Here is a 461,373-nt window from a genome sequence, read left to right as displayed (position 1 = left end):
GATGATAAACTACGAATCAGCTTGCAAATCTTTTGAGTTAAAAACGGCTGACCGTTAGTCCAGAACAATACTTCTTGAAGCACTGCTTGTGGGTTGCTCACCTTGTCTGATAAACCTTGAAGCAGAGGTTGAGCTTCGTGTAATTGGAAGCCATGCAGTTGAATTGCCTGACCAATATTAAAAGGCGTACGGCGATAATCTGTAATTAAATCACTCGGAGTAGCAACTCCCAATAAAACAAAGCACAACCGCTGATACTCTGGATTAATACCGCGCTGATTATAGCAGGAGCGAACCAGGGCAAAGAAATCATTAACTGAAAAGTCCAAACCTAAAACACTATCAATTTCATCTAAAAAGATGACTATTTTAGGTGCAAGAGTATTATCCGGCAATTTAACTTCGCCTAACAAAACTTCTTCAAAAAATCTACTCAATCGCTGCACAGGGGAAAGTTCGATATTTTCTTGCCACCAAGCTTTTAAATTAACCTTACCTAGCAGGTCAAAACCTTGCCACAACTCAACAGCTAATCCCTTATACCATTGTTCTGGGGTAATGTTTTCACTGCCAATTCGGGTCATATCAATGGCAGCACAGCAAAAACTTTCTTGTTGTAAGTAGTGCATCATCCGCACCATCAAACTTGATTTACCCATTTGTCGTGTATTGAGAATGTAACAAAACTCTCCACTCTTCAATGCTTTGTAGAGATAACGGTCGGCAGAGCGCACTACATAAGTAGGAGCATCAATTGGCAAACTACCGCCAACTTGATAATCATAAATTGAGGCTTCTTCGGCACTTTTGAGCAGCGCATTCTCAAATTCCAATTTAGCTTGAGTTTCTTTAAGAATTTCTAGAGTCTGTGATAGTTCTTGAGTACGCTTTTCTACTTTTTGCTCCAGGGTTGCGTAGAGGCGAGAATTTTTAATAGAGATAGCGGCTTGACTAGAAAGGATATTTAAGACTTCCACTCGCTCTGGTGTAAATGCCCCAGTTGCGAGATTATTTTCTAAATATAAAATACCGCTCAATTTCCCTTGATTCAGTAGGGGAGTGCAGAGAATTGATTTAGGTTGAGTGATGACAATGTAGGGGTCGCGGGTAAATTGTCCCTCCTGGGTGGCATCATTGAGAACTACATTTTCCTGGGTGCGGGCGACATAGTTGATGATAGCGGTTGAGAGCAACGGGGTGGAGGCATCTGGTGAGTCTACTGGAATAGATTGTAGTATGGTAACATCATCAGAATCTATTGCTCCCACTGCTTCAATGACCCAGTTATCATCAGAATGTAGAAGCAAAAAGCCTTTTCGAGCGCCTGCATTCTCAATCATTATTTTCATTAACTTTGCCAGCAACTTGTTCAGAACAATTTCTCCGGCTAGGGCTTGAGATGCTTTAATAACCGTTGTTAAGTCAAGGAATTCTCCATTACTACCGCTAGTAGAGATAGTTGTGCTGAGGCTTTTAGCTGTCCCTTGGTTTGTATTTCCTATAAAATATTCTGGATATTCATCTTCTAATTGCTTGACTTTGGCTTTAGCTCCCCAGCGAGTGTAACAATGGTGGGCATTTCTCAGATATAACTGGCCAATTTCTTCCCTACCCAGGTGCAAATAAAATTCTGCTGCTCGTTCATAAGCTAGAGCTTCTTCGTGGATAAATTCATATTTTTTAGCCCCTTGAATAGCTCGTTCATAAAGGTCTTCCGCTTGCCAATATTGGACTAATGCTCGTGCTTTTTCAGCCGCCACTAAATCATATTTATGTTGAAAATTTTCTGGACAATGGTTAGACCATATTTTCATGCTCTCTTGATTTTTATCTACTTGCTCAATTAAATTTTGTTGCTGCTTGATATCACAAGCACTATAATGAGCAAGATAAGAAAGAGAAGAATAAAAATTATGCTGGGGAGCAGTTAGAAATGAACTAGAAGCTTCTACATATTTTTCTGCCTTAATTCCATTAGCACAAGCACAAGCATAATCTTTTAAAAGATAACAATAAAATGTTCTGGTAAAATAGAAAAAAAAGATTAACCATTGACTATTATTCTGAATCCAATTTTCTAAATATTCTTGTTCTACGTTATCACTAATTATTAATTTATCATAATTATTTATACCTAAAAATTTAATTATTAATTTATGAAACGTTTCCATAATAAATATAGAAAATTGTAGTTTTAAGTTTTTAATAACCCCAGAATATTTTTGGTAATCCTGCTCAACTTCTTCTAAATTTTGTCCCCCGAAAAACTTGATCAAGCAATAATTTATAGCTACATAAGAAGCAAACTCATTTCCTCCAGTATCTATGCCTATTTTAAAGCCATATATTAATTTATTTTGTGCAACTATATTCCTGAGATACTCTTTCCAATGCCATATCTGTCCATAATACATTTGTAAAACAAAAACTTCTAATTTTTTAATTTTAGATTTTTCTACTAGCTTGAGAGCCAAATTGCCAAACTGATATCCATAATCAATATCTTGTTTTATGCTACACAAAAGCATTCCATAAGTATTATATATATAAGCAGCATTAGGTGGATTTCCATATTTTATACAAAGATTAAGCTGAATCAATATTATTTCAACAAATAAAGGGAAGTTTGTCGTATGTGTAGCTGCAATAATTTGTTGTAGTATTTGTACTATCGCTATTTGATACTTATCGGTCATTACAGGTAATTGATATAAATATTCAAGGTTTTTATCCTGTAAAAATAATTGTATTAAGTCTTGTTGTTGTGCAATTTTATTTTCTATATCGCCCTGTTCTTGAGAAATATGTGTTCCCAACTTTCTTGAAATTTTAATAGCAATGTCTATTGCTTTATTAGCTTGAAATGTCGTACAATAGTATAATATTTGTAGCTGATTAATTTTTGCTTGATCAAGAATTTCTTGGGCTTGTTGCAGAACAGTATTAGAAAACTCTTCAAATTGATCAAATTTAGTGTTTAAGTAAAGCAACTCTAAAGTTTCTATATGCAATTCCCATGTCAATGTATATTGCTCATTCCAGCTATTTGATCCTAAGAGACTTAATCCCATTTCTAAATATTTAAGAGCGGGTTCATAAGCTGTCGAGGCTTTAGATTTTTTAGCTGCTTGAAGATTCAATTTAGCTAACTCATATTTTTCTAATGGCTCAGTAATTAAACTTAATCCTTCGTTAAGTTGATGAACAATATTAAAAATATTTTCCTCTAATTCATCTGCTGGAGTATTGTTCCTCAACAAACGGCCTATTTGCAAATGAATAGATTTTTTCTCTGCTTCTAAAATCAGACTGTAAGCCGCTTGTTGTACTCGATCATGTAAAAATTTATAGGGAATAGATGTGGAATTTTTGAGGATGAAGTCCGAGGAAATTTCTGAAGTATCACCTGATATTTCTTCTTCACTCCATAGCAAGGGTAATTTATAGTCATTGCTTAGGGGAATAATCAAACCCTCCTGAAGTGCTGGCTGTATTTCCTGAGAAGTGAAAGTCAGTGATTTTCTATTGACAATGGACAGAATTTCTAAATTAAATCTGTTGCCTATACAAGCAGCTAATTTTAAAATATTTTGTGTATTTTGCTCTAGTTTTTCAATCTTTCTGACCACCAAGTCAACTACATTATCAGTTATACCTATTTGTTGAATTTTCTCAATATTCCACTGCCAAAAACCCTGATTATTTTCTCTTTGATGAATGGGGAGTTGAGGAACATTCAACACTAATAGTTTTTCTTTATACAATGTTTGGAGTAATTGAGTGATAAAGAAAGAATTACCAGCAGTTTTTTTAGTGACTAACTCTGCTAAAGGTTGTACATCTTCTCTAGAGCAATTTAGGGTATCAGCCATTAATTGTTTAACATCGCTAATTCCCAAAGGTTGAAGCATAATTTGATTAATTATAACTTCAGCTTTTTTAATTTGCTCTAATGTTTGCGTTAAAGGATGGGTAGGACTGACTTCATTATTTCGGTATGCCCCTATAATCAATAAATATTGGCTGTCAACATTGGTAATTAGTTTTTCAATTAAATTCAAAGATGGTAAATCAGCCCATTGTAAGTCATCGAGAAAGATTGTTAAGGGGTGTTCTTTTTGACTGAAAATGTGGACAAATCTGGCAAAAAATAAGTTAAATCTATCTTGTGTTTCCGTTGCTCCTAGTTGCTCAACTGGTGGCTGTTTACCGATAATCTTTTCTAAGTCAGGAATGATATCAATAATTATTTGACTATTATTTCCTAAAACTGCTAAAATTTTTTCTTTCCAAGTTTTTAGGGTGATTTCCGGTTCACTCAAGAGTTGACGGACTAAACCTTGCCAAGCTTGGGTTATTGCTGCATAAGGAATATCTCGTTGTAACTGGTCAAATTTACCATTGATAAAGAATCCTCTTTGTTTTGTAATTGGTTTATGAATTTCATTAACTAAGGCAGATTTACCGATACCTGAATAACCAGAAACCAGAATTATTTCCGCTTTACCTTGGCTAACTCGCTCAAAAGTAGTTAACAGTTGAGTAATTTCCTGCTCTCGTCCATAGAGTTTTTGTGGAATATGAAACTTATCAGAAATATCCTGAGATCCTAAAGAAAAATGACCAATGTTTCCTGTAGTTTTTAATTGCTGGAGACAAGTTTCTAAATCTGCTTTAATTCCCCAAGCACTTTGATATCTTTCCTCTGGGGTTTTTGCTAACAATTTGATAATGATATTAGATAATGTTAAAGGAATTGAAGCAATCAGTTCATTTGGTATTTTTGGGTGTTGTGCGATATGACAATGGACTAATTCTATGGGGTCATTGGTAGTAAATGGAAGTTGATTTGTTAATAGTTCATAGAAAGTGACACCTAAAGAATAAAAATCACTCCGGTAATCTATACCCCGGTTCATTCTACCAGTTTGTTCTGGAGAAATATAAGCTAATGTTCCTTCTAATTGATTGATATTGCTAATAATCTGATTTTCTTGAGATAAACGAGTAGAAATACCAAAGTCAATTATTTTCAGTTGTCTAGTTTCTTGGTTATAGACAATGTTGGCAGAGTTAATGTCTTTGTGAATAATATTAGCGTTGTGAATAGCTGCTAAACTCTCAGTGGTCTTGATAGCAATGGTCAGAAATACTTCTAAGCTAAATTGATGTTTGGATATTAAAATTTTTAAAGATTCACCGCCAAAGTCTTCCAACAGCATTACTAAACTATTTTTATATCGCTGTAATTTGTAGGCTTTAATAATGTTATCTGCGTTTAAGGAACTTGTAATTTCATATTCCTGTTTATATCGGGTGAGTTCTGAGGGGCTGGGATAATCTTCCTTAAGAATCTTCAGAATAATGGGTTGATTATTAAGCTTGAGAATGGCTCGATAGATCAATGAACTAGCACTTTCATATATTTTTTCAATAATCTGGTAGTCTTTTTGAAGAATATCTTGATTGTGAATCATATTAGAATTGGGAGTCTGGTTTAGGAAGTATGCTTTTTATTTATTAAATAACATACGTAAGCAGATTGGTGAAATTCAACCAACCTGCTTATAGATACTGTATTTGTAGTTTACCTACTCAGAAAATGAGTCAACAAGGCAATCAATTAAGTAAGTTTACTTAAGTAGTACTGAGGGGAATATAGGGGAAAGGAGGAGAGACATATTGTAAGTTTTTGCTACGCCATTCTTCAGTATTTCTTGCAGGATAAAAGGGGAATTTTCTTCTATTTGGATTCTCTTCTTCTGAGATTTCCGGTAATTCCTCAACTTCTTCAGCCCATATTTGGATATTTTCTTGTGTCAGACTGAATTCAGTCGGTTTCGGAGGATAACCCAGAGTTACCTTAGTATAAGGAGGTGTTGGTGGATAACCAGCTTGAGCAATATCAACTCTACTAGAATAGAATGTATCCCATGATATGTCTAATGCATACTCCCAAACCATTTCATATGTGCTGAGAATGGATGGCCAAAGCTGTTTCCATTTATCTGGCTCATGTTCATCTTGATAATATACTTGTCCGCTTAATAATAGAGATAGAGATATTGTGTTATAACTTACATATTGGGGTTTAATTAAGTAAGGTTCAGCTTTGCTATTTTTTTCTTCAGCTTTGAATAGCTTTTCTCTAAGTTCTGTGTTTCTCAAAGGGCATAGTTCAATGTTTTCTGTAGGGGATGATGTTAATTCATCCTCTAAACAATAAACATCAGGGATAATGTTATACGAATTAAATATTTCTCTAACTAACTCTATCTGTGTTTTTGTTACTTTTTTCAGTGGGTCTGTTCCGTCTTTTGGTTCGTATTCTTGAAGCTTCTGATCGTCAAGCCATGTATAAGACATTATTTGAGACAGCTGGCGACCTTGTAATAGAAACCTTACTCCACAAAATTGGTGATCATTTTTTGTTACAAACTCCGGATTAACTTTTGTTCCTTCTGTAGGCAACTCATTGTCTGCAATTTCCAGGTACTTAACTAAATTTTTTCTAGTTCCATATACTAACTTTTTTACCCTCTCACCCGGCTTTCCTTCTATCGTGAGTATTTGAAAGTAATAGTTATCTTCAACCCCAGATCGAGATGTATTTTTACTCAACACCGGATCGTTACAGGAAATAGGTAAATCAAAAGATAAATTTTTCAAAAGTATTTGCACTTTCTGCTTCCTTTGCAATTAGAGAATAGAATGATTAGACCAGGTTATAAAAACGCTGGGGATTATCCCCAGCAATCTTTTTGACAATTGTTCTTGATAAATGCTCTTCAAGGACTAATTTATCAACGATGTCAGAATTGTGATCCATGTGAGGGTAGTCAGAGCCGAAGATTAAGTTATCAGCACCAATGTACTCGATGGGGCTTAATAAGGTTCATTCGGGTCTATCCCTAACTAATTTGGGAGTACATTATACTAGTGACTTCCTGTTTACTCCCAGTTGTTCTAACTAGTAGATAGCGGTATGTAGGGGTATGGAGGTGAAACATAATCTATACCTACATATCTGTTGTCCTCTGTTATGCGATAGAAGGGAAATGGTGCTTCTTTATCAGAAGCTCCAGCCCATTTTTCAATTTCTTCAAGAGATAGATTTTTTTCATCCGGTATTGGAGGATAAGGAATAACAACTTGATAATTAGTAGAAACATCTACTGGACTAAATTGTACTTCGCTGATCTTACCTATATAGTCGTACCATACCACGTCTAGCCCATACCTATGAATTATTTCACCTGTACTAAAAATAGGCTGAGAAATTTGTTGATAAATATAACCAGTAGTTGATTTATCGTCTTTAATTTGGCGATATGCCTGTCCTGCTAATAAAAGGCTCAAAGCAATTCTCTCCCAAGCTGTGCTATTGGGCAAAATCAAGAATCTTGGTTTTCCATGTTCTTTATCACCATTTGCAGGAATTGCGATTCTACCCCTGAGTGGATAATAAATATCAAGATTTTCGGGTTCAAGCTCAGATGGGTAAACGCTTTGAGAAATAAAGAAAATCTCTCTAGCTATGAGTCCATTTAATATGTGAGAATCTGTATGCCAATCACCATTTTGAAAACGCTTCCATGCTTCTGATTCTTTTGCTGTTACATAGCAGTACCATGTGTTAGCAATTAGCTGAGATAGTTTGCGGCTCTGTAATAGATTCCGGCTTGTAGCATAAAAATTATTAGCATCTAGTTGATTTGGTTTCATTACGACGGATTTCCCACAATCTGACTCAGATGAGAAAATTGCTTTCAGAAAATCATCGTCTAGAGTTACCCCAGGTGAGGGTAAATGCGAACCTACCGTTTCCTTAGAACCATCAAGATTATTCTTATCAGTCAGATAGGTGTCAAATTCTTCCTTGGTTTTAGCTACTATTTTTGTTTGTATATTTTGTCCTTCTTTTTTAGTATTCGGATCAGGGGGAGTAACTAGAAGGATTTGATAATATGTCTTAGGATCAAGCCACGATTTTAGTGGCTCCTGAAATGTTTGTGTTACTTTTTCACTCATGATAGTAGTGCGTCCTTATGTAAGTTTCAAGTCAAATTGTAAAAACGGCAGGTATTATCCCAAACAATCTTTTGCACCGTTTCTTGAGATAACTGCGTCTCAAGCTCTAAAACCATATTGACAACATCCGGCTGATGATCCATGTGAGGATAATCAGAGCCGAAGATTAAGTTATCAGTACCGATGTACTCGATAATTTGGGCTAAATAAGGTTCAGAAGGGTCAATTGCTACAAAGCACTGACGACGGAAGTAGTCTGATGGCTTCATTTTAACATGATTTTGCACCTCCCAATGTAAATTATCATACTCTTGATCCATTCGCCAGAGCCAGTAAGGGAGCCAACCACAACCAGACTCTAGAAACCCTACCCTGAGATGGGGATGACGTTCTAATACCCCTCCTTCAATCAGGGCTAACAATGCCATCATCTGTTCCATTGGATGGGAACAAGCGTGCAGGGCAAACCGAGTATTAAATCTATCTGCACCTGTAGTTGGTAAGCGGCTATGGGTGCCTTCATGAATTCCGACTGCTATACCTAACTCTTCGCAGGCTGTCCAAAATGGCTCATAGGCACTATCACTTAAGAGTCGCCCTTTAACGGGGTTAGGGCGTAAAAATACCGATTTCCAGCCAAACTCGGCGATGCGGTGTAATTCTGACACCATTTGCTCTGGTGCATGAAGATTAATCGCTCCTACTCCTTTCAACTTGTCTGGAGCATAGCTACAAAATTCTTCATATAACCAAGTATTGTAGGCATGGGTGAAGGCTCCTACAACTTCTGCTGGCATGGTATCAATGGCAAAGAGCCACAAACCGTAAGTTGGATAAATAAAGGCTATATCAACCCCCATCTGTACCATTGCTTGGAGGTGAGATTCTGCATCGTAGCGATGAAGATAAGCATTCGGGTGAGCCTGCATCATCTGCTGATTGCCTTGTTGTCGCACTTGCTGGGATATTTTTTGCGTAATGTCTTCCCCTTTGATTTTCATGTCTGCTGAGGGTGCAAAGTGCTTAAATTCAGGGGGAAGGTATTTGGCCCATATCTGCGGAGGCTCTATTACATGGGAATCAGCATCAATAATTTTATATCCATGCAGCATAGTTAAAGCTGTGTAATTTCTGGGATTAACCGATTTACAAGTGTCAATTACATCCACATGGGATAAGGGTTGAGTTGTTCTTCTGTCAGAGGCTCTGACAACCAACCCATTTTCACTGGAACTTCATAAAGCCGTCCTGAACCTAAGCGTTTCCACATATGGCGCATTCCCGGTACTATTACTTTGGCTACTCTCAGTCCAATATCAGGACGTGTCTGATCTAACACTAGCATTTCCAGTCCATTTTTCTCGACGATTTTTTGACAAAGTCTAACATCTTCAAGTAGATCGTCACTTGCTAGTTGTGAATAATCAGCACTAACTTTGGGGACACTCTGAGTATCAGGAAGCAGATAAGGTTGATTGGCCAAAGTTGCAGACTTCCACCAATCTAGAGCTAGGGAATCGGCAGATGGGGGATATTGAGTGTTACCATCCTCTGTAGCTCTGAGTACATTAGGTAGAATTTGGTTAACCTCGGTTAAGGCTCGACTAATGGCAATTTTTGGGTCAAAGTGGGCACCATACCCTAAAACAATATCTTCTACTTCTCGATCTGTTCGGCGACTAATAGCAGCGAAAGCGGGAATATTCAGGTCGCTGCTAATATCTAATACCCACAAGTCTCTGTTAAGGGTTTGGTAATATTCTTTGAGGTTTTGAAAGTAAGGCTCATTGAAACTGTCTAAATCTACTTGAGTTTTTGGCAGACGGTTATACCACCATAATGCTACACAGTCCCGTTCAACTAATTCCATAAATCCTTGGAGAATAGCTTCTTCGAGGGTGTTACCTGCGGCACATCCATTGGAGTCTGCCCAACAGTCTGGTGGATGAGATTGGGGATAGCCATAATAGCAGTAAGCTGTTGGCAGATATTTGAATTCTTGGTGGGTTAAAGACCAAACTGGTGTCCAGTCGATTTCTCTTTCTATATCAAAGGGTTCTGGGACTTTTTGAAACCAACCTTTAGATTGGGTATTCCATTGTTCTCGATTCTGGTATTGCTGTGGGCTGAAGTTCATACAGGCATTGGGGTGAATTGCTTTGTTCCCCATTTGTTGATAACTGCTTTTATGTGTTATTTCATTTCCCTGAAATACGCCAGAATACCTTTCAATGGCTTCACAGAAACCGCTGGCTCTGGCTTGGCTATCTGTTCTACCTTTGCCTGCACTTCTACCGCCGATATTTTGGTGTAAGCTGTCTAAATCGTCAAAGATGTTGAGGAAATGATGCTTGGCAATATATGTATGCGTTAAAGGACTTCCTGGGATTTTTTGCAGTTCTCGGACAATGCCTGTAATCGGACTAATATGATGTTGGTATTTTCTAAAAGTTTCTTGGGGGGAACAATAACGATGTCCTCCGTCTGCGGTAAAGTTTTTCTTGCGGTGTCCTAAAACAACGGGTAGGGGCTGATTCTCTAATCCATTAACCATCTGTCCACAACTGGGACATTGGGGACGTTTAACAAGAGTATGGTCTTGATGCTGAAGAGTCAGTGTATCGTATGTGATTAAATTACCTTCTAATCGTTGATTCTCCCCTTGGACAATCCACTTGAAGACTTCTGTAGCTGCCATTCCGAGGGCTGTTTGCACTGTTGAAGCTAGGAACCCTAAAGGAGGAGATAAGGAAATCTGCTTTTGCTTTTGGATAAATCTTTCAATGGGTTTGTTATCTCGTAAACGTTGTGCTAGACATTGCCAACATCCTGTTTTGTGGGGATGAAATATAGGCCCTATCCAGGACATTGTTCCCAAGGGGTTGACTAGCATCCAGGGAGATTGTGACTTTAATGCTTGTTGATTAAGTTCTTCTAGCTGGGGGTGGAGGTAGTCGTCTGTCAAGACTATTGTGATATCTCCTGCATCAGCTATTTGAATATGCTGGGATTTGAGGATGGCTATGAAGTCGTCGGTAGGAAGGGAACCTAGTGTTTTGACTGCGACTGTGGCTGATTGTAATCGTTGAGTAGCGACTGTGGGAGTAATATTGAGATGATGACAGAAGATGGCTAGGTGGGAGGGTAGTGAGTCATCTTGTTCTACCAGATAGCCCTGTTGTTCCATTTGGAATAGAGCATATTGGGTCTTGATGCTGACATCGAGCAGATTTTGGAAGAAGTCGGTTGTTTGTTGGGTGGTGGGTTGTTGTTGGAGTAGTTCGAGTTGGATTATGTCTATAATTTCGTCTATGGTATGGCGATCGCGCAGTAAAGCCGCTACACGACAAGAAAGGCGATCGCTCAACCACACTGCTTCCCTCTCGGATAAGAGAAATATCTCATCTGGTTCTATGGTTTCAACGGTGTAACCAGGGTTGAAATGTGGTTGATTGAGCATAGTTTTTATTTTTTAATGAATTGACGCTGAAACATTAAACAATTAAAAATTCAGGACTTATGCGAAATCATGAAGAAACCTATCCTTTACGGGAGCGCTCGGCATTACCGCAAAGGACGCAAAAGCGAAGTAGGTTGGAGCAGTTTATATTAAGCCGATGCGGTCGAAAGGCCAGAAGCGAAATATCGCTCGACCGATAATATTTTTTCTCGGTAAAAAGCCCCAGTAGCGCGAGTCATTACTATCATTGCGGTTGTCTCCCATCACAAAAAATTCACCTTCCGGGACTTTGACTGGTGGGAACGGCTGATTAGGTGGTTCAGCGATGTAGTTTTCTGACAAAGCTTGACCGTTGAGATAAACTTTTCCTTGAGCAACGCTAATTACCTCTCCTGGCTGACCAATAATCCGCTTGATGAAGGCTTGGTCTTTGGGATATCCCCGGCGTTGTAATTCTGCGGGTGGCTGAAAAACAATAATATCTCCAAATGTGGGCGGGTGAAGACGATAGGAGATTTTTTCCACCACTAGGCGATCGCCTGTGTGTAAGGTGGGAAACATGGACTCAGAGGGGATATAGCGGGGTTCAGCGATCAAAGTGCGGATCAGGAATGCCAAACATAAGGCGATCGCAATTAAGGTGAGATTTTCTTGCCAACCGCGCCATATTTTTGATGACGCGGTAGCATCTTTTGCATCACTTTCGTGAGGAGTCATAGAAGTTTTCAGCCAGTTTAAACAGTGCAAACCCAGACAATACAAATATCAATGATCTGATTATCGCATCTTATAGTTATCAAGCCGTAATTTAAACTTGTTGTGGTTATTGTCATTACTCAGCATATTCGCCCATTTAATTTTCAAAAGAAATAGCCTATCTAGGTTCCCTTGACAAACCTGATAGGCATTAAGTAATTAAAGATAAATTTAGGCAATAACAATATGCAGTCTCAAATAATCCCAAAGTGATTACACTTTTTTCTCAAGATTCATCTTGATAATGATATCATCGCCATCGCCAACGCCTGTGAGATTATCTCCTGTGTATTGAACTGACTTAGCTGGATCTGGGCTGATGAGGTTAGAAAAGATTAACCAATAGTTAAAATTTATGACGTTAAATTCTGTCAATTATTTTTTGACAAAAGAATATAAAAATTAACTTAAATACTTGTCTTCAGTATTTGCCTATAGTATTTTTACGTACTTCATTGCTGGTATTTTCTCGCCATTGTAATATAAAGTATTTAAATATACTACAGGTATCTACTTAAGTTAAGTAACTTGATTTTTGACTGGAAAGTCAGGCGCAAAGCCAATGACTTCTAGCCATAGAAACTATCAACGGTGCTTATTCTGATTTAGATGTAACTACTTCTGCTGGGCGCAGGATTTTCTCACCTAAACGAAACCCGCGACGGACAACTTTAGTAATTGTTTGGTCTGGGACATCGGTGCGGATTTCTCGATCAACTACGCGACACAAGTTAAAATCTGGCTGATCACCTGGCAATTCTATAGGCAAGACTTGGCGCTTTCCTAGTACGCTGAGGTATTTACGATTTACTGCGCCGATGTTCCTGGGTAAGCGCTCGATAAATTCTGGACTGGGGTCGGGGTGATTTTCCAGATAGTCTAACAGGGCTTCCAGGGCATCAGCAACTTCTAAAAGTTCCAAAAATAAATCTTCGGTATTTGCGGCAATTTGGGTTTGCTGTTCTCGCAAGGACTGTTGTGATAAAACATTTTCTTTTTGCAGATTACCAAGTTTTTGCATTAGCAAGTCACGCTGTTCTTGGCTGAGAATATAGGTTGGGGATGAGTCAGACACGAGAAATCTCTTTAGATAGCAATAGTAAGTTGTTTTTTGCCCAAGCTTGCACTTGAGGATGGGTATGGGTAGTCAAAAGCTGACAAATGGCGATCGCTCTTTGTAGCTGTCCACCCATTTTATAAGCTTTAATCAGCCAAGTGCTAGCTTGGATGTATTCTTTGCTGTCGTGCTCAGTGCAGCCTTGACAGTAGTCTTCTAGGTATTTTATAGCTTTGGGGTAACGTCCCTCTTGGCAAGCTGTAATCCCCTCGGTAAGTAATGCCGCTAAGGGGATGGGTAAAGGCTCTCGTTCTAGGCGTTCTTCTTGGATAGCTTGGGCGATCGCTTGTTCTAGTCCATCAAATTCTGGTAATAATACCAGTGTTGGGGCTAGCCGATCCAACATTGATAAATCACTGTATTGCCATCTTTTAATTGGGGGTAATATAGGGCGCAAATAGTCGGCTATGATGCGTTCCTCTGACTTCATCAAGCTTTTTTGGGCTTTAGCAATCACATCTACAGGATATTGCTTGCGCTTCATTGCTGCTGCCAAGGCTTTTGTAATTTCCGCTTTTGACGCCGCTGGGGATACACCCAGAATATTGTAAGGATTACTTTCCATAACACACTTTTTAAGCAATTAAAAATTAAAAATTAAAATCCTTTTACCAAGACAATTTCAAACTGCGGTAAATTTCTTGAAATGCTGACTCATGTGGGCAGATTTCGTAAGCCCAGAGTCCTAGTTGCTGAATTTCTTCTGGGTTATTTAAATGTCCATTTTTTACACCATTAACCAATATATCGATAAAAAACTCAGCTACCATATAGCGAACTCTTTCACGCTGGGAACACCTAGCTTTGATCACCACTGCTTCAAACTGACGATTTTTGAGCATTTGGTCAATTTCTTCTAGTTCCTGGCTGAGTTCAAGATTTTCTATCAGGTCGATGACAACAGGATTACTAATATCAGTTTTTTTGATTTTTTGAAGTTGTCTCAAGGCTTGAGCTAGGGAAATATTATTATTAATGACTTGCTGCCGCAGTTGTTCTGCTTGATATTCAGCTAAGTAACTTCTAGCAAAATTACTGCCTACAAGGTCGTACCAAAATTCAGCTAATTCCAAATGCTCTAAAAATTCTGATACGGCTTGACGTTGTAAGCCACAAAGCCTATCTATTTCTTGTTGCCAATCTTGATGATCTTCGATTTCTGACTTTGCTTGCTTTAGGGGAATGATTGCTTGGCGCCATTTTTGTTGCTGTAGGTAATAGCAGCCTTCGTAGTAAGCAACAAAGTTTTGAGCAAAAATTTCAATGCCAATAGTAGGGTTAATTGAGGGTTTAAGCTGAATTGCTCTTTGAATATCGCCTTCTAAACAAGCAGCTACAGCTAAACCCCAAGGAGTATATAGAGAACGCAGATTTTTTTGACTAGCATTTATGCTCTCGACGGAAATATCACGCCACTGGGAGAGAAAATTATTGTAACAACCTGGGGTGACAAAAATATCATTTATTTTCATCCCCCATTTTGCTGGCTCACCCATTAATTTCAAGGCAACTAATTCTAATCGTGAGCGATCGCGTAAATTTAAATAATCTTGAATATTAGTATCTTTAACTGTATCAATCGCTGATTCTAATCGGTGCTTCAATTCTGAAGATAAGGCGGCAAAATCGACAGGTTGATTTCCTAGCCAAGGCACATTTTGCAGGCTCGGATCTTTAGTGAGATTTGCTAATGCTGTAGATAAGGCAATAATCAAATCGTTAAGTTTCGTAGAGTCAGTTTGGGCATGGTAATAAGTGGCTACTACCCAATTATGTAATGTGGTGATAGTTGGCTGTAAAGTCCAGTTTTCTGCAATTTTATTGGCAATTATTCCCCAGTTTGTCCCTTGCCAAAATTCTGCTTCTAAGCGTGGCTGAATATGTTCATTGAGATTTGCCTCGACCAAGGGATCAATACCGAATTTTTGCAGAAATTCCTGACTGTTAGTTTTAGCCTGTTCCAGATTTTCGACTTCTACCAATTGCTCAATATTCTGTAGAGATTGCTGGCGTTGTCGTTGGGAAAGATGCTTGAGAATCTGCCGTTGCTCGGTAATTGCATCAGCAGATACCCCAAGCCATTCCCGATAAGCTGGCTGTAAATGATTTTGTTGAGCCAGGGCAAATCCCCGCAGATAAGCGGCTTGTTCTCCAGGTACACCCTCTAGGTGAGATATTGCAGTTATCCAGTCTTGAGTTTTAATTGCTACCAGCCCTAATCTGATGCGGCAGTTGGTGATATCTGGCAAGTGTGATTTAGCAGTTTGATAATGGGATGTAGCTTCTGGAAATTTACTGGCTTTTTCTGCTGCTAACCCTTGGCGGAAATGTTTTGTGCCTTTAACTGTTGATTGTAGCTTGTGGAGTAAATCAAGTCCGTCGGAGCGGCGAAAGTTAGTCAGGGCTGAGTTTAAAAGAGCGATCGCATTTTGTAATCTACCATCACTTTCAGCTTGCTGAACTTTTTGGAGAGCAGAATAGTAAATTTCTTCTTGGGGGACTTGGATTTGGGCTGTAGCGATCGCATTTTTGACAGCTTCTGTCGAATAAAGTGCAGCGGCTTGCTGGTAAATGGCGATCGCATTTTTGTAAAACAGATTTTCTGCTTGGGAATCAGCCTGTATGATTAATTCTTGAAATTGCTGCCGTCGTTCCAGTTCCTGTTGACATTGCTTAATCGCCTCCGATACTTGCTCATCGTGAATAATTTGGCTACAGCCTTGATAAATGGCAACTGCTTTTAAGAGCGTTTGCGTTTCTAAAGGGTCACCAATATCTTGCCTGAGAAGGGCTTGGGCGTTATTCGCCAGCTTGTTCGCTTCGGCAACTTGTTGACCCCACTGGAGATATTGCTGTTTAAGCTTGTCTAAACTATCACCTAATAAGATTTGGCAAATCCGACGTTCCCAAAAACCTGGATTTTTCGACCAAAGTGCGATCGCCTGGGCAGCAATTGTGACTGCCTCCCGCAGGTGCTTTTTTTCGGCGAGTTGTTCCGCCTTGCGGCAAGCTTTCTGAGTTTGTGGAGCTTGTCGCCAAACATCAACAATCCCCACCCCCAGCAAAAACTTACTTAAGGTATTCAAGCTGCCGAGGATGCTCATTAATTCGCCTCCTGACAGTTGGGAATTTTTAACTGATCCCCCACCTCTAGATCGTTTTCCCGCCCTTTTAGTTGAGGGTTAGCTTTAGCTATGACTTGCCAAGAAGTTCCTTTAACACAAAATTTTTCGGCGATCGCACTCAGAGAATCTCCAGCTTGGACAATGTAAGTATTCGATTTTGGGGGTTTCTCAGGTGCAATAGCAGGACTAGCCGCAGGTTTTGGGCTGGCGCTACTCATCACCACTGGATTGCGAGGAGAGATAGTAGCTATATATAAATTGGGTTGCACGACGAGAAAACTGCCATAAGCTCCCAACCCCATACCGAGGATTAGTATCAGCAAGGCGAATCCTAATGGCCATCCAGCGAATTTTGCTAGGAGTGAGTTTTCTCGTTGTGGTAACTCTTGGAGCATCCGCAGGAGGGAAAGATCGGTATCGCAGTTAGGGCAAGTGTTGCTCTCTATTTCTTGATACCCGCACACAGGACAGTTAAGCTTCAGATTCATCGAGTTAGTCCGGTGACAATACTATTACTGGGCAATTCTTGATTTAGCCAATGATTGACATCTGGTTGCAGTTCATGCATTAAGCGATCAGCTTCGTGTCTATCATCTCTTTCCATCGCGTTGATCATCCGTAAGAGTTTGTCAAACATGGCATTTGCTTGGGTGGGTGCAACTGGTTTGGCTAGGCGAATTGCCAAAAGATACGCTTGCACTACCTGCACTTCATCAGGGAGATTGCTGAGTTCTTTTCTTGCTTCTTCGCTCTGAGAATCCATTTGAGAGCGGTTAGTGGTGTTTATTGCAGTTTGTAACTCTTGAGTCAGCTTTTGCAATCGTTCCTGCTGCGGTTGGGGAAGCATAAATCCGCACAGTTGAAAAATGCGATCGCATTCATGCAGCAGAGATTCGGCTTCTAGGCGTTCTGGAGACATAGAAACTTGGAACTTTTGCAAATTTGTCCCGGCGCGATCGCGTAAATCGCTGCGTTCTTCTCCCGTCCTCGGATCGATGATTTGGTTAGCTGACTGCACAACTGGGACTGCTAGCTTCAAAGCTGCTTCCACACCGAGTTCAGTTAAATCTTGGTTATTGAGTTCGGCGATCGCTGCTTCTAACTCTTGATATATTCTCTCATCTGAACGACCACGGGAAAAAATACAACTCACCCTCACCGCAGGGTCATTTTTCAAAGTCGCCGTCATTCGCAAAGCGCTGTTTTTTTCATCCAACTCCACATTCACCATAATTTCCGTGCCGGCTGGATACTTTTTGTCTAACCCCAACCAGATATCCCCAATACTTTCATCAGATTTCACCTTATCTAACCTTTCTTTGACTTCATCAGGGCTGAAAAACTGAAAGTGAATCAGGCGTTGTCCCTCAGCCACAGTTTTAAAAGTGTGCGATGTCGTCACTGGCAAAATATCACCTTGTCTAATAACTTTATCCTTGCCATCCACTAACTTAATAAAATAGTCGCGAGAAACCGTCGTTACCTTCTCCGTCTGTCCAGCAGCGACAATTGCGGCACCTTCGGCTACGGCGTACATTGGCCGGGGATGCACCACCACTTTATTAGTGCCAAAAACTTCTTTGATTTTGCGTTGTACCAAAGGAATTTGAGAAGAACCACCCACCAGCAGCACAATATCCACCATTTCCAGATGATATTCAGCGTATTCTAAAGCTTGGCGGCAAATTTGCAGCGAACGATCTACCAAATCAGCAATCAATTCCTCAAATTGCTCACGGGTAATTTCTACCTCAATCGGCATCGCAATTCCCAATTCATCAAGTAATTGAGCCGCAGGAGCAATCTGTGCTGATAAAGAACTGCTTAATTCAACTTTAGCCCGTTCTACCGCTAACTTCAAATCAGCGTTAAATCGCACCCGTTGATAATGGGGCATATTCGCAATCAAGTCGTCAATATCGCTAATTTTTTCTTGTTGAGAAACTTGCTCTTTGACAAACTTGATCATTCGCGAGTCAATGTCATCACCTCCCAGCCATAAATCTCCCGCTTTCCCCTGTTCGATAAATGAAGTTCCCCCGGCGGTAATCAGTGAAGCGTCAAATGTCCCCCCGCCAAAGTCATACACCAAAATCGTCTTCACATCTTCGCTGTCTGGTGCAAAGCCGTAGGAGATAGCGGCGGCTGTCGGTTCTGGTAATAGTTCTAGGGGAGTTATTCCGGCTTTAAGTGCGGCTGTGCGGGTAGCATAACGTTGTTTATCGTTGAAATAGGCGGGGATGGTAATCACAGCTTGGTCGATGACTTCCCCTGTTTTGTCAAATGAGAGGCGATAAGCTTGGGCATTTTGGACAATTTTTTTGAGAATTTCTGCCGAAATATCCTCTGGCTGATATTCTTTGTCTTTTAACCAAACCGCAATGCTGTTGTCTGTCCCTTGAGTTGGTTGGGCAATTTTGTAACCCAATTCTGCTTTTTGTTTTTGAACTTCTATATCAGCGAAACCCCTACCCATCAAACGTTTGATAGAAATAATTACGTTTTCTGGGTCAGCCCGTAGCTGGTTGTAAGCTTGATCTCCGACCAAAAATTTTCCTTGTTGATCGCAAGCAACAAGCGATCGCGTCAGTTTCCTGTCTGGGGGCGTGTTATCGTTAGCTGTCACCACTTCCACTTCTGCCAACTTAAAAGCGGCGACAGAGTTAGTCGTCCCCAGATCAATCCCTATTGCCTTGCCCATAGCTTGCCCAAATAATTAATTATATAAATTTTGTGTCTAAGCCTAAAATTGATGTTAAACAGCACCTAGATTTAATTTATGTTGCATCAACGTACTTAAGTAGGCTGTAACGTTAGATTAATCTAATTAAATAGCTAAAAACATCTGTGATTTTACTTATAAAATAATGAAGATTTCAGCACTGAATTAAGGATATATCCGTAAATGAGTAGTAATCCTTAAAAAGAGTGTAATGTATACAAAAGGCTAGCGCTATACATACCTTCATCTTAGAGGATGCAGTGAGCTTGTGCAATTTCTGATTCGTACTTTTGTAAACATTACAAGCTTTATCAGCAACTCATGCATAACTTAGGACTGCTATCTAATAACAATAGACTAGCTGGTGAGATGTCCAAAACCTCAACAATCAAAGTTGAAGTACAATTCTCTTTAGAAGACTTGTTCAAGGCTGTTGAAAAATTAACTCAGTCAATATTTTGAGGATATGCTGGCATTTATAACTCATCAATTGTGACTAAACCGCCTTCAGTAAATTGGATTACAAGTTCATGTTCATCAAGTAACGCAGTTCCTAGTAAAGGTCGCTTTCCTGTAGCAAGTACGTTAACTTCTCTTTCTTCTCCATTCCAGATAATGGTAGCTTCATACATTGGTATTTCTATCCAACTATTATCAGCCAGTCTTCCAGGCATATCATACAGGAAGGGTAAACTCAACAAAGCAACTGCTTCTGGTGGTAGACAAAGGTAATCTGTAAAACCTGTGTCTATAACAAATTCAATAGTAAAATCTGGTATATTTAGCAGTCGGAATATGACATTAACAGTTGCATTTCCATCTTTGACAATGCCAGAAATCACTAAGAATCACGCTCCAGATAGCCATTGAAAGAAACAGCAAATTTATAGCCAATGCGAATACCATATAGTCGCGCAAAGGGATTTTTCTGGCGTAAATATCGCGCTGATTCTAAACCTATTTTATCAACTGCATATTCACCTGTTTCTATATCGATAATTACCATTTTACCGATGTTTTCTTCTGTTTCTACTTGCTGACGAATGCCATTGTCGTATAAATCTCTGGCACGTCTTCCAACTTCTTCGCGGCTTAAGAGAATGGCTTGCACATTCTTAATCCTTTCTGGTGACTGTGTATTAATTGTACTTGATTATCTGTTATGGCTTGAAAGCGAATTTTGCACCCTTGCTTATCTTTGAGTATGTAGGTTGGGTTGAGGAACGAAACCCAACGCTAAGTAGGTGGACGTGAGAGAACCAAAATGTGTAACGATATGTAAAGTTGCCTTGATGCGTTATTCTGGTTTAGTTTTAGCCATTTTGCAAAACGAAATATATTTTGTTTTTTCTCCGTCTACCTACTTAACAGAATATATGTTGGGTTTCACTTCGTTTAACCCAACCTACCACTAACTGTCTATAATTCTTGCCATTCATTATCTTCTTGATAATGTGGCAACATTAATTCAGCTTGTTCTGCTAATATGCGTCGTCGTTCTTCTAAGGGCAACTTCATAAACTCACGACGGCTGATATGCTTGAATTTTACAGGTATTTATATTGTTTCTAGCTGCGTATTCTCTTTATTCATAGATTTTATCTAATAAACTTCATCATGGCTGCCAATATCTACAAAGACAGCATTTACATTATCAGTGAAGTAAAACAGCACCCTCGCATCATAATCAATGCTGAAACTCCAAAAATCTTTAAGTTTCCCTGACAGTTTGTGAGTTCTCAAACTCTTCTCAAAAGGATCTGCTGTAAACTGCTCTAATTTTTGCCAAAACCGCGCTTCTAAATCTACATTTACTTGAATCACTTTTTAAAAGCACGTTTGAATGATGAACTGAAACTTACTTCTACCATCACTCTTCTATCATTTGTTTCAGTTCATCAATATTGGAAGAAAACTTGAGTTCACCTTTTTGTTGTTCTACTTTCGCCGCTTGAAAGTTTTCATATATCTCTTCACGGCGTTCTTCTCGGAGATACTGCTGCAATAGCAGTTGAATTTGTTGTTTCTCTTCCGTGGAAAGGCTTTTGATTGCTTCAACTACATCACTGAAAGACATAACTAGAAATACCTGTTATTGCTTATCTCATCTATCTAACATTTTAGCTATATGTAAGATTGGGTTTCGCTCTCGCTCAACCTAATCTACCCTAAATCTCAGCATTTTTACGGTATACTTTGAGTTTGTTAGTCTGTAAAGTAGTTTACTGGTAAATCTAAATCATCAATTATCGATGATTCCTGAGACAAGCCACCTATATCACTTGCGGGAATAAGTATTGATTTCCGTTGTTGATCCTGCGACGGTGTATTTGACGGTTAGTTTTAACGACGCGCCTAGCGCGTTTAATTGCTTTTCCTTTTCCGAGTAAGCGAGAATACACCCGCGAGTGATATTTTTTCTTAATTATCCATTACGGAGAAAGTGCAAAAAGACTCCCATTTAATTCTCACAGATAGTCCCGAAACTTTGCGGGAGAGATTTTACTCTCTCACAAAACCAATAGATATAGCCCACCTTTTAGGGATTTCCTATCGTCGTCTTGTTTATCACATATATCTTGTTGAACCTGAAAAGCGTTATAAAACTTTTGACATACCAAAAAAATCTGGTGGTATTCGTCAAATATCAACTCCCATAACGGCTCTCAAACTTATTCAAAGAAAACTTAATCAAGTTTTACAAGCTGTATATCAAACAAAGCCATCAGTACATGGTTTTGTGAGTGGTAAAAATATTGTTAGCAATGCTCAAGCTCATGCTAAAAAACGCTATGTTCTCAATCTTGATATCAAAGATTTTTTCCCTTCTGTTAATTTCGGTCGGGTGCGGGGTATGTTTATGGCTAAACCCTATAATTTACATCCAGACGTAGCCACAGTTTTAGCACAAATTTGTTGTCATAACAATCAGTTACCTCAAGGCGCACCAACTTCACCAATAATTACTAATATGATTTGTGCCAAGATGGATAGTCAATTGCAAAGATTGGCTAAAGATTGTAAAGCTACTTATACAAGATATGCTGATGATATGACTTTTTCAACAACTTTACCTAAATTTCCAGAAGAGTTAGCATATATTGTAGCTGAAGAAGAATGCAAAAAAATTGTTATTGGTAATCGGTTAACAGCAGTCATTAATGAGAACGGATTTGAAGTAAATCAGCAAAAAAATAGACTGCAAGTAAAAGGAAACCATCAGGAAGTAACAGGATTAACAACTAATCTTTTTCCTAATGTTGACCGAAAATATGTGCGTCAAGTTCGCGCTATGCTTTATGCTTGGGCTAAATTTGGGCTTGAGGCTGCGGAAAATGAATATTTTGAGAAATATTTATTTAAATCAAGATTACCTATAAAAAAAGACCTCAAATTTCAGCAGATATTGAGGGGAAAAATAGAGTTTATAGGTATTGTTAAAGGAAAAAATGATTTTATTTATCAAAAATATAGTAACCAATATAAAATATTAACAAAATTATCAATTAGTAACAAAATACGCGAGGATTAATTGATGGATACAGTACAGCAAAAAATACTAGAACAAATAAATTTTAATTTGCAAAGTATTTCTCTATATATAGAAAAATTATCCAGGGAAGAAATTAAACTAGATTCTAATAAAATACAGTTGATTGATTATTCAATTTATGAATGGCTAAATATATTAGAAAATGAGGAACTCAAAAAAATACTTGAAGAATATAATCAACAATCATTGAATGATATTATGAATAATAATTTTGTAGAATATTGCCGAAAAATATATCTGCAAATAGAAATTTTGGTTAATACATTTATAATACAAAAATATGGTTATAACAATATTCAAGATAACAATTATACAAAAATACGGAGGTTACAAGATTTTTTTTACCTTGTAAGGGGTGGGGAAGAAAATTTTAAAAAATCTAAATATAAAGATAAAGAATATAAAACGATTACCCATATTATGGATATCAGGGATATTGCAAGTCATACAGATTATAATGGTAAATCACTAGCAGAAAGGGTCGATCTTAAAGGTAAATCTATAAAAATAAAACTGCAAAAACTAAAAAATAATATTTCTAAAGAAGAAATACAAGGTATCTTCTCTGAATTTGTACTTTATAAAAACGGAGTGAGCATTCGCGGCAGACTTGAAGAGGGATATGCATATATTCAACTGTTTAACTTAAAAGATACCTACTTTAATAGTCAACTGGTTATCAACTATATTTCAACTAATTATTCAATATTGAGACATAGGTTAGGTAATTTTGAATATGATCTAGATAATGATCAGCCTCTCAATGAACTTAAAGCTTTTTTTGAACAACAAGATTATCAAAAAATAAAGTATACAATGAATTGGTTTATTCAAGAAATAGGCAATCACCTAAACTAAAAATATTAAAAATCATATCCGTCCACAAGCACCTGTTTCATTGAGACGGAATGTAACAAGCCAACCAGTAGGATATTTTTCACGCGCTTTTTTGTCAGCAGCATTTTCATCAGGATCAATAAAATAGTCACCACCGTTTGGTTCAATCACAATAAACCAATTGTAATGTTCATCTATTAATTGCGGACAAACTTGATCAAAAATAACACGTGCTTTTTGTCCACGAGCATTTTTTTCAGCTTCCCGTCTAGCTAATTCTTCGGGTGGTATTGTAAATTCTGGAAAGATTCTCCCTAGTTGACGACGACGCACAGGTTTTGTATTAGTCATAATTAACCCCCCTTATTCTTCACTTTCAAGTAATTTTTTACCATTACTAAGACTCTGCAAAAATTCAGGATAATTCTTCAAATCATCAACAGATTCTGATGGTGGCATTTCTACCCAATTTGCCTCAGCCTTCAATTTATCTACATAAGTGTAAAATGCCTCTTGGTCATCCCGATGAGATAAAACATAAGCACGTAATTCTTTTGTACTCATACCTTGGAAGTTAGGCTGACTCATACCACATACCTCCATTTACCATTAGGATATATTTCTATCATATTCTCTTCACCCGCGAGGATAAACACATTACCTGTGCGTTTATCAACTCGAACCAGGTTTATAGGTAAATATAGTTTAGTTAGCCAACAGGACAGGATAAATAACTGTGTTTTTTGCTCTGGTGTAGGAATGACCTCTACTCCTCCTCTCTGCGCCTCTGCGCCTCTGCGTGAGACAAAAAAACGGTAGAGAACCGAAATCCTCTACCGCTTATTTAACTTTTACAAATTCCTAACTACGACTCAACACCTTGAGGCAACAATTCACGACGCTTTTCAGAAGAAACGCGGACAGTGCCGGTTTCATCGACATCAACGGTAGCGATATCGCCATCCTTGATGCGTCCTGACAGAATTTCTTCCGCCAAGCTATCTTCTAACAAGCGCATAATTGCCCGCCGTAAAGGTCTGGCACCATAGCTGGGGCTGTAACCTTCATCGATGAGGCGGTCTTTGAAGCGGTCGGTGACTTCTAAGGTGATACCCTTTTCAGTTAGACGACCGAACACTTCTTTGAGCATGATTTCAGCAATTTGTGTAACTTCAGGCTTGCTCAACTGACGGAAGACGATAATTTCATCTAGTCGGTTGAGGAATTCAGGACGGAAGTATTGCTTGAGTTCTTCGTTCACTAAAGAGCGAATGCGGTTGTAGGCTGATTCGGTGACATCGTCAGCGAACTCGAAACCGATACCGCTGCCGCCTTTTTCAATTACTTTAGAACCAATATTGGAAGTTAAAATCAGCAAGGTGTTTTTAAAGTCCACCGTGCGTCCTTTAGCATCTGTTAACCGACCGTCTTCCAAAATTTGCAGCAGCATATTGAATACATCGGGGTGCGCTTTTTCGATTTCGTCGAATAGCACCACGGTGTAAGGACGCCGCCGCACGGCTTCGGTCAGCTGACCACCTTCGTTGTAACCAACATAGCCAGGAGGTGAACCAATCAGTTTACTGACGGTGTGACGCTCCATATATTCCGACATATCCAAGCGAATCATGGCTTCTTCAGATCCGAAGAAGTATGAGGCTAAGGATTTCGCCAATTCGGTTTTACCTACGCCGGTGGGCCCGGAGAAGACAAAGCTGGCGATTGGTCGATTGGGGTTTTTCAAACCGACACGCGCGCGACGAATTGCCCGTGAAACTGCCTTCACTGCATCGTCTTGACCGATGAGCCGCTGGTGCAAGGTGTCTTCCATGTGCAGCAGCTTTTCGGATTCGGATTCGGTGAGTTTGTTCACCGGTACTCCTGTCCAGGAAGCCACAATGTGAGCAATGTCTTCTTCGGTGACGACTGGTTCTAAACCATCACCACCGCTAGCATTGGTCTTGCTTTGGGCGATCGCCCGAATTTCGGCTTTGATTTCCATTTCGCGATCGCGCAATTCCCCGGCTCGGTCGAAGTCTTGGGAGCGCACTGCATCATCTTTTTCTTTTAAGATTTGCCGCAGTTCTTTATCTAACTCTTTAGCTGCTGGTGGCAGTTGGGAGTTAATCAAGCGTACCCGCGAACCGGCTTCATCAATCAAGTCGATTGCTTTATCCGGGAGGAAGCGATCGCTAATATAACGATCAGACAACTTCGCTGCTGCCTCCAATGCTTCATCGGAGATTTTCAGCTTGTGATGTTGCTCGTAGCGTTCCCGCAGTCCAAATAAGATTTCAATGGTTTCAGCCACTGATGGCTCACCTACCATTACTGGTTGGAAGCGACGTTCCAAAGCTGCATCCCGCTCAATGTGCTTGCGGTACTCATCTAAGGTTGTCGCGCCGATGCACTGCAATTCACCTCTAGCCAAAGCTGGTTTGAGGATATTTGCCGCATCAATGGCACCTTCTGCTGCACCTGCACCAATTAGGGTGTGAACTTCGTCTATCACGAGGATGACATTACCCGCAGAGCGGATTTCATCCATGATTTTCTTCAGACGTTCTTCAAATTCACCCCGGTACTTGGTGCCTGCAACCAGCAAGCCGATATCCAGCGTCACCACGCGCTTATCTTCCAGGATGTCGGGGACATCTTTGTTAGCAATGCGTGACGCTAAACCTTCAGCGATCGCCGTTTTACCAACTCCTGGTTCGCCAATCAACACTGGATTATTTTTAGTCCGGCGACCCAAAATTTGAATCACCCGCTCAATTTCTTTAGCCCTTCCCACCACAGGGTCGAGCTTGTTATCCACCGCCATTTGGGTCAGGTTAGAGCCGAATTCATCCAAGGTCGGGGTTTTTGTGCGACCGGATGGGCCTCCTGGTGAAACTTCGGCAGTTTCTCCCAACATGCGGATTACTTGGGTTCTGACCTTAGATAGATCTACACCGAGGTTTTCTAGCACCCTGGCTGCTACACCTTCCCCTTCTCGGATTAGGCCCAACAGCAGATGCTCGGTGCCAATGTAGTTATGCCCCAGTTGGCGTGCTTCTTCCAAGGATAGTTCTAGAACTCGCTTTGCCCGTGGCGTAAACGGAATTTCCACGGCCACAAAGCCAGAGCCTCGACCTATAATTTTTTCAACTTCAATTCGGGCATCTTTGAGATTGACGCCCATCGATTTCAGCACCTTGGCTGCCACTCCAGTGCCTTCACCAATCAGACCCAAGAGGATCTGTTCGGTGCCGACAAAGTTGTGACCTAAACGGCGGGCCTCTTCTTGGGCCAGCATGATTACCTTAATGGCTTTTTCTGTGAAGCGTTCAAACATGGCATTTTTCCCATCACCTGCGTCGTGCCGGTATGCTGATTTTAGCACAGGCCAAGAGTTTGGATGCCTGTATAAAGATTATAGACATCCAAAACCTATCACTCAGGTTGATCGGTTAATTGTTAACTATTTTTTACTTTTTTTCTGGCTACTCTACTGAGGAGGTTGATTTTGCCAGCGTTTTTGGCATTGATTACAAATAACAGACCGCCAGGGCTGAGAATTTGTTAATCTAATCCCAAACATAGATAAATATCATATATACCTTGTCATTGTCAAGAAATAAAGAAAACTTATTAGTTATTTTTATATAAAAAAAACTAAATATCATATATTCTGATTGTAGTCGGCACCGAAAAATTACATTCTTTTGACATTAATGGAGATAAATTGTCAGTTGTTTTTTACCAATGACTAATTAATCAACTGTCAAGAGGACTGACTGAAGCGATGGTGCGTATGTTGCCGAGGCTTGCTCCAGCAAGCTTCCACTGTGCCTTTGGCACGGTGCAACTATCCTTTTGGGATGATTGGGCAACAGCACCCGCTCGCGCGATCGCTAACTATGGTATGCCAGTGAGCCAAAGTTGCGGCAAATTCTGGCTGTTGTAAATCTGAACGCCAAAGAATCAGAGCATCTTCATTATTATCTTGGTAGTAACGCCGTCGCCGCCCAGCCGTTTTGAAGCCAAATTTTTCATACAAACAGATTGCCCCCGCGTTGGATGCTCTGACTTCAAGAGTAGCTCGCTCCAAACCAAGATTCCTCGCTGTCTTCATCAGAGAATATAGTAAAGCCGCACCCAAGCCTTGACGGTGATATTGGGGATGAACCGCCAAAATTGTAATGTGCGCCTCTTCTAAAATTGACCAAAAGCAACCCATTCCCAACAGCCTGGAGCCGGTGAGAGGGGAAAATAAACCAAGCAAATGACTGTTAGGACTCTCCAACTCTCTTTGGTAGCCTGCTAGCGACCACAAACCGCCAAAACAGGCTTGATCCAGTTCCAGCAATTGGGTCAAATGCTCTAGGGTCAAAAATTGAATTTTTAAATTTGATAGACTCACAGTTATTTTCAAGTTAGGGAAAATTAGCCTGAATGCTTCTATGTAGTCAACTACCCGCCGCTAAGTCGTTCAGTTCGGGAATGAAAGGCAGTAGCTTCCGTTGAGGGAAGCTGGCGCGGATCTTGTACAATAAAAGGTGAAAATCGAGTAAAAACAACCGTGGTTGCATTGATGCGTGGCGAATCCAGTAGAACTCCGGCGCAGTGGGAAATTAGCACTAAAACTGCGAATACCCAACGACTGGTAAATCATAGCCGTCACGAGTAGCAGTTTCCAGTTTGGCATGACACGGACAAAGGAAAAATCCCACATTCACGGATGAATCCCCGAAATTCTCGGACGGGGGAAAATTGCTCACACGCGTAATTTTAACAAGGACAACTTTTATTAGTTATGGTATCCACTCACGCCACTGGGGTTCAACATTCTGGTAGTCAGTATTTGCCTCAAAGGCCCAACACCACCGCAAATTTTTCGCCTAATCAGGAACTTCTACCTTTAACAGCCAGAGTTAATCATCATGACTTACTGGAAATTGGTGGGTGTGATGTCACAACCCTAGTTCATTCGTTTGGTTCGCCTTTGTATATTTTAGACGAAGACACCCTGCGTTCGGCTTGTCGGCAATATCGGGATACATTCGGGCAATACTACAAAGGTGAATCTCAGGTATTGTATGCTTCCAAGGCCTGGAATTGTTTAGCAGTTTGTGCGATCGTCGCCTCAGAAGGGTTAGGAATAGATGTAGTTTCTGGGGGTGAACTTTACACAGCCCTGAATGCAGGTGTAAGTCCGAGTAAACTTTACCTGCACGGGAATAATAAATCTCGTGAAGAGCTAGTTTTAGCGATCGAATCAGGTTGCACGATTGTCGTCGATAACTGGCATGAATTACATACCTTGGTAGCCTTGGCGGAAAACTCTCCAGCAATTCGCATCATGCTGCGGCTAACTCCAGGGATTGAGTGTCATACTCACGAATATATTCGCACGGGACATTTAGATAGTAAATTTGGCTTTGACCCCAATGATCTCAATGAGGTTTTTGCCTTTGTCAGTCAACAACAGAGCTTAAACTGTGTGGGGGTACACGCCCATATTGGTTCCCAAATTTTTGAACGTCAACCGCATCGCGATCTAGCTGCTGTGATGGTGCAATGGTTGCGGGATGCGGCGAAGTATGGACTAACAGTGACAGAGTTAAACGTTGGTGGCGGTTTAGGGATTAAGTATACAGAATCAGACGATCCCCCCAGCATCGAAGAGTGGGCAAAGGCGATTTGTGAAGTGGTTCAATCCGCTTGTGCAGTCGAAAATCTGCCTTTACCAAAGTTACTGTGTGAACCAGGGCGATCGCTAATTGCCACAGCCTGTGTTACCGCCTACACTATCGGTTCTGCCAAAACTATTCCCGAAATTCGCACCTACGTAGCCATTGATGGAGGAATGTCAGATAATCCTCGCCCAATTACTTACCAATCAGTTTATCGGGCAGTAGTTGCGAATAAAATGTCTGCTCCCCTCACAGAAACAGTCACATTGGCTGGTAAACATTGTGAATCAGGGGATATTCTGATTAAAAATGCCCAACTGCCAAAAACTCAACCGGGAGATATTCTCGTCGTTATGGGAACTGGTGCATACAATTACAGTATGGCATCTAACTACAACCGCCTGCCCCGACCTGCGGCTGTTTTAGTGGCGAACGGCGAAGCAAATATGATTTTGCAACGTGAAACTTATCAAGACTTGATTCGACAAGATTGCCTACCAGAAAGACTTAAAAAATAGTCCTTAGTCCCTGGTCATTAGTCATTAGCTAAGAACCAATGACTAATGACTAATGACTAATGACTAATGACTAATGACTATTAGAATCCAGATGTCATGAGAGATTGGTGGAAGCAATGGCTGATAAACCTGGGATGGTCACAGTCCTTGCTGCTTGGGACTCTGGATATCGTGTTAGTGCTAGCGCTAACGTACATGATACTAGTGATCATCAGTGAGCGCCGGACACTGTGGATGGTGCGGGGATTTATTGTCTTGATGCTCGCCTCAGCGCTAAGTGGCAGATTGGGGCTACCCCTGCTAAACTTTGTCCTGGAAAAATTGGTGATTGGCTGCGCTGTAGCGATGGCGGTAGCGCTTCAGTCAGAGTTTCGGCGATTTTTAGAACAATTGGGACGTGGCGAATTCCGGCACTTGTTTCAACCATCCAGTCTGGCAGTACCCAAGTCTGATAGTGTGATTGATGAAATTATCGATGCAGTTAAAGAACTGTCTAAAAATCGGATTGGCGCTTTGCTAATTTTGGAAACGACGGGCCCAATTGATGAGCGAGATTTTTCTGTGCCAGGCGTCAAGCTGAATGCGGAGGTTTCTAAGGAACTGATACAGACAATTTTTCAGCCGAAAACTCTGTTACATGATGGGGCGACGTTGATTCGTGGCTCGCGGATCGTGGCATCGGGTATAATCTTACCACTCTCGGGACGCACAGCCTCGCGCCAGTTGGGAACACGCCACCGGGCGGCGATGGGAATTACTGAGCGGGTCGAAAATTGCATTTGTGTCGTTGTATCAGAAGAAACGGGTTCTATTTCCTTAGCGGAACGGGGAACCCTATACAGACCACTGACGATTAGGAAGCTGAAAGAGTCTTTAGAGGCTCGATTGTCGCCAACTGTGGATCGGGAAGCTGTAGCACCTGGTTTGTTAAGTTTGGTTCGTCAGATTGGTGGTAAGGCACTAGCACTGGTTTCACGTTTACTCAGACTCCCATCGACCGCTTCTCGAAATAAAAAATGACTACTGAACAAACTGAACTGCAATCTCTGCCCTCCGATTTAAAACCAGAACTACTGCCTAAGCATGTTGCGGTGATTATGGATGGCAATGGTCGATGGGCTAAACGTCAAGGTCTTCCTCGAATTATGGGTCATAAACGGGGAGTAGATGCTCTGAAGGATTTGCTCCGTTGTTGTAAGGATTGGGGAATTCAGGCACTGACGGCCTATGCTTTTTCGACGGAGAACTGGAAAAGACCGCAGGAAGAGGTGGATTTTTTGATGACTCTGTTCCAGAGAGTTTTACGCCAAGAATTACGGGAAATGGTCGATGAGAATGTTCAAATTCAGTTTGTGGGAAATTTGCAGGCGCTGCCGCGATCGCTTCAACAGGAAATTTCCCGTTCAATGGCAGAAACTAAAAATAATCGTGCTATCCGGTTCACAGTAGCCACAAATTATGGTGGACGGCAGGAGATTTTACAAGCTTGTCGGGCGATCGCCGAAAAAGTCCAGCAAGGTCTACTAAAACCTGATGAAATTTCCGAAGAAGTGTTTGAACGCCACCTGTACACAGCAGGAATTACTGACCCAGATTTGTTAATTCGGACTAGCGGGGAAATGCGCCTCTCGAATTTTCTCCTCTGGCAAATGGCTTACGGCGAAATTTATATCACCGATACTCTCTGGCCAGATTTTGACCGTGTTGAGTTTCATCGTGCTTTATCTGCTTACCAGCAACGGGAACGCCGATTTGGGAAAGTTTAAAGGATTGGTAATGGGTAATGGGTAATGGGTAATGGGTAATGGGTAATGGGTAATGGGTAATGGGTAATGGGTAATGGGTAATGGGTAATGGGTAATGGGTAATGGGTAATGGGTAATGGGTAATGGGTAATGGGTAATGGGTAATGGGTAATGGGTAATGGGTAAAACTATTACCCATGAAACAATTTAGGGGCCAGAAAAAACTGCTTGTTCTATATCTTCCCGACTGAGAGAATATTTAAACGAGCGTTGGATATCTTGCCCATTGTCTCCAGCTTGGATATATCGCACTGTGACTTGCTCGATATCAAGCCAGAGTTCGGCTTTCCAACTAGGTCGCAGCAGATGCCAGCAATGTAGTTCAGCCTCATCTTGTTGACAGCCTTGGTTTTTTAGCCACTGTTCAATTTGTGGCAGAGGATGGTTATACAGCGGGGTTTCTGAGGGAAGTAGAGACATAAGAATTTTGGATTTTAGATTTTAGATTTTGGCAGCAGAAATTTTTAATTTTTAATTTACAGCGGGAGAATTAGTGGCAATAAATGGGTAATCTGCTGTTGTGCAGTGGTGATTGCTGGCAGGAGTTGTGGTTGAAAGGCGGCTTCACCACGAGTTAGGCCGATCGCGATCGCTAATAGCGCACAACCCAAAAACGTCAACACCAGCATAAACAAAGCAAAAATCTCCCCCGCTGACAAAGGGCGATCGCTAGGGTCGAGGTAAGCTGACTTCGACCAGTTATAGGGATGGGAAACAGGATGGTTCAAATCTGAGGGTGCTTGAATCACCCCAAAACGCGAATAGCCAATTTTTAAATCATAGCTTAACCGCCGTTCTGGGCTACTCAAAGTGGCGTAAGCCTCGTTGATTTGCTGAAATTTGGCGGTAGCAATAGTAGCAGGTAATTCTGTAGTATCAGGGTGATAGCGTTTGCTTAGTTCCCGATAAGCACGGCGAATATCGATTACCGATGCTGAGGGATGCAGTCCTAGCAAGGAGTAATAAGTTGGTTCACTACGTTGTACCGTTACCCCATTCTGATTCACGGCTGTTTGAGTCACCTTGCTCAAAGATATTTTCTTATTTTAAATCTTTTGGGAATTGAACGGACTCGAAATAGAAATAGACGGTATAGCATCTGATAAAATACTTGATAAAGCACTTTATTAGATGTGATGAATATCAGAATCAATCTGGAAAATATTCAAACTCTCACCGACTTTAAGCGCAATGCTAAGGACTACGTAGAGCGCATCAAGTCCACAAAGTCCCCACTTATACTAACTGTCAACGGCAAAGCTGAGGTTGTGGTACATGAAGCCCAAGCATTTCAGCAAATGCTAGATCACATCCAGAGTCTTGAGGAAGAACTGCAAAAACTCAAATTGGCAACATTACAACAGGAAATCAATATCGGCATTAAACAGCTTGATAGTGGTGATTATACTGAATATAACGAAGAGACGCTTTCGGCTTTTCTTGAAGATATTAAAACACGGGGACAACAAAAATTGACTCAGAATGATATTGTATGAGCCGATTTCGGATTTCTACTCAAGCAGCACAAGATATTGAGAATATCTGGAACTATGTCGCGCAAAATAGGGAGTTCCAACTAAAAAAATATCCAACTAATTCTTGTGGGTGGGCTTCTAGCCCGCCCAGTTTATTGGACGGGCGAGACGCCCATCCCACAAGATTGGATAATTTATTTGTTGGAGTTCCCATAACTTAAAAGCTGCTGATAATCTTTTCGATAATCTGCGAGAAACTTTTCCTAAATTGGCTAAATTTCCCCAACTGGGCAGAAAACGTGCTGAATTAGCGCCTTTTTTACGAAGTTTCCCGGTGAAAAACTATTTAATTTAATTTTTTATCGTCCAATATAGCAATCCTATTTGAGTTGTGAACAGCAGTATTTTTTTAACGAACCACAGAGACGCAGAGAGGAGGCAGCGCGTTGCGGGGGTTCCCCCCGTTGTAGCGACTGCCGTCGCAGAGGAAGAGAAAAAAGAGATGTGATGCCTACGGCACGCTCCGCGAACACATCTAATTTAGGATCGCTATAGAAGCAGGAATTGAGATTGTGCGTATCTTGCACGGTTCACAAGATATAGAACAAGTTTTTCTGGATGAAGAAAATACAGACCATTAAAAGCGCAACAGCTTACTTTACTTATAAACTCTCAGGGTCAATATTCAATTCTCTTAGTTTTGCCGCTAAACGTTCTGCACGTTCTTTTTCTTGTTCTGCACGTTCTTTTTCTTGTACCCCGTATTCTTCTGGTGTCAACATTAACTGTGCTTCTGGGGTGAAATAACGCAACTTACCTTCATGCACACCCAAGTGTAAATTTAGCTGCTGACTCCACAATAAACCTTGAGGATTTGGTTCTATAGGTTGATATGTACCACCAAGCAAGATAAAACCAGCAAATTCTAAACTTTGAGGATCAAACCAGAAATATTCAGGTGTGCGGAAAATATCTTGATAAATTTGTTTTTTCAAACCTTTGTCAGTGGCCGCAGTGGAAGGAGAAAGCAATTCTATAATTAAGTTGGGATATTTACCGCCTTCTTCCCAAACTACCCAACTGTTACGCGGTTTGTTTTCTGTATCCAACACCAAGAAAAAATCTGGCCCACGAAAGTCTTTGGTTTTAATTTGCCGAGGACTATAGTAAACACTCATGTTACCTGCGGCAAAATAGTTATTAAATTTATTTATATCGTGCCACCACCAATCTAGGCATTTAATTAGTAGAAGCAGTTGTTGTAGATGTAGAGATGATTCTAAGGGTGGTTCGTAACTTTCTATATTTCCTGGAGGAAATATTACATCTAAACCGGGTTCAATATTTTGGGTTACGGTCATAGCTGCAAGCTGGTGGGGATATATTTTTAGCTTAAACAGTAGAAGCCTCTCACCTAGCCGATAGGGAGGTGATGAGATGAATACGCGTGAGTGACGAATTGCCCAACGAGCTTTCATTAAGCGCAGCTTAATCAGTGTTGTTGGGCGATGAGGAATGAACATTTAAATTCCGAATATATTCACGAATAATATCTGTTTTGGTTCTTCCTGCTTGTTTTGCGTATTGCTCTAATATTTCCATCTCCAATTGCTCTACGCGGACATTTAAATTTACTTTTACCATTGGCATTGTAATGATATTTCCATTACAATAATAGTGGATGGCAAAGCAGTTCGCGGAGCGTGCTGTAGGCATAAATGCTGGTCATCTCTAAGCTGTACCTTGACAACTCAGAGTATGGGGTTCTACCCAGTAACAGACACTTCTGTGTCGCCTTCTGTGGGTAGGTAAAACTCTGACAGTACAAAGGCTAGAACAATTTTTGTACTTGTTCAACTGTGCGTCGGGGCATCTCGTGCAGTATAAACAAAGCTCAGTTAATGTCCGACGGGATACCGGGAGTCCCTGAGAAGCCCACACCTACAGCTTGCTGAGGTGTGGGAGTATGTCACGTTAACATCAGTAAACCTTGTTCAACCCAACATACATCTAGTAACGAATAATTGTTGGTTACATCCTCATCTTAATCCTGAAAATCCTCAAATCCAGAAAATCCTGATTTAGACTTCCCCAGGATCAAACACCCACCCATCCCCAATAATTGCCTCTATCTGTTGATTGAGACGCGGGATAAAGTATTGAGGATCACTCAACTGTTCCTCCACAAACCAAGCATCAAAGGCTTCTTGGGTTTCAATACCTTGGTCAGATGCAGCACCTGATAAAATCTTCAAACTACGATATTCCAATTCCTTTAACTGTGGATGCTCACCCCCTCGCATCTGACAGAAAAACATCGCCGTTGCACCCAGCAAACCTTGCATTTCATTACCTTGGGGTAGTTTATAGTACATGGCTTCCACGGTATTGACAGTATTATGCAAAGGTACTTGAATCCGCAGGCACAACCATACAGCTTGGGCAAGGTAGATGATACCGTTGGTTTCCGCAGCTACACCTAAATTTTTCAGAACCTGCCGTAAATTGAAATAAGCGCTGACTTGCGCGAGTAATTGGGCGGATTGCAGATTAAGTTCTAACTGTTGGGTTTTATTTCCCCTTTGCCCTTCCCAATAAGCCATATTTGACAGTGTAGCGGCTTTCCCTCGGACATCGTTGATGCTTTGGTGAATCTCCAAAGATTGCTGGTAAAGTGCGATCGCCCCAGCTATGTCTCCCTGTGTCGCTTTTAATCCTGCCATGTTGTGCAGTGTAGCGGCTTTCCCTTGGACATTTTTGATACTTTCCTGAATCTCCAAAGATTGCTGGTAAAGAGGCAAAGCCCCGGCTATGTCTCCCTGTGTGGCTTTTAAATTTGCCATGTTGTGCAGTGTAGTGGCTTTCCCTTGAACATTGTTGATGCTTTGGTGAATCTCCAAAGATTGCTGGTAAAGAGGCAAAGCCCCAGCTATATTTCCCTGTGTGGCTTTTAAACCTGCTATTTGGTGCAGTATACTGGCTTTGGTTTTGACATCGCTGATGCTGTCGATAATCTCCAAAGATTGTTGGTAAAGAGCCAAAGCCCCAGCTATATCTCCCTGTGTCGCTTTTAAATTTGCCATACTTGCCAATGTAGCGGCTTTACCTTGGACATCGTTGATGCTATTGGTAATCTCCAAAGATTGTTGGTAAAGAGCCAAAGCCCCAGCTATATCTCCCTGTGTCGCTTTTAAATTTGCCATTGCATGAAGTGTAGCGGCTTTTCCTTGGACAAAGTTGATGCTGTTGTCGGTAATCTCTAAAGATTGCTGGAAAAGAGCCAAAGCCGCAGCTATGTCTCCCTGTGTTGCTTTTAAATTTGCCATGTTGTGGAGGATGGAAGCTTTTTCTTTTAAATCATTCTCTGGACAAAGTTTTAAAGCTTGTTGAAAATGACTCAAGGCTGAATTAAAACCCAACGTTTCTTCCGCCCTGGCAATAGTTCCTAAAATCCGGTAATCTTCCCCTAATTGGAGAATTTCTTGGCATAGTTCCCACGCTTCCCGAAATCGGCTAGTATTCACCCAACGATTTGCGATTATATCTCCCACCGTCATCGCGATTTCTTGTTCTTGTGCCAGCACTGCTAACCTGACAATTTCTCTTGCTTGTTCTTCATTACGCTTATCTGATTCTTCCCACCAAGTTTGATAAATTGTTCTAGTTGCTGCTTGGCGTGTTGTTTGCCATTCGGCTTCAGTTAATAGCGGTTGCAGTAGGGGTGCTAAAATTGTCGTCACCCGATACTCAACATTTTGCCCGGCATATACCGTCGCTGATTCCACCAAACTCAGACTTGTCAGGGAATGTAGAGACGTTTCATGAAACGTCTCTACACTTGTAAAATAGAGGTTTTCAATAATTTCCCTCTGCACCGGCAAGTGAAACACACTCAACCTAGCCAGCAACTTTTTTTCCTCTTCTTTCAACCCACTCAACAAAGTTTCTGCCAGAATATTTTCCCGAAACTTTAACTCTATATTCTCCAACTTAGTTAACAACTCATCTGCTGCTAAACCTGGTTGTTGCAATACCTCTACCAACCACTTTAATAAGCGGGGGTTCCGAGATGCAATCTTGGAAATTCTCTGTGTTCTGGCTTGTAGCTGAATTTGTCTATCCCAGCCGCGATAAATTTTCTCAATATCGCTTTCACCCATCCCCGCTAAAGTTTCCAAATGTAATCTATGGGGTGGTAATGTGTCTGCTTGCAAATAGCGACAGGTGACAATTAACCGACTTTCGGCTTGATTTTCTGCCAAAGCTGCACACACAGCCTCTAAAACTCGATAAGCATCTGTAGTCATCCGCAAACTACCATCTGCAATGTTGGATTCAGGAATATTCTGCTCAAAGTCATCCAAAACCAACAATAAAGGCTGATCTAATTCGTCTTCAATGTGTTCAAAAAAATTCTGTAACCGCCCTTTCAAAGATGGAACATTTGGATCATTTAACAACGCAGGTACGCCAGAAAACCTTTCATACTTACTCGCCAGTTTACCAATTAACTTGATTTCATCCACTGGCCCAATTAATACCACCCGCTGAAAATTATCCCGTTGGGACTGTACCCGTGTACACAACCGCGCAGCTAAGGAACTTTTACCTAAACCGCCCATTCCCGCAATAAATACCCCAATTTCGTCGCCAGTTTGCCGTAAAGCCTTTAAACCACGCTGCAAGGCACGTCTGCGCCCGACAAATTCCCCCCGACTGGCAACTTTAACGATGTTATTTTCATCTAAAAATTCGTTTTCTGGTGGGTTAAATTTCAGTTTCTCCCGCTTTTTGGTATTCAGTGGAGTTACCAGTTTGGCAATTAAGCGCGTATCCCGATAAATCCTTAATAAATGCCAATCACTGCGATTTTGGGCAATCATCTCTTGTTGTGCGGCTTTGACTGCTGCTTCTACGGTTTCTCCCGTCGCTAAAGCTTGATAAAGTGTCTGTGCTGCAATAATACCTGTGCGATCAAAAACGGGACGCGCCCAGCCCAAAACCACAGCCGCCCCGGCTTTTACCAATGCTTCAGCCATTGAGGGAACTGTACCTTGATTGGCAATTTGTCCGGTGTGACAGCCGGAAAGAAATACTACTCGTGGGAATCTGTTTTTAAAGGCTTTTGCTAAATCATCAACGGTAGTAAATGCCATATTTCCCAGTTCATCTTCTGTGATGAAACAGGGGGTATGTTCTTCAATTTCCTTACCTGGGGGCAAATAACCACCATAAGCTGCATTTGTATAAATTACGCCATGTCCCGTTAAATGGAACACGTCAAAATAATCTTCAGCGTAGGAGTTGACTAAATTACCTAATTCTGCAACCGAACCGCTTTCTTCCACAACTAAGGCTAAAGGCTGGTCTTTTGTCGCTTGGAGAATATTTGTTTCTTCTTTTTCAAATTGTAATAAGGCAATACCTGGATGTTCTGGAGAAGTTGCCATAAATAACAGCCGCAATGGGCGATTTTGCTCACCCAAAATACTGCTATTCTCTTGTTTGACTTTCCTGACTGGTAAAACATTCAGTAAAAAGTCTGTGTCATTATGTAATAATTCCCAAGGCAAATGCGCTAAACCCAAGGCTACAGGCTTTGTTTCTGAGTTTAAACCCTGTGCTTCACTGGTTTTAATTAAATCTAAATATATTCTTTTATCTGCGCTTTCACTTAATGCTCGACGTAACCATCCTTCTTTCCCATCTAACCAGGAATATAGTTTGCGTCCAATTTCTCGCAATATTCTTATATCATCGTCTTCTTGGGAATAGTAATTTTCTTTACACTGTTTAACCTAATTCATGAGTATCTAAACAGCGTGTACCATAATCGCAACGCAGTTCAAAGGTTTGGTTTTGGCTGGGGGAAAAGGTGAAGGTAAGAGGCATGGCAAGAGTACACAAGTGCCTAAGTAGTAACTATAGTTACCTTCACTATAATATTGTTTGATTTCGTGAACGGGTAATTAAATTAAATCAGCGCGGGGTTTAAAGGTTTCAATTTCCCGAATTTTTTCGTAAAGTTCCCGTTCTTCAGGACTAATATTTTTAGGTGTAACTATCTGAACTTCTACTAATTGGTCGCCACGTTTACCGTTTTCGCTGGGGTAGCCTTTATTAGAGAGGCGAAATCTTTGACCAGACCTAACACCTGGGGGAATTGTCATTTTCACCGGGCCATCGAGAGTTGGCGCTTCTACCTGTCCGCCTAAAGTTGCTTCACTGGGAGTCACAGGCACCAGACAAAAGATATTTGCCCCTTCTAGCTTAAACAAAGAATGAGGCTCGACTGTAATTTTTAAGTACAAATCGCCGCCACCAATGCCTTGGTTTCGCAGGCGGATGGTTTGACCTGTTACCATAGCTGGGGGCATAGTCACTTCTAGCGATCGCCCATCTTCCAAACGAATGCGCTCATTACCACCTTGATAAGCTTTTTCTAGTGGCAAAGTCAACCTGGCTTCGATATCTCGACGGGTGGCGCGGGGTGGGGTGTTAACTGTGTATTCAACTTTTGTCGTTCTGGGGGCGCGAAATGGATCGGTAGTAGTGCTACTTCCCGGATTTCTAGTTTCTTTGCGACTGCTAACACCAATTACTTGATTAATAAAGCTTTCAAAATCAGAAAACTGGCTAGGATCTACGTCATTACCATTACGACCGTTAGAGCGATTTTCCCAATCTTTAGACTTTGGTGTTTTGTTACCTGCAAAGCCTTTTTGCTTCCAGTAGCGGCTAAATTGGTCATAATGCGCCCGTTTAGCTGGGTCAGAAAGGATTTCATAAGCCTCACCGATCACCTTAAATTTTTCCTCTGCTTCTTTATTTCCTGGATTCAGATCGGGGTGAAATTGCCTTGCTAACCGCCGATAAACCTTTTTAATTTCCTCGCTAGAGGCATCTTTAGAAATTCCCAAAATCTCATAGTAATCGCGAAAGTTCTGCAAATTTTGCATAGTTAGTTATTTAAATTTAGATTTTAGATTTTAGATTTTGGTAATGGGTACTGTCATTTTTGGCTTTGGGATTTTAGATTCAAGATATTCAATCCAAAATCTAAAATCCTGGCATTGAATTGGCAACTACTACAACCAATCGTCGTCATCATCCCAGTTATCTTGGTAGCTGGGACGGGGTTTGCGTGCAGGACGGCTGTCATAGGAGGAGGAACGACTGTCCCTGCTATAGTCCTTGTTACCATAATCCTTGCTGTAGGCATCCCGTTCTCGATATGTATCTCTTGGTAGATCCCGTTCCCGTTCTTTGTCACCAGTAAAGATTTCCCGGATAGTTCCAAACAAATCTTCTTCTTCATCCTCAGCATAATACTCGCGGACTTCCCGGTTTAGCTCATACAGAGCATCTTGCAGGTCAGCGTAAGCTTGGTCAATCCCGCGATCGTCATTTTGCTGTAAACTCTCACGCAGTTCTCGGCAAATATTATCAATCCTTTGGCGGCGGTTACGGGCGAACTGCATCCCCATTTCCAGCGCTACTTCTCTGAGTTGTCGTTCTGCTTGTAAAATCATCGCCTCAGCACGAGTGCGCTTTTCTACCCGTTCTTTCCGTTCCCGGTCAACGTCGGCGAATTTCTGGGCATCCTGAATCATCCGATTCACTTCCGACTCACTCAAGGTAGACGCGCCTTGAATTGTGATGGTTTGCTCTCGTCCAGTGGTGCGATCTAGGGCTGTAACCTGTAAAATTCCATTGGCATCGATATCAAATGATACTTGGACTTGGGGGATACCCCGTGGCGCTGGCGGAATACCATACAGCTTGAAACGTCCTAATGACTTGTTATTTGCTGCCATTTCCCGTTCGCCCTGGACTACGTGGATTTCCACAGTGTTTTGGTTATTTTCCGACGTAGAAAAAATATCAGAACGGCGTACTGGTATGGTTGTGTTGCGAGGAATCAGTTTTTTCATGACGCCGCCGATGGTTTCCAATCCCAAAGATAGGGGCGTGACATCCAAAAGCAGCACATCCTTGAGTTCACCAGCGAGAATACCTGCCTGAATCGCTGCACCCACGGCTACCACTTCATCGGGGTTGACGTTTTCGTTGGGTTCTGTGCCAATCAAGTCTCGCACTAGCTGCTTGACCATTGGCATGCGGGTGGAACCACCAACTAGGACAACTTCTTCAATATCTGCGGGTGAAAGACCAGCATCTTTCAGTGCCCTTTTGACTGGAGTCCGCAACCGCCCTACCAAGTCACCGCACAAACCCTCAAACTGCGATCGCGTCAAACGAGTTTCTAAATGCTTGGGGCCATCTTCAGTGGCGGTGATAAAAGGTAAGTTAATATCGGTGACGCTGACAGCAGAAAGTTCTATTTTGGCTTTTTCTGCCGCTTCCATTAGACGTTGTAAAGCTTGGCGATCGCGTCTTAAGTCTACAGCTTCCGCTTCTAGAAATTGCTCTGCCAACCAATCCACTATTTTTTTATCAAAATCATTACCACCAAGCTGCGTATCTCCACTGGTGGCTTTAACCTCAAACACCCCATCACCCACCTCCAGAATCGACACATCAAAAGTGCCACCGCCCAAATCAAATACTAAAATCGTTTCCGTATCACCCCGATCCAAACCATAAGCCAAAGATGCCGCAGTCGGTTCATTCAGAATCCGCAACACCTCCAACCCAGCAATTCGCCCCGCATCCCGCGTTGCTTGCCGCTGAGAATCATTAAAATAAGCAGGAACAGTAATCACTGCCCCCGTCACTGGTACACCCAAGTAACGACTGGCATCGTCTGCCAATTTCTTGAGAACCATAGCCGAAATTTCTTCTGGGGCGAATTCCTTATTGAGACGGGGACAGGCAACTCGAATATTCCCCACTTCGTCTTTGCGGATAGTGTAGGGTACACGCTTAGAATCTGGACTAAGTTCGCCATACTTCCGCCCAATAAAGCGTTTGACTGAAAAAAAAGTATTTTGAGGATTCAGGACGGTTTGCCGTCGTGCCATTTGCCCAACTACCCTTTCGCCTTCTTTGCTGAAGCCAACGACTGAGGGGGTTGTTCGCATTCCTTCGGCATTGGCGATCACCACCGGCTTGCCACCCTCCATCACGGCGACTACTGAGTTGGTTGTACCCAAGTCGATGCCGACTACCTTGCCCATGCGTTACTCTTCTCCTAGCGTGTCTTATATATTTATGATCATTGGGCGGAACTACCTCTAGCTTGGTGCTAAATGATGAAACCTCCTCAATGGTATAATACTCATCATCAAGGCAGGAAGGGTCGGAATAGAAGCTTGAGGAGCTACTTGCAAGTCTAGGATAACATTGACAATGGTTGAGTGTGCCGAAGTAGCTGCAAATCTTGTACTCCAGTACCTTGATTCACAAGATATGACCAATGAAAAATTCAGACTGATAACACCTGCTTTGCCCTTGCCCCCGTCCTGAAAAACATTGCGATTGCGAATAAATAATAGTTTAAACATTTGAATTTAAAAGAGCGATTACAAACTCATCTGAGTGCGATCGCGCGGGAACGCGATCCTTACATGGCGACAGCCGGACACTTTTTTGTCCAAGAATACATTCGCCAACAATTTGTCCAATGGGGAAGTGTGGAAATCCACACCTTTCAAGTTAGGGGCAAAACCTGCAAAAATCTCATTTTAAATTTACCTTCCCAAGCTAGAGGCCAAAAGCGGGATTTACCACCTATTTTAATTGGTGCTCACTATGATGGCGTACCTGGAACCCCAGCAGCTGATGATAATGCCACAGGTGTAGCAGTTTTGTTAGAATTTGCCAGAAAGTTTGCTACCGTTCCTGCTAGATATCCCTTACGACTGGTGGCTTTTGACATGGAAGAATACGGTTTACTTGGTAGTACTGATTATGTAAACCTATTGCGCCAACAACAGCAACCCCTACGCTTAATGATGTCTTTAGAAATGCTGGGCTATTGCGATTCTACTCCTGGTTCCCAAAGTTACCCACCTTTTTTAGAACGCTTTTACCCAAATCGTGGCGATTTTATCGCTTTAATTGGGAATTGGCGGACATTGGGTGATTTAATTGGCCTGAGTCGGAGTATTCGCAAAGCTGGTGTATCTAGTCAGTGGCTACCAGCACCCAATAAAGGTTTAATAGTTCCCCAAACCAGGCTAAGTGATCATGCTCCTTTTTGGGATGCGGGTTATCCAGCAATTATGGTGACAGATACAGCTTTCCTGCGAAATCCGCATTATCACCAACCCAGCGACACGATTGCTACATTAAATTTAGATTTTCTCACAGGTGTATGCGAGGGGTTAGAAATTGGCATTAGAAGTTTATGAATATTGAGTTAGTTTTCAGCATTCAAGCATCAGCAAAGTTTTAGCCGATAATATCTGCCTATTTCAACTTGACAGAAGTACTGAGCAAAGACTTAGAAAAATATGAGAAATTTATTCAAGAAGTATTTTCAATACTAGAAAAATTACTGGTTACGGATACTTGATTCATATATTTTTTGTATATGACTGTGCGCTGGGGGTAAGGCTGATTAAATCGCTAATATTACGTTTTATTGTGTTGCAAATTGTATCTAGGGGCAAGTGGTAAGAATTATAGCCAAAGGGGTTTTCTATTTCTAACCCTATCTCTTCAATGCCGAACAAAGTAAACCCAACTAAAGCAACAGCTAAACCTGTCCACCAATTGAGATTTTCTACTATTTGAAATGGTAGTAGAAAGCAATATAGTAACAATAATTGCTTAAGCAAAATCCCATAAGCTACTGGCAGCGGTGTTTTTAAAATCCGTTCGCAAGCTCCTAAATTATCCACCAGATTATTCAATAATTCTTGCATAGCTGTTAACTGGTGGATATTTATCCGGCTTCTATTGTATTGCTGCTGTAAATAATCTCCAATCCAGAAAGCTACTTCTAGAGGAGAAAAATTCATACCCTTGAGCTTGTGATATTTAGAAGATGGCATCAATTCTTCTAACTCCTTGTTGATGTTTTCTCCCCGTAAATGCAATTTTGTTGTCACTGCAAAAGCTACCAATAACCGCAAGGCTAAAATTTTCTGCTCTCTATCTTCTGGGGTGATTTCATCAATGGATATCCAAATTTGCCGCGCTAGATTTCGGACATTATTTACTATAGAACCCCAGCATTTTCTGCCCTCCCAAAAGCGTTCATAAGCCGTATTTGTGCGTAATACCAGTAATAAACCTAAAACAATACTGGGAATAACGCTTCCTAAAATCGGTTGGGATACAGGTAGCTCAAAATAGTAGAGTATAGAAACAATACCACCAAATTTTCCACACAGTAAAACTCGGAGAGAAATAGCTGTCAATACCGGGCCTCTAAGTTGCAAAGCTACTTGAAACCATTGTAATTTTTCAGACATGTTGCAGTTACCCTAAACGGAATCTGTAGTGAACCGACAGAGTGAACACCTGATTATGTACAAATATTAACTCTATAATTAGCACAAGTGCCAACCATAGATCCACTCAGCAGTTGCATTCATGTAATTCCTGTCTGTTGGCGTCCTCTCCAGGGCTGATATTTGCTTACAGATATTTGTTTAGGGGTGGTAAATTAGGATTAGACTAATTATGAATGAGAATTATCCTGGTGTTTGATAATTCATAATTCATAATTCACAGATTTTTGCGTGCTGGGAGTAAGGCTGATTAAATCGTTGAGATTGCGCTTGGCAGTATTGCAAATTGTATCTAGGGGTAAATCGTTGACGTCGTAACCAAAGGGGTTTTCTATTTCTAAACCGATGGCTTCAATACCAAATAAAGTAAAACTAACTAAAGCAACAATTAAACCTGTCCACCAACCGAGACTCTCCACCATTTGAAAAGGTAGCAGGAGACAATAAAGTAATAACAATTGCTTAAGATGAATAGCATAGGCTAGGGGTATGGGTGTTTTTAAAATCCGCTCGCAAGATCCTAAATTATCCACCAGATTATTCAATAATTCTTGCATGGATGCTAACTGGTAGCTATTTAGGCAATTACGGTTATACTGTTGCTGTAAATAATCTCCAATCCAGAAAGCAACTTCTAGAGGAGGATTATTCATCAATTTCAGCTTGATATACTTAGAGGGTGACATTAATTCTTCTATCTCACTATCTACAGGTTCTCCCCGTAAATGTAATTTAGTGGCTACAGCAAAAGCTACTAATAAGTTTAATGCAGCAATTTTGTTGTATCTATCTTCAGGAGAAACTTCCTCAACAGATACCCAAATTTGCCGCGCCAGATTGCGAATATTATTTACTATAGAACCCCAGGATTTTCGACCTTCCCAAAAGCGTTCATAAGCTGTATTCGTGCGAAAAACCAGTAATAAACCTAAAACAATACTGGGGATAACGCTGCCTAAAATAGGTTGAGATACTGGCAATTTAAAATGGTAAAGTATTGAAACGAAGAAACCAAAAGCACCACCCCATAAAACTCGTCTATAAATTGCTGAAAGGACTGAGCCTCTAATTTGAAAAGCTTGTTTAAACCATTGTAATTTTATGTTTGTCATGCTGTTTTGCCAAAGGAATATTTGGTTAGTCGATATGGTGTACACCTGATTATTTTAAAATAATAACTCTAGTGGTAGCACAAATGCCAACTAGGATTATGCACCATACATTCTACTATTCGGACATTCGCTGATTGTTAGGCTCATAGTCTGAGTCTGCAAAGGTTCTACATTCCTCAATAGTATTGCTCGTGAAAAATGTAAGTTTAACTGATTTGCAAAAACAGAGACGAGAGACAATTATACCTGGATTTCGTTTTTTTTTAAATCCCTAATTTACTTTAGTGCTGTAAGGAGTATTTTCAAGGTAATTGACATTGATACCACGCCAATTTTAGCAGGAGCAGGTATTGTGAGTACAGGGATTGTTTTGGGGCAGAAACACTGATTAATGCTGTGATTTGTGGATTTTTTATTTTGTTTGAAAACTATTATTTGTTGGGTGACTATATCGAAGCTGGAACAAGAGAAGATATGGTTGTGGTGGGGATTGTGGAGGTAATTGAATTCAGAACCAATATGAATAAAAAGATCCCCGACTTCTTGAAGAAGTCGGGGATCTAAGTCTCTCAGTAGAAAGCAAATCAAATAAGATTGCTATATATCTATGCCAGAAATTTCTTGAGAGGGTGGAATCGACAATGAATTGGGAATTTTGGATTGATCGCGGGGGGACATTCACTGATATTGTGGCGCGACGCCCGGATGGGGAGTTGGTGATTCATAAGCTGTTGTCTGAAAATCCCGATCGCTATTCTGATGCAGCAGTTCAGGGAATTCGGGAGATTTTGGGCATTTCTGGGAATAATGCGCCGATTCCCGGCGATCACAGTTGATAAGATGGCCAATGCGATTAAAAAAATCTCTCTCCAGCGCGGTTATGATGTGTCTGAATATACTTTGTGTTGTTTTGGCGGCGCGGGCGGGCAACACGCTTGTTTAATTGCTGATGCTTTGGGAATGAAGCAGGTGTTTATCCATCCTTATGCTGGGCCTGTGGCGATTGCTACGGTGCAGATGTATACGGCTGGAGAATGGTGGAATACGCCAGTTTATCAGCGGGAAGATTTGCAACCAGGCGATTCTGTTTCTGGCCCAGCAATTATTGTGGAAGCGACTGGTACGAACGTGATTGAACCCCATTGGCAGGTGGAGTTAACTGCACGCAACCATCTCATTTTAAAACGTGTTGCGGTTGTACAGAGCAAAAGCCAAAATCTCGCATTTAACAGCCAAAATCGCCCTGATCCGGTGATGTTGGAGATTTTCAATAATTTGTTTCGTGCGATCGCTGAACAAATGGGCATCACATTACAAAATACCAGTTCTTCAGTCAATATCAAAGAAAGGCTAGATTTTTCCTGTGCAATTTTTGATGGTTATGGGCAATTAGTCGCAAATGCGCCCCATATTCCCGTCCATCTCGGTTCCATGAGTGAAAGTGTGCAAGCGTTGATTGCAACTTATGGCGACACAATGCTGGGTGTATGAAACCTTTAGAAATCATCAATCCAGTTGGTTGTATGTTAAATCCCCGTTATCCTGCTGCTGTGGTGGCGGGAAATGTGGAAACTTCCCAAGCCATTACCGATACTTTATATGGTGCATTGGGTGTATTAGCAGCTTCCCAAGGAACAATGAATAATTTTACATTTGGGAATGAACGCTATCAATATTATGAAACCATCCGCGGTGGTTCTGGTGCAGGTGCAGATTTTGATGGTACAGATGCCGTTCAGACACACATGATAAATTCTCGATTAACAGATCCCGAAGTTTTAGAATGGCGTTTTCCTGTAATTTTAGAAAATTTTGCAATTCGTGCCAATAGTGGTGGTGAAGGAAAACATCATGGGGGAAATGGTGTAATTCGTCGCTTACGTTTTCTAGAGAAAATGACAGCGGGTATTTTGTCAAATCATCGCGTGGTTGCACCTTTTGGTTTGGTTGGTGGCGATGCAGGTAAAGTTGGTAAAAATTATGTTGAGAAGAGTGATAAAACTGTGGAGGAATTAGGAAGTAAAGCAATAGTAGAAATGAACGCGGGAGATATGTTTGTAATTGAAACTCCCGGTGGTGGGGGTTATGGAGAGATAGATAAATTATAGCCTAAATGAGTGTTATACCAAATTGATATGAAGTTGCATAGAATAAGATATGAAAAAGAATTAACCGCAGACAAACGCAGATAAACGCAGATAAAGATGGATAATTAAATTGATTTTATCATTCTGTGCAGCCTCACATAAAATTGGTATTACTGTAATGAGGAGTAGAGACGTTGCATGCAACGTCTCTACATTTGTAGGAGAGGAAAGATGTTTTCTCTTTCAATTTTAAGATTTCCCAAGCATTTTTTAAAATAAATTTGCTTTTTTTGTCAAATGAAAGAATAAAAATTTACGGTTTAAATGAACCACGAAATGAGTAATCAGCACGGGAACCAAAAACCTGTAAATTCCACGTTTTAAAGTTTTCGGCGGAAGTGCAATTATTTCCTCTGCCTTGTAATACCAACCGAAATTTTGTATCAGGGGTTATCCCTTTAGTGAAGATACCATTTCCTGAAACTTTACCTTCTAAACGCAATTCTTTATAGAGTAATGGGCCACCGCCTCCACCTTGACTATTATCGTACAAATCTGTTTCGAAAGAAACTGCGTTGCTGGGAATAGTTAAAGTTAAGATTCCGGTTTTTCCTTGTTCGTCTTTAAACTGTAAATTCCAGCGGCGTTGATTTTTGACTACTGAAAAAGTGTAATTGGTTGAGTTTGAAGATATCCCGACATTCTCACCCCTTTGAGTTTGGTTAACTTTGGCGGTTGGGGAAAACTGCAAACGATTGATTTCGTTAAATTCATAATCACTAATTTTTTGGGAACTTTCTGACCATGTACCTGCATTTGCACAACACGCACAGGCATTTACTTTTGCGGGGAACATGAGAAACATCGCTAGAGCGGTAAATATCAGGTAATAGTTTAGTTTTGATGGTGAATAGTTTGCTATTGTGTTCATTTCTTAATGAGACAGGTACTTGTGGAAGGATATGATTGTACGTGAGTTTGGTGAGTTATTATTTGAAATTGATGGCAATTTAGTTTATTAAGTTATGTAGAGAGGACTTTTATTTTCATTTTTATGTAGCCAATTAATGTAACCACCAATTTCTGGATTACACATATTCAGGACGTACTCGCCTCATTTACCTGCAATTTGCTGTATTAATTATCCGACTCAGCCGGGGGATGTTCCCCAATATCATATAATACCCGCCGTAAATTAACTACACCTTCTCGATTTAATTGTAGTGTTTCTACTGTAGCGCGTCCTGTGGGAGTCAACCCAATAACTACTGTAAAATAATCATTCCAAGCAAAATGCTCACTCCATCGCTGTTGACGTGGATGATATAGCGACACAAAATTTTCACTTAAAATATCCCTACCTTCAGTTTTGTTATACTTATGATTGTTGCAACCCTGACAAGACAAAGCCAAGTTATCCAGTGAAGTCTTTCCGCCTTGACTTCTGGGTATGATATGCTCGATTGAAAATGGTTGAATAGCAAAACGTGCTTGACTTCGACAATACTCACAACATCCCTTAGCACGTTCAAAAACAGCCTTTTTTTGTTGCACTGTAACTCTGTTATCAGACATAAATCTGTGTCTGAATTCCTAAGTTTTCCATCAACACAGTTAGCGAAATACCACGTAAACGCGCCAACTCTGCTAAATATTCAATTCGTTGTGCTTGCAATTTTTCCATCTGTTCAGTTAAGCCTAATAACTCCCTATGCTCCTCAGTTGTGAGAGTTTCTGCTTGTCTTTTAGTAATCAATTTATCATAAATTGTTTGAATATCAGAAGGAATACCTTGATTGATTTTAATTAATAATTCCGCCTCATCTGCTGGTAACCTAGAAGCTTTACGTTGTGCTTGCAGGGATATGACTTGAGATACAAATTTCTCTAAATCTGCATGGCTTAACTGTTCAACCGCCTTAAGCAATTCTTCAGAAGATAGTTGGACTTCAACTTTGACTGTTGACATTTTTTATATTTCACCAGATCATCTATTAATATTCTATACCAGCCCTAAATTATTAGACCTCTGGCAAAAGTTTATTTTAGGAAAATCAAACCACAGATAAACGCAGATAATTTATTGGTATTTATCTGTAGTTACAAATAATAAATTAGATTTTTGGCAAAATGTCTATTCTTATAGGACTTATGCATTGTCAAAAAATGGTAAATAGGTTCATTGGTTTTATTCATTGAAAGTCGTATAAATTGTGCTGGGCAGCACACTACGTGTAGGATGCGTAAAGAGATGCATCGCAAAAGCCTAGCAAAAAAAAAGCCCTTACCACAAAGTTTAGTTGTGGACAGAGCTTAAATATCAAAGAACTTCTGAGAAATCTAAATATTAACCAAACCAGTTAGCAGGTTCACAAACTGGTTGAACTAATTCCTGTGGCTGATTGTTCATCGAGTCGGTTTTTTCTTGAATTATTGAGCAAATGCCTTGGTGAATTAAACTTTGTAGGTGTAGTTCCTGCTCAAAGGAATTGCGAGGTAACTTATAGTTTAAAAGCGGGATTTGCTCTTCAGAAATGCTGCTGTAGAAGCTAGGAAGGCGATTGAGAACGAAGGTAATTAGCTCTTGGCGTAAGTCAGGATTTGCAAAAGCTTGTTGATAAGGGTGATATGGATATGTATCCAAAACAGTTTCAATTTCGCCGATAACTGATTGGTGTGGTACATTGACTAATGTTTTCATGATTCCTTATTTCCTTTTTAATTGAGTCATTGAGTTGTGCGACAAACAAATTATCTAAATGCTAACTGTCATAGAAATCAGTTAGAGGAAATTTCAGTAATAGATTTATAACCTCTAACTCCAAGTTTTATCCCGGTTCTATACCAGACATTTGACCCTGATGATTTTTAGTGATTTTTACAGCAAAACCAAAATAGCCAATGGTAGACTGGCAAAACGGCGCTATTTTATATCTACAGTCACAATTATTTCAAATTTTCGATATTTTGGCTAAAAACTACACAAAACGCAGCATAAGCTATTAGGGATCAATTTTAGGTGCAACAAAGCAATGTTAACCAGTGTAAAATATTCAGGAAAGTGCAACTTAACTTTGTGATTTACATTACTTATAAAATTTTTGCTACTTTTTATTTTTTGTAGTTTATAAAACTAAATTTTCCTATGTTGGTTTGGTAAGGCACAAAGACAGCGACTTACCATTCAGACAAATCAGCCTAGGGAAAGATACAATTATGAGGTGAGAAGTTCAAAAAAATTCACATTATCTAGGGGTAAATGCTGCAACTGATTGTTAATTTCACTAGCAGTAGCTAATCCAGAAAGCATTGCGCCTTCTACGAGATTCCCCCCACACCAATCGCCACAGCAAACTAAAGGTAAGTGATTGTTGGCAGATAAAAATGCTGCGTTCCACGGATGGCTAGGAAAGGCGTAACGCCAGCGATGCACTTGTAGCCATTGGGGATTTAGTAGCGAAGGAAGGGCTAGTGTCTGGGCTGCTTTTTGCAACATATATTTGCCGACTGGTTGTAAATCTTGGGTTTCTAGGTGCTGTTGGGCAAAATTGGCGCTACTTTGCAGAACAAAATGCGGTTGTTGGGGGTGAGGACGTTTGCTGCTATCTAAACCAATCCATGCTAGGTCGGTATCATCGACAAAAGTCAGCGCTTTCCAATTGGGGAGGGATAGATGTTGAGGATATCCAGCCATGACGCTGATAGATGGGAAAAATTCTACAGAACGCAAGTTATCGAGAAACTCTGCATCTAATATAGTTTTGCCCATGGGCGCTAACAGATCCCATGCTTGGGGTGCGGGTATGGCGACGACTACGGCTTTAGCGGTGATTTCTGCGTTGCTAGATTCGAGGGTGAGACGCCAAGTATTTTCAGGGGTGGGGTGAATGGCGATCGCACGCTGATTGAGTAAAATGTCTAAACCATGGGCGAGAAATTTAGCGATCGCACTCATGCCCTCAGGTGCAACATAACAGAGTGCGGCGTTCTGCGTTCTGAGTTTTGAGTCAGAGTTAAATTTTTCAACTGTGTCTGTCCAAATTTCGAGAATATGGCGATCGCGCAACAACTCGACAAACTGTCCCAAAAATTCACCCTTCGGCTTCAAATAACAAGTCCCATGATCGGCTACAGTTCCCTCTAAGCGGCGTGTGGCGACTCTTCCGCCCACACCACGAGACTTTTCTATAACCACCACCGAATATCCAGCTTGACTTAACTGCTGGGCGCAGACTAAACCCGCCATACCAGCACCAATTACCGCAATATCAGTCATAAAACCTCAAAAATAAACTGTAAAAAATTTTCCCATCTGCTGTATTCTTTTCCAGACAGATGTTCGCCTGTGTGCAGAACACTACTCATGACTGCCAAAGGCTAATAGTAGAATAAAGTACAGAAAAGCTGCACAGAATGGAGGAAGGTAAATTGGATGAGCTGAGGACGGTACTAGAGTTAGCAACTGAAGAGGAATTGCAGGATTTAACGGCAATTCTGTTTAGTCGTAAGTTTAATCCCCTAGATTATGTTCACACACCTGAACCTATCGAAGTCCAAAGCCAAACCCGCGAAGCTTGGCTAAACGCCCTAGAAAATCGCTTCCGCTTTTTGGCGGCAGATGGGGTGACGGTTTTGCGGGGACGCACCAACCAAGTCAGTTACCGACAAACGTTAATTCAAGTATGTAACTATCTAAAAATTCCCTATTCTGAACAACTGGCAACTGTTGATTTAGAAGCCGAGGTATTTTTATATCTGTTAGGACAGGTGTGGAAAAAATTGCCGGAACGGGAAAAGCAAAAATTGACCGACCGGGTGCAGCGTCAGTTGGTCAAATCGAACCTGAAACAACCGCTACCACTGTTATTGCAACATGATCCTTTGGGGTTAATTTTCAAAGGCGGTAGTGCCTTGGCTGTGACTTCACTCCTCCAGCCGTTGGTACTCAAACAAATCGCCCGTCAATTTGCGCTTCATTTTGCTACCTATCAAGTAGCTAAACAAGCGACAATTGCCGGTACAGAAGTAGCGACAAAGCAGTTTAAAAACTATGTAGCGTTGCAAATGGCCCGGCGGGGTATGACTGCGAGTGCAGCTCGTTATGGGGCGGTTCGTGGTGCTTTTGCTGTTGTTGGCCCAGTGATGTGGGCTTGGTTTTTTGCGGATTTAGGTTGGAGAGCGATCGCCACTAACTACGGTCGAATCATCCCCACCATCTTCGCTTTAGCCCAAATTCGTCTCACCCGCGCTGAATCTTGGGAGCCAGCTTGAACAAGGCTTTTTATCATCCCCACCCTAGTTTACAATCCGCTTGGAACTGCGCTCAACTGGGATTGTTGGTTTTTCCCTTGAGTCCATTTCTGGGGGCTGTGGGTTTAGGTTTTGCAGTCTTATTCACTTGGCTGCAACAATCCCAGATTATTAACCGCCGCCCCCTGAATTGGGGATTTGCTCTCCTCAGTGTATTACTGTTCATCGCCGCTGGGTTTGCCGAAAATAAAATAGATGCTTTGCTCGGTTTATTTAATTTCTGGCCATTCTTTCTCGTTTTCGTCGGACTTAGCGCCCTAATTCAGACAGCCGCCCAATTGCGGCAAATGGCCTGGATTTTGGTCATTAGTTCTTCGCCAATAGTCATTATGGGCTTTGGGCAGTTGTTTTGGGGCTGGTCTTTAAATTTACAATTTTTGTGGATTATTTTAGAATGGGCGATCGCACCCACGGGAGTACCACCAGGGCGCATGGCTTCAATTTTGATGCACGCTAACAGTTTAGCTGCCTATCTGGTGTTTATTTTCATCTTGGCGTTAGGGTTATGGTTAGAACAATGGCGATCGCATATTCGCCAAAGACAAAAGAGAGACGAATTCAATCATGCCCCCAATTCTCAATCTCCAGTACCCCTAATCTTCTTAACCGTGGCGGTGATTCTCAATTTCAGCGCTTTGATTTTGACTGATTCGCGGAATGGATGGGCGATCGCTATTTTTGCCTGTTTAGCTTTTGCACTGTACCAAGGTTGGCGGTTGCTGGTGGGTTGTGTGGCTGGTATGGCCACTAGTTGTCTTTTAGCAGCTTTTGCTCCGAATGCGATCGCCCAATTTTTCCGTCAGTTCGTTCCCTATTTCATTTGGGCGCGGTTAAATGATGATATGTATCCAGATAGACCAGTCGCCCTAATGCGAAAAACCCAATGGGAATTTGCTTGGTCTTTAAGTCAACAGCATCCTTTCACTGGCTGGGGATTACGCAGTTTTAGTGGACTCTACAAAGCCCACGCGCAGATTAACATCGGACATCCCCACAACTTGTTTTTAATGCTATCTGCGGAAACTGGCTTTCCCAGCGCTCTTTTATATTCTGGCTTCATCGGTTGGATTTTAATTGCAGGTATCCAATTGCTATGGAAATCAAAAAATATAGAGCCAGAAAACAGATTAATATTTTTCAGTTATCTTGTAGTTTTAATTGGGTGGATACTATTTAATACAGTGGATGTCACCCTATTCGATTTCCGGTTAAATCTGCTCTCATGGTGGCTGTTAGGTTCTATCTGTGGAGTCGTATATCGCTACAACTCACCATCCAAGCAGAAAGCTAATAACTAAAAGTCCGGTTAAACACTGCTAATAACCGTAGGTTCGGAAGCCACTCACGTGCGGGACTTCCCACCGTTTCCTCTAAGTGGCGTTTGAGCAACAAAACCCAACATTCCGAGGGCTTTGTTGGGGTTTACGACCTTCAACCAAACCTAGTATTTTCTTAATTTAACCTTATTGGGGCATATTGGATTTAGATAAACACAATCAAGCAATATCTTATGCTAAATGCTGCACAGGTAAATTTACTAATTTTTCTAGTTGTTTAGCAACCTCTGCTCGATGACATCGATGATAATCTTTCTCAGCACATAGCAGTAAAACAGTTCCATTACTGGCGATTTCTGCAACTTCTGCTAATGATTTATTAGCCTCTTCTTTATCTGGTGGAATCCAATTAGCATTTCCAGATGTGTTACCTAAGTAGATTTTGGAAACGTAGTTAACACCTTTAGATATACAAAGTTTTCCAATCTGATCACCGTACCATTTACGGCTCCAAGCACGAGGAGTAAATCTGACATCAACAACATAAGAAACCTCAAATTTATCAAGGTATTCTATGAATGCTTCATAGTCCTTGCGATTACCATAACCGAAAGTGAGAATATATTTATTTGTAGATTTATCTAAATTATCCATTTGACAATTTTCTTTAGAAAAGACTTAGTTGCTCAGATTTAATTTTCGGTGCATAAAATATACCAATAATCATAAATGTGTTTTTATGATTTTTTAGTTTACCCACTATAAAGTATAGATCCTTTTTAATTAAAAATTCATCAACCAATTTTTGTTTAACTTTGTCTAACGCATCCTGTTCTCTTAATTCTAAAGTAGCAGCTTGAGATTTATTCCGACAATTTCTATATAATTGCATTATTTCCCAGTCATTTATAGAATATCTGTGACGTTTACCATCTTGAGCAACGAAATCATAACAAAACTGGTAAGGAATTTTTTCCAGTTATATTGATGGTTCAAATAAATCAAGTTGGTCTTGAATAGCTTGCTGTTTATCACTCCATTCCCGTTCTGTCTTCTTATAAAAATATTTGTTAATAGTTTGAGGTTGAATAATTCCTAACGACTTACCTTTATTTTTAATTTCACTTATGGAGTAAGACTGTAATTGCAACATAAATGACTTTCTCTCTGCCCAATTATCATCAGTACCAACTTTTCTAATAATTTCTAGAGATTCATCATTAATCCGAAAGCTTTCTTCTCTATAATCTTTTAAATTTCTCTCTATTTCTGCACTAATGATAGACCATCTAGGATAGCGTTTATCAGTATCTAGAGAGCGAAAACGTATGGGGTAGATGCGAATCCACCGTAGCGGTTGTTCCAAATCATCTAATAATATTCCCGCTGTGCAGACTGTTTCTTTATACTTCCTACTAATTGATGGGTAGGTTTTAGTAGCGATCAAAATTTTTCTTTTTTCCATATAGAGGCTGACTTTATTTTGCAGAATTATAACTATTTATTTTAAGCAACCTAGTCAATTATACTGTTGTTTGCCTTGATCTTTTCCTTATAAGATGCTGTGCCGTTTTTAAAGCTTTTACTTCAGCGATAAGTGCTTTTGTGGTTTCATAAAAAATAAGGTGGGCATTTTACCCACCCTAGGATTATCCTTTGCGCGAAACATAAACCCCTTAATTTAGCTGATCAAAAAGATTTATTAACGCTGCCCAAACCATCATTGGTGAACCCACAGCCAAATAAAACAACCAGTCTTGTAAACTCAATGGCACAGCTTCAAAAACATCATTAATCAACGGCACAGGAGCAAATAAAATCTGCCTTAGTCGTGAACTGTTCCGTCGGGCATTGTTGTTCCAGTTAACCCTGCTCCCCTGATATTTGCCCCAAGAATATCTGCTCCACTCAGATCTGCGTTATCTAGATATGCTCCATCCATATCTGCTCCACCTAATTTGGCCCCCTTCAAGTTGGCTCCACTTAGCTCTGCTCCCCTGAGATCTGCTCCTGTAAGGTCTGTCTTACCTAAGTCTGCCCCTTTTAAGTTGGCTCCACCGAGCTTCACACCGCTTAGGTCTGCTCCACTTAAATTTGCACCCTTCAAGTCTGCCCCACTCAAGTCTGCACCAACCAATTCTGCGCTAATCAGGCACACTTCAATCATTTTTGCATCAGCAAGGGTGGCCTGATTCAATTTTGCCTGACTAAGATGTGCATTAGTTAGATCAACTCCCCTGAGGTCTGCTCCAATCAAGTGCGCTCCATCAAGGTGTACCCCAATCAAATTTGCATTCGTCAGGCACACCTGAATCAGGTTGACGTTACTAAAGTCTCGTTCTCCTGCTGCGTATCGGCTTAAAAGTTCTTGGGTATTCATAAAAAAAAATAATCTATAACTTTTATAAACTTAAGTAAATCTTATAATTTATCAGGCAAGCTGATCATTAATTAATATGAACTTTTATCACTGATACACAAATCCAATAATTAATGGCGTTGGTGACAGTGACGCCCCAAATCACCTTATATTTGGTGCTAAACATAGTGACCCTGAATGGTTTATGCTGTCCGTGACGGTTAGGGTTGGTAACAAAAGGCAATAAAGTGCATGAACTGGGATTTGTCTACTCCTTTGCAATTATTTGGGCGATCGGCAGAATTCCAGCGCCTTGTGGAAGTACTGTCGCAGGATGGCGATTTGCTGATTACTGGAGTGCCTGGTAGTGGAAGGCGTACCTTGGTACGGGGAGCAGCAAAGGAAGTGAGTGCGATCGCATTGGAGATAGACTGCATCCGCGCTACAGATGGGGGCCGATTTGTGCAATTACTGGCGGAGGCGATTAGCCAAAACTGGGAAACAGCACTAATTCAAGGCTGGGTTGCTGAAAATGCGCCAGAGTTTTTTGGCTTTCATCCACAAGGCAAACTGAAATTATTGCGAGTACTCAACGAAAAGCAGCTATGGCAAGCATTTGAAATCTTGCTCAACTTGCCACAGTTGATGGCTGCTAGCACAAATCAGCGAGTCGCCCTGATTTTGCAGAGTTTTCCTCACATTCGCTCATGGGATCGCCACGGTTTATGGGAAGCAACTTTGAGGCGAGAAGTCAAGGCGCAAACTCATGTCAGTTACATTTTGATCGCCACCATCGCTGAAACAAGTAATCATGGAAATGAAACTGACTATCCTTTAGAAACTATACAGTTAGCTCCCTTAGCTAAGGATGTTTTGGCAGTCTGGGCAAGGGAGATGTTGCAGACACAGGGACTAAAATTTGATTCCCGCTCACAAGCACTGCAACTATTTTTAAATGCTGTACAAGGACACATTGGCGATGCTATGTCATTAATTCGTCGGCTGCCAACTTTACCCCGTCCTGATGAGTTAATTACTGAAAAAGAAGTACATCTTGCAATTGAGGGACTGCTCAAAGACTTATCCATCACCTTTGAGTCCTTACTGATGTTACTCCCAGCAAATCAGGTACACTTGCTGGAATGTTTAGCTGTTGATCCCACAGAGAAGCCACAAAGTAAAGAATATATTCAAAAACATGGTCTTTCCCGTGGTGGAAGTATTCAGGGTGCTTTAACTGGGTTACAGCACAAAGGTTTAATTTACAGTGCAGACCAAGGTTATCGACTAGCGTTGCCTTTATTAGCTTTATGGTTGCGCCAGCGGTTGAAATAAAGCGCAGTTTTAACATCGCTCAGAATTTGGATACAACCACCTAGATGCTTTGGCTTTGGATGATTAGCGATCGCCTACTGCACTGGCGCAGCCAATCCAATCGCCTCACCTGAAAATATGACATTTGCAGGATTAAATATGCAATTAGCATAGCCACAATAAAAAATGGCACTGTTAGTTAATTACAATGAAAGCTTACGAACTTCAAAGCAATGCGGGGATTGAAGCCCTCACATTAGTTGACCGCCCTGAACCGAAACCCGCAGCCAGTCAAGTCCTGATCAGAGTCCACGCCGTATCCCTCAATTACCGTGATCTCTTGGTTGCTGAGGGCGCCTATGGTTCTGGTCTAACATATCCACTAATTCCCACCTCTGACGGTGCGGGGGAAGTTGTGGCGGTTGGGGAAGGTGTCACACGAGTCAAGGTAGGCGATAGCGTGGCGGGTATTTTCTTCCAAGACTGGATTTATGGCTCTTTGACTAGAGAAAAAATGCCATCCGATTTGGGAGGTGGTATTGATGGCATGCTCTCTGAGTACGTCATCTTACACCAAGACGGCTTAGTGATATTACCCGACCATCTATCCTATACTGAAGGCGCAACTTTGCCCTGTGCCGCCGTCACCGCTTGGCATGCCTTGGTGACTAAAGGAAATATTAGAGCTGGTGAAAGCGTCTTATTACTCGGTACAGGAGGCGTTTCGATTTTTGCCCTCCAATTTGCCAAAATCCATCATGCCAGAGTAATTATCACTTCTAGCAGTGATGAGAAATTAGCACGCGCTCAACAGCTTGGCGCTGACGAAATCATCAACTACAAAACAAACGCTGATTGGCAAAAGCAAGTTGATCAACTAACCAATCGCATTGGCGTAAACCATGTGGTTGAAGTAGGCGGTGTCGGCACTCTACCAAAATCCCTCCAAGCAGTCCAGGTTGGGGGACGTATTAGTTTGATTGGCGTCCTTTCAGGCAGAGGCAATGAGATAGATCCCACACCCATAATTTTCAAGAGTTTAGTCGTTCAGGGAATTTATGTCGGTAGTCGGGAAATGTTTGAGACGATGAATCAGTCTATTACTCAACATCAACTTCAACCTATTATTGATAAAGTTTTTCCTTTTACGGCAGCACGAGAAGCATACGATCACCTCAAAAGCGCGGCTCACTTTGGCAAAGTTGTGATTCAGGTAATTTGACACTCACTAGTCTGAAAATTCAAGGTTAAAACCTGAATGTGGTGCGAAACCAACCAACTAAACTATCAGGATTGCTAGCATCAGAGTTTGGTGCCGTCACCCAAATAAACCCAGGCGTAACTTCAATGTTGTCAGTAAGTTTATATTGATACCATCCTTCAACGTGCAGGGAGGTATCTTTGTCTGCTTGACCCCGACCCGCTCCCAAATCCACATTCTTACTGAGTGCAGTGAGTTTTGGCGCCATACCCACAAAAAGACCGCCTAAACTACCTTTTTTCCCCAAATCGGGAAATGTTAGTCCTACTCCCCAGTTCCAGACATCACCATCTCCCTGCTGCAAATACCGATGTGATGAATAACCTACAAAACTATTGATTGTCAACTTCGGATTGAATCTATATAGTGCGCCAATTCCATAAAGATTTCCCACTGTTCCTTTATCGACAATGCCATTCGCTGAATTTTGCAGGTTAGTTGATATGGTGCTGTTGGCCAGGTTACTCCCAGCGGCTGGCCCAAAGTTTGTTCCACCTTGACCCAAGGTACCCGCTGGGCTGTAGGTGTTAGCGTAACTTAAACCAAGCCGAAAATTCTTCTTGGGACTAAAGTATGTTAGCTGTCCGAAGGCTACATATCTGCCTGTAAATAAACCATTATTAGGTCTAGGATCGCTACCATTAGGCGCACTGTATGATAACCCTAATTGAAACTGTGGGCCAAGTTGCTGGAGTATGGCAATTCCGGGGCCTGTATCTCCATAGTTATAAACCATATTCCGCCGTGAAAATCGTGAAATCCCATTTGAAGCAGACCCTTCAAATGGGTTTGTCGGGCCACTTAAGCCGATCTCATTGGCTCCATCCGACTGGGCAAAAATGTTTAATTGGGTATCGTTAGTCAGTGGAAATCGATAACGGATTCCACCAGTAATAATCTGATTGGGCGCAAAACTAGGACTGGCATTATCGGCAGTTCTCCCGTCAAAGGTGCCAAAAATTCCACCAGTTGGATTACTCGTACTCAGGGAATTTGAGAAGTTCCCTTTAGGATTGGGTACTCCACCTAGGGAGTTAATATTTCCACCTGAAAGCGTTAACCGTAGTTGATCTTTACCAGTAAAACTGGTGTTTAATACTAGGCGAGTCTGGTCTGCAAACGTGATGGTGCGGGGTGCAGGTTGCTTGGTGACCACGTTATTACCAGCTAGAACGCCTCCAAGCACGAACTGAACTGTACCAGTGAGTTTGGTTGTGGTGGAAAATTGTTGTTGTTGAAGGGTTTCTGTCTGTGCATCCAACGCATTCACTCGGCCGCGCAATGTTACCAGTTCTGCTGCAAACTGTTCTTGTAGCTTTTGCACAGTCGCCAAGTCTTCCCGTTTGACCAATTCTCCAGTCGAACTACCAATCAGTTCGTTGAGGCGATCAAGCGCTGCATTTAAGCCAGCAGCAAATTCATAACGAGTCAGAGAACGATCACCTTGAAATGTGCCATTTGGATATCCCGTAATCACGCCGTAGCGCTCAACCAGAGACTGTAGTGCTTGAAATGCCCAATCTGAAGGCTTAACATCAGACAGTTGCGAGACGGATGTGACTTGCGCTAAGTCATCATTAGCAACTGTGACGGTGGGAATCAAGGGATCTGCTCCTTGACTTAATTCAGGCTGAATCTCTTGAGCAATAGTAGTCGGCGCAATCTCATGAACCTTAGATTCGACTTCATCTGCATTCGCAATTGTTGACAACACCAAGAATCCACTAAAAAAAGCTGGAATCACTAGCAAATAATTCCACAATACTTGAGGCATAGGTTGTTTGTTCATCTCACAAAAGTCAACTCAATTTATCTGGGTAATATTTATTTCTGTAGCTACTAAGACCCTGTTGGCAGAACGAACAATCGTATATCTGAACCCTGGAACTACTTGGGATTACAGACTTGCTACTTGACATAAATTAGTTTGGTAAAAAGCTTGGTTTACCTTGGCTTAATCATAGATAAAGCCGGCTTAGGTAGCGCTGTAGTCAGTTAGAAATGACTACTAAAATCATGAGTTTTAACCAGTTTAATCGATTTGTAGAAACGCGATTAATAGCATCTAGTCAAGAGTTGTCACCCCCCGCAGTTTTTGACAGACTTTTGCTAGATGCCTATGTCTTAGTGTTTGCAGATCCAAACTCTACAACAAACATCGCACCTATCCAGTAGTCCCGCAGAACTAGGAGTCTGAAATCAGTAGATTTTAGATGCAAATCAGCAGATTGGCTACTCGTATTTAGCATAAGTCCTGATAAATACTTGGTAAATGTCCTTCATCGGAATGAATGTTCTCCCCAATTTATTGAGCGCAGAATCATAAACTACGGCAACACTATCGAATTGTAGTTGTTTTAGTTATAACACAGGATATTTGCACAAACTTCTGGAAAAAGCAAGTCTATTTTCCGGCTTTTAGACTGAATTTCATATATTGTTACTTTGCAATTACTTTTCTGAGATGCTTGCTTTTTAGCAAAAACTGTGAAAAACTATGTTGTGGATAAAACAACGGTAAAGCGGTCAAGTTACCGGAGATTATTTGTTATGAGTCTACCCCTACCTGCTGCAATAGGTCAGCATCGATGGGGTGATGACTTGACATTTAAGACTTTTGTTTTTGCGATCGCATATTGTGATCACCCAATGGTCATCAGCCAAAAATGTTAACCGTCTAAACTGTCTACTCGCTGTCTCGTAGGGTAGGCATTGAGTCCTGTCTACCTTACTTACCTAAATCTAGAGATCAACAGTTGAAGACGTCTGATAGAGAAAGTATCAACAATGAAAACACTTCCTACCTATGACCCAACATTATTTGAGGGTGCAGCTGAAGACTACGCTCGATATCGAGCCAAATACCCACCTGCCTTATTTGCTAAACTAGCTGAAATATTCCATTTCAATAATCAAGGAAGACTCCTAGACTTGGGTTGCGGCCCAGGACTGATGACAATTCCTCTACAAAGCCAATTTCAAGAAGTGGTTGCTGTCGATCCCGATCCAGAAATGCTGAAGATCGCTAAACAACAAGCTTCATCTGTAGGGGCAAATAATATTACCTGGCTAGAGCAAGGGGCAGAACTGATTAACTCTAGTTTAGGGGTATTTCAGCTAGTCACCATTGGCAGAGCTTTCCATTGGATGGATCGAGAACTCGTACTGGAGCGCATTTATCAATTGCTCTCTGAAGACGGGGGACTGGTATTGATCGGCACTAACGAAAACCCTTGGGGAAGCCCTCTCCCTTGGAAACAAGCCGCCATCGAAGTTGTGAAGAAATGGTTAGGTGAGCAACGGCGGACTGGACAACGAGGACAAGGCCTTTGGAATATTCCCGATCCTCCCCATGAAGTTGTAATTGCCAAGTCGGCTTTTGCACGTCAAGAAGTCTATGAAGTACCCTTTGAGCAACATTGGACAGTGTCCAGCTATCTTGGCTATTTGTACACAACTGCCTTTGCGCTCAAGATTTTCTTTGGTGATGATGCTGAAGCATTTGAAAAAGATCTCAAGGAAACATTGCTGGGTGTTGAGCCTTCTGGATATTTCACAGAAGAAATTAAAGCTTCAATTAGAGTTGCTTGGAAGCATTAGGCACATTGAAAGCTAATCATTCAATCCCAGGATTTTGGATTGACCCCATACCTAAAGACAGAAGTGAGTGAAAATTTCGGATTTTTCTCTACTCAATTTCCGCAAATTTTTCCTCCTCACGAATCTTGAGTTTTCAGTCTGTCAAGTTCCTTTAGGGTGGGTTATCTCCACCCTATTTCCTAACTTCAGATATCACAAAAAAACAAAATTTAAAAATCTAAAAATATTTTTGGGATATTTATGCAAACCTATTTTTTTGTGCTCATTTTGACCATTTGAATAGGAATAAGTAAAACAATTCATGCTAGGTTTGAAAGTGAAATTAGAATCTGGGAATCGCCAGCGAACAACTCGTCGTTCCTTATTATTCACCCTTGGTTACTGTTTAGCACTATCAACTACCATATCGAGTTGCAGTCAATCTCAGAGAAGCAGTGAGCAGTCGGCAACTTCACCTAATAGTAGTCAGGAGCCAACGAAGAAGCAGGTGGTGCGAATTGTGCGCTCCAAACAACTAACTGCTCTAGCAGTTCTTGAAAAGCAGGGCACCTTAGATAAAAGATTGGCATCTTTGGGTTTTAAGGTACAGTGGCCTGAGTTTGCTGCTGGACCACAACAGCTAGAAGCCCTGAATGCGAACGGACTTGACATTGCATCCACTGCGGAATCGCCTCCCGTTTTTTCCCAAGCAGCAGGAGCGCCACTTGTCTACCTAGCTACTACAGCCCCTAATGGTAAAGCTATCTCTCTTTTAGTTCCGGTGAACTCTCCTATTAAAAGTGTTGCTGAGTTGAAGGGCAAAAAGGTGGCTTTCCAAAAAGCATCGATTGGTCACTATCTGTTAGTAAAAGCATTGGAAGGAGCAGGTTTAAAACTGACCGATGTAGAGTCAGTTTTCTTAGCACCGCCAGATGCCAATGTAGCGTTCAGTCAAGGTAAGGTGGATGCTTGGTTTATTTGGGACCCATTTGTTACAAGATCTGAACAAAAGAAAGTCGGTCGTGTTTTGGTAGATGGGGAAAAATTGCGGGATACTGCCAATTTTTACTCAACCTCACGCCAGTTTTATCAGGCACATCCTGAAGTAATCAAAGCATTTTTAGAGGAACTACAAAAAGCAGAACTTTGGGCTAAGGATCATCCCCAAGAAATGGCACAACTGCTTGCGCCTGTAACTCAGCTAGATGTGCCGACGCTAGAAATCATGCATCAGAAGTATGAGTATGGGCTGCGACCGATTACTCAGCAAGTCATTACCAAGCAACAAGAGGTTGCAGATAAATGGTACAGCCTCGGACAGATACCGAAGAAGGTGAATGTTAGAGATGGGTTTTTAACATCTGAAGAGTATGCCAAGATTACTCCCGCTGAGGTGTTAGCTCAAAAATAGATATCTCAAACAAAAGATTTTTATACAGGAGAAGATTATGCCTACTTTGACTTTGACAGAATTTAAAATCGCTGCTACTGGTGGTGCATTGGGCGCTGTGGTGACTGGTTTGGATGTGAGCAAACCTGTGAAGCCTGAGGTGATTTTGCAGTTAAAGCAAGCTTTGCGCGATCGCCATATTTTAATTTTCAAAGAGCAGAAGCTAGATGATGAGCAACTTCTAAACTTTGCGTTTTACTTTGGTGACCTTTATGTACCACCAAACGATGTTCCTGTTTTGGCTTCCCAACCAGGTGTAACTCCGGTGGTGATTCCCATCTCCAATGTTGATGGAGGCTATACCGGTACTGGAGAGTTGGCTTTCCATTCTGATCACCATTGGACTCCCAAACCTTCTAGTGGTTCGCTGCTTTATGCTTTGGAAGTACCGGCTGTTGGTGGAGATACCTCTTGGTTAAATCTCAATTTAGCTTATGAAACTTTAGACGAGTCAACCAAGGCGCGGATTGCAGACTTGCAGTTGATTACCTACAATCCATTTTTGCGCGATCGCGACACACCGTCCTCTAAATACCGTTTGGATCGCAATATTCCCCTGATCAGCCCTGTATATCCCCATCCACTGGTTCGCACACATCCTGAAAGTGGTAAAAAGATTCTCTATTTGGGCTATTCCACAGAAGTTGAAGTTGTCGGCTTAGAACCAGAAGCAGGTGCAGAACTGATCGAGCAGTTGCGCCAACACCTAAATCAGCCCCAATTTTACTACCAACACAAATGGTCTGTAGGTGACATTGTCTACTGGGATAATCAAGCCACCTTGCATTATCGTCAAGCATTTGATCCCAACGAACGCCGGGTAATGAGACGAGTTAGTTTAGCTGGTAGCCGTCCCTTTTAATTCAACTAAACTAATTCATTTTCAGCTTTCCATCTTCTGCATCTTCAAAGCTGGAGTGGGTAATACTCACTCCATTTCCTAAATTTTGCCCGCCTCATTTGTCAAATCTCAACGCTGCTGGAAACCAATTTTTTTAAGGATAACAAACTTGCCCTTGAGCAGGAATTGAAATTACCTGGAGGTAAAATCAAGTGTTGACCAATAACATCAGAACCAAGCGAACAGTAATTAGCAAAGTAGCCTTACTCGCAATGTCTGGGTTAATGCTGCTATCCACTACCTTAATTAGTTGTACTTCCACCAGTCCCAAAGCAGAAACAGCACCATCGAAATCTCTAAGCTTTAACACAAAAGTAGTCCGCATGGGCTATCAAAGCTCCGGCGATATAGTTAGGGTATCGAAAGTTTTAGAAAAACGTCTAGAACCTTTGGGGGTAAAAATAGAGTGGGCGCAATTTGCCCAAGGTCCACAACTCATGGAAGCCATGAATGTCGGCAAAATTGATCTGGGATCTGTTGGGGAAACTCCTCCCATATTTGCCCAAGCTTCTGGTGCATCTATCGTCTATATTGCTGGTAGGCGGCTTACTCGGACTTCTGGTACAGGGAGTGCTATTGTTGTGCCTAAGGGTTCTCCTATTAAAACTCTAGCTGATATCAAAGGTCAAAAAGTTGTCTTTCAAAAAGGTTCTGCTTCTCACTATTTTATTCTCAAAGCCTTAGAAGAAGTGGGTTTAAAATATAGTGATATTCAAGTTCTAAGTATGCCCAATGTCGAAGCCCGTGGTGCATTTATTCAGGGAAATATTCCTGTTTGGGTAACTAGCGATCCGCATTTAGCTTTGGTGGAAAAAATCCACGGTGCGCGTGTGCTGCGAGATGGCAAAAATATTGGGACTCCAGGGGGATATTATGTGGCTACACGGGAGTTTACTAAGGACAATCCCGAATTAGTCAAGATTATCCTTGAAGAAATTAATAAAAATGCTGAATGGGCAGAAGCAAACCGCAAAGATGTTGCCAAGCTATTATCACCAATACTCAAAATTGATTTGCCTATTCAGGAGATAATCACTAGCCGGGCAAATTATCGCTTGAAAGGAATCACCCCAGAATTAATGAAAGATCAACAGCGGATAGCTGATATATTTTATAGCGAAAAAATTCTGCCCAAAAAGATTAACATCCAAGAAGCGCTGCTAAAACCTGAAGAATATACAGCGCTGACTCCGCCAACATTAATTAGTGAAAAATAGAACCTGGAAATTACGCTTCATTCAGGATGAAAAAATAATCCAAAAATATCCAACTCTACCCGAATATTTCACTTTATAGCTATAGAGACAATAGAAATGCAAATCGACCCTAATTCTCATCAACCTTACCCAAAAGATACACAAGAGGCGAAGCATTCCCGTGTCGCTGGTGGAGGTAGCAAACGCTCTTTTTTTGGGCGGTTGAGTAGACGCTCATTCCTCGGTCGCACTAGTCTGCTTACCGCTGCTGGAGTTATGGGTGTATCTCTCTCTTGGAAGAAAGGAGAAGATACCGTTCTGGCAAAAGATATTGTGGGGCGGTTGGACTATGACAAGTTGCGAGACAAAGCCTATCAAGTGCGTGTAGCAGCAGCAAAGGCTAATCGAGAGATTCCCATTCCTCCCCATCCCACCAATGGTGATGAAGAGAAGTACCCCAACAAAATCGGCTCTGACTCTAGGGGACTACCGCACAACAAACTGGGTGAAGTCGATCTCAAAGCTTATGACTCTCTGACCAAGGCAGTGACAACCCAAAACCATGATGACTTTGAAAAGGTCATCTTGGGAGGTACTAGGAAACTGGTCAATGCTCAGGGCCCCTTAGCAATCAGCTTAGAAGGGTGCAATGCCGCTCAGATAGCAGTGCCGCCACCAGCAACTCTCGCTAGTGCAGAACGGGCTGCTGAAGCTGTTGAACTTTATTGGCAAGCCTTACTGCGGGATGTACCTTTTCACAAATTACAGAATAACACTGACGACCCGCTTGTCTTGGCAGCTGTTGAAGATATCAACAAGCTTTCAGCGTTCAAAGGTCCGAAACTAAATGGACGTGTCACTCCCCAAACTCTATTTCGCGGTAGCGTCACCTACGTTGATCAGAATGATAAATCTGGCAGGACGGCAAAACATGTTACTGCACCAGGGGTATTAGTAGGGCCTCACATCTCACAGTTTGCATTGCTGAATATTCCTTGGGGAAATCAGTTTATTTCGCCGCTGATTCGTACTGCTCTGCCTGGTAATGACTTCCTGACTGATTACGAAGAATGGCTGAATGTGCAGAATGGAGGCAGTCCTAAATCGCTGAAGTACGACTCTGTTCGCCGTTATATATTCACTATTCGCGACTTATCGGAATTCTCCCATTCACCAGGGGCTACATTCTTCGGAGCTGCTTTAATTTTGGGTGGAAGTCCCAACGCCAACGACCCTCTGAGCAGTGGCATTGGCGCACCCTTTAATCCAGGTAATCCCTTTGTCAAATCAAAGACTCAACAGGGGGGTAATGGGTCGTTTGCACTGGGACATTTACAAGCTTTACTTAACCTGGGTACATCCCGCGCGGTCAGAGCTGCATACTGGCAAAAGTATTATCTACACCGCATTTTGCGTCCAGAAGCTTATGGTGGTTTAGTCCACAACAACTATATCAATAAAACTCAGTATCCGATTAATGCGGAGATCTTAAACTCCAAAGCTATAGCTCAAAGCTTTAGCAAATTTGGTTCCTATCTGTTACCGCATGGATTCCCGGAAGGCTCACCCATTCATTCTTCTTATGTTGGTGGTGCCGCATCGATTGCTGGTGTTAGTGCCACCCTAATAAAGGCATACTTTGATGAGAGTTTCATTATCCCCTATCCTGTAGTACCTGATCCTAATGACCCTACTAAGGTGATTCCCTATATAGCAGAGCCTCTAACGGTGGGTGGTGAGTTGAACAAGCTGGCAGCTAATTATGCCCTTGGTCGCGGACACGGTGGTATTCATTGGCGTACAGATGGTTCCGCTGGCTTGGCTTTGGGTGAAGAGATCGCCATTAGTATCCTCAGGGATGAAAGGCTGGGTTACAACGAAAAATTCAATGGCTTCACTTTCACCAAGTTTGATGGCACAAAAATCACGGTTTAAATCTATCTTTCTGTTGGCTATAATCTACTGTATCTCGATTGATATACAGTAGATAAAAGTTAAGTTGGGAAAAGTCAGCTGCCATAAATTTAATTAATTCACACGCAGCGATCAACCAAGATGCTTACATCATTGGGATTTGCCCTAAGTAAATTTATCACTACTTAGTGCTAGTAGGCGTGTAATGCTCTGGGAAAAACGATGTTGCAAGATTCTCAAGAACTGGAAATCACCACTGATTCATTAGAGGCGGTAACAGCCGTAAATCGCTTTGTTGATGAGTTATTAGGTGTTGGCAATGATGCCCAAGTTATTCTCAAGGCGGTTGAGGCAGATCCAGCTTGTGTGATCGCAAATGCTCAAGTTGTAGCTTTTTACCTGTTTTCGGGTAAAGCTGATGCTTTGAAGTTGGCGACGCCCTATTTGGATGCGGCAAACAAGAATTTAGCACAGGCCAATGAACGAGAAAAGCTATTTGTGAGGGCGATTGACGCTTGGGCTATTCGTGATCTACAACAAGCGATCGCTATTCATCAAACAATTAGCGATCGCTATCCCCGTGATTTAGCTTCGGTGCATATCTGCCAGTACCACCAAAGAAATATCGGCAATAGTCAGGGGTTACTGCAAATTGCCGAAAAAGTTTTCCCCGCTAATCGCGAGAATCCTTATATGTATGGAATTCTGGCTTTTGGTTTAGAAGAATGTCACCGATTAGTAGAAGCAGAAGCAGCAGGACGGCAGGCAGTTGAGATGAAGCGTCATCACCCATGGGCCCATCACGCTGTTGCCCATGTTTTAGAAACTCAAGGTCGCCTAGAAGAGGGAATCGCTTGGATGGAAAGTCTCGCTGACACTTGGGAAAACACCGACCTGGCATTTTACACCCATCTTTGGTGGCATACTGCCCTCTACCACCTAGATGCCGATAATTTTCACCAGGCGGTAGAAATTTATGATCAACATATTTGGGGACGTGCCAATAAAGACGCTGCACGGGAGCAAATCAACGCCATTTCCCTACTGTTAAGGTTGGAGTTGCGCGGGGTAGATGTCGGTTCTCGCTGGCAGGAAATCGCCGCTTATTTATATCCCAGACTTCACGAACACGCGATCGCCTTTCTGGATCTACAATACATCTATGCGCTGGTGCGGGCTGGTAAGGATGACTGGGCGACACAGATGTTAGAGAGCATCCAAGATTACGCCGAAAAAGCTTTACCTTATGCTCGCAAAACTTGGAAACAAGTGGCATTACCTGCGGCTAAGGGGATGATAGCCCATGCTCAAGGTGATTGGCAAAATGCGATCGCTCAACTAGAACCAGTATTGCCCGAATTGTATTCCACCGGTGGTTCCCATGCCCAACGAGATTTATTTGAGCAAATTTATCTTGATGCCCTAATTCGTGCCAGCAAGTATCATAAAGCCGTGAATATCCTTGAAAAGCGTCATGCGGCCCGCAACAACATTCCTCTAATCCAACGGCAATTAGCTAAGACATACACCCACCTAGGCAGAAGCCAGCAAGCATCCTCGCAGATATAAAAATCTAGAGACTGGATTTTCTCCTTTTTGAATTATGAAATACGTCAATCTTGGTGACATCTCCCACCACTAAATCGGAGTACCGATTATAGTGGGGGCTTCCAAGACAATCCAGCTACTGCTGAGGAGACTCTTGGCTTTAAAGACGGAATGACCTGCCGCCTTATTTAATATGTTGAGCGCCGCATTATGATCTCGATCCAAATTACATCCACAACTGCAAATATGCTGACGGATGTGCAGCGCTTTTGTAACTTTCACCCCACAGCTAGAACAGTCAAGTGATGTACCCGATGGATTCACAGCAATTACCATCAACCCAGCATTTATGCCTCCGGCACGCTACGCGAACGGCTTTGGTTGTTAGTATTGATAAGAAACTACCCCATCCGGCATCATGCACAGATTTGGCTAGCATAGAACGAGAAAGACCTTTAATATTTAAATCTTCGTGAACGACAACATCATATTTTTTCAGGAGTTTGCTAGCTGTTTTAAAGTGGAAATCTTTTCGCTGATCAGCTATTTTTTTATGGTGTTTTGCCACTTGGCTAATTGCTTTTTTGCGGCGGTTACTTCCTTTTCTCCGACGTGATACACGTTTTTGAATAACCTTTAATCGTTTCTGAGATTTGCGGTAATGCTGAGGGATAGGAACAGCTATTCCCTGAGAGTCAGTCAGAAACTCTTTTAAGCCCAAGTCGATCCCAACAATCGATTCGGGATCAAATATCTCTAGATCAAGGAATTGGCATCATTCCCTGGAGTCCACTAGCGCGGGGTTTTCTGGCTGGAAATCGGCAAAAAGAAGGCTTCGGCGAAACCGTGCGGGCTAAAACCGATGAATTTGCTCATAATCTCTACTACCAAGAGTCGGATTTTCAAATAGTTGATCGCGTTGTGGAATTAGCCCAAAAACGTGGTGTGAAACCAGCACAAATTGCCCTAGCTTGGCTATTGCAGCAACCAGGTGTAACTGCTCCCATCATCGGTGCTAGTAAGATAGAACATCTCAAAGATGCTGTTGAGGCAGTGGATTTGCTGCTTTCTGATGATGAGCGCCAGTTGCTAGAATCACCCTACAAACCCCATCCCATCTTAGGACATCAGTAGAATTAGCAAAAATTGTGGGGTGATAACTTTCATGCTTCTCCCCACAGAAATAACATTAAGTATTGGCGAGTTTGTCTAGGCTAAATTGCCGGGGATTTTCTAGAATAAATCTATTATTTTTTTTTATTAAATCACCTATACAAAATACTGGTGAACGTTCTTGATAAGCTTTAATAGCCAAGATATAATCACAGTCGGCTAGTTCGGTGTGAATTTTCCGCAGTTGATCCACAACAACGCCTAATAAGGTAATTTCTCCCCTTAATTGATTTGGATTAGGCATTTGAATTTGCATGACTACACCCTGAATGGTAATATTGGGGTAAGTAGTGATTAGTTCACTTAAAATATGAATTTGAGAGCGATTTTCTACCTCTTCTAATATCTTGATAGCATCAATAATTCTGGCCGCATAATCATATAAACTTTGCCTCAATGGCAGTAAAATTTCAAATTCACCTTCAGCATATTTTTTATATTTCCAAATAGCTCCAGCACCATCATAAATATGTCCTTTTTTCTGCCAGCCATTACTTTTCAAATATGTCTCTAGAACATTGGGTTCTATAGTTTTCAGAATTTTGCTATCTCGAATAGTAACTTTCACGGCAAACCTCTAAAACGGATGCATTAAATAAAGGCTTGGAGAGACGCTATCACTACTACCAGGTGTACTAGAGCCTGGCTAAGAGACAAGTAGATAAAAGCGTTACTTACCGGATTATTTCGCCAGTATTTTTCTCTCGCCAGATTTTATTTATCTGCATCGAAGGGAACGCTTTCACCCCTCTCCATTTGGTTTATTGCAGTCAAAATATCTTGACATGAATCTTACAGCGTTATCTACCGTAAATGTTCCCGTTTTTTGAGCAATTTTAATTAAGTTATCTTTTATTGTTCTTACACAGAGAATGGTACGACTGTCAAGTTAATTTTTGTAATAGTGATCGCTGTTATGTATAATTTAGGCTATGTGTTAGGTTAGAATAAATAAAATTGCTATAACAATACACCTGTCAAGTTAATTTTTGTAGTGGAGATGTTTTCTCTACGATACGCTGCGAGTAGCTTGCTTCCCCGCAGCGGTATGCTTACGCTTTTACTCCATCTCATGCAACGCCCCTAAATTGCGAATCCCTGACCAAATCGAAGCCACTGCCACTACTACCAAAATCGTCCCAATTCCCCCACCAACAACAGCAGCTACCGGGCCGAACAAAGCCGCAGCCAAGCCTGACTCAAAGCCGCCTAACTCATTTGACGTACTAATAAATACACCATTGATGGCAGCAACCCGACCGCGTAAATTATCGGGAGTCTTGATTTGCACCAAGGTATTGCGAACGATCACGCTAATATTATCAAGTGCGCCACTCAGCACCAACATCAGCAGTGACAGCCAAAACCAACGGGAAAGCCCAAAGATAATTGTTACCACACCGAAGCCTACCACAGCCCAAAGTAAGGCAAGTCCGGCTTTGCGTAAGGGCGGCAGGTATGCCATGACAAATGCCACAATTAGTGCGCCAATAGAGGGAGCTGCTTGTAAATATCCCAACTCCACCGGGCCGACGTGCAAAATATCCTTGGCAAATATGGGTAACAGCGCTGTTGCACCCCCTAACAAGACGGCAAATAAATCTAAGGTAATCGCTGCGAAAATCAACTGATTTTGCCAGACAAATTCAGCACCAGCAGCTAAAGCCTTGATAGAAATTGGCTCTGTGGAACGAATAGTTTTTTGGTCAGCGATCATCAAGATAGAAAGAAAAGATAGCAGCGCTGCCAAAGATGCTAGTAAATATACTCCTGTGGCACTACCTAAATAGGCGATCGCTAATCCTCCCAAAGCAGGCCCAGTGATGGCGGCAATTTGAAAGCTGCTACTATTCCAAGTGGCAGCACTTGTAAAAGCACTCTTAGGTATCAACTGCCACAAAATAGAATCACTGGCAGGTTTATTAAATGCTCTAGCTGCACCCGTTACCAGCAAACAAGCGTACACCAGATAAATTGGTGCTTGGATGTAAGAGAAGAATGCCAACCCTAGGGAAGATAGACCCGATATCAATACCGTGAACATCATGATGCGTTTGCGATCGTATTTATCTGCTAGATGACCAGCAAATAAGGTGAGAGCAATGATTGGGATCACCTGCACCAGACCCACACCACCTAGAACCAGTGCTGAACCCGTGCGCTCATACAATTCCCAGCCCACGGCAATATTTCTGATTTGGAACCCCGTAAACAGGAGTACACGCCCGATAATAAATAGTCGATAGTCTGGAAACCTCAAGGCTGCAAAGGCATCGTGTTTTGCAACCTGAGTATTAGGGAGCTTTGAGTTCCGTTTGCTCGAAGACATTTTTTAGTAAAGCCAATACTTCTTCAATTTGTGAAACCTGCTCTGGTGTCAGACCTTGGAGCAAGTCTGCAATATGAGCGCGAGTTTGATCGAGGGATTGTTGAAGATGATATTTTCCCTCGTCTGTGAGACTGAGAACCACCCGCCGTCGCTCTTGGGGATGATCACAGCGTTGGACAAAGTTGCGTTGTACTAGCCGTTCTGTGGTGCTTGATGCCGTGGCACAAGTCACACCCAGATGCTCTGCCAAGTCAGAAAGAGAAGCACCTGGATTGCGGTTGAGAAAAGCAAGCGATCGCAACTGAGGTATAGATAAAGAAGCAGCACTGTGAGCTCGCATATCCCCACGGATAAATCGCATGATCAATGGAATTGTATCCATTACTCTGGTGGCACATTCAGAGGAAGTTGCACCTTGAGAGGGTTTACCGAGCTTCATGAGATAGTTATGCTCCTGATTACATTGCCACCCGTGGATAAAGTTTTCCACAGATGAGGGTCAAGCCTACTAATGTTAACAAGAGAATTGCACAGTCTAAACCAAAGCCATAGATACTAGTGCCATTCGCTAGCATCGTCCCCCGTAAAGCATCCACCTCATAAGTTAAGGGATTCAAGTGGGAAAGATATTTTAACCAGTTGGGCATTAGTGAAATCGGATAAATGGCATTGCTGGCAAAAAATAACGGCATAGTTAATAGTTGCCCAATTCCCGTCATCCGTTCTCGGGTTTTTACCAAACAGCCAATGATTAAAGAAAAAGTACAAAAACAACCCGCCCCTAAAATTACAATCAGTAGCACTTTGATCATCGCTACAGGATGGAGATTTAGTTTTACACCTAACAGCAGAGCCAATGCGTAAATGATCAATACCTGTGATAAGCACCGGATTCCACAGGCTAGGGATTTGCCCAACACCATTGCTGCACGGGGTGTAGGACTAGCCAGGAATTTATGCACCACCCCTAAATCTCGCTCCCAAATCAGCGTCATCCCGCCAGTGAAAATTGCCACAAACAGCACACTCTGAGCCAGAATGCCAGCAGACATAAAGTCTAAATAGGGTAAGTTCCCTGTAGGAATTGCCCGAGTTTGAGAGAACACTTGCCCAAAAATCAGCAGCCATAACGCCGGTTGCACAGCTCGAATCACTAAATCAGTAGGATCGTGCCGGAGTTTCCGCACTTCCAGTTCAGTAATTACGAGGGTTTTCGTAATTAGTTCATTAATTGCAGAGATCAGATTAGGTCGGCGGGGATGACTGGCTCTAGCCCAACCGTTGAGCATCACGTCTGGTTCTTGCGGTTTCACGGTAGCTGACTCCTGAGGCTAATTGATCGCCTGTGTAGTGAATAAAGACATCGTCCAAAGTTGCGCGAGCCTTACCTAAGGAGGCTTTTAAGTCAGTCGGTGTGCCTGTGATCATCTCCTTACCCTGCTGCATAATCGCCACTCGGTTACACAGAATATCGGCTTCTTCTAAAAAGTGAGTTGTTAAAAATATAGTTGTACCGTACTCCGCACAGAGTTCTTGGACGAGTGTCCATACCTGAGTGCGAGCAATCGGATCTAATCCGACGGTTGGCTCGTCTAGAAACAAAATCTGGGGTTGATGCATAATGGATTCGGCAATTTCCAACTTGCGAATCATCCCACCGGAGTAAGTTCTTACCAAACGATGTGCTACATCCTGCAAACCCATAAAAGTCAGAGCATCACGGATAGAGCGCTCGCGTCGGCTACGAGGAATTTCATATAGCTTGGCAAAAATTAAAAGATTTTCATAACCAGTGAGGCTACCATCAGCCGAAAGAGCTTGAGGCACATAGCCGATAACCCGTCTGACGGCAGTGGATTGATGAGTCACATCATAGCCAGCTAGAGTTGCTTTCCCCCCACTGAGAGGTAGTAGGGTGGTCAACATCTTAATCACAGTACTTTTACCCGCGCCATTGGGGCCGAGCAAGCCAAACACTTCACCCTGTTCTACAGATATGTTTAAGGTATCAACTGCGGTCGCCTTGCCAAAGCGGCGTGTCAATCCCTGGGTTTCCAAAATGACCGCTCTAGGAGTATTAGCAAGTTGTTCTGACAGGTCTGGTTTTCCCGTAAGTCTTGTCACGAGTTCTCTGCACTTCGTATATTTAGATAAGCTAATTATTAGCTTCTCATAATTTACCTAGAAGTCAAGAGTCTGTTTTGGACAAACGCAGCAAAATTTTTAGGACAGGCATCTAGCCTGTCCTCTGGTGGTGGAGATTGAAGCGACGTTGCTAGCAATGTCTCTAGTCCGCTTACCTGTCAATCAAATTTTGAGTATTGTTTAGAAAGGGTAAACTCTTTGCCGGGATAAAGCTTACCTAGATGACGATGGGGGCTAAGTGAGACGAAATAGGCCACAATTGTTTGACCAGGATATACCAAATGAACATCTTCATCTGTGAATAATGTGGCAATCCAATTTTGATCGTCATAACGAAATTCTGGACGCAACCCGCTACTTACAGGACTCTTTCGACCGCCTAATTCAGTCGAAATCAAGTTAACTTCAGTTTCAATATCATATATTTGGGCTAATTTTCTGATGAGGACAAGCAACAAGCCTACTGCTGCACGGTGGTTTCCTCATCAAAGTAAGCCAGTGCGTGGGAAGAGGAAGCCTAAGAAGTGATTCTCGGAATCCTCCGCCATCGCGGTACGTCCTTTGGCAGTGGGAGGATGTTAATTAGCAGTTATGGAACAAAGTTTCTAGATAGACGCGGGCAGCGCGGCGATCGCTATCTCCATTTTGCAGCAAAAACAGCGATAGCGCTGCTGTCAATACTCTGGTTTGATCCCAATCGGGATGTGTCTCTAAATAGTTTTTTAGGGATTCGTGGAGTGTTTCGGGAATTTCTGTAAAGATGTTAACTGTTGCGTTCATAAGATTTTCCTTCTCAGAGGGCAATCAAGAGGGACAAGTTGCTTGCGGTGAGGCAGTCTTGGGCTAACTCACACAGTCCTTCGTCTGCCCGACAATCTGCACCCTTCATCTGAGGTAATTTTACACAGTTGATGCTGACGGTTGAACGGACTATAAAAGCAAGCCGAATCATTGTGCGCTATCAGGGGGTAGGTTTGTCAATGCTGCGAAATGTTAAAAACAACTAGAGCAAAAATAAATGTTTACGAAATAATCAGGCTTAGAGGCGGTTTATTGTTACTTTGCTTAACAAAAACTCAGGTACTGAAGTTCCTGAACTTTGCAAGTGTTAAATCCCCAATAAGCTGGCAAGAGCCTATTTGTTCGTAGACCATCTGTGGAAAACTAATAAAATCCTTGTGGAAACTCTGTGGAATGAGTAAGGAAAAGTTCAGCTAATGATAAGAATTACAAAAACACAATATTTTGCTGATATCTAAGCGCAAAGCGTGTAAGCGTGATACATCCCCACAACCTAAGAGATCAGGATATTAAGGCATCGTAGCCTTACGGCGCTGGGAATGTGAATGGAATACATGTTTGCTAGAGACTTTGCATACAACGTCTCTACAGTCTGGTCTAATCAATCGAAAACTGCTGTGAGAGTCCCTTTAGGGGCATTTCATTAACTGCCCCTGTGGTAAATCAAGGGTTTCGCGTCAATTTGGCGTCAGACCTATTTCTGACAGCCGCTTAATTTGCCATGATAGCGAATTGGCTGACAAGTTTCGCCGTTATCGACGACGTTCTTGCAACTTGCGGTACACCGATTTTAAGTCAACTTGATGGTGGGCTAAGGCTACGAGGGTATGATATAGCAAATCTGCCACTTCAGATGCGATCGCCTCTTCCTCATCATCTTTAAACGCCATTACCACCTCAGCGCTTTCCTCACCGATCTTTTTCAAAATCTTATTGTCACCACCGGCGAATAATTTACAGGTGTAAGAACTTTCATTCGGGTGGTCGCGGCGATCGCATATTACCTCAAACAACTGGGACAATGTATCCCCTGGTGGTGGGGCAATTTTTCCTTCTACTTGATGAAAACAACTGCGCTCACCAGTGTGGCAGGCGATATCTCCTAACTGTTCTACTCCAATGAGTAACGCATCGCTGTCACAGTCATAACGTATGCTCTGGACTTTCTGAATATGCCCAGAAGTCGCCCCTTTGTGCCACAACTCCTGACGCGAACGACTCCAAAACCAAGTTTCTCCTGTTGTCAAAGTCTGTTGTAGCGAATCCCGATTCATCCATGCCATCATCAAGACCGTGCCATCTAGATAATCTTGGACAATTGCCGGCACTAGACCCTGTTGATCGTAGCGGATTTTCTCAACAGGGATGGCGTGATGCAGTGAATGCAGATCGGAAGAAGACATACAGGCTAATTTGCTCGCTTTGAGAATGATTTATGGACTCAAGATACCATTCCGCATCGAGCAACTGGTACATTTTTGGCCATACAACTTTTTGCTTGGCCCCTAAACCAGAGCATTTCTCTCCATAGCGGACTGCATCTTCACAGCACTCAAGGCGACTTTGTGAGCTTTAGCTGCTTCACCATACCAATGAATCGCCGAGTTAAAAGCTGCCCGGTAAAGCTCTTGGGATGCCTCAGATAATCGAATCCGAATGTCTAAAGGCAAGTCTTTATTCGACTTATATGAAATCATAATTGTTATTTTTTTGGTGCGTCTAATTCCACTAGGATAGAAAATCTCAGCAGCTTTTCACCCTATCCTGAGATAGAGCTTTTTTATTTCCCGCTGCTAGGAGAGAGCAAATTGGTAAATACCACAATTAAAACCACAAAATCACAAGAAATCTTCGCCGCTGCCCAAAACCTGATGCCAGGAGGAGTCAGTTCTCCAGTTCGCGCCTTCAAATCGGTCGGCGGACAACCGATTGTTTTCGAGCGCGTTAACGGTGCATACATTTGGGATGTAGATGGCAACCAATACATTGACTATGTCGGCACTTGGGGTCCAGCCATTTGCGGTCATGCTCATCCAGAAGTGATCGCGGCGCTGCATACAGCCTTGTCCAAGGGCACCAGCTTTGGTGCTCCCTCATTCCTAGAAAATGTCTTGGCAGAAATGGTCATTGATGCCGTTCCTAGCATCGAAATGGTCAGATTTGTCAACTCTGGTACAGAAGCTTGTATGGCAGTGTTGCGGCTGATGCGAGCCTTCACCAACCGGGATAAAATCATCAAGTTTGAAGGTTGCTACCACGGACACGCTGATATGTTCCTCGTCAAGGCAGGTTCTGGTGTGGCTACACTCGGCTTACCCGACTCGCCAGGAGTACCGAAAGCAGCAACTAGCGATACTCTAACCGCGCCTTTCAATGACCTAGAAGCAGTTAAAGCCTTATTTGCAGAAAACCGCGACGAAATTGCCGGTGTGATTCTCGAACCAGTTGTCGGCAATGCTGGGTTTATTACTCCCGATGCTGGTTTCCTAGAAGGATTACGGGAACTTACCCACGAACACGGCGCTTTGTTAGTGTTTGACGAAGTAATGACAGGCTTCCGTATTGCCTACGGTGGCGCTCAAGAGAAATTTGGCGTCACCCCCGATTTGACTACTTTGGGTAAGATTATTGGTGGTGGTTTGCCAGTGGGTGCTTATGGTGGCCGCCGCGAAATCATGTCAATGGTTGCCCCCGCAGGCCCTGTATATCAAGCTGGGACTCTTTCTGGTAATCCTCTAGCAATGACTGCTGGGATTAAAACTCTGGAATTGCTGCAAAAACCTGGTACTTACGAGTACTTAGAGCGGATTACGCAGAAATTAGCAGCAGGCTTGGTGCAAATTGCCAAAGACACTGGTCATGCGGCTTGTGGTGGTCACATCAGTGCTATGTTTGGCTTATTTTTCACCTCAGGACCAGTCCATAACTACGAGGATGCCAAAAAATCTGATACAGCTAAGTTTGGGCGCTTCCATCGCGGCATGTTAGAGCGCGGTATTTACTTAGCACCATCTCAGTTTGAGGCTGGATTTTCCTCCTTGGCACACACTGAGGAAGATATTGAGCAGACTTTAGCAGTTGCACGGGATGTACTGTCTAGCCTGTAACCAATAGAGTACTGAGTCGAAAGTGCTGAGTCCTGACTAAACACAGTGCCTGCGGTGCAGCTTCCTGACTGTGTTCTTCTCCTGCTAAGGACTCAGCATTTCTTACGCTGATCTATCGGCAATGGGGTTACTGCCGTCATCGCTTTCTCTAATTACTGTTGAGCACACAGGAATTAACCGTGCCTGTCGTAGCCAAAGTAAAATAAATGAAATTACTTAGTTTTATACTATAAATTGTGACTTTATTGTAAAATAAACATGTATAAAAGGTTATAAATTACCTTATGTCTATAAGTGAGATAATAGTCGAGAAAGTGACGGTTAAGTTAGCTATGGCCAAGATGATTGGTTTACTAAAGCTTTAAGTAACTTCAGTATAGCTTTAGGAATTCTTCAAAGGATTCCAGCAAAAATTACCTGGTGAAAATTGATTTTCCTCTAAATAATGTAAAGAGAGTGAAATTCTCCCCTATTTATTATTCGTGCAGCGAGTTGACAGTGCATGAGCTACTGCTTAAACCCTACCTGTCTTAATCCAGAAAATTTGGCACAAAGCCAAAGGTGCCAATCTTGTGGCTCGCAACTACTATTGCGCGATCGCTATCGGGTAATCGAACCATTAGGTCAGGGTGGCTTTGGAGCAACCTTCTTAGCCAATGATCAAGTTTTACCAGGAGAACCGAGTTGTGTGATCAAGCAACTACGTCCCTCTGGAACTGCCCCTCATATTTTGCAGATGGCGCGGGAACTATTTGAGAGAGAAGCCAAAACCCTCGGTAAAATTGGCAATCATCCCCAAATACCAAGGTTGCTAGATTATTTTGAAGAACAGGAACAATTTTACTTAGTTCAGGAATACATCAGCGGTTCAACCCTCCAGCAGGAGGTAAAACAACATGGCAATTATAGCGAAGCTGGGGTGAAGCAATTCTTAAGCGAGATCATGCCATTGCTGCAATACATCCACGAGCTAAAGGTGATTCACCGTGATATCAAACCAGCTAACTTGATTCGCCGCGATCAAGACGCCAGAATGGTACTCATCGACTTTGGCGCCGTTAAAAACCAAGTTAGTCAAGGTGCGAACCAATCGGGACAGACAGCATTAACTGCCTATGCGATCGGCACTCCTGGTTTTGCGCCTCCAGAGCAAATGGCTATGCGTCCAGTCTATGCCAGCGATATCTACGCAGTGGGGGTGACATGCATTTATCTCCTGACTGGCAAAACTCCTAAAGATTTGGAATACAATCCCACAACGGGTGAAATGATGTGGGAGCAGATGGTGCATGTGAGTGAGCACCTGAGCAACGTGTTGAGAAAAATGTTGGAGGTGTCAGTACGCAATCGCTATCGTTCTGCCGAAGAAGTACTTAGGGCCTTAGAAATAGAACCATACCTCGAAAGTTTGGCCAAGGGTTTGCTAGTTAAATCTGATACTCCTGTTAAAGAGCCACCTAACAACCGCCTGGAAAATTCGGCTATCTTATGGAATCACCCTACACCTACACCCACATCTGGGACTAATACCAGTGCCAGCGTGGCCCAGGTAGCAGCAGCAATTCGAGCCAGAAGAGCCAAGGCAGCAGAAGCAGCTGGATTGCAAGCAACGGGAATGCACCAGAAATCTGCGATCGCCAAATCTACAACTTTACCTAACAGCAACAGCAACGGTAATGGTTCACAAACTCAAACCTCTAAAGTTGAACGTAAATTAGATACCCAAGGTCTACTCACAGCCTATCTGAAAGGCAGACGGGATTTTGCCCTACACAATTTAAATTTACTAAACCTGTCAGGTGCTGACCTATCAGAAACCAATTTCCATTCCGCTCAATTGCAGAAAACTAATCTCCAAGGAGCTAATCTCCAGAATAGCGACTTTGGCAGAGCTAGTCTCACTAGAGCAAATCTCAAGGATGCTAATTTGAATAAAGCCTATTTCAACCATACTGATTTAGAAGGCGCAGACCTGCGAGGTGCAGACCTCAGCTACGCTTATCTCAGCAATGCCAATCTCCGGGGAGCTAATTTATGTGGTGCAAATCTTACTGGTGCCAAGGTTTCTGATGAGCAGCTAGCACTAGCTAAAACCAACTGGATGACAATACGCCCTAATGGTAAACGTGGTTTGCTATGATTTGAAACTTGAAATCGATATATACATTCTATCAATTAAAAACCCTAAATCCAAAAACCCAGACCTTAACCATAGGTGACCTATACCTTAACTATAAGTGACCAATTACAGCAGTATTTATTTGTATAATAAGCTAGACTCTTGCAACATTAAGTCAGACTAAAATCTTATGTAACAAGTCCATTAATCTGAAAGTATCTGTAAGAGCAAGTTGCTTTTGTCAATGAAAAAATATGCTTCAAATACCTGATAAATTGAATTGGGACTAAATAGTGAACAAGCTCTGTCACTATTCGTATAAATTCCAATTTTCCAAGATTTATAGTAATCTCAAGGTTCTTCAGCTATTTATTTCCAGCCATTTTCATTTGTATGCTGTAGGTAGAGATAAGTAGTGTGAAACAAAAAATAAAATATTTATCCAACAAGTCCATTCATCTAAGAAAAATGCTGTAAGCAGTCAATATTATCAGGATTTAATGGGCATTTCAGCGATATTTATTTTTATAAATTTATCTAAATATTGAGAACTATCGTCCTAAAAAAGACTGTAGTATTAATTGTTTACTTATGTCAATAAGGGTGGCAACAATGTCAAAAAAAGAAAAGAAAGTAAAGAAATCAAAAAAAGTAAAGAAATCAAAAAAGTTATTAATTTCTAATTTGAACTTGCAATTAGAGTCAACTTTGCAAGAATTACCACTTTGGCAGATTCAAATTGAGATAGAACGCCCAGGAAATGACTTGACCATACTGTTTGAACAAGAGCCTTTACTACCAGGAATTATCTTGACAAAAGAACAGGACTTTGTGGGGATGATTTCACGGCAGAAATTTTTTCAGCATATGAGTAGTCCCTATAGCTTGGCACTATTTTCTATGCGACCTATTGAAAATCTTTATAACAGTATCGAGCCAGAAATATTTATACTTCCTGAGGATATGCTAATTGTGGAAGCTACTCAGGTAGCATTGCTGCGATCGCCCCAACTGTTCTATGAACCAATTATCGTGGAAACTAAGTCTCGAAAACATAGGCTAATTGATTTCCATGAGTTACTCCTGTCCTACTCCCAAATTTATGTTTTAACACTAACTCAGCTACAGAAGGTAGAAGAACAATCTAAAGCAGCCAGCGCCGGTTTTCGTGACCTTCAACAAAACTATGCCCGATTAGTACAGAATGAGAAAATGGCAGCCTTAGGTCAGCTAATTGCAGGCATTGCACATGAAATTAACAACCCTGTAAATTTTATTACTGGTAATATTGTTCATGCTATCAATTACAGTCAGAACCTAATTGAACTCAATGGGCTGTACCAAAAGCATTATCCCGATCCAGTATCAGAAATTAAAAAATTTACAGATCAAATTGAACTAGAGTTTTTAATCGGTGACTTTCCCAATCTCCTAGCTTCTATAAAAATTGGCTGCGATCGCATTCAGGAAATCATCCTCTCCTTGCGAAATTTCTCTCGTCTTGATGAATCTGAGAAAAAAACAGTTGACATCCATGCAGGTATTGAAAGTACCTTGCTAATTTTACAAAGCCGCCTCAAAAATCACCAAAAAAATCAAGAAAGCATCACTATCATTAAAGAATATAAACACCTCCCCCTAGTAGAGTGCTACCCTGGCCTACTCAATCAGGTGTTTATGAATATTATGGCAAATGCTATTGATGCTCTCTCTGAGTCTTCTGAGTTCTCAGTTTTGAATTGTGAGTCAACTTCTTTAACTCAAAACTCTCCCGCAATTTGCATTCGTACTGAACTCACTGATGACAACGAAGTAATTATTCGGATTGCAGATAATGGACCGGGAATTCCAGAGAGTGTACAAAAGCAATTATTTGACCCATTCTTTACCACCAAACCCATCGGGAAAGGAACTGGCTTGGGATTATCTATCAGCTATCAAATTGTTGTAGAAAAACACGGTGGAGAACTTCACTGCGTATCTGTTCCCGGAAAAGGAACTGAATTCATCATTAAAATTCCCATATGAACCACCCCGACCTGCTACGCTGACACTGATTGCAATTTCCCCTGAATTACAGCAGTTTTCGATTGATTAAACCACACTATAGAAACGTTGCATACATTAAATAAGCAAATCAACGCATTATTCAGATAAACGATCCATTCGCAGTCGGGTAACTGGAGCGCTTTAAGTGGGAATAAATCTTGTCTCAGTAATGCGTTCAAGATATCCAGCTACTTCCAAATTAGACCAGCCAGAAACCACTTCTGAGCGGAGTAAAAAGCCTGTTAACTGTGTGTCTATTCTAATCATCTATAGCCATTGGTAATGACTGCAAACAGCTTAAAACCCTGTGAACGGTAGTTTTGCATTTACAGGGTTTCAACCTTTAGGTAAAAATAGCTTTTATTGAGTTAGATTTACCTGTTTCTTTGGGATGTGCCTGCTGGTTCTAGTTTACGACCTGTCCCCGATGTAATAGTAAAGGCTTTTGAGTTACCCAAAATTTCTTTGCATTTTCTAATTAGAGGATACTCACTATTCCTAAAATCGTCTAGACCGATTGCCCAAATCATTGCGCCTGCCAAATCTTTCTCAATTAAGTAATTAGTTTTATGCTCAATTGATTCTTCATCGTCGTAAGAAACCCAGTCACCTGTACTGCTGTTGTAGGCATAGGGAGTCAGGGTTGGTTCATGCCACTCTCTGATCAAACTACCACTTGAAATATTATCCTTAATTTCAAAATAGGCAAGAAATCCTGATTCTTGTGTTTTCGGGCCTGCAGTACCCCCTCCATTAAAAGGCTTTCCTGGGCCATTATCACTCTGAGTAAGTGGAACGGTAACATGAAAAGTCCGACCGTAAGTTGGCAGACCCAGCACAATTTTTTCAGATGGAACTCCACCGTTTAGGTAATTTTCAACAGTGTTTTTGACAGAAAAATTAGTATCGGGATTAGAATCTTGTCGTAGCGGCGCTTGAACTGCGGTAATTGCAGGAACATCGAATGCACCATGATAATCATACGCCATTATGTTTACCCAGTCTAAGTGATTTGTACACTCAGCAAGCCATTCAAAGTAACTTTGAGGATTACTATGCCATTGAGCTGATACTCCTGATGGAACAATAGCGGCTGCTGCTATTGTTAAAAGAAGTTTTGGTTGCCTCGAATCACTATTAATTGCTTGACGGAATTCTTGAAGAAGGGTGACAAAATTAGCGAAATCTTCCTCCGTTCCTCCTCTGGTAAGGTCTCCAGGATATTCCCAGTCAAGGTCAATTCCATCAAACCCGTATTGGTGGGCGTAGTCGATAGCAGAGGAGATAAATTCTTGCCTTTTATCGCTAGAACTTACCATTTCGCTAAAAAGATGAAGTGAAATAGCGCCTATATCCGCATTTGCAGGATCGTTAAAGCTCCATCCGCCAATTGACAATAACGTCTTGAGTTCAGGGTTACTTTGTTTCAATGCTTGGAGTTCTGGATACAATTGTGTTTGATCGTTCCACTCAACTGGTTCGATTTTATAGTTACCAGTCAAGTATGGTGGTTGTGGGTTAGTAAGACTGCGACTACGAAAGCCAAAAAACCCAAAGGCAAAGTTGATATGGGTAAATAATGAGGGATCAATGTCTCTAGGGAAAAACCCTCTTGAATATTGTGCCCAATTTTCATAATAACCAACAATTTTGTATGCCATCTTTACTTCCTCTCTTTTGTATTTTGATAGACATCAAAAAACCTCTTGCAAAAGTCAAAAAATCAGAAATGTTATTTTGAGTGGAACGCAGTGAAGAGAAGAATATCAATAGATGTTTGCCTCCTCTCAACATGAAAATTTAAGCATTTATACAAGAGATTTAAAGCTAATATTACTTGTATTCAAACCCAATGACAATCAATAATTTATTAGGATTTATTAATTCTCTGATTAAATAAAATTTATCCTCTTATACAGCGCTTCCTGCTGTTATGAAGTACAGTCTCTCCCCCTCCACACTCCCTCCTTTTCGACCCTTTCAGCACTAAATATGTACCTCACAATAGCGAGAAGTGCTGTAGTTCGGTTTTGGTGAAGCTGCACTCAGTTATATTCCTCTTCGGTTAAACGGCAGAATTCAGGATGCTACACACCGACAAATTTTTCTTAATTTTTGGCATGAAATCCTACTTAGTGCTGTTCCAGGCGCGCTCGCCAACAATACAATTACAGTAGACCTATTAGCATAAATTAAAAACCGAGGTTTGATCACCTCTTCTATGCTAAAGAATAAGACTAACTAAATTTTCAGAACTAAATTGACTAGATATTGAAGCCTGAAAGCTAGATTTTGTAAATATTTACGCTTCTTAAAATATAGTGAAATACCCAAAAGCTTTAATTAAATTACAATACCCTAAAAATTTAGGCTCTCGTTATAAAATTTCCTATATGGCAAATTCTCAATCTTCCAGACATGAAAAAAGTATTAAAGCGTATTTACTTATCAAGTAATTCAAGTTAAAGCTTTAAATTGAAGCAGCAAATAGCAAAAGTTACCTTTGAAACCAGGAAGACACGGCAACATCAAAGCTTCAATTATCGCCGTGTCACCAACTCTTAGCCGACTACAAAATTCACCAACTTACCAGGCACCACAATCACCTTTTTAATTTCTTTACCCTCGATGTAACGCTGGGCAATTTCTGACTCACGGGCGTATTTCTCTAATGCCGCTTTATCTGCTTGTGATGGTACTTGAATCGAACCGCGAGTTTTGCCCATAATTTGAATTACCAAAGTGATTTCATCAGCCACCAACGCAGCAGAGTCAAAAGCCGGCCAAGTTTGCTTATGCACTGAACCCTGGTTACCAAATAACTGCCACAGTTCATCAGCAATGTGTGGCGCAAACGGTGCCAGCAAAACCACCAAAGTCTGAATACCTTCTGCATAAATTGGTGAATTTTTGCAATTAGCATCAGTTAGGGCGTTACTTAATTTCATCAATTCTGAAATAGCTGTGTTGAATTGATAGTCGTCCTCCACGTCTTCCGTAACTGCTTGGATAGCAGAGTGAATTGCCCGTCGCAAGTCTTTTTCCGGTTTAGTTAAATTGTCGAGTTGGGCTTGCTTACGAGATACACCAGCGGCGATATAATCAGTCACCAAGCGCCAGACCCGATTTAAGAAACGGAATTGCCCTTCTACATCCGCTTCATCCCATTCCAGGTCTTTTTCCGGTGGTGCTTTGAATAAGATAAACATTCGCGCTGTGTCTATACCATATTTGCCAATTACATCTTCTGGCGCAACACCGTTGCCCTTTGACTTGGACATAGTAGCGTACAGGCGTTGCAGTGGTTCACCTGTTTGAGGATCACGGGGATCAGCAGCGTTAACAAGATGAGAAGGTATCCATTTATCCTTACCGCCCTTGTTGGGGTTTAGGTAAGTTAAACCCTGTACCATACCTTGAGTCAATAGGCGTTGGAATGGTTCATCAAAATTCAACAAACCTCTATCGCGCAGTACCTTAGTAAAGAACCGGGAATACAACAAATGCAAAATCGCGTGTTCAATGCCCCCCACGTACTGATCTACAGGCATCCAGTCATTAGTTGTACTGGCATCAAAAATCTGCTGTTCATTCTTAGCATCAGGAAAACGTAAAAAATACCACGAGGAATCAATAAAGGTATCCATCGTGTCAGTTTCCCGCTTGGCAGGTGTGCCACAAGTCGGACAAGGAACATTCACCCAGCTTTCTAACTGCGTCAAGGGTGAACCGCCACGTCCAGTAAATTCCACATCTTCCGGCAACTCTACGGGCAAATCTTTGTCAGGAACAGGCACTATCCCACAATTGGGGCAGTGAATCACAGGTATCGGTGCACCCCAGTAGCGTTGCCGGGAAATCAACCAATCCCGGAGGCGGTATTGTACCCGGAGTTTGCCAAAACCTTGTTCTTCAGCATATTTAACTATTGCTTGCTTGGCATCTGTGGCAGTCATGCCACTGAAGGAACCAGAATTAATCAAAATTCCCGGTTCTGTGTAGGCATTATCATAATCAATCATGATCAGCGGTAGATTTTTTTGTTGGAAATCCACATCTGCCACCGCATCTGGTGGGACAATCACAAACTCAATCGGCAGGTTATAGTTATTGGCAAACTTGAAATCTCGGACATCATGGGCAGGTACACCCATCACTGCCCCAGTACCATATTCATATAGTACGTAATCAGCAATCCAGATGGGCACTTCTTCCCCTGTAAAGGGGTTAATTGCCACCCCACCTGTGGGGATACCCCGCTTGGGTTTATCTTCAGCAGTACGTTCTAATTCGCTTTGATTGGCAACTTCCTGAATAAAGGCTTCTACCGCTGCTTGCTGTTCTTTGGCAGTGACGCGCTTCGTTAAGGGATGTTCTGGCGCTAACACCAGGTAGCTGACACCAAAAACTGTATCTGGGCGTGTCGTGTAAACGCCGATTTTCTCATCCAAGCCGATGATGGGAAATTCTAGATATGCGCCAGTGGATTTACCTATCCAGTTAGCCTGCATCAATTTGACTCGTTCGGGCCAACCTGTCAATTTTTCCAGGTCATTCAGCAATTCTTCGGCGTAGTCGGTAATCTTTAAAAACCACTGCCGCAAGAGTTTGCGCTCAACTTTTGCCCCACTGCGCCAAGAACGTCCTTCGTTATCAACTTGCTCGTTTGCTAGTACGGTTTGGTCAATGGGGTCCCAGTTGACTGCTGCTTCTTTTTGATAAGCTAACCCTGCTTGCAAAAATTGCAAGAAAATCCATTGTGTCCATTTGTAATAGTCTGGTGAACAGGTGGCGATTTCGCTCTCCCAGTCAATTGATAAGCCGAGACGCTGCAATTGCTGCCGCATTTGGGCAATATTTTGATAAGTCCACTTTGCTGGGGGGACTCCTCGATCAATTGCGGCGTTTTCCGCTGGTAGTCCAAAGGCATCCCAACCCATTGGGTGCAGTACCCGATACCCCTGCATGCGCTTGAGGCGGGCAATCACATCGGTAATGGTATAGTTACGGACGTGCCCCATGTGCAGGCTGCCGGATGGGTAGGGGAACATGGATAGAGCGTAGAATTTTGGCTTGTTACTTTCTGTAGGTGTCTTATCTAAGCCAAGTGAGACCCATGTTTTTTGCCATTTTTCCTCAATCGCTGCTGGGTTATATCGGGACTCCACAGAAAATTCTCCTACTGGATCTGTACTCGTGTCTGCCTCAATATTGTAGGTGCTAGGCAAAGGAATCAGATAGTTAAAACAAGTTATGGCTGAATCAAAAATAAAATTTCCTGGAGAAGTGCGGGTTTTTGTTTACGGTACGCTCAAACCAGGTGAAGCTAATTATCAAAAATACTGTGCAGGTAAGGTGAAAGTTGCTCAAAGAGGTTTTGCATTAGGCGAATTGTTTGCCTTGCCGATGGGTTACCCAGCGATGACCCTAGGGGAGGGCCAAGTTCAGGGACATTTGCTCTCTTTTGCGGACTTAGGGATTTTAAAAGAGTTAGATGATCTGGAAGGCTATCACCCCTCTCGACAAACACCAGAAAATCTCTATAATCGTCAATACATAGAGATTTTCAAGATACAAGGTCTATGCCTAAGTTGGGCTTGGGCTTACTTTATGACTCCTGAGCAAGTTATTCAATTAGGAGGTGTCCCCCAATCTGATGGCTGGTGGAGTGGCTGCGGCATAAGAGCAAATCGCTGTTACGAAGTATGAACTAGTTGATATTTTTCAAGGTGCTTTGCGGTTGGGGCTGTGCCTGATTCGCTGGTTTTTGCGGCGAGGCTACTGCTGTTTTCGGAATTTCAATTACTGGGTTATTTAAGGCCACCATCAGCGGCGAAACAGGGACTACAGGTGTTGTCGTCGCTGGTTTTGGTTCTATTTGCGGTTGTTGCGCCAATTGCAGCGTTCTAGACTCACTACCTGGTAGTAAGCTAGTGACAGCGCCGAGCGCACAAGCGGCAATGGCGACACCGCCAAACATCCAGGTTAACTGGGAACGGCGGCGTAAACGTGCCCATACTTGCTGAAATGTTGTTTCTGGTGACTGTTGGGCTGCTGGTACTGGCAGAGTTTGCACACTTTGCCGTAGCTTTAACAGTCGCGCATACAATCGTTGAACTGAGGCATCTTTTGCCAGCCATTCTTCTACTTGCCTGCGTTCGGCAGCTGTAACCTCGCCATCGAGGTAAGCACTTAATAACTCAAAGCGATCGCGCTTCACCATATCCATAGTACCCGTTGATTCATTGGTATGCTTATCCGTCCCATCTGGTAAATCTCTAAGAAGTTGCGAGTGGGAAAGGTTGTGAAACTGAGAATCAGTGGTCATTTTAACATTATTACCAATTCATACACGGGTCAACGCAGCCCAGAAAGTTGAGAAATTAATCAATTTTTCTCTTAATGGCAGAAATCATTGGCATTTTGCTCACAATTCTTAATATTTTTTAAATTCTGCCAATGAGTAGACGGCAGATACCCTAAACTAGGTATCTAGATAATTTTGCAACTGGGCTTGCAATCTGGATCTAGCTCTGGCTATTCTCGACTTGACAGTTCCCAGGGAAACACCAGTAATTTCGGCAATTTCTTCATATGCCATACCTTCGATTTCTCTGAGGACAATAGTAGTACGGAATACCTCTGGCAAATCCGCGATCGCCTCCCGCAGTTGCTCGTAAAATTCTCTAGTTGTTAGTTCTTCCTCAGGTCCGGGAGTATCCCCAGCAATTTCCCAATCCATTTCGCCGTCATCTACCGAGCGGGGAGCATCAAGCGACAAGGGGCTGACAACCCGCTTGCGTTTCCGCAACTCATCGTAAAACAAGTTGGTGGCAATACGGCTTAACCAGCCTCTAAATTTGGCAGGCTCTTGTAATCGGTTAATATTCCGATACACACGAATCCAAACTTCTTGAGCTAAATCGGCTCTGTCAGCCCAATCTGGAGCCAGGTGATATAAAACCCTATCAACTTGAGTCTGATAGCGGCGCAACAGTTCTGCAAACGCAGCACGATCTGGGCGCAGTCCTGTTTGACAGCGTAAAATTAAATCGTGATTGGACAGTTTGTCAACTTGCACCGATGCTTCTGGGTACCTTGCATCAACCGTTGACCAGGATACAGTAATCGATTGACTCATAGATCGTACTGGCTTTAAATGATCCCTATCTATTAGACCTGCTAATTGCTAGGAAGTTCCTAAGTGAAGTGACGGATTTATGACTGGAACACCGAGGTATATAAATATGGGTACATTTTTAGAAACCGGCATCGCTACTTTCTGGTTCTATCGCTAGAACAATCGTCATTTCGGCTAGCCGCGAACAGTCCGCAGGGAACTCGCAATCTTACGTACAATTGTGCTACTTGAGATAACTGACCATATACCATTGACAAAAAGCAGGACTTATGCTGTTTGAAAGCAGATAATTTGGTATTTTTGACCGAGATGAGAAATTGGGTCTTGGGAAGATATAAAGGAGGAACGAATTCAATAATTAATTCCCCCTCGTGCTGCTGATCCCCCAATCCCTAGCCCCAGTCCCTTGGGAAAAACCTGTCCTTTCATTGGCGGTTCCAATGCTAGTTAGCGGCTTTGACAATCTCGTTTTCACTCAATATCCTGGGTGATGCCGCCCTGAAGTGCCGAACCTACGCATCTAACGAATAGATTTTGGATTCTGACCGCCAATGAAAGGATAACTTTAATGAAACCCCAATTGGGTCTGCTGTAGCTAATAAGACTGTGATTTTTGTGGTTTTGTTACTAAAATAGTTACTGATTTTTCTTTTTTTTGTTGGTAATTAGAACCAGTATTAGTTTGATTGGGTATGCGAACTTGAAAAAATAAATTGAGGGAAAATGTAATTGTGACTGCCAGCAATAGTTTTTCCAACATGGTCTTTCTCCCACACCCACACCATTAATGATCAATTGCTGCATTTTGAGAGTACCAAAGATAAATCCCCTAGTTGGCTTCCAACCTAGTCGCGGAGCTGCTTGTTGTCAGATATCGGAACTTCGGAGGATGACTGAGGCTTCTGATGGCGAGTTTTCCAACTGGGCAAGTGCCAATAACACTAGTCTGCCTAGGGTGAACAGCAGATTCATGAAGAAACTGATAAGTATTTATAAATTTTTGATAATTGAATGTTTTGCGACTTCCAATTAGTCAGGTGGATATGTCAGGGATAATCAATCAATAGGCGATAACAATGGCAAGAAACGAATCTGTAGCGCGTATGGTGATGTTGCTCTGTTTTGGCACAGCAATTTTATCTCTGGCTGTCCATTGGCAGATTAAGGCAACGCCAGGGCGGTCGGAGCAAGCTACATCAAGTGTGTTGAGGCAAAATTCTCCCCGAACCTACTCTACAGGAAGCTCGACCGTCGGTCTAGGGGAAACTGCGCTGGGCGCTTCTGTACCCTCTTCTCGACTAAAGTCTTCTGCTATAAAGCCTGATTCTAAGTTGGAGATGGTGAAAAACGCAGCTAGTGCAACTGACGCCCCAAAAAAGATGCGGCTGGTGACGCCAGGACAAATACAGAATCCGGGAGATGGGGAGCAACGGAAATCATCCGGTGGACTGGCATCTGGTAAGACTCAAGTGGTAGTTGTTTTAAGCGATCGCCGTGTTTATGTTTACCGCTATAATGAGGTGATAGCTAGCTACCCAATTGCTGTGGGCAAGAAGGGTTGGGAAACGCCTACAGGTACGTTTGAGGTCATGCATATGCAACACCACCCTATTTGGCGTCACCCGATTACTGGCAAAGTATTTGAGGCAGGGACAAATAGTCCTTTGGGAGATCGGTGGGTTGGGTTTTGGTCAGATGGACGGAATGAAATTGGCTTTCACGGCACCCCTGATATTGACCTAGTGGGGGCGGCTGTGTCTCATGGTTGCTTAAGAATGCGTAATGCTGATGTCCGCTCGTTGTACGACAAAGTGAGTTTAGGGACACCAGTTTTGGTGCGTGATTGATTTTGTCATTAGTCATTAGTGCGTTGTCGATTGTTTCTACTGACTAATGACTACTGACCAATGACTAAAATTCTGATTTTTGCTCAAAATTAGGCGCGTAGACTTGGAGTAAGGTACTGACTTGGCGCAGAACTTCATTGCCAGTGCTTTTACCTAAAGCTTGCCGTTCTGGGAAGAAATTGGGTCGATCCAAGTAACGGTCAATTGCCTCACCTACTTGCTGGGAAATCAATTCTTGAAGTTCTGTTTTAGCGCGTTGCCGCTGGTAGTTAGCACCTTCCTCTGTAGTAGCATACAGAGGTAGCAGACGGTTGAGGGCGTAAGCAGCAATATCTCCCACATCGAGAGAGCTTTCACTGGTGGCTTCAATTTCTGCTATTCGGGCGATCGCTTCAGTCAGTACCAGTTCTTCCATCACGTTGATAAATTGTTTGCGAGGTACCGCCACTACCTCACCTGTCAATAGCGCCCCCATCAGTCGGTCTAGCGCCATGTACTCTTCAATTGACAGATCCGAAGCGTTATCACAGATTCGCCCGACTTCCGCTTCCATTGCTGGTGTCAGATAACCATCCTGGAGAGCTTGTTCTACAATTTTTTCAATACTCATAACGCTCATTATCTTTAAGCCACCTAAGCAGGGTAGTGACGGTAGCAACCAGTTTATTTTGCCTAATTATCGGCAGATCATACAACTTAATTCACAAATGCGATCAATTTTTTTTCTACTAATCAACAACTTTATTTTGCCAAGGTATGGGGTCAACAGATAGTCCGTTGACATATAAACCCCAGTGCAAATGAGGTCCAGTAGAAGCACCTGTGGAACCAACTGCGCCAATTAATTGACCAGCTTTCACCAAATCGCCTTCTTTGACATTAATGCGACTTAGGTGCATAAAAATGCTGGTTACCCCTTGACCGTGATCAATGCCAACTACGTTACCATGAACTCGGAACCCTTGGGATACCCTGCCTACCATTGCAACTCGCCCTGCGGCTGGGGCAACTACGGCTGAACCGGCTGCACCAGCATAGTCAACGCCACGATGGTAGTAGTCATTTGCAAATTTACCATTATAGTAGCGACGCACACCATAGATTGTACTCATCCGGCCTTTATTTGGTTTCAGGAACAGACCATTCCAGTATTTTTGTGGTGTTTGTAAGGCTTTAAAGGCTGCTACACGGTTAAGTTCAAGCTCTGTGGCTTGTAATCCAGATTTTCCTGGTGGTAGATTAATACGTTGTATGGGGAATTTGCGATCGCGCACTTGCACAGACAAGTTTTGCTCTTGACCGTCGCCAAAAACTTTAAATTTTCTTATACCCGCTTTTTCTAGTGGAGTTGTTGGCACTAAGGCCCGGTACTGATTGGGCGAAACTTCAAATGCTGGGTAGGTTTTTTCACCGATAGTTACTCTGGGAGGGCGATCATTTCCTGGGGTATCTAGATTAATCTCAACCGACAACGTATCTCCTAACCGAGGAGTAGTTGGAGTTACCTGAACTTGTAAAGCGTCTACAGGTAAGGCCAAGGTAACGGGGATGGCGGCAAATATACCCATTAACATATTTGTTGCTCGGTGATTTAGAGTTAAATATTTGACTCTAAAACACTGCGACTTATTTTTTGGATTAATAACTTCAGTTTCGTTAGTCATAGACCTGCAAAAAAATCTCTTACTGCTTTTGAAAAACAGACTAACTTATTATCTTTGGTGTTTCCTAAGAAAAGAGGTAGATTCATTTAGCTAAACCAAGTAAGCCAGAGAGGGAGTGCCAAAAATAACCCCACAAAGGTCAAGGCAATGCTGGTAGCTAACAAATTCCGATCTAGGTCATAAACTTCCGCCAAAATCAATACGGAAAGCCCTGTGGGTGTTCCAGACATCAACACCAGTACTAAACGCTGTTCGCCAATCACACCTAAATAAGTTGCACCTAATCCTACTAGCATCGGCACAATGAAGACTTTAATGACGCTGGCAATTGTGGCGATTTCCAGACTTGGCCATCCTTTCATTCTTCCTAGTCGCAAACCAACTAGCAATAAAGCAAAGGCAATTACTACCCAAACAGCTTGTTCTAAACCTGACTCCACTACTGCGGGTAATTCTACAAATTGGGTATTTAAGCCAATGAAAAATGTCCACAGGCTGGGGACAGTGATTAGATCCCACAACTGTGTCCACCAATAATTTTTAGCTTCTCTTTTGCCAAAATAACTAGCGATTAAAACAGCAATTCCATAAGTGCCGACAACGTTGTTGGTAACGCTAAATAATACTGCCCAGTCAGTGTTTTCAGGGCTAGTTAGCACTTGTGTGAGTGTCAATCCCACAAAGCCTGTGTTACCTAAAATTGTTGCCAGAATAAAACTGCCCAAACTTGCCCGCGCTGGCGAGTTTAGCAAATCTAGACTTACCTCTTCTGGCTGGATTTTTCGACTCATTAACCATTGCCACCCCCACCAAGTTAACAGCGCGAGAATCAGACTCAGTAATAATACTGCCACTGCTATCCCAGGTATTAGTCCGCCATTAGATGAGTTAGTATGACGCGCTAGTACCAGAAGTTGCAGTGGCACGCCCACCCAGTAAAGGGACTGCCCCAGCAGCTTGAGAAAGCTATCTGAGGCGAACCGAGATAATAATAGTCCTAAGCCTATCCAAGTAAACAGAGGGGTGTAGGCATGGAATAGGGTTTCAATCATGGTGAGGTGACATCAGCACTCAGCTATCAGCAGGATTACTGTAACAGACTTGTCAGCTTGATTACTTTAAAATTCCGAAACCTGTTGACACTTGCTGGCTGAAAGTTTATCTAAGATTTGCGGCTTTAGCAGCACTAGCTAGTTTGCCATCTTCCATGTGAACGATGCGATCGGCAATGTCGAGGATGCGGTTATCATGAGTCACCATCAAGATGGTACAACCTCTTTCTTTAGCAAGTTTCTGCATGAGGTTGACTACATCTCGACCGGATTGACTGTCTAGGGCGGCTGTGGGTTCATCTGCAAGGACAATTTGCGGATGACTGACTAAGGCGCGGGCGATCGCCACTCGCTGTTTTTGTCCTCCCGATAGTTGATCAGCATAGTAATGCAGATGATTTCCTAATCCTACCTGTTCTAGCATCTGGGCTGACCGGGAATGCATTTCCTGTAACCCAATATGCTGGTGCAATTCCAAACTCATTCTGACGTTCTGGAGTGCTGTTAAACTACCATGCAAATTGTTTGCTTGGAAAATATAACCATTATGGCATCGCGTCTGGACTAGGTGTTTGGCACTAGCACCGCACAATTCTCTTCCCAACACCCGCATACTCCCAAATTGGGCAGAACGCAACCCACCTACTAAGGTTAGCAGCGTCGTTTTACCAGAACCAGACGGGCCAGTCATGATAATAATTTCACCGGCGTTAATTTCTAGATTGATTTTAAATAACACTTGTTTGCGGAGTTGGCCGAAACCAAAGTAATGGTCGAGATTCTGAATTGAGATAACTGGAACCATACTTGGGATTGGTAATTGGTAATTGGTAATTGGGGATTGGTAATCGGTAATTGGTAATTGGGGATTCATTTCTATTACCCATTACCCATTACCCGTTACCGATTTAGAACATATCAGCGGGGTCGGTAGCTTGAAGTTTACGAGTAGCGATCGCCCCTGAGATAGTACACATGATGATGGTCAGCACAATCACCTGCAATGCCCGGATTGCGGTCATGTACATGGGTAGATTTGTGGCTTGCCGAGTTAGCTGGTAAAGTCCCAAGGATACTGCCACACCTGGCATAAAGCCCAGCACTGCCAAAATCAACGCCTCTTCAAACACCACACTTAGCAGGTAGTAATTGCGATAACCCATTGCTTTGAAGGTGGCGTATTCTTTCACGTGGGCATTGACATCGGCGGAGAGGACTTGATAGACGATAATCACCCCCACCACAAACCCCATCGAGACACCAAGGCTGAAAATAAAGCCGATGGGGGAGTTGGTTCTCCAGAAGTTGTTCTCAAATTCGATAAATTCTGTGTGAGTTAGAACTCTAACATCATCACTGAGGTAAGTTCTCAAGTCTGCTGCTACTTTTTGTTTGTCATAGCCAGGTTTTACCTGGATTAAACCTAGACTGATACTGCTTGAGGGGCGTTTGGGAAATAAGCGTAAAAAGTTCTGATCGCTGGTGATGAGGCTACCATCAGTCCCAAAGGAAGCTCCAACGTTATATAACCCACTAATGGTAATTGTCCGCCCGTCGATTTCGGTGGTAACAATTTTACCTTGGTCAATTTGTGCGATCGCTTCTTGGTAATCTCCTCTAGCGCCACGGTCGAATAAAACTGTGTACGGCAGTTTTATCGCCTGTAATTGTTGGTTAACGGACAGTAAATCAAAGGCTGGTTGATCTGGATTGAAGCCGATAACTAATACCCCTGTCCCATGACGTGTTTGGGGATTCTTCCAGGTGATGACGTTGAAGTACATTGCTTCTGCTGACTTTACCCCTGGTATATCCATTGCTTGGTACAGTCGTCGCCGAGAAAACGTAGACATACTTTGCAGGTTACGGGTTTGGGGACTGATTAATACAATGTCTGTTTTTAAACTGCGATGTAATCTGGTGTTGCTGTCATACAGCGCTGTCTGAAAGCCTAGTTGCATAAACATGAGAACGTCGGCAAAGGCAATGCCTGACAATGCTACCAGCAGGCGACTTTTTTCATGACTCAGTTGCAACCATCCCAGAGGTGTTCGCCGCCGCAGTTGTTGGAGTGGTCCCATGATATTTTTGAGTGCTGAGTGTGGTAGTTAGAAAAATGTAAGTGGGAAAAAGGTAATTAGAAAAAACTATTACCCATTGCCTTTTTCCCAATCCGTTCACAATTCAATGACCACTTTGACCTGCATATTGGTTAAGTTGGCAGCTTTCTGGCTGGAGGCATTATCTAGTCGGATATGAACTTTCACCACTCTGTTGTCGATGTTGCTGGATGGATCAGTATTAATCACACTCTGTCGGCGCACCTGCAAGCCTATCTGATCCACTGTTCCTGGCAATTCCACGCTTAAAACATCAGTTACTACTCGCACCCGTTGACCAATACGCACTTTGCTGATGTCGCTTTCGTAAACTTCGGCTACTGCATACATCTGGCTGGTTTGCCCAATATCGGCAATACCATCATTTGAGATCAATTCCCCTGGACGGGTGTGGATCTCAAATATCTGTCCCTGAAGTGGCGATCGCACATAAGCTTGTTTAAGATTAGCTTTTGCCTGGTTCATGGCTGCTGTGGCACGGCCAACTTCGGCAGTGAAGGTTGCCACATCCACCCCTCGCACTTCAGATATTTGCTCCAGTGTGGCTGTGGCTTCTTTAACTTGTTGCTGGCTGGTTAATTGGGTACGCTTTAACTGCACCTGTGCTTCTTGAAGACTTTTTTGGGCGGTTTCTAGAGTTAAGCGTTTGCTGTCCTGTTGAGAGGCGGAGATTGCGCCTTCTGCATACAATCTCTGATAGCGTTGGTCTTCTGCTTGAGCATTCAGTACTTGGGCTTTTAAGCGTCCAATGGTGGCAAATTGGGCATCAATATCGCCTTGGCGTTCTGCTATCAGGCGAGCAATTTTGGCAATTTGGGCGTTAATTTCACCACGTTTCACACCTGCTTGGATGCGGGCTAAGTTTGCCTGTGCTACTTTTACCTGTGCTTGCGCTTCTGTTAATGCTGCTTGCAAGCGATCGCGATTGTCCAAAATAGCAATCACCTGGCCTACCTTCACCCTATCCCCCTCTTTCACTAGTAACTCTTCTACTCGACTCCCTGTACCAGATACAGCAGCAGAGAGTTTAATCACTTCTCCCTGTGGCTCGATCCGTCCTAAAGATGTGACCGTTTTTAATTCTGGTGCGTTCACTCCTGGAGCTTGTGCTTTCTGATGAGCTGCATCTCGAAATTTTATCCCCGTAAAAACACTAATTCCTATCACAGTTAATGATGCAATTATAACTATAATAATGGGCGGACGTAAAATAGACTGAAGGGATAATGAACCTTGTAGCTTGGGGTTTTGCACAATAGCATACCTTTTCAGCAATTCAAAATTAGTTCATTCTGCAACTGTCAAGAAAATTGGATTTTCCTCAAGGTTCTCAGCATTTTTAAATGTAGATTCCTGGTAGAAAGTGACCTAGCACAAAACACTCTCCCAGCTTTCCATTCGTCGTGCTGTAACGTAGAACTCTAAGAATCAGCTTTTTTGTAGATATCTAAACTCAAAATTCCTGATTCAGAAGCCATACCTAGAACTTTGATGGCTTCATTGGTAGATTTTGCCATCACTGGGCAGATTTTGTCTGGTTGCGAGATTATACCAATGGAAGCGATCACTTAATTGATGCTTTGACACACCTACTAATTGTTAATTATGCTGTTAAATAATCTCATTTAGCTTATTTTTTATACCAATGCTTGGCGGTAGTAAATAAGTAATTAAAAATATATATTAGGTATTTTTGGCAGCCTATATATTCAGTTTTTGCAATCAAGGAAAGTAGTGATCTTGATTGACTGATAATACCCTTTTACTAAATGGCACAGATCAGAGACTATTAGACATACATCTAAATTAAGATATTTGTATTAGATTGAAACTAAAATAGTATAAATAAAAATAAATTGTCTTCAAAGCTGATTAAAAATTGAGGCTATATCTAAACTTAGATTGCCTCAATTACTAATTTCAGGTCAACCCCTTCCCTACGGAACGCCAAAGGCGAACGGGGAATTAAAAACTAACAGAATTTTGTGCCTCTTTCAGAGGAGCTGCGCTAACGCGGAGGTGCGGTCGGCTCTATGAGAGCATTTTTAATTCAAAAAAGGTCAAATTCACTTCATCTGTTTGAGAATTTGGAATGTTTGATCATTCTTCGCTGTGGATTTCCGCTTACTTCCCCAACCGATATTTTCGCGGTAACTGCCAAGTAGTCCTGTTTTGGCTAATTCTGCCTCACTGACTGAAGTCAGCACATCGGTTTCTGGTGCTACAAACAAGGCATCAACTGGGCAATACAATTCGCACATAAAACAAGTTTGGCAATCACTCTGTCTGGCAATTGTTGGCGGTGCATTAGGTACACTATCAAATACATTTGTCGGGCAAACGCTGACACAGATATTACACTTGATGCACCGCGACTCGCTTACCAACTCGATCACACTACTGCTCCTATTTTCGATGGTAATTTTTCTACATTATTTAAAGGTTGAGCTTTCACCCAAACTTCATCTAGACCACCACTTATCAAGTGATGTTGCTGATTAGCATCCTGTTCTGGATAGTCTAGATGTCTATGCATACCACGAGTTTCTTTGCGTTCAAGGGCACTGCTGTACATCCAGCGGGCTGTGGCTACCATTGAGGCGGCTTCTCGCGCCCGAACAAGTTGGTTATTTTCAACAAGACGATCGCGAATTTCTTGCCAGAGGTGATTTAGCCGAACCAGAGAATCGGATAAACCTTGATTTGTACGGAATAAGTTGCGATCGTAAGGAAATACTTCAGCTTGTACTGCTTGAATAATTTCATCAGTTGCTAAAGTCTGGGGACGTTCTTTTTGAGTACTTAATCCTGCTACCCCAACACCTTTAACACGGCGTTGATTTGCTTGATTTCCTAGATTTTGAGCATATTTAGCCGCAGATTCCCCTGACCAATAACCTGAGGAAATCGCCCAAGCGGCATTATGACTACCACCACCTGTAAACCCGCCACAAATCAGTTCTCGTGTGGCTGCATCTCCTGCGGCATAGAGTCCTGGTACAGAAGAGGCACAGGTTTGATCAACAATTCTCATCCCACCAGTTCCGCGGACTGTTCCCTCTAAGCGCAGGGTAACAGGGAAGCGTTGGGTAAAGGGATCGATGCCTGCACGGTCAAAGGGTAAAAAGAAGTTGGGCTGTGCTAAACGCATAGATGCCCGCATCTGGGGCGCTGCTTTGTCTATAATCGCGTAAACCGGTTGGGAGAGCAATGTTTGGGCAATAACTGAACGCCCTTTTTGCGAACCTGCTCCCGGAATCGGGGTGCCGTCTTCGTAGGTAAAGGTTGCCCATTTGTAGAACAGGGTTTTGGTAACTGAAGAAAAGGCGGGAGAGATGCCGTAAGCATTGGAAAACTCCATTCCTGACATCTCGGCACCTGCTTCCGCCGCCATTAAGTAACCATCCCCTGTCAGAACGTTGCATCCTAAAGCTTTACTCAAGAAGGCACAACCACCGGTGGCAATAATTGTAGAATGCGATCGCACTTTCCATGTTGCACCGGTCTGCCGATTCACCCCCGTCGCACCACTGACAATACCTTCTTCATCTACCAGCAGTTGTAGTGCGGGGCTGTGGTCTAATATTTTTACTCCTACTCGTTTGATTTGCTTCCGCATCAGCCGCATATATTCTGGACCTTGAAGCGATCGCCGATAGGGTTTACCTTCGTCGTCAGTGGGAAAGGGATAACCCCACTCTGATAACAGGTTAACGTTGGCATAAGTCTGATCGAGCACGCGATTCATCCAACTGCGGTTTGCTAAAAATCCACCTAATGATTCCCGACTGGCGATCGCGGTTTCCCTTGCATCCGCATCAGGTGGTACATACCAAACACCATTACCAGACGCAGCCGCACATCCTGTAGTCCCGCAATATCCTTTATCCACAAGTACAACTTTAGCACCATGAGCAGCTGCACTCCATGCCGCCCAAGTGCCTGCTGGCCCACCACCAATCACCAGCACATCCGCTTCTAAATTTAGTTCAAAATCAGTTGTCAACGTTTTTAGCATCAACTCTTTCCCCATCAATAAAGTCTTCAGCGTCAATTCTTCACTCCATCAATACGGCACTTTTGGCTTGGCAGCAAATGGCCGACGGTTTCTTAAAGAATGAGGATTTATCGCTAAACTACGGCAACTTGATTGATTTGCCGTAGTTTTAGATAAAACACAGTTTTTCACAGTTCCCAGAAAAAAGCAAGTATTGTTAGACAATAAATTGCCAAGTAACGTTGTGTAAAATGCCTCAAATTAGGCTTGCTTTTTCCGGATTTTTGTGCAAACATCCAAAGTGATGAGCAAACTACATAAAACCGATAGTATTGCCGTAGATTAAGATAAACTTAGGTAATGCTATTATCAAAAGTTTAGTAATCAAGTAGTACTAATTATGACCAAATTTACTGAACTTTTACGTTTTCGTTATGGTGATAACGCTGTCAATATAATAGAAGATATTGACAATAAAGACAGCCTAACCACATTACTCTCTCACCGTTCGATTCGCGCTTACCTTTCTCAATCACTGCCAGCAGGAACATTAGAAACCTTAGTTGCAGCGGCTCAATCAGCTTCGACTTCCTCTAATCTCCAGACATGGAGTGTTGTTGCAGTAGAAGATGAAAACCGCAAAGAAGAATTAGCAAAATTAGCGGGAAATCAAGCACATATTCGCCAAGCGCCTTTATTTCTGGTTTGGTTAGCAGATTTAGCGCGTTTGACTTACATTGCTGAAAATAGCGGGCTGCCTCATGAAGGTTTAGACTTTTTAGAAATGTTTTTGATGGCAACGATAGATGCCACATTAGCCGCTCAAAATGCGGTAGTTGCTGCTGAATTGCTGGGTTTAGGAACAGTATATATTGGGGGCATTCGTAACCAACCCGAAAAAGTAGCCCAAGTGCTGAATTTGCCGCCCCATGTCGTGGGAGTGTTTGGACTTTGTGTAGGTTATCCCGATCCAGCGGTGAATGCAGCGATTAAGCCTAGGTTGCCCCAATCTGCCGTGCTGCATCGAGAAACTTATCAGCTAGCAACACAAGATGAAGCGATCGCACAATATAACGAAGTGATGAAAGCTTTCTACGCTGCCCAGAATATGAATATTCCTGGGGATTGGTCAGAACATTCTGCCAAGCGGATTGCTTTTGCGGAATCTCTGTCGGGACGCGATCGCTTGAGTGAAGCTTTGAAAAACCTCGGCTTCAAACTGCGTTAATCGTCATAGTTGCAGGTTGACGTGATTTTCATTCCGCTAACTGGAATTGCATTTTAAGTAATATCCAGTAAAGTTTTGCCTATAAAATACGGTAACTTAGTCTAATTAAAGTAGTTTATTTTTATACTGTCATCACCATGCAAATTCTCTGGTTTCTTCCCACTGGTAGCGATGGACGTTATTTAGGCACAAAAATTGGCTTTCGTGCTGCCACTCCTGATTATTTGCAGCAAATTGCCCAAGCTGTAGACAATCTCGGTTACACAGGCGCATTACTACCTACGGGGCCTTTTTGTGAAGATGCCTGGATTACCGCTGCCTCTCTGATCTCTGTCACCAAACGCATGAAGTTTCTGGTAGCAATTCGTCCGGGGGTTACTTCCCCAAGTGTAGCTGCACGCATGGCGGCGACATTTGACCGGATGTCTCGTGGGCGATTGTTAATTAATGTAGTCACAGGCGGCGACCCAGTGCAACTAGCTGGGGATGGTTTGCATCTGAGCCATGATGATCGTTATGACTTAACAGATGAATTCCTGACAGTTTGGCGAGGTATTGTCAGCGGGGAAACAGTTGATTTTAAAGGAACCCACCTAGACATCAAAGGCGGTAAGCTGTTATTCCCACCAGTTCAAAGTCCTTATCCGCCATTGTGGTTTGGTGGTTCTTCTGCTGCTGCTAAACGAGTTGCTGCCAAACATATTGATGTTTACCTAACTTGGGGAGAACCGCCACAGCTAGTAGCCGAAAAGATTAAGGAAGTGCGTCAACTAGCAGCAGCACAAGGCAGAACAGTGCGTTTTGGTATCCGCCTGCACGTGATTGTGCGCGAAACCGAGTCAGCAGCCTGGGATGCAGCCAATGAGTTAATTCAGTATGTCGATGAAAATGCGATCGCCAAATCCCAACAAGCCTTTGCTGATTCCGACTCTGAAGGACAACGGCGGATGAGTCAACTGCATGGTGGTAGTCGAGAAGCCTTAGAAATTAGCCCCAACCTCTGGGCAGGAATTGGCTTGGTGCGGGGTGGCGCTGGTACTGCCCTAGTGGGAGATCCTGATACCGTTGCCGCCCGGATGCTGGAATATCAAGAATTAGGCATAGAAACCTTCGTCCTTTCTGGATACCCCCATCTAGAAGAAGCCTATCGTACTGCCGAATTACTGTTTCCACGCTTACCCTTGCAGAACCAAACGGCACAACTAACACCCCAAATCTTGAGTTCTTTTAGCGAATTCGTCAACAACGATAAATTTGCTCAACAACTACAAGTAGCTCCTGTGAGTACCTCATGACAACAGCAAATTTTAGATTAGGAATTTGGGATTAAGCACAAAGACCAAATCTAAAATCTAAAATTTGATGCCCTCGAATTTATCAGTGGAATCTAAAATCTAAAATTTGATGACTATTACCCTGAAAAAAAACAAGATACCCAAGATATCGCTGGACTGGCTACAAAACCAGCGAGTTCAGAAATTAATTCCTTGGATTGTACCCATTTTCATAGTAATGCTTTGGGAGTTGTCAGTTAGAACTGGTTTGCTCTCGACCAGAATTTTACCAGCACCGAGTGGTGTGATTGCCACAGCGATTAAATTAGCTGCAACTGGAGAACTTTTTAAGCATATAGGAATTAGTGCTGGACGTGCACTTTCCGGTTTTATAGTTGGTGGTAGTATTGGTTTTAGCTTGGGATTGCTTAATGGCATTTTTCCCGTTGCGGAAAAGTTATTGGATACTTCTGTACAAATGCTCCGCACTATACCCAATTTGGCATTAATTCCACTGGTAATTTTGTGGTTTGGCATTGGCGATCAAGCTAGATTATTTCTGGTATCCTTGGGGGTATTTTTTCCTCTCTATCTCAATACATTTCATGGAATTCGCAGCGTTGACCCAGGATTGATTGAGATGGGCAAAGTCTATGGATTAAAACCAGCACAGCTTTTATGGGAAATCATTTTTCCAGGTGCGTTGTCTTCGATTCTTGTTGGTGTGCGTTTTTCTTTGGGAATTATGTGGCTAACGCTGATTGTGGCAGAAACCATCGCCGCAGATTCAGGACTTGGTTATATGGCAATGAATGCCCGTGAGTTTATGCAAACCGATGTTGTGGTATTGAGCATTTTTATTTATGCTTTGTTGGGTAAGTTGGCAGATGCCATCGCCAGACTTTTGGAAGCAAAATGTTTGGCTTGGCATCCAAATTATCAAAGCTGATAAATGCCAAATTTACTCAATGCAAGGATTTTAGATTAACCCCCTAAATTAAGGCATGAGTACACAGTTTTAGATTGAATATTGCTTTTTAATCCAAAAAGTAAAAGTTTAATCTATTCTAGATTTCGCCTGTTGCTCAATTGTAACTACTCTCAGATAGGACATTTTTCTAATGACTTTAACTGCAATGAAAGGTACACATCTAAATATTTTAGATTTGACCAAAACTTTTGGTCAAAAGAATGTTTTAAGTTCAGTGAATTTAGAAGTGCAGCCAGGAGAATTTGTGGCGATAGTTGGGCGTAGTGGTTGTGGTAAAAGTACTTTATTGCGTCTGGTATCGGGATTAGAGAAATCGTCTTCTGGTGGAGTCTTACTAGATGGAGAACCCCTGCGTAAACTTAGCGGCTCTGTAAGAATGATGTTTCAAGACTCGCGGTTGCTCCAATGGAAGCGCGTGATTGAGAATGTAGGCTTGGGCTTGCAAAATAATTGGCGAGCAAGGGCTGAATGGGCACTAGAGCAAGTTGGACTCAAGGACAGAGCAGAAGAGTGGCCATCAGTACTTTCTGGAGGACAGCGCCAACGGGTGGCACTAGCCAGGGCGTTAGTCAGTCAGCCACGTTTGTTATTGCTCGATGAGCCTTTGGGAGCCTTGGATGCTCTAACCCGTATTGAGATGCAACGGTTGATTGAGCAGTTATGGCAAGAGCAACAATTTACCTCGCTTCTAGTTACCCATGATGTAGAAGAAGCGGTGGCGTTAGCAGACCGCGTAATCCTGATTGAAGAAGGAAGGATTACGCTCAACCTCCCTGTGAATCTTTCACGTCCTCGTGACAGAGCTAGTGAAGAGTTTATCGACCTGAGAGAAACCGTTCTAGACCGAGTGATGAGTCGTGAAAGCAGCCACATAAATAAAGAATTATTGCAGTTGAGTAAATAAATACAAATTTTATTGTTTTAAACTTCTGGATATAACTGGCGGGCTTTGATGCTTCTCGCACTATCTTGTAAAATTACTCGCAAGTGCCAAAATTTATGCTGGCAATAAACAGCCTTTGACCAGAGACAACGAAAGCATCTAGTTCAGGGGAAAATAACCTCAATGAAACTTATTTTACCTATCGAGAGTGCTGCGGAAATTGAGCCTCATTTAGCTTCTGATACTAAAGTTGTACTGGTTGATAGTGATGGCAATCTTGACAATGATGCCAGTGATGCTGAAGTTTATTTAAGTTGGTTTCTTCTGAAAAGCACTACCCTACATCAAGTCTTAGCAGCAGCCCCGGCGCTGCGTTGGCATCATGCACCGAATGCGGGGGTGAATCACATTCTAACGCCAACTTATTTAGAGCGCGACCTCACGCTCACTAATGGGGCGGGAGTACATGCAATTCCGGTCGCGGAATTTGTCCTCGCCTACATCCTAAATCATGCCAAATATCTGCCAGAATTACACGCTCTCCAGGCTGAACACCACTGGAAAAGAGGGCTGGCTATCCAAGAATTGACGGATGCCACTTTGTTAATTATTGGTGCTGGTGCTATTGGTCAAGAAATTGCTGTTCGCGCCAAAGCCTTCGGGATGAGAGTTTTTGGCAGTCGTCGTCATCCTCAAGAGTTACCCAATTTTGACAAGGTTGTTGGAGCTGATGAGTGGCGATCGCTTCTTCCGTTCGCTGACTATATAGTTGTTGCTACACCACTGACTCCAGAAACTCAGGGTTTAATCGATGAAGCCGCACTGCGATCGCTGCCGAATCATGCCTATCTGATTAATATTGCTCGCGGTGCCGTAGTCGATGAGCCAGCATTAGTGAGAGCGCTCACAGAAGGTTGGATTGCAGGCGCAGCATTAGATACAGTGATTGGGGAACCCCTCGCATCAGAAAGCCCTTTATGGTCAGTCCCTAACGTCTTGATCACACCTCACTGTTCTGGTCATTCTCCAAAGGTGAAACAGCGTTCGGTGGCGCTTTTTCTCGACAATTTGACGCGCTACCAAACTGGCCAGCCCTTACGCAATATAGTTGACAAACAAGCAGGATATTAAAAACCCTTCTTCCTTGTCTTCTCTAAGCCACTTTTAACAGATGCAGCCTCAGAAAGGGCGTCTTGTGCGATCGCTCTGATTTTCACCCCTTCCATTGGTGGGCTGGAGCGTCAGTGGATAGTTATTTTTTGCTAGAAAATGTTGACAAAAACGCAAATACCCCAAAATCTGGTCCTTGCACTCTCGGAATTTGCCTCTCAGGCGTTTCGTTTTTGTCTAGGTCATTCTCAAAACTAACCTGATTACGGATGCAGCGTGAGGATTCTGCTTGTTTAAATCAAGAGCCAAGAGTTTTTTAACTCTTGGCTCTTGACTTAGGACTTGGTGTCTTGTTGGGGGTGAATAGAACATTCAAATTTGTACCCTACACCGCGTACAGTCTGAATTAATGCTGGCTGACTAGCATCGATTTCAATCTTCTTGCGAATTTGACCAATATGTACATCTACAACCCGTTGGTCGCCCACATATTCATAGTCCCAAACCTCTTGGATGAGTTCTGCTCGCCGCCAAACTCGACCTGGATGACTAGCTAAAAAATGCAATAAGTCAAATTCTAGAGCGGTTAAGGGAACTGGTTGGTTGCTAAGTGTCACTTCCCGTCGCACCGGGTCGATCATCAGCTTTTCAAAAATCAGACGTTTCTGTTCTGCGGTAGTTACAACCCGCTGACGCCTCAAAATCGCTGCTACTCTAACTTCTAACTCCCCAAGACCAAATGGCTTGGTGAGATAGTCATCAGCACCTTTAGAAAAACCGCGAATTTTGTCAGCTTCGTCTGCACGACTAGTCAGCATCAGCACAAAAACACCATTACGACTTTGCATCTCTTGACAGAGGTTAAAGCCGATCACATCTGGTAAATTCACATCTAGAATCACCAAATCTGGGTTAAATTGCTCAAATTGAGTCAGAGCCGTTTTACCGTCTTCGGCAGCCTCTACTTGATAGTTCTGTTTAATCAAAAAGCGTTGGATTAAATTCCGAACCGCAGGGTCGTCATCAACTACAAGAATCTTGGCGGGAGCCATGACCATCACTTTACACAAAAATTCATAGGATTAACAGGAGGATTGCGTAGAAACGCAGTTTCCACTTTGGCAGTAATTAAGAATCTACAAGGCTAAGGCATGATGATCCTGATTATTCAAATAAACTGTAATCAAGATTATGGACAAAGAGAGCGTCTATGTTCTAGCAAGTAGCTCTGCACTTCAGTATATCCAGTAAAGAGATATTCTGAACTTAGCCTTCTTCATTCGGTAAAGTCAGACACTTTTTGATATCAGTAAGTTGGTGATTTAAAACTTTTCAATTTTAAATCGATATGTACATTTATACCATCAGTGATTGTGAGCCAAAATTGATGAAAACTCCCTCAGGGCTAGGTTAAATGCCAAATAAGACCCAAAAAAGTCAATTTTCTCCAAAAAAATGATGTTTAGGTATTCCCAGTTCAAATTCTAGAGTAGAGCCAGAAATAATCAACGACATGGGGGGATACACGGAGTTCTGGCAATATGTTAAAGTGACTATAGTTAAAATTCACAAGTTAATCAAACCAACCCGTGTTACTATCCTGGTAGAGCATAAAAATTTGGTTGAAACATTAGTTTCGATCAACATCAAAACTTAAAGTTGTTTTTTCTTCAACAAAAGACTGCCGCTGACCGAGGCTGAATTAACAAACTCCCATGAGCGATCAAAATCCCTACGAAAAACTTGGGGTATCAGAAGATGCTAGCTTCGATGAAATTCAGGATGCTCGCAATAGCCTGTTGGAGCAACACGGTGGTGATGGCAATAGTCTAGAAGTAATTGAAGCGGCTTACGATGCGATTTTAATGGAGCGCTTACGGATGCGCCAAGAAGGTAAAATCAAAGTACCTGAGCGCATCCGATTCCCAGAGATGCGAGTGCAATCTTCTCCTAAAGAAAGTCTCACCCCTCGTGAGCAGACACCTGCATGGCTGCAACGAATATTAGACCAGCCAAAGTCGGTAGATGTGCTGTTACCAGGAGCCTGGTATCTTGGTTTGAGTGCCATTAGTGTGTTTTACCCAGCTGCGGGCGCTCAGGTTTTGCAGTTAGCCTTGGTACTTGGGGTGGGAATCAGTGTTTATTTTCTCAATCGCAAAGAAGGCAAATTTGGTCGAGCCGTTTTATTTACGCTGGGAAGTTTAATCATTGGCTTAATTGCTGGGGCGCTAATTGCTAGCTGGCTATTGCCACTAACGCCTTTCATCAAGCTGACAGAGAATCAGTTTTCTACAGTGTTGACGTTTATATTGTTGTGGTTGGTTAACAGCTTTCTGCGCTAAAAGGGTGGGAAAGCCGCCCCGACCTTGGGTTGGGGCGAAATTCAAAATTCAGCATAGACGAAAAGCTAACTTGATCAGCCTTTCGTCTATTTTAAGTACTAATTTTTGAGGATTAAATCTACAGCCTCACTCAAATCCTGGATAATGATGTCGGGCTGGTAAAGTTCTAATTGGGTGCGATCGCGAATTCCACTCTCTACAGCCATCACCTTAATACCATGATTTTTCGCGGCGGTGATATCGGCTTCTGTATCTCCCACCATCCAGGTATCAGTAGCGGTGGGCAGTTCGGCTAATGCCCGTGCCATCAGCAAGGGTTTATCTTCGATATCGCGGGTTTTAACATAGTCGTTACTCAAGCAATAACAGCGATTTTCCGGGAAAAATTGGCCTAAATCATATTTTTTGAAGGCATAGTCGAGTTCCCAAACCCGGCGCATAGTCATTACTGCCAAGTCGATGCCAGCTTGTTGAATTTTTAACAGCGCTGCCAATGCACCAGGGATGAGGCTGTCATACTGGAAGTAAGGTTCTGTATGCACTATTTGCCGCCGTAATTGGGAAAATGCTTGGGACTGTGCTTCGTCTAAACCAGAATGCAAAGCAATTTGTTTTTCAGGTACGCGCGATCGCTTCTTCTGCCAAAACTCGGCTTTTGAAAGTTGTTGCACTGGTTGGTCTGGATATCGGGTTTTTTCCAGACAGAATTGATAAACACTATAGTACCGTTGGGAAACATCCATAATTGGGCCGTCGAAGTCGGTAATCAGTCTTAGCATCGGCAAAAAATGTGGTTTTTTAGGAAAAAATCTCAGTAAAGTAGCCTTGTTTTGAATTGAACCTCATAGGTTGCAGTTTCTAGCAGGGTGAGATGGGGACAAATAACAACAGACTACTGACCATTGACAAATCCGCGTTTGATTTGTTCGCTTTCAATGGCTGCAAATAAGGCCCGAAAGTTACCTTCCCCAAAACCAGAAGCCTGGCAACGACGTTCGATAAACTCAAAGAAAAAGGTTGGCTGTCCAAAAATGGGCTGGGTGAAAATTTGTAGTAGTAAGGCCCCTAGGGGAGCATCTTCTTGCCAGTCAACCAAAATTTCCTGTTGGGCGATCGCCTCCATTTCTGGTGGAGATAGAGCGAGTTTTAGACGCTGTTCTAGCTGTGAGTAGTAGCTTTTGGGGACTGAAAGTAAAGATAGACCACGGTTGCGAAATTGGGCGATCGCACTCACAAGGTTAGGCGATCGCAAAGCGATATGTTGAATTCCCGGGCCCCGATTTACCTCCAGAAACTCCTGAATTTGGGAATTTGGCGAAGCTGGCTCATTAATTGGTAATTGGACGCTACCGTTGCGGGAAACCATGACTTGGCTGTACAAAGCAGAGTGAGCGGTTTGAATTTTAAACGTCTGTTGGGGTTGAAAATCGAGGATGTTTTCGTACCAAGCCGCCACAAGGTTTAAATCGCCTGCCGCCACATTTAGCACTACGTGATCTATAGCAGTAAAACTACTGCCAGTAGTAAAGTACAGCTGATCGCTGACTGTCGATCTTTCAATCAATGTATGAGCCAGCCCACCCCAAGCAGCAATTTTGCAGCACTTGAGGGATACAGCACCCACCTGGTGTTCCTGAACTGGTTGGAGGATGGTGGCGCCTTGGGCTTGAGCTAAAGCGATCGCATGATTCACATCTGCAACAACAAATGCCACATCTGCCACACCAGGGGGATGCTGACGCAGAAATTCAGCTACTGGGCTTGTGGCTGAAAGCGGTGAAGACAGCAAAAAGCAGACAACACCGTTTTTCACCACGAACGTGCAAGTGTGAAACGATTCCCCTTGATTAATTAGGGTTGGGAGAATGGAATCGGCTACTACTTGAAAACCGAGATGATGTACAAACCAATCTCGCCACACTTTGGCATCTTCTACATAGAAGTGAACGTGATCAATTTTTAACATATAGCCCAAATTATGGAAATCCAGCATAATAGCTTATATATGTGTAAATTATGCCTTTATTGCTAGATTTCCACTTCTTTCCTAAGCAATAATTCCCTAGCTGCACTACCACATCCCTAAACCTAGAAAAACAGATGACTATCAGGTTGAATGTTAATTTCCATTGGCACAGCTTGTGGTTCGGCAGTCAAGGCATAGAAAATGGCATTGGCGGCAGTTTCGGGACTGAGCATTTTTTTTCTGTCTACCTTTAAGCTGACATTGTCCCAGAAAGGAGAATCTACCCCACCAAAATAAAATAGGGTGAACTTGACGCCAAAGCGTTTGAGTTCCTCCGCCATACACTTGCTAAAACCGACGACGCCAAACTTAGAAGCAGAATAAGCTGCTGCCATTGCCATCGAATGCTTACCCAGAATTCCCACAACATTACAGATATGACCAGACTTGCGCTTTTGCATCTCTTCAGCAGCTGCCTGAGTAGTGTAAAAGCTACCTTTTAAGTTGACATCTAGCATCTTGTTTAAATCTGCTGGTTCCAAGCTGTTATAAGGTTTGAGAATACCAGCACCAGCGGCATTCACCAACACATCAATTTGACCAAACTCAGCAACAGTTCTTTTAATCAATGCATCTACCTGCTGGGGATCAGTGATATCTGTGGGCACCGTCAAGACTTCCCCCGGTAACTCCTCTGCCAATGCAGCTAAACGCACTGCATCTCTGGCAGTCAATACCAACCGCGCACCTGTGGGGGCAAGTTGGCGAGTTAAAACTGAACCAATGCCACCAGTGGCACCGACAATCACAACGACTTTACCTTGCATCGTACCCTTTACATTTCTTTACAGACTACACCGATCATATACCTATCTAGGTAATCTGGTGTTTAGCGGATAGCTACTTCCCATACTTTGTCTCTTTGCTTCAGTTCTAGAGAACTACAAGACTGCAAAAATTTGATAAAAGTGCCACTTATTTGCAAGCGTTTAAGTATTTTGGTAATTCCTTCACCATACTTTTTATTAACTTCAACACCTAGAATTTCTAGGCGAATATGACTTTCTTTTGACTTGCTGGTTAAGGCATTCATAATCTTTAACAGCGCCTGTTCCAAGTCTTCTGGAGAGTTAATAATAGATTGAGAGTGACCTTTAACAGCGCTTTGCTTGACAGAATTACTGCTATCGGATTTGTTTATCTGGGGCAATTCAAAAAGCGTTACATATAGTTCAGATTTATGAGGTTCTTGGTGGACTACAAACTCAGATGGATAATCAATAAAAATATCCCTAGCTTTTTTACCAGGGAGATGAATAGACACAACTTGAGTAATAGTTGTTTTGTATTTTGTCTTCAGCAGTTGTGATAGTTTTGAAAGTTGCACCCACTGATTACCTGTAGAGCGCTGCTCGGCTTTAATTAATGTTTTGAGTTGCTGAATCAACTGCTCGATTGAGGGGAGTTCCGATAAAGCTTTCAGGCTGTGGGTGGTAGTTTTGCCAGTAGAGCTATTAAACAACCTGAGATTTTCTCCCTGCTGACTAACCTGATAGACTGTTAATCCATGTTGCTGCAAATGGTTACACAGATTAGTCATCACCTTGTCTGATGAGCAAACTAAAACTTCCTGAGCATTTGGATAACGCTCATGAATTGAAGAACCAAAAGCGATCATTTTTCCATCTGCATTATCCCTCCCAATCGGCACATGAATTAAGTCATAGCCACGTTCATGTAATTCCACATCTAGCTTACCCCGATTAGACCAATTAGCAAAGGCTATTTTAACTTGAATGGGACAAGTACAAACTGTTGTTAAAAATTTTTCTGTGTCGGCATTAATTTGTAAATTTTCCGCATCTAAAAGTAAAACTGTGATGCCAAGTTTATGCGAAGATAGAGCGTTATTAGGCTGAATATTTATGTTGGTTTGGGAGCTATTTAACTCCGTTTTCCCCGGATTTAATTGCTGGATTTTTTCTATTAGTTCTCTGACTATAGGTGAGTTGAAAGATTCGGGAATTAGTAAGGCTTTTAAGTATACTTGCAATTTTTGTACTAATGCATCCCAGTCTTGAGTTTCGCTGAGTGCTTGTGTGAACTTTGCGGTCAAAGCAGATTGATTAGGAGAACTTTGCCATTGAACATTCCGATATTTTTTGACCAATAATTCTGGCTGCTGTTGTTGAATGGCAATAATTGCTTGGCAAAGATAGGAGCCGATTTGGTTCAACACTTCTGAATCAAAGGTAGTTAGCAGGGGTTTGTCCTTTGGCATAGCTCACACAAAAAAGTAGGGCATCCTGGCTTAGTCCACCGTCAAAGACGGTAATTATTTCATGTTATATCTGGGGAAGAAACTATCTGAAAACCGTGAAACTGCCTAACCGATGCTTAATGGTGCATCTTCTAATCATGGTGGGTGCTGTCTAAATTTTTAATCTAGACACGGGTTTAAATGCAAATGCCGACCGACTATAAACAATACGCTAACAAGAGTTATAACAGGAAAATGGGAAGATATTAACCAAAGTTTGAATTATTTATTCTCCCTTAATTCCTAACATTTGCAAATTGTGCAAAGTGGCATAAAGTCCCCCTTGTTCAAGTAATTGATCATGACTACCCTGTTCGATTAATTGTCCTCGCTTCAGGACGAAAATTCGGTCTACATTGCGAATTGTTGATAAACGGTGAGCAATAATAATCGCGGTACGTTTTGTTAAAAGCTGGTTTAATGCTTTTTGAATTAAAGCTTCTGTCCCCACATCCAGACTAGCAGTGGCTTCATCTAGAACTAATATTTGGGGATTACGAATGGCAGCACGAGCAAAAGCTAAGAGTTGCTTTTGACCACTAGAAAGATTTGTTCCCCGTTCTCGAAGTTGTGTATCATAGCCTTGGGGCAGTTGGTTAATAAACTCATTAATGTTGGTATTTTCTGCTGCTTGTTGGATTTCTTCAAAGGTGTAAATGTCGCCTAAACTGATATTGCTTTTGACATCACCTGCAAACAAAAAACCTTCTTGCAAAATCACTGCTAGATAGCGCCGCAGTTCTGCCTGTGGTAACTCTTTAATGTCTAAGCCATCGATGAGAATGCGTCCTTGGGTGGGTTCATAGAGACGACACAACAACCGGATGATGGAAGTTTTACCCGCGCCTGTTGGGCCAACTAAAGCAATTTTTTCCCCTGGATTAATGGTAAAGTCTAAGTCTTTAATAACGTAATCATTGTCTTTGTAGGCAAACCAGACGTGTTCAAAGCGGATTTCTCCAAGTTCATCATGGTTATTAAAGTTTTGGGCTTCTAGATTGGCAATTATCTCGTCTATATAGCCGAATTTAAAGTCCAAAATTGAGGCTTGGGAATTGGGGAGATCGCGTATTTCTATCGGTTCATCTAAAATATCGCCCACCCGTTCAATGGCGGTGAAACCAGATTGAAGGACAGTAAATTTTTCGGCAAAATTTCGCAAAGGGTCGAATAATTGCTGGGCGTACAAAATAAATGTCGATAAAATCCCAAATGTCAGCTGGTTTCCCAAAAGTAACCAACCACCTAAGCCTAGAACACTAGCGATCGCAATCAAGCTAATCCATTCCAAGGTTCCGGAAACAGCGGAATCATAGATGATGGTTTGATCCACTTCCTTGGTGTAGCGTTTGTTCGTAGCGCGAAACAATTCAGCGTTGAATTTTTCCCGACGGAACAACTGCACTATATTCATGCCGATAATATTTTCTTGCAACTGGGAGTTAAGTGCTGAAAGTTCTTCCCGTGCTTTGTAGTTGGCTTGGCGATATTGCTGCTGAAAGTAAATAATTACCCAGGTGATGGGTATCAGCAATAACATCAGTAAGCCAGCAAGTTGCCACTGGATCGAAAACATCAAACCGATAATCACCAGCATGAAAAACAAATCGGAGACAATGCCGATCGCCCCAGTGGAAAAAACGTCTCCCAAAACTTCCACATCGCTGGTGAGCCGAGTAATTAGTTTACCTACAGGCGTCCGGTCAAAAAACCGCACGGCTAGGGATATGACATGCTTAAATAAATCCTCACGAATTTCCGCTGTAATTTTTTGCCCTAGTTTTTGTACGAGATAACCCTGAAGACCTAATAATCCTAGTCGGATAGCGATCGCCACTACCAACAATCCTTGAAGGATATTTAACCCTTCTGATAAGGGTCGATTCTTGAGAAACTCGTGGATGCTAGGTTCCTGGCGAATTAGAGAGATAGCCTGTCCAATCAACAGCGGTTGTACGGCGTTAGCTAGAGCGAGGGGCACCAGTAGGCACATTGAAAGCGCCAGCAGCCTTCTACTGCGTCGAGCATAAGGCACTAAACGCAAAAATAACCGCCAGTCATTGTCACGCCCACGGTGTTCTTGATGAGATTTTTTTCGGGGTTTGGAGATGCTCATAGCAGGCATTATATGGATTTACGGCCAGAGAAAAAACACGCTTTTTCAATGTAGCGTTCATGCTGCGTCTTTGATACCATGCCTGTGGTAGAAACCGCAAGGCGGCAACTCAAGTGCTGACAGCAGGTTTCATTTATTTAGACCACAGAGATGTTGCATGTAAAGTCTCTACTTTCTGGGTTAATTTCTCAGAGAGTGGTTCTTTTACCTGAAAATAGCTGTAATCGCCTCTACAGGGATTCTGATTCATGCAGATACAAGTGATAGAACTCAACCAACAAATATAGAATATTACAAGAATTAATGGGAAGTTTGAAAGCCCCTGAGAAACAGGAACACAGTTCAGTTTTTCGTGCTTCAGATAGGGGATGAAAAACGGCTCAGGTTGTTAAAACCACCTTCAATATTATCTTTGAGCTTTAAGTTGTCTATCCAATCTTCAATTTAAAGGTATCAGAAAAGGTACGGTAAATCAAAAACCTAAATTACCTGGATACAGAAAAAATGGCTTTAATCTTGTAATTTTTCCTGGTCAAGCTGTTAAATTAAAAAACGGAAATCTTAGATTTCCTTTGGGCAGTAAGGTAAAAGTTTGGTTTGGGTTTGATACTTTTTATATTCCTATGCCCTCAAAATTAGAACATAAAAACATTAAAAAATATCGGATATTGCCAAAAAATAATGAGTTTTATTTAGAGCTTGTTTATAAAATATCTCCTTTGAAAGTTGACCTTTTTTGAATTCAAAAAAGGTCAATCCTGCTATTCTCTGATCACCTTCTGTAAAGTGAGCAATAATTCATTAACGGTGTAGGGCTTAGACAAAAATTTACTTACACCAGTCTCAGCTACGGCGGAGAGCTTATTACTTGACATTAGTCCGCTGGTGGCAATAATTTTCACTTCCGGGTTAATCTTTTGCAAAGTCCGGATTGCGGTTAAACCATCCAGCGCGGGTAACATCATATCCATCAATACAGCACTGATATTTTTGATGTGTTTAGCATATAATGCGATCGCCTCAATGCCGTCACCGGCAATCAACGCTTTGTAGTTATAAGTTTCCAGAGATGCTTTAGTAATATCCTGAATAGCAGGTTCATCATCTACAACCAAAATCAATTCACCATGTCCTATTTCCGGTGTCATCTCATCTGGGCTAACTGTTTCCATACCTTCTACCGCTGGTAAGTACACCTTAAACTGGGTACCCCTTCCCACCTCACTATAGACATTCACAAATCCACCGTGGCTTTTGATAATACCGAGAATTGTAGAAAGCCCCAGCCCCGTACCTTGTCCCACCTCTTTTGTCGTGAAGAATGGCTCGAAAATTCTATCTAAGATTTCTCCGGGAATACCCACTCCTGTATCCGAAACGGTAATTACTATATAGGGGCCAGTTTTGGCTTCTAGGTTCATCCGCGCATAATTTTCGTCAATTAAGAGATTTTTCCCTGAAATGCTTAAAATGCCGCCATGAGGCATAGCATCACGGGCGTTAACGCAGAGATTCATCAGCACCTGATGAAGTTGGGTACTATCTCCGGAAACCGTCCACAATTCTTGTGGTACTTCAGTACTAATCTCAATGGATTTAGGGAACGTCTCTTTGAGAATCTTGGAAACTTCCACAATCAGGTGTCTGAGTTGTAAAGTGATCCGCTTCCCGGACACACCCCGCGCAAAGGACAGCACCTGCTTGACTAAATCAGATCCGCGTCTAGCGTTGACTTCCAGAATCTCCAGCAAATGACGAGTGCGCTCATCAGCATCGGGAAATTTGAGCGGCAATAGTTGCGCGCCTGCTAAAATCGGTGTGAGGATATTGTTGAGATCATGAGCGATGCCGCTTGCCAGAGTGCCGATACTTTCCAGGCGTTGAGTGCGAAACAATTGGGCTTCTAGCTGTTTCTTTTCGGTAATATCCGTATCAACACTCAGAATTGATTTGGGATGTCCTTGTTCATCACACACTAAACTCCAGCGGCTTGCCACCAAGACTTGTTTATTAGCTTTGGTGATTTTTGTCAACTCTCCCTGCCACTTGCCTTTGCTAATCACACTCAGCAGCGCCGCTTCCATTTCCGCAGCCGGTTCCTCATCGTAAAAAAGCTCAGTGGCATTTTTCCCCCAAGCTTCTTCAGCCATCCAACCATAAAGGTTTTCTGCCCCCTTGTTCCAAAAGAGGATTTTATTGTCTAAATCTCGCACGCAGATGGCATCAGTGGCGATATCTAGCAATGCCGCCTGTTCGCGGATTTTTTCTTCAGCTAGCTTGCGTTCTTGCAGTGCAGCTTGGCGATCGCTGATGTCAATGCTAGCGCAAGTTATGCCGACGACTTCTTGGGACTCATTCCGCAATGGCTCAATTGTCAAGTCATAATATCGAATTCCTTGGGCGTTAGTGATCGACACTTCCTCACGAATACCGATGCCCGTAGACAACACATCAGATTTGATCGCGGTGAGACGTTGAGCATCTGTCACTGGTATGAGATCGAAATCTTTTTTGCCCAACATCTGCTGAGACGTCAATCCAGAGAAGGGGTTATAAACCCAGGTGTAGCGTAACTCCCGATCCTGGTTATAAACAAAGATCGGCGAGTTTTTGAGGGCGACCCGAAATCGCTCCTCACTCTGTCGCAACGCCTCCTCTCCCCGTTGGCGCTCAATTGCATAACGCATGGAACGCACCAGCAAGTCACCAGTAACTTGCCCTTTCACCAAATAATCTTGCCCTCCTTCCTGCATTGCCCGAATTGCCAAAGTTTCATCGTCTATACCCGTCAGCACGATGATCGGAGTTGCTTTTGCTTGACGATGTGTTCTGACAAAGGTCTCCCATCCCTGACTATCTGGCAGCGAGAGGTCTAACAAAATTACATCAAAACTTTCTTTAGCTAAACAGATGAACGCCTCAGAAAGCCGCTCAACTGGCATCAATTCAACTACAGATGTGGTAACATCCCTTAATAACTCCTGTAATAAAAAGACATCACCAGGGTTATCTTCTACTAACAAGACTTTGATAATTTCACCTGCCATTGCCATCACTCCGGTGGCAGCTTGACGATCGCAAACCAAAAATTTTCTATGGATTGTACAATTCTAACGAACTGATCGAAGTCAACTGGTTTAGTTATGTAGCAATTAGCAGCCAGATTATAGGCTTTGAGTATGTCTTCTTCGGCTTGGGAAGTCGTCAGCACAACGACAGGAATTCGCCTGAGTTTGACATCGACTTTCATCTCTGCCAGTACTTCTCGCCCGTCTTTTTTCGGTAGATTTAAATCAAGCAGCAGAATATCTGGGTGGGGTGCTTTAGCATATTTTTCCTGTTTTCGCAAAAATGCCATGGCCTCGACGCCATCTTCGACTACGTTGAGGTTAATCGACGAGGTTTTGCTCTCTTCAAAGGCGATGCGGATAAGTTCGGCGTCGCCAGGATTGTCTTCTACTAACAAAACCTCAATAGGCGTCATCGCTGTGATTGTATTCACGATTTCTGACCTGTTTTATCTGGAATTGTAAAGTAGAAAATCGAGCCTTGACCAGATTCCGACTCGACCCAGATAGTACCGCCGTGGCGTTCGATAATTTTTTTACAAATTGCCAAACCAATACCAGTACCTGGATATTTACCTCTGCCGTGCAGGCGCCGAAAAAGCACAAAAATGCGTTCAGCATACTGCGGGTCTATACCAATTCCATTATCGCGCACCCAGAACAGCCATTCATTTTGTGAAGCCAGGAGTGAGGAGTTTTCTTCCGGCTCCCGAATTCCATCTTCCACAGTGCTTCTGCCTACGCCAATGTGGATTTGTGGCGGTAGTTCCTGACGGAATTTGATGGCGTTGGCGATCAGGTTTTGGAAAACCTGGGTGAGTTGGGTGGCATCAGCCAGCACGGAGGGTAGAGGATCATGGGTGATTACTGCGCCACTTTCTTCAATGGTCACTTGCAAATTAGCGATCGCCCGCTTCAAGGCAGTAGTACAATCAACTGTTGCAAAAGGTTGTCCACGAGTACTGACCCGGGAATAGTTTAGCAAGTCGTGGATCAAGGTCTGCATCCGGTGGGCCCCGTCTACAGCATAGGCGATAAAGTTATCTGCGTTGGCATCCAACTGATTCTTGTACCTTCGCTCTAGCAATTGTAAATAACTCGTTACCATTCGCAACGGCTCTTGCAAATCGTGGGAAGCTACATAAGCAAACTGTTCCAAATCGGCATTAGAACGAGCCAGTTCCTGACGTTGGCGAGTTTCTTGTTCCAGCAGTTGCGCTTGGGATAGAGCTATGCCAATTTGGTTGGCCAATTGTTGCAACAAATCTAACTCAAAGCTGTTCCACTCGCGGGAGGTGGCACACTGTTGAGCAATCAGTAAACCCCAAAGCCCTTCTCTGACAAGAATCGGGACTACAAGGTTAGCCCTGACTCCAAATTGCTGGAGAAATTCCCGATGGCAGGGTTGGATATCAGCCTGTTCAATGTCTACAATTGCATTCACTCTTCCCTGGCGATATTGATCAACATAATCTTCGTGAAAGCAAGGGTCGAAAAGGTTTCGTCCTAGAATTACAGGCCAACCAGGCAGTACCGCCTCTTGTACCACTGTGCCCGAACCATCGGCCCAGAGGCGAAAAATCAAAACTCGGTCAGCTTGCAGCAGGTTTTGCACCTCTGTCACCGTGTTTTGCAGAATTTCCTCTAAATTTAGAGTTTCCCGAATTTTCAGGCTGATTTGGGCGAATAGTTGCGATCGCCGATTTTGCAGATGTAATTCCGCTTCTGCCCGTTTGCGATCGGTAATGTCTGTATGGGAACCTACCATTCGCACAACATTACCCGCTTCATCCCACAGCGCCTGCCCGCGATCTAAAATCCATTTATAGCTGCCGTCTTTGCACTGCACTCGATGTTCAGTCACGTAAAACGGTGTTGTCTTGGCAAAGTGATTTTGGACAGCTTGCAGCACCCAAGTCACATCTTCAGGATGGACTCGTTCTTTCCATTCATCCATACTGTTAGTAATTTCGTGGTCTTCATAACCCAGCATTTCCTTCCAGCGAGTTGAGAAGAACACTTCATTTGTCTTCAGGTTCCAGTCCCAAATACCATCATTGTTACCATGTAAAGCTAACTGCCAACGTTCCTCACTTTCCCGCAGTGCTGCTGCTGTTTGCCTGCGTTCGGTAATGTCTTGGAAATAAACAGACAAGCCATCTTGTGACGGATAAGCGTGAACTTGAAAATACCTGTTAAGCTGTGGATAAAAATTTTCAAATTCCACACTCACCTGTTGGGAAATTGCCCGCTGATACTCATGATAGGATATTGAGCCAATCGCCGCTGGAAACACTTGCCAAATATTCTTACCAATTAACTCATCCTGGGATTTCTGCCAGATTCTCTCCGCTTGACGATTGACGTAGGTAAATCGCCACTCTTGATCTAAAGCAAAAAAGGCATCAGTAATACTTTCAAGAATATTAGATATCTGGTTTCTAGCAGCTTCCGACGCCGCGAGTGCTACTTGCTTTTGCGCTATGAGTTCCCCGGTAATCCGCGATACCTCAGCTACACTCCGCCTGAGTTCTAGTTGGTCAAGCACCAAGCGACTTAGAGCTACTATTGCCTCTACTTGTTGCAGACTCAATTGCCGTGGGACTTGGTCAATCACACACAGGGTTCCTAGCAGATCTCCCTTGGGAGTAATCAGGGGTACACCTGCATAAAACCGGATATAAGGATAGCCCTTGACTACCGGATTATTTGCCAACTGTTCATCAGCCCACGTATCTGGAACTACCACAACGTCGCGTCGTTCGCAGCAAAGGTAAGATAACCCCACATTCCGGGGCATTTCTGTTAATTCCAAACCTAGTCTGGCCTTAAACCATTGACGGTTTTCATCAATGAAATTCACCAATACTATGGGGGCGCCACAAATAGAGGCCGCTAACTGAGCAAGATTGTCATAGGCTGCTTCCGGTTCCGTGTCTAGAATCTGATATTCGCGGAGAGCTTCCAGTCTTGCCGCTTCACTATGAGTTGAATTGCATTTCATAAATTTTGCTGAAAAAAGTGAAATTAATCTAGGACTTACGCATGAGTTAAGGAGTAACGTAGACGCGGAGCGGCGTGCCGCAGGCTACCGATCCAGGCGCAGAGGACGCAGAGAAATGAGAGTTTGAGAGATATTTTGCGTGAGTCCTATAATCATCAAAAAATGGTTTAAATTAAGCGTTCATCTGCTAAATGTATCTATATTGAATTTACCCAAACAGTCCCTCACCTCTGGCTTTTAGAGGGAGTTTTTCTGGTATTTTTGTTTTACACCTACATCTGCAACAAAGGAAGCGACACCCTAAAGTTTGAATCATGCCATAACTCTAGTTTAGCCAGTCCATCGACGCATCTCGGCAAATTCCTGAAACCCTATATTTCTCGTTGAGATGCGTCGATTGCCTACTAGGAAAGGATTTCAGCTATGTATTTTGCTCAAATTTGCACAACATATATAATGTTTTTTAGAGATGCGTCGATTTAGCGGCTGAAACCCTTACTGGGTAAGGGCTGCTACGCGAACTCCCCACCGATTGGGTTAAATCGGAATCATTGGAAACAGCTGTTGTCCCAACACTAACTTGGGTATGCCCTGGAACACCCCACCGATTGGGTTAAATCGGAATCATTGGAAACTTTCCCGCATGGTGGTTGTTCTTAATTATCTGGGACGCCCCACCGATTGGGTTAAATTGGGATTATTGGAAACGTGAAAGAGGCATCTCGCCTCAGTGCTTACATTAGAAGCCATTTTTAAAAGCATAAAAAGGATCGCTTATCCTGGGGGAAAGGCGATCATTTTTGTGTAATTTTCCTACATTGTTCAAAAATCCAAAGCAGAAATAGCATTTAGCTTCTGCTTATCAGTCACACCTAGATTTAGCTTTTTTGTATCGGTAAATCCAGCTATTATGTTCCCGGACGAGAACGAATACGATCGGGTATATGATGGCGATCGCCTAATATCTCTAACAAAGGGCCATTAACGTCAAATTTAACCATACTTACCGACGCGACCAAAATATTCACCCGATAGCGATAGCGTCCCAAATCAATTCCCAGTAAACTGCAAAGCATAATCCGAATCGTAGCTTTATGAGAAACTACTAAAACATTTCCTTGGGGATGTTTTTCTTGAATTTCAGCAATTACAGGCATAGAACGGTTAGCAATATCTACCGCAGTTTCTCCACCTAGTGGTGCATTCCAAGCGGGTTCTGTCACCCAATTCACATAGTTTTCTGCGTAATTCTCTTGGGCAAATGATTTACTCTTAGTTTCCCATTCCCCGTAACTACCTTCTTTAAGTCCGTCACGCAACTGCATATCCATACCGATAGCATCACAAAATGGCTTGGCAGTTGCAATTGCGCGCTTCATTGGGCTAACATAAACCGCTTCCCACTTCAATTTTTGATAAACATCGGCAAAACTGGATGCCATCTGCATTCCTTCTTTTGTCAACTCCGCATCAGTTTCACCGCAGAAATTACCACTTTGACTAAAAGTAGTTTCTCCATGTCGCAATAAATATAAATTGAGTGTCATAGCTTGTATCGCGATTGGGATAAAGGAGTTTGTGCAAAAATAAAATAGCATCAATCTCGCAATCGAGTATGTGACGCAAGGACAAAGTAATCAACCAAAAAAGTCAATCAACAACAAACTTTTGAAATAGTGTTATTTGCTTCTACTTTTTAATTCTTAATTCTTAATTTTTAATTTTTAATTGTTTACCCTTCTCCAAAGAGTGGAGAGGGTAGTTAGTTTATACAGCAGCCAAACTCGCTGCTCGCAGTTGCTCCACTAAGTTGTGCAAATTACCAGTATTCAAGCGATAACTCAGCGGATGAGCAATCAACCGGGCTGTGCTTTGATATAAAGTAGCAATCTCAATCAAACCATTTTCGCTCAAAGTCCGCCCTGTGGAAACCAAATCGACGATCGCTTCAGACATCCCCGTAATTGGCCCTAGTTCCACCGAACCATACAGCGGCACAATTTCCACAGGTAGATCCAGGCTTTCAAAATATTCTCGCGCACAATTCACATACTTAGAAGCAACCCGACCATGAGCCGGTAAATCTAAAGGTGATTTGTAGGAACTAGTTGCTTTTACGGCTACAGACATTCGACAATGCCCAAAGGTCAAATCGACCAAGTGGGCGACTTGGGGCTTTTTCTCCCGCAGCACATCATAACCAATAATACCTAGCTGCGCTTGACCATATTCTACATAAACGGGCACATCCTGCCCCCGCACTAGCAGGGCTTTTGCTCGTCCGCTAGCTTCAGGAATCTGGAGTTGGCGGGTTCCTGAATCTAAAAAAGCACTAAAATCCAATCCTACAGCTTGCAGTAGGCGGATGCTATTTTTAAGTAGTTCCCCTTTCGGTAGTGCAACAGTCAGCATTCTTTTTCTTCTTGTCCTTGGCTACGGACACTTTGCACAACGGGGGAAGCCCCGCAAGCGAGTGTCTTTGTCTTTGCAGTTCATTATTTGAGAATATCTCGATATGTTCACTACAAGCAGCATGAGAATTTTATTAGTTGACGATGAAGTTGAACTAACTGACCCCTTGAGCCGTGTGTTAACTCGTGAAGGTTATAGCGTGGATGCTGCTTATGATGGCACAAGTGGCAGCAACCTGGCACAAGCAGGCAGTTATGATCTACTGATTTTAGATTGGATGCTACCAGGAAAAACGGGGTTGGAGATTTGTCAGGAATTGCGACGTCAAGGTAAAACCACTCCTGTGCTGTTTCTCACGGCCAAAGATACTTTAGATGACCGTGTAGAAGGTTTAGATGCTGGTGCAGACGACTATTTGGTAAAACCGTTTGAACTGCGGGAGTTGCTAGCACGAGTCCGCGCTTTGTTGCGTCGTTCTGGTGTGGAATCGTCGTACACCACCACAACAGGACGGCTGATGGTAGCTGATTTAGAACTCGATGGCGAAAACCAAATAGCCTATCGCCAAGGACGAATTATTGAGCTATCTCAAAAAGAAAGCCAGTTGCTGCAATACTTTATGGAACACACCGGACAACTGTTAACTCACGCCCAGATTCTGCAACATCTGTGGCAAAATAACGAGCAACCCAGTAGCAATGTGATCGCGGCATTAATTCGCTTGCTGCGGCGTAAGATTGAGGTAGGTAGTGAAACTCCACTGATTCACACTGTTTACGGTAAAGGCTATCGCTTCGGCGCAGCTTCAGTGGAGTTAGTTTAGTGGGCTGTATAGCCGCCATCGACCATAAGTGGTGTGGCTGTGATAAAAGAAGCTTTGTCAGAAGCTAAGAAGAGAATTGCTTCAGCCACTTCTCGTGGTTTTCCTAGGCGCTTCAATAGGTGTAATGGTGCTAATTCGTTCACTACATCTTGCTTAGTTATGCCTTGAGACTGGGCAAAATAATCCATCATCGGAGTATCGATGCCGCCGGGACAAACACAGTTGACTCTAATGTTGTCAGGAGCTAAATCGTAGGCTAGACATCGAGTTAATTGCAGAACTGCTCCTTTGCTGGTGTTATAGGGCGCAAATGCGGCTTGAGCCACAAAAGAACTGATGGAAGCTACATTAACAATAGCTCCACCGCCACGTTTCCGCATGGAAGGGGCTGCATATTTGGCGCAGAAGGCATACCCTTTGACATTCACTCCCAGAACTTGATCCCAATCTTCGTTTGTTGCTTGTTCTACGGTGCCGTTGACTAACACGCCAGCGTTGGCAACTAGTATATCTATATCGCCCCATTGCTCAACTACTGCACTAATCCAAGCTTTTACTTCAGTTTCTGCTGCCACATTTACCTGGTGAAACAGCGCTGTACCGCCGCTGCTGTGAATTTCTTCAACGACTGCTTTTCCCCCTACAGCATCTAAATCAGCGATCGCTACTTTTGCTCCTGCTTCAGCAAACAGTTTAGCAGTCTCACGACCTATACCGGAAGCTGCTCCTGTAATCAAAGTTATTTTGTTGGTTAAACCCATAATTTACCTCCTCTCATACTTCTACTTGTTCACTGCTTTGAGAATCATTGACATTTTTCAGCCTTTGCAACTTTAATTCCTGTCGGAGTTTGCTGTAGAGGGAGATATCAACGGGCATCATGATCTGGGAAACTCCTTTCCAGATGGTCAGCTGATTATTTACGTCGATATCTGCTATCAGTTGCTCAATGTGTCGCAAGGAAAATGAAGCGATGCATGTTCCACCACCGGCAAAGCTATGAAATTGCGTTTTCATCCAACTCATATCTGCTGCCATGTCCTGGTACATGACCGACGGTGAGGGCAATGACAAGTTACCTTTAACATACTCTACCAGCCACCAAGCGCCAATTTCGGATGTTAACTGAGTAAAGAAACTGTTGTTATAGCCAACAAAACCCATTTGGGGAATATTAGGGTGAATCAGATAACGATAAAAGTTAAAATTACCGTCCTCATCCACCGTTTGCTGACGGTATTCTGCTTGAAGAAAGGGAATTTCTTGGCGAAACCCAGTGCCAAAAACTACTATATCTGCTGGCACCTGCTGACCATCGGCTAATTCTACGCCACCAGAGATAAACTTAACAACGCTCGTTTTAATTGCCCGGATTTTGCCAGAGCGTACGTACTTGAAGAAACCGGGGGGAGCTATACTAACGCTACATTCCAGTTTATCTATGTGGTGTTCGGGCACCATCCCACAACTATCAAGACCGAATTGTAGACGCAGCAGCGTCTCGACATTACGCCAGAAACCCCAGACTAATGGCTTACCAAGACTGTGCAGCATTCTTTCCAGCCGTCCCATCTGACGATAGGGATACCAAGCTTCTGAAAAGCGGGTTAGCAAAATGTACTTAAGATTAACTAAACCCAGAAAAAACCGAGGAATCTTCCACAGAGACCGACGGAAGATGAGGGTACATTCTTTAGCTGTATTCGCTGCCAAAGTTGCAACATCACAGGCAGACTTGCCAAAACCAACCACTACTACCCGCTTACCTTCAATAATTGCGGTTTCGTTAAGCTCAGTAGAATGCAGTACCCGACCTCCAGATGCTGTAAACTCCTCTATACCCGGTAAGGACGGAATTTCTGGTTTGTGATATGTACCATTGCAAACCACAACAAAGTCAAATTCGTGACTTTCCTGCTTTATTTCTTCCCCATCAGCATCCTTTATTCTAATGCTAACGACCCATCCTGGTCTTTCTCCCGGTTTTCTAGAAACATCGGTCACTTCTGTTCGGAAGCGAATCCTCTGAATCACCCCAAAATGCTGGGCGTAAGACTCCAAGTAATTCCGTATTTGCTCTGCTGTGGGCCACTCTGGGTAGGATGCAGGCATGGGATAGTCTGAGAAACAGTATGTGTCACCAGTATTCTGGCTAGTTAGTTCTGGGTAAGTCCGAGATTTTTCCCAGACGCCGCCGAGTCCTTGCTGTTTCTCAAATACAGTAACGTCGTAGCCCTCTTCCACAAAAGTTTTCGCTGTTACTAGACCGCTAATTCCAGCCCCAATCACGCAAATTTGTTTGATTTCCATTTCTTTTAAGCGTAAATACTGAATTAACCCTATGCAGATCACTTAAGTTATACTGTTATTTTTGCAGCAAATATACTTTTATAGATTAAGTACTAAATTAATTTACTTAGCACAAATATTGCTAGTAAAAATTATTACTAACGTAACAGGTAATTTATAATTTGGTAAACTATACCTTGTGGAGTTGACTAAAATCCATTAATTAGTATGAAGCGATTCATAAATCTGTTGTTGCAGTTTTTCTCGTAATTGTTGTGCCTGTTGATAAACCGCTGTACGACTTTTGCCGGAGTGATTGTCCAGTCCGGCCGGTTCCAAAGGCTGAATAATGTACTGTAGGCGAGTTCTCATTGCCCACACTCCCATTGAGGGAAACAGAATCAAGACCAGCATCAAAGGTGAGAAAGGCAAGAATGGTAGTTTGAATAATCGTTGCAATTTTTTAAGATTTACAGTCCAAGGATGTAGAGACTCATTGCCAATGCAAATAACTGGGAGAATGGGAATCTGATAGCGATCGCTTAACTGAATAAAACTCACATCAAACTTTTGCAGTTGATAACGTCTTCGCCAACCTTTAAGCGGCCCCCGTAAACCTTCAGGCGCATAGAGAACAGTTTTATCCGCTTGGATCGCCGCTGCAAAATCATTTAACTCTGCTCTCACAGCACCTAACACCTGTGACCATCTAGGTGGTAACCACCAAATTACCCAAGGATGCTCAAACAATGATACTTCTGCTAGGGGTTGCACCACCCATCCTCGCGCTTGACTTAATAAATAACCCAAGGTGATAAAATCCCAAGGAAAACTCATACCTGCGTGATTCATGGCCACAATTATTGGGCCTGTGCGCGGCAAATTATCAATTTGTTGCAATTCCCCACGAAAATAAGATTTAACGATGGGAGCGAGAACTTCTTCCCGAAAAGCTTGTTGATAGTTAGGATCAAATTCCCCTATTTCTTTTCGTGGCGAACGACAACCAAGACGTAACCAGCGACTCAGCATAGCTAAATAAAAGCCGCCAGGAATCAAAAATAATCCATATTCCAGCCAATTCCAACCATCTGGATCGCTATGATAGTGCTGCCAGTGACGATTAAATAAAATCAGCCAGCCTGGGGGATACCATAGACAAAACCAGTCTAACCAGCTAAATTTATAGCCCTCCCCTGAAGCTTTTTTCAATTGCGGATTAAGGAGATTTTTAGATTGTTGATCAATCACAACAACTGTGTGGATAAATATACAATTTGGTCAAGCAAGTATTGTATTTTTAGAGCATTACTATAGCTACCCTTCTTTAGATATAAAATTAACTATACCTTAGATAGATATATTTGCTCCTTGCTAAATCAAGCATTGATATCAACTGCGCTGGCATATATACATTATCTCTATTTACGGCAATACATCACAAAGTTTAACAATTAGCAATTACTTATTAAAGGTTCAAGAAAAAATAACTAAAATTATTTCGACAAAAAATTATCTCCAAAGGGGCATTCTAAATTTAATTTGTTTAATTTATTCTGGCAAAGTGCGTTATGAAAATGGACTAAATAAATGTTCGCCGCAAAAAAAGCAACAAAATCCCCCAAGTCCGCCAGCACTGATTACAAACAAGTAGAAATTAAAATTTGTTCACTGGCTCTAGTGGAAGAACTTACCGATACTACAGCCGAGCAAGTATGCGGTGGGGCGAGCGATAATCCTGAGACTACAGAAACAAATAAAAGTACTACTCCGTCTACGGGAGGAAATAGCAAAAGCATCCCACTAGGGATAGGATATGGTGGACTTGGTACAGCCCCCTTTTACTCTCCTTTACCCGCAAGTAAATTACCTCGCCTAGGTGAGCTTGACCCATCCAAGAGAACTCCACCGACAAAAAATGCCATAACCATAACTATACCTCTACCATCTATGCCAACTTTTTAAGTTTCACCGATGCAAATTTATGGGCGAGAAAGCAATTGTCTAAAATATTGCTTCGCCCACATCTCATTTCGGTAACAGACATTAAATTCCCCTATTCTGAAATATAGGACTTACTTCCTTTGGAAATTCATCCTAATATTGGACATTTTTAATGGTGTTCTGACTTGTAGGGTGCGTTCCCTAACGCACGGATTAAGATTTTCAGTGAGTCAAACCAACCTACATATTTAGCATTGTTTGTCAATGCGTAAGTCCTAAAATAGAGGAATCCTTTATAAATCCTAACTTAAGTTAGCTTGATAAACAGCCTCTAACTAGCTAACCTAGGGATGTAATCAGTTTTAATACTCGTTCTTTAACTTCATCGCGTACACGGCGAAAAGTATCAATTGAGTGTCCTTCTGGATCGTCGAGTTGCCAATCTTCAAAAACTTCTCTTACCAGCCATGCTTCGGGCAAATTAACCCCACAACCGCATAAAGAAATCACAGCATCATAATCTTCAGGCTGAAAATCGCTTAATGGCTGAGAAATTTGACTACTAATATCAATGCCTATTTCTGACATCACATCTACAGTGATGGGGTCTACTTGACTACCAGCTAAACCTGAACTATTGACAACAATTTTACCTGCTCCTAAAGTTCTAGCAAAACCCTCTGCCATTTGGGAACGGCGGGAATTTTTTTTGCAAACAAACATTACTTTTTTCATGATTTTATTGATTGTTAGTTGTTGTTAGGTTAACTAAAAGAAACTTTTATGAGCTTTGATTAGCATTAACTTCCAGGGCACTATTTGCTAACCTGACAGTTTCTGCTGCTGCTTTTTCTTTACGTTCGCTGTAGCGGTCTGTGAGGTAATCAACCTGGTCGCGCAACAGCAATGTAAATTTATAAAGTTCTTCCATGACATCAATAACGCGATCGCGGTAAGGTGAATTTTTCATTGTTCCATCTTCGTTAAACTCTTGGTAAGCTTTCGCCACAGATGACTGATTTGGAATCGTAAACATTCGCATCCAACGCCCCAAAATTCGCATTGTATTCACAGCATTGAAAGACTGAGAACCACCACTTACTTGCATTACTGCCAAAGTTCTACCTTGAGTTGGTCTGACTGCCCCTAAACTGAGAGGAATCCAGTCAATTTGGTTCTTCATAATGCCAGTAATATTCCCGTGCATTTCAGGAGAAGACCATACTTGAGCTTCAGACCAGATACTCAATTCCCGTAATTCCTTTACTTTAGGGTGAGTATCTGGCACACTGCCATAAATGGGCAATTCATCAGGATTAAAAAACCGGACTTCAGCCCCAAAACCCTCAATGATTCTCGCGGCTTCTTCTGCTAACAAGCGGCTATATGAACGCACTCGCAAAGAGCCATATAAAAACAATATTCTTGGTGGATGTTCAAAAGAAGTCATAGAAACCATTAATCAACTCTAACTAACAGAATTATCCTAAAAAACTAATGTTTTTTCATATCTAAATCTCTGCGTTTTCTGCGCCTGGAGCGGTTAGTTTATCTTTATTTTCTCCTAATTCTTAAAAATCCCTAAAACCGTGAGAAAGTTGCCTGTAAACCATCACGGCTAATTGCGCCCCTAAAATTGGTGCAACCCAATAAACCCAATGATGCTGCCAAATTCCCCCCACAAAAGCAGGGCCAAAAGAACGGGCCGGATTCATACTTGCGCCAGTAATTGGCCCCATAAATGCCGCTTCCATTCCCACCGTTAAACCAATAGCTAACCCAGCAAAACCGATATGTGCGCGACGGTCTAGCCCCGAACCCAAAATCACAAACATCAAAATGAAGGTAAGAACGGTTTCTAGCACCAAAGATTGCCACCAATTGCCATGCAGTGGTAGAGTAGCTCCCAGGTTGGCAACTCGTCCCAAACTAGTTAGCAGTAAGGCGGAAGCTGCGATCGCACCAAACAGTTGTGCTAAAATATACGGTATTACTCGTCCCTTAGAGAAAAAACCACTTGTCCAAAATGCCAGTGTCACCGCTGGGTTAAAGTGTGCGCCGCTCAGATGACCAATCCCGTATATCAGTGCTGCTACCACCGCCCCAAAGACAAAACTGATACCTAAATGAGTAATAGCGCCTTGACTAATGTTGTTTACCATCACTGCACCAGTACCCGCAAATACTAAGGTAAAAGTGCCAATGGCTTCTGCTAAAGCTTCTCGCCTAAATTGATAAACTTCCTGAAAAAATGACTTCATCAATCTAAAACTGCTTTTGTTTCCGTAATAACTCCCCCAGGGTGAGGTCTAGCTGGGCTTTTCCGCCAAACACTGTTCCTACTTTGCCTTTATATAAATGAACATAATCAATTTTGTAGGCTTCATCTGATAAAGGTACATAGCCCACAGAACGGGCTATTTTTGATGCTTTCTGAATGTAGAAATCTGCGAACTGGTACACCACACCTTTGTTTTTACTAGACCAAAGATTTACATAGATAAATAAAGGTCGAGAAAGTGGTTGATAATTGGCTTTTTCTACTGTTTCCCGTGATGGGATGACGGAACCTGTACCGCTGTTAACTGCTACGACTTTTAACTTATCTTTGTTTTCTTCGTAGTAAGCATAGCCAAAATAACCCAAGGCATTTAGATCTTTATTGATACCTGCAACTAAAACATCATCATTTTCGCTGGCTGTGTAGTCTTTGCGGCTGGCTTTGGCTTTACCAACAATTGCTTCTGTGAAGTAGTCAAAAGTTCCAGACTTATCACCAGCACCATATAATTTTATTGGGCGATTAGGCCAAGAAGCGCGTACCTGGTTCCAACGGGTGATTTTTCCTTGGGCTTCCGGTTCCCACATCTTTTTTAATTCTGCAACTGTGATATCTTTTGCCCAGTCGTTTTGGGGATGAACGGCAATGGTCAAGGCATCAAAGGCAATGGGTAATTCTATATAACTGATACCATTTTTTTTACAAGCTGCCATCTCTACCTGGGTAATCGGTCGAGAGGCGTTATTGATGTCTGTTTCTCCAGCGCAGAATTTTTCAAAACCCCCACCAGTACCGGAAATGCCGACTTTGATTAGCGTGTTGTTTTTGGAGTTTGCTGGAAACTCTTTAGCGATCGCCTGGGTAATTGGATAAACTGTACTAGAACCATCTATTTTAATTGTCGTGACTGTCGCTGCATCAGTTACTGGTGTTACCTTTTGCGGCTGCTGAGTTTGAGTTGATGAATTGGATGTGGCTGTGCAACTGGTCGCAAAAGCCAACGTTCCAAGTGCAAAAGCTAATTTCCTTGGTATTGCCTTCATTTGACTGGATATCAAAGTTATATTTCTATCATTTCAAAAAAACTTGATATGTCAATGTAAACGATAACACAATACACAAAAATACATCAAAAAAAGTTGATGCATTAGCTAAGGTCTTAGCAGGGACGTGCAGGGGAAATTAGAATATTATGGCTAAAACCTGCCAAATATTCCTCTAAAACGCTAAATTGGGCAACATTCAAGCTGTAATAAATCCAGCGTCCTTCCTGACGGGAGTGGACTAAGCCAGCTTCCTTAAGGGTTTTCAGGTGAAAAGATAGTTTTGACTGATTTACCTCTAAAGCATCGCACAAGTCACAGACGCAGAGTTCTTGTTGTCGCAACAGTTCTAACACCCTAATTCTGATAGGGTCAGAAAGGGCATGAAAACCTTCAGCAATGAGATGGGGAATTGTGGCAGGAGGAGTGGGCATTAACTTCTCGAAAATCAAATAAGATTGCTATATCACCAACCTAGGTAGCAAAATCACTTATAGCGCTTCTCCGTTGAGTTTAATACAGACCTAACCCCCAACCCCTTCCCTGCCTCTCCCTAACCCTCCCCTACGAGGGGAGGGGAAAGGAAAAACTTTTGTTGCTGGAAGGGGAGCCGGACTTAAAGCCTCTCTCCTTTTAGGAGAGAGGTTTGGAGAGAGGTCAAAGTGTATTGCATACAAACGAGAATCACTTAGGCTTTATCATAAGGGTTAAACAGCTACCCGACACAGATGATGATATGCTGCCTAAACCCAGAGTGTCACCAACCCTTAAACCCTGATAGTAACAAGTTTTGCCAAGCTTGTAGCACGCCATTAGTACCATTATTAATCAATCGCTTTCGGGTTCTGCGGGTACTTTCTAACGAAGGTGGTTTTGGTAAAACTTATTTAGCCGAAGATACCCATAAGCTAAACGAAACCTGTGTAATTAAACAACTTGCACCAAAACAGCAGGGAACTTGGGCATTAAAAAAGGCGATGGAATTATTTGCCCAAGAAGCCAAACGCTTACAAGATTTAGGAGAACATCCCCAAATACCCACGCTTTTTGCTTATTTTGAGGAGAATAATTTTCTCTATTTAGTGCAGCAGTTTATTGCAGGGGATAATTTATTAAATGAATTAGCACAAAGCGGGAAATATAACGAAAGCCAAATTCAAGAATTATTACTAGATTTATTACCACCTTTGAAGTTTGTTCATGAGCGCCATGTTATTCACAGAGATATTAAACCAGAGAATATCATGCGCCGTAAAAGTGATGGAAAGTTGGTATTAATTGATTTTGGCGCATCGAAACAGTTAACTGTCACAGTTCACACGCAAATAGGAACACAAATAGGTTCTCATGGCTATAGTCCACTAGAACAAATCAAAAGTGGTGAAGCTTACCCAGCCAGTGATTTATTTGCTTTAGGTGCAACTTGTTTTCATCTGTTGACGGGGGTTCATCCTTTTGAATTGTGGGCGGAAAATGGTTATGCTTGGGTGAATAATTGGCGACAACATTTATCTATTTCGGTGAGTGGGGAATTAGGGAAAGTTATAGATAAGTTGTTGAAAAAAGATATTCATGAGCGTTATCAATCTGCGGATGAAGTTATTCATGATTTGAGTCCGAAAGCACCACAGCAAGTATCTTTACCACTAACAATTTCAGCACAGGTGAACGCAACACCACCCCAACTCCAAATAAAGATACCAATTGTACCTATAATACTAAACAAAATAGGTAATTTCAAAAACCAATTTTTACTAAAACCTAGTGTCTTACGGTTGCAATTTAGAAACCAAATTTTACCCAGCATTGTAATTTTCTGGTTAAAATTTAGAAGACGATTTGTACTAACTACTATTGTTTTATTATTGGGCTTAACTGGCATTTAAATCTATACTTATACTAGCTATGGATTCCTTCCTAATCCACTATCTGTAGTAGGGGCAATTCATGAATTACCCCTAGATGAATCAAGCGTAGCCTCAGATAGAACTGGTATTAGTTTCAAAGGTGCTTATTTAGAAAAAACCCTCAATGGGCATTCCAGTTCGGTTCGTTCCGTCGCAATCAGTGCCGATGGCAAGACTCTTGCTAGTGGTAGTGGTGACAACACAATCAAACTGTGGAATTTGGCGACAGGAGAGGAAATTCGCACCCTCAAGGGGCATTCTAGTTACGTTTATTCCGTCGTTATCAGTGCCGATGGCAAAACCTTTGCTAGTGGTAGTAGAGACAACACAATCAAACTGTGGAATCTGGCGACAGGAGAGGAAATTCGCACCCTCAAGGGGCATTCCAGTTGGGTTAATGAAGTCGCTATCAGTCCAGATGGCAAAACCCTTGCTAGTGGTAGTAGAGACAAAACCATCAAACTGTGGAATTTGGCGACAGGAGAAGAAATCCGCACCCTCAAGGGACATTCCGATTCGGTTCATTCCGTCGCAATCAGTGCCGATAGCAAGACCCTTGTTAGTGGTAGTGATGACAAAACCATTAAACTATGGAATCTGGTGACAGGAGAGGAAATCCGCACCCTCAAGGGGCATTCCGATTGGGTTAATAAAGTTGCAATCAGTGCCGATGGCAAGACCCTTGCTAGTGGTAGTTACCAAACCATCAAACTGTGGAATCTGGCTACAGGAGAAGAAATCCGCACCCTTAATGGGCATTCCAGTTACGTTTATTCCGTCGCAATCAGTGCCGATGGCACAACCCTTTTTAGTGGTAGTGATGACAAAACTATCAAACTGTGGAATCTGGCTACAGGAGAAGAAATCCGCACCCTCAAGGGGCATTCCAATTCAGTTAATTCCGTCGCAATCAGTACCGATGGCAAGACTCTTGTTAGTGGTAGTGGTGACAACACCATCAAAATTTGGCGGGTTGCACCGTGATAAATAGGGGAATTAAAATACAGTTCGTATTGACACTCTCAGGGAAGACAGCCACTGAGATTCTTGGTTCAACGAGTCCACTTAACTTAAACCCCTTGCGGTATTTAAGCCAGAGGTGGTTCTCTCCCCAAGCGTTAACTTCCCCTCTGCCCGAAGGTAGTTGCATTGCTGCAAAATTTGATTGAGTTTAAATTCTGTGTCGTCTAGCTCCCATGAAGATTTTACCTATTCCTGGGTAGGAAACTAGAACTATGGAATAGAACCCCATATCTTCAATTGTCAAGGTACAGATTACCGTTAGGTAGTTAGGTTTTTAGACAGGTTGATTACCGTTCCTGTTGTCAAAAGTATAACACTATAGAACGCAAAAGATAAATTCTCTGATCTTTTTAACCCACCTTTGCTAAAAAGAAACTCTATGCGGTTAAAACCGTGGTCAGTGAGCTTGTCGAACTGCACGAGTCGCTTATATCTCTTTCTCTAAAGCCACTGAGCTTTACGCTTACCGGATATTCTTGTAAGGACTTTAGTCCTTAGATTTATAGAAATGCAAATATTCAACAATCAACCAGCGGAGATAATCTAGAGCCAGCCAGGGCGATTAGAAATCGCGGCTACACAAACGAAGTCCACCGACCTGGTCTAAGGAAAAACTAGCTGTTTGAAACCCACGGAGGTGGGTTTTGTCTGTGTAGCTGCGGTTTCTAACCGCCCGTTTAATCTTTAAAAGACATAGAAAATTAGAGTTTATTTTATCAATCCTCATTTCCAATTATCCAATTTAATTTTATAATCCTGATTGTCATATTAACTTTGATAAACCCGTGAGTTTTGACAACGTTTGTAAAGTATTAGCTGAAAAATATCCCCAGGATTTTGCTCGGTGGTTACTTCCTGAAGAACCGCAAACAATCAAAGTATTAAAAACCGAATTAAGTATTGAACCAATTCGCGCTGATTTCGTCACCTTCTTACAAACAGAAAATCGGATTTTACATATTGAATTTCAAACCGAAGCAACCTCTAAAACTCCTATTCCTTTGCGGATGTTAGATTATTCGGTGAGATTAATACGTAAATATGAAGTTCCTGTAACCCAAGTAGTGATTTTCTTGCAAGAAACAAATAGCGAAGTCGTTTTTAACGAAGCATACATCAATGAAACCACCAATCACCGTTATCGGGTTATCCGAATGTGGGAACAAGATTCGGCTTTATTTCTCGATAATCCCGCATTATTACCCTTAGCACCATTAACGCGGACAAATTCACCCCAAAGCTTACTATCCCAGGTTTCTCAGAATGTTGCTAAAATTGCAGATAGGGAGACTAAACAGGATATTGCTGCTTACACAGAGATTTTAGCAGGTTTGCGGTTCGAGAAAAACTTTATTCGTCGGTTGTTAAGCGAGGATATTATGCAAGAATCAGTAATTTATCAGGATATTTTGCAGAAGGGAGAACAAAGAGGGGAACAAAGAGGGGAACAAAGAGGCAAACAAATAGAAGCTGTTAAATTTTGTCTGCGTTTACTTAATCAACGGTTTGGGGAACTTGATTCCTCAATAATTGAGAGAGTAAAAGTTTTATCTGTTGAACAATTAGAAAATTTAGGTGCTGCGTTGTTCAATATTTCAGAAACGGCTGATTTAGTAACTTGGTTAAATCAGCCAGATAATGATAAATAGTGATTTTTGGGTTGAGTTTTCAACCCAAGCTAATTTATAAGCGAGGACATTATGAAAGAGTCAGTAATTTATCAGGATATTTTGTAAAAAGGAGCAGGAAAAGGAGCAGTTAAATTTTGTCTACGTTTACTTAATCAACGGTTTGGGGAACTTGATTCATCCCTAGTTGAGAGAGTAAGAGTTTTATCTGTTGAGAAGCTAGAAACTTTAGGTGCTGCATTGTTTAATATTGCAGAAGTTGCTGATTTAGTAACTTGGTTAAATCAGCAAGATAATAGTTAAATTCAGATTCTTTAAGCGCGGACTTAAAGAATTTGAAAATCGCCTATTACACTCCTAATTCGGAAGCAGCGACTACGGCTTCTGGTTGATAGCGGATACCGGCTTCTTTAAATCTAGCTAAAGCTTCACCCAAGCGATCGCAATCTGCAATCAAACTTATCCGCACATAACCCTCACCAGCAGCACCAAAGGCATTCCCTGGAGTTAAAACAACGCCAGTCTGCTGTAATACTTGCAGCGCAAAATCCGTTGAACCCATACCCACGGGACACTTCACCCAAAGATACATCGTTGCTTTGGTTTTGGGAACATCCCAACCCAACTTCCCTAAACCATCAATCAGAAAATCTCGACGGGTGCGGTAGCGTTGTTGTACTTGATGCAAATAGACATCTGGTAGTTGCAATGCGGTTTCGGCGGCGGTTTGCAAAGCGGCAAAAATACCATAATCCAAGTTAGTTTTTAATGTCCGCAAACCTTGAATTACATGGCGGTTACCCACGACAAACCCGACGCGCCAACCTGCCATGTTGTAGGTTTTAGATAAGGTGTGAAACTCGACGCCAATATCTTTTGCACCGGGAATTTCTAGCAAGCTAGTGGGTTGATAACCATCAAAAGCTAACTCGGCGTAACACAAGTCATGCACCAAGAGGATTTCATATTTGCGGGCAAAAGCGACGATTTCTTCAAAGAATTCGCGGGGGGCAGTGGCAGCGGTGGGATTGCTGGGATAATTGAAATAGAGGATTTTGGCTTTTTGGGCTACCTCTTCGGGAATGGCAGCTAAATCAATTAACCAGTTATTTTCTTCTTTGAGAATTAAGCTGTAGACTTCTCCTCCAGCGATTACCGGGCCGCGAAAGTGGGCGGGATAAGCGGGAGAAGGCACGAGAATCAGATCACCGGGGTTGATATAAGCGATCGCTAAATGAGTTAATCCTTCTTTAGAACCGAGTAGGGGTAAAGCCTCACTATCAGGATCAAGAATCACACCATAACGGCGATTATACCAGTTGGTGATCGCACGGCGAAAACTGGCAGTACCTTCAAAAGGCGGATAACCATGATTAGCCGGATCTTGCAAAGCGGCGATTGCGGCATCTACCACCGGTTGCGGTGTGGCGCCATCGGGGTTTCCCATGCCCAAATCTATTAAATCTAGCCCCTGTTCCCGTGCTTTTGCCTTCAGTTCATCTAGACGGGCAAACACATAAGGCGGCAGCTTTTGGATGCGTTCGGCGGGGGTAATCCAATTCAAACTCATTCTGTCACCTCCTCACTCATTACCCTGCTAGAAACTCTATTAATTCCGTCTCGATTCTCGATTGGTGCAGTTGTCGAAACCATCGCCGCCATTAACTGTTCTGATACCACTTTAAAAGGTAGTCGATGGATGTCAGAATTAGGAGCAAGGGCAATTTCAGCGGCTGTTTGCAACTCACTCAGGGTGACGTTGCCCAATCCCAAATCTCCTAATGTTTGCGGCAGTCCAATGTCTGCGTAGAATTTCAACAATTGTTGACGGCAAGTTTCTGCTAGTTGATTACCCTGCACCATTTCTTCTAAACGCAGTTGCACCAAAATTCCATAAGCGACTTTTTCGCCATGAATGCTGCCATGCCCAGAAATATGAGTTAAACCATTATGCACAGCATGGGCGGCAACGGTGCGACACTGGGCCCCACCTAATCCGCCAATCACCCCAGCGAGTAAAACGGTGGCATCCACAACTTCTCGCCAAACCTCGCTACCTGGTGTTTGCAGGGCGACGGCAGACTTTTGGAATAAGATATCCCGTAAGACTCGCGCTTGTTGAACAGCGGCAATGATTAAGGTGTCTTGCAGGTGTCCGCTGCTAACTGATGCTTCATACCATTTGGCGATCGCATCACCAATCCCTGCCACTAAGGTACGTTGCGGCGCAGTTTGGATCAAGTCGTAATCGAGAATCAGTAAATCGGGACAACGCGATAGGGCCACATCATAAAGAAACGCCCCCGCCTCAGAATACACATTCGACAGCGCACTCCAAGCCGCACAGGTAGATGCTGATGTGGGAATTGTCACCACGGGTAACTGCAACTGTTGGGCGACTAACTTCGCTGTATCCATTGCTTTGCCACCACCAACACCAATAATTACATCAGCTTGATGTGCTTTTGCTGCCTGGCGTAAAGATTCCAGACTTGCTTCACAGCAATCTGCACCGTAGGTAGCTTGAGCAATCTCCAACTGTTGCCCTTGTAAAATCGGTTGTAAAATCTGTTGACTGAGAGACAAAGTGTAGTTACCTGCCACAATTAAGGGACGACTTCCCAAAAAGGCGATTGCCTCCGGCACTGCGCTCCGCGCAATCGCATCCACCGCCGCCGGCAACATGCTAGCACCACGGATCACTTTTGCCGGCGCCACTGAGAGCGTAAATATCGAACTAGGGGTTTGAGTAGACAAAGTTTGAGTAAAAAATTGATTAGGCATAATAACTATTTTGCCAAAACCTTGATATTTCTTCATCAAATTTAGACTTGGACTGCCATAATTTTTGTCACCACGTTGCGAAACTCTGCTACCGACTGGTTCAGCAACAGGAGGGCGTGGCTTCAACCCATAATGCCCATTAGCCTTAATTTCCGAAATTCCAAAGTTGGGAATAACTGTATAACAACACAACAGTACCACTCTCAGATTCTCTCCGAAAAGTTTCTGAGAATTGCTGATTAGAAATTTGGGATTTAGCCGATTGTGCCTAATTCGCTCTAGAAACTGATAAGTTTCTTAGTTACCATTATTTGTTAGTCGAATACTATATTTCTCATATCTTAATCTGAGCATAACCTTTTTTGTATAGTAGATGACAAAAAAACTATGTAATTCTGATACATAGTGCGTTCTCAGAGGATGGGAGACAAAGAAAGACTCGATCAATAATTTCTGCTTGTCCTCCTTGTCCCCCAAACCGCTTATGCTTTAGGTTTTGGCAATTCGGCGAATTTGTCTAGGTACACTTCCACTGACATCTCAGAATCTTCACGACTCGCAAGCGATCGCGACACCTGACCCAAGTAAACTGGTACAGAAAGGCCAGGTTCAGGGTGGATAACGGTACGGGCCCGAACTATCAGTTGATTATTATTCCGTGAACCCAAGCGACCATAAGAGTAGAGATTACTGGCAGCTTGCAGTAAAGTTGCCTCTAACTCTGTAGGGCTAATCTGGGGTGAAGTAGCAATCACAGTTTGGTTTGAGCCGTTGTCATAAACCAGAGTGTATTTCACTGCACCCGGAATCACAGTCCGACTCAAAGGCACTAACGAGAGTGCAAATAAACCTCCCGTCAACACCAGCATAAAGCCAGTTGTACCCACCAGCCGAAAGCGAAAGCCCCATTTGACAATAAAAGCCAGTATTGTCACAGCAGCAAATACCAAGGTGGCAATACCTGACCATTGGGTATATTGAAGGAAATCAGATGTTGTGGGCATAAGGTTTTAATTGCGGACACACCCATTTTACCGAGTGCTTGCACCCTAGACCTGACTCCAGCATAATAGAAAAAATTATCAGTAAGCAATTATCGTCAACCACAGATAATTTATCTGTATTTATCTGTGGTTCACCTTTCCTAAATTTGACCGCTACCAAGAGGATATTTTAAAAGTATCGTTATTAACATCAAAACCTCAGAAACTTAACCCCCCAAATAACCTATTTACCATGAGTAAATAGGTATTTCAAAGCCTCTCCTCTTGCAGGGGAGAGGAATGGAAGCGAGGTTTTTCCGTAACCTTTAGGGATTTCCAAGAAATAAATTATCCATCTTGTGGGGTGGGCTTCTAGCCCGCCCGGAATATTGTAAGTGTGGAGACACCCATCCCACAAGAAAATTTAGGATGTTTTTTTAATTGGAAGTCCCTTATATGTTTTAAAACATCCTCTAAGGCTGACAACTAATGGATTGATCACCATCGCGTGAGATTGAAAAATTCACCCAATACTTTGCCGGACATATCCTAACAGAATTACCTTGTCTAATTTCGATTTCCTGAAAAAGTCGGCAACTTTGAAACTGTCCTTTATCATCAAAAAATATATAATCTTGTTCTTTGCATGGAAAATTAGATATCCCTGACTTGGAACTAGAAACTTGCAAAGTCATATCCTGACTTAGCACACAACTTGCCAGAGAACCATTTGAATAATTCCTAATTGTCCCTGGTTCACAGGTAATTGATGCTTTAGCAGGTAGAGAAATAGCAAAATTAATTGTCAATAAACCTACGGAAGTGCTGAAAAAAGCAAAAACTTGAGAGGAGAATTTCATGGTAAAGATATTATTTTTTTGCAGCGTGCTTAACTGAACCGAAAAAGCTATAAAATGGCATTTGTCAACCAAGTCCATTATTTAGAAAAACCCTCAACGGGTTTCTACACCTTCTTAAGATTCAGCAACAGTAACTAATTAAGAATTAGCCACACTTGTAATCACAAAAGTAAATATAGTGATATTATTAGCTTAATTATACCGTAGATATACTGAATTAAATATTATTTAATACTTTATATATTTCCAGCTATTGATATGTTAAAAGCCCCATGACAAATCCCAAAATTTCCAGTTCTTGGCAGGCAGTGCTTACCGAAGAATTTGACAAACCCTACTTTCGTAAACTTCAAGACTTTCTGGAAGAAGAAAGACTATTTGATAATATCTATCCACCCGATGAACATGTCTTTTCTGCCTTTGAATTGACACCTTATGAGAAAGTGAATGTTTTATTACTGGGGCAAGATCCCTACCATGATGAAAACCAAGCACACGGTTTATGCTTTTCAGTAAAACCCGGCATTAAACTGCCCCCATCACTGGTAAATATATTCAAAGAACTTAAAGCAGATATTGGATTTGATCTGCCAAATAATGGTTATCTAGTAACCTGGGCTAAACAAGGTGTGCTGATGCTAAATGCAGTACTGACTGTAAAGGCACATATACCAAATTCTCACAAAAATAAAGGTTGGGAAACTTTTACAGATGCAGTAATTAGCAAAGTCAATCAGAAAACCGATCCTGTAGTCTTTGTACTGTGGGGAGGGTACGCAAAAAAGAAGCTTAAATTAATAGATACAAACCGACATATTGTTATTCAATCAGCGCATCCTTCACCGCTATCTGCACATAATGGCTTTTTTGGCAGCAAACCCTTCTCAGCTATTAACTCAGCATTACGTTCTTGCAATAAATCAGAGATTGATTGGCAAATTCCCAACCTATAGCACAATACGGTTCAGTTAAGAAAATTGTAGGTTGGGCTAACGTGTGAAATGTTAACGGTTTTCATGTAAAATAAACACATATCTTGTAGAGACGTTGCATGCAACGTCTCTAAAGTCTAATCAATCGAAAACTGCTGTAATCTAAACATTAAACCGGAATAACAGCACATCTCCTTCCTGCACTATATACTCTTTGCCTTCACTGCGAACTAACCCTTTTTCTTTCGCAGCATTCATCGAACCAGTTGTGACTAAATCATGATAAGCAACAGTTTCCGCGCGGATAAATCCTCGCTCAAAATCAGAGTGAATTACACCGGCTGCTTGGGGTGCAGACATACCAGCATTTATTGTCCAAGCGCGAGTTTCTTTAGGTCCACATGTGAAATATGTCCGCAAACCTAAAAGGCTGTATGTAGCGCGAATTAAAGATTTTAAACCACCTTCTTTCACACCTAAAGATTCCAGAAAATCTGCTTTATCTTCTTCTGGTAATTCGACTAATTCAGCTTCCACTTGAGCAGAAACTATCACAACTTGGGCATTTTCTTGAGAGGCAATTAGCCGCACTTGTTCCACAAAGTCGTTACCTGTTGCTAATTCTTCTTCAGAAACATTAGCAGCGTAGATAATTGGTTTGTAGGTGAGTAGTTCTAGTCCTTTAATAATCTCGGTTTCTTCTTCAGTCAAACTCACCTGACGCACCGATTTACCTTCATTTAAAGCAGCAGCTAATTTTTCCAAAACTGTGATTTCAAACTGTGCGTCTTTGCTGGTACGAGCTTGTTTGCGGGTGCGGTCAATTCGCCGCTCAATTTGCGATAAATCTGCTAAACCAAGCTCTATATTAATGATCTCAATATCTCGCGCTGGGTCAACAGAACCAGCAACGTGAATAATATCATCATTTTCAAAACAGCGCACCACATGGACAATAGCATCAACTTCCCGAATGTGGGATAAAAATTGATTCCCTAGTCCTTCACCTTTACTTGCACCTTTCACCAAACCGGCGATATCTACAAACTCAACTCGCGCGGCGAGAATTTGTGCAGAACTGGCGATTTTCGCGAGAACATCTAACCGTTCATCCGGTACTGCGACAACGCCGACATTCGGTTCAATCGTGCAAAAAGGGAAGTTAGCCGCTTCTGCTTTGGCATTAGCGACTACGGCATTAAATAAAGTTGATTTTCCGACGTTGGGAAGTCCGACAATTCCGGCTCTTAGCATTTTGGATTTTGAATTCTGGTTTCAACTACAATACTAATTTAAACAGGTGCAGGAATGGTTTGGGGAATTGTTCCTGGTACTGTTTGGGGAATTGGCCCCGGTACTGTTTGAGGAATTGTCCCTGGTACTGGTTCCGGTACTGGTTGCGGTAGGGGTTGGGGAATTGGACTCGGTACAGGTTCGGGACTTGGTAGGGGGTTTGGTTGTGGGTTAGGGATTTGTGGTTCGGGTATGGAGATAGCAGCGGGATAAGTCATGATATGTCTAATTAAATGATTCAACTTTCCCAAGCTAGATGACAACCTAAACTTTTGACATCTTCCCAAATGACTATACCCAGCTAGACACCCCTTGAATAATTTACAGCTATCAAGCGCTAGTTATCATGATTTTCCCACAATTCTAATAAACCAACTGTACCTACAAAAAAAGTATAAACTCCATATTTGATTGGCATCTGATTTTTAGAAGGTGCATAATAAGCAGCAATTAATGCTTCAACAAAATGAGCCGATAGTGCAAAACGAGCAATTATCAAAACTGGATGCAAGCTTTTTGGTAATTCATTGTTAGTTATTAATGCTTGGATATCCCATATCTCTAAAAAAAATGCGCTGGTAATAACTACTATAGATATAACTTTGATGATGGGGGATAATTTTTGTTGGATATCTTTTAAGGGCATATTATTTACCAATATTTTGTTGTCAGGCTTTCCAACTGCCTCAAGATAAAAGGACTAATTGCCATTTATGTACTGGGAATTTTCACTAGGTTAACAGTTTTTATATCATAAAAGTTACATTAGCAATTGTACAATTAAAGGATGAGTCCAGGTTATACTTATGACAGATTCTACTGATGATAACACTTCTGAATTACTCTCTGTCGCTCAAAGCGCCAAATTACTGAATATAACTCGTCAGCGAGTACATGACTTAATTAAGAATGGTCAGATTGTAGCTGATAAACTTGGGCGTTATTACTACATAGAAGCTGCTGAAATCGAAAGATATAAAAATCAGCCTACTGGAAAGCCTTATCAACCTCGGAGTACAAATTCTCAAATCAACTCTATTGACAATTGACAATAGAGTTTATAGACTCAAGTTATACTAACTTAGTAAAGGTTCAATCAATGCTGCCTTTTTCACTGATTGCGACTCAACCAGGATTACAACAGGTTTACAAGAGTGAGTATGGAATTCTTTATCAGGGAGATTGCCTAAAACTTTTGTCAGCATTACCCCATGAGTCTGTAGATGTCATATTTGCTGATCCGCCATTTAATCTTGGTAAAGAATATGGTAAAGGTGTCAGCGATAAAATGGAGGCAGATAAATATTTAATGTGGTCGCAACAGTGGCTAAGTGAAAGTATTCGAGTCTTGAAAAATGGAGGCAGTTTATTTGTATTTAATTTACCTAAATGGTGTATAGAGTATGGTGCATATTTGAATCAGCAAGGAATGTGTTTTCGACATTGGATTGCTTGCAGAATGCCGAAAGCTTTTCCTAGAGGAAAAAAGATGTCTCCTGCTCACTACGGACTACTTTATTACACTAAAGGAGAACCAGCAGTTTTTAACAAAGTCTACACACCAATTCAAGTTTGTCGACATTGTGGTGGAGAAATTCGTGATTATGGTGGACATCGTAAAAAACTGAATGAAAAGGGCATTAACTTAATGGATGTTTGGGATGCCCCAGAAGATGTTTGGGAAGATACTTCTGAAGCTGATGATCATGGAATTTTATGGACATTAGCAGAGGAAATGTGGACAGATATTCCTCCCGTTCGTCACCGTCAACACAAAAAACGAGTAGCAAATGAACTTGCTCCCATTATGTTAGAAAGAATTATTGCAATGACATCTAATCCAGGACAAATTGTGGTAGATCCATTTGGAGGTTCTGGGACTACTTTTTATGCAGCAGAAAAATTAAAACGTTATTGGATTGGTTCAGAAATTGGGGATACAGAACCAGCAGTAGAAAGATTAAATGATTTGGCTAATGGCATGATTGAAGAATGGGAATCAGCAAGAGGGAATAAGAAATTGAAGCACCGCAAAAAAAATGCATCACAACTTTCAATTCCGTTTTTGACATAATATAAAAATTCAGATTAAGGCACGTCCATCTGTGCCTTTGGTAATTGTTGGAACATTGCCATCTAAATTATCATATTCAATTACGAAGATTGCCAGAAAACCATCTTGAATTTGCACTGCTCGCCAAACATCAAAATATGGCTCTAACTCTTCATAATTCCCAATTCTATCTGTAAGATAAGGGTAAATTTTCCTGCTGGGTAGTACCAAAGCAGTACCTAGAAAAACACCACGCAGTAATCCAAGAACCATTTTATTAACGGCTCGATGGCTTGAGGAAATATTTCCTGTTTCCCACTCAAGAGCGAAAAGATAATTGTCCATTACTTTTGTAGCATCGACTTTTCCTGGTGATTTGGTTGCATAGTTAACTGAAGTCTCCAACTTCCAGCCAAATTTATCTCTTAACGCAATCATACAAGCTTCTTTAATTGGCTTAACACCATTTCCATGTTTTTTGGGATTAATTGTAAAACTGGATGTACCAGGAGGATGAACAATGAGAGAGATAGCATCACGGATTTCAGTACGAATGATAGACCAATCGTTTGATTCTGCAAAACTCCCAACACTGATTAAAGAAACCTCTTGCACAATTTTCATGCTAACTACTCGCTTCACTTTTTTACGCCAGATATTCAGCATATCTTCCTAAAGAATAAAATGCTCAATCAAAACCAAACACCGCTAATTGATGCCTTAAAAGCCTGTGCAGCAAGTCCTCACGCGCCATTTTACACCCCAGGACATAAGCGAGGAATGGGAATTTCTCCACATTTAACTGATTTACTTGGTAAAACTGTCTTTCGCGCTGATTTAACAGAATTGGCAGATTTAGATAATCTCTTTGCACCCCAAGGGGTAATTCAACAAGCGCAAGAACTAGCAGCAGATGCTTTTGGTGCTGCAAAAACATGGTTTCTTGTAAATGGTTCTACCTGTGGAATTGAAGCAGCAATTCTCGCTACTTGTAGGATGGGGGATAAGATAATTTTGCCTCGGAATGTGCATTCTTCAGTGATTTCTGGGTTAATTCTTTCTGGTGCGATACCAATTTTTATAAATCCTGAATATGACGAAGATTTAGATATTGCTCACAGCATCACACCGACAGCGGTGAAAACAGCATTAGAAAAATACCCTGATGTCAAAGCAGTGCTGACAGTTTACCCAACATATTACGGTGTTTGTGGAGATTTGGGTGCGATCGCCCAAATTACCCACCAATATCATATTCCCTTACTGGTAGACGAGGCACACGGCGCACATTTCGCCTTTCATTCCGCATTCCCCACCACCGCTTTAGCCGCAGGTGCAGATTTAACAGTGCAGTCCATCCACAAAACCCTTGGTGCAATGACTCAGGCATCAATGTTGCACGTCCAAGGCCACAGAATCGATATTGACCGAGTGAGTAAAGCTTTACAACTCTTGCAATCTACCAGTCCCAGCTATTTGCTTTTAGCTTCCCTTGATGCCGCACGTCAGCAAATGGCAATCTACGGGGAAAGCTTGATGTCCCGCACTTTGCAACTGGCTGAGACAGCAAGAACTAAAATCAGCCAAATTCCTGGATTATCGGTTTTAGAGATGTCAAATGCCGGCTTGATAGCCTTAGACAAAACACGGTTAACTGTCAATGTTGCTGACTTAGGTTTAACTGGCTTTGCCGCTGAGGAAATACTAGATGAAAAATTGGGTGTAACTGCTGAATTTTCATCTCTGCAAAATCTGACTTTTATTATTAGCTTGGGTAACGATCATGCTGATATTGAGCAGTTAGTTCAAGGGTTGAATCATCTGGCTCAGATACCACAATTGACAGGTCGGTGGCAAATATGTAAATATAAGAACGATGCTATATTTGGGGATTTTTTTGGGATTTCTCCCCGCGAAGCTTTTTTTGCTGATAGTGAAATATTACCTTTAGAACAAACACAAGAACGCATCTGTGCCGAAATAGTCTGCCCCTACCCCCCAGGAATCCCCGTATTAATGCCAGGAGAAATAATTACTAAACTCGCTTTAGAATATCTGCAACAAGTTCAGGCAATGGGCGGATTTATTAGTGGTTGTGCTGATCATAGTGTACGCACATTAAAGGTAGTGAAAGCAACAATTTGAGTGATTAATCAATTCCCTGTCAATAGAAATTTAGCAATTGCCTTTTGTATAAAACGATCTTGTTTACTTGATGAATGTTCTCGTAAAATTTTTAGCATTTAGAAAACCACTGGCTAGAAGTTTTACTCTCTATTGAGAATTATTAATCATGCGTCATCTTCAACTCAAGCCCACTAACGCTTCCACCTTCATACCGCCAACCAACCTCGGTCTGACAGCCAGAAGTACACCAGCTTCCTCTTTAGCAGCTCTACAAGCCAGAAGCGATCGCAGCAAGGTAGACGATTTAAGTGTAGTTTCCCAAGTCCTCAAGGCCCAATATCAGCGGCAGCAAGCCTCAAAACTGCAAGCTGAAACCCTCCCCGAAGAAGAAAAGCAAGCCAAACCAGCCCACCAAGCATCAAAGCTACAGTACCAACAGGTATGTCAAATTACTACGGGAAATTCAGAGTTTGAACCAACAGTATAAACTCTTGATAGAAGAACAGAAAGTAGAAATACAGAAGCTGCAACAGAAAAACTCAACTCAGTAATATTATGAAATAAATTATCAGCAACATTATTTTCTTTTTTGGTCTTGGGTTGATCATTCTTCTGAATATTCAATCAATAGTTAGTCAGAAGACGCAAACTGAGGAACCACCAGAAAACTCTGTAATGGTCGATAACTTGATTTAACAGGCTAGAGAGAAAGGTAAATTAGGCAAGCATAAAGAAGCTATTGATAATTTAGATCAGGCAATAATACTTGATCCAAATGATGCTAAAACCTATTACATAAGGGGTTTCCTCATATTGAACTTGGTGATAAAAAAGGCGCAATCGCAGATTTTTCAAAGGCTATTGAGATAAATCCTGACTATGCAGATGCCTACTATAATCGAGCTATTGTGCGTTGCCAGCTAAAAGATAAGCAGGGTGCAATTTCTGATTTGCAAAAGTCAACAGATATATATCAGAATTCTGTCAGAGTAGAAAGAGGAAAAAATGATGCTGAAAGATCACTGACTCTAGCTAAAAATCTTACCGCTGACTTTCAAAAGTATTCTTCAAGTTGTGTAATTCAATAGTAGCAAGTTCCAACTACCAATTTATACTTAAAATCAGTAACACTATTTTTTGAATACCTGAGATGAGTTACTACTTTAATTGTGACTGTCAACAACCCTAAAATACCCCTGAAATGAACTGAGAATAGATATGAATCGAGCCAATATTTTGACAGTTTTGTCTTTGGTTGCGTTATGTATATTATCGCTGGTATATACTGTTACTATTATGACTACTAACAGGGATGAATGCTCTAAATTAGAAGAACAAGCTAAAATAGACAGGCAGAAAGATCAGGCACTGCAAGAGCAAAAATATCAAGCACTGCGAGAGCAAGAGCAAAAATATCAGACACTGCGAGAGCAATACCAGCAGGAAATTAAAGACTATGATAAAGCTACACAAAACATAGAAAAAACTATACAAGTACTGACGAAAAGCACGAATCAAATACGTGGTAAAGAAGGTTTATCGCCCTGTAAAGTACAAAATGGTGCGATGGTTTGCCCTGATGAATAAATCAAGCGCGCATTTAGTTTGGTTTCCTGTTAGAAAGTTATATTTTCTGGGTGTTGCTAAATGAATTCATGATTTTAGACAATATTTTATTTTATGGTTCCACATAGCAATTAATACTTCAAATCAGCAACACTATTTTTTAGATAACTGAGATGAGTTACTGCTTTAATCCTAACTGTCAACAACCCCAAAATGAGCCTGAAATATTAGTGTGCCTGAATTGTGGCTCACCTCTTTTGCTGAGTCATGCAAATACTTCAGTTTATCGAGGGCTAAAACTAATTGGTCAAGGTGGTTTTGGCAGAACTTTTTTAGCAGTAGATGAGTCTCAACCACTAAAACCCCGTTGTGCAGTCAAGCAGTTTTTTGCTCTCAACTCTAATTTTGTCACTCCTGAAATTAAAGCTAAACTAATTAATTCTGAAGTTGAACAACTCCAAAGACTAGACACTCATCCAGGGATTCCTAAATTTTTGGGATACTTAGAGCAAGATGGCAATCATTACTTAATTCAAGAGTTTATTGATGGAGTAAATCTAGCACAGGAATTAGCTGAAATCGGTAACCTTGACGAAGCTAAAATTCGTCAGGTACTGCAAAGTATTTTGAGTGTCTTGGATTTTATTCATTCTCAACAGGTAATTCACCGTGATATCAAACCAGAAAATATTATTCGTCGTCGCACTGATGACCAACTAATTCTAGTTGATTTTGGAGCAGCTAAATTTGTCACCGGAGCTAACTTAGCTCAAACTGGTACAGTAATTGGTAGTCCCAAATATGCAGCACCAGAACAGGTATTTGGTAAAGCATCTTTTTCTAGTGATATTTACGGTTTAGGGGTTACTTGTATTTTCCTGCTCACTGGTGTAGACCCTTTTGAATTGTACGCTTTTGCAGAAGACCGCTGGGTTTGGCAGGATTATTTACCTTCTCCTGTGAGTTCTTCTTTGAGTCGCATTCTAGACAAAATGATTAGTAGGGCAATTAATCAACGCTATCAATTAGCTGCGGCTGTGATAGCTGATTTAAAACCAGGTTTAATCTCAGTTGCTAATAATGAAAATACTCTATTAGCTACTGTCGCTAATCAACCATCAAATGTTATCTTATCAATATCAAAAACAGGTTTACAACTTCAACCTGACAAATGGAACTGTATTCTAGACTTGGAGACAAATATATTCTCACCAGGTTACACCACAATTGATTTGAGTGCAGATGGAAAAATACTAGCTATTGCTGGCAGAGATTGTGTTGAAGTATGGCGTTTGGATACTCAAACACTAGTTTCTAGTTTTGAGGTGAGAAATGCAAAAATTTCTATGAGTTCTGATGGACAGATATTAGTTAGTAATAATATTGTACTTCAAGAGACAGATGGGCCTGGTACCAAGGTATGGCATATACCTAGTAAAAACTTAATTCGTGGTTTAGAGACCAATTTGTTAGTGAGCCAGTCTATGAGCCTGAGTCCTGATTGTCGTACTCTAGCGTTCGGTGGTGTAGGGGGGAGAATTCATATTTGGGATTTATCGACAGGAAAACGGCTGCATAAAATCTCTGGACATAGCGGTTGGTTTAAGTTTTATCCTGCTGTCACCAGTCTAATTTATTTGCCTAAGTCCGTCCGAATACCTGAGTTAACTGCACTGCTAGAAATTAACAAAAATACGATTCAACCATCATCCTCTAGTCAGCTTTTAGCTAGTGCCAGTTTTGATAAAACTATCAAGATTTGGGATGTTGATACCGGAAAATTGCTGAAAACTTTTTCACATCCTTCTACAACAATCGCTGTGACTCCTGATGGCAAAATGCTGGTGAGCGGTTCTTCAGATAAAACTATTAAATTCTGGGATTTATCTAGTGGTGAATTAGTGCGAAATTTCTCCGTTTCTGGTAGGGTATCTAAGATAGTTATAAGTCCAGATGGGCAAAGTTTAGTAGCAGGTGGTGGAGATAATAAGGAGGGTGCGATGTTGGTAATTTTAGACATGGTGACAGGAAATATCCTCGCTAATTTGGAGGGACATCAAACCAGAGTATGTGGTTTAAAGATGAGCAGTGATGGCAAGGTCTTGGTGAGTCAAGGTGGAAAGGTTGAAGTCAATTCAAACTCTCAATTAAAAATCTGGCAACTCTATTAGTTATGTGTTCGTAATAGTCAAAAAAATCAGTAAAAATCCTTGCTTTAATCATTGATTGTCGGATAGAATTACCTTGGTTATTTGATAATTTCTCGCTTGATATTCCTGGGACTAAAAAATCAAGACTTAACAGTTTCACTAGATAATTATGTAGGATTTAACAATCCACCATGCGCGATCGCCCTTAAGGGTAAGACGCTGAAGGAAATTGAGCAGTTATGTGGTAAGTCCTAATCACAATTTATAAGAAGTATATGAGTTTTTACCCAGAGCTTGATGGTCTTAATCTAGTTGAACTAATTGAATGTTTCCAACATTCATACTTAGAAAATGAGGAGAATTCTGTATATTATGATGAAGTAGCAATGCTCATCCGGCAGCAAGGTGAAGCAGGGATTGCCTTCTTGTTCGGACAGATTGAAAAGGCTAATTCAGTTCAGTTAAAAGGTATACTCCTGGCTTTGACTTTTCCTCCTCCAGTCGAAAATCCCCTGCTGCGATCGCTACTTTTGACATATCTTCGGGATGAGCGGCCTCTGATAATAGCAGAAGCGATTGACGGATTGAGAATGCTTGGTGCAAAAGATACTGTTGATATAGTGCTGCCTTTACATATTCATCCAGATCCTTATGTGAGAGGTAGTGTCTTACGTTTTATGAGTCGTCTCTATCCAAACTCCTCACAACCATTGCTGATAGAAGCTCTTCAAGATCCTGATTACATTGTGAGAGAAAATGCCATTGATGAATTAGATGATTTGGGAGCCGTTGAAGCTGTGGCAAATATCCGTCCACTACTTACTAATTCTCATCCCCATGTTCGACAAGCTGCTGAGACAGCAATTCAGAATTTAGCCTGAGATATTCTTGATGGGTTTTGGTTGGCGATCGCGCATTGTGAGTTACATTGGGCAATATTATTGGTGACTAGCAGTACTTGTATAATTTATACAATAAGTAACCGAATAATCCTCCAAAATGTATTTTGAGCATCACAGAAAACTGATATTGATCATCATTTAGAATATCTATTGCTATTGAGGGATGTTTAATCTATTAATAACCTAGTTTTAAAAATCTCTTAAACTGAATAATCTTAAATTATTTAATGTATCTTGATTTATGAAGCATAGCTCTAAAAATCTCATGGAGGTTGAAAAAAGTCAACAAATTGATGATTCCTTTTATCTCAATATGGAGGTAATAAAGGTACGTTCAATATTGGAAAAGGCTATTTTTATTAAACAAGTTGATCAATGCCCTATTCTGTGGCAGTAGTGGACTAGGCAAAACCACCACCGCAGAGATCCTTGCTAAGGAATTACATCTGGATCTGTACCGCATTGATTTGAGTGCTGTGGTGAGTAAATATATTGGTGAAACCGAAAAGAACCTATCCCAAATCTTTGATGCAGCAGAATCTGGTGGTGTGGTGCTGCTGTTTGATGAAGCTGATGCTCTGTTTGGTAAACGCTCTCAGGTCAAAGATGCCAAAGACCGCTATGCAAATATGGAAGTCAGTTACCTGTTGCAACGGATGGAAACCTACCGAGGATTATCAATTCTCACCACCAACCGAGAAGATGATATGGATGGAGCTTTTCGGCGGAGATTACGCTTCATTGTCAAGTTTCCTTTTCCCAAAATCCCAGAACGAATTGAACTATGGAAGCGGGCTTTTCCCCCCCAGATTCCTACCGATGGTTTGGATGTTGAGAAACTAGCCCAACTTGATGCTACAGGCGCAACTATCCGCAATATTGCTCTAAATGCGGCGTTTTTGGCAGCAGCAGCGGGGGAACCATTGAGGATGACCCACATGTTGCAGGCTACCCGTCAGGAGATCGCAAAATTGGGTAAGTCACTAACGGCTAGGGATATTGAAGATTGGGTGTAGTGAGAGTGTGCTGTTGTGTTTAAATCAGGAGAATGTCTGAGTTATGAGTAATGATATTGCGATGGCGCAAAGCGCCCGCCAGAGGCGATCGCAACTGTCACTGCCACCTTAAAGTATCTTTTACAAGAGGGAGTCAGTCGTAACGGTAGCCCGATAGAAGTCACCACCCTGCCCCCGAATACCGAAGGAGAAGGGATTCCCAAATTAGGAGTAAATTTATATCTCTACCGCATCACTCCTAATTTAGCAATGGCGAATTCAGATTTGCGATCGCCTTTGGCGGGCGCTTTGCGCCATCGCGCCGTCCCAAAGGAGATTTGATCAAACGATTTCAGAGTCCCCTTGACCTACATTACTTAATCACCTTTTACGGAGATGAAGCAAAGTTAGAAACCCAAAAGCTCTCTGGCATCGTCATCCGCACCTTGATGGACAATTCAATTCTGACACCAGAGATGATCACCAAAGCCCTATCACTCTCCACTGACCCAGATTTGGAATCCTCTGATTTGACTGAGCAATCCGAGCGGGTAAAAGTAATACCAATGCCCCTATCTACCGAGGAGCTATCGAAAATCTGGTCAACCCTTGTGCAAACTCCCTACCGTCTTTGTCTAGCCTATCAAGCCAGTATGGTCATGCTCGAAGGAAATACACCCGGTGAACTTTCCCTACCAGTACGGGAACTGCAATTCTATACCGTCTTAGATCAACCTGTAATTGAACAGATTCTCCCTGAGAATGGCAAAAGACAGCCTATTTTGGCAAATAGTACTTTACTCATCCAAGGTAAGCAGTTAGCAGGGTTACAAACCAGGGTACAACTTGGTTCCCAAAGACTGCTCCCCCAAAGTGTCACTCCTAACCAAGTTGTACTCTCCCTAGCCGAGCTAAACCCTGATGACCTACGAGCAGGTATCCAAAGTGTACAGATTATCCATCTCAGACCGAATATCTCCGACATCGCACCCCAGAACGCTCTAGAGTCAAACGCAGTTGCTTTTGTGTTGCGCCCCACTATTCAAGCTGTTAGCGTTAATACTCTGCGAACCAATCGCAAAGGTACTGGAGATGGACAAATTACAGTCGAGTTGGACTTGCTGGTGGGGACAACCCAGCGGGTGCTACTACTGCTCAACTACATGGGGAATGATTCTACAGATGGATTGAGTGCCTATATTTTTCGGGCAGAGCGGCGGAATACTGAGACGCGCTCAGTGGTCTTTTTGCTCCAGAATATCAAGATAGGAACCTACCTGGTGAGAGTGCAAGTCGATGGAGCGGAGAGTCTGCTTAGGGTAAATACTAATCGCGAAAGTCTAAAGTTTGATCAATACTTTGAGCCTCAGTTAGTGATTGAGGAGATGATGGAACCACACTCTATAGGTAGGTAAACTACCTACACTGACGCTTCTCTACGAGAGGCTTCGCCAACGCGTACAGTGTAGGCTTTTAGCAGCCCTGAACTATCCACACTGAGTTCACAGCGCAGACAGTTCGAGCCTCCAGGCTGGTTTACAAAAACAGCCCCAATAGCAGCAATATTTTTTGCTGCATTAAAATCAGCGTCACCACTCCAAAAACAAGCTTCATTAGTACATTTGAAACGTTTGTCAGAACGCAGTCCGATATGTAGGCATTGATGGCACATTTGACTTGTCCAAGCTGGAGGAACAGCAATTACTTCTACTCCAAATTGGATGCCTTTATATTCCAAAAAAGACCTTAACTGATAAAAAGACCAAGAGTTAGAGCGTCTACGTTCTGTTTTGTTTCTTGGCTTTTGATTAGTTCGCGCGCGTATACCTGTTAAGTCTTCAATTGCCACTGCTGCATTATTTTTCAATGCGTCCTGAATTATGGACTTGCTAATGTTGTGGTTTAGCCATTTTTGAAATCTTCTCTCTTTGCCCGACAGCCGGTTCAATATCTGTCTTGCCCTGCGGCGAGTAGACCTTGTGCCTTTCGTGGCTTTTTTCTGGAGAGATGCCCTCACTAAAGAAAACTTGTCTCTAACATCGTTAATTTGCTTTCCATCCCACTTATCACCATTGCTAGTTACAGCAATGTCTCGCCTTCCGAAGTCAACACCAATTACTTTGTTTGACTTAATTGATTCTGGGGCTTCGTCTTTGATTTGAATATGGATGTAGTAGTTACCATCACGATGTTTACATAACTGTGCTGATGTTGGCTTTCTGCCTTTTAATTTACCTCTTTGGTAATTACCAGCATCAATTTTGATGTGTTCCCTGCCATTCATTAAAGTTAAACTAACAGTCCAGTCTTTCTCTCTAAATGAGAAAATTCTGGCATCATAATCAGCCGATGTAGGCTTGAATGTTTTAACTGGCTTGTTTTTAAGTTTTGCAGTTTTGCGATTAGCTCCAACCCTGGCACAAGCACGAACAGCTAAATTTGCGCTTAACCCAAACAAAGCACGAATTTCGTTATAGACCATGTTTTGAATAATGGTCTTGCTGGTTATCTGAGGCTTAACTTTTTCATTGGCGTAGTTACACGCCGACTCAAAAGCTTTCAGTACCAGTTCTATTTCTTCTGCCTGTTTTTCAGAGGGGTTGAGTTTGCAAACTAGCGTCAATACTTGTTCCATGACTTCGACTTAATCACATGTGAATATAATACATCAAAATACTCGTGTTGTAGCAAAGATTTATTTGGCAAAAAACATCAGATTGCTTAGGAAACGCAGTTACACCTGGAGAAATGTTAATTCGTTTAACTCTAACTCCGGTTCATAACCATTTGCCAATTGTGCGATCGCTTGATCAATAAAACCCACACCTTGCTCGACCGTTTCCACTAAACTTAACTTGCCACGCAAATCAGCAGCACCGACAAAGCCTTTAGCATACCAAGTCATGTGCTTCCGGGCTTGACGCACACCGCGATCGCCTTTATATTCCCACAAAGCTTGCAAATGTTCTCGCGCACATTCCAACCGCTGAATCGGGTTTGGTGGCGGGATTAATTCCCCAGTTTTCAGGAAATGGTCAACTTCACCCACCAAAAACGGATAACCCAAAGTCCCACGGGAACACATCACCCCATCAGCGCCAGTTTCTTCTAAACATCTTACCGCCGCCTCAACAGAAAAAATATCCCCATTACCAATCACCGGAATGTCAAGCACTTGCTTCACACGAGCAATCCATTCCCAGCGGGCATTACCATTGTAACCTTGAGCGCGGGTGCGTCCATGCACCGTAATCATTTTTGCTCCGGCATCCTCCATCCGTTTAGCAAAGTCAAGAATCGTAATTTCCTGGTCATTCCAGCCAATGCGGGTTTTTACCGTCACAGGTACATCAACAGCTTTTACCACTTCCCGGACAATTGCTTCGGCTAATTCCGGTTGTCGCAACAGCGAAGAACCACCGCCATTTTTAGTAATTTTATTTACGGGACACCCCATATTAATATCCACCGTATCTGCACCTTCCGCAACTGCCTTGATTGCTGCTTCAGCCAGGAAATCTGGACGACAATCAAACAACTGAATGCTGATTGGTCGTTCGTTGGGGTCTACCTCCATAATTTTCGGCAATTGCTTGACGTAGTGCAACCCCGTAGCGTTCACCATTTCGGTATACATCATCGAATCTGGGGCATAACGGCGCACGAGGCGACGAAACACCAAATCTGTCACCCCAGATAACGGCGACTGGAGAACGCGGCTTTTAACCTCCAATGAGCCAATTTTTAGGGGTTGGGAAAGTCTAGCTTGGAGAGTAGGGGACAGAGAAATCATACAATTTTTGAATTTATTCTTGGGATACCATATCTTGATGATATTGATATTCCATCAGGATTTTAGTCCCTGCTGGTGTCAACGAAAAGCGATCGCGGATCTTTAATTAAGTTGTTGTGTTGGCGATGTCCACCTGCACAGTGCTAGTACAGATGGGTCGGTAATCAATAATCTATCTATCGTGTCTTTGATGCTTGTAGTCCAGTTATCAGAGTGAACCATAATCATCCCTCCTTTTCCTCGCTCCACTTACTAATGGTTCTCCGCAATTCCTTCAAAGACGGCAAATACGACTAGAGAATTACGGTTCACCCCAATTCGTGAAAGTATTAATTCTCATACATTAGACAGAGTGAGCGCAAAGCAATCCATGAACCGAATATTAACCGTCCCATTCTAGGTTCGGGAAACCACCCTTCATGGACGAGCTACACAACATCAGTATATATATCAGCATAACTTGGGATTTTCACCCCAAGAAAGGCAAAGCAAAGGTATTGATGCTGAACTGACTGCTCTTGTCAATCAGTTAGTTCAATATTTAGCCCTTTATATTCCCATTCATTCATTTGTAGTTATACGGAGCCAGCACCTAAAATGGCAAAAGTAGTTGGAATTGACTTAGGTACGACTAACTCCTGCGTAGCAGTGATGGAAGGCGGTAAACCGACGGTAATTGCTAATGCAGAAGGTTTTCGGACAACGCCATCAGTGGTTGCATTTGCTAAAAATGGCGATCGCTTGGTTGGTCAAATCGCCAAACGCCAAGCGGTGATGAACCCCGAAAATACCTTTTACTCAGTCAAACGCTTCATCGGACGTCGCTATGACGAAGTCACCAAAGAAACCACCGAAGTTTCTTACAAAGTACTAAGCAGCGGCGGTAACGTCAAGCTTGACTCTCCAGGCGCTGGCAAGCAATTTTCTCCCGAAGAAATTTCTGCACAAGTCCTCCGCAAACTAGTTGAAGACGCTAGCAAATACCTCGGCGAAACAGTCACCCAGGCAGTAATCACCGTTCCTGCATACTTCAACGACTCCCAGCGCCAAGCTACAAAAGACGCTGGTAAAATAGCCGGTATTGAAGTTCTGCGGATTATCAACGAACCAACTGCCGCCTCTCTGGCTTATGGGTTTGACAAGAAGAGTAGCGAAATCATCCTTGTGTTTGACCTTGGTGGTGGGACGTTCGACGTATCAGTTCTAGAAGTGGGTGATGGCGTATTTGAAGTACTAGCCACATCTGGTGATACTCACCTCGGCGGTGACGACTTCGATAAAAAAATAGTTGACTTCTTAGCTGAAAAGTTCAAAAAAGACGAAGGAATTGACCTACGGAAAGATAAACAGGCGTTACAACGTCTGACCGAAGCCGCAGAAAAAGCCAAAATAGAACTTTCTAGCGTTACCCAAGCAGAAATCAATCTGCCATTTATCACCGCTACCCAAGACGGGCCGAAGCACTTAGACACAACCCTAACTCGTGCCACATTTGAAGAACTTTGCTCCGACTTAATCGACCGTTGTCGCATCCCCGTAGAAAATGCGCTTAGAGATGCCAAGTTAAGCAAAACCGATATTGATGAAGTAGTGTTAGTTGGTGGTTCCACCCGCATTCCCGCAGCGCAAGAGGTAGTGAAGCGGGTACTGGGTAAAGATCCCAACCAAACTGTTAACCCTGACGAAGTTGTGGCAGTCGGTGCAGCCATCCAAGCAGGTGTGCTGGCTGGTGATGTTACAGGTATCTTGCTGTTAGATGTCTCACCACTATCCTTGGGTGTAGAAACCCTAGGCGGTGTGATGACCAAAATTATTCCCCGTAACACCACAATTCCCACCAAAAAATCAGAAGTTTTCTCCACCGCCGTGGATGGACAAGCCAACGTAGAAATTCACGTCCTCCAAGGGGAACGCGAATTTGCCAACGATAACAAGAGTTTGGGCACCTTCCGCCTTGATGGCATTCCCCCAGCACCACGCGGCGTCCCCCAAATTGAAGTTACCTTCGACATTGATGCCAACGGTATCCTCAACGTCGCCGCCAAAGACAAAGGCACTGGTAAGGAACAGTCCATCAGTATTACTGGCGCTTCTACCTTGGATAAAAATGACGTTGACCGGATGGTGAGAGAAGCTGAACAAAACGCCAATAATGACAAAGATCGGCGGGAAAAAATTGAACGCAAGAACCAAGCCGACTCCTTGGCATACCAAGCCGAGAAACAGCTGCAAGAATTAGGTGATAAAGTTCCTGCTGCTGACAAAACCAAAGTTGAAGGTTTGGTGAAAGACCTGCGGGAAGCAGTCGCCAAGGAAGACGATGAGCAAATCAAGAAGTTGACACCAGAACTACAACAAGCACTATTCGCCGTTGGTAGCAACATCTATCAACAAGCTGGTGGTGCAGCAGCACCAGGTGAAGCGCCTCAGGACGGCGGTTCCGCTCCCTCTTCTGGCAGTGGTGATGATGTGATTGACGCTGATTTCACAGAGAGCAAATAATTGCCCTAATTGTCTGGGGAAGTTGATCGTGCCCCTGCCTCATTATTACCCATTCAAGCATTCGCTTGAGTGGTTTTTTTTATGAGCACTGATCTGGTTGTAAAAGCCTAGACCTACTGCCTTGATTTCTGGGTAGTACACCCTGAGTATTATTATTACTAGCTATTAGAGAAATAATGCGGGTTTGAATCTGAGGATTTCTAGGACTCAATAAAAAAATAAAAAGCTGAAACCTTTGCCACGCAAGAGTTCTACTCTGGATGAAAAATAGTTTTATTATCCGGTAACCTGAATCAAAAGTAAAATTACGTATATGTACTAGATACAATATGAAAATTGTATAAATAACAAAAGTAAGATCACAGTTTTTTCCTGTATATTAAAACTGCTAGTAAATATGTGAAGATTTATTGAATAATCGGATGTCAAGATTAAAAGTTGGAATTATTGGGTCTGGTCTGGCGGGGTTAAGTTGCGGTTATACCTTGGCAAAAAGTGGCATTGAATTTCAGATTTTTGAAGCCAGCGAGCGAATTGGTGGACGTGTAATGACTTATCATCATCCCACAGGTGAAACTGTGGAGTTAGGAGCTGGTTATTTTCATGACCACTATAGAATAATGTTATCCCTCGTCCAAGAACTGGGGTTACAATCTCAAATTGTTCCCCGAAAGTATTGCCGGGTAGGATTTATCAAGGACGGGAAAGCACTTGCCTTACGAGAAATAGGCATAGATCATCCACTATTTATCTCTATCGCTAATCTCAAACATGCAGCCACTGAGTATTGCCAAAAAATCAACCGCTTGCTAGCTGTATATTCAGAAAATAATAAGAGTTTTGCTGAGACTATCTCTGAAGATCCATACTTACTAGAAGCTCATCAAACTCCCTTTATAGTATCTGAACTTTATCGGAGTTTAGCTCCTGAGATTCAAGAAATTTTTGTCAAACCTTTTCTCAGAAAGCAATTATCATCTGAACCAGAAAATATTAGCCTGATGACTGCTACAGCTGCATTGGGAGCTTCAGCATTTAATCTCCAGAGTTTTCAGGGTGGTATAAGCTTGCTCACAGAAACCTTATACACTAACATCAAAGATCGCGTCGCACTCAATCAACCCATCACGAAGGTGCATCAAGACAAAAAACAATGGGTTTTGTTTAGCAGTAATCAAGAGTATGTTTGCGACGTAGTTGTTTCTGCTATTCCAGGGATAGCTCTGAATAACTTGTTTAATTATCAGAGTTCTATTGCCTATGGATATACTAATGTATTTGTAATTGAAGGAGAAAAACATCTTCATTATCAGGGTTGTGATATTCTATTCTCCCAAGAAGAAAACCATAAAATATTGGGTATGAGTCGTTATGGTGAGCGATTATTTAAAGTTGAATCATTTCATCATCAGCCTGATTTTGCTGAGGTTTTTCAAACCTATAAAATTCTGCAACAACAAAGTTGGCAATATGCTATTCCCCAACTTCCTACAAACAAAATTTATCCTTCAGATGTACTAGCTGAAAACTTTTATTTAGTGGGTGATCACTGGCTTCCTTGCATGGAAATGGCAATCACTACGGGAATAAAGGCAGCAAAAAAAATTATTTCATCCTAGGATTTCACCAGTAGCATGGAAATAAGGAACACTATAATTTAAATGCCATATCCACAAACGCCTTGGATACTACAAGGCTACGCTATTCAAACTCTGCATTTGGTGAATATTGACCAAGTGCGCCCTCTGATTCCCTCAGAGTTAGAAATTATTACTGTATGGCCTGGCAAAACCCTCGGTGATGTGTATCTATCTCATTATGGGTCAGGTTCAGTGCTGGAGTACAGTGAGTTAATTGTTGCCCCTGCTTTCGTTAGCTATCAGGGCAAAATTGGTGCTTGGATTTCCCATATTTACGTAGATAATGCTGATTCGGTGGCTGGTGGGCAAGAAATTTGGGGGCTACCGAAGGAACTAGCTGAGTTTACTTGGGAACAAGGAGAGCGTGTCACTGTCCGTCAGGGAAGACAGAAGCTGTGTAGTCTTAACTATCATCGGCAAAACCTAGCATGGCGACAGCGGTTAGCTATATCTAGTTTCAGTGCAATGGGTGCTGATTTGCTGATATTCTCTTCAGAATTTGAGTCCCTGTTAGGTTTGATTAATTCTCAGTTAGAAGTTCCCGCTGAAAGTGCTTTTTCTGGTATTGGTTTAGGTCAGCCTTTTTTAAGCTTTCGTTCTGAACAGATGAGTTTGCGGGTTGATGCGCCAAAAGTTGTGGGACAGAGGGAAGTAGAAGTTAGGTAAAATGGCTGGGCTTGATTAGGCGTGTATTAATTCCCAATCCAAAATCGGAAATTTAAAATTAGTATGACTCTGAACGCGCAAACTGCGATTGAAGGTATTTATGAGGTGTGTATTGGCATCCCAGAGCCAATTTCTGCTATTCAATATTGGGAGCAATTTGGCTATCGTATTGGTCAAGTGGGTGAATTAACCGCAGCCGCAGCCTATCAACTATATGGGGTGAATTCGCCTTTACACGCGATCCGCCTTTACCACCAAGGTGCAGATCATGGTTTAATTCGGCTGATGATTTGGCAAAATGCCACAAATTCAGGGTTAGCAATGGGTTCGATGAAAGTTAAAGGCAATCGCTGGGCAACTACCTTAACTGCTGATCTCTTGGGTGTTTTAAATCACGTAGAGGATGCAAAAACGGCTGGTTGGGAGATCAAATACACTAACTCTTACTGGGAAGTTATTTACGATAAAGAAAAGAAAAACCGTCCTTTTATCGATCCGGCAGTTGGGGTGCGGGAAATGCTACTATTGCAACCCTTGACTCGACAGGTGCTATTTCAACGCTTTGGCTATGTGTTGCCGAAGTACGGACAAATCAATTACAATTCGGCTTTCAAAACTAGCCAGTTTACCCATATGGGGATGATTGTTCAGGATGACAGCAAAGAAACCCTGAAGTTTTACGAGGAAGTTTTGGGTTTGTTGCGGGTGCGTGATGAGGTGGAGACTACTTACGAAGCTTCTGCTGCGGGTAGAGATTTTTTTGACCTCAACCCTGGAGAAAAGTATATTGTCACGGCTTTTGATGATCCTCGTTCCTCCACATCGGACTTTATGGCGGCGCGCAGTGGCAGACTGTACATTATTCGTTTTCCAGAAGATATCAATTTAGAGTCGCGCTTTGAAGCTTCCCAACCAGGCAGTTTGGGAATGTGCCTCTACACTTACCGTGTGCGGGGAATACTTAGTTATTTTGAGCGGGTTCGGGCAAGTAAGGCGACAAATATTACTAATATTTTAATTAATGAATTTGGAGAGATGAGTTTTTCCTTTGTTTCACCGGATGGCTATTTCTGGACTTTGGTAGAAAGTAATTAACTACGTAAATCTTATGGCAAGGGAAAAACATATTTTCACTATTACTTATTGACAAAAAGTAATGTATCTATCAGGTAGCCGATTGTAGTGAGTGCGGCAATCATCACAATGAAAAATGGCGATGGGAAAGGAGGCCCGCTGTAGCCCATCGCAGATTTGAAAAAGCATAGTTCAACTAATTAACAAGGAGACACAGCATGGCAGCCGAAATCCAAGAAGTTGATGCCCAGCAATGGGTCAAAACTCGTTCTTCCCTTGATTCCACCGAATCCAGTTTTTTGATTTGGAGTGGTAAGATTTATAGCTTTATCCCTGGCGAGAAGCGGCAACTACTGTTTAAAATCGTGGGGATGAGTGTGAGTCGGTGTATTGCCACCGCTGAGGGTAGCTGGGATTTTACTTCTAGGGAACTGACTTACTATCTAAACCCACAGACAGATGAAGTTTTGCGGAAGTGGGAAAACCCCTGGACAGGGGAGACAGTTACAGTGATGCACGTTGCCAATAATCCTGTGCAAGGGCATTTTAAAGGCAAATTCCCCGCCCAAGTTGATGGTGAGAATACCACTTTTGTATTTGATATCTTTCCCACTTATCCTAATCCTCTAGCAGAAGATGAGAAGTTTGCCGAATATTGCCCATCACCGATTTATCAAGCGGCGGAATTGTTTAAAATCACTGTACCCACAGCTGATTTAGTTAACCCTGATATTCCCTCTGTGACGCAACTGAGGCTGAGTTGGGATCGGATTGGTCAGTGGCTGCCTTGGATGAAAATGAGCGATGCTGCCGGCACGCTACGCTCCGCAGTCGGCGATCGCCCCGGTTATCTTATTTATAGTGCTTCTGGGAGCAAAGTTGGTGGTTTGGCAGAGTTACCCCCACTGCTGCAAGCAGAAATTAACACCCGCCTACCTTTATATAAGCAAGCCCCGAAAGTCTTTCTCGATGGGGAAGATATGACTTCTTGGCTGTACTTCCAAAAGCATTTTCCCGCTTACTTAGCTGGGGATATCTTCCCGCTGCCAGCACCGGAGGAAAGTTAAGATCTGATTAATCAGAATACTTTCAATGGTATAAATTGCCATGTTAGCGTGTTCTTCCTCTCCAGTATTGCTAAGATGAATTTCAAACCAAGTCGTTGTTGCTAACTGTTTTGAAAACATAGAATGAGAACTTCGTTCGCTCAGATAAATTTGATCAGCACCCTCTACTTCGATACCAAGAGAATACCGTGACATCTCCTATGCACCCAGCCCTCATCAAAGAGCGGTTGAGATTAGTTAGGGTGCGTTTCGTTTTTGTCCCGCAATTCATCTCACCGCTTCTCTATCGAGTAAGCGGGAGGCCTGCGCCAGTTCTTGTCTTTGTGTGCATGAAGCGCACATGGTAAAACTGTGCAGCAAAAATTACGTCAAAGCTTCCGCATATTATTACTAACAGGGTCAAAACCTCTAGAAAAGCGTGTGCTGTTATCATAATAAGCGCCGCTTAAATTCGCTCCATACAACTTGGTATAGTGAAGCTTGGCTCCCCGGAGATTCGCTTCATTTAGGTTGACACCGCACAAATTAGCCCTCGTCAAATTTGCCTTCGCTAAATTGGCTCTACTCAAATCTGCTCCCCAGAGTTTAGCCTTAGCTAGGTTCGCTTCAGTCAAATTAGCTCCCCATAAATTGATACCTGGGAGATAAATACCAACCAGCTTCGCTCTAATTAAATTAGCAGATGGAAAATATCTCTCCCCTGCACTATAACGCCGTTTTAGTTCCTCAGCATCCATGCATTTTTCACCTGCTTCTGCCCATATATCCAGAATACTTTGCAGTTTGCCAAAAGGCTCGCGCATTCACTAACAAAAAAATCGCCCCCAAGAAAAAATCAAGCTATTAACTCCCTGTTCTCTTTTACAACCCTTGGGAAAAACCTGGACTTTCATTGGTAAGCCAACGCTTGTTGGCGGCTTTTAGAATCTCATTTTCACCCAAGATATGGGGTGAAGCCGCGCTGCACGCCGAGTCTATGCATCTAACGACTAGATTTTGGATCAGGCTGACCAATGAAAGGATAACTTTAATGAAACCCTTACCGACAGCGTTTGAAGATAACCTTAGCGTTGTGCGGATTTTTTCTACTTCCTTATCTAAACGTAAGCGAGCAGTATTTAGGGGATTTACCGTGAAAATGACGTTGCTTTTGACAGAATTGCTACTCACCATTTAGCTCTAAATCATCGGTTAATTCATTATTGCCTCGCTCTGGTTAATTAGGCAAACTCAATTTATGTATCGAAAATGTCAAAAACTGCAAATCTGAGCAGGGATAAATTTTTAAGCTTTGTCTAGCAATTTGTAAATTTATTTATTCACCGCTTTTCCTGATGGCAAAATGGCATAAAAACAGAGGGGATGAACCGTAAAATATACAACCCATTTCCTCTATATTCCCCATAACTTAGCAATATTCTGAATTTTCCAGACTTAGGGATGAGTAAAGATAAAAATTCAAAATCATTGCCAACTTGGCAACCAAGACATAATTAACTAAGTTATATTTATAGAAGTTAAACAAGTTCAAGGGTGTTGTAATCAGGGTCTATTACATGACAAAATCACTCTTGTAAACACTGTCTACTAATTTGTTATCAGGGACAGAGCAAGCATATCTACCACTAATTTGCTGATTACTTTTCAGCAACTAAATATTAATAATTAGGTTTATCATTTGCTGCAACAGGAATAGTAAGTACGTAGGTTGTCGTTGACGTACGCATTAGCCCTTTAAATAACAGGCAGCGTCTGTACATGTTCCTGACGCTTCAGCAGCAAATGGTAGAGTGGGAGATCAATGGCGCTTGGTATGCCTACTCCCACTCTCTTTTTATGGGATGGTCATTCATTGCAAGGATTTTGGATCTTGGATTTTAAATTTATTTCCGATCTAAAATTCGGTCATTGATTTAACAGAAATTTGTATCCTGCAAAAATTTCAGAATTGCTGCATTCACCACTTTAAAAGAACCAGTTGAAGCATCATGATAGCAGTTAGGCAGAATTTGTAATATCGAATTGGGGAGATGTTGATGCAACTTCTCACCATGACTAGCAGGAAACCAACTATCTTGATCACCCCACAAAATTAGTGTGGGACACTCAATAGCACTCAGATTACTTTGAATTTTACTGAGCATATTTGGCTTGTTAGCTTGCAAATTTTCAATTTCCTGGACTGCTATTTGTAATTCTTCAGCCACTTTCACCAGAGTCCCAGGAAGTTCAATAAATGGGTAAGTTATCCAGTAGACATCTTCCTGTGTCAGCATTGATGGTTCAAATAGCACCTTGCGTCTTTCTATCGCCGCAATTTCTCGCACTAGCGGTGCAAACAAATATGCTAGACGTAATACGTCTACTGTGTGAACTAATTCTAGTGGCGCTTGGGCAAGTAACCCCATTGCCCAATGTGGTAAACTTTTAGTAAAAATAGGTGCATTGATTACTACTAACCGCCCGATTAATTGGGGATTGTGTTCAGCAAGTGCTAAGGCAACTAATGCCCCCAAAGATTCTGCCACAATTACAGCAGGTTGATCACATAATGCCTGAATTATTCGCTCTAGTTCAATAACTTGATGACCGCTCTGTTCTCGACGAGATAGGGGTTTTTCAGAAAACCCGTAGCCTTTGGCATCAAAACAAATTACCCGGAAAAATTTTGATAATGGCTCAATACTGTTACGCCAATTATAGCTCCAACTGCCTAATCCATGTAATAAAATTAGCGGCTTACCTGTACCCTTTTCGCCATAAGCAATTTGTACAGGATATCCCTGAGCATCAGTAATAGTTAGACTTTGCCGCCCTTGGGGAAAATTAACTTGCCACCAATCTTTCATTCCTGTTTTAATAACCAATTTAAGCGCCAGTTAAGGCTTTCCACAGCATACTAATTAGTATCACACTTAAGGCTACTAAGACAATGGCAAGCAGCAACAATCCAAGCAACACGCCAAGGATAAACCACCTATCTGCCTTTTTCTTCTGGGTGGGAAACTTTAAGGATTCTTCCAATAGCTTGATGTTATAAGTGTTTGCTCTCCAGGCAACATCGAAAAAATCCCCCAGTACAGGAATTAACCCGACTAAGCCGTCGATGACCACATTTAAAAGCATTCTGCCCAAAGTGGCTCTAGACACACCCAGCCGTGCCGATTCGACGATGATGTACCCGGAAAGTATCACTCCTAAAACATCACCACCAATAGGTATCAAGCCGATAATCGGATCTAAACCAATACCAACCTTTGTTCCAGGAATGGTAATCACATTTTCCAGCAGTCCACTGAGTTGACGTAGACGCTTTAAGGTTGGTGCATAGGCATCAGGTGGGACGGCGAGAAACCGATCAGGAGATTCAGGCATTGTGGCGATCGCATCTTTCTAATTGAATCGTTACATATTTTAGCTAGATCAAGGTTCCCAAACCTAATTAAATCCTGATTATTTAACTTCGAGTACAGACTTGCCTAAAGACTGACAGACAACATCATTTTGTGGTGTGTGGATACGACTGCACAAAACGTCCCGGTAATGTCGCTCTAAAGGATTCTTTCTTAACAACCCAGGATTGCCAGTGAGTTCTAAGCCCATCTCCACAGCACGAATAGAGTTAGTTGTGGTGAGGTATTTAACAGCTTGTACTTGTAATCCTAGATTAGGTTGATATTCGCCCTTGTCAATCTCTTGAGCCAAGCTGTAAATTAGTGTCTTGTTAGCAAACAGCAAGGCTTCTATCTCACCCACAGCAACTTGGAAGCGTGGCAGGTTGGCTAATGGTTCCCCTAAATTAGAAGGTGTGCGCTCCTGGAGGTAGTTAGTCAGCCAATTTCTAGCACTGCTGGCAACTCCCAGATACAAAGCACTTATTGTCAAACTATTCCAAGCAGCAACCAAGGGATCAACAGTTGGGGAAACTGAGATCGGGTGGATATCAAGGGCGTACTCTTGGGGAATTAATACATTTTCCAAAATTAGATCGTGGCTGCCTGTTGCTCGCATTCCTAAATGATCCCAGGTTTCGACAATTCGTAAGCCAGGAACATCGCGGGGGACAAGAAAATTACCAACTTGCGGTTGATCTTCAGTGGTTCTAGCCCAGACGATAAAGTAACCCAGGATGGGACTACCTGTGGTGTATTGTTTGTGACCTGTTAACCGCCAGCCATCCGTTGTGGGTTCAGCAATTGTCGCTGGTAATCCACCTCTAGCTGGTGTACCTAATTCAGGCTCAACACGGGCAGCATTCAGCAGGGCAACGCCTTCAATTGATTCACGACACAGCCGCTGGTAAAGTTCTGGAGGCCAACGACGATGGCGGGCAGCTTGGGCGTGTTGCAGATAATGCATTGTCAGTACTAGGGCGGTTGAAGCATCACCACCGGCTATCCCCTCGATTACCCGGCAGATGCTAGCTAAACCCAAATTCTGTCCACCCAATTCACAGGGAATGGTGAGGCTGAGTAGTCCCGCTTTGTGCAACTTTGTAAAATTCTCGAAGGGAAAGGAAGCTTCTTTGTCGTGTGCTGCTGCACGGGTGCCAAAGTCTTGGGCGAGGGCCTTAACCTGATCGAAAAGATTAGGGTGAGTTTTCAAGTGTCTATATTACAAGGATTTTCGGGATAGTTCATCCCATTATCCAACAACTTCGGGGAAAGAGCCGCTCAAGAAAAGCTGCCAATCGATTGATGCTGACCGATGTTTGCATACAATTGTGCTAGTGAAAGATTTTGCAGACTACCTAATGCTATTTAATCTTTTTAGCAGATCTAAATCTCCGATCGCATCTATCGAGGTTGCTCCTAGTTGGCTTGTAGCATGGGGAAAGTTAGATTTTCTCTGCGAGGATATAATTTGGCGAGATGACCAGTTTGCGGTGATTTCTGCGCTTTCTCCAGAGCAATTTGCACTTAGTCCTACAGGACGATTTGTGGTAGTTGGGGATGTATGGCTAAGTAACCAGGTGGAGTTGCGGCAAAAATTGGGAGTTGATATTGGCGGTTTTCAGGGAAGCGATGGTTGCCAATTGATTGCGCTACTGTGGGAAAAATGGGGTTCTGAATGCCTGAAGATGTTGGTGGGGATGTTTGGGTTGGTGGTTTACGATCGCCATCAACAGGTTTTATGGCTAGGGCGCGATCGCATCGGTAGCCGAACTCTCTACTACACTACCACTGGTTTAACTCGCTGGATTGCCCCGAAAATGCGATCGCTTACACCCCATAGATCAGATGATTTAGATGTGGTAGCACTGCGAGATTATCTCTGTTGTGCCTTTGTTCCCGGAGAGAGAACACTGTGGCAGAATCTGCGGGAAATGCGCCCAGGAACCGTGATGCAGATGCCTTCTGAGCAAGTTTATAGTTACTGGCAGCTACAAGAGGAGATTACAGCAGCGAATCAAAATTTAGAATGGTATAGCGATCGCTTGCGTTCCCTACTTAATCAAGTTGTACAAGAATATTTACCCAAAAATCAAGCAGTGGGAGTTTTCTTATCTGGTGGCTTAGACTCTAGCAGCATCACAGCTTTAGCCGCAAACTTCCATAATGCACCAGTTCACACCTATTCAATTCATTTTGGTGACGAAACTCCCAATGAATTAGAATTTTCTAGCTTAGTTGCCCAACATTGCCAAACTCAACACCACATTTTAGAAATCACCTTTCGCGATATGTGGGAACGTCTACCTGAAACAATGGCGTATTTAGATGATCCTATCGGCGATCCTTTGACAGTACCAAATCTGCTGCTGGGAAGAATGGCACGGGAGAATGTGCAGGTTGTACTCAATGGTGAGGGTGGTGATCCTTGCTTTGGTGGCCCCAAAAATCAGCCGATGTTAATTAATAGTTTATATGGTTCCATCACTAATCAAAATTCGCTGCAAGCATATCTAATTTCTTTTCAGAAATGTGCATTAGATTTACCGCAACTTTTAAAACCAGAAGTTTGGGCATCTTTACAAACAGAACCATCTGTATTTTCTGCTGATTTAGATTCTGATGCCAGTTATTTGAATCGGTTAATGGCATTGAATATCAAATTTAAAGGAGCAGACCAGATTCTCACCAAGGTAAGTAACTTAACTCAAGCAGCAAACTTACAGGGTTTATCACCACTTTTTGACCAACGAGTTGTTGAGTTGAGTATGCAAATTCCCCCAGAATACAAACTTTCGGGAGTAGAAGAAAAAGCCGTATTAAAAAAAGCTGTTGCTGATATTTTACCCGATAGCATTATTCATCGTCCCAAAAGTGGAATGATGGTTCCTGTCCAATTGGGATTTCGTAAATATTGGCAGCGAGAAGCAAGGAAATTATTGCTAAATAAAAAAAGTGCTATTTCCCCATATATCAACCAGTCACTATTGCGTAACTGGCTAAATTTTGAAGGGGATATTTGGGGACGTTATGGCGTTAAACTTTGGCTATTGGTAAGTTTAGAAATTTGGTTACAGGTGAACCGAAAATAGAATAATTTCCGGTAAATTAGTTTATATTCCCAAAGAAATTGGGTGGAAGTTTTTTATAGGGAAGCCAAAGGGTGATTACAATACGGTTAGGGTAAGATCCCCCCGCCAGCGGCGACCCCCTTAAAAAGGGGGTAAAAGAGAGTCAAAAGTCCCTTAAAAAGGGGGTAAAAGCAAGCCAAAAGCCCTCCTTTTTAAGGGCTAAAAAACAGTCTAAAGCCCCCCTTTTTTAAGGGGGGTTGGGGGGATCTTCCACAGATTCAAACGTTAACCAAACCGTATTGAAAGTGGGCAAACAAATCTTTAAACACATTTACTGAAGCTAATAAAGCCTTTAGAACAGCGATATCTTTTCGATTTTTCGTTCGCGTAGCGTGTGCTTTGCACATATGGTTAACCATGAATTGTGACGTGTTTGCCGCGAATACCGCTAGTTTGGGCTTCATTTGGGCTTAATTTCTGTCTAAGTCCCATTAGAGGATGTTTGTAAAGTATCAAGTCGTATCGAGATCCCCCCTAGCCCCCCTTCCGGGGGGGAATTGGAGTCAAAGTCCCCCTTGGAAAGGGGGATTTAGGGGGATCTACGGGTGCTTGATACATCACTAAAAAGTTTTCAGACATCCTCTTAGGAGAGGGATAAATAATTAACAAAAAGCTGAAAAATTTACCTAATAATCTTCGGTTAATCTTTCAGCCTTTTAATTAAAAGAGTTACTAATCTAGTAAACTAGCTACTACTGGTCGTAAAAGTTCGTGTAAAAAATCTTTTTCAGGCTTTTCTAAACTTTCAGACAGTTGTTTTAATCGTTGGAGTTTTTCTGGTGGTTCTTCATCCATTAATTTTTGACTAACTTCAAATGACAAAGAATCTAACTGTAGCTGAGTTTCTTCATCCTCGGTATCTCGAGAGGAAGCACTGATAACTGCATTTAGATAGTCGTTGAACAGACCACTTTGTTGTCCACCAAGCCAATCCCCTAAAAGATTATAAATTCGTCCCTTTTCTTCTTCAGTTAGCGATACTTTCTCAGTGTAAGGATCGGGAAGTAAATGAGCAATAAGGGGTTTTAAAAGTTCTCGTAGAAAAACTTTTTCCTGCCTTTTTAAGATCAGAGAGCGTCGTTTTAATTGCTCTAATTTTCTCAAATCTTCTGCCTCGATTAATTCCCAGCTAACCTGTTGTGAATCCAGATCTATTTTTTCCTTGACTTCCTCTGCAAATTGAGGGCTTTCAGAGGCTTCACAAACAAGTTTTATATACTCGTACAACGTACTATGGTTACCATATTCTCTCTCCGCCCACTCCTCTAAAAGAGCATAAAATTGGATCTTTTCTTGTTCGTTTAAGGGAACATTCTGCTCTTGGTTTAAAGAAACATTCTCTAGTTGATTTAATGAGACATTAACTTCTAGGGTTAAGGAAACATTCTCATTATCAGGTAGAAGTAAATTAACCACAGGAATCTTTAGCAGGTTCCGTGCAAAAATTTGTTCTTGAGTGTTTAATTCCCCATAGAGTTGTCTTAATCGTTCGAGTTTTACGAGGTTATTACTTAATTGTGAACTAAAACCTTGTACATACTGATCTATTATCGTCTTATATTGCCTGACAAGTTTAGAATCTTGAGAGGTGTAAAAAACAAGCTCTATATATCCAGGCATAAAATCATAGTCAGCATACTCACTTTGAGTCCAACCTAATAAAAGATTATAAACTTGTATCTTTTGCTCTTGATTTAAGGAAACACTCTCATTATCAAGTTTTATAACTTCTAAAAGTAAATTAGACACTGGAGTCCTTAAAATTTGCCGGACAAAAATCTGTTCTGGTGTGTTTAAAGCCAGATAGATTTGTTTTAAGTCATCGAGTTGTCCAGGAAGCTCTTTTAATTTTTCAGTGATCTCATGCGACTCTATCTTTATTCTTTCTTTCTGTTCGTCTGCAAATTGAGGATTTACATCAGCTTGAACAACAAGGCACACATAATCATCTATGGTAGCATAACCAGAATAGCCTCCTTTAGTCCACTCCTCTAAAAGCGCATAAATTCGTGTCTTTTCCTCTTGATTTAAAGGAGACTCATCACTAGAAGGTTCAGCAAGTAAATTAGTGAGGGGATTTCTTAAAATTTCCTTAACAAAAAGTTTTTGCCGAGTTTTGAAATTCTGATACAGTTCTATTAATTTCTCGAGGTTTTCTGGTTTATCGTTTAATCTACGATTAACCTCTTGTGCATATACATCTAGGTATAGCTGATATTGATCAGTCAAATACTGAGGTTTTTGATAGCAATCAAAGATCAGAGAGATATATCTTGCTATAAAATTGCCTTGAGGATTATTATCCTCACTATACAATAAAGCCCAATCTAGTAAACGGTATTGAACTACTTGCCTTTCTTTTGGGTTTAAAGGTACATCATCCGGTATATTCTCCTCTTGATTTAAGACGAGTATTTCATCGATTAGATCTTCTTGTTTGTTTATTAGATTTTCTTGTTGGTTTAAAAGAAGCTGATCTACTAAATTCACCTCGGGATTTAAGGTTAAAATTGCATTCTCGTCATAAACTTTGGGCAGTAAATTAGCTACTGGGCGTTTTAAAATATAACGTAACCAAAATTTCCCATAGACTTTTAAAGTCTGATCAAAATCAATGAATTCGTTCAGTTTCCTTTGTCCAGGTTCATTGAGAAATTGCTGACAAGTAAGTTCTGCATAATACATTGTCTCTTCTATCCATTGCTTGTCATATCTATTATTAAGCTTAGGATTAGTAATACGATAATGATATCGTTGTATATCAGAGAATATACCTTCCGACCAACTCCAATTTCTAACAAATTCCTCAATTAATCTTGGCGAATCAGAGTATGGATCAGATTGATAGGCATACGCAATATTTGGTAAATTCTCCGGTGGAGAAAACGATACTAAAAACTCCAGTGGCAATAGTCAATGAATTAGAGACAAGTTTTCCCATTGCATTGAGGGCCGTTTTCTTTAAGCCGTCAGCGCCTTTAGCCGCAAGTAAGAGTTTATTCCCCATCTTTTCACTGAGAGATATAAATTTATTTCCGGCTAGATCGCTCATGACTTGAGTAATTGAAAAAGCTCCTTGTCCTAGAGTAAGACCAGATTGAAAAAGTCCATAATATGCCTGTATTTGTAAAGTTGTTGGTAAAGAAGAAATTTCTTCATCGCTATTAGCGTATTCAATAAATGCTGAAATAGCTGTTCCCCAACTGGCAGAATCAATTACGTCTAAAGCTTCCATTTGTAATGATGGTACTAAAGCTCTAGTTGATTGAGTTGGTTTTTCATCCTGGGTGATGAGTCTAGCCTTATTTAAAGCAGTATTGAAAGTCTCTTTAAAGGCGTAAAAAGTAGGATCATTAGTCTCAATTTTTCTAGCCTCTTGTGACCCTTTTACAACAAATTGAAGTTCATATTTATCGCCAATTTTTTTTGTATTCTCAAGAATGAGATAGGACGTTTTTAAATCAATATTTTTATCGAGTGCAAGTGTTTTAACAGCTTGTTTAAATTTTTGATAATCCAGGGTAAGAATTATAAAATCTTGATTAACTGTATTAATTGTCTTAATTGTAGTGGCTCTTTCGGCGTTTAATTTTTCGGTTAAATCAAATTGTGTTTGGTTCGATGAATTTGGCAATGACATATTTTTTTTTACTCAGAGTTAATTGCTATTTTTTAACATATCATGCTTTTGGGGTAAGTAGATAAACGGAGAAAAAAATATATTACGTTTTGTAAAATAGCTAAAATTCAACCAGAATCACGCATTAAGGCAATTTTACATATCGTTACACATTTTGGTTATCTCACGTCCACCTACTTAACCAAAACTTTCAACGGCGTAGATATCGCTTCCTGCATCACCTATGATCATTAAGTTGCTATCGTCAGTTGCTAAATCTCGACTTCCAGCAATACCACGTTGCAGAACTTTAATTAATCTTTGGGGAGTGAAGGATTCTAATTCCACAAAATTGCCAGAATCTAACCAAGCTAACTCTTCAGTAGTTAAAGTTTGACGAACATTCACGGCTAATTGTTTAGCGTCTTGTGCTGACTCAGGAGAGGTTTGAATAAACATTCCCCGCTGAGTAGCAATAATCTGACGTGGTAAAAGTCCTACATCAATAATCGTCACGTTGCTGTTAAGAAACCAAGCATCACTGCTGCGGAGATGATTTACTAAATTCATGCCTCTTGGACTACAATCATGCAGCGCATAAACTTGTAAATCTGGGTTGCGGCGGAGCATTTCCATTGTGGTGGCAAAAATGCTTTGCGGATAGCCAGTGATGCTGAGAATTGCACAGTTATTTTCAAAGTGAAAATTATTAGCAATCAAGAATTGAGCAATGGTAGAACTATCGCAAACAACTAACCTATCAAAACTGTAAGCTGTGACATCAGGATTGATTGTTGCTGGTGCAAGTTCCTCTCGTGCTGAAGGCAAAATTTTGGGAGATGAACCGTTGAATTGTTGCCATTTGTCTAGCCATGCTTGAAATTGTGATTGAGAAATCAAAAATTCCTGCGTTGATTTATTTCTATCTATCTGTCTAGTTCCCAAATATATCGATAGTATTCCTAATATAACAACGATGACGAATACTATAAATGAATTCAATACAAACAGACTAGTTAATATTCCAACTACTAAAATTAAAGTTCCTATTACCCGTAAAGCCTTAGCGCTTGCTTGACGACTGACATAGCTTAATTTTGTTGATTTGGTCTGATTATACAAATAGATAATTACACAGACTTGATATATTAAATTGATAATTAACCAGAAATTATCCGACGAGAAAATGCTGCTAAGAATTCCGCCAAAAAAACCTGTAACCCAGATATTAAAAAAGATATAAAGACAACCAAATCCTGATAATTTAAATGATTTAGCTTTGAGACGATTATCCAAGAAGTAAAGCAGTTGTTTGGGTGTAAAAAATAAGGTGTTATTGGCGGAAATTTCAGCTATAACTTTGGCAAACATGGGGTCAGTAATCTTAATATTACCCATTGCGGTGGGTTCAAAGACGAAGGGATGCTGGCATTGTTTACATCGACCTTGATTAGCTGTCCGCTCTTTTAAATTATTTTCAGTTCCGCAGTTAATACATTTCATAATGGTTGTTATTTATCTAGGATTTGATTTTTTAGTAAAACGCTGTAATCTTCTCGTTTACGAATCAAGCGGTGTGTGTGATTTTCTAACAGCACTTCCGCAGGTTTGGGACGATGTAAAAAGTGTGAAGACATGGCATAGCCATAAGCACCCACATCTAAAATAGCGATGATGTCACCAATTTCTAGGGCTGGAAGTTGGCAATTTTTCCCTAGATAATCTCGTGAATAGGTGGTATTTCCACAAATATCTGTTGTGTAAGTTTGGGAATTATTCCAAGTAGCAATTTTCCGATAGCCACCATGTACAGAGAGGACTGAAAGATTAGCAATGGTGGTATCAACGCCGATAAGCTGTTTTTTAGCTTGCCATTTTACAGATACAACTTGAGCGAGTAAAGTTGCACATCCAGCGATCGCAGATCGTCCCGGTTCAATGATCAAATCGATCTCCCGTCCTAAATTGGTGACTCTGTCGGTCAATTTAGCCCCAAATCCTTGCCAATCAAAGGCTGCACCATCGTGGTGATAAGGATAGCCAAAACCACCGCCAAAATCTAAATATTCCCAATCTGGTAATCGTTGCGCTGTGGCTAAAACTGTATCAATGACATCGGTAAAGGCTGCTGTGGCGTTGGTTCCCGTCCCCCGGTAGAAGTGCAAACCACTGAGTTTCAATCCGGCTTTCCGAGTAATTGCGATCGCATCCGCAAATTCTTCTGGACGTACACCAATGCGACTATCTCCCGTAATTTCTGGCAAATTCAACCGCAAACCAAGGCGTAGTGAAACCCCCGGATGTAAAGATTGAGAAACTTCACAGCACAACTGCAACTGGTTCAGACTATCGAGATTGAGGGTGGTAACTCCCCAATTCAAGACTTGTTCCATTTCCACCCAATGCAAATTACTGCCGCTGTAGACGATATCACTGGGGTGAAAACCTGCATGCAGTCCTAAATAAATATCTCCTGGTGTATTAGCGTGCAGTCCCCACCCAGCAGCCTGAAAAATTTTTAATAAGGCAATATTGCCATTGGTAACGCTAGCAAAACGAAATTGCTTGCGGGGATAACTGATAGCTTTGGTAATGCCTTCAATAGTTTGGCGTAAGCGTGAGCCTTGATAAACATAAAGCGGAGAGCCGTAGGTAGTCAATAAATCCTGTGCAAGTTCCCAAGAAAAGGGGGGAGTCACATGACTCTTTTTTAAGCTTGCCATCGCTTGTAATTTTTCCATAACCAACTAGGTAACCAAAAAGGATGTTTCCAAGACTTTCTCCCAACTTCTGCACCAAAAACCTGCGAGTGCCAAAGTTGCCACATAATCAGTAACCACAGACTCTCACCAACACGACGTCCTTGAATAGCACCTCCCAATTCACCTGTCACAATTTGCGCGGCTATCTGCGGGGAAAAGTGGTTGTTGGCACGCAGTATCCCCGGATTTAGCCAGATGCCAATTTGATGCCAGAAATCATTTAAGCACCAAGAGGTTAAGGGAACTCCCATACCGCGTTTTTGCCGCCAAACAATTTCCGGTGGTAGCCAATTTTCTACAGCTTTTTTGAGGATATATTTCTCACAAGCGCCATTTAGCAAGAGTTCGCCGGATAGTTGAAAAGTCCACTCGGCTAAAGGTAAGTCACAAAAAGGCGATCGCACCCACAATTTATGAGCAAACCCCAAAGCAGTTGCACGGGGATGGATATTTTGTGACCCTTTTAACATCAAACCGGCACGGCGCAAGCGATGCAACAAAGATGGACAATCAGCAGAGTCTAAAGCCGCCAAAAGCCAGTCTTCAGCAGATAAATTCTGTATCTGCGCTGATACATCTGGCTGAAAAAGTTGAGATTCATAACCCCAAAGACGATGAAAGGTGCGAAGATATTGCTGGCTAAAAGTTTCTTGTCCTTTAGGATTTTCCGCTTGATAAACACCAGCGGCAATTAAAGGTTTATTCGTCCAACCGGCAAATAATTGATCTCCACCTTCGCCATTAAAAATCACCTGAGTTTCCTGACTAGCAGCCTGAGTTAGGAGATACAAAGGAACAGTTACCCCATCACCAAAAGGTAAATCTAGCGATCGCACCGTAGGAATCAGCGCCTTTTTGATATACCCTGGAGTGGCCGCCACTTTAACCAGGGGAATTTGCAGAAACTCGGCAACCTGTTCAGCATAGGGATATTCAGGCATTGCAGCCGCACCAAAATCTAGAGTATAAGCGCGGACTTTTACCCCTGCTTGCACCAACAACGCCGCCACAACAGAAGAATCCAACCCACCAGAAAGCAACACCCCCACAGGTTCATCTTTTAAATCAGCAATTTGCCGAACAATCGCATCTTGCAGGAGAATTTGCAATTGAGTAACAGCCGTTGCTTCATCATTTAGCTGTTGTGCTGATTCACGCCACGAGTAAATACTTTGAGGCTGTGGTGAAAAAAGCCTACCTGATTCACACCGCCAAACCAACTCAGTTGCCGAAGGTACTGCAAACACCTGATTAACAGGTGTGAGGGGAGTAGGGACATAAGAAAAGCAGCTATAGCCGTATAAGCCAGGAACGCTTACCTCTGGCTGTGACAAAATTGGTAACAGTAGTTGCAGTTGAGATGCAAACCAGATTACCTGTCCTTTCTGTGTCCAGTACAAAGGCACTCTGCCGAAAGCCTCTCTACCCAAAATTAGATAGTCATTTTCTTGCAATCTTACCCAAGCATCCGGTGAACTAGAGATTCCTGATGCAGAGATAGCAGCAATTATATTTTTTGGGAATGCTGGAGGCAATGCAGACTTATTCCCCAGTCCGATATAAGCAACATTCCAGACGAGATGATGAGGATGTTCTTCTGGGGAACCTAGAGATTTTGTCTCTAAATTAGTTAACAACGCCGTTAAGTCACGTTCAGAACCGTAACCCCAATACCCAATAAAATGATAGGGTGCGGTGTTGATAGCCATGTCACACTACTTCACCTCAAATGTTTCATCGCTAATCATCCGACCTTCTAGAAACATTTTCACTGTCCAATCACCAACAGGTGCAGCAGAGTTAATCTTGTAGCGACAATAAGTGTCCCAAACATTCGTATTAATTTCGCGGGTTTGATAGTTATTTTGCTTGACAATTACACCAGTTGGGTCAATCCACGTACAAGAGAGAGATAGTTTCTTACCTATTGGTGCATCTTTCAACGTCACACGGTAAAAAACCTCTGGATTGCTTTGACGAGAGATAGTCTTCAAGTTACCGCCATCATCCGATGCTAGGCTAATGCGGTCTTGTTGGGGTGAAATCCTGGAGAGTACAGCGGTTCGCTGCTGATTGAAATATATTGTAGATGCGATCGCCACCACTAAAGCTGCAACTACTACAGATATCAGCCAGAGATTCCGGCGTTGCTTCACTTTCAACGCTTGGCGACGACGTAATTGTATCAGCGCTTCATCCAGTAACTCTGGCGGTAAATTTAATTCTTGTAAAATCTCCTTAACCTGTTCCTGGTCAAGTTCCCCTTCCCGGCGAATTTGCAGCCCTTGTACCTCAGCGATTAGTTGTGTTAATTGCTCTTGAGTCAGTCGCTGCGTCATAGCTGCATCTGGTGTTGTGTAGGTATACGCTAATCTTCACACTGAAGTTGTTGCTTTTCGGATTCTTTGCCAGATATTTTTGCCAAACTTCAATGCTTCCTACTCCTGTCTAAAAGTTCTTGAGGACAAGGACAACATCAGGTAAGGGCTTTACCCCTGAAGGGTGAGACCCCTCAATCGTGATCACAGTACTTCTTATATACTTACGGTATCTGTGTTCAATTAACTTAGCTACAAAATACACAAGATCAACTCTAAAACTCAAGATGTGTACGTTAAAGCGGCGGCAGATATACTCTACGCCGTTTTTTGTCCCTAGGTTTTGAACTTTTTCAGCTAGTAGGATTATAGGGTTTGTGCTGGCTGTAAAAGCGATCTAGAATTTCTGACTGCTGCTCTACACTGAAGCTGCTATACAAATTGCCCAGCTTTTTAATTAAGTTGGGATCTAAGGAAAAATCTCTGGCAGCATCTAGGTTTTCAGCTCCAGGTTTTTGTAAGCAGCGCAAGTTACTCTGTGACTCTTCTGAACCATCACCAGTTCGAGGCACAAGCTGCATCAATAACTCCATTGCTACAGTCGGGAGAACGCGGCTGGTTTGATTCAGGAAAAAACCAAAAGTCATCGTCCCTAGCCGGATGCGATCGCCATCTTTGAGTAAGACTTGCTGACTGACTGGTTTACCATTCACAGCAGAACCATTAGTACTTTTGAAATCAATTAAGTAGAAACCTTGATTGTCAATATACTGAATGGCAGCATGCCGACGAGACAAATATCTATCAGGAATCTGAATCCCACTACTATAATCACGACCTATTGTCCAAATCCGCTGCGGCTGTTGTAAACTTTGAGTCTTATTGTCGCATAAGTTAGTAATCACATAAACAGCACCATTATCTACTACACCTTGTAGATAAATTGGTTCCATCCCCTTCAACGACATAGGATCTAGGCTTTCTAGCTGAATAATTTCATCTAGAAGACTGCTATGGTGCTCATACAACTTCAGGAACACCTGATATAAATTTAATTTCCGAGCTAATTCCTTTTCTGCCAATTCAGCCTTCATCGGTGAGTCTCTTAATGTCAACAAATCTGACTTGCTGATTTCAGTCATGAATATTTTGTCTCAGCCTACAATCAGGGATAATTGCTGCCCTTTCAGCTTTCGCTGCAATTTGGAAAATTGAGCTGCTTCAAAGGGTTAAGTTTCATAACTTTCTAGCCAAGCTACTGCTACTCTTATTATTTATCGATATCACGAAAAGTCTCAATAAAAAAAAATATTTTGAGCTTTTCTTTTTTATTGAAAATTTTCGGATTTTTTTTGGCAACATACAGTGATTCTTAAGAAAACATTAAGAGCCACCAAAACTATATTAGTAGTTTTGTTCTGTATCCGCTGGGTACAACTTGAGATTGTAGTAAAAGTTAATTTAGTTAATTTTACCTTTTAATTTCGCAGTAGTTATCACTTCTGAGTATGCTATTTATGCAAAATGCGTGAAAGCAATTATCAATACCCAATACTCAAAGCCTAACGCCCAAAAACGGTAGTTTCCCAGCTTACTCTGTGCGAATAAACACTCCCATATTTACTGTTAAATAATACTTATGCCTAATTTTATACACGAAAAAGCGCCTGAGTTTTTGCGTTCCCAAGCGCTTTCCCGTATAACTTAATACCTACCCACTACTTTGATGCAACATTTGAAATCCGCAACACTCCTCTAGGGAGAAGCACTGCCAAGATAACTTGTGACCAACGCGTTGTGAACAGGTATCACTCCTTGCACTAATTAAGAATATCTCTTTTAGAACAAAAACGGGAATCTTGTGAGTGACACTTTATTAACTGACACTAGTTAATAAAGTGTCACCCCTGATGGTAGCGAACAAGACAAAGCTAAACAGTAGACAGTTTATTAACGTGGTATAAAAACTAAAGGTAGCTTGAGGATATCATCAGACATTGCGGATAGAGAAGTTGAGTAACAAGATGAAAGTGCTAGGATGAATTTCTTAGTCTCAGCGGCAAATACGCCGCGAACGATCATGTGCCCAAGTGCGTGGCTATTGGCGTCTAGGCGATTTGAACCCAAAGCAATCAAAAACAAATTAAGGCCTTGGCGTATTCTTCGCCCCGGAAATATATGAAAATTTTTGTTCCGGGGCGTCTGTGTCTATTTGGTGAACACAGTGATTGGGCGGGAGGTTATCGTCGCTACAATCGCGAACTAAAAAAGGGCTACACGTTGCTTGTGGGAACTAATCAGGGACTGTATGCCGAGGTAAAGTCGCATCCTACCCATTTGCTACTACAGGCTTCTCTGACTGATGGTAGTAATAAAATCCTAACTTTACCGATGGATCAGCGGACTTTGCTGACTGAAGCCGAAAAGGGCGGGTTTTTCAGTTATGCGGCTGGTGTGGCTTACCAAATTAGCACCCACTACGACGTCAGCGGATTGGATATTGACAATTACCTGACAGATTTGCCAATTCAAAAAGGGTTGTCTTCCAGTGCCGCCCTCTGTGTGTTGGTGGCGCGGGCATTTAACAGGGTGTATGACTTAAAGATGAGCCGGCAGGAGGAGATGGAGTTTGCCTATCTGGGGGAAATTACCACGCCTTCCCGCTGTGGACGGATGGATCAAGCTTGTGCTTATGGCGATCGCCCCATAGCGATGATCTTCGATGGCGATCACACTGATGTCATCGAGTTAAAAGCACCGCAGAATTTATTTTTAGCGATCGTCGATCTTGCGGCTAGTAAAAATACCCAACAAATTCTCAGCCACCTCAATGACTGCTATCCCTTGGCTACCAACGAACTACAAAGAAATGTGCAAAAATACCTCGGTGCCATTAGTTATCAAATTACCCAAGCAGCAATTGACGCCCTGCAAACAGGCGATGCAGCTAAAATTGGTATGCTGATGAAACAAGCACAGGCAGAATTTGATCAGCATCTGATTCCCGCCTGTCCTGGGCAGTTAACTGCACCCATTCTGCACCAACTGCTAAATTACCCACCAATTCAAGAGTTGATTTTCGGTGGTAAAGGTGTGGGTTCCCAAGGAGATGGCACTGCACAATTTATTCTGAAAGACGAGGTAAGTCAGCAAAAATTTATCGAGATAATTAATCGCGACTTTCCCCAAATGCAATGTTTAAAATTGACTATTTATGCGGCAAAATAAAGTCAGAAAAGCTGTAATTCCCGCTGCGGGGTTTGGTACACGCTTATTTCCTGCTACCAAAGTTGTCAAAAAAGAACTTTTCCCAATTATTGATCAAGATGGCAGGGCAAAGCCTGTGATTTTAGCAATTGTGGAAGAAGCAATCAGCGCCGGAATTGCCGAAGTTGGGATTGTAGTGCAACCGGATGACCAAGAAATTTTTCAAGATTTATTTAAACATCCACCCAAACCAGAATTTTTCGCCAAACTATCGCCGCAAAATCAAGAATATAGCCAATATCTCCAAGATTTAGGTAGCAAGATTACAATTTTAACCCAAGCAACACAAGAAGGCTATGGACACGCAGTATTTTGCGCTAAAGATTGGGTGCAAAATGAGCCATTTCTGCTGATGCTAGGCGACCATGTTTATGCATCAAATATAGAAAAATCCTCTACTAGACAAGTTTTAGATGTATATGAAAAAGTTAATCATAGCGTAATTGGCTTAACGACGATGCCAGCAGAAATTATTCATAAAGCTGGGTGTGTCACCGGAGTTTGGCAAGAGTTAAACTCGCTGCTTTCCCTCACCCAAATATATGAGAAGCCAACTGTTGAATATGCCCGCCAGCACTTACGTGTAGAAGGTATGGCACTCGATGAATTTTTATGTATGTTTGGTTTATATTTACTAACGCCGCAAATTTTTGATTTTTTGGCAGAACAGATCAATCAAAATTTTCGAGAAAGAGGCGAATTTCAGCTAACATCCTGTCTTGAGAGATTACGTCAAGCCGAAGGCATAACTGGATATATGGTCAAAGGTAAGTGTTTTGATACGGGATTACCAGATGCTTATCGGCAGACGATGATTGATTTTAGAAATGTGAGTTAATTCATCTTACAGCCGCTTCTAACATCCTAATTGTTCCTGCATCAGCGTCTATTTCAACTTCTACACCCACCGGCACTGTAAATTTGTCTTTAATGTGACCAATCATCGAACCATACCAGGCAGGAATGCCTAAAGGCAGGATGTGGTCTTGCAACACTTGGGTTAAGGTAAATGATGGTTCATCTCCGAGTTTACAATCAGTGCATTGTCCAAAGATAAAGCCAGCAATTTGATTGAGAACGCCTGCGGTTTTTAACTGCGTTAGCATTCGGTCTATGCGATAAATATCTTCGCCGATATCTTCCACAAATAAAATACTTTCTCTCCAAGAAGGTAGGTAATTTGAACCCACCATCGCAGCTAAAACAGACAAGTTTCCACCAATCAGTTTACCCTGAGATTTTCCTGGTGAAATTACCTTAACTTGCCCTTCTCCATTGTTTAAGTTTCGCATGGTTACTGCTTCACCATCAAATAAAATGCGCTGGAAGTAATCTACTGTAAATTGATTCCAGGTAGAGGTGGCGACTGGCCCATGAAAAGTAATTACCCGACTACGAGCATTAATTGCTAATGATAAAGAAGTAATATCACTGTACCCGATAATAATCTTGGGATATTTGCGAACGAGGGGATAATTAATTAGGGGTAAAATGCGATTACAACCCCAGCCACCGCGCATCGCAATAATTGCTTTGACAGACTGATCTGCAAACATATTGTTAACATCTTGAGCACGGTCTATATCTGTACCTGCTAAATAGCCATAACGGTCTAAAAGATGCTTGCCAATTTTTATTTTTAACCCTAATTTTGCTAAAGTTTGCTGTGCATCTGTGATGTCTTTGCGGTCAATAATACCCGCCGGAGAAATTAATCCTACAGTATCACCTATTTGTAGGCGGGGTGGTTTGAGAATGGTGTTTGGAGATAGTTGAGTTTGGGCAGCAACTGGGGGAATTTGGGTGGCTAAAGTAGTTAGTCCCAATGTGGCAATAAATTGGCGGCGGTTGATGTTCATGGGGGATATATGCTGAAGATATTTTGATCCGATGATACTTGTCTTTGTACAACCGAAGCCTAACAATCGCGTTGCAGCCCACTTACTCAATTTCCTGGTGGATTAATCAGAGAAACTTTAATATTAGTTTCCAGAAAGGGATAGAGTCAAAGTTGCAGCATTTATTGGAGATAGCTAATGGCTCTTAAACGTTTTATTATTGAAATGGGGATGGGTGTAGATCAGCATGGGCAGGAACCGACGGTAGCAGCTGCTAGAGCAGTCAGAAATGCGATCGCACATAACGCCTTACTCGGTATTATGGAAATAGCTGGGTTGAGTGACCCCAATGAGATGATTGTGTTCGTTAAGATAGCCGTACCCTATCCCGAACAAGTGCGGGAAGCAGAAGTGTTAGCTGAACTCCCCTTTGGCCGGAAAAGTCTCACAGTAGAATCTGGGGGTATGGTGGTTGACGGGCTAGCAATTCCTTCCCTCAACGATAAAAATGATGAAATGTTGATTGCAGTAGCTGCCGTTACAGTTTTTATTGAAACTGATACTATTTCTCGATGAAGCTGGTCTCTTTTACCCCCTTTCTTAGGGGGTCACCACAGGTGGGGGGATCTGAATTTGTGGCTAGATCACACAGAATTGATATGACTTGATTTTCCGCGCTAAACTAGAGGCACTGGGATAATCTCTGGCAGTAAGTTCAATTAACCACCAACCTTCACCACTCCAGCGATCATGTCTCAAGAGCATAACGAATCACTACAAATGCAGGATAGTATCGGACTCAAACCGCAACACTTTGCCGATTTAATCAGAACTGCACAATTAGTTTTTGACCCCACTGCGGGGCTTTCTGGAAGAAGTTTAAAAGTTGACTGGGAAGACTTTGGTATTCCCCGTGATGTAGCAGCTAATCTAAAATCACTCGGTGAGGAGTATCAATACGCATCTCCCCACATTCCCGCTGAAGTTGTTTGGAGTAAATTAACTACTGAAACGCGGATTTGGTTTATCGAAAATAAAGATACGTTGTGGAAGCTGGAAGAAACTTTTCCGGCGCTTGACGAAGACTAAACAGGCTGAACCGTTCATTGGAATATAGGTTGAAAGTAGGATGCAACAATGTTGTATCTTATTTTCTATTGCAGCCCATATTCTCCAATAAAAAGTACTAGTGCAGCGTGGCGAAAATAACTATCCAGTTGAAAAAGTTTGAAAAGCTAACTGTACAAGCGTCCTTTGCTCCTACCTCCTGGTGCTAGGGTGATACTGTGTGACATCTCCCACACTTCCCTTTGGGTAAGTGTGGGCTTCTCAGCGACTCCTAATCCGGACATTGACTGAGCTTTAAGACCGTGTGTCCCACGGTTCTTTATATTTATAGCCGCATTTAAATCTCTACACAAGCTTGCATGACATACAGGACAATTGTGCATTCTTTGAGATAACGACTTTTTGACCTTGTGACCGCAGTTAGAGCATTCAAGGCTAGTACCGTTTGGATTTACAGCTATTACTTTTAAACCAGCATTCTCGGCTTTGTTTAAAAGTATGGTTACAAACTGACTCCAAGCAGCATCATTAATACTTTTAGCCAATTTAGTTTTAACGAGTCCTTTGATATTCAATTTTTCCACAGCTATAACATCATACTTATCAAGTAGTAATTTAGCTGTTTTAAAGTGGAAGTCTTTACGAGTATCAGCCACTTTTTTATGCTGTTTACCCAATTTTTTAATAGCTTTTTTGCGTCTGTTAGAACCTTTTTTACGCCTTGATACCATACGCTGCAATGATTTAAGCAAGCGTTCAGCTTTGCGTAGATATTTAGGTGCTTTGATTCTAGAATCATCAGAAGCTACATAGAAATCAATTAAGCCAACATCAATACCAACAATATTGTCAGGATTAAAGTCAGGCTTAACTGTAGGAACTGATTTGTCATCAAGGCTGAGAGTGATGTAGTAACCATCCGCTTTTTTGGTGACAGATACAGTTTTGATGTCAAATCCAACGGGTATTGGGCGATGAACAATTACCTTGATATCTCCAATTTTTGATAGCGTGATTTTGTTGTTAACAAAATGATGTCTTTTAAATTGGGTATAAGTAAAAGTTTTGTATTGTCCTTGACCCTTGAATCTAGGTCTACCTGATTTCTTGCCATTAATGTCACCTTTTAACCATCTATCAAAAGCCAATTCAACTTTCTTAGGAACTTCTTGAAGTACCTGAGAGTGAATATCTTTGTACCAAGGTCTATCTAATTTGAGTTGAACTAGAGATGCTTTTTGATTGTAATAGTTAGGCTGTTCTTTTAATTCGGGCAGATGACAAATTAATGGACATCTATCAATAGGACTACGATTCATCTCATACCAGTCAAATCTTTGAGCCAACAAATAGTTATATTGACAACGCAACATTTCCAGTGTTTTATTGATTTTTTCCGCCTGTTCTTTAGTTGGTTTAATTTTGTACTGGTATGAGATTTTCATTTTTTGTCCTTGCCTTCGACCTATACAAACGATAGCATAAACGTACAGGCGTTGTATAGGCATTTATGAAAAACAAATCATTGAATCTGAGAATATCCGAGCGGAGATTAAATAAACTGCGTTTATATTCGGCTCAACATGATAAAACTATGACCAATGTAATTGAGGATTTTATCGATTCGCTTAACGTCAAAAATGGCGATTCCTCATCGACCCACTGTCCTGTCAATCCTACGGATTGATTTGGTTGTGGGTCAATTCGTCATCGCCCAAAAATTCATCCCACACTGCCCTTCGGGTCAGATGTGGGGCTTCTTTTTGATTAAGCTAAAGTATGGAGATTTTAATTAAGTAATCGACTGGAGATTTTGGACTTGAGAAAATATAAAATCGACTGACCACTAACAGTGATCGAGAGTATTTATGCTTAATCAGTGATTATTTTCTTACCTGAACCCGGAATCTAGAGCGGAATAATTGAATAAGTAGCAATATCTGACAGGAAAATGAAGTTTATGGGAATTTGGGCTGCTAGGCTTGTGCTAGCTTCTTTTTGGCTGATATCTGGGGTTATAGGGGTTGAGATGATCAATGCAACTCCTGTTTTGGCAGAGAATGCCCCAGTATCTTCTCAGTTAATCAATGGTAAACCGATATCTGTCAGTAAAGCTGAGTTTGGGGTAAAGATAGTTGACTCACAGGGTAAAGTCACTTTTTTCCCTAGAACTAAAGTGCAACTTCAAGAAGGTGAAGCTTACGGGTGGCGGATTCAACTTCAAGATTACCGGGGTGAGGTGAAATGGCGCGAGGTTCTGCGCTTGCCAAAACCTCCAGAAACTTGGGGTACACAGGATAATGAAGATTTCTCCATCTCAGCCGATGGCACTACAGCAGTGTCGAAGCGCACACAATCGGCTGTCAATGGTGTGATTGAAAATTTTTGGACGATCGCACCTGGTGATCCCGTTGGTAAGCATAAGATAGAGGTATATATTGATGATCGGCTGATTAAGACTTTTGAGTTTGAAATCGTTCAGTTTAACAGAGTTTAAGGCGAGCTAGAGGGCAGTAGGCTGTGACTGGTATTCTGCCCTCGGCGCCCTGATAATGCATATTTAATTTTCGCTGCTATGTCTAATAAATTCCCACGTTGTAGAGAGGTAAAATGTAACCTCTCTACCTGACTTTAACTGCACCTGTCTACTGACTATTTCCGTAAGATTGAAGACAAAGAACTCTGTTTACGGATATCCAGCAAGTCTGCTAAAGATTCTTTGCTGTCATCGAGATGATGGCTTTCTTCTGGTGGTAAAACCGTCACCAGATGTTCCGATTGCGGTAAAGTTGTGAACACTTCCTTTAGTGATGGAGGTGGCACAAAAGCTACTAAATTATTTGACAAGCTGGGACTCAATCTTGGATAGCGGCTTTGTACCAAGCGTTGCTGATTGTGTTTAATATGTTTACGGACTTTTTGCAGATGCTTTGAACTTTCGAGCGATTGCTTCGGGCGGGGCGTAGCCCATCGCCAAATTATCCAGCTACCAGTTCCACAGCTAAGAGCGATCGCAAATACCATCCATAAAGCTATAGAATTGCCAGTTTCAGCGGACGTTTTGATTGATTCTTCAATTCTTTCATTTTGGATTTTTTCCGGTTCAGCCGGCGCCACATCCGCCACCTGAATCAGGTTGTTAAAAGCAAAAATAGCAATTGAGACAGGAATTGCTAACAACCCAAGTAACAACATCCAAGGATGCCGTACCAGCATCTCTATGGGTAAGGATGTATTTTTTGCCAGATTTGGAGTTTTCCCCGTTGTTTGGCTTGGCTCGTGCTGTACACTCTGACTATTTTTCATGATTACTTTCAGACCTGCACCCCTGTATATATCATTATACTGGAGAAGGTGAACATTAAGTAACCGTGCTATCTCAATTATGTCGTAGGATAGACGTCTTGCCTGTTCGAGGAGAGAGGAGAGGGCGGGGAGACCCTGCCCCTACGGAATCATCTATTTTTTGGATTACTATTACTGGATATCTTCTCTTGGTTGCTCCCCAGAATGCCTTAAGAGAGCAAATTGAATCAACTGATCAACTAATTTGGCAAAGGGAATGCCAGTCTGGGCCCAGAGTTGGGGATACATACTCGTAGCAGTGAAACCTGGTAAAGTATTGATTTCGTTAATCAAAATTTCCCCTGTAGCTTCCACATAAAAGAAGTCCACTCTTGACAACCCAGCAGCGTCAACCGCAGCAAAAGCGAGCAAAGCCATTTCTTGAATTCGCTGAATAATCCCCTCTGGGAGGGGTGCGGGAATCAATAAATCGGCTTTACCTTGAGTATATTTAGTTTCATAATCATAAAAATCGCTATCAAAAGTAATCTCGCCGACGATCGAAGCTTGAGCTTGATCATTGCCTAAAACGGCACATTCCACTTCTCTAGCGACAACACCAGCTTCGACAATTATCCTTCTGTCATAACTAGCGGCGTTATCTAAGGCTGCTTCTAATTCAGAACGCGATCGCACTTTAGCAATACCCACCGATGAACCCAAGTTAGCAGGTTTGACAAAACAGGGATAGCCCAATTCAGCTTCTATCTGATCGCAGAGTTTCGGAAACACACAAGGATTTGACCAAATTTGCGATCGCGTTAATGCCTGATATTTCACCTGGGGAAGTCCAGCTTGAGCAAAAGCCACCTTCATCCCGATTTTATCCATCCCCGTAGCCGAACCCAACACCCCAGAACCAACAAAGGGAACTTGCATCAAACTGAGTAACCCTTGAATTGTCCCGTCTTCACCATTAGGCCCGTGGAGAATCGGAAACCAAAGTTCTATTTCTGAGGCTTGTGCGGGAAATTGCCATAAATTAGGAGTTACCGCCGAATTTTCAATAGCAACACCGGAGTCTAAAACTTGTTGTGCGACTTCCCCAGCTTGCCAAAAACCATCCTTTTGGATATAAAAAGGGACAATTTCGTACTTATCAGCATTTTCCTCTGCACTTAAGGCATTTGCGATCGCTCTTGCTGAACTTATAGAAACTTCATGCTCACCAGAACGTCCACCAAACAGCAAGCCCACCCGTAGTTTAGCCATATTCAGTACCTATATACTTCTAAAGCAGATAGCGTACCACAGCGAGAGCAAACTAACGATTGAGTTTCAAATTAAAATTTTCGCCCACCGTTCGTAGTAAGGACTTTAGTCCTTCCACCCTTCATCAAAAAGATAAATCACCCACCACAAACAAAATCATCATTTTAGATTGCAGCAATTTCCATCTTAAACAGCGATCAGTTTTTATTCCTCTAGAAAAAAAATTGAGTGAAGCCGTACAAGAGCAGAGAAAAAATATAGAAATTCCCCATGATATTTTTGGTTATGCAGGTAGAACCAAATTTTCGATTGTAATTGATCAAGAAATAGATATCAGTTGTCCAAATTGGGAAACTACTCATAAGGATAATATAGAACATTACACAAAATTATCTTTATTGTCTGTTCATAGGTTTTTAGAAGTATACAGAGACCAAGATAGTGAAAAATCGTTTCATATAATTCCGTTAGTAGAAACAGATTTATTTCCTTTTACATTTGTACTTATTGATGAAGACTTTAATGAAGTAAAAAATTCCGTTATAACAAAACCTTTGCCTCATACAATGCTTTTTGACCGAGCAGTTCAAAGAGAGACTGAGATAATTAACAATATCCAAAAATCGCTCAAAGATGGGACTCCTATTCCTATATATAAAGATTTACTTAATTCTGCTCGAAATTATATCTGGCGAGGAAAATACCGACTTGTTCCTGTTGAAGCTAACACAGCTTTTGAGAGTTTTGTACCCGATACGATTTACCGTTTAGACCCAACATTTAACAGTTCTAAACTCCTCAAATTAAATTTATATGATAAGGTAATAAAATTACAGGAAATATTATCTGCAAAATTAATTAATTCTGGTAATAGTAGTGTTAATTGGTTTACAACTGCACCAGCCGGATGGAAAACAGTTTCTCAGCCAGAACTGAAAAGTTGGTACGACAACTGCTATCTTTTACGTAATGAAGTAATACATCAAGGATATAATGGAGTAACCAAAGAAGATGCTTCCAAAGCATATGAAGCAGCATTAGATGCCATTAATTATATTAATTATGTTGAATCTTTGATATCCTCGTAGTGGCGCTAAAATTTAGAGGATGTTTGTAAGGTCTAATTTATTACTAGCCCTGGCGACTAGAAGTCGCGGCTACACAGACAAAACCCGCCTGCGCGGGTTAAAAATATTGATTTTTCGTTAGTCCACGGAGGTGGACTTTGCTTGTGTAGTAGCGAATTATATTCGCCCAATACTTTTGAAACATCCTCTTAATCCCCCTTTACCACAAACCAACCCAAAACACCCAACCCCAACAACAAAGGTGTTAACCAATCACCCCAACGCACATATAAAGTTTGTGTTTGCCGGCGATAAATGGTTTCCGCGTGGATTTCATAAGTGTTATATTGCGATCGCCACAATGTTCTACCATGAGGGTCAACAAAGGCTGAATATCCGGTATTTGTAGCCCGCACTGCCCATCTATCGGTTTCAATAGCCCGCATGATATCCTGGGCATGGTGTTGGGCTGACATCGCTGGTGTGTAATGGGCATCATTAGAAGAACTGAGGATAAATTGCCCACCTACCGCAGCTTGACGGCGGAATTGTTCAGGAAATGCAGATTCATAACAAATACCAACAATCGCCCGTCCAAAAGGAGTATCAAAAACTTGATTGGCTGCACCGGGAACTTGATGTTCATCTAGTGGTGATAATCGGGAAATAATTCCGCCGATAATTTCTTCAAAGGGAATATATTCTCCCAAAGGTACTAATTTAGATTTATCGTAACGGCTGATAATTTCACCGTTACTGGCAATAGTAAATAAGCTATTTGTATAACTGCTTTCCCGTTCGCCAAATGCACCAATCCAAGCAACTACGTTTTTTTGTCGCACTGTTGCAACTAAGGAAGTTTTGCTTAAGTCGCGCTGGAAAAAAGGTAAGGCTCCTTCTGGGGTGAGAACTCCATTTACATTTTGTTCTGCTAAGGTTATGTATCCATTGGTGTAACCTGCGATCGCACGACGGTATCCTTCAGGACGCAGTTTAATGATGTTGGGAATATTGCCTTGAATAATTCCTATTTTTAAGGCTGTTTCTGGTGGTTGGGCGATGGGACGAATATATAAAAGAAAACCTAGGAGATGAGAGGTAATTAATAATATTGTGGCTGTTGTTAAATATGGATTAACGAACCGCAGAGACGCAGAGGACGCAGAGGTATTTTTATAGCGGTTATTGCTTGCGTGGAATACACTTTGACCCCACCCCCAAACCCTCCCCGCAAGGGAGGAGGGGAGCAAATGCGGGGTGGGCAATGAAGCAATAACTGCGATGTTTTTTTGGTGATTAATCCAAGCTTCGGCGATTAGGCCGTTGACGGCGACTATTATTGCTGTAATGGTGCTGGTTCCGGAGAGTTGACCAAGATGCAAAATTAGGAGGTTTTGCGGTGATTGGGTGTAAGCTAGGCTACTCCACCACAAGGCTCCTGAACTCCAAAGGCTCTCTAAGCCGCACCAAAGGGCTGTGCCTATAAGTATGCGTAACCAAGGTTTTTGCTTGTCTAGTTGCACCATAGAAGCTGCCCAGACGGATACTAATAACCCTCCCCAGAGGCTGATGAATGCCCAACAGAAGAGGGTTATTAATAAACTTGGGAGCCAGGGAACGCCTAACCAATCCATTGGATGAATGCCGGTTATCCAGGATAGGGCGATGCCGTGGTAGCCGATAGCCCAAGCTAAGGCGAAGGGGACAGGGTTTTTTTTGCTGGGTGCAGATTTCACAACCAACACCCAGAGGGGGGCTAGGGCTATCCAGGCGAGGAACCATGCGCCGATGGGGGCGACGGTTAGCCCCATGAATATGCCGCTAGCGAGGGAAAGTAAAAGGTAAAAAGATAATTGTGGGCTTTTTTCTTTTACCTTTTTACTTTTTACTTTTTCCTTCATTCCACTTCTTCCAATTCGCCTGTATCACCAGTATCGGGGGGAACTATTGCCACGGCGGTTAGTGCATCATCTTCGTCTAGGCGCTGCACTCGCACCCCTGTGGCCGATCGCGATTGTGTGGAAATCGCATTCACCGCTTGCCGAATGATAATACCGCGACTTGTGACCATCATGATCTCTTCGTCGTTGTTGACTATCCGCAGGGTTGCTAGTTGGTCTTTGGTTTTGCGGTTTTTGAATTTGGTGGCCATCAAACCCTGTCCGGCGCGTTTTTGCAATCGGAATTGGGCTACTGGCACACGTTTGCCATATCCACCGACGGTAATCACCAACACCCAAGGGCCGACATTCCCATTACCAGGTACTTCTGCCTCTTCGGTTTCGACTTCGGTTTCGACAATATCTTCGACTTCCGCTTCTGTCTCTGGATTCAAAGTATCCAGGGTTCCCACCAATTCTTCTTCTGTCTCTGGGTTCAAAGTGTCGAGAACTGCTGCGGGTAGGATATCCATCCCCACCAGTTCGTCACCTTTTTTCAGTTTCATGGATTTTACTCCACGAGTTGCCCTACCGAGGGGACGCAATTGTTCGTGGTTGCAGCGGAAGTGAATCGCCATTCCATGACGGGAACCAACGATAACGCTATCTTCAACTCTAGCGCGGCGTACCCAGCGCAGTTGGTCGCCTTCTTCTAAGGAAATGGCAATTAAGCCGTTGGCGCGAATGTGGCTAAAGGCTTCCAATGCGGTTTTTTTGATATTGCCGCCTTTGGTGAGCATGACTAGATATTCTTCATTGGTAAACTCGTCAACGGGGACAATCGAGGTAATTTTTTCTTCTTTGGGAATGGGCAGCATTTGCACAATCGGTGTACCGCGACTGGTGCGGGAACCGAGGGGAATTTGATAGGCTTTTAGGCAGTAGACGACGCCGCGATCGCTAAAAAATAAAACGCTATCGTGATCACAGCAAGTTAAGAAATGCTCGATGTTGTCATCATCTTTAACTTTAGCCCCAGCTTTGCCTCTGGTAGCACGGCTTTGAGCCTCAAAGGTGCTAACGGGCATCCGTTTGATGTAACCGTGTTCTGTCAGCAAAATTAAAGCTTTTTCATTCGCTATCAAATCACGTTCATCAATTTCCCCTTCGGCGTGGGTAATGATTGTGCGGCGGGGTGTGGAGAAGTTAGCTTTGATCACCGAGATTTCGGTTTCAATGATTTCTAGCACTCTCTCCCGTCTGTCCAAGATATCCTTTAAGTCGGCGATCTGGGTTTGTAATTCTTCGTGTTCTAGACGAATTTTATCGGCTTCTAGGGCTGTTAACCGCCGCAGTTGCATTTGCAAAATTGCATCTGCTTGCACTTCCGAAAGTCCATAACTTGTGATTAACTCACCTTTGGCGGTGGGTGCATCGGGGGCATGGCGAATCAAGATAATAATTGCATCTAAATGAGACAGCGCAATTAATAAACCTTGCAACAGATGATCTCGTTCTTCGGCTTTCCGTAGTTGGTAACGGGTGCGTCTGTTAATGGTTTCAATGCGGAAATCGAGGAAGACGGATAAGAACTCTTTCAGGGCGAGGATTTGGGGTTCGCCGTTCACCAAGGCCAGCATATTCGCCCCAAAGTTGGCTTGGAGTGGGGTTTGCTTGTAGAGGTTGTTGAGGACAACACGGGGATAGGCATCGCGCTTGAGTTCGATGACTATTCGCATCCCATCGCGATCGCTTTCATCCCGGAGATCAGAGATGCCATCGATGCGTTTATCATTCACCAATTCGGCAATTTTTTCAATTAGCGCCGCTTTGTTGGTTTGATAAGGCAATTCGGTGATGATAATTGCTTCTTTTTCCGGTCTTCCTCGCTGTTCAATGGTTTCAATGTTAGCGACGCCGCGCATGGTGATGGAACCGCGCCCGGTGGTGTAAGCTTCTTTAATCGCCCCTGTTCCCAAAACCAGCGCCCCGGTGGGAAAATCTGGCCCGTGGATGTACTGCATTAATTCCAGAGAAGTGATTTCTGGGTTGTGAATTAATGCAACTATTCCATCAATCAATTCTCCCAAATTATGGGGGGGAATGTTGGTTGCCATGCCGACGGCAATTCCAGAGGAACCGTTGAGCAGTAACTGGGGGATTCTCGATGGTAGGACTGTGGGTTCTTGTTGGGAACCGTCGAAGTTATCGGCAAAGTCTACCGTTTCCGCTTCGATATCTTGCAGTAGGGCGGCGCTGGTCAGACCTTGCAAGCGACATTCTGTGTACCGCATTGCCGCCGGCGGGTCGTTGTCTACAGAACCGAAGTTACCGTGACCGTTAATTAAAGGCGATCGCATGGAAAAATCCTGCGCCATCCGCACCAAGGCATCATACACAGCCGTGTCGCCGTGGGGGTGATATTTACCCAGCACTTCACCCACGACACGGGCACATTTCCGAAAGGGGCGATCGTGCAACAGACCCAGCTCGTGCATGGCGTAGAGAATGCGACGATGCACAGGTTTGAGGCCATCCCTGGCATCTGGCAACGCCCGACCGACAATCACGCTCATGGCGTATTCCAGATATGAGCGGGACATTTCGTTCCGCAAATCTGTCGGGATAATCCTCTCCTGTGAGGTTGTCATAGCCTAAAAAACTCCAAAAATCGTAGATTTTAGCCTTTCTAGTTGACAAAATACAAAATTATGTCAAATTAATCTTGAATAGTTGCCATATTTAGCTACAATACTAACACAATATAGTCTTTATTTGCCGGGCAAGCTAACTCATCTGTCTTGCCAGATATCTTGTAAGTAAATAATTAATGGTTGCTAATTTGTTAGCCTAAAAAATTGCCAATCTAAACTAAAAAATTTCCTGGTTATTTTAAATTTTTTATTTCTAATTTTTTGCCTCTTCAAGGGATGGTTGGAACTTGAGTTAAGATTTAATTAAAGGAAGAGAGCGGGAAAAAAGCCAATCCCACTGGCAAAGAAAATTTGTTTAATCTGGTAACAGCAAAATGCTCGCCTTGAAGAAGTCATCAGTCTAGTCCGGTGGGTTTTAGTAACTTTGAAATTTAGCCTAATAATAGCAATTTCAGCCCCAAGATAGTGTTTACCCGACAATCTATCTTTTAAGCTAGACCTATGCATTCAGGGAAAAATTGATGAGTAAAAAAACAGTTCCCAACCAAGCTGAAAAGACAAATCCAGAAGATGACGCAGCGGAATTAAGTCCAGAGGTACTTGACAAAATCAAACATCCACCAAAAATGGATGATGTCATTCGGGAACAATCACCCGAAGAACGTCGTGGGAATCAAGCTTTAGTTCCAGAAATGCTAGATCAACCAATCGATGAAATGATCAGTTTTACTAAAGAATAGTCAGGTTAAAATTGCATTCAGTATCCTACTGTAAATCTTTTTTATCCTATGCTGCCAGTCATTTATTCCCAGGAGTTTCTGGATCACCAGACGGGACGCTACCATCCAGAGAAACCAGAACGCTTAACGGCGATCGCTAACGGATTGAAAACATCTGCCTTTGCTGACAAAATTCAATGGCTTACACCTACACCAGCAGCCGAAAGACCAGGGCTGTTGTCTCTGTTGGCAAAAGTCCATACCCCAACCTACATCAGCAAAGTTAAAGCGATCGCCTCAACTGGTGGTGGTTATCTAGATGGTGATACGCCAATTTCTCCCCGCAGTTATGATGTGGCATTGTTGGCGGTAAGTGCTTGGTTGGATGGAGTTGACGCAGTGCTAGCAACGGCAAATCCGGCTTTTGTGTTGGCCCGTCCACCGGGACACCATGCAGAAAGTGATGCGGGTATGGGTTTTTGCTTATTTTCTAATGCGGCGATCGCCGCTTTCTACGCTTTGGAACAACCGGGAATTAACCGCGTCGCTATCCTAGACTGGGATGTACATCACGGCAATGGCACCCAAGCGATCGTCGAAACTCACCCACAAATTGCCTATTGTTCTCTTCATCAGTACCCCTGTTATCCCGGTACTGGTAAAGCTTCTGAACAAGGCTCGCATCATAACTTGTTAAATTTGCCCATACCTCCCGGTAGTGATATTGCCGTATATAAACCACTCTTAGAAAAAAAAGTCATCCCCTTTTTAGCCAAATTTCAGGCAGATTTACTGATTGTAAGCGCTGGTTATGATGCCAATGCCGCAGATCCTTTAGCAAGTATCAATTTGCAACCAGATGATTTTGGTTTATTTACAGAATATTGTTTGGGGCTAACTCGAAAAATTCTCTTTGGCTTAGAAGGTGGCTACGATTTATCAACACTTTCTCAATCAGTTAATGCCACCATTAGACGTTGTTTGTTTTAGCGTATTCTACCTCCCAGCTTGTTCCTGGGAATAGTAAATAGCCGGATAATTTTCATTTTTTAGGGATTCTGTACTCTACGATATTTAAGGTTTGTCCATTCAACTTTGGATGCTCAAATTCCAGAAAAATTTGCCCCCCTAGCTTTTCGGGAATCTTTTTACTGGGCATATTTACTCGATCTACAGGGTAAATCAGATACTCGTAATCTAAATTTTTATCAGCCCATTCCTTGAGGGCAGTAATCGCCTCTAGCCCATAACCGTTGCCATGTGCTGATTTTTTCAGCCAAATCCCAATTTTGGGGTGTTTACTCTTAATATCGAGGATTCCACTACAGCCTAAAAATTCCTGGGAATCTTTCTTGAGAATTACGACTGTGAGATTTTCCCCTCTTTGCATCTTTAGCAAAGATTCATCAATAAATAGTTCGGTTTCCGAAATTACTTGAGGAGGACGGGCATATAAATACGTAGTAATCTCTTCCGTAAATTCTCTAAAAATATCTTCTTTGTATTTCAGCGAGATCGGCTGCAATAATAGGCGATTTGCGGAGATTTCTAAGGATAGTAGTCCCATATTATTTGCTGTGTAATCTGTGATATACTTTACAAGTTTAGCAAGGTTACTCATAAAATTTTCGGTAGATACAACTGCTGCGTTGAGTATTTCTATGTATGTTGTTTAACAATCATGCTGGTCAAATTCATCAAATCTTCAGCAAAAAAGTTTAAGCGATGTTCTGAAGTAGCTAAAGTTTTGTTAAGATGCTATTGCTAGCAGTTTCTCAGCAAAATTCACCTATCTGGGTGTAGAGAAATAAATAGTACTAGCAGCACAAAGTTCAGAGGGTGAAGCAAATGACCACCTATATTTTCTCCGATCATGCCCTACAGATGCTTGTCAATGCCTATTTGATATCAGGAATACTGCTAATCGCAGCTTCTGCTATAGGTTTGGCAGTTATCGAAACAATTGAAAAAACAGGAGAACACTAAAACAAAGCACTTGGTGGTGTATTTTTACCAAAATCATTAAGTGTATATCTCTGCTGCTAATAAATCCTGGCGACACTAAAAGATGAAAGTCTCACAGCGTTACAGCACTACTTGGAAGCCAGAACACAGGTAACTGTACCGCTACTGAGACCCACCTATAGGAGTAACTAAACCGATTTCAGCCAAACTTTAAGTGTTTTTAGTGAAATAGCCAGACAAATTATGCCAGTGATTTTAGTTAAAAGCTGTGGATAAGTTAATCGGGTGATAGTAGAGAACAAGTTGTCTCCATTGCCAAAATTTTTGCAAAATATGAGTAAATAGCGCTGAAAAAAATTGTGCCAAAGAAGTTCAACTCCTTTGGCACTACTTTTGGTGTTATTGTGTGTAACAATATCGACCGCTGTACTTTAATCTTCGCCAAAAATCATCGGGTGCAAGGAATTTTGCCCCCGCACCATTTGCGAACTAACTATCTGCTTTTTGATTATTGGCTCAAAATATTCTATTCTTGGGAATAAATTTGATTAGTATGTCAGGTTTTGCCACTCTATCCCAACTGGTTCAAGTTCTTTTAGCCCAGCCTGTAAACTTATCGGCATCCGCTTTAGCACAATGGGGCAGCGGTATCCAAACAGACACCCGGAAATTGAAACCCGGTGAGGTGTTTGTGGCTTTACGAGGCGAAAAGTTTGATGGGCATACATTTATCCCCACGGCGATGGCTATTGGTGCTTTAGTCGCAATTGTTGATTTTGAATACGATAATCCGGGATTCCCTGTGTTGCGGGTGAAAGACACACTCAAGGCATATCAGCAAATTGCTGGCTGGTGGCGGCAACGTTTGCAGATACCAGTGATTGGGGTAACTGGTTCTGTGGGCAAAACTACCACCAAAGAATTAATCGCCGCAGTTTTGGCAACACAGGGAAGAGTCCACAAAACTTACGGGAATTTCAATAACGAAATCGGTGTCCCGAAGACTCTCCTAGGAATCAGTGCAGAACATGACTTTGCTGTAATTGAAATGGCGATGCGGGGTAGGGGACAAATTGCCGAACTGACACAAATAACCCAGCCGACGATTGGCTTAATTACCAACGTGGGAACGGCGCATATTGAGTTACTGGGTTCAGAAGAAGCGATCGCCGAAGCTAAATGTGAGTTATTGGCCGAAATGCCTGCTGATAGTGTGGCAATTCTCAATCACGACAATCCTTTATTAATGGCCACAGCGGCGAAAGTCTGGACAGGGAAAGTTTTGACTTACGGTTTTTCGGGTGGCGATATCCAAGGGGTGCTAATCGATAACGAAACTGTGGAAGTCGCCGGTATCCCCATCCCACTACCATTACCTGGTCGTCACAATGCTACTAATTTTTTAGCGGCTTTAGCAGTAGCCCAGGTATTAGAAATTGATTGGTCATGCCTGCAAGCTGGTGTGATGGTGAATATGCCGACTGGGCGATCGCAGCGGTTTGCCTTGGCCAATGATGTGCTGATCTTAGATGAGACTTATAATGCTGCACCAGAAGCAATGTTGGCGGCGTTGCATTTGTTGGCAGATACGCCAGGAAAGCGGAAGATAGCGGTATTGGGTGCAATGAAGGAATTGGGAGAGCGATCGCCACAGCTGCACCAACGAGTTGGGGAAACGGTACGAAAGTTGAATTTAGACGGGTTGTTGGTTTTGGTTGACGGTAACGATGCCGAAGCGATCGCTAAAAGTGCCGTGGGTGTACCATCGGAGTGCTTTGTCACTCATGCGGATTTGCTGGCAAGGTTAAAAACATTTGTGCAAGCAGGCGATCGCCTACTATTCAAAGCTGCCCATTCAGTAGGATTGGATCGAGTTGTCAATCAGTTGCGTGCAGAATTCCCCAGTTAACTTTTCGCTAATTTAAATCTGAAAGAGTCCCGTAGCTATACAGACAAAACCTGCAAGGCAAGGGTTTCAAATTATTTGCGTCCTTGTCTTGCGGACTTCGCTCCAAGTGTCGCGACTTATAGTCGTCTGGCATCAACGCTCCCATGAGATTCGCTATATTAGTCTTTTTGTGAGACATAATTCAAGTAATTACGACTGTCACTCCTCACTCACGTAAAGAGTTTTCATGTGAATGGAATACATATCTTTTAGAGACGTTGCATGCAACGTCTCTAAAGTGTATTCTAATCAATCGAAAACTACTGTCAACAGAACTTAGCTATTATCCGCTCATTCATTTACGGGCTAGCCCAAGGTTTTTGCCTAAATTAATCGATTTATTGTCAACTTAATTACTAGGCTAAAGAAATAAACAGACGCAACTCTATTAATTATGTCTAAACAATCAATATCAAAGGCTTGATTTAACAGATTCCATTTGAAATGATCAGAAATAAGATTAGACAAAACTCAGTCTAATCTTGCTTTTGATTTAAAGAATTCCTGCTTGAGAACAAAGGAGAAACCCTCATGGCTGCTATTCAATTATCTGAACTACGTCTTGCTGGTTACGATCTATTGCAAGATTCTGAAAGCTTTCTCGATGAACTAGCTTCTGAAGAAATACAAAATATCGTGGGAGGCCATTATTCACATGGTAGATCCTATTACGACCGCTCTCACCACGATTACTCCCACGGTTATTCCAAACATGGCGGTTGGTATTAATCGAACTAATATAAGTTATTAGCAGTTAGCTAACAGCTTATTTAAGAAGTTGGGAGAGTAATCATAATTACTCTCCCACTTTTTTGATGCTTTTTTGTCAGTTATTTCAGTTAAGCCAGATTTAGAACTCTCAATTACTTTATTTATTCAGAAAACAAATCTGAAAAAACTGAAGTCCAATTGCAGTTGCATTATTTCTCTAACAACCGAATCTTGGTAAATAGGTAATAGCTTAAATACAGCAGATTGCAGGTAAATGAGGTACAAATATAACTAATAAAACTCTTGTGGGGTAGTCCGAAAAGCCTGCCCTTGTGTACCTCACTCAGATGAAATGTGCTGTAACACTACTTCCAAAGAGAAACTAATTGCGGGGAAACTTTGCGAAACAGAATTATTCCCAAATTAGTCAGTAAACAAGTGACTGCTAGCGACAATAAAATATAAGTAGGAGGCATTACCACGCCAATTATGAACCAAGTATAGACATGCATGATCATCACAAAAGCGAAAATACTAGCAATTCCAGCAGCTTGCCATACTTGATGTGTAGGACGGCGTAGTACGGTGAGAATAATAGTTAATGATGTGGTAAGTATGTTTGCTGGCACAAGGAATGCACAAATACTTACGCAGTTGCCACGGGAAAATTCAGCTAAGGAATGGAAATCGAACATCAATTTGTTTGTGGGGATAATGTTAACTTAGTTATTAGAGATTTAATATTTTTTTATATAATTAGAATCTACATTAGCATTGATGTGAGTACTCACATCGTTATTTTAACATAAATTTAATAAATTTGCCAGCTAAAAATTTGGAGCAAATATGGTGGGGAATGCCCACCATAGCAAAATTAACCCATCAAAATCACAGTATCGATAACGTGAATTACGCCATTATCAGCTACTATGTCTGCTGCTAAAACAGTGGCATTTTTGACTTCAAAACCATTAGCGCAATCAATTCTAATGGGTGAGCCTTCCACAGATTTAACCGTACCAAGTTTTGCCAAATCAGCCTGCAAGAGCTTACCTGGAACGACATGATACGTTAAAATCCGTGCTAGCTGGGGAATGTTCTGCAACAGAGTTTTTATAGTTCCCGGTGGTAACTTGGCAAAAGCATCATCAGTTGGTGCAAACACAGTGAATGGCCCAGGACTTTTTAATGTCTCCACTAAACCAGCAGCTTGAACAGCCGCCACCAAAGTTTTGAAGGAATCAGCACCAACTGCAATATCAACAATATCAGCCATTGATTTCACCTAATCTCTGCCAAAGATTTTAAAGGATAGTCAACAGTTTTAACTTTTATTAATCCAATGGCTATTGTAATATCGCCTTATGATGTTCTTAAGAAGATTCCTGAATAAATTAAATGTCCGAGCGCACATACGCAATCCTGGGAACTGGTGCATTAGGCGGTTTTTATGGTGCCAGACTGCAAAAAGCAGGTTTAGAAGTCCACTTTTTGCTCAAAAGTGATTACCCTGAAGTCAGCCAAAATGGTTTAGTCGTCGAGTCTAAAGACGGTGACTTTACCCTCCCCCAAGTCCACGCTTACAGCGACGTGGCAAAAATGCCAAGGTGTGATGTCGTGGTGGTAGCGCTGAAAACAACGCAAAACCACTTGCTCCCACAGCTATTACCACCCGTTATTAAAGAAAATGGGGTGGTGTTGGTATTGCAGAATGGACTGGGTGTGGAAGAGGAAGTTGCCCAAATTATTAGCGGTGTCAGCGTTATTGGTGGGTTATGCTTTCTGTGTTCTAATAAAGTGGGCCCAGGATATATCCGCCACCTAGACTATGGACATATTACTTTGGGTGAATATGACTCTAACTATCACCCCACCGGGACTACAGACAAGATGCGGCAAATCGCCGAAGACTTTAACAGCGCTAATATCCCGATGGAATTAGTTGAAGATTTACTGCTGGGACGGTGGAAAAAACTGGTGTGGAACATCCCCTACAATGGATTGTCTGTAATTCTCAACGCGACAACAGACGAATTAATGGCAGATATCTACACTCGCAAGTTAGTTGAACAGTTAATGTATGAAGTTGCCGATGGGGCAAAAAGTACTGGACGCATTATCCCCGATAGCTTCATTCAAACAATGCTTGATTACACTGTGAAGATGAGGCCTTACCGCACCAGCATGAAGATTGACTACGATGAACGCCGTCCCTTGGAGGTTGAAGCAATTTTTGGCAACCCATTACGCAAAGCACAAGCAGCGGGTGTGAATTTACCGCAGATTAGTTGTGTATATCAACAGTTAAAGTTTCTGGATGCCAGAATTAATTTTAGTCCTCTTGCTAAGGAGAATTTTCAGAAAATGTAACCACAGATAAACACAGATGAACACAGGCAATTAAGAGGGTAGGAAGTTTTCCAGTTCAGCCTGTAAGCTACACCAACAAAAATAAAACAGTAATCCTATAATATTAGTAAGTGTTATTTAGGAAAATAGATAATAATGCTAACTGCTCCAGTTCTTGCCAATGTTACACCAGCTTATTCTCTAGAAGATTGGCTACATAATGCCCCTGAGGGGACAGAGTGGGTAAATGGAGAATTATTGGATAAAAATGGCGTGACACTCAAACATAGTCGAATTCAGGGTAATCTCTACTTTTACTGGAGAAATTACAAAGATTCTAGCGGACAAGGGGGAGAAGTATATACAGAAGTTCCCTGTCGCACTAGCCAGCAAGGACGGCGTCCAGATGTTGCTTATCTCACACCAGAATTAGTTCAGCAATTTGGTGAACTTGCTGTTCTACCCCAAAGTTTCCCACTCATAGCTGAAATTATTTCCCCTACAGATATTGCTGAAGAGATAATTGCTAAATCTCAAGAATATTTGCAGTCTGGAGGTGAGGAAGTCTGGTTAGTATTTCCGGAAAATCGTTGGATTATTGTGATTACAAAAAATCACCGCCTGGTGTTTATTTCTGGTGAGGTTGTTAGCACTCAAACTGTACTCCCATGTTTTAATATATCAGTCGATGAATTGTTAGCTTGAAATATTAGATTAACGAAAACCAAAAATTTCTGATATTGCTTGGGCAAGATCAAGATATAAGTTACCTTTCACTGCCCGAAATAACTCAAATTTAGAGTCTGGTGCCCCAAAAAACGGTCTCAGAAACCATCCTAATTGCATCCCAACAAAGGCATAAAGAAATAACCAGGATCTTAAAATAGTGGTTCTAGTTTTTTTTCCTACTTCATCTTGTTGTGAAAGTAACTGCATTCCTTCATAAAGGAACTTCACACCAAAAATGCCAGTAATGCCAAAAATTAAGACATTCAATAGTTTGAAGAATTGATAAGAATCGGGGGCTGTGATCATAAAGAACAGCGTCACTGGTGCCAAGCTGAATAACAGCACGCTAATCACTGATACTGCTGTGAGTAAGATGACAAAATGCTGTTGAATACTGCTGCGAGAACCAAATAAAACATTAAAAAAGAACAATGTAGGAAAGCAAATAATCAACGTTAATAAGTAGAATGCTGGAAGTTTAATTGCACCAGATAATGCTTGATGTGGACTGTGAGATGCACCGATAATTGCCCCATAAATAGCGAAAAATATGGAGCTAGTAACGAACAGAGCACTTATCTTACTTTGTAATCTTACGCCCTGACTAATTTCTTCTAAAAAAGTCTGGCGATCTCGTAGTAAACTAAGCAAAACGCCAAACTGTTGAATTCTGTAAGATTGTTTTTCTAACATATAATAGATTTTGAATTTTTTTAGCTGTGAAAAAGTTCGTAGTAAGGACTTTAGTCCTTTCCATCCTTGAATTATGAGGGATGAATCCCTCACTACAAACATAATTACATCTGACAAATTAACGAAATCCTAAGAGATAACCAAGGGATTGAAAAACGCTTAGATAAAAATTCCCTTCTCTTTCGCGAAACAGTTGAAAGACAGAATCAGGTGTACCGAAAAAAGGTCTGAGAGTCCATCCCAACTGACTACCGACAAAAGCATAAAGGAATAGCCAAGATTGTAAAATTTTCTGGCGGGTTTTGCTACCTTCGTTGTCTTGTTCTAAAACTAAACTGGTAGCATTATATAAGGAAGAGATGCCGATAAATCCAGTTAAGGCAAAGATAATTACATTTAACAGAATTAAAAATTGGTAATTCTTGGTGGTAATTAAGAAAAATAGTGTGATTGGTGCAAAGCTAAATAACAGCACGCTGGTGACTGAAACCGCAGTTAACACTAATGCAAAATGCTGTCCAAAAGTGCGCTTGGAACCAAAGATAATATTAGCAAAGAACAATGTGGGTAGGCATATCAGTAATGTGATTAAATACAGTGCTGGTAATTTTACGGCGGAAGATAAAGCTTGCATCCAGCCATGGTACGCACCAATGATTCCGCCATACATAGCAATAAATAGGGAACTGCAAACTAGGAGAGAAATGATTTTACTGGGTAATCTGACACCTTCGCGAATTTCTTCAAGAAATATTTGGCGATCGCGCAATAAGCCAAGCAGTACAGGGAAATATTTTATACTTGTCGTTTTCCGTTCAATCATCCTCTCCTCACACACATATTATTCAAGTTTTGTCAATTATTTATCAGCATAATCTGCACCAGAACCATATTTCCAGCCATCAACCAAACGATGCCAATAATATTGTTGTCCGCGTGGCTGAAGCTTCACCCATGTTTCTAACATTGGACTCAAGGAAAATAAGGCAGTATAAACACTTAAATTTCCGTAATGCACCAGCCAATCGAGCAAGTTTCCTAAACCAACTTGGGGAATGATTTTGGCAACTAACCCTGGATGGGATAAACCAGTTTTTAACAATGTTTGCGTCAGTGCTGAAAACTGGACGATATCTTGTAAAAATGGCTTGAGTACTGGTGTACCTAGCTGTTGCATTTCCTGAAACACCGCTGAGAGGAGTTGGTTAATTTGCTCTGGTGCAATATTTTGATTCACTCCCACACTCATCGCTTTTTGAAACAACCAAGTGACACTCAAGCTTGGCTGATATGGTTGCAGCATTGCTAACGCCTTGGCAGATAATTGCTCGGTTTGCAGTGCTTCTTCAATTCCTAATGTTAACCGTTGCAAGTGACGCACCATTGCACCAAAACCACCAAAACTCAAGGGAGATTGACTACCGCTGCTGTCTCCGGCTGGGAGAATGCGATTCCACGGGGTTTTGAGGGGACTTTGGCGATAGGTGGGAAAGAAACCAAACAATGCTCGTTGAAACTGAAGTTGGCTCAATTCCACACCTTGATATTCTGGTAAGAGGCGCAGATATTCGTCAAACAGATTTTCTAAAGTCAAGCGTTGCGGGTGTGCATCCATGTAGGTAAACATATAAGTGGTTCTACCATCCCTAGCTGGGAAGGCTTCCCAAAAGTATTGGCATTGATTCTGCAAGGATGTGAATGATAATAACAAGTCGCCTGTGGGATTTTCCGGAAAACCTTGAGCGCAAGTTCCCACAACCAAGCAAAGTGCATCTGGTTTTTTACCTTGACGCGCTTGTTTGCTGATGGGTGAAAGATGTCCCATGGCATCGATTAACAATTTAGCGGTGAATTGGTTGTTGAGCATCACCCCATTTGGATGAATTACTGCTGCGGTAAAAGGTGTGTTTTCAAATAATTTTCCCCCGGCTGCGAGGAATTTTGTTTTTAAGGTTGCTAGTAGATAAACTGGATCTATGCCGATGTTGAGGACATCTTCTACCCAAACTTGGGTTCCACCTTGAAAGCTGACTCGCGCCGGGTTATATTGAGTGGCGATCGCACTTTTCAATTCTTTTTCTGTCAGCAAGTCCAACTCCACAAAGACTTCTAGCTCTTTACGAGAGATATTCCACTCTTGCTCTCTCCCCCGCAAAAATCCCCGCTCTATTAATGCTACACGCAAACCCCGCACTGCTAAGGCGCTAGCGATTAAAATGCCTAAAGTGCCACCGCAGACAATTACATCCCAGTCTACAGCGCCTAAAGGTTGGGAATCTTCTTGAACTACTGTGGGGATGGGGGAATTGTCTGTTCTTAGGGATGCTAAAATGCGATCGCTTTGCCGCAACCCTCCCAGCACATCGCCAGGTAGTTGTCCAAGTATCTCTTCAGTTAGGGACATAAAATTGAATTCCAGCCGAGTTACCAATATTGTAAATATACCCAGCGATGATCAATCATAGATTGTGGCAATGTGGATATAGCGCAGCACAATAAGTTTAATTACAGGAAATGCTCATGAACCGCTCAAAAATAGTTGCCTATATTACAGGTGCGATTTCGATACTTTTAGCGATCGCATATCTAATCATCGTCCAAATCCTCGACTACCGGGACATGAAACCCGCACCCATCAGCCAACTTAACCCACCATCAGCCGTCATTGCTGTTGGCTATTCAACTAATCAGCAGCTTGACAAAATTCTTAACATGTGAACGAACATCCTCAGATCCCCGACTTCTCTAAGAAGTCGGGGATCTAATCATTTAGTCGTGAAGTAATAAATTAGAAAATCACGCCCCAATATCAGGAGGAAAAATGAATCTCAAATTAATTCCCAGTGGGCTTGTACTATTTCGCTTTTTGATTTCTCCCTTTCTCCTTTGGGATGCCCTTGATGGCAAAACCAGTATTTGGTTTATTGTTGGTTTCGTAGCAGCCTTCCTCTCAGATATCTTTGATGGCATTATTGCCAGACGATTAGGTGTTAGCACTGCCCAGCTACGACAAGCTGATAGTTGGGCTGATGTCTGCCTTTTTAGCAGCATATTTGTGAGTGCATGGCTGGTATATCAAAGCGTTTTAATTACTTATTCACTACCCTTACTAATGGTTGTTTTTGCTCAGTTAATTTGGTGGATAGTGAACCTAGTCAAATACGGCAAACCCGCCAGCTACCACACCTACTCAGCAAAATTTTGGGGAATCACTCTTTTTATTGCCATTGTTGCCCTTTTCGGCTTTGATTATACAGGAATTATCTTATGGTTAACCTGCATTGTCGGCTTCATCCACAGCCTAGAAGAAATAGCCATGACATTAATACTGCCAGCGTGGACACATGACGTTTTAAGCATTTTTCACGCCCTGAAAATCCGACAGAATTTGCAATTAGAAACTTTATCTGAATTGTGAAGCACATAGCATTAGTAAACTTATACCAAATTGATATGAAGTTGCATAGAATAAGATATGAAAAAGAATTAACCGCAGATAAACGCAGATAAAGATGGATAATTAAATTGATTTCATCATTCTGTGCAACCTCACATAAAATTGGTATTACTTACTAAAATCCTGAAACATCCCAAACATACAAGTATAATCATAATATATTTGATTACCTTGATAAATTGTTGTCTCCTGTCCCCCCCCTTTGTAAGGGGGGTTAGGGGGGATCTTCACCTATGTCCACAAACAGATAGCTGCGAGACATTATTTACTTGCATCAGTGATTAAGTCCCATCATTTTTCAGCAATTTTGCCAGCTTCCAAGACTGTTTTCAGTTGGGAAGCAGCAGATTTTATTCAGGTTTTAAAAAATGCTTCCCAGACGGCCGGACTGACTGTTGTCGGTGAACTTGCTTTTGCATTCCAACCACAGGGAGTTTCAGCAGTTGTCTTACTAGCAGAATCGCATATAGCATTACACTTTTGGCCAGAAGAAGCAAAAGTCACAATCGATATTCATATATGTGACTACCAAAAAGATAATCTCGAAAAGGCTAAAATTCTCACTGAGATACTGACAAAGCAAATCAGCCAGTTTGATGTAGATTGGCAATATTTATTTATAATTGGTTAAATTAACTAACTCAATACCAAAAAATAAATTATCCAGTAATCATAGACTTGTAGGGACGCAGTATTGCTGTGTCCCTACCGATTGGATATTTTTTTGATTGGAAGTCCCTAACTCAATACTTTTAAAAACACCAAGCAATTAGAAATGAAGCGGAGATATAGGCGAAAGCTTCAATTAAACCAGCACCGACATTTGGAATATCTTGATTAACTATTTCGTCAGAAATTTTCACACCTGGCACTAAAATTAAATCTGCTAAAAAGCGAATTGCTATCAGTGAACCTAAGCAAAATAATAGTACTAACCCATATTGGCTAAAACTGACAATCCAGTTTTCAAATTCAGCAGAAAATGCCACCCGCACAATATTACCAGCAGCAACGAGTAAACCGGCTAAAGCTACACCAGCGGCTGGATTATTGCGTTTTTCAATTTCTGCAAACACATTGTATTTAGCAACGCGGGGATAAACAAAACTCACCACAACAAGCACACCTAAACCAATTAACCAACTCACCAAAGCCACCAACCAACCACCGCTTTCACCCGCCAAAGCCGCATTTAAAATCAATCCGTTGGCGATGTGGTTTCCTGCTTCCACTGTAGCTGCACCGATATTTCTGTCTTGAATGATTTCTCGTTCACAATTAAAGTGGCGGAGAATTAATTTATCTCCAACCCATGCACCAGCCAACATTAAAAAAATTACCATCACGCCGTAGTTGGCTAAACTCAGGGCTTTATCCGGCAAATTGACTGTAGTTTGCCCCAAAACCCCACCCAGAGCCATGACAATACCAAAATAATAACCTACAAGTGCGATCGCCACAGCGGGGTTATCCTTAACGAACAGTTCTAGGTTTAACTCCATCCGCCGCCGAAACAGCTTTTGATAAGCTAACTGTCCTAGCCAAAACAAGCTAAAACCCATCGCTAACTCTAGTATAATTACTCCTGATTGAGTGAGTGCATTTATTAATAATTCGTTCATTTACTACCCCCTGCTTAGTTTTTGGAATAAGCTAATTAACGTATCAGCTAACTGGTCATAAAAGAAGTAATCATGAGCACCTATAGTCGTGATAGGCTGACCACCAAACTGATCTTTAAATTGGGAAAACTTGGCATAAGCATGATTGGGAGTACGGTTAAAACCATAGAAATCATAAAACTGACAACCACGAGTTTTTGCCCTTTGCATCGCTTCCCAATGTAAGCTATAGTTTGCCATCACTTCTGGGTGTGCAGCACTCCGTCCTCCATATAAATAAGTAGCCATATTACCGCAATAAATTACTAGAATTGCTGCTAGTATTTCTCCTTGCCAAGTAGCTAAACCAATTTCTGCCATGTTAGCGGCAAATAAGGTTTGACAAAGATTAATGAAAAAGCCGTAAGGTTCACCAAAAAATTGCTGACGCTGCACTGTTTCCCAAAACAAATCATAAAATAAAGAAATTGCTTGGGAATCATTTCTAAATTCGGTTTTTACGTCATAGCGTTGAGATAGCCGGATATTGTAGCGTCCTTTTGGCTTCATCTCTGCTAATATTTTACTGGCATTTGAACGTAAATCAACTAATAAAGTTTCGGATGGTAATAAATCAGCAGGTGCGCGAACAAAGCCTCGGAGATAATCAGGTTTCTCTCTCCATAGTGGTTCGATACGAAAGGCGATCGCACCTTGTTTCTGTGCCAAATTCTCTGCTTGTTCTAACAACAACAGCATTCCTTTGTCAGGGCAGCTTTCTGGTAAGATAGGGCCACCGGGTGCAATTAATAAATTTGCTTTATTTGTATGGGGATATAAATAATATATACATCCGCCGACTAATTTTGTATTTAAAAATAAACCATAGCGAAAGGTTTTATATCCTTCTAATTCTTTAAAATCTGCCCAAGGACAAGTTTGCATAAAGCAACCATCTGGAACTGTTTTTACTAATAAATCCCATTCTTGGTTCTCGGCTATATTGAATTCTCTAATTGTTAATACCATTTTTTCTAAAGTTATATGTTGAAGTCCCCCAACCCCCCTTAAAAAGGGGGGCTTAATTTCTCCACCCCCGGAAGGGGGTCGCCATAGGCGGGGGGATCTGATCTGTGAGGCAACATTTATTCATCTTTGGGTTTTGCTAATAGGGAAGCTAACCAAAATCCGCCAATTACAACCATCATAAAACCCAGAAATTTACCATCAGAACTACTATCATCATCAACATAACCGCTACTGCTAGAATATGAACCTTTGGCAAATACGGAATCTGGTGATACTAAGTTTGCCATTAACAGCGTCACTGATAGCAGCGTGATAAATTCAGCTATTTTAGGAGGCAGCTTTGGTAATGGTTGATTGGAGTTAATTTTATCAGCTAAATTTTTCAATTCGCTGGCAATTTGTGGCGGTAGTTCTTGTGCCCTGGCTAATAGACTATTTAATAAGCGCTTGCCGTCTATTTCTGCTAATAATTCTTTCAGATGTGCTAACCACGCTGATGTCATTTGGGGACTATGATAGTGATGGCGTGATGGTAACAATCGATTGATATCTGGTGAATTTACCTGTGAGTCTGGGGACTCATAGATATTTTCTAACCAAAATTTGGCTACTGACTCTAAATCTAGAAAATCACTATTTCCGATTTCTGCTGTTGTGGTTTCTGCTAAATCCAAAAAGTTAATATAATCGCCAGATTTTAAAGCTAAATTCTCTAGGTTTGCTGGATAATTTAGCAGGTAATACAATAACTGAGGACTTTCTATTGTGTGAATGGTGACGCTGTGACGAAAGTTAGCGATCGCTTGATCAAAGACAAACGCCTGTAGTAACTGGCTATGGTTTAAGTAATGTAAATTACTAAATATAATTATTGTCTCTATTTCTTCTCTGGTAATCACCTGTGATGATGCCAAAAAGAAGCCCCAATTGCCGTAACCATGCCACCTAAAAGAGGGAATATCTAGCTGTAAAGGCTTCGCTGTCAAATCGGCTGCTAGTATTGTTTGATACAAGCTCCAAAAAGCTGCTGTTTTCTTTTCTGGAGAAACGCCATTAGTGCAGATTATTCCAGATGGCATCAAGACGCGATTGATTGATTGAAACCATTCTCGACTATATATTTCTGTTTCTTCTGAAGAGTTAGGATAGGTAAAATCACAAATTACAACGTGATAATGGTTGTCTGGTAATTGCGAAACAAATTGAAAAGCTTCTTGAGTGTAGACGGTGACATTTTCTCTTTCTAAGCTGCCTAAGTTATAAGGCTTAAATACGGTTTTGCCTAGTTCTAAAACTTCTGGGTTGTAATCGACTAAATCAATCTTTTTAACTTGCTCAAATCGCAATACATCACGCACCGCTAAACCATCACCGCCGCCACAAATTAGGACGTGCAAAGCTGTTTTTGGGAATCTCTGTATTGCTAAAGATATTGCAGGAATTACCAAATATTCATGATAAATTGCCTCATCGGCAGTATCAAACTGTAAATCTCCATTGATATAAAAGGCGATACTATCATCATGCTGTTCAATAAATAATGAAGTAGGCATTGGCAACTTATCCAAATATCATCAGCCAAATTCCAATAATTAACGTGAGAGATGCTAAGATAAGCTGAATAATCTTGCCTGGATTAATAGCATTTATTCCCCGCTTTATCTCTATCTCTTTCTGAATTTGGGAAAATTCTTCAGGTTGCACTACCTTGGTTGAATAAATATCTAGTTGACCATCAGCAAAAGCTTCTATTGCTAAATTTATCTGATGGTCTTGATCCCAATAATCCCAAGTAATGCGAGATCTTGTTTCCCCTTCTGCCTGATAGGTTCCCTGAGTTTGAGACTCAAAATAATAGGATTTGTAAAAAAGTTTTAATTCTGGATATGGTTCTGTTTTTGGCATATCTTGCCAAAGTTTGGGTGCTATATTTTCCGGTGAATCTGGCAAGAATAGGCTAACATTTGGCAATTCCTGAGCAAGATACCAATTTACAGTGTTTAGCGCCTGGTTGGGGTCAAATTCTCGTAACAAGTAATATTCTGATCCACCGCGCGATTTCAACAACCACTCGTCAGTTTCATAACCTTGGGGGTCTTGATATCTGCTGTAATCTTCTATATCCCAATCGACACCGTGATACCTGACGCGATCGCCTGGACGCAACTCCTGAAGTTGATTTTGAGTAACAATTGTGGGCATAAAAGCTCAAATCTCGGCAACTGTAATTTACACAACAGAGTTGAGAGATTCATTACCATATCATTCACTCTGGCTCATCTGCCAACAATTTTTAAATGACTTTACACAATAAGACTCAACGGCGACCTTTGAAGGGGTTGATGTACAATTCATCTTGGCATTCCACGCCGACTTCAAATTTACAATCTGAACGAGGATAGGCGATGCACAGCAAAACGTAACCTGTCGCTTCTTGTGTGGGTTTAAGTGCAGTTGCTTCAGACTGATCAACTTTCCCCTCAATCAGTCTGGCTGCACAGGTAATACAGGCACCGTATCGACAACCAACAGGCAAACGTAAGCCAGCAGCTTCGACAGCATCTAAAATATATTCATTTTCCGCCACTTCTACCACAAAGTTGCGGCGATTGACCAATTCTACCCGATAGGTTTTCATTTATTTAGTGTAGAGACGTTGCATGCAACGTCTTTACAGTCCTAAATTTATCTAAATCTGCAAAAATGCAGTAGTCTCTTTCAAATACCCCGCCGCCACAGAATCCTCAATCAGTTGCAAAACAAACGGCCAAAGTTCTGGCGCACCTTTTTCTACTGGTGCCACTCGTTTCATTGCCTGATCCCGCGTAATTCCATATATCAGCCAAGTCCCACCATTATTTTGCTGATTGTGCAGCAACGGCTGTATTCTATCTAGGGCGGCGGCAAATTTGGCTGCGGGTGTCTCAGAGGCTTCAAACTCTTCCCAAAGTGAACGTAATTCTTCGGCTTGATTTCCTGGCAAAAGTCCGAATACACGAATTGCTGCTTGTGCCTCTAACTCTGTCTTGTTTTGATTAGCCTGGACATCGTAGCAGAAAATGTCGCCCACATCGATTTCTACCAAGTCGTGAATCAGCAGCATTTTGATGACATGTGATATGTCTACCCCATCTGGGGCATATTCCGCTAATGCGATCGCCATTACCGCCAAATGCCAGGAGTGTTCTGCACTGTTTTCTCGCCGTGAACCACCAATAAGGGACGTTTGGCGCAGCACCTGTTTGAGGCGGTCAATTTCGATGATGAACTGAATTTGTGGCGTCAGTCTGTTAATTGTCACTTCTGAAACTCTCCCATTAAAAAGCGCCTGGGAGTGTTGCCGTGTTTCCACCCCAAGCGCTTTCTAAATTCAACATTGCTCCTCACACACAACTATACGTTATCACTGATTCAATTAATCAGCAAGTATATTGAGTGACACTTTCACAACTGGACAAAATAATGCATTTTTTGGAGCCAAAATAAAAAGCGCCTGGGAGTGTTGCCGTGTTTCCACCCCAAGCGCTTTCTATATCTAACATTGCTCCTCACACACGACTATACGTTATCACTGATTTAATTAATCAGCAAGTATATTGAGTGACACTTTGACAACTGCACTAGATTACTTACTAGAATTACCTGATTTAGTGTAAGAAGTGACGCACACCTGTAAACACCATAACTAAACCCAGTTCGTTAGCGGCTTTGATCACAACTTGATCCCGCACACTTCCTCCTGGTTGGACAATGGCGGTAATTCCTGCTGCTGCTGCGGTTCTGACTGAATCATCAAAGGGAAAAAATCCATCACTGGCGAGTGCGGCGTTTTTGGCTTTTTCCCCAGCTTGTTCTAGGGCAATTTTGACTGAGCCAACGCGGTTCATTTGACCAGCACCTACTCCTAGGGTAGCGCGATCGCCACTCACGACAATGGCATTTGATTTAACGTGTTTGCAAACTTTCCAGGCAAATAGCAATTCTGTTAACTCGCTTGCGGTGGGTTGGCGTTCGGTGACAACTTGCCATTGACTCACATCAGCAATGATGTCATCGGCAGCTTGGATCAGAAAACCACCTGCGATCGCTTTGACAGTTTCTTTGGGTCCACTATGCAAATCTGGTAAAATCAACAGGCGGACATTCGCTTTAGCTGCCAGAATTTCTTGTGCATCTGGTTCACAACCCGGTGCGACAACGCATTCTAAAAAAGTTTTGGTTAACTCCCTGGCGGTATCAGCATCAATTGGACGGTTGAGGGCGACAATACCACCAAAGGCAGAAGTCGAGTCAGCGTTGAAAGCTTTTTGGTAAGCATCATAAATTGTGCTACCTTCAGCGGTGCCACAGGGATTAGTATGTTTGATGATTGTGGCTGCGGGGCTATCGGTGAATTCAGAAATTATCCGCCGTGCTGCTTCTAAATCAACTAAGTTGTTGTAACTGAGTTCTTTGCCTTGCAGTTTGGTTGCAGCGGCCCATCCTGTTGGGGTAGTTTCAGTTTGATACCATCCAGCGCTTTGGTGGGGGTTTTCGCCATAGCGTAGAGATTGCAGCTTTTGTCCAGAGAGGTTGTATTGTTGGGGTAGGGGCGCAGTTTCTTGTGCTCCTATAGCCTCTGTGAGGTAAGATGCGATCGCTTGATCATAGCTGCCAGTGTGTAAAAATCCTTTTAAAGCGCACCTTTGGCGAAACTCTAAAGTTGGTTTCCCAGCATGATCGCGCAATTCTTGCAAGTACTCGGCATATTGAGATGGTTCACACAAGACAGTGAGATGAGCAAAGTTTTTTGATGATGCCCTCAACATTGCCGGGCCACCGATATCAATTTGCTCAATCGCCTCAGATAATGTTACCCCTGGTTTAGCGATCGCTTCCACAAATGGATAAAGATTCACCACCACCAAATCAATCGGACGAATTTGGTTATTTTCTAAATCTGTCAAATCTTGTGCCACATCCCGCTGTGCTAAAATTCCCCCATGAATCCGGGGATGGAGAGTTTTGACACGACCGCCTAAAATTTCCGGCGAACCTGTGTAATCAGAAACCTTAGTAACGGGTATTCCGGCATCTTTCAGAGTTTTGGCTGTTCCCCCACTGCTGATGATATCAAAGCCAAATTCTTCAACCAAGCTACGGGCTAAGTCAATTACACCAGTTTTGTTAGATACACTCAGCAGGGCTAGACGCGCCATAATTCCCCAGATTCCTTAAAATTGAGAGCAGAAGATCATTTTACCGAAAGGGTGGGGAGTTATAGATCAATTCTGGGGTTGAGGCGGCAAATCAAAATTCACGTCTTCATACAGTTGCGTCATCGTCCCTTCAAAGTTAATGCTGTGCAGTTGAAAAAATGTTTGTTCCCCTACATAAGACTGTAAAACCCACAGCCCTTGATCATTACGACGGAAGCATTCAACCCTTTGTTTTTTAGTATTAATTAACACATATTCTTGTAAACTCTCCAGAGTTTGATAATCGGCGAATTTGTCCCCTCTATCAAAACCTTCGGTAGAGTTAGATAACACTTCAATTATTAAACAAGGAAATTTTTTATACCCAGCCGTTTCTTGGTCGCGTTGGTCGCAAGTCACCATCACATCAGGATAATAGAATCTATTTAGAGATTCTATTCTTGCTTTCATATCAGAAATATATACGCGACAGCCAGAACCACGCACATGATTACGCAGCAATGCAAACAGGTTTCCAGCGATCGTCACATGAGCTTCAAGTGCCCCAGCCATTGCGTAGATGTACCCATCAATATATTCATGTTTGATGGGGCTGTTTTCTTCCAGTTCTAAGTATTCTTCTGGGGTAATGTAAATTTCAGGGGAAGCAACCATATTCAAAACCTCGTTTCAATCCCTAATAGGGATTTGGGGGAATTGTAACTGAGGGGGTAAGATGACCTCTATCATATCCTGAAGCACTATAGTTTCAATCCCTAATAGGGATTTGGGTAAAAACGGAGAATCTTGATCTATCGCGGACCTCCTCAACTTGGTGTCGGACAGATGAACTACCCCATCTTACTTCGTTGAAGATGGGGTTTCTGCATACCCATCAGTAAGTTGAGATTTTTGACGTTTCATACGACCTAGTTGCTTCATGCTTCCAGCATTCTTGCGTTTGTTGGTGTTTGAAGTAGAGCTAGAATCATCTACGTCTACGAGGCTAGTTCCTAACCCCGGCAATTTATTATTCAGGCAAAGCAACATGACTTCTGCTGATGCGATATCGCGCTGTTGAGTATATCCGCAGTTTTGGCAAACATGAATTCTTTCGGCTAAACTCTTCTTTTCTTGATATCCACATTGAGGACAAGTTTGAGATGGTCTTACCTTCCTAGTAGGAACTTCTACAAATACACCGCCAACATCATCTAATTTGGCTTTTAGTGTATCTCGAATCATCCCCATGCCCACATCAAGAATTGATTTATTTAGCCCGGCTTTTTGTTTTTTGCGTTGGACTTTTTTGGCTTTGGAGGTCATGTTCTTAACTTCTAGCTTTTCAGTGACTACCGTGCTGTTACCGCTAATAATCCGTGCAGTCTCTTGATGTACCCAATTTTGACGTTGGTTAGCAACTTTTCTATGAAGTTTACTAATCTGCTTCTGGGCTTTCTTCCATCTTCTAGAAGCCTTAATCTTTTTCTGGAAACTAGGTGAACGCTTGCGACGTTTAATTTTACTCAAACGTTTGTTTTCTTGTTCGGCTATCCGGAAAAATCGAGGTGCAGGAACTAAGCCATTTTCCTCGCCATTACTCCAAGCAATCGCATCATTACATCCTAAATCAATAGCAATAATTCCCGAAGCGGTTTGTCGGCTATTTTTTAGCAAATTTTCATCAACTTCTAATGTAATGGAAGCATACCATTTACCGTTACGATAAACAATATCTAGAGTTTTGGGCTGTCCCCAAAGCCTAGCTTTACCACGCATTTGAATTTGACCAATCTTGGATAATTCTAAATAACCGTTATCGCCCGTACTGTGTAATTTCCATCCAGTAAATGATGGGTAAGTCCAACCTGAATAATGCCTAATTGATTTGAATCTAGGATACTTTGCTAGTCCCTTAAAAAACCGTTGAAAAGCAAAATCTACTCGCTTTAATGTTGCTTGTAATGCTTGAGAATTTATTTGTTTATATTCTGTCCAAACTTCCTTGAAGTCAGGTAAACAATTTTGTTGTTCAAAGTAGGAAACAGATTTGCCAAACTTCTTGTAAGCAGTAATTCTGTTAGATATTGCTGAGTTATATAAGTCTTTGTGAAGCTGGCGGTGGTAGGACAACATAAGACTTACTTCCTTATTTGGATATAGTCGGAAAGTTGCTCTACGTAACGCCATTAGATTTTTATCTCCTTTGACTTCTTTGGCTTGTAACACTATCCTATATCTAGGCAACTAGATATGTCAAGCAATGAAAAAACCAAAATCACAAACTGAGTGGCAGCAGAGAAATAAAGATAAGGTGAACAAATATGGTGCTAAATATAGGGAAGGAAAAATTCGTATTGGACTAACTATAGATAATGAACTTGCAGAAAAAATCTTGAAAATAAAACACCCAGAACAAAGTTATGCAGCATGGTTGCGTCAGTTGATAGATGAAAAACTAGCAAACTAATATCTTGTCAAAAACTCAACTGTCCTCAAGACTGTTTCGGCTACGCCAAAAGACACCTTGAGAACGTTTCGCTTTTGACTCGCTTACATCCCCACCCTGTAGAGGGATGGGGAATTACGCGAACTTGTTAAACGCCAGAATAGGGTTCTAGGGCTAAAGTTTTCGTTACTTCAGCCAGGAGAAAGCGATCGCAGAGGTTAAACAGTTCTACCTCGGTAGATGTGTGTCGCATCAGCCGCAGGAAATGACCTTCAGCATCAACACTCAAAGCAATGTAGTTGAGGAACATTTTCAGGTAGCCTACCCGCGCTCGCACTGGTATGGTTGGCGCTGCGGGGGTTTGCCATAAACGCTCAATATAGTTGCGTACCTCTACTAAAGGAACGGGCGTAATCGGCTCTCCTCGCAAAGCCTGGCGAATTTGATTAAAAAGCCAAGGATTCCCAATCGCCCAGCGTCCCACCATCACACCCTGAGCGCCCGTTTGAGAAAGCACTTCAACAGCAGTTGTCGCTGAGTTGATATTGCCATTAGCCAGCACTGGACAATGAACCCGTCTCACCGCTTCCGCAATCAAATCATATTTCACTTCCCCGTGGTACATATCTTTCACCGTGCGACCATGCAAACTCAGTAAATCAATGCTGTGGCGATTGATTATATCTAGAATGGAGTAAAAGTTATCTGTATTTTCAAAGCCTACGCGCATCTTGACGGTTAAAGGGCGATCGCTTACAGCCTGCCGTAGTTCTCCCAAAATCCGCTCCACTTTTTCCGGTTCTCGCAGCAATCCACCCCCAACATTTTTGCGATAGATTCTCGGTGCTGGACAGCCCATGTTCAAGTCTACTCCAGCGATATTATATTTGCAGAGTTCCTTTGCTGTTCTTACTAAATCTGGAATGCTTTCGCCAATCATTTGAGCAAAAACCGGGCGACCTGTGTCGTTTTCGGTGATTGCTGCCAGAATGTTACGATTGAGCCGTGAGGTATCATTCACGCGGAAATACTCGGTGAAGAAGTAGTCAGGACTGCCGTAGTGGGCAATAACCTTCATAAACCAGAGGTTTGTCACATCCTGCATAGGCGCAAGAGCGGTGAGCGGTAGGTCTTTCTGAAGCGATTGGGGTAGCGATACCTGGGACATAGAGATGAAGAGTTGTTTCAATCCCTGATAGGGATTTGGGTGAATTGTAACATCCTAAACTTCAACTTGAATATATCAGATGAAGAGATGTTTCAATCCCTGATAGGGATTTGGGTGAATTGTAACACTCGGCTAGTTTTTGTTTGTTGATGTTTATGTAGTTTCAATCCCTGATAGGGATTTGGGTGAATTGTAACCTGGTTATCTGGAGTGTCTTATTCAGGATGGTGGCAAGTAGTTTCAATCCCTGAGAGGGATTTGGGTGAATTGTAACATCCTGACCGAAGTTTTTGCTGGCGGCACTCAAGTTTCAATCCCTGATAGGGATTTGGGTGAATTGTAACTATTCTGCGCTGGGTGGCGATCGCTATAGATGGTTTCAATCCCTGATAGGGATTTGGGTGAATTGTAACCAGGGAACTATGATAAGTATTCCTCACCCGAAGATGTTTCAATCCCTGATAGGGATTTGGGTGAATTGTAACTTTACTATTATTCCAATTACTAAAAAAATTAGCAAGTTTCAATCCCTGATAGGGATTTGGGTGAATTGTAACCTTTAGATATTTCGCTTCCAGAACCAGTAGCAATGTTTCAATCCCTGATAGGGATTTGGGTGAATTGTAACGTTTGAACAACGTAAACATCGGAGCTATAACTCCAGGGTTTCAATCCCTGATAGGGATTTGGGTGAATTGTAACAGGAGGTAATTTTTAGATTAGCTCCAAATGCCAACCACATCGTTTCAATCCCTGATAGGGATTTGGGTGAATTGTAACATATCAACTAGCCGGAATGGCTGAAGCGTGGGAGGTTTCAATCCCTGATAGGGATTTGGGTGAATTGTAACATCCGCCGTTAAGCGTGGAGTATGAACTAAAGCCGGCTGTTTCAATCCCTGATAGGGATTTGGGTGAATTGTAACGATTTAAAAAGAGTTGTTAGCGATCGCCGTCCCGAGTTTCAATCCCTGATAGGGATTTGGGTGAATTGTAACTGTATTTAGCGTCTCCTATGTAACAGACATTTTCTGTTTCAATCCCTGATAGGGATTTGGGTGAATTGTAACCTGTAGGGATTGCTGATTACTTAGCTAGATTACAGTCAGCTAAGTTTCAATCCCTGATAGGGATTTGGGTGAATTGTAACAAGTGATATAGGTTCAGCTTTTATTAAAGGAGCTGTTTCAATCCCTGATAGGGATTTGGGTGAATTGTAACGGCACATTTCCAAACTGGGATTGTCCAAAAAATCGTTTCAATCCCTGATAGGGATTTGGGTGAATTGTAACGCCCGCTTACGTGCTGCTTTTTGCTTACGCTCCAGTTTCAATCCCTGATAGGGATTTGGGTGAATTGTAACCATCAATGTAGCTAATAGCAGAAATAAACTTGTGAGTTTCAATCCCTGATAGGGATTTGGGTGAATTGTAACCTTGGAATAAAGTTGAGAAGCGAATTGCATCTCAGTTTCAATCCCTGATAGGGATTTGGGTGAATTGTAACCTTCCTCTAGTGCAAATACATTGGGAAGTAACGGTTTCAATCCCTGATAGGGATTTGGGTGAATTGTAACGCTGGCTAGTCCCCGGTAGTTCGGAGTTTATCTTGTTTCAATCCCTGATAGGGATTTGGGTGAATTGTAACCGCTGGCATCTGGAAGGCTTACAGTATTTAGTTTTCAAGGTGCGGTTGCGCGGATCTAGATCGATAGTACCATTCCAGCCGCTGCTTGAAAAGAGGGGTAAGAAAAAAAATCGCCGAAACCCTTTTGTATTAAGCCTTTCAGAGTTTGCGCGGATCGTCATTGATAGTTCAGAGGCTGAAACCCTTGCAGTGATTGAGATAGAAGCATTTTTTTTCACCATCGAATTTCTACACCTACCCATCCGCGCATTTATCGCCCAAAAACCTTGCTAGAAGCGGCTTTCTAATAATCAGTTGAGAAATGTGAAATTTATCCTCATATCCTTGCATAATTTGCATAAAGGTTATCTTTTTCAGCCTTGATTTTCACTAAACGACTCATGACTAAAACTTTAGATTTTATTAAGGTTTCACCACCAACAGGACAAGAACCTGAAGGTTTAATCGTCGCTTTACACGGTTGGGGTGCAAATGCCCAAGATGTGGCGTCTTTATTACCGTATTTTAACTTGCCTAATTATCAGTTTCTGTTTCCCGATGCGCCTTTTCCCCATGCTTATTCTCCTATGGGGAAGGCATGGTATGATTTGCAGTCAGAAAATATGTATCAAGGGTTAACAGAAAGTCGTCAACTACTAACAGATTGGTTGCTATCAGCAGAGAGTAACACTGGTATACCTTTATCGCGGACTATTTTGAGTGGATTTTCTCAAGGCGGCGCTATGACTTTGGATGTAGGATTAAGTTTGCCTCTAGCAGGTATAGTCGTCATGAGTGGATATTTACATCCTGGTGCCGGAACGACAGCTAACGGTAGTTATCCCCCGACTTTAATTATGCATGGTAGACAAGATGAAGTTGTGCCAGTGCAAGCTGCATGGAAGGCAAGGGAAGTAGTAGAGTCTTTAGGAGTGGCGTTAGAGTACCACGAATTTGACATGGGACATGAAATTAGTCCACAAATGTTAGAAGTGCTACGAAATTTCGTTGTGAACGCGATTGGTTAGTGTTCATTACATATATTTTACAAATTTGGCAACAAATCAGTACAATTTTTACGAAATTAATGTCCTCTAATGAGTAAGATATATTGGGAGGTTGCGTAAGGACGCAACTTAATCCAAAGCTGAAGGCGAACGCTGCAAAAGGGAGGGGCAAGCATTATGAAAACTCTAAGCATTTCTAGGAAAGAAATTGCTGCCATGACTGCGGCAGAGGTGGAAGAATTGGCTACACGTCTGGAGCTGGATAATTACAGTAATGCTTTTGAGGGTTTGAATGATTGGCATCTACTGCGAGCGATCGCATTTCAGCGTCCGGAGTTGGTTGAAGACTATATCCATCTCTTAGATTTGGAACCCTACGATGAAGCATAAGGATCTGAGATTTTAGATGACGGTTGATTGGCTAAAATCATAAATTATCGGAACTTGAGCCGAAGATGTCTATGCCATCATCCTTCAATCCAACATCCCAAATCCCAAATCCCAAATTATCAAAACGGGTTTTAATTGCTGTAGGTGGCGGCATCGCCGCCTACAAAGTTTGTGAGTTGGTTTCGACGCTATTTAAAACTGGGGTAGAAGTGCGTGTCATTCTCACTCTTTCTGCCCAAAAATTTATCACCCCTCTAACTTTAGCTACCCTATCTCGTCATCACGCCTACACAGATGATGATTTTTGGCAACCGATTCACTCGCGTCCGTTGCACATTGAATTGGGTGAATGGGCCGATTTATTGGTCATTGCTCCCTTGACTGCGAATACTTTGGCAAAGTTAGCTTGCGGGATGGCTGACAATTTGCTGACAAATACTGTTCTTGCTTCTACAAGTCCAGTGTTGTTGGCACCGGCAATGAATACAGATATGTGGGAACAGTTGGCGGTGCAGCGGAATTGGCGTCAGTTGTTGACAGATGTTCGATATCATGGTATGGGTACAGCATCGGGGTTATTGGCTTGCGATCGCATCGGTGCAGGCAGAATGGCAGAACCCCCAGAGATTTTAACTTATATCCAATCGCTGTTACACACCAACGGAAAGCGGGATTTAACCGGCAAACGAGTGTTGATTAGTGCTGGGGGAACAAGAGAATATTTTGACCCCGTGAGATTTATTGGCAATCCCTCCACAGGTAAAATGGGATTAGCCTTAGCACAAGCGGCACTGCACCGAGGCGCAAGTGTAACTCTGGTGCATGGAATAGCGAGTTGGGATGTACCATTGGGAGTGCAAGCAATTCCCGTGAACACTTCAGAAGAAATGCAGCAGGCAATGTTGGCATATTTCCCCAATGCCGATGTGACTGTGATGTCGGCAGCGGTGGCGGATGTCAAGCCTAGAGATTATAGTACAGAAAAATTGCCCAAGCGATCGCTACCTCAAGCTTTACCTTTAGAACCAGTACCGGATATTGTGGCAGAATTAGCGAAACTCAAACAACCCCATCAGCAGTTAATTGGGTTTGCAGCGCAGACAGGAGATATTGTCACCCCAGCGCGGGAAAAGTTGCAGAGTAAAAAATTAGATGCGATCGTTGCTAATCCGATAGATCAAGCTGATAGTGGTTTTGGCAGTGATCATAATCAAGCGATATTTTTAGATCAGCAAGGACGTCAATTAGCGATCGCACCTTGTACAAAATTAGAAATGTCCCATCAGTTATTTGATTTTATTCAGTCATTACGGTGATTGGACATCTTTACCCGCACCCCTATTTTTTGAGCGTGTTGTGCGGGACTACATTAGCGATTTTGCCCTGACCGAAGCGATCGCAGATGAGGATACAGAAGCAGCATCAGATTAAATTTCCTGCCAATAAATCTCCACCCCAGAAGCTGTATTTATCACGAAAAAGCGCAAGAACGCTCAGAAAAACTTTGCGCTTTTGCACCTTTGCGTGGGGTAATTATCACTCCGTTGTGCAAGGAGGATCTTTGTAATTAATTCCTTATATATATGGATGCATAGATTTCCATAACAAGCCGATTATATCTAGAAAACGGCGAATTTGTCAAGTCCCTGTACCTAATCTCCGGTAAACAGTCTGAAGTCGAGGATTTGCCCTTGGCAACCAGAGAAATAATCAGATTTGCGGCTGATAGCAGCATTGCTACAGAGCTGCATAAGTTGGGCAGACGACAGGCAACGTTATAAATTAATTAATGTAGCTACAAAACCTGACTTGTTCGGGCTTGATCTCAATAGCAAAGGTTTGGAGATGTTTACTTTATCGGAAACTACTATCATCGCAACAATCTTGCTGGTAGCGTTGGGCATTTTGGGTTGGGGCTTTTATCGCGCCAGACCTTTTGGTAAACTGGGAATCTTAGCCTGGTTACAGTCGGTAGTGTTAATGGCTCCTTGGCTGCTGTTTTTTGGATTGTTTGCAGCTGGAATCTACATCAATATTGTGGGTATATTGTTCTTGGTAGTGGTTTCAGCAGGACTGTACATTTTTTTGGGGAGAAAATTACGCGCTGCCGGACAAGATGCCATACTCAGACAGCGGGCGACAGATAAGCTTGCCGCTGATGCCTCATCAAGCGCCAATCCCCCAGAGCCAAGAGTTATCGAGCTGAAACTAGAGGCGCTGGCAATACCCGATGAAGACCTGAGTGCAATTAAAGGTATTTTCGGTATTGATACGTTTTTTGCCACAGAAACGATCGCCTACCAAGAAGGAGTAGTTTTCAAAGGCAATCTGCGGGGAGAAGCCGAGGAGGTTCACAATCGTCTGACTAAGAGTTTGCAGGAACGCCTGGGTGAGAAATATCGCCTGTTCTTAGTAGAAAATACAGAAGCTAAACCTGTGGTGATTATCCTCCCTAGCCGCAGTGATCCCCGACCAATGCTGTTACCGCAAAAAGTTTTTGCTGTTATTTTATTGGTGGCAACACTCGCCACTTGTCTAGAAGCTGCGGGGTTACTGCAAAATTTTGATTTATTTGCCACCCCAGAGCGGTTTAAAGAAACTTTGGCCATAGGCAGTGGGATATTCGCGATTTTGGTAGCTCACGAAATCGGTCATTGGTTACTGGCGCGGAGTCACCAAGTCACCTTGAGTTGGCCTTTCTTTTTACCAGCCGTGCAAATTGGCTCCTTTGGTGCAATTACCCGCTTTGAGTCTCTATTGCCCAACCGCAAGGCATTATTTGATATTGCCTTAGCAGGGCCAGCGGCAGGCGGGATCGTTTCTTTGTTAATGCTGATCACTGGCTTGCTACTTTCCCACCCTGGCAGTTTATTTCAATTGCCAAATCAGTTTTTCCAAGGTTCGATTTTGGTAGGAAGCTTGGCGCGGGTGGTGCTGGGTTCGGCTTTACAGTCTGCTGTGGTGAGTATCCATCCCTTGGTGGTGATTGGTTGGCTAGGATTGATCATCACTGCTTTAAACTTAATGCCCGCAGGACAACTAGATGGTGGGCGCATTGTTCAAGCAATTTATGGACGAAAAACCGCAGGCAGGGCAACGATCGCGACTTTACTGTTGCTAGGGATTGTTTCTCTGGCTAATCCTCTAGCTATGTACTGGCTGATCGTCATTCTGTTATTACAACGGGATCAAGAACGCCCTAGCTTGAATGAAATCACTGAACCCGACGATGCTAGAGCCGCTTTGGGTCTTTTGGCGCTATTTTTGATGATTACCACTCTCTTACCCCTAACTCCTGCCTTGGCTGGACGCTTGGGAATCGGCGGTTAGTCACGGCGCTTGAATTCAAAGTGCAAAATTCAAAACTTGGATTTTTGAGATCTTGCACAGGACGATCAAAATCGCGGTTATACCAATTCCTTATGGGGCTACAGAAACAAAGCCTGCGAAGCCAGGCTAATTATATGCATCTTCATAGAGGATTGGTATTACAGCAGTTTTCATCAATTTAGACCACAGTGTAGAGACGTTGCCTGCAACGTCTCTACAGGTTTTTTAGTTGATGCTGTGTGGTTCATTTACCTGAAAATCTCTGTAATTAAGGTTTCCAGCCTGTGAGTAGATTCGGGTAAGCTGTGGCGGTGGGGAAGATTTTCTGGAAACTCTGCTGACGCGCTAAGGGTTTTTCTTGGCTCATGTTCCAGAGGGTTTCATAGAAAAAGAAGGAGACTCCAGCAAAATTGCGATCGCGCACTTTTTGCACTTGTGTCTGAATCTGTGACATCGGCACTGACCTATTTTTTAACCCGCTCAAAATGCCGATACTCACAGGAATATGACTCCGGGCAGCTTTCACTTCTGGATACTCTAATTCACTGATAAAAACATTCAGATCATTGCGATATATCTGCAAAACTAAATCTTCGATGATTCCCATCCGTTCCCACTTCTGCCAGTCTGCTAAAAAGTACTCATAGGAAAAACGCTGGGGGTTAGGCGCAACGGAAACAAGGCAATCTTTTTTATTAGCCTTGATAGCTGTGAACACCCGCTTCATAAAGTTGGTAATTTTGTTAGCTCTCCAACTTACCCATTCTGGATCTTTCGGGTTCTTGGAAGGCGCTCGACCACGGTGTTCTTTTTGGTAAAGTGCTACTGTGTAAGCATCGTAGCCCAATTCAGATGGTAAACCGAAATGGTCGTCAAACTGAATACCGTCGATATCGTAGTTTTTGACGATTTCCACAATTAAATCTTGGATAAATTGTTGCACATCCGGGCGAAAGGGACTCAGCCAAACCCGCTCATGTGTTCCTTCCTTGACAATCCGCGTACCGTCGCTGCGACTAGTTAGCCATTGGGGGCGATTTTTGGCTAAGAGAGAATCAGCCGGTGCCATAAAGCCAAATTCAAACCAAGGAATCACGGTTAACCCTTTTTTATGTCCCTCTGTGACAATTTCTTTGAGCATATCCCGCCCTTGCAGTCCGGGTGTGGGATCGAGGGATCGCCCAATCACCTTGGCTGCAACTTTACTGGGATAAAGTGTATAACCCCAATTCCAAACAGCCGGATATACGGTATTAAAGTTGAGTTCATCCAAGCGTTGTAAGGACTTCTTGAGGCGATCGCGCTCAAACAACACATCACTATCAATATTTGTTAACCACACCCCCCGCAACTCTGAAGTAGGCGATCGCGCCACGGTAGTTTGAGCATTTAAGGGCAAGGATAGTGTTATGGCAGTTACCATACTCAGGGCAAGCATCCCCAGCATTTTACTTTGACGCACATTCCAGCCAGAAACAAGCTGAAAACACCACACTACAAATCTTTTGATCATTATCCTACGGCGTAGTGAAATTATGGATTATGACTGGGAATACTAAATAGAAGTTGCATCGCCGACTGACATCTATCCATTGGTAGATTTTTTCAGATGATCGCTGCTGACTGCGACTATATCGTTTGAGGTAATTTCATCTCCATTTGACACCAATATCAGAATTTGGGGTAAAATGGGGGGCAACACCCCATACACCTACTCAATTAGACCTTGCGTAGGATTGTATTAGGTTTTACAGAAATAATTTCATTTTTGAGTTACCCGCATAACTTTTTTAAGTCAAAGTTCAGATTGAATAATTCACCGCAAATTGCTTGATAACTTCTTAAAAAGAAAAATGTAGGATTTCTAATGACCAGCTTAAGTGATTCTCAAGACAGCACAGTCAGCACCGCATTAGCCACAAAAAGGCTAGCGAGAGCGATGATGCTCACTGCTGGCGAATTTTCACTAACCTTGGCCTGTTGTAACTCAGTCACAAGTCAACAGCAAATAGTGAATTTGTTAAGAGAATCATCCTCAGCAGATATCAAAGAAATCTTGCTTCCAAGTTCGGCAGAAACACTTTATACCACCATCACTACTTTACTGGGTGATGCTCAACCCGAAGCTTTGATAGTCAGGGGTTTAGAATCTGTGGAAGGAATTAATCAACTGATCATCAGTACCAATCTGATGCGAAATGAGTTTCGGAAGAACTTTAACTTCCCGCTAGTGTTATGGGTAAATGATGAGATTCTGTGCAAGTTAGTCTGGTTAGCACCTGATTTAAAAGACTGGGCTGCTAGCACCATTAGGTTTGATGCACCTAACAATGTATTAATTGACCAAGCACCACTCAGCGCCTAATGCCTGGGGCTGGACTGGATAGTTAAATAATTAAAAATTGAAAATTAAAAATTAAATTCTGGTAAATTCGATTTTAGGTTTTCTCTTCAATCCAAAATCTAAAATTGCCTCTGTCAGCACAGTGAGATTAACTGTGAAATCTCCGGAACAAACAATCGCAACACTGGCGTCTATATTCACATCTGCCTCTTAAAAACTGACATCAAAATATTCGCAACTATTTCAGTTTTGGGAAAATATGCTGTTTGGGAATTCTTGAATCAAGCTGATAATGCCAAGAAGTCCTAATTCATTATGTATTTGCATAAATTTCTCAGCTACATCTGATAAGTTAGCAGGTATTTACATTCAGTAAAAGCAGATTGCATTGCGCCATTTAGCCAAGACTGCTTTTGTTATTAGTTATTAGTACTTTAACTAATCAGCAATGAGCAATCTTACCAAACTCACTAGGAAAAGTTTCATGAAAGGAAATACTACCAGCAATCAAGAGCAATTTGTAACTGCATTGATTTTAACTGCAATTTTGTCTGTTACTAGCGGATTAACACCAATAAGAAGTGTCTTTGCTGCTTCTGCAAATCTGGCGCTAGAAACAACAAATGAAGTTTTAAAAGAGAATACTAAACCCGACAGTATTAAACCTGTACAAATTCCCGCAAATGAGTTACCACCACCTTTAGATCAAGGTATCGTATTTCGGGAAATCGCTAGTGGTGGCATTACTGGCAGAACCTACCAAACTGTTTTACTCAATGATGGGCGCTTGATTCGTGTGCTAATTGGTGATGCTAATGATTCAGAACGTAGCGTCCGCCGCATTTCTTTGCAACAGGTAAAACAGTTTGAAAGATTGCTGGATAAAAAGAACTTTAGTAAATACCAAAATCTGAGTTACCCAGCACCCAGCGGTGCTGCTGATTACATTACTTATACCCTCACCAGCCAAGCAGGTACGTTTCAGTACAATGATATTTCTCAAAATAGCCTGCCAAGGATTTTACAGTCTGTTGTTCAAGCCTGGAAGCAGATAGATACTAGTGCCCAATAACGTTTTGAAATCTGTTCTTGATGATTATTGTCGAAATTTGGGGGTAGGGGAGAAGATTTCCCTTTTCCCCTTTAATCTAACGTGAGTTCAATTCTTCAAATGGCGTCCGCCTAATTAGTGGAATCAATTGACCTCTAAAAGGTTTTACTACGTAAAACCTGTCCCTCTCCGAGTCGGAGAGGGACAGACTTGAACTTTAGTTCAAGGCAGGGAGAGGTTTGTCTAACTCGCGTTAACCCAGGCTTTTAGCAGATAATTTAGTTTAATCTACGGTTTATCTATCGGAATGCTGGTGTATGTCTAGCATTTGATGATATTATTAATCTTGTAGTGAATAAATCCCACGGTTAGATGAGTAATAAAAGTGGACACTTACACCACAGTTGGATACAATCTCAGAATCCTACAAAGCTAGAGTTGAAACTGCAACAACAGCCACAGCGAGAGCAAATGTTTTACTATTTTGCTTATGGATCTTGTATGTGTCCTGTGGATTTAAAGCGATCGCTTGGTGAGAACACTCACCCTTACGTCATCGGCACGGGAATATTAAAAAGTTATCGCTTAGGGTTTTATCTCTATTCTCCCAAGCGCAAGTGTGGGGTTTTGGATGTAGTCAAAGACCCGCAAACCAGCGTTAAAGGTGTGCTTTATCGGCTACCTTGGCGACTGAGTGAACACTTAGATAAACGGGAAGGTGTCCTCCAAGACGTCTATCGCCATGAATTAGTAGATATTCACTGCCAAGAGCAAGTATATAAAGATGTTCGCACATATACAGTAGTTAACAAGTTACCTGAAGAAATGGCGCCGAGTGACTGGTACTTTAACGTTGTGCTGCGGGGTGCTATCACCTGCGGGCTACCTGAGGAATATTGCTGGCATTTGTTTAATCATATGTACCAATTACAACAGCGTCATCAAGAACAACAAATTAGGCGATCGGCTTAATAATTATGGGCTTTAGAGGATGTTTTAAAAGTCGTTAGTGATGTGGCAAACACTGTTAGATCACCCCTAACCCCCTTAAAAAGGGCTACCTTGTACGTACAGGTCTTTTAGAGTTTCCCCACAGCGTTTAGATCCCCCCTAACCCCCCTTGGAAAGGCTACCTTGTACATACAGGTCTTTTAGAGTTTCCCCACAGCGTTTAGATCCCCCCTAACCCCCCTTGGACAGGGGGGAACCGGAGTCAAAGAGATTGGGAGGTGTGGCATGAGATGTGTGTAAACGGTAGCTGAAAAGGGGGGGAACTGGAGTTTAGGAGCATTTTTATCACTAAAATTTTATCCATTGGCGCGGCAAGCGATGGTAAAACGTGCAAAGATGCATCATAATTAATCGCGGTTTTTCATAGCTTTTTAAGGTATATAACTATGACTCATGCTTGTTGCGGCCCTGGTTACGCTTCCCCAGCAGCAGCGATGCAGGCGGAACGGGAACAGGTACTTTATGCGATCGCACTTTACACAGGTACAGGCATCGAAGAACCAGATTACCTCGCCACTGTAGACGTTGATCCCAAGTCCCCTACTTACTCGCAAATCATACATCGCCTATCGATGCCTTACATTGGCGATGAATTACATCATTTTGGCTGGAATGCTTGCAGTTCTTGTCATGGCGACGCTAGCAAATCCCGGCGGTTTAGCGTGATTCCCGGACAACGGTCTAGTCGGATTTATATAGTTGATACAGCAGATACAACAGCGCCAAAACTCCACAAAGTTATTGAACCAGAAGAAATTAAAGCCAAGACCAACTTAACTGCACCCCACACAGTACATTGTCTAGCAGATGGTCATGTGATGATTTCCATGCTAGGGGACAGCGAGGGAAATGGCCCCGGCGGCTTTTTGTTATTGGATGAGAATTTTGAGATTGCTGGACGCTGGGAAAATAAAGCTGATGGAATGCGGTTTAACTATGACTTTTGGTACCAGCCGCGTCATAATGTGATGGTGAGTAGCGAGTGGGGCGCACCGAAAACCTATTATCCTGGTTTTGACCTTAAGGATGTTGCTGCTGGTAACTATGGTCAGCATATCCATTTTTGGGATTGGACGAAACGCGATATTGTCCAAAGTTTTGATTTGGGTGAAGAAGGGTTAATTCCCTTAGAGTTGCGGTTTCACCACAACCCCGACAGCACTCATGGATTTGTCGCTGCTGCACTGAGTAGTAATGTTTGGCATTGGCAAAAGTCTAACGAACAATGGCAAATAGCGAAAGTTATTGACATTCCAGCGGTGGAAGTGACAGGCTGGCCTATACCTGTGCCATCGTTAATTACAGATATTTTAATTTCGATGTGCGATCGCTATATTTATTTCTCCAACTGGTTACATGGAGATATTCGTCAATATGATATCAGCGATCCTGCCCATCCCCAACTCACCGGTCAAGTTTGGTGTGGTGGGTTGCTAGGTAAAGGGGGTGAAGTTCAAGGACATAAATTGGCTGGTGGGCCGCAGATGTTACAGTTAAGTCTGGATGGTCAGCGGCTTTATGTGACCAATTCCCTATTCAGCACTTGGGATAATCAGTTTTATCCTGACTTGTCGAAAACCGGCTCATATTTATTGCAGGTTGACTGCGATACTGAAAACGGCGGATTGAAAATCAACGAAAATTTCTATGTTGATTTTGGTCAAGAACCATCAGGCCCATCTCGTGCTCATGAAATGCGTTATCCTGGCGGTGATTGCACTTCAGATATTTGGCTTTGAGTTAGAGGATGTTCGTCAAATCATCAAGTTCACAGAAAGACCTCGCGAACATTCCTCTCGCTTTGGAATGTAGAGACGCTGCATGCAAGGTCTCTACATTATTGAATTTTTCCCTCTTATAGCTGGTTTTCAGGATGCTAGTTGCGCGGATGGGTAGGTGTAGAATTTCGATGCTGGAAAAAAACGCTTGGATCTCAATCACTGCAAGGGTTTCAGCCTCTAATCGCCCAATATCGATCCGCGCGATCTCTGAAAGCCTTAACCTAAAAGGGGTTCAGGCTTTTTTTTCTGAACCCTATTTTCAAACCAACGGCTGTAATGGTATATTGATGATCGATCCGCGCAACCGCACCTTGAAAACTAAATATAGTAAGGGTTTCAGAAGCCTGCTATTGCAATTCCTCAAAATCCCTATTAGGGATTGAAACTCTTTCTCAGTGTTGAGCGTATTAGAAACATCTTATTGCAATTCCTCAAAATCCCTATTAGGGATTGAAACATAGCTCTAAGAGCTAATGACTCAGCTTCCCTTATTGCAATTCCTCAAAATCCCTATTAGGGATTGAAACTCAAAGAATCTGACCACGGTGTATGCTGAAGACCATTGCAATTCCTCAAAATCCCTATTAGGGATTGAAACTTCCATCTCCTCGCTATCCAGGGCTTTGGACTGAATTGCAATTCCTCAAAATCCCTATTAGGGATTGAAACGTTTAAACGAAAGCCGGAGTTTGTAGGACATTAGATTGCAATTCCTCAAAATCCCTATTAGGGATTGAAACAATATCTATTTGCAGCGCCAAGATACTCTAGAAATATTGCAATTCCTCAAAATCCCTATTAGGGATTGAAACTAAAGCTAACTGGTATTGGACAAGCGGGTGGTGTAGCATTGCAATTCCTCAAAATCCCTATTAGGGATTGAAACCAGGGTAACTTGCCGGAACAACGGGCGGTAACAATTGGGCAAATTGCAATTCCTCAAAATCCCTATTAGGGATTGAAACTCTACACGTCAAGATGTTTGCTGGCAAGATTCTTGGATTGCAATTCCTCAAAATCCCTATTAGGGATTGAAACCCAAGAGGCAATCGCAGTTATTAACCAGTTGCACAAAATTGCAATTCCTCAAAATCCCTATTAGGGATTGAAACTAATCAAGACTTACTAACTAGCATAAGTACTTTAGCATTGCAATTCCTCAAAATCCCTATTAGGGATTGAAACCTGGATTTACAGATTGCTCAACCCAAAAGCCTACATTATTGCAATTCCTCAAAATCCCTATTAGGGATTGAAACAACAATAGAAATTCCAACCACACCCGAACCAGATTGCAATTCCTCAAAATCCCTATTAGGGATTGAAACGAATACAGCATTTTTAACGTGACAATTAAAACCATTGCAATTCCTCAAAATCCCTATTAGGGATTGAAACATAGCCATGCTGGAAGTACTCAGCCAGTGCTGGAATGCGTAACCATATTGCAATTCCTCAAAATCCCTATTAGGGATTGAAACCTCCATTGGCACCTACTTTCAGCTATCAATTGCCACATTGCAATTCCTCAAAATCCCTATTAGGGATTGAAACAGGTATACTTTCTTTCTCTATTAGCCAACTCTATTAATTGCAATTCCTCAAAATCCCTATTAGGGATTGAAACAACCCATTTCATCTGCTTCAGCATTTGGACATCCATTGCAATTCCTCAAAATCCCTATTAGGGATTGAAACGCAACTGATATATCACTTAGCATAAATTCACTAATTGCAATTCCTCAAAATCCCTATTAGGGATTGAAACTCGATTCTGTCTAACTCAACATACGCCAATACGGTTCAGTTAAGCCTAAAACTCTTTGTCAAAGTGAATTTTTTTAACGTAGACGCGGAGCGGCGTGCCGCAGGCTACCGCAGAGGCGCAGAGGACACAGAGAGAAGAAAAAAATGCTTAACTGAACTGTATTGCAACATAGGCTTTAAATGCAATTGCAATGCATCAAAATCTCTATTACAGCAGTTTCCGATTGATTAGACTAAAGTGTAGAGACGTTACAGGCAACATCTTTACAACATGACTTGTCTCTACAAAATATGTGTTTCATTCACCTGAAAACCGCTGTCAGCCAAGCTTGTCTAGAGTTGGTTGTGCTGAAATATCATCCCACTCAGACTGAGAGAGAGATTGCACTTCTAGCTGCATAGAAAAGCGATCGCTTGCTGCGGCAATTAAAGCGCTCATAACCCCTTCTCTACATAGGTTTTGGGGTAATTGTGCCGTGGTAAAAGATTCTGTCCCAAATACCTGCTTAAACAAATCTGCATCTGGGCTTAACCGAATAGAACCATGTTGTAAAACAGCTTCACCTCGTCGCAGTTGGGCGCTACCAATGAGTTTAGTCTGATCTAACAACACCAAATCTGCACCAGTCGCAGTACCAAAACAGTTAGGATTGTGGATGTAACCCCGGCCAGAAGTACCATAATCCAACTCTACACCAAGCGATCGCCACCCTTGAATTAAAAACTCACAAATTTCTTGGTATATCTGGAGACGACTGCCCCTCATTCCCGATGTAACCACAGCATAAGTTAAATCACCTTGGTGCAACACAGCCCGGCCACCAGTAGGACGCCGTACCACATCTAATTTTTGACTTTGCCAACTTAAATTTTGCCAAAATTCAGGATATTCGCGTTGATGATAACCGAGGGAAATAGCAGGTGGCGACCAAGTATAAAACCGCAGAGTTGGGGGATGCTGTCCCAATTGGTGCTGAGAGAACAACCAACGGTCAATCGCCATCTGCACCTCGCCAGGGGCGTCTAACAAAGGAATCAGTCGCCAAACCGGCTTACTATGCATCTCATCCCCAATCTAAAATCCAAAATCGTTTAAGTCGCGCCAAACTCAGATTGTAACGCCTCATCATGATCATCTGCGATCGTTGCCACAATAGTAATCAGCCGCGAGACTTCACCAGGAGACAACTCTGCTAAGGTGCGGGTTGAGATGACAACCACCTTATATTCAATAATCCCGAACCGCGCTTCAAAAGTGCTAGAACAATTCAACTCCAAAAGATATCGCAGCAACCGGGGTTCATCTTTAGCAGGTAACTTAAGTACCTCAGACCAAACCGTTATCGTATCCTCATCGCTAGTACCAGAGAGTTGAACAAAAACTTCCACACTGCCATACTTAAACTTCCAGAGATAAGCACCCTCTGGATTATGGCTAACCATCGCACTGTCATCTTGTTCTAGAGAGTCGATGACATTTTCAATCACTTCTACGTGCTTGATGGTTGTTGTTTCGGCGATGAGTTCATTAATCAAATCATCGCTAGTTAGGGTTTCCTGGGAGTTTGTCATACAGATTTTTGTCTGAATATAGTTATTGCTTCATCTACAAATACTTTATAGCTTCTGGGGAAAGTTATTTGTAGCACCTTAGGTGATAGTCTGAGCATCCGTCATACCAGGTTGAGTCGAGGTTAAATAAAAGTAACAAATATTACGATTAGTAAAGGATAGCATTTACTTGCTATATATCTATGACCACACCTGATATTTGAAAATTTCAGGCCTCAAACAATGGAGTGATTGATTCAATAGATGAACAGGAGGGAGTTAAGCTCACACCTGGAGGACTGAAGAAACTTGGCAATCTTGTTAATATTAAAGATGACACCATTGCCGATGCTATTCGTCAGCGTGGTGGAGGGCAAGGACAGGTTAATCAATTACGCAGCGATTACCAAAATCTCAGGGTGGGTGAATTAGCAAATTTAGCTGCTGAGGGAGACACAGAGGCAGAAACTGCTATTAAAATTCTCAAACAAGCAAGGAAAAAGCGTGATAAATATGGCAATCAATGAATTTCCCATTGGACAGGCTCTGACAGGAATATCAATAGTTGAAGATAAGGAATTTACTGGTGATGAACTCTGCCTAGATAGAGTTGAACTTCACTTTCAAGATACTACAATTATATTATTACCTCTTAGTGATACTGATGAAATAGAAATAACAGAGGAAAAATATCATACTCCTACTAGTACTACTCCATCTTGGGGTAAGTCATTGATTAATCAAAACCTAATGGCTGTATGGGTATGTGAAAATAACCAAGGTTATCAAGATCAGGTTATTTTTGCATTTGAGTCTCTACATCCTAGCTTTGCCTTTTTTGCAGAAGGTTCAGCCATAAAAGTATTTGCTTGTGAACAAATTTCTCATGAAAAAGAATTAATTACTAATGATGCAATGTTTGAATTTGAATCTGTGGGAGAAGTACTAGAATCTATCCGAAAACATCAATTCAACTCAGAAATTTTACTCAAATATTCTCTCGCCGAAACTCGTAACAATTACCAATTAGTTCTTGATATGGCTGCTATGCAACCAGTTTTATTAACCAATCAATCACAGCTTACCCATGTGCTAACTTCAGCCAAGAGCTATCAAAAATTAATTGATCGAATTAAAGAATTAGAAGATATGGTTTCAGGTCAAGCTGCTGAAACTGATATGAGTCAATCAAAAATGGTTGGTAGAAAAGTTTCTACATCTACACTGAAGCACTTGACTAATAGTGATACACTAACAATGATGCAACTCGCAGAAACTGCATTTCAGGAGTGGAACGACCCAGAAGAAGATATTTATAATGAAGAAACTTAAACTATTGGAAATCTGGTTAGTCCGTTTTCCTTTTAGCGATTTAACTTCGACAAAACTTAGACCAGCCCTTGTTTTAGCAGTTCATCGAGAAGAGTTAATTATATTGGGTATTTTCTCAAAAGTTCCTTATGGTGAGTTACCGGAAAATTGGGTGTTGATTTCAGACACACATCCAGAGTTTTCACAAACAGGGCTAAAAAAGGCATCTTTAATCAGGACTGATAAAATTGCTACGGTTAATGAGTCGGTATTTGACAGGCAGTTAGGAATCTTGCCATCAGACAATATTTCTGTAGTACAAACAGCGCTGAAAAAATCGCTGAATATTACTTAGGTAAGAAATTCGCCATTTTTTATATATATTATGCTAACAGATGAATTTCTGATCGTGCCGACTCGGACAGCAGTATCAATCGTTGAAAATGCTTTAGACAAAATACTAATTTACAGCGATTTTCAGGTAAATAGACCACGGTAGGGGCACAGCAGTGCTCATACGTGTCAACTTAAGGTGAAACCCTTGTAATGGCGTTATATCAAACTTATTCAATTACCAACCAATCCGGAAGAACCCCACCCCGGTTTTGCTGACGCAAAACCTCCCCTCCCCCGCAACAAAAGTTTTTCCTTTCCCCTCTCCTCTTAGGAGAGGGCTAGGGAGAGGTGGGGAGGGGATTGAGGGGTGGGGTCTTTCCGTGTGTGGGACAACGGTTTGAGCTTAAGTTGACACCAATGAGCACTGCTGTGCCCCTACGATAGATGTGGTTCAAAGAGATGAAAGCTGCTGTAAATAAATACCCTTTTGCTGCGGACAAGGCACAATAAAGACAAGTGAGAGCGATGTCTTACGAAAAGCCACCTCGTGTCTACGCCTTTATGAGCTACTGCCTTAATCCCCATTGCCCAAAATCGGAAAACCCTGATGATGTCAAGTTTTGCCAGACTTGTGGTGCCAAGTTACTCCTCAAAGAACGCTACCGTGCCATCAAACCGATAGGACAAGGTGGTTTTGGCAGAACATTCTTGGCTGTAGATGAGGATAAACCCTCTAAACCACGCTGCGTGATTAAGCAATTTTACCCCCAGGCACAAGGCACCAACACAGTGCAAAAAGCTGTGGAGTTGTTCACCCAAGAAGCGGTGCAGTTGGATGAATTGGGCAAACATCCGCAAATTCCCGAATTAATGGCATATTTTACCCAAGACGATCGCCAATATCTAGTGCAAGAATTTATCGATGGGCCTAATTTAGCTCAGGAATTGGTACACAGAGGCGCTTTTGGTGAAATGCAAATCCGGCAATTATTGGATGATTTGTTGCCTGTACTGCAATTTTGCCATGCTAGAGAAGTGATTCACCGGGATATTAAACCAGAAAATATTATTTTACGGAATAGCGATCGCAAATTAGTCATAGTAGACTTTGGGGCGGCAAAAACTGCCACCAGCACCGCCCTTAATCGCACAGGTACGAGTATTGGTAGCCCTGAATACGTTGCCCCGGAACAAATGAGGGGTAGGGCGGTATTTGCCAGCGACATCTACAGCTTGGGGGCGACTTGTATTAATCTCTTAACGATGCGATCGCCTTTTGACTCCTATGATACCCACAACGCCACTTGGATTTGGCAGCAATACTTGAAAACTCCTGTGAGTAATCAGTTGAGCATTATTCTCAACAAAATGCTAGAAAACATCCCAGTTCGGCGTTACCAAACAGTAGACGAAGTACTCAAAGACTTAAACCCCCAATCGCCAGTAACTCCTACCCCAGCAATCTCCACTCCTCCCCCCACCCCATCAGCACCAACTACTCCACCCACCTCTATCACCAAAACCCCAAGTCAAATTGATCTAGAACTAGAAGAACTCAAAACTCAATTTACTGGCATTGGTAAACCCCAAAACAAAAACGTTCCCATCCAACCACCGCCAACCAAACCTCAACCTACCAGCAGCAGCGAAATTGACGCAGAATTAGAACAATTAAAAGCTAAATATCTGGGAAATAACAACACCTAAAAACCATAACTTCAATCATGTAGAGCGGGCGTCCCGCCTGCTCCTAAATCAACGTGAATTAGACAAACCCCTCCCTGCTTTAAACTTTAGTTTAACTCTATCCCTCTCCGAGTCGGAGAGGGACAGGTTTTACGTAGTAAAACCTCTTAGTGGTCTTTTGATTCGACTAAAGAAAAGTGACCCTGAAAATCAGAGTCACTTATTAATCTTTATTCTGAACCTTTCTACAAGTTCAAAATATTGAATAGCAGGAAAAGCTTACTTCTTAGACTCAGCAATGGGTACCCATTCGGTGTGGAAAGAACCTTCCTTATCAGTGCGCTTGTAGGTGTGTGCACCAAAGTAATCGCGTTGTGCTTGAGTCAAGTTTTGAGGCAAGTTAGCAGCACGATAGCTATCAAAATAATCCAAAGACGCACTAAATGCTGGTACTGGAATTCCCAGTTTAGCCGCTGTCATGATTACTTCCCGCCAAGCTGATTGTCTGTCGAGAATTGTTTGCTTAAATTCGGGAGCTAATAGCAGGTTAGGCAAAGCTGGGTTTTCATTAAAAGCCTTCTTAATCTTATTCAAGAAGCCAGCACGAATAATACAGCCACCCTTCCAAATCCGAGCCATTTCACTCAGATCCAAATCCCATTTATAGGTATTAGAAGCTGTAGATAACAGCGCCATACCTTGAGCGTAAGAACAGATTTTAGAGCAATAAAGAGCATCGCGCACCTTATTAACAAAATCCTTGATTTGCCCATCATATTTAGCGTTAGGGCCAGTCAGAATCTTAGATGCTGCTACCCGCTCATCCTTAATAGAAGACATGATTCGGGCATTCACTGCTGCTGTAATTGTGGGAATAGCAACCCCCAATTCCAAAGCAGTTTGTACTGTCCAACGACCAGTTCCCTTTTGACCGGCTGCATCAACAATCAAATCAACCAGGGGTTTCTTGGTTTCTGGGTCAATGTAGGGGAAGATATTAGCTGTAATCTCAATCAAAAATGAATTGAGTTCGTCGGTGGTGTTCCACTCAGTGAACACTTCATGTAGCTGTTTAGCGTTAAGACCAGCCACATTTCTCAGCAAATCGTAGGCTTCAGCAATTAGCTGCATGTCGCCGTATTCAATGCCGTTGTGTACCATTTTGACATAGTGACCAGAACCACCAGGGCCAATATAGGTAACGCAAGCGCCGTCATCAACTTGAGCCGCAATTTTGTTGAAAATTGGGGATAGATACTCGTAAGAACTTTTTGTACCACCGGGCATCAGTGAAGGGCCATTCAAAGCGCCTTCTTCACCGCCGCTGACGCCCATACCGATATAGCGTAGTCCTGCGGGTTCTAATTCCTGAGTGCGTCGTTCTGTATCTTCAAACCAAGAGTTGCCACCGTCGATAATGATATCGCCTTCTTGCAGCAAAGGTTTTAGTTGGGCAATTACCGCATCCACTGGCTTACCAGCTTGCACCATCACTAAGATTTTGCGGGGACGTTCCAGTGCAGCGACAAATTCTTCTAAGGTAAAGGCCGCTACGACATTCCGTCCTCCGGCACGCTGCGCCATGAAGGCATCGGTTTTTTCGCGGGAGCGGTTGTAAACTGCAATTGGAAAGCCATTGCGCTCGACGTTTAAAGCGATGTTCTCGCCCATAACGGCTAAACCAATCACACCAAAGGTTTGTAGTGTCATAAATTTGTTTGGCTAACTCTTGCAGATCCTTTCATCTTTAGGGTAGACCGAGATTTTCACTGATCTCCTAAAGAAGATATTAAGAGTTGAGATAGAGGACAAAAATCAACAACTAACACAGCTATTTAGTTTTAATTTGTATCTAAATCAACAATTATCTTGCAAAATTTGCAAAATTGAAATATCTAGTTATAGGGACTGGGGACTGGGTATTGGGTATTGGGGACTGGAAACTGGGAAGGAGAAAATGTAAATTATTTCTAATTCCTAATTCATTATCCATATTTCCTAATTCCTGCTCCATATTGCCTCATCCCGAATCCCTAGTCAAATGTCACGGTAAGGAGTATCCAAAAATGCTGGCATATGTCCTAGCGCTAGTGGTCGGACTTGGTAGTTTAGCCATTTACTTAGCAGCTTTCTTCTTCCCAGAGATCCATCGGAAGAATGACTTTATCTGGAGTGGTGTCGGGTTGTTTTACGCCTTAGTAATATGGGTATTTGCACCACGCATTACTGGTGGCCTTTTGCTGGGTCACGTGGCTAGCGTCGCACTTTTGGTTTGGTTTGGCTGGCAAACCCTGTCATTACGTCGGCAACTGACACCACAGATAGAACAAACCCCGGTACCCAGCCCTGAAGCGGTGAAAGCTAGCGTTCAGCAACAGGTGAGTAAGTTTTCTGTTCAGGAAAAGCTGGGCCAGTTGCAACAGAGTGTTAGTGGCATCTTCAGTGGTGTAAAAGACCGGGTGCAGCAGACTGTAAGCAAAAAGCCACCAGCACCAACAGCGCCGCCTAAGGTGGAGATTATTGACAAAACGACTCCCGTACCAGAACAGCCTAGTGAAGTAATTTCCCCCACCCCCTCCCCAGAAGCGGAAGCGGTTACTGTTCCCGTCGCCGAACAACCAATTGAAGCTAAAACCGAAACTTTACCAGAAGTAATTCCACCAAATCCCCCATCTCCTGAATTGGTAGAAGCTGCACAACCAGATACTGAAGAGAAACAACCAATTCCTGTAGAAGAAATTGCACCGGATGCAATACTCGCTCCCCCAGCCGAAGCGCCACCGGAACAAATACCGCCACAATAATCAGATTAGTTAATTTAAGAGGATGTTTTAAAAGTATTAAATACTGGCAAAGCTTCCCTCTACTACTGTGTAGACACAAGGTTTCTAGAGTTGCCGCATAACGTTTTGATCCCCCCAACCCCCCTTAAAAAGGGGGGCAATAATTTGTCAAATTTCCCTTAAAAAGGGGGGCAATAAGCTGTCAACCTTCCCTTAAAAAGGGGGGCAATAAGCTGTCAACCTTCCCTTAAAAAGGGGGGGCAATAAGCTGTCAACCTTCCCTTAAAAAGGGGGTAATAATTTGTCAAAGTCCCCCTTTTTAAGGGGGATTTAGGGGGATCTCGATACGACTTGATACTTTACAAATATCCTCTCAATTGTTTTTAATGTTTTGCCACAAATCAGCAACAATAAACCTTGATAAATGGCCAATATTAGTTGTGGCAATGACTACATCTGAAACAGCCAAAGTTACAGCTTGAGCAACTAAAATAATGTCCCCGTCAATCGTTTTATCACCTGCTGTTGGTTGTCATTGTTGTCGAGCTTGCGCCCAAAATAACGCAGCTTGACGCATTGCGGCTGTTGTGATGGGTAGATATTCTAGCAGATTGGTTAATTCATCTAAGCGAGCAATACCTTTAAGTTTGTTTGCTCTTAATAATTCTCGTCGCACTTCATAATCAGCGATTTCAGGAATGATAACTCGACTACCAGAAGAAACGAGTATTTGCAACCATTGAGCGCAAGCAAGGCTTTCAGCAGACCGTTTTGGATTTGTGATTAAACCTATTGGCCCAGCATCTAATATAGTACTATTATATCGCAAAGTATACTAGAAACCCCTATCCAAACCTCTCCCCCACAGGGAGAGAGCCTTTGAAACCCCTTATCTACAATGGAACGGGGCTTAAGTTGCCGAAAATTTGATGTTACCAATCACACTTTTAAAACAACCTCTAAAGCAAAAATTTACTCAACCCAACCTACGATCTACTTCTATGATTGATTGAAAGGGAAACACCTGAGATTTTGGAGTAGGATTGAGTAATAGCATAGACAGAAAATCTATGACTAATCTCTTACAAGAAGCATTTGCTGTCGTCTCACAGTTACCCGAAGCCGAACAGAATGCGATGGTCTACGCCCCGCTGGAAGCGATCGCACAACTGATTTGGCAGCAACTAGCCCAGCGTGAACAACAACGGCATCAAACACCCATAGATTTTATGCAATTCGCTGGAATTGCCAGTGCTGAAGAATCCTTGCTTTTGCAGAGGCTGGAAGATGAAATTGACGAACTGCAATCGCTAGACTAATTGACGTAGAGAACTGGGAATCTTACCCATTTATCCTGCCTGTATGATACGCCCAGAACGCGATCGCAGCAAAGATAAAAATTCCGCTAAATCAACTAATGCTTCAGCTTCTTTTCTTTCTGCTAAAGTTAATACCTCACCAGCACCTTGACGATCTAATAAAAATTGTAACCGCGCTTGAACAGCTTCAGGCAGTTGAAAATAAGCTAAGTTAACGGGAATCTCAATTACTTCAGTCATATAATGTTTCCCTACACTTGCCAATTGGAAAAATCTGTAGTCTATCGTCTGAAAGTGTGACTGTAAATAGCTTATCGGTAGACAGATCTCACAAACGCACCCCACAATCATACCATCTTCTATAATTGATCGGATAACCTGCACACTTTAGGCATGAGACTGTGACAGAAACCGGAAAATACAAAGATACTGTAAAGCTACCCAAGACGAAGTTTGATATGCGGGCTAACGCTAGCAAGCGGGAACCTGAAATCCAGAAATTCTGGGAAGAAAACCAGATTTATTCTCGCCTTTCGCAAGAAAACCCCGGCGAATTATTTATACTGCACGATGGGCCTCCCTACGCTAACGGCTCATTGCATATTGGTCATGCCTTAAATAAGATTCTCAAAGATATTATTAACCGTTACCAATTACTGAAAGGACGTAAAGTCCGCTACGTGCCGGGTTGGGATTGTCACGGACTGCCGATTGAGTTGAAAGTTTTGCAAAATATGAAATCGGCGGAACGGCAAAACTTGACAACCTTGCAATTGCGGCAAAAAGCGCAGGAATTCGCCCTGAAAACGGTAGATGATCAGCGCGAAAGCTTTAAGCAATATGGTGTTTGGGGTGATTGGAATAATCCTTATTTGACGCTGAAGCCGGAATATGAGGCGGCGCAAATCGGTGTTTTCGGCGAGATGTTCTTGAAGGGTTATATCTATCGTGGGTTGAAGCCGGTTCACTGGAGTCCTAGTTCTAAAACGGCTTTAGCTGAGGCGGAGTTAGAATATCCTGAAGGTCACGTTTCTCGCAGTATTTATGCTGCTTTCCCGGTTACGGGGGTTTCTGAGGCTTTGAAATCAAGTTTGGCGGCATATCTGCCGGATTTGGCTGTGGCTATTTGGACTACTACTCCTTGGACTATTCCGGGGAATTTGGCTGTGGCTGTGAATGCAGATTTGCATTATTCGGTGGTGGAGGTAGAACCCCACCCCCCAACCCCCTCCCCGCAAGCGAGGAGGGGGAGTGAAGAGGAGGTAGTTTCTTCCACCCCGCAAGCAGGAAGTGAAGAATTTACCTCCCCCTCTCTGCTTGCGGAGAGGGGGACTGAGGGGGTGAGGTTCCGGTATCTTATCGTTGCGGCTGAGTTGGTGGAAAGGTTGGCTGCTTTTTTGGATGTGGAGTTAACGGTAAGGGCAACTTTTTCGGGGAAGGATTTGGAAGGTACTACTTATCGTCATCCTCTGTTTGATAGGGAAAGTCCGGTTGTGGTGGGGGGTGATTATATTACGACTGATTCGGGTACGGGGTTGGTACATACTGCGCCTGGTCATGGTCAAGAAGATTACATTGTGGGTCAGCGGTATGGTTTGCCTATCCTGGCGCCTGTTGATGATAATGGTAATTTTACGGCTGAGGCGGGTAAGTTTGTTGGCTTAAATGTGTTGGGTGATGGGAATCAGGCGGTGATTGATGCGCTGACTGAGGCGGGTTCTTTGTTGAAGGAGGAAGCTTATCAACATAAGTATCCCTATGATTGGCGGACGAAAAAACCAACGATTTTCCGGGCGACTGAGCAGTGGTTTGCTTCGGTTGAGGGTTTTCGGGAAGCTGCTCTAAATGCGATCGCATCCGTAAGGTGGATTCCTGCCCAAGGTGAAAACCGCATTACCCCAATGATAGCAGAGCGTTCTGATTGGTGCATCTCCCGTCAGCGCAGTTGGGGTGTTCCGATTCCGGTGTTTTATGATGAAGCTACTGGGGAAGTTTTGCTAAATGCGGAAACTATCAACCACGTTCAGGCAATTATCGCTGAAAAGGGTTCTGATGCTTGGTGGGAATTGTCGGTTGAGGAGTTGTTACCAGAACAATACCGCAACGATGGCAAAACTTACCGCAGAGGTACAGATACAATGGATGTCTGGTTTGATTCTGGCTCATCTTGGGCAGCAGTTGCCAAGCAGCGTCCTGAGTTGCGCTACCCTGTGGATATGTATTTAGAAGGTTCTGATCAACATCGCGGTTGGTTCCAGTCTAGCTTGCTCACCAGTGTGGCGGTAAATGGCATTGCACCTTACAAAACTGTGTTAACTCATGGTTTTGTGTTGGATGAAAATGGCCGGAAAATGAGTAAATCGGTGGGGAATGTGGTTGATCCTCAGTTGATTCTTCAGGGAGGAAAAGACCAGAAACAACAACCGGCTTATGGTGCAGATGTGCTGCGGTTGTGGGTGTCTTCGGTTGATTATTCCTCTGATGTGCGGTTGGGAAGCAATATCATTAAGCAACTCGCAGATGTGCGGAATAAAATTCGCAATACGGCGCGGTTTTTGTTGGGTAGCTTGGATGATTTTAACCCGGAGACAGATGCAGTACCTTTCGAGAAATTGCCAGAACTCGATAAGTATATGCTGCACCGCATCCGTGAGGTGTTTAATGAGGTGACGGAAGCTTTTGACAGTTTCCAATTTTTCCGCTTTTTCCAAACTGTGCAGAATTTCTGCGTTGTGGATTTATCCAATTTCTATTTAGATGTGGCGAAGGATAGACTGTATATCAGTTCTACCGATGCTTTCCGTCGTCGCAGTTGTCAAACGGTGTTGCAGATTGCGTTAGAGAATTTAGTCAAGGCGATCGCACCCGTGTTGTGTCATACTGCTGAAGATATCTGGCAATTTATCCCCTACAAAACTCCCTACAAGTCAGTGTTTGAAGCCGGTTGGGTGCAGTTGGCAGATAAATGGCAAAATCCAGAATTAGCGAAATCTTGGGAACAATTGCGGCAACTTCGCACCGAGGTTAATAAGGTGTTAGAACAAGCTAGGCTAGAAAAATTGATTGGTTCTTCCCTAGAGGCGAAAACCTTGCTGTATGTGGCTGATGAGCAATTACGCGCCACAGTAGAATCCCTGAATCCAGCCAGCGGTAATGGTATTGATGAACCGCGGTATTTATTCCTGACTTCTCAGGTGGAAGTATTGGCTAGTCCAGAAGCACTGCAAGGGTTGAAATACAGCTTGCAGTCTGATTCCTGGGGAATTGGGATAGTGAATGCAGAGGGGCAAAAATGCGATCGCTGTTGGAACTATTCTACCCATGTCGGTGAATCAGCAGAACATCCGTTACTCTGTGAACGCTGCATTCCCGCTTTAGCTGGGGAATTTTAACCCGTAGAGCAGGCGTCTCGCCTGCTATTCTGGACAGGCGTCTCGCCTGTCCTACGTTTAAGATAAATTTACAACTTCTGCAACAACTCCTGAGTCAACTGATTAAAGGCTTTAGAACCAGCCGAATTAGGACTAAGCAAAACCGCCGGCATAAAACTATCTACAGCTTTAGCAACATTCACATCAACAGGAATTTGTGCCTTACAAATTTTATCTACACCAAAATCTTCGATAACGCGGTGCATCACTTGTTTGTAATATCTACCATTAAGCAAGTTAGCGCTAGACATACTAAACACAATACCCAGCATTTTGATATCAATTTTAGCTTCTAATTCATGACTATCTTTTAACTGAGCAATGCGTCTTTCAAGTAATTGAATACCCACTACAGATAAAGGTTCTGGTTTAGCAGGCAGAATATAGAAATCACTAGCAGCTAAAGCGCTACGAGTCAAGAGATTATAACCAGGAGCGCAATCTAAAAGAATAAAATCATATTCTTCACGGACTGGTTTTAAAATGTTATTAATCAAAACCCTTTCAAAGCGATTCCAAATCCTTTCAAAATCTTGTTCACCCAAAGCAACAGATTGTTGATGCAGCATTTCTGAAACAACAAATTCATCATACAAGTCAATATCTCCCGGTAATAAATCTAGTCCAGGGAGATTACATACTTTAGAGTGAACGATATCCTGCACCGTCAGTTTAGCATCAGGATCAGGATTGATAATTTCGTCTAGCAAATACCTAAATGTCTTTCTTTGTTTGCGACGCTTGGCAAAGTCTAAAGGCGACATTAAACTGAGTGTGGCACTAATTTGGCTATCTAAATCTAAGACAAGCACCCGCTTTCCATAATTCTTCGCTAAACAAGTAGCTAAGTTAACGGTGAGTGTAGTTTTACCTACGCCGCCTTTCATATTTGCTGTTGCAATTACATATCCCATCGCTTAATTCCTCTGATGACGCATTCCCATCTAGGTTGCGTACACATTACCTGATTTATTTAAACTTTCACTAAATTTAATCTTTTTCGGGATGCAAAAAAGTTCTTTTAGCGCTACTTTGTCCATTGAGGCAGTCAGATTATATCAGTGTGGGGTGCATTCAGTCTAAGAGGTTGTTTGAAATGTATCAAAATTGATCGAGATCCCCCCAACCCCCCTTAAAAAGGGGGGCAAAAACTTTTCAAAGTCCCCCTTTTTAAGGGGGATTTAGGGGGATCTACGAGTGTTTGATTTATCACTAACAACTTTTTAAACATCCTCTAAACTGAAGGCAGGCGAATAGTTGTCGCCAATAAACTTTGTAAGCGATGCTGTTGAGAGCCGATTTGATAGAGTAAATCGCCTTTACCTAAAAGATAAGCTGCTGCTGTTTGTTTGCCCCCCAGAACAATGCTAGAGTCTGCTTCACTAGCTGTACGTAGGGCAACTCGTCCTGGTAGATTTGAGCGAATTAAGGGAGTAACTACTTTAGCTTCGGGACGTTGCGTGGCGATAATGAGATGTATACCAGATGCTCTAGCCTTAGCACCCAGTCGTTGAATGCTTTGTTCTAATGCTGTGCGGATTTCTTTTTCGGCCATAAAGTCGGCATATTCATCAAAAATGCAGACAATACGGGGTAAAGGTTGGGAGGAACGTTGATTGTAGCCGCTTAAATCTGCACACCGAGCTTTTTCAAACCGCTGGTAACGGGACTCCATCTCTGCAACCAGTTCTTCCATGAGTTCGATGGCGCGATCGCTATCTTTGACGACTGGGGAATATAACCAAGACATTTGCTCAAACTCTGGAAAGGTGACGCGCTTGGGATCAACCAGGGCAATTTTCAGGTTTTGGGGAGAATGGCGATTGAGTAGACTCAGGAGTAGCGATCGCAAAAATTCACTCTTACCACTGCCGGTTGTCCCACCCACCAAAAAATGACAAGTATTCGGATCAGATAAATCAGCCTCTACCAACTCCCCCTCAATACTCACCCCAAGGGCAATTTTCACAGATGCTGTCGCAGGTAAAAAATGCGGCTGAATATACTCATCAAAGCTAGCAATTTGTCGATCTGCACGAGGCAAGTCAATACTCACATACCCAGCTTGCGGAGCAATTAGCGGCGGATTAGCTAACCCCAACTGCACTTGTAAATCGTTAGATAAGCGGAGAATAGAACTAACACTCACGCCTAAATGAGGTTTAAGCTTCACCCGGATAAAAGCTGGCCCCACAGCAGCACCTTGGTAATCTACTTTAATTTTAAAAGATTGCAAAGTAGTCACCAAAGCTTCTCCCATTACATCGGCGTCCGGTGACTGCTGATTATTCTTTCTCGATGTCTCTCTACTTTTAAAAGAAGGTTGAGTTGGTTCAAATTCTGCATCTATATTAGTATCTGTCTCACCCGTTTTAAAAAAATATCCCGCATCTATATTAGTCTCTTTCTCCCCCCTTTTTAAGGGGGGCTGGGGGGGATCTAAATTTACATCAACAAATAAAGTCTGACACTTTTGCTGCTGGGGGCAAATTTCACACAGATGAGGCTGGGTTGTAACTGGTGGTGGGTTAGGATTTGGAGATTCCCAACTCAGCCATTGTTGCATTTGTAATAATTTGTAGGGAATTAATTGATGAACCGTATTTTCTAGCTGTTCCCAAGAATATCGATATTCTTTAAACTCTGGCAAAACACAGTAAACCGCTGAATCAACCGCTACCTTTTTCTTTTGCCATAGCATATAACTATAGAGAGAAACTTGGGCTAATTGCGCTGCTGGATCTACAGGTTGATAGGTTTTAAACTCTACCATACAAAGGCGTTTTAATTCACAGTTGAAAACCAAGCAATCAAATTCTCCTCTTACCAGTTGCTTTGTCCCATCTGGTAAATTAAAATAATTCTCAATACTGCGTTCTTCAGAAATAAAAGTACTACCAATAACTGTTTCTGCACTGCAAGAACGCCGATTGATTATCAATAATTCAGTGAATTGTCTAATTAGTCCTTGCATTCCCTGCCAAACTTGCAATAATGCAGATGCTTTACTAGCATCTTTACTTACAGTTTCTTGTAGATACGGAAAAAATTTGATTTGATAAAATATTTGTTGAATTTGCGAGGAAGTTTCGTCTATATTTAGCTGGGATGCGGGTAACTGAAACAGTAATTTAAATTGTGTATCAGTAAGAACTAATTTAACAAAATCATCTGCTAATTGGTGAAAAGCGTTACCAATACCAACAGCGGCATTTTTAGGAAAAAATATTGCCTTATCGCCAAATTTATGATTTAGATAAAATAGTCGGGGACATTCAAAAGCAACCCTGACTTTAGTAGGAGTTAAAGATGAATTTTCAGTTTTAGCTTTAGAACCATTATTTACCATAGTAAAAATATCACTGACAGCATTAGGGTTATAAATTTCGAGTAAGCGACGATGCACAGCAGCCAAATAAACCGTATCCATTGCTGCATATTGTAGCTGCTTTTGACTCAGAGGGCGCTTTCCCCAGTCGCTTTTTCCTTCATCTGCATCTACATTGGAAAAGTGACAAAGTTCAGCGGCTAAGGTTTTCAGTTTTAAGTTGGTAGTTTGTAAAACTTGGCGCTTAATCTTTTGGGCTAGCTTTAAAGTGCAAGTTACATTTTGTGCGAGAGTTTTTCCTAGATACTTTAAATCAAAGCCAGCGCTATGAAAAACCTTTTCAATTTGGGAATTAACCATAATTTGGTTAATAAAAAAATCTGCCAAATCCTGTTTACCTAACACATCGAATAGGTAAGCAGATTCACCAGTTAAATCTGTAGGATCAGCCAGTACCTGGATAAGTGCTAACTTTGGATAAGGAGTATTCCAATCAGCAATTTCTGTATCTACCCATAAGGTTTTAGCTAAGGCTAGTTGAGATATTTGCTTATAAATTTCAGCAGCTTCTTTCAGGTAATGCATTAGCTGATATAAATAAATTGTGCTGGATAGATTATTTTTGAGGAACTAAGCAAATTAATTGAGCTTCTGGCTTTGCTTTGGGATCAAGAATTTTAATTTTATTCTCCTGGCATAGTTGTTTAATTAATCCATTAATTTGAGATTCGCTAACTGTATTAAAGGTGCTACAAGCATTTTTAATTAAAGTTTGTCTCCCCAAAAACTGCTGAGTTGTAACTAGATTAAATATAAAATCTTTGACTGGTGGTTCTGGTGGTTTTGTTGTTCCCTTAATTATCTCCAAACTTTGTAGTAAAGGACACTCTTCCAAAATCTTAGACTCACGAAGCAGTATTTGCAAATTCTTTAAATTTATGGTTTTGTTACCAATTACTAAATCTCCTTCACGAGCATCTCTAACTAAGCTGTGATAAGTTTCTAGGTAGTGAATAGAAGTAATATCTGGCTTGATGTGACTGTGGAGAGAACCTGTAAATATCTCCACAAAACGTTTATTTCCCTTATTACTTGAATTGCCTAGTCCTTCTGCGCGAATCAGATACAATTTTAAGGATGGATCTTTTTGAACTGCTTTCTTGCACGCTTCCATAACATAGAAAAAATTAGTCATATTAGCATCTTCTGTCCAGACTACTCCTAAAAGTCCAGATTTACCTGACAATTTGTATTCTAGTGAATAACTAGCGTACTTTGTTCCTGTAAATAAAGGAGATTTAACTCCCTGTACTTGCAAAGCTACTAAAGCTTCTTGCAGAAGCTGAATCATATCCGGTGAAGATAAAAGACGAAACCGCGTGATTCTTTGCTGAACTTTATTAAATTCATCGCGCCATTGTAATTTAAAGGCGGCTAGAAGTTTTAAATGCTCATTGTTTTCTCCATTCTTTTCAGGGAGTTTAAAACCATCCTTACTACCGCCACTAGCTAACCATTTTTTGTATTCTTGAAATACAAATTGCCCAAATTGGATAACATTTCTAGGTTCAGTTTTTCCACCAGGGAATTCATTTTCCAGGTATTGGCGAGTTAAAGGATAAATAGGAGAAGGTGGTTGAATATTTGCTTGATGGTGTAGAGGATAAAGACGAGATGCCAAAAGTGATTCTGCTTGTGTCAAGCTAATACTTTTTAAATCTACTTTTTTATCAACACGATCTTTGTGAGTTTTATCAATTCGAGATTTATTCTGTTCCCAAGTATTGCTACCTATGCTGATAATGATGAGAAAGTTACTATCTTCGCCATTAATTTTGGTATTGACGTTTAATAATGCTTGCAAATCTAGTGTTCCATCAGGTAAAAGAGCAATACTTTCTAATTGATCGAAGCACAGCACAATTGGTTGTGTATCACCAGCAATTCTACTAAAGTTTGCTAGGTTTTCTCTTGCTGCTTCTTCTGTATCGATAGATTTTCTAATCCCTAATTTTTGCAGACAATCTTCACTTAAGTCATCTCCTCGTAACCACTCACAAGCTAAGGGATAAAGTTCTGTATTAGTCAAATCGTGCAGTACACCAAAAAAAACGTCTGCATTGTAAATACCTGCTTGTTTGTAGATATCTTTGAGTTTGTTGATAAATTTTTTCCGATCACTTCGCAGCAAATCTAATACATCATCTTTGAGAATGCGTTGTTTAACACTGCGTTGCTTGATAGCAGTTAACACTTTTTCTAGCCAAAGCAATAATTGAGAATCTTTTTGTCCCTCTGGAATTTGTACCAAACTATCAACGGTATAGCGCAAGATGTGCCGCCAAATGTAATCACTTTGAGGAAACGGCGGAATATAAACAAAAAATGCTTTATGGTTGAATTTCTTTTTGAGCCTACCCAATAGATATGTTTTACCTGAGCCACCATCGCCATCAAGTATTACAGTGCGTGTGTGATGATCTTGAGCGACTTGATCAAGTGTTACTTCAATTTTAGTAATTGCTTCCTGATGGATAGAATTAACTGTAGGTTCTGGTTGCTGCTGTTTGTGCCAAAAGTTGACAGAGCGAAAGTTATCAAATGGGTTGATACTCCTGAGAATAATCTCATCGATAGATGCCATAAGCTTGCTCTTTAATTCACAGTAAGTTTAATGAAAAATAGCGGACTTCCTGAACGCTGGCTAATTCCGGTGTTGACTTGCTCCTGGGTATAGTCTTGAGCGTGTATCAGCCCTCTCAGTTCAATTTGGTCATTTTTTTGCAAACGGTACAGCGCTTGATCTAATTCATCCCGTGACATTGGTGGTTGTAATTTTTGCCGTAGATGGAAAATGGGTAAATAATTTTCTGTACCCAGTTCCTTATCTAATTCCTCGATGATTTGTAAAATTTCTTCATCACTGGGATTGATGATTGTTTCTACACGTGGCTTTTCACCATTATGTGGAGGAGGAGAAACTGGTACCCGTAAAGTCTTCCGCAAAAAGCGTAGGTAATTATTCAGCATTTCCAAGCTGATGACAGGGTTAGAGCCTTTGTTAGGACTGTATTCATCCCGTAAATACTCAATTCCTCTTTCAGTTAGCCAAACCTCAGCTTTAGTTCTTTGAATTTTGATTTCGGCTGCTATCAAACCTCGCTCACTCAAGCTTTTCAATATCTCCCCTCGTTCAGCAGCTTTTAGCGAGGTGATTTCGCTGGGGGTAATTTTACCGGAAGCTTTACTGAGTTTATCCAGTACCTTACGTTCTTTGTCGGTGATGGGTAACTCCGCTGAGTCGAGTTTCAGCAAGGCATCACCAGGGGGTAAAATTTTAACTGTGGCAATCTCACGAGAATAGTCTACAAATTCGCGATCGCCTAAATCTCGACAAATTTTTTCCTTCCCTTTAAAAGAACTGAAAATACTTGCACTCAAAAGGGAGCGATAATTCTCACATCCCAATAGCTTTAAGAGGAACTTTAACTCGTTCGTATCCATGCGGTTAATCTTGCTGTATGTGAATATGACTCAGGACTACTCTAGCTTGAATGGCAAAAATTGACACACATTTTCTATTGTAAGTATAATTAGTGCCAGAAGCTACCTAGTGTTACGCGATGGCGCATTACAGCAGTTTTTATTTAGACCACACTGTAGAGACGTTACATGCAACATCTCTACTTTCTGCTCCCTGAGTAGGCAATTTTTCTATCCAACACTTTCCACCATGCATCAAATGCTTTTGGCAATAATATTTTTTATGCAAAAATAACTTGAAATCACAGGAGATATACCTTAAGTGACAACTTCCTCAATTCGCACATTATTTATCACCAAAGAAGTGCCTTATCCACCAGTTGGCGGAGTAAGTTTACGTACGTGGCAAAACATCAATATTATGATGAAGTTTGGCCCCGTTGGCGTTTTTTCAGCTTCTAACTGGAGTCCTAAAAACACATCTCTACCAGGAGTTGTAAACTGGAAGCATGCCAATGTTGCCCTACAGCGCTCAACCTGGGAAAAACTAGACCTCCGGTTGTGGTGGCTGCACCCCCGCAGACATCCAGATGCAGACTGGGCTTTTGCAAAAACTGCTGCTGAGGAATTAGATGCAACCCTAACAGAATTTCAGCCAGACTTGGTAGTTGTCGAAGAAGTGTGGCTGTACAATTACCTGACTGTAGTCAAAAGTCATAAATGTCACATTATCTTCGACAATCATAACGTAGAAGCATCCCTGTGGCGGCAGCGACACAGTGGAGTAACAGGACTAAAATCAAAATTAAAAGCCAAAATTCAGCTAGACCATCTTCAATCTATCGAGGGAGAGTTTAGCCGCCAAGTTAGGCAAATATGGGTATGCAGCGAAGATGACGTTAGTTTAATTCAGCAATTTTATGGGCAAGTAGCACCCACTTACGTTGTACCTAACGGGATTAATGTAGCACACTACGACGGTGTGCGCTCCGGTGAAAGTAGCCCAGCGACTGGCTTGGAGGATACCAAACGGAATATACTTTTTCTGGGTCAGCTTTCATACTCACCGAATACAGTCGCGGCTGAGTTACTAATCAACCAAATTTACCCCCGGCTACAAAAGCTTTATCCAGACAGTCGTCTGCTGCTAGTGGGGCGCAATCCAACTCCGTCTATGCTAGCAGCAGCCCAGGGAGAGCCAGGAATTATTGTTACTGGCAGTGTACCAGATGTCCGACCTTATTTAGCTGCTGCCAGCATGATGGTTGTGCCATTACTTCAGGGTGGAGGCACACGCCTAAAAATTATTGAAGCCTTTGCTGCTGGTTGTCCTGTCGTCAGTACTGCCAAAGGTGCTGAGGGTATCAAAGCTAGAGACGGAGAACACCTGCTGATTAGAAATGAAGTGGAAGAGCTAGTTGAAGGAGTGTGTCAACTTTGGTCAAATCCTTCTTTGGGGGAAAAACTAGCTCGTTCCGCTTATGAACTGGTACAGGCAGAATACTCTTGGGAAGCGGTTAGTCGCAATATAGAGCAAGCTGTTAAGCAACTGTTTTGAAAATAGCTATTTAAACTTAAATGGCTTTTTCCAGCACAATGCACTGGGTGAGAACTTTATTAACTACTAAAAATTCATCCAACCGATTCAAAATCAGATTGTAGTCAAATTCAGGATAACCATACAGTTCGCTAGGGTTACCAATTTTAAGTTTTAATCCAGATTCCTCAACCAGGGAACTAATTGATATATTAGACCCATATTGATTGGAAACTTGGTTAGTAAAAGGATAACAATCTAGGAATAGATCTATCGTTGCTAAAAATAAGCCACCTGGTTTAAGAATGCGTCCAATTTCTTTTACCAGTGAACCTATTTCCTGTGAAGGTATATGTTCAATTGCCGAAACAGAGAAAACCCGATCATATTGGTTACTCTCCAGTTTGGCATTTTGGAGAAAATCTTGAATAAATTTAACCTTACCGCCAAAAGATTGATTTAAGTGATAAAAATCGTCTTTAGAAAATATCCAATCAACGCTTTCACTAGGATTAATTAGCGGATCAACGGAGGTAACATCTAGCCCAGCTTGAGCCAAAGCGAATTGAAACCCAGAAGCCCCAGCACCAACTTCAACTACTCGCATACCTGGCTGTAGCGGCGTAGCTAAAAAACACCAAGGATACTCAAAAATTCGTGAAAGACTATTAACTTGAAAGCCAAATGGGCCAATCTTTTTAATTATAAAACTAGGCCACTTATAACGGTTACGCCAAATGAAGTTGTTGCCAGGTTTTTGAGAATTGACATATTCATACCACCAATTTGCACCAACGGGTGCTTTTTGCTTTTGGTTCCAAGCAGTGTACTCAGAAGGAATATTCTTAGGTGCTAACATAATTCAGCTATCTCCTTTGAGAATTAATTTAATCGGACTAAAAAATTCGTCGTACTTTTTTTACTTAGCTATAAAATAGTACTATCCCAGTTGTATAAAAGCAAGCTAATTTATGCTAACTTTATACGTCTAACCCCGCACCTTGCGTAGAGACTTAAATGCCTGATGTCGCCATGCAATTGGTAACAGTGATAACCCTAAACCAGTCCAAGCCTTAACTTTAGAAAAAGATTTACCTGCCAAAACTAACTCTCTACCTTTTTGCGTTTCGCCTTTCTCAATTAAACGTAAACCTAGTAACAATTGCGTTTCCATCAGCCGATTTTGCCTAAGTTTCTCTAATTTGTCTGACTCAAATTTATAACTTTCTAAATAGCGGACTTTATCATGTAAATAAGGAATTGCCCGATTAATGCCTTGCTGTTCTGCATGGACTCGGTATTCCATTAATAATTCTGGTAGGTAATAGCCCTTTTTACCAGCCAAAGCCAAGCGGACAAATAAATCATTATCTTCACAATTTTGCAGATTTGGCAGCATAAAGCCCAAATCTTGCAAGGTTTGACGACGAAATAATGTCGCCCCAACTTGAAAGCTTTGCTGAATAAATACAACTTCCAGCAAATTATCTACTACACCTGCTGGCAAATTCTTCCTTCCCCAGCGATGAGTATTTTGTTGAGTTTGCGCCTCATCTCGAAGATTATTAATATCAATAATCCAATGGTCTGTACCCACAAAATCAATGTTTGAATCTTGATTAAGAATAGCCGCAGTCTGGGCGAGAAAATCGCTGGTTAGTCGATCATCATCATCAAATTTAATGAAATATTCGCCCCTAGCAGCATCAAAGCCAGAGCGCATATTATTGCTTTTACCAATATTTTGCTGATGACGGATGTATTTAATTCTGTTGTCTGTGTACTGTGACATCAACTCAGGCGTGCTGTCAGTAGAACCGTCATCACAAATAATTAATTCAAAATTTTCTTCAGATTGCTTGAGTACGCTTTCAATGGCGTAAGGTAGTAGGTAATCCCGATTAAAAGTAGGTATACAAACAGAAATTTTGGGCATATTATATGGCATTAATTCTCAAATCAATAATTTTTTGTATTCTTTTGATTTTTCTATTGATAAATCTATTAGTTCTAGTAAGGAGACTAGGTGGTTTTAACTCTTTTGGTCTTTGTTCTGGCTGTTTGAGGAAGCGATAGTATAAAAACTCATCTTTATAACGAATATTGACATCTTCTCCTTGAGATAAATGAGCAAAATCAATGGCAGAATAGCTCATGTAATGAAGGCGATAAATCGGTTTTAAGCCATCTTTATTGTAAAGAACATTATTAATATTCACGAATGGGTCTGCATTGGCGCAGTTACCAGTTCTCTCTTGACCATTGGGGCTGAGTGTATAGTTAAATATTGGGCGATTGCACCGCAAAGTCATGTAATTAAACAAAAAGGCATCATCCCACAGTCGGGGTACCCACTTGATTTCATCTTTTTTAATCAATAACTGCTGCATGGATTCAATTTCTGATGAACTAAAAATACCTTTCTTTGAGCCAAAAAAGCTGGAACAATGTAACTTATCACGCACATATTTTTCTTGATATAAACCAGATTGTTCGATGAGGTTTAAATCTAAAGCTGCATCCTTTGTTGATTTTTTATGTTCCCAATCATCGAATATAAAATCGTATGTTTCAAGTCTCTCTAACACATTATCCAGCGGCTTCATTGCTAGGCTGTCAGCGTCATAAAAGACAAATTTATCAAAATATCCGTCAAAAACACATAGCTTTCTGAGTAAGGGGCTTTGAAACCAAGCATTATAGGATGTAGTCATCTGCTTGGCTGCTGGATGGGCTGCCCAAACTTGCTCGGCAAAATTGTCCCAGCGTTGAATTGATTCTCTATTTTCGTAAAGTGTTACGTTCTTACGAGAATTAATTTCTTGCTTCACCCGGTCTAGTCGCTCATCATAGGGAATAATACAAATAGGAATATCTGGGCTAACATTTACCTCTATGCTATTGAGCAAAGCTACTAATTGGTCATAAACCACATCATTAGCTAGGGTGTAAATGCCGAAAGATTCCATGTTTACAAGTCCTTTTATCTTCAATTTTTGGGTAAATCAAGCTATACATTGATTAAATGTGGTATCAATTTTTGACCACAGATAATACAGGGGACAGGAATACCCCTAGGGAAAATCTTGAATTTACTTAAGTTTATCAGGTAACATAAATGCTATTACACGTTTTTGTAAATAGCTTAGGTGTATAGTAGACAATTTCCGCTATACAGTCAAATTTATCCGTATCATCATTCGACTTGGTTGCGTTTCCGGTTCATCAGTTTTATGAAAATTTTAATGCTATCTGCCACCTTTCCCTATCCACCAACGCGGGGGGGAACCCAAGTGAGGACGTTTAATTTACTGAAATATCTAAGTCTTGGCCATTCTATTACTCTTGTAACTCAACGCGATCGCGATATCACAACCGCAGAGATAGCAGAATTACGGAATTGTGTGGATCATCTAGTCGTTTTTGATCGTCCCCCAGATGCTGGCAATACCGCCGGAATACTGAAGAAGATCCAGCGCTTCGGCACTTTTTTGCAACATGGTACACCGCCAAGTGTACTCAACCGCTACTCTGTGGAGATGCAGGAGTGGATTGACAACTTTGTGAAAGCGGGTAAATGTGACGTCATCACCTGTGAACACAGCGTTAATGAAATTTATGTGCAGCCCCATTTCCAAAGACAGGTAAAAACTATCGTTAATGTGCATAGTTCGGTTTTTGGTAGTTGTCGTAATCAGCTAACTACGGGCATCACTGAAAATAGCTTGAGAGATAAAATTAATCTCCCGCTTTTGCGTCGTTATGAAAAAAGCTACTGTGCTAAATTTTCGGCAATTGTGGTGACAACAGAAGAAGATAAAAACCAACTACAAGAGTTTAACCCTAATGCGGAAATTACAGTTATTCCCAATGGTGTAGATTTCGCTGCTTTTCCCAACCGTACAAGTGATCCTGGGGGACAGCGGTTAATTTTTATTGGCGCAATGGATAATTTGGCAAACATCGATGCTGTCTGCTTTTTTAGCAATGAAGTCTTGCCAGAAATCCAACAACTTTATCCGGATACAACTTTTGATATCGTCGGTTCTCGTCCTGCACCATCCGTTTTGGCACTCCAGCAAAAACCAGGGATTAATGTCATTGGGAGAGTGCCTTCAATGGCAGAATATTTACACCAAGCTACCCTGTGTGTTGTGCCGATGCGGACTGGGTTTGGCATTAAAAATAAGACTTTAGAGGCAATGGCAGCGGGTGTGCCGGTAGTCGCAAGCGATCGCGGTTTGGAAGGATTAGCGGTAGATGATGCGACAATACCACTAAGGGCACTCCGCGCCAATCAACCCGCAGAGTACGTTGCTGCTATTCGACAGATTTTTGAACAACCGCAACTCCGAGTTGAACTATCTCGCAACGGTAGACAACTTGTAGAAACTGAGTTCACTTGGGAGATTGCTGGTAAGCGTTATCAGCAAGTGTGTCTGGGGGAAGTTTAAGAATTAAGAACCCCGCCCCCGTAAAGCTGTGCTTTACGGCCCCTCCCCGCAAGCTAGGAGGGGATAATTGCAGTTTTCAACAGGTTAACATTGGTAATCAATTGAATCTCTCAGACTCAATACCAGCAAAATATATGAAATTTAACACCTTTAACAGTTCTCTCGCACTCATACTTCTTAGCTTCAGTTTTTTGCCATCTGCTGAAGCCCAAACCCCTGTGGCTGTAAACTCCCAATTATCTCAAGAAGCTACTGCACTTCGACAACAAGGTTCCAAGGGGTTGCAAACATTTCTTAAGTCCCATGCTTCAGATATGTCTTCCCCGGAAACCCGCGCCGCTTTAGATGTACTATGCAGACAGCGGGACTGTCACGCCTCCCGTCTCTACTGGTATACTGATATCGAGCAAGCGAAGGCGGCAGCTAAAGCTAGTAATAAACCGATACTATCTCTGCGGTTACTGGGTAGGCTAGATCAAGATTTGAGTTGTGCTAATAGTCGCTTCTTTCGGGTGGCGCTGTATCCAAATGCTGAGATTTCTCAATTGCTAAATGAGCGGTTTATCTTGCACTGGCAATCTGTGCGCCCTGTACCGAAAGTAACAATTGATTTTGGTGACGGTAGGCAGATGGAACGGACGATTACAGGCAATAGCATTCACTACGTTCTTGATGCTGCGGGACGTCCGATTGATGCCATCCCTGGTTTATATGGGCCTAAGGCTTTTGGACGTCAGCTAAAGCAAGCGGAAGCGGCGGTTAAGGAGTTTAGCAACCTGGCTAAAGGCGATCGCGAATCCTTCTTACAAAAATACCATAGCGATCGCCTAAATTCTATCCAAACCCAATGGGCAGCCGATTTATCCCGGTTAGGCATCAAATCTCCTCCCAAACTGGTGGAAGTTCCCGCACCGACAGCAACAGTAGCAGGTTCTCTAGCTGTTGCTAAAATGGCAGTAGAAAGGCCAATGCTTAGTGCCATCCAGCCTGCTGCACAAAATCAAAAGGCCTTATTAGAAATCACAGATCAGCAAACTTGGAATAAAATCGCCCAACTCTATGCGGCCGATGCCAAGCTAGATAAAAATAGCATTTCTTTAATCAGAGCGAAAAAGTTCCAATCTGCCAACAATCAAACGGATGATTTATTAAAATTAGTGAAAAATTTTGAAACCACAATGGCTGTAGATACAGTCAGAAACGAATACACGTTGCACAACCAAATTCATCAATGGTTTATCCAACGTAACCAGACAAGTAATGTAGAATTGCTAAATGAGAAAGTTTACGCGCAACTGTTTTTAACTCCTAGTTCTGACCCCTGGTTGGGACTTTTGCCCAGTGATAGCTACAGCGCCATTGATAATGATGGCATCCATCAAACTACTGTAGGGGAAGCAAAAATCAAAAAATAACAACTTTCTTGAAATTTCTTTCTTGCCCAGATTAATAATTAGCCATAGAAACCTATTTTGCTGATTTCAAAAATTTATTGATCCAGCAAATCATGGTAAACTGTATTCAGGTGATGAGGACGCTCAATGGAAGTTTTCTTGGCTAATATTAATCATCTTGAAAGGATTTCAGTCTTATTTGATCAATATCGGATTTTTTACAACCAGGCATCAAACCTTGAAGGGGCCAAGGAGTTTCTCAAAGAACGTTTTCAGAATAATGACTCGGTAGTGTTTGCAGCTAGTGACAATGGGAAATTAATTGGATTTACTCAGCTTTATCCCAGCTTTTCTTCAGTGTCGATGAAACGAGTATGGATATTGAACGATTTGTATGTGGAAGAGTCCTATCGCCGGAGGGGAATTGCCAAGTTATTGATGAGTGCTGCGGAAGAATACGCAAAAGAGAGTGGAGCCGTTCGCGTAATTTTAGCGACTCAAATTTCTAACATAACCGCGCAAAAACTCTATGAAGCGCGAGATTATATTAAGAATGAAGAGTTTTATCATTACGCTTTGCCGTTGCAGTAGTTACATAAACGTTGAGGGTGGGGTACTCTACTGCGTCAGATAGAATAAAGATAGAGCTGATATACATTGCACTGATTAAGCGTAATTCCTAATGACCACTTCACCCCGCCGTTATCACATCACCACCTTTGGTTGCCAAATGAACAAAGCCGACTCAGAGCGCATGGCTGGCATCCTAGAAGACATGGGCTTTGAGTGGTCAGAAGACCCAAATCTGGCAAATGTGATTCTCTACAATACCTGCACAATTCGAGATAATGCCGAACAAAAAGTTTATTCTTATTTGGGTAGACAGGCAAAACGCAAGCACGAACAGCCAGATTTAACTTTGATTGTTGCTGGTTGTGTTGCCCAACAAGAAGGAGAAAGCCTTCTGCGGCGCGTGCCAGAATTAGACTTGGTAATGGGGCCACAACACGCCAACCGTCTTAAAGATTTGCTGGAGTCGGTGTTTGACGGCAACCAAATTGTGGCAACTGAGGCAGTTCACATTATCGAAGATATTACTAAGCCGCGCCGAGATAGCAGCGTTACTGCTTGGGTAAATGTGATTTACGGCTGTAATGAACGCTGCACCTATTGTGTAGTTCCCAATGTGCGCGGTGTGGAACAGTCCCGGACGCCGGAAGCCATTCGCGCGGAAATGGTGGAACTAGGAAAGCTTGGTTACAAAGAAGTTACTTTACTCGGTCAAAATATTGATGCTTACGGCCGAGATTTGCCAGGAGCAACACCCGAAGGACGCCACCTGCACACTTTGACAGATTTACTGTACTACGTCCATGATGTGCCGGGAATTGAGCGGCTAAGATTTGCTACCAGCCACCCCCGTTATTTCACTGAAAGATTAATTAAGGCTTGTGCAGAGTTGCCGAAAGTCTGCGAACACTTCCACATTCCCTTTCAATCTGGGGATAACGAACTGTTAAAGGCAATGGCGCGGGGTTATACCCAGGAGAAATATCGCCGGATTATTGACACTGTTCGACGGTATATGCCGGATGCCTCGATTAGTGGGGATGCAATTGTTGGGTTTCCTGGGGAGACAGAAGCACAGTTTGAAAATACTCTGAAATTGGTAGAGGATATTGGCTTTGATTTGTTGAATACAGCAGCTTATTCACCCCGTCCAGGCACACCAGCGGCTTTGTGGGACAATCAGTTGAGTGAAGCGGTGAAAAGCGATCGCTTACAACGGCTCAATCATCTGGTAAATGTAAAGGCAGCGGAGCGATCGCAACGTTACTTCGGACGCATCGAAGAAGTGCTAGTAGAAGACCAAAACCTCAAAGACCAAACCCAGGTAATGGGACGCACCAGGGGTAATCGTTTGACTTTCTTCGCAGGCGATATCAACGAACTCAAAGGGCAATCGGTAAAAGTGAAAATTACCGAAGTTCGCCCCTTTAGCTTAACTGGTATACCAGTAGAAGTAAGGCAAGCAACCCTAGTCTAACCCATGTAGAGACGTTGCATGCAACGTCTCTACGTTATGCGTGATTTGCAGATCATCATATAATTATTTTTTTGAATTTTAAATTGAAGCGTACTGAGGGACATCCTCTCAGGTTTTCTTCAATTAATTCTGAGGAAAAAAACATAAAGCTGCACGATAGTCTATATATCTAAAGTAGAGAATATTTTTCTCCTTCTCTCTGAAAAGGAAGATATTTATCTCAAATAAAAATTCTGGGTATAAATACATAATATTTTTATTTTCCTTGATAATAATTAAACCTTTAGATGGATGCAGAAAATAACTAGCTGATGGTAGATTTTAGATCACAGGGAAGGCTAAGAAGAAGTGACTTAACTTTAATATTTCTCTTCATCTTTCTCGACTCAATCATTTTTTTTAATTTAATCAGGAGAGCGTTATGAGTATAGAAAATCGGATTAAGGCAACTGCTAAAAATATTGAAGGTAAAGTTCAAGAAGCAGTGGGAGAAATTACCGGAGACCCCGCAGCTAAAGAAGAAGGCCAGGTGAAACAAGCAGAAGCACAAGTACTTCACACTGTTGAAAATCTCAAAGATCAAGTCAAACAAATTATTGACTAAGTTTCATTTCTCATCCCATGTATTTATGGAGATGCACATAATTAATCAGCCTTGGCAGGTTTTGCTCTGGTAGGCTCAGACTTTATTCTGTCTGATAATTAAGTGCAACCTCATAGAAAATTGGTATCTAGAAAGTTTAGATAGTAATCGACATATCTAGACAATTCTACTTTGAAACAAATAGCTAAATAGATGCATTAAGTATTGTTTTCTTTTGGAAATTAAGATGATTCAATCTCAACAAGTTCATAAGTTTCTGTTAAGTATTAGCCTAGTTTTATTCATCTCAACTGGCATCGCCTTTGGTTTTGCTGCTGAAGATAGTTGGGCTGCAACTTCATTCACACAACTACATACTCAAATAGCAACGATAAATAGAGCAGAGGCGATTGCTAAGAACATTCAAGGCAAAACTCAAGAAGCGATCGGCAACATTACAGGTGATCCTAAAGACCAAGTTATAGGAAGAGCCAAGCAAGCCGAAAGCCAAATTCGTAACACAGCAGAAGATGTAAAAGACAATGTGCGGTTAACACCAAGAGCCAAAGCAGTGAAGAAAAACGTTGAAGGTAAAACCCAAAACGCTATTGGCAAGATTACTGGTGATTCCAAAGACCAAGCGGTAGGAACAGCGAAACAAGTGGGTGCAGGGATTATCCACACTGTTGAAGATGTGAAAGATAAAGTTAAAGACATTATTAACTAAGTTTCATTTCTGAAGAAAGTTTAGATAGCTTGATTACTATCCACTTCCGATAGATAAGGGATGAAACGCAAATGGAATTACTTTGGTTTATCTTGATTGGCCTAGTTGCCGGATGGCTAGCGGGGCAATTAGTTAAAGGTGGTGGATTTGGACCTGTTGGAGACATCATAGTTGGTGTTATCGGCTCGTTGCTGGGCGGTTATCTCTTCCGCACTCTAGGGGTGTCTGCTGGTGGTGGGTTGCTCGGTAGCTTGATCATCGCGACGATTGGTGCAGTGGTTTTCTTATTTGTGTTGCGCCTAATCAAAAGAGCTTAGTCAATTACACTAGATAGAGATGGCGAAAAGCGCCCGCTGGAAGCAGCCACGTTAGCCGCCGCGCGCTCGCTTTTCGTCGAATTTATGCCAAAAGGCTTGAAGAAGAGAAATTCGCGCTCATCAATTTATTTTTTCTGGCGATGGCGTAACCGTATGAGTGCTAGAGGAGCCGTTTTCGGCATTACCGCCAGCGTTCAACCACAGCATCTAGTCCGCGCCGTACTGTCGGCGATCGCTTACCAAGTCCTGGAAGTGGTGCAAGCAATTAACGCCTCTAGCAGCACACCAATGGGACGATTAATCGTCGATGGTGGTGCTTGCGAGAGCAATTTCCTCATGCAGTTCCAGGCTGATGTGTTAGAAATTCCCGTAGAACGCCCGATGATGAACGATATAACAGTACAGGGCGTTGCATTCGCAGCGGGTTTGGCTGTGGGATTTTGGCATAGCTATACAGCACTCGTGCAGCAAAGGCAGATTGACCGAGTGTTTGAGCCTGGTAAGGGGATGGAGGATGCACTAGCTAACTTTGCTACTTGGCAAAAACCAGTGAAACGCACTCTAGCATGGGTGGATTAGTCAACTCCCTTTGGGGGAATTCAAAAATCAATCTAAAATTGGTAAAAACCGATTTTGTCAGGCACTCTAGAGAATCTCCCTGTACGATGCCCTCTAGATAATTCATTCAGCACCTTGTTTTTCACCTCTCTAACTTGCTGAGAATCAAGTTTTCCATAAATACCTGTGACTACTTCCCCGACGCTGAAAACTCTTTCCGGATTTTGTTCTAACAAAGAGGTGATGGCATCAATCAAAAATTGACCTTCAAACGCTCCGAGTAAGGGTACTGTTTTCGACTTCGGCAAGAGGAAAGGTTTTTTCTTTTTGGATTTGACACCCATAGAAGCGCCATTAGTCGGGGATAGCATGGTTAAATCGAGAGTGTAACAACCAGGCTCATTGGGGATAGCTTCCCAGACGCCTCTTTCTCTACCCTGGGTGAGTGAGGATTGGACTCTACCTTTAACTACTTTAAACAGATATGGTTCTAGCTCTCCATAAAGCGATCGCACAACGAAATCTATATGGCAGACAGTCCCCATATAGTCTTGTAGTAGCATTTTCAGAGCCTCCATCCGAGAGAGTCCTTGATACTGGGGTAACATGGGGACTTCTGGCCCCTTAATGGAGTGATCGTTGCTTTCTGGGGATGTAATTGGTGGTGGAGAATCTTCTTCCTCTGCTGCTGAGAGTAAATTATCTATCTCCAAGTCGTCTGAGTTTGGCAGATGAGACTTTATAGACTCCACCAAATCAATATCAGAGATGCTATCCGGCGACAGCAGCAACAGTGAGCCTTTTTCAGAACCAGTGTGGTTCCCATTCACCGCCTCAAGTCGGGAAAGCTTTTCCTTTCCGTCTGCTTGATACCAGTTAGACAACAAAGCTTCAACATGATCAAGTTGCGATCGCGCCTGTATAAATAGACGTTCGTGTTCTTCCACGAGGCGAGCATAATAGTCTCGTAATTCTAGCAATGGAGAGATGAACGTGTCTGGAGGTAATTCTAATTGTCCCTTTGAATTCATAAAGTTTCTCTCAACCTAAATCGGTATCGCTCTTGTAAGTCATTGGTCGTGGTCTAGCTTTCTTAGATTCTTGTGGTGATCTTTTGGGTGCTTGAGGAGGGCGACAACTCTCACAATATAAAGGTCGAGGTCCGAAAGTCTCCCGTTTTGTAGCCTCATTGCACTGTTTACAGACAAAGTGAAAAATCCGCGTTTGAATCTGTCTCTTGTGCGCTTTGACAGTATATTCCCTAACATCAATGATTTTAGTAGCCATAATTAGGAATTGTAAGTTTCCGTCCTCTTAATATAGCTATTCAAGCAAATGAAACTGCATCAGTGCGTGTTCAGATGCAAGTTTTCTTCAAATTATTAAATTAGGGACGCTAATATTTCTGACTGATGTCTTCATTTTGGGGTTTACTCAGATTCAAATCAAAAACCGCCTCCTGATTACAAACAAGAGGCGGTTTACAGTTTGCTTCCTTATTTAGTAGTCAAACTCTTCGCCTGTGCCTGCTCCAACCGCCGTCTTGGTCTTTGGCTCAGGCTGATCGACAACGATGCACTCGGTAGTCAATACCATCCCAGCAATCGAAGCTGCATTTTGTAAAGCCGAACGAGTGACTTTGGCAGGATCGACAATCCCAGCGGTAAACATATCGATAAACTCATTTGTTACGGCGTTATAGCCGACATCAAATGGCTTCTCCTTCACCCATTCAGCAATCAGCGCCCCATTCTGTCCAGCATTATCAGCAATCCGCTTCAGAGGCGCATAAATAGCACGGGAGACAATATTTGCCCCGATAAGCTCTTCACCGCTCAGGTGTTGCTTTGCCCATTCCTCCAGTTGTGGGGATAGGTGTACTAGAGTCGTACCACCGCCAGGCACAATTCCTTCTTCTACCGCTGCCTTAGTGGCGTTGATGGCATCTTCTAGGCGCAGTTTTTTATCCTTCATTTCGGTTTCTGTGGCTGCACCCACCTTAACTACAGCGACACCACCAGCCAATTTTGCTAAACGCTCTTGCAGCTTTTCTTTGTCATAGGTAGACTCAGTTTCTGCCATTTGACGGCGGATTTGTTCACAACGAGCCTTGACAGCTTGTTCGTTACCTTCAGCCACAATGGTTGTGTTTTCTTTCGTAATCGTGACGCGTCTAGCTGTACCCAACATATCTAATTGGGTATTTTCTAGCTTGAGACCGGCTTCTTCGGTAATTAATGCACCATTAGTCAGGATGGCCATATCTTCCAACATCGCTTTACGGCGATCGCCAAAACCAGGCGCTTTCACAGCGGCGACATTGAGTACACCCCGTAGGCGGTTGACAACAAGAGTTGCTAGGGCTTCTTTTTCAATGTCTTCGGCAATAATCAACAGTGGCTTACCAGAACGCGCTACTTGCTCCAGCACTGAGACTATTTCCTGTACGAGAGTAATTTTTTTGTCGGTGAGCAAAATGTATGGTTCTTCTAATATTGCCTCCATTCGTTCTGGATCGGTGACGAAGTAGGGAGAGATGTAACCTTTATCAAAGCGCATCCCTTCAGTAATTTCTAGTTCGGTGGTCATTGACTTCCCTTCTTCTAGGGTAATTACCCCGGACTGTCCCACTTTTTCCATCGCACTAGCAATCATCTGTCCGACTTCTTCATCGTTACCGGCGGCGATCGCTGCGACTTGTGCGATCGCTAATGCGTCTTTCAGCGGTCGGGAGTGTTCAGCAATTTTTTCGACAAGTAATTGAGTAGCTTTGTCAATCCCGTGCTTCAGGGCGATAGCATTCGCCCCTGCGGCCACGTTCCGCAGACCTTCTCGCACCATCGCGTGAGCTAAAACCACAGCAGTTGTAGTTCCATCACCAGCAACATCATTCGTCTTAGAAGCAGCTTGACGAATGAGAGCTACCCCTGTGTTTTCCACATGCCCTTCTAATTCAATTTCTTTGGCTATGGTGATTCCATCATTAACAATCTGCGGAGCACCAAACTTTTTCTCTAAAACTACGTTACGACCTTTGGGACCAAGAGTAACAGCTAGGGATTCGGACAAAATGTCCATACCCTTTTGCAAAGCACGACGAGCGTCCTCATTATAAATGATTTGTTTGGACATATATATCCTCCTAAATTAATTAGGCAATGAGGCAAGGGGCAAGAGGCATTAGGCAAGAGGTAAGAGGGTTTTAGACTCTTTCAAAATTCTTTACACCGTTATCTTTATTTATGCCTCTCTACTTAAGTTGATCAGAGGAATGTATCGAATACAGTGATTGCCAACAGCGTGCCATCGGCATAAAGGAAACAAAACTGACCCATAACCAGTAATTACCAATTTCTATGCCAGGGTTGCCAAAATATCTTTTTCACCCAACAGAACGTAATCTTCATCACCAAGTTTGATTTCCGTCCCCGCATATTTGGAATAGAGAACTCTCTCGCCCACCTGAAGATCAATCGCCTGACGTGAGCCATCCTCATTCCGCTTACCGGAGCCTACAGCTACAACGGAGCCAATTTGGGGTTTTTCTTTGGCGGTGTCAGGTAGAAAAATTCCTCCAGGTGTTTTATCTTCTGATTCACTCACCTTAAGCAAAACCCTTTCGCCTAATGGTTTAACGGTGGAAACGCTGAGAGATATTTTTGCCATATCCATCCTCCAGGCGTTGAAAAAACCTTGTGTAATCGAGATCAAAAGAGGAAAGTGATTGTCTAAGTCCAATTCAGTCTGGTTTGTCTGTCAACTCTGAACAGTTAGACTTACCACAACAATATGATCATTAACATTTTTTTCTTCCACTTGTAATCTATCAATAGGCAACAAAATCTGTGGGTGGTTTACCGAATGCCATAAGTGTAGAAAATCGGAAACTCTGGTGTCTAAGTACTAGATGCAGACGGCAGAGTGTCAATTTGACATTTCTTTGATGATTCAATTTTTATAATCTAGGACTGACGCTTACAGAGGTGAAACCCTTGATTCACCGTAGAATTGATCAATTCTATATTTGTTACTTGATGCGTAAATCCTAGTAATATTTGAGGTCTTGGGAAACTTTTTTCCATCTGGATCTGTCCAAAATCCAAGACAGACTATGCAGTCTGTATTTACTAAAAGTATTTGAGTAATTCAGCTAACTGGAATATCGAGAATTTCTCGATATTGATCATGGTTCATGGAAGGAGCTAACGTTATGCCTTATACCAAAAAAATCGTCGGTCAGTTGTCCCGGTTGATGAATTTTGCAACTTGTGGTGCTCTCTTGGCTACAGTACCCATAAATGCAGATATGTCGTCTGTTTTAGCGCAAGAGATCGATCTCACGACCACTCCCTCAGTGATAGCCCAATATCCAATTTACAGAGAAAACAATACACGGGTGTTGCGAGCCGAGTCAGGCCCAGATAACAGAGGACGTTGGCGATTTTCTCAGCCGCAAGATGTCTCGCGAGATGCAATGCAAGGCCAAGGTTGTACTGATGTCGGCGGTGGGGGGGCGAGTTGGCGTTGTCCACGCCCCATGATTAGGGTGCAAGTAAATAATCAGCGTCCTGACTATGGGCGTCCTGACTATGGGCGTCCTGACTATGGGCGTCCTGACTATGGGCGGAATATACGGCAATTGCGAGCCGAGTCAGGCCCAGATGATAGAGGACGTTGGCGATTTTCTCAGCCGCAAGATGTCTCGCGAGATGCAATGCAAGACCAAGGTTGTACTGATGTCGGCGGTGGGGGGGCGAGTTGGCGCTGTCCACGCCCCATGATTAGGGTGCAAGTGAATAATCAGCGTCCTGACTATGGGCGTCCTGATTACGGACGTCCTGACTACGGGCGGAATATACGGCAATTGCGAGCTGAGTCAGGCCCAGATAACAGAGGACGTTGGCGATTTTCTCAGCCGCAAGATGTCTCGCGAGATGCAATGCAAGACCAGGGTTGCACTGATGTCGGCGGTGGGGGAGCGAGTTGGCGTTGTCCACGCCCCATGATTAGGGTGCAAGTGAATAATCAGCGTCCTGATTACGGGCGTCCTGATTACAGGCGAAATATACGGCAATTGCGAGCTGAGTCAGGCCCAGATAACATAGGACGTTGGCGATTTTCTCAGCCGCAAGATGTCTCGCGAGATGCAATGCAAGCCCAAGGTTGTACTATTGTCGGCGGTGGAGGAGCGAGTTGGCGCTGTCCACTCCCCATGATTAGGGTAGAAGTGAATAGAGGGCGCTAATTATTCACCGAATATCTGAAAAATTTTCTGGGAAACCCCACCCTAACAAAGCTTAAGGGTGGGGAGAATGTCAACAGAAAATATCTCATCAAAAGATCACTTGCTGTCGACAAAATCGGCATCAATTACATCTTCAGCGCGATCGCTTCCAGCACCTTGTCCATCGCCTTTTTGCCCATTACCGTTAGGGCTTGCCGCTTTGGCGTAGACTGCACTACCGACTTGCATTAAGGCTTGCTGTAACTCAGCCGTCAGGGACTTAATGCGATCAAAGTTATCTTGGTTAATCGCTGTCCGTAAATCTTGTACTAGCTTTTCAACGCGATCGCGATCGTCTGCACTCACCTGATCACCCAAGTCTCGGAGTTGTTTCTCAGCCTGATAAGCCAAGGAATCGCCAATATTCTTGGCGTCAATTTGCTCACGGCGTCTTTTATCTTCCGCTGAGTGGGCTTCAGCATCCCGCACCATGCGTTCTACATCCCGCTTATCTAAAGTCGAAGCCCCTGTAATCGAAATCGACTGCTGTTTATTTGTCGCCCGGTCTCTAGCGGTTACCGACAGAATACCATTAGCATCAATATCAAAAGTGACTTCGATTTGTGGTACACCCCTAGGTGCTGGGGGAATACCATCAAGGCGGAAATTACCCAAACTCTTGTTATCTGCGGACAATTCCCTCTCACCTTGGAGAACGTGAATCTCTACATTAGTTTGACCATCCGCCGCTGTCGAGAAGATTTCCGATTTTTTCACCGGGATAGTTGTGTTGCGCGGAATAATCTTGGTCATTACACCCCCAAGAGTTTCCACACCCAAAGACAAGGGAGTAACATCCAACAGCAAAATATCTTTCACTTCACCAGACAACACACCCGCTTGAATCGCCGCCCCCACAGCCACAACTTCATCAGGGTTAACCCCCAGACATGGTTCTTTATTCGTGATTCGCTGTACCAATTCTTGCACGGCGGGAATGCGAGTCGAACCCCCCACCAGCACCACTTCATCCAATTCTGCGTTACTGAGTTTGGCGTCTTGTAATGCTTGTTGTACTGGCTTGCGGCAGCGGTCTAAAAGATCCGAGGTCATCTCCTCAAATTTACCCCGCGTCAGCGTCACATCCAAGTGTTTTGGACCTTCTTGAGTAGCGGTGATAAAGGGGAGATTGATATTGGCTTGAGTAGCACTCGAAAGTTCGATTTTCGCTTTTTCTGCTGCTTCGGTCAGTCTTTGTAAAGCTTGCTTGTCTTTACGTAAATCAATACCTTCGTTTCGCAAAAACTCCGACGACAGCCAATCGACAATCTTTTTATCGAAGTCATCACCACCTAAATGGGTGTCACCGCTGGTAGATTTGACTTCAAAGACACCATCACCCACTTCCAAAATAGAAACGTCAAAAGTACCACCGCCAAGGTCAAACACTAAGATGGTTTCATTGTGCTTTTTATCTAAACCGTAAGCGAGGGCTGCTGCTGTTGGTTCGTTGATGATGCGGAGGACATCCAAACCAGCAATTTTTCCAGCGTCTTTGGTAGCTTGTCGCTGGGAGTCGTTGAAGTAAGCTGGAACGGTAATCACTGCTTGGGTAACTTTTTCGCCTAAATATTTGCTAGCATCATCAACTAATTTTCTCAATACTTGGGCAGAAATTTCCTCTGGTGCAAATTGTTTTTTGGCTGCGGGACAGTCGAGTTTGACATTGCCGTTACTATCGCGGAGAATTTTGTAAGTAACTTCTGTAGCTTCGTGGGTGACTTCTTCAAATTTGCGCCCAATGAAGCGTTTAACAGAATAAAAGGTATTTTCTGGGTTCATCACTGCTTGGCGTCTGGCTATTTGACCTACCAAGCGTTCGCCAGCTTTGGTATAAGCTACAACCGAGGGAGTGATGCGCTGCCCCTCCAAGTTAGCTATTACCAGGGGTTGCCCTCCTTCCATGACGGCAACACAAGAGTTTGTTGTTCCTAAATCAATTCCAACTACTTTTGCCATATATTTTCCTTGGGGCTTGAGTAATTGCCGCGCCGAGAAAAAACAGGATTGATCGGACTTGATTCAACAGTGAAATATTCCCCCAACCCGCACCAGTTTCTCTAACTCTCTAACCAGTTCGCACTACAGGAGAACCGGTGGGGTGTCTTCATTAACTGGATTTATTTAGAGTCCGGAAAATTGTCCAGCCAATCCTGTCTGCTTTCGACTTGAGATTAGGGACTTCCAATTAAGAAAATATGCAACTGATACTTGTGGGGTGGGCTTCTAGCCTGCCTTTGTTTATTAGACGGGCGGGACTGACCACAAGATGAGATAATTGATTTGTTGGAGTTCCCTGAATTTAAGCCATAAAGTTAACCGAGATTAACTTTGACAGCTTTGTGTCTTTCAGATTCGGCTTTCGGCAAGTTCAGGCGGAGAATACCATTTTGATATTCGGCGTGCACTTTGTCGTTTTGAACTAGAGAAGGTAAAGGAATTATCCGCTGGAATTTGCCATAACGAAACTCAGACCGAGTAACGCCATTTTCTTTGGTTCTACTTTCCGTCTTCCGCTCACCGCTAATCACAACTGATTCGGGAGTCACTTCTACATTGATATCTTTTGGTTCTAGACCGGGTACTTCTAGCCTCAGGTTCAGTGCTTCTTCGGTTTCTTCGAGTTCAGCAGCAGGGATGAAGTTGAATCCAGCCCTTTCTCCACCATCAGTTGGTATCAACCTGTCAAACAAGCGATTTATTTGCCGTTGTAGACTGCTAACGTCGCGGAATGGGTCTGAGCGTTCAGCGTCGCGGAATGGGTCTAAGCGTTCAATTTCCCGGAACGGGTCCCAACGAATTAGTGCCATAGTTTTCACCTCTAAAATGCACTATTTGATCATGGGAGGCTCAATATCGAGCTTTTTAGCTGCTACCTTTATTCAACGTTCAATTTTTTAAAGCTCAATCTTTAGCTTCCTAGCTCAACACTAACACCAATATTCTAGATAAGTAGGTTCGGTTTTTTTGCAATCTGCGATCGCAATAGCCGTACCTATCCAGAAAATTTATATTTTGTTGAAAATCCACTAGGACTGTTTTCAGATCAATCTACCGGCTGAGGGTGCTGTCCTCTCTCCACAAAAGTTTTTTTACACTATAGAATAAGGAATTTCCTGGAGAACAAAACCAGGAATAGCTTGTTTGCAGTTGGATTGCGGCTCTTTTCTACAGCAGAGTTAAAACCTTAGCTTCTCAAGGAGAATATATTCGGATGGCGCGAAAAAAGCAGAAATCACCTCTGTTGCATTCTCAATCTCTACTAAATACTAGATGTCCCATTTGTTGCATCATCCCGCCCCATTTGCTGGAAAGTATCGTTGTCAATGGCGAATCTCAGCAACGTAATTGGGCTTTTCTGACCTTAGATATCTCTGCACAACTGCGCGGACGGCGGAAGGCCGTTGGTAATTTCTTCTTTGCTCCCTCCCCTGGAGTCAAGCGCCGCACTATCTACGATGCTAAACGTACCCAAAACCTGCCTGGTGTATTGGTGCGTAGTGAGGGTGAACCTCCCACCACTGATATAGCTGTGAATGAGGCTTATGACGCTACAGGTGCTACTTATGACTTATTTTATGATGTGTTTGAGCGCAATTCGATTGATGATAAAGGACTGCGTTTAGATTCTACGGTGCATTTTGGGGTCAATTATGACAACGCCTTTTGGAATGGCGACCAGATGGTTTATGGTGATGGCGACGGCAACTTATTTCAACGCTTCACTAAATGCATTGATATCATTGCCCATGAGCTAAGTCATGGTATTACCCAGTTTGAAGCAGCTTTAGAATATAACGGTGAACCAGGGGCGTTAAATGAATCTTTTGCTGATGTCTTCGGTATTTTAGTCAAACAGCGGGTGCAAAATGAAACCGCCTTAGAGGCAGACTGGATCATTGGGGAGGGTTTGTTAGCACCGAATATCAAGGGTGTTGGTATCCGCTCTTTGAAAGCACCAGGAACAGCTTATGATGACCCAGTAATGGGTAAAGATCCCCAACCGGCACATATGAAAGACAAGTTTCTGGGTGAGGAAGATAATGGTGGGGTGCATATAAACTCCGGTATCCCCAATCATGCTTTTTACCTAGCGGCGGTGGAGATTGGCGGCTATGCCTGGGAGAAAGCTGGTAAAATTTGGTATGTGAGTTTGCGCGATCGCCTCCGCGATAAATCAGACTTTAAAACAGCTGCCGAGACAACTATCAAAGTTGCTGGGGAACTCTACGGTATTGAAAGCCCAGAAAAAGCAGCAGTGGAGAATGCTTGGCGACAGGTGGGTGTAATCTAGAAATTAATATTCAGTTTGAATTTTATTGCTAGACTGGGGAATGGAAGCTTCCATTTCCCAGTTTTTTTTATTTCTGCGATCAACAGCACAAGGGCGAGCAAAAAAATGCGAATTTCCTTTGAACGCACGGGCGGCTTTGCTGGGATAAGTAAGATTACAACCGTTGACACGGCTACTCTCCCGCCACAGGAAGCCGATGTACTGCCCCGACTGGTGGAAGTTGCCAATTTCTTTAAGCTACCAGAATTAATTACGAACCCTAATCCCCAAAGCGATCGCTTTCAATATAAGTTAACTGTGGAAGATCATGGGCAGCAGCACACAGTCACCGTTGGTGAGGCAGCATTACCAGGCACTTTAAGACCGTTGATTGAATGGCTGAATAACATTGCCCGTCGTCCCGTTTAACTTTTTTGAATTCAAAATGCACTCATAGAGCCTACGGCTCCCGTAAGGGATACAAAATTCTGTTAGGAAGAGAAGAATGGAAATAATTTTGAATTAATTAATTCTGGGTACAAGCCCCCGCCATAATCTTTGATTTGGTGGTCAACAAGAAAGTGGTGAGTCCAAAGCTACCACTAATTGTCTTTAATGAAAGAATTTTGAATGAGAGAATTTTGAATTGGAGCGAAGCGACTTGACCTACCTTTTGAAACAAAATTTTAATTCATATTTTCTGCAATTATCTTTAAATCAGTGTAGACTATAAATACAATACTGATTTAGTCGAACCAGTGAGAACATCCTATCAATACCGATTAAAGCCGACTAAAAGACAAGCTGAAATTATTGACAATACATTAGATATGCTGCGCTGTCAGTATAATTATCAGCTGGCTCAAAGGTTTGATTGGTATGAGCAAAACAGATGCTCTATAGATAGATGTTCTCTAGTTGTTTGCCATATCCCAGAACTTAAGGACAAGCCGAATAGATTTAGTCAACAAGCAACACTAACCCAACTAAAAAAAGACCGTCCTTGGTACAAAAGCATTCACTCTCAGGTATTGCAAGAAGTATCCAAAAAAGTTGAATTAGCGTTTGATAAATGGTTGAAAGGAGATTGTAACGGGAAAAAATCAGGTAAACCTAGATTTAAAGGTAAAGGACAGTATAAAACATTTACCTACCCACAATTCAAAAAGGAGCATTTTCAAAATAATCAAATAACTCTATCAAAAATTGGTACAGTAAAAGTCATTGTTCATCGTCAAATACCAAATGGCTTTGATATTAAAACCATGTCTGTCACCAAAAAAGCCGATGGATATTATGTAACTCTAAGCCTTGAAGCTCAAACAGTCCCAACAGTCAAACCTGATTTTGACGCTAAGAATATTGTAGGAATTGATGTAGGTCTTATTGATTTTTATGTTGCCTCTGACAATACCAGAATTGCTGCGCCAAAATATCTACGCAAGGCTGAACGTAAATTAAAGTCGGCACAGCGTAAGGTTTCAAGACGCCAAAAGGGTTCTAATCGTCGGAAAAAAGCTATTAACAAACTGAGTAAGCAACATAAAAAAGTTGCTGATACTCGTAAAGATTTTCATTTCAAAACAGCTAAGTCCCTACTTGATAAGTATGACGTTATTGCTGTTGAAAAACTAAATATCAAAGGATTAGCTAAGTCTAGGCTAGCCAAAAGTGTAAACGATGCTGGATGGGGTCAATTTATTTCAATACTTACAGTCAGAGCCGACAATGCTGGGCTGAAAGTAGTTGCTATAAATCCCAGCGGTACTTCGCAGGAATGCTCTAATTGTGGTTCCAAGGTAATAAAACCACTATCTCAAAGAATGCACAATTGCCCTAATTGTAATATCAGTTTGTGCAGGGATCTAAATGCCTCTATAATCATAAAGAATCGTGGGACGCACGATCTAAAAGCTCAGATAATGTCTTCAACGAAGAGTCTCTGAGAAGCCTACACCTACTCGAAGAGAGGTGTAGGTACGTCACATTGGTTCCCAGCCGACGCCTTTGTAGCCATAGTCAAAAATTTCGGGATGCAAAATTTCCGCCAAAATTTCCAAAGAATCTACCAGTCGTGGACCTGGACGGTTAAAGTAAGCATTGCCATCAGCTACGAAAACTCTACCAGTTTGGGTGGCGTGGAGTTTTTGCCACTCTGGAAGTTGAGTTAATATCTTGGCTTCCTGGCGAGTGCGATTTAAATCAAAACCGCAGGGCATAAAAATAATCACATCTGGATTACTGGCGATCAATGTTTCCCTCTGTAATTGACAAGATGGCTTACCTGCAATGCTAAATATTGTCTGTCCACCTGCCAAGTTAACTAATTCGGGAATCCAGTTTGCAGCAGTCATTAAAGGATCAGTCCACTCGATGCAAACGACTTTGGGAATTTCTGCTAAAGAAAGTCCTTGGATTTTTTGCTGACAAATTTTAACGCGGGCTTCTAAGTTTTCTAGCACTTTTACTGAGTCTACCCCGAAGACGTTGCCGACTCGCTCAACATCAGCCCAAACATCCGAGAGAATATTGGGTTGTAAGGAAATAATCTGGGGTGAGGAGTGGGTGAGGGTAGCTACAGCCTTTTCAACTTCTTTTAAACTGACTGCACAGACATCACACTGGTCTTGAGTCAGAATGTGGGTAGGCTGCAATCGTTCTAAAACATCTGTTTTGATTTGATAAATACTCAGGGCAGATTGCAACAAATTGTTTACATCAGCGTGAATATCACTGCTAGGTGCTTTGCTGTCTAAGCGGGCTTGGGTACAAACCGGCAGATGTTGGACTTCGGGGGGATAGTCACATTCATGCGATCGCCCAACGATAGCATCAATCAACCCCAGATTCGCTAAAATCTCGGTTGCACTAGGAATCAAAGAGACTATTCTCACACCGCTGTCTGTCATTTCTCCACCTCCAAAACCGCTGATATCTCATCTATTGTCGCAAAGTTCCGCCTGTGGGTTATCTTTCTTTAGGGGAGTGTATGGGACGACTTTCTCAATCTACGTCGTTAGATGGGTGTCATGTTTTTAGAGGATGTCTCTGAGAAAATTTGAGTAGGAGTTAGTTCCCAAGTGGGAATTACCTCCCTCCGAGATAGGCTCACCTTGGGTTACGATTTATATTTTTCTATTTTAGAATCCAGAGCATTTTTATTTAATTTGTTAACTCACTCTTAGATTCCCAGCTTTACCATTAAATTTTATAATGATTGTGATATATATTTTGATAAACCTGTGAGTTTCGACAACGTTTGTAAAATATTAGCTGAAAAGTATCCACTTGATTTTGCGCGTTGGTTGCTAACTGAGGAACCGCGAAACATCGCAGTATTAAAAACCGAATTAAGTATCGAACCAATTCGCGCTGATTTTGTCACCTTCTTACAAACTGAAAATCGGATTTTACACATTGAATTTCAAACCGGAGCAATGTCTAAAACTCCTATTCCTTTGCGGATGTTGGATTATTCGGTGAGGTTGATACGTCAATATAAAGTTCCCGTAACTCAAGTAGTGATTTTCTTACAAGAAACAACTAACGAAATCGCCTTTACCGAAGAATATCTTAATGAGACAACAACTCACCGCTATCGCGTCATTCGGATGTGGGAACAAGATTCAGACTTATTTCTCGATAATCCGGCATTATTGCCCTTGGCACCATTAACGCAAACAAATTCACCCCAGAGCTTATTATCGCAGGTTTCCCAGAATGTTGCTAGAATTTCGGATAGAGAGACTAAACAGGATATTGCCGCTTACACAGAGATTTTAGCAGGCTTGCGGTTTGATAAAGACTTAATTCGTCAATTGTTAAGCGAGGAAATTATGCAAGAATCAGTAATTTATCAGGATATTTTGCAGAAGGGTGAGCAACGTGGTGAGCAACGGGGGGAGCAACGTACAATTATCCGCCAGCTTAATCGCCGTTTTGGTGAAATAGATTCTTTATTGATTGATAAAATTAGAATGCTATCACTTGAAAAGTTAGATGATTTAGCAGAAGCATTACTAGACTTTTCAGAAATAGGTGATTTAGTAACTTGGTTAAATCAATCAAGTGATTAAGTCACATATTTAGACCAAATTCTTGTTTCTGTAATTCTTTGTTCTTTTGTGTCTTTGCATGAGGTAAAGAAGATATCGAAGGTGGGCAATGCCCACCCTACGGTAGAATGATTATTTAATCTGCACCCTCAATTGGTGCAAAACCTTGACGCTGGATGTTTTCTGTCACAGTGCGCGGTTCTAGGAACTGTAGCAGGTAATCAGGTCCACCGGCTTTAGAACCGACACCGGAAAGTTTAAATCCGCCAAAGGGTTGGCGAGCGACGATCGCACCAGTGATGGTACGATTAATGTACAAATTCCCAACTTCAAAGTCTTGTTCTGCCTGCTGGATATGGGAAGGAGTGCGAGAATATAGTCCCCCTGTTAAGGCGTAATTAGTCCCGTTGGCAACTTGCAAAGCTTCCTGGAAATCTTTAACGCGAATTACAGCCAGCACTGGGCCAAAAATTTCTTGTTGGGCAATTATCCCATTTGGTGGCACTTCACTAAAGATGACAGGCCCAATAAAATATCCCTGTTCTGGTGCGGGTAACTCTAGAGCCACTTCTGCTTCTGCTTTCCCTTTTTCAATATACTCAAGAATGCGCGATCGCGCCGGAGCATCAATCACCGGGCCAACTTGAGTGCTGGGTAACTCCGCTTCCCCAATATTTAGGGATTTTGTTGCTTCTACCAACCGCTGCACAAAGGCATCATAAACTGGTTCCAGGACAATCACCCTGGCAGCAGCAGAACATTTTTGTCCGCTGTAACCAAATGCCGACTGCACCACCCCAACTACAGCTTGGTCTAAATCAGCACTTTCATCAATGATAATGCCGTTCTTGCCACCCATTTCGGCAATCACCCGCTTCATATGCTTTTGACCAGGTTTAACTATCGCCGCTTCTGCGTAGATTCTACAACCTACTTCTTGAGAACCTGTAAAAGCAATTACATGAGTTTCGGGATGATTTACCAAATAAGCACCGACTTGAGAACCCTTACCGGGAACATATTGAAATACACCCTTAGGAATACCTGCCTCAATGAGAATTTCTGTAAGCTTGGCAGTAATCACCGAAGATGTTTCCGCAGGTTTGAGTAAAGTGCAATTACCCGCAACCAACGCGGCAACTGTCATTCCACAAGCGATCGCTAAAGGGAAATTCCAAGGAGAAATTACGACAGCAATTCCTCGTGGCTGGTAAAGATAACGATTAGTTTCCCCAGAAACATCGTAATTTACCCCTTTATCCAACCGTTCCATCTCCGAGGCGTAGTAGCGACAAAAATCTATCGCTTCCGAAACTTCGCCATCTGCTTCCTTAACTGGTTTCCCAACCTCCAAAACTATCCAAGCAGAAAGGGAGGCGCGGCGTAGTTCCATCAAATCAGCAGCTTTCCGCAAAATGTCAGCGCGTTGTTTCACAGGAGTTTTACGCCAAGCGGGAAAAGCAGCTTTAGCCGCTTGCATCGCTTGTTCCGCTTGTTCCACACTGATTAATCCGACTTTCCCAATTACCTCGCTAAAATTTGAGGGGTTAAGGGAATCGACATATTTCTCGGTGTTAACGTATTCGCCATTGATTAACGGTAAATAAGTTTTGCCAAATTGCTGACGAACACTTTCAAAAGCTTGAGCGGATTTGATTCTCACATCCTCTTCAGCATAATCTGTATCTGGCGCACCGGGGAACCCCCCCTCAGTCCCCCCCGCAAGCGAGGGGGAAGCTGGAATCGGCGGCGCTATCAACTCCTCAACCGGTCGATTTTCCAGATTTTGGCGAATGAAAGAACTATTAGCCGTATTTTCCAACAAACGGCGAATTAGATAAGCCATTCCCGGTAATAATTCACCATAGGGACAGTAAACACGGACGCGATAACCCTTGTCAACTAAAGCTTTGGCGACTTTATCACCCATGCCGTAGAGGACTTGCATTTCAAAACGACGACCGGGGACATTTAAACTTTCAGCGATCGCAATGGCGCGAGAATGCGATCGCACATTATGACTACCAATGGCAGCATACACATATTGATGATTTTCTAGCAACAACTGAGTGATCGCCTCAAAATTGGCATCTGTTGCCGCTTTGTCGTTGTAAACTGGCTGTGGCCAATGTTTCTGAGCAGCTTTAATCGTTTCTTGATCCCAGTATGCACCTTTCACCAAGCGGATGGTTAAAGGATAACCACGCTGTTTCAACCAAGAAATCACCTCTTTGGCATCTTGCTCACTGTCACGCAGATATGCTTGGATAGTCAGTCCAACATCTGTGCGTTGGCGAAACTCTTCTTCTAGCAGCAGTTTTTTGAGAATGCTGAGAGTGATGTCTTTGTAAGCGTACTGTTCCATATCAAAATGGACAGCAGCGCCTAATTCCTTCGCACGACGTAAAAGGGTGCGAATGCGCGATCCTACTCGCTCCTCACTACCTTTAGCATCTAGAGGGTCAAATTGAGAATAAAACGCCGTTAACTTCACAGAAACCTGAACTTTTGGGATTTGTTCACCATCTGCTTCATCAATAGCCGGAATTGTTGTCCAACTCTTGGATGCTGCCACCAATTGTTGCATTAATTCCATGTAGCGTTCTAGATAAGACTGCGCTTCAGCTTCTGTAATCACCGCTTCACCGAGTAAGTCGATGGTGAAAGCCATTTTCTCTTTCCGCAGTCGTTCAACTGTTTTGATGACTTGTTTAATATTTTCCCCAGAAATATATTTATGGGCCAGGGTTTCGACTGCTGTCCCCACCGTTGTCGCTGCCACTTGTCCCGGCATCGAATCGGGGTTAGCAAAGTTTAGCATCCCCTTTAAAGCTGCGGGTAGTTCTACAGACTCATCTCCCAGATATTCTTGTAAATGGGCGGCAATTTCTGGTTTACTGCCTAAAGCGGGTAAAGTATCGATAAAACGAAATAACTGCACCCGCAATCCGGGGTTACTCATTGCCCAAGCTAGCAATTTATCATCCCACCGCATCTGATCGCGCAAAGAAGCAAAAAATGAGCGATTTTCTTGAGTTAATGCCAAAAGTTGTTTAGCAATTTCTTGGGTTTTAGCTTCGTAAGTGCTGTTTTGTACTTGTAATACCACTGATAATAAACTCCTGATTTACGAGATTCTTTACTAGGGACTAGAGACTAGAGACTAAGGATTGAGAAAACTCTTACCTTTTTCCCCATTACCTTTTTCCCCCTTACCCTGTGTCTTCTATTTTGGCGCTTTAATTTTGCTGCCATCATATCTAGAAAGGAAGATAGCGACTTTTTTCTGAGGCCAATCTTGCCCAATGCATAAAACTGCACTACATCGCTGTGAATAAAGTAGCGGATGTGCTAGACCTACGCTATTGTGTACAGCTTTTTCAAAAGTATTGTGTGAATGTGGTTGCATCCAGATTTGGGGAAAAACTTACCTTTGATATCTTTGTTGTCAGCAATTGTCTGCCTGGGAGGTTGTACAAACCAGCCGACAGATGATCAACTGGAAGTATGGCGCAAAGAAGCGATCGCTCGCAATGCTCAAATTGTGGCAGATAATGCCAAAAAGACACGGCCGAGTGAGTGGAATTTGGTTATTCAGGGTGAGACGGCAACTGGTAAACCTGTAAAATTAGATTGGCAACAGCTTTTTGCCTTGGCTAATACCCATGTAAAAACCACTGATGCCAATCAGGTTGTCCAGCGAGAGCGGATTTTTGACTTTCGTGGTATCCCTGTATCAGGGCTGCTAAAAAATTTTGGTTATCAATCGAATGTCACTGAAGTCACCTTTGTCTGTTACGACGCTTATCAAGTGACTCTTCCTTTGACGGATTTGCTAGCTTACCCGATTATATTGGCACTTACTAGTAATGGCAAACCAATTGAACGCGACCAAGGTGGGCCAACTTATTTAGTATTTCCCGATACTGATTTTCCGCAATTGCTACAGAAGTATGATTCATCATCCTGGGCATTTTACGTTAACCATGTAGTGGTTGGTACAGAAAGGGTCAAACTGCAAGTGGGGAAGCGGGAACTTAATTTGACCGACTTAGACAAACTACCCCAAGTCACTCTGACAGAACCTGTTGGTTACAGAGTTGGCTGGCCTAATGGCAAAATTCAACTGCATGGGGTGCGTATGCGAGATGTTCTGGCTTTAGCTGGTGTCCAACTACCCTCGTTAGGATTCGTTGTGGTACGAGGAAAGCCACCAATTTACAATAACCCGGCTAACCCAGTTACTTTGCCAGCTGCTAATGTGCGTGACTGTGATATTGTCCTAGCAACTAGATGGGGTGAAGACAAACAGCTAATTCCAGCCAGAAAAGGTGGCCCGATAACTCTGGCTTTTGGTTCTAACTGCAACCTCAAAGATCTGCCATGGGTAACGTTTGTAGAAGCGTTGACTACAAAACAATGAAATTTTTAACTTCCCGGTCAATTCGCACCCAAATCATGACTAGTACAACGCTGTTAATCCTCACCTTGGTTGGTGCAGTGGTTCTAGTTTGGGCAAAAAGTGAAAGTTATCTCTACCAGCAAGAAAAGCTGAATGAAGCCAGATCTTTTTCTAAGGTGTTGAGTTATACCTATTTGAACGAACTCACTGAAGAAAACTGGAGTCAAATTCGCCTCAATTTAGATTTGCTGCTGCGGGAAAATGACGAATTTGTCTATGCAATTATTTCTGATAGTCGTCAAGAAAATCAGATTATTGCTTCATCACCTAGTGAGTTTCAAAACCAGTATGTTCCTGATGTTGTGCCTTTGAGGGTGACAAATGCCTCCCTCAAGTTAAGCGGAAAGACACTGATTACAAAAACATTTGCCCTGCGAGATCTTTATTTTGGGGGAAAATTGCGGATAAAGCGGGGCGAACACTTGATTGAAGCGGCTTCAGATATCGTCACCTTGAGTGGTAAAAAACTTGGTACTTTACGGATTGGTGTATCTTTGCGACGGGTAGATCAAGCTGTGGTCAATGCGGTGCAGCAAGCTTTAGTGGTAGGTGTTGTGGGACTTGCTGTTGGTTTGGTGTTTGCATATATTCTGGCACAGCATCTGAGTAATCCCGTGCGGCGTTTGCAGGTGAGTGCTGCCAAGATTGCTGGGGGAGATTTGCAGCATCGTGCAGAGATCAATCACCGTGGAGATGAAATTGGCGCCTTGGCGACTTCGTTTAATGAAATGTCCTCAGCGTTACAGGCGTCGTTTAGTAAGTTGCAAAGGACTTTAGATTCTTTTGAGAGATTTGTGCCGGATAAGTTTATTTTAGCGATCGCACCCCAAGGTGTGGAAAATATTGAGGTGGGTGTGGCTTCAATCCGGCCGATGACCATTTTATTCTGCGATATCCGGGGTTATACGTCGATGTCGGAGGCGATGGCACCGATGGAAATTTTTATGTTTTTGAATGACTACTTGGCTTGTATGGGACAAGCCATCGATCAAGCAGGTGGGTTTATTGATAAATATATCGGTGATGCGATCATGGCGCTGTTTGATGATCATGCCACCGATGGCGCACTGAAAGCGGCAATTTTGATGCATCAGGCTTTGGATAAATTTAATGAGCTACGATCGCAAAAAGGGTTACCCAAAATCGATGTCGGTATCGGCATTCATCGCGGGAAGGTTGTTATGGGTACGGTGGGTTTTACTTCCCGTATTGAGTCTACAGTCATCGGTGATGCGGTAAATGTCGCTTCTCGCATTGAGGGATTGACGAAGCAATATAACTGTGCGGTGCTGCTAACTGAGTCGGTAGTTAGCAGTTTAGCTTACCCAGAAGCATTTTCTCTCTCTTTGGTAGATCAGGCTGTGAAGGTGAAGGGGAAAGATGAAGCGATCGCTATTTATCAACTTGAGGTTTGATTGTCTCAACAGGCCATGATCCGCAATTGATCATTAATCATTTACAAATCTCGCCGCGTCAGCAAAGAACCGCAATCGTTAAAGCTGAGTAAATCATTAATTCCCCAGTATCCTGCACCTGGGAGATGTCCGACCGGTGCTTTGAGGTCAAAAGTGGCTTCATTGTAGTACATCCATTTATTATCTTTGCGCCAACCGATGCGGTCGCCAAAAGCTTCCCAAATTTCTCGGTTGTACTCTCTGGTTCCACCCAAACCTTGATAAATACGCTTTTGGACAGAGAAGCCAAAGCGGCCATTGCTGTGTTTAACCCACAACTGGTCAATTGTCCGCAGGTCTTCATAGGGAAAGGTGTCAATATCTTCTAAACGCAGCGACCGGGGATTTTCTCTGCCAGCTACCGCTAACATCACTCGCGCTGTTTCTTCATCAGCTTCTTTCCACTTTCTGGCCACGAGTAAGTCCCGCAGTCGGCTATAGTCCATCCCCACAGATGAAAATAGTTCCTCCCCTAAGGGCTTGCGGTGAGAATTTGGGGGTGGCGTTCCTTGCTCTCCTAAGGGCTTACTCTTAGGGTTTGGGGGTGAGGTACTAGCGATACCCAGAATTTCTCTAAACTCTAGCACCGACTGGGGACGGTCTTCAGGTGCCAATGCCATACCTTCGAGGATCGCATCATTGACGCGATCGCTAATTTGTGAATTATATTTATTTGGTGGTAAGAGTAGGCCTTGATTTCGATAATTAGCCGGACAAGGTATCACCTTGGTGAGCAAACTATATAGCGTTGCCGCTAAAGCATATACATCAGTATAAGGAGCAAAAATTCCTTTTCTGTCATACTGTTCAATCGGTGCATAACCATTGGTTCTGTCATTTGTCATGCTTTCGAGTCGCCCAAGCGTATATTCTCTGGCTAAACCAAAATCAATTAAAACCGCTTCTTTTGTCCTCCGGTACAAGATAATATTATTCGGCTTGACATCCCGATGTAAAAAGCCCTGTTGGTGGACATATTCTAAAGCTTGCCCCACCTGGTCAATGTAGCGTAAAGCCTCATCTTCTGGCAACTGCCCACGCTGGTCAACATAAATTCCTAAATCTTTGCCATCAATATATTCCATCACCATGCCCCAGAGTTCATCCTCTTGAATGACTTCATAAACTTGGACAATATGGGGATGACTGCATTTAGCTAACCGCAGCGCTTCATTGACAAATTTTACCTGTAGTTGGTGAAAATCCTCTTGATTCTGTTGAATGGGGTTGAGGGTTTTGATCGCAAACAATTTACCTGTGTCCTGTTCTATGGCGCTATAGGTGACACCAAAACCACCCATACCAAGGACTTTTTGGATAATGAATCTTCCGTTATCGAGTAGTTGATTAGGTGCCCAAAGTTTCATTGATTTGTAAGTTTAAATATAATATATGCGCCGAAACCCCACCCCTGCACCCCGCAAAAGAGTCGGGGAAAAATGCTCCACCTATCTGCTAGGTTAGAGGCGATTACTTACAACTGTAGCTTTTTTATTAGTATCTAACTAAGTAAATATTTTTAATTAAAGTAGCAAATAAGACTAAATGACTACTCGATAGTCCGGCTCATTTGCAACCATCCCAGGAAATAAATAAATCTAGAGGTTTGATTTACCCTAGTGCTAAAAAGATCGCAGAATTAATATTAGGTTTGTCCTCAAACCGCAACAGAACGGATTGTTTGACCTTTCCCGATCTTGATAGAATGCCTCGATGTTAAAACTGCAACATCTCCAGAACACAAAACCCGGTTGGTCTTTGGATAAGCGAGATCCAAAGTTCATTCAATCTCTGATGCCTATATTAGGCTTTTTGTATCATTACTATTTTCGAGTCCAAACTAGTGGCTGGGAAAATATCCCAGATGAAAAAGTCCTCTTTGTCGGTTCCCACAATGGGGGGCTGGCTTCTCCTGACACATCAATGATGATGTACGACTGGTTACGCCGCTATGGTACAGAACGACCGATTTATGGTCTGATGCATCCCAAAGTTTGGGAGGTATCTCCGCCATTAGCAGAAATAGTTAGTAAGGCTGGAGCTGTCATGGCTCATCCAAAAGTGGCTTATGCGGCTTTGCGCTCTGGAGCTAGCGTCCTAGTTTATCCCGGTGGGGCGGAAGATGTGTTTCGACCGCATCAAATGCGTGACCAAATTTACTTTGCTGAACGGCGGGGGTTTATCAAGCTGGCGCTGCGGGAAAATGTGCCGATTGTGCCTGTGGTTTCCTGGGGTGCCCACGATACCCTATTTGTCCTAGCTGACGCCTACAAAATTATGCAGCAACTCCACAAATGGGGGATGCCTTGGCTGTTTGGGGTAGATCCGGTAGTCTTTCCTATTTATCTAGGGCTACCTTGGGGATTAGCATTTGGCCCACTCCCTAACATCCCCTTACCGGCGCATATCTACACGCGAGTATGCCCTCCTATTGTCTTTGAACGCTACGGAAAGAAAGCAGCAAGCGATCGCACTTATGTTAATGCCTGTTATGAACTCGTGAAAAGTCAAATGCAGCAAGAATTAGATAATTTAATCAAAATGAGCGCCCAGTCCTGATACCATTTCACCTTAAAACCCCTGTAGAGACGTTGCATGCAACGTCTCTAGACTGTGGTCTAAATAATTGAAAACTGCTGTAACTCTAATCTCTGAAGATTATGTGTTTTTTTGGGTCAAAACTGATCACCCCTTCTTGTTGTAACTTACCCAACAATCTTGTAATTGTGACTCTAGTAGTGCAGCAGGCGCTAGCAATATCTTCATGAGTGAAGCGCGCAATGAGGCGAGTTCCCCCCGGCACAGGTTGACCAACTTGCTGTTTCAAAAGCTGCAATAGATAGTACAGCCGATCTTGTACCCGTCGCCTACCAGCAATCGCTAAAAAAAATTCTGTCTGCTGTAACCGCTGATTAACTTTGGGTAAAAGCGTATGGCTAAGGCTGGGAGAAACCGCGATCTCTGCGATGTAAATTGAAACTAACTCGACATCTGTCAGGGCGGTTGCTTGGTAAATGGGTAGAGAAGTCAGATTAGAGCCAAAAACCATACTTTCGGCTGCCAAACCTGTCAGCACTTCTTCCCCTGTTTCACAATACGTACTAAGCTTGACCAATCCTTGACAAACATACCAAGTTACCAGCGGATTCAGGGGAATAGTTTCTCCTTTAGCATATTTATTCACATGACGATTCTGCTTGAAGTCGTCCTGATTATTGACTACTGACGATCCCACTCGCTGACGCTCAGAAATATCACGCACCAACCAGCGGAGCACAGATGGTGAACCATGCTGATCTTGGACAACTGCCACTGTCAAAGCAGCATCAAATATCTCCCCATCACGTTGCTGTAAGCGTGCTAAAATCTCTCTCACCCTCTCTGATGGGGATACCTGGATGAGTTCACCACGAAAGCGCTGGCGTTCTTCTATAGGGATGAAGTTAACTATTGGTTTGCCAACCAGAAAATGCTTAGAAACATTCAGCAACTGAACTGCGGCTCGGTTAGCTTCTTGGATGATTCCTTGTGCATTAGTGACTAAATAGCCATCTGGTGCCAACTCGAATAAATCTTGGTAGCGTTGGCGCTCTGCTTCCAGCAAATTACGCGTTTGTAGAAGTTCCTCATTTTGCTGATACAGTTCCTCCGCCGCTAACTGTACCATTTTAGAGGTGCTATAAAGTTCTTTAAAAGCTTGCGGTAGCAAATCCGGCGGTATCCAAGGTAATACACTAGCAGTCTGGTACAAATCTGCTAAACGCTTGTGCAATGCTTCTGCGCGTTGGATAAATTGTTCTATATTCACCTTAAATTACCGCTACTTGCTTGCAGAGGGTTAGCAAAGATAAGTCCACCTGTAAATCTTGGAACAATTTGCAGCATCCTTAAGCTGCTAAGTAATCTCTAAATAGATATATTTATTCTCAACTTCGGGAAATTTACACCCTCCCCACATCGAAGTAAATCAGTACTTTAAACTAATATCTTATTGCAATTCCCGGCATAAATTCTCCCAGAACACCAATTGATGATTTTTACTTGCAAGGCCTTACCAAAAAATAGTTTGCGCCCTGTGGCTATTGCTTCTATCTACGGTAGTAAGATGCGGTGAATCTAGCCAAGACTTAATCAGGATGCTAGGGTGTAATACCCATTCGTCAACACGTTGTAAAGTGTTTCCGTCGTGGTTTACATCCCCTTATGCAACAGTTTTTAATTGTTAATTGTTAATTGTTTAAGCTGGTTTCCAGGTGCCGTGGAAGCTGTGGGGTACGACGCTGGGTAGTCCTAGCTTGCAAACTGGTTCTTCGTCTAGGCGATCGCTATTCAATACCCAAACTTCACTACTATGGGAATTACCATCGTAGACAACTGTTACCACCCAACTCTGTTCAGGATTTTGGGAATCTTCAGCATGAATAGGTTCTGAAGGATAGCGATTTTCTTCTAGGTTGGCGGTGGTGAGGGTGGCGGTTTTGTGGTCAAAACGAGCGATCGCATTGAATATTGCTTGACTTATGTCGGCTTCTGGGCGGGATACAGACAAATATGTGTGCCGCGAGGCTTTTCCCACATTTTGCTGAGGTACAGTCGGAAATTCACAATTTTGGTCTAAAATTTGCTCAATTGCTGTAACTTTACCAGTTTGAGGCTGTAGACAAACTCGCGAAAGTGTACTTTGCGCCAGGGTGTGCGTTTCACCTGTAGCCACTTCCTTGAGAAATTGGTTGGTCTGAAAGTCTGCATAGCGGGCGAGATCCACAATCACAGCACCGCTAGCATCTACATAACCGTTGGCGAAATGCCACTGAAACCAAGGTTCGGTTTCACCACGACTGACTACAGATAATGTCTCGCGGTCAAGCACCAAAATTTGCGTTCCTCTTTTCGGTTGCCATTGTAGCGAATCACTATAGTTGCTTGTACCCAGCAGCACAGGGGGAATATTTAACCGCACTGGAGGAATAAAAAATATTAGATATTGCCCAGCTAAGACAAAATCATGTACCAGTGGCACTCCATCTAACGGATATGCTGCTTTTTGGATAATTTGACCAGTGTAATCACTTTTGTAAATATTCAGTGTGGCATTTTTTCCAGGGCTGATGCCAAAATTGAAAATCTCCCCTGTTTGGCGATGGGCTGCGCCCCGCCATAGGCGATCGCATTTACAATGGGCAGAATAACTTAAGCCTTGTGTTAACCCCCCTAAATCATCTTCATTAAGAGTCTCTAGATTTTGCAAATCCAAGGCATGGGGTTTACCTCCTTCCCACAGTGCCAACAGTTTATCTGGTAAAGCTAGTACTGAAGTGTTAGCGACGTTCTTGATTGGTTTTAACCATTGATTCCAAATTAGCCCTGGTGCGGTCATCCCATAGTTACCATAAAGCAGTTTCCCCGCAGCGGCTTCTTGTTGATAGCCAGCGGTTTGCACATAGCGATAAACTCCCGTAGCGCCAGCATCAGTAAAATGAACAGCGAGAATTGCCCCATCCCCATCAAACCAGTGTCCAACATGGATGCCACCGCGTTCTAAGCGTCCTGGCCCGTTGCGGTAGAGTGTGCCACGCAAGCCTTCAGGGATTTTGCCAGCGAGAATCGGCAGTTGGGTGAGGGGAAATTCTGTTGCTGGTTTAGCGATCGCCTGAGCCCAAGCTTTTTTAGTTGACTTTTTCTCTATTGTTTGCATAAACATCCTCTTCCCAGTGCAGGATAGCTGTAAAGGTTTGAGATTTCTTTCTCTGAGCCTGTTGCCATGAAATCATAGGGCATTTATCTGGCTATCTTTTCTTTTCCTTATTGTTACTCAACTGCTAGGAACCTACAACATCCGCGCCTCAATCGCTTCCCAGGTTGTAGCTGACACCCGCAAGGCTTCAGATCCCCGACTTCTCTAAGAAGTCGGGGATCTGAATTATTTATATCCCTAAAGAGAACTTTATACAGCACTTTGCTCAACAGTCAGGTACAAAATTAAATCCTATAACCCATGCCCTGTAAACCTTTTGGATATTTAGGTGTGGTAATGCAACAAGAACAGTGCTGTAGTTAGCATTGATAAAGCAAATGAACAATGCATAGATAAAAAACTAGAGTTATTATTCGATAATTAAATGCTTCTATTATATATAAGAATTAATTAGAGCAAATATCGCTGATTCCTTTAATTAAGTTATTCCAATTTTGCCAAGATAAGGGTAAGCTATTTTTAACAATATTAAGCAAAGATAAATTTGCCTGCTTTGACATAGCTAGGTTGACTGGGATCAACGCTGGTTGATTTATAATCCCTAATTTTTGAGACAAATATAGAGGTAAGTGAATGGCTCAGTACTTGCTTGATAGCTTGTGGTTAGTCCCTTGCTATGCTTTGATAGGTGGACTTTTAGCCGTGCCTTGGTCGCCGGGGATAATTCGCAAAACAGGGCCTAGACCGGCGGGTTATGTCAACTTAGTAATGACATTTTTGTCGTTTCTACACGCTGTAATTGCCTTGAATGCTACCTGGAATCAACCCCCGCAAGAAATATTTATTCCTTGGCTATCTACCGCTGGGTTAGATTTAACCATTACTTTAGAGCTTTCTTCAGTAAGTGTTGGTGCGATCGCCGTAATTACCGGCTTGAACTTTCTGGCGCAGATATTTGCCATTGGTTACATGGAAATGGATTGGGGCTGGGGACGCTTCTTTTCTTTGTTGGGATTATTTGAAGCCGGACTTTGTGCCCTTGTTCTGTGTAACAACTTGTTTTTTAGCTATGTGATTTTGGAAATCCTCACTTTGGGAACCTACCTGCTAGTTGGCTTATGGTTTAGTCAACCGTTGGTAGTCTCAGGGGCGCGAGATGCATTTTTAACCAAACGGGTGGGAGACTTATTTTTGTTGATGGGGGTGCTGGGGTTATGGCCCCTAGCAAAGACTTGGAATTATACAGAATTAGCTACATGGGCGACAACTGCTGATGTTAACCCCACAGTTATTACATTAGTGGGTTTGGCGTTAATTGCTGGTCCGATGGGCAAATGCGCCCAATTCCCCCTGCATCTATGGTTAGATGAAGCGATGGAAGGCCCAGTTCCTAGCACAATTTTACGTAACTCGGTGGTAGTTGCTAGTGGTGCCTGGGTGCTGGTTAAACTGCAACCTGTATTAACTCTATCGCCTGTAGTTTCTTCAGCGATGATCGCCATTGGTGCAGTTACAGCCGTTGGTGCTTCCTTAATTGCGATCGCCCAAATTGACATCAAACGCTGCTTATCTTATTCTGTTAGCGCTTACATGGGCTTAGTCTTCATCGCCGTGGGAGTAAAACAAGACGAAGCTGCACTCTTATTAGTCCTCACCCACGCCCTAGCCGCAGCCCTCTTGGTAATGAGTACTGGGGGCATTATCTGGAACAGCATCACCCAAGATGTCACCCAACTCGGCGGACTGTGGAAACGCCGCCCCATATCAGGATTAGCCTTTATCGTCGGCACTTTGGGATTAATTGGTTTTCCACCCCTAGGTAGTTTTTGGGCATTGTTCAAATTAGCAGATGCACTGTGGACAACTCAAAAAGGGTTAGTAGTGGTGGTGATCGCCGTCAATGTCTTAACAGCCTTTAGTTTAACCAGAGAATTTTGTTTAATTTTTGGTGGTAAATCCACACAAATGACAGAGCGCTCGCCTGAAGCTCACTGGCCCATGACCTTGCCAATGATCATTTTACTAGGCTTTGTCTTGCATATTCCCTTGGTGTTGCAAAGCTTATCATTGCTACCCGATTGGGCAACCCTAAATAAAGATGTCGCCCTACTTTTAATTTGGTCAAGTGTTTTTGGTTGCAGCCTCAGTGGCGTGATTTATTTAAGCAACATTCCCAAACCAATTCGCCTACCTTGGAAAGGTTTACAAGACTTATTAGCAAACGACTTTTACACCCCAAGAATCTATCGGCTTACAATCATTTTCAGCGTTTATCAAATTTCCAAATTTGCTGATATGATTGACCGCTTTGTAGTTGATGGCATCGTTAATTTGGTCGGTTTATTTTCGTTGTTAGGTGGGGAAGGTCTCAAGTACAGTACCTCTGGACAAACCCAATCTTATGCCTTAACTGTTCTTTTAGGAATCGGCTTTTTAGGAATGTGGGTAACTTGGCCATTCTGGAAACTACAGTTTTTAAACTTAGGCTTCTGATCAGGATTTAAGGATTAATCTTGATAATTGTCAAATCAATGATGTTAATCCTTTAAGCTGACAATCTTGTTACCAATTACCGATTACCGTTCGGAGTTCGGCGAAGGCTACTTCGACCGGCTCAGTACAAGTCACTCGAGCCGCTGACGCTCACGGCGAAGCCCATCACCAATTACCCATTACCAAATATAATATGCTGAGTGTTTTAATCTGGATACCAATTATCGCAGCGGCAGTTATCGGGTTTTATCCTGGTAAAGCCATCCCAACAAGTCGCATTCGGTTGGTAGCCTTAACCATTAGTGGGCTAGTTCTGCTCTGGAATCTTTTTATTTTGTTGAAATTTGATATCAGCAATCCAGGGATGCAGTTTCAAGAATATCTTCCCTGGAATGAAACTCTCGGTTTGAGCTATCAATTAGGAGTTGATGGGCTATCCGTGCTGATGTTGGTGTTAAATAGCTTGCTCACCTGGATTGCGATTTATAGCAGTGGTAAAGACACTGAAAGACCCCGGCTTTTCTACTCGATGATTTTATTAGTTAGTGGTGGGGTTGCCGGTGCTTTTCTAGCAGAGAATTTACTGCTATTCTTCCTGTTTTATGAATTGGAATTAATCCCCTTTTATTTACTAATTTCGATTTGGGGAGGAGAAAAACGGGCTTATGCTGGAATTAAATTTCTGATTTATACCGCTGTTTCCGGCGCATTAATTCTGGCAACTTTTTTGGGTACAGTTTGGCTAACTCATGCTACCAGCTTTGCCTTTGATGCAGTTTCTACTCAAAACCTCTCCGCTGGACTGCAAATCGTCCTCCTAGCGGGAATAGTGCTAGGTTTTGGCATCAAAATTCCTCTAGTTCCCTTCCACACTTGGTTACCTGATGCTTACGTTGAGGCTTCAGCACCGATTGCGATTCTCCTTGGTGGCGTCTTGGCGAAGCTGGGAACCTATGGTTTATTAAGATTTGGGATGGGATTATTTCCTCAAGCTTGGAGTATTATCGCCCCAACTTTAGCAATTTGGGGAGCAATCGGCGCTATTTATGGGGCAGTAATTGCGATCGCCCAAAAAGACATCAAGCGCATGGTAGCATATAGTTCCATTGGTCACATGGGCTATATCTTGCTAGCCAGCGCCGCCAGTACACCCCTCGCCCTAGTTGGTGCTGTCGCCCAAATGTTTAGCCACGGCATTATTCTCGCCATCCTCTTCCATTTAGTGGGAATAGTCGAAGCCAAAGTTGGTACCCGCGAATTAGATAAACTCAATGGCTTAATGAGTCCCATTCGTGGCTTACCCCTAATTAGCGCTTTACTCGTTCTCAGCGGCATGGCCAGCGCCGGAATTCCCGGTTTAACAGGATTCATTGCTGAATTTATCTCCTTTCAAGGCAGTTTCTCCGCTTTTCCCATCCCGACGCTATTGTGTGTAGTTGCATCCGGCTTAACCGCTGTTTATTTTGTTATCCTCCTCAACAACACTTGTTTTGGCAGACTTAACAACAACTTTGCCTACTATCCTAAAGTGTTATGGTCTGAAAAAATGCCAGCAATAATTTTGGCAGTTCTCATCATCTTCTTAGGAGTTCAACCTACTTGGTTGGTGCGGTGGAGTGAACCCACAACCACAGCAATGGTGGCGACAATTCCCAGTTTAGAAAAAACCGTAATCGCTCAAGTTGCTGTTAAGTAATATAGCAATGCTATCTGTTTTGTGAAAATAGTTTGATAACGAACAGCAAAGGACGCTGCATAGCGCAAAGGAAAGAAAGAGAAGAAAGAAAAGAGAGAGAGAAATTTAATTTTTCATGAATTATTTAGGATTGTCTTGGAAAGGAAATAAAAATGGTACAAACTCCAGATAAACCAGCAACGAAATTACCTCCATCGACACATGAATTTGCTGAAGTTATACATCGCCTAGAAGCTGGCGGGGCAATGTTGCCAGATACCCCAGAAAACCTGATGCAAATTATCGGGTTATACAAAGCTTACGCCGTGCCGATGGATTTCTACTGGCGCGACTTACTTTATATCGCCGAACAAGAATTTTTAAACCCTTTGCCCTTGTTTAAATACTTCTTACCCAAAGAATATTTAGAACGCCATAATCATTACGCTGGCGATGATGCCGATTTACGAATTTGGCGCGGTGAAGCCACAGCCCATCCAGAACTTTTGGCATTTATTGAAAAAGGCGAAACCTTGAAAATGCCCAAGTTATTACACCACTTATTCCACGATCGCATAAATATGGAATTTGCGGAAGCTTGTATGCGGGCGATGTTGTGGCATCGGGGAATGGGTGGGCAATTTGACCCTTACCTAGATTCCGAGGAGTACAAAGCCAACGCCGACAAGGCTATTAACGCATACTTCCAAGGTAATCCGGTGATGCTGGGGCTGTACAAGCTGTTTCCCGATATGTTTTTGGAACAGTGCCGCCAGATGTCTTACTACGCCAATCTCGGCTTATTCTGGGAAGTGATGGCGCCGGTGTTCTTTGAAATGTCCGATATCTATGACGAAGGCGGATTTAAAGGCGTTCCAGACGCAATGCAGTTTTTAGTTAATGGTATATTTGCGATCGCCGGACGCCCGATTTACCATCACGTCTATATTCGTGGACAATGTTACGAAATTGTCCCTAAATCCAAAGGTTTCACCTGGCTATACGAAGCCGCATTACCCTATGTAGAAGCTGTTTTCTACCGTACCTCCCCCTTTAGAGGCACAAAATCATATAACGCCCAAGCAAATCAAGTACCAGAAAATCAAAAAGACTTTCACTACGGCATCCTTTATGCTGATTTATTCCCAGTTGGTACTGCTGGCATTCCGCCCACATTATTAATGCAAGATATGTTGCATTTTCTGCCCCCATATCTAATTGAATACTACAGCAAACATTGCCGGGGTGAAGATGATATGTTGATTCAGTTGGGGGTGAGTTTCCAACGGTCAATGTATACCGTTACTTCTGCGGTAATTCAAGCATTAAGAACTGCACTTTTATATCCTTTAGATGACCCCAACCCCAAGCATTTACAAGCTAATCGAGACTTCTTTGAAATGCAGCTAAATCGTTTCACTCGTCCTGATTATAACATTCGTGATGCTGCCCGTTTAGGGAGTATTCAAAATCAAGATTATCGATAAGAGATCCCCCAACCCCCCTTAACAAGGGGGGCTTTTTTTGTCGGTGTGTGTCAGTTTATGGAGGATTTACTCATTTTTACCCATAGCGTTTAGATCCCCCCAACCCCCCTTAACAAGGGGGCTTTTTTTGTTGGTGTGTGTCAGTTTATGGAGGATTTACTCATTTTTACCCATAGCGTTTAGATCCCCCCAACCCCCCTTAACAAGGGGGGCTTTTTTGTTGGTGTGTGTCAGTTTATGGAGGATTTACTCATTTTTACCCATAGCGTTTAGATCCCCCCAACCCCCCTTAACAAGGGGGGCTTTTTTGTTGGTGTGTGTCAGTTTATGGAGGATTTACTCATTTTTGCCCATAGCGTTTAGATCCCCCCAACCCCCCTTAAAAAGGGGGGCTTTTTAGGCTTTAACCATTAAAAAGGGGGGCTATATTTCTCCCTTACTCCTCTTTCACCCCCTTAAAAAGGGCGTGGAAGAGGCGTTCGGTTCTAATTTGTGGCAACATTACATAAAATAGGTATAAATCTTATTATGACAAATAAATCACCATCGAATTCTTGGATTATCTGCCACAAACCTAATCCCCAGGCTAAATTGCGGTTATTTTGCTTACCTTACGCCGGTAGTAGCGCGGCGATTTATCGCTCATGGTCTGAGGGTTTACCGGGGACTGTGGAAGTTTGTGCTGTGGAACTTCCGGGAAGGGGAAGACGGATGAAATTGCCTCCCATCACAAGGTTAGAGACTCTGGTGAGTGAAATAGCTGAAAATATGACACCATTCTTAGATAAACCATTTGCTATTTTTGGGCACAGCATGGGTGCATTAATCAGTTTTGAGTTAACCCATCTCCTGCGTTCTCAATATGGTTTAACTCCATTGCACCTATTTATCTCTGCACGTCGCGCCCCACAAATCCCGCGGACAAAACGACCTATTCACAATTTACCGGAAGCTGAATTTCTGGAAGAACTGCGCTGTCTCAACGGAACTCCTAAAGCAGTCCTAAAAAATGAGGAACTAATGCAGGTGTTTCTCCCGGTGTTGCGGGCAGATTTTGCAGTTCTGGAAACTTATGTTTACACTCAAAAACCAACCATTGATTGTCCTGTGTCTGTTTTTGGCGGTTTGCAAGACCAAGAAGTTAGTTATGATGATTTGCTAGGATGGCAAGAACAAGCGATGGGCACATCTTTCTCGCTGCAAATGATTGAGGGCGATCACTTTTTTATCCACTCAGCCCAAGCCGTCTTACTTCAGAGTCTAGGGAAAAAGTTGCTTTAGGGACTTCCAAGAAATAAATTATACATTTTGTGGCGTTGGGCTGTTAGCCCTTTCGGAATATGGAACGGGTGGGGACACCCATCCTACAAGAAAATTTGGGAGATTTTTTTATTTGGAAGCCCCTGAGGCGATCGCAGCGGCCCTAATATTTATTAGGATCTTTGTTGCGATACGTTAACAAAATTTCTCAAAGCCTAGCCGAAAACCGTGCTGTGGTAACTTGGGGATGCGCCCGGACTCAGCAAATTTTAGACCAAGAGAAAAATTATGGCTCAGTCAGTTTCGCCAGCCCCAAAACCCCTTGATACTGTTGCACCAGAGAAAAGCAAGGGTAAACCTTCTCCCCGGTTACTCATCCCCTTAGGCTTATTACTCATAGGGTTTGGTTTATCAAGTTGGTATTTTCTTTCGTCGCCTGCAAAAACTAACATCCTGCGGGTAAGCGGTCGTATAGAAGGTTACGAAACTGATATTGGTGCCAAAGTAGCCGGTCGAGTTGAGTCGGTAGCGGTGCGAGAAGGAGAGGAAGTTAAAAAAGACCAGGTAATTGTCAAACTAGATGACGCAGAGATGCAAGCTCAACTCAAGGGAGCATCTGCCCGTTTAGATTCTATCCAGAGACAAGAAGAACAAGCGCGGTTGCAAATTAATTTATTGCAAAGTCAGCTTTTGGAAAACCAGCTTTCTTTGCAGCAGTCGGTGGGAGATAGCAAAGGGCGGGTTTTTCAGGCTGAGTCATCAGTTGCTTCATCCCAGGCACAATTAAATCAAGCGATCGCATTAGTCGAACAAGCCAAAGCTGAATTGAAACTCGCCCGGATAAATCGCGATCGCTATTCTAAATTAGCGCAAGAGGGAGCAGTTACCAAGCAACAAGCTGACCAAGCCCAAACAACTTGGGAAACCGCTTTAGCCACAGTCAAATCACGACAAGCGGCGGTACAATCTTTTAGAAAATTAGTCAACTCTGCCCAGGGTCAATTGACACAAGCCAGAAGCACAGGGTTAAATCCCTTAATCCGTGACTCACAGTTATCTGGCTTACGCACGCAGTTAACACAAACGCGCTTGAAGCTACTAGCCGCCAAAGCTGATGTCGACAACGCCAAAGCTTCCCAGCAAGAGACTACAGCTAAAATGGCTAACTTGAACGTGATCAGCCCGATTGACGGTGTAGTCATCAGTCGCAATGTGGAACCAGGAACCGTAGTCACCAGCGGTAAAACCCTGCTGACAGTGATTAATCCCAACACCCTCTATCTGCGAGGTTTTATCCCCGAAAGCGAAATTGGCAAAGTGTATATTGGTCAACAAGCCCAAATATTTCTAGATTCAGCACCCAAAACCCCCCTAAGTGCCAAAATTGCCGCTATCGATACCCAAGCATCTTTTACGCCAGAAAATATTTATTTCCAGCAAGACCGGGTGAAGCAAGTTTTTGGTGTAAAAATTAGTATCGACAATCCTGGGGGGTTAGCCAAGCCAGGAATGCCAGCAGATACCGAAATTATCCTCGCCCCAAAGGCGAATTAAAAGGCAAAATTGTCTATGAAAAGAATTTTGTCTCAATGTCGCAAAGAGTTGGCACAATTCCAGCGCGATCGCTTCACCTTAGCCCTGGCATTTCTGCTGCCATTTATGACCTTAATTATTTTTGGTTTCGCAATTCGTCTAGAAACTAAAGATATTCCCTTATTTGTCCAAGATTTTGACATCAGCCCCCTGAGCCGTGCCTACACAGAGCGGTTATTTGCTACTAATCAATTTCAGCCGATTAATCAAGGTAATTTCTCAGCTTTAGACACCAACCCCCAAGCAGTGATTGATCAAGGAATTGCCAAAGCCTCTGTAGTGATTCCCCCCGATTTTAGCCGACGAATTAAATCAGGTTTACAGAGCAAAATTCAAGTTTTAGTTGATGGCACAGATGTAAATAATGCCCGGATTATTAAAAATAGTATTCAGGCTACGACCAAATTCTTCTTAAAAAACTCTGGTTTACCATCTTCGACTGATAAAGTTATTGCCCACATCCGCCTATGGTTTAATCCAGGGAGGAAAGAATCTCTCTCTATTATCCCTGGTGTTTATGCTTTGATTCTCTGGATTTACCCGTCTTTATTAACAGCAATCGCTATGGTAAGGGAGAAAGAAAAAGGCACAATTTTACAAGTATATACTTCTAATCTTAGTTCTGAGGAATTTCTCTTAGGAAAAGCTTTAGCTTACTTACTAATAGGCATTAGCGAAGCTGTATTAATCATGGTGATGGGTTCAGTAATTTGGCAATTAAGTTTTGCAGGCGGAGTAGTACCTTTATTGCTGGGCACAATAGCATTTTTAATAGATAGTATTATGTTTGGTTTATTGATTGGGGTGCGTGCTACCAATCAAAATGCTGCTGTCCAAGCTGTGGCATTTTTGGGTTTTTTAACGGCTTTGCTATTATCTGGATTCATTTATCCCCTGAGTAATATTCCCTTCCCATTGTCACTATTTTCAGCTATTGTTCCAGCCCGTTACTATATTGAAATAACTCGTGATGCCTATGTGCGCGGCACTGGTTTGACAGGTATTTGGTTCGCAATGCTCATGCTAATTATTTTGGGTTTGTTGTTGTTTAATGCAGCGCGTCGTAGCTTAAAAAGAATGCAGTTGTCAGATTAGTTTTTATGTAGATAACGGTTTATAGTTGGGTAAAGTAAAGTTTTAACCTCTTCCCTACAAATGTAAAGACCTTGCATGCAACGTCTCTACTAAATCATTACCCCATATTTTCTAAAAAATCAAAAAATGAAAATAATTTTCAGTTTGTTTAATAGCCGATTTTGGAGTTTAGTTATTAAAGAATTAAACCAAATATTGAGGAGCAAACAGACTGTGATTCTGTTGATAATTCCGCCAACTATCCAAATGTTGCTATATGGCTTTGCTCTCAATCCAGATGTGCATTTTATTAAATTAGGAGTTGTGGATTATGCTAATACTTATCAAAGCCGGGAATTAGTCTCTGCGTTGACACAAAATAACGTTTTTGTTGCTAATAAATATTTATTTGATTCTCAAGAGTTGGGCGAGGAAGTACGACAGGGAAATATTACAGTTGGGTTGATGATTCCCTCGGACTTTAAACGAGATTTAGCTGAAGATAAATCGGCTGAGGTTCAGGTTTTAGTTGATGCTGTTGATGCCAATACTGCGGGAATTGCTCAAGGTTATCTAAGTCAGATTATCAATCAATTTAGTCGGCGGTTGTCAGCTAATCAAGCACCAGCATTAGTTAGCCCAGAAACGATATTTCTGTATAATCCTGGTTTGATAAGTAGTTGGTTTTTTGTACCAGGGGTTTTGGGCTTGGTTTTAACTCTGATTAGTTCCTTGGTTTCTTCAGTTACGGTTGTGCGAGAAAAAGACACAGGAACCCTAGAACAACTGTTAATGACTCCAGCGGCAGCTTGGGAAATTCTGCTGGCGAAAATTGTGCCGCTGTTTATCTTGTTGATGGGCGATGTTATCTTGTCTTTGAGTTTAGCAAGATTAGTTTTTAAAGTACCTTTTAGAGGAAATTTATGGCTATTTTTAGGATTATCAGCGCTGTATTTATTTGTGGGAATTGGTATTGGGATTATGCTGGCAACAATTTGTCGCACACAGCAACAAGTTGTCCTGACTTCGTTTTTTATTAATTTACCATTGATTCAACTTTCTGGGGCGATCGCACCTTTGGAGAGTATGCCCGAAGTATTGAGGTATCTTTCGCTACTAAATCCCCTACGTCATTATATCCAGATAGTCCGGGGAATTTTGCTCAAAGGTGTCGGGTTAGAGGTGCTATGGTTGAATGCGATCGCACTTTTGTTGTTTGCGATCTTGCTGTTGTCCATTAGCATCAACAGGTTTCGCCGTCAGTTGAGTTAAATTTCAGTTAACTGTCTGAAGCGTTTATCCTCTGTAATCTCATCAAAATCGATGTCAGCGGCGGCTTCTTCTTTGTATCGGCGATTAATTTGAATCGCCTTTTCTAGATTTACCACGGCTGGTTCGGCTTGTCTTTGCAGCGCATAGCAGGCGGCTTTGTTGTAATATGCACTGGCGTAGTTTGGCTGAATTTCTAGCGCTTTGTCAAAACTAGCGATCGCATCATCATCTTGTCCGAGTCTCACCAAGGTATAACCCCGCTTATCCCAGATTTTGGGGGAATCAGGTTGGAATTGCAGCGCTTGATCGAAAGATGCGATCGCATCTTCGTATTTGTCCAACTCTACCAGGGAAAGACCGCGATTTAACCAAGCAACTCCATCATCCGGTTTCACTTGGGTGGCTTTATCAAAACAGGCAAAAGCTTCTTGATGTCGTCTTAAATAGCCAAAAGCCACACCGCGATCGCACCAAGCTTGGTGATAATCTGGTTGAATCTGAATAGCTTTATCATAAGATGCGATTGCTTCTTTATAACGTTTCAACCGGACTAAAACTATCCCGCGTTTCAACCAAGTCACCGCATCATCAGGATTAATTTTTACTGCTTTTTCGTAAACAGCAAAAGCCTCTGGATAGCGCTTTTCAGACAATAAATTATCTGCCTCTTTCACATATTCATCCGCCGTCAATTCTGGTTTGGATGCTGGTGACTTGATTTGATCTTTAACTTCTACACCGGGTGCAGGTGAACTCTCAGCCAGTTCTTGCAAGATTAAATCCTTACGTTCTTGAGCATCTAACTGTAATTCTGAGAGTTGAGAGCTAAACTCATCTGCTAATTTTCTCAGCCTCTCTAAAATGAGATTTTTTTGTTGTTTCGTGTACTTTTGTAATTCTGAAAATTGAGAGTTAAATTCTAAACTAGACTTTTCTAAATTTTTAATAATTTTCTCTTGCTGTTGTTGAGCATCCACCTGTAATTCTGAGAGTTGAGCCGAAAATTCTAACTGTAAATTTACTAAACTCTCAATCATTTTATCTTTTTGATTAAAAGCATCACCCTGTAATTCAGAAATTTGTGATTTAAAGAGATGATTTAATTTTTCTAGATTTTCTAGAGTGCTATTTCTTCGGTTTTGAGCCTCAACTTGTAATGCCGATAACTCAGCGGTAAATTCTAACTGAAATTTTGTTAAATTTTCAAGAGTATAATCTTTTTGGTGCTGAGTATCAGAATGCCAGCCAGCAAGTTGAGATGCAAACTCAGAACGGGATTTTTCTATATTAGCAATAGCCGTATCCTTTTGTTTTTCAGCAGCTATTTGGAACTCTGCTAGTTGAGAGGCTAATTCAGATTCTAATTTTCGGAAACTCTCCAGAGTTAAATCCCGCAGTTCTTGAGCAGTTAACTGCCAATTAGATAGTTGAGAGGCTAATTCAGATTCTAAATTACTGAGGATTTCTAAAGTTAAATCTCTTTTGCGTTGAGCAGATAACTGTAATTCAGATAGTTGAGCGGCTAACTCAGATTCTGAATTAGCGAGTATTTCTAGAGTTAAATCTCTTTTGCGTTGAGCAGAAGACCTTAATTCAGATAGTTGAGCGGCTAACTCAGATTCTAGATTACTAATATTTTGTTGAGAGGCTTTAATGTCCGATGCTAAAGTTGCCAGAAATTGTTCTTTTGCTTGCGACAACTCAGATATAAGTATAGATAAATTTTGTTGCTCGTTTTTTATATTCAGTCTCAGAATATCAGCTTCCTGTGCCAATTCATGATTTATATTCTTCGCTTCTTGAATGATATTTTCTGCTTCTTGCTTAACAGCAGTTAGCTGATTTTGTAAGCTTTCCATTCCTTGTTGTTGTTTCATGGCTCGCTCAACAATTTCGCGAATTACCGCGCGTCGTAGTAGCCAAAGTGAAGCAATCACCGCAACGGGAAACAGACTCAATATAGTTAGCCAGACGTTGAACAGGGCGGTTGTTCGAGTAAAAGCGCGATTAAAATCGGATTGGACTTGCTGTTGAGTTCGGTTGGAGGCTCGCAGTTGCGCTAATTCTTCCCGCTCTTGATTCGATATTACCTGAGATGGGGTGGCGGTAGGTGCAGGTTGTCCACTGACAACACCAGCAGATAGCAGCATGGATGAAAAAGCGATGGGCAACGCCCCGCTGCAAGCGATCGCACTTTTTAACGCTAAAGTGAAGATGATTGAATTCCTGCTCTTCATAACAACCTTCCCTAATCCGTTGGTCAGCTTTGGCGGCGGCTTGCCTCTCTCCAATCTATGATAGATGACTAGCATTGAACCCTGTTAGCTGTTTACTGTAGAGTGATTACCGACCGTATCTAAGCAATAGCGTCTCGTAGAGAAGCGCTGCTGAGGAAGGTGCAGATCGTACTTCACACCCAGACTCGCAACTACTAGAATAAATTAACAACGCTACAATCCCGTAATCCCTATGCAAGTTAAGGATCTGACCATCGATGAACTGAAAGCTCTGATTCGGGAAACTGTCATGGAAGCTATAAACGAGATTCTACCCGATCCTGATGAGGGTAAGACAGTCAAGGAGGAGTTGAAACAACATCTGTTGGAAATTCGGAAGCGTAGAGAGACAGGAGTTCGCGGTATTTCTTCAGAAGAAGTTATGCACAGACTAGGCTTGGGTGATTGATGAGCTACTTTGTGGAATATGAATCAGAAGCCTTTGCTGATTTAGAAGAGCTAACTCAATCTGTCCAAAAACGCGTAGTTAATAAAATCAACTGGCTGGCTGATAACTTTGACCAAATAACTCCACAACCATTGACGGCTGACTTTTCAGGTTTCTTTAAACTCAGAGTTGGGGATTACCGGGTGATTTATGAATTTAGTCAAGAGGAAAGAATAATCTTCATCAACAGAATTAGACACCGTAGAGAAGTTTACAACTGACTTGATTTTTATTTTTCCTTCCCGTTGCATCGTGTAACACAGTCAAGCCCTCGCTAAGTTGTCATTCCACCTCAGAATGTAACGCATTCAAGCCCTCGCTACGTTGTCATTCCACCTCAGAATCAATTCTGAGGCTAATAGCGAAAGTCTACTGAAGTAGACTAAATAAAGATTTCAGTCCACTTGAGTGGACTTCGGCTATTAGCCTTGAACTTCAGTTCTAGGCGGGGTGTGGTTCAGTGCGATAATTTAAATGTTACAAAAACTTGTTGAATAACAAGCTTTAAAAAAAGGACTATTTTTCTTCATTCAGTTACTTAAATAAACCTCAAACTTAGCGCATCGCTATTTTTTGACACCACTTTTGTTTACTAATTCTCGAATAATTACATGAATCTCTTGAGATAAATTATCAAGAGGATCACGATTAGCTGTATAATAACGATTGTGTGCTGATTTATCTCCTATTGCTTTCAATTTATGTAGATTATTTTTTGTTTCACGCGATAGATTAAATATAGATTCATTGATAAAGTTTCCAATCATCTGATCCAGATTAACATAGTTATTATTTGTATCTTTAATCTTTGAGGCAATAGCATTATGCTCAAAACATTCAATAATTAATGTTTCTATCAATCGCCTTAGCATGACTGCACAAGCATCATAACAAGCGTTAGCGTAGCAAGTATTTACCTGTTGGGCAATACGAAATACATAATCTCTGGTATCTTGTACTATTTCCATTGGAAAAAGAGCCGCTGATGGTTTATCATCATCACTCAAGTTATTTAAGAATCCTAAAAGTATATCTTTGGCGAAGGATACTTGAGCATGAGAGGGATTTTCAGTAAACATTGAATCTTCGTAGGACAAATCCCAAATATGTGGAAGTGAATCCTCCCATATTTTGAGTTCATCCTGTATCCTGGCAGCTTTAAGGGCAACTGAAACGGATTTTAACCAATCGTGGAATGGATATATCCCTCTTAAGCGAGACCCTATGTCTAAATTAGATAATCCCTCAATTCGATTTTTTATGATCTCTTGCTTAGGGTTCATGATTAAGTGCCTTAATGCAGTGTTTTAAATCAAACGTATAGACTAACTGACTACTTAGATATAATAACTGCGATCGCTTATTAACGCTGATTATTTATCCACCAAAAACCTACCAAAACCCCCCACAGCCCAAAATTACTTTGTTAAGAACATTTCCCAGATGTTACCGTCTACAAGTTGACACAGTAGCAAGAGTACTCAAACCATGCAGCGCAGACGGACAAAGGCTTATCGCCCAAAAGCATTTATCAGCCTTAGCTTAATCGCTACCTTCATCGCACCATTAGCCACTACAGCCGCCCCACTCATACCCCCAAACAAAACCGTCAACTGTGAAATTTTAGCTGTCGGTGCAGGATTATCTGGTGTTGCTACGGCTTACGAAGGTTTACTCGCAGGACGCACCGTTTGCTTAACGGAAATTACCGACTGGTTGGGCGGTCAAATTTCCTCACAAGGGACATCTGCGTTAGACGAACGCCCAACCCAGCGGAGTCGGCAATTTTATTCTCGCGGTTATTTGGAATTGCGCGATCGCATCAAGCGCAAATATGGTAAATTCAACCCCGGTGATTGTTGGGTAAGCGACTCTTGCTTTCTACCGCGCGATGCTCACACCATTCTCACCGAAATGCTCAAAGATGCCGAAAAAAAAGGCAATGGTAAATTGCAATGGTTTCCCAACACCGTAATTAAAGACTTAGCAATTAGTGCAGATGGTAAAATCATCAATAGTGCGATCGCCATTCAGCATCAACCAGTTAAAGGCGCACCACCCCTCAACACTTCTCCTTTATCTCAAACCATCGAAGACGCTTATCGCTACGAAAACTCGTCTCGGTTTAACAAAAATATTATCCGCTTCGTCCCCAAGCCAGTTAAAAACAAAACCGCTAATTGGTACGTTGTCGACACCAGCGAAACCGGGGAAATTATCGCCCTAGCTGATGTCCCTTACCGACTAGGCATTGATGCCCGTTCTTACCTAGAACCTTCCGCTTCTAGCACCACAAATGACCCCTATTGCACCCAAGGCTTTACTTACACCTTTGCAATGGAGTCCACAAAGGAACCGCAACAGCAGGCAATGCCGTCATTTTATCCCCAATACGCGCCATATTTCAGCTATGAATTAAAGCGACTGGCGAACTTTGATTTAGTCTTCACCTACCGCCGGATATGGAGTCCTAAACAGGGGACACCAGCAGCATTTGGGGGCGTTAAGTTTAGTACCCCGACGCCTGGAGATATCTCGATGCAAAACTGGACTTGGGGTAACGACTACCGTCCAGGAACTCCCCAAGATAATCTAATTTACTCTCGTCAACAGTTGCAGTCCTCTGGACAGTTAAAACCTGGGGGTTGGATGGGGGGACTGAGAAGCGAAACCCTCCGCAAAGGTGAAGAAAATGCTCTTTCCTATTTTTATTGGCTGTTCGCTGGAACTACAGACTCCCAATTAGGAAATGGTGTGAAGCAACCGCAACTAAATAACCGCTACTTATCAGGGTTAAAATCTCCGATGGGGACGGTGCATGGTTTATCGAAATACCCCTATATGCGGGAAGGACGCCGGATTATTGGCCGCCCTAGTTGGGGACAACCAGAGGGTTTTAGTATCTGGGAAATTGATATATCTCGCCGTAACTATAATGATGAGTATTATGCTAAAACTCTGCCAGCAGATATGTATCGCAGCTTAAAAGCATCACTGGCAGGTTTAGAGGCGACATCGGTAATTTCCGGTCAAACATCACCAGATAAAGCTTTGCGGCGGACTCGTTCTACTATTTTCCCTGATGCTGTGGGTATTGGTCACTACGCCATAGATTTTCATCCTTGCATGACGAACAGCCCAGCAGAAGCCCCTGGTAATACAGAACGTGCAGGTGAAAGGCGTGGTGCAGGACAAGCTTATCCTTTTCAAATTGCTTTAAGAGCAATGATTCCCCAAAAAATAGATAATTTAATTGTGGGGGGTAAAAGCATTGCGACTAGTCACATTGCCTCTGCGGCTTATCGGGTACACTCTTTTGAATGGTCTGCTGGGGCGGCGGCGGGAACTGTAGCTGCTTTTGCTATTAAAAACGCGATCGCACCCTACTCCTTGGTAGATAATTTACCTAAGCCAGAACCACAATTGCAAGCTCTCAAACGTCTGTTAGAGCAAAATGGTAATCCGACTGCTTTCCCCGATACTTCTATCTTTAACGAAAATTGGGATGATTGGCGGTAGGGGTTTCCCTTGTTGGACAGTGGTTTGTTGCAATTGACAACTGACCACTGACAATCGACTAAACTATTTATTAGTAGTGTAGTTTTGTAAAATTATCTTGACTTATTGTTCTATGGTTATAAGACTTTCAGTAGTAGATATTTACGGGATGGCTACAGCACCAACTAAAGCCCCTGAACGGTCTAGCCAAGTTACCCGTAAACCTTACCCGAATTACAAAGTGATTGTATTGAATGACGATTTCAATACATTTCAGCACGTCGCCGAGTGTTTGCTTAAGTATATTCCGGGAATGAGTGGCGATCGCGCTTGGGATCTCACTAACCAGATACACTATGAAGGTCAAGCGATCGTTTGGGTCGGTCCACAAGAAACTGCGGAACTGTACCACCAACAGCTGCGTCGAGCAGGTTTGACAATGGCACCTCTGGAAGCAGCTTAAATTAAAGATCATGGGCAGAACCACGGATGGCAGACTAGTTTGGAATCACTCAACCCACATTCCTGGTCTCATACCCATTTTAGAACGTCTGTGTCAGCGGGATGAAATTCAAACTGTGACACCAGGCGTGATTGGCAGGGTAAAAGGTCATTGTCCGAAAATGCAACTGCGTGTGTCTGTACCGATTCGGGGAGGCTATAAGGTGATTGCCCGGCTGGGTAAAACAGTGCAAGAGGTATTTATCGTCACCAATCTACAGCAGGATCATCTGGAAATGGCGATCGCTCACGCCATGAAACTCTAATGAGCATCAATCGTCAACAGTCAAAAGCTGATCGGGCTATTAACTGTTGACTGTTAACTACTCCTCAACTTGGTGAACTGCAAACTTGTGCAATGGCAAACTGAGGATGCAAGAAAAAGTTAAAAAATATGACAAAGCTGTAGTAATTTTCAAAGTCATTGTTAAACCTTGCCAGTCGGGTAAAAGCATTTTATCCAGAGAAAAAGCGACGCAGTAAACTAGCCAGTAAGAAAAGCTCATTCTCAAGAGAATTTGCTCTGTTTCTTCTGCATCATCTTTGTGTTGCTTGCAGTCCCGCAGTAACAATAGCCCAACAATACAAGCAACAGAAGAAACAGCAACTACAAATTCGTGGCAAAAAAATAGGTTTAACGAATTCATTTGCGTTGATCCCAATATCTATTTTTCTATGAAATTCAGTCTAAAGGAATATTCCTTAGGAATAAGCAAAACATTCACAAACTGCAATAGTTCACCAGAATATATGTAAACAATTGCAACAAAGTTTGTTGTTTCACAAAGTTAGAGTTTTTTAATTAAAATTAGCTATTGCTGTTAAGCAAAGAGATTACAGGCGGAAAATGGGTAACGCGGCTAACTGAAAATCTACCGTATTTATACTAAGTTTAGAGTTGGTCTTGCTCTTTATTAAGTATCAAGGAAGACATTTAGACTACATTTCACCAAGCAAATGTAGAGACGTTGCATGCAACGTCTCTACACTCCTGTCCTTTTTACCCCCTAAGTTCCCCCGGAGTCCAGATGTTCCCTCAAGAGAGCAGAGAAGGGGTAGGGGAGGTGGAGAGTTAGTTCTGATTAAGTTTCCGAGGTTTTGATGTTAATAACGATACTTTTAAAACATCTTCTAACGCAAATTCTCGGTTATGCTCTAATTTTGGCGTGGGTTAGTAATAGTAAGTGACAAAAAAATTAGGTAATTTTTAAAATTTTATCTGCCAAATATTGGCGTTATATTATGCCATAATGTCACGAACTGGGAGTTTATACTCTATTTGATGCCTCCAACACTAAGGGGTGATGGAGGCAATTTGGGTTTGCTACTCAAAGATTAAGTGGTGTGATGTTAGTAGGGCTACAGCAATATATTTACCCGACAAAAAATGTGCAGGGTAAAACTCCAGAAATATCTGGAAAATAGGCTAATTTAGCCTGAACCGAATGCAGAAAAAGAGTTTGTTCTATTGCAGGTAGGTAAGAGGTTTTGATGAATTTGTTAAATTTGGATATTCGTGCGGTTGAATTATCCGCTAATACTGTTGAGCAAAAGATTTTTGGTTTAAGAGACACAACATATCCACGTCCGCAGTTGCAGCGATCGCAGTGGCAAAGCCTTAACGGTCAGTGGAAGTTCGCATTTGACGATGAGGGAAGATGCGCCCAACCCAGCGACCTTAGCCAATGGACTCATCATATAGAAGTTCCCTTTGCTCCCGAATCTACCAAAAGTGGGATTGGCGATCCAAGTTTTCACTCAAACTGCTGGTATGAGCGGGAATTTGCAACGCCATCGGGTGAAGGTAGACTACTGTTGCACTTTGGGGCTGTAGACTATCGCGCTCGTGTGTGGGTGAACGGTCAATATATGGCTGAACATGAAGGTGGGCATACCCCCTTCACCATCGATATTACCCCCGTATTAAATGACAGTGGACAAACCTTGGTGACAGTTTGGGCCCAAGACGATGCTCACGACCTTGCTAAACCTCGTGGTAAGCAAGATTGGCAGTTGGTACCACACAGTATTTGGTATCCCCGCACGAGTGGTATTTGGCAGACTGTCTGGGTTGAGCGCGTAGGCACAACTTATATAGATCACATCCGCTGGACTCCTGACTTCGAGCGGTGGGAACTCAGTTGTTATGTGGCCCTTGCTGGGGATGTGCCAGTTTGCGGCGTTCAAATGAAGGTGAAACTGAGCGTTGGCGATTATGTGCTAGCAAACGATACTTATGAAGTTTTCAATGGGGAAATTAGCCGCCGGATCACCTTTGCCGATCCGGGAATTGATGACTACCGAAACGAATTACTTTGGAGTCCGGAAAAGCCGACCTTGATTGATGCCGAAATTCAGTTGTTTTACCAAAACCAACTGCTGGATCAGGTAAGGTCATACACAGCAATGCGGACGGTAAGCATACAACGCGATCGCTTTATGCTCAATGGTCGTCCCTACTATTTGCGGTTGGTTCTCGATCAAGGTTACTGGCCAGATTCACTAATGACCGCACCCGACGATGATGCCTTGCGACGCGATGTCGAACTCGCCAAAGCGATGGGTTTCAACGGAGTACGTAAGCACCAAAAAATTGAAGACCCACGATTTTTATATTGGGCAGATGTATTAGGGTTGTTAGTATGGGAAGAGATGCCCAGCGCCTATCGTTTTACCCATAAAGCAGTAGAACGTATGACCCACGAGTGGACTGAGGTAATCAACCGAGATGTTAACCACCCGTGTATTGTCGCCTGGGTACCTTTTAATGAATCCTGGGGAGTGCCAAATTTAGTTGAGACGGCAGCTCACAGAAACTACGTCTTGGCAATGTATCACCTGACCAAAACTCTCGATCCGTCTCGCCCAGTGATTAGTAATGATGGCTGGGAAAGTACAGATACTGACATTCTCGCTATTCATGACTACGACACCAAACCCCAGCAATTAGCTCAACGCTATGGCCCTGAAGTTAAACTATCGGATCTGTTTGAGCGTAAGCGTCCTGGAGGACGCATCCTCACCCTAGATAACTATCCACACCAGGGACAACCAATGATGCTGACTGAGTTCGGTGGTATTGCCTATGCCGCTCTTGGACAGCCTGATGCAGATAAAGCTTGGGGATATGAGCGCTGCTCAAATATCTCCGAGCTAGAAATGAAATATGCCGCTCTCCTGGAAACCGTCAACAACATTGAAATGTTCAGCGGTTTCTGTTACACGCAATTCTCAGATACCTTTCAAGAAGCAAATGGTTTGTTGTACGCCGATCGCACGCCGAAATTTCCCCTTGAGGCGATTTGTGCTGCAACCCGACTAGGACAAAGATTATGTACTCCCACAAGCTGTTAAAGCCGGATGGACGCCAACTGACGTTGTACGGACGGCATCCAATAGCTGAGAATATTGCAGCTACTAGCCCTAGTAATGAACCAGTGCAGGCGAATCCTCATCTGCGCTGGCATCCCTTGCGGGGCGAATGGGTAGCTTATGCGAGTCACCGTCAAGGGCGGACTTTCATGCCACCCCCAGAATATAACCCCCTCGCACCCACCAGCAATCCTGAGTTTCCGACCGAACTGCCTCAAGGTAAATATGATGTAGCGGTGTTCGATAACCGCTTTCCCTCGATGACAGTAGTAGCGCAAAATCCGCCTGATTGCATCGTGGACACATTACCTGCCAATGGAGCCTGTGAGGTGGTGGTTTTTACCCAAGATGCCCAGGCTTCTCTGAGTTCTTTGGAGTTGGAACATTTGGATTTGCTGTTGCAAGTTTGGGGCGATCGCACCCGCGAACTCGGAGCAAATCCCCAAATTCAATATGTACTACCGTTTGAGAATAAAGGCGTAGAAGTGGGTGTGACTTTACATCATCCCCACGGGCAAATTTACGCCTATCCTTTTATTCCACCTGTGCCGGCAAAAATGCTGGAAAGGCAGCGGTGGTACTATCGAGAACATCAACAGGGTTTGCTGGCAGATTTAATTCAACAAGAAATTGCCGACAAGCAGCGGATTATTTATCAGGATGAAAATGCGATCGCCTTTGTCCCAGTTTGCGCTCGTTACCCTTATGAAGTTTGGATCGCGCCAATTCAGCCAGTTAGCAGCTTTATCGAACTTACCCCAGAACAACGTTGGGGACTTGCCAAAGCCTTAAAAACCGTCACTCTCAAATATGACGGTTTGTGGAATCGCCCGTTTCCCTACTTGATGGCTTGGTTTCAAGCACCGACTGACGCTTTATCACATCCCGAAGCACATTTACACGCAGAGTTGTATCCACCATATCGAACAAAAGAAAAGCTGAAATATCTAGCAGGAACAGAACTTGCAGCCGGAATGTTTGCCAATGATGCTTTACCAGAAGAAAAAGCCAAAGAATTACAAGCGGTAGCCGTGAACATTGAAATGCCAACTTTGGTTTAAAACCGGAGATAGACGCAGATCAACACAGATCAATCTCATAATTATTTGTGTTACAGCAATTTTCAGGTAAATAAACCACGCGGTAGGGGCACAGCAATGCTCATACGTGTCAACTTAAAGTGGAATCCAACCTAGAAAAAGGTTTGAGAGATGATCTCGTTCCCAGACTCAGGCTCTTAATGCCCATTGTCCGGCTCTGCCTCCCGTCCCTAGCGCCAGAGCCGCTGTGAAATCATTAAGAGTCGGAGACTCTTAACGAGATTTTAAAAGGGTTTTCGCTTAAGTTGACACCAATGAGCAATGCTGTGCCCCTACGACGGATGTGGTTCTGCTGGAATTTGTGTTTATCTGTGGTTTCCTATTTTTTATGAACCAAGAAGTCTCCACAAAGCTCGGCTTAATCAGGCAAACCCTAAACGAAACTGAGGCACAAGGCTTACGTCTACGCCGTACAGATTGGTTTGCTTGGGCGACTGCTGGCGCTTCTAACACCGTGCTGCTAACCTCTGAAACAGGCGTAGCAGAAATATTAGTAACTCCCCAAGACGCTTGGGTATTAACCGATGAAATTGAAGCCCAGCGTTTACAAGATGAAGAACTGCCAAAAAATTTTAAACTGCACATCAACCCCTGGGCTGATATTAAAGCCCGTGAGTCCTTTGTGCGTGATGCTACTGCCGGCGGGGAAGTTTTGAGTGATGCCCCAATTTCTCATCTAGAGAAACCATTACCCCCCTCTCTGCGAGCTTATAAACGCGTACTCATTTCAAGTGAGCTAGAGCGATATCGCCAAGTCGGGCAAAAAGCAAGCATTGCCATGACAGAAGTACTTAAGGCCGCCCAGCCTACCTGGACAGAATATCAATTAGCAGGTGCCGGCGCAGACGCATTGTGGACACAAGGCTTGCATCCAGCCCTGACGCTGGTAGCAGGTGAGAGGCGTTTGCCACTCTACCGTCATGCTACACCCACTGGTGAACAGATTGGACGGCAAGCAATGCTGGTATTCTGCGCTAGAGGATATGGTTTGTATGCGAATCTCACCCGATTTGTGTGTTTTGGTGCGCTTTCACACGAGTCCGCCAAATTACACCGCCATGTCTGCGAAATAGAAGCAGTAGCCTTGAATTCATCCCAACCGGGAACTTCTCTCAACGCAGTTTATCACGCCCTAGCTCAAGCTTATGAACAGCAAGGATTTCCCCATGCCATCCGCCAACATCACCAGGGAGGAACCACAGGCTATTTAGCGCGAGAAATTGTGGCAAATCCCACTACCACTGATAAGTTGACAGAAAACATGGCCATAGCCTGGAATCCAAGTTTAGTAGGCGCAAAGATTGAAGACACTTTCGTCATTCATGGCCATGGAAAGTTGGAAAATCTAACTTTTGACCCCAATTTCCCCAGCGTCGAGGTAGAAGGAAGATTGCGCCCTGTGCCATTAGAGAGATGATTTTTTCTATATAGTTCTAGAAAATAAAATTCTATTTTTATCAAATAGGACTTACGCATAAAATTTCTCAAACTCTATATTCCTCTGTGTCCTCTGCGTCCTCTGTGGTTTGTTTTTCTATTACTTGTGCGTAAGTCCTGTCAAAATCAAACGCATTCTTTCCTTGGAAGCTCACGTTAGTCACGAATGGCAATATCTAAATTCTTTTGCCATCAAATAATCATCATGAATTTCCAACAAATCTTCGGTAAACCACCCGAAACTCAAGCCAGTGCGCCAGGAAGAGTAAACCTACTCGGCGAACATACTGACTATAATGATGGCTTCGTGCTACCGACTGCAATTCCCCAAAGCACAACTGTACAAATAGGTTTTAGTCGCGATGGACAACATCACCTTTACTCAGACAATTTAAACGAGCGAGTGGATATTTTAGAAATTAATTATACGCCGTCTGGATTTGCTAGTTATATTTTTGGCTGTATCGAGGTTTTGAAAAAAGCAGAATACACAATTCCACCGCTGTCTTTATACGTCAACTCCTTGGTTCCTATGGGTTCGGGTTTGTCTAGCAGCGCAGCTTTAGAAGTAGCAACCATTAGGGCTGTGCGCCAACTTCTTGATCTGCCGATTGATGATGTAGAAGTTGCCCAACTTGCACAGCAAGCCGAAATTCATTATGTTGGCGTGCACTGCGGCATTATGGATCAGATGGCTTCCAGCCTCGCTGACACTGAACATCTTTTGTTTTTAGATACTCGTACCCTAGAACGCTGTTTGATTCCTTTTCCTGACAAAGCAGAAATTGTCGTCATCGATAGCGGCGTACCTCGCACACTGGCAACTAGCGGCTATAACCAGCGTCGTGCGGAGTGCGAAGAAGCGGCGCATCTACTAGGAGTCGCCGCCCTACGAGATATTACTGATGTTAAGGCAACAGAAGCGTTACCTGAACCACTAAGACGCCGCGCCCGCCATGTAGTTACAGAAAATAACCGTGTTCTAGAGGTTTTAGAGGGAGTATCATCTCAACGCTTCGGCGAATTGATGAACGCATCCCACGCTAGTTTGCGAGACGATTACGAAGTTTCCATACCAGCTTTGGATACGTTAGTAGAAATTTTGCAGCAAACCGAAGGAGTGTTTGGTGCCAGGTTAACAGGTGCAGGCTTTGGTGGGGCTTGTGTTGCTTTGGTGGCATCAGGTGAAACAAAAGCAATGTCTGCAACTAATGCCCTGAAAAAATACAACCAAGCAGGTTATCAGGGGCGAATTTTGGTTCCCGTTGCCGATTTTGAATGAAAAAACGGGAAACCAATCACTAATAACTAATAACTAATGACTAATGACTAATGACTAATGACTAATGACTAATGACTAATGACTAATGACTAATGACTAATGACTAATGACTAATGACTAATGACTAATGACTAATGACTAATGACTAATGACTAATGACTAATGACTAATGACTAATGACTAATGACTAATGACTAATGACTAATGACTAATGACTAATGACTAATGACTAATGACTAAAGTTATTTTTGGTAACGCCGCTATCGAAGGGAAGAATCGCTGGGGATGGTTCATTGGTCACTTTATCAACCCTGTTGATGATCCACGCTCAACTGAAGTGCTAGAAGTAAAATGGGGTATTCACAAAGCAGGAGAAAGTAGAAATAATTGGGCAGTAAATAACGAAGCAACTACCCTTTCTATCCTGATTAATGGCAGATTTTGCCTTCAATTTGAGGATAGAAAAATTATCCTAAATCGTGAGGCTGATTACGTTTTATGGTGTTCAGGTGTGCCCCATTGTTGGGTTGCTGAGTCTGACTGTACTATTCTTACTGTTAGATGGCCCTCGAAGTCAGGCGATAGTATAGCAAAGTCATGATAAATTTAACTGCGGAGTCTTCCAATTGACGGAAGTCATAACTAATAGCAGCTATTAAAGTGCTGATTAATAGCACTATTAGCTGAGAGTTGTTGACTGATGTTTAAATTTCTCAAACAAGTTAGCGATTATGCCAAACATAGCTTCCTAGCAGGTCGATATATTGGCCAAGGACTATCGGTTACTTTCGACCACATGAACCGTCGTCCAATTACTGTTCAATATCCTTATGAAAAACTGATTCCCTCTGAACGCTTCCGAGGTCGGATTCACTTTGAATTTGATAAGTGTATATCTTGCGAAGTTTGTGTTCGCGTATGCCCTATTAATCTACCGGTAGTAGATTGGGAATTTAATCAAGAAGCTAAGAAAAAAGAACTTAAACATTACAGTATTGACTTTGGGGTTTGTATTTTCTGCGGCAACTGTGTGGAATTTTGCCCAACAAACTGTTTGTCATTTACTGAAGAATATGAACTTTCTACTTATGATCGTCACGAATTGAATCTAGACAATGTGGCGATGGGAAGACTACCTTACAAAGTTACCGATGATCCAATGGTGACACCGCTACGCGAATTAGTCTACTTACCTAAAGGTGTGTTAGACCCTCACTTTCTTCCTCCTGATGGTAATCGAGTCGGTCTGCTGCCATCTGAGATTTTGGAACAAGCTGTAGAAGATATCAACGATATTAAACAGTAAAGCTAAGTAGCTAATACCAATTTTATGTGAGGCTGCACAGAATGATGAAATCAATTTAATTATCCATCTTTATCTGTGTTTATCTGCGTTTATCTGCGGTTAATTCTTTTTCATATCTTAATTCGGCGTTGCTGAATTCAGGTATGAAATGCTCTTGCTTGAATTTTCAAACCTCTTATCTTTGCGTCTTGGCGTGAGGCTAATTCATACTTCAATTATGCAACGCCCTTGATTCTATGCAACTTCATATCAATTTGGTATAACTTTGGAGCTATCATGACACAATTCATATCTTGTAGAAACGTTGCATGCAAAGTCTCTATAGCAATTCTAAATAAGATGTGAACATCTCTTTTTTATCTTCCTCTGCGCTCTCTGCGTCTCTGCGGTAATGCCTCCGGCACGCTGCGCGAACGTTTAAAAAAATACCGTGATACCTACGGCTCCCGTCAGGGATACACAACTCAAATAGGATTGCTATACAGTGTGATCTAATCAATCGAAAACTGCTGTAAAATATCCTCTAGCTGATTTCTTCCAAGTAGCGGGAAATTGCACTATCAAGGCAAGGCATTAATTCGCCGCGACTGCTACCGAGAACGCTGTAATTTGGACGGGGAGCGATTAAACCAAGTTCTCTTGTAGGCATGGCAATTAAATTTTTCACACTAACGCCGGCTTGTTTCGCCGCCAAGCGTACTAGGTCAACCCAGGCGATACCTTGTGTAAGGTTGAATACAGCACTTTTGTTTGCCAAGTGCCACAAACCGGTCTCACCATCAATCAGTAAATCGAGGCTAGCATGGACGAGATCCGGCACGTAAGTAGGCGAAACGATCGCATCCTCAGCAGCGAAAAAAGTATTACCAGCACTGAGTTGACGCAAGGCAATTGTGACAAAGTTATAATCATCCCAAGGGCTAAAGAATGCACTGGTGCGAATTACTAAAGATGCGGGATTAGCCTGCAAGACCAGTTCCTCGGCTAAAGCTTTGCTGTGTCCATACACATTTAGAGGGGCGACGGCATCAGTTTCTACATAGGGGTTAGTTGAAGCACCATCAAATACCAAGTCTGAGGAGAAAGTCAGCAGCGCTATATTATTTTTCTGGCAAGCAGTAGCTAAAATTTCTGCACCAAAAGTGTTTATCCGGATGCAAAGATGCGGTTCGCGCTCGGCATCATCCACCCGCACATATCCAGCAGCGTTCACAACTGCCCATGGCTGCAACTCGGTAAGCACTGCATAGACAGAGGCAGGATTGGCAATGTCTAGTTCTTGGCGTGTCAGTAGGTGGTAAGAAATTCCTCTCGCTTCGCACAACCGCGCAAAAGCCTTGCCCAAAGTTCCTCTTGCCCCGACAATGGCTAGGGGACGTGAGCGGGGAGACAAGGGAGAATTTCGTCTAACTTCCCCTGACTCTACACCGCAACTTACTGGTGGGTATAGTAAACGCTCTTGCCGATGCCACCATCCTGGTGTGTCAAGTATTGGGTGATTGGGTTTGCGCCCTGTAGCTAAATCACTTATGATCTTGGCAATTGCTGTCGGTCTGGGGCTTGGAGAACGCAAATCAAACACACCTGATTCGTAGTTACCAACCCAGCGGGTTACTAAGCTATTCCAATCGTAAGTTCCCAAAAGTGCCCAAGCTGTGACAGCACGGACATCTACACCTTCATTTTGTAATTCCTGCGCCGCATTCCAGACTTCACAAAGCCAACGTAACTGCTCTTCACGGGTGCAGTTGAGGTGAACTTCAGTCACAGCCAGCGGCAGATGATAGCGAAACCATGCTTCTTTGAGCAATGAGCGCGGGCCTGCTGCACCTTCAGCACAAACTCGCACCGCCTCTACATCTGCATACTTATCCTGCTCATTGCCTCCATGAGCCGAAGCTGGATATTTTTCTAAGTTTTCATCCAAAAAGCGATCGCTTGTCAGATAATGATTAATGCCGATAATCTCCGGCGGACAAGTGTTTTGGCAAAAAACCTCAAGTTCAGCTTCATTGATGCCACAGTAGCGCAAGTAATCCCACATGGGATGATTTGGGGTAACTTGACCACACAATAAATCAAAGCTCAACCAGCGACGCTCGTTTTCAAATTCGGCTTGATAAGCCAGCTTTGGTGTACTGTAAATTTTACCTAAATCTTCGGTTTGTACGAGTTGAGCGCTAAAATTAATTTCTCGGATTGCCTGCATTGAAAGTGCGATCGCACGACACTGCCCCAACAAAGCACGGGCAAAAGTTAAATTATCCCGACCGTGGGGATACCAATGACCATACATCCCACTAAATCGCGCCGTTGTTAACGGTTCATTTATCGGCGTGTAATGAGTTACCCAAGGATAGCGTTCTGCAACCGCACGGGCAAACTCTGCTAATTTCTCTGGAAAATTTGGATCTACCAAGCTGGTGTAACGCGGCCCACTGCCATGATGCACCAAGCCCACAATCGGATTAATGCCGAGTTCCCGTAATCTCCCCAACCGCACATCCGCCCAAGACCAGTCAAGATTCTCTAGCCCATTAGCTGCAATTTGCTCCCACAACACTGGGTAGCGAATCGCCTTTATCCCCAATTGGGCAAATAACTCCAGGTCATCCAAGCGTGTAAAATGACCGTTGCGCTTCATCTGGTCAAAATACTCATCACCCACACGATTAAGGGTACACTCGACACCAGCCCACATTTCTAAGGGCAGTTTTGTTTTCATGAGTTTCGAGTTTCGAGTTAAAAACAGTAGCCATAACTAACGACTAAAGTCGATATTGTCTGCCCCTTGCTTTGTTTGGTAAGGGACTTCCAAATAAAAAAACATCCCAAATTTTCTTGTGGGATGGGTGTCCCCACACTTACAATATTCCGGGCGGGCTAGAAGCCCACCCCACAAGATGGATAATTTATTTCTTGGAAATTCCTAAACACTCGTAAACAAAACTCAAGCTTTGACGGCGATTTGTTTGTAGACAGAGAGAGCTTGAGCGACGCATTGATCCATGTTGTAATACTTGTAGGTCGCCAGCCGTCCCACAAAATGGATACCCGGCGTTGCATCTGCCAGCGCTTTATATTTCTTGTAAATTTCCTGATTTTCTGGGCGTGGTACAGGGTAATAGGGATCTCCCTGAGCCTTAGGAAATTCGTAAACAATGCTAGTTTTAGAGTGTTCCTGACCAGTCAGATATTTAAACTCCGTCACACGAGTATAAAGGTGTTCGTTTGGATAGTTGATCACTGGCGCTGGTTGATATACCGGGACGTTATGGGTTTCGTGTTGGAAATCTAGGGAGCGATAAGGTAACTTACCATAGCGGTAATCAAAGAACTCATCAACCGGGCCCGTGTACACCATTTCACCACAAGGTATTGCCTGCTTAATTTCCCGGTAATCGGTGTTTAGCATCACCTTAATATTGGGGTGGGCTAATATCTTCTCGAACATCCGGGTAAAACCATGCAGTGGCATCGCTTGGTAAGTATCCGTGAAATAGCGATCGTCGCGATTGCTGCGGGTGGGAATGCGAGCGATTACCGATTTGTCAAGTTCCGATGGATCGAGTCCCCATTGCTTGCGGGTATAGCCGCGAAAGAACTTTTCATACAGTACTCGACCGACTTTGCTCACCACCACATCTTCTGAGGTGTAGATGTATTCTTTTGGTTCAGCCAGTGCCTTAAAAAAATCCTCCACCTCAAATGTATTGAGATCCATACCATAGAGTTTGTTGATGGTATCGAGGTTGATGGGTATGGGGACGAGTTGTCCATCTACGCTAGCAAGGACACGATGTTCATAACTCCGCCACTGCGTAAAGCGCGAGAGGTATTCAAAGATTTCGCGGGAGTTGGTATGAAAGATGTGGGGTCCGTATTTATGTACGAGAATGCCATGATCATCATAATGATCATAAGCATTGCCGCCGATGTGATTTCGCTTGTCGACAATCAGCACTTTCTTGCCAGACTGACTTGCCAAGCGTTCAGCGATGACGCTACCAGAAAAACCCGCACCAACAATTAGGTAATCAAAGGCGAAGTCTCTAGTAATGATCTTTGGTGATTGTTTGCCGGCAATAGCACCCTGATGATGATTTTTGTCTTCCTTTTGGCGAGTGGCAATCGCCGAATCTATCAATTTCATCATTGATGCCCAAGTCCGATCCCATGAAATTTGCTCCAAAAAGGCATCGACTCGACTCAACCACCCCGATGCTTTGGTGTCTTCTTGCATTGCCTGTTCTGCTGCGATGACGAATTCCGCAACCGTGTCGGCAATTCGCACCAACTTCGTCTCTCCGTAAGGACGCACCACATCCCGAATTGAGGTGGACACTACAGGTTTACCAGCGGCAAGATACTCTGGGGTTTTTGTGGGACTAATAAAGCGGGTTGACTCGTTGCGCGCAAACGGCAGCATCGCCAAGTCCCATCCTGCTAAATATGCAGGTAGTTGTTGATAGTCTTTACCACCGAGATAATGGATATTCTCGGACTGTGGCAGCAATGAGGGATCAATTTTCACAACAGGCCCAATGATCACCAGATGCCAGTCAGGACGCGCTTTAGCAATCCCGCCCAGCAATTCGATATCCATCCGTTCGTCAACCACGCCAAAAAAGCCAATGCGGGGATGGGGAATATGAGCTTGAGGAGCTGGTTCTGCTTTCAGTTTTCTGGCTTGGGCAAAGTGCGGTACATCTACACTGCTAGGAAATGCATAGATGTTTGGGTGCTGGTGTGCTTTATGTTCGTAAAGGCTTTGCCCTCCTGTAAACACTACGTCTGCACGGCGGAATAGTTCAGCTTCGTAAGTCTTTAAAGCGGGTGGCGCTCCCTGGAATCCAGATAATTCATCCATGCAATCGTAGACTACCGCCTGGGGTTGCAAGTGGCGCGTAAATGCGATCGCCATTGGTGTGTAGTACCAGCAGATATACTTGCTAATTTTATGCTCCGCAAAAAAGCCATCGATCAGAATTTGTAAATTGGCGTTTACAGCTTCCTCACTTAAACCTTGCGGTAGATGTGGCACCACAACCACTACCCCACTCGGATCTTGGCTGATATCCAACTGCCGCACCTGTTCAAAGCTAAAAATTGGTTCCTCAATAAAGAATACACGCTTTCCTTGAGCACAGCGACTTAAAAGATGTTGCGGTCTTTGATAGACGAAATTCCAACGCAAATGAGATAGGCAGACTATATCAGCCGTATCTGTAAAGACTTCTATTGTTTGAAAGTTTTTATCGAATGAAGATAAATTCGACGATGTACCTGATAATTGCGATTCGGCTAGCTCAGATCGCTTTGCTTCACTCAGCTTTGACGACACAATATGGCTAGCACCGTTCTTTTTTCTTTGAGCTTTTTCGCTTGCCATAGTTTAACTCAATCCTTGTTTAGAATTAGACTCGCGAATTGCTAAAAAAACCTCAAAAAACTACAAACAAAATCTAGTTTTATCCGTTCTTTTCTAACAATTAATTTGACTTTTTCTCAATTAAAAAATTGATAATAAACTTGTCACATCTAAAAGTCTAAACGTTTATTATCTCTCACTAAAATTATTATAAATAGTAGCGATTATCTCAACTTCTACTAAAGAGATATATTGATATATTCCCAAAGTTGTATTTTAGTTTATACTTAGTATCTGAAAAGTAGCCGCTGCTCATGTCTCTTGATTATCTAGATATCATAGTTCCCCCTGAACATAGTATCCTTTGTCAGAAGCCATAACGCTTGGCAAATACTCCAAACCAGTACCAATGAATACAGTAATGCCGAAATATCTCAGATTCTTCGGATTGTATGTTTCATTACTTATTAAATTAACCTCATGCTGTCTTCAGCACAAAGTCCATAAGTTAGTAACTAATCCTTCTAGAGATAGTTTTATGCTGAAAATTAAAAATAACTTGAATTAAACAACAAAAAAGATATACTAGCAATACACCAATAAAAAATAGAATAAGATAGATTTTATAGCTCTTGAAGTCAATAGAATCCAAGAGACAACAAGACACAATATAATTAAAATCATAGCGCTTTCTAATCTGCTGAGGGACAAATTTATCTGTGTTGCCTGCGGCACGACACAGAGCGGATCGTCTACATTCATCTTCATATGTAGTTTATTAATTGTTGGCACATCTCATTTAATTGAGAAATGCTATAAGAGGATGTTTGAAAAGTATCAAAATTGATCTAGATCCCCCCTTCCCCCCTTAAAAAGGGGGGTAAAACTTCTTAAAATTCCCCAATCCTTGGGGGACTTCGACTCCAATTCCCCCCTTAGAGGATGTTTTAAAAGTCTTTGGTGATGTATCAAAAATATTGAGATCCCCCTAAATCCACGCCAGTCGCTCATGGGGGAGACCCCCAAGACCGCGCTGGCTCCCCTTAAAAAGGGGGACTTTGACTCCAATTCCCCCCTTAAAAAGGGGGGCTAGGGGGGATCTCGATACGACTTGATACTTTACAAACATCCTCTAAGAGAATTTAAATATTTCAAGCTAGTTACAGCAAATTGCAGGTAAATGAGGTACAGATATAAATAATAAAACTCTTGTAGGGTAGGCATCTTGCCTGCCCTACTGTATCTCACTCAGATGAAATGTGCTGTATAAAGTTTATACTACGGTTAATTCTTAACCTACTAGAAATTAGAATATCAAACTACCATTAATTTTCAAGAGTAAAATTAATCACCGAAGCAGACAGTCCAAAATTTACCTTAGCTCGACTTTATCCAAAATTAAGAAATCGATTTTCCTTACCCAGCAAAAACCCTGGCTTTCTGGTAACTACTTTTTTATGTCCCTGGTTTTCGCTCAATTCCAAAAACTAAAACTACCGTCTCACAAGGGTTTCAGCCTCAGGTTTTGGGTTTCGTAAAAATGGATAAAGTCGAGCTTAAAGTCAAAAGACGTATTACTCAATACGGTTTATTTAAGAAAATAATAGATTGGGTTTCCTTGCTTCAACCCAACCTACGCAAATATTGATTTTTAGGCTTAACTCAACGGCATTGCAGCATAATTCAAAACTATTTGCCGCCAATTTAATTGAAAAATTTGTCGAAACGTATTTAGCCAAGAACTAGAGCATTTTTCAAATCTAAGGGTACGAACCAAGTTTTGCCTCAGCAGTTTTGTTCGCAAGCGGCAATGCTAACCCAACTACTAGATAGCTTACCATCTTGCCCGCTATACCACTCTTTTTTCCATATAGGGGCATTGTGTTTGAGGGTATCAATGGCATAACCACAAGCTACAAATGCCTCACGCCGATGAGGACAACCCACAGCTACTAAAACGCTAATTTCCCCAATTTGCAAGCGCCCAATGCGATGATAGATCACTACCCGCTTCACATCAGACCAGCTTGAGCGAATATCGGCCGCAATTTGATAAAATACCTGCAATGCCATCGGTTCGTAAGCTTGATACTCCAAGGCCACCACAGGTTTACCATCAGTTTGATTACGAACCATCCCGCTCATCACCACCACCGCACCATTAGCGGGATCTTCGGCTTTAGCGTAAATTTCTTCCAGAGACAATGGCGCAAAGGTAATGGCAAAGCTATCTTCGGCTCGCGGTTTTGTGGGATTCGTCAGGGTGATTGTCATAACCGATTTCTGAATTAGGGGACAAGGAGGACAACAAAGCAATGCCCAATACCGTTATCAGGCTGTTTGACACTCTCAGGGAAGACAGCCACTGAGATTCTTGGTTCAATGAGTCCACTTAACTTAAACCCCTTGCGGTATTTAAGCCAGAGGTGGTTCTCTCCCCCGACGCGCAGCCATGCCCGTTGGCGCTAGCCTGCCGTTAGGCATAGGGCTTTAGCGTTAACTTCCCCTCTGCCCGAAGGTAGTTGCATTGCTGCAAAATTTGATTGAGTTTAAATTCTGTGTCGTCTAGCTCCCATGAAGATTTTACCTATTCCTGGGTAGGAAACTAGAACTATGGAATAGAACCCCATATCTTCAATTGTCAAGGTACAGATTACCGTTAGGTAGTTAGGTTTTTAGACAGGTTGATTACCGTTCCTGTTGTGAAAAATATAACACTATAGAACGCAAAAGATAAATTCTCTGATCTTTTTAACCCACCTTTGCTAAAAAGAAACTCTATGCGGTTAAAACCGTGGTCAGTGAGCTTGTCGAACTGCACGGGTCGCTTATATCTCAGGGAAGACAGCCACTGAGCTTTACGCTTACCGTATATTCCTGTAAAGTTTGTGTGAAGCAGCCAGGAACATTACTCACATCTCTACGTCTTGGGTAGTAAAAAGACTAATATCCCATTCCGGGATACCTCATTACCCGATCATAAAATTAAATTTATCCAAAAACTTCAATTCTGTGCTTGTTAAGTATAGCCTTGTTTTCCTGTAGTGAAAGGAACTGAACCTGTAATAAAAATTGCTAAATATTACGCAGATTGTCTAATTTGCCTTTAATTTAGGTGAAAAAGTAAATTTTGTCGTCATCCCCCCTAAGGCATATAACTATAATTAAATAATTAAAGTTACCTGCTTACTTTTGTAGATAATCTGATAGTAACTTTATTGAGCTATCAAGTGCAGTGACGGGCTGAATCGACCAAAAAGCAAATTTTTCATCAGGGCAACAATTTAGCATATATGTATGGCACTTGAAACCAACTCTTAGCAGAGAGCCTTTAGCAACACCCTTAAACCTTTCCGGCTTGATAAATTTATTTAGAAAACTGCGAGCAACAAGAGGGAAAGTTGTAATTTAGCAATATTTAGGAAAAATTTAATGAAATCATTTGTGTGTGAAAATGAAGCAGCCAGGCTTGAGGTTCTCCATCAGTACCAGATTCTCGACAGTGCACCAGAACAAGCGTTCGACGATTTGGTGTTTTTAGCCGCGCAGATTTGTAACACACCGATTGCCCTGATTAATCTGATAGATTCCAACCGTCAATGGTTCAAAGCCAAGCTGGGGTTGGATGCCCAGGAAATGCCTATAGATATCGGTTTTTGTCCCATTTGTATACGTCTAGGCGATACGTTGATTATTCCTGACACCTTGGCAGATGAACAGTTTGCCACATCAGCAGTAGTCACTGCCGAACCTTATGTCAGATTTTACGCTGGTGTACCTTTAATAGTACCAGGAGGACAAGCGATCGGTACAGTCTGCGTAATAGATCGCATCCCACGTCAAATCAGTTCACAACAATTGTCAGCACTACAAGCTATTAGCCGCCTAATAGTTAGACAACTAGAAATCCGGCGGAATTTAACAGAACTGGCCAGCGTCAAAACGGAGTACAAGCAAGCACAAGAAGCACTAAGACAAAGTGAATCTACCCTCCACAGCTTCTTCGAGAGTGCGCCGATGATGATGGGCATTGTAGAGTTAGTAGAAAATGACATTCTGCATATTTCTGATAACCCAGCCACTGCTAAATTTTTGGGTTTTACTCCAGAAACGATGCAAAATCGCCTAGGGCAAAAAATGGGCGGGGCACAAAAGCATTTAACCCAATGGATTGATTACTATCGTCAGGCAGAACGTAGCCAATCACCAATCAAATTTGAATATGCTTACGAAACTCCCCAAGGACAAATCTGGCTATCAGCTACAGTCTCAGCAATTGCTCAAAACTATGGTAACCGTCAGCAATTTGCTTATGTGGTAGAGGATATTACCGATCGCTTGGCGGCACGGCGCGAACGCCAGCAAGCAGAAGCACAATTACGCTGGAAAGAAGCACTTTTACGCTCAATGAATAGCGTTTCCCCGCTAGGGTTTTATGTGGTTGATAATCGTACTGACGATATCCTTTATTTCAATGAGCAGTTTTGGCAAATTTGGGGCATTGAACATCTGAAAGAGCGGATGGAAAAACGGGAAGTAAAAAATCAGGATATCGTTTTCGACTGTCTCAAATTAATAGTAGATGTTACTGCCTTTAGTGCATCGTGCCAACCTTTACAAAGCGAAGATAATCGCTGCATTTTGGAAGACGAACTTTTCTTTAAAGATGGGCGCATCGTCCGGCGTTTCTCCACACAAATTCGAGATAATGAGGATCGATATTTCGGGCGTTTGTATATTTATGAGGATATCACTGCCCGCAAACAGGTGGAACAAAAAATCCGCGAGCAAGCAGCATTGCTAGATATTACTACAGATGCGATTGTCGTTCAAGATTTGAACAACAAAATTTTATTATGGAACAAAAGCGCTGAGAAACTTTATGGCTGGCTGGCAGAAGAAGCTATAGGCAAGAGTGCTATTCAACTTTTAGACAACGAATCTTTGCCGCAACACCGAGAAATTTTTCAAAGTGTTCTGGAGCATGGCTTTTGGCAAGGTGAGTTACAGAGAACCAGAAAATCTGGGATAGAAATTATCGTCGAAAGTTGCTGGACGCTTGTACGTGACGAGAATTATCAAGCTAAATCTATCTTGATAGTTGACACAGATATTACCCAGAAAAAACAACTAGAGAAGCAATTTTTGCGTGCTCAACGCATGGAAAGTATCGGTACTCTTGCAAGTGGTATTGCCCATGATTTAAATAATGTGTTGTCGCCGATTTTGATGTCTGTACATCTGCTAAGAAATAAATGCCAAGATCCGCGCATTCATCAGGTAATATCGATAGTAGAAGGCAATGCTAAACGTGGTGCTAATTTGGTGAAGCAGGTGTTGTCTTTTGCCAGGGGAATTGAAGGCGATCGCACAGTGATTCAAGTTAAGCACTTAATTTTAGAAATGCAGCAAATTGTTGAACAAACATTTCCTAAATCACTCACTATACACACAGAAATTGAACAAGACTTGTTACCTGTTTGTGGTGATAGTACTCAACTACATCAAGTACTAATTAATTTGTGTCTCAACGCTCGTGATGCCATGCCGAGTGGGGGAACTTTAACAATATCTGCCGAGAATATTTTGATTGATGAAAACTACGCCAAAATGCATCTAGATGCACAAGTTGGCTCTTATATAGTCATCCAGGTGACTGACACAGGATTTGGCATTAAAAGTGGGATATTAGATCGAATTTTTGAACCATTCTTTACAACCAAGGAGTTTGGTAAAGGTACGGGGCTAGGGTTATCAACAGTCATGGGAATTATTAAAGGACATGGTGGTTTTATCACTGTGGCAAGTGCTGTAGGCAAAGGCACAAAATTTTTCGTGTATTTGCCAGCAGTGAATACATTTGCTACCCAGTCTTTAGAAGATCAGGAAATGCCAACTGGTAATGGAGAATGGATTTTGCTTGTAGATGACGAAGCTGCTATTCGGGAGATTACTAGAACCTCATTAGAAAACTATAATTATCAAGTGATTACTGCTAGTGATGGCTTGAAAGCGTTAGCATTATATTCTCAGAATCAAGATAAAATTAGGGCAGTAATTATCGATTTGATGATGCCCAATATGGATGGAGTAACTACCATTCGTACATTGCAGAAGATCAATCCACTACTGCAAATTATTGCTATTAGTGGACTGGCGACAAGTGAACAAATACTCATTGATAAAACATCTCAGCACACAGCTTTTTTATCCAAACCATTTACAGCACAGGAATTATTGAAAGCTTTACAAGCAGTCAAGGGTTAAGGATCAAGGATCAAAAGCCGATGACTAATGAATTACGAGAAAAAACTGAGCCGATGCAACTATGGGAAGCACAACTCAGGATGGCATTAGACGCAGCTCGTATGGGAATCTGGAACTGGGATCTTCAAAGTAACAAAATTACTAGATCAGATAACCTAGAAGCGCTTTTTGGTTTTGAGCAAGGTACTTTGAATGACACCTACGAAGCTTTCCTCAAGTGTCTTCATCCCCAAGACCGCGATTTTGTCAAGCGCTCCCATCAACAGGCTATGGTTGACGGGATAGAATATGACATTGAATTTAGAGTTGTTTTATCGGATGGTAACATTCGCTGGTTAGCCAGCAAAGGCGTAGTCCTACACGACTCATCTGGGGTTCCTATGCAAATGTGTGGGGTAGATATGGACATTACCAAGCGCAAGCAAGCGGAAGCGGCGCTGGAAGTTCATGCCAATCAGCAGGCAATTGTGGCAGAACTCAGTCAAATGGCTTTAGCTGGGACAGACATGACTACGCTGATGAACTCTGGTGTAACTTTTGTGGCTCAATGCCTGAAGATTGAGTCTTGCAAAATTTTGGAACTGCTTTCGGATGGTGATACATTATTGCTCAGGGCGGAAGTAGGTTGGGAACCGGGACTGGTGGGACAAGTAACGGCCAGCACGGTTAGGCATTCAGTAACTGGCTACTCTCCACCTGAACAAGAGTCGATAATTGTCCAAAGTCACAGTCAGGCTGTTAGTGGAATGAGCGTGGTGATTCATGGCAAAGAACGTCCTTTTGGTGTTTTAAAGGCACACACCAATAAACAGCGCACTTTCACTAGAGATGACATTTATTTTCTGCAAGCTGTAGCCAATGTGCTGGCATCAGCTATTGAGCGCCAACGGGTAGAAGAGGCACTGAAAAAGAGTGAAGAACGTTGGCAGTTGGCTGTACGGGGTAATAATGATGGTATTTGGGATTGGAATCTGAAAACTAATCAAGTATTTTTTTCCACACGCTGGAAGGAAATGCTCGGTTACGAAGATCAAGAGATTTCTCAGCATTTAGATGAACGGTTAAGCAGAATACATCCAGATGATTTAGCAACGGTTAGCCAAGCAATTGCAGACCACTTTGCCAAAAAAACCCCGTTTTATATCAGCGAACATCAAGTCCGGTGTAAGGATGGCACATACAAATGGATTTTAGATCGCGGTCAGGCTGTGCGGGATGAAGATGGTAATGTAGTGCGGATGGCAAGTTCCCAGACGGATATCACCGAACGTAAACTGGCAGTGGAACAACTGCGTCGGAGTGAAGAGCGTTTCCAGATAGTTGCTCGTGCGACTAATGATGTTTTATGGGATTGGGATTTGATCGATGATCAGGTGTGGTGGAATCAAGCTGTACAGACAGTTTTTGGTTACACGACAGAGCAAATAAATTCTCATGTGACTTGGTGGCGTGAACGGATACATCCAAATGATCGGCAAAGAATTGCTGCTGATATGCGTGTTGTGATCGATAGTGGTCAACAATTTTGGTCGAATGAATACCATTTTTTGCGTAGCGATGGTTCTTATGCCTACATCTTTGAACGTGGTTATGTTGTCCATGACCATGCAGGTAAACCAGTGCGGATGATTGGGGCGATGATGGATATGAGTGAACGCAAACGCGCCCAGGCAGAATTATTACGGCAAAATTTGCGATCGCAATTGTTCGCTGATATCACCCTGAATATTCGTCAATCTTTACAGATCGATGAAATTCTCCAAACCAGCGTTACCGAGGTGCAAAAACTGCTGCAAGCAGACCGGGTATTAATCCTACGGCTACAGTCTAATAATTCTTTCCTCGCAGTTAAAGAAGCAGTCGTTCCCGGTTTCCCCATTGTCCTAGGGCAGCAAATTACCGACCATTGCTTTGGCCAAGATTGCATCCAGAAATACCGCCAAGGGGAAATAAGCGCCGTTAGCGACATTAAACAGGCACAAATCCAACCTGTCCACGCCGAATTGCTGCAAAAAATTGGTGTCAAGGCTAATCTTGTCGTCCCAATTTTCCGCAAACATCAATTTTGGGGGCTGTTAATTGCCGATCAATGTCTGCATCCCCGTCAGTGGACTAACTGGGAAATTGAACTTTTGCGACAACTGGCAGATCAAATCGGCATCGCCTTAGCTCAGAGTTTAATCCTAGAACAAGAAACCAATCAGCGGCAAGAACTCACCCGTTCCAACGAAGAACTGCAACAATTTGCCTTTATTGCCTCCCACGATTTACAAGAGCCACTGCGTAAAATTAACAACTTTGGCGAGCGACTCAAAGCTACCAGTGGTGACACATTAAACGAACAAGGGCGTGACTACCTAGAACGGATGCAAAATGCCGCCCTGAGAATGCAGACTTTAATTGAAGACTTATTAGCACTTTCGCGAGTTACCACTAGGGCACAGCCTTTTGTGCCAGTGAATTTGGCACAAATTACCCAAGAAGTATTATCCGACTTAGAAGTACGCATCCAACAAACTGGGGGACGTGTGGAGGTAGGGAACCTACCCATTATTCAAGGCGATCCTCTACAGATGCGCCAGTTGCTGCAAAACCTCATCGGTAATGCCCTCAAATTTCACCGTCTAGAAGAACCACCTATTGTCAAAATCTACAGTCAATTTTCAGACAATCAATTAGATAAAGTTGCTGTTGCTGAAGGATTTTGTCAAGTAATTATCGAAGATAATGGTATTGGGTTTGTCGAAAAATATCTTGATCGGATCTTCAATATTTTCCAACGTCTACATAGTCGCAGTGAATACGAAGGTACTGGCATCGGTTTAGCAATTTGCCGAAAAATTACTGAACGTCATCATGGAAATATCACAGCACAAAGTACACCAGGACAAGGGACAAAATTTATGATCACACTACCAATTAATTCCCATTTCTAATTTTTATTCCTGGAGGGGGATTACTACTAGACTCCAAAATGAGGTTAATTATAAAACTGTGCCCAATATTTTTTTGCTATTTAATACTTAATTCACCGTCATAACTATTGCAAAGGAGATAATTCAAAGTGAAGGGTCGGCAAACAACCGTCACAATCTTGATGGCTGATGATGATGAAGACGACAGCCTGTTGGTTCGTGAGGCATTGGCAGAAAGTCAATTGTCACTTGAACTACATATCGTCAGGAATGGTGAGGAGTTGATAGATTATCTGTGTCACCGTGGGTTATATGCCGACATGAAAAGTAACCCGCGTCCGGGTTTGATTTTGCTAGATTTGAATATGCCCAAAAAAGACGGTATTGAAGCGCTCAAAGAGATTAAAAATCACCCGGAACTGCGGCAGATTCCCGTGATAGTATTGACAACCTCGAGGGCAGAGGAAGATATATATAACACCTACAATTTAGGCGCAAATTCCTTCATCATTAAACCAGTCGCTTTTGATTCCTTAGTTGAAGTGATGAAGACTATAGGAAAATACTGGTTTGAAATAGTAGAACTGCCCCTAGACGCAGTGGGAGTTAATTATGGAAAACAGACCAATCAAAGTTCTTTTAGTTGATGATGATGAAGATGACTATATTTTAACTCGTGATTGGTTCGGTGAATTTCAAGTAGCTGGCTGTGAGTTGGAATGGGTGAATAGTTATTCAGCAGCCAGAAATGCCATCGCTAGCAACCAGCATGATATCTATCTTGTAGATTACCGTTTGGGTCAACATAATGGACTGGAACTGTTGCATGAGGCATTTACCAATGGCTGTGCTTCTCCGCTGATTTTACTAACTGGTCAGGGAGACCGGGAAATAGACCTGGAAGCGATGAAAGCGGGAGCAGCAGATTATCTCGAAAAAAGCCAGTTGACAGCGCCTTTGCTGGAACGTTCCATCCGCTACGCCATTGAGCGCAAACAAACAGAACAGAAAATTCGCGAACAAGCTGCTTTACTCGATGTCGCTACCGACGCCATTTTTGTGCGCGACTTAGATGACAAAATTTTATTTTGGAATAAAGCTGCTGAGTGTCTCTACGGTTGGAAAAAAGAAGAAGCCCTCGCTAAGAAAACACGAGAACTTTGGCAAGAAAAAAACTTGTCTCAATTGCCAGAAGCACTCAATATGCTGATGAAAAATGGTGCTTGGGAGGGAGAACTATATCAAAAAACAAAATATGGCAAAGAAATCATAGTCGAAAGCCGTTGGACATTGGTGCGCGAGTTCGGCAAAAAATCACAATCCATCTTGGTTGTGAGCAGTGATATTACAAAAAAGAAACAACTAGAAGCCCAATTTCTGCGTGCTCAACGATTAGAGAGTATTGGGACTCTAGCTAGTGGTATCGCCCATGACTTGAATAATGTCCTAGCCCCGATTTTGATGACGGCTCAACTTTTGGAGTCGCAAGTCTATGATGAGCGATCGCGGCGACTGCTACCAATATTGATTACCAACGCTAAACGTGGCGCAAATTTAGTTAAGCAAGTACTGTCTTTTACTCGTGGACTGGAGGGCGAGCGCACCCTTTTACAATTAAAGCATTTGATCATTGAAATTCAGCAAATTATTAAAGAGACATTTCCCAAATCAATTGATGTTTTTACTCAAATTCCGCAAGACTTTTGGACGATATCTGGTGATGCAACTCAACTGCATCAAGTCCTGATGAATTTGTGTGTCAATGCTCGTGATGCCATGCCTAATGGCGGAACCTTAAAAATATCTGCCGAAAATTTCTTAGTTGATGAAAATTATGCCCGAATGCATATTGATGCTAAAGTCGGCGCTTATGTTGTAATTACTGTTCATGATACTGGAATTGGGATTCGCCCAGAAATATTAGATCGCATATTCGAGCCATTTTTTACTACCAAAGAACTTGGTAAGGGCACTGGTCTTGGGCTTTCTACAGTACTGGGAATTATTAAAAGTCATGGCGGTTTTATCAACGTCTATAGCGAAGACGGAAGAGGCAGCCAATTTAAGGTGTATTTGCCAGCACAAGATGCAACGGAAATTATCGAAGAACAAGAAACAGAGTTGCCTCGGGGTAATGGAGAACTGATTTTAGTTGTGGATGATGAACCCGCTATTCGAGACATTACAAAAACATCGTTAGAAAGCCATAACTATCAAGCAATAACAGCCTGCGATGGCATTGAAGCAATAGCCTTATATGTAGAACACCGGGATAAAATATGTTTGGTCTTAACTGATATGGTTATGCCGTCTATGGATGGATTCACTACTATCCGCACCTTGCAAAAAATTAACCCAGATGTGAAAATTATTGCCGTCAGCGGTCTTGGTTCAAGTGATAAGCTGAATTCAGCTTATGAGATGGGTGTCAAAGCCTTTTTGTGCAAACCATTCACGGCTAACCAACTATTACAAACCATTAATACCGTCAAGAGTAAAAGTTAAATATTGGTAATTGGCTATATTTATTAAAGTTAGAAGTTAGGAGTTAGGATTTATGATGGTTCTCGTTTAAATGCAGTACACTTTGACCCTAACCCTCCCTCTTTTCAGGGGGGAACGTGGGGAGTGCAGAGGGAAGCGGAAAAATGAGTGTTAACTGGAATGGGGAGTGTAGAGACGTTGCATGCAACGTCTCTACATTTTTAGGGGAGAGGAATGGAAGCGAGTTTTCTAGGTAAACTTAATGACTGTTCAAACACTCTCTAAATATTTTTAGAACGGGAACAAACTTACAGCAAGAAAAGATTCATGTGTTTTTGCTACGCAGGTTTGAATAGATGGTATATGTTTCATTTAACTGAAAATAGCTGGAAGTAGTTATATCATTACAGTGGTTTAAACCTGATCATGTAAATCTTTCAGTAAATATGAATTTGTATGCTTCACAACAGAAAATTTTTATAACAGAAATAACATAAGTACTTATGAATCGACGCAAAATTATTACACAAATATTTAATTTGCATAAAACAGTACTCATGATAAATTTAATCGTGGTAATTATTAGCATTTTACTTGTGCTAATAGCTACACTTTATCCTTTTAATTTTTCCTTTCCAGAAAGTCTTTCTCTACAAGCAATTATTGCAAGTTTTGACAATGCTAGTTCCTTTAATGACTTAGTAAACAATATTTTATTGTTTATGCCTTTTGGTTTCAGTTTCACCGCTTTCTTACAGAGAATAAGGATGAAATTAAAAATTAAATTATTAATAGTGATATTTGTCAGTACTGGCATATCATCAATAGTTGAAATTCTCCAAGTATTCTTGCCTTCAAGATTACCTACTCCTGCCGATATTGTTAATAATACCATAGGTGGAATTGTCGGGATAATTTGTTTTTATATATGGAGTTCACAAAGCTTTTTATATATCTTGACCTGTATAGAGAACACTAGAACTAGTAGCTCTATTCAAAAAATAACACTACTTTTTATTGGATACATATTCCTATCGTTTTTAATTTCAATTAACTGGCAAACTGCGACCAATCTTAATAATTGGAGTCTAAAATATCCGCTGCTACTCGGCAATGAGCAAACAGGTGATAGACCATGGCAGGGATATATTTTGGAAGTAAATATTGCTGATAGAGCAATTTCTAAAAATGAAGTATTAAAATTATTTAACACCAGAAATTATTTAGATAATAACCGAAGTTCTCTGATAGCTTCCTATCAATTAACTGGTAAAGAAAAATTTCAGGATCGTACTGGGACACTAACCGAACTATTGCCACAAGGAACATTCCCTAAGATTGAAGATGTCAAAGGTGTTGCTTTGAGTTCCAAGCATTGGCTAAAAACCGCCGATTCTGCTACATCTTTGAACAGAAGAATACGTGAAACTTCTCAATTTACGATCAGTACGATTGTTGCTACTACAAATACAGCCCAGACTGGCCCTGCACGTATAATTTCACTTTCAGGTAATCTTCTGCGTCGTAATTTTACCCTAGGGCAGCAGGAAACCAACTTGGAGTTAAGGTTACGAACACCAATAACTGGAGAAAACGCGGCAGATTTTAAATTCACTATTCCTGATATTTTTACAGACACTGACCAACATCACATAGTCATTACTTATTTTAAAGCAACCCTCCAAGTTTACGTAGACAAATTAGAGAATTATTACTCTTTGAATTTACTGGACTTGATTCCAAAAAAGCAGAATTTTTTTTACTATGGGCTAAATTTTATCCCTCTAGGACTGTGCTTGATGCTCCTAACTACTCTGGCAAAAAAACAGTTAAGTTTTTATCGGTTATTACTCCCTAGTGGGATATTACTACCTTCTTTGATTCTAGAAAGTATTTTGGTAAGTGATAGCGGCAAGAGTATCAGCCTGAAAAACCTGTTACTTGGTATCTTCTTCACAGGTGGCACTATGCTATTATTGAGATTGCGGGCTTCAGCTTTAGTTAAAAAGGCAGGCTTAAACTGAACTATAACCCATTCCCAATCAAAATAAAGGATGCCCAATAATAGGGATGGCTAAATTGACTATTATTATCGTTGCTTTCCCCTACTGATAGACCTGGCTTTTTAATTAGTATTGATTTATCACCTGTTATTAAGGCAATTTGCGCTTTTTGTAAAGCTTCTGATTTTGTAGTATTTCCTGATTTTAATGCTGTATAAAATCCATTCATTAAAGCTTGCGTTCCCCCATCAGAAACAGACCACAATGAAGCCATAGATGCCTTTGCTCCTGTTAGTTGGATCTGATATCCTAAACCGAGGATTTCTTGCCCATTACCTAATTTGTTACCTAAACCAGTTTGACAAGCGCTCAATACTACTAAATCTACATTTGGTAAAGACCAATTTTCTATATTTCGCAGAGTCACACGTTCCCCATCACCAAACATAATAAATGAATCTTCTGGATCTCCACTAACAAGCATTCCGTGAGTTGCCAAATGCACAATTTTGTAATCATTCATTTGGGGAATTGTGACTTGGGGACTGAACTCTTTATCTAAAAGTATCTTTGTTCCGGGAATTGTCTTTGCCAAGTTTTCTACTTCAACTTTAGCAAACTCTAAACCGCTAAAACTTTCTTGACGCTGGGCTAGTTTTACTGTGTAATCACCTTTGGTAAAAGCCGCAGCTAAAGTTTGCAGAGATTTTTGGGGCTGGTGGTCTATTTTTGTCAGGCTGGCAGCAGTAATATTATTGATTGAAAAACGCTGCACTAACCAATTTTTGCCATCGTATAATGCTGCTAAGGGAATATATCTTAATTTGCCATCTGGAGCGTAGATAATTGTTTTGGTATCGGCTTGCGCCAAGTCATTTTCTATTGGCTTAATTAGCCAATTGTACAATTGATTAGCCGGAATTTTACTGTTTTTATAAGGAACTTGTATTGCTTGTCTAAACTCAAGAATTACCCGCTCTAATTCTTCTTTTTTAACTGGTACTGTGCGATGAATTGGTGGTGCATCAGCAGTGACTATTAATAACTCTAATCTATCATCTAAAACCAACGGGTAAAGTAATACTGCTTTTTGGTTTAACTGCCGCAAATTATCCCGAAGGGAATTTAGCTGTCGTAAATTCAAATTTTCCTGTGCCGATGTTTCTGATATTTGTTTTACTAGCGCTACTACAGAGGGGCTTTTGATAAATTTGTTAAACTCAGCAGTAGCTTCTTGCTCAAGTTTGACTAATTCGGCAATCCGTTTTTCTTGAATAGACGTGCGGCTTTTTGGGGAAATTTTCCGGAGGTTTGTGAGTTCTTTACCCAGGGTAATCACTTTATCTTGAATAACACTATATTTTTGAGAAATCTGTTGCTCTTGTGGTAGTAAAGTTAATGTTTGCGGTTGCTGGGAATTAACTGTTGCTTTCTGCGGATTTGCACCTCGATTGCTGAGAGAATTATTCTCTTGGGAATTGACTGTTGTTTGCTGCGGATTTCCCCGCCTATTATCGAGAAAATCTCTCATTTCTTGGATTTTTAGCAAATCTAGCACTTCTTGCGCTTCCGCTGCACGATTTCGCTTGAGCATTAAGTCAGCAAGTCGGCGATATCTTTCGGCAACAGTATCGGTGTAGGATTGTTGAATATCAAGAGGGACAACGCGCAATTTTTGACGAATCTTCTCTGTCACATTTACTGATTGTTTGTAAAAAGTGACTGCTAATTGCGGCTGATTTTGTGCAAATAGCACATCTCCGAGAAATTTAAGTGTTGCGGCTTCACTGACTTGATCGCTAACTTCTCGATGCATTGCTAAAGCTTGTTGATAAAGCCCCAAAGCCAAGTCATACTGACTTTGTTTCTGGTAGGTTTGTCCTAAACTGCTAATGGTTACGCCTTCACCAGTGCGATCGCCTATTTCTCTATAATTAGCTAAAGCTTGTTGATTCAACTCTATCGCTTGGTCATACTTGCCGAGATTGTTGTCAACACGCGCCATATTATTCAGCGTTACCGCCAAACCTGGTTTGTATTTGTTTTCTTTATATATACTTAAAGCTTGTTGATACAAGTTTAATGCAGAGTCATACTTACCTAGAGCAAAGTTAATTTGCCCGATGTTATTCAGGTTTAGCGCTTCACCTTGGAACTGAAAAGAGTCTTTACCAAAAGCATCACCGACATTGGCGCGACTAGCAACTTGCTGCAAAGCTTGGGGATTTCCACTCAGAGAATTGTAAAGTAACTCGATTTCTTTTTTCGTTGTCCCTTTGAATTCGCCAGTACGGAATTTTTTGTAAATAGTTGCAGATTTTTCGGCAAATTCTAAGGATTTTGGATATTGACCTAAGCTAAAGTAAGCCCCTGCCAGATTATTTAAGATTGCTGCTTCTGTACCATAAAAGCAAGTTAATTTCTCTTTATAGCAGTAGTCTTGAACAGTAGTTAATGCTTGTTGATAAAAATCCAGCGCCTGAGCATAGTTACCCAAATTGACGGCAACTACACCTAGATTATTCAGTGTTTCTGCACTGCCGATGCGATCACCTACGGTGGGGCGTTGCCCATCGCTATTTGCTTTCCCCATTGCCAACTTTTGTTGATAAAAATCCTGCGCTTTTTGATACTGTCCCAACCTAAAGTAAAGCGCCCCAATATCAGCCAGCATAATTCCTTCGCTGGTAGAATAGCTGGAGTCCTTGGGGTTGGAGGCTTTAAGTTCTCTGAGAATGGTTAAGGCTGGTTGATAAAATTCCAGCGCCTTGGGATAGTCAGCCAAATTAACATAAACTTCACCCATGTAGGACAGGGGTATCCATTCCTGAGAGCGATCGCGAACAGCGGGGCGTAGCCCATCGCGTGTTGCTCTGCGAATAGCTAAAGCTGGCTGAAGAAACTCTAACGCTTTTTGATACTCTCCTTGCCGCAAATAGACGTAACCAATATTTACAAGGCTGTTACCTTCCCCAGCCTTAGCACCATATTTTTTGAAAATAGCTAACGACCGTTGAAATAAGTCTAACCCTGCTCGCAATTCATCTAAACCAACCAAATCTTTATAAACTATCGATTCACCTTGATTATTCAGAATAACTCCCTCGGTGATAGCTTCTTCTGCTGTTGGCGTTGGTGCTTGTGTTAGAACTTTTTGGGAAGGATAAAAAACGCAGATGGGAAAACCTAATGTAAAAACAGTAATTGCGGCAATCAAACGAAGTTTCATAATTAAAATCGCTGAATATGAATTCCAAGGATTTAGTAAATTCAGTTGGCGCCAAGTTACTCTGTTTCCGCCTCATCCCACTTTTTCGCTTGGCGCCGAAGTCTAACACTACTCAAGAAAATTGTTTTTGAATTTTCCCCTAGTTAATCCCCAATCAACTCCACCCCATCTCTTCCATCCCAATCTTGTAGGTACACTTTAACAATCTCTTCTTTAGCAGTAGGCAGCTGCTTGCCCACAAAATCTGGGTGAATTGGTACCTCACGATGCCCCCTATCTACCAACACGGCTAAACGAATCACCTCTGGTCTACCGTATTCGTTAACTGCATTTAAAGCAGCGCGAATAGTCCGTCCTTTGAAAATGACATCGTCCACAAGCACGACCGTTTTCCCTGTGAGGTCAAAAGAGATCTCGGTTTTCGCTGGAGTCCGTAAGCCAATTTTGTCAAGGTCATCACGATAAAATGTAATATCCAAGGCTCCTACGGAAACGCTTACACCTTCGAGGGTCTCAATTTGACGTGCCAATAATTCGGCTAACACTACACCTCTGGAATAAATACCGAGGAGTACCAGTTGGGACAAATCACGTGTCCTTTCCACAATCTGAGAGGCAAGACGAGTCAAGGTACGACGAATTTCTTCTGATGAGAAAATTTCAACTACTTTGGCAGACATAAATATTGGGGATTGGGGATTGAGGATTGGGAATTGGGGAATAAAGCAATTACCCCCAATGACCAATAATTAATGACGAATGACTAATAATATAGCGGCTACGCCCAGCCACAGTAAAAAGGAATATTGAGTTAATTGCAAAGCTGTGTAAATAGAAGTTGGCGTGATGGGATTAATAGCATCTCCTAACCGTGGTTTATCTTTCGCTACTCCGCGATACCAATTCATACCCCCCATCTGCACACCCAAAACAGCAGCATAGGCGCACTCACTCCAACCAGAATTGGGACTGGGATCGGTAAGTGCATCCCGGCGACAAATTCGCCAAACATGGAGGGGTTTAGCTGATAGCAGTGCCAAAGTTATGACTGTTAACCGACAAGGAAGCCAAGTTAAGCAATCTTCCAACCGCGCACTGAACCACCCTAAATAAGTATAGGGTGCTTCCCGATAGCCCACCATTGAATCCAAGGTACTGCTAGCTTTATATGCTAGAGCTAGGGGAGCGGCCCCGACAACAGGCACAAACGCACCCACAATTGCATAAAAGAGCGGAGCCATTACCCCATCAGTCGCATTTTCTGTAACCGTTTCCAGCACGGCTCGTAAGATTTCTGGTTCTGAAAGGGTTTCTGTATCTCGACCAACATAATTACTTAAAATTTGACGAGCCTCTCCCAGATGTCCTGTTGTGAGAGGTTGTAAAACATCTGTCGCTGCTGCTCGCAAACTAGAAAGAGCAAAACAACTAGCGAGGAGAATGCTTTCTAAAGCAATTCCCAACCAAGGATGCAGGCGTCTGGCACTTTGAATTATAAAAAAGCCGAAGAACCCACTACCAATTATTAGGATCAAGCCTAGCAGAATTCCAGCTAGGCGCTGTGTTAGAGAACTCTGACAATATTGCTGAGAAAATTTGCTCAAGCGAGAAATTACCCACCCCATAACTCGCACTGGATGAGGCCAACCCCAGGGATCACCAACGAAGTAATCTAAAATTGCCGCCATGATGAAAACAACAATGGTAGATGTCATTTGTATGATTGCCAATGACTAATGACTAATGACTAAACCACAAAACTAGCTTCTTCCCCCAGTGATGCTTGCCAGCTACGAGCATCGTAATAGAGATCAGCCAGAGTAATACTGTACAAAGCTTCTTTGAGTTTTTGGTTGAGTCTCTGCCAGAGAGTAAATGTTACCCAATCTTCAGCTTGTGCAGGTGTAGCTGCATTATGGGGTAAGTGAGTCACGGTTTCACCGACTGCCTCTAAAATTTGTCCTATAGAAATTTGTGCAGGCTCTCGTGCTAATTGGTATCCGCCGACGCTGCCACGAATTGATTTTACTAATCCAGCACGACGCATTTCTATTAGCAGCTTTTCTAGGTAAGGCGCTGGGATATCTTGGCGATTAGCGATCGCTCTTACAGATACAGGATCATATCCTGTCTGTAAACTCAAATCTAGCAACGCCTTCACACTGTAGTGTCCTCTGGTCGTTAGTTTCATTTGTCCGTTGGAGAGAGTCAGTTGGAGAGAGTCAGTTGTTTTGCCACTGACCAATGACTAATAACTAATAACTAAGAATCAGCTTTGCTTATATTTCCCTGTCCCAATGATGATCCTCAGCAAGTAGACAACTTTTTCCCGTTGCGTTAGAAAACTTAAACAAGTACAGTCTAGCAGTAATTCACAAACTATATATAGCTATCAGCATAGAATGATTCTATTTTATAAAATGTCGGGAAAATATTGGGAATGGCGCAACAATTCTGCCTATGAGTGTAATATACTTATTCAGGCTGAGATCAAAACTAAAGGATTCTGTTCCTATTAGCTCGACGTCAGCTAAAATAAAATCGATTCAACCACTTCAAACATTCGTTTTCGACCTAAGTTGATGCCTAAACAGAAAAAAATTGAACCCCTAGTCGGTGAAGAACTACTCAGAAAAGTCAAGGAGCTAGAGGCAGAGAGCAAAGAAGACAAAGCCAAACAGTGCGGCTACTATACCGTTACCAAAAACGGGATAGAGCGCGTCAATATGATGAAATTCTTAAATGCCCTAATTGATGCAGAGGGCATTCAGTTAGACAGTACGCCTAGTGCCAATGGTCGTGGCGGACGCAGTGCTAGCTATAGAATTAGTGTGCAATCGAACGGTAATTTACTGATTGGTTCAGCTTATACAAAACAGATGAATCTCAAACCAGGTGATGAGTTCCTCATCACTTTAGGGAAAAAGCACATTCGTCTGCGGCAGGTAGACTCAGAAGATAGGGAAGGTGCTGAAACCGTAGAAGCTACAGCTTAATAATATAGTCAATAGTCAGTCGTCAGTTGTCATTGGTCAGTTATTTATCTTAGACACTGACGACTGACCGATGACTAATGACTATTAACTATATCTGTTGTTGGTAAAACAGGTAAATAGCGGCGCAGTGCTTTGCGCGTGACGGCCAAATTGCAGGTTAAGGCAATTTGCTCCCTTTCTAGTAAACCCAAAATGCGATCGGGGTTGTCTCGTTCTATCACTGGTAACTGATGTAAACCACGCACAGCCATGCGGTCTAAAGCCTCAGATAAAGGTTCATCATGCCAAGCATAAAGGATTTCAGTAGTACAAATGTCTATCAGAGTTTGACTAGATAAATCACCCGGATTTTCCGGAGGCGAATTCGGGTAATTTTGCCAAAGAGAAAGGGCGCGGTTAATATTCTCTAGCGAAAGAATACCAACTAATTGCTCGGCATCATCAATTACTAAAGCACTCCTTGTGCGATCGCGTGTCATTTCTACAGCTGCTTCTAACACCCCAAGGGTGGCAGGCAGCTTTTTTGGACAAGATTCCATCGCATCTTCTACCAAAATTTGCTGCACAATTTCCGCCTGTTCGTCCTTTAACCCAGAAAGACCAATTTGTTGTAGATTTGAGTTGGAGTTAAAGGTTGGCTTAATTCGTTCCACTAGCCACACACTCAAACCCACCGCTGCCATCAAAGGTAAAACAATGCGGTAGTCGCGGGTTAATTCAAACAGCATTAAAATAGCTGTTAACGGCGCTCTGACACTACCAGCCAAAACGGCAGCCATTCCCACCATTGCATAAGCTGGGGGAGCCGCCATCTGCTCACCAATGTTCGGGGCTATTAGGGCCAGAACTTTGGCATAAGCCGAGCCAAAAGATGCGCCCAAGAACATCGCAGGTGCAAACAACCCACCGACAAACCCACCACCGGCACTAATTGCCGTCATCAGTAGCTTCACCACCAGCAGGGCAACTAACAAATTCAGGGAAAACTCCTGATCTTGAAGCATTGCCTGCACAGTACCGTAACCGATGCCTAAAATTTGCGGGTATTGTAAAGCTACTACACCAACAATCACACCGCCAATAATTGGATGAGTTGGCTGAGGAATTCGTCCCAAAAAACTAAACCCAGGAACCCGCCCAGCAAAGCAGGCTTTTGCTAACCGAATTGATTCAGTATAAGTTAGAGAAACTAGACTCGCGCCTAAACCTAACCCAAGATACAGGGGTAATTCTAGGGGACTGCGGACTTGGTAAACAGGTAAGGTAAAAGCTGGTTGTGCCCCCAAACCAATTTGAGCAACTAACGATGCTACCACCGCCGCTAGTAGCACCACACTCACAGCAGAAGTGGCAAAAGATGTAGCTCCCATCACTACCTCTAGGGCAAAAAATACTCCGGCGATGGGAGCATTAAATCCAGCGGCTAACCCAGCCGCAGCACCAGCACCCAAAAGCAAACGCTGTCGCTCTTGAGAGACTTGTAGCACATCAGACAACAACACCCCAAAATTTGTGCCAATTTCTACACTCGGACCCTCTGGGCCTAAAGAAGCGCCACTACCTAAAGAAACAGCTGCGGCCAGCATCTTTGTCACTGGTCGCAGTTGTCGCTTGACCTCTGTTCCTTGAGAAACGGCGATGAGAGATGAAAGTCCAGGGCCAAAGTCTTGAGTGCGCCAGCGCATTAAACCAACGATGAGTCCACCTAGGGTGGGAACGCAGGCTAAAGTCCAAGCACCCCAAAAGCCAATCTCACCCATTAAATTTTCCAGCATTAGGTCATGAGTCAGCTGGATTAAGTAGTGAAATGTGACCACACCCATACCCGTGCTGCCACCAATTAGAATGGCTAAAAATAGCACAACTGTTTCTGGGGACGGTTGAATACGGTTAATTATCTGGGTTAAACGAGCGGAAGGTGTAGGAAAAGCAGGTGGTTCCGTTACCTTCCTCAGTTGAGTGGGAGGCAAGAGAGTCATGGAGTGGCGGGGTAAATGTAAGAAAAAATTTAAATTTTTATCTGTTACTTCTCATTGTGAGCCATTATTTAGCAACCAGACAAGTATGCTTGATTCGCTTGATTTACAAAGGTTTGGAAAAAAAATGCAACTACTCACAATTTTTGTGGGGAGAATGGTTAAATGGGAGAGAATTAATAGTCAATGGTCAACAATCATTGCTAAATTTGGGTGAGCACAGACGCTATTTTCTATACAGAAAAAAGTTAATTACTTACAATATATAATACTTTCATTATAAGTAGTAACTAGGTGTCACGCTGACTGGAATCAAGCTATACTCGTTTTGTGTCCGTTGATTTATTCTTAGTAGTCAGACAAATGTATGTGTGATTCACGACTAATATTTAGACCATACTGGTGAGCCTACTAAGTGTTGAGCAAAATTCAATATAGCTATTGTTATAGAGCGCGTAAATGGACTAGGCGGACGAGGTAGATGAATACACACACCTTTGATAATCATTATGTTACTTGCCCAATTTGCCAAAGAAATACCAGGACAAAGCCAGTCAAGACTTGCATCGGCTTGTTTACTTGTCCCTATTGCCAGGAACGCCTAGTAGTCTGTAAAAGTGGTCATTATGTCCGCGATCCGTTTACCTTTAAACAGATAATGATCGCTTCGGCGCTACGTCGTCAAAGCCGACCCTTAGCTAGGATTATTAGGGATTTTGCCCTTCTCAAACGTCCTGTGCTAGCTTTGGCTGTGGGCAGTGCAATTTTCTTGAGTATGATTGCTATCACCCAGGAAAACACGGGCTACGATTACCAACTGGTTCCGAGAACCGAGAAAGCTAAAGAAGCAGGAAGAGAATCTCCATAAGTGTAAATATTGGTATAAATCGCCTCTTTCTCAGTATTCGGCAATATTATATCAAAAAATACTCCTAATATACCGTGTCCCATCATAGTGATGAGTGGGTAATTGGTAATTGGGAGGGGGAAATATTGAAGAAGTTTTTCCCTTGTCTCCCCACTCTCCTCCCATTACCCACTAACGATTACCCACTAACGATTACCGATTACCGCGCGAAGCGCTCTACATCCGACTGGTATCTTTAGTAATTAGTTGCCAACCTTCAGCTTGATCAATCAGCTTGATTGGCTTTAGTTGGAGAGTTTTTAAAGCAGATGTATTTACCAGAAAGTAGCGTTGTCCACTATACTGCCAAGAATATTGCAGTTCACTAATAGAAGCGGGAATAATGGTGCGATCGCTATAAAAATCCAATGACGGACGATGGTAGGCAAAAGATGTGTAGATTTCCTTATCTGCTGGATTGGCCCGCTGGATCATGGCAGCAACTGGTTTCACAGGATAAGCCTCCCCTAATTCCCAAACCCAGTAGTTAGATTTCATTAACAACAGTAGTGAAATATAACTTCCCCAAAGCAAAATCTTCAAAAATTGCCCGTCGCCTCGTTCTGCCAAAATTGAGGCTAAAGTCATAGTCAAAGCTACTGCGGCAAAAATCATTTGTAAGTCGGTTTTGGGAGGGCTACCCCAACTGAAATAAATGCTACCAGCTGAAGCAACTACAGCAAGTATTGCCAAACTAGCTACCCAAGCGCGGGGATAGGATGATGAGACTAAAGGCAAGTTTTCTATCTCTGCTAGTTGGAAACCAAAGGCTAAGGCTAAACTGGGATAAATTGGGAATAAGTACCAAGAAAGTTTGGTGCTCATTAAAGAAATTAGCAGTAGATAAACACCACTCCAGACGATGATCAATTTTGCCCAGCTAAGGTTGCGATTTTCCCAGGTTAAGCGTGTACTCTGTGGTAAAAACACTAGCCAAGGCCATGTCCACTTGATAATTTCTATGAGATAGTACCAAGGTGGCTCCGACTTCCCTTCGGCAAATGTACCAATACGGTTGAGGGATTGATTTACCAAGTCAATTTGAGCGAAGTTGTAACCATAGTGCAGCAGCTGGGCAACATACCAACAAGCCACAGGCAGACTGCCGAGAATGACTGCAATCCACAGATAGTAATTGGTGAGTAATCGTGGTGTATCCCAAAAGAGAAAGACGATCGCGATCGCCCCAAGTAAGAAGCCTATCATCCCTTTAGTCAGGCAAATCAACCCAAATCCGAGGCCCACACCCAGGCAATAACGCAAATCTCGGCGCGATCGCAACACACACAACATCATCACCATCAAAAAGCTTACCACCGCACCATCTAACATTGCCAACCGCCCGTGACGCACTACCGGTAGCATTGTCAGGTAAATCAAGGCGCTATAAATAGCTGCCCAACGTTGGCGAAATATTTCTCGCCCAATACAATACAGTAAAGGTACGGAAAATGCCGTTAAAATTGCACTCGGTAAACGTGTTGTCCACTCATTCACACCACCAAGGGAATAAGCCCAAGCAATTAGCAGATGCATTAGGGGTGGATAATTTCGGTACGCTACACCATTCAGGGTTGGGTAAAGCCAATGCCATGAACCTGCTGGGGAACGCCAAATTTCTCTGGCAACCTGTGCCACAATACCTTCATCCCAATCTCGTAGCGGCAATCCCCCAAGGTTGATGCTAAACAGTAACACTGCTGCCAAAAGCAGTACTATCAGCCATACCCAATCAACCCATTTCTCAACTGCGCGATGCTGTTTTTCTAGATGACTCCAAATAAAGCTTCCTTCTTGCATATTCTATGATAATCATTTTACTTGCTGGTTTGATTACATAGAGACATCTAGCGAATCTCCCATGTTGCCACCCAGTAACAACCTATTTCCTGAACAATTGCTAGATCTCAAATTAACGCAATTTCTTCTGAACCGTGCGATTTTTTGGCGGGAAAATTTTTCTTCGTTATTGTTCAAGTTATTTAACAAGCATTTCTGCCGATTAATGATACAAATATTACAAACACCAAATAGTTAATTAGTCTAGAGGAGCCTGTAAATGAGCCTACCTTTTATCCTGGATTTAGCCATTGGTTTAATTTTTATTTACTTAATTTTAAGTTTGTTAGCTTCAGAAATTCAGGAACTGATTACTACGGTACTGCAATGGCGTGCTGTCCACCTCAAGAAGTCAATTGAAATTCTGGTGGCAGGTGATGCAACAAAGTCAGAAGAAGAGACTGTAATCAAGCTTGTAAATGACTTATACGAACATCCTCTAATTAAAAGTGTAAATCAAGAAGCAAAAGGATTTTTAACGACTTTGCCTCGCAAATTTGTTTGGTTCTTATCATCTCTTCCAGTCAAATTTTCATTATCTGGAGAAAAGAGAACTAAAACTATTTTTGGATATAAAGAAAATCAAGAAGGAGATCCAAAATATAAAAAGCGCAGTGCGCCATCATATATCCCTGCTGCAACTTTTGCTACCACTCTTATGGAGACATTAGGAATACCAACGCTTGTGCAAAAGTTAACTGAATCAAGGCTAATAAATTTTAAAGATGAACAGTTACATGAAATACAAAAAATCCTGTTAAAGCTACGGGACTATGCAAGTAATGCAGCGGATGAGAAGCTAACTAATTTTTCAGATAACCTTTATGAAGAATTTACAAATAAAATTGAACAAGGCTTTGGAAAGATTATTGAAGATTTTCAGAAAGATCAACTTAATTTAAGTACTAGCATTAACCGGATGGCACTAATTTTGAATAGATATATAGAAGTCTATCAACTAGATATGCCAGAAAATGAATTTGTTAACAAAGCCTTGCAACAATTAATTTTTTTAAGAAAAGATATTTTTGACAATGCTGAACAGACTATTTCCCTCAAAGGATTGCAACCTAGTATCAACGAAGTTGTAAAGTTAATTAATCTAAGTAGTGATGTTCACAAAGAATTTGAAAATGAATTTAAGGATAAAGAAAGCGAAGCTTATAAAACCTTTGAATTCTTCATTGAAAATCTTAAGGAATTCAGTAAGAAATTTCCGCCATCGGTAGTAGCTAACATGGGTATGTTAGCCAAGCGTGCCCAGACAAGAGCTAAAACAACCGAAGAAGGCATTTATATATTAAGAAAAGAGATTGAAGAAACCTTCGATAATTCAATGGTACGAGCCTCTGGTGTCTACAAGCGTAACGCTAAAGGAGTAGCAATTTTAATTGGAGTTGGAATTGCTATAATTGCCAATGCAGATGCATTCCACATCATTAACAGATTGTCAAAAGATACAGGTATTCGTGCTGCCATTGTTAGTAATGCTGGGCAAATAGTGCAGAAGAACTCATCGGCAGATTTAGAAAGTGTAAAAAATCAAACTGATCAGATTTTGACGGAAATTGCTCTACCGATGGGTTGGAACGATGTTAACTTAAGGCAGCAATTTAATTGGGAACCAAATACACCAAGAGGTTCAGCTATTGTAAATGTTTTAACTGCGATTCCTGGATGGATTTTGAGTGGTATTGCTATTTCTATGGGTGCGCCTTTTTGGTTTGAATTACTGGGTAAAGTTGTAAATGTGCGGAATACGGGTAAACCACCTGCAACTTCTGCCAAAACTCAGGGTGATAAGTAGACAATTTCGGATATTTGAAACCTCTGGATCACTTGCTAAAAAATAAAAATTACTTGCAATGTACACGCTTTATCTTGGCGAATAATCTCAATTTGCCGAATGAATTCGCGAAAATAAAATCGTCGTTCCGCTTCTGATAAGTCTAACCAAAATTGGGGAATAGAAACAGCTTGGGCGACGGAACGCAAGTTTACAGGTGGGAGGGTGGCCAGCTTTGCAAGGAGTGCAGAAATTTCTGTGCGGAGTTTGTAAGCCCTTAACTTTGCTGTTTCCTCGTCCAAAATCCCAGTTTCCATTAAAGCGGGTAATTGCTGGAGTATTTGTTGTTGACGGGCGATCGCATCCCCTAAACTATTTTTAATCGCATCTAACTGGGGAAAGTCCATCCCCGCAACCGCTAGAGGTAAGTCACGACAAACGGTTTCAATGGTTTGTGCTAAAACTTCTTGATAAGGAATAGCACGACATTTTGGGTTTTGAGGACAGCTAGTGGAACGTAAATAAAGATACTCTTTATCTTGACGGCGCTGGGTAACGCGGGTGACGGTTAGATGTGATTGACACTCACTACAGATAACTAAGCCAGCAAGAGAACGGGGTGCGCTGGCGGTTCGAGATGGTAAACGACTGTTACGGCGCAAAATTCGGTCAACTTGGGCGGCTTCTTCTCTAGAAATTATCGGGATATGGGTATTAGAGATAATTTCCTGATTCTGATAAGCCGTATCGCCACGATAGACTGGATTAGTTAGCCAACGCCTTCCAGTGGTAACAGAGATTTTCTTCCCGTATCTTTTCGCTAAATGACGAACTGCACCCCGCAAAGAACCATAAAGTAAAAAGTTGTCAAAAAAATCTTTGACTACAGGCGAAGTGCTGCGGTCGATGGTATATTTTTCTTTACTTCTGCGGTAGCCATAGGGTGCTTTACCAGGTGGGGGTGCAGCATCTAAACGACTGCGGGCGTGTCCTTGGCGGATGCGGCGACTGCGTTGTTGACGTTGGACTTGGTGTAGCAAATTCAGTAATTCGCTCCGGAGATGGGAATGTTCTGACGTGTAGGGTTGTTCGGTGACAATTACCATTACCCCCATTGCTTCTAGTTGATTGAGGCGATCGCTAACTTCTTCTAATGTATCTCCCAATTCTTCTAAGCGGCGAATCAGAAGATAAGCTGTTGCTTCGGTTTCGCAGTCAGTTAATAATTGTTGTAATTGCGTTCGCGAAGCGTGTCCGGAGGACTCTCGCTTCCCTAAATCTTGATAAACCCGATCTATCTCCCATCCCCAGTTAGTTTCATCAGGAACTGCTTCTAGTAAAGGATCGGTGTAGGTGTAAGCAAAAATTTTCATTAGTCCGTTATCAAGAGAAACCTAACCCCCAACCCCCTTCCCTGCGAGGGAAGGGGGCTACTCAACTAAGCTGCTAAAGCTATAAGAAAGCATATTTAAATTCTATAAAACTCTTAAAACTCTTGTGGGGTGGGCATACTTCGACAAGCTCAGTACAAGTCTTGCCCCCCCTAATCATGCGACAGCTGATCACTTTATATAGCAGAAGACAATTCAATAATATTCCCATCTGGATCTTGGGTGAAGATGGCGGCGCGTCCGGAAGCGCTGGCTTGAATGGGATAATTTTGATTGAGTAATTCTTGCTTGGCGGTGTCTAAGTCAACGACAGAGAAAGCGATGTGGGGGTTACGTCCCCATTTTTCGTTGGGGTTTTCTGTGGGAACAGTTGATGCAACTATGAGGTGAAGTTGATAGTCGCCGATTTGGTACCATGCGCCGGGGTATTTCAGATTTCTGTCAATTTTGGCTAATCCTAATACTTTGCCATAAAAATGTTCGGAGCGTTCTAAGTTGGTGACGAGGATAGCGGTGTGGAGACTTTGAGTAATTTGCATTGTGGGTAAAAGGCGCATTTATTTAAATTTTCACCTATTTAGCCGAAGCAGGATAATAACTAATAAATGAGGATAATTTATGGTTGTTCAAGTAGAAACTACTGAAATCGCAGCGATGCGGGAATTGATGCGAGATTACGCCCCCGCAATACAGGCGATGGATACACTAGAAAAGCGCAATGGCGATATAGAAAGCGCTTTCGAGGATTTATGGATAGAAAAAAATGGGCAACCTTTGATGAAAGAAGGTAAATCTCTCTGGAAAGTGACGCTAAACGCGCTACGTCAGGAACTTTGCGGCGATGAGGGTTTTCGTGGTCAACTCAAAGAATACACCAAAAATCCGGGGAGTGCGCCTTTGCTGACAGGGGTGATTGTTTCACTTGTAAGTCTTGCTGCGGCTAATGGTTTACCACTTGATCCAGCGATCGCAACTGTTATTGTTTTATATGTTCTCAAAATCGGCCTAAATATATTTTGCGATTACACCGAACCCCCAGCCGGTAACGCTGGAACCCTCCCACCAGCACCAGACAATTAACATCGCCACACCACCAGAACAAAGCCCACCAAAGCATTATTCAATGTAACTCTTGTGGGGTGGGCATCTTGCCCGCCCTTAATTTGCTTTCAGCTTACAATGTAGCCATAGAGCCAGTTTTGAGCGAAACCTATGGAAAGGCTAAACATCAAAGAAGAAGCACGAAAATTAATTGACAGATTGCCGGAAAACTCAACATGGGATGATTTGATGTATGAGATTTATGTTAGGCAAGTTGTTGAGGCTGGACTCGCTGACAGTCAGGCTGGTAGAGTAATTTCTGTGCAGGATGTTAGAGCGAAATTTGGACTACCTGAGTGAAAGTTTTGTAGAACAGGCGTCTCGCCTGTTCGGGGGCAGGCGAGACGCCCGCCCTACGAGATAATTTATGAAAGTGGATTACTCTTAATTTGAAAAAGTATGCCGCTTAATACCAACCTTTAGGCTTTAAAAATTTATCACTTTCCCATTAATCTGGTAATCTCTCTAAATTCCGCCTAGTCATTGCAGCGCTATATTCATCCTTATATTCAACAAATATCTCCAACGCTTTCTGCAAATTAACCCTCGCATCTGCATAGTCTTCCTGTGCTCCTGCAAGTAGTCCTAATTGTCCGTAGGTGCTAGCTTGAGAATAGCGATCGCCAAATTCGATTTTGATAGCCAAAGCGAGTTGATAATTGCGCCGCGCTTCCTCATATTCCCGCAAATTTTGGGCTACTATTCCCACATTGTGGTAGGCGCTAGCTTGAGAATAGCGATCGCCAAATTCGATGAAAATAGCCAAAGCGAGTTGATAATTGCGCCGCGCTTCCTCATATTCCCGCAATTCTTGGGCTACTATTCCCAAATTGTGGTAGGTGCCAGCTTGTTCATAGCGATCACCAAATTCGATATAGATAGCCAAAGCTTGTTGATAATTGCGTTGCGCCTCCTCATATTCCCGCAATTCTTGGGCTACTATTCCCAAATTGTGGTAGGTGCCAGCTTGTTCATAGCGATCGCCAAATTCGATATAGATAGCCAAAGCGAGTTGATAATTGCGCCGCGCTTCCTCATATTCCCGCAATTCTTGCGCTACATATCCCAACTGGTGGTAGGTGCTAGCTTGAGAATAGCGATCGCCAAATTCGATATAGATAGCCAAAGCGAGTTGATAATTGCGCCGCGCTTCCTCATATTCCCGCAATTCTTGCGCTACATATCCCAAATTGTGGTAGGTTCTAGCTTGAGAATAGCGATCGCCAAATTCGATATAGATAGCCAAAGCGAGTTGATAATTGCGCCGCGCTTCCTCATATTCCCGCAATTTTTGGGCTACTATTCCCAACTGGTGGTAGGTGGTTGCAAGCATTGACTTTATCTGGTTTTCTGATACACCGTTGAGTTTTTGAGTTGATTCAATATTTTTTTGATATGACTTTCTTGCTTGCTGATAGTCTTGAGTTTGTAGATAGCAGGAAGCTAGTCTATCAAGCGCCATGATAATTTCTAAGCCAATTTCACCTGTTCTCACTTCATCAGGATAAGACTCTTGAGCCTTGCAGACAAACTCTGATAATTTTAGTTTTTCTTGAATGTCATTTTTTAAGGTAAAGTATTTAGATAAACAAAAGAATATATCAATACTTTCTTGTTTATCTAAACAAAGTTGCAGCCCATTATGAAGATTTTCATATTCCAGCCTACAGAAGAATATACCCAATTGTCGCTCTTGAGCATCTTTAGATTGCATCAACTGATTGTAGGAATTTGCCAAACCCAGATAATGATTTTTAAATCCCTCTTGCAAAGCCTTACGAGTCGCAGCATCAACCGTTACTAACTTACTCTTCAAAAAGTAAGGAAAAACAGGCTGAATCCTCAACAGCGGCGACTCTTGCCCCCCTCCCTGCGTCGGGGAGGGGCTGGGGAAGAGGTCAATCGGTGACAACAAACCCCAGTTAATCGCCTCTTGAATCGCATCATCAAATTTATTAAATTGATAAGTTTTAAATGGTTCTAACTCTTGCAATTTTTTAACATAATTAAGAATATCTCTACGGTCAATAAACCCACTAAAAGGAGCCAAACACAAAAGGAAGTTTTGCGCCTCTTCCGACAAATTACTGTGAGAATATTCCACACACTTTAAAATACTCTTCGTCTTATCCTCGCTTACCACATCCAAATTCACATCCGCCCCTTGCAACCCCTGCAAAATCTGTTGGGGTGATTGCCTTTGCAAATTCCCTAACACAACTTCCATCGCCAAAGGATAACCGGCTAACAAATCCATCAACTTAATAAAATCTGCATCTTGGCGAATTGCATTAATTTTATGTGCAGGTAAATTCCGTTCTAAAATCTTCTCAGCCAACTCAGATCGCGCTTCTCTATCTAAACCTTGCAACTCATAAATATTGTATTTAAACGTCGTTGCTTGCAACCACTCCTCACGACTGCGAGAACCCAACACCACCCGCGTTTTACCACCTACCAACCGCCCGATAAAATCGCGGATTTGATTACGTTCCTCTTCTGGCAAAGTATTTTGAATTGCTAATTGTTGCCCCGTCACCGATTCTAAATTATCTAAAATCAAAGCGTAAGATTCAGCCCGCAGTTTTGCAACTAATTTCTGTACCTGCGCCCCTTGACTCATCGCTTGAAAACTTGCCTGTTCAAAACGGCTATATACCTGAGTCCCAATATCAAACAAAATTTGTGTCAGCGTCCACGCCTTTAAATCATAGCCAAAATAGAAAATATTTTTAACAAAGTTCGTTCTCTGCCACCATTCCCGCAGATAACTTAACAGCGTAGTTTTCCCGGTTCCCCCCATTCCCTGCAACAGCAATATATTGTGTCTTAGCAAAGCCTTCTCAATTTTGAGAATCTCCAAATCCCGTCCCACAAATCCATATTCCGGCAACGGGAAGCGATATTGACTACCGAAAGTTTCCCAATATTTCTCTTCTTCTTCCGGCGTAAATGTCCGTAAATTAAACTGCACCGCCTGATTAGAATAAACCACAGGCAAAAGCCAATCTTCTAAATTAATAAACTTGTTATAAGAAGCTTTCCGTTCCTTATCATTAAACAGTTCCCGCCGCCCCAACCTTATCGCCTCAGAGATGGGTTTGTGATCAAACAAATGTTTATAAAGCTGTTCCATCATCAACTTAGCCGCCGACACGGTGACAGAATACCCCATCGCCACAACCATCTGCATTCCCGCCGTCATCAACCGACTTCCCAAACTCGTTTCTCTGACCTCTCCCCCAACCCCTCCCCGACGCGGGGAGGGGAGTTCTTCTTCTCCCCCTTCCCTGCTAGGGAAGGGGGCTGGGGGGTTAGGTTTCACCTGTTTCCCTGACTGACAAGCATTGAGAATGCAAACCGGAATACCCTTACCTGTCAACAAACCGGCTAACTCCGACGCTTCCACCAAATCAACTTTCCCCTGAGTCTCGCCCTCAAAGCAGACAAACGCCTTTACACCGTCAAACTTCTGCAAATCATCCCGCCCATAACGCCCTTTATAAAAATAACGATTTGCTTGCCTGGGTTCCTGCACCTCTTCATAACTCATCAGCGCCCCGTGCATATCCAGATGAATTACGTGATAAAAACCCGCGCCTTTTTCTTCCAAATGCCTAGATAAAGCTTCATAAGTTCCCGGACGCAGCAATTCCACATTTACCCGCAACTGGCCATTTTCTATCACCTCCATCATCGGGCGAGAAATTGTCCGATAACCCACATCTTTTTCTTCATCGGGACGCGCTACCACTATCAGCAGATTTATCAGTGCTGATGGTTGCACATTTGCAGACACAGGGGCAGGTTTGCTACTCTTCCGCACCATTACACAGTCTACTGCTAGGGGTCGGGTTAAGTCTGGGTCATGTAGCGCTTCCCAATGCAATGCTTGAAATTCTGGAGTTTTACCAACAATTTCTATTTGTACCTGACTGAGATTTCCCCGCAGTTGTTGATATTGTCCGTAAGCGTTGAAATCTTTCTTGAAAACTTGCTCAAACAGCCTTTCCCCGTAGGTTTTAACGCTGGCTGCTGCCCTTTCTGCAATGCTAATGTCACTAAAGGGAAACGTCACCCAGTCTTCAAAATACCACTCTAATTGTTTTTCTTCCTGGGAGGTGAAGGGGTCAGTAATTGTAATTGGGTATTCTCCGCTGTCAAATTGCAAAACTGCCTCAAACCCTTTCTCTGTTTGCCGTTCTTCCCGAATTTTGATAACTGGCACAGGGTTTGACTCCTCAGGTACTTAAGATTACATCGTAGCCCTGTGCAGTTGAGACGGCAATATTTAAGCAATTCCAGCTTGCAATTACCTCACCCTGGTTCTGCTACGCATAACCTGTCCCTCTCCTTTGCAAGGAGAGGGATGTCCGTCAGGACTCTTTGAGGTTTTTCAAGATTTTTGGGTAATCGGATAACTTGTGTGTACACCCCCTCCTCGCCAGCGGGGAGGGGACGTAAAGCGTAGCTTTGCGGGGGTGGGGTTCTTCTCAGAAATTAAACGGACTGGCTATTACCTCTTAACAGGTGTACCGCAGGGATAAGTCGCTACTTCCTCTGATTTACCATCAGCTACAGATGGCTTGTCTTTAGCCGCTAGATAATCTTTTTGTAGTTTGTCATACAATGCTTCTCGCTGGTCGTACAGCCGCTTTAGGGGACGAGGCTGACACTGATTCATCACGTAAGCTGTCACCAGTGGTAAAGCGATTGTGCTATCGGTGTAACAAACAATCGTGTTGGGTAACTCCAGTGGATCAATTTTACCCCAACTGACAGCTTCCGCAGGAGTTGCCCCTGATAAACCGCCGGTATCAGGACGCGCATCAGTAAACTGGATAAAGTAATCGTGTCCCCGTTCTTCTAGCCCCAGCACCTCGTGAATTTGCGGTTGCGTTTGTAGCAAAAAGTTTTTGGGACTGCCACCACCAATAATGACTGCTGCGCTTTTACCTTCAGATTCTCGCGCACCGTAGGCGATCGCAGCTGTTTCATTCACATCAATTGACGGATCTATCACCAACTGGGAACCTTCCAACGCCAATGCAGCCACGTTCATCCCAATCGAACTATCTCCTGGAGAAGAAGTGTAAATCGGTACGCCATACTCGTAAGCTGTGGCTAGTAAACAAGAATGTTGCACCCCCAATTGCTTTTCTACTTCCCGCACATACTTACCCAGCAGATAGTGAAACTCAGCGGTTCCCATCCGCTTCTGAAATGCTTCCCCTTGAAGAATTTTGCGGATGAAAGCATCGGTTTCCAACAGCACTTCGTAGCTAAAGATAATGTCATAAATCCGGATGGTGCCTTCTTGGCGCAGTTTCACATCATCCAAAAATGGATTACCAGTAAAGAGTTCAAAACCCAACCCAAAGTGCATATCATGATAAAGATTTGCACCAGTACTAATCATCCAATCAATAAAGCCGTTGCGAATTAAGGGCGCAAGGGCAGAAACCCCAAATCCTGCTGGTGTCAAAGCACCGGAAAGACTAACTCCCACAGTGACACCTTCTGTTAGCATTTCCTGACTCAGCAGTTTACAGATTTCCCGCAGCCGCGCCGAGTTGTAAGCGGTGAAGTAATTATCAATTAAATCAACCACCCCGATATCGGTTGGCATAGGTGTGGGTGTGATTTTTTGACCCTGCTGTTTTGACATTTTTGGTAGCTCCCATAGAGTAAACACGCCGCATCTAATGTTATCTAGATTTCAGCCGATTCTTTCATAACATCTAAGTATGAATCATAGGCACTTTTTCCAAAACAAACGAAAATAACTTGTTCTGGTAAGTTATGGCTGTGTAAAAACTTGTTAACTTCAGTGACTGCAATTTTGCTAGCGCGTACCATCGGAAAACCATAAGCGCCTGTGCTAATGGCTGGGAAAGCAATAGTTTTAATTTGGTATTCGTTTGCTAAAGCCAAACTATGACGGTAACAACTGGCTAACACCTCATCTTCGTCGTAATTTCCACCTGACCACACTGGGCCAACGGTGTGAATTACCCATTTAGCAGGCAGGTTATAGCCTTTGGTAATCTTGGCTGCACCAGGTTCACAGCCTCTAATCTGCCGACATTCTTCCCAAAGACCTGGCCCAGCGGCACGGTGAATTGCACCGCACACACCCCCACCAGTCATCAGTTCTTCATTCGCTGCATTGACGATCGCATCTACTGCTAGCTGCGTAATATCACCTTCGATAATTTCAATCATGGTGGATCTGTCCTCACTTCCTTAGTTAGAGTAAATGACAATTTTTTTTTACTAAAATGCTTTAATAAAGCTATTAATTTATTTAAAATAGCAATAATCTCAAGTTAATTTAGTTGGTATATGCTAGAGTTTTATGTACTTATCTAAGAATCCAAAAAAGCTAACATTGTCTTAAGATTTTATTGTGTAATCTTAATGTATATATCTTTGAATGCCATTTCAGTTAAATCTGATAAACAACATCATATTAAGACGTTTTCTTATTAGTAACAATTATTTCTAACCAAGGTTAATGAAAAGCGATACACCAGAAGAATTAAATTCAGATAAAGAAATTACACGCTTGATTGACGAGGTAATGTCCTCATCATCTCTCAATGATGACCAGTACCGCAAAAAGATGCAGCGCCGCAAGGAAGTGCAGGATCAGCGCATAGCTCAAGCTGTACCAGAAAAAGGGTTAATTATTGTCAATACTGGTAACGGTAAGGGGAAAACGACTGCGGCTTTGGGGATGGTGTTGCGATCGCTTGGTCATGGTTACAAAGTAGCGATCGTTCAATACATCAAAGGTGGCTGGGAACCTTCAGAGAAGCGGGTTTTCGACCATTGGCAAGACCAGTTAGAGTTCCACGCGATGGGTGAAGGCTTCACCTGGGAAACCCAAGATCGCGATCGCGATCTCGACAAAGCCAGCGCCGCTTGGGACAAATCCTTAGAATACATCCGCAACCCAGACTTCAAACTGGTGCTGTTAGATGAAATCAATATTGCTCTCAAAATGGGTTATTTACAAGTTGAGCAAGTTTTAGCAGGTCTAGCACAAAAACCACCAGATAAACACGTTATTCTCACCGGTAGAGGCGCACCACCAGCTTTAATTGAGCGAGCAGACCTAGTAACAGAAATGACCCTGGTTAAGCATCCTTTCCGCGATCAAGGCGTGAAAGCACAACCGGGAATTGAGTATTAAGCAATGTCTTTAGTTGACTAGCTTGCTGTAGGAACCATTTGAAACTTGATTGCAGATCCGCAAGATTCGGCGATCGTTAGCACTGAGAGAATTTAGCCGATTATAGTCTTGCAGTTCTACCGAGTAGGCATAAGTGAATGACTCATCATCGCTAACTTTTGGGATTTTACTGGTTGTTGATACTTGAGTCGTGCTACCTTCACCAGGTGAAGCAGTCACCGTCATCGCTAACTCTCCTGACTGGCCGACTGTACCCTGAAAACAACTAAACTCAGAATTGGGCGTATACAACGCACCCATCACCCTAGATTGTTGCTTCTGAAAGACAATATAGCCTTCACCAGGCTGGTTTGGTTGTGTGGATTGACCATAAAGATAAATCCCATCTTTTTTGGGGAAATTTACTGTTGGTAATACTCCTAGTTCTTTTGTAGCTGTAGCTACTGTTTCCACATTCTTCGATAAGCTGGCAGAAGATACTAGTTTAGAGCGAACAATAGTTGAATTTGCTAGTTTGGGCTGATCAAGCTTCTCTAAATTTTTACTTTCAAAAGCAGCACTCTGGGTTTGACTTCTTTGTTCTCGAACTTCTCTGAGTCGCGATAAAAGGGGAGTTTTCGTTGAAGTGGGAGCATCGATAGTTTGCGCCGTAAATGAAGGGAATTTTTCGATTTGGTTACTCAGCACTGGTTTAGTTTGCTGACCCACAACACCAACGCCAACTATACCAGAGGCTAGAAGCAAGCCAACAAAGGGAATTTTCCACCGATGCGAGGGAAAAAATTTAGAAATGTTGTTAAGCACCCGATTTCTCCTGTTAAAAATTTGACTATTTCCTCTGCAAATCACCTAAACAATAACCAAATACCTATTGTTCAAGGCTCCATCGAAGGTTTGATCTATTGATCTATATTCTCTAGAATAAAAAATGGTCAAAAGCTGAAGTTTTTCTGTAAATTAGTCCAATTATCTGAAATTACCAGCGCCGAGGTAATGATTGCTTCACCCAACAGATTCATCCAATTGGGGGATGTGAATGAAAAATTTAACATCCTTAATCGAAATCTGGTTTTTGAGATCTTAAACTTTGGCATTTTTAGGTTGAAAAACTATTGATATTTTTTCCCAGGTGCATCAGACTCTCCTGGGAATATAAAGAGCTACAACGGAAAGTCTATTAATTCCGCAGTAGCTCCTAAGATTTTCCCAAATAAATTTTGGGACAAACTATGTATTTGATTACAGGGCAAGCACTGAAGTGCTGACTACAAACCTAAAGTCAAGATTAGCAATTACCGATTTGCTATTTCTAACATTCCCTACCTGTAGCCCAAGTGTCTCGCCATTTCACAGTACCTTCTTTGGCAATTACCCAACGGCGATTTACCAAATTTTCCCGCAAAGGCGATCGCCCTTCGCGCCACATGGCATATTTATAACTGATCAAGTTACCAGTACTCTCATCAAAGGGAATCTCCCCAAACCAAGTATTGGCGTTGATGTACTCTAGAGGATATGCCTTGGCAATATCCCAGTTACCCAACTCTGGGCAGTCCCCAGTCACAACAATGGTTTCCCCTGGTTGGGTATTCACGCCATTGAGTTGTACGCGCACAATCGTTTGTCCTTTAATGCGTTCCCCAACGTGGCTGAAAACAATCACGCCCCGTTCTTCTAGTTGCAAGTTATAAATCTTGCCGTCCTTGACTTCATACTTATTGCGAGTTACTGCACAGGTATGTTCACCGTCGGGTAGTTCAGTTTCAACTTCTGGGAGAGTGACTTCTCCCCCTCGGTTGAGTGCCACAAAACACAGTGAATCACGATAACGGCGCACATAGCAGTAAATATCAGGTGTGAGATACTTTGGCCATTGGCTACCCATTGCTACAGCGGGATTTAGTCGCCGCAACCCAGACAGCAATCTGATATTACGATAAATTTCTGTATCGTTATCCCATTTTTCCATCATTGGGCGGTTGTAGGGATCGTTACCGCCATCGGTATCGTCGTGCAGATACTGTTCTGTGCCGTAATAGATGCAGGGAATACCGCGAGAGGTCATAATTAGTGCGATCGCTACTTTCAACATCGCTGGATCGGGGTTCAGCGATTGAAAGCGGGACATATCATGGTTATCAATGAAGGTGATTAACTCAGTTGCCCCGTTGTAGCAATGGTCTTGATCAAAAATATATTGAATTGTCTGGAATCCGTTTTCTGAACCTTGTCCCAGTGCCGCCCGAATCGCCACGCACAGTCCAAAGTCCAGAATGGTCATGCCTGACTGGTTAGCAAATTCAACCGAGCGATCGTCACTAGGATTGCTATAAATCCATTCCCCAAAAATAAACACATCTGGTTTGTGAATCATCATATCGCCGGTAAATTCTTGCCAAAACCAGATGGGCATATGCTTGACAGTATCTACCCGCAGCGCATCCACACCCCGGTCTAGCCATTGTTTAATTGCTGACTTGATGTATTCACGATATTCACTATTGTTTTCATTGAAGGTGGCTAGACCGGCTAGTTCACAGTTTTGCACTTGCCATTCATCTTCCCAGTTTTGCACTTCCCCGTAGTGGTGATACCAATTATTGACATCGTTGTTGAAGTCGGCAATTTTGACTCCATCGTCGTATAATTCACCCTTACTACCGTTAGTATCAGGGCTGCTATGGTTGCAGACAATATCCAGCACTAACTTCATTTTGCGCTGGTGCAATTCGGCAATTAAGCTGTCAAATGTCGTATTTCTTTCTTCCTGGGTATTATTTAAGGAAGGATCTTCTCCTTGAGCAATATAGCGAGGATTTATGCGCTTAAAGTCTTTTGTCCAATAGCCATGCATTGCTGCATTGCTAATAAACAAATCTTCCACCTGCTCAAATAGAGGAGTCAACCAAAGGGTAGTTACTCCCATTTTTTGCAAATAGTCCAATTTATCGATGACGCCTTGCAAGTCGCCACCCCAATATTTACCCCAATCTTTTCCAGTGGGATCATATAGTTCTGAGTTAGCACCTTCACTATTATCTGGATCACCGTCATGAAACCGATCAACCACGAGAAAGTAAATAGTTTCCTGACGAAATTCAATATCTCTGGTGTAAAGGAACTCTAGATCAATCTCTGTCTCTGATGTCGAGGCTTGTATAATAGCTTCTACTGTTGTCTTTTCAGCATCAACCTTGTATTGATCGGGTGAAGACGGGGATGGGGGAGTTTGTACCATAAGAAAGTTTAAAATCTCTGAGGATTAAAGTTTGCAGAGTATGAGTTCAGTACTTGTCTGTACTCTGTGTAAGTGCGAACAACGGCATTATGCCATCTTCCCCTAGAGATAATCATCTATCGATAGGTAAGAACTTATCAATAAATTAATTGGGTTTTTGAAGATTCAATCTACCATTATGGGTAAATTTGGTCTGCACAATCTAAAGTTTGGGTTTCGTCTGTTCTGTCTGTTAAATTGGTCTTTTTCAATTTGGGGACTTCCAAATAATAAAACATCCCAAATTTTATTGTGGGGTGGGCTTCTAGCCCGCCCAGAATATAGGACGGGTGGGGACACCCATCCCACAAGATGGATAATTTATTTCTTGGAAATCCCTTGGGAATTCTTTTAATGGGAAATAAAAAAAGCGCCCCCTGAATTCAGGAGGCGCTTCACCAAAAGAAAATTTCGTAGACGCTGAGGGCTTGTGGAAAACATCGGCACATCGGGATGCAATGTCTATCGAAAAGCCGCTGCACGTCTAGCCTGTTAGCTCGCAACGTATTCTTTAACATTGGCTCGACGGCGACGTAAATGAGCAAGAGCCTGATGTTCCAACTGACGGACACGCTCGCGGCTGAGATTCAACCGTTCACCCACCTTCGCCAAAGACAGTTCGTTACCATCTTCTAAACCAAAGCGCAGGGCTAAAACTTCCCGTTGTTGGGGGGTTAGTTCTGCTAGCAGGTTGTTCAGATCTTGGCGCAAGAATTCCTGGTTGGTGTAATACTCTGGCGATGGGCCATCATCTTCCAGCATGTCTTGCAACTCAGTATCCTGGTTATCACCAACGCGCACATCTAAAGAAACAGGTTGACGCGCCATATTCAGGTATTCACGAATCTGGGCGGGTTCTAGCTCCAGTTCTTTGGCAATTTCTACAGGTGTTGGCGATCGCCCCAACTTTTGCGCCAACTCGCGCTGTACTTTCTTGATTTTGTTCAGCTTCTCGGTAATGTGGATCGGTAAGCGGATAGTACGACCTTGTTGTGCGATCGCCCGGGTAATCGCTTGGCGAATCCACCAGTAAGCGTAGGTTGAGAACTTATAACCCCTTGTCGGATCAAATTTCTCCACACCCCGTTCTAATCCCAGGGTTCCTTCCTGGATCAAATCCAGAAATTCCATATTCCGCTTCTGATATTTTTTCGCAATAGCTACAACCAAGCGTAAATTCGCTTCAATCATTTTCTGCTTGGCTCGCTTACCTTGTGTCACCGTCTGTTTTACATCAGTTTCAGATTGGTTAACATCGGCAGCCCACTCTGGTAAACTAGGTTCACGACGCAGTTTTTTAGCTAAAGCTTCCTTTGCTTCCAGTAGCGTCATCATGTGTTGCACCTGCTTCCCAAAGACAATCTCTTGCTCACGGGTAAGCAGTGGTACACGACCAATTTCCCGCAGATAGGTTCGCACCATATCAGCCGTGAATTTGGTGTTCAGGTTCTCCGTTTGGGTGTTAACAGTAGGCATTGGTGCGTTGTCCTCTACTCCGTAAACACAATAAATATTTTCTCAGCTAGGGCGGATAGGTTCGGGTAGTACAAATATTACGGAACATAGGCAGCTACCATAAACAATTAATTTACACAGTCGTTGTCAAGACGGTGCTACCCTGAGATAGGTTCCCCTACCCTCCCTGAAATTTTGGCATCTCTTCAAAAGCATGCTGGGTTGTTCTTGAGAATTCTTCTCTTATTCAGTTGCTGGCAGCAACGGTCAAATCTGAAGTCGGTATGAGTTTTACTTTATTTTATAGTAGAACAGATCAGGCAGTTAGTAAATTAGCCCGGATAAATCTTCTAAGTATAAAGCAAAATGGACTGGCCGCTAAATATTTTTGGGAATTTCCTTAAAAGTGCAGACTATATCTATAGTGACGCCAAAAACCCCTCTTCTGTTGCTAACGAGTAGGGAGATAACCGAACTTTATTGGCTTTTGTGATGGTGGGATGTTACGAATGAGGGCTGAGTTGTGAGCAGTCATTCGTAACTATTAGAGGATTTAGCAGTTTCTAGAAACCAAGGTCGGCTTTGGCTAGTTCAGCAGCGGCGAAAACTTCCGCATCGGACTTTTCTTCCCAAATTTGGTCGCCGATTTCGGCGTAGAATTTGGCGTCATAAGGCCGGGTTCGCACCACCACTGGCATGGGAACGGCGTGACCCAAAATCAAGGCTTGTTGCTTAGAGTCTAACTTTGCCAGCACTGAGCGCAAGCTGCCAGCGCCAGACACACCTGTGAAGATCGCGTCAATGTCTTTGTCATCATTGAGCAAGGCGGTGATGCGAGTCCCAATTTGGGACATAATTTCATTATCTATCCCAGACGGGCGTTGATCAACCACTAAAAGTGTTACGAAATATTTCCGCAGTTCCCTGGCGATCGTCCCAAAGATTGTACTTTGTACCACTGCTGGGTCAAGGAAACGGTGCGCTTCTTCAATTGTAATCATCAGTGGCGTTGGGCGATCCAGCGGATTTTTGCTTTGTAAGAACTTATCGGCTTTCTTGACATAATGCTCGTGAATCCGTCTGGTGATCATGTTAGTTACTAACATATACGAGAGTAGATTCGACTGGGAACCAAACTCAATCACAACATTTTTCCCAGCTTCCAGGGATTGCAAAACTTTAGTGATGTAATTTTGAGGGCAAGCCGCACGCATATACTTCAAACTGTCTAAGCGGAAAATTTTCCGCTGCAATGCCATAATTGAGCCTTTGTGTCCCCGCTTCTCATCGCAAAACATCTCAATTTCTTCGTTAGTCATATTCAGCAACTGGACAATCCAAGATTTGCCATACTCGCTATATAAAATATTGGCATTGTCTAAAGCTGCTTCCGACAGTCCTAAATCTCGGCTACATAACTTAATATCTTCAACTTCAATTTGCTCGTAGCTCAGATAAAGTTCTTGAGCATCACGCACACCCCGACGCTTTGTCGATTCTGGGTCTAGGGTGTAAACTTCGACTTTACCAGGAAATAACTGCTTTAAGCCTTTAACGGTGTTAACTTCTTTACCTTCGGCTACCGCTTCCCAGCCATACTCGGAGTGCATATCAAAAATTAAATTGACAGCGGCATTTTTGCGAATCACCCCAGCTAGAAGTAAGCGGGTAAGGAAGGATTTACCAGTCCCAGATTTACCAAATACGCCGTTGCTACGTTCGACAAAGCGGTTTAAATCGATACAAACTGGCACATCCATATCCAAAGGTTTACCAATAGAAAAATTCCGCCTGTGGGGGTCATCTTCCCAACCAAAAACTCGGCGAAAATCTTCTTCACTCGCTTCGTAAACTTGGCTAAAATGGCTGGGAATGGTTTTGACAGGCAGCAGTTCCATCGTTGTACTGGTTTGGGGCACAAATGATGCCAAACCAGTCATTGACGGTACAAAGGGATTGAGCGCTTTGCCATTTGTTGAGGAGAAAGATTCTTCGGTTTCGGGGGTAAACATCAACATTGGCGCCAGATTAATCATGCCGTAGGTACCGCTGCCGGCTAAAACTTCTCGCAAAAAAGTGTCTTCCCAACTTGGGGGATTAGCGGTAATTCGCGCATTCGCGGCTCCCAAGGCCACATCTGTCAGCATACAGAAAAAACGCGATCGCGTCCCTTGCACCACCAGAAACTTACCCACCCGCATATCTTCTACAGAAATATCCGGGTGTAGTCTGACTTCTAACCCCCCAGTAAGAGAACCTTGGATGACTGAACCTAATGGTTGTCCAGAATTCATGTGATTAGTCATTAGTCATTGGTCATTGGTCATTGGGAAAAATACTGGCTCTGTTTCCCTTGCACCCTATTCAATCGGAATTGAAGTCGGCGCATCTCCAACTCTTGGAGTTACGCCTGGTAATGGTTTACGAAATTGGGCATAAAGGCGATCGCGCCAACTAAAGAATCGCTCATAATCAGGATTGTCTGCCAAGATGGGCACGCCTTTTCCTCTAATCGATGCGGGTAAATCTAGATAAGGGCCATCAGGAAACTTCAACAGGATTGATAAACCCGCTACAGCCAAATCAGCTAAGGTCGGTTCATCTCCCGTTAAATAAGGACTATCCGCCAACAATAACGTTAGCGCCTCTAAATCTTGCTTTAAATCCGCGATCGCTGATTTGATCACATCTGGGCTATAACCAACCCCAAAACCTAAAACTGTGAGGAAATCACTAGGGACTCCTTGCACCAGACTTTTGAAAATATCTGGCGTTGAGGTGGGTAACAAAGACTTGCGGAAATTTTGATCTTGACTAATGGCAGAAAACAGCGCTTTTCTACCTTTGATGCCGATCGACTCATCCGCCCATTCTTCTATTAATAAAGTTAACCCCCGCTTTTTTGGATCTGTGGGTATCAGTGGGCGCTCAGGATATTTTAAGTCTAAATACTTGGCAATTGCCGTAGAATCTGCAATATATTGATTACCGTCCTTCAATACTGGCACTTGTTGCTGACCAGTTAAACGAAACAGTTCTATTTGCCCAATTCCAGGAGTAACCTCGATTTTGCGGTACTCTAGCCCTTTATAATCAAGTATCAAGCGCACTTTCTCTGAGTATTGAGATAGTTCCCATTGGTATAACTCCAGCATATTGTATATCCTGCAACTAGCTAATTTATCAATTTTACCGAAATTATCAAAACTGAAAGTCCCTAAATTCTTTTCATGGAGATGAATTTTTGGCGATGAAAATCGCGTTTTAGAAGTCTCAGCTTTTTATTGCTATCCCTAACTTTACCCATCCAAGTAATTGTGATACTATCACGGTCTGAGTAAAGTGACAATCATCCTCAAACTAAACTTTGTAGACTTCTAATCAATCAAAAGCAGATTTATTTGCCCAATAACTGAGCCAAATATAGAATTAGCTAATTTAGTTTTTGTCAATTGCACTGTCAGAACACTAGAAATTAACAATAGCTAAAGTGTCTACTTTGTTCATGTCTGCACTTGCGAACCAAACAAATTTTTCAACTGGATAGTCATTGCCGCCACGCTGCACTAGCAAATAAGATTAGACAAATTAGTTGTCAAGGACAAGAAGACAGAAAAAGCTGTTGTGAAATTAATTAAATACCTTGCTAAGGGTATAATGTTACTCGGATAACTCAGAAATTTTCTGAGTTCGAGATGTAAATAAAAATTTGATTTACTTATATATTTTGAGTTATCTATAGGAATTTCTAAACCTGACAATATCACGCAGTAGTTTGTATATAAATTTGCCAAGTTGTAGTTAGTTTTGAGAGTTTTTTGTCAACTATTCTGGATTGTTTCAATCGTTCCAAATAAGGTTTGGCAATTCATTTGCGGGTCATCGGCAATCAACTCCACAGAGGTAATTTTTTTAAGACAACTGATAGCGAACAGGGTAAGTAAGGAGTTCAAATATTATCTTAACAGCGCCACGCAAATTTTGACAAAAAATCTAACTTTATGCTGATGTTAGATTTTCTGGGGAGCAAAATGTTATAAGTCTTTATGTAACGTATGAACAAGAAAGACAAGCAAAATTTATGAAGGCTAATTACAGCAAATTATTCACCAAATTCGCCGGCATAGTGGGAGTAACTGGTGTCAGTCTCCTGATTACTTTACCGTCTGAAGCAAAAGAGGCTCTAAATCCTCACCCCAGTATTTTCAGCGAAGCTACCTATAATAGGAGCCAAGGCATTCAGGCAAATTCTCAATCCACACCTGCTGAACTGGTTTTAGAAACACAAAAGGGTAATACCAAACCCAAACCAGTTGTGGCACAGAAAGGGGGTAGAACAGTCAATCCTAGACCGAGTATTTTCAACGAGCCTCCCTATAACCGTGGTACCGCACCTGGTAAAACTAGACCCATCACCCCATCAAGACCCACCAAGCCAGCAACAGAAGTCCCAACTACCCCAGGCACAAATAAACCAGCAACCACTGCACCTACTCCAACGCCACCAGCAGCAGGGACGACAAGCGCAACCAAAAACTTAGTAGCGCTGGCGGAATCAAACGGCTCCTTCAAAACTTTAATTAAGGCTTTGAAAGCGGCTGGACTGGCAGAAGTTTTGCAAGGACAAGGCCCTTTTACCATTTTTGCACCCACTGATGCAGCCTTTGCTAAATTGCCACAAGACGCTTTGCAAGACTTGTTGAAGCCTGAAAACAAAGAAGTATTAGTCAAGGTGTTAACTTATCATGTGGTGAATGGTAAAGTACTCTCCACCGATTTGAAATCTGGTCAAGTCACTAGTCTTCAAGGTGATCCAATTACTGTAAAAGTTGATAAAGCTACTGGTGTCATGGTAAATGATGCACAGGTGACTAAGGCAGATATCCAAGGCAGCAACGGCGTTATCCATCAAATTGATAACTTAATTTTGCCTCCTAGCCTATAGCTGTTTGCTAGAAATAACATTTGTTGACAAGCTAGGTTGAAATTAGGTTTTAACAGCAAAAACCCCGTTCAAATGTGAATTTTGGACTGGGTTTTTCTGTAGGATAATGGCTGGTGGTCATACATTGTTCAAGTTATGATCTATTGCTCACAGGCGTTTAAGTCGGTTAATCTTAGCCCCTAGATAGATGCAACTCTTTGGTGCTGGGTGGAAACTAGAGTGCAAGCTTGGAGTGTTTGGAATTAGCTACAGCCTACTAACTAAGTCACCAAGCTAAAGAGTGAAAATCTCACAGTTTCTGCTGAGATAGTTTGGCTTTGCACTCCTGAAGCTTGTTAGTTTCTATCCTTTAATTCGCTAACTTTCGGTTTGGGGGTTTTGTGCAACCTATCTATGATGAATCTTTTGAGATGATAGTGCAGGATGTTGAAGTTACACCCCAGCAGGAAGAATATCATCCCGTCAAACTGATCACGAGGAAAGGTCCAATTTACTGCCGCTACTATCCAGTCAAGGGTGCCGAAAAGGCCGTGATTTGGGCGGGGGGTGTTGGTGGTAACTGGGATACACCCGCATCTGGACTTTACCCCCGATTATGTGAGGATTTGAGATCCCAGGCGATCGCTTCTTTGAGAGTAAGTTACCGTTACTCGACAAAGTTAGAGGAATCCGTCCTCGATGTTCTGGCAGCGCTTACCTATTTACAAGATCAAGGTATCAACTATTTTGGTCTAGTTGGTCACTCCTTCGGTGGTGCGGTGGTAATTCAAGCTGCTACCCAATCCCCAGATGTCCGCACCGTTGTTACTCTTGCTACCCAATCTTCCCGCACCAGTGCCGTGCCTGAACTAGCAACACGATGCTCAATTCTTCTGGTGCATGGCTTGGATGACCCAGTACTACCGCCCCATTGTTCACAACTTGTGTATCAGCTAGCTCTCCAGCCCAAGCAGCTAATTCTCTATCCTGAAGCTAGTCATAATCTAGATGAAGTGGCGGATGAGGTTTATCAATTAGTTCGGGATTGGATTGTCAGAGAGCTAAAAGACTGTTTCTAAGACCTCACACCGGGTGTACTGTGGAGTGCAAACAAAATAAGCAAATTAAAATAGGGCACAAAAAATAATTTACGGAACGGTTACTGAAGATGGAGCAAAACAGTCTGGTGAGGGCTTTGAAGTTCAATCACCGGAAACTGGATTATATGTAATTACTTTTTCCCAACCTTTTGTCGCCTCCTAAGCGATAGCCGGATTGGTTGAGAAGCCTACACCTACTCGAAGAGAGGTGTAGGAGTATGTCACGCTGTGGCTTGCTATTTGGTCTGACCCATAACTGAAATTCTGCTCACGGAGAAATTAACGAGATCTACCAGATGCTTTCCCTTCCGCCGATTTTGCTTCTTGAAGTAACTCTGGCAATAATCGTTCCAGCCTTTGTGCTGTTTGCTCTTCCTGCTGCAAGTTTTCCTGTAGCAGCCGCACCACTTCGTTTTGCCCCATTTGCTCGGCACCTTTAATCAAGCCGCGATAGCAAGCAATCTCCAATTGTTCAACCTTAGATTGCCCTCCTACCATTCCCAAGTCGGCAATTTTTTGGTTATCGGCAGCTAGTAACGTCAATTTTTGACCGTCACTGACAAGACCAGCCGCAGCATCGCTGGTAACCCGGAATGGTTGCTGTCCTAAGGTATTAAAGACCTGTTCTAAGTTCCTAATTTGCTGCTCGGTTTCCCGAATATGTGTCTCAATCAAGGACTTCAACTGGTTATGTTGACTATACTGCCACATCAGTTGCTGCGCTTCTAAGAAGCGGTGTTCTGCATCGTAGATTGCACCTACTTCGTAGATGAACTTCTCTTGCAAGCTGGTGATTTTTTTTGTGCCTGGACGTTCGCTGAGTTGAACCATTGTGATTCTCCTGTAGGTTTGACGCTGTTTTTGGCAGTCGTACCTTTAACCTACGCCTACCACCTAAGTCTTCACTTCATACCTAAGGCACAGTTAAGTGTTAAATCTGACTGCTAAATCGAATACAAAATCTAGGAGGAATTTTGGACATGAGGCATAAACGGTTAATCAAGCAATTCCGGAAAACCGCCAAACCGCAAATGGCGATCGCCATCTCCTTCAGGAGGATAAGTTAAAGTAAAGATAAGTTAAGAAAATGCTTTGAACTAAATGTCTGCTCCAAGCTTAGAGGTGATCTCTGCTCAGTTAGAAAGTCCGAATTTGCGCGATCGCATGGTAGCCCTTGCCAGTTTACGCCATGTTCCCCCAGAGGATGCAGTGCCTTTGATTAAAAAGGTTTTGGATGATGAATCTCTGCAACTGCGCTCAATGGCTATATTTGCTCTAGGCATCAAGCAAACCCCAGAATGTTATTCCATTCTGGTGAAAATACTGGAAAATGACCCAGATTATGGTATCCGTGCGGATGCTGCCGGTGCCTTAGGATATTTGGGTGATGTGAGAGCCTTTGAGGTGCTCTCACGGGCATTTTATGAAGATACTGATTGGCTAGTACGCTTTAGTGTGGCAGTTGCCCTAGGTAATATTAAAGACCCCCGTGCCCGTGCGATCCTGATTCAGGCGTTGGATAGCAACGAAGTCATATTACATCAAGCCGCGATCGCTGCATTGGGAGAAATTGAAGACATTGAATCTGTAGATAGTATCCTGCGTTTTGCCCAATCAGAAGATTGGTTAGTGCGGCAACGTCTTGCCGAAGCCCTGGGCAATCTTCCCAGTCCCAAGACTATCCCAGCTTTGAAGTACCTGGAAAAAGACAGCCATCCCAATGTCGCTGAAGCAGCCAGGATTTCCCTCAAGAGACTTGAGGAAACCACAAACTAAGTTTGATATAAACGCCACCTACTACCTTTTAATAATAAGTAGGATTTGCAAAATTTTGATGCAGGATAGTTTCATTCATGAATATTGAAGAGTTTTTTGAGTTAAGTGCTGGTAAATGGTTTTCCCATCGGACTAGTCACCATTTGGCTTTTAAGGAATCCGAAGACGGCAAGTCAGACATCGTCATTGAGAGCCTGGCAGCAGATCATCCAGAAGTGATCAAACTGTGTGAACAGTACGAAATTCATCCTAGTTCTGCCTCCTGTGGCGCTAGAGTTACCTGGAATGGCACAATGGAATGGGATGAAGAAAAACACAGCGGTTCTACTGTGTTAGTCACAGTCCCGAATACAGAAAATCCAGATGAAGGTAAGTTACTGCGAGAAATGGGTTATGCCGAGAAAGCCCCAGTCGCCGGTACTTATAAAATGGGCAGCGATGGCGCCCTAATGCTGATTACAGAGTATGAAACCATGTGGTCTGAGGAACGCTTGTGGTTTGCTAGTCCTAATTTGCGGATGCGGGTGAGTATCCTCAAGCGCTTTGGCGGCTTTAGTATGGCTTCTTTCACTTCGGAGATTCGCATGGGTGGTACTGCGGCATCTGAGAAAGCGAATGCGGCGGCTAATTCAGTTAATGCAACCGCAGGCTAAAACCTCATACTACAATAGCAAAGCCCGTCAATACGGGCTTGCTGTTTTTTTTCACTTATGAGATTACTCGGTAAGCATAAAACTCAGCGGCTTTAGCCCTCAAGGTCAAAGGCGACAAATAGCAATATAATATCTGAAAAATACCCTGACTAATGCTGATTGATTGGATATTAGCTGACAAAAATCTATGAAAATACTAAAAAAAATATTTGCAGGTTCATTCTTAGTAATTGGTCTAGCTATCCTATTACTAGGCACTATAGACTTAATGGATTCTAAGGAAACTAAGGAAGATAAAGAAGGGGCATTAGCAGCAATGGTTGTACTTGGTCTACCATCAACAGCTATAGGAGCATGGATTATCTGGAGTTTACGACAACAACACCAACAACAACTTAAACAATTTAATTTAGAAAGAGAACAACTATTTCTGCATTTATTACAACAAGAAGAAGGAGAAATCACAATTACAAAATTTGCTTTATCTGCTCAAATATCTATAGAGGAAGCCAAACAATATTTAGACGAAAAAGCCAAACAACTAAATGCTAACTTTGAAATAAGTGATGAAAAAGGAGTTATTTACCGATTCCCTGGATAAATGAGATTTCGCTGGTCTATTAATTCTTGTGTCATCTGTGGATTAACCTCAAATTAAAAACCAGTTGATGTCAAGATAATTTAAATCTGCAACAAACGAGCCATCGCTTGCGGTAGTGGCAGCACAATCATCAACAACAAAGCCATTGCTAGCAACCCCAATACATCCCGTTTATTATCCAGTTCTGTGACATCATTCAGCGCAGGTTCATCAATCAACGGAATGAATAATAAGATAATTGCCCATAACAAAAATTCTTCTTGGATTAGAGAAAGCAGTAGTAACAACAAGCGAGCAATTTGACCAATGACGATGGCGGTTCGTTGCCCAAACATGGCATGGATAATGTGACCCCCATCTAGTTGTCCCACTGGCATCAAATTTAATGCTGTAACAATTAACCCCAGAAAGCCAGCTACCGCTACTGGATGTAGATCAATTGCTGATTTTGGTGTTAAATCAGTGCCTAGGGCTAACTTCGAGAGCAACGCTAGTAAGATGGAATATGTGGGATTGAGGGCATTGGGGTTTAACGTACCTATTTTTTCGTTCAGGGGTACGACATCAGAATGAGCTAAACCCCATAGCAGTAAAGGTAAGGTAGCGACAAATCCTGCTATTGGCCCAGCAATACTCACATCAAATAAAGCTTTGCGGTTGGGAATCGGGCTTCGCATCTGAATAAATGCGCCAAAAGTTCCCAAGAAAAAAGGCATAGGAATAAAATAAGGCAAGGTCGAGCGAATTTTGTAGCGTTTTGCTGTCAGATAATGACCAAGTTCATGGATACCCAAAATGGTCATTAACCCTAAAGCATAGGGCAATCCCTTGAGAAGAACAGTTGGGTCAGATTCCAGTTTGGTCAAATCAACACCAGCCAATTTCGCTCCCACTAAGGTTGTAGTTACCAAAGTAGCTACTAGCAGCATGATTGCTAGTCCTGGTCGAGTTAACCTTTCAGAGTCGCGGCGAGTATTGACTTCTTTGGCAGCTTGTGTATTGGGAACTAGCACAAAGAAGGGTTTGTCATTGTTACCTTCTTGAAAGATCAGCAGGAAGCGATCGCCAAATTGCTCCTCAATATTGGTTTTAATCTGCTGGTAAGCATTGGTTGGTGTAGTTCGCAACTTACCCCGACAGATCACTGCTTGGGGTCGATACTCAATATTTTGGATGTAGTATACAGACCAGGGAAAGCAATTACGCAGATGGGTTTCTTCCGTTTGTTCTATGGGACGCAGCGGTACTGGTTCTACAGTAGGACTAGCAGTCGGTTGTGATTCGGTAGCTAGTAAAGCTTGAGCCTGTGTATCCCTTGGTGTTTGGCGTCCCCATTGAAATAGCAGCCAGTATAACAGCAGGCAAACAACAGACGGCCATAAGATTAGCCCTGGCGGTGGCGGTTGTTTCGCCCCATACATTAGCGTCCATCCGCTCAACAGTATTGCTGGTGTCATTAAAACCAGCCACAACAACCATACTGGTGTGCGGGTAATTTGAGCAACGCTGCGCTGCACCATCAAGTAAGTAGCTAGCCCCAGTAGGAGGAGAAACCAAAATGCCATGTTATCTTCACTAATTTTGAAAAAATGTTGCACCTGTAGTTTCCGCACAAAGGCACTAACTACAAGACAAACCTCAACCCCCAATTTTTTCAACCACAGTCAACAGCGTTAGTTAAATCTCAAGATCCAATCCTGAATAATTTCTAGACGTTGACACTCCCCGTCAGGTAAAAATTCCGCTACGCTAACTTGTCAAAAGAAAAGTTTTAAGCGTCCACACTCTGCTGATGAAGAGAGCCTAGGTTGGTTCAGGTTCATTGCTGCCAAGTATGATTGAACTGCCTTCCCTAAAGGGGATGTAAGTATCTGGAATTGAACAAATCACCGCACCTGCACTTGCTTATTTTATGATACCTCTAGATGGGGGCTAGAGCCATTCGGGTCGTGTTTCATCTGCTGGCTCAAGCCGAGGGACTTTCACGCGAACCGCACTTTTTTGTCACCAGATTGTCCACAACTCTTCTATTTTGGTTTTTTTCATGTGCTCTTTACCTCAACAGCCGAGTCAGACAACTAAGTCACCACGAGTAGTACTTTCAGACGGAGTTCCTAGCGGATCTGTTCTTTATACCCTTACGGAAACAAGCTCCACCTCTACAAACTTCGCGCTCAACAGCATCTTTGCCTTTCCCCCAAATCGGGAGACATTAGGGGGAACCTCTTACTTTATTGTCAGGAATGAAGGTAATATCCTGATCGATTGCCCCGCCTTAGACCAGACAAATCAAGATTTTTGGCGATCGCATGGTGGTGTGCGTTGGTTATTTCTTACCCATCGTGGTGCTATTGGCAAGGCGGCTGAAATTCAGCAAATCTTAGGCTGCGAGATTTTGATTCAAGAGGAAGAAGCCTATTTATTACCTGGGTTAACGGTAACCACCTTTAGTCAAGAATTCACTCTCAATTCAACAGCACAAGTGGTTTGGACACCGGGTCATTCTCCCGGATCTTCTTGCCTATACTACCAAGAATTTGGGGGAGTGCTATTTACTGGCCGCCATTTAGTCCCCAATCAGCAAAGCCAACCAATGCCACTACGAACAGCAAAAACCTTTCACTGGTCCCGACAAATTAAAAGCCTGCAATCACTCCTAGAACGGTTTACACCGGAAACGCTTCAGTACATTTGCCCCGGCGCGAATACAGGTCTTCTGAGAGGCAAACGTTTAATAGACCAAGCTTACCAGCGCCTCGCCGGACTGGATTTACAGGCAATGCTGGCGGCACAAGCTATCCTTTGAGGGGAGAAGGAGGAATTATTGAAGCCACATCTCCCAAGTCTTCCTCTTCTCCTGACTTCATTTTGCTCCCACTACTACTGAGTTTTTAATCAGCAGTTCCACTGCGGCTTGATATTGACCATCGGCTTCTGTGGCAATCTGGTCGCGGGTAATTGCCTCTTGAGTGATCACCTTGTCTGGTTTAATACCTAATTTGTTAATATCATGGTGGTTAGGGGTTTCGTATTTAGCAATTGTTACTGCCAAGCCAGAACCATCAGACAATTCAAATAAGGATTGGATTAGGCCCTTCCCAAAAGTGGTTTCGCCTACCAATTGGGCACGACCGTTATCTTGGAGTGCGCCGGCGAGAATTTCACTGGCGCTAGCAGTTCCTTGATTTACTAAAATCACCAGCGGATCTGCTGTCAGAGCTAGCCCAGATGCTTCAAAACTCCCCTGAATGCCTTGCCGATTCACGGTGTAGACTATAGTCCCGGAGTCTAACCACTGGCGGGCGATCTCAATTCCCGATTGCAATAGCCCTCCTGGATTATTTCGCAAATCTAGAATATAGGCAGCAGCGCCTTTTTTTTCTAGACTAGAAATAGCTTGTGCCAACTCCATTGAGGCATTGGCATTAAATTGACTTAGGCGTAGATAGCCAATGGGCGTTCCCTGCGCTGATGAACGTAATTCTGCCACCACTGGGTTAAGAGCAATGCGCGATCGCACTACTCTAATCTCTATTTCTCCCTCTGCTTCTCGATCAATCAACAGAGTCACGAGGCTGCCAATCGGCCCGCGCATCCGCGCCGCAGCTTCGTCGAGGGTGAGATTTTCTGTGGACATGCCCTCAATTTTGAGGATGCGATCGCGTGGTTGAATCCCAGCTTTATCCGCTGGAGAACCGGCTATGGGTGCTATTACTTCCAACTTGCCCGTCTGGGGATTGAGCGCAATTTGCAATCCCACCCCCGTCAGTTCGCCAGAAGTATTCACCTGCAAACTGCGGTACTGCTCAGGGTCTAAAAACCTGGTAAAAGGGTCGTCTAGGCTCTTGAGCATCCTCTGAATAGCCTCATAAGCTGCTTGGTGGTTTTGCAGCGGCTTCGAGAGCGTCTGCTGCCTTACTGCCGCCCAGTTTTGATGATTAAACGACTCATCCAGATAACTACGATTGACAATTCGCCAAACTTCTGATACTAGCTTTTGGTCATCTGTCAAAGCTGCTGCTGGTGGGACGAGTATACCCAGAGCCAAGCAAAAAGCTGCCAGCAATGAAAATCCTAGCCGAAAAACCTGTTTGTTCATTAAACCCATTTTCAATGCCACCTCAACCCAAATTCCCTAGAGCTGCCCATTTGCCTTGTTTTGGATGAAATCTATCTCTCGACTATGTTACTTTTTTTATAGAAGTGCTGCATTGTTCTCATCAAGTTGTTAAATCAACTGGTTCCAGTGCAACCCACTCAGCAAACGATAAGATCTACTTTGTGACTACCATTTTGGTGTTAAGTTGCGAAGAGAACGCAATATATTCCATATTTACAGAGTGTTAAGTTTCTGAAAACTGTAACCCTTCTGCAAGTCGACAAGCAAACAAACAAATTTCCCTTTGCTAAAATCCCAAAATTGCTTATTGGGAGATTTATCAACCGCAACCGATTTTTAGGAACTTGAGAAAAGTATGGCCAACGTTTATGACTGGTTTGAGGAACGCTTGGAACTTCAGGCCCTCGCTGATGACGTCACCAGCAAGTACGTCCCTCCCCACGTCAACATCTTTTACTGTCTGGGCGGCATTACCCTGGTTTGCTTTCTCATCCAGTTTGCTACTGGGTTTGCGATGACGTTCTACTATAAGCCAACAGTCGCCGAGGCTTATTCTTCCGTAGAGTACATCATGAATCAAGTCAACTTCGGTTGGCTAATTCGTTCCATCCACCGCTGGTCCGCCAGCATGATGGTGCTGATGATGATTTTGCACACCTTCCGGGTTTACATGACTGGCGGGTTCAAAAAGCCCCGTGAACTGACCTGGATCAGTGGTGTCATCTTAGCTGTGATCACCGTTTCTTTTGGCGTCACAGGCTATTCCCTACCTTGGGACCAAGTTGGCTACTGGGCTGTGAAAATCGTTAGTGGCGTTCCAGAAGCAATTCCCGTGGTCGGCGTTCTCATCTCTGACCTGCTACGCGGCGGTTCGAGTGTTGGTCAAGCGACACTAACTCGCTACTATAGCGCTCACACCTTTGTCCTGCCTTGGTTGATTGCGGTCTTCATGCTGTTCCACTTCTTGATGATTCGCAAACAAGGCATTTCTGGACCTTTGTAATCTAAAGTTGTTAGCTTAAAGGCAACAGCATTCAGTTCCCAGATCGAGTTGTTTGTTTTAAACTGAGGAAACAGAAGAAATAATTAGCACCAAAAGTTACAAACAAACACTCTTCTTCTGAAGCTGGAAGCTGTAGAAGCCAAGGATAAGTAGCTGCAACCCATAGCATCGCAGTGTCTCCCTCCAAATGGCTGGCCTGATAGCTGACGGCTTTCACCAATGCTTTAACTCAACTTAAGCAGGAGAGCAAATTTAAAAATGTCAACGCAGAAAAAACCCGATCTCAGTGATCCTAAGTTAAGAGCCAAACTCGCCCAAGGTATGGGTCACAACTATTACGGCGAACCCGCTTGGCCTAACGACTTGCTGTATGTGTTTCCCATTGTGATCATGGGTTCTTTCGCCTGTATTGTGGCTCTAGCCGTGCTAGATCCCGCTCTGACTGGTGAACCAGCAAATCCTTTCGCCACACCGTTGGAAATTCTGCCGGAATGGTATTTGTACCCTGTCTTCCAGATTTTGCGATCGCTCCCCAACAAACTCTTGGGAGTTTTAGCAATGGCTTCCGTACCTCTGGGACTAATCCTGATTCCCTTTATTGAGAATGTCAATAAGTTCCAAAACCCTTTCCGTCGTCCAGTTGCCACCACAGTATTCCTGTTTGGTACTCTGGTTACCCTGTGGCTAGGTATTGGTGCTGCTATGCCATTGGATAAATCCTTAACTTTGGGACTGTTCTAAATTAGTTAACCAAAGTGCTTTGACGCCTGTGAGTTTCCTTCTCAGATACCAAAGTGATGATCTCTGACGACAAGCCACCCAGATGGGTGTCTAAGTCGGCAGCTAACCTTCATACGAATGGCGGATCTGCTTTTGAGAACAACCAACAGGCGTCAATTTTCTTAGTCTAGGTGGCATCTGGAAATTTTAAGTTTTGGCTGCCCAAGCTACTAAAAAGAACAAATACGAACATTTTTCACTTACTTTCACTTAACTTACTATTCAAGTCAAGGTCAATTCTTAGCATAGTGCAGCAAGACCATCTGACGGTGAAGAGCGAACTTAAGCTCCTAAACCAAGTGCAACAATGGTTTGAGCAATTTTGTCTGCGACATTTAGCTCAATATGGCTGGTCAGAAAGCCAAATTTATCGCCTTAACTTAGCATTAGCAGAGGGCTTTACCAACGCAGTTCGTCACGCTCATCGTGCTTTACCACCGGAAACAACCATAGAGATTGAAGTGATTCTGTGGATTGACCGACTAGAAATGAGAATTTGGGATCATGGAAAACCTTTCAATCCTGATACGCTCGCCGAGCCAGAACCAGGTACTCTGCAAGTAGGTGGATTTGGATGGTTTCTGCTGCGACGCTTGGCTGACCATGTTGTCTATGAACGTGGCGCCGATAGCAGGAATTGTCTGCTGATTGTCAAATATTGTCTAGAAGGACAACACTAGTCCCACTGAGTCACAAAGCGGACTGTAAGAGATACGCTACGCCTTGGCTCCTCAGTCAACGTTGCTCTCCCGTATCGCAAGCGCCAACGCGAACAGCGCACCGGAGGCATAAGCTCTGCTCCTTCGGAGTTCATCTGTATCGCCAGAGGCTGCGCCAAAGTGGTAGCTTTGCCGAATCAAGGATATAGGCAGAAAGAGGCACAAAAAGCTGATAAATTCGGTTTTTCGGCTATTTTGAAGGGGAGCTTTAATTTCCGCCAACCTGTACTTGGGCGGGCATGGTAAGGCAGAAATCTCTCGGAAAACTATCAACAGCATTTTCTACCTCCCATTTTGAGTAATAATCTCAAAAAAACTCAAAAAATAAATATTTATTTGTCTAAAAAAATAAGTATCCTCACTGTGAATGTCAGCAAACCAACATTTGAGTAAAGTGGCAGCAAACCTAAATTTAAGTCCTAAATTTCCCAAGAAAACACAGCATTTCTTCGTGTTCTTAGAAATTTATGCACTCGAAGGTGGTATTCAATCCTATGTTAAAGACATTTTTCGCGGCTATCAGGAATTTAACTCAGCCTACAGCGCAGAAGTCCTGTTGCTGCGAGATAGCCCTGATTGCTTAAATCCTTTTGAGTCAGAGAATTTAAAATTTCATTACTTTAAAAATTTCTCGTCCCAGCTGGCGAGAGTTAACTTGGCATTAACTTTGCTCAAATTACTGTGGCAAAAACGCCCCCAACATGTTTTTTGCGGTCATATTAACCTGGCGGTAATGATCAAAACCTTTTGCCAGCCGTTGGGGATTCCCTACACTGTACTGACTTATGGTAAAGAAGTCTGGAAACCGCTGACAGATAAAGAACGTCAGGCGTTGTCATCAGCAGCCGAAATTTGGACAATTAGCCGCTATAGCCGCGATCGCCTTTGTGCTGCTAATAGTATAAACCCAAACACTGTCCAGATACTGCCTTGTGCGATTGATGGGGATAAATTTACGCCTGGCCCCAAACAGCCAGAATTAGTTGAGAAATATAATTTAAATAATGCCAAAGTTTTAATGACAGTGGCGCGGCTGTGGTCGGGGGATATTTACAAAGGCGTCGATGTCACAATTCGGGCATTGCCGCAAATCGCTGAGGTTTTCCCCGAAGTAAAATATTTGGTAATTGGTCGTGGCGATGACCAACCGCGATTAGCCCAGCTAGCCCAAGATTTAGGTGTGAGCGATCGCATTGTTTTTGCCGGATTTGTGCCCACAGAACAATTGATTGCCCACTACCGCCTGGCTGATGCTTATATTATGCCTTCCCAGGAAGGCTTTGGGATAGTCTATCTAGAGGCGATGGCAAGTGGAGTACCAGTGTTATCTGGTGACGACGACGGCTCCTCTGACCCCTTGCAGGACGGTAAATTGGGATGGCAAGTACCACACCGCAATCAAGATGCTGTGGCTACAGCTTGTATCGAAATTCTTCAAAAAAACGACCAGCGTTGTGATGGAAAATGGTTAAGAGAACAGGCGATCGCGATCTTCGGTATGGATGCCTTCCAGCAGCGGTTGCAAGAGATGCTGCTTTCCTCTGACCAATGACCAAACTCGCTATCCTAAAGGAAGAACAGGAAGACTTTTAAACAATGAGCCTTAAGAACTTTCAATTGAATCTTGATAATCTCCGCCCTTGGCTCACCATGTTAGCAGTTCTCTGGTTGCTGGCATCATTGGGTTTGGGCTGGTTGGTGAATTCGTTGCTGATTATTGTGGGATTGCTGTTTCTCGCCCCAATTGTTGCCTTCTTCGGGTTTCGCTGGTGGCTACAACGCAATTTAGTTGCTGACAACTGTCCTGTCTGTGAATATGAATTTACAGGTCTAAATAACAGCAAATTGCAGTGTCCTAACTGTGGAGAGCAGGTGTCAATCCAAAATGGTCATTTTCAACGCTTCGCACCAGAAGGCACAATTGACGTTACAGCAATTGAAGTACCAGCTAAATCCCTAGAAGATTAAACAGCTAGGATTATCTACTTTGAAATCATTAAAGTAGAATCAGCCGATTAGCCAGGAACAGGAATTTGGAACTTTAATTTATGCTTACCGAGTTACACGCCCAAAATTTCAAATCCTGGCAAGATACGGGAAATATGCAGATGGCATCGTTAACAGGGCTGTTTGGTACTAACAGTTCTGGGAAAAGGTCGCAAACGCATAACAATAGAAGAACTTGTGGCAGAATGGTTGCGTGAATTAGGACTAATTCATGATTTTCGATTAACACCAATTGCTGAAAATCTTCAAGAATATGAAGTAAATAATCTCTTGATTACTTTGTTGGCTGCTTTTGTTGGGAAATTGAGAGGGTATAGTTATACTGTCCCTTGGATGAATCGCCAACATACAGCGAGTATATCCCTGCCTGCCAAAAACCAGAAAGTTCTGGCTTACCACCAGAATAACTATCCGCTAGTACACAGAAGCGCCCCCCAGGCCCATCAATCAACAGGGTTGGTTTACCTTGGCTCTCAACAGTTAATCGCAAGTAAGGTAGCGACTCTGTAACCTGGATAACTTGATTGGGTGCAGCAGAGATATTGCCGCAGTTGCTGGGGACTGATCCGCCAGATTTGCCATTTAAAATTAGCGGATCTTTTTGGGAATTGCGATTAATTTGTATTGCTGGTGTTTGCGCCCAATTAACCTGGGTAATCAGCAAATTCGTTGCCAAAGCTGCGGTAACAACTGTCAATAGCTTAAGCGGTTTCATTTTATTTAATGCTCTCGGCTGTATTCTAGAGCAATATTGAGATGTAGTCTGGGTTTTAAGACGAAAGTAACCCGTCTTTGTTCCAAATTTTACAGGATAAATTTTTGTTTTGTAGTTAAATCGCTATATAGCTAAATAAAAAAATATCCTGAGATAACTGGGGATGGAGTGAAAAATCTTGGCAAACCCCAATGCTTAAATATATTTGCCCCGATTAGCAATCACTCTTTCATGTTTGAGGCGATGGGCACTCGGACTACGCCCTAGTGAATACACGGAATCCTAGCACACGTACCATAGCCATCCATAACAGCTAATAGAAAAAACGTTATTTTTCCTGACTCACAGAGGGTTTACACCCACAGATATTAGCTAAAATCACGGACAAAACCGCCAAAAATTAGATTTGGTTGGTTTGTTGTTGATGAATTGTCCTAGCTGAGGTAAAAAAGATTGATGAATCCTCAAAGAGAAGAAGACTTGCAGCGTCGCCTCGACAAGCTAGAGTCCGAGATTAAGTCCTCATCTGGAAAGTCTCCTCAACCAGAAGCAGAAACACAGACACCTCAGTCTGGTTTTGCCAAGTTGAACTTGCACTTAGAGCGATCGCGCCTCTGGTTCAATACTTTATCTGGAGTGAAGAAGCTAGCAGTTGGTGGTGTGGCTGTGCTATTGAGCCTCGTGATGCTGCAAACAGTATTCAAACTTGTTGCTTCGGTGATCAGTCTGGCGCTCTTAGCAGTGTTAGTGTATCTTGGATACAAATTTTTTGTGTCTAGTAGCTTTCAACGTAAGCAATAGTCTATTTTAATCACGCCTAAAAAAAGTCAAAGGGAATTATCTAATGGCGACGCCAATTGTCAGGAGAAATACTAATCAATCTAACCGACCAAAAGAGCCGGAAACAGCCACTTCGCTGCCATTAGCAACTAGGCGTTTTGCCGCTTGGGCAGTAGAAATCACCCTAGTCGTTACCAGTGGGTTGGTTCCCTTTGGCATGGGCGTGTATGCCAATTCCCGAAGTGATCTCAACCGTGTGTCACTTAACCCGGTGCTGCTAGTCACAGAAAGAGCGATCGCTCAACCTTTGGCTCTACCTGTAAGTTATGGCATCCGTAACGTAGCATCGCCGACTAATTTCTTGTGGACAGTCGCCTTGTTAGCGCCCCTAACCCTCTCATGGTGGCAATTATATTTACTTGCTAAAACTGGCAGCACCATTCCTAAGCGTTGGTTTGGCGTGCGGGTAGTCACCGAGGAAGGTAAAGCCCCCGGATTGGGTGCAGTTTTGGTGCGTGAAGGAATTGGTCGTGGGGCAATGCCTGTTACTGCTGCTTATCTGCTGTGGCGCTACAGTTTTGCTTTCCCTAATTTAGGTCTTTTCATATTTTTGACCGTTTTCATTGTGCTAGGGGAAGGCATGGGATGGCCATCCCAACGGCGGCGTCGTGCCCTACACGACCTGTTGGCAGGAACTTACACCATAGATGCCACTCGCCCATTTCCACCAACATCCTCAGCCAGTAATAAACGGGGTAAATCCACTCTGGGTAATGGAGACGATCAGTTACAGGAGGGTAAAGAGGAAGTAGGACGAACTGTGGGCACTCCAGCAGCAACCAAGACGCGGCCCAGTTTGACTCTAGTTGTGGTGGCCCTGGTAAGCATGACTGCGGTATTGTCAGCTTTAGTAGGCACTCAGGTCTATGTCCAAACCCAAGAACAAGCGCGAAAATCCCAGCAAATCAACAGCCAACAGTTTCTCACACTGATCAAATATCTTAATCCCAACTCTGGGGCTACTAATGAGGAGCGTCAGAGCGCAATTCTGGCTCTGGGTGGACTTAATGACCCACAGGCAATCAAATTTCTGGCGGATTTGCTGGTGAAGGAAACTGACCCAAACCTGCTGGATAATATTCAACAAGCTTTGGCTAATGTCGGACCTAAAGCTATCCCTGAATTAAAACGCCTGAATCAGTTTCTCGCTGGTGAACTCGAATTGGTAAGCGACACCCAAGAGCGGGAAATCCGCCAAAAGCGATTAAATATCAACCAACGGACAATCAATAAGATTCTTGCTGTCTACACCGGAAAAATCAACGATGTCGATTTGGGTAATACCCAGCTTGGGAATAACGCTTCTGGGGAAAGCGCTTCTTTTAACTTGGTACTAGACAAAGTTGATTTATCAGGAATTGTATTCAAGGGAGCGAATCTGAATCAAGCCAGTTTTCAGGGTAGTCGCTTCCGGGGAGTGGGTGAGGATGGACGCTGGGATACCTACGACGATGCGATCGCTAATTTGAGTCAAGCTCAGATGAGACAAGTCAATCTTACTGATGCCAACCTCAGTCGGGTTTTGATGACCGGTATCGATTTGAGCCGTGCCACTCTCAACAGAGCTAACTTAGCCAATGCACGTCTATTTGACGCTAAACTCAACAGCACCCAGCTAGTAGGAACCGATTTGCGGAGTGCAGTTTTGGAAAAAGCTAGTCTGACAGGGGCAGATATCAGCGACGCTAAATTAAACGAAGCTAATTTATATGCTGCTAACTTAGGTCGTGTCACTGCCATAGCGACACAATTGTCAAATGCCAATTTAACTAAAACCGATTGGCAAGGAGCAGACTTATCAGAAGCCGATTTAGATCATGCTAATCTCAGCGATGCTAACTTGAGTACGGCTCGGCTGACTCGTGCCGTTTTGCGCTCGGCAAATATGGAAAATGCTAATCTGCGGAATGCTGATTTGAGTCGTGCAGATTTACAGGGGGCTAATGTTGCCGGGGCAGATTTTCAGGGAACAATACTCTTTCCTCCCAAACAAGATCCAGCCGATCAATTTGTCCAAACGCCTGATCTCGGCTCGCAATCCGCTTTAGTCCAGGGCGTTGATTTTACTCAAGCCAAAAATTTAGATTCCAAGCAATTGGCTTTTATTTGTACTCAAGGCGGTATTCATCGCCGTTGTCCATAGTTTAGATGGGGTGAGAGGCAGATAGATACTTAGACATAAGAATGTAGAGACGTGACATGTCACGTCTCTACGAGAGTTCTGGATAAAACATATTTAATAGCAACCGTGAATAGCGGATCTGAAGGAATCAGCGGCAAAAACTGCGGGATTGGCATAAAAAGGTGAAGATTTGCGCCTGCAACAGCGATAACATAAGTATTCAAACGCACCTTGAATATTTCAAAACAGAGATAAAATTTAGCCTTTGCAGGAATACCCCAAGTTATGCTGACTGAAATTCTGCCTTTCCGCTTTGAGTTAAACACGATCGCGATCGCTGGAGCAAGTTTGTGGTCTTTAGCGCTATATCTTGCTTTTGAATCGATGAGGGGATGGGTAATCGAGCAACTCAACCGCTGGTTTAACTTTGCCGAGCGATCGCTTTATACCAGCCAGACAGAATTTGAAAAGACACGCAAAGCCAGAGAATCCCAAAACGCTTTTTACGCTTCACTGTTTAGCATTGTGCCTTTTCTGGTATTTGGTGCTTTATCTAACTGGGTTCTAGATATCAGTTTAGGTAATAGCTGGGGAATTAGCACCGGCATACTTGCCTGCATGGGTGCCAGTATTTATGAACTGGGTAGAAGAGATGGAGAATCTTCTGATTGAAATCAAAATTTAAATTTGTTTCTCCCCACCTCCCTATTTCTCTATCTCTTCCCTTACTAAAGTTGCTAATTTTTGCGCTGCACCGCTTTCGCCACGAATATTGCGGAGTTTAGCGCGGATATCAGCCAATTTTTCGGGATTTTCTAAAAAGTCCAACACCATTTCTCCAATTTCTAGCGGTTGGAGTTCACCCATAATTTCTGGCACAATCTCTTCCTGTGCCCAGATATTTGGCCATGCTAATAAACCTTTGCGTCTCACGAGGTTGAGGAATAGCCAATTAATCACGTTGGTAAAAGTAGTACCAACAACAGGCAGATTTGCTAACAATCCAGGTAAGCCATCCCAAGAACGCATGGCATCAAGTTGCTGCGTTGGCAGTAAAACAATCATCGGCACAGCTAAAGCACCAAGTTCAGCGGTGTTTGCTCCCACTGTAGTCAGACAAATGCAGCACTGGGATAATAAGTCATATGCAGGGTTTTCTTGCCATAATTCCACTGTTAAACCTGTTGCTGTTTTGAGTAATGCCTTGCCTTTAACTTCTTCTGGGATAATTAAGTCCGCACCTTGAAAGTCAAATATCTCAGCAATAGAGTTATTTTTGGGATTGGCAAAACCGGCTAAAGTTTGTAAATCTAAAGTTGGGGCGACGGGAATCACAAACTTAGTTTGGGGTCTTTTGGCGTGGATATATTCTGCGATCGCTAAAGTTAATGGTACTCCTTGGGCTAATTTGGCGGCTTTGGAACCGGGTAAAATGCCAATCATCTCAATTTTGGCTTGGAGGTGATTGTTTGCTTCCCCTGCGGCTTCTAGCATCAAATCGCCGACAACGGTAAACTTGTGGGCATATTTGGGGGAGACACGGGCAAAAACTTCGGGTTTCATCACGCCAAAGCGATCAATCCAGTTGTGCCAGCGGGCATCCCATTCAGCATAAACCACTGTGCGATATCCGAGTTTTTTGCCGATGACTACAGGAAAAATTTGATCACCACCCAAGAATACTACAACGCCGCGATCGCACCATTGCCAATTTTCAGCGGTTTTCCCCCAGAGAAGAAATTGCCAAAAATGCTCTGCACCTTGCACTCTATCGACTTCTGGATAAGAAAGTGCGATCGCCACTTCTTTACCACTAGCATTTGGACAAGGGGATAAAACTACAGAAATCCTGACAACAGCACGATCATCACCAAGTTGTTGCCGTAATGCCTTGACAACTGGGCGTACCCAGGTTGTTACTTCACCAGGGCCATTTGAGAGAATGAGAATATCTACTTGAGTCATTTATTTAATTAACTAAATATTACCTAATTTATCAGTTATAAAAATCCAATTATTATGATATAATACTAGGCTATATTTGATAATGTATGTAAATTTCTGGCTGAGTCATTTTCAACTGACTTTGCAACTTGGCTACTTGGTAAAGCAATTACAGTGACTGAACTCAGTCCATCTGAATTGTTTCTGGAACCAATGAGAGCCGACGCCTTAATTTTGTTACAGTCAGATGAAATTGTCCTGCATTTGGAATTTCAAACCCAACCAAAAGCAGATATTCCTTTTCGGATGGCTGATTATCGTTTGCGGGTACATCGCAGATTTCCTAGTAAAAAAATGCACCAAGTTGTCATTTACCTCCAACCCAGTAAATCTGAGTTAGTGCAACAAACTGCATTTATCCTAGAAAAAACCCGTCATGAATTTGAAGTAATTCGTTTGTGGGAACAACCAACAGATGTTTTTTTGAGTTCTCCAGGTTTATTACCACTGGCTACACTTAGTCAAACCGGAGATAAAGCAGGAACTCTAGAACAAGTTTCTCAACAAATTGAAAAGCTTGATAATAGCAGAAATCAAAGTAACGTAGCTGCATCTACAGCTATCTTAGCCGGGCTAGTATTAGATAAGGAACTGATTAGACAATTATTGCGGAGAGATTTTATGCGCGAGTCAGTCATTTATCAGGATATTTTACAAGAAGAAGCTTTTTCTTTGATTATGCGACAACTGCGTCGTCGAGTTGGGACGGTTGCACCAGCATTACAATTACAAATTCAGGCTTTATCTTTAACTAAGTTGGAAGACTTGGGAGAGGCTTTACTTGACTTTTCGAGTTTAGCAGATTTAGAAGCTTGGTTAGCACAAACAAAATCGGGGTGAATAGTTGAAGCTTAATGCTCTTATAGCAATCCTAAATTAGATGTGAACATCTCTTTTTTCTCTTCCTCTGCGCTCTCTGCGTCTGGAGCGGTAATGCCTCCGGCACGCTGCGCGAACGTTAAAAAAATACTGCTGTTCACAACTAAAATAGGATTGCTATAGCATGGTTATTATTAAATTTCGCGGTTGATTCTAATATAGACCTAACCCCCAACAACCTCTCCCTAACCCTCTCCTAGGAGGAGAGGGGAAAGGAAAAACTTTTATCGCTGCTTCGGGGAGCAAGTTTCAAAGCCTCTCTCCTGGAAGGAGAGAGGTTTGGAGAGAGGTCAGGATGTGTTGGATACAAACGAGAAAGGCTATATTAAATTTCGCTATCATCCCCTGCTAATCTAAAGATTATTTAAAATTGACTCAACTTATCTCATAAAAGTTTTCCTATATATATTTTTTTCTATATATTCTCCGAGGTTTGCACCTTGAAAATCGGCATAGTTTGAGTTTGAGTAAGGGTAGAACATTTGCCAAATATCTCCTCTCTAATTACATAACTATCAATTTAATTTAAAATTAATTATAACCTTCTACGGTTAGTCATTCTCCCAGGCTGAAAAGCATTTAGTACTTTTTATAAAACCTAATTATTGTCTTTTCTATCATTAGACATAGCATTAAGTAGAGACGTTGCTCTACATTCCCAAAGATGTCTATTAGCTACCTTCGCGGGTGTAGGATAAAAAAAATACTAAATAAGCTATTGCAATACGGAGTGTAGTTCCGACTGTATTGCAATGAAGCGAGAACCGCTAACGGATTGAAATTGATATGTAGTATTTTGTAACTTTTTGGCGTCAGTCCTGATTGTATTAAGTTTTCGTTACATCAAATTTGCGACTACTGCTGGAATTATCAAGATTTTTTAAGAAATATTGCTTTTTTTATATCGATTTGTGTCAGATAGGTGGCAAAATGCTCATAGAGTAAGCGTTTTCTGATAAAAAAAGTTCATATTGACAAGTAAAAACGAAGTTACAAGCGGCGGCATCAGCCGTAATGAACTTCCATGTAGAGAACGCGCATCACATCAAAGGAGCAAAGGAAGCATGTTCACCCACGTCAAGTCCACCATTCGTCATATTGCGCCTGATAACTTACGCGGACGTAATTTAATCAAGGTGGTCTATGTCGTGCTTGAGTCCCAGTACCAGAGTGCATTGTCGCAAGCGGTTCGGGCGATTAACTCTAACCATCCAAATCTGGCGATTGAAATCAGCGGTTATTTGATTGAAGAACTCCGTGATCCTGAGAACTACGAAGAGTTCAAACGGGAGATGGAAACGGCGAATATCTTTATCGCTTCCCTGATTTTTATTGAAGACTTAGCACAGAAAGTAGTTGCAGCAGTAGAACCCCACCGCGATCACCTGGACGTTTCCGTTGTCTTTCCCTCCATGCCGGAAGTAATGCGCCTGAATAAGATGGGCAGCTTTTCTCTGGCACAATTGGGTCAGTCGAAGAGTGCGATCGCTCAATTCATGCGGAAACGCAAGGAGAAATCCGGCGCAGGATTCCAAGATGGGATGCTCAAGCTGCTAAGAACGCTGCCGCAAGTACTGAAATTCCTGCCAATGGAAAAAGCGCAGGATGCCCGAAATTTCATGCTCAGTTTTCAGTATTGGCTGGGTGGTTCTCCAGAAAACCTGGAAAACTTCTTGCTGATGCTAGCTGATAAATATGTAGTCAAAGATGGAGACAAGCAAAATGTTGCATCTCCTGTATATCAAGGGCCAGTTGTCTATCCCGATTTAGGGATTTGGCATCCTTTGGCTCCAAGTATGTTTGAGGATGTGCGAGAGTACCTCAACTGGTACACAGCCCGCAAGGACATTTCTAAAGATTTAAAAGATCCCTTGGCGCCCTGTGTCGGCTTGGTATTGCAACGGACTCACCTAGTTACAGGTGATGATGCCCATTATGTGGCGATCGTTCAGGAATTGGAATCACTAGGGGCCAAAGTGCTGCCAGTTTTTGCAGGTGGTTTAGATTTCTCCAAGCCTGTGGAAGCTTATTTCTACGAACCGACCACCAACACAGCGTTAGTAGATGCAGTCATCTCCCTGACTGGTTTTGCCTTAGTGGGTGGCCCAGCCAGACAAGACCATCCGAAAGCGATTGATGCCCTGAAGCGCTTAAATCGTCCTTACATGGTAGCGTTGCCCTTAGTTTTCCAAACCACCGAAGAGTGGATGGATAGCGATTTAGGGTTACATCCGATTCAAGTTGCTTTACAAATTGCCATTCCCGAATTGGATGGAGCCATTGAGCCGATTATATTATCAGGTAGGGATGGTACCACCGGAAAAGCGATCGCCTTAAGAGACCGAGTAGAAATAGTTGCTCAACGAGCCTTAAAGTGGGCCAGCCTGCGCCGCAAACCTAAATTAAACAAAAAAGTTGCCATCACCGTTTTCAGCTTCCCCCCAGATAAAGGCAACGTCGGCACCGCAGCATACTTAGATGTATTCGGTTCCATCTTCGAGGTATTACAAGCCCTGAGAAACAACGGCTACGACGTACAAGACGTACCTGAAAGCGCCAAAGAGTTGATGGAACAAGTCATCCACGACGCCCAGGCACAGTATGCCAGCCCGGAACTCAACATCGCCTACAAAATGTCGGTGCCAGAATATGAGGCACTTACCCCCTATTCCCAACGCCTAGAAGAGAATTGGGGGCCACCTCCCGGACATCTCAACAGCGACGGGCAAAACTTGCTGGTTTATGGTAAGCAATTCGGTAACGTCTTCATCGGTGTTCAGCCTACCTTTGGTTATGAAGGCGACCCGATGCGGCTGTTGTTCTCCCGTTCTGCCAGTCCCCACCACGGTTTTGCTGCCTACTACACCTACCTAGAAAAAGTTTGGGGCGCTGATGCAGTCCTCCACTTTGGAACTCACGGTTCCTTGGAATTCATGCCAGGTAAGCAGATGGGGATGTCTGGTGACTGTTACCCCGACAACTTAATTGGCTCAATTCCTAATCTGTATTACTACGCAGCCAATAACCCCAGTGAGGCAACGATCGCTAAACGGCGCAGTTACGCTGAGACAATTTCTTACTTGACACCGCCGGCAGAAAATGCTGGTTTATACAAAGGTTTGAAGGAACTCAGCGAGTTAATTGCTTCTTACCAAACCTTAAAAGACAGCGGACGCGGGGTTTCCATTGTCAACTCCATCATGGATAAATGCCGCATCGTTAACTTGGATAAAGATATCAACCTGCCCGAAACCGATGCTAGGGAGATGAGCGCCGAAGAGCGGGATAATATTGTTGGTAACGTTTACCGCAAGTTGATGGAGATTGAATCGCGGTTGTTGCCTTGTGGGTTGCACGTTATCGGTAAACCGCCAAGTGCTGAGGAAGCGATCGCCACCCTCGTCAACATTGCCAGTTTAGATCGGCAAGAAGAAGAAATTCAAGGCTTACCCGGAATCATCGCCAATAGCCTGGGGCGCAGCATTGACGCTATTTACAGAAGTAGCGATTTAGGGAATTTAGAAGATGTCCAACTACTGCAAGACATCACCCTCGCCACCCGTGCCGCTGTTTCCGCCCTTGTAAAAGAGCAAATCGACGCTGAAGGGCGCGTTTCTCTCGTTTCCAAGTTGAATTTCTTCAACATGGGCAAAAAGGAACCTTGGGTAGAAGCATTGCATCAAGCTGGTTATCCCAAAGTAGATAATTCCGCCTTAAAACCCCTATTTGAGTATTTGGAATTCTGCTTAAAGCAAGTTTGTGCCGACAACGAACTAGGAGCATTACTCAGAGCATTAGAAGGCGAGTACATTCTACCAGGCCCCGGTGGCGACCCCATCCGCAACCCCGATGTATTGCCCACAGGCAAGAATATTCACGCCCTTGACCCCCAATCTATCCCCACAACCGCCGCAGTCCAATCAGCCAAAATCGTTGTTGATAGGCTGTTGGCGCGGAACAAGGCAGAAAATGAGGGTAAATGGCCAGAAACAATCGCCTGCGTCCTCTGGGGAACCGATAACATCAAAACTTACGGCGAATCCCTAGCGCAAATTATGTGGATGGTAGGTGTGCGTCCGGTTGCCGATGCCTTGGGACGGGTGAACAAATTGGAATTGATACCTTTAGAAGAATTGGGACGCCCCAGAATTGATGTAGTCATCAACTGTTCAGGTGTTTTCCGCGACTTGTTCATCAACCAAATGAACCTGCTAGACCAAGGTGTGAAAATGGCAGCCGAAGCCGATGAACCCTTAGAAATGAACTTTGTCCGCAAACACGCTTTGAAACAAGCTGAGGACATGGGGATTAATCTGCGTCAAGCAGCAACGCGCGTTTTCTCCAACGCTTCTGGTTCCTACTCCTCCAATATTAACTTGGCGGTGGAAAACAGCACTTGGGACAGCGAAGCCGAGTTACAGGAAATGTACCTCAACCGGAAGTCTTTCTCTTTCAATTCCGACAACCCCGGAATCATGGATGAGTCCCGACAGTTGTTTGAAAGCACTTTGAAAACTGCTGATGCGACGTTCCAAAATTTGGATTCTTCCGAAATTAGTTTAACGGATGTTTCCCACTACTTCGACTCAGATCCTACCAAGTTAGTAGCAAGTCTGCGTGGTGATGGCAAGAAACCAGCATCTTATATTGCAGATACAACCACAGCTAATGCACAGGTAAGAACATTAACAGAAACTGTGCGTTTGGATGCCCGTACCAAGTTGTTAAATCCCAAATGGTACGAGGGGATGTTATCTCACGGTTACGAAGGTGTGCGCGAACTTTCCAAGCGGTTGGTAAATACAACAGGTTGGAGTGCGACAGCCGGCGCTGTGGATAACTGGATTTACGAAGATACCAACGAAACCTTCATCAAAGATGAAGAAATGCAGAAACGGTTGCTAAACCTCAACCCCCATTCTTTCCGCAAGATTGTTTCCACCTTATTGGAAGTGAACGGACGCGGTTACTGGGAAACCAGCGAGGAGAATTTAGACCGTCTACGCGAGTTGTACCAAGAAGTCGAAGACCGAATTGAAGGAGTAGAATAACCTGTAGGGCAGGCATCTTGCCTGCCTTATTTTTTCACTCTGGAATATCCCCATGAATGCTTTAACCGTCAACCTGAAACCAGCACTGGAAATGACAGATGAGCAATTTTTTCAGATATGTCAAGCAAACCGCGACTTGAAATTTGAACGCAGTGCAAGCGGAGAATTAATTATCACGTAGAGGATTTAGGAATGGCTCGTTTATGGACACCAATTGCAAATGCTTTTGAAGCTTATCGGCGGCGGACAATTGTAGAACCTAATGCTTACTATGAACACATCTGGCGACTCATTCACATCCATGAGTCAATAATTGTAACACTAGCAAGTGCTGCTGCAACAAGACTTTTTTACTACTGGACTGAAAAACCTGGGACAATTGAAGATGAGGATTCATGGAAACCGCAAATTCAAAGACTAATTACAGGGATTACAAGTGATGATCCTAGTGATCCTTCTAAAAATGATTTAAGAGGATGCTTAAAAAGTGGTAGTGTCAACGAATGGATAAACTTACTAAATGTTACAACTAAAGTTAAGTTAAATATAGAAGAACAAGATCCTTTTTTAAGTAAACTTAAAGAATATCTGGAAACAATTCCCAAAAAACAACAAGATTCACAATTAGCATTCTTAGATAACTGGTCGCGCATAGCACCAATTCCTCTCAATCATAAAGAACGGGGTCTTTCTCGTATAAAACGATTTCAAGCGATTAATGAGTTACGAAATAAGCTGGCGCACGTTCCCATTTCAGGTAGAATTATTCCTCAGCTTAATAAAAATTTACTTCAAGAGTTATTACTATTGCTGACTGAAGATGATTCTTGTTTAGATAATAAAACAATTGAAGATTCTAAGACTATTCAAGCCATTGCAAAAAAGTGGCATATTCCTCTCTGTGGAAAAATAGTTAATCATTGTGCTTATGTTGAAGGAAGTGACTTTGGCGCATCTTCAAAAGATGGATCAATTCTTCGCGATGTGTTCTGGAAATGGCAACAAAATAATTCCTCGTCACAACCTCTTCAATGGAAAGCATCACCTTTTATCCACTTTGATGATGAATTAAAAGTTTCACTTCTCTTTCGTTTACCCAATTTAACTTATGAGTTAGATGCTTTAGATGGAGAATACCATCGTTTTGCTGCTGAGTTTGAGCCTGTACAAAAATACAATGTATCTGTTGATAGTATTCAACCTTGGCTACCTTCACCAATTACAGATAAGCCTCCAATATCAGGGTTAGAATCAGAACCAGAATTAGGAGAACAAATACGTACTCAGGCTGAAAATGCGTTTAAAGCTTATGATTTTGAGAATGCTGTAAAACTTTATGAAACCATAGCTAATCAATATCAATCAAAATATACAGATGTAGCTAAATCGAGACATGGTGCTGCATTATGGCGAGTAGCAAATGATGATAAAAGTAATTTAACAAGAGAAGAAAGACAAAGTAAGTTGAGAGAAGCCATTAAACTTCTTGATGAAGCTACAAGGCATCATGATATCTCTTACAAAGCAGAGTCTTTTTATCAAAAATCAAAGGCTCTATGGCACTTATCTAAAATTGATGAAGATAATAACAAAAGTCAAGATGAGCAGGATGCAATCGATGCAATTAAAACAGCATTAAATCTTTCGTTAGAGCAGAAATATAGTAATTGGTATGAATGGTTACTAGACAAAATTGAGCCTCTAGAAAAAATTGAACCTTCGGATGTAGTAGAGTAGATTGAGTTGAGGGACAAAACCCAACAAGAAACGCTGTTTGAGAATGTAGGGAGCGCGAGAGCATAGCTTACCGAATATAGTGTTAGGGTTCCAGTCTCCTTTTATGAGGCAGTTTACAGAATATGCCGTCAGTTAGCAGGACTTAAACATTTTTGAGGAAGAAATAAGCCTCAAACCCTTCTGGGGTAAGGGAAATACACCAAGGTCTCAAAAACGCCTGAAACCCAGGTATACCAACAAACTAATCAAAATGATGTCAAAGTCGCTTGCGATATAGGTTTGAGGCTATTTTATGGGTGTTTTTCGCCTTTTGCCTTTTGCCTAAGTCCCATTAGGAGATGTATTACAGCAATTTTCAGGTAAATGAACCACATTCGCTGTTTTGGAGTGTAGGAAGTGCGTTAGCGGAGCTTACCGTAGATATCGCCCTAGTGATAATATAATCACGGTAATTTGAATTTATAGGAGAAAATTTGCGTTCAATTAGTGTTGAGCAAATCTACCAACTTAAAGAAATTGTTAGAAATTATAAAAATCTTGAATGTGTTGAATGCGCTCAAAATATCCAAGATTACTTAATATCACAAGGAGTACAGGGAAAACGGATAAAACTTTATACAGGTTCAGCAATAGGACGCAATAGTTATATTTATGATGAAAGTGTTTCCGGGGATGCGATATCTGTTAATGGTCGCCATCAAGCTATTGCGATTATAATAGATGAATTAGAAATGATTTTTGATAATCATCATCCTGATGGAATCACCAGAGAGCAATGGTTGGCTAATTTACTGTTCTATAATAAATTATATCACGGGCAGCAGTTTCAAGTCACCGAGGAAACTTTTTAAAGAATAAAGGTTATGGAAAACAATCATCATAGTATTACCATAGTTCCTGATGAATATCTCTATGAAATGCTGGAAAGAATTAAACAAAGACCAGGAATGTTTTTAGGGAATTGTTCAATTACCCGGTTGAGAGCTTTTTTAGATGGGTATATGGGTTCAAGGGAAGATTTAGGTTTACCAGCAACTCAACAAGAGCTTGAATTTAATCAATTTCAAGAGTGGATACAGACAAGATTTAAAATCACTTCTTCGCACGGGTGGGATAGTATTATTCTTTTCTACTCTGCTGATGAAAGAGATGCACTGAATAATTTTTTTGAACTATTTGATAAATTCCGCAACGATCAAAGTGCTTTAATAAGTGAGATTAATCAAGAGAATATTACTGAATCAAAAACTCAATTAACACAGGAAAAAGTGGTTTTCTAAAATGAAAATTCTCTACCAAATAATACTGAATTGGAGTGAAGAAGACCAAGCATTTATAGCCAAAGTTCCAGAATTACCTGGTTGCGCTGCTGATGGTGAAACTTATCAGGAAGCACTGCAAAATGTAGAAGTTATTATGCAAGAGTGGATAGAAACTGCTCAAGAATTAGGTAGGAAAATTCCAGAACCTATACAGCGTTTAAGACCACGTTTACTAGCCAGATTTATCAGTTTTTCAACTAAAGTCTGTTCTGGATTCCAGTTAAATGTAGATTTCACAAGATAATTTCTCTCGTATTAACCACAAACACCATTATAACGAGCAAGTGCTATTTTCCTCACTAATCATTCGCGTAGCGTCTTATAAAGAAGCGGCTGTTTAGCAGTGTGCGAGAGATGCGATCACCTACGGTGGGGCGTAGCCCATCGCGCAAGCGCTTACTTGTCAGTTCGCTCTTGGGAACGCTGCGGAGTATGATTTTGGTGGTGTGGGGGAGTGTGTGAGTGCGATCGCCTACGGTGGGGCGTAGCCCATCGCGGAGCTTACCGTAGGTATCGGTGTTTTGGGGATGTGGAGGAAATGTGATCGCTTGGTCAATTAGTATAATGATATTAACTAGACTGAATACCTAGTCAATATTGCCAGGAACAAATGCCAGCAAAAGACATTTATCATGATGCTGTTAAGAATGCCTTAATTAAAGATGGTTGGACAATTATAGCTGACCCCTATTTTTTACAGTATGAAGATGCAGAACTTTATGCTGATTTATTTGTAGAAAAAGCCTTATTAGTAGAACAACAAGGACGGAAAATAGTTGTTGAAATCAAGAGTTTTATCAGTCCCTCACCCATGAGAGATTTTGAGAACGCTTTGGGACAATATATTTTATACCGTGACATTTTACAATTATCTAATAAGAACTATGAAGTTTATTTAGCAATTAGAGATGCAATATTTGATACTTTCTTTCAAAGGAAATCTATTCAAGCAGTAGTTAAGCGTCATCAAATTGAATTTATTATTTTTAACAATGAAAAGGAGGAAATTACTTTATGGATAAACTAACGAAATATCGGGAGTTAATTAAACAAGTACTTACTGAATATGATACTTTATCTCGTCAATCACCTGATGAGCATTCAGAAACTTGTTTAGTGTTTGATGAAACCCATGATCATTATCTCTGGTTGACCGTAGATTGGCAAGGTAGCAAAAGGCTTAAATATACCCATGTACATATTCGGATTAAAAATCAAAAAATCTACATAGAAGAAGACTGGACAGAAGAGGGAATAGCGACTGAATTAATCAGATTGGGTGTAACTAACAATGATATTGTCTTAGCTTTTCAACCTCCAGATGTGAGAAAATTTACAGAGTTTGCAATAGCTTAATCAATGATTAAATGGATGCTATAACTCTCAACTTCGCGCCAGTTATTCAATTAACTGAAGATCAATTTTTTGACCTATGTCAGATAAACGAATTAATTAGATTTGAGCGGAATGGAGATGGAAGTTTGCTATTAATGCCTCTAGTGGGAGGTTTAACCAGCAACCTAAATGCTAATTTATCTGCTCAACTGGGAATGTGGAATCGTGATGAGTCGCTAGGTATAGCATTTGGTTCTTCAGTTGGGTTCATTTTACCAAATGGTGCAATACGTTCTCCTGATTTGTCCTGGTTAAAGCGTGAAAAATGGGATACTTTGACTCAGGAAGAAAAAGAAAAATTTCCGCCTGTGTGTCCTGATTTTGTAGCTGAATTGCGTTCTCAAACTGATTGTTTGCACAGATTACAAAATAAAATGCGCGAGTATCTAGACAATGGTGCTAGATTGGGTTGGTTAATTGATTTGGAAACTCAGCAAGTAGAAATTTATCGCCCTGGACAAGAGGTTGATGTGCTGGAATCTCCTGCTAGTTTATCAGGTGAAAATGTTCTACCCGGATTTGTGATGAGTTTAGAATCAATTAACAGAGATTCTAAAATAGAGAATTAATCAACAGATTCACTAACTCGTAGTCCCATAATTATTAAGTCCCGTTCAATTCCGTCTAAGTCGGCAATTTTGGGCAAATGTCCCCAAGTTTGAAACCCAAATGCTTCAAACAGTTTTAAGCTGGGTTGATTGTGGGCAAAAATGAAGCTGACTAAAGTCTTTAAACCCAAGTTAGGACTTTCGTGAATTGCTAGCCCTAAAAGTTGTCGTCCTAAACCACGCCGTTGAAAATTAGGAGCAATGTAAATACTAATTTCGGCAGTTGTATGATAGGCTGGCCGCCCATAAAAGGATTGAAAACTCAGCCACCCAGCAATTCCCCCTTCTATTTCAATTATCCACAGTGGACGTTGTAAAGGCGATCGCGCTTTAAACCAAGTCAGGCGACTTTCTAGGGAAACTGGCTCTAAATCAGCGGTGGCCATGCGACTAGGAATCGCCGCGTTATAAATTGCCACGATTGCAGGTAAGTCAGTCTCAGTGGCATGGCGGATAATCATTGCTCCCATCTGGGCAAAATTTTTGAGAAAATATTCAAAAATAATACAGCGTTAATAGTGGCAATTATATGGCTGTTGAAGGTTTCTCTAATTTTTGCAAGCCCCTGGCTGCTATAACTTTGTCTCAAAACCGCACTTTATACAACTCAAATATTTCTCCTAATTGCTGCGTAACTACCCTAGCACCCGCAGCTTTAATCGTTTTTTCCCACTCAGTCGCAGGTTCTAGAAACACCTCAGCACCTAAATAAGTTTCCAGTACTGCCCAGTCCTCGGCTAAAGGCTGTTCTTGATTAAGGATGTCAAATACAAACTGTCCAGTTGGTTTCAAAACCCGTTTGACTTCTTGCAATACAGCACTCCAATATTCAAGTGGAAAATAGCAACTAAATCCCGTGGCAATTACTAGGTCAAACTGACCTGATGCGTAGTTTAAGTGATGAGATGCTCCTAACTCAACACCTTTGAATAGTTTTGAGTTTAACTGTGAACCACGAGCATTGAGTGTATCTCGTGCCATATTACTGATTTCTTGCCCGTAAAAAAATGCTTGCCAATCTCGCCAAGGATAGATTAAAAAGCTGACACCGCAGCCAATGTCTAAGCAGTGCTGGTTCTTCTTAGGATGAGCAATTTCCCAGAAAGGAGAGAAAATTCTGCTAGTTAATACGCCAGTAGTCCATTCCTGAAAAATTGGCATTGCTTGCACTTCTGGTGGTAGTTCAAAGGTTTCATTTTGATATTGTCGATTGAAGCGATATGCTACTTGTGCTATTCTGTCTTGCCATTTGTCTGAAGGATGGCTATTAGTTGTGAAAGAAGTTGGAGTCGAATTTTTAGACATTAGATATTTACTGCTTCGGTTGAATATTTATAATATTTGTTAGGGCTGGTAATTGCTAATTTGTAATTGCTAATTAGTCAGATAAATAAAGCAATTAGCAATATAAATAAGTTTATTGCAAGTAATTATAGCAATTCTAAATCATTCGTGAACAAAAAGATCCCCGACTTCTCTAAGAAGTCGGGGATCTGAGAGCCATTTCAGAATTGATATTAAGCCCGTGCTAATAAAGGTGCAGCAGCTAGTAGAGTTTTGGTGTAGGGGTGTTGGGGATTGCTAAAAATTTGCTTTGTCTGACCAAGTTCAACAATTTGTCCGCCATTCATTACGGCGATGCGATCGCACAAAAATCGCGCTAACCACAAATCATGGGTGATAAACAGGTAGGTTAACTCAAATTCTGCTTTTAGTTGCAACATCAAGTCCAGTACTTGTGTCTGCACACTGGCGTCTAACATACTCACGGGTTCGTCACAAATCAGTAGTTTGGGATGGGTAATCAATGCACGGGCGATCGCCACTCGTTGTTGCTGTCCACCTGATAAATCGGCAGGATAACGCTGATAATAGACCTCTGGCGGCGTTAATCCCACTTTTTCTAACATCGATAAAACTTGCTCTTTGGCTGTGGTTGCATCGGCAAGATTATGGATAAATAAAGGGTCGGCGATACTTTGTCCCACTGTCATCGCTGGATTGAGGCAAGCATGGGGGTCTTGAAATACCATTTGAATTTGTCGCCGAGATGAGCGAATTTCTTGGCGCGACAAACTCGTTAAATCCTGTCCTAAAAACTCGACTTTGCCAGATGTGGGACGAATTAGCTGCAAGATTGTCCGTGACAGGGTACTCTTTCCGCAGCCAGATTCCCCGACTAATCCGAGTATTTCTCCTGGATATAATTCTAAGTTTATCCCATCTACGGCTTTAATTGTTTGATTTTCGGCTTTAAACAAGCGTTCAATAAAGTTGGGTTCTATGGTGTAGTGTTGCTTGAGTTCGGTGATTCGTAAGATTGGGGTTTGAGAATGAGGAATTGGTAATTGCTTTTCTTTTCCATCAGCAATTACCAATTCCCCATCATCGTTAACTGCTTGAATGTGCAATGCTGCTTTTAAGAGCGATCGCGTATATTCGTGTTGAGGATGCCCAAATACAGATTTTGTCGTCCCCATTTCCACCATTTTGCCTTTGTACATCACCCCAAGGCGATCGCAATATTCTGCCACCATTGCCAAATCGTGGGAAATCAGCAGCAGTCCCATGTTTTCTTCTGCACACAGTCGCGTTAATTCTTGTAAAATTTGTGCAGAGACGGTGACATCTAAGCTGGTGGTGGGTTCATCAGCGACAATTAATTTGGGGTTGAGAAGTAATGCTAAAGCGATCGCTACTCGTTGACGCATTCCACCGCTAAACTCATGAGGGTACTGGTTCCAGCGAGTTGCCGGAATTTTCACCTTTGCCAAAGTGGCGATCGCTTTTTCTTTGGCTTCCCGCGTGGATAATTCCGGTGAATGCGCTTGTAGAGTTTCTACACAATGCTTACCAATAGTCATCAACGGATCAAGGCGTGTCATCGGATCTTGAAAAATTAGTGCGATCGCTTCCCCCCGAAATTTTCGCAGCTGCGCTGGTGTTAAACCAAGCACCGATTGTCCCTGAAACCTCACCCCTCCTTCAATGCGACTAGAGGCTGGTAGCAGGCGCATTACAGCCCTGCCTATAGTTGATTTACCACAACCCGACTCTCCCACCAATCCCATTCTTTCACCGGGTTGCAGGGTGAAGGATACATCATCAACAGCCCAGACTAATTCTTCCCCACTACCCTGGGGATAGGCAACGCGCAGATTTTCAATACTAAATAAAGCTTCACTCATAGTTTTAATTATCAGCCCGCTCGCTACCAGCTTATATAATTTCAAATTTCAGCTAGTGTATCAGATTAGCAAAAGTAGCTGTTCTAGGGGTTCAGGAGAATTTTTCGACTCATTCTCAGTACAGTATTTCTCGAATTCGTGACAAATTGATATCGAGTTTCAGCTGATGACATATTGAGATGGGCGTCACGAGAGTCTAAAGCTCTTGTGACACCTACTCTACAACGCCTAGCTGTATAGATGTGCATTGAAGCCAGTTTACAAAACTCTACATAATTGGAAGTTTGAGATCCATTTAAAACATATTCCAAAAACATTTTTTGTGTCATAATTGACTCGCGTTTTTGTGGTTAACCGGAAAATTCCAGGCAGTAGCGGTTACTTACTGGGTAGCAGCTGTAGTCTGGGAGCCAATACCAGCCTGATCACAAACACGAACTATAAACTGCGAACACTCTGTTTTCAAAACGCCAGTAAACGGTTCTTTTCTCTGCGATGCCACGGAGATAGGCGGCTTTGCTGTGGTTGTGGTTCGTGTCTTAGACACAGTGCCAGTAGTTTAAATCAAGGTCTGGGAAACTTCGTAAAACTACTCATTAAATTACATAAAAAGAACCAATGACGCATTTAAAAAGCTTCCAAAAACTCACAGAAATTGCCAATGAACACGGAATTATTTGCCAACCAGCACAAAACGAATGCTTAATTGCCTGTCTACCAGGATACGATGATTTCTTATTAGCTTTCACTTGGTCTGGAGCAGTTGAGGGCGAGTCGTCAGAGCATGAATTAATCGCCATTAGCATCCAGGATATCCCCAAAGAAGTCACCGTTGCAGCTTGGCAGATTCCTACTTATTTATTCGGGAGCGTACTCAGACAAGCCCAGATGCTTGTAAAGGCGCACTTGGAATTTATTTCATAGAAGACTTGATAATTTTTGGTTCTCTAGTGTAATAGTGCTTCACATCCCAAGAAGGTTCAGTTAAGGAGAACCGTAGAATCGTAGGTTGGGCAAACCGTGTGAAAACCCAACAAACCGCGAAAAATGTTGGGTTATGCCTACGGCTCCCGTTAGGGATACGTTCCTCAAACGCCACTTAGAGGAAACGGGGGAACCCCCGCACTTTTTGTGGCTCCCCAACCTACTCAGGTTAAGGTTTTTGGCTCTAACTGAACCGGATTGCTCCATAGCCAGATTGTCCTGGAAGCCCTGACTGTAATTGGTACTCAGATTCAGTGAGGGACTAAAAATTTCTACCTGGGGGTGGATTGAAAGGAATTGAAACTTGTTGTTAAAATAACTTTCCACCGTCAGTCACAAATGAGATGATGGAGGAACCAGAGAAAAAGGAGAGCAATTGCTATTTTTCCCCGTTCTCTTCTTGTTGCAGGATAGCAGCACAGTATTGGATGAGAGTTGTCAGGCGATCGCTAATTGTCTGAAGTCTTGCTTGTGCCGTCGATGCCTGTCGCGCCCCTTGAAAAAACATCACATCTACTTCCAACAGGCGCAGTTGCTTGCTAATCTCCGTCCGATAAGACTGCACCCGCGAGTCTGTATCAGTCAAAGGCACAATCCGCTGCCTAAAAAATTCCTGCAAGGAGGTGAGACGCTGCCGTAAATCGGGAGCATCAAGTTGATTTGTATTGGCATCAGCCTGTAACTGCTCCAGCAATGTGGCTAATACCTGATATTCCTGACTATTTAGAGACATCCAGTGCTAGTTGAGATAGTATTAATGGCAAGAAAATTTTCTTCTAAAATAAACTTTCTTCACCTCTACATGAAAACTATAAGCCTCAAATCATAATTTGAGGCAATGTTTACTATCATATGTATTTTCTGCATTATGATCTTTGATACCCACGATGGATGATTTCTATTGGCAATTAGGGAATCATCTACACACTGTTATTTATACCCGTCTCTAGGCGACAGCATCTTCTTTACGCGGTGCTGTCAATTTCGTTTCACCTACCCACAAGATCACTTATTCGATCATATGAGCAGCTTACTGATCAATTCCTCTGTTGATGTGACCCTTCCGGAATGGCTAAAAAAATGTTTGAAGGAGTCATCAAAAAAAAGCAGCGAAATAGACGAAGACCGAAGGCATAGCGATAGCGCTTTGATTTGTCGGGCGTTCCAATTTGCTTATCAACTGCATCAAGGTCAATACCGGAAATCGGGAGAACCATACATTGGTCATCCTGTAGCTGTCGCTGGCTTGCTGCGCGACTTGGGAGGCAGTCCTGCTATGATAGCAGCTGGGTTTCTCCACGATGTAGTTGAAGATACAGAAGTTACAATTGACCAAATAGAAGAGCGCTTTGGCCCAGAAGTACGTCAATTGGTAGAAGGTGTCACCAAGCTTTCTAAAATCAATTTCAAAAGCAAAACCGAAAGTCAAGCAGAAAACTTCCGGCGAATGTTTTTGGCAATGGCCCAAGATATTCGGGTAATCGTGGTGAAATTGGCAGATCGTTTGCATAATATGCGAACCTTACAATTTATGCCCGATGAAAAACGCCGCCGGATTGCTCAAGAAACACGAGATATATTTGCTCCTTTAGCCAATCGTTTAGGGATTTGGCAATTTAAGTGGGAGTTGGAAGATTTGGCTTTTAAGTATCTGGAACCAGAAGCTTTTCGCCAAATTCAAACTTATGTTTCTGAAAAAAGAGCCGCGCGGGAAGAGAAATTAACAAAAGTTACAGACATTTTGCGACAGCGGTTGCAGCAAGCGGGAGTTCGCTGTGTGGATGTTAGTGGTCGTACTAAACACCTTTATGGCATTTACCAAAAAATGCATCGCCAGCAAAAAGAATTTCACGAAATTTATGATTTGGCGGCGCTGCGAATTATTGTTCAGACTAATGAAGAATGCTATCGTGCTTTGGCAGTGGTTCATGATGCTTTTCGCCCTATCCCTGGTAGATTTAAAGACTATATTGGATTGCCAAAACCTAACCGTTACCAATCGTTGCATACTGGGGTAATGGGACTGACTGGCCGTCCTTTGGAGGTGCAAATTAGAACACAAGAAATGCATCATGTTGCCGAGTATGGGATTGCTGCACATTGGAAGTATAAAGAATCAGGCGGGTCTAACAATAGCCAGGTGACGGGGACAGATGAGAAGTTTACTTGGCTGCGGCAACTGCTGGACTGGCAAAGCGATTTAAAAGATGCTCAAGAATACTTAGATAGTGTCAAAGACAATTTATTTGAAGATGACGTTTATGTCTTCACCCCTAAGGGGGATGTTGTCCCCTTAAGCCCCGGTTCAACGAGTATAGATTTTGCTTATCGCATTCATACCGAAGTCGGGAACCACTGTGCAGGGGCGCGGGTAAATGGGCGGATGGTACCTTTGTCAACGCGGCTGCAAAATGGCGATATTGTCGATATTATCACCCTCAAGAACGGCCATCCTAGTTTGGATTGGTTGAACTTTGTGCGGACTTCGGCGGCAAAATATCGCATTAAACAATGGTATAAGCGATCGCGCCGAGAAGAAAATGTGGCCAGGGGGCGGGAATTATTAGAAAAAGAACTTGGTAAAACCGGTTTTGATAGCTTGTTAAAGTCGGACGCAATGCACACTGTCGCTGAAAAGTGTAACTATCACAGTGTAGAAGATTTGCTGGCGGGTTTAGGTTATGGGGAAATCACCCTCAACTTAGTCCTAAATCGATGGCGCGAAGTAGCGAAGGGTCAACAACCAGTCCCCGATGTCCTGCCATTTCTCCCGAAAGAGTCAACCTCGACAAAAGCCTTGCGGGATTCACCTACAACTACCTGCCGTAATAATGACTCGCCAATTGTTGGTGTAGAGGGCTTAGTTTATCATATCGCTGGCTGTTGTACGCCAATTCCTGGGGAACCGATTATTGGTGTAGTCACGCGGGGGCGGGGAATTTCTATCCATCGCCAAGGTTGTCAAAATGTCGAAAGTGTGGAGTATGAGCGTTTAGTTCCAGTCAGGTGGAATTCTGTCACCGAAAGTAGCTGTCGTCCTCACACTTACCCCATAAATATTCAAATTGAAGCGCTTGACCGTGTGGGGGTGTTAAAAGATATTTTGTCCCGGTTGAGCGATCAAGGAATCAATGTCCGCCATGCTCAGGTAAAAACTGCCGTTGGTCAACCAGCGCTAATGGACTTAGGAATTGATATTCGCGATCGCCCGCAATTAGAACAGGTGTTTACCCAAATCAAGAAAATGAGCGATATTCTAAATATTCGCCGCGTTGGTCAGCTTGAGGAATAGTTAGGGCAGTTTCCTATTTTTGTGGCTGGGGTGCGTTAAGCAAATGTAGCGCACCAATTGTGATGACTTTATTAAGCTTTGGACAATGACATTATCTACTTTTCTAGAGTCCGTCATTGTCTCCTAACAAATATATAACTCTGTTAAACCTGAATCTATCTGTCTAATGGTGTATTTTTTCCCTGAGCAATCGTCGCTAATCCGAATTATCTACCCGCTCGCAGTCAAATATACCTTTGATTTCTTGATTAAAAAATCTCCCAATTGAATCGGCCGAATGCAAATCTTCCCAAGTTTGGGCGTCTACTTCTGAATATTGATAGACTGCACCACTTTGAAACTCAACTTGCAAGATTTGTTCGTCGCTATTGTAGCCTACAGCATAAGCCATTGATGAGCTAACTGGCAGCATCGCAATTGGCTCTTCTACAGCAGGAAGCGCCGCTGATTCAGCAATCATCTCATTTAGATTTTGCAATCCTTCGTAAGCTTGGACTGGCGCGGGAATTTCCATCAGTTCTAATTCGTCGCCTCTGTCGAGCAATAACTGCAAATGTCCGTCTGAATGGGCAATCGCTAATAAACTGCTCAAGTCTACTTTAGATAGCTTCATTTAACCTCTCTAGTTATGGGATTAAATTTTAATGCCATTTTCTTTTATAGTACATTTATACTATAAAGGGAAGAATTTGTCAAGCTTTTTACTTAGAGGATGTCTGATTCGTATCGGAATTGATCGAGATCCCCCCTTACCCCCCTTTCCAAGGGGGGAATTGGAGTCAAAGTCCCCCTTTTTAAGGGGATTTAGGGGGATCTACGGCTGCTTGATACATCACCAAAAAGTTTTCAGACATCCTCTTAGAGCCAATTCTTAATTTATGGTTCTTTCTGGGGCTATTTTTCGGAGATTGCTTCGCAAGACTCCAGATACCAACAGCCAGAAGTCCTAATGCTAAAGATGGTTCATCAACTTGGCGAAATTGGATCGGAGTGCTTACCAGTAATCTACCTTGAGCACTAAAAATCTGGTCTAACGAGTCAATTTTCCCTTTTGAGATGGTTACTTGGGAAACTACCTTACCGCCCGTACTTGTTAAGCAGCCATTGGGAGCATTATTTCCAATGTAGGCAGTTGGTTGCCAAATGAGTTCTAGGTTACAACTTGTTACCGCCAGATTATTCTGGCTGATGATTCGCGCTGATTCAGGATGATTGCAGGTTCCCCGGAAGACATCTGCGTTGAGAAAGTTATAAATGCTAAGTTTAACTACTGAATCACCTTTGCTGAATGAATATAAACGCAAACGCTCAAAAGCAGTACTTTTTTGTTCTAGATAAACATTCTGTGTATCAACAGCAAAGTTGGTATTGTCCAATTGCACATTACAGTTAGACATTGTGATTAGTGGTACAGAAGAGTTACTAGCTACTTGTTGTTCATTGTCAAAATAACCAGTAAACCACTGTGCTAGATCCTGTACCTGTGTCTCTAGTGAGGGCGCAACAGCAAGGGTTCTACCACCTTGGGCAAGGGTTAAGGTAGAGAGGATAATTGTCAGAATAGATATTCTTAGGTTATTCATTCTCAAGCGCATGAAAAATTAAAAAATGGGCTAATCTGAATAAATTAGCCCATCATCTTTATACTACTTACTTACTTAATGCAAAATCAATCAGTTGGCTTGCTGGGTTTATGTAGGCATAAGTACAGAGTCGGCTGGCGGGCGCTGAATTTCCAAATAACGATAAAGACGATTCAGCGCATTCATGTAGGCGTAAGCTGCGGCTACGACAATATCAGTATCCGATGCTTGTCCAGAGAAAATCCGCTCCTCATGTCCCACGCGAACTGTTACGGTTCCCAAAGCATCAATCCCGGCGGTTACAGATTGGACAGAAAACTCCATCAGTTGATTGGGAATTTGCACCAGTCGATTAATTACCTGATATACCGCATCTACCGGGCCTGTACCGACAGTGGCATCCGTGAGAATTTTCCCGTCGGGGGTGACAATGGTAATAGTTGCAGTCGGGCAGGTGCAATCACCGCAGATTACTTGGATATGTTCGATTTGAAAGCCGCTTTCAACTTGAATCTGCGTTTGATCACGGACGATCGCTTCTAAATCCCAATCAGACATTTCTTTTTTCTTATCGGCGACTTCTTTAAACCGATTGAAGGCTTTGTTCAAGTCTGCTTCATTTAGCTCAAACCCCAACTCTTTCAGCCGAGTGCGGAAGGCATTTCTCCCAGAATGTTTGCCCAAAACAATCCGATTTTCCGGCAAACCGATGGATGCAGCTTCCATAATTTCGTAGGTTTGGCGGTGCTTGATGATGCCATCTTGGTGAATACCGGACTCATGAGCAAAAGCATTAGCGCCAACAATCGCCTTATTCGGCTGAATCAGCATCCCGGTTAATTGGGAAACCAAGGCAGAAGTCTTGTAAATTTCCTGGGTTTTAATGTTGGTTAGGGGTGCTTCAGCATCAGCGGCACGTCCGAAGAAGGGGTTGAAAAAGGGTTTGCGAACCTGCAAAGCCATGACAATTTCTTCTAGTGCGGCATTTCCTGCTCGTTCGCCAATACCGTTAATTGTACACTCCACCTGACGGACACCATGCTCAATTGCGGCTAAGGCGTTGGCGGTGGCTAATCCCAAATCGTTTTGAGTGTGGACGGAAAGAATCACCTGATCAATATTGGGGACGTTGGCGCGAATTCCCTGGATGAGGTTGCCCATTTCTTTGGGTGTGCAGTAGCCGACGGTATCGGGAATATTAATGGTAGTGGCACCATTGGCGATCGCAATTTCCAAGACTTGATAGAGAAATTCTGGCTCGGTGCGGCTAGCATCCATCGGTGAAAATTCTACATCGTCCACAAAGGATTTAGCATAAGCGATCATCGATGCGGCGATCGCTAATACTTCGCTACGGGACTTGTTCAACTGATATTTGAGGTGAATATCAGAAGTAGAGATCATTGTGTGGATTCTCGGATGAGCCGCAGGTTTTAGCGCTTCAGCAGCCGCTTGAATATCTTGGCGCATCGCTCTAGCCAAGCTGCAAATGATTGGCCCATCAGGTTTCCCCACTTGTTCGGCAATGCTTTTAACAGCTTGAAAATCTCCCGGACTCGCAACGGCAAAACCCGCTTCAATCACATCCACACCCAGGAGAGCTAGTTGATGAGCGATCGCTAACTTCTCTTGCACATTCAGGGTTGCACCTGGTGACTGTTCACCATCCCGTAGGGTGGTATCGAAGATAATAATCCTGTCTGCTGGCGATTCTATACTCATAACTTTCTCCCATCGGGTTTGTTACTTTGGATATTGTATACAATTTTTTGGATATTGTATACAATATAAATTATGAACTTAAATGAATTAGCTCCTAACATCCAACAACGTAGTACCCCCGATTTAATTGCCGAAGCTTTGCGGGAAGCGATTCTGCGGGGTATTTTTCAGGAAGGACAATCTCTCAGACAAGATGAAATCGCCACTCAATTTGGTGTTAGCCGCATTCCCGTGCGGGAAGCACTCAAGCAGCTAGAAGCAGAAGGATTGGTGACACTGCATCTCAATCGCGGTGCGATCGTATCAGTGCTGACAATTGCCGAGGCGCAAGAAATCTGTGAAATTCGCAGTGCTTTGGAAGTGAAAGCGATGCAATTGGCGATACCCAAGTTAACGCAAGCAGACTTAGAAAAAGCCACCGTGATTTTGGCAGCGACCGACCAAGCCACCGATGCGGGAACTTTGGCAAAATTGAACTGGGAGTTTCATGGAACGCTGTACGCTACCGCTGAACGTCCCCGGCTGCTGACAATGATTAAAACCTTGCACGTCAATATTGACCGTTATGTCCGCGTGCAAATGGTGCAGATGAATTACCAAGAACATTCCCAAAAAGAACACTATCAACTTCTGGATGCTTGTCAAAAGCGAGATACAAAAGCCGCTATCCGACTGCTGAAACGACACATTGACACCGCCGGCGAGCAGCTAGTTGCATACTTGCAACAAAAAGCAAAAACCTAAATCTCCGCCGCTATTCCGATATATCGTGATATATGGATACTGTCAGAGAAATAAAACCCATTATAGCGATCGCAAACAAGGACACTTTTGCAGAAACCCGGAGGCTTTTTTATCAGCATCTGGGTTCTGAGTATGTACTGGCGTCGGTCGAATCACACCACCAAACAGGTCATCCAACCCATAGGGAGTGAAAAATTCCCATTGCCCTTGTGTATCCACTCGCACACCTACAGCCGTAGCAGTGTGCAGCCAATTTTTAATTCCATCCTCCGTACTAGAGTAGGTTCTGTCACCAGGACGCCAACGCCCAAAACTGGCTTGATTTTTCACATCAAACAGGTAGTCAGAAAATTTGGCTGTGAGAGTTGCCTTTGCTGCTAGTTCTTGGGAACGGTTCCCCGCATCATCAAAGAATGCAATATCAAAGTCATTGATAAATAACTCACATTCCGGGCCGAAAATGGAATGCCAAACTGTATTTCGCACCGCACCCCCAGCTAACCACCAGTTGGGTAAATTGAGTTGAGCAATTTCCGGCAACACAGTGCCAATCAGTGAATCAGCCAAGAGCATCTGTAAGCGCGTGTTACTATTCATAGTAAATACAGGTAATTATTTACAACCAAATAAAAATATTAAAACTCTCCTTGTAAAAGGTTTACTCAATCACCTCTAGCAATGGGTCGGTCTATATTTAATACCAAGCAGTTTTGAAGTCGTAGTATAAATAGCATAGGGTTACACGTAAGGCAAAATTTTTGATTTTGCAATTTGAATTATGGAAGACTTATCTGCACGGCTAGAAAACATCCTCGAACCCGAACTACCAGCCCTTACAGAGTCACAACAACAACTGTTGCAAGAACTCAGCATTAATGAAAGCCATCCTGGTACAATTCTGCAAGACTTTCAAACCTTGATAGATTTTTTGCAACCAAAAGGGGTAGAAGTTAGTAGTGTCAATAACCTGCTGCCGCTGAAAGTACTATCAGAACTAAATTCTCGATTGAGTCACCCCATTGAAATTCTACTCAAACGCCCCGTACAGAAATCATATCCCTACATTAACGGACTTTATCTATTATTACGCAGTTCTGGCATAGCCGAAGTTAAACACCAAGGTAAAAAGCCAAGTCTAGTATTAGATACAGATGTATTGGCATCTTGGTCAAACCTCAACTCAACAGAACGATATTTCAACCTATTAGAAGCCTGGTTAATTTGGGGAAATAACGAAATTTTGGGTGAACGTAGTGATTCCTTCGGCAATTTATTTAAGTGTATCCAGTGTTGGAAACGTATCCCAGATCAAGGCGCAAAATTTGCTAAATATGAGGATCAACATGAGATTAATTATTTCCCAGGACTACATAACGTTGCTTTATTAGAATTATTTGGCTTCCTCTCTATTAAACAGGGAAAACCCCAAGCTGGTAAAGGATGGCGCATTACCAGTTTACAACGCTTACCCTGGGGCGATATTATGTTGCCATTAATATTACAGATTGCGCTCCAAAAAGGATTAGAAGATAATATAAACGTAATTTTTGGGCAATGGCAGTCACAATTTAAATTGTTTTTTCCTGAATGGCAGCATAATTTAATTATCCCACATCAGGAATTCATCGATGGTATTTATATTTTTAAAGTATCTATTGCTAAAGCTTGGCGTCGGATTGCCATACCAGCAAAAAAACCATTAAGCTGGCTAGCTGAAATGATTCTCAATGCTTTTGATTTTGATTATGATCACCTTTATCAGTTTAGTTATAAAGACTATTTTGGTCGCACCATTACCATTGGTCATCCCTATATGGAAGATCCCCCATTTGCGGATCAAGTAAAGATTGGTGATTTGCCTCTAGAACCAGGTGGAAGAATGACTTATCTTTATGATTTTGGTGACAATTGGCAATTTGATGTGCAATTAGAAACAATTAATCCACCTGATAGCAAAAGCAAAAAAGCGAAGATTTTAGAAATTCACGGAGAAGCACCCCAGCAGTATGGGAGTGAAGATGAAGAATGGGAAGAAGAAGAGGAGTAGTTAACTATCTAACTTCCACAAAAAACAGGTTTTTGATATCTCTTAATGCAGGAGTGCGTTATGCTTAGTGCCAATAGTGAATTTACCTTTGTCGAACTCAGGTTAAAAAAGTACTAGCCTAAGTTATCATCATCAAATAGTTTTAAGAATTATTCTGATGTCTAAAAAAATTACTCTTGGCTTGATGCTGCTGTTTCTGGGTACGCAAATTGGTATCAACCAGCAAGTAGCTAGATCGCAAGTCCCAGTAGTACCGGCAGTACCAGCAACTACCAGCAAATCAATTTGTCCTGCTGAACTGGGTGCATCTGTGGATGCTGTAATCAATCGTCCTCAATTTATGCGATCGCACTGGGGTATTATGGTACAACCCCTGTCATCTGGGAAAACTCTTTACAGTCGGGATGCACAGAAATACTTTGTTCCTGCTTCTAACCTCAAGCTACTAACAACAGCCGCTGCATTACAGCAATTAGGTGCAAATTTTCGCTTTCGCACCTCTATTTATAGCAATAGCAACGGTGTTTTACGAGTTGTGGGTAGAGGAGATCCCAGTTTAACTAATATTCAATTACAATCATTAGCACAGCAATTAAAACAGCAAGGTATTACCGAAATTAAGCAGTTGATTGCCGATGATAGTTATATTCAAGGGGATATTGTTAACCCCACTTGGCAATGGGAAGATGTCCAATCAGATTATGGCGCACCAATCAATAGCTTGATTATAAATCAAAATGTTTTTAGCTTCAAGCTTGTACCACAAACTGTGGGTAAAGTTTCACAAATATCATGGAATGATGCCAACGAAGCAAAACAGTGGGGAATAATTAATCAGTCTGTCACCGTTGCCCAAAATCAACCAACCTACATCAACGTTACCCGCGATTTATCGGGAAAAATATTACGAATTACAGGACAATTGACAGCCCAGTCTGAACCGTATTTAGTAAATTTGCCAGTCATTGATCCTAATCAATACTTCTTGCGACGCTTCCGCACAACTTTGGCAGCAGAAAAAATTTCCTTGGGACAAACATTGGTAGTAAATGGTGGTACTAATCAACAGGAAATAGCATCTGTAGAATCGCCTACTTTATCTGAATTATTGGCTGAAACAAATGTAAATAGTAATAATCTCTATGCTGAGGCATTGCTGAGAGCATTAGCTGTGAAAAAAGCCAGAGGGTTAAATCAGAGTAGTGCTGATGTGGGTTTAGAAATTGTCAAAGCAAGTTTAACTCAATTGGGAGTTGATTCAGCAAATTATGTTTTGGTGGATGGTTCAGGTTTATCACGTCGTAACTTAGTGACTCCATTGGCTTTAATCCAAACTTTGCAGGGAATGGCAAAAATACCAGCAGCATCTGTCTATCGCGCATCTTTACCCGTAGCGGGGAAAAGTGGAACTCTCAAAAATCGCTTTCTTAACACATCAGCCGAGGGTATTGTGCAAGCAAAAACAGGCACATTGAGAGGTACAGTTTCTCTTTCTGGATACGTGAATTTGCCGCAGTATGAGCCTTTAGCTTTCAGTATTATGGTGAATCAATCTGAACAGCCTGTAACTGTTATCAGGCAAGGAATCGATGAAATTGTGGTGTTATTAACGCAGTTGCGGCGTTGTTAAATATTGTCCAAAAAATATGTCAATTCAATTGCAATTTCACACTCTACTGTACTTTTTCGTACATGGATAAAATTGCAAATAATTAGTTAGAAATAGCCAGAAAAAAGCTACTGGCGTAAATAGATCTATTGTAAAACAGGAGTCTCACCTGTTCGGGGGCGGGCGAGACGCCCGCCCTACGAGATATTAATGAGGAACTGCCAATTTTTGATCAATTACCTGATCAACTACCTCAACATGGTCAGTCACAATTTGGCGGAATACTTCGCCCTCAATTGTCTCCTGCTCTGTTAACAAATCAACTAATCGCTCCAAAAGTATGCGGTGTTCTTCCAATAGTTCTTTGGCTTTGATGTAGCAAGTGTTGATAATTTCCCGGACTTGACTATCAATTTTGGCGGCGATTTCTTCAGAATAATCTGATTTATTCATCCAGTCGCGTCCTAAAAATACCTCGCTACTCTGATTTTCTAGGGAGACTGGCCCTAATTCAGACATCCCGAACTTTGTGACCATCTGCCGTGCCATATTTGTCACATGTTGCAGGTCATTCCCCGCACCTGTGGTTACTTCCGGTTTACCAAAAACAATTTCCTCAGCGGCGCGACCACCCAAGGCGGCGGTAATCCGTGCTTTGATTTGGGAACGGGAAATTAAACCTTGCTCCTCATTGGGGGTAAACCAAGTTAATCCTAGGGCTTGCCCCCGTGGGATCAGGGTGACTTTTTGCACTGGGTCATGGCCTTTAAGGAATGTACCCACCAAGGCGTGTCCGACTTCATGGTAGGCAATCAAGCGCTTGTTTTTGCTGTCTACTAAGGGGGTACCTTCCATGCCGGCAACTACCCGATCGATAGCAGCGTCAATTTCGAGGATAGTGACAGCTTCTTTGCGTCTTCTGGCGGTGAGAATTGCCGCTTCGTTGAGTAAGTTGGCTAAGTCTGCGCCGGTGAATCCTGGAGTGCGGCGGGCGATCGCATCTAAAGATACATTAGGATCAATTTTCTTATTCCGGGCATGAACTTTTAAAATTTCCAGTCGCCCTTTGAGATCCGGTGCATCTACCATCACTTGTCTGTCAAACCGTCCGGGACGCAATAATGCTGCATCTAGGACATCTGGGCGGTTAGTGGCAGCAATAATAATAATGCCTGTATTACCTTCAAAACCATCCATCTCAGTCAGCAGTTGGTTGAGGGTTTGTTCCCGCTCATCGTTACCGCCACCGATACCGGCACCCCGCTGCCTTCCTACAGCGTCAATTTCATCGATAAATATTAAACAGGGGGCATTGTCTTTGGCTTTCTTAAACAAGTCACGCACACGGGAAGCACCCACACCGACAAACATTTCCACGAATTCCGAACCGGAAATACTGAAAAATGGTACACCAGCTTCCCCGGCGATCGCTTTTGCTAGTAAAGTTTTACCAGTACCAGGAGGCCCAATTAACAGCACTCCTTTGGGAATGCGTGCGCCAACAGCAGTAAATCTTTCTGGCTGTTTGAGAAAAGTGACAACTTCTTCCAGTTCTTCTTTCGCTTCTTCCACCCCAGCTACATCTTCAAATTTGACGCCAGTTTTAGCCTCCATCTGAAAGCGAGCGCGAGATTTGCCGAAATTCATCGCTTGGCTAGAAGCATTGGTAGAGCGACGCAAAAACAAAAGCATCAAAGCCACCAGTGGCAAAATCCACATCAGGTTGATCAATAACCCCACAGCAGCTCTACTGTTAGCCGAGGAAACCTCACCAAACTCAACGTTTTTTTCTTTGAGTTTGTTAATTAACTCCGTGTTTTGCTCTAAAAGTCGCACCTGTATGGGTGGTGCATCTGGCTTTTGCCCCGCTAAATAAACTTTGGCTGTCTGTTCAGTTTCATCCAGTTCTACTTTTTTGATTTCTCCTTTCTGCGTTTTCTGGATCAACTCGCCATAAGTTAAGGAGTCACGCTCTGGTTTTTGTCCTAAGGCGGGAGTACCCCCAAAAATTCCTGGCAGCATAATCAAGCTAGCTGCTATGGTTCCCGTCCAAGCAGACCATTTTGGCGATCGCTGTTTCATCAATGCTTTTTTCCCAAAATTTGTCATATTAATTACCCTTTGTTTGTTGGCATCAGCTGAAAACTGGTTTTATGCCTATTCTTCTAGCAGAAATTCCAATAACTGGAAATTACAGTTGTCTCATCTAGTCTAACTTCCAGACCAAAGCATTCCCCAGTCTCCACTAGTTACCCCATGTAGCCTATCAGTTTGGGTAATCTGGCTCCTCGGAGGGATGATCAGCCAAAGTTCCCAGCATCCAACGCTTAATTAATAAGGTTCTCGGTAATTATTTTGACTAAATTTTGTTTGCCCTCCACCCCAGACTCAAAAGTTTGACATCCTACAATATAAATCGCTAAGATAAACATAATCATAATGACTACGCTTTTTAAGAATTCAGGTGATAGTAGCTAAATATTAGTTTATGGGTGAATTATGGTGAGAATTGTTGGTATTGGTGGTAGTTTAAGACCCGGCTCCTACACTCAACTAGGTTTGCAAGTAGCAGCGCAACGAGTAGCAGCCCTAGGTGCAGAAGTAGAAATTCTGGATTTGCGACAATTGCAATTACCCTTTTGTACTGGTGCCAAGGAGTATCCAGACTATCCAGACGTGCAACGGTTGCGCGATACCGTTCGTAACGCCGATGGGTTGATTTTGGCAACACCAGAATATCATGGCGGCGTGAGTGGTGTCCTCAAAAATTCTCTAGATTTGATGAGTTTTGAGGAACTCTCTGGTAAAGTCACGGGACTGATTAGCATTTTGGGGGGTCAATCCAATAGTAACGCCCTGAATGAGCTACGGTTAATCGTTCGGTGGGTACATGGTTGGGTAATTCCAGAACAAATTGCGATCGGACAAGCTTACGGTGCGTTCAATCCTGAAGGTAAGCTGCTGGATGAAAAACTTTCCCAACGCTTTGATCAATTTGCTCAAAGTTTAGTTGATAACACTCGCAAGCTGCGCGGAGTTAGTTAGAAACAAGAGATTAAAGGAGGACGTTTATGTGCAGGAGTTCTCCTTGTTATCCTCTATCGCTTCATCTGTACAATGGCAAAATAGAAGCAGTGCCACTAGAACCTTTTAAGGAAACCTTCAAAGAGATTTCAGTCTCACTGTAGAAGGGTTGTTCAATTGGTTATTAGAGTAAGTCGTTAAACTTTGTTACAGCGGTTTTCAGGTAAATAGACCACATGGTAGGGGCACAGCACTGCTGTGCCCCTACAATAGATATGGTTCAAATAGATGAAAAAAATTAGCGATCGCTCTCCTGATCAACGTACAGCTAGCAAGGACACCGAAATACCGGAATGCTCCTTGACAACCGAGTGATCGAGTGGGAATCAAAGGCAAAAATCTGAGATTAGCCCACCTAACTGACCACAGAGATATTTATTGAGATAAAAGTACAATGCATCACATTGTTAACTTAAGTGAGGCATATTCATAAAAACCTTGATATACGGTCAGTAGACCGAAAACTTTTGCGATGCCTTCTCTACGAGACGCTACGCAAACGGCGTACGTAGCCATCGGCAAAAAAAGTAGTTTATAATACTGTTTTGCCGGAGTCTAAAAAAGTTGATTGTTTTTGATGAGTCATAAAGGAAACTTATGAGTCAGCCACCTAACTTAGAATCAACTCAAGCTAGCTCTACGTCAGATAGACTTCACAACCCAACCCATAGTTGCGGTCTATAGTTTGACCTAAACAAAAATTACAGGATAAGGCTTTCTATACTTTTAGAAAGTATTTTATATAAATAGAGTGGTACAATACTTTTCGGCTAAGTACATATAAGTATATAAATTGTCTCTAAGCCAAATTTTAGCAATACAGCAAAAATGATGGAAATATTGAACAGTATTTTGTATCCATTTAAAATACCATTTTTGGCATCATCGCAAATTTATTGGTTATATCTGCTTTCAACTATTTTACTGGCGACAATACTATATATAGTTGGTCTAGCCAATCGGGGCAAAGAGAAAAGTTTTCTAGAATACCTTTTACCTAAAGAAGTTTATTTACATCCTTCATCTATTGCTCTATACAAATATTTCTTTTTAATTTCCTTGTTCGAGATATTTTTCGTAGTGCCAACAACACTATTTTTAGCAAAAATTGCCGATATCACTTGCCAAGGTTTAATACAAATTACAGGCATTACTACACCCTCTATAGTCACTATTCCCCAATTATGGCAGCAGATCGTATTCAGCCTTTTTATAGCATTATTAGGTGATTTTGCTAATTTTTTCTACCATTCTCTGGCTCATAAAATTCCTATTTTGTGGGAATTTCATAAAGTACATCATTCAGCCGAAGTCATCACACCATTGACGGTATATCGCATTCATCCATTTGAGATGTTTTTAGGCACAATAACGATTGTTACAATCACTAATTTCGGAGCGGGTATCTGGATTTACTTGTTTGGAAATGGGATGAAAGGGCTATTAATTTATGGAGTCAGCTTTGAGATTTTTATCTTTTATTTAGCAGGGTATAACTTGCGTCATTCTCATATCTGGTTAGCTTATCCTCAGTGGATCAGCCATATTTTCATCAGTCCAGCACAACACCAAATTCATCATAGTGTAGACCCCAAACATTATGATAAAAACTTTGGTTATATTTTCGCATTCTGGGACTGGATGTTTGGCAGTTTATACGTGCCAAGCAACTATGAAAAACTGAGCTTTGGTTTATCAAATGGAGAATCAAATTTGTTTAATAGTGTCACCAATATGTTTTTACAGCCTTTGAGAGCAATTAGACAGAGAATCAGCAAAAACTCAGTCTGATTTAAATCCATATTTAATTCACTGTTGATATTTTCCCATCTGGCATTCACCTCTGAAAAATTTTACAATTTATGAGCGAACATCAGCCCAATAATCATAAAAATGAAGTTGTTTTAACAATGGTAGAGCATATTCAACAATTTATAGAACAGCCAAATTCTGTTTTTGGTAATATGCCTATCTGTCCCTTTGTAAGCAAATTTCGTCGTGAAGGTAAAATTTTGTTGAAAGTTGAGACCTTTTATTATACTAAAGAATTTAGTTTCGATCCAAAAGTTTTGGATTTAATCACTGAATTTAAACAAGATAATTATTACGAGGTAATGATGGTTATCCATCCAAATAAATTGGCTTTTTCATTAGATGAAATGAAAGATTTCACTCAAGATTTAAATGATTTTATAGCTCCTCTGGGATTAATTGCTTTCAGTGGTCATCCGCTTGATAATTTTAATATAGATGGTGTTTACACAAGACGAGATCCATTTATAAATTTTACACTCCAAGAGATAGAAAAAGTGAATTTATATGCAGATATTTTGAAATCTACTGCTTATTATGAAAGATGGTCTTTAGAAAATCTTGAACACATTCAAAGATGAAGCCATGAATACAGTAAAGGGGTCTGGGAGGAAAGAGACTTGTGGAAGAAGATTTGGGAGAGAATCAATGCACTATTCGTAAAGGAATCAGATAATTAAAAAGTGGTGTAACTTGTGTAAATAATTATCTTGCTAGAGGGCGGAAGAAAATAGAAGAACATCGTCCATCCCTATTTTGCCATAAATTTCTACACAGTTTAATACATAAGCCTTTCAGGGTAATTCGTCGCCCCATCAGCCACCTATTAGTAGTATTTTGTCAGCAAAAAGTAGTGCAAAATCCGGTTAAAACAATTCAGCTATAAAATTCAGATGTAGCAACAGCAATGAAATATTCTCAAAATAAGTGTATTCATCAAGTGTTTGCAGAGCAGGTAGAAAAAACACCTGATGCAGTAGCAGTTGTATTTGAAAATCAGCAATTGACCTACAGAGAATTGAATGCAAAAGCTAATCAACTGGCACATTACTTGCAAGGGATGGGGGTAGGTTCAGAAGTATTAGTGGGTCTATGCGTAGAGCGTTCTATTGAAGTAATTATCGGAATTCTCGGTATCCTCAAAGCGGGTGGAGCTTATGTTCCTTTAGACCCTGCTTATCCCCAAGAACGTCTGGCATTTATGTTAGAGGATACTAACTTAAAAGTGCTTTTAACTAAAACAGAATGGATAGAGATACTACCTGTTACTACCGCTTCAGTGATTCTTCTTGATGCAGACTGGCAGAAAATTGAGCAACACAGCCAACAGAATCCTGTGTGTGATGCAACACCAGAAAACCTCGCTTACTTAATATATACTTCTGGCTCTACTGGCAAGCCAAAAGGAGTACAAATGCCTCATGCGAGTATTTGTAGTTATATTAAGGCGATCGCTAAAATAATCCTAGTCAATAGCAACGATATTTATCTCCACACAGCATCTTTCTCATTTACTGCCTCAGTCAGACAATTATTCTTGCCTTTATCCCAAGGTGCTACAAGTATCATTGCTACTCGCGAACAAACTAAAACTCCCCTCAGTCTATTTGAATTAATCCAAACACAGGGTGTCACTATCTCTGATGGTGTACCTTCCGTGTGGCGTTATGGACTGATGGCTTTAGAAAGTTTAGAGCAAAAATATACAAGAGCACTGAGTGAATCAAAATTAAGATTAATAATATTTGGTGGCGAATTACTACCCTATCAACTAATTAAAAAGTTACGCAACCTGTTTCAAACACCACCCCGGTTTTTTAATATCTTAGGTCAAACAGAAAGTATTGGAAATGGTTTTTATCCCATTCCAGATGACTGCAACCTTGAAGAGGGATATGTACCAGTTGGTAATCCTCTGGAAAAGATTCAGCAGGTTTACGTACTCAACTCCCAACTTGAGCCAGTAAAAATTGGTGAGTCTGGGGAACTACATATTGCAGGTTCTACCTTAGCTCGTGGCTATCTAAACCGGACTCAAGCGAATGCTGAAAAATTTATTGATAATCCTTTTGAGCCACAACAGCGACTTTTCAAAACTGGTGATGTCGCTCGCTACTCCAGCAACGGTAGTTTAGAAATTCTTGGTCGGATCGACTTTCAGGTAAATATCCGAGGGATGCGAGTTGAACTAGAAGAAATCGAATCTGTATTGAAACTTCATCCCCATGTCCGGGAAGGTGTCGTCACCCTTAGAGAAGATATCCCAGGAGACCAGCGACTAACAGCCTATATTGTAGCTAATAATCAAACCTCTAATTGGGGAGAAATTCGCAGTTTTTTAGAGCAGAAACTACCAGATTATATGGTTCCTAATGCCTTTGTGCTGATGGAGAAACTGCCAGTATTACCCAACGGCAAATTAGACCGCAACAGTTTACCTGCACCAAATATATCTGCTGATATTCGTAACTTTGTTGCACCCCGTACCCCAAAAGAACAAGTTATAGCTAACATTTGGGCGGAAGTTTTAGGATTAGAAAAAGTAGGCATTTATGACAATTTTTTAGAATTGGGAGGGCATTCGCTGCTTGCCAGTTTAGTTATATCTAGATTGCGCGAAGCCTTATCTGTGGAATTATCGGTCAGCGTTTTCTTTGAATCGCTTACTGTAGCCATTTTAAGCGAACATATTGAAGATTCCTATGATCACAACCAGCAAAATCAAACCTTACCAATATTAGAGTCAATTGACCGTTCTGTTGAATTACAATTATCTTTGATTCAGCAGCGATTTTGGTTTCTGGATCAAATGGAAGGGGCAAATGCTGCCTACAATATTGCTAGAGCGTTGCGTTTAGTTGGTCGGCTGAATTTAACAGCACTCCAACAAGCTATAGAGTCAATTATTCAACGCCATGAAACCCTGCGTACTTCCTTTGGCATTGTAGATGAAAAACCAGTGCAATTTATTGCTGCAACTGTACCATTTACTTTACCATTAGTGGACTTACAAGAATTACCAGAAGTTGAGCAACTGACTGAATTACAAAGATTAATTACCGCAGAATATACACAACCTTTTGATTTAAGCACAGCACCTTTATTAAGAGTTAAAATAATTTGCCTAGAGTCAGATTCCCATGTGTTGCTGGTGACAATGCACCATATTATATCTGATGCTTGGTCAGTAGGAATTTTTCTCAAAGAATTGTCTGGTTTCTATGGAGTTTCTCCCTTACCAGATTTGCAGATTCAGTATGCAGATTACGCTTACTGGCAACGTCAATTGCAGCAAAACAATATTATCACCACCCAGCTAAACTACTGGAAACAACAGTTAGCAGATGCTCCACCTGTAATAGAATTAACAACCGACCGACCGCGTTCTGCTATGCAGACATTTCGAGGTAGTATCCAGAGGTTTAAGTTGGGTGATGACCTGACAAACAAACTGAAAACCCTCAGTCAGAAGTCAGGTACTTCCCTATTTATGACTCTCCAAGCGGCTTTTGCGACGTTGCTTTATCGCTACACTGGTCAGGAAGATATTGTCATCGGCTCTCCCATTACTAACCGCAACCGTCCAGCCCTTGAGCCATTAATTGGTTTTTTTGTCAACACTCTGGTTTTACGCACCCGCTTAGAGAACAACCCCACATTTAGAGAACTACTAGCGCAGGTACGACAGGTTGCGCTCAATGCTTACGCTCACCAAGATGTACCTTTTGATCAATTAGTTGAAGTTCTCCAACCACAACGTCACCTCAGCCATAGTCCGCTATTCCAGGTGATGTTTGTATTGCAAAATTCCCCAGTCGAAAAACCAAAACTGCCAGGTTTGACTGTAACGCAGATCGAATTAGACAGACCAACAGCAGGAGCAACTTTTGATTTAACCCTGTCAATGCAAGAAATAGACTCAGAACTCAGGGGAGCATTTGAATATAATGCTAACTTGTTTGATGCTGAGACTATTGCCCGGATGGTAAAGCATTTTCAAACTTTGGTAGAGGCTATTGTTACTAATCCAGATGAGCGAGTCGGACAATTACCACTCCTAACAGCAGCAGAACAACATCAGTTACTGGTGGAATGGAATAATACACAAACTGATTACCCACAAAATAAATGTGTTCATGAATTAGTAACAGAACAAGCAGAAAAAACACCTGATGCAGTGGCATTAGTGTTTGAGAATCAGCAATTAACCTACCGACAATTAAATCTACAAGCTAACCAACTAGCCCATTATTTGCAGTCTCTAGGCGTAGAAAAAGAAACTTTAGTGGGTGTTTTTTTAGAACGCTCTTTTGAAATGATAGTGGGATTTTTGGGCATTTTGAAAGCTAGTGGTGCTTATGTTCCCCTAGATCCCAATTATCCGCCAGAACGCCTCAATTATATGGTGGCAGATTCACAAATGTCGGTTATCTTGACTCATTCTTCATTACTGCCACATTTATCCTCGACGCTAGAGCAAGCACAAACCAAAATCATCTGTTGGGATCAAGATATAGAAACTATTACAAGTCAGAGTTTGGATGATCCTATTAATAATGTTCAACCTGCAAATTTAGCTTATGTAATCTATACTTCTGGTTCTACAGGACAACCGAAAGCTGTGCTAATTCAACATTCAGCACTGTTAAATCTAGTGTTTTGGCACTTAAAGAATTTTGAAGTTAAATCATCAGACCGAACGACACAGTTAGCAGGAACAGCGTTTGATGCTGCTGTCTGGGAATTATGGCCTTATTTAGTAGTCGGGGCAAGTATATATTTAATTAAATCAGAGTTTCTGCTTTCACCAAAAACCCTCCAAGAGCAGTTAATATCACAAAATATTACTGTTAGTTTTATTCCTACACCCTTAGCAGAAAAATTATGTGTTTTAGCATGGTCAAACAATACAGCTTTGCGAATTATCTTAACTGGTGGAGATAGATTGAATCATTATCCATCAGATACATTACCATTTAAGTTTTTTAATAACTACGGCCCCACAGAAAATACTGTAGTTACAACTTCTGGTCAAATTTTACCTGGAGGATTAGGAAGTAAATTTCCGCCTATTGGTCGTCCCATTGCCAACACCCAAGTGTACATTCTCGACCGCTATCTGCAACCCGTTCCCATTGGTGTTTCTGGAGAGCTATACCTTGGTGGTGTAGGTTTAGCTAGGGGGTATTTGAATCGAAAAGACTTAACATCTGAGCGATTTATTGCTAATCCTTTTGTGGAAGATGAGCGACTTTATAAAACTGGAGACTTGGCACGCTTTTTACCAGATGGAAATATTGAATTTCTGGGACGCATTGATCACCAAGTTAAAATTCGCGGGTTTCGGATTGAATTAGGAGAAATTGAAACGCTATTGAGCCAACATCCCCAAGTTCAACAAGCGGTGGTAATTGTCCGGGAAGACGATCCAGGAAATAAATATTTAACGGCTTATATTGTGAGTGAAACAGAAACATTGACCAGTAGTAAATTGCGTCAGTTTCTGAAAGAACACCTGCCTGAATATATGATACCAGCGGCTTTTGTGACGCTCAAAGCCTTACCCCTGACTCCTAATGGTAAAGTTGATCGTCGGGTTTTGCCAAAGCCAGAGACAACAAATTCAGAACTAGAAGCTGCTTTTGTTGCACCCCGTACTTGGCTAGAAGAACAACTAGCCGAAATCTGGTGTACAGTGTTACATCGGGAGAAGGTAGGCATCTATGATAACTTCTTTGAACTGGGGGGACACTCTCTCCTGATAACATCTGTAATATCTCGCATTCGAGAAAGTTTGTCCATAGCAATTCCTCTCCATTCTCTATTTGCAGCACCCACTATAGCTGCACTTAGTCAAGTAATAACTGCTCGTCAGCTAGAGGTACAGGAACAAAGTAAAAGTGGTATAACCTTTGACACCTTACAACCTCTTGTCCCTCAATTACGAGACACATATATCCCACTGTCTTTTGCACAAGAGTCTATATGGCGTTTGCAACAATCAGATCCTGAAAGTTCTGCCTACAATAGCTTTTCTGTTTTACGTTTCACTGGCTCCCTCTCTGTAAGCGTGTTGGAGTCTAGCTTCAATGAGATTATTCGCCGTCATGAAATATTACGTACTACCTTTACTGTAGTAGAAGGTCAACCCGTACAAATCATTACCCCATCCCTGACCATACCGTTGGAGATCATAGACTTACAAAACCTACCTCAGAGAGAGCGAATATCTGAAGCACAAAGACTTGCTGCTCTGGAATATCAGCGCCATTTTGATCTAGCTTCAGTCCCTCTGATCAAAACAACCTTGCTGCGATTAGCTCCAGAAGAGCATTGGTTGATAATAAATATTCACCATATTATTACAGATGGGTGGTCATTTAGCCTGTTGTTGGAGGAGTTACGAATACTCTATGAAGCTTTTGCCAATGGTTTACCTTCACCCCTACCCGAATTACCTGTTCAGTACGCAGATTTTACCCTCTGGCAACGGAAATACTTTAATGAAAATGTAATAGAACAGCAACTTGCTTATTGGCTGCAAAAACTGACTAATACTTCACTAGCATCTGATGTGGTTTCTAGCAATCAGCCACAGATGAGTCACAGCGCAAGCGCATCTATTTATTCTGTAATTCTGCCAGCCAATCTTGTGGCATCAATCGAAGCTCTCAGCCGTTCTCAAAGAGTTAGTCTCTTTACCATTATCCTTACTGCTCTGAAGATACTTTTGTTCAAGTACACTGGTAAAAACGAAATTTTAGTACTGGTAACAGTTGGTAATCGTAGTCCAGTCGAAACTGAAAAAATGCTCGGTTGCTTCATCAACGACGTAATTTTGCGATCTGCGCTTCTCCCAAAGGGAGACGCCAAGGGCGAACGCAGCAGCGCTGAGTGCAAAGCACACGCTCCGCGAACGCTATCGCATCTCTCCTCTGAGCAAACAGGAATTACTCTTTTAGAAGAGATCAAAGAAACTCTCACAGAAGCAATCAACAATAAAGAGATTGCTTGTGAAACAGTCATTGATGCTATTACTAGCAAACAACCACTTAACATCTCCGCATCCCTGACTATGCTACCTCCACAAAATTGGCATGACTGGAGCTTAGATGTAGACTTTGTATCAATTAAGCGTGATCTCAACTTGTGGGATCAGGAAATTCCTTTAGAGATTTATGTTTCTTCACCTTCTGTAAATAATCCAACCATTGAAATTAAAGTCTTGTACAGCACAGAGCTATTTACAAATGAAACCATCGAGTTTCTGTTTAGCTATTACCAGGAAATTCTCCAGAAGCTCGTCCAAAATCCAACCAGCCAGGTTTCTGAATTTGCAAAGGACCTAAGTCTTTAAGAGGTTGTTTGAAAAGTATTGGGCGAATATAATTCGCTACTACACAAGCAAAGTCCGCCTGCGCGGACTCATGAAAATTCAACCCACGGAGGTGGGTTTTGTCTGTGTAGTCAAGCCACTGCGTTGCGCGGGTTAAGAGCGTTGAAGCAAGTGGCGCGCGACTTCTAGTCGCCTAGTGAGTAATAAAGTAGACTTTACAAACATCCTCTAAGGTTGTCCTAATTACCCTGATAACTGCCATACTTACCGACGTGTAGCAGGAAAATGAGAAATAAATGCTACATTAAACCATGAGGCTTGGCCACAAATTAACCAATAATTACTGTTGCTATGTTAGAAAACGGCCCACCAGAGTTGAAAGAACAGCCCAAATTTGGAGCATCTTTATTTAAGTGGACTGAGTATTTCTCCAGTAAGGAAGGAGAGATAACTCCAAGCATGAGTACTTTTATCTTGATCTGGTTTGGTCAAGTGTTATCTTTAGTTGGCTCACGCACAACCAGTTTTGCTCTCAGTATTTGGGTTTACCAGCATACTAACTCAACTACCCAATTCACTCTCCTGATTCTATCAACGACCTTACCAGCGATTTTGATCTCTCCCATTGCTGGAGTGTTTGTCGATCGCTGGAGTCGTCGCTGGATTATGATTATTAGTGACTTCTGTGCTGGTCTGTGTACCCTAACTATTGCCTGGTTATTTGTTAGTGATAATTTAGAAGTCTGGAATCTGTGCCTAATTAGTGCTATTAGTTCTGGTTTCAGTACTTTTCAAGGGCTTGCCTATTCTTCAGCGACTACATTACTCGTACCTAGAGAACAACTTGGTCGTGCTAGTTCGATGACGCAGATTAGGTTGTCTATTGCGGAAATCCTCTCACCTGCGCTGGCCGCTGCACTGCTGGTAACTGTCGAAATTTCGGGAGTTGTTGTCATTGATTTGATAACTTTGTGCTTTGCTCTGGTGTGTTTGCTAGTGGTTAAATTCCCTGAAGTTCAGACCACAGAAGCTAATCGAGAGGAGGTTGGGTTGTTCTCTTCATTCTGGCAAGAAGTGACCTTTGGATGGCATTATTTGATCGAGCGCCCTGGACTTATTGGCTTAGTAGTTTTTGTTGCTATCAGCAACTTTCTCATTGGTAGTGATGAAGCTCTAACCACACCTATGGTACTTTCCTTCACCTCAATGGAATCTTTGGGGACAATCTCTTCTATTGCTAGTTCTGGAATGTTAGTCGGCAGTTTCATTATGAGCATTTGGGGGGGAATAGAGCGCCTGATCAATATTATATTTATCTCGATGTTTTTTTTGGGTTTATTATATGTGTTAGCGGGCTTGCGCCCTGAGCCAATTCTGTTTACGATCGCTGAGTTCTTTATATTTTTTATAATCCCAATCGTTAATGGTGCAATCCAAGTAATTTACCAAAAGAAAGTTGCTCCAGAAGTACAAGGAAAGGTCTTTGCATTCCGCACTGCGGTTACTCAGGGTTTTCTGCCGCTTTCTTATCTGATTGCAGGGCCACTAGCTGACCAAGTTTTTGAACCGTTGATGGCGGCTGATGGGTTGGGAGCAGCCAGTATTGGACAAATTATTGGTGTTGGGCCTGGTCGCGGTATTGGTTTGATGCTGATCATCATGGGCCTATTTAGCATCGTTTTCACTTTCATTGCCTACTTGTATCCCCGTCTGCGTCTGCTGGAAGATGAGTTACCGGATACAAGTCCTTTCTCGGATCAACATTCCCATTAACGAGAGGTAACGGGGAAAAGACCGAATTGTTCCGTTTTCTGTAGGTCTTACTGGTACTTGCAAAGACGCTGAGGCAGGGGAGAAGAGAAAATAATTCCCTCATCTCCCTTCCCTTGTCTACTTAATGGTGGTGATGATGGTGATGATGTTCAGCTAACTGGGGATTAATTGCCTTTGCTTGTTCTTGCATCAATTCAGCAATATGAGCATTGGCCCATTCAGCGGCCATCGATAGAAATTGTGGATTGTCGTTAACACAAGGCATTTGCACATAGTCCACACCGGAATACTGTTTCTCTAAAGCATGGATGATGTGGTGGACATCTAACAGGGTTTCGTGGTTTTCTGTTGCAAAGCCAATGGGCATAAAGAGGATGATCTTTGCACCCAATTGAATCAGGTTTTTAGCCGCTTGGGTGGCATCTGGCTGAGTCCATTCGATTAGGGGTGTGTCATGGTTGAGCCAACCCACCGATATTAAGGGATAGCGGTTAATTAACTCTTCCCGTACTAAATCATACAGTGTCTGACTTTCAACAATCCCAGAGGTGAATCCTTTGGCTTTGTGAGGACAACCGTGATTCATTAACACAATGCCGATTTGGGAAGGTAGATAAGCTGCTGCTACGTCAGCATTGATTTTCTCCTCAACCAAACGCGCCATCAATTTGATGTATTCTGGTTCGTTGTAGAAAGAAGGAATATAGCGTATTCCTTTTACCCAACTTTCATCACCATCAGCCAATTCGGCGAAGGCATTATTAACTTGCTCGATAGCAATGCCACTGGTAAAGATGGAATCCACAACCAGTAGTGGATAAATTAAGATTTTATCAAAGCCTTGGTTTTTGATTTCTGCCAGAACTTGATTCGGCAGGAAGGGAGCGCAGAAGTTGAAGGCTTTAAAGACTTGGACACCACCGCCCCACTTGTGTTGTAATTCGTGTTCAATACCAGCCCGTTGCTGTTCAAAGATGGCATTGTGTGGGGAGATAAAATCGTGGTGTGTGTGTCCCCACTCATGGCGATCGAATAGCGCCAAAAGCTTTGCTAGGGGGGGATAAATCCAGGTTGGGACTGGTGCGAATTTTGCTGTGAGTAGATTTAAAGCCTGTTCGTTATAGTTAGCGAAATCTTCGTAGCTTTCGACTTCGCCGTAGCCCATGAGCAATACGGCTACACGGTCTTGACCTGATAGATGCTCGTGGGTGTGTTGCAGTTGGTCTTTTATTTGGGGCGTGGCAACCACAATGAATTCCTCAATATGACCTAAATGGAGAGAGAGTGATGGAATAACTTAATCGTTTCCCATACTCGTACGATATTATCCCATCCGGGGGGATAGGATAAGCACAAGAATTAAAACAATCTTGCAAAAGACATACTACGGTTATTACTGGATACTGAAGTCTGGGTATTTATTCCTCAGTACCTGATGTGTGTCTCTGCTAAAGGTTAATAGACACCAGAGACTGGTTTGAGTTATTTATAGAAGATTCAGATTATATTTTTAGGGACAAAATTTCCTGACTACCGTAAACTTCATGTTATATTTAAGACAATTAAGATTCCTAAATAAGAGCTTTGTGAAAGCTGCTAATAAAAAAGCCAAATGAAGATCATTATTTGCCCTGGAATCCATGATCCAGAACTTACGCAAAGCTTTATTGCAGAGTGGTTAAATCTGGTTGCTGATGGCGCAATGAGTCAATATGCCGAGAATATACTGGTTTTTCCGGGACAGGGTCTTTTGAGTTTATCAGCATTTCATATTTTAGACTTTTTATGCGATCGCTTGGGGAATGAGCTAAAATCGCCAGTTATATTCGTTAGCTTTAGTGCTGGTGTAGTGGGAGCGATCGCCGCTGCTGTGAAGTGGCAACTATTGGGCGGTCATGTCAAAGCATTTATTGCTATAGATGGATGGGGGATGCCCCTATGGGGTAATTTTCCGATTCATCGACTGAGTCATGATTATTTCACCCATTGGACTTCAACTTTGCTGGGTGGTGGGCAAAATAGTTTTTACGCCTCTCCAGCAGTTGATCATTTAGCGATGTGGCGATCGCCCCAAATTGTTAAAGGCTCCTGGGTAGATCCATCTAGCGAATTTTCCTCGTCGCCCAAAAGCAGCCTGACTGCCGCTGAATTTTTGCATCTGCTGGTAAAACACTATGAAGAAAAATAATCCGGACAACAAAGTGGGCAAGCAGGAGTGAGAAATAGCGGGTTATGCCGTTCTGAGTGGTCAGTTGTGATTAATTATTCTGATTTGCCCCTGCCCCCTGCTCATCCTGCTTCATCTACCCTAGTCAATATTCCCAAGTATCTGAATGTTTCCCACTGAACCTGCTGCTGTTAATAACGGCTTTGGCGCACTACTAAAAAATCGTGGTTTTATGCTTCTGTGGATTGGGCAATTAATTTCCCAATTAGCAGATAAGGTATTCTTCGTGTTGATGATTGCCTTACTAAAGCTCTACCTACCTGCTAATGAAGTGGGCGACAACGGGCGCTTCTTTTTGTATATGGCATTTACCGTACCAGCAATTTTGTTTGGCTCTGCTGGCGGCGTGATTGTTGATCGCGTACCGAAAAAACTGATCATGGTTGGCTCGGATGCGGTGCGCGGTGTATTGATGTTGTTGATTCCATTTTTACCACGGGAGTTTCTGATTCTGTTGATCTTCACCTTTGCCATCTCTACCGTGACGCAGTTTTTTGCCCCAGCAGAGCAAGCAGCTATCCCCCTTTTGGTAAAGCGAGAGGGTTTAATGGCTGCCAATGCCTTATTTAGCAGCACGATGATGGGAGCCTTAATTGTTGGTAATGCGGTGGCTAGTCCGATGTTGGATTGGTTTGAAAGCTTAAACAAAGGTTTTGGTAAAGAGATGGTGGTAGGTGGCTTATACCTGCTGTCTGCCTTGATCATGATGCCGATTCATTTTAAAGAACACAGACACATTGACCCAGAGGCAGAAGCAGTTAATCCCTGGACTGAATTCGTACAGGGCTTGCGCTATCTCCAAAAAAATCGGCTGGTGTGGAATGCCATGCTGCAAATTGTCACTTTATACTGCGTGTTTGCAGCGCTCATAGAATTAGCGATTGGAATGGCGGCGAGGTTACACTTGGAACCAAGAGATTTTAGCTTTTTCGTGGCATCTGCTGGGGTGGGGATGGTTATAGGTGCGGCAATTCTTGGGCACTTTGGTCATAAATTACATCACTTGCCCCTGCCTTTAATTGGGTTTTTGATTATGGCCCTGGCGTTAGGGTTGTTTATTTTTGTTCAGAACCTACCCCTAGCCCTTGGACTTTGTATCTTTTTGGGTGTAGGTGCAGCCTTAGTTAACGTGCCAATGCAAACTTTAATTCAGCAACAAACAGTGCCAGAAATGCATGGTAAAGTATTTGGTTTTCAAAATCATGCCATTAATATTGCCCTGACGGCACCCCTGCTGATTACGACAAAGCTAGTTAACGCCTTCGGTTTATCAATTGTGCTTTTAGGAATGAGTGTTGTGGTTGCCGCTGTCGGCGTCTGGTGCTCTGGCAAAATACCCGGCCAGTCTTGCAAGATGTGATTTAAAAAAGCTAGAGTGATAGTTTATTCTTATGCTTACACTGGAAATAATGTAAGTATTTAATTTAATTTTCCATTAAAATGAATTCTTAAGCACAGAATCTAAGCATTAACTTTAGCTATAGTCTGAGGTTCATAGTGAGATCGCTCTCCCCCATCAGTCCCGCGCAATCTGAGAATCAAACCCAGTCCCCTATCTCTAACTCCCAAGTCGTTACGCCCAAACGTGCATCTGGTGGGTTTGCCCTACTGGATAGCCTACTGCGGCATGGTGTTGAATATATTTTTGGTTATCCCGGTGGAGCGATTCTGCCGATTTATGACGACCTATATAAAGTAGAAGCTACTGGTGCTATTAAGCATATTTTGGTAAGACACGAACAAGGCGCATCCCATGCTGCCGACGGCTACGCCCGGGCTACGGGTAAAGTAGGAGTTTGCTTTGGTACTTCAGGACCAGGAGCAACTAACTTGGTAACAGGTATCGCCACTGCCTACATGGACTCAATTCCGATGATTGTGGTGACGGGACAAGTGCCACGAGCATCAATTGGTACAGATGCGTTTCAGGAAACGGATATCTATGGCATTACCCTACCAATTGTCAAACACTCCTATGTAGTGCGTGACCCCAAAGACATGGCGCGAATTGTCGCCGAAGCATTCCACATCGCCAGCACAGGGCGTCCGGGACCAGTTTTGATTGATGTTCCCAAAGATGTGGCTTTAGAACAATTTGACTATCTGCCTGTAGCACCGGGTGCGGTGAAGTTACCTGGGTATCGTCCCACTGTGAAAGGGAATCCACGCCAAATTAATGCAGCAATCCAGTTAATTCGGGAAAGCCGCCGGCCGTTGTTGTATGTGGGTGGAGGTGCGATCGCTGCCAATGCACATGAAGAAGTAAAAAAACTGGCGGAGTTATTTAATATCCCCGTCACCACAACCTTGATGGGAATCGGTGCTTTTGACGAACATCATCCCCTGTCTTTGGGAATGTTGGGGATGCATGGCACCGCCTACGCTAACTTTGCCGTCACAGATTGTGATTTGCTAATTTGCGTCGGGGCCAGATTTGACGATCGCGTCACCGGCAAGTTAGATGAATTCGCCTCCCACGCCAAAGTAATTCACATCGACATCGATCCGGCAGAAGTTGGTAAAAACCGCGTTCCCGAAGTGCCCATCGTCGGTGATGTCAAGAACGTCTTGACTGACTTGTTACGTCGTTGTCAAAGTGCCAACGCCAAGGCTACACCTAACCAAAACCAAGAGTGGTTGAACCTAATTAACCGTTGGCGGGAAGAATATCCCCTAGTGGTGCCCCACTATCCCGACAGTATGTCACCCCAAGAGGTGATTGTGGAAATTGGTCGCCAAGCCCCCCATGCTTTCTACACCACCGATGTTGGTCAACATCAAATGTGGGCGGCACAATTCCTCAAGAATGGCCCCAGACGCTGGATTTCCAGTGCCGGATTGGGAACAATGGGTTTTGGGGTGCCGGCGGCTATGGGTGCAAAAGTGGCGTTTCCAGATGATGAAGTCATCTGTATCAGCGGCGATGCCAGTTTCCAAATGTGTTTACAGGAATTAGGAACACTAGCACAATATGGTATAAATGTCAAAACAGTCATTATGAACAATGGCTGGCAGGGGATGGTTCGCCAGTGGCAGCAAGCCTTCTACGGTGAACGTTACTCTTGTTCAAACATGGAAGTAGGGATGCCAGACATTGAATTGTTGGCTCAAGCTTATGGGATTAAGGGGATGGTGATTCGCAATCGGGATGAGTTGCCAGATGCGATCGCCACCATGTTGGCACACAATGGCCCAGTGATTGTGGATGCCCAAGTCACCAGAGATGAAAATTGCTATCCCATGGTAGCCCCCGGCAAGAATAACGCTCAAATGATCGGTTTGCCTAAGCAGACACCAAAAGCCGCAGTAGAATCAGTGCATTGTAGTAACTGCGGCTCGAAAAACCCCCCCAATCACAATTTCTGTGCTGAGTGTGGGACGAAGTTATAAGACTTTTTAACGTTTTTTGACGCAGAGGATACACACCTCTGCGTTTTTTGTTTGTCAACTCACAGCATCTTTAACTTTGCGCTTTTTTAAGAAACTAGACATAAATGGCCGCTCAAAAAATAAGTAAAACCAATAGGCAATGACTACCGACATTACCGTACCTATTAAGTAAGATGCTGCCGCAAACGTATTTGGGGAAATTGGCAGATGAAATAAGAAGTAACGCACGAATACTAAAACTGGCCCATGAATCAGATATAAACTATAAGAAAATGTACCAAGTGCGATCGCCCAAGGATGTTGTAAAAGTCTTAGTACTAAAGATGGCCGTTTGCCCTCAATTATAGACTTGGTAAAAGAAATAAATAAACAAGCAAAGGCAAGTCCAGCAAAACTCTGATTAATCCATATATGCAAACCTAGCCGTCGCCACTCAGTTAAGAAAGCGAAACAAGTGAATATTATAGCAAGCCTTCCCCAAGGTAGGGAATTTCTCATAGCCACTAACTTGGGTTTTTGAGAAAATCCAATATCCGCTGCTGCCATTCCTAAACAGAAGATGCCTAGTAGCCAAGGATTGGCTGATTCAAATAATCCATTTAGCAAATATATAGGTGTTATGCCAATTACAAAGGCGATAATGACAACTGATAATAATCCGAGACGCCGCCATATAGGCAACAACAATAGCGGAAACAAAAAGTATATCTGCCATTCTGTTGCCACTGTCCACATAGGGGAGTTAATAGTTAAATATGTGCTACCACTCAGATTATGAACTAATAGCACATGAGATAAAACATCAATCAAAGAAAACTTAGGAGAGAATGAGCCAATTCCTGCCTGTTCATTCCATTGAAAACCAGTGAATTGCTCTAAGAGGAAAATAACTCCTCCTAGTAGTATACTGATGAATAAAGCCATATAGTAAGGCGGTAATATTCGCCGCGCTCTCCTCTTAATATAATTAACAAAACTTCCTGATAATTGGCTATTTTCAGAACGAACTACTGGCAGCATTAAAACATAGCCAGAAAGAACAATAAAACTGATAACACTAAATGCACCATATTTCATGGTTCTTACAAAGAAAGTCCAAAATACAGATAATTGATCAGCAATTAATGGTTCAACGTGGACAAGAACAACGTACAGAGATGCCAATCCACGCAAGCCATCCAAATAAGGTAAATGGAGCCTCTTATCAGTAAAGTTTTCTGTAATTTTAGTCATTAACTTAATCTCCTACTATCTTTTAGCTGATAGATACTTTGATTTCTTATTAAGAGTAGAGGTGCAGTTAATTAAGGATGTATTATTCTCGGATCTTCTATTAAAGAGAAATTGTGCAAGGAGTTAGTGTGTGTTTGCCTATTTCCAGAGCACATTACCCAGGCTAACCTTGTACAAGCTAAGGAAAGAAGGTGATAGATGAAATTCTCTAGCCTTCATGATTTACTTGCCGTAGCAGCTTTTGATAACTTGTGCAGGTACGCGCACAGTTACCGAGAAAGGGATAATAGCTAATTATTTAATTATTATTTGGTAGTGTACTTTTTTGGAAATAAGAACAATTAATTTTGATTTTCATGACTCATTAGCACCGAAGTCTAATCCTTTGCCACAAAATCAAATATATAACTCTTGATGTGTATGAGTTAGCAATTTGACAAGCTATTAGAATTCAGATACTTAGTTACAAAATATCAAAATACTTATTTTAATTCAGTTACATCTTTTTGATCTCTGCCAAAATATGAGTGAAATTTACTCATTCTTATCGAGATGTAATTGTTGAATTATTCATGAAATTTCCAAGCAAGTACAAGCACATCAGATCAGGGGGGTGTGTCTCCAACTTCAGCCATCACATTGAAGTTAACCATCGGAGCGAACAAATAAACACTTCCCCGATTACTATAACGACTTCCTTGCAGCCAGTTTTTAGAATGTGCCGCTGTTGTAATCATGATGTGCCAAGAGAATTTACATATTCACTAAAGCGCCTTGATAGTGACACAAGTAGTGTACTTCCACCATGCTAAAAGAGAGTTAGGAAATTAATGTCAAGGAATAGTAAAGTTTAAAGATAAATTATAAAGTTTTATAGGTAAACGTAATTTTATGTCCAGTAATTTCCTAATTTAAAGATATCAATGTTACTGCCCAATAGTTACTGTAAATTAAATAGATAACAGCGATGAATCAGAGTAAATACAGATATAAAAAAGCGACCAGTATTCTGTATTCGGTGCTTTTTAAAACCTGAAGCTTTACTAAACATTTCTGGAGATTAGCTGCAAATTTATATTCTCAATAAATAAATCAGAAATATAAGATTGTATGGCTACAAAAAACCCTACAGATGCCTTATTTTCTCGTTGGCAGCACACACTCCAACCCTTTGGTGTTGACCAAGTAGCAGCAAAGCAAGCCTTTACTAGGCTAGTTGAAGCTTATTCTAGCTGCGAACGGCATCGCAATTATCACACAATAAAACACATTGCTCACGTCCTCAGCACCATTGACACCTTACAAGCCTGCGCCCAAAACTTACCTGCTGTACAACTTGCCGCCTGGTTTCATGATGTAGTCTATAACACTCACGCTCAAGATAATGAAGAAAGAAGTGCTGACTATGCTAGTGATGTGCTGAGGAACTTGGGAATTTCATCTAGTAATATTACTAATATCACTCGTTTAATTCTGCAAACTAAGCACCAAGCTGCCGCCGATGACTTTGATAGCCAAGTGTTACTAGATGCAGATTTAGCGATTTTGGCTGCTGACCCAGTTCAGTATCAAGAATACGCTAATGCCATTCGCCAGGAATATAGCTGGGTATCAGAAGCGGACTATATTGCAGGTAGAAGGCAGATTTTAGAACGATTTTTGCAGCGTCCGCGTATCTACTTTACGCCTTTAATGTTTGAGATATCTGAACCATCTGCCAGATCAAATCTTCAAGCAGAAATTCAAATCCTGATACAAACAGGCAATTAAGGCGATGCTGGGAATGTCCAGTGGTTTCATTTAGTTATTCACGATTACAGAAAATTTAAACTCGACCTAAAAGAGGTTTGAATTTTTCTTCCCTAGTTTTTCCCGATCGTTATTTAACCTGAAAAATAACCGAAACTAGCCATCACACTTTTTTTCCTGTTCTTCGTGCTATTCTCGTGTTGGCTAAAGAACATTTACGCGGTGTGAGCCATTGAGAAGTTTCGGAAATTTTTACTGAAAAATTTGAGTATAACTATCTGCAATTAAAAGAGAAAAAGAGGTTTATGAACATAACAGCTCAGAATCTGACATTGGGTCATCTTACCGCATTGCCAGTCTCATCTCCCCCGAAAAAAATCGCTCTCCAGATAGGGCTTATTGACAAATAGGTAGGATTTATTGACAAAAATAGACCTATATTTTTCAACCATAAATTGCTTCGTTCTTTATCTCATAAGCTTTTTAACCTATTTCGTCGCCCCATCAGCGAACAGACTTTAAACTCTCAGCCTTTTGCACCAAAAAGTCGGTAAAGATACTCATAACAGTGCGCTGACGTAGCTTAATATTGGCATTAACAGACATACCAGATTGTAAGGGAACTTGGCGCTGATTAATCAGCAAAGTTTGCCCATCCAGACGAACCTTAGCCGCAAAACGCCAGAACTGATAAACCTGGTCAGGAGGCAAAGCATCAGAACCAATCTCAACTAACTCACCTTGAATATCGCCATATTCTTGAAACGGAAAAGAATCAATTCTCACATCTACAGTTTGTCCTGCTTTTACAAAACCGATATCGCGATTAGTAATATAAACATTAGCCACCAAACTCCCACTAGGAACTACCTTGAGAATCGGTTCACTAGGATTAACCACAAACCCTGGAGCCTTAGCCTTGAGTTCAAAAACTATCCCATCCACAGGCGACTTAAGTTGCTGATATTTCAGAGTTTCTTGTGCTTGAGTTAACTTACTATCTAAATCACCAATTTGACTATTAATTTCATAAAGGCGCTTTGTATTATCAACAATCATCTTAGTCAATTGACTATCAATTTCTGCAATAGTTTGATCATTAGCCGTGATTTTAGCTAACAAATCCTCTTGGGATAATGCTGCGGTATTGCGGCTTTTCTCACGAGATTGAGCGATCGCCACTCGTTGGCGTTGTCCACCAGATAGAGCTGAACCTCGTTCCCCGACACGGGTGTTATAGCCACTGGGCAACGACATAATAAAGTCATGGGCAAATGCTACCTTAGCGGCGGCAATAATTTCTTCATCGCTAGCATCAGGACAAGCCAAGGCAATATTTTCGCGCACCGTGCCATCAAACAACAGCGTATCTTGCAGCACCATGCCAATTTGAGTGCGGAGTGAATAAAGTTCAACTTTGCTGATGTCGTAGCCATCAATTAAAATTTTGCCGGACTTGGGTTCATAAAGTCGGGGTAGTAACTTGAGCAGTGTACTTTTCCCAGAACCGCTTTGACCGACAATCCCCACAAAGGAACCCGCAGGGAAATCTAAGTTGATATTGCACAGTTGCAGTGGGCCATTTTCCCGGAAACTAAAGGAGAGATTTTCGTAGCGCACACTGCCTTGAATACTAGGCATGAGGATATTTTGGCTATCGGTTTCTGTCTCTTGGGGAGTGTCCAAGATATCGGCGAGGCGTTGTAGAGACAAAGCAGTTTCTTGGAAGTTCTGCCAGAGTTGCACCAAGCGCAACAGGGGGCTAGAAACATAACCAGCTAAGATCCGGAAGGCGATGAGTTGCCCTAGTGTCAGTTGGTGATTGAGAACCAGATAAGCTCCCACCCATAACACCAGCATACTAGAGAGCTTGTTAAGGAAGTTGCTAATGGAACCGACAGTAGTTTGGGTAGAGACTGTTTTGAAGCCTGCACTGATGTAACGAGCATAACGTTCTTGCCATTGCCAGCGCGATCGCATTTCTAAATTTTGCGCCTTGACTGTTTGCATTTCTCCCATGATTTCCACTAGGTAAGATTGCGTCTCGGCGTTGCGTTCGGCTTTTTGTTGTAATTGTCGCCGCATCAACGGTGACACCATCAAGTTAAGCAAAGCGAACATCGGTATTGTTGCCAAAGCAACTAAGGTCAGTGCTGGGCTATAAATCGCCATCACCAAAATATAAACTACCGAAAATACTGCATCCATCACCACAGTCAAGGCTGTACCGGTGAGGAATGAGCGGATATTTTCTAGTTCATGAATGCGTGTTGCCAATTCCCCCACGGGACGGCACTCAAAATAAGATAATGGCAGCCGCAACAAGTGATTGATAACTTCAGAACCTAATGAGAGGTCAATTCGGTTGGTGGTATCAGTAAACAAATGGGTGCGGAGATTGGTGAGGACTGCTTCCGCCACTGCCACCACGAGTAAAAATATGCCGAATACTTCTAGAGTATCTGGACTATTACCGACTATCACTTTGTCGATAATTACTTGGGTGACTAAAGGGTTTACTAGCCCAAATACTTGGATAACAATGGAAGCAACCAGGACTTCAGTTAAAACTTTCCGATAGCGCCGCAGTGCAGGGACAAACCATTGCAGACTAAATCTAGCTTTGGGGGTGTTTTTGGTGGGTTGCAGTAGTAGTACTTCCCCTTCTTCACCCCAGGTTTCGGCAAAGTCTTTGGCTTTGCGGCGTAATAGTCCCATTTCTGGGACGGCTATTAGTAATTCTTGGTTACTGTTTTTGTAGATGATGGCAAAACTGTCTTGCCAGGAAATCATGACTGGTGCTTGCAAGCGACTAACTGCGGATGCTGGTACTTTCACCATTTGTGTAGTTAAACCGATCAACTCAGCAACAGCACCGCAATATTGCAGAGATATGCTACCTGTTTGTGTTTGTTGCTTCGTCAACACCCGCCGCACTGTATCTTTGCGAAAAGGGATATTAAAATATTGGCTTAACATTTGGAAGCAAGCCAAAGATGCATCTAACGGACCTCTACCTCGGACACAAGGATATTTTTGTTTATTGTCTGATGCTGCTGGTTCTGGTGTAATGTTAATTTCTGGGGCGTAGGCAATTGGGGTTAACTTTGCCAGTTTTGGGGCTGGTTGTTTACCGAGTAAAGTTTTGGGTAACCCCAGCAGACGCATCGGTGCAGGAAATTTCAGCTTGGGGTTGAGATATTCTGATTCTAGGCAACTACCCACAGGAAATTCTGCACTAGAACTACCACTAATTAACCACAAATATTCTGAATCTAACTGGGGTGATGCTTGGCGAGTCGTGATTGTTTTGGCGATCGCATTTGGGTTGACTGCTTGAGTCAGCTTCACCAAATTTTGGCTACCGTCGGCGCAACGATGCAGTTCAGCTTGGAGTAATTCATAGACTTCAATCAAAGAAGCAGTTTGATATAATGCTTGAGCAAAAGCCGATTCCTGCTGCATCAATGCCAAAAAATCTGCAACAGGTAGATTAATGGTGATGACTTCGCTAGAAGCGATCGCAGTTTCACAAGCTACTCCCCGCACATGACTTACCCAGCCCAAAACTTCCCCAGCCGAGAGTAGCTTGAGTGTTGCCGGATTAGCTTTGCCGAATTCATAGCCTAAAAGCCGCGCCTGACCTTCATAGATAATAATAATTTGCTCTGGCATTGCTTCCCGTGCCACTATCAGCTGACCCATGCGGTAGCGAAATAACTGCACTTTGTTGAGCAAGTTTTCTAATATATTTAATGGTAGATAATTAAAAGGAAACAGTCCTGCAATAAATTGTTGAAGATCAACACTAGTATTTGTCTCGGTTTGAGCTACCTTCACCTTGTCAGTTACCATTGCCAAATCCTGTGAACTGTCTTCAGATTAGAGTGCGATCGGGAAGAACTAGGGAAGGACAATAGGATTTTGAATTTTACGGAAAGTATGAGCAGAGATTTCCTCGGCTCGTAACTTCCCCAGACGAATTTTGAATTGGTATCATGCTGCTAAATTTTCCATCGCTTTTACTGGCGGCGGTTTAATACCCATCCATATTTGTTCCCGTGGGGAAAGTTGAGATAATTGCTGCTGATACCAAACTGTAAAATTTTCTTTGAGCAGTCTTTGACGCATAAATTCATCTAAACGTGCTGGAATGACTTGTTCAATACGTACAATCGCCAGCCATTCTCCGAAACGTACAGGGGGTTGAACTTCCCCAACGGGAATGGTATATAGTAGATTTGCCAAATTTAAGGGCAAATTCCCTAACTCAACTGGGCCGATAATGCCATAGGTTTGTGCTTCTGTCCCTTGAGAATATTTCCGGGCTAACTCAGCAAAAGATTCTTCTCCTTCGCGGATACGAAAATAAAGTTCGTTAGCTATTCCGATCTTGTCAACGCGAATTAAAGAGTAAATAACTTGGTCTAGTTGTCGTTTGCGTTGCAGAAAATAAGATTCTAATTTATGACCCCAAGTCGCTTGCTTAAACTTTTCTGTTCTGAGTTTTCGCGTTGCCAAGAGTTCCAATTTCTCTTGGGTTAAATCATATTGCGATCGCCAGTTTTGCTGTTGGATTTCTGAAGTCAATTCCCAATGTTGATAAAATTCTGCACAAGCTTGAGCCGTTTCTTCAGGGGTGCAGGTAACTGATAAAATTGCTTGGTCAATAATCCTCTCGCCCAGTAATTGCGGAATTAGCTGATAGCTAGCGAGGAGGGGAATGATCTCCTCAGAGGCGATCGCGCGATCGCCTAATTGTAAAACTTTCGTCATCTCTGCCTTCCATGATTTCTATAAAATGGTATTGGAGGTATGGGGGTGCAATGCCTCCGAATAACCACTTTCTTAGTTAATAGAACTTACGCACTGTACAAATTGACTATTTTATGAGTAAATAAAATTCGGTCGATTCAGGCTTTTGGTGATTAACTTCAGATAAATAGCGTTCACTCAGGTACGGTCGGTATTCGCTAAAAAATCTTTGAAAAATCTAGTGGGAATGCCTGAAATCCACCTCACATATTTGGTATTTTCTGTCAAGGCGTAAGTTCTAAAATTTAGCCTTTTCAAAGTAGTGAAATACTGAATGGCAGAATGGAATTTTCAATCCCCATGTCACTCAAAATTTGATATGTTGATTGAGAGTTATATTTCAGCAATCCAGTAAATTCGTCAGTCACCTTGAAAAGGCTAGACCTAAATGGTGTGTAGCTTCTCGATAACCACTGGTAATTTTGATGTGGGAGAACGATTTTGCATCACTTGGGAGCTATTGCCGGGGGTTTTACCAGCGGTTATTAAGCAATTCCAATGCTATCAAAGACATCGATGTTGAGAGTATAGTTGGTAGTACCAGAATATTGGTTGACTTGCAGTAAAAATTCACCGTTGCCCTGAGTTCCAAAAGCTTGGAAAAACTCTGACTGTCCTAGATTATTAGTAGAGCGTCGAAGTTCCTCGCCTGCGTCAACGATGCCATTCTGGTTAATGTCTTGAATCAGTCGGATGTCAGCATCAGCAGTTGAGCTGATTCCTGTCAGTGAAATGTTTGCGCCCGTAAAGAGTCCCAGCGTGAAGTGGTAAACATCAGCAGTGTTTGAATTACTTACATTACCAGTACGGGTGGCATTAGATGATACAAAACCAAGTTCAACCTCTGTGGGCAGCAGGTTGCTGAAATCATTTATATTACCGGGCGCAGTTGCAGATAAGGCTAAATCATAAGTTACACCACCTTGACTACCAGCATCATAGCGCTGGACTTGGGCAAAATAAGTACCTGCATCTGCTCTGACATTAATTGCCTCATCGTCATTCAAAAACTTACCAGCAGATTGAATCAATGGATCAGTGCTGGCGTTGAATATACCATCACCATTGTCTCGATACAGTCTTAGGTCGGCATTATCGCTAGCACTAATGTCTGTAAGCGCTAGGTTAATATTTCTGGTACTACCGATTTGGAATTGAAACACATCATCGGGTTCACCTGCACTTAAAGAGAAATCATTTTTGGTAACAGCAGCGCTAGATAGAGAACCAATTTGAATAAGTGACATTTTTTTTGCTCCGGAAATTTGTTTGTTGTTTGATATAATGAGGTTGAGATAATTGCTTCCAGGTTTTTTCTGGGTTTGCTTTTCTGTCTGCCCTCGATACTTTTAAGATTAGAGAGTGATCGGGAAGAACTAGGGAAGCGCGATCGCTATTTGGAAAAAATTTTGTAATTACTCAACCTCCTTGAAAAGAGGCACAGATAAAGGTTGTCTGGAAGGATGGAAAAACTGCCCTACCTAAAACAACTATCAGATGTTTTATCCAGACAAAACTAGACAACCTTCCCGGTACTAGGAGAGCGTCAAAAAAATGCTGTGAAGAGACCGTGAAAAGACTTGCCAGTGTCGTCAGGCTAGGAGGGAGAAGAGAACTACATTCCAATCCCGACGGACATGATATAACTTATGTTTTTGCAATAGAACTCAAGACACTACTGATCTCGTCAGCCAACTTTAAGGGACGAAAGGGTTTAGCAAATACAGCAGCAATATCCAACAGAAGAAAGCTCTGTTGTTCTGAAGGTTGAACCTTTGCAGTAACCAGAATAACGGGAATATGCTGAGTTATCGGGTTCACTTTAAGTTGTTGCAGGGTTGCCCGACCATCCATATCAGGCATCATCATATCCAATAGAATGACATCAGGTTGGTTGCTTGCTGCTACGACCAAAGCTTCTTGTCCAGAACTAGCAGTTAGCACTGTCCAACCTGCTGCCATTTCTAATCCCATTTGAGCGATCGCCCGCACATCTTCTTCATCATCAACTATTAATACACATTTACTCATAAAGATTTTTTATTTAAATTGCTATTGACAGTTTTGCCTGTTTTACTCTAGTAATGGCAGAGTCAGATAGAAGATACTGCCTTGACCCAGAATGCTTTCTGCCCAAATATTACCGCCATGTTGCTCAAAAATGTTACGGCAAATAGCCAACCCTAGACCTGTGCCCCCTTTGTTGCGAGAATCGGAGGCATCTACCTGCTGAAACCGCTCAAAAATTGTCTGTAGTTTATCAGCCGGAATACCTCGTCCCTGGTCTTGAACTGTGATTTGCAAGCAATTTGGCTGCATCTGGGCACGCAGCCAAATAGTAGTACCAGGTTCGGAAAATTTGATGGCGTTGCTCAACAAGTTAGTCAGAGTTTGCAGTATCCGGTCTGGATCTACTAAGATTTCAGCCGTGATGGGTTCAACAACAAGATTGATTTGGGAGCGTTCCGCCATCGGTTGCATAACTTCTGCCGACTGGGTAAGTAGGTTGGCCGCGTTAGACTTGACCTTTTGGATGGTCAGCTTACCCGATTTTATCCGTTCCAAGTCTAAAATATCATTGACTAAACGAATCAAGCGTTCAGTGTTGGTAATAGCAATATTTAGGACTTGTTGACCTCTTGAAGTCAGCGTTCCTAGCTGTCCAGCCGCTAAAAGGTCTAAAGCTCCCACCAAAGAGGTGAGGGGGGTACGTAGTTCATGGCTAACTAAAGAGATGAATTCGTTTTCTAACCGTCGGCGCTCAGTGATATCGTTGAGAGTATTGAGGACGCACTCTCTCCCGGATAGCTCAATGAGTTCCGCAGAGAGCAAAGCAATTCTAACTTCGCCTAATTTGGTACGAAATTCAATTTCATGATTTTGCAGAGATCCTTTTTCCAAAAGTTGCCCAATTGTGCTAGCGTACTTTTGTTGATTCATTCCCAAATTGAGTTCTGTGAAGGTGTTACCAATAATTTCCTCTAGGGAATAGCCACTCATTCTCAAAAAACTACTGTTGGCATCAATAAAGCAGCCATCTGCCAGGGAAGAAATCATTATAGGACTGGGACTAGAACTAAAAGCTTTGGCAAACTTTTCCTCCGCCTGCTGGCGCTCCTGAATCTCCTGTTCTAACCTAGTATTTTGCTCTTGCAACGATGCACGCAAATTGCGAATCATCAAATGATTTTCTAAACGTGCCAGCACCTCTTCGACGTTGAAGGGTTTAGTAATGTAGTCTACGCCTCCGACTGAAAAGGCTTTCACTTTATCTAGCACGCTATCCATCGCACTCAGAAAAATTACAGGAATGTCACGAGTGATCTCATTGGCTTTGAGATGTTGACAAACCTCATAACCATTCATCTCTGGCATATTTACATCCAGCAAAATCAAGTCTGGTGGCGCTGCTTGCGCTCCCCGCAGACCGGCTGTAGCTTTGGTGACACTACGAACTTTGTAACCTTGTCCTGTCAGCATGGCAGCTAAAAGCTGCAAGTTTTCTGGAGTGTCATCAATGACTAGAATATTGGCTTTAGGTTTGTCTAATGGCTGACTATGCATCCTCTTCTCCCGTAATTAACTCAATTATTTCGTCAAAACAGAAAAGACTCACAAGCTCAGTCAGTCCTTGAGTTAAAGCGCAATGGGCTTCGGGGATTTGTTGAATCAGTTCACAAATTAGTTCGGCATCAACCTGGATGGCTGCCTCATGTAGAGCATTTATCCATGCTTCAGGCATAACAGCTAGGTCTTTTGAGGTTAGTGGCTCTACTTTAGTGACTCTTTGCGCGGTTTGCTGGCTCTCTTGCTCTTGTGCATAAAGGTACTGTACTCCCAAATGTTCAGCTATTTTATTGAAAATGACCGCTTCCCGGAATGGCTTACGGATCAGGTCGTCACAACCTGCGGCTAATATATCGGAGCGCTGTTCTTCAAAAGCACTGGCTGTGAGGGCAATAATTACTGTCCGAAAATTTTGGTCGGAGTTGTCTTTCTGGAGCCTCTGTTCTTGGGCGCGAATCTGTCGAGTTGCCTCATAACCATCCATCACAGGCATTCGCATATCCATCCAAATTAGGTGGGGATGCCATGCTTGCCACTCTTGTATTGCCTCCTGACCGTTAGTTGCCAGACGGGTTTCAAAACTAACGGCGTTGAGTAATTGTATCAATATTTTGTAATTCTCTATGCGGTCATCTACCACTAGTATTCGATACACAGGTTGATCAAGAGCCAAACTGTGTACCCGCTTTTTGGGGGTTGGTGCTGGAACTTGCGATCGCAATGCCTGTTCCACTTTAATCTCAAAATCAAAAGTAGACCCCCGATTTACCTCACTAGAGAGACTGATATCGCCTCCCATTAACTGCACAAATTGACGGCTGAGGGTCAACCCCAGTCCCGTACCTTCTTTAGATTGGAAACCACTAGCCGTTTGCACAAAGGGTTGAAAGAGTCTATCTAATTCCTCAGCCGCAATTCCTTTACCAGTATCGGCAATTTCAAAATGTAGGGAGTAGCTAGGAGAACGGGGGAGTTCTGTCCTGAAGAGTTCTTCGCCTTTAACTCGCAGCGTGACTCCTCCAGAATCGGTAAATTTAATGGCATTACCCAAAAGGTTGATCACGACTTGCCGCAGCTTACCCTCATCGGTAAAGATGTATTGCGGTAAATTTGGAGCCAGTTCAACTGTTAAGTAGAGTTTTTTCGACTGAGCTCTTACTTGGAACATTTCTTGAATAATTTGTAACAACTGGTGCAGGTCAAAGGGTTCCGGGTTGAAAACCATGCGACCAGCTTCGATTTTGGACATCTCTAACACATCGTTAATTAATTTCAGCAGGTGTTCCCCGCTGCGATTGATGGTTGCCAGAGATTCTCTCTGATGCTGAGTGAGGGCGGTATCTCGCTCCATCAACTGGGCAAAACCCAGAATAGCGTTCAGCGGGGTGCGGAGTTCGTGACTCATGTTGGCGAGAAAGACACTTTTAGCACGGTTAGCTTCAGCACTGCTTGCTGCTTCCCGTAGGGCAGATTCTTTTGCTAATCGCAATTCTTCTTCGACCTGATGTCGTGAGCGACCAATAGCAATCAGTTCTCCTATGAGTTGTAAGAGGTTAATCTCCTCCTGGCTCCAAGTTTTACGGTCATCAACGATATCCACTCCCAAAAACCCTACAACTTTACCAGCATGGATCATAGGTACAGCCACTAGAGACTGAATAACTTCTTTATACAACAGAGATTTCTTTGACGTTGCCTCTGCTGGCATATCTGCAACATGGACAACTTGTAAGCCTTGTACAGGTTTGCCACTAAGAATACAGTTGTAGAACCAGGGAAACGGCTCCACAGCACTAGTGATATTGCTAGATAATGTTTGCGCGCCATCAGTTTGCCACTCATGAACAATGTTAAACTGCTGCTGTTGCTCAGAGTATTCAAATATATAACTGCGTCTAGCCTCAAAGAATTCAGCGATCGCTTGCAGGGTAAAATTGACCGCAGTTTCTAGATTCTGGTCGATCAACTGCCGGGAAATACTGCTGAGTAACTTGTCTGCCTGTGCCCAGCGCTGCATAGCTACTTCTGCTTGCTTGCGCTCAGTAATATCTCGAAAACTCCAAACTCGTCCAACAATGCGATCGCCGTGGCATTGTCTATGGGAATAACGCTCAAAAACCCTGCCATCCTTGAGTTCTACTACGTCAAAAGCTGCCTGTTCTGGGTAATCAATTAACAGTTCCCTGGCCCTAACAATAAAGGCTTGCGAATCTCGCGTCTGTTCAGCCATAAACCTCAATCTTTCATTGCTCTGAGATGGCGATAGCAATGACTCTGGCATCGACCACATCTGTAGGAACTTGTGATTATAGACACTAAGGCTCCCATCACTACATAAAACAGCAATTCCATCTGCTGTAGACTCCAGGGTAGATTGGAGAAAAGACAGAGTTTCTGCCCGTTGCTGCTCTGTTTGTTGGTGTTCCGCTTGTATGCGCTTTGCTTGCGTGACATCCCGAATTACAAGTACAGCCGACCTTTCACCTCCTATATATTCGGCACAGTTTCCTGAAATTTCTAAAATTAAGGGGCGATATCTACTGACATGCCGCTCTGCATCTACCTCTTGTTGATATTCATATTCTGTGGTTTCATACTCGGAGCGGAGAACTTGCACATCAGGATAACAATCTGTGGCAACTGCTTGACCCGATTGTGTTAATGGTAGTACCTCATTTAGTCTCATATTCAGCACTAGAATATGAGGTAGATTCACTAATCTATCGAAAGCAGCATTACACCACTGCACTCTGCCATCATTACCCATCCAGACGATAGCATCAGCAATTGCTCCTAGTGCTACCTCCATCTTCCCTAGAGTTACCCGCAGTTGGCTAACTAAACCGTCTACATTTAAGGTCATAGATAATTTCCCAGCACATTTACTTGCAAGTTCTCATTTCTTGCGTATGTTAACAGGCCGCAATGTCGCCATCAACAACCAGTCCTCCTGATGCTTTTCTGCCATAATTAGATGTTCGGCTTCAATTTATCTCCCAAAATACCAAAGAAGCGAAGTGGTGAATAAAACGAAAAAAGTCTACCAATGAAATAATATTCGTATGCGACAGCTAAACTGTACCGCTTACAAAATGCCTCATTTTTATTTTAGGCAAAACCTGCAAATCTTGTCTCCTGCCCTGACGAATGTAGGTTTTTTAGATTTTGCGGTTTGACCGACTCGGTGACGCAAAGATGGGGAGATCTGATAAATCTCATAAATCTCAGAACGAGAAAATCTGCTTTTTCAGACTGAATGTGAAAAACCTACACCTGTGATACCCCAACCTCCCTACTGCCTCAATGTGCAAACTATAAGCACAGCAGCTAAACTACAATGCTCAAGCGGTAATGTAAATTTTATCTAGGCAAATTTGGTTGTTTATTATGAATTTAAAAAAATTGGCAGTTAGAAAAACATTCTTTCAACCCATAATATATATGTTACCAACTGCGCTGATTTTAGGTAGCGCTATTCAAGATTCAGGATTACTCAAAGCCCAAACTACAGCACCTGTATCTTCTCGACAATCAACACCACCTGCTAGGAAACCTGCTTCATCTAAAATAAATAAGTCTCAACCTATTTTTCGGTGGACAAAACCTCCAGCAGGACTCAGTACGATACCAGGACGCCCAATCGGTATGGGAAGTAGAGATTTTTGTCCAGCAGTAGAGAATCCACTCAGAGCTTTAGTGCCTTTTCAAGAGCGTGATTTAACAAGCCAACTTAGTAAAGCATCAATGTCCACAACCCCTATGGATGTGTGGGGATTAACGACAAATAAATATCCAACATTTTGGTTTTACGTCCCTTACACAACAGAGATTCCAGGTGCAAGTGCAGAGTTTGTGTTACAAGATAGTGAAGAAAATGAAGTTTATCAAAGTACTGTATCATTAAGAGCAAAACCAGGAATTATCAGCGTTACGCTGCCATCTACAGCGCTTCCTCTAGAAATAAACAAAAATTATCGTTGGTTTTTCAAAGTCAGTTGTAGTGGACAGAAAAGTATCCCAATTCATGTTGAAGGCGATATCCAACGAGTCCAGTTAAACGTCAGTTTAGAAAAACAATTAGCAACAGCACAACAACGAGACAAAGTTTCTATATATACTGACAATGGCATCTGGTTTGATGCACTGACTTTACTAGCACAACTTCGGCAAGCTAGCCCTAATAATGCATCTTTAATTAGTGATTGGCAGAGTCTTTTAGGCTCAGTAAAATTAGATAAAAACTCAGTTAATGCTCCCTTTATTGAGGATGAATTATCAAATCTATAGCAATAATAAATGATTCCTGAATATTAATTTTTGTCCCACTTTCCAGGCAAACAGGATGCAGGAAAGAGATATTTTTTTGTAAGAATTTATGTGTTTTAATACCAGTCACAGAGACAGTTTCAGAATTTACTCCATCTTATTCACATAACCTGATTCGCAATAAGGCACGGAAAGATAGGCTTGATATCATTTTTATTAAATAAATTGGCGGCTAACACAGGAAAATATTTATTAGAGAAAGTTTGTAGAGATGCAGGTAATATCTGAATCCTTAAATATTCTAATAAATGATTTAGGACTGCTGTAGGCTTATTTATAACCACTCTAGAGACTAAATAAAATAAGCGGATATGAATATATTTGCCGTGGCATCAATGAGTTCTCAAAATATAGTTTCCAGGTTTTATTTGAAAATGTGAGTTAAGCGGTTCTGGCGCGAATAAAGACGAATCATTTGGTCAATATTTAATCTAAATTAAATCTAAAATGCGAATTTTGTTGATTGAAGATGATGAAGTTTTACTGCCGTTACTGCTGCAATCTTTTAAAAGTCAACAATACGCGGTAGATACGGCACGGGATGGTCAAACTGGTTGGGAATATGCTCAAAACACCAACTACGACCTCATCGTTATGGATGTGGGACTCCCCAAAATTGATGGGATTACTTTATGCCAGCGTTTACGTGCAGACAGATGCTCGGTTCCCATCTTACTAATCACTGCCAGAGATGCTAGTACTGAGATCATTCGCGGACTAGACGCGGGTGCAGACGACTATTTAATTAAACCTCTGAAATTGGAAGAACTCAAAGCAAGGTCACGAGCATTACTGCGGCGCGGCCGGGTTTCTCCCACAACTGTGCTCAAGGTAGGCAATCTGCGTTTAGATCCTCAAAGTTGTTTGGTAACCTATGACGAGAAATCTCTGGCACTAACTCCCAAAGAATACAGCTTGTTAGAAATTTTTTTGCGGAACCCGTCACGGGTATTTAGTCGGGGGCAACTGGTCGAGCTTCTCTGGACGTATGACGACCCCCCTTTGGAGGAGAGTGTCAAGGCACATATTAAAGGTTTGCGGCAAAAACTCAAGGCTGTAGGAGCCGCAGACTGGATTGAGAATGTTTACGGCTTGGGGTATCGGTTGAAGATGGGTGTAGGGGTGCAGGGGACTAGGGACGCAGAGGGGGGAATTAGTGTTATTTCCTCACTTCCCTCATCTTCCTCACCCTCCCTTGAGCAGCAATTCCAGCAGGGAATAAGTCAACTGTGGCAGCAGTATCAGGGATTAATGGCTCAACGTCTAGCATCTGTGCAAGCAGCAGCTAAAGCAGTACAGATAGGGACGCTATCCCCAGAATTACGCCAGAATGCTGGGGAAGCTGCACATAAGTTGGCTGGTGTTTTGGGGATGTTTGAACGGGAAACTGGAACCTTATGGGCAAGAGAAATTGAACAGATTTTGTTAGAAAATCAGGCTTTGCAACCAAATCAGGAGCGCCAATTTTTAGATTTAGTCAAGAAATTAACTGAGCTATTGGAACCAGCCGAGTCAAAGATGGCCCTGTCTTCAGCGACTTCTCGATTGTTGTTGATTGACACTGACGAAAATCTCAGTCGAGAATTACAAGAACAAGCGCTGGCGCTCAACCTGAGTTGGCAACTCTTGACAACGTTAGAGCTAGCCAAAACCTGGCTTCAGTCTCACTCGCCGGATTTGGTGGTGTTGGCTGTGGATATGGTGGGAGTGCAGGAAGATAGTCTGGCATTACTATCTGAGCTAGCGGCTCGGACTCCGCCAATACCGGTAGTAGTGCTGGCCTCGGCAGATGGGCTGTTGGATCGAGTGACGGTAGCTCGTGCTGGCGGACAGGGATTTTTAGTTAGACCTGTGACAGGCGGGCAAGTTTGGGCTATGGCAAGACAGTTATTACAACGTACCCATTCCCAAATAGTGAAAGTGCTGGTAGTGGATGATGACCCTGTTTTTTTGGCAGCATTGCGTTCGATGCTGGAACCTTGGGGAATGCGGATGACGGCGTTAGATAACCCTCTACGGTTCTGGGAAGTGTTGCGGTCTGTGGCTCCTGATTTGTTAATTTTGGATGTGAATATGCCCCAACTTAGTGGGATTGAATTGTGTCAAGCAGTCCGTACAGATCCCCAGTGGCAGGGTTTGCCGATTGTGTTTCTAACTGCTAGTAGCGATCGCCAAATTATTCAGCAGGTGTTTGCTACTGGGGCAGATGACTATGTAACTAAGCCAGTGGTTGGGCCAGAATTGTTAACTCGCATCACCAATCGTTTAGAGCGTAGCCGTATGCTCCAGACACTCTCTACTAAAGACCTGTTGACTGGATTACCAAATCAACTCCAATCCAGTCGGGACTTAGAGGAACTGATTGACACTGCATCTTGTTTCTGTCTGGCAGTATTTAGTATGGCAGAGTTGAGATCGCTCAATATTCAATATGGTCATGTCGCAGGCAACCAAATTCTACAACGCTGGGGTCGCTTGTTTCAGACTGCTTTTCGCGGTGCAGAGGCGTTGGGCTACTGGGGAAATGGGGAGTTTGTGGTCGGCATTCCTGGGTTAACGAAACAACAGGTAAGCGATCGCCTCAATGAATTTTTGACTACCCTGCGGCAGCAAGTCTTCACTGCACCGAATGGCGATCGCTTTGATGTGAAATTTAATTTTGGCATAGCTGAGTATCCCAACGATGGCAAAACCCTACAATCACTGTATCAATTGGTGATGCTGCAAAACTTTCAGTAAACAAATTGTCCTAATTAACAGCACAAGATGGAGAGGCAAGCGAAGGGCTATGAGGTGTCACCGTTGGGGCTTGAGCGACTAGAACCACATTACCATTAGTATCAATCACCCACCCTTGGGCTTCGACAATTGCAGTGGGGCTATTGGCAAACTCAGCTTTCTGTGTGTTATCTTCTGCGTGGCGCTGCTGCTGAATAACCACCCTGTTCTGGACATCACCAGCTCGATTCTCACGCTCTGACCCTAGCTTGAGCCAATCTGCCCGTACAACATCATTACTCATCAATGGCTCTCTAGGGCTGGGTGCTATACCTCCACGCCCAGTAGCAATAAATGAACCCTTTCCTAGTTTCCCACCAGGATTGCAGTCAGTAGCGATTTGCTGGGAAACATCAACCAGATTAATAGGTAGTTCGATCAATCCTTTACTAGGATCAACATCTGCTGTGTTAATTTCTATAGTGCCACTTAATGAACGGTTTTCCTGAGAAAACACCGTGATGTCATTTGTTGGTAGCCCACTTGAGTCTAGTTTTTTTGGCTCTTTAGGTTTTAACAGTCTCTCTAACTCTTCACCAGTACGTAGCACAAACCCAAAGATTTTCTGAGTGTCGATTGTGATCTTACCGCCAGAGCCAGAGAAAGCATTAGCTGTGATATCGTTATTTTCTAAGGGAGCAGCGACAACGAAGCCATTAGGTGCATTGATAGTAATATTCCCACCATTGCCAGGAGCGTTTGCTGCGCCTGCACTTGCAGATATTTGACTTTCGCGGCGCATCAGTAATAAATCTTGAACTTGTAGCGTGATATTTCCGCCCGGACCTGAGCTACTTCCAGCTTGAAGTACTCCTCCATTATCCAAAAGTATGGAGCGAGCCGTTACATTTATTTGCCCTGGGGTTGCTAGATTACTTGTAGTTTTTAGGTCGTTTGCAGCAACGCCCACATTTATTAGAGCGCCATCACGGACAATCAATTTCCCTGTAGTGATGTTCACTATTCCTGCATCTCCCTTATATAAGGTTGAAGCGAACAATTGTCCCTTTCCGGCTAATTCTACCGACTCTAAGGCATTCACTGTTATATTTCCTGCGTTTCCTTCAGCTAATACTAATCTCGTGTTGGAGTCACTCACTGCACTAGACTCTGCTGATAACCTTGCCTCATCTTGGATACGCAACTTTCTCGTCTTGATTGTAATGTTACCAGCGTTTCCCGTACTACCAGTTATACTAAACAATCCAGTTAAGCCACCTTGCTCAGTAGTGCTACCAATTAGTTCCACAGACTCAGAGGCATTTACGGTCAGATTTCCTGCACTACCCGTGCCTATGGAATTATTGGATATTCTTGCACCATTCTCAACGATTAGCTTCTCAGCTGTAATTGTTATGTCCTTGCCAATTCCAACTCGAGTCACACTACGCAAGAAAACATTATGACCACTGAGTAGCACTTCCTTGCCTTGCACCTGGATACTGCCGCCATCTGGACCATTAGTATTGACAACCGATGGAATTTTAGAATCGTCAGAAATTCGCTCGATGAGTTGAATGTTCTGGAAATTCTGCACCCCTTCATATCCTAAATTCCAGCTTTGGTCAGTTGATGTTAGTTTGACTAGACTATTGGCTGCAACACTGCCTAGTTCAATCCTTCCTGACGGTGCTGTTAAATTTCCCCCTTCTAGCGTGACATCACCGCCTAGAAGTGCCAAGGTTTTGCTTGGTTCCACCTGAAGGCCAACCTGGGATTCATTGCGGATAGGAGCAGCGGTGGCTCCGAATTGTAAGCCAATGGGAACACTAACTGTCAGCAGGGGTGTGGTTTGGGGTTCTGTAGTACTAAACTTTGTCCCATCCTCAAAGTTGACACTACTTGCCGTACTCGCTACAAATGAACCACCAATTTGTAAAGAAGCATTCGGGCCAAACACAATACCGTTGGGATTTATCAGAAACAGGTTGATACCGTCAGCTTTCAGCGTGCCATATATATGGGAAATAGAATTACCCGTTACCCGGCTAATAATATTCTGAACCTGCCCAATATATTGAAATTCAGCTATACCTTTATCAGGTACAGAAAACTGCTCAAAACTATGGAACAGATTACTACCTGCTAGTGTTCCACCTGTAATTGTCGTAATATTTTCTTGCGTTATCACTTGGGAATTAGTAGGTAGAGTCGTATCTGGGAGGATTTGGGCAACAGCACAATTTGTAGAGAAATTGATTGCACTCCCTATGACAAATCCTAGCCCTTTAACCAAACCACAATGATTAATCATACTAAAAATAACACCTCTATAAAGAAGTGACAGTTATTGACCAATATTGACGCTGCATCTTATTTAAAACTCACGCAACGCATGTTGCGTCATGTTATACTGAGTTTAGCAGAGTACAGTAAAGCATATGAAAATTTTTCGTTAGATAAGCTGCTCTGTGTCTATCTTGATGATCTTGAATTCCATTGTACTGAGGTAGACTAAATATAAATTTGTAATCTGTCTCTTGCTCCATACTAGAGTTAAGAGCATTTATTAAAAATAAATAAGTAGAGGCACAAACATTTTGTGTCTCTACCTAGAATCTGTATTCTAGGTAATAACATATAGCTATAATTAGCAGTTGTATGTCAACTGTCATCCATTTTATTAATATTTTAAAAAATTAAATATAGAGACTTTGTAGGCAAAGTCTCTATATTGTTAGGGAATAAACTAAAGGGTGTATTCAGTTTACTCTCAATGTTTTGACTTCATAGCTATAAAGGAAACATTCCTATCCATCATCAATGATTTTCAGGGCACTTGATTTCCTCACCATTCGAGTCCAAGCAAGTGTGATTGGTACAATAGGATGGTATATCCTTCTTCTTGTAACTATCAGCTTTTCTAGTATCAGACTCATTAACCTGAGTTTTTATGATATTGATACTACACTGAATTTGAATGACTTCTTCTTTTGATAGTTTGTACTTTTGAACCACTTGGGTGAAGTCATATTTTCTTAACATCCCATCAATTACTTGCTGAAGCTCTTCTAATAGTTGTTGGCGTGCTTGAGAATTGGTAGTTTTAGGCTGGAAGTTTGTAGGAACCATGTTTTTTTGTCTCTTTAGTATTGAGATAAAGTTATTAAAATTGTATTGAGCTTGGTGCTGCCAAACTTTGTCTGGGGTTGGTTGCCATCTCTTGGCTCTATAGTTTTCAGATTAGAGGACAATCGGGAAGAACTAGGGAAGATTGACTCCGGTTTAGAATAAATTTCTAGGTTATTGATTATATATCATCTTCAGGGCAAGGCAAAGAACACTAGTAGAGGGCTGAGGAGATAAAGCTACCGTATCTTGTGGGAAACCGCTACGCATCTACAAAACAGTCGAAATAGCAACAAAGTATCTAGGTATTGAAGTTAAAATTCTGCGTAGCGGTACTAGCGTGTCCTTAATCAACAGGAACGGTAATATTGTCAACTACAAAATTGAAATCTACGTAGTCGCCGCCTTCGTCTGTATTATTGACTCGCTTTTGGATTTTTATATTTCCTGTCTTTGTACTAGGAATTATTTCGTCAATTACGAGCTTTCCATCCAAATCAGATGTCTTTTCACTAGTTCCTTCAAATAAAAGAGCTTCTCCAAATAATCTAACCTGTGTTTTATCTGATAAAACTTGCAAAGCGAGTTTAAGCTCAAAACGGCATTCACCGCCCCAACCTATAACAAATGGCGAAAGCTTGACTACATCGGTATTGTTCAGAATCAACGTTTGCGTGGTGCTTCTAGATATTGTTTGATTTGCTACAATATTTTTATCGTCGACACCGTAAGCGTTGGTATTGATAATTACTCTACGTGGTAATGTCATATTTTTCCTGAAATTTATGTACTTTTTGATAAACTAGTACTGAGACTGGTGCTTCCAAGTTTTTCCTGGGGTTTGCTACCTTTCCTTGACTCGATAATTTTCAGATTAGAGAGCAATCGGGAATAACTAGGAAAAATTCCTATTTGGGAAAATTTTTCAGGTTCTCTGTTATGTATATTTTTTTGAGTAAAGCCGAGTGGTACGCTTGATAAGTGTCAGTGTCTGAATTCAAGCCTTTAACAGCTTTTAGAAGTGAGAATTCAGGAAGTAGCGACATCTAAATTTGCGTTCTATATTTAAATTACTTATGCGTCCTCGTCAGGAAATTGTTGAAACTTTCTCTACCTTCGCCCAGTTGGAAAATGATAAGTTTAGCAAATGGTTGACAGATGTCAGATTGCGCCGCAGTATGGAGCGTTATTTGCAAAATTCTCCAGATACTAAACATTTGGTAGAGCCTGCCGTTACAGGATATTTTTGGTCACTATATTGGTATAAGGTATGGCGGTTGAATCCTAAATTAAGCAACCTTGCCAAACAACATTTATCAGCCTATTTACAGGAAACCTGTTATTGGGCTGCCGGAAAAATACTGGCTCGATTTAATATCAACCAGTACGGGTTGGCTGATTATTTTCAAATGGGGATTGCCGAGCTTGAAAAAATTCTAGAAGGATATAACCCTGAAAAAAACTCTAGTCTAAAAACCTATGCCAGCATAGCATTTCCCAGCCGATTAAAAGATATTCTCCGCCAAGGCAAGGAAGCCGATATTTGTACTAACTGGGGTTTGTTACGCAAGGTAAGTAAAAAATTAGTTTTGGAAGCGCTGGATAATGCAGGCTTATCTCCCACGCAGATATCCCAATATCGCCTAGCTTGGACTTGTTTTGGGATGCTGTATCTACAAAACCAACCAGATGGAACTCAAAAGCTGCCAGAACCAAATCGGCAACTTTGGGCAGATATAGCCAATCTTTACAATAGTGAACGACACAGCCAACTAAATCCTCCCGGTTCAGAGTGCAGTCCAGAGGTGATAGAGGAACGGCTGACCAAAACTGCTATTTACCTGCGTGCTTATCTTTACCCAAGTGTTGCCTCTATCAATATCTACAACCAAGAGGAAGATACCAGCCAGGAGTTTGAGATCAAAGACCCGTTATCTGAATCGTTAATAGCGCAAATTATCGCCCAAGAAGAAGCTCAAGAGCGCAAAAATCAACTATCTCAGATGAATCAAGTATTGGTGTCAGCTTTTGGACAGCTAGATCAGCAATCTCAAACCATCTTTGACCTTTACTACCAACAGGGAATGACTCAGCAGCAAATTATCCAAGAGTTGAAGATCAGCCAACCTACTGTTTGTCGTCGGTTACTCAAAGGGAGAGATTCATTGCTGGCAGCTTTACTAAATTGGCGTAGAGAAACAGAGAATATTTCTGTAAATGCCAACCAAATAAAAGAGATGAGTGCTGCTTTAGAAGAATGGTTGAACATTAATTATGCTCAATCTGGCTTGAGAATTTCATCAGTTTGAGGTATTATATATGACATTAACTTTTACAGAACCAACGGAATTGCTGTTAGAGGTAGTGCCCTCTGTGCGATCGCAGTCTTGGCAAAACAGCCAGATTTATGGAACTCCTCACAGTCGCTGGTGTGCCTATATCAATCAAATCTGCCTTGATGTTTTTATAACCTGGGTTAAAAATGAATATGTTTCCGATGCCGCAGTTTGGTTCAGCAGTGCTGGTATACCTAGTTTTTGGGAGTTTGTCAATGGAGTAGGCATATGTTTTGGCGAGCAAAAAGTCTTGCTAGTTCCTAGTGAGGCCATTGACCACAAGGAATTAGAAGTACCCCAGGAATGGGTGGATATTCCCAGTTGGGCAGCAGATTATTATTTAGCAGTACAAATTACAAATAATCAAGAGTGGGTGCGCGTCTGGGGTTACACAACCCATCAGGAATTAAAATCGCCAGGTAACTATGACCCCGTTGACCGTACCTACTGTTTAGATGCACGGCAGATCACAAAAGATATTAGTGCTTTCTTTTTAACTTACCAATATTGTCGAGAAGCACAAACCAAAAAAGCGATCGCCTCATTACCACAATTACCACAAACTCAAGCAGAAAATCTTGTGCAACGCTTGGGTACTCCTTCCGTCACATTTCCCAGACTGGCCGTGCCATTTGCAGTTTGGGGGGCGCTTTTAGAAACCGAACAGTCACGACAAAGCCTGTATCAACACCGACAAGGGATAACCAAAATTAATCTCACTCAATGGTTAAAGGGCATTTTTTCCCCAGGTTGGCAGACTTTGGAGGCGGTTTTTGAGTTAAGAAGTGACAACAATGCTTTAGGACTGAGAAATTACTTCGGAATGAAGGATGCCACTATCAGGCAAGCTAAACTCATCGACTTAGGAATGCAACTGCAATCAACTTCCGTAGTCTTAGTAATTGCACTTGTACCTGATATAGATAGGCAATTTATTAGTGTACGGGTACAGTTGCATCCGGCTGGGCAAGAATTTTATTTACCTGCAAATATTAAGCTGGTTTTGCGCTCAGAAGATCGGCAGGTGCTACAAGAAGTGCAGGCGAGAAGTCAGGATAATTTTGTGCAAATGTTGCGCTTTGACGTGGAAACAGGGGTAACTTTTAATATTCAAGTCGAACTAAATAACTTTCAAATAACAGAAAATTTTATAGTTTAACCTAGTTATTCCTTATTAGTTTAGTGAAGAATATGTAATATTAAACACAAATTAATTTGTGCATTAGTTTAGTGAATACTGTGTAATAATTAACATAAGGTAACCAACTACCAAGAACTAACAAATGCAGTAATGGATAAACTAGTCGTCTTTAGCTTGTTGGCAGGCGATTTAAATCAAGGGTTTCCCGCAGTTACTGCCCAAGTTTCGGATAGTAGTAGGCTGTACCCGATGAAATTTACCAGTAGTCTGCCACCAGTACCAGAACTACCCGAATTATATCGTCGGTGGCAGCTGCTTTACGAGGCACTTCATCAGCGCCTGAGTTGGCGATCGCGGATTAAAATTTATCCGCAAGAAATTACCAATGTCTCTGTGAGTGAATTCGGCGAAATATGTCAACAACTACAAGAACATATCAATAGATGGTTAAATTCTGAACCATTCCAAAATGTAGTGCAACAGTTACGGACACTACTTAACAGAGATGATGCAATTCGAGTAATTTTTGAAACTAATATCCCTTTACTTCAGCGACTTCCTTGGCATCTGTGGAATTTTTTTGAGGATTATCGCTATGCAGAAGTAGCATTAGCTCCTCATGAGTATGGATTTTCTCCAACCCAAGCTAAATTGCAAACAGGTAAGGTAAAAATTTTGGCTATTTTGGGTAATAGCGAAGGTATTGATATTGACAAAGACCGGACTCTGCTACAAGGATTAAAAGACGCCGAGACAGAGTTTTTAGTAGAACCAACACGCAAAGAAGTTGACCAACATTTGTGGAATCAGGATTGGGATATCCTATTTTTTGCTGGACACAGTTCCAGTCAAGCGGATGGTGAGACGGGGAAAATTTATATTAATCAAACTGAGAGTTTAGCAATCCCTCAATTAAAAAACGCCCTACAACAGGCAATTTCACGAGGGTTAAAAATTGCTATTTTCAATTCCTGTGATGGTATAGGTTTAGCACGAAATCTAGCAGATTTAAATATTCCCCAAGTGATTTTCATGCGCGAACCAGTACCAGATTTGGTGGCGCAAGAATTCTTAAAAAACTTTCTTGTTGCCTTTGCTGGTGGCAAGCTTTTTTATTTAGCAGTACGAGAAGCAAGGGAAAGACTCCAAGGATGGGAAAAGGATTTCCTCTGTGCTAGTTGGTTACCAGTAATCTGCCAAAATCCAACAATAATGCCTGTAACCTGGCAAGAACTATGTGGTAGTGGTAGTTTTAATTCTCCTAGCAATGAAGTATCTAGTATTTGGCAGAAAATTGTAGCTGTATGTTTTATTGCTAGTATTGCCTCTGCTTTAATTATTGGTTTAAGATATTTGGGAATTTTGCAGATCCAAGAATTACTAGCTTTTGATCATATATTGAGACTACGTCCTCAAGAAGAACAAGATTCGAGATTGTTAGTTGTGGAAGTCAATGAAAAAGATATTCAAACTTTATTAGAGCCGACACGGGGACTAAAATCAATATCTGATTCTTCCTTAGCCAAATTAATTAAAAAAATCCAACAATATCAGCCACGAATTATTGGCATAGATATCTATAGAGATATTCCAGACTCACCCAATAAATCAAAACAGTCAGAATTGACAACACAGTTAAACCAAGGGAATGTAGTTGTTGTTTGCAAAGGTAAAGATAGCGAACATGACCCCCAAGGTATTAAACCTCCTGCGGGAGTTCCTGTTGATCGTCAAGGCTTTACTGATGGAGTACGAGACCCAGACGGGATAGTTCGCCGTCAAGTTTTAATGATGAAGCAAGAACCTTCTTCTGTTTGCACTACCCCGTTCTCTCTTAGCCTACAACTAGCTGCACGCTACTTATTTTTAGAAGATATTCAACATGACTTTACAAATGATGCGGTAATTTTTAAATCTGTGAGTGGTGTAACAAAGTTTCAACGATTAAAATCAGGCGGGAGCGGAGCGTACCAACAAGGCATCAGTTTAGGTGGTAATCAAATACTAATTAATTATCGCAGCGCTAATTTTGAGCAAGTTAGTGTTGAAGATGTGTTGAGCAATCGAGTTAAACCTGAAGCTATCAAAGATAAAGTCATTTTCATTGGAGTCACAGCCCAAAGCTTAAGAGATACTTTTCCTACACCCTATAGTCTGTCACAGCAACCTTATCAAGAAACTCCAGGGGTATTGATTCAAGCACATATGACTAGTCAAATTATTAGTGCTGTTTTAGATAAAAGAACTGTATTTTGGGTGCTGCCTTATTGGGGTGATATTTTTTGGATTTGGGGTTGGAGTTTAGTTAGTAGCTTGGTTGTTTGGTCAGTGCGATCGCATTTAGGAAAAATATGCTCACTAGCTATTACTATCATAGTTTTATACGGAGTTTGTACTGCTATTTTTTTATTCCAAGGAGCGTGGCTGCCTTTGGTGCCCTCTGCTTTTTCCGTTATCCTTGCGAGTGGAACAATGTTAGTATTGAGACTAAATATCTAGTAGTCTATCAAGTTAAGTTTGCTAGGTAAAGCAACTATTTTAGTTCTCTTATTTCCTTATTTCTCCGCGCTCTTTGCGTCCTTCTCTGCGAAACGCTGCGCGAACGTGGTTCGTTTCTTTACCCTTAAAATAGGAGAGCGAAAAAAATCGCTCTCCTAAAAAAATTGATGCCAAGTTGTGTCTACTGCATAACAGAAAGCTTTAATTTAAAGCTTGGCAAACAGAAGCAACGGCATCGACTATTTTCTCCCAATATTGTAGGTTGGAATCTCTTGCCTTAAAACACTTTTCAATTTGAATGCTATTGCCATTAGATAACCGATTGACAATGTTTTAGGCATCATCACCATCATAAGAACTGTTTGCAGAAGCAACGATACTATTTCTTTATGAAGATGCAATTAATCCTTCCTGAAGACTAGCAATTCTGGACTCCTCCAAAACATTGTTGAGCAATGTTTTGGAAAACCGCACTTATTTGCAGATATCTTCTAACCTTGGAGAAGATGTTAAAGCTGGCTATGCGGCACGGCGCACGGCAACTGTGGGTGGCTCACTGCCTTCGGTGGAAAGGGGCAGGTACGTTTTCTCAGTTGCTGGGGTGGCAAATAAATACGCCTGCGCCTCTTCCTGCCCTTCAATCTCGATGGCGGCGAGATAAACTGGTGCCAGCAAACGTTGGGCTTTACGCTTTGTCAGACTCAGGTAGCCGAAACGCATCCACTTGGGGGCAGCGATATTGCTGATTGGGATCTTCGATTCACCCATCCGAGAGCTTAACTGTAGGAATATCTGACGGGCTGCCTGTTCTGGTGGAAGGATTTCTACTCGGTCGATTACCTGGTCGATAGTCTCACGCACCTGAACCGTTAAAGAGTCAAGTGTTCCTTTGTTAGCTAGCTTGACAGCTACCGAAGCTGCGCCCAATATCGGTAACTCACCTACAAAGTGACGATAGGCTCCAACCACTCGGCAAAGTACTGGTTTGACTGTCTGACCTTTCTGGTCGGCAGCAGCAGCCTTGATTTGCCACAACTGCTCAAAGTTCAGGGACTCGTTTTTCCCTACCCACTCGCGGATGTTTAAGCGACTTGTGGTTCCTTTAACCAGTTCTAGTAGCCTTTCTCGCTCCTCAACATCCTCGAAAAGCGACTCCATTGGATTGAGTCCGGTGACGAGCTGAATCGCGCCGGAAGCATGATAGGCTGTTAACTGCGCCCCAAGCGGCAAGCGGATAAGCGTCCGGTCATTCTCTACAGACAAATCACGACGGTCTATGGGTAAGCTAAATGCCTCGGCAGCTATATTTAGGAAACGTTTAGCCCGTTGTTCTATGTCGTCAAGAGAGTGCTGCCGCACCTCAAGGATCTCAGCACGCGAAGGGATCGAGGATACGCCCTCCACGCTGCTAGCTATTTTCTCAATCAATATCCGATCATCGCTCATGGTTTAACCCTCCGCCCAACGACATAAAATGCAGGATTGTTTAGCTGGTGGCAAATCTGGATCGACATTGCCGTGTCCCCAGAGGTGGTCTCGATTCAGGTAGCTGCGCTCCCATTTGATGTTGCCACCATTCCAGGTGTCCGCGTCGCCCACGCAGACCGTGATTGGGTGGTTGTCTACCCACCAATCGGACACACCATCGATCCAGGCTTCGGAGATTGTGTGACCATTTATGAGGTTTTCAGCCACATCTTCACCACATTCGTCAGTGGTAATGCCGTCATACATCTTTCCCCAAGCACCGCAATAAATATGCATCCCAGCAAAGATATTCCAAAGCCCAGAGACGTTGTTGCGGTCAACGGTTTCGCAAGAAAAGGCCATTACCCATTCAGCGTTCCAGTTCTCGCCGAGCTGCCACTGACCTGAAAAGGTACGCCAGTTCTTACGGGGGATGTCGTAAAGCAGCCTGGCTTGTCCATCGGACGTATGATTGCCATGAGTGCTAATCCAGAAAATATCTACATTGTCCACCCAATTCACATCGTCGCCACCTTTATCTGAATCACGGATGTCAGTTTCCCAACAATCTGTATTGGCAAAGTAAAAAGAGCGCGTGTGACCAGCTGAACGCAGCTTACTGTCGAAACCGTTGCATATATTGAATGTGTAGGTTAAGTCCCC

General features: G+C 42.3%; 376 protein-coding genes, 10 pseudogenes and 2 CRISPR repeat arrays (2 of these 388 cut by a window edge). Of the genes and pseudogenes, 182 read left to right on the top strand and 204 right to left on the bottom strand.

Features of this window, described 5'->3' with window-relative positions:
* From CYLST_RS05475 to CYLST_RS05405, 17 genes are all read right to left on the bottom strand, one after another.
* Nucleotides 1–5,477: the 5' portion of an AAA family ATPase gene (locus tag CYLST_RS05475; protein WP_015206712.1), read on the bottom strand. It extends 361 nt beyond the left edge of the window; 5,477 of the gene's 5,838 nt are visible here — the first part of the coding sequence; its start codon is at nt 5,475–5,477; its stop codon lies off the left edge, out of view.
* Nucleotides 5,478–5,637: 160 nt separating this feature from the next.
* Nucleotides 5,638–6,669: a hypothetical protein gene (locus CYLST_RS05470; protein WP_157162531.1), complete on the bottom strand. Its 1,032-nt coding sequence runs from the start codon at nt 6,667–6,669 to the stop codon at nt 5,638–5,640.
* Between the two features lie 46 nt (nt 6,670–6,715).
* Nucleotides 6,716–6,829, bottom strand: coding sequence for a hypothetical protein (locus CYLST_RS33110; protein WP_245587468.1), 114 nt, complete (start codon nt 6,827–6,829; stop codon nt 6,716–6,718).
* A gap of 137 nt (nt 6,830–6,966) precedes the next feature.
* Nucleotides 6,967–8,031 (bottom strand): hypothetical protein, encoded by a 1,065-nt coding sequence (locus tag CYLST_RS05465; RefSeq protein ID WP_015206710.1) that lies wholly within the window; start codon nt 8,029–8,031, stop codon nt 6,967–6,969.
* A 26-nt stretch (nt 8,032–8,057) separates the two neighbouring features.
* Nucleotides 8,058–9,248 (bottom strand): amidohydrolase family protein, encoded by a 1,191-nt coding sequence (locus CYLST_RS05460; protein WP_245587467.1) that lies wholly within the window; start codon nt 9,246–9,248, stop codon nt 8,058–8,060.
* Nucleotides 9,191–11,491, bottom strand: a complete 2,301-nt coding sequence (locus tag CYLST_RS05455) for a TOMM precursor leader peptide-binding protein (protein ID WP_015206708.1) — start codon at nt 11,489–11,491, stop codon at nt 9,191–9,193. The genes CYLST_RS05460 and CYLST_RS05455 overlap by 58 nt, the downstream gene beginning before the upstream one ends.
* A 144-nt stretch (nt 11,492–11,635) precedes the next feature.
* Complete coding sequence (gene lepB / locus CYLST_RS05450) at nt 11,636–12,208, bottom strand: signal peptidase I (protein ID WP_015206707.1); 573 nt, start codon at nt 12,206–12,208, stop codon at nt 11,636–11,638.
* A 252-nt stretch (nt 12,209–12,460) separates the two neighbouring features.
* Complete coding sequence (locus CYLST_RS34185; RefSeq protein WP_157162530.1) at nt 12,461–12,622, bottom strand: TerD family protein; 162 nt, start codon at nt 12,620–12,622, stop codon at nt 12,461–12,463.
* 220 nt (nt 12,623–12,842) lie between these two features.
* Nucleotides 12,843–13,322, bottom strand: a complete 480-nt coding sequence (locus tag CYLST_RS05445) for a nucleotide exchange factor GrpE (RefSeq protein WP_015206706.1) — start codon at nt 13,320–13,322, stop codon at nt 12,843–12,845.
* A complete protein-coding gene (locus CYLST_RS05440) occupies nt 13,315–13,929 on the bottom strand; it encodes a J domain-containing protein (RefSeq protein ID WP_015206705.1) in 615 nt (204 codons plus the stop codon). Before CYLST_RS05440 ends, CYLST_RS05445 begins: the two co-directional genes overlap by 8 nt.
* A gap of 43 nt (nt 13,930–13,972) precedes the next feature.
* Nucleotides 13,973–16,468: a tetratricopeptide repeat protein gene (locus CYLST_RS05435; RefSeq protein WP_015206704.1), complete on the bottom strand. Its 2,496-nt coding sequence runs from the start codon at nt 16,466–16,468 to the stop codon at nt 13,973–13,975.
* Complete coding sequence (locus tag CYLST_RS05430; RefSeq protein WP_015206703.1) at nt 16,468–16,977, bottom strand: LysM peptidoglycan-binding domain-containing protein; 510 nt, start codon at nt 16,975–16,977, stop codon at nt 16,468–16,470. Before CYLST_RS05430 ends, CYLST_RS05435 begins: the two co-directional genes overlap by 1 nt.
* Nucleotides 16,974–19,190, bottom strand: coding sequence for an Hsp70 family protein (locus tag CYLST_RS05425; protein ID WP_015206702.1), 2,217 nt, complete (start codon nt 19,188–19,190; stop codon nt 16,974–16,976). The genes CYLST_RS05430 and CYLST_RS05425 overlap by 4 nt, the downstream gene beginning before the upstream one ends.
* Nucleotides 19,191–19,687: 497 nt before the next feature.
* Nucleotides 19,688–20,053 carry a clan AA aspartic protease gene (locus CYLST_RS05420; protein WP_015206700.1) on the bottom strand — a complete coding sequence of 122 codons (366 nt, stop codon included), beginning with the start codon at nt 20,051–20,053 and terminating at the stop codon, nt 19,688–19,690.
* Nucleotides 20,053–20,322 carry a hypothetical protein gene (locus CYLST_RS05415; RefSeq protein WP_015206699.1) on the bottom strand — a complete coding sequence of 90 codons (270 nt, stop codon included), beginning with the start codon at nt 20,320–20,322 and terminating at the stop codon, nt 20,053–20,055. The genes CYLST_RS05420 and CYLST_RS05415 overlap by 1 nt, the downstream gene beginning before the upstream one ends.
* Nucleotides 20,323–20,813: 491 nt before the next feature.
* The gene (locus CYLST_RS05410; RefSeq protein ID WP_015206698.1) at nt 20,814–21,035 is read right to left on the bottom strand and encodes a type II toxin-antitoxin system RelE/ParE family toxin; all 222 of its coding nucleotides are present in this window, start codon (nt 21,033–21,035) and stop codon (nt 20,814–20,816) included.
* Nucleotides 21,036–21,081: 46 nt separating this feature from the next.
* Nucleotides 21,082–21,288: a hypothetical protein gene (locus tag CYLST_RS05405; protein ID WP_015206697.1), complete on the bottom strand. Its 207-nt coding sequence runs from the start codon at nt 21,286–21,288 to the stop codon at nt 21,082–21,084.
* Nucleotides 21,289–21,654: 366 nt separating this feature from the next.
* Between CYLST_RS05405 and CYLST_RS05400 the strand changes: the two genes are divergently transcribed.
* Nucleotides 21,655–22,743 carry a reverse transcriptase domain-containing protein gene (locus CYLST_RS05400; RefSeq protein ID WP_015206696.1) on the top strand — a complete coding sequence of 363 codons (1,089 nt, stop codon included), beginning with the start codon at nt 21,655–21,657 and terminating at the stop codon, nt 22,741–22,743.
* A 3-nt stretch (nt 22,744–22,746) separates the two neighbouring features.
* Complete coding sequence (locus tag CYLST_RS05395) at nt 22,747–23,622, top strand: hypothetical protein (protein ID WP_015206695.1); 876 nt, start codon at nt 22,747–22,749, stop codon at nt 23,620–23,622.
* 12 nt (nt 23,623–23,634) lie between these two features.
* Here CYLST_RS05395 and CYLST_RS05390 read toward each other — a convergent pair whose 3' ends face one another.
* From CYLST_RS05390 to rimI, 5 genes are all read right to left on the bottom strand, one after another.
* Nucleotides 23,635–23,952, bottom strand: a complete 318-nt coding sequence (locus CYLST_RS05390; protein ID WP_015206694.1) for a hypothetical protein — start codon at nt 23,950–23,952, stop codon at nt 23,635–23,637.
* Nucleotides 23,953–23,964: 12 nt separating this feature from the next.
* Nucleotides 23,965–24,189, bottom strand: coding sequence for a DUF6887 family protein (locus CYLST_RS05385; RefSeq protein WP_015206693.1), 225 nt, complete (start codon nt 24,187–24,189; stop codon nt 23,965–23,967).
* Nucleotides 24,186–24,362, bottom strand: a complete 177-nt coding sequence (locus CYLST_RS36680) for a DUF6888 family protein (protein WP_425389078.1) — start codon at nt 24,360–24,362, stop codon at nt 24,186–24,188. The genes CYLST_RS05385 and CYLST_RS36680 overlap by 4 nt, the downstream gene beginning before the upstream one ends.
* A 104-nt stretch (nt 24,363–24,466) precedes the next feature.
* The gene (locus CYLST_RS05380) at nt 24,467–26,938 is read right to left on the bottom strand and encodes an ATP-dependent Clp protease ATP-binding subunit (RefSeq protein ID WP_015206692.1); all 2,472 of its coding nucleotides are present in this window, start codon (nt 26,936–26,938) and stop codon (nt 24,467–24,469) included.
* A gap of 513 nt (nt 26,939–27,451) precedes the next feature.
* Nucleotides 27,452–28,006, bottom strand: a complete 555-nt coding sequence (gene rimI / locus CYLST_RS05375; protein ID WP_015206691.1) for a ribosomal protein S18-alanine N-acetyltransferase — start codon at nt 28,004–28,006, stop codon at nt 27,452–27,454.
* Nucleotides 28,007–28,399: 393 nt separating this feature from the next.
* Between rimI and lysA the strand changes: the two genes are divergently transcribed.
* From lysA to uppS, 3 genes are all read left to right on the top strand, one after another.
* On the top strand, nt 28,400–29,797 hold the full coding sequence (gene lysA, locus CYLST_RS05370; protein WP_015206690.1) for a diaminopimelate decarboxylase: 1,398 nt from the start codon (nt 28,400–28,402) through the stop codon (nt 29,795–29,797).
* 96 nt (nt 29,798–29,893) lie between these two features.
* Nucleotides 29,894–30,817, top strand: a complete 924-nt coding sequence (gene cdaA / locus CYLST_RS05365) for a diadenylate cyclase CdaA (protein ID WP_015206689.1) — start codon at nt 29,894–29,896, stop codon at nt 30,815–30,817.
* On the top strand, nt 30,814–31,563 hold the full coding sequence (uppS, locus tag CYLST_RS05360; RefSeq protein ID WP_015206688.1) for a polyprenyl diphosphate synthase: 750 nt from the start codon (nt 30,814–30,816) through the stop codon (nt 31,561–31,563). The genes cdaA and uppS overlap by 4 nt, the downstream gene beginning before the upstream one ends.
* A gap of 186 nt (nt 31,564–31,749) precedes the next feature.
* Here the strand turns inward: uppS and CYLST_RS05355 are convergent, their stop codons facing one another.
* Nucleotides 31,750–32,022 carry a DUF3143 domain-containing protein gene (locus tag CYLST_RS05355; protein WP_015206686.1) on the bottom strand — a complete coding sequence of 91 codons (273 nt, stop codon included), beginning with the start codon at nt 32,020–32,022 and terminating at the stop codon, nt 31,750–31,752.
* Between the two features lie 56 nt (nt 32,023–32,078).
* Nucleotides 32,079–32,624: a J domain-containing protein gene (locus CYLST_RS05350; RefSeq protein WP_015206685.1), complete on the bottom strand. Its 546-nt coding sequence runs from the start codon at nt 32,622–32,624 to the stop codon at nt 32,079–32,081.
* Nucleotides 32,625–32,738: 114 nt separating this feature from the next.
* Between CYLST_RS05350 and CYLST_RS05345 the strand changes: the two genes are divergently transcribed.
* Genes CYLST_RS05345 through CYLST_RS35750 form a run of 3 tightly spaced genes read left to right on the top strand, consistent with a single transcriptional unit; the run spans nt 32,739 to nt 33,432 of the window.
* Complete coding sequence (locus CYLST_RS05345; RefSeq protein WP_015206684.1) at nt 32,739–33,098, top strand: type II toxin-antitoxin system prevent-host-death family antitoxin; 360 nt, start codon at nt 32,739–32,741, stop codon at nt 33,096–33,098.
* Complete coding sequence (locus CYLST_RS05340; RefSeq protein WP_015206683.1) at nt 33,095–33,298, top strand: hypothetical protein; 204 nt, start codon at nt 33,095–33,097, stop codon at nt 33,296–33,298. The genes CYLST_RS05345 and CYLST_RS05340 overlap by 4 nt, the downstream gene beginning before the upstream one ends.
* Before the next feature lie 47 nt (nt 33,299–33,345).
* Entirely contained in the window at nt 33,346–33,432 is an 87-nt protein-coding gene (locus CYLST_RS35750; RefSeq protein WP_245587515.1) for a hypothetical protein, read from the top strand.
* A 307-nt stretch (nt 33,433–33,739) separates the two neighbouring features.
* On the opposite strand, the gene CYLST_RS05335 is transcribed toward CYLST_RS35750, so the two are convergent.
* The 5 genes from CYLST_RS05335 to dnaK (CYLST_RS05315) form a co-directional block, all read right to left on the bottom strand.
* Nucleotides 33,740–34,438 carry a Uma2 family endonuclease gene (locus tag CYLST_RS05335; protein ID WP_041232970.1) on the bottom strand — a complete coding sequence of 233 codons (699 nt, stop codon included), beginning with the start codon at nt 34,436–34,438 and terminating at the stop codon, nt 33,740–33,742.
* 127 nt (nt 34,439–34,565) lie between these two features.
* The gene (locus tag CYLST_RS05330; RefSeq protein WP_157162529.1) at nt 34,566–34,793 is read right to left on the bottom strand and encodes a ribbon-helix-helix domain-containing protein; all 228 of its coding nucleotides are present in this window, start codon (nt 34,791–34,793) and stop codon (nt 34,566–34,568) included.
* Nucleotides 34,794–35,158: 365 nt separating this feature from the next.
* Complete coding sequence (locus CYLST_RS05325; protein WP_015206680.1) at nt 35,159–38,821, bottom strand: tetratricopeptide repeat protein; 3,663 nt, start codon at nt 38,819–38,821, stop codon at nt 35,159–35,161.
* Nucleotides 38,822–39,046: 225 nt separating this feature from the next.
* Nucleotides 39,047–40,036: a DnaJ C-terminal domain-containing protein gene (locus tag CYLST_RS05320; RefSeq protein WP_015206679.1), complete on the bottom strand. Its 990-nt coding sequence runs from the start codon at nt 40,034–40,036 to the stop codon at nt 39,047–39,049.
* A 129-nt stretch (nt 40,037–40,165) separates the two neighbouring features.
* Nucleotides 40,166–42,217, bottom strand: a complete 2,052-nt coding sequence (gene dnaK, locus CYLST_RS05315) for a molecular chaperone DnaK (protein ID WP_015206678.1) — start codon at nt 42,215–42,217, stop codon at nt 40,166–40,168.
* Between the two features lie 327 nt (nt 42,218–42,544).
* Between dnaK (CYLST_RS05315) and CYLST_RS05305 the strand changes: the two genes are divergently transcribed.
* On the top strand, nt 42,545–43,393 hold the full coding sequence (locus CYLST_RS05305) for a M28 family peptidase (protein WP_015206677.1): 849 nt from the start codon (nt 42,545–42,547) through the stop codon (nt 43,391–43,393).
* Nucleotides 43,394–43,558: 165 nt separating this feature from the next.
* Here CYLST_RS05305 and CYLST_RS05300 read toward each other — a convergent pair whose 3' ends face one another.
* Together CYLST_RS05300 and CYLST_RS05295 are read right to left on the bottom strand one after the other, a co-directional pair.
* Complete coding sequence (locus tag CYLST_RS05300; protein WP_015206676.1) at nt 43,559–44,461, bottom strand: bestrophin family protein; 903 nt, start codon at nt 44,459–44,461, stop codon at nt 43,559–43,561.
* 242 nt (nt 44,462–44,703) lie between these two features.
* Nucleotides 44,704–45,612 (bottom strand): bestrophin family protein, encoded by a 909-nt coding sequence (locus CYLST_RS05295; protein ID WP_015206675.1) that lies wholly within the window; start codon nt 45,610–45,612, stop codon nt 44,704–44,706.
* Between the two features lie 396 nt (nt 45,613–46,008).
* Between CYLST_RS05295 and CYLST_RS35745 the strand changes: the two genes are divergently transcribed.
* The 3 genes and pseudogenes from CYLST_RS35745 to CYLST_RS33100 form a co-directional block, all read left to right on the top strand.
* Nucleotides 46,009–46,176 carry a mechanosensitive ion channel domain-containing protein gene (locus CYLST_RS35745; RefSeq protein WP_245587466.1) on the top strand — a complete coding sequence of 56 codons (168 nt, stop codon included), beginning with the start codon at nt 46,009–46,011 and terminating at the stop codon, nt 46,174–46,176.
* 77 nt (nt 46,177–46,253) lie between these two features.
* Nucleotides 46,254–46,448 carry a hydantoinase/oxoprolinase N-terminal domain-containing protein gene (locus CYLST_RS05290; protein ID WP_041232968.1) on the top strand — a complete coding sequence of 65 codons (195 nt, stop codon included), beginning with the start codon at nt 46,254–46,256 and terminating at the stop codon, nt 46,446–46,448.
* A pseudogene (locus CYLST_RS33100) lies at nt 46,429–47,720 on the top strand (hydantoinase B/oxoprolinase family protein); the annotation flags it as partial. The gene CYLST_RS05290 and the pseudogene CYLST_RS33100, both read left to right, overlap by 20 nt.
* A gap of 292 nt (nt 47,721–48,012) precedes the next feature.
* On the opposite strand, the gene CYLST_RS05280 reads toward CYLST_RS33100, so the two are convergent.
* From CYLST_RS05280 to CYLST_RS05260, 5 genes are all read right to left on the bottom strand, one after another.
* The gene (locus CYLST_RS05280; RefSeq protein ID WP_041232967.1) at nt 48,013–48,630 is read right to left on the bottom strand and encodes a hypothetical protein; all 618 of its coding nucleotides are present in this window, start codon (nt 48,628–48,630) and stop codon (nt 48,013–48,015) included.
* A 206-nt stretch (nt 48,631–48,836) separates the two neighbouring features.
* Nucleotides 48,837–49,274 (bottom strand): HNH endonuclease, encoded by a 438-nt coding sequence (locus CYLST_RS05275; protein ID WP_015206673.1) that lies wholly within the window; start codon nt 49,272–49,274, stop codon nt 48,837–48,839.
* Complete coding sequence (locus tag CYLST_RS05270) at nt 49,267–49,668, bottom strand: hypothetical protein (protein ID WP_015206672.1); 402 nt, start codon at nt 49,666–49,668, stop codon at nt 49,267–49,269. The genes CYLST_RS05275 and CYLST_RS05270 overlap by 8 nt, the downstream gene beginning before the upstream one ends.
* Nucleotides 49,669–50,046: 378 nt before the next feature.
* Nucleotides 50,047–50,400, bottom strand: a complete 354-nt coding sequence (locus tag CYLST_RS05265; RefSeq protein WP_015206671.1) for a hypothetical protein — start codon at nt 50,398–50,400, stop codon at nt 50,047–50,049.
* A gap of 513 nt (nt 50,401–50,913) precedes the next feature.
* Nucleotides 50,914–51,975, bottom strand: a complete 1,062-nt coding sequence (locus tag CYLST_RS05260; RefSeq protein WP_015206670.1) for an NAD(P)/FAD-dependent oxidoreductase — start codon at nt 51,973–51,975, stop codon at nt 50,914–50,916.
* 152 nt (nt 51,976–52,127) lie between these two features.
* On the opposite strand from CYLST_RS05260, the gene CYLST_RS05255 reads away from it, so the two are divergent.
* Entirely contained in the window at nt 52,128–52,970 is an 843-nt protein-coding gene (locus tag CYLST_RS05255) for a YaaW family protein (RefSeq protein ID WP_041233448.1), read from the top strand.
* Nucleotides 52,952–54,307 (top strand): O-antigen ligase family protein, encoded by a 1,356-nt coding sequence (locus CYLST_RS05250; RefSeq protein ID WP_041232966.1) that lies wholly within the window; start codon nt 52,952–52,954, stop codon nt 54,305–54,307. The genes CYLST_RS05255 and CYLST_RS05250 overlap by 19 nt, the downstream gene beginning before the upstream one ends.
* Nucleotides 54,308–54,517: 210 nt before the next feature.
* On the opposite strand, the gene CYLST_RS05245 is transcribed toward CYLST_RS05250, so the two are convergent.
* The 4 genes from CYLST_RS05245 to CYLST_RS05235 all read right to left on the bottom strand — a co-directional run bounded on the left by CYLST_RS05245 (nt 54,518) and on the right by CYLST_RS05235 (nt 56,666).
* Nucleotides 54,518–54,940, bottom strand: coding sequence for a DUF488 domain-containing protein (locus CYLST_RS05245; RefSeq protein WP_015206667.1), 423 nt, complete (start codon nt 54,938–54,940; stop codon nt 54,518–54,520).
* A 325-nt stretch (nt 54,941–55,265) separates the two neighbouring features.
* Nucleotides 55,266–55,751, bottom strand: coding sequence for a hypothetical protein (locus CYLST_RS35460; protein ID WP_216595232.1), 486 nt, complete (start codon nt 55,749–55,751; stop codon nt 55,266–55,268).
* 211 nt (nt 55,752–55,962) lie between these two features.
* The gene (locus tag CYLST_RS34175; RefSeq protein ID WP_157162679.1) at nt 55,963–56,106 is read right to left on the bottom strand and encodes a hypothetical protein; all 144 of its coding nucleotides are present in this window, start codon (nt 56,104–56,106) and stop codon (nt 55,963–55,965) included.
* Nucleotides 56,107–56,111: 5 nt separating this feature from the next.
* The gene (locus CYLST_RS05235; RefSeq protein ID WP_015206666.1) at nt 56,112–56,666 is read right to left on the bottom strand and encodes a pentapeptide repeat-containing protein; all 555 of its coding nucleotides are present in this window, start codon (nt 56,664–56,666) and stop codon (nt 56,112–56,114) included.
* A 231-nt stretch (nt 56,667–56,897) separates the two neighbouring features.
* Between CYLST_RS05235 and CYLST_RS05230 the strand changes: the two genes are divergently transcribed.
* Together CYLST_RS05230 and CYLST_RS05225 are read left to right on the top strand one after the other, a co-directional pair.
* Nucleotides 56,898–57,980, top strand: a complete 1,083-nt coding sequence (locus CYLST_RS05230) for a P-loop NTPase family protein (RefSeq protein ID WP_015206665.1) — start codon at nt 56,898–56,900, stop codon at nt 57,978–57,980.
* A gap of 187 nt (nt 57,981–58,167) precedes the next feature.
* Nucleotides 58,168–59,181: a zinc-dependent alcohol dehydrogenase family protein gene (locus CYLST_RS05225; protein ID WP_015206664.1), complete on the top strand. Its 1,014-nt coding sequence runs from the start codon at nt 58,168–58,170 to the stop codon at nt 59,179–59,181.
* A 25-nt stretch (nt 59,182–59,206) separates the two neighbouring features.
* Here the strand turns inward: CYLST_RS05225 and CYLST_RS05220 are convergent, their stop codons facing one another.
* Complete coding sequence (locus CYLST_RS05220) at nt 59,207–61,009, bottom strand: iron uptake porin (RefSeq protein WP_015206663.1); 1,803 nt, start codon at nt 61,007–61,009, stop codon at nt 59,207–59,209.
* Nucleotides 61,010–61,221: 212 nt separating this feature from the next.
* Between CYLST_RS05220 and CYLST_RS34170 the strand changes: the two genes are divergently transcribed.
* From CYLST_RS34170 to CYLST_RS05190, 8 genes are all read left to right on the top strand, one after another.
* Nucleotides 61,222–61,395 carry a hypothetical protein gene (locus CYLST_RS34170; protein ID WP_015206662.1) on the top strand — a complete coding sequence of 58 codons (174 nt, stop codon included), beginning with the start codon at nt 61,222–61,224 and terminating at the stop codon, nt 61,393–61,395.
* 375 nt (nt 61,396–61,770) lie between these two features.
* Nucleotides 61,771–61,893 carry a hypothetical protein gene (locus CYLST_RS36335; RefSeq protein WP_281172808.1) on the top strand — a complete coding sequence of 41 codons (123 nt, stop codon included), beginning with the start codon at nt 61,771–61,773 and terminating at the stop codon, nt 61,891–61,893.
* 114 nt (nt 61,894–62,007) lie between these two features.
* Entirely contained in the window at nt 62,008–62,820 is an 813-nt protein-coding gene (locus CYLST_RS05215; protein ID WP_015206661.1) for a class I SAM-dependent methyltransferase, read from the top strand.
* 301 nt (nt 62,821–63,121) lie between these two features.
* Entirely contained in the window at nt 63,122–64,210 is a 1,089-nt protein-coding gene (locus CYLST_RS05210; RefSeq protein WP_015206660.1) for an aliphatic sulfonate ABC transporter substrate-binding protein, read from the top strand.
* A 37-nt stretch (nt 64,211–64,247) separates the two neighbouring features.
* Entirely contained in the window at nt 64,248–65,111 is an 864-nt protein-coding gene (locus CYLST_RS05205; RefSeq protein ID WP_015206659.1) for a TauD/TfdA dioxygenase family protein, read from the top strand.
* Between the two features lie 191 nt (nt 65,112–65,302).
* Entirely contained in the window at nt 65,303–66,367 is a 1,065-nt protein-coding gene (locus CYLST_RS05200; RefSeq protein ID WP_015206658.1) for a sulfonate ABC transporter substrate-binding protein, read from the top strand.
* 96 nt (nt 66,368–66,463) lie between these two features.
* Entirely contained in the window at nt 66,464–68,281 is a 1,818-nt protein-coding gene (locus tag CYLST_RS05195) for a vanadium-dependent haloperoxidase (RefSeq protein ID WP_015206657.1), read from the top strand.
* 201 nt (nt 68,282–68,482) lie between these two features.
* A complete protein-coding gene (locus CYLST_RS05190; protein WP_015206656.1) occupies nt 68,483–69,829 on the top strand; it encodes a tetratricopeptide repeat protein in 1,347 nt (448 codons plus the stop codon).
* A 69-nt stretch (nt 69,830–69,898) separates the two neighbouring features.
* Here CYLST_RS05190 and CYLST_RS05185 read toward each other — a convergent pair.
* Nucleotides 69,899–70,556: pseudogene (locus tag CYLST_RS05185) on the bottom strand (RNA-guided endonuclease InsQ/TnpB family protein); the annotation flags it as partial.
* Between CYLST_RS05185 and CYLST_RS05180 the strand changes: the two are divergent.
* A complete protein-coding gene (locus CYLST_RS05180; protein WP_342663890.1) occupies nt 70,547–70,942 on the top strand; it encodes an aldo/keto reductase in 396 nt (131 codons plus the stop codon). The pseudogene CYLST_RS05185 and the gene CYLST_RS05180 sit on opposite strands and share 10 nt — an antisense overlap.
* 55 nt (nt 70,943–70,997) lie before the next feature.
* On the opposite strand, the gene CYLST_RS05175 is transcribed toward CYLST_RS05180, so the two are convergent.
* The 10 genes from CYLST_RS05175 to CYLST_RS05135 form a co-directional block, all read right to left on the bottom strand.
* A complete protein-coding gene (locus CYLST_RS05175; protein ID WP_015206655.1) occupies nt 70,998–71,549 on the bottom strand; it encodes a hypothetical protein in 552 nt (183 codons plus the stop codon).
* A gap of 492 nt (nt 71,550–72,041) precedes the next feature.
* Nucleotides 72,042–73,310, bottom strand: coding sequence for an MFS transporter (locus CYLST_RS05170; protein WP_015206654.1), 1,269 nt, complete (start codon nt 73,308–73,310; stop codon nt 72,042–72,044).
* The gene (locus tag CYLST_RS05165) at nt 73,276–73,749 is read right to left on the bottom strand and encodes a MarR family winged helix-turn-helix transcriptional regulator (protein WP_015206653.1); all 474 of its coding nucleotides are present in this window, start codon (nt 73,747–73,749) and stop codon (nt 73,276–73,278) included. The genes CYLST_RS05170 and CYLST_RS05165 overlap by 35 nt, the downstream gene beginning before the upstream one ends.
* Before the next feature lie 19 nt (nt 73,750–73,768).
* Complete coding sequence (locus CYLST_RS05160) at nt 73,769–74,623, bottom strand: ABC transporter permease (RefSeq protein ID WP_015206652.1); 855 nt, start codon at nt 74,621–74,623, stop codon at nt 73,769–73,771.
* Entirely contained in the window at nt 74,580–75,434 is an 855-nt protein-coding gene (locus CYLST_RS05155) for an ATP-binding cassette domain-containing protein (protein ID WP_015206651.1), read from the bottom strand. The genes CYLST_RS05160 and CYLST_RS05155 overlap by 44 nt, the downstream gene beginning before the upstream one ends.
* 179 nt (nt 75,435–75,613) lie before the next feature.
* A complete protein-coding gene (locus tag CYLST_RS05150; protein ID WP_051056096.1) occupies nt 75,614–75,910 on the bottom strand; it encodes a hypothetical protein in 297 nt (98 codons plus the stop codon).
* Between the two features lie 127 nt (nt 75,911–76,037).
* The gene (locus CYLST_RS05145; RefSeq protein ID WP_015206650.1) at nt 76,038–76,235 is read right to left on the bottom strand and encodes a DUF2811 domain-containing protein; all 198 of its coding nucleotides are present in this window, start codon (nt 76,233–76,235) and stop codon (nt 76,038–76,040) included.
* A gap of 13 nt (nt 76,236–76,248) precedes the next feature.
* Nucleotides 76,249–76,407, bottom strand: coding sequence for a hypothetical protein (locus tag CYLST_RS34165; protein WP_157162528.1), 159 nt, complete (start codon nt 76,405–76,407; stop codon nt 76,249–76,251).
* 601 nt (nt 76,408–77,008) lie between these two features.
* A complete protein-coding gene (hisIE, locus tag CYLST_RS05140; protein WP_015206649.1) occupies nt 77,009–77,659 on the bottom strand; it encodes a bifunctional phosphoribosyl-AMP cyclohydrolase/phosphoribosyl-ATP diphosphatase HisIE in 651 nt (216 codons plus the stop codon).
* A 102-nt stretch (nt 77,660–77,761) separates the two neighbouring features.
* On the bottom strand, nt 77,762–77,950 hold the full coding sequence (locus tag CYLST_RS05135) for a ChaB family protein (RefSeq protein ID WP_041233443.1): 189 nt from the start codon (nt 77,948–77,950) through the stop codon (nt 77,762–77,764).
* A 114-nt stretch (nt 77,951–78,064) separates the two neighbouring features.
* Between CYLST_RS05135 and hemL the strand changes: the two genes are divergently transcribed.
* The 3 genes from hemL (at nt 78,065) to CYLST_RS05120 (ending at nt 83,510) form a co-directional block, all read left to right on the top strand.
* A complete protein-coding gene (gene hemL / locus CYLST_RS05130; RefSeq protein WP_015206647.1) occupies nt 78,065–79,363 on the top strand; it encodes a glutamate-1-semialdehyde 2,1-aminomutase in 1,299 nt (432 codons plus the stop codon).
* 502 nt (nt 79,364–79,865) lie between these two features.
* The gene (locus CYLST_RS05125) at nt 79,866–81,503 is read left to right on the top strand and encodes a serine/threonine-protein kinase (RefSeq protein WP_015206646.1); all 1,638 of its coding nucleotides are present in this window, start codon (nt 79,866–79,868) and stop codon (nt 81,501–81,503) included.
* A gap of 591 nt (nt 81,504–82,094) precedes the next feature.
* A complete protein-coding gene (locus CYLST_RS05120) occupies nt 82,095–83,510 on the top strand; it encodes a sensor histidine kinase (protein WP_015206645.1) in 1,416 nt (471 codons plus the stop codon).
* Between the two features lie 395 nt (nt 83,511–83,905).
* Here the strand turns inward: CYLST_RS05120 and CYLST_RS05115 are convergent, their stop codons facing one another.
* Entirely contained in the window at nt 83,906–85,192 is a 1,287-nt protein-coding gene (locus tag CYLST_RS05115; RefSeq protein WP_015206644.1) for a glycosyl hydrolase family 18 protein, read from the bottom strand.
* A gap of 900 nt (nt 85,193–86,092) precedes the next feature.
* A complete protein-coding gene (gene leuS, locus CYLST_RS05110) occupies nt 86,093–88,699 on the bottom strand; it encodes a leucine--tRNA ligase (RefSeq protein WP_015206643.1) in 2,607 nt (868 codons plus the stop codon).
* Nucleotides 88,700–88,784: 85 nt separating this feature from the next.
* Between leuS and CYLST_RS05105 the strand changes: the two genes are divergently transcribed.
* Nucleotides 88,785–89,240 carry a gamma-glutamylcyclotransferase family protein gene (locus CYLST_RS05105; protein ID WP_015206642.1) on the top strand — a complete coding sequence of 152 codons (456 nt, stop codon included), beginning with the start codon at nt 88,785–88,787 and terminating at the stop codon, nt 89,238–89,240.
* A 1-nt stretch (nt 89,241) separates the two neighbouring features.
* Here the strand turns inward: CYLST_RS05105 and CYLST_RS05100 are convergent, their stop codons facing one another.
* The 3 genes from CYLST_RS05100 to CYLST_RS35080 form a co-directional block, all read right to left on the bottom strand.
* Complete coding sequence (locus tag CYLST_RS05100; protein ID WP_015206641.1) at nt 89,242–89,859, bottom strand: anti-sigma factor family protein; 618 nt, start codon at nt 89,857–89,859, stop codon at nt 89,242–89,244.
* 156 nt (nt 89,860–90,015) lie between these two features.
* Nucleotides 90,016–90,672, bottom strand: coding sequence for a sigma-70 family RNA polymerase sigma factor (locus CYLST_RS05095; RefSeq protein WP_015206640.1), 657 nt, complete (start codon nt 90,670–90,672; stop codon nt 90,016–90,018).
* A gap of 595 nt (nt 90,673–91,267) precedes the next feature.
* Complete coding sequence (locus CYLST_RS35080; RefSeq protein WP_015206639.1) at nt 91,268–91,432, bottom strand: hypothetical protein; 165 nt, start codon at nt 91,430–91,432, stop codon at nt 91,268–91,270.
* Nucleotides 91,433–91,748: 316 nt separating this feature from the next.
* Between CYLST_RS35080 and CYLST_RS05090 the strand changes: the two genes are divergently transcribed.
* On the top strand, nt 91,749–92,519 hold the full coding sequence (locus tag CYLST_RS05090; RefSeq protein ID WP_015206638.1) for a L,D-transpeptidase: 771 nt from the start codon (nt 91,749–91,751) through the stop codon (nt 92,517–92,519).
* A 64-nt stretch (nt 92,520–92,583) separates the two neighbouring features.
* Here CYLST_RS05090 and CYLST_RS05085 read toward each other — a convergent pair whose 3' ends face one another.
* The 8 genes from CYLST_RS05085 to CYLST_RS05050 all read right to left on the bottom strand — a co-directional run bounded on the left by CYLST_RS05085 (nt 92,584) and on the right by CYLST_RS05050 (nt 101,373).
* Entirely contained in the window at nt 92,584–93,129 is a 546-nt protein-coding gene (locus CYLST_RS05085; protein ID WP_041232963.1) for a late competence development ComFB family protein, read from the bottom strand.
* Between the two features lie 118 nt (nt 93,130–93,247).
* Complete coding sequence (locus CYLST_RS05080) at nt 93,248–94,183, bottom strand: M23 family metallopeptidase (protein ID WP_015206636.1); 936 nt, start codon at nt 94,181–94,183, stop codon at nt 93,248–93,250.
* A gap of 86 nt (nt 94,184–94,269) precedes the next feature.
* On the bottom strand, nt 94,270–95,235 hold the full coding sequence (locus CYLST_RS05075) for an AEC family transporter (protein ID WP_015206635.1): 966 nt from the start codon (nt 95,233–95,235) through the stop codon (nt 94,270–94,272).
* 106 nt (nt 95,236–95,341) lie between these two features.
* Complete coding sequence (locus tag CYLST_RS05070; RefSeq protein ID WP_041233441.1) at nt 95,342–96,040, bottom strand: DevA family ABC transporter ATP-binding protein; 699 nt, start codon at nt 96,038–96,040, stop codon at nt 95,342–95,344.
* A 103-nt stretch (nt 96,041–96,143) separates the two neighbouring features.
* Nucleotides 96,144–97,316: an ABC transporter permease DevC gene (gene devC, locus CYLST_RS05065; protein WP_015206633.1), complete on the bottom strand. Its 1,173-nt coding sequence runs from the start codon at nt 97,314–97,316 to the stop codon at nt 96,144–96,146.
* Nucleotides 97,317–97,412: 96 nt separating this feature from the next.
* Nucleotides 97,413–98,609, bottom strand: a complete 1,197-nt coding sequence (locus CYLST_RS05060) for an ABC exporter membrane fusion protein (protein WP_015206632.1) — start codon at nt 98,607–98,609, stop codon at nt 97,413–97,415.
* A gap of 812 nt (nt 98,610–99,421) precedes the next feature.
* Nucleotides 99,422–99,751 (bottom strand): 4Fe-4S dicluster domain-containing protein, encoded by a 330-nt coding sequence (locus tag CYLST_RS05055; protein WP_015206631.1) that lies wholly within the window; start codon nt 99,749–99,751, stop codon nt 99,422–99,424.
* Nucleotides 99,748–101,373 carry an FAD-dependent oxidoreductase gene (locus CYLST_RS05050; RefSeq protein ID WP_085960752.1) on the bottom strand — a complete coding sequence of 542 codons (1,626 nt, stop codon included), beginning with the start codon at nt 101,371–101,373 and terminating at the stop codon, nt 99,748–99,750. Before CYLST_RS05050 ends, CYLST_RS05055 begins: the two co-directional genes overlap by 4 nt.
* Nucleotides 101,374–101,752: 379 nt before the next feature.
* On the opposite strand from CYLST_RS05050, the gene CYLST_RS05045 reads away from it, so the two are divergent.
* The 5 genes from CYLST_RS05045 to CYLST_RS05025 all read left to right on the top strand — a co-directional run bounded on the left by CYLST_RS05045 (nt 101,753) and on the right by CYLST_RS05025 (nt 106,859).
* The gene (locus tag CYLST_RS05045; protein WP_015206629.1) at nt 101,753–102,580 is read left to right on the top strand and encodes an NADPH-dependent oxidoreductase; all 828 of its coding nucleotides are present in this window, start codon (nt 101,753–101,755) and stop codon (nt 102,578–102,580) included.
* Between the two features lie 137 nt (nt 102,581–102,717).
* Nucleotides 102,718–103,875 (top strand): FMNH2-dependent alkanesulfonate monooxygenase, encoded by a 1,158-nt coding sequence (gene ssuD / locus CYLST_RS05040; protein ID WP_015206628.1) that lies wholly within the window; start codon nt 102,718–102,720, stop codon nt 103,873–103,875.
* Nucleotides 103,876–103,984: 109 nt separating this feature from the next.
* The gene (locus tag CYLST_RS05035; protein ID WP_015206627.1) at nt 103,985–104,803 is read left to right on the top strand and encodes an ABC transporter permease subunit; all 819 of its coding nucleotides are present in this window, start codon (nt 103,985–103,987) and stop codon (nt 104,801–104,803) included.
* Between the two features lie 172 nt (nt 104,804–104,975).
* Nucleotides 104,976–105,749: an ATP-binding cassette domain-containing protein gene (locus CYLST_RS05030; protein WP_015206626.1), complete on the top strand. Its 774-nt coding sequence runs from the start codon at nt 104,976–104,978 to the stop codon at nt 105,747–105,749.
* A 162-nt stretch (nt 105,750–105,911) separates the two neighbouring features.
* Nucleotides 105,912–106,859: a D-2-hydroxyacid dehydrogenase gene (locus CYLST_RS05025; protein ID WP_015206625.1), complete on the top strand. Its 948-nt coding sequence runs from the start codon at nt 105,912–105,914 to the stop codon at nt 106,857–106,859.
* A 314-nt stretch (nt 106,860–107,173) separates the two neighbouring features.
* On the opposite strand, the gene CYLST_RS05020 is transcribed toward CYLST_RS05025, so the two are convergent.
* Nucleotides 107,174–107,890, bottom strand: coding sequence for a response regulator transcription factor (locus CYLST_RS05020; RefSeq protein WP_015206624.1), 717 nt, complete (start codon nt 107,888–107,890; stop codon nt 107,174–107,176).
* Nucleotides 107,891–108,553: 663 nt separating this feature from the next.
* Between CYLST_RS05020 and CYLST_RS05015 the strand changes: the two genes are divergently transcribed.
* Complete coding sequence (locus CYLST_RS05015; RefSeq protein WP_015206623.1) at nt 108,554–109,180, top strand: CPP1-like family protein; 627 nt, start codon at nt 108,554–108,556, stop codon at nt 109,178–109,180.
* Between the two features lie 98 nt (nt 109,181–109,278).
* Here CYLST_RS05015 and CYLST_RS05010 read toward each other — a convergent pair whose 3' ends face one another.
* The 10 genes from CYLST_RS05010 to hisG all read right to left on the bottom strand — a co-directional run bounded on the left by CYLST_RS05010 (nt 109,279) and on the right by hisG (nt 124,066).
* A complete protein-coding gene (locus CYLST_RS05010; protein ID WP_015206622.1) occupies nt 109,279–109,959 on the bottom strand; it encodes an HAD family hydrolase in 681 nt (226 codons plus the stop codon).
* 113 nt (nt 109,960–110,072) lie between these two features.
* Nucleotides 110,073–111,146: a 4-hydroxyphenylpyruvate dioxygenase gene (gene hppD, locus CYLST_RS05005; protein ID WP_041233440.1), complete on the bottom strand. Its 1,074-nt coding sequence runs from the start codon at nt 111,144–111,146 to the stop codon at nt 110,073–110,075.
* A 122-nt stretch (nt 111,147–111,268) separates the two neighbouring features.
* A complete protein-coding gene (locus CYLST_RS05000; RefSeq protein ID WP_015206620.1) occupies nt 111,269–111,973 on the bottom strand; it encodes an SDR family oxidoreductase in 705 nt (234 codons plus the stop codon).
* A 62-nt stretch (nt 111,974–112,035) separates the two neighbouring features.
* Nucleotides 112,036–113,427 (bottom strand): NYN domain-containing protein, encoded by a 1,392-nt coding sequence (locus tag CYLST_RS04995; protein ID WP_015206619.1) that lies wholly within the window; start codon nt 113,425–113,427, stop codon nt 112,036–112,038.
* A gap of 265 nt (nt 113,428–113,692) precedes the next feature.
* Entirely contained in the window at nt 113,693–115,582 is a 1,890-nt protein-coding gene (locus CYLST_RS04990; protein ID WP_041233439.1) for an ABC transporter ATP-binding protein, read from the bottom strand.
* Nucleotides 115,583–116,343: 761 nt separating this feature from the next.
* A complete protein-coding gene (locus CYLST_RS04985) occupies nt 116,344–118,629 on the bottom strand; it encodes a hybrid sensor histidine kinase/response regulator (protein WP_015206617.1) in 2,286 nt (761 codons plus the stop codon).
* Nucleotides 118,630–118,634: 5 nt separating this feature from the next.
* Entirely contained in the window at nt 118,635–119,084 is a 450-nt protein-coding gene (locus tag CYLST_RS04980; RefSeq protein WP_015206616.1) for a response regulator, read from the bottom strand.
* Nucleotides 119,081–121,654, bottom strand: coding sequence for a GAF domain-containing protein (locus CYLST_RS04975; RefSeq protein WP_015206615.1), 2,574 nt, complete (start codon nt 121,652–121,654; stop codon nt 119,081–119,083). Before CYLST_RS04975 ends, CYLST_RS04980 begins: the two co-directional genes overlap by 4 nt.
* A 908-nt stretch (nt 121,655–122,562) precedes the next feature.
* Entirely contained in the window at nt 122,563–123,201 is a 639-nt protein-coding gene (locus tag CYLST_RS04970; RefSeq protein ID WP_015206614.1) for a histidine phosphatase family protein, read from the bottom strand.
* A 220-nt stretch (nt 123,202–123,421) separates the two neighbouring features.
* Nucleotides 123,422–124,066, bottom strand: coding sequence for an ATP phosphoribosyltransferase (gene hisG / locus CYLST_RS04965; protein ID WP_015206613.1), 645 nt, complete (start codon nt 124,064–124,066; stop codon nt 123,422–123,424).
* A 121-nt stretch (nt 124,067–124,187) separates the two neighbouring features.
* Here hisG and rppA point away from each other — a divergent pair, with 121 nt between their 5' ends.
* Nucleotides 124,188–124,889 (top strand): two-component system response regulator RppA, encoded by a 702-nt coding sequence (gene rppA, locus CYLST_RS04960; RefSeq protein WP_015206612.1) that lies wholly within the window; start codon nt 124,188–124,190, stop codon nt 124,887–124,889.
* Here rppA and CYLST_RS04955 read toward each other — a convergent pair.
* From CYLST_RS04955 to CYLST_RS04945, 3 genes are all read right to left on the bottom strand, one after another.
* Entirely contained in the window at nt 124,886–125,650 is a 765-nt protein-coding gene (locus CYLST_RS04955; RefSeq protein ID WP_015206611.1) for an SDR family NAD(P)-dependent oxidoreductase, read from the bottom strand. The genes rppA and CYLST_RS04955 overlap by 4 nt on opposite strands.
* A 13-nt stretch (nt 125,651–125,663) precedes the next feature.
* Nucleotides 125,664–127,199: a flavin-containing monooxygenase gene (locus tag CYLST_RS04950; RefSeq protein ID WP_041233438.1), complete on the bottom strand. Its 1,536-nt coding sequence runs from the start codon at nt 127,197–127,199 to the stop codon at nt 125,664–125,666.
* A 198-nt stretch (nt 127,200–127,397) separates the two neighbouring features.
* Complete coding sequence (locus CYLST_RS04945; protein WP_015206609.1) at nt 127,398–128,429, bottom strand: 1-acyl-sn-glycerol-3-phosphate acyltransferase; 1,032 nt, start codon at nt 128,427–128,429, stop codon at nt 127,398–127,400.
* A gap of 339 nt (nt 128,430–128,768) precedes the next feature.
* Here CYLST_RS04945 and CYLST_RS04940 point away from each other — a divergent pair, with 339 nt between their 5' ends.
* Nucleotides 128,769–129,143, top strand: coding sequence for a hypothetical protein (locus CYLST_RS04940; protein WP_015206608.1), 375 nt, complete (start codon nt 128,769–128,771; stop codon nt 129,141–129,143).
* 318 nt (nt 129,144–129,461) lie between these two features.
* On the opposite strand, the gene arsC is transcribed toward CYLST_RS04940, so the two are convergent.
* The 5 genes from arsC to CYLST_RS04915 form a co-directional block, all read right to left on the bottom strand.
* Nucleotides 129,462–129,857 carry an arsenate reductase, glutathione/glutaredoxin type gene (gene arsC / locus CYLST_RS04935; RefSeq protein WP_015206607.1) on the bottom strand — a complete coding sequence of 132 codons (396 nt, stop codon included), beginning with the start codon at nt 129,855–129,857 and terminating at the stop codon, nt 129,462–129,464.
* Between the two features lie 46 nt (nt 129,858–129,903).
* Nucleotides 129,904–130,572: an arsenical resistance protein ArsH gene (gene arsH, locus CYLST_RS04930; RefSeq protein ID WP_041233436.1), complete on the bottom strand. Its 669-nt coding sequence runs from the start codon at nt 130,570–130,572 to the stop codon at nt 129,904–129,906.
* 121 nt (nt 130,573–130,693) lie between these two features.
* The gene (locus CYLST_RS04925; RefSeq protein ID WP_015206605.1) at nt 130,694–131,383 is read right to left on the bottom strand and encodes an MIP/aquaporin family protein; all 690 of its coding nucleotides are present in this window, start codon (nt 131,381–131,383) and stop codon (nt 130,694–130,696) included.
* Between the two features lie 4 nt (nt 131,384–131,387).
* Nucleotides 131,388–132,446 carry a PstS family phosphate ABC transporter substrate-binding protein gene (locus tag CYLST_RS04920; RefSeq protein WP_015206604.1) on the bottom strand — a complete coding sequence of 353 codons (1,059 nt, stop codon included), beginning with the start codon at nt 132,444–132,446 and terminating at the stop codon, nt 131,388–131,390.
* A gap of 116 nt (nt 132,447–132,562) precedes the next feature.
* Nucleotides 132,563–132,880 carry an ArsR/SmtB family transcription factor gene (locus CYLST_RS04915; protein WP_015206603.1) on the bottom strand — a complete coding sequence of 106 codons (318 nt, stop codon included), beginning with the start codon at nt 132,878–132,880 and terminating at the stop codon, nt 132,563–132,565.
* 297 nt (nt 132,881–133,177) lie between these two features.
* Between CYLST_RS04915 and CYLST_RS04910 the strand changes: the two are divergent.
* The 3 genes and pseudogenes from CYLST_RS04910 to CYLST_RS35740 form a co-directional block, all read left to right on the top strand.
* Nucleotides 133,178–135,337, top strand: a pseudogene (locus CYLST_RS04910) (protein kinase domain-containing protein).
* 824 nt (nt 135,338–136,161) lie between these two features.
* The gene (locus tag CYLST_RS04905; RefSeq protein WP_015206599.1) at nt 136,162–137,025 is read left to right on the top strand and encodes a DUF4351 domain-containing protein; all 864 of its coding nucleotides are present in this window, start codon (nt 136,162–136,164) and stop codon (nt 137,023–137,025) included.
* Nucleotides 137,026–137,127: 102 nt separating this feature from the next.
* A pseudogene (locus CYLST_RS35740) lies at nt 137,128–137,307 on the top strand (DUF4351 domain-containing protein); the annotation flags it as partial.
* 46 nt (nt 137,308–137,353) lie between these two features.
* Here the strand turns inward: CYLST_RS35740 and CYLST_RS04900 are convergent.
* The 4 genes from CYLST_RS04900 to CYLST_RS04885 all read right to left on the bottom strand — a co-directional run bounded on the left by CYLST_RS04900 (nt 137,354) and on the right by CYLST_RS04885 (nt 141,631).
* Nucleotides 137,354–138,574: an aspartate aminotransferase gene (locus CYLST_RS04900; protein ID WP_015206598.1), complete on the bottom strand. Its 1,221-nt coding sequence runs from the start codon at nt 138,572–138,574 to the stop codon at nt 137,354–137,356.
* Nucleotides 138,571–139,788, bottom strand: a complete 1,218-nt coding sequence (locus CYLST_RS04895) for an iron-containing alcohol dehydrogenase family protein (RefSeq protein WP_041233435.1) — start codon at nt 139,786–139,788, stop codon at nt 138,571–138,573. Before CYLST_RS04895 ends, CYLST_RS04900 begins: the two co-directional genes overlap by 4 nt.
* A gap of 482 nt (nt 139,789–140,270) precedes the next feature.
* Nucleotides 140,271–140,792, bottom strand: coding sequence for a Ycf51 family protein (locus CYLST_RS04890; RefSeq protein ID WP_015206596.1), 522 nt, complete (start codon nt 140,790–140,792; stop codon nt 140,271–140,273).
* 452 nt (nt 140,793–141,244) lie between these two features.
* A complete protein-coding gene (locus CYLST_RS04885) occupies nt 141,245–141,631 on the bottom strand; it encodes a hypothetical protein (RefSeq protein WP_041232960.1) in 387 nt (128 codons plus the stop codon).
* Between the two features lie 272 nt (nt 141,632–141,903).
* On the opposite strand from CYLST_RS04885, the gene ung reads away from it, so the two are divergent.
* On the top strand, nt 141,904–142,584 hold the full coding sequence (ung, locus tag CYLST_RS04880) for a uracil-DNA glycosylase (RefSeq protein ID WP_015206594.1): 681 nt from the start codon (nt 141,904–141,906) through the stop codon (nt 142,582–142,584).
* 141 nt (nt 142,585–142,725) lie between these two features.
* Here the strand turns inward: ung and ychF are convergent, their stop codons facing one another.
* From ychF to CYLST_RS04865, 3 genes are all read right to left on the bottom strand, one after another.
* Complete coding sequence (gene ychF / locus CYLST_RS04875; RefSeq protein ID WP_015206593.1) at nt 142,726–143,817, bottom strand: redox-regulated ATPase YchF; 1,092 nt, start codon at nt 143,815–143,817, stop codon at nt 142,726–142,728.
* Between the two features lie 38 nt (nt 143,818–143,855).
* A complete protein-coding gene (locus CYLST_RS04870) occupies nt 143,856–144,074 on the bottom strand; it encodes a hypothetical protein (RefSeq protein ID WP_015206592.1) in 219 nt (72 codons plus the stop codon).
* Between the two features lie 119 nt (nt 144,075–144,193).
* Nucleotides 144,194–144,502, bottom strand: coding sequence for a hypothetical protein (locus tag CYLST_RS04865; RefSeq protein WP_015206591.1), 309 nt, complete (start codon nt 144,500–144,502; stop codon nt 144,194–144,196).
* Nucleotides 144,503–144,662: 160 nt separating this feature from the next.
* On the opposite strand from CYLST_RS04865, the gene CYLST_RS04860 reads away from it, so the two are divergent.
* Both CYLST_RS04860 and CYLST_RS04855 read left to right on the top strand, forming a co-directional pair.
* A complete protein-coding gene (locus CYLST_RS04860; protein ID WP_015206590.1) occupies nt 144,663–144,905 on the top strand; it encodes a helix-turn-helix domain-containing protein in 243 nt (80 codons plus the stop codon).
* A 50-nt stretch (nt 144,906–144,955) separates the two neighbouring features.
* Nucleotides 144,956–145,930: a DNA-methyltransferase gene (locus CYLST_RS04855; protein ID WP_015206589.1), complete on the top strand. Its 975-nt coding sequence runs from the start codon at nt 144,956–144,958 to the stop codon at nt 145,928–145,930.
* A gap of 9 nt (nt 145,931–145,939) precedes the next feature.
* Here the strand turns inward: CYLST_RS04855 and CYLST_RS04850 are convergent, their stop codons facing one another.
* Nucleotides 145,940–146,575, bottom strand: coding sequence for a PDDEXK family nuclease (locus tag CYLST_RS04850; protein ID WP_015206588.1), 636 nt, complete (start codon nt 146,573–146,575; stop codon nt 145,940–145,942).
* 18 nt (nt 146,576–146,593) lie between these two features.
* Between CYLST_RS04850 and CYLST_RS04845 the strand changes: the two genes are divergently transcribed.
* The 10 genes and pseudogenes from CYLST_RS04845 to CYLST_RS04810 all read left to right on the top strand — a co-directional run bounded on the left by CYLST_RS04845 (nt 146,594) and on the right by CYLST_RS04810 (nt 155,064).
* Complete coding sequence (locus tag CYLST_RS04845) at nt 146,594–148,054, top strand: aminotransferase class I/II-fold pyridoxal phosphate-dependent enzyme (RefSeq protein WP_015206587.1); 1,461 nt, start codon at nt 146,594–146,596, stop codon at nt 148,052–148,054.
* A gap of 148 nt (nt 148,055–148,202) precedes the next feature.
* Complete coding sequence (locus CYLST_RS04840; RefSeq protein ID WP_015206586.1) at nt 148,203–148,523, top strand: hypothetical protein; 321 nt, start codon at nt 148,203–148,205, stop codon at nt 148,521–148,523.
* Nucleotides 148,524–148,762: 239 nt separating this feature from the next.
* Nucleotides 148,763–148,906, top strand: a pseudogene (locus CYLST_RS36675) (hypothetical protein); the annotation flags it as partial.
* Nucleotides 148,849–149,124 carry a tetratricopeptide repeat protein gene (locus CYLST_RS36670; protein WP_085960574.1) on the top strand — a complete coding sequence of 92 codons (276 nt, stop codon included), beginning with the start codon at nt 148,849–148,851 and terminating at the stop codon, nt 149,122–149,124. The pseudogene CYLST_RS36675 and the gene CYLST_RS36670, both read left to right, overlap by 58 nt.
* Before the next feature lie 130 nt (nt 149,125–149,254).
* Nucleotides 149,255–149,623 (top strand): hypothetical protein, encoded by a 369-nt coding sequence (locus CYLST_RS04830; RefSeq protein WP_015206585.1) that lies wholly within the window; start codon nt 149,255–149,257, stop codon nt 149,621–149,623.
* Nucleotides 149,624–149,775: 152 nt separating this feature from the next.
* Nucleotides 149,776–151,773, top strand: a complete 1,998-nt coding sequence (locus tag CYLST_RS04825; protein ID WP_015206584.1) for a serine/threonine-protein kinase — start codon at nt 149,776–149,778, stop codon at nt 151,771–151,773.
* Nucleotides 151,774–152,027: 254 nt separating this feature from the next.
* The gene (locus CYLST_RS04820; RefSeq protein WP_015206583.1) at nt 152,028–152,633 is read left to right on the top strand and encodes a HEAT repeat domain-containing protein; all 606 of its coding nucleotides are present in this window, start codon (nt 152,028–152,030) and stop codon (nt 152,631–152,633) included.
* A gap of 389 nt (nt 152,634–153,022) precedes the next feature.
* Complete coding sequence (locus tag CYLST_RS04815; protein ID WP_041232956.1) at nt 153,023–153,670, top strand: AAA family ATPase; 648 nt, start codon at nt 153,023–153,025, stop codon at nt 153,668–153,670.
* 87 nt (nt 153,671–153,757) lie between these two features.
* Nucleotides 153,758–153,991, top strand: a complete 234-nt coding sequence (locus tag CYLST_RS36665; protein WP_157162678.1) for a Pvc16 family protein — start codon at nt 153,758–153,760, stop codon at nt 153,989–153,991.
* Nucleotides 153,988–155,064 (top strand): Pvc16 family protein, encoded by a 1,077-nt coding sequence (locus CYLST_RS04810; RefSeq protein WP_051056095.1) that lies wholly within the window; start codon nt 153,988–153,990, stop codon nt 155,062–155,064. The genes CYLST_RS36665 and CYLST_RS04810 overlap by 4 nt, the downstream gene beginning before the upstream one ends.
* Nucleotides 155,065–155,069: 5 nt before the next feature.
* On the opposite strand, the gene CYLST_RS04805 is transcribed toward CYLST_RS04810, so the two are convergent.
* On the bottom strand, nt 155,070–156,284 hold the full coding sequence (locus CYLST_RS04805) for an RNA-guided endonuclease InsQ/TnpB family protein (RefSeq protein ID WP_015206581.1): 1,215 nt from the start codon (nt 156,282–156,284) through the stop codon (nt 155,070–155,072).
* A 99-nt stretch (nt 156,285–156,383) separates the two neighbouring features.
* Nucleotides 156,384–157,442 carry a tRNA dihydrouridine synthase DusB gene (gene dusB / locus CYLST_RS04800; RefSeq protein ID WP_015206580.1) on the bottom strand — a complete coding sequence of 353 codons (1,059 nt, stop codon included), beginning with the start codon at nt 157,440–157,442 and terminating at the stop codon, nt 156,384–156,386.
* A gap of 597 nt (nt 157,443–158,039) precedes the next feature.
* Here dusB and dnaK (CYLST_RS04795) point away from each other — a divergent pair.
* The 5 genes from dnaK (CYLST_RS04795) to CYLST_RS04775 all read left to right on the top strand — a co-directional run bounded on the left by dnaK (CYLST_RS04795) (nt 158,040) and on the right by CYLST_RS04775 (nt 164,391).
* Nucleotides 158,040–159,944 carry a molecular chaperone DnaK gene (gene dnaK, locus CYLST_RS04795; protein WP_015206579.1) on the top strand — a complete coding sequence of 635 codons (1,905 nt, stop codon included), beginning with the start codon at nt 158,040–158,042 and terminating at the stop codon, nt 159,942–159,944.
* Nucleotides 159,945–160,366: 422 nt separating this feature from the next.
* Nucleotides 160,367–161,563 carry a flavin monoamine oxidase family protein gene (locus CYLST_RS04790; RefSeq protein ID WP_015206578.1) on the top strand — a complete coding sequence of 399 codons (1,197 nt, stop codon included), beginning with the start codon at nt 160,367–160,369 and terminating at the stop codon, nt 161,561–161,563.
* A gap of 42 nt (nt 161,564–161,605) precedes the next feature.
* Nucleotides 161,606–162,250 carry an acetoacetate decarboxylase family protein gene (locus CYLST_RS04785; protein WP_015206577.1) on the top strand — a complete coding sequence of 215 codons (645 nt, stop codon included), beginning with the start codon at nt 161,606–161,608 and terminating at the stop codon, nt 162,248–162,250.
* Between the two features lie 63 nt (nt 162,251–162,313).
* Nucleotides 162,314–163,345: a VOC family protein gene (locus tag CYLST_RS04780; protein ID WP_015206576.1), complete on the top strand. Its 1,032-nt coding sequence runs from the start codon at nt 162,314–162,316 to the stop codon at nt 163,343–163,345.
* Between the two features lie 197 nt (nt 163,346–163,542).
* Nucleotides 163,543–164,391 carry a DUF1838 domain-containing protein gene (locus CYLST_RS04775; RefSeq protein WP_015206575.1) on the top strand — a complete coding sequence of 283 codons (849 nt, stop codon included), beginning with the start codon at nt 163,543–163,545 and terminating at the stop codon, nt 164,389–164,391.
* Here the strand turns inward: CYLST_RS04775 and CYLST_RS34155 are convergent.
* The 6 genes from CYLST_RS34155 to CYLST_RS04750 all read right to left on the bottom strand — a co-directional run bounded on the left by CYLST_RS34155 (nt 164,347) and on the right by CYLST_RS04750 (nt 168,996).
* Nucleotides 164,347–164,586, bottom strand: coding sequence for a hypothetical protein (locus CYLST_RS34155; RefSeq protein ID WP_015206574.1), 240 nt, complete (start codon nt 164,584–164,586; stop codon nt 164,347–164,349). The two genes, CYLST_RS04775 and CYLST_RS34155, sit on opposite strands and share 45 nt — an antisense overlap.
* A gap of 173 nt (nt 164,587–164,759) precedes the next feature.
* Nucleotides 164,760–165,128 carry a pentapeptide repeat-containing protein gene (locus tag CYLST_RS04770; RefSeq protein ID WP_041233433.1) on the bottom strand — a complete coding sequence of 123 codons (369 nt, stop codon included), beginning with the start codon at nt 165,126–165,128 and terminating at the stop codon, nt 164,760–164,762.
* A gap of 124 nt (nt 165,129–165,252) precedes the next feature.
* Complete coding sequence (locus CYLST_RS04765; RefSeq protein WP_015206572.1) at nt 165,253–165,564, bottom strand: hypothetical protein; 312 nt, start codon at nt 165,562–165,564, stop codon at nt 165,253–165,255.
* A 740-nt stretch (nt 165,565–166,304) separates the two neighbouring features.
* Nucleotides 166,305–167,240: an alpha/beta fold hydrolase gene (locus tag CYLST_RS04760; protein WP_015206571.1), complete on the bottom strand. Its 936-nt coding sequence runs from the start codon at nt 167,238–167,240 to the stop codon at nt 166,305–166,307.
* A gap of 19 nt (nt 167,241–167,259) precedes the next feature.
* Entirely contained in the window at nt 167,260–167,766 is a 507-nt protein-coding gene (locus tag CYLST_RS04755) for a DUF4112 domain-containing protein (protein WP_015206570.1), read from the bottom strand.
* Between the two features lie 78 nt (nt 167,767–167,844).
* A complete protein-coding gene (locus CYLST_RS04750) occupies nt 167,845–168,996 on the bottom strand; it encodes an acyl-CoA dehydrogenase family protein (protein WP_015206569.1) in 1,152 nt (383 codons plus the stop codon).
* Between the two features lie 148 nt (nt 168,997–169,144).
* On the opposite strand from CYLST_RS04750, the gene CYLST_RS04745 reads away from it, so the two are divergent.
* Entirely contained in the window at nt 169,145–170,875 is a 1,731-nt protein-coding gene (locus CYLST_RS04745; RefSeq protein ID WP_015206568.1) for an asparagine synthetase B family protein, read from the top strand.
* A gap of 711 nt (nt 170,876–171,586) precedes the next feature.
* Here CYLST_RS04745 and CYLST_RS04735 read toward each other — a convergent pair.
* From CYLST_RS04735 to CYLST_RS04705, 7 genes are all read right to left on the bottom strand, one after another.
* Nucleotides 171,587–173,824 carry a hypothetical protein gene (locus CYLST_RS04735; protein ID WP_157162527.1) on the bottom strand — a complete coding sequence of 746 codons (2,238 nt, stop codon included), beginning with the start codon at nt 173,822–173,824 and terminating at the stop codon, nt 171,587–171,589.
* The gene (locus CYLST_RS04730; protein WP_041232954.1) at nt 173,751–174,554 is read right to left on the bottom strand and encodes a TcdA/TcdB pore-forming domain-containing protein; all 804 of its coding nucleotides are present in this window, start codon (nt 174,552–174,554) and stop codon (nt 173,751–173,753) included. The genes CYLST_RS04735 and CYLST_RS04730 overlap by 74 nt, the downstream gene beginning before the upstream one ends.
* Before the next feature lie 177 nt (nt 174,555–174,731).
* Nucleotides 174,732–176,036 (bottom strand): toprim domain-containing protein, encoded by a 1,305-nt coding sequence (locus CYLST_RS04725; protein WP_015206566.1) that lies wholly within the window; start codon nt 176,034–176,036, stop codon nt 174,732–174,734.
* Nucleotides 176,037–176,044: 8 nt separating this feature from the next.
* Complete coding sequence (locus CYLST_RS04720; protein ID WP_245587464.1) at nt 176,045–177,256, bottom strand: diaminopimelate decarboxylase family protein; 1,212 nt, start codon at nt 177,254–177,256, stop codon at nt 176,045–176,047.
* Nucleotides 177,244–179,004, bottom strand: coding sequence for an asparagine synthetase B family protein (locus CYLST_RS04715; protein WP_015206564.1), 1,761 nt, complete (start codon nt 179,002–179,004; stop codon nt 177,244–177,246). Before CYLST_RS04715 ends, CYLST_RS04720 begins: the two co-directional genes overlap by 13 nt.
* Nucleotides 179,005–179,010: 6 nt before the next feature.
* Entirely contained in the window at nt 179,011–179,634 is a 624-nt protein-coding gene (locus CYLST_RS04710) for a DUF3859 domain-containing protein (protein ID WP_015206563.1), read from the bottom strand.
* 332 nt (nt 179,635–179,966) lie between these two features.
* Nucleotides 179,967–180,755: an FHA domain-containing protein gene (locus CYLST_RS04705; protein WP_015206562.1), complete on the bottom strand. Its 789-nt coding sequence runs from the start codon at nt 180,753–180,755 to the stop codon at nt 179,967–179,969.
* A 1,036-nt stretch (nt 180,756–181,791) separates the two neighbouring features.
* On the opposite strand from CYLST_RS04705, the gene CYLST_RS04700 reads away from it, so the two are divergent.
* Together CYLST_RS04700 and CYLST_RS04695 are read left to right on the top strand one after the other, a co-directional pair.
* Nucleotides 181,792–182,841 (top strand): mevalonate kinase family protein, encoded by a 1,050-nt coding sequence (locus CYLST_RS04700; protein WP_015206561.1) that lies wholly within the window; start codon nt 181,792–181,794, stop codon nt 182,839–182,841.
* A complete protein-coding gene (locus CYLST_RS04695) occupies nt 182,828–183,718 on the top strand; it encodes a UTP--glucose-1-phosphate uridylyltransferase (RefSeq protein ID WP_015206560.1) in 891 nt (296 codons plus the stop codon). The genes CYLST_RS04700 and CYLST_RS04695 overlap by 14 nt, the downstream gene beginning before the upstream one ends.
* 1 nt (nt 183,719) lies before the next feature.
* Here the strand turns inward: CYLST_RS04695 and CYLST_RS04690 are convergent, their stop codons facing one another.
* On the bottom strand, nt 183,720–184,739 hold the full coding sequence (locus tag CYLST_RS04690) for a S66 peptidase family protein (protein WP_015206559.1): 1,020 nt from the start codon (nt 184,737–184,739) through the stop codon (nt 183,720–183,722).
* 177 nt (nt 184,740–184,916) lie between these two features.
* On the opposite strand from CYLST_RS04690, the gene CYLST_RS04685 reads away from it, so the two are divergent.
* Nucleotides 184,917–185,294, top strand: a complete 378-nt coding sequence (locus CYLST_RS04685; protein ID WP_015206558.1) for a Lin0512 family protein — start codon at nt 184,917–184,919, stop codon at nt 185,292–185,294.
* A 63-nt stretch (nt 185,295–185,357) separates the two neighbouring features.
* Here the strand turns inward: CYLST_RS04685 and CYLST_RS36330 are convergent, their stop codons facing one another.
* A complete protein-coding gene (locus CYLST_RS36330; protein WP_281172807.1) occupies nt 185,358–185,483 on the bottom strand; it encodes a hypothetical protein in 126 nt (41 codons plus the stop codon).
* On the opposite strand from CYLST_RS36330, the gene CYLST_RS04680 reads away from it, so the two are divergent.
* Nucleotides 185,469–185,807, top strand: a complete 339-nt coding sequence (locus CYLST_RS04680; RefSeq protein ID WP_015206557.1) for a hypothetical protein — start codon at nt 185,469–185,471, stop codon at nt 185,805–185,807. The genes CYLST_RS36330 and CYLST_RS04680 overlap by 15 nt on opposite strands.
* 146 nt (nt 185,808–185,953) lie before the next feature.
* Here the strand turns inward: CYLST_RS04680 and CYLST_RS04675 are convergent, their stop codons facing one another.
* Nucleotides 185,954–187,231 carry an RNA-guided endonuclease InsQ/TnpB family protein gene (locus tag CYLST_RS04675; RefSeq protein WP_015206556.1) on the bottom strand — a complete coding sequence of 426 codons (1,278 nt, stop codon included), beginning with the start codon at nt 187,229–187,231 and terminating at the stop codon, nt 185,954–185,956.
* A 515-nt stretch (nt 187,232–187,746) separates the two neighbouring features.
* Between CYLST_RS04675 and CYLST_RS04670 the strand changes: the two genes are divergently transcribed.
* The gene (locus CYLST_RS04670) at nt 187,747–188,283 is read left to right on the top strand and encodes a hypothetical protein (RefSeq protein WP_015206555.1); all 537 of its coding nucleotides are present in this window, start codon (nt 187,747–187,749) and stop codon (nt 188,281–188,283) included.
* A 155-nt stretch (nt 188,284–188,438) separates the two neighbouring features.
* Here the strand turns inward: CYLST_RS04670 and CYLST_RS04665 are convergent, their stop codons facing one another.
* Both CYLST_RS04665 and CYLST_RS04660 read right to left on the bottom strand, forming a co-directional pair.
* The gene (locus CYLST_RS04665; RefSeq protein WP_015206554.1) at nt 188,439–189,092 is read right to left on the bottom strand and encodes a hypothetical protein; all 654 of its coding nucleotides are present in this window, start codon (nt 189,090–189,092) and stop codon (nt 188,439–188,441) included.
* Nucleotides 189,093–189,263: 171 nt separating this feature from the next.
* Nucleotides 189,264–190,343 (bottom strand): D-alanine--D-alanine ligase family protein, encoded by a 1,080-nt coding sequence (locus CYLST_RS04660; protein WP_015206553.1) that lies wholly within the window; start codon nt 190,341–190,343, stop codon nt 189,264–189,266.
* 59 nt (nt 190,344–190,402) lie between these two features.
* On the opposite strand from CYLST_RS04660, the gene CYLST_RS04655 reads away from it, so the two are divergent.
* Entirely contained in the window at nt 190,403–191,431 is a 1,029-nt protein-coding gene (locus CYLST_RS04655; RefSeq protein WP_015206552.1) for a hypothetical protein, read from the top strand.
* 188 nt (nt 191,432–191,619) lie between these two features.
* Here CYLST_RS04655 and lnt read toward each other — a convergent pair whose 3' ends face one another.
* Together lnt and gyrA are read right to left on the bottom strand one after the other, a co-directional pair.
* The gene (lnt, locus tag CYLST_RS04650; protein WP_015206551.1) at nt 191,620–193,311 is read right to left on the bottom strand and encodes an apolipoprotein N-acyltransferase; all 1,692 of its coding nucleotides are present in this window, start codon (nt 193,309–193,311) and stop codon (nt 191,620–191,622) included.
* Nucleotides 193,308–195,941 carry a DNA gyrase subunit A gene (gene gyrA / locus CYLST_RS04645; protein ID WP_015206550.1) on the bottom strand — a complete coding sequence of 878 codons (2,634 nt, stop codon included), beginning with the start codon at nt 195,939–195,941 and terminating at the stop codon, nt 193,308–193,310. The genes lnt and gyrA overlap by 4 nt, the downstream gene beginning before the upstream one ends.
* 524 nt (nt 195,942–196,465) lie before the next feature.
* Between gyrA and CYLST_RS04640 the strand changes: the two genes are divergently transcribed.
* Nucleotides 196,466–196,684, top strand: a complete 219-nt coding sequence (locus tag CYLST_RS04640) for a hypothetical protein (RefSeq protein WP_015206549.1) — start codon at nt 196,466–196,468, stop codon at nt 196,682–196,684.
* 48 nt (nt 196,685–196,732) lie between these two features.
* Complete coding sequence (locus tag CYLST_RS04635; RefSeq protein WP_015206548.1) at nt 196,733–197,653, top strand: histone deacetylase family protein; 921 nt, start codon at nt 196,733–196,735, stop codon at nt 197,651–197,653.
* A 52-nt stretch (nt 197,654–197,705) separates the two neighbouring features.
* Here CYLST_RS04635 and CYLST_RS04630 read toward each other — a convergent pair whose 3' ends face one another.
* Nucleotides 197,706–198,284 (bottom strand): GNAT family N-acetyltransferase, encoded by a 579-nt coding sequence (locus CYLST_RS04630; RefSeq protein ID WP_015206547.1) that lies wholly within the window; start codon nt 198,282–198,284, stop codon nt 197,706–197,708.
* Nucleotides 198,285–198,511: 227 nt separating this feature from the next.
* On the opposite strand from CYLST_RS04630, the gene CYLST_RS35075 reads away from it, so the two are divergent.
* The 3 genes from CYLST_RS35075 (at nt 198,512) to CYLST_RS04615 (ending at nt 201,305) form a co-directional block, all read left to right on the top strand.
* Complete coding sequence (locus tag CYLST_RS35075) at nt 198,512–198,649, top strand: hypothetical protein (protein WP_015206546.1); 138 nt, start codon at nt 198,512–198,514, stop codon at nt 198,647–198,649.
* A gap of 532 nt (nt 198,650–199,181) precedes the next feature.
* Nucleotides 199,182–200,537 carry a UDP-N-acetylmuramoyl-tripeptide--D-alanyl-D-alanine ligase gene (locus tag CYLST_RS04620; RefSeq protein WP_015206545.1) on the top strand — a complete coding sequence of 452 codons (1,356 nt, stop codon included), beginning with the start codon at nt 199,182–199,184 and terminating at the stop codon, nt 200,535–200,537.
* Nucleotides 200,538–201,107: 570 nt separating this feature from the next.
* Nucleotides 201,108–201,305 (top strand): hypothetical protein, encoded by a 198-nt coding sequence (locus CYLST_RS04615; RefSeq protein ID WP_015206544.1) that lies wholly within the window; start codon nt 201,108–201,110, stop codon nt 201,303–201,305.
* Nucleotides 201,306–201,652: 347 nt separating this feature from the next.
* Here CYLST_RS04615 and CYLST_RS04610 read toward each other — a convergent pair whose 3' ends face one another.
* Both CYLST_RS04610 and CYLST_RS04605 read right to left on the bottom strand, forming a co-directional pair.
* Nucleotides 201,653–201,982 carry a hypothetical protein gene (locus tag CYLST_RS04610; protein WP_015206543.1) on the bottom strand — a complete coding sequence of 110 codons (330 nt, stop codon included), beginning with the start codon at nt 201,980–201,982 and terminating at the stop codon, nt 201,653–201,655.
* Between the two features lie 179 nt (nt 201,983–202,161).
* Nucleotides 202,162–202,563 (bottom strand): fasciclin domain-containing protein, encoded by a 402-nt coding sequence (locus CYLST_RS04605; RefSeq protein WP_015206542.1) that lies wholly within the window; start codon nt 202,561–202,563, stop codon nt 202,162–202,164.
* Nucleotides 202,564–202,685: 122 nt separating this feature from the next.
* Between CYLST_RS04605 and CYLST_RS04600 the strand changes: the two genes are divergently transcribed.
* Both CYLST_RS04600 and CYLST_RS04595 read left to right on the top strand, forming a co-directional pair.
* On the top strand, nt 202,686–203,657 hold the full coding sequence (locus tag CYLST_RS04600) for a putative 2-dehydropantoate 2-reductase (protein ID WP_015206541.1): 972 nt from the start codon (nt 202,686–202,688) through the stop codon (nt 203,655–203,657).
* A gap of 135 nt (nt 203,658–203,792) precedes the next feature.
* A complete protein-coding gene (locus CYLST_RS04595) occupies nt 203,793–204,341 on the top strand; it encodes a Uma2 family endonuclease (RefSeq protein ID WP_015206540.1) in 549 nt (182 codons plus the stop codon).
* A gap of 9 nt (nt 204,342–204,350) precedes the next feature.
* Here the strand turns inward: CYLST_RS04595 and CYLST_RS04590 are convergent, their stop codons facing one another.
* The 3 genes from CYLST_RS04590 to CYLST_RS04580 form a co-directional block, all read right to left on the bottom strand.
* Nucleotides 204,351–205,058, bottom strand: a complete 708-nt coding sequence (locus CYLST_RS04590) for a hypothetical protein (protein ID WP_041232953.1) — start codon at nt 205,056–205,058, stop codon at nt 204,351–204,353.
* A 118-nt stretch (nt 205,059–205,176) separates the two neighbouring features.
* Nucleotides 205,177–205,881: a hypothetical protein gene (locus tag CYLST_RS04585; RefSeq protein ID WP_015206538.1), complete on the bottom strand. Its 705-nt coding sequence runs from the start codon at nt 205,879–205,881 to the stop codon at nt 205,177–205,179.
* Nucleotides 205,882–205,917: 36 nt separating this feature from the next.
* Entirely contained in the window at nt 205,918–207,462 is a 1,545-nt protein-coding gene (locus CYLST_RS04580; protein WP_015206537.1) for an NAD(P)/FAD-dependent oxidoreductase, read from the bottom strand.
* Between the two features lie 116 nt (nt 207,463–207,578).
* Between CYLST_RS04580 and CYLST_RS04575 the strand changes: the two genes are divergently transcribed.
* The 3 genes from CYLST_RS04575 to speD all read left to right on the top strand — a co-directional run bounded on the left by CYLST_RS04575 (nt 207,579) and on the right by speD (nt 209,146).
* A complete protein-coding gene (locus CYLST_RS04575) occupies nt 207,579–207,776 on the top strand; it encodes a hypothetical protein (RefSeq protein ID WP_015206536.1) in 198 nt (65 codons plus the stop codon).
* Between the two features lie 103 nt (nt 207,777–207,879).
* Nucleotides 207,880–208,476, top strand: coding sequence for a CDP-alcohol phosphatidyltransferase family protein (locus tag CYLST_RS04570; protein ID WP_015206535.1), 597 nt, complete (start codon nt 207,880–207,882; stop codon nt 208,474–208,476).
* 346 nt (nt 208,477–208,822) lie between these two features.
* The gene (gene speD, locus CYLST_RS04565) at nt 208,823–209,146 is read left to right on the top strand and encodes an S-adenosylmethionine decarboxylase (protein ID WP_216595231.1); all 324 of its coding nucleotides are present in this window, start codon (nt 208,823–208,825) and stop codon (nt 209,144–209,146) included.
* A gap of 121 nt (nt 209,147–209,267) precedes the next feature.
* On the opposite strand, the gene CYLST_RS04560 is transcribed toward speD, so the two are convergent.
* The 9 genes from CYLST_RS04560 to CYLST_RS04520 all read right to left on the bottom strand — a co-directional run bounded on the left by CYLST_RS04560 (nt 209,268) and on the right by CYLST_RS04520 (nt 218,512).
* A complete protein-coding gene (locus CYLST_RS04560; RefSeq protein ID WP_015206533.1) occupies nt 209,268–210,137 on the bottom strand; it encodes a DUF350 domain-containing protein in 870 nt (289 codons plus the stop codon).
* Nucleotides 210,138–210,140: 3 nt separating this feature from the next.
* Entirely contained in the window at nt 210,141–211,145 is a 1,005-nt protein-coding gene (locus CYLST_RS04555) for a lipid II:glycine glycyltransferase FemX (protein ID WP_015206532.1), read from the bottom strand.
* Between the two features lie 116 nt (nt 211,146–211,261).
* On the bottom strand, nt 211,262–212,698 hold the full coding sequence (locus CYLST_RS04550; protein WP_015206531.1) for a spermine/spermidine synthase domain-containing protein: 1,437 nt from the start codon (nt 212,696–212,698) through the stop codon (nt 211,262–211,264).
* A gap of 7 nt (nt 212,699–212,705) precedes the next feature.
* Nucleotides 212,706–213,347 (bottom strand): DUF4178 domain-containing protein, encoded by a 642-nt coding sequence (locus CYLST_RS04545; protein ID WP_015206530.1) that lies wholly within the window; start codon nt 213,345–213,347, stop codon nt 212,706–212,708.
* Nucleotides 213,348–213,462: 115 nt separating this feature from the next.
* Complete coding sequence (locus tag CYLST_RS04540) at nt 213,463–213,783, bottom strand: 2Fe-2S iron-sulfur cluster-binding protein (RefSeq protein WP_015206529.1); 321 nt, start codon at nt 213,781–213,783, stop codon at nt 213,463–213,465.
* 51 nt (nt 213,784–213,834) lie between these two features.
* Complete coding sequence (locus tag CYLST_RS04535) at nt 213,835–214,446, bottom strand: HD domain-containing protein (protein ID WP_015206528.1); 612 nt, start codon at nt 214,444–214,446, stop codon at nt 213,835–213,837.
* 346 nt (nt 214,447–214,792) lie between these two features.
* Entirely contained in the window at nt 214,793–216,343 is a 1,551-nt protein-coding gene (gene purH / locus CYLST_RS04530) for a bifunctional phosphoribosylaminoimidazolecarboxamide formyltransferase/IMP cyclohydrolase (protein WP_015206527.1), read from the bottom strand.
* A 66-nt stretch (nt 216,344–216,409) separates the two neighbouring features.
* The gene (locus CYLST_RS04525; RefSeq protein WP_015206526.1) at nt 216,410–216,997 is read right to left on the bottom strand and encodes a Uma2 family endonuclease; all 588 of its coding nucleotides are present in this window, start codon (nt 216,995–216,997) and stop codon (nt 216,410–216,412) included.
* Nucleotides 216,998–217,183: 186 nt separating this feature from the next.
* Nucleotides 217,184–218,512 (bottom strand): RNA-guided endonuclease InsQ/TnpB family protein, encoded by a 1,329-nt coding sequence (locus tag CYLST_RS04520; protein WP_041233429.1) that lies wholly within the window; start codon nt 218,510–218,512, stop codon nt 217,184–217,186.
* A gap of 73 nt (nt 218,513–218,585) precedes the next feature.
* Here CYLST_RS04520 and CYLST_RS04515 point away from each other — a divergent pair, with 73 nt between their 5' ends.
* Nucleotides 218,586–218,792: a hypothetical protein gene (locus CYLST_RS04515; RefSeq protein WP_015206524.1), complete on the top strand. Its 207-nt coding sequence runs from the start codon at nt 218,586–218,588 to the stop codon at nt 218,790–218,792.
* A 127-nt stretch (nt 218,793–218,919) separates the two neighbouring features.
* Here CYLST_RS04515 and CYLST_RS04510 read toward each other — a convergent pair whose 3' ends face one another.
* On the bottom strand, nt 218,920–219,939 hold the full coding sequence (locus CYLST_RS04510) for a tRNA dihydrouridine synthase (RefSeq protein ID WP_015206523.1): 1,020 nt from the start codon (nt 219,937–219,939) through the stop codon (nt 218,920–218,922).
* A 14-nt stretch (nt 219,940–219,953) separates the two neighbouring features.
* Nucleotides 219,954–221,586: a CRISPR direct-repeat array (repeat unit 37 nt; unit sequence GTTTCAATCCCTGATAGGGATTTGGGTGAATTGTAAC).
* Between the two features lie 380 nt (nt 221,587–221,966).
* Between CYLST_RS04510 and CYLST_RS04500 the strand changes: the two genes are divergently transcribed.
* From CYLST_RS04500 to CYLST_RS04485, 5 genes are all read left to right on the top strand, one after another.
* Entirely contained in the window at nt 221,967–222,593 is a 627-nt protein-coding gene (locus tag CYLST_RS04500) for an alpha/beta hydrolase (protein ID WP_015206522.1), read from the top strand.
* 156 nt (nt 222,594–222,749) lie between these two features.
* Nucleotides 222,750–222,962 carry a protein IsiD gene (isiD, locus tag CYLST_RS04495; protein ID WP_015206521.1) on the top strand — a complete coding sequence of 71 codons (213 nt, stop codon included), beginning with the start codon at nt 222,750–222,752 and terminating at the stop codon, nt 222,960–222,962.
* 65 nt (nt 222,963–223,027) lie between these two features.
* Nucleotides 223,028–224,278 (top strand): bifunctional phosphopantothenoylcysteine decarboxylase/phosphopantothenate--cysteine ligase CoaBC, encoded by a 1,251-nt coding sequence (gene coaBC, locus CYLST_RS04490; protein ID WP_015206520.1) that lies wholly within the window; start codon nt 223,028–223,030, stop codon nt 224,276–224,278.
* The gene (locus tag CYLST_RS34150; protein ID WP_157162526.1) at nt 224,253–224,393 is read left to right on the top strand and encodes an RNaseH domain-containing protein; all 141 of its coding nucleotides are present in this window, start codon (nt 224,253–224,255) and stop codon (nt 224,391–224,393) included. The genes coaBC and CYLST_RS34150 overlap by 26 nt, the downstream gene beginning before the upstream one ends.
* A 414-nt stretch (nt 224,394–224,807) precedes the next feature.
* The gene (locus CYLST_RS04485; RefSeq protein WP_015206519.1) at nt 224,808–226,292 is read left to right on the top strand and encodes a site-2 protease family protein; all 1,485 of its coding nucleotides are present in this window, start codon (nt 224,808–224,810) and stop codon (nt 226,290–226,292) included.
* 268 nt (nt 226,293–226,560) lie between these two features.
* Here the strand turns inward: CYLST_RS04485 and CYLST_RS04480 are convergent, their stop codons facing one another.
* Nucleotides 226,561–227,730, bottom strand: coding sequence for a glycoside hydrolase family 10-like protein (locus CYLST_RS04480; RefSeq protein WP_245587512.1), 1,170 nt, complete (start codon nt 227,728–227,730; stop codon nt 226,561–226,563).
* A gap of 429 nt (nt 227,731–228,159) precedes the next feature.
* On the opposite strand from CYLST_RS04480, the gene CYLST_RS04475 reads away from it, so the two are divergent.
* The 4 genes from CYLST_RS04475 to CYLST_RS04460 all read left to right on the top strand — a co-directional run bounded on the left by CYLST_RS04475 (nt 228,160) and on the right by CYLST_RS04460 (nt 232,437).
* Nucleotides 228,160–228,657 carry a hypothetical protein gene (locus CYLST_RS04475; protein ID WP_015206517.1) on the top strand — a complete coding sequence of 166 codons (498 nt, stop codon included), beginning with the start codon at nt 228,160–228,162 and terminating at the stop codon, nt 228,655–228,657.
* Nucleotides 228,658–229,120: 463 nt separating this feature from the next.
* A complete protein-coding gene (locus tag CYLST_RS04470; RefSeq protein WP_015206516.1) occupies nt 229,121–229,708 on the top strand; it encodes a hypothetical protein in 588 nt (195 codons plus the stop codon).
* A 351-nt stretch (nt 229,709–230,059) separates the two neighbouring features.
* A complete protein-coding gene (locus tag CYLST_RS04465; RefSeq protein WP_015206515.1) occupies nt 230,060–230,659 on the top strand; it encodes a gamma-glutamylcyclotransferase family protein in 600 nt (199 codons plus the stop codon).
* A gap of 425 nt (nt 230,660–231,084) precedes the next feature.
* The gene (locus CYLST_RS04460) at nt 231,085–232,437 is read left to right on the top strand and encodes a selenium-binding family protein (RefSeq protein ID WP_015206514.1); all 1,353 of its coding nucleotides are present in this window, start codon (nt 231,085–231,087) and stop codon (nt 232,435–232,437) included.
* Between the two features lie 391 nt (nt 232,438–232,828).
* A CRISPR array of direct repeats spans nt 232,829–234,247; the repeat unit is 37 nt; unit sequence ATTGCAATTCCTCAAAATCCCTATTAGGGATTGAAAC.
* 318 nt (nt 234,248–234,565) lie between these two features.
* Here the strand turns inward: CYLST_RS04460 and CYLST_RS04455 are convergent.
* A complete protein-coding gene (locus CYLST_RS04455; protein WP_015206513.1) occupies nt 234,566–235,309 on the bottom strand; it encodes a lipoate--protein ligase family protein in 744 nt (247 codons plus the stop codon).
* Between the two features lie 29 nt (nt 235,310–235,338).
* Nucleotides 235,339–235,818, bottom strand: a complete 480-nt coding sequence (locus CYLST_RS04450; protein ID WP_015206512.1) for a YbjN domain-containing protein — start codon at nt 235,816–235,818, stop codon at nt 235,339–235,341.
* A gap of 227 nt (nt 235,819–236,045) precedes the next feature.
* On the opposite strand from CYLST_RS04450, the gene CYLST_RS04445 reads away from it, so the two are divergent.
* The 4 genes from CYLST_RS04445 (at nt 236,046) to CYLST_RS04430 (ending at nt 239,151) form a co-directional block, all read left to right on the top strand.
* Nucleotides 236,046–236,324 (top strand): hypothetical protein, encoded by a 279-nt coding sequence (locus CYLST_RS04445; RefSeq protein ID WP_015206511.1) that lies wholly within the window; start codon nt 236,046–236,048, stop codon nt 236,322–236,324.
* Entirely contained in the window at nt 236,311–237,129 is an 819-nt protein-coding gene (locus tag CYLST_RS35455) for a DUF6334 family protein (protein WP_015206510.1), read from the top strand. Before CYLST_RS04445 ends, CYLST_RS35455 begins: the two co-directional genes overlap by 14 nt.
* Entirely contained in the window at nt 237,116–237,463 is a 348-nt protein-coding gene (locus CYLST_RS04435; protein ID WP_015206509.1) for a type II toxin-antitoxin system PemK/MazF family toxin, read from the top strand. Before CYLST_RS35455 ends, CYLST_RS04435 begins: the two co-directional genes overlap by 14 nt.
* 542 nt (nt 237,464–238,005) lie before the next feature.
* Nucleotides 238,006–239,151: a serine/threonine-protein kinase gene (locus CYLST_RS04430; protein WP_041233424.1), complete on the top strand. Its 1,146-nt coding sequence runs from the start codon at nt 238,006–238,008 to the stop codon at nt 239,149–239,151.
* A 258-nt stretch (nt 239,152–239,409) separates the two neighbouring features.
* On the opposite strand, the gene gndA is transcribed toward CYLST_RS04430, so the two are convergent.
* A complete protein-coding gene (gndA, locus tag CYLST_RS04425; RefSeq protein ID WP_015206507.1) occupies nt 239,410–240,840 on the bottom strand; it encodes an NADP-dependent phosphogluconate dehydrogenase in 1,431 nt (476 codons plus the stop codon).
* Nucleotides 240,841–241,196: 356 nt separating this feature from the next.
* Between gndA and CYLST_RS04420 the strand changes: the two genes are divergently transcribed.
* Nucleotides 241,197–241,934, top strand: a complete 738-nt coding sequence (locus tag CYLST_RS04420) for a Ycf66 family protein (protein ID WP_015206506.1) — start codon at nt 241,197–241,199, stop codon at nt 241,932–241,934.
* A 511-nt stretch (nt 241,935–242,445) separates the two neighbouring features.
* On the opposite strand, the gene CYLST_RS35735 is transcribed toward CYLST_RS04420, so the two are convergent.
* Nucleotides 242,446–242,742, bottom strand: a complete 297-nt coding sequence (locus tag CYLST_RS35735; protein ID WP_245587463.1) for a PIN domain-containing protein — start codon at nt 242,740–242,742, stop codon at nt 242,446–242,448.
* A 241-nt stretch (nt 242,743–242,983) separates the two neighbouring features.
* Here CYLST_RS35735 and CYLST_RS04410 point away from each other — a divergent pair, with 241 nt between their 5' ends.
* On the top strand, nt 242,984–243,232 hold the full coding sequence (locus CYLST_RS04410) for a hypothetical protein (protein WP_015206505.1): 249 nt from the start codon (nt 242,984–242,986) through the stop codon (nt 243,230–243,232).
* Between the two features lie 30 nt (nt 243,233–243,262).
* Here the strand turns inward: CYLST_RS04410 and CYLST_RS04405 are convergent, their stop codons facing one another.
* Nucleotides 243,263–243,472 (bottom strand): hypothetical protein, encoded by a 210-nt coding sequence (locus tag CYLST_RS04405; RefSeq protein WP_015206504.1) that lies wholly within the window; start codon nt 243,470–243,472, stop codon nt 243,263–243,265.
* 161 nt (nt 243,473–243,633) lie between these two features.
* Here CYLST_RS04405 and ileS point away from each other — a divergent pair, with 161 nt between their 5' ends.
* A complete protein-coding gene (gene ileS / locus CYLST_RS04400) occupies nt 243,634–246,624 on the top strand; it encodes an isoleucine--tRNA ligase (RefSeq protein ID WP_015206503.1) in 2,991 nt (996 codons plus the stop codon).
* Nucleotides 246,625–246,692: 68 nt separating this feature from the next.
* On the opposite strand, the gene CYLST_RS04395 is transcribed toward ileS, so the two are convergent.
* From CYLST_RS04395 to CYLST_RS04380, 4 genes are all read right to left on the bottom strand, one after another.
* Nucleotides 246,693–247,577, bottom strand: a complete 885-nt coding sequence (locus tag CYLST_RS04395; protein WP_015206502.1) for a ParA family protein — start codon at nt 247,575–247,577, stop codon at nt 246,693–246,695.
* A 320-nt stretch (nt 247,578–247,897) separates the two neighbouring features.
* Nucleotides 247,898–250,576 carry a DNA translocase FtsK gene (locus CYLST_RS04390; RefSeq protein WP_015206501.1) on the bottom strand — a complete coding sequence of 893 codons (2,679 nt, stop codon included), beginning with the start codon at nt 250,574–250,576 and terminating at the stop codon, nt 247,898–247,900.
* A gap of 31 nt (nt 250,577–250,607) precedes the next feature.
* Nucleotides 250,608–252,635 carry an ATP-binding protein gene (locus CYLST_RS04385; RefSeq protein WP_015206500.1) on the bottom strand — a complete coding sequence of 676 codons (2,028 nt, stop codon included), beginning with the start codon at nt 252,633–252,635 and terminating at the stop codon, nt 250,608–250,610.
* 11 nt (nt 252,636–252,646) lie between these two features.
* Nucleotides 252,647–253,495 (bottom strand): hypothetical protein, encoded by an 849-nt coding sequence (locus CYLST_RS04380; protein ID WP_015206499.1) that lies wholly within the window; start codon nt 253,493–253,495, stop codon nt 252,647–252,649.
* 301 nt (nt 253,496–253,796) lie between these two features.
* On the opposite strand from CYLST_RS04380, the gene CYLST_RS04375 reads away from it, so the two are divergent.
* Nucleotides 253,797–255,032 (top strand): glycosyltransferase family 4 protein, encoded by a 1,236-nt coding sequence (locus tag CYLST_RS04375; RefSeq protein ID WP_015206498.1) that lies wholly within the window; start codon nt 253,797–253,799, stop codon nt 255,030–255,032.
* A 16-nt stretch (nt 255,033–255,048) separates the two neighbouring features.
* On the opposite strand, the gene CYLST_RS04370 is transcribed toward CYLST_RS04375, so the two are convergent.
* The 3 genes from CYLST_RS04370 to CYLST_RS04360 all read right to left on the bottom strand — a co-directional run bounded on the left by CYLST_RS04370 (nt 255,049) and on the right by CYLST_RS04360 (nt 257,980).
* Entirely contained in the window at nt 255,049–255,870 is an 822-nt protein-coding gene (locus tag CYLST_RS04370) for a class I SAM-dependent methyltransferase (protein WP_015206497.1), read from the bottom strand.
* A 129-nt stretch (nt 255,871–255,999) separates the two neighbouring features.
* Nucleotides 256,000–256,947 (bottom strand): glycosyltransferase family 2 protein, encoded by a 948-nt coding sequence (locus CYLST_RS04365; RefSeq protein WP_041233422.1) that lies wholly within the window; start codon nt 256,945–256,947, stop codon nt 256,000–256,002.
* Between the two features lies 1 nt (nt 256,948).
* Nucleotides 256,949–257,980 carry an Npun_R2821/Npun_R2822 family protein gene (locus CYLST_RS04360; protein WP_015206495.1) on the bottom strand — a complete coding sequence of 344 codons (1,032 nt, stop codon included), beginning with the start codon at nt 257,978–257,980 and terminating at the stop codon, nt 256,949–256,951.
* Nucleotides 257,981–258,244: 264 nt separating this feature from the next.
* On the opposite strand from CYLST_RS04360, the gene CYLST_RS04355 reads away from it, so the two are divergent.
* The 8 genes and pseudogenes from CYLST_RS04355 to CYLST_RS04320 form a co-directional block, all read left to right on the top strand.
* A complete protein-coding gene (locus tag CYLST_RS04355; protein WP_015206494.1) occupies nt 258,245–259,465 on the top strand; it encodes a glycosyltransferase family 4 protein in 1,221 nt (406 codons plus the stop codon).
* Nucleotides 259,466–259,599: 134 nt separating this feature from the next.
* A complete protein-coding gene (locus tag CYLST_RS04350; RefSeq protein ID WP_015206493.1) occupies nt 259,600–260,880 on the top strand; it encodes a hypothetical protein in 1,281 nt (426 codons plus the stop codon).
* A gap of 126 nt (nt 260,881–261,006) precedes the next feature.
* A complete protein-coding gene (locus CYLST_RS04345) occupies nt 261,007–261,450 on the top strand; it encodes a GNAT family N-acetyltransferase (RefSeq protein WP_015206492.1) in 444 nt (147 codons plus the stop codon).
* A 91-nt stretch (nt 261,451–261,541) separates the two neighbouring features.
* Nucleotides 261,542–262,906 carry a tRNA (N6-isopentenyl adenosine(37)-C2)-methylthiotransferase MiaB gene (miaB, locus tag CYLST_RS04340; RefSeq protein ID WP_015206491.1) on the top strand — a complete coding sequence of 455 codons (1,365 nt, stop codon included), beginning with the start codon at nt 261,542–261,544 and terminating at the stop codon, nt 262,904–262,906.
* Between the two features lie 421 nt (nt 262,907–263,327).
* A complete protein-coding gene (locus CYLST_RS04335; RefSeq protein WP_015206490.1) occupies nt 263,328–263,510 on the top strand; it encodes a CsbD family protein in 183 nt (60 codons plus the stop codon).
* A 361-nt stretch (nt 263,511–263,871) separates the two neighbouring features.
* A pseudogene (locus tag CYLST_RS35730) lies at nt 263,872–264,039 on the top strand (CsbD family protein); the annotation flags it as partial.
* 248 nt (nt 264,040–264,287) lie between these two features.
* On the top strand, nt 264,288–264,533 hold the full coding sequence (locus CYLST_RS04325) for a GlsB/YeaQ/YmgE family stress response membrane protein (RefSeq protein ID WP_015206488.1): 246 nt from the start codon (nt 264,288–264,290) through the stop codon (nt 264,531–264,533).
* A 153-nt stretch (nt 264,534–264,686) separates the two neighbouring features.
* A pseudogene (locus tag CYLST_RS04320) lies at nt 264,687–265,112 on the top strand (FGGY-family carbohydrate kinase); the annotation flags it as partial.
* Between the two features lie 32 nt (nt 265,113–265,144).
* Here CYLST_RS04320 and CYLST_RS04315 read toward each other — a convergent pair.
* The 4 genes from CYLST_RS04315 to groES all read right to left on the bottom strand — a co-directional run bounded on the left by CYLST_RS04315 (nt 265,145) and on the right by groES (nt 268,757).
* Nucleotides 265,145–266,122 (bottom strand): hypothetical protein, encoded by a 978-nt coding sequence (locus CYLST_RS04315; protein WP_015206487.1) that lies wholly within the window; start codon nt 266,120–266,122, stop codon nt 265,145–265,147.
* Nucleotides 266,123–266,132: 10 nt separating this feature from the next.
* Complete coding sequence (locus CYLST_RS35720; RefSeq protein WP_015206486.1) at nt 266,133–266,378, bottom strand: hypothetical protein; 246 nt, start codon at nt 266,376–266,378, stop codon at nt 266,133–266,135.
* Nucleotides 266,379–266,591: 213 nt separating this feature from the next.
* Nucleotides 266,592–268,223, bottom strand: a complete 1,632-nt coding sequence (gene groL, locus CYLST_RS04310) for a chaperonin GroEL (protein WP_015206485.1) — start codon at nt 268,221–268,223, stop codon at nt 266,592–266,594.
* A gap of 222 nt (nt 268,224–268,445) precedes the next feature.
* The gene (gene groES / locus CYLST_RS04305) at nt 268,446–268,757 is read right to left on the bottom strand and encodes a co-chaperone GroES (RefSeq protein ID WP_015206484.1); all 312 of its coding nucleotides are present in this window, start codon (nt 268,755–268,757) and stop codon (nt 268,446–268,448) included.
* A 544-nt stretch (nt 268,758–269,301) separates the two neighbouring features.
* Here groES and CYLST_RS04300 point away from each other — a divergent pair.
* Nucleotides 269,302–270,336: a hypothetical protein gene (locus CYLST_RS04300; RefSeq protein WP_015206483.1), complete on the top strand. Its 1,035-nt coding sequence runs from the start codon at nt 269,302–269,304 to the stop codon at nt 270,334–270,336.
* Between the two features lie 96 nt (nt 270,337–270,432).
* On the opposite strand, the gene dnaK (CYLST_RS04295) is transcribed toward CYLST_RS04300, so the two are convergent.
* Complete coding sequence (gene dnaK / locus CYLST_RS04295; protein WP_015206482.1) at nt 270,433–272,334, bottom strand: molecular chaperone DnaK; 1,902 nt, start codon at nt 272,332–272,334, stop codon at nt 270,433–270,435.
* Nucleotides 272,335–272,690: 356 nt separating this feature from the next.
* Nucleotides 272,691–273,185: an Hsp20/alpha crystallin family protein gene (locus CYLST_RS04290; RefSeq protein ID WP_015206481.1), complete on the bottom strand. Its 495-nt coding sequence runs from the start codon at nt 273,183–273,185 to the stop codon at nt 272,691–272,693.
* Between the two features lie 404 nt (nt 273,186–273,589).
* Here CYLST_RS04290 and CYLST_RS04285 point away from each other — a divergent pair, with 404 nt between their 5' ends.
* The 3 genes from CYLST_RS04285 (at nt 273,590) to CYLST_RS04275 (ending at nt 276,594) form a co-directional block, all read left to right on the top strand.
* A complete protein-coding gene (locus CYLST_RS04285; protein WP_015206480.1) occupies nt 273,590–274,669 on the top strand; it encodes a M4 family metallopeptidase in 1,080 nt (359 codons plus the stop codon).
* A gap of 105 nt (nt 274,670–274,774) precedes the next feature.
* Complete coding sequence (locus tag CYLST_RS04280) at nt 274,775–275,077, top strand: protealysin inhibitor emfourin (protein WP_015206479.1); 303 nt, start codon at nt 274,775–274,777, stop codon at nt 275,075–275,077.
* 329 nt (nt 275,078–275,406) lie between these two features.
* Nucleotides 275,407–276,594: an RNA-guided endonuclease InsQ/TnpB family protein gene (locus tag CYLST_RS04275; RefSeq protein ID WP_015206478.1), complete on the top strand. Its 1,188-nt coding sequence runs from the start codon at nt 275,407–275,409 to the stop codon at nt 276,592–276,594.
* 36 nt (nt 276,595–276,630) lie between these two features.
* Here CYLST_RS04275 and CYLST_RS04270 read toward each other — a convergent pair whose 3' ends face one another.
* On the bottom strand, nt 276,631–277,557 hold the full coding sequence (locus CYLST_RS04270) for a cobalamin-binding protein (protein ID WP_015206477.1): 927 nt from the start codon (nt 277,555–277,557) through the stop codon (nt 276,631–276,633).
* Between the two features lie 333 nt (nt 277,558–277,890).
* Here CYLST_RS04270 and CYLST_RS04265 point away from each other — a divergent pair, with 333 nt between their 5' ends.
* Nucleotides 277,891–278,724, top strand: a complete 834-nt coding sequence (locus CYLST_RS04265; RefSeq protein WP_015206476.1) for a DUF4351 domain-containing protein — start codon at nt 277,891–277,893, stop codon at nt 278,722–278,724.
* Nucleotides 278,725–278,839: 115 nt separating this feature from the next.
* Here the strand turns inward: CYLST_RS04265 and pruA are convergent, their stop codons facing one another.
* Complete coding sequence (gene pruA / locus CYLST_RS04260; RefSeq protein ID WP_015206475.1) at nt 278,840–281,812, bottom strand: L-glutamate gamma-semialdehyde dehydrogenase; 2,973 nt, start codon at nt 281,810–281,812, stop codon at nt 278,840–278,842.
* Nucleotides 281,813–282,100: 288 nt separating this feature from the next.
* Between pruA and CYLST_RS04255 the strand changes: the two genes are divergently transcribed.
* Nucleotides 282,101–283,126: a molybdopterin-dependent oxidoreductase gene (locus tag CYLST_RS04255; protein WP_015206474.1), complete on the top strand. Its 1,026-nt coding sequence runs from the start codon at nt 282,101–282,103 to the stop codon at nt 283,124–283,126.
* On the top strand, nt 283,123–284,580 hold the full coding sequence (locus tag CYLST_RS04250) for an adenylate/guanylate cyclase domain-containing protein (protein WP_015206473.1): 1,458 nt from the start codon (nt 283,123–283,125) through the stop codon (nt 284,578–284,580). Before CYLST_RS04255 ends, CYLST_RS04250 begins: the two co-directional genes overlap by 4 nt.
* A gap of 41 nt (nt 284,581–284,621) precedes the next feature.
* Here the strand turns inward: CYLST_RS04250 and CYLST_RS04245 are convergent, their stop codons facing one another.
* Nucleotides 284,622–285,986: a serine/threonine-protein kinase gene (locus CYLST_RS04245; protein ID WP_015206472.1), complete on the bottom strand. Its 1,365-nt coding sequence runs from the start codon at nt 285,984–285,986 to the stop codon at nt 284,622–284,624.
* Nucleotides 285,987–286,332: 346 nt separating this feature from the next.
* Here CYLST_RS04245 and CYLST_RS04240 point away from each other — a divergent pair, with 346 nt between their 5' ends.
* Entirely contained in the window at nt 286,333–287,178 is an 846-nt protein-coding gene (locus CYLST_RS04240) for a lysophospholipid acyltransferase family protein (protein WP_015206471.1), read from the top strand.
* An 85-nt stretch (nt 287,179–287,263) separates the two neighbouring features.
* On the opposite strand, the gene CYLST_RS04235 is transcribed toward CYLST_RS04240, so the two are convergent.
* Together CYLST_RS04235 and CYLST_RS04230 are read right to left on the bottom strand one after the other, a co-directional pair.
* Nucleotides 287,264–288,427 carry a PAS domain S-box protein gene (locus CYLST_RS04235; protein ID WP_015206470.1) on the bottom strand — a complete coding sequence of 388 codons (1,164 nt, stop codon included), beginning with the start codon at nt 288,425–288,427 and terminating at the stop codon, nt 287,264–287,266.
* A gap of 429 nt (nt 288,428–288,856) precedes the next feature.
* Nucleotides 288,857–290,314 (bottom strand): carotenoid oxygenase family protein, encoded by a 1,458-nt coding sequence (locus CYLST_RS04230; RefSeq protein ID WP_015206469.1) that lies wholly within the window; start codon nt 290,312–290,314, stop codon nt 288,857–288,859.
* A 633-nt stretch (nt 290,315–290,947) separates the two neighbouring features.
* Here CYLST_RS04230 and CYLST_RS04225 point away from each other — a divergent pair.
* From CYLST_RS04225 to CYLST_RS04195, 7 genes are all read left to right on the top strand, one after another.
* Nucleotides 290,948–292,807 carry an NAD(P)H-quinone oxidoreductase subunit F gene (locus CYLST_RS04225; RefSeq protein WP_015206468.1) on the top strand — a complete coding sequence of 620 codons (1,860 nt, stop codon included), beginning with the start codon at nt 290,948–290,950 and terminating at the stop codon, nt 292,805–292,807.
* Between the two features lie 193 nt (nt 292,808–293,000).
* Nucleotides 293,001–294,503 carry an NADH-quinone oxidoreductase subunit M gene (locus CYLST_RS04220; RefSeq protein ID WP_015206467.1) on the top strand — a complete coding sequence of 501 codons (1,503 nt, stop codon included), beginning with the start codon at nt 293,001–293,003 and terminating at the stop codon, nt 294,501–294,503.
* A gap of 152 nt (nt 294,504–294,655) precedes the next feature.
* Entirely contained in the window at nt 294,656–295,969 is a 1,314-nt protein-coding gene (locus CYLST_RS04215) for a CO2 hydration protein (RefSeq protein WP_015206466.1), read from the top strand.
* A gap of 528 nt (nt 295,970–296,497) precedes the next feature.
* Nucleotides 296,498–297,250 (top strand): thioesterase II family protein, encoded by a 753-nt coding sequence (locus tag CYLST_RS04210; protein WP_015206465.1) that lies wholly within the window; start codon nt 296,498–296,500, stop codon nt 297,248–297,250.
* A 267-nt stretch (nt 297,251–297,517) separates the two neighbouring features.
* On the top strand, nt 297,518–298,783 hold the full coding sequence (locus CYLST_RS04205; RefSeq protein WP_015206464.1) for an HlyD family secretion protein: 1,266 nt from the start codon (nt 297,518–297,520) through the stop codon (nt 298,781–298,783).
* A 15-nt stretch (nt 298,784–298,798) separates the two neighbouring features.
* Nucleotides 298,799–299,917: an ABC transporter permease gene (locus tag CYLST_RS04200; protein ID WP_015206463.1), complete on the top strand. Its 1,119-nt coding sequence runs from the start codon at nt 298,799–298,801 to the stop codon at nt 299,915–299,917.
* Between the two features lie 126 nt (nt 299,918–300,043).
* Nucleotides 300,044–301,168, top strand: coding sequence for an ABC transporter permease (locus CYLST_RS04195; RefSeq protein ID WP_041232950.1), 1,125 nt, complete (start codon nt 300,044–300,046; stop codon nt 301,166–301,168).
* On the opposite strand, the gene CYLST_RS04190 is transcribed toward CYLST_RS04195, so the two are convergent.
* The gene (locus CYLST_RS04190) at nt 301,165–303,405 is read right to left on the bottom strand and encodes a tetratricopeptide repeat protein (RefSeq protein ID WP_041232949.1); all 2,241 of its coding nucleotides are present in this window, start codon (nt 303,403–303,405) and stop codon (nt 301,165–301,167) included. The genes CYLST_RS04195 and CYLST_RS04190 overlap by 4 nt on opposite strands.
* Before the next feature lie 232 nt (nt 303,406–303,637).
* On the opposite strand from CYLST_RS04190, the gene CYLST_RS04185 reads away from it, so the two are divergent.
* Both CYLST_RS04185 and CYLST_RS04180 read left to right on the top strand, forming a co-directional pair.
* Nucleotides 303,638–303,853 carry a hypothetical protein gene (locus CYLST_RS04185; RefSeq protein WP_015206460.1) on the top strand — a complete coding sequence of 72 codons (216 nt, stop codon included), beginning with the start codon at nt 303,638–303,640 and terminating at the stop codon, nt 303,851–303,853.
* Complete coding sequence (locus CYLST_RS04180) at nt 303,853–304,113, top strand: type II toxin-antitoxin system RelE family toxin (protein ID WP_015206459.1); 261 nt, start codon at nt 303,853–303,855, stop codon at nt 304,111–304,113. The genes CYLST_RS04185 and CYLST_RS04180 overlap by 1 nt, the downstream gene beginning before the upstream one ends.
* A gap of 345 nt (nt 304,114–304,458) precedes the next feature.
* On the opposite strand, the gene CYLST_RS33065 is transcribed toward CYLST_RS04180, so the two are convergent.
* Complete coding sequence (locus tag CYLST_RS33065) at nt 304,459–305,175, bottom strand: DUF4145 domain-containing protein (protein ID WP_015206458.1); 717 nt, start codon at nt 305,173–305,175, stop codon at nt 304,459–304,461.
* A 205-nt stretch (nt 305,176–305,380) separates the two neighbouring features.
* Here CYLST_RS33065 and CYLST_RS04170 point away from each other — a divergent pair, with 205 nt between their 5' ends.
* From CYLST_RS04170 to CYLST_RS04160, 3 genes are all read left to right on the top strand, one after another.
* Nucleotides 305,381–307,411, top strand: a complete 2,031-nt coding sequence (locus CYLST_RS04170) for an FAD-dependent oxidoreductase (RefSeq protein WP_015206457.1) — start codon at nt 305,381–305,383, stop codon at nt 307,409–307,411.
* Nucleotides 307,412–307,523: 112 nt separating this feature from the next.
* A complete protein-coding gene (gene clpS / locus CYLST_RS04165) occupies nt 307,524–307,853 on the top strand; it encodes an ATP-dependent Clp protease adapter ClpS (protein ID WP_015206456.1) in 330 nt (109 codons plus the stop codon).
* A 10-nt stretch (nt 307,854–307,863) separates the two neighbouring features.
* Nucleotides 307,864–308,157, top strand: coding sequence for a DUF2103 domain-containing protein (locus CYLST_RS04160; RefSeq protein WP_015206455.1), 294 nt, complete (start codon nt 307,864–307,866; stop codon nt 308,155–308,157).
* Nucleotides 308,158–308,214: 57 nt separating this feature from the next.
* Here CYLST_RS04160 and CYLST_RS04155 read toward each other — a convergent pair whose 3' ends face one another.
* A complete protein-coding gene (locus tag CYLST_RS04155; protein WP_015206454.1) occupies nt 308,215–308,538 on the bottom strand; it encodes a hypothetical protein in 324 nt (107 codons plus the stop codon).
* A gap of 844 nt (nt 308,539–309,382) precedes the next feature.
* Between CYLST_RS04155 and CYLST_RS04150 the strand changes: the two genes are divergently transcribed.
* The 6 genes from CYLST_RS04150 (at nt 309,383) to ndhI (ending at nt 316,388) form a co-directional block, all read left to right on the top strand.
* Nucleotides 309,383–311,245: a glycoside hydrolase family 2 protein gene (locus CYLST_RS04150; RefSeq protein ID WP_015206453.1), complete on the top strand. Its 1,863-nt coding sequence runs from the start codon at nt 309,383–309,385 to the stop codon at nt 311,243–311,245.
* Nucleotides 311,224–312,324, top strand: coding sequence for a galactose-1-phosphate uridylyltransferase (galT, locus tag CYLST_RS04145; RefSeq protein ID WP_015206452.1), 1,101 nt, complete (start codon nt 311,224–311,226; stop codon nt 312,322–312,324). Before CYLST_RS04150 ends, galT begins: the two co-directional genes overlap by 22 nt.
* A 367-nt stretch (nt 312,325–312,691) precedes the next feature.
* Entirely contained in the window at nt 312,692–313,780 is a 1,089-nt protein-coding gene (locus tag CYLST_RS04140) for a M24 family metallopeptidase (RefSeq protein ID WP_015206451.1), read from the top strand.
* A gap of 225 nt (nt 313,781–314,005) precedes the next feature.
* A complete protein-coding gene (galK, locus tag CYLST_RS04135) occupies nt 314,006–315,082 on the top strand; it encodes a galactokinase (RefSeq protein WP_015206450.1) in 1,077 nt (358 codons plus the stop codon).
* Nucleotides 315,083–315,314: 232 nt separating this feature from the next.
* The gene (locus CYLST_RS04130) at nt 315,315–315,683 is read left to right on the top strand and encodes a hypothetical protein (RefSeq protein WP_015206449.1); all 369 of its coding nucleotides are present in this window, start codon (nt 315,315–315,317) and stop codon (nt 315,681–315,683) included.
* A 99-nt stretch (nt 315,684–315,782) separates the two neighbouring features.
* Nucleotides 315,783–316,388, top strand: coding sequence for an NAD(P)H-quinone oxidoreductase subunit I (gene ndhI, locus CYLST_RS04125; RefSeq protein WP_015206448.1), 606 nt, complete (start codon nt 315,783–315,785; stop codon nt 316,386–316,388).
* Nucleotides 316,389–316,911: 523 nt separating this feature from the next.
* Here ndhI and CYLST_RS04120 read toward each other — a convergent pair.
* The 3 genes from CYLST_RS04120 to CYLST_RS04110 form a co-directional block, all read right to left on the bottom strand.
* The gene (locus CYLST_RS04120; protein ID WP_015206447.1) at nt 316,912–319,113 is read right to left on the bottom strand and encodes a family 1 glycosylhydrolase; all 2,202 of its coding nucleotides are present in this window, start codon (nt 319,111–319,113) and stop codon (nt 316,912–316,914) included.
* 225 nt (nt 319,114–319,338) lie between these two features.
* Entirely contained in the window at nt 319,339–321,780 is a 2,442-nt protein-coding gene (gene glf, locus CYLST_RS04115; protein ID WP_015206446.1) for a UDP-galactopyranose mutase, read from the bottom strand.
* 1,764 nt (nt 321,781–323,544) lie between these two features.
* Nucleotides 323,545–324,033 carry a molybdenum cofactor biosynthesis protein MoaE gene (locus CYLST_RS04110; RefSeq protein WP_015206445.1) on the bottom strand — a complete coding sequence of 163 codons (489 nt, stop codon included), beginning with the start codon at nt 324,031–324,033 and terminating at the stop codon, nt 323,545–323,547.
* A gap of 1,158 nt (nt 324,034–325,191) precedes the next feature.
* On the opposite strand from CYLST_RS04110, the gene CYLST_RS04105 reads away from it, so the two are divergent.
* The 5 genes from CYLST_RS04105 to CYLST_RS04085 all read left to right on the top strand — a co-directional run bounded on the left by CYLST_RS04105 (nt 325,192) and on the right by CYLST_RS04085 (nt 335,449).
* Nucleotides 325,192–328,026: a hybrid sensor histidine kinase/response regulator gene (locus CYLST_RS04105; protein WP_015206444.1), complete on the top strand. Its 2,835-nt coding sequence runs from the start codon at nt 325,192–325,194 to the stop codon at nt 328,024–328,026.
* A gap of 20 nt (nt 328,027–328,046) precedes the next feature.
* The gene (locus CYLST_RS04100; protein ID WP_015206443.1) at nt 328,047–330,962 is read left to right on the top strand and encodes a PAS domain-containing protein; all 2,916 of its coding nucleotides are present in this window, start codon (nt 328,047–328,049) and stop codon (nt 330,960–330,962) included.
* Nucleotides 330,963–331,090: 128 nt separating this feature from the next.
* Nucleotides 331,091–331,588: a response regulator gene (locus CYLST_RS04095; protein WP_015206442.1), complete on the top strand. Its 498-nt coding sequence runs from the start codon at nt 331,091–331,093 to the stop codon at nt 331,586–331,588.
* A complete protein-coding gene (locus CYLST_RS04090) occupies nt 331,554–333,446 on the top strand; it encodes a hybrid sensor histidine kinase/response regulator (protein WP_015206441.1) in 1,893 nt (630 codons plus the stop codon). Before CYLST_RS04095 ends, CYLST_RS04090 begins: the two co-directional genes overlap by 35 nt.
* Before the next feature lie 482 nt (nt 333,447–333,928).
* Entirely contained in the window at nt 333,929–335,449 is a 1,521-nt protein-coding gene (locus CYLST_RS04085) for a VanZ family protein (RefSeq protein WP_015206440.1), read from the top strand.
* 1 nt (nt 335,450) lies between these two features.
* On the opposite strand, the gene CYLST_RS04080 is transcribed toward CYLST_RS04085, so the two are convergent.
* From CYLST_RS04080 to CYLST_RS04065, 4 genes are all read right to left on the bottom strand, one after another.
* Nucleotides 335,451–338,657 carry a CHAT domain-containing protein gene (locus CYLST_RS04080; protein WP_015206439.1) on the bottom strand — a complete coding sequence of 1,069 codons (3,207 nt, stop codon included), beginning with the start codon at nt 338,655–338,657 and terminating at the stop codon, nt 335,451–335,453.
* Between the two features lie 143 nt (nt 338,658–338,800).
* A complete protein-coding gene (pyrR, locus tag CYLST_RS04075; RefSeq protein WP_015206438.1) occupies nt 338,801–339,337 on the bottom strand; it encodes a bifunctional pyr operon transcriptional regulator/uracil phosphoribosyltransferase PyrR in 537 nt (178 codons plus the stop codon).
* Nucleotides 339,338–339,406: 69 nt separating this feature from the next.
* Nucleotides 339,407–340,372 (bottom strand): adenosylcobinamide-phosphate synthase CbiB, encoded by a 966-nt coding sequence (cbiB, locus tag CYLST_RS04070; RefSeq protein ID WP_015206437.1) that lies wholly within the window; start codon nt 340,370–340,372, stop codon nt 339,407–339,409.
* Between the two features lie 32 nt (nt 340,373–340,404).
* Nucleotides 340,405–340,848, bottom strand: a complete 444-nt coding sequence (locus CYLST_RS04065) for an Rrf2 family transcriptional regulator (protein WP_015206436.1) — start codon at nt 340,846–340,848, stop codon at nt 340,405–340,407.
* Nucleotides 340,849–341,239: 391 nt separating this feature from the next.
* Between CYLST_RS04065 and CYLST_RS04060 the strand changes: the two genes are divergently transcribed.
* Nucleotides 341,240–341,653: an AbrB family transcriptional regulator gene (locus tag CYLST_RS04060; RefSeq protein ID WP_015206435.1), complete on the top strand. Its 414-nt coding sequence runs from the start codon at nt 341,240–341,242 to the stop codon at nt 341,651–341,653.
* 74 nt (nt 341,654–341,727) lie between these two features.
* Here the strand turns inward: CYLST_RS04060 and CYLST_RS04055 are convergent, their stop codons facing one another.
* On the bottom strand, nt 341,728–343,632 hold the full coding sequence (locus tag CYLST_RS04055; RefSeq protein WP_015206434.1) for a chloride channel protein: 1,905 nt from the start codon (nt 343,630–343,632) through the stop codon (nt 341,728–341,730).
* Nucleotides 343,633–344,110: 478 nt separating this feature from the next.
* On the opposite strand from CYLST_RS04055, the gene CYLST_RS04045 reads away from it, so the two are divergent.
* Nucleotides 344,111–344,497 (top strand): hypothetical protein, encoded by a 387-nt coding sequence (locus CYLST_RS04045; protein WP_015206433.1) that lies wholly within the window; start codon nt 344,111–344,113, stop codon nt 344,495–344,497.
* Between the two features lie 216 nt (nt 344,498–344,713).
* On the opposite strand, the gene CYLST_RS04040 is transcribed toward CYLST_RS04045, so the two are convergent.
* On the bottom strand, nt 344,714–346,336 hold the full coding sequence (locus tag CYLST_RS04040) for an ArnT family glycosyltransferase (protein WP_015206431.1): 1,623 nt from the start codon (nt 346,334–346,336) through the stop codon (nt 344,714–344,716).
* Nucleotides 346,337–346,595: 259 nt separating this feature from the next.
* On the opposite strand from CYLST_RS04040, the gene CYLST_RS04035 reads away from it, so the two are divergent.
* Entirely contained in the window at nt 346,596–348,182 is a 1,587-nt protein-coding gene (locus CYLST_RS04035) for a hypothetical protein (protein ID WP_015206430.1), read from the top strand.
* A 35-nt stretch (nt 348,183–348,217) separates the two neighbouring features.
* On the opposite strand, the gene CYLST_RS04030 is transcribed toward CYLST_RS04035, so the two are convergent.
* Nucleotides 348,218–349,534, bottom strand: a complete 1,317-nt coding sequence (locus CYLST_RS04030; RefSeq protein ID WP_015206429.1) for a recombinase family protein — start codon at nt 349,532–349,534, stop codon at nt 348,218–348,220.
* A 194-nt stretch (nt 349,535–349,728) separates the two neighbouring features.
* Nucleotides 349,729–350,091: a VOC family protein gene (locus tag CYLST_RS04025; protein WP_015206428.1), complete on the bottom strand. Its 363-nt coding sequence runs from the start codon at nt 350,089–350,091 to the stop codon at nt 349,729–349,731.
* A 79-nt stretch (nt 350,092–350,170) separates the two neighbouring features.
* On the opposite strand from CYLST_RS04025, the gene CYLST_RS04020 reads away from it, so the two are divergent.
* Both CYLST_RS04020 and CYLST_RS04015 read left to right on the top strand, forming a co-directional pair.
* The gene (locus CYLST_RS04020) at nt 350,171–350,632 is read left to right on the top strand and encodes a hypothetical protein (RefSeq protein WP_015206427.1); all 462 of its coding nucleotides are present in this window, start codon (nt 350,171–350,173) and stop codon (nt 350,630–350,632) included.
* Between the two features lie 132 nt (nt 350,633–350,764).
* On the top strand, nt 350,765–350,953 hold the full coding sequence (locus CYLST_RS04015; RefSeq protein ID WP_015206426.1) for a hypothetical protein: 189 nt from the start codon (nt 350,765–350,767) through the stop codon (nt 350,951–350,953).
* Between the two features lie 148 nt (nt 350,954–351,101).
* Here CYLST_RS04015 and CYLST_RS04010 read toward each other — a convergent pair whose 3' ends face one another.
* The 3 genes from CYLST_RS04010 to CYLST_RS04000 form a co-directional block, all read right to left on the bottom strand.
* Nucleotides 351,102–354,881, bottom strand: a complete 3,780-nt coding sequence (locus tag CYLST_RS04010; protein WP_015206425.1) for a tetratricopeptide repeat protein — start codon at nt 354,879–354,881, stop codon at nt 351,102–351,104.
* 288 nt (nt 354,882–355,169) lie between these two features.
* Complete coding sequence (locus CYLST_RS04005; protein ID WP_015206424.1) at nt 355,170–356,321, bottom strand: homospermidine biosynthesis protein; 1,152 nt, start codon at nt 356,319–356,321, stop codon at nt 355,170–355,172.
* Nucleotides 356,322–356,365: 44 nt separating this feature from the next.
* The gene (locus CYLST_RS04000; protein ID WP_015206423.1) at nt 356,366–356,878 is read right to left on the bottom strand and encodes an O-acetyl-ADP-ribose deacetylase; all 513 of its coding nucleotides are present in this window, start codon (nt 356,876–356,878) and stop codon (nt 356,366–356,368) included.
* Between the two features lie 292 nt (nt 356,879–357,170).
* Here CYLST_RS04000 and cobO point away from each other — a divergent pair, with 292 nt between their 5' ends.
* The gene (cobO, locus tag CYLST_RS03995) at nt 357,171–357,851 is read left to right on the top strand and encodes a cob(I)yrinic acid a,c-diamide adenosyltransferase (RefSeq protein ID WP_015206422.1); all 681 of its coding nucleotides are present in this window, start codon (nt 357,171–357,173) and stop codon (nt 357,849–357,851) included.
* Nucleotides 357,852–357,860: 9 nt separating this feature from the next.
* On the opposite strand, the gene CYLST_RS03990 is transcribed toward cobO, so the two are convergent.
* The 5 genes from CYLST_RS03990 to CYLST_RS03970 form a co-directional block, all read right to left on the bottom strand.
* Complete coding sequence (locus tag CYLST_RS03990) at nt 357,861–358,655, bottom strand: hypothetical protein (protein ID WP_015206421.1); 795 nt, start codon at nt 358,653–358,655, stop codon at nt 357,861–357,863.
* 505 nt (nt 358,656–359,160) lie between these two features.
* On the bottom strand, nt 359,161–361,089 hold the full coding sequence (locus tag CYLST_RS03985) for an alpha-amylase family glycosyl hydrolase (protein WP_015206420.1): 1,929 nt from the start codon (nt 361,087–361,089) through the stop codon (nt 359,161–359,163).
* A gap of 531 nt (nt 361,090–361,620) precedes the next feature.
* A complete protein-coding gene (locus CYLST_RS03980) occupies nt 361,621–362,604 on the bottom strand; it encodes an RNA polymerase sigma factor, RpoD/SigA family (protein ID WP_015206419.1) in 984 nt (327 codons plus the stop codon).
* A gap of 542 nt (nt 362,605–363,146) precedes the next feature.
* A complete protein-coding gene (locus CYLST_RS03975; protein WP_015206418.1) occupies nt 363,147–364,889 on the bottom strand; it encodes a helicase HerA domain-containing protein in 1,743 nt (580 codons plus the stop codon).
* Between the two features lie 54 nt (nt 364,890–364,943).
* Entirely contained in the window at nt 364,944–365,738 is a 795-nt protein-coding gene (locus tag CYLST_RS03970; protein WP_015206417.1) for a glutathione S-transferase, read from the bottom strand.
* Between the two features lie 926 nt (nt 365,739–366,664).
* Between CYLST_RS03970 and CYLST_RS03965 the strand changes: the two genes are divergently transcribed.
* Complete coding sequence (locus tag CYLST_RS03965) at nt 366,665–367,528, top strand: fasciclin domain-containing protein (protein ID WP_015206416.1); 864 nt, start codon at nt 366,665–366,667, stop codon at nt 367,526–367,528.
* 380 nt (nt 367,529–367,908) lie between these two features.
* Nucleotides 367,909–368,586, top strand: coding sequence for an alpha/beta hydrolase (locus tag CYLST_RS03960; RefSeq protein ID WP_015206415.1), 678 nt, complete (start codon nt 367,909–367,911; stop codon nt 368,584–368,586).
* 300 nt (nt 368,587–368,886) lie between these two features.
* Here the strand turns inward: CYLST_RS03960 and CYLST_RS03955 are convergent, their stop codons facing one another.
* Nucleotides 368,887–369,438: a YciE/YciF ferroxidase family protein gene (locus tag CYLST_RS03955; RefSeq protein WP_015206414.1), complete on the bottom strand. Its 552-nt coding sequence runs from the start codon at nt 369,436–369,438 to the stop codon at nt 368,887–368,889.
* 270 nt (nt 369,439–369,708) lie between these two features.
* On the opposite strand from CYLST_RS03955, the gene CYLST_RS03950 reads away from it, so the two are divergent.
* The 3 genes from CYLST_RS03950 (at nt 369,709) to CYLST_RS03940 (ending at nt 371,637) form a co-directional block, all read left to right on the top strand.
* Entirely contained in the window at nt 369,709–370,383 is a 675-nt protein-coding gene (locus tag CYLST_RS03950; RefSeq protein ID WP_015206413.1) for a HEAT repeat domain-containing protein, read from the top strand.
* A 77-nt stretch (nt 370,384–370,460) separates the two neighbouring features.
* The gene (locus CYLST_RS03945) at nt 370,461–371,036 is read left to right on the top strand and encodes a phycobiliprotein lyase (protein WP_015206412.1); all 576 of its coding nucleotides are present in this window, start codon (nt 370,461–370,463) and stop codon (nt 371,034–371,036) included.
* Nucleotides 371,037–371,223: 187 nt separating this feature from the next.
* Complete coding sequence (locus tag CYLST_RS03940) at nt 371,224–371,637, top strand: hypothetical protein (protein WP_015206411.1); 414 nt, start codon at nt 371,224–371,226, stop codon at nt 371,635–371,637.
* An 80-nt stretch (nt 371,638–371,717) separates the two neighbouring features.
* Here CYLST_RS03940 and CYLST_RS03935 read toward each other — a convergent pair whose 3' ends face one another.
* Nucleotides 371,718–373,202, bottom strand: a complete 1,485-nt coding sequence (locus CYLST_RS03935; RefSeq protein ID WP_015206410.1) for a site-2 protease family protein — start codon at nt 373,200–373,202, stop codon at nt 371,718–371,720.
* A gap of 479 nt (nt 373,203–373,681) precedes the next feature.
* Here CYLST_RS03935 and CYLST_RS03930 point away from each other — a divergent pair, with 479 nt between their 5' ends.
* A complete protein-coding gene (locus tag CYLST_RS03930) occupies nt 373,682–374,443 on the top strand; it encodes an MBL fold metallo-hydrolase (RefSeq protein WP_015206409.1) in 762 nt (253 codons plus the stop codon).
* Nucleotides 374,444–374,500: 57 nt separating this feature from the next.
* Here the strand turns inward: CYLST_RS03930 and ctpA are convergent, their stop codons facing one another.
* The gene (ctpA, locus tag CYLST_RS03925; RefSeq protein WP_015206408.1) at nt 374,501–375,745 is read right to left on the bottom strand and encodes a carboxyl-terminal processing protease CtpA; all 1,245 of its coding nucleotides are present in this window, start codon (nt 375,743–375,745) and stop codon (nt 374,501–374,503) included.
* Between the two features lie 367 nt (nt 375,746–376,112).
* On the opposite strand from ctpA, the gene petB reads away from it, so the two are divergent.
* From petB to CYLST_RS03895, 5 genes are all read left to right on the top strand, one after another.
* On the top strand, nt 376,113–376,760 hold the full coding sequence (gene petB, locus CYLST_RS03920) for a cytochrome b6 (RefSeq protein WP_015206407.1): 648 nt from the start codon (nt 376,113–376,115) through the stop codon (nt 376,758–376,760).
* A gap of 258 nt (nt 376,761–377,018) precedes the next feature.
* The gene (petD, locus tag CYLST_RS03915; protein ID WP_015206406.1) at nt 377,019–377,501 is read left to right on the top strand and encodes a cytochrome b6-f complex subunit IV; all 483 of its coding nucleotides are present in this window, start codon (nt 377,019–377,021) and stop codon (nt 377,499–377,501) included.
* Nucleotides 377,502–377,776: 275 nt separating this feature from the next.
* Nucleotides 377,777–378,220: an ATP-binding protein gene (locus CYLST_RS03910; protein WP_041233416.1), complete on the top strand. Its 444-nt coding sequence runs from the start codon at nt 377,777–377,779 to the stop codon at nt 378,218–378,220.
* Between the two features lie 406 nt (nt 378,221–378,626).
* Nucleotides 378,627–379,811: a glycosyltransferase gene (locus CYLST_RS03900; RefSeq protein ID WP_015206403.1), complete on the top strand. Its 1,185-nt coding sequence runs from the start codon at nt 378,627–378,629 to the stop codon at nt 379,809–379,811.
* Nucleotides 379,812–379,855: 44 nt separating this feature from the next.
* Nucleotides 379,856–380,227 carry a hypothetical protein gene (locus CYLST_RS03895; protein ID WP_015206402.1) on the top strand — a complete coding sequence of 124 codons (372 nt, stop codon included), beginning with the start codon at nt 379,856–379,858 and terminating at the stop codon, nt 380,225–380,227.
* Between the two features lie 313 nt (nt 380,228–380,540).
* Here the strand turns inward: CYLST_RS03895 and CYLST_RS33060 are convergent, their stop codons facing one another.
* Nucleotides 380,541–380,981: a hypothetical protein gene (locus CYLST_RS33060; protein ID WP_015206401.1), complete on the bottom strand. Its 441-nt coding sequence runs from the start codon at nt 380,979–380,981 to the stop codon at nt 380,541–380,543.
* Nucleotides 380,982–381,437: 456 nt separating this feature from the next.
* Between CYLST_RS33060 and CYLST_RS03880 the strand changes: the two genes are divergently transcribed.
* From CYLST_RS03880 to CYLST_RS03870, 3 genes are all read left to right on the top strand, one after another.
* On the top strand, nt 381,438–381,782 hold the full coding sequence (locus CYLST_RS03880; RefSeq protein WP_015206400.1) for a hypothetical protein: 345 nt from the start codon (nt 381,438–381,440) through the stop codon (nt 381,780–381,782).
* Between the two features lie 43 nt (nt 381,783–381,825).
* Entirely contained in the window at nt 381,826–383,964 is a 2,139-nt protein-coding gene (locus tag CYLST_RS03875; protein WP_015206399.1) for a pentapeptide repeat-containing protein, read from the top strand.
* Between the two features lie 264 nt (nt 383,965–384,228).
* Entirely contained in the window at nt 384,229–384,615 is a 387-nt protein-coding gene (locus CYLST_RS03870; protein WP_015206398.1) for a hypothetical protein, read from the top strand.
* A 33-nt stretch (nt 384,616–384,648) separates the two neighbouring features.
* Here the strand turns inward: CYLST_RS03870 and CYLST_RS03865 are convergent, their stop codons facing one another.
* Entirely contained in the window at nt 384,649–385,908 is a 1,260-nt protein-coding gene (locus tag CYLST_RS03865; protein WP_015206397.1) for a glycosyltransferase family protein, read from the bottom strand.
* Nucleotides 385,909–385,980: 72 nt separating this feature from the next.
* Here CYLST_RS03865 and CYLST_RS03860 point away from each other — a divergent pair, with 72 nt between their 5' ends.
* From CYLST_RS03860 to CYLST_RS03820, 10 genes and pseudogenes are all read left to right on the top strand, one after another.
* On the top strand, nt 385,981–386,787 hold the full coding sequence (locus tag CYLST_RS03860) for an Rpn family recombination-promoting nuclease/putative transposase (RefSeq protein WP_015206396.1): 807 nt from the start codon (nt 385,981–385,983) through the stop codon (nt 386,785–386,787).
* A 1,103-nt stretch (nt 386,788–387,890) separates the two neighbouring features.
* Nucleotides 387,891–391,877 carry a magnesium chelatase subunit H gene (locus CYLST_RS03855; protein WP_015206395.1) on the top strand — a complete coding sequence of 1,329 codons (3,987 nt, stop codon included), beginning with the start codon at nt 387,891–387,893 and terminating at the stop codon, nt 391,875–391,877.
* 52 nt (nt 391,878–391,929) lie between these two features.
* A pseudogene (locus CYLST_RS34145) lies at nt 391,930–392,052 on the top strand (Uma2 family endonuclease); the annotation flags it as partial.
* Between the two features lie 17 nt (nt 392,053–392,069).
* Entirely contained in the window at nt 392,070–393,614 is a 1,545-nt protein-coding gene (locus tag CYLST_RS03850; RefSeq protein ID WP_015206394.1) for a hypothetical protein, read from the top strand.
* Between the two features lie 473 nt (nt 393,615–394,087).
* Nucleotides 394,088–394,465 (top strand): papain fold toxin domain-containing protein, encoded by a 378-nt coding sequence (locus tag CYLST_RS03845; protein ID WP_015206393.1) that lies wholly within the window; start codon nt 394,088–394,090, stop codon nt 394,463–394,465.
* A 12-nt stretch (nt 394,466–394,477) separates the two neighbouring features.
* The gene (locus CYLST_RS03840; protein ID WP_015206392.1) at nt 394,478–394,894 is read left to right on the top strand and encodes a hypothetical protein; all 417 of its coding nucleotides are present in this window, start codon (nt 394,478–394,480) and stop codon (nt 394,892–394,894) included.
* Between the two features lies 1 nt (nt 394,895).
* Nucleotides 394,896–395,096, top strand: a pseudogene (locus CYLST_RS03835) (type II toxin-antitoxin system HicB family antitoxin); the annotation flags it as partial.
* A 450-nt stretch (nt 395,097–395,546) separates the two neighbouring features.
* A complete protein-coding gene (locus CYLST_RS03830; protein ID WP_015206390.1) occupies nt 395,547–395,963 on the top strand; it encodes a XisH family protein in 417 nt (138 codons plus the stop codon).
* Complete coding sequence (locus tag CYLST_RS03825) at nt 395,951–396,292, top strand: XisI protein (RefSeq protein ID WP_015206389.1); 342 nt, start codon at nt 395,951–395,953, stop codon at nt 396,290–396,292. The genes CYLST_RS03830 and CYLST_RS03825 overlap by 13 nt, the downstream gene beginning before the upstream one ends.
* An 11-nt stretch (nt 396,293–396,303) precedes the next feature.
* On the top strand, nt 396,304–396,900 hold the full coding sequence (locus CYLST_RS03820; RefSeq protein ID WP_015206388.1) for a Uma2 family endonuclease: 597 nt from the start codon (nt 396,304–396,306) through the stop codon (nt 396,898–396,900).
* Here the strand turns inward: CYLST_RS03820 and CYLST_RS03815 are convergent.
* From CYLST_RS03815 to CYLST_RS03805, 3 genes are all read right to left on the bottom strand, one after another.
* Nucleotides 396,897–397,400, bottom strand: a complete 504-nt coding sequence (locus CYLST_RS03815) for a GNAT family N-acetyltransferase (protein WP_085960745.1) — start codon at nt 397,398–397,400, stop codon at nt 396,897–396,899. The two genes, CYLST_RS03820 and CYLST_RS03815, sit on opposite strands and share 4 nt — an antisense overlap.
* Nucleotides 397,401–397,524: 124 nt before the next feature.
* Nucleotides 397,525–398,244: a class I SAM-dependent methyltransferase gene (locus CYLST_RS03810; RefSeq protein ID WP_015206386.1), complete on the bottom strand. Its 720-nt coding sequence runs from the start codon at nt 398,242–398,244 to the stop codon at nt 397,525–397,527.
* 212 nt (nt 398,245–398,456) lie between these two features.
* Nucleotides 398,457–400,127: a dipeptide ABC transporter ATP-binding protein gene (locus tag CYLST_RS03805; protein WP_015206385.1), complete on the bottom strand. Its 1,671-nt coding sequence runs from the start codon at nt 400,125–400,127 to the stop codon at nt 398,457–398,459.
* A gap of 618 nt (nt 400,128–400,745) precedes the next feature.
* Between CYLST_RS03805 and CYLST_RS03800 the strand changes: the two genes are divergently transcribed.
* On the top strand, nt 400,746–401,051 hold the full coding sequence (locus CYLST_RS03800; RefSeq protein WP_015206383.1) for a hypothetical protein: 306 nt from the start codon (nt 400,746–400,748) through the stop codon (nt 401,049–401,051).
* Nucleotides 401,052–401,490: 439 nt separating this feature from the next.
* Here the strand turns inward: CYLST_RS03800 and patD are convergent, their stop codons facing one another.
* The gene (patD, locus tag CYLST_RS03795) at nt 401,491–401,844 is read right to left on the bottom strand and encodes a heterocyst frequency control protein PatD (RefSeq protein ID WP_015206382.1); all 354 of its coding nucleotides are present in this window, start codon (nt 401,842–401,844) and stop codon (nt 401,491–401,493) included.
* 288 nt (nt 401,845–402,132) lie between these two features.
* On the opposite strand from patD, the gene CYLST_RS03790 reads away from it, so the two are divergent.
* Nucleotides 402,133–404,403, top strand: a complete 2,271-nt coding sequence (locus CYLST_RS03790) for a RelA/SpoT family protein (protein ID WP_015206381.1) — start codon at nt 402,133–402,135, stop codon at nt 404,401–404,403.
* A 196-nt stretch (nt 404,404–404,599) separates the two neighbouring features.
* Here CYLST_RS03790 and CYLST_RS03785 read toward each other — a convergent pair whose 3' ends face one another.
* The 3 genes from CYLST_RS03785 to CYLST_RS03775 form a co-directional block, all read right to left on the bottom strand.
* A complete protein-coding gene (locus CYLST_RS03785; protein ID WP_015206380.1) occupies nt 404,600–405,016 on the bottom strand; it encodes a KTSC domain-containing protein in 417 nt (138 codons plus the stop codon).
* 181 nt (nt 405,017–405,197) lie between these two features.
* Nucleotides 405,198–405,986: a chromophore lyase CpcT/CpeT gene (locus CYLST_RS03780; RefSeq protein WP_157162525.1), complete on the bottom strand. Its 789-nt coding sequence runs from the start codon at nt 405,984–405,986 to the stop codon at nt 405,198–405,200.
* A gap of 108 nt (nt 405,987–406,094) precedes the next feature.
* A complete protein-coding gene (locus CYLST_RS03775) occupies nt 406,095–407,708 on the bottom strand; it encodes a 2-isopropylmalate synthase (RefSeq protein WP_015206378.1) in 1,614 nt (537 codons plus the stop codon).
* A 72-nt stretch (nt 407,709–407,780) separates the two neighbouring features.
* Between CYLST_RS03775 and CYLST_RS03770 the strand changes: the two genes are divergently transcribed.
* The gene (locus tag CYLST_RS03770; RefSeq protein ID WP_015206377.1) at nt 407,781–408,452 is read left to right on the top strand and encodes a GntR family transcriptional regulator; all 672 of its coding nucleotides are present in this window, start codon (nt 407,781–407,783) and stop codon (nt 408,450–408,452) included.
* A 60-nt stretch (nt 408,453–408,512) separates the two neighbouring features.
* Here the strand turns inward: CYLST_RS03770 and CYLST_RS03765 are convergent, their stop codons facing one another.
* Nucleotides 408,513–409,049 carry a nucleotidyltransferase family protein gene (locus CYLST_RS03765; RefSeq protein ID WP_015206376.1) on the bottom strand — a complete coding sequence of 179 codons (537 nt, stop codon included), beginning with the start codon at nt 409,047–409,049 and terminating at the stop codon, nt 408,513–408,515.
* A 181-nt stretch (nt 409,050–409,230) separates the two neighbouring features.
* Between CYLST_RS03765 and CYLST_RS03760 the strand changes: the two genes are divergently transcribed.
* Both CYLST_RS03760 and dacB read left to right on the top strand, forming a co-directional pair.
* Nucleotides 409,231–410,499: a plasmid pRiA4b ORF-3 family protein gene (locus CYLST_RS03760; RefSeq protein WP_015206375.1), complete on the top strand. Its 1,269-nt coding sequence runs from the start codon at nt 409,231–409,233 to the stop codon at nt 410,497–410,499.
* A 157-nt stretch (nt 410,500–410,656) separates the two neighbouring features.
* A complete protein-coding gene (dacB, locus tag CYLST_RS03755) occupies nt 410,657–412,129 on the top strand; it encodes a D-alanyl-D-alanine carboxypeptidase/D-alanyl-D-alanine endopeptidase (RefSeq protein WP_015206374.1) in 1,473 nt (490 codons plus the stop codon).
* 186 nt (nt 412,130–412,315) lie between these two features.
* Here the strand turns inward: dacB and ftsH are convergent, their stop codons facing one another.
* A complete protein-coding gene (gene ftsH / locus CYLST_RS03750) occupies nt 412,316–414,217 on the bottom strand; it encodes an ATP-dependent zinc metalloprotease FtsH (RefSeq protein ID WP_015206373.1) in 1,902 nt (633 codons plus the stop codon).
* A gap of 390 nt (nt 414,218–414,607) precedes the next feature.
* Between ftsH and CYLST_RS03745 the strand changes: the two genes are divergently transcribed.
* From CYLST_RS03745 to CYLST_RS03725, 5 genes are all read left to right on the top strand, one after another.
* Nucleotides 414,608–415,153, top strand: a complete 546-nt coding sequence (locus CYLST_RS03745) for an NADPH-dependent FMN reductase (RefSeq protein WP_015206372.1) — start codon at nt 414,608–414,610, stop codon at nt 415,151–415,153.
* A gap of 867 nt (nt 415,154–416,020) precedes the next feature.
* Nucleotides 416,021–416,983: a sterol desaturase family protein gene (locus tag CYLST_RS03740; protein ID WP_015206370.1), complete on the top strand. Its 963-nt coding sequence runs from the start codon at nt 416,021–416,023 to the stop codon at nt 416,981–416,983.
* Nucleotides 416,984–417,054: 71 nt separating this feature from the next.
* Nucleotides 417,055–417,585 (top strand): hypothetical protein, encoded by a 531-nt coding sequence (locus CYLST_RS03735; protein WP_015206369.1) that lies wholly within the window; start codon nt 417,055–417,057, stop codon nt 417,583–417,585.
* A 326-nt stretch (nt 417,586–417,911) separates the two neighbouring features.
* Complete coding sequence (locus tag CYLST_RS03730) at nt 417,912–424,361, top strand: non-ribosomal peptide synthetase (RefSeq protein ID WP_015206368.1); 6,450 nt, start codon at nt 417,912–417,914, stop codon at nt 424,359–424,361.
* Nucleotides 424,362–424,691: 330 nt separating this feature from the next.
* Entirely contained in the window at nt 424,692–426,113 is a 1,422-nt protein-coding gene (locus CYLST_RS03725) for an MFS transporter (RefSeq protein WP_015206367.1), read from the top strand.
* A gap of 121 nt (nt 426,114–426,234) precedes the next feature.
* Here CYLST_RS03725 and CYLST_RS03720 read toward each other — a convergent pair whose 3' ends face one another.
* The gene (locus CYLST_RS03720; protein ID WP_015206366.1) at nt 426,235–427,362 is read right to left on the bottom strand and encodes a ferrochelatase; all 1,128 of its coding nucleotides are present in this window, start codon (nt 427,360–427,362) and stop codon (nt 426,235–426,237) included.
* A gap of 363 nt (nt 427,363–427,725) precedes the next feature.
* On the opposite strand from CYLST_RS03720, the gene CYLST_RS03715 reads away from it, so the two are divergent.
* From CYLST_RS03715 to ilvB, 3 genes and pseudogenes are all read left to right on the top strand, one after another.
* Complete coding sequence (locus tag CYLST_RS03715; protein ID WP_015206365.1) at nt 427,726–428,301, top strand: hypothetical protein; 576 nt, start codon at nt 427,726–427,728, stop codon at nt 428,299–428,301.
* 145 nt (nt 428,302–428,446) lie between these two features.
* Nucleotides 428,447–429,705: pseudogene (locus CYLST_RS03710) on the top strand (MFS transporter).
* Nucleotides 429,706–429,837: 132 nt separating this feature from the next.
* Nucleotides 429,838–431,730, top strand: coding sequence for a biosynthetic-type acetolactate synthase large subunit (ilvB, locus tag CYLST_RS03705; protein ID WP_015206363.1), 1,893 nt, complete (start codon nt 429,838–429,840; stop codon nt 431,728–431,730).
* A 54-nt stretch (nt 431,731–431,784) separates the two neighbouring features.
* Here ilvB and CYLST_RS03700 read toward each other — a convergent pair whose 3' ends face one another.
* On the bottom strand, nt 431,785–432,963 hold the full coding sequence (locus CYLST_RS03700) for an acyltransferase family protein (protein WP_015206362.1): 1,179 nt from the start codon (nt 432,961–432,963) through the stop codon (nt 431,785–431,787).
* A 605-nt stretch (nt 432,964–433,568) separates the two neighbouring features.
* Nucleotides 433,569–433,700, bottom strand: coding sequence for a hypothetical protein (locus CYLST_RS36325; RefSeq protein WP_015206361.1), 132 nt, complete (start codon nt 433,698–433,700; stop codon nt 433,569–433,571).
* A gap of 373 nt (nt 433,701–434,073) precedes the next feature.
* Here CYLST_RS36325 and CYLST_RS03695 point away from each other — a divergent pair, with 373 nt between their 5' ends.
* Complete coding sequence (locus CYLST_RS03695) at nt 434,074–434,733, top strand: HD domain-containing protein (protein ID WP_015206360.1); 660 nt, start codon at nt 434,074–434,076, stop codon at nt 434,731–434,733.
* A gap of 483 nt (nt 434,734–435,216) precedes the next feature.
* Here the strand turns inward: CYLST_RS03695 and CYLST_RS03690 are convergent, their stop codons facing one another.
* From CYLST_RS03690 to CYLST_RS03665, 6 genes are all read right to left on the bottom strand, one after another.
* Entirely contained in the window at nt 435,217–438,567 is a 3,351-nt protein-coding gene (locus CYLST_RS03690) for an ABC transporter transmembrane domain-containing protein (RefSeq protein ID WP_015206359.1), read from the bottom strand.
* A 141-nt stretch (nt 438,568–438,708) separates the two neighbouring features.
* The gene (locus CYLST_RS03685; protein WP_015206358.1) at nt 438,709–439,488 is read right to left on the bottom strand and encodes a peptidylprolyl isomerase; all 780 of its coding nucleotides are present in this window, start codon (nt 439,486–439,488) and stop codon (nt 438,709–438,711) included.
* Nucleotides 439,489–440,012: 524 nt separating this feature from the next.
* A complete protein-coding gene (locus CYLST_RS03680) occupies nt 440,013–440,774 on the bottom strand; it encodes a pre-peptidase C-terminal domain-containing protein (protein WP_015206357.1) in 762 nt (253 codons plus the stop codon).
* Nucleotides 440,775–441,174: 400 nt separating this feature from the next.
* The gene (locus CYLST_RS03675) at nt 441,175–441,558 is read right to left on the bottom strand and encodes a response regulator (protein ID WP_015206356.1); all 384 of its coding nucleotides are present in this window, start codon (nt 441,556–441,558) and stop codon (nt 441,175–441,177) included.
* 42 nt (nt 441,559–441,600) lie between these two features.
* Nucleotides 441,601–443,091 carry an ATP-binding response regulator gene (locus tag CYLST_RS03670; protein ID WP_015206355.1) on the bottom strand — a complete coding sequence of 497 codons (1,491 nt, stop codon included), beginning with the start codon at nt 443,089–443,091 and terminating at the stop codon, nt 441,601–441,603.
* On the bottom strand, nt 443,084–445,957 hold the full coding sequence (locus tag CYLST_RS03665; RefSeq protein ID WP_015206354.1) for an ATP-binding protein: 2,874 nt from the start codon (nt 445,955–445,957) through the stop codon (nt 443,084–443,086). The genes CYLST_RS03670 and CYLST_RS03665 overlap by 8 nt, the downstream gene beginning before the upstream one ends.
* Nucleotides 445,958–446,481: 524 nt before the next feature.
* On the opposite strand from CYLST_RS03665, the gene CYLST_RS03660 reads away from it, so the two are divergent.
* Both CYLST_RS03660 and CYLST_RS03655 read left to right on the top strand, forming a co-directional pair.
* Entirely contained in the window at nt 446,482–447,381 is a 900-nt protein-coding gene (locus CYLST_RS03660; protein WP_015206353.1) for a DUF928 domain-containing protein, read from the top strand.
* A gap of 486 nt (nt 447,382–447,867) precedes the next feature.
* Entirely contained in the window at nt 447,868–450,159 is a 2,292-nt protein-coding gene (locus CYLST_RS03655; protein WP_015206352.1) for a response regulator, read from the top strand.
* Between the two features lie 10 nt (nt 450,160–450,169).
* Here CYLST_RS03655 and CYLST_RS03650 read toward each other — a convergent pair whose 3' ends face one another.
* The 3 genes from CYLST_RS03650 to CYLST_RS03640 all read right to left on the bottom strand — a co-directional run bounded on the left by CYLST_RS03650 (nt 450,170) and on the right by CYLST_RS03640 (nt 454,036).
* Nucleotides 450,170–452,452, bottom strand: coding sequence for a two-partner secretion domain-containing protein (locus CYLST_RS03650; RefSeq protein WP_015206351.1), 2,283 nt, complete (start codon nt 452,450–452,452; stop codon nt 450,170–450,172).
* Between the two features lie 506 nt (nt 452,453–452,958).
* Entirely contained in the window at nt 452,959–453,270 is a 312-nt protein-coding gene (locus tag CYLST_RS03645) for a hypothetical protein (protein ID WP_015206350.1), read from the bottom strand.
* A 343-nt stretch (nt 453,271–453,613) separates the two neighbouring features.
* A complete protein-coding gene (locus tag CYLST_RS03640; RefSeq protein ID WP_015206349.1) occupies nt 453,614–454,036 on the bottom strand; it encodes a hypothetical protein in 423 nt (140 codons plus the stop codon).
* A 307-nt stretch (nt 454,037–454,343) separates the two neighbouring features.
* On the opposite strand from CYLST_RS03640, the gene CYLST_RS03635 reads away from it, so the two are divergent.
* The 3 genes from CYLST_RS03635 to CYLST_RS03625 all read left to right on the top strand — a co-directional run bounded on the left by CYLST_RS03635 (nt 454,344) and on the right by CYLST_RS03625 (nt 459,243).
* A complete protein-coding gene (locus CYLST_RS03635) occupies nt 454,344–455,576 on the top strand; it encodes a sigma-70 family RNA polymerase sigma factor (RefSeq protein WP_015206348.1) in 1,233 nt (410 codons plus the stop codon).
* 10 nt (nt 455,577–455,586) lie between these two features.
* Complete coding sequence (locus CYLST_RS03630; protein ID WP_015206347.1) at nt 455,587–456,762, top strand: DUF1822 family protein; 1,176 nt, start codon at nt 455,587–455,589, stop codon at nt 456,760–456,762.
* 132 nt (nt 456,763–456,894) lie between these two features.
* Complete coding sequence (locus CYLST_RS03625; RefSeq protein WP_015206346.1) at nt 456,895–459,243, top strand: CHASE2 domain-containing protein; 2,349 nt, start codon at nt 456,895–456,897, stop codon at nt 459,241–459,243.
* 519 nt (nt 459,244–459,762) lie between these two features.
* On the opposite strand, the gene CYLST_RS03620 is transcribed toward CYLST_RS03625, so the two are convergent.
* Both CYLST_RS03620 and CYLST_RS03615 read right to left on the bottom strand, forming a co-directional pair.
* Entirely contained in the window at nt 459,763–460,602 is an 840-nt protein-coding gene (locus tag CYLST_RS03620) for a hypothetical protein (RefSeq protein WP_157162524.1), read from the bottom strand.
* A 90-nt stretch (nt 460,603–460,692) separates the two neighbouring features.
* Nucleotides 460,693–461,373: the 3' portion of a DUF6345 domain-containing protein gene (locus CYLST_RS03615; protein ID WP_015206344.1), read on the bottom strand. It continues 69 nt past the right edge of the window; only the last 681 of its 750 coding nucleotides appear in the window; its start codon lies off the right edge, out of view; the stop codon is at nt 460,693–460,695.

This window comes from Cylindrospermum stagnale PCC 7417 (assembly GCF_000317535.1).
Taxonomy (GTDB): Bacteria; Cyanobacteriota; Cyanobacteriia; order Cyanobacteriales; family Nostocaceae; genus Cylindrospermum; species Cylindrospermum stagnale.
This window is presented reverse-complemented; position numbering and strand designations above follow the sequence as displayed.

Bases quoted from the DNA above. Each gene is read 5' to 3' on its own strand.
- CYLST_RS33110 (WP_245587468.1), bottom strand. From the start codon at position 6,829: ATGGATCACAATTCTGACATCGTTGATAAATTAGTCCTTGAAGAGCAT.
- CYLST_RS05465 (WP_015206710.1), bottom strand. From the start codon at position 8,031: ATGAGTGAAAAAGTAACACAAACATTTCAGGAGCCACTAAAATCGTGG.
- CYLST_RS05455 (WP_015206708.1), bottom strand. From the start codon at position 11,491: ATGCTCAATCAACCACATTTCAACCCTGGTTACACCGTTGAAACCATA.
- lepB (WP_015206707.1), bottom strand. From the start codon at position 12,208: ATGACTCCTCACGAAAGTGATGCAAAAGATGCTACCGCGTCATCAAAA.
- CYLST_RS05440 (WP_015206705.1), bottom strand. From the start codon at position 13,929: ATGGAAAGTAATCCTTACAATATTCTGGGTGTATCCCCAGCGGCGTCA.
- CYLST_RS05435 (WP_015206704.1), bottom strand. From the start codon at position 16,468: ATGAGCATCCTCGGCAGCTTGAATACCTTAAGTAAGTTTTTGCTGGGG.
- CYLST_RS05430 (WP_015206703.1), bottom strand. From the start codon at position 16,977: ATGAATCTGAAGCTTAACTGTCCTGTGTGCGGGTATCAAGAAATAGAG.
- CYLST_RS05425 (WP_015206702.1), bottom strand. From the start codon at position 19,190: ATGGGCAAGGCAATAGGGATTGATCTGGGGACGACTAACTCTGTCGCC.
- CYLST_RS05405 (WP_015206697.1), bottom strand. From the start codon at position 21,288: ATGTCTTTCAGTGATGTAGTTGAAGCAATCAAAAGCCTTTCCACGGAA.
- CYLST_RS05395 (WP_015206695.1), top strand. From the start codon at position 22,747: ATGGATACAGTACAGCAAAAAATACTAGAACAAATAAATTTTAATTTG.
- CYLST_RS05390 (WP_015206694.1), bottom strand. From the start codon at position 23,952: ATGACTAATACAAAACCTGTGCGTCGTCGTCAACTAGGGAGAATCTTT.
- CYLST_RS05385 (WP_015206693.1), bottom strand. From the start codon at position 24,189: ATGAGTCAGCCTAACTTCCAAGGTATGAGTACAAAAGAATTACGTGCT.
- CYLST_RS05380 (WP_015206692.1), bottom strand. From the start codon at position 26,938: ATGTTTGAACGCTTCACAGAAAAAGCCATTAAGGTAATCATGCTGGCC.
- lysA (WP_015206690.1), top strand. From the start codon at position 28,400: ATGGTATCCACTCACGCCACTGGGGTTCAACATTCTGGTAGTCAGTAT.
- cdaA (WP_015206689.1), top strand. From the start codon at position 29,894: ATGAGAGATTGGTGGAAGCAATGGCTGATAAACCTGGGATGGTCACAG.
- uppS (WP_015206688.1), top strand. From the start codon at position 30,814: ATGACTACTGAACAAACTGAACTGCAATCTCTGCCCTCCGATTTAAAA.
- CYLST_RS05355 (WP_015206686.1), bottom strand. From the start codon at position 32,022: ATGTCTCTACTTCCCTCAGAAACCCCGCTGTATAACCATCCTCTGCCA.
- CYLST_RS05345 (WP_015206684.1), top strand. From the start codon at position 32,739: ATGAATATCAGAATCAATCTGGAAAATATTCAAACTCTCACCGACTTT.
- CYLST_RS05340 (WP_015206683.1), top strand. From the start codon at position 33,095: ATGAGCCGATTTCGGATTTCTACTCAAGCAGCACAAGATATTGAGAAT.
- CYLST_RS05335 (WP_041232970.1), bottom strand. From the start codon at position 34,438: ATGACCGTAACCCAAAATATTGAACCCGGTTTAGATGTAATATTTCCT.
- CYLST_RS05330 (WP_157162529.1), bottom strand. From the start codon at position 34,793: ATGCCTACAGCACGCTCCGCGAACTGCTTTGCCATCCACTATTATTGT.
- CYLST_RS05320 (WP_015206679.1), bottom strand. From the start codon at position 40,036: ATGCAAAATTTGCAGAACTTTCGCGATTACTATGAGATTTTGGGAATT.
- dnaK (WP_015206678.1), bottom strand. From the start codon at position 42,217: ATGGGCAAGGTAGTCGGCATCGACTTGGGTACAACCAACTCAGTAGTC.
- CYLST_RS05300 (WP_015206676.1), bottom strand. From the start codon at position 44,461: ATGTCTGAAAAATTACAATGGTTTCAAGTAGCTTTGCAACTTAGAGGC.
- CYLST_RS05295 (WP_015206675.1), bottom strand. From the start codon at position 45,612: ATGACAAACATAAAATTACAATGGTTTAAACAAGCTTTTCAAATTAGA.
- CYLST_RS05290 (WP_041232968.1), top strand. From the start codon at position 46,254: ATGAATTGGGAATTTTGGATTGATCGCGGGGGGACATTCACTGATATT.
- CYLST_RS05280 (WP_041232967.1), bottom strand. From the start codon at position 48,630: ATGAACACAATAGCAAACTATTCACCATCAAAACTAAACTATTACCTG.
- CYLST_RS05275 (WP_015206673.1), bottom strand. From the start codon at position 49,274: ATGTCTGATAACAGAGTTACAGTGCAACAAAAAAAGGCTGTTTTTGAA.
- CYLST_RS05270 (WP_015206672.1), bottom strand. From the start codon at position 49,668: ATGTCAACAGTCAAAGTTGAAGTCCAACTATCTTCTGAAGAATTGCTT.
- CYLST_RS05265 (WP_015206671.1), bottom strand. From the start codon at position 50,400: ATGAAAACATTAGTCAATGTACCACACCAATCAGTTATCGGCGAAATT.
- CYLST_RS05260 (WP_015206670.1), bottom strand. From the start codon at position 51,975: ATGACTGATATTGCGGTAATTGGTGCTGGTATGGCGGGTTTAGTCTGC.
- CYLST_RS05245 (WP_015206667.1), bottom strand. From the start codon at position 54,940: ATGGATAATTTAGATAAATCTACAAATAAATATATTCTCACTTTCGGT.
- CYLST_RS35460 (WP_216595232.1), bottom strand. From the start codon at position 55,751: ATGGAAAAAAGAAAAATTTTGATCGCTACTAAAACCTACCCATCAATT.
- CYLST_RS05235 (WP_015206666.1), bottom strand. From the start codon at position 56,666: ATGAATACCCAAGAACTTTTAAGCCGATACGCAGCAGGAGAACGAGAC.
- CYLST_RS05230 (WP_015206665.1), top strand. From the start codon at position 56,898: ATGAACTGGGATTTGTCTACTCCTTTGCAATTATTTGGGCGATCGGCA.
- CYLST_RS05225 (WP_015206664.1), top strand. From the start codon at position 58,168: ATGAAAGCTTACGAACTTCAAAGCAATGCGGGGATTGAAGCCCTCACA.
- CYLST_RS05220 (WP_015206663.1), bottom strand. From the start codon at position 61,009: ATGAACAAACAACCTATGCCTCAAGTATTGTGGAATTATTTGCTAGTG.
- CYLST_RS34170 (WP_015206662.1), top strand. From the start codon at position 61,222: ATGACTACTAAAATCATGAGTTTTAACCAGTTTAATCGATTTGTAGAA.
- CYLST_RS36335 (WP_281172808.1), top strand. From the start codon at position 61,771: ATGAGTCTACCCCTACCTGCTGCAATAGGTCAGCATCGATGGGGTGAT.
- CYLST_RS05215 (WP_015206661.1), top strand. From the start codon at position 62,008: ATGAAAACACTTCCTACCTATGACCCAACATTATTTGAGGGTGCAGCT.
- CYLST_RS05210 (WP_015206660.1), top strand. From the start codon at position 63,122: ATGCTAGGTTTGAAAGTGAAATTAGAATCTGGGAATCGCCAGCGAACA.
- CYLST_RS05205 (WP_015206659.1), top strand. From the start codon at position 64,248: ATGCCTACTTTGACTTTGACAGAATTTAAAATCGCTGCTACTGGTGGT.
- CYLST_RS05195 (WP_015206657.1), top strand. From the start codon at position 66,464: ATGCAAATCGACCCTAATTCTCATCAACCTTACCCAAAAGATACACAA.
- CYLST_RS05190 (WP_015206656.1), top strand. From the start codon at position 68,483: ATGTTGCAAGATTCTCAAGAACTGGAAATCACCACTGATTCATTAGAG.
- CYLST_RS05170 (WP_015206654.1), bottom strand. From the start codon at position 73,310: ATGTCTTCGAGCAAACGGAACTCAAAGCTCCCTAATACTCAGGTTGCA.
- CYLST_RS05165 (WP_015206653.1), bottom strand. From the start codon at position 73,749: ATGAAGCTCGGTAAACCCTCTCAAGGTGCAACTTCCTCTGAATGTGCC.
- CYLST_RS05145 (WP_015206650.1), bottom strand. From the start codon at position 76,235: ATGAACGCAACAGTTAACATCTTTACAGAAATTCCCGAAACACTCCAC.
- CYLST_RS34165 (WP_157162528.1), bottom strand. From the start codon at position 76,407: ATGATTCGGCTTGCTTTTATAGTCCGTTCAACCGTCAGCATCAACTGT.
- hisIE (WP_015206649.1), bottom strand. From the start codon at position 77,659: ATGTCTTCTTCCGATCTGCATTCACTGCATCACGCCATCCCTGTTGAG.
- CYLST_RS05125 (WP_015206646.1), top strand. From the start codon at position 79,866: ATGAGCTACTGCTTAAACCCTACCTGTCTTAATCCAGAAAATTTGGCA.
- CYLST_RS05120 (WP_015206645.1), top strand. From the start codon at position 82,095: ATGTCAAAAAAAGAAAAGAAAGTAAAGAAATCAAAAAAAGTAAAGAAA.
- CYLST_RS05115 (WP_015206644.1), bottom strand. From the start codon at position 85,192: ATGGCATACAAAATTGTTGGTTATTATGAAAATTGGGCACAATATTCA.
- CYLST_RS05105 (WP_015206642.1), top strand. From the start codon at position 88,785: ATGGCTGAATCAAAAATAAAATTTCCTGGAGAAGTGCGGGTTTTTGTT.
- CYLST_RS05100 (WP_015206641.1), bottom strand. From the start codon at position 89,859: ATGACCACTGATTCTCAGTTTCACAACCTTTCCCACTCGCAACTTCTT.
- CYLST_RS05095 (WP_015206640.1), bottom strand. From the start codon at position 90,672: ATGAGTCAATCGATTACTGTATCCTGGTCAACGGTTGATGCAAGGTAC.
- CYLST_RS35080 (WP_015206639.1), bottom strand. From the start codon at position 91,432: ATGTTGGAAAAACTATTGCTGGCAGTCACAATTACATTTTCCCTCAAT.
- CYLST_RS05090 (WP_015206638.1), top strand. From the start codon at position 91,749: ATGGCAAGAAACGAATCTGTAGCGCGTATGGTGATGTTGCTCTGTTTT.
- CYLST_RS05085 (WP_041232963.1), bottom strand. From the start codon at position 93,129: ATGAGTATTGAAAAAATTGTAGAACAAGCTCTCCAGGATGGTTATCTG.
- CYLST_RS05080 (WP_015206636.1), bottom strand. From the start codon at position 94,183: ATGACTAACGAAACTGAAGTTATTAATCCAAAAAATAAGTCGCAGTGT.
- CYLST_RS05075 (WP_015206635.1), bottom strand. From the start codon at position 95,235: ATGATTGAAACCCTATTCCATGCCTACACCCCTCTGTTTACTTGGATA.
- CYLST_RS05070 (WP_041233441.1), bottom strand. From the start codon at position 96,040: ATGGTTCCAGTTATCTCAATTCAGAATCTCGACCATTACTTTGGTTTC.
- devC (WP_015206633.1), bottom strand. From the start codon at position 97,316: ATGGGACCACTCCAACAACTGCGGCGGCGAACACCTCTGGGATGGTTG.
- CYLST_RS05050 (WP_085960752.1), bottom strand. From the start codon at position 101,373: ATGCTAAAAACGTTGACAACTGATTTTGAACTAAATTTAGAAGCGGAT.
- CYLST_RS05045 (WP_015206629.1), top strand. From the start codon at position 101,753: ATGACCAAATTTACTGAACTTTTACGTTTTCGTTATGGTGATAACGCT.
- ssuD (WP_015206628.1), top strand. From the start codon at position 102,718: ATGCAAATTCTCTGGTTTCTTCCCACTGGTAGCGATGGACGTTATTTA.
- CYLST_RS05035 (WP_015206627.1), top strand. From the start codon at position 103,985: ATGACTATTACCCTGAAAAAAAACAAGATACCCAAGATATCGCTGGAC.
- CYLST_RS05030 (WP_015206626.1), top strand. From the start codon at position 104,976: ATGACTTTAACTGCAATGAAAGGTACACATCTAAATATTTTAGATTTG.
- CYLST_RS05025 (WP_015206625.1), top strand. From the start codon at position 105,912: ATGAAACTTATTTTACCTATCGAGAGTGCTGCGGAAATTGAGCCTCAT.
- CYLST_RS05020 (WP_015206624.1), bottom strand. From the start codon at position 107,890: ATGGCTCCCGCCAAGATTCTTGTAGTTGATGACGACCCTGCGGTTCGG.
- CYLST_RS05015 (WP_015206623.1), top strand. From the start codon at position 108,554: ATGAGCGATCAAAATCCCTACGAAAAACTTGGGGTATCAGAAGATGCT.
- CYLST_RS05010 (WP_015206622.1), bottom strand. From the start codon at position 109,959: ATGCTAAGACTGATTACCGACTTCGACGGCCCAATTATGGATGTTTCC.
- hppD (WP_041233440.1), bottom strand. From the start codon at position 111,146: ATGTTAAAAATTGATCACGTTCACTTCTATGTAGAAGATGCCAAAGTG.
- CYLST_RS05000 (WP_015206620.1), bottom strand. From the start codon at position 111,973: ATGCAAGGTAAAGTCGTTGTGATTGTCGGTGCCACTGGTGGCATTGGT.
- CYLST_RS04995 (WP_015206619.1), bottom strand. From the start codon at position 113,427: ATGCCAAAGGACAAACCCCTGCTAACTACCTTTGATTCAGAAGTGTTG.
- CYLST_RS04990 (WP_041233439.1), bottom strand. From the start codon at position 115,582: ATGAGCATCTCCAAACCCCGAAAAAAATCTCATCAAGAACACCGTGGG.
- CYLST_RS04985 (WP_015206617.1), bottom strand. From the start codon at position 118,629: ATGGCAGGTGAAATTATCAAAGTCTTGTTAGTAGAAGATAACCCTGGT.
- CYLST_RS04975 (WP_015206615.1), bottom strand. From the start codon at position 121,654: ATGAAATGCAATTCAACTCATAGTGAAGCGGCAAGACTGGAAGCTCTC.
- CYLST_RS04970 (WP_015206614.1), bottom strand. From the start codon at position 123,201: ATGACACTCAATTTATATTTATTGCGACATGGAGAAACTACTTTTAGT.
- hisG (WP_015206613.1), bottom strand. From the start codon at position 124,066: ATGCTGACTGTTGCACTACCGAAAGGGGAACTACTTAAAAATAGCATC.
- rppA (WP_015206612.1), top strand. From the start codon at position 124,188: ATGAGAATTTTATTAGTTGACGATGAAGTTGAACTAACTGACCCCTTG.
- CYLST_RS04955 (WP_015206611.1), bottom strand. From the start codon at position 125,650: ATGGGTTTAACCAACAAAATAACTTTGATTACAGGAGCAGCTTCCGGT.
- CYLST_RS04950 (WP_041233438.1), bottom strand. From the start codon at position 127,199: ATGGAAATCAAACAAATTTGCGTGATTGGGGCTGGAATTAGCGGTCTA.
- CYLST_RS04940 (WP_015206608.1), top strand. From the start codon at position 128,769: ATGTTCGCCGCAAAAAAAGCAACAAAATCCCCCAAGTCCGCCAGCACT.
- arsC (WP_015206607.1), bottom strand. From the start codon at position 129,857: ATGAAAAAAGTAATGTTTGTTTGCAAAAAAAATTCCCGCCGTTCCCAA.
- arsH (WP_041233436.1), bottom strand. From the start codon at position 130,572: ATGACTTCTTTTGAACATCCACCAAGAATATTGTTTTTATATGGCTCT.
- CYLST_RS04925 (WP_015206605.1), bottom strand. From the start codon at position 131,383: ATGAAGTCATTTTTTCAGGAAGTTTATCAATTTAGGCGAGAAGCTTTA.
- CYLST_RS04920 (WP_015206604.1), bottom strand. From the start codon at position 132,446: ATGAAGGCAATACCAAGGAAATTAGCTTTTGCACTTGGAACGTTGGCT.
- CYLST_RS04915 (WP_015206603.1), bottom strand. From the start codon at position 132,880: ATGCCCACTCCTCCTGCCACAATTCCCCATCTCATTGCTGAAGGTTTT.
- CYLST_RS04900 (WP_015206598.1), bottom strand. From the start codon at position 138,574: ATGAGTTTGAATTGGATTACCCCCGCCGAACGCATCCAAAAGCTGCCG.
- CYLST_RS04895 (WP_041233435.1), bottom strand. From the start codon at position 139,788: ATGCCTAATCAATTTTTTACTCAAACTTTGTCTACTCAAACCCCTAGT.
- CYLST_RS04890 (WP_015206596.1), bottom strand. From the start codon at position 140,792: ATGCCCACAACATCTGATTTCCTTCAATATACCCAATGGTCAGGTATT.
- CYLST_RS04885 (WP_041232960.1), bottom strand. From the start codon at position 141,631: ATGAAATTCTCCTCTCAAGTTTTTGCTTTTTTCAGCACTTCCGTAGGT.
- ung (WP_015206594.1), top strand. From the start codon at position 141,904: ATGACAAATCCCAAAATTTCCAGTTCTTGGCAGGCAGTGCTTACCGAA.
- ychF (WP_015206593.1), bottom strand. From the start codon at position 143,817: ATGCTAAGAGCCGGAATTGTCGGACTTCCCAACGTCGGAAAATCAACT.
- CYLST_RS04870 (WP_015206592.1), bottom strand. From the start codon at position 144,074: ATGACTTATCCCGCTGCTATCTCCATACCCGAACCACAAATCCCTAAC.
- CYLST_RS04865 (WP_015206591.1), bottom strand. From the start codon at position 144,502: ATGCCCTTAAAAGATATCCAACAAAAATTATCCCCCATCATCAAAGTT.
- CYLST_RS04860 (WP_015206590.1), top strand. From the start codon at position 144,663: ATGACAGATTCTACTGATGATAACACTTCTGAATTACTCTCTGTCGCT.
- CYLST_RS04855 (WP_015206589.1), top strand. From the start codon at position 144,956: ATGCTGCCTTTTTCACTGATTGCGACTCAACCAGGATTACAACAGGTT.
- CYLST_RS04850 (WP_015206588.1), bottom strand. From the start codon at position 146,575: ATGCTGAATATCTGGCGTAAAAAAGTGAAGCGAGTAGTTAGCATGAAA.
- CYLST_RS04845 (WP_015206587.1), top strand. From the start codon at position 146,594: ATGCTCAATCAAAACCAAACACCGCTAATTGATGCCTTAAAAGCCTGT.
- CYLST_RS04840 (WP_015206586.1), top strand. From the start codon at position 148,203: ATGCGTCATCTTCAACTCAAGCCCACTAACGCTTCCACCTTCATACCG.
- CYLST_RS04830 (WP_015206585.1), top strand. From the start codon at position 149,255: ATGAATCGAGCCAATATTTTGACAGTTTTGTCTTTGGTTGCGTTATGT.
- CYLST_RS04825 (WP_015206584.1), top strand. From the start codon at position 149,776: ATGAGTTACTGCTTTAATCCTAACTGTCAACAACCCCAAAATGAGCCT.
- CYLST_RS04820 (WP_015206583.1), top strand. From the start codon at position 152,028: ATGAGTTTTTACCCAGAGCTTGATGGTCTTAATCTAGTTGAACTAATT.
- CYLST_RS04805 (WP_015206581.1), bottom strand. From the start codon at position 156,284: ATGGAACAAGTATTGACGCTAGTTTGCAAACTCAACCCCTCTGAAAAA.
- dusB (WP_015206580.1), bottom strand. From the start codon at position 157,442: ATGATTTCTCTGTCCCCTACTCTCCAAGCTAGACTTTCCCAACCCCTA.
- dnaK (WP_015206579.1), top strand. From the start codon at position 158,040: ATGGCAAAAGTAGTTGGAATTGACTTAGGTACGACTAACTCCTGCGTA.
- CYLST_RS04790 (WP_015206578.1), top strand. From the start codon at position 160,367: ATGTCAAGATTAAAAGTTGGAATTATTGGGTCTGGTCTGGCGGGGTTA.
- CYLST_RS04785 (WP_015206577.1), top strand. From the start codon at position 161,606: ATGCCATATCCACAAACGCCTTGGATACTACAAGGCTACGCTATTCAA.
- CYLST_RS04780 (WP_015206576.1), top strand. From the start codon at position 162,314: ATGACTCTGAACGCGCAAACTGCGATTGAAGGTATTTATGAGGTGTGT.
- CYLST_RS04775 (WP_015206575.1), top strand. From the start codon at position 163,543: ATGGCAGCCGAAATCCAAGAAGTTGATGCCCAGCAATGGGTCAAAACT.
- CYLST_RS34155 (WP_015206574.1), bottom strand. From the start codon at position 164,586: ATGTCACGGTATTCTCTTGGTATCGAAGTAGAGGGTGCTGATCAAATT.
- CYLST_RS04770 (WP_041233433.1), bottom strand. From the start codon at position 165,128: ATGGATGCTGAGGAACTAAAACGGCGTTATAGTGCAGGGGAGAGATAT.
- CYLST_RS04765 (WP_015206572.1), bottom strand. From the start codon at position 165,564: ATGGTGAGTAGCAATTCTGTCAAAAGCAACGTCATTTTCACGGTAAAT.
- CYLST_RS04760 (WP_015206571.1), bottom strand. From the start codon at position 167,240: ATGAAAGATTGGTGGCAAGTTAATTTTCCCCAAGGGCGGCAAAGTCTA.
- CYLST_RS04755 (WP_015206570.1), bottom strand. From the start codon at position 167,766: ATGCCTGAATCTCCTGATCGGTTTCTCGCCGTCCCACCTGATGCCTAT.
- CYLST_RS04745 (WP_015206568.1), top strand. From the start codon at position 169,145: ATGCTATTTAATCTTTTTAGCAGATCTAAATCTCCGATCGCATCTATC.
- CYLST_RS04730 (WP_041232954.1), bottom strand. From the start codon at position 174,554: ATGTCATTGCCAAATTCATCGAACCAAACACAATTTGATTTAACCGAA.
- CYLST_RS04725 (WP_015206566.1), bottom strand. From the start codon at position 176,036: ATGAAATGTATTAACTGCGGAACTGAAAATAATTTAAAAGAGCGGACA.
- CYLST_RS04720 (WP_245587464.1), bottom strand. From the start codon at position 177,256: ATGGCAAGCTTAAAAAAGAGTCATGTGACTCCCCCCTTTTCTTGGGAA.
- CYLST_RS04715 (WP_015206564.1), bottom strand. From the start codon at position 179,004: ATGGCTATCAACACCGCACCCTATCATTTTATTGGGTATTGGGGTTAC.
- CYLST_RS04710 (WP_015206563.1), bottom strand. From the start codon at position 179,634: ATGACGCAGCGACTGACTCAAGAGCAATTAACACAACTAATCGCTGAG.
- CYLST_RS04705 (WP_015206562.1), bottom strand. From the start codon at position 180,755: ATGACTGAAATCAGCAAGTCAGATTTGTTGACATTAAGAGACTCACCG.
- CYLST_RS04700 (WP_015206561.1), top strand. From the start codon at position 181,792: ATGAAAATTTTTGTTCCGGGGCGTCTGTGTCTATTTGGTGAACACAGT.
- CYLST_RS04695 (WP_015206560.1), top strand. From the start codon at position 182,828: ATGCGGCAAAATAAAGTCAGAAAAGCTGTAATTCCCGCTGCGGGGTTT.
- CYLST_RS04690 (WP_015206559.1), bottom strand. From the start codon at position 184,739: ATGAACATCAACCGCCGCCAATTTATTGCCACATTGGGACTAACTACT.
- CYLST_RS04685 (WP_015206558.1), top strand. From the start codon at position 184,917: ATGGCTCTTAAACGTTTTATTATTGAAATGGGGATGGGTGTAGATCAG.
- CYLST_RS04680 (WP_015206557.1), top strand. From the start codon at position 185,469: ATGTCTCAAGAGCATAACGAATCACTACAAATGCAGGATAGTATCGGA.
- CYLST_RS36330 (WP_281172807.1), bottom strand. From the start codon at position 185,483: ATGCTCTTGAGACATGATCGCTGGAGTGGTGAAGGTTGGTGGTTAATT.
- CYLST_RS04675 (WP_015206556.1), bottom strand. From the start codon at position 187,231: ATGAAAATCTCATACCAGTACAAAATTAAACCAACTAAAGAACAGGCG.
- CYLST_RS04670 (WP_015206555.1), top strand. From the start codon at position 187,747: ATGGGAATTTGGGCTGCTAGGCTTGTGCTAGCTTCTTTTTGGCTGATA.
- CYLST_RS04665 (WP_015206554.1), bottom strand. From the start codon at position 189,092: ATGAAAAATAGTCAGAGTGTACAGCACGAGCCAAGCCAAACAACGGGG.
- CYLST_RS04660 (WP_015206553.1), bottom strand. From the start codon at position 190,343: ATGGCTAAACTACGGGTGGGCTTGCTGTTTGGTGGACGTTCTGGTGAG.
- lnt (WP_015206551.1), bottom strand. From the start codon at position 193,311: ATGAAGGAAAAAGTAAAAAGTAAAAAGGTAAAAGAAAAAAGCCCACAA.
- gyrA (WP_015206550.1), bottom strand. From the start codon at position 195,941: ATGACAACCTCACAGGAGAGGATTATCCCGACAGATTTGCGGAACGAA.
- CYLST_RS04640 (WP_015206549.1), top strand. From the start codon at position 196,466: ATGAGTAAAAAAACAGTTCCCAACCAAGCTGAAAAGACAAATCCAGAA.
- CYLST_RS04635 (WP_015206548.1), top strand. From the start codon at position 196,733: ATGCTGCCAGTCATTTATTCCCAGGAGTTTCTGGATCACCAGACGGGA.
- CYLST_RS04630 (WP_015206547.1), bottom strand. From the start codon at position 198,284: ATGAGTAACCTTGCTAAACTTGTAAAGTATATCACAGATTACACAGCA.
- CYLST_RS35075 (WP_015206546.1), top strand. From the start codon at position 198,512: ATGACCACCTATATTTTCTCCGATCATGCCCTACAGATGCTTGTCAAT.
- CYLST_RS04620 (WP_015206545.1), top strand. From the start codon at position 199,182: ATGTCAGGTTTTGCCACTCTATCCCAACTGGTTCAAGTTCTTTTAGCC.
- CYLST_RS04615 (WP_015206544.1), top strand. From the start codon at position 201,108: ATGGCTGCTATTCAATTATCTGAACTACGTCTTGCTGGTTACGATCTA.
- CYLST_RS04610 (WP_015206543.1), bottom strand. From the start codon at position 201,982: ATGTTCGATTTCCATTCCTTAGCTGAATTTTCCCGTGGCAACTGCGTA.
- CYLST_RS04605 (WP_015206542.1), bottom strand. From the start codon at position 202,563: ATGGCTGATATTGTTGATATTGCAGTTGGTGCTGATTCCTTCAAAACT.
- CYLST_RS04600 (WP_015206541.1), top strand. From the start codon at position 202,686: ATGTCCGAGCGCACATACGCAATCCTGGGAACTGGTGCATTAGGCGGT.
- CYLST_RS04595 (WP_015206540.1), top strand. From the start codon at position 203,793: ATGCTAACTGCTCCAGTTCTTGCCAATGTTACACCAGCTTATTCTCTA.
- CYLST_RS04590 (WP_041232953.1), bottom strand. From the start codon at position 205,058: ATGTTAGAAAAACAATCTTACAGAATTCAACAGTTTGGCGTTTTGCTT.
- CYLST_RS04585 (WP_015206538.1), bottom strand. From the start codon at position 205,881: ATGATTGAACGGAAAACGACAAGTATAAAATATTTCCCTGTACTGCTT.
- CYLST_RS04580 (WP_015206537.1), bottom strand. From the start codon at position 207,462: ATGTCCCTAACTGAAGAGATACTTGGACAACTACCTGGCGATGTGCTG.
- CYLST_RS04575 (WP_015206536.1), top strand. From the start codon at position 207,579: ATGAACCGCTCAAAAATAGTTGCCTATATTACAGGTGCGATTTCGATA.
- CYLST_RS04570 (WP_015206535.1), top strand. From the start codon at position 207,880: ATGAATCTCAAATTAATTCCCAGTGGGCTTGTACTATTTCGCTTTTTG.
- CYLST_RS04560 (WP_015206533.1), bottom strand. From the start codon at position 210,137: ATGAACGAATTATTAATAAATGCACTCACTCAATCAGGAGTAATTATA.
- CYLST_RS04555 (WP_015206532.1), bottom strand. From the start codon at position 211,145: ATGGTATTAACAATTAGAGAATTCAATATAGCCGAGAACCAAGAATGG.
- CYLST_RS04550 (WP_015206531.1), bottom strand. From the start codon at position 212,698: ATGCCTACTTCATTATTTATTGAACAGCATGATGATAGTATCGCCTTT.
- CYLST_RS04545 (WP_015206530.1), bottom strand. From the start codon at position 213,347: ATGCCCACAATTGTTACTCAAAATCAACTTCAGGAGTTGCGTCCAGGC.
- CYLST_RS04540 (WP_015206529.1), bottom strand. From the start codon at position 213,783: ATGAAAACCTATCGGGTAGAATTGGTCAATCGCCGCAACTTTGTGGTA.
- purH (WP_015206527.1), bottom strand. From the start codon at position 216,343: ATGGCGCGTCTAGCCCTGCTGAGTGTATCTAACAAAACTGGTGTAATT.
- CYLST_RS04525 (WP_015206526.1), bottom strand. From the start codon at position 216,997: ATGGTTGCTTCCCCTGAAATTTACATTACCCCAGAAGAATACTTAGAA.
- CYLST_RS04520 (WP_041233429.1), bottom strand. From the start codon at position 218,512: ATGGCGTTACGTAGAGCAACTTTCCGACTATATCCAAATAAGGAAGTA.
- CYLST_RS04515 (WP_015206524.1), top strand. From the start codon at position 218,586: ATGAAAAAACCAAAATCACAAACTGAGTGGCAGCAGAGAAATAAAGAT.
- CYLST_RS04510 (WP_015206523.1), bottom strand. From the start codon at position 219,939: ATGTCCCAGGTATCGCTACCCCAATCGCTTCAGAAAGACCTACCGCTC.
- CYLST_RS04500 (WP_015206522.1), top strand. From the start codon at position 221,967: ATGACTAAAACTTTAGATTTTATTAAGGTTTCACCACCAACAGGACAA.
- isiD (WP_015206521.1), top strand. From the start codon at position 222,750: ATGAAAACTCTAAGCATTTCTAGGAAAGAAATTGCTGCCATGACTGCG.
- coaBC (WP_015206520.1), top strand. From the start codon at position 223,028: ATGTCTATGCCATCATCCTTCAATCCAACATCCCAAATCCCAAATCCC.
- CYLST_RS04485 (WP_015206519.1), top strand. From the start codon at position 224,808: ATGTTTACTTTATCGGAAACTACTATCATCGCAACAATCTTGCTGGTA.
- CYLST_RS04480 (WP_245587512.1), bottom strand. From the start codon at position 227,730: ATGCTTGCCCTGAGTATGGTAACTGCCATAACACTATCCTTGCCCTTA.
- CYLST_RS04475 (WP_015206517.1), top strand. From the start codon at position 228,160: ATGACCAGCTTAAGTGATTCTCAAGACAGCACAGTCAGCACCGCATTA.
- CYLST_RS04470 (WP_015206516.1), top strand. From the start codon at position 229,121: ATGAAAGGAAATACTACCAGCAATCAAGAGCAATTTGTAACTGCATTG.
- CYLST_RS04465 (WP_015206515.1), top strand. From the start codon at position 230,060: ATGAGTAATAAAAGTGGACACTTACACCACAGTTGGATACAATCTCAG.
- CYLST_RS04460 (WP_015206514.1), top strand. From the start codon at position 231,085: ATGACTCATGCTTGTTGCGGCCCTGGTTACGCTTCCCCAGCAGCAGCG.
- CYLST_RS04455 (WP_015206513.1), bottom strand. From the start codon at position 235,309: ATGCATAGTAAGCCGGTTTGGCGACTGATTCCTTTGTTAGACGCCCCT.
- CYLST_RS04450 (WP_015206512.1), bottom strand. From the start codon at position 235,818: ATGACAAACTCCCAGGAAACCCTAACTAGCGATGATTTGATTAATGAA.
- CYLST_RS35455 (WP_015206510.1), top strand. From the start codon at position 236,311: ATGGCAATCAATGAATTTCCCATTGGACAGGCTCTGACAGGAATATCA.
- CYLST_RS04435 (WP_015206509.1), top strand. From the start codon at position 237,116: ATGAAGAAACTTAAACTATTGGAAATCTGGTTAGTCCGTTTTCCTTTT.
- CYLST_RS04430 (WP_041233424.1), top strand. From the start codon at position 238,006: ATGAGCTACTGCCTTAATCCCCATTGCCCAAAATCGGAAAACCCTGAT.
- gndA (WP_015206507.1), bottom strand. From the start codon at position 240,840: ATGACACTACAAACCTTTGGTGTGATTGGTTTAGCCGTTATGGGCGAG.
- CYLST_RS04420 (WP_015206506.1), top strand. From the start codon at position 241,197: ATGCTGGCATATGTCCTAGCGCTAGTGGTCGGACTTGGTAGTTTAGCC.
- CYLST_RS04410 (WP_015206505.1), top strand. From the start codon at position 242,984: ATGACTAATCTCTTACAAGAAGCATTTGCTGTCGTCTCACAGTTACCC.
- CYLST_RS04405 (WP_015206504.1), bottom strand. From the start codon at position 243,472: ATGACTGAAGTAATTGAGATTCCCGTTAACTTAGCTTATTTTCAACTG.
- CYLST_RS04395 (WP_015206502.1), bottom strand. From the start codon at position 247,577: ATGGGATATGTAATTGCAACAGCAAATATGAAAGGCGGCGTAGGTAAA.
- CYLST_RS04390 (WP_015206501.1), bottom strand. From the start codon at position 250,576: ATGCATTACCTGAAAGAAGCTGCTGAAATTTATAAGCAAATATCTCAA.
- CYLST_RS04385 (WP_015206500.1), bottom strand. From the start codon at position 252,635: ATGGCATCTATCGATGAGATTATTCTCAGGAGTATCAACCCATTTGAT.
- CYLST_RS04380 (WP_015206499.1), bottom strand. From the start codon at position 253,495: ATGGATACGAACGAGTTAAAGTTCCTCTTAAAGCTATTGGGATGTGAG.
- CYLST_RS04370 (WP_015206497.1), bottom strand. From the start codon at position 255,870: ATGTTAGCACCTAAGAATATTCCTTCTGAGTACACTGCTTGGAACCAA.
- CYLST_RS04365 (WP_041233422.1), bottom strand. From the start codon at position 256,947: ATGCCCAAAATTTCTGTTTGTATACCTACTTTTAATCGGGATTACCTA.
- CYLST_RS04360 (WP_015206495.1), bottom strand. From the start codon at position 257,980: ATGGAATCTTTCGGCATTTACACCCTAGCTAATGATGTGGTTTATGAC.
- CYLST_RS04355 (WP_015206494.1), top strand. From the start codon at position 258,245: ATGAAAATTTTAATGCTATCTGCCACCTTTCCCTATCCACCAACGCGG.
- CYLST_RS04350 (WP_015206493.1), top strand. From the start codon at position 259,600: ATGAAATTTAACACCTTTAACAGTTCTCTCGCACTCATACTTCTTAGC.
- CYLST_RS04345 (WP_015206492.1), top strand. From the start codon at position 261,007: ATGGAAGTTTTCTTGGCTAATATTAATCATCTTGAAAGGATTTCAGTC.
- miaB (WP_015206491.1), top strand. From the start codon at position 261,542: ATGACCACTTCACCCCGCCGTTATCACATCACCACCTTTGGTTGCCAA.
- CYLST_RS04335 (WP_015206490.1), top strand. From the start codon at position 263,328: ATGAGTATAGAAAATCGGATTAAGGCAACTGCTAAAAATATTGAAGGT.
- CYLST_RS04325 (WP_015206488.1), top strand. From the start codon at position 264,288: ATGGAATTACTTTGGTTTATCTTGATTGGCCTAGTTGCCGGATGGCTA.
- CYLST_RS04315 (WP_015206487.1), bottom strand. From the start codon at position 266,122: ATGAATTCAAAGGGACAATTAGAATTACCTCCAGACACGTTCATCTCT.
- CYLST_RS35720 (WP_015206486.1), bottom strand. From the start codon at position 266,378: ATGGCTACTAAAATCATTGATGTTAGGGAATATACTGTCAAAGCGCAC.
- groL (WP_015206485.1), bottom strand. From the start codon at position 268,223: ATGTCCAAACAAATCATTTATAATGAGGACGCTCGTCGTGCTTTGCAA.
- groES (WP_015206484.1), bottom strand. From the start codon at position 268,757: ATGGCAAAAATATCTCTCAGCGTTTCCACCGTTAAACCATTAGGCGAA.
- CYLST_RS04300 (WP_015206483.1), top strand. From the start codon at position 269,302: ATGCCTTATACCAAAAAAATCGTCGGTCAGTTGTCCCGGTTGATGAAT.
- dnaK (WP_015206482.1), bottom strand. From the start codon at position 272,334: ATGGCAAAAGTAGTTGGAATTGATTTAGGAACAACAAACTCTTGTGTT.
- CYLST_RS04290 (WP_015206481.1), bottom strand. From the start codon at position 273,185: ATGGCACTAATTCGTTGGGACCCGTTCCGGGAAATTGAACGCTTAGAC.
- CYLST_RS04285 (WP_015206480.1), top strand. From the start codon at position 273,590: ATGGCGCGAAAAAAGCAGAAATCACCTCTGTTGCATTCTCAATCTCTA.
- CYLST_RS04280 (WP_015206479.1), top strand. From the start codon at position 274,775: ATGCGAATTTCCTTTGAACGCACGGGCGGCTTTGCTGGGATAAGTAAG.
- CYLST_RS04270 (WP_015206477.1), bottom strand. From the start codon at position 277,557: ATGACAGACAGCGGTGTGAGAATAGTCTCTTTGATTCCTAGTGCAACC.
- CYLST_RS04255 (WP_015206474.1), top strand. From the start codon at position 282,101: ATGTGGTTGCATCCAGATTTGGGGAAAAACTTACCTTTGATATCTTTG.
- CYLST_RS04250 (WP_015206473.1), top strand. From the start codon at position 283,123: ATGAAATTTTTAACTTCCCGGTCAATTCGCACCCAAATCATGACTAGT.
- CYLST_RS04245 (WP_015206472.1), bottom strand. From the start codon at position 285,986: ATGAAACTTTGGGCACCTAATCAACTACTCGATAACGGAAGATTCATT.
- CYLST_RS04240 (WP_015206471.1), top strand. From the start codon at position 286,333: ATGTTAAAACTGCAACATCTCCAGAACACAAAACCCGGTTGGTCTTTG.
- CYLST_RS04230 (WP_015206469.1), bottom strand. From the start codon at position 290,314: ATGCAAACAATAGAGAAAAAGTCAACTAAAAAAGCTTGGGCTCAGGCG.
- CYLST_RS04225 (WP_015206468.1), top strand. From the start codon at position 290,948: ATGGCTCAGTACTTGCTTGATAGCTTGTGGTTAGTCCCTTGCTATGCT.
- CYLST_RS04220 (WP_015206467.1), top strand. From the start codon at position 293,001: ATGCTGAGTGTTTTAATCTGGATACCAATTATCGCAGCGGCAGTTATC.
- CYLST_RS04215 (WP_015206466.1), top strand. From the start codon at position 294,656: ATGGTACAAACTCCAGATAAACCAGCAACGAAATTACCTCCATCGACA.
- CYLST_RS04210 (WP_015206465.1), top strand. From the start codon at position 296,498: ATGACAAATAAATCACCATCGAATTCTTGGATTATCTGCCACAAACCT.
- CYLST_RS04205 (WP_015206464.1), top strand. From the start codon at position 297,518: ATGGCTCAGTCAGTTTCGCCAGCCCCAAAACCCCTTGATACTGTTGCA.
- CYLST_RS04200 (WP_015206463.1), top strand. From the start codon at position 298,799: ATGAAAAGAATTTTGTCTCAATGTCGCAAAGAGTTGGCACAATTCCAG.
- CYLST_RS04195 (WP_041232950.1), top strand. From the start codon at position 300,044: ATGAAAATAATTTTCAGTTTGTTTAATAGCCGATTTTGGAGTTTAGTT.
- CYLST_RS04190 (WP_041232949.1), bottom strand. From the start codon at position 303,405: ATGAAGAGCAGGAATTCAATCATCTTCACTTTAGCGTTAAAAAGTGCG.
- CYLST_RS04185 (WP_015206460.1), top strand. From the start codon at position 303,638: ATGCAAGTTAAGGATCTGACCATCGATGAACTGAAAGCTCTGATTCGG.
- CYLST_RS04180 (WP_015206459.1), top strand. From the start codon at position 303,853: ATGAGCTACTTTGTGGAATATGAATCAGAAGCCTTTGCTGATTTAGAA.
- CYLST_RS33065 (WP_015206458.1), bottom strand. From the start codon at position 305,175: ATGAACCCTAAGCAAGAGATCATAAAAAATCGAATTGAGGGATTATCT.
- CYLST_RS04170 (WP_015206457.1), top strand. From the start codon at position 305,381: ATGCAGCGCAGACGGACAAAGGCTTATCGCCCAAAAGCATTTATCAGC.
- clpS (WP_015206456.1), top strand. From the start codon at position 307,524: ATGGTTATAAGACTTTCAGTAGTAGATATTTACGGGATGGCTACAGCA.
- CYLST_RS04160 (WP_015206455.1), top strand. From the start codon at position 307,864: ATGGGCAGAACCACGGATGGCAGACTAGTTTGGAATCACTCAACCCAC.
- CYLST_RS04155 (WP_015206454.1), bottom strand. From the start codon at position 308,538: ATGAATTCGTTAAACCTATTTTTTTGCCACGAATTTGTAGTTGCTGTT.
- CYLST_RS04150 (WP_015206453.1), top strand. From the start codon at position 309,383: ATGAATTTGTTAAATTTGGATATTCGTGCGGTTGAATTATCCGCTAAT.
- galT (WP_015206452.1), top strand. From the start codon at position 311,224: ATGTACTCCCACAAGCTGTTAAAGCCGGATGGACGCCAACTGACGTTG.
- CYLST_RS04140 (WP_015206451.1), top strand. From the start codon at position 312,692: ATGAACCAAGAAGTCTCCACAAAGCTCGGCTTAATCAGGCAAACCCTA.
- galK (WP_015206450.1), top strand. From the start codon at position 314,006: ATGAATTTCCAACAAATCTTCGGTAAACCACCCGAAACTCAAGCCAGT.
- CYLST_RS04130 (WP_015206449.1), top strand. From the start codon at position 315,315: ATGACTAAAGTTATTTTTGGTAACGCCGCTATCGAAGGGAAGAATCGC.
- ndhI (WP_015206448.1), top strand. From the start codon at position 315,783: ATGTTTAAATTTCTCAAACAAGTTAGCGATTATGCCAAACATAGCTTC.
- CYLST_RS04120 (WP_015206447.1), bottom strand. From the start codon at position 319,113: ATGAAAACAAAACTGCCCTTAGAAATGTGGGCTGGTGTCGAGTGTACC.
- glf (WP_015206446.1), bottom strand. From the start codon at position 321,780: ATGGCAAGCGAAAAAGCTCAAAGAAAAAAGAACGGTGCTAGCCATATT.
- CYLST_RS04110 (WP_015206445.1), bottom strand. From the start codon at position 324,033: ATGACAATCACCCTGACGAATCCCACAAAACCGCGAGCCGAAGATAGC.
- CYLST_RS04105 (WP_015206444.1), top strand. From the start codon at position 325,192: ATGAAATCATTTGTGTGTGAAAATGAAGCAGCCAGGCTTGAGGTTCTC.
- CYLST_RS04100 (WP_015206443.1), top strand. From the start codon at position 328,047: ATGACTAATGAATTACGAGAAAAAACTGAGCCGATGCAACTATGGGAA.
- CYLST_RS04090 (WP_015206441.1), top strand. From the start codon at position 331,554: ATGGAAAACAGACCAATCAAAGTTCTTTTAGTTGATGATGATGAAGAT.
- CYLST_RS04085 (WP_015206440.1), top strand. From the start codon at position 333,929: ATGAATCGACGCAAAATTATTACACAAATATTTAATTTGCATAAAACA.
- CYLST_RS04080 (WP_015206439.1), bottom strand. From the start codon at position 338,657: ATGAAACTTCGTTTGATTGCCGCAATTACTGTTTTTACATTAGGTTTT.
- pyrR (WP_015206438.1), bottom strand. From the start codon at position 339,337: ATGTCTGCCAAAGTAGTTGAAATTTTCTCATCAGAAGAAATTCGTCGT.
- cbiB (WP_015206437.1), bottom strand. From the start codon at position 340,372: ATGACATCTACCATTGTTGTTTTCATCATGGCGGCAATTTTAGATTAC.
- CYLST_RS04065 (WP_015206436.1), bottom strand. From the start codon at position 340,848: ATGAAACTAACGACCAGAGGACACTACAGTGTGAAGGCGTTGCTAGAT.
- CYLST_RS04060 (WP_015206435.1), top strand. From the start codon at position 341,240: ATGCCTAAACAGAAAAAAATTGAACCCCTAGTCGGTGAAGAACTACTC.
- CYLST_RS04055 (WP_015206434.1), bottom strand. From the start codon at position 343,632: ATGACTCTCTTGCCTCCCACTCAACTGAGGAAGGTAACGGAACCACCT.
- CYLST_RS04045 (WP_015206433.1), top strand. From the start codon at position 344,111: ATGAATACACACACCTTTGATAATCATTATGTTACTTGCCCAATTTGC.
- CYLST_RS04040 (WP_015206431.1), bottom strand. From the start codon at position 346,336: ATGCAAGAAGGAAGCTTTATTTGGAGTCATCTAGAAAAACAGCATCGC.
- CYLST_RS04035 (WP_015206430.1), top strand. From the start codon at position 346,596: ATGAGCCTACCTTTTATCCTGGATTTAGCCATTGGTTTAATTTTTATT.
- CYLST_RS04030 (WP_015206429.1), bottom strand. From the start codon at position 349,534: ATGAAAATTTTTGCTTACACCTACACCGATCCTTTACTAGAAGCAGTT.
- CYLST_RS04025 (WP_015206428.1), bottom strand. From the start codon at position 350,091: ATGCAAATTACTCAAAGTCTCCACACCGCTATCCTCGTCACCAACTTA.
- CYLST_RS04020 (WP_015206427.1), top strand. From the start codon at position 350,171: ATGGTTGTTCAAGTAGAAACTACTGAAATCGCAGCGATGCGGGAATTG.
- CYLST_RS04015 (WP_015206426.1), top strand. From the start codon at position 350,765: ATGGAAAGGCTAAACATCAAAGAAGAAGCACGAAAATTAATTGACAGA.
- CYLST_RS04005 (WP_015206424.1), bottom strand. From the start codon at position 356,321: ATGTCAAAACAGCAGGGTCAAAAAATCACACCCACACCTATGCCAACC.
- CYLST_RS04000 (WP_015206423.1), bottom strand. From the start codon at position 356,878: ATGATTGAAATTATCGAAGGTGATATTACGCAGCTAGCAGTAGATGCG.
- cobO (WP_015206422.1), top strand. From the start codon at position 357,171: ATGAAAAGCGATACACCAGAAGAATTAAATTCAGATAAAGAAATTACA.
- CYLST_RS03985 (WP_015206420.1), bottom strand. From the start codon at position 361,089: ATGGTACAAACTCCCCCATCCCCGTCTTCACCCGATCAATACAAGGTT.
- CYLST_RS03980 (WP_015206419.1), bottom strand. From the start codon at position 362,604: ATGCCTACTGTTAACACCCAAACGGAGAACCTGAACACCAAATTCACG.
- CYLST_RS03975 (WP_015206418.1), bottom strand. From the start codon at position 364,889: ATGACTAATCACATGAATTCTGGACAACCATTAGGTTCAGTCATCCAA.
- CYLST_RS03970 (WP_015206417.1), bottom strand. From the start codon at position 365,738: ATGCTGGAGTTATACCAATGGGAACTATCTCAATACTCAGAGAAAGTG.
- CYLST_RS03965 (WP_015206416.1), top strand. From the start codon at position 366,665: ATGAAGGCTAATTACAGCAAATTATTCACCAAATTCGCCGGCATAGTG.
- CYLST_RS03955 (WP_015206414.1), bottom strand. From the start codon at position 369,438: ATGGTTCAACTCAGCGAACGTCCAGGCACAAAAAAAATCACCAGCTTG.
- CYLST_RS03950 (WP_015206413.1), top strand. From the start codon at position 369,709: ATGTCTGCTCCAAGCTTAGAGGTGATCTCTGCTCAGTTAGAAAGTCCG.
- CYLST_RS03945 (WP_015206412.1), top strand. From the start codon at position 370,461: ATGAATATTGAAGAGTTTTTTGAGTTAAGTGCTGGTAAATGGTTTTCC.
- CYLST_RS03940 (WP_015206411.1), top strand. From the start codon at position 371,224: ATGAAAATACTAAAAAAAATATTTGCAGGTTCATTCTTAGTAATTGGT.
- CYLST_RS03935 (WP_015206410.1), bottom strand. From the start codon at position 373,202: ATGGCATTTTGGTTTCTCCTCCTACTGGGGCTAGCTACTTACTTGATG.
- CYLST_RS03930 (WP_015206409.1), top strand. From the start codon at position 373,682: ATGTGCTCTTTACCTCAACAGCCGAGTCAGACAACTAAGTCACCACGA.
- ctpA (WP_015206408.1), bottom strand. From the start codon at position 375,745: ATGGGTTTAATGAACAAACAGGTTTTTCGGCTAGGATTTTCATTGCTG.
- petB (WP_015206407.1), top strand. From the start codon at position 376,113: ATGGCCAACGTTTATGACTGGTTTGAGGAACGCTTGGAACTTCAGGCC.
- petD (WP_015206406.1), top strand. From the start codon at position 377,019: ATGTCAACGCAGAAAAAACCCGATCTCAGTGATCCTAAGTTAAGAGCC.
- CYLST_RS03900 (WP_015206403.1), top strand. From the start codon at position 378,627: ATGTCAGCAAACCAACATTTGAGTAAAGTGGCAGCAAACCTAAATTTA.
- CYLST_RS03895 (WP_015206402.1), top strand. From the start codon at position 379,856: ATGAGCCTTAAGAACTTTCAATTGAATCTTGATAATCTCCGCCCTTGG.
- CYLST_RS33060 (WP_015206401.1), bottom strand. From the start codon at position 380,981: ATGAAACCGCTTAAGCTATTGACAGTTGTTACCGCAGCTTTGGCAACG.
- CYLST_RS03880 (WP_015206400.1), top strand. From the start codon at position 381,438: ATGAATCCTCAAAGAGAAGAAGACTTGCAGCGTCGCCTCGACAAGCTA.
- CYLST_RS03875 (WP_015206399.1), top strand. From the start codon at position 381,826: ATGGCGACGCCAATTGTCAGGAGAAATACTAATCAATCTAACCGACCA.
- CYLST_RS03870 (WP_015206398.1), top strand. From the start codon at position 384,229: ATGCTGACTGAAATTCTGCCTTTCCGCTTTGAGTTAAACACGATCGCG.
- CYLST_RS03865 (WP_015206397.1), bottom strand. From the start codon at position 385,908: ATGACTCAAGTAGATATTCTCATTCTCTCAAATGGCCCTGGTGAAGTA.
- CYLST_RS03855 (WP_015206395.1), top strand. From the start codon at position 387,891: ATGTTCACCCACGTCAAGTCCACCATTCGTCATATTGCGCCTGATAAC.
- CYLST_RS03850 (WP_015206394.1), top strand. From the start codon at position 392,070: ATGGCTCGTTTATGGACACCAATTGCAAATGCTTTTGAAGCTTATCGG.
- CYLST_RS03840 (WP_015206392.1), top strand. From the start codon at position 394,478: ATGGAAAACAATCATCATAGTATTACCATAGTTCCTGATGAATATCTC.
- CYLST_RS03830 (WP_015206390.1), top strand. From the start codon at position 395,547: ATGCCAGCAAAAGACATTTATCATGATGCTGTTAAGAATGCCTTAATT.
- CYLST_RS03825 (WP_015206389.1), top strand. From the start codon at position 395,951: ATGGATAAACTAACGAAATATCGGGAGTTAATTAAACAAGTACTTACT.
- CYLST_RS03820 (WP_015206388.1), top strand. From the start codon at position 396,304: ATGGATGCTATAACTCTCAACTTCGCGCCAGTTATTCAATTAACTGAA.
- CYLST_RS03815 (WP_085960745.1), bottom strand. From the start codon at position 397,400: ATGATTATCCGCCATGCCACTGAGACTGACTTACCTGCAATCGTGGCA.
- CYLST_RS03810 (WP_015206386.1), bottom strand. From the start codon at position 398,244: ATGTCTAAAAATTCGACTCCAACTTCTTTCACAACTAATAGCCATCCT.
- CYLST_RS03805 (WP_015206385.1), bottom strand. From the start codon at position 400,127: ATGAGTGAAGCTTTATTTAGTATTGAAAATCTGCGCGTTGCCTATCCC.
- CYLST_RS03800 (WP_015206383.1), top strand. From the start codon at position 400,746: ATGACGCATTTAAAAAGCTTCCAAAAACTCACAGAAATTGCCAATGAA.
- patD (WP_015206382.1), bottom strand. From the start codon at position 401,844: ATGTCTCTAAATAGTCAGGAATATCAGGTATTAGCCACATTGCTGGAG.
- CYLST_RS03790 (WP_015206381.1), top strand. From the start codon at position 402,133: ATGAGCAGCTTACTGATCAATTCCTCTGTTGATGTGACCCTTCCGGAA.
- CYLST_RS03785 (WP_015206380.1), bottom strand. From the start codon at position 405,016: ATGAAGCTATCTAAAGTAGACTTGAGCAGTTTATTAGCGATTGCCCAT.
- CYLST_RS03780 (WP_157162525.1), bottom strand. From the start codon at position 405,986: ATGAATAACCTAAGAATATCTATTCTGACAATTATCCTCTCTACCTTA.
- CYLST_RS03775 (WP_015206378.1), bottom strand. From the start codon at position 407,708: ATGAGTATAGAATCGCCAGCAGACAGGATTATTATCTTCGATACCACC.
- CYLST_RS03770 (WP_015206377.1), top strand. From the start codon at position 407,781: ATGAACTTAAATGAATTAGCTCCTAACATCCAACAACGTAGTACCCCC.
- CYLST_RS03765 (WP_015206376.1), bottom strand. From the start codon at position 409,049: ATGAATAGTAACACGCGCTTACAGATGCTCTTGGCTGATTCACTGATT.
- CYLST_RS03760 (WP_015206375.1), top strand. From the start codon at position 409,231: ATGGAAGACTTATCTGCACGGCTAGAAAACATCCTCGAACCCGAACTA.
- dacB (WP_015206374.1), top strand. From the start codon at position 410,657: ATGTCTAAAAAAATTACTCTTGGCTTGATGCTGCTGTTTCTGGGTACG.
- ftsH (WP_015206373.1), bottom strand. From the start codon at position 414,217: ATGACAAATTTTGGGAAAAAAGCATTGATGAAACAGCGATCGCCAAAA.
- CYLST_RS03745 (WP_015206372.1), top strand. From the start codon at position 414,608: ATGGTGAGAATTGTTGGTATTGGTGGTAGTTTAAGACCCGGCTCCTAC.
- CYLST_RS03740 (WP_015206370.1), top strand. From the start codon at position 416,021: ATGATGGAAATATTGAACAGTATTTTGTATCCATTTAAAATACCATTT.
- CYLST_RS03735 (WP_015206369.1), top strand. From the start codon at position 417,055: ATGAGCGAACATCAGCCCAATAATCATAAAAATGAAGTTGTTTTAACA.
- CYLST_RS03730 (WP_015206368.1), top strand. From the start codon at position 417,912: ATGAAATATTCTCAAAATAAGTGTATTCATCAAGTGTTTGCAGAGCAG.
- CYLST_RS03725 (WP_015206367.1), top strand. From the start codon at position 424,692: ATGTTAGAAAACGGCCCACCAGAGTTGAAAGAACAGCCCAAATTTGGA.
- CYLST_RS03715 (WP_015206365.1), top strand. From the start codon at position 427,726: ATGAAGATCATTATTTGCCCTGGAATCCATGATCCAGAACTTACGCAA.
- CYLST_RS03700 (WP_015206362.1), bottom strand. From the start codon at position 432,963: ATGACTAAAATTACAGAAAACTTTACTGATAAGAGGCTCCATTTACCT.
- CYLST_RS36325 (WP_015206361.1), bottom strand. From the start codon at position 433,700: ATGATTACAACAGCGGCACATTCTAAAAACTGGCTGCAAGGAAGTCGT.
- CYLST_RS03695 (WP_015206360.1), top strand. From the start codon at position 434,074: ATGGCTACAAAAAACCCTACAGATGCCTTATTTTCTCGTTGGCAGCAC.
- CYLST_RS03690 (WP_015206359.1), bottom strand. From the start codon at position 438,567: ATGGTAACTGACAAGGTGAAGGTAGCTCAAACCGAGACAAATACTAGT.
- CYLST_RS03685 (WP_015206358.1), bottom strand. From the start codon at position 439,488: ATGACGAAAGTTTTACAATTAGGCGATCGCGCGATCGCCTCTGAGGAG.
- CYLST_RS03680 (WP_015206357.1), bottom strand. From the start codon at position 440,774: ATGTCACTTATTCAAATTGGTTCTCTATCTAGCGCTGCTGTTACCAAA.
- CYLST_RS03675 (WP_015206356.1), bottom strand. From the start codon at position 441,558: ATGAGTAAATGTGTATTAATAGTTGATGATGAAGAAGATGTGCGGGCG.
- CYLST_RS03670 (WP_015206355.1), bottom strand. From the start codon at position 443,091: ATGCATAGTCAGCCATTAGACAAACCTAAAGCCAATATTCTAGTCATT.
- CYLST_RS03665 (WP_015206354.1), bottom strand. From the start codon at position 445,957: ATGACCTTAAATGTAGACGGTTTAGTTAGCCAACTGCGGGTAACTCTA.
- CYLST_RS03660 (WP_015206353.1), top strand. From the start codon at position 446,482: ATGAATTTAAAAAAATTGGCAGTTAGAAAAACATTCTTTCAACCCATA.
- CYLST_RS03655 (WP_015206352.1), top strand. From the start codon at position 447,868: ATGCGAATTTTGTTGATTGAAGATGATGAAGTTTTACTGCCGTTACTG.
- CYLST_RS03650 (WP_015206351.1), bottom strand. From the start codon at position 452,452: ATGATTAATCATTGTGGTTTGGTTAAAGGGCTAGGATTTGTCATAGGG.
- CYLST_RS03645 (WP_015206350.1), bottom strand. From the start codon at position 453,270: ATGGTTCCTACAAACTTCCAGCCTAAAACTACCAATTCTCAAGCACGC.
- CYLST_RS03640 (WP_015206349.1), bottom strand. From the start codon at position 454,036: ATGACATTACCACGTAGAGTAATTATCAATACCAACGCTTACGGTGTC.
- CYLST_RS03635 (WP_015206348.1), top strand. From the start codon at position 454,344: ATGCGTCCTCGTCAGGAAATTGTTGAAACTTTCTCTACCTTCGCCCAG.
- CYLST_RS03630 (WP_015206347.1), top strand. From the start codon at position 455,587: ATGACATTAACTTTTACAGAACCAACGGAATTGCTGTTAGAGGTAGTG.
- CYLST_RS03625 (WP_015206346.1), top strand. From the start codon at position 456,895: ATGGATAAACTAGTCGTCTTTAGCTTGTTGGCAGGCGATTTAAATCAA.